Origin of the sequence: Rhodococcus sovatensis (genome assembly GCF_037327425.1) — a bacterium.
GTDB lineage: Bacteria > Actinomycetota > Actinomycetes > Mycobacteriales > Mycobacteriaceae > Rhodococcoides > Rhodococcoides sovatense.
The window spans coordinates 688,621-1,149,993 of the sequence record NZ_CP147846.1 but is presented as its reverse complement, the minus strand read 5'-3'; the positions used below and the strand labels follow the sequence as shown (position 1 = coordinate 1,149,993).

At 62.2% G+C, this 461,373-nt stretch carries 386 protein-coding genes, 3 tRNA genes, 3 rRNA genes, 15 pseudogenes and 1 other annotated feature (1 of these 408 only partly in view); of the genes and pseudogenes, 208 read left to right on the top strand and 199 right to left on the bottom strand.

Going from position 1 to position 461,373, the window contains the following annotated elements; all coding sequences use genetic code 11:
* Together WDS16_RS05310 and WDS16_RS05305 are read left to right on the top strand one after the other, a co-directional pair.
* A pseudogene (locus tag WDS16_RS05310) lies at positions 1-738 on the top strand (IS5 family transposase); it begins 190 nt to the left of the window's first position.
* A gap of 60 nt (positions 739-798) precedes the next feature.
* Positions 799-1,726, top strand: a pseudogene (locus WDS16_RS05305) (IS5 family transposase).
* On the opposite strand, the gene WDS16_RS05300 reads toward WDS16_RS05305, so the two are convergent.
* The 4 genes from WDS16_RS05300 to WDS16_RS05285 all read right to left on the bottom strand — a co-directional run bounded on the left by WDS16_RS05300 (position 1,723) and on the right by WDS16_RS05285 (position 5,741).
* A complete protein-coding gene (locus WDS16_RS05300; protein WP_338891057.1) occupies positions 1,723-1,989 on the bottom strand; it encodes an SDR family NAD(P)-dependent oxidoreductase in 267 nt (88 codons plus the stop codon). The pseudogene WDS16_RS05305 and the gene WDS16_RS05300 overlap by 4 nt on opposite strands.
* On the bottom strand, positions 1,986-3,872 hold the full coding sequence (nhaA, locus tag WDS16_RS05295) for a Na+/H+ antiporter NhaA (protein WP_338891055.1): 1,887 nt from the start codon (positions 3,870-3,872) through the stop codon (positions 1,986-1,988). The genes WDS16_RS05300 and nhaA overlap by 4 nt, the downstream gene beginning before the upstream one ends.
* A 1-nt stretch (position 3,873) precedes the next feature.
* Positions 3,874-4,629, bottom strand: coding sequence for an SDR family oxidoreductase (locus WDS16_RS05290; protein WP_338891054.1), 756 nt, complete (start codon positions 4,627-4,629; stop codon positions 3,874-3,876).
* A 509-nt stretch (positions 4,630-5,138) separates the two neighbouring features.
* Positions 5,139-5,741: a TetR/AcrR family transcriptional regulator gene (locus tag WDS16_RS05285; RefSeq protein ID WP_338891053.1), complete on the bottom strand. Its 603-nt coding sequence runs from the start codon at positions 5,739-5,741 to the stop codon at positions 5,139-5,141.
* A 196-nt stretch (positions 5,742-5,937) separates the two neighbouring features.
* Here WDS16_RS05285 and WDS16_RS05280 point away from each other — a divergent pair, with 196 nt between their 5' ends.
* Both WDS16_RS05280 and WDS16_RS05275 read left to right on the top strand, forming a co-directional pair.
* Entirely contained in the window at positions 5,938-6,921 is a 984-nt protein-coding gene (locus WDS16_RS05280) for a LysR family transcriptional regulator (protein WP_338891052.1), read from the top strand.
* Between the two features lie 266 nt (positions 6,922-7,187).
* The gene (locus tag WDS16_RS05275; RefSeq protein WP_338891051.1) at positions 7,188-8,399 is read left to right on the top strand and encodes a polysaccharide deacetylase; all 1,212 of its coding nucleotides are present in this window, start codon (positions 7,188-7,190) and stop codon (positions 8,397-8,399) included.
* Positions 8,400-8,533: 134 nt separating this feature from the next.
* Here the strand turns inward: WDS16_RS05275 and WDS16_RS05270 are convergent, their stop codons facing one another.
* The 4 genes from WDS16_RS05270 to WDS16_RS05255 form a co-directional block, all read right to left on the bottom strand.
* A complete protein-coding gene (locus tag WDS16_RS05270; RefSeq protein ID WP_338891049.1) occupies positions 8,534-8,836 on the bottom strand; it encodes a hypothetical protein in 303 nt (100 codons plus the stop codon).
* A 24-nt stretch (positions 8,837-8,860) separates the two neighbouring features.
* Complete coding sequence (locus WDS16_RS05265) at positions 8,861-9,262, bottom strand: hypothetical protein (protein WP_338891047.1); 402 nt, start codon at positions 9,260-9,262, stop codon at positions 8,861-8,863.
* Positions 9,263-9,284: 22 nt separating this feature from the next.
* Positions 9,285-9,800 (bottom strand): hypothetical protein, encoded by a 516-nt coding sequence (locus tag WDS16_RS05260; protein WP_338891046.1) that lies wholly within the window; start codon positions 9,798-9,800, stop codon positions 9,285-9,287.
* Between the two features lie 97 nt (positions 9,801-9,897).
* Complete coding sequence (locus WDS16_RS05255) at positions 9,898-10,167, bottom strand: DUF4190 domain-containing protein (protein WP_338891044.1); 270 nt, start codon at positions 10,165-10,167, stop codon at positions 9,898-9,900.
* A 1,080-nt stretch (positions 10,168-11,247) separates the two neighbouring features.
* Here WDS16_RS05255 and WDS16_RS05250 point away from each other — a divergent pair.
* Positions 11,248-11,925, top strand: a pseudogene (locus WDS16_RS05250) (alkane 1-monooxygenase); the annotation flags it as partial.
* Positions 11,926-11,959: 34 nt separating this feature from the next.
* Here the strand turns inward: WDS16_RS05250 and WDS16_RS05245 are convergent.
* Positions 11,960-12,772, bottom strand: coding sequence for a DDE-type integrase/transposase/recombinase (locus WDS16_RS05245; RefSeq protein ID WP_338888726.1), 813 nt, complete (start codon positions 12,770-12,772; stop codon positions 11,960-11,962).
* Between the two features lie 125 nt (positions 12,773-12,897).
* A complete protein-coding gene (locus tag WDS16_RS05240; protein ID WP_338891043.1) occupies positions 12,898-13,398 on the bottom strand; it encodes a hypothetical protein in 501 nt (166 codons plus the stop codon).
* Between the two features lie 59 nt (positions 13,399-13,457).
* On the opposite strand from WDS16_RS05240, the pseudogene WDS16_RS05235 reads away from it, so the two are divergent.
* Positions 13,458-13,931, top strand: a pseudogene (locus WDS16_RS05235) (fatty acid desaturase); the annotation flags it as partial.
* A 175-nt stretch (positions 13,932-14,106) separates the two neighbouring features.
* On the opposite strand, the gene WDS16_RS05230 reads toward WDS16_RS05235, so the two are convergent.
* From WDS16_RS05230 to WDS16_RS05205, 6 genes and pseudogenes are all read right to left on the bottom strand, one after another.
* Positions 14,107-15,189 carry an XdhC family protein gene (locus WDS16_RS05230; RefSeq protein ID WP_338891041.1) on the bottom strand — a complete coding sequence of 361 codons (1,083 nt, stop codon included), beginning with the start codon at positions 15,187-15,189 and terminating at the stop codon, positions 14,107-14,109.
* A pseudogene (locus WDS16_RS05225) lies at positions 15,189-16,624 on the bottom strand (NCS2 family permease). The gene WDS16_RS05230 and the pseudogene WDS16_RS05225 overlap by 1 nt, the downstream one beginning before the upstream one ends.
* Positions 16,625-16,727: 103 nt before the next feature.
* Positions 16,728-19,052: a xanthine dehydrogenase family protein molybdopterin-binding subunit gene (locus WDS16_RS05220; RefSeq protein WP_338891039.1), complete on the bottom strand. Its 2,325-nt coding sequence runs from the start codon at positions 19,050-19,052 to the stop codon at positions 16,728-16,730.
* Positions 19,049-20,404 (bottom strand): 8-oxoguanine deaminase, encoded by a 1,356-nt coding sequence (locus tag WDS16_RS05215; RefSeq protein ID WP_338891037.1) that lies wholly within the window; start codon positions 20,402-20,404, stop codon positions 19,049-19,051. Before WDS16_RS05215 ends, WDS16_RS05220 begins: the two co-directional genes overlap by 4 nt.
* Complete coding sequence (locus WDS16_RS05210) at positions 20,401-20,889, bottom strand: (2Fe-2S)-binding protein (protein ID WP_338891035.1); 489 nt, start codon at positions 20,887-20,889, stop codon at positions 20,401-20,403. Before WDS16_RS05210 ends, WDS16_RS05215 begins: the two co-directional genes overlap by 4 nt.
* 3 nt (positions 20,890-20,892) lie before the next feature.
* On the bottom strand, positions 20,893-21,759 hold the full coding sequence (locus tag WDS16_RS05205; protein ID WP_338891033.1) for an FAD binding domain-containing protein: 867 nt from the start codon (positions 21,757-21,759) through the stop codon (positions 20,893-20,895).
* A 147-nt stretch (positions 21,760-21,906) separates the two neighbouring features.
* On the opposite strand from WDS16_RS05205, the gene WDS16_RS05200 reads away from it, so the two are divergent.
* Positions 21,907-23,409 (top strand): PucR family transcriptional regulator, encoded by a 1,503-nt coding sequence (locus WDS16_RS05200; protein ID WP_338891032.1) that lies wholly within the window; start codon positions 21,907-21,909, stop codon positions 23,407-23,409.
* 37 nt (positions 23,410-23,446) lie between these two features.
* A complete protein-coding gene (locus WDS16_RS05195; protein WP_338891030.1) occupies positions 23,447-24,106 on the top strand; it encodes a TetR/AcrR family transcriptional regulator in 660 nt (219 codons plus the stop codon).
* Here the strand turns inward: WDS16_RS05195 and WDS16_RS05190 are convergent.
* The 3 genes from WDS16_RS05190 to WDS16_RS05180 are packed head-to-tail and all read right to left on the bottom strand — an operon-like array spanning position 24,064 to position 26,775.
* Positions 24,064-24,732, bottom strand: a complete 669-nt coding sequence (locus WDS16_RS05190) for an MSMEG_1061 family FMN-dependent PPOX-type flavoprotein (RefSeq protein WP_338891028.1) — start codon at positions 24,730-24,732, stop codon at positions 24,064-24,066. The genes WDS16_RS05195 and WDS16_RS05190 overlap by 43 nt on opposite strands.
* A gap of 43 nt (positions 24,733-24,775) precedes the next feature.
* The gene (locus WDS16_RS05185) at positions 24,776-25,963 is read right to left on the bottom strand and encodes a PP2C family protein-serine/threonine phosphatase (RefSeq protein ID WP_338891027.1); all 1,188 of its coding nucleotides are present in this window, start codon (positions 25,961-25,963) and stop codon (positions 24,776-24,778) included.
* Between the two features lie 11 nt (positions 25,964-25,974).
* Complete coding sequence (locus WDS16_RS05180; RefSeq protein WP_338891026.1) at positions 25,975-26,775, bottom strand: alpha/beta hydrolase; 801 nt, start codon at positions 26,773-26,775, stop codon at positions 25,975-25,977.
* A gap of 79 nt (positions 26,776-26,854) precedes the next feature.
* On the opposite strand from WDS16_RS05180, the gene WDS16_RS05175 reads away from it, so the two are divergent.
* Entirely contained in the window at positions 26,855-27,874 is a 1,020-nt protein-coding gene (locus WDS16_RS05175) for an LLM class flavin-dependent oxidoreductase (RefSeq protein WP_338891024.1), read from the top strand.
* A 54-nt stretch (positions 27,875-27,928) separates the two neighbouring features.
* On the opposite strand, the gene WDS16_RS05170 is transcribed toward WDS16_RS05175, so the two are convergent.
* Positions 27,929-28,936 carry an alcohol dehydrogenase catalytic domain-containing protein gene (locus WDS16_RS05170; protein ID WP_338891023.1) on the bottom strand — a complete coding sequence of 336 codons (1,008 nt, stop codon included), beginning with the start codon at positions 28,934-28,936 and terminating at the stop codon, positions 27,929-27,931.
* Positions 28,937-29,170: 234 nt separating this feature from the next.
* Here WDS16_RS05170 and WDS16_RS05165 point away from each other — a divergent pair, with 234 nt between their 5' ends.
* The 6 genes from WDS16_RS05165 to WDS16_RS05140 all read left to right on the top strand — a co-directional run bounded on the left by WDS16_RS05165 (position 29,171) and on the right by WDS16_RS05140 (position 36,138).
* Positions 29,171-30,268, top strand: coding sequence for a ferredoxin reductase (locus WDS16_RS05165; RefSeq protein ID WP_338891022.1), 1,098 nt, complete (start codon positions 29,171-29,173; stop codon positions 30,266-30,268).
* 31 nt (positions 30,269-30,299) lie between these two features.
* Entirely contained in the window at positions 30,300-31,724 is a 1,425-nt protein-coding gene (locus WDS16_RS05160) for a fatty acid desaturase family protein (protein ID WP_338891020.1), read from the top strand.
* A gap of 75 nt (positions 31,725-31,799) precedes the next feature.
* Entirely contained in the window at positions 31,800-32,000 is a 201-nt protein-coding gene (locus WDS16_RS05155; protein ID WP_338891019.1) for a hypothetical protein, read from the top strand.
* A 210-nt stretch (positions 32,001-32,210) separates the two neighbouring features.
* Positions 32,211-33,644 (top strand): amidase, encoded by a 1,434-nt coding sequence (locus WDS16_RS05150; RefSeq protein ID WP_338891017.1) that lies wholly within the window; start codon positions 32,211-32,213, stop codon positions 33,642-33,644.
* A 138-nt stretch (positions 33,645-33,782) separates the two neighbouring features.
* On the top strand, positions 33,783-34,577 hold the full coding sequence (locus WDS16_RS05145) for an MBL fold metallo-hydrolase (RefSeq protein WP_338891015.1): 795 nt from the start codon (positions 33,783-33,785) through the stop codon (positions 34,575-34,577).
* Positions 34,578-34,734: 157 nt separating this feature from the next.
* The gene (locus tag WDS16_RS05140; RefSeq protein WP_338891014.1) at positions 34,735-36,138 is read left to right on the top strand and encodes a carotenoid oxygenase family protein; all 1,404 of its coding nucleotides are present in this window, start codon (positions 34,735-34,737) and stop codon (positions 36,136-36,138) included.
* Here WDS16_RS05140 and WDS16_RS05135 read toward each other — a convergent pair.
* Complete coding sequence (locus tag WDS16_RS05135) at positions 36,124-37,017, bottom strand: helix-turn-helix transcriptional regulator (protein ID WP_338891012.1); 894 nt, start codon at positions 37,015-37,017, stop codon at positions 36,124-36,126. The genes WDS16_RS05140 and WDS16_RS05135 overlap by 15 nt on opposite strands.
* Before the next feature lie 166 nt (positions 37,018-37,183).
* Between WDS16_RS05135 and WDS16_RS05130 the strand changes: the two genes are divergently transcribed.
* A complete protein-coding gene (locus tag WDS16_RS05130) occupies positions 37,184-38,038 on the top strand; it encodes an SDR family NAD(P)-dependent oxidoreductase (RefSeq protein ID WP_338891011.1) in 855 nt (284 codons plus the stop codon).
* A 53-nt stretch (positions 38,039-38,091) separates the two neighbouring features.
* Here WDS16_RS05130 and WDS16_RS05125 read toward each other — a convergent pair whose 3' ends face one another.
* A complete protein-coding gene (locus WDS16_RS05125) occupies positions 38,092-39,270 on the bottom strand; it encodes an Nramp family divalent metal transporter (RefSeq protein ID WP_338893248.1) in 1,179 nt (392 codons plus the stop codon).
* A 376-nt stretch (positions 39,271-39,646) separates the two neighbouring features.
* Positions 39,647-40,587, bottom strand: a pseudogene (locus tag WDS16_RS05120) (dihydrodipicolinate synthase family protein).
* Between the two features lie 259 nt (positions 40,588-40,846).
* Between WDS16_RS05120 and WDS16_RS05115 the strand changes: the two are divergent.
* On the top strand, positions 40,847-41,878 hold the full coding sequence (locus WDS16_RS05115) for a LacI family DNA-binding transcriptional regulator (protein WP_338891010.1): 1,032 nt from the start codon (positions 40,847-40,849) through the stop codon (positions 41,876-41,878).
* Between the two features lie 228 nt (positions 41,879-42,106).
* Positions 42,107-43,372 (top strand): MFS transporter, encoded by a 1,266-nt coding sequence (locus WDS16_RS05110; protein ID WP_338891009.1) that lies wholly within the window; start codon positions 42,107-42,109, stop codon positions 43,370-43,372.
* On the opposite strand, the gene WDS16_RS05105 is transcribed toward WDS16_RS05110, so the two are convergent.
* Positions 43,341-44,375 carry an ABC transporter substrate-binding protein gene (locus tag WDS16_RS05105; RefSeq protein WP_338891008.1) on the bottom strand — a complete coding sequence of 345 codons (1,035 nt, stop codon included), beginning with the start codon at positions 44,373-44,375 and terminating at the stop codon, positions 43,341-43,343. The genes WDS16_RS05110 and WDS16_RS05105 overlap by 32 nt on opposite strands.
* A gap of 172 nt (positions 44,376-44,547) precedes the next feature.
* On the opposite strand from WDS16_RS05105, the gene WDS16_RS05100 reads away from it, so the two are divergent.
* Positions 44,548-45,744 carry an NAD(P)/FAD-dependent oxidoreductase gene (locus WDS16_RS05100; protein WP_338891007.1) on the top strand — a complete coding sequence of 399 codons (1,197 nt, stop codon included), beginning with the start codon at positions 44,548-44,550 and terminating at the stop codon, positions 45,742-45,744.
* Here the strand turns inward: WDS16_RS05100 and WDS16_RS05095 are convergent.
* Complete coding sequence (locus WDS16_RS05095) at positions 45,734-46,330, bottom strand: FKBP-type peptidyl-prolyl cis-trans isomerase (protein WP_338891006.1); 597 nt, start codon at positions 46,328-46,330, stop codon at positions 45,734-45,736. The genes WDS16_RS05100 and WDS16_RS05095 overlap by 11 nt on opposite strands.
* A 224-nt stretch (positions 46,331-46,554) precedes the next feature.
* Here WDS16_RS05095 and WDS16_RS05090 point away from each other — a divergent pair, with 224 nt between their 5' ends.
* The 6 genes from WDS16_RS05090 to WDS16_RS05065 all read left to right on the top strand — a co-directional run bounded on the left by WDS16_RS05090 (position 46,555) and on the right by WDS16_RS05065 (position 52,227).
* Entirely contained in the window at positions 46,555-47,523 is a 969-nt protein-coding gene (locus WDS16_RS05090; RefSeq protein ID WP_338891004.1) for an acyl-CoA desaturase, read from the top strand.
* Positions 47,520-47,771, top strand: a complete 252-nt coding sequence (locus WDS16_RS05085; protein WP_338891002.1) for an acyl carrier protein — start codon at positions 47,520-47,522, stop codon at positions 47,769-47,771. Before WDS16_RS05090 ends, WDS16_RS05085 begins: the two co-directional genes overlap by 4 nt.
* Before the next feature lies 1 nt (position 47,772).
* Positions 47,773-48,627, top strand: a complete 855-nt coding sequence (locus tag WDS16_RS05080) for a cyclopropane-fatty-acyl-phospholipid synthase family protein (RefSeq protein ID WP_338891001.1) — start codon at positions 47,773-47,775, stop codon at positions 48,625-48,627.
* A 101-nt stretch (positions 48,628-48,728) separates the two neighbouring features.
* Positions 48,729-49,853 (top strand): cytochrome P450, encoded by a 1,125-nt coding sequence (locus WDS16_RS05075; protein WP_338891000.1) that lies wholly within the window; start codon positions 48,729-48,731, stop codon positions 49,851-49,853.
* The gene (locus tag WDS16_RS05070; RefSeq protein ID WP_338890998.1) at positions 49,850-50,587 is read left to right on the top strand and encodes a thioesterase II family protein; all 738 of its coding nucleotides are present in this window, start codon (positions 49,850-49,852) and stop codon (positions 50,585-50,587) included. Before WDS16_RS05075 ends, WDS16_RS05070 begins: the two co-directional genes overlap by 4 nt.
* Positions 50,584-52,227: a fatty acyl-AMP ligase gene (locus WDS16_RS05065; RefSeq protein ID WP_338890997.1), complete on the top strand. Its 1,644-nt coding sequence runs from the start codon at positions 50,584-50,586 to the stop codon at positions 52,225-52,227. Before WDS16_RS05070 ends, WDS16_RS05065 begins: the two co-directional genes overlap by 4 nt.
* Here WDS16_RS05065 and WDS16_RS05060 read toward each other — a convergent pair.
* Positions 52,201-53,142: a PDR/VanB family oxidoreductase gene (locus WDS16_RS05060; RefSeq protein ID WP_338890996.1), complete on the bottom strand. Its 942-nt coding sequence runs from the start codon at positions 53,140-53,142 to the stop codon at positions 52,201-52,203. The genes WDS16_RS05065 and WDS16_RS05060 overlap by 27 nt on opposite strands.
* 149 nt (positions 53,143-53,291) lie before the next feature.
* On the opposite strand from WDS16_RS05060, the gene WDS16_RS05055 reads away from it, so the two are divergent.
* From WDS16_RS05055 to WDS16_RS05045, 3 genes are read left to right on the top strand one after another with little or no spacing between them, the layout of a single operon-like run.
* On the top strand, positions 53,292-54,497 hold the full coding sequence (locus WDS16_RS05055) for an acyl-CoA dehydrogenase family protein (protein ID WP_338890995.1): 1,206 nt from the start codon (positions 53,292-53,294) through the stop codon (positions 54,495-54,497).
* 34 nt (positions 54,498-54,531) lie between these two features.
* On the top strand, positions 54,532-55,068 hold the full coding sequence (locus WDS16_RS05050) for a PaaI family thioesterase (protein WP_338890993.1): 537 nt from the start codon (positions 54,532-54,534) through the stop codon (positions 55,066-55,068).
* A gap of 3 nt (positions 55,069-55,071) precedes the next feature.
* Positions 55,072-56,010: an alpha/beta fold hydrolase gene (locus tag WDS16_RS05045; RefSeq protein WP_338890991.1), complete on the top strand. Its 939-nt coding sequence runs from the start codon at positions 55,072-55,074 to the stop codon at positions 56,008-56,010.
* Positions 56,011-56,024: 14 nt separating this feature from the next.
* Here the strand turns inward: WDS16_RS05045 and WDS16_RS05040 are convergent, their stop codons facing one another.
* Positions 56,025-57,431 (bottom strand): MFS transporter, encoded by a 1,407-nt coding sequence (locus WDS16_RS05040; RefSeq protein ID WP_338890989.1) that lies wholly within the window; start codon positions 57,429-57,431, stop codon positions 56,025-56,027.
* A gap of 297 nt (positions 57,432-57,728) precedes the next feature.
* Between WDS16_RS05040 and WDS16_RS05035 the strand changes: the two genes are divergently transcribed.
* Genes WDS16_RS05035 through WDS16_RS05015 form a run of 5 tightly spaced genes read left to right on the top strand, consistent with a single transcriptional unit; the run spans position 57,729 to position 63,046 of the window.
* Entirely contained in the window at positions 57,729-58,892 is a 1,164-nt protein-coding gene (locus tag WDS16_RS05035) for an ABC transporter ATP-binding protein (RefSeq protein ID WP_338890987.1), read from the top strand.
* A 55-nt stretch (positions 58,893-58,947) separates the two neighbouring features.
* Positions 58,948-60,324 carry an ABC transporter substrate-binding protein gene (locus WDS16_RS05030; protein WP_338890985.1) on the top strand — a complete coding sequence of 459 codons (1,377 nt, stop codon included), beginning with the start codon at positions 58,948-58,950 and terminating at the stop codon, positions 60,322-60,324.
* A 42-nt stretch (positions 60,325-60,366) separates the two neighbouring features.
* Entirely contained in the window at positions 60,367-61,239 is an 873-nt protein-coding gene (locus tag WDS16_RS05025; protein WP_338890983.1) for a metallophosphoesterase, read from the top strand.
* 3 nt (positions 61,240-61,242) lie between these two features.
* Positions 61,243-62,199, top strand: coding sequence for a carbohydrate ABC transporter permease (locus WDS16_RS05020; RefSeq protein WP_422395757.1), 957 nt, complete (start codon positions 61,243-61,245; stop codon positions 62,197-62,199).
* Positions 62,189-63,046 carry a carbohydrate ABC transporter permease gene (locus tag WDS16_RS05015; RefSeq protein WP_338890982.1) on the top strand — a complete coding sequence of 286 codons (858 nt, stop codon included), beginning with the start codon at positions 62,189-62,191 and terminating at the stop codon, positions 63,044-63,046. The genes WDS16_RS05020 and WDS16_RS05015 overlap by 11 nt, the downstream gene beginning before the upstream one ends.
* Before the next feature lie 82 nt (positions 63,047-63,128).
* Here WDS16_RS05015 and WDS16_RS05010 read toward each other — a convergent pair whose 3' ends face one another.
* The 13 genes and pseudogenes from WDS16_RS05010 to WDS16_RS04950 all read right to left on the bottom strand — a co-directional run bounded on the left by WDS16_RS05010 (position 63,129) and on the right by WDS16_RS04950 (position 88,343).
* Complete coding sequence (locus tag WDS16_RS05010; protein WP_338890980.1) at positions 63,129-63,749, bottom strand: hypothetical protein; 621 nt, start codon at positions 63,747-63,749, stop codon at positions 63,129-63,131.
* Positions 63,746-65,188 carry a pyridoxal phosphate-dependent decarboxylase family protein gene (locus tag WDS16_RS05005; protein WP_338890978.1) on the bottom strand — a complete coding sequence of 481 codons (1,443 nt, stop codon included), beginning with the start codon at positions 65,186-65,188 and terminating at the stop codon, positions 63,746-63,748. The genes WDS16_RS05010 and WDS16_RS05005 overlap by 4 nt, the downstream gene beginning before the upstream one ends.
* Positions 65,185-66,735, bottom strand: coding sequence for a PfaD family polyunsaturated fatty acid/polyketide biosynthesis protein (locus WDS16_RS05000; protein WP_338890976.1), 1,551 nt, complete (start codon positions 66,733-66,735; stop codon positions 65,185-65,187). The genes WDS16_RS05005 and WDS16_RS05000 overlap by 4 nt, the downstream gene beginning before the upstream one ends.
* On the bottom strand, positions 66,732-68,717 hold the full coding sequence (locus WDS16_RS04995) for a beta-ketoacyl synthase (RefSeq protein WP_338890974.1): 1,986 nt from the start codon (positions 68,715-68,717) through the stop codon (positions 66,732-66,734). Before WDS16_RS04995 ends, WDS16_RS05000 begins: the two co-directional genes overlap by 4 nt.
* The gene (locus WDS16_RS04990; protein WP_338890972.1) at positions 68,714-75,088 is read right to left on the bottom strand and encodes an SDR family NAD(P)-dependent oxidoreductase; all 6,375 of its coding nucleotides are present in this window, start codon (positions 75,086-75,088) and stop codon (positions 68,714-68,716) included. The genes WDS16_RS04995 and WDS16_RS04990 overlap by 4 nt, the downstream gene beginning before the upstream one ends.
* A gap of 47 nt (positions 75,089-75,135) precedes the next feature.
* The gene (locus WDS16_RS04985; RefSeq protein ID WP_338890970.1) at positions 75,136-75,741 is read right to left on the bottom strand and encodes an SGNH/GDSL hydrolase family protein; all 606 of its coding nucleotides are present in this window, start codon (positions 75,739-75,741) and stop codon (positions 75,136-75,138) included.
* A complete protein-coding gene (locus WDS16_RS04980; RefSeq protein ID WP_338890968.1) occupies positions 75,738-76,973 on the bottom strand; it encodes an NAD(P)/FAD-dependent oxidoreductase in 1,236 nt (411 codons plus the stop codon). The genes WDS16_RS04985 and WDS16_RS04980 overlap by 4 nt, the downstream gene beginning before the upstream one ends.
* A gap of 147 nt (positions 76,974-77,120) precedes the next feature.
* Complete coding sequence (locus tag WDS16_RS04975) at positions 77,121-78,809, bottom strand: AMP-dependent synthetase/ligase (protein WP_338890966.1); 1,689 nt, start codon at positions 78,807-78,809, stop codon at positions 77,121-77,123.
* A gap of 81 nt (positions 78,810-78,890) precedes the next feature.
* Positions 78,891-79,823, bottom strand: coding sequence for a LysR family transcriptional regulator (locus WDS16_RS04970; protein ID WP_338890965.1), 933 nt, complete (start codon positions 79,821-79,823; stop codon positions 78,891-78,893).
* A gap of 145 nt (positions 79,824-79,968) precedes the next feature.
* Positions 79,969-80,757 carry a tyrosine-protein phosphatase gene (locus WDS16_RS04965; protein ID WP_338890964.1) on the bottom strand — a complete coding sequence of 263 codons (789 nt, stop codon included), beginning with the start codon at positions 80,755-80,757 and terminating at the stop codon, positions 79,969-79,971.
* Positions 80,758-80,848: 91 nt separating this feature from the next.
* Positions 80,849-86,311: pseudogene (locus WDS16_RS04960) on the bottom strand (carboxyl transferase domain-containing protein); the annotation flags it as partial.
* Positions 86,312-86,487: 176 nt separating this feature from the next.
* On the bottom strand, positions 86,488-87,132 hold the full coding sequence (locus tag WDS16_RS04955; RefSeq protein WP_338890961.1) for a response regulator transcription factor: 645 nt from the start codon (positions 87,130-87,132) through the stop codon (positions 86,488-86,490).
* The gene (locus tag WDS16_RS04950; RefSeq protein ID WP_338890959.1) at positions 87,123-88,343 is read right to left on the bottom strand and encodes a sensor histidine kinase; all 1,221 of its coding nucleotides are present in this window, start codon (positions 88,341-88,343) and stop codon (positions 87,123-87,125) included. The genes WDS16_RS04955 and WDS16_RS04950 overlap by 10 nt, the downstream gene beginning before the upstream one ends.
* Before the next feature lie 130 nt (positions 88,344-88,473).
* Here WDS16_RS04950 and WDS16_RS04945 point away from each other — a divergent pair, with 130 nt between their 5' ends.
* From WDS16_RS04945 to WDS16_RS04930, 4 genes are all read left to right on the top strand, one after another.
* Complete coding sequence (locus WDS16_RS04945) at positions 88,474-89,253, top strand: ABC transporter ATP-binding protein (protein ID WP_338890957.1); 780 nt, start codon at positions 88,474-88,476, stop codon at positions 89,251-89,253.
* Positions 89,250-91,637, top strand: a complete 2,388-nt coding sequence (locus WDS16_RS04940) for an ABC transporter permease (protein WP_338890955.1) — start codon at positions 89,250-89,252, stop codon at positions 91,635-91,637. The genes WDS16_RS04945 and WDS16_RS04940 overlap by 4 nt, the downstream gene beginning before the upstream one ends.
* Positions 91,638-92,123: 486 nt before the next feature.
* On the top strand, positions 92,124-93,488 hold the full coding sequence (locus WDS16_RS04935; protein ID WP_338890953.1) for an FAD-binding oxidoreductase: 1,365 nt from the start codon (positions 92,124-92,126) through the stop codon (positions 93,486-93,488).
* A gap of 72 nt (positions 93,489-93,560) precedes the next feature.
* Positions 93,561-95,036, top strand: a complete 1,476-nt coding sequence (locus WDS16_RS04930) for an APC family permease (protein ID WP_338890951.1) — start codon at positions 93,561-93,563, stop codon at positions 95,034-95,036.
* A 13-nt stretch (positions 95,037-95,049) separates the two neighbouring features.
* Here the strand turns inward: WDS16_RS04930 and WDS16_RS04925 are convergent, their stop codons facing one another.
* The 3 genes from WDS16_RS04925 to WDS16_RS04915 all read right to left on the bottom strand — a co-directional run bounded on the left by WDS16_RS04925 (position 95,050) and on the right by WDS16_RS04915 (position 97,124).
* Entirely contained in the window at positions 95,050-96,078 is a 1,029-nt protein-coding gene (locus WDS16_RS04925; RefSeq protein WP_338890949.1) for an LLM class flavin-dependent oxidoreductase, read from the bottom strand.
* A gap of 85 nt (positions 96,079-96,163) precedes the next feature.
* Entirely contained in the window at positions 96,164-96,334 is a 171-nt protein-coding gene (locus WDS16_RS04920; protein WP_338890947.1) for a hypothetical protein, read from the bottom strand.
* Positions 96,335-96,389: 55 nt separating this feature from the next.
* A complete protein-coding gene (locus WDS16_RS04915; RefSeq protein WP_338890945.1) occupies positions 96,390-97,124 on the bottom strand; it encodes an SDR family oxidoreductase in 735 nt (244 codons plus the stop codon).
* A 129-nt stretch (positions 97,125-97,253) separates the two neighbouring features.
* On the opposite strand from WDS16_RS04915, the gene WDS16_RS04910 reads away from it, so the two are divergent.
* On the top strand, positions 97,254-98,075 hold the full coding sequence (locus WDS16_RS04910) for a helix-turn-helix transcriptional regulator (protein WP_338890944.1): 822 nt from the start codon (positions 97,254-97,256) through the stop codon (positions 98,073-98,075).
* An 83-nt stretch (positions 98,076-98,158) separates the two neighbouring features.
* A complete protein-coding gene (locus tag WDS16_RS04905; protein ID WP_338890942.1) occupies positions 98,159-98,539 on the top strand; it encodes a hypothetical protein in 381 nt (126 codons plus the stop codon).
* Between the two features lie 167 nt (positions 98,540-98,706).
* Here the strand turns inward: WDS16_RS04905 and WDS16_RS04900 are convergent, their stop codons facing one another.
* From WDS16_RS04900 to WDS16_RS04870, 7 genes and pseudogenes are all read right to left on the bottom strand, one after another.
* Positions 98,707-99,195 (bottom strand): hypothetical protein, encoded by a 489-nt coding sequence (locus WDS16_RS04900; protein ID WP_338890941.1) that lies wholly within the window; start codon positions 99,193-99,195, stop codon positions 98,707-98,709.
* Positions 99,192-100,640, bottom strand: a complete 1,449-nt coding sequence (locus WDS16_RS04895) for an APC family permease (RefSeq protein WP_338890940.1) — start codon at positions 100,638-100,640, stop codon at positions 99,192-99,194. Before WDS16_RS04895 ends, WDS16_RS04900 begins: the two co-directional genes overlap by 4 nt.
* Positions 100,633-102,591 carry a primary-amine oxidase gene (locus WDS16_RS04890; RefSeq protein ID WP_338890939.1) on the bottom strand — a complete coding sequence of 653 codons (1,959 nt, stop codon included), beginning with the start codon at positions 102,589-102,591 and terminating at the stop codon, positions 100,633-100,635. Before WDS16_RS04890 ends, WDS16_RS04895 begins: the two co-directional genes overlap by 8 nt.
* Before the next feature lie 141 nt (positions 102,592-102,732).
* A complete protein-coding gene (locus tag WDS16_RS04885; protein ID WP_338890937.1) occupies positions 102,733-103,320 on the bottom strand; it encodes a TetR/AcrR family transcriptional regulator in 588 nt (195 codons plus the stop codon).
* A gap of 280 nt (positions 103,321-103,600) precedes the next feature.
* Complete coding sequence (locus tag WDS16_RS04880) at positions 103,601-105,070, bottom strand: NAD-dependent succinate-semialdehyde dehydrogenase (RefSeq protein WP_338890935.1); 1,470 nt, start codon at positions 105,068-105,070, stop codon at positions 103,601-103,603.
* Positions 105,067-106,992 carry an FAD-binding monooxygenase gene (locus WDS16_RS04875; RefSeq protein ID WP_338890933.1) on the bottom strand — a complete coding sequence of 642 codons (1,926 nt, stop codon included), beginning with the start codon at positions 106,990-106,992 and terminating at the stop codon, positions 105,067-105,069. Before WDS16_RS04875 ends, WDS16_RS04880 begins: the two co-directional genes overlap by 4 nt.
* Before the next feature lie 2 nt (positions 106,993-106,994).
* Positions 106,995-108,304 (bottom strand): annotated as a pseudogene (locus tag WDS16_RS04870) (MFS transporter).
* Between the two features lie 188 nt (positions 108,305-108,492).
* Between WDS16_RS04870 and WDS16_RS04865 the strand changes: the two are divergent.
* The 10 genes from WDS16_RS04865 to WDS16_RS04820 all read left to right on the top strand — a co-directional run bounded on the left by WDS16_RS04865 (position 108,493) and on the right by WDS16_RS04820 (position 118,834).
* Positions 108,493-109,989 carry a fumarylacetoacetate hydrolase family protein gene (locus tag WDS16_RS04865; RefSeq protein WP_338890932.1) on the top strand — a complete coding sequence of 499 codons (1,497 nt, stop codon included), beginning with the start codon at positions 108,493-108,495 and terminating at the stop codon, positions 109,987-109,989.
* Positions 109,986-110,657: a GntR family transcriptional regulator gene (locus WDS16_RS04860; RefSeq protein ID WP_338890930.1), complete on the top strand. Its 672-nt coding sequence runs from the start codon at positions 109,986-109,988 to the stop codon at positions 110,655-110,657. Before WDS16_RS04865 ends, WDS16_RS04860 begins: the two co-directional genes overlap by 4 nt.
* A gap of 36 nt (positions 110,658-110,693) precedes the next feature.
* Positions 110,694-112,226 carry a 5-carboxymethyl-2-hydroxymuconate semialdehyde dehydrogenase gene (gene hpaE, locus WDS16_RS04855; protein ID WP_338890928.1) on the top strand — a complete coding sequence of 511 codons (1,533 nt, stop codon included), beginning with the start codon at positions 110,694-110,696 and terminating at the stop codon, positions 112,224-112,226.
* Between the two features lie 30 nt (positions 112,227-112,256).
* Positions 112,257-113,408: a 3,4-dihydroxyphenylacetate 2,3-dioxygenase gene (gene hpaD / locus WDS16_RS04850; protein ID WP_338890927.1), complete on the top strand. Its 1,152-nt coding sequence runs from the start codon at positions 112,257-112,259 to the stop codon at positions 113,406-113,408.
* Positions 113,409-113,441: 33 nt separating this feature from the next.
* Positions 113,442-114,227, top strand: coding sequence for a 2-oxo-hept-4-ene-1,7-dioate hydratase (gene hpaH, locus WDS16_RS04845; RefSeq protein ID WP_338890925.1), 786 nt, complete (start codon positions 113,442-113,444; stop codon positions 114,225-114,227).
* Complete coding sequence (locus WDS16_RS04840) at positions 114,212-115,015, top strand: HpcH/HpaI aldolase/citrate lyase family protein (RefSeq protein ID WP_338890924.1); 804 nt, start codon at positions 114,212-114,214, stop codon at positions 115,013-115,015. Before hpaH ends, WDS16_RS04840 begins: the two co-directional genes overlap by 16 nt.
* A 36-nt stretch (positions 115,016-115,051) precedes the next feature.
* Positions 115,052-116,458 (top strand): aldehyde dehydrogenase family protein, encoded by a 1,407-nt coding sequence (locus WDS16_RS04835; protein ID WP_338890922.1) that lies wholly within the window; start codon positions 115,052-115,054, stop codon positions 116,456-116,458.
* A gap of 36 nt (positions 116,459-116,494) precedes the next feature.
* Entirely contained in the window at positions 116,495-116,737 is a 243-nt protein-coding gene (locus WDS16_RS04830; RefSeq protein ID WP_338893647.1) for a hypothetical protein, read from the top strand.
* A 243-nt stretch (positions 116,738-116,980) separates the two neighbouring features.
* A complete protein-coding gene (locus WDS16_RS04825) occupies positions 116,981-117,934 on the top strand; it encodes an alpha/beta hydrolase (protein ID WP_338890920.1) in 954 nt (317 codons plus the stop codon).
* Positions 117,935-117,994: 60 nt separating this feature from the next.
* Positions 117,995-118,834 carry a PaaX family transcriptional regulator C-terminal domain-containing protein gene (locus WDS16_RS04820; protein WP_338890918.1) on the top strand — a complete coding sequence of 280 codons (840 nt, stop codon included), beginning with the start codon at positions 117,995-117,997 and terminating at the stop codon, positions 118,832-118,834.
* 260 nt (positions 118,835-119,094) lie between these two features.
* Here WDS16_RS04820 and WDS16_RS04815 read toward each other — a convergent pair whose 3' ends face one another.
* From WDS16_RS04815 to couN, 8 genes are all read right to left on the bottom strand, one after another.
* Entirely contained in the window at positions 119,095-119,853 is a 759-nt protein-coding gene (locus tag WDS16_RS04815) for an ABC transporter ATP-binding protein (protein ID WP_338890916.1), read from the bottom strand.
* Positions 119,850-120,869 (bottom strand): iron chelate uptake ABC transporter family permease subunit, encoded by a 1,020-nt coding sequence (locus WDS16_RS04810; RefSeq protein WP_338890913.1) that lies wholly within the window; start codon positions 120,867-120,869, stop codon positions 119,850-119,852. The genes WDS16_RS04815 and WDS16_RS04810 overlap by 4 nt, the downstream gene beginning before the upstream one ends.
* Positions 120,856-121,821 (bottom strand): ABC transporter permease, encoded by a 966-nt coding sequence (locus tag WDS16_RS04805; RefSeq protein WP_338890911.1) that lies wholly within the window; start codon positions 121,819-121,821, stop codon positions 120,856-120,858. Before WDS16_RS04805 ends, WDS16_RS04810 begins: the two co-directional genes overlap by 14 nt.
* Positions 121,822-121,863: 42 nt before the next feature.
* Positions 121,864-122,814, bottom strand: a complete 951-nt coding sequence (locus tag WDS16_RS04800; protein ID WP_338890909.1) for a siderophore ABC transporter substrate-binding protein — start codon at positions 122,812-122,814, stop codon at positions 121,864-121,866.
* A 103-nt stretch (positions 122,815-122,917) separates the two neighbouring features.
* The gene (locus tag WDS16_RS04795; protein ID WP_338890907.1) at positions 122,918-124,417 is read right to left on the bottom strand and encodes a long-chain fatty acid--CoA ligase; all 1,500 of its coding nucleotides are present in this window, start codon (positions 124,415-124,417) and stop codon (positions 122,918-122,920) included.
* A gap of 28 nt (positions 124,418-124,445) precedes the next feature.
* On the bottom strand, positions 124,446-124,907 hold the full coding sequence (gene couM, locus WDS16_RS04790; RefSeq protein ID WP_338890905.1) for a p-hydroxycinnamoyl-CoA hydratase: 462 nt from the start codon (positions 124,905-124,907) through the stop codon (positions 124,446-124,448).
* Positions 124,904-125,809, bottom strand: coding sequence for a 4-hydroxyphenyl-beta-ketoacyl-CoA hydrolase (gene couO / locus WDS16_RS04785; RefSeq protein ID WP_338890903.1), 906 nt, complete (start codon positions 125,807-125,809; stop codon positions 124,904-124,906). Before couO ends, couM begins: the two co-directional genes overlap by 4 nt.
* Positions 125,806-126,714 carry a 4-hydroxyphenyl-beta-hydroxyacyl-CoA dehydrogenase gene (couN, locus tag WDS16_RS04780; RefSeq protein ID WP_338890901.1) on the bottom strand — a complete coding sequence of 303 codons (909 nt, stop codon included), beginning with the start codon at positions 126,712-126,714 and terminating at the stop codon, positions 125,806-125,808. The genes couO and couN overlap by 4 nt, the downstream gene beginning before the upstream one ends.
* A gap of 101 nt (positions 126,715-126,815) precedes the next feature.
* On the opposite strand from couN, the gene WDS16_RS04775 reads away from it, so the two are divergent.
* The gene (locus WDS16_RS04775; protein WP_338890900.1) at positions 126,816-127,241 is read left to right on the top strand and encodes a MarR family winged helix-turn-helix transcriptional regulator; all 426 of its coding nucleotides are present in this window, start codon (positions 126,816-126,818) and stop codon (positions 127,239-127,241) included.
* 59 nt (positions 127,242-127,300) lie between these two features.
* Here WDS16_RS04775 and WDS16_RS04770 read toward each other — a convergent pair whose 3' ends face one another.
* The gene (locus WDS16_RS04770) at positions 127,301-128,890 is read right to left on the bottom strand and encodes an amidohydrolase (RefSeq protein ID WP_338890899.1); all 1,590 of its coding nucleotides are present in this window, start codon (positions 128,888-128,890) and stop codon (positions 127,301-127,303) included.
* Positions 128,883-130,400 (bottom strand): APC family permease, encoded by a 1,518-nt coding sequence (locus WDS16_RS04765; protein WP_338890898.1) that lies wholly within the window; start codon positions 130,398-130,400, stop codon positions 128,883-128,885. Before WDS16_RS04765 ends, WDS16_RS04770 begins: the two co-directional genes overlap by 8 nt.
* Before the next feature lie 97 nt (positions 130,401-130,497).
* On the opposite strand from WDS16_RS04765, the gene WDS16_RS04760 reads away from it, so the two are divergent.
* The gene (locus WDS16_RS04760) at positions 130,498-131,109 is read left to right on the top strand and encodes a TetR/AcrR family transcriptional regulator C-terminal domain-containing protein (protein ID WP_338890896.1); all 612 of its coding nucleotides are present in this window, start codon (positions 130,498-130,500) and stop codon (positions 131,107-131,109) included.
* 22 nt (positions 131,110-131,131) lie between these two features.
* Here WDS16_RS04760 and WDS16_RS04755 read toward each other — a convergent pair whose 3' ends face one another.
* On the bottom strand, positions 131,132-131,626 hold the full coding sequence (locus WDS16_RS04755) for a MarR family winged helix-turn-helix transcriptional regulator (protein ID WP_338890894.1): 495 nt from the start codon (positions 131,624-131,626) through the stop codon (positions 131,132-131,134).
* Between the two features lie 181 nt (positions 131,627-131,807).
* Here WDS16_RS04755 and WDS16_RS04750 point away from each other — a divergent pair, with 181 nt between their 5' ends.
* Positions 131,808-133,304: an aldehyde dehydrogenase family protein gene (locus WDS16_RS04750; RefSeq protein ID WP_338890893.1), complete on the top strand. Its 1,497-nt coding sequence runs from the start codon at positions 131,808-131,810 to the stop codon at positions 133,302-133,304.
* Between the two features lie 13 nt (positions 133,305-133,317).
* Entirely contained in the window at positions 133,318-134,424 is a 1,107-nt protein-coding gene (locus WDS16_RS04745; RefSeq protein ID WP_422395813.1) for an NAD(P)-dependent alcohol dehydrogenase, read from the top strand.
* Positions 134,425-134,547: 123 nt separating this feature from the next.
* Here the strand turns inward: WDS16_RS04745 and WDS16_RS04740 are convergent, their stop codons facing one another.
* Positions 134,548-135,147, bottom strand: coding sequence for a PadR family transcriptional regulator (locus WDS16_RS04740; protein WP_338890889.1), 600 nt, complete (start codon positions 135,145-135,147; stop codon positions 134,548-134,550).
* A 121-nt stretch (positions 135,148-135,268) separates the two neighbouring features.
* Between WDS16_RS04740 and WDS16_RS04735 the strand changes: the two genes are divergently transcribed.
* Both WDS16_RS04735 and WDS16_RS04730 read left to right on the top strand, forming a co-directional pair.
* The gene (locus WDS16_RS04735; RefSeq protein ID WP_338890887.1) at positions 135,269-136,393 is read left to right on the top strand and encodes an aromatic ring-hydroxylating dioxygenase subunit alpha; all 1,125 of its coding nucleotides are present in this window, start codon (positions 135,269-135,271) and stop codon (positions 136,391-136,393) included.
* Between the two features lies 1 nt (position 136,394).
* Positions 136,395-137,354 carry a PDR/VanB family oxidoreductase gene (locus WDS16_RS04730; protein ID WP_338890885.1) on the top strand — a complete coding sequence of 320 codons (960 nt, stop codon included), beginning with the start codon at positions 136,395-136,397 and terminating at the stop codon, positions 137,352-137,354.
* Positions 137,355-137,441: 87 nt separating this feature from the next.
* Here the strand turns inward: WDS16_RS04730 and WDS16_RS04725 are convergent, their stop codons facing one another.
* From WDS16_RS04725 to WDS16_RS04710, 4 genes are all read right to left on the bottom strand, one after another.
* Entirely contained in the window at positions 137,442-138,494 is a 1,053-nt protein-coding gene (locus tag WDS16_RS04725) for a helix-turn-helix domain-containing protein (RefSeq protein ID WP_338890883.1), read from the bottom strand.
* A gap of 9 nt (positions 138,495-138,503) precedes the next feature.
* Positions 138,504-139,475, bottom strand: a complete 972-nt coding sequence (locus tag WDS16_RS04720) for an alpha/beta hydrolase (RefSeq protein ID WP_338890881.1) — start codon at positions 139,473-139,475, stop codon at positions 138,504-138,506.
* A gap of 761 nt (positions 139,476-140,236) precedes the next feature.
* Complete coding sequence (locus WDS16_RS04715) at positions 140,237-140,893, bottom strand: Fic/DOC family protein (protein WP_338890879.1); 657 nt, start codon at positions 140,891-140,893, stop codon at positions 140,237-140,239.
* A 15-nt stretch (positions 140,894-140,908) separates the two neighbouring features.
* Entirely contained in the window at positions 140,909-141,091 is a 183-nt protein-coding gene (locus WDS16_RS04710; RefSeq protein WP_338890877.1) for a hypothetical protein, read from the bottom strand.
* 317 nt (positions 141,092-141,408) lie between these two features.
* On the opposite strand from WDS16_RS04710, the gene WDS16_RS04705 reads away from it, so the two are divergent.
* The 3 genes and pseudogenes from WDS16_RS04705 to WDS16_RS04695 all read left to right on the top strand — a co-directional run bounded on the left by WDS16_RS04705 (position 141,409) and on the right by WDS16_RS04695 (position 143,063).
* Positions 141,409-142,053, top strand: a complete 645-nt coding sequence (locus WDS16_RS04705) for a DUF4190 domain-containing protein (RefSeq protein WP_338890875.1) — start codon at positions 141,409-141,411, stop codon at positions 142,051-142,053.
* Positions 142,054-142,270: 217 nt separating this feature from the next.
* A pseudogene (locus WDS16_RS04700) lies at positions 142,271-142,798 on the top strand (transposase); the annotation flags it as partial.
* A 55-nt stretch (positions 142,799-142,853) separates the two neighbouring features.
* Positions 142,854-143,063: a hypothetical protein gene (locus WDS16_RS04695; protein ID WP_338890873.1), complete on the top strand. Its 210-nt coding sequence runs from the start codon at positions 142,854-142,856 to the stop codon at positions 143,061-143,063.
* Between the two features lie 373 nt (positions 143,064-143,436).
* Here WDS16_RS04695 and WDS16_RS04690 read toward each other — a convergent pair whose 3' ends face one another.
* Positions 143,437-144,831, bottom strand: a complete 1,395-nt coding sequence (locus tag WDS16_RS04690) for an IS1380 family transposase (RefSeq protein WP_338888780.1) — start codon at positions 144,829-144,831, stop codon at positions 143,437-143,439.
* A gap of 339 nt (positions 144,832-145,170) precedes the next feature.
* Between WDS16_RS04690 and WDS16_RS04685 the strand changes: the two genes are divergently transcribed.
* The gene (locus WDS16_RS04685; protein ID WP_338886009.1) at positions 145,171-146,562 is read left to right on the top strand and encodes a Mu transposase domain-containing protein; all 1,392 of its coding nucleotides are present in this window, start codon (positions 145,171-145,173) and stop codon (positions 146,560-146,562) included.
* The gene (istB, locus tag WDS16_RS04680) at positions 146,559-147,401 is read left to right on the top strand and encodes an IS21-like element helper ATPase IstB (protein WP_338886008.1); all 843 of its coding nucleotides are present in this window, start codon (positions 146,559-146,561) and stop codon (positions 147,399-147,401) included. Before WDS16_RS04685 ends, istB (WDS16_RS04680) begins: the two co-directional genes overlap by 4 nt.
* Positions 147,402-147,985: 584 nt before the next feature.
* Here the strand turns inward: istB (WDS16_RS04680) and WDS16_RS04675 are convergent.
* Positions 147,986-148,294, bottom strand: coding sequence for a hypothetical protein (locus WDS16_RS04675; protein WP_338890871.1), 309 nt, complete (start codon positions 148,292-148,294; stop codon positions 147,986-147,988).
* Between the two features lie 56 nt (positions 148,295-148,350).
* Between WDS16_RS04675 and WDS16_RS04670 the strand changes: the two genes are divergently transcribed.
* Positions 148,351-149,606 (top strand): IS3 family transposase gene (locus WDS16_RS04670; RefSeq protein ID WP_338887361.1). Its coding sequence is split into 2 segments (ribosomal slippage): positions 148,351-148,624 and positions 148,624-149,606, totalling 1,257 coding nucleotides; the frame shifts between segments, so codons are not numbered across the junction.
* Here the strand turns inward: WDS16_RS04670 and WDS16_RS04665 are convergent.
* The 3 genes from WDS16_RS04665 to WDS16_RS04655 all read right to left on the bottom strand — a co-directional run bounded on the left by WDS16_RS04665 (position 149,533) and on the right by WDS16_RS04655 (position 151,311).
* On the bottom strand, positions 149,533-150,300 hold the full coding sequence (locus WDS16_RS04665) for an HIT family protein (protein WP_338890869.1): 768 nt from the start codon (positions 150,298-150,300) through the stop codon (positions 149,533-149,535). The two genes, WDS16_RS04670 and WDS16_RS04665, sit on opposite strands and share 74 nt — an antisense overlap.
* The gene (locus tag WDS16_RS04660; protein ID WP_338890867.1) at positions 150,267-150,758 is read right to left on the bottom strand and encodes a TIR domain-containing protein; all 492 of its coding nucleotides are present in this window, start codon (positions 150,756-150,758) and stop codon (positions 150,267-150,269) included. The genes WDS16_RS04665 and WDS16_RS04660 overlap by 34 nt, the downstream gene beginning before the upstream one ends.
* Before the next feature lie 202 nt (positions 150,759-150,960).
* Positions 150,961-151,311 carry a hypothetical protein gene (locus WDS16_RS04655; protein ID WP_338890866.1) on the bottom strand — a complete coding sequence of 117 codons (351 nt, stop codon included), beginning with the start codon at positions 151,309-151,311 and terminating at the stop codon, positions 150,961-150,963.
* Positions 151,312-152,298: 987 nt separating this feature from the next.
* Here WDS16_RS04655 and WDS16_RS04650 point away from each other — a divergent pair.
* The 5 genes from WDS16_RS04650 to WDS16_RS04630 all read left to right on the top strand — a co-directional run bounded on the left by WDS16_RS04650 (position 152,299) and on the right by WDS16_RS04630 (position 159,648).
* Positions 152,299-153,741 (top strand): IS1380 family transposase, encoded by a 1,443-nt coding sequence (locus WDS16_RS04650; protein WP_338890470.1) that lies wholly within the window; start codon positions 152,299-152,301, stop codon positions 153,739-153,741.
* Between the two features lie 485 nt (positions 153,742-154,226).
* Entirely contained in the window at positions 154,227-155,483 is a 1,257-nt protein-coding gene (locus WDS16_RS04645; protein ID WP_338890521.1) for an IS110 family transposase, read from the top strand.
* A 73-nt stretch (positions 155,484-155,556) separates the two neighbouring features.
* Positions 155,557-157,053, top strand: a complete 1,497-nt coding sequence (gene istA, locus WDS16_RS04640; RefSeq protein WP_338890864.1) for an IS21 family transposase — start codon at positions 155,557-155,559, stop codon at positions 157,051-157,053.
* Complete coding sequence (gene istB, locus WDS16_RS04635) at positions 157,050-157,865, top strand: IS21-like element helper ATPase IstB (RefSeq protein ID WP_338890862.1); 816 nt, start codon at positions 157,050-157,052, stop codon at positions 157,863-157,865. The genes istA (WDS16_RS04640) and istB (WDS16_RS04635) overlap by 4 nt, the downstream gene beginning before the upstream one ends.
* Positions 157,866-158,106: 241 nt before the next feature.
* Complete coding sequence (locus WDS16_RS04630) at positions 158,107-159,648, top strand: hypothetical protein (protein WP_338890860.1); 1,542 nt, start codon at positions 158,107-158,109, stop codon at positions 159,646-159,648.
* Positions 159,649-159,862: 214 nt separating this feature from the next.
* On the opposite strand, the gene WDS16_RS04625 is transcribed toward WDS16_RS04630, so the two are convergent.
* From WDS16_RS04625 to WDS16_RS04600, 6 genes and pseudogenes are all read right to left on the bottom strand, one after another.
* A complete protein-coding gene (locus tag WDS16_RS04625) occupies positions 159,863-160,672 on the bottom strand; it encodes a family 1 encapsulin nanocompartment shell protein (RefSeq protein WP_338890858.1) in 810 nt (269 codons plus the stop codon).
* Complete coding sequence (locus WDS16_RS04620; protein ID WP_422395756.1) at positions 160,669-161,724, bottom strand: Dyp-type peroxidase; 1,056 nt, start codon at positions 161,722-161,724, stop codon at positions 160,669-160,671. The genes WDS16_RS04625 and WDS16_RS04620 overlap by 4 nt, the downstream gene beginning before the upstream one ends.
* Positions 161,725-161,768: 44 nt before the next feature.
* A pseudogene (locus tag WDS16_RS04615) lies at positions 161,769-162,436 on the bottom strand (response regulator transcription factor).
* A gap of 52 nt (positions 162,437-162,488) precedes the next feature.
* Positions 162,489-163,013: an MFS transporter gene (locus WDS16_RS04610; RefSeq protein WP_338890857.1), complete on the bottom strand. Its 525-nt coding sequence runs from the start codon at positions 163,011-163,013 to the stop codon at positions 162,489-162,491.
* Positions 163,013-163,732, bottom strand: coding sequence for an MFS transporter (locus WDS16_RS04605; RefSeq protein WP_338890856.1), 720 nt, complete (start codon positions 163,730-163,732; stop codon positions 163,013-163,015). The genes WDS16_RS04610 and WDS16_RS04605 overlap by 1 nt, the downstream gene beginning before the upstream one ends.
* A gap of 348 nt (positions 163,733-164,080) precedes the next feature.
* The gene (locus WDS16_RS04600; protein ID WP_338890854.1) at positions 164,081-164,791 is read right to left on the bottom strand and encodes a YoaK family protein; all 711 of its coding nucleotides are present in this window, start codon (positions 164,789-164,791) and stop codon (positions 164,081-164,083) included.
* A 174-nt stretch (positions 164,792-164,965) separates the two neighbouring features.
* Between WDS16_RS04600 and WDS16_RS04595 the strand changes: the two genes are divergently transcribed.
* Positions 164,966-167,314, top strand: a complete 2,349-nt coding sequence (locus tag WDS16_RS04595; RefSeq protein WP_338890852.1) for an FdhF/YdeP family oxidoreductase — start codon at positions 164,966-164,968, stop codon at positions 167,312-167,314.
* A 66-nt stretch (positions 167,315-167,380) separates the two neighbouring features.
* Here WDS16_RS04595 and WDS16_RS04590 read toward each other — a convergent pair whose 3' ends face one another.
* Both WDS16_RS04590 and WDS16_RS04585 read right to left on the bottom strand, forming a co-directional pair.
* A complete protein-coding gene (locus tag WDS16_RS04590) occupies positions 167,381-167,905 on the bottom strand; it encodes a hypothetical protein (RefSeq protein WP_338890850.1) in 525 nt (174 codons plus the stop codon).
* Between the two features lie 71 nt (positions 167,906-167,976).
* Positions 167,977-169,107: an MFS transporter gene (locus WDS16_RS04585; protein ID WP_338893245.1), complete on the bottom strand. Its 1,131-nt coding sequence runs from the start codon at positions 169,105-169,107 to the stop codon at positions 167,977-167,979.
* 74 nt (positions 169,108-169,181) lie between these two features.
* Here WDS16_RS04585 and WDS16_RS04580 point away from each other — a divergent pair, with 74 nt between their 5' ends.
* Together WDS16_RS04580 and WDS16_RS04575 are read left to right on the top strand one after the other, a co-directional pair.
* Positions 169,182-170,378 (top strand): tyrosine-type recombinase/integrase, encoded by a 1,197-nt coding sequence (locus tag WDS16_RS04580; RefSeq protein WP_338890848.1) that lies wholly within the window; start codon positions 169,182-169,184, stop codon positions 170,376-170,378.
* On the top strand, positions 170,371-172,770 hold the full coding sequence (locus tag WDS16_RS04575; RefSeq protein ID WP_338890846.1) for a site-specific integrase: 2,400 nt from the start codon (positions 170,371-170,373) through the stop codon (positions 172,768-172,770). The genes WDS16_RS04580 and WDS16_RS04575 overlap by 8 nt, the downstream gene beginning before the upstream one ends.
* Before the next feature lie 253 nt (positions 172,771-173,023).
* On the opposite strand, the gene WDS16_RS04570 is transcribed toward WDS16_RS04575, so the two are convergent.
* From WDS16_RS04570 to WDS16_RS04560, 3 genes are all read right to left on the bottom strand, one after another.
* Positions 173,024-174,418 carry an IS1380 family transposase gene (locus tag WDS16_RS04570; RefSeq protein ID WP_338890844.1) on the bottom strand — a complete coding sequence of 465 codons (1,395 nt, stop codon included), beginning with the start codon at positions 174,416-174,418 and terminating at the stop codon, positions 173,024-173,026.
* Positions 174,419-174,538: 120 nt separating this feature from the next.
* Positions 174,539-175,741 (bottom strand): MFS transporter, encoded by a 1,203-nt coding sequence (locus tag WDS16_RS04565; RefSeq protein ID WP_338890842.1) that lies wholly within the window; start codon positions 175,739-175,741, stop codon positions 174,539-174,541.
* A gap of 17 nt (positions 175,742-175,758) precedes the next feature.
* Complete coding sequence (locus WDS16_RS04560) at positions 175,759-176,103, bottom strand: VOC family protein (RefSeq protein WP_338890840.1); 345 nt, start codon at positions 176,101-176,103, stop codon at positions 175,759-175,761.
* A gap of 54 nt (positions 176,104-176,157) precedes the next feature.
* Here WDS16_RS04560 and WDS16_RS04555 point away from each other — a divergent pair, with 54 nt between their 5' ends.
* Positions 176,158-176,619 (top strand): MarR family transcriptional regulator, encoded by a 462-nt coding sequence (locus tag WDS16_RS04555; RefSeq protein ID WP_338890838.1) that lies wholly within the window; start codon positions 176,158-176,160, stop codon positions 176,617-176,619.
* A gap of 80 nt (positions 176,620-176,699) precedes the next feature.
* Here WDS16_RS04555 and WDS16_RS04550 read toward each other — a convergent pair whose 3' ends face one another.
* On the bottom strand, positions 176,700-177,044 hold the full coding sequence (locus tag WDS16_RS04550) for an MFS transporter (protein WP_338890837.1): 345 nt from the start codon (positions 177,042-177,044) through the stop codon (positions 176,700-176,702).
* 561 nt (positions 177,045-177,605) lie between these two features.
* On the opposite strand from WDS16_RS04550, the gene WDS16_RS04545 reads away from it, so the two are divergent.
* From WDS16_RS04545 to WDS16_RS04515, 7 genes are all read left to right on the top strand, one after another.
* Positions 177,606-178,595, top strand: coding sequence for a hypothetical protein (locus WDS16_RS04545; RefSeq protein ID WP_338890835.1), 990 nt, complete (start codon positions 177,606-177,608; stop codon positions 178,593-178,595).
* 4 nt (positions 178,596-178,599) lie between these two features.
* Positions 178,600-179,265 (top strand): SDR family oxidoreductase, encoded by a 666-nt coding sequence (locus WDS16_RS04540; RefSeq protein WP_338890833.1) that lies wholly within the window; start codon positions 178,600-178,602, stop codon positions 179,263-179,265.
* Between the two features lie 90 nt (positions 179,266-179,355).
* Entirely contained in the window at positions 179,356-179,769 is a 414-nt protein-coding gene (locus WDS16_RS04535; protein WP_338890831.1) for a hypothetical protein, read from the top strand.
* 169 nt (positions 179,770-179,938) lie between these two features.
* Positions 179,939-180,292, top strand: a complete 354-nt coding sequence (locus WDS16_RS04530; protein WP_338890829.1) for a UBP-type zinc finger domain-containing protein — start codon at positions 179,939-179,941, stop codon at positions 180,290-180,292.
* A 269-nt stretch (positions 180,293-180,561) separates the two neighbouring features.
* Positions 180,562-181,392, top strand: coding sequence for an NAD(P)/FAD-dependent oxidoreductase (locus WDS16_RS04525; RefSeq protein ID WP_338890827.1), 831 nt, complete (start codon positions 180,562-180,564; stop codon positions 181,390-181,392).
* Between the two features lie 152 nt (positions 181,393-181,544).
* Positions 181,545-182,765, top strand: coding sequence for an ISL3 family transposase (locus tag WDS16_RS04520; RefSeq protein WP_422395698.1), 1,221 nt, complete (start codon positions 181,545-181,547; stop codon positions 182,763-182,765).
* Positions 182,766-182,777: 12 nt separating this feature from the next.
* Positions 182,778-183,062: a hypothetical protein gene (locus WDS16_RS04515; protein ID WP_338890826.1), complete on the top strand. Its 285-nt coding sequence runs from the start codon at positions 182,778-182,780 to the stop codon at positions 183,060-183,062.
* A gap of 18 nt (positions 183,063-183,080) precedes the next feature.
* Here WDS16_RS04515 and WDS16_RS04510 read toward each other — a convergent pair whose 3' ends face one another.
* Positions 183,081-185,684: a LuxR family transcriptional regulator gene (locus WDS16_RS04510; RefSeq protein WP_338890825.1), complete on the bottom strand. Its 2,604-nt coding sequence runs from the start codon at positions 185,682-185,684 to the stop codon at positions 183,081-183,083.
* A gap of 215 nt (positions 185,685-185,899) precedes the next feature.
* Positions 185,900-188,758, bottom strand: coding sequence for an AAA family ATPase (locus tag WDS16_RS04505; protein ID WP_338893244.1), 2,859 nt, complete (start codon positions 188,756-188,758; stop codon positions 185,900-185,902).
* A 349-nt stretch (positions 188,759-189,107) separates the two neighbouring features.
* On the opposite strand from WDS16_RS04505, the gene WDS16_RS04500 reads away from it, so the two are divergent.
* Positions 189,108-189,668: a hypothetical protein gene (locus WDS16_RS04500; protein WP_338890823.1), complete on the top strand. Its 561-nt coding sequence runs from the start codon at positions 189,108-189,110 to the stop codon at positions 189,666-189,668.
* Positions 189,669-189,690: 22 nt separating this feature from the next.
* The gene (locus WDS16_RS04495) at positions 189,691-189,849 is read left to right on the top strand and encodes a zinc transporter permease (protein ID WP_338890821.1); all 159 of its coding nucleotides are present in this window, start codon (positions 189,691-189,693) and stop codon (positions 189,847-189,849) included.
* Between the two features lie 397 nt (positions 189,850-190,246).
* Here the strand turns inward: WDS16_RS04495 and WDS16_RS04490 are convergent, their stop codons facing one another.
* Positions 190,247-190,393: a hypothetical protein gene (locus tag WDS16_RS04490; protein WP_338890819.1), complete on the bottom strand. Its 147-nt coding sequence runs from the start codon at positions 190,391-190,393 to the stop codon at positions 190,247-190,249.
* Here WDS16_RS04490 and WDS16_RS04485 point away from each other — a divergent pair.
* The 10 genes from WDS16_RS04485 (at position 190,392) to istB (WDS16_RS04440) (ending at position 200,277) form a co-directional block, all read left to right on the top strand.
* Complete coding sequence (locus WDS16_RS04485) at positions 190,392-190,952, top strand: hypothetical protein (RefSeq protein WP_338890818.1); 561 nt, start codon at positions 190,392-190,394, stop codon at positions 190,950-190,952. The genes WDS16_RS04490 and WDS16_RS04485 overlap by 2 nt on opposite strands.
* A 240-nt stretch (positions 190,953-191,192) precedes the next feature.
* On the top strand, positions 191,193-192,188 hold the full coding sequence (locus WDS16_RS04480) for an NAD(P)H-quinone oxidoreductase (RefSeq protein WP_338890816.1): 996 nt from the start codon (positions 191,193-191,195) through the stop codon (positions 192,186-192,188).
* Positions 192,189-192,230: 42 nt separating this feature from the next.
* Entirely contained in the window at positions 192,231-192,668 is a 438-nt protein-coding gene (locus tag WDS16_RS04475; RefSeq protein WP_338890814.1) for a lipocalin-like domain-containing protein, read from the top strand.
* A 348-nt stretch (positions 192,669-193,016) separates the two neighbouring features.
* On the top strand, positions 193,017-194,222 hold the full coding sequence (locus WDS16_RS04470; protein WP_338890812.1) for a cupin domain-containing protein: 1,206 nt from the start codon (positions 193,017-193,019) through the stop codon (positions 194,220-194,222).
* Between the two features lie 135 nt (positions 194,223-194,357).
* Positions 194,358-194,897, top strand: a complete 540-nt coding sequence (locus tag WDS16_RS04465; RefSeq protein ID WP_338890811.1) for an FUSC family protein — start codon at positions 194,358-194,360, stop codon at positions 194,895-194,897.
* Positions 194,898-195,457: 560 nt separating this feature from the next.
* Positions 195,458-196,713, top strand: a protein-coding gene (locus tag WDS16_RS04460) for an IS3 family transposase (protein WP_338887361.1) whose coding sequence is annotated in 2 segments (ribosomal slippage) — positions 195,458-195,731 and positions 195,731-196,713 — 1,257 coding nt in all. Because the reading frame shifts where the segments join, the coding sequence is not laid out codon by codon here.
* A 454-nt stretch (positions 196,714-197,167) separates the two neighbouring features.
* The gene (locus tag WDS16_RS04455) at positions 197,168-197,494 is read left to right on the top strand and encodes a transposase (RefSeq protein WP_338890809.1); all 327 of its coding nucleotides are present in this window, start codon (positions 197,168-197,170) and stop codon (positions 197,492-197,494) included.
* Positions 197,455-197,583: a sequence feature (AL1L pseudoknot), on the top strand. It overlaps the preceding gene by 40 nt.
* On the top strand, positions 197,491-197,694 hold the full coding sequence (locus WDS16_RS04450) for a hypothetical protein (protein ID WP_338890807.1): 204 nt from the start codon (positions 197,491-197,493) through the stop codon (positions 197,692-197,694). Its footprint overlaps the feature before it by 93 nt. The genes WDS16_RS04455 and WDS16_RS04450 overlap by 4 nt, the downstream gene beginning before the upstream one ends.
* 151 nt (positions 197,695-197,845) lie before the next feature.
* Positions 197,846-199,477, top strand: a complete 1,632-nt coding sequence (gene istA / locus WDS16_RS04445) for an IS21 family transposase (protein WP_338887198.1) — start codon at positions 197,846-197,848, stop codon at positions 199,475-199,477.
* The gene (gene istB / locus WDS16_RS04440) at positions 199,474-200,277 is read left to right on the top strand and encodes an IS21-like element helper ATPase IstB (protein ID WP_338887200.1); all 804 of its coding nucleotides are present in this window, start codon (positions 199,474-199,476) and stop codon (positions 200,275-200,277) included. The genes istA (WDS16_RS04445) and istB (WDS16_RS04440) overlap by 4 nt, the downstream gene beginning before the upstream one ends.
* Before the next feature lie 282 nt (positions 200,278-200,559).
* Here the strand turns inward: istB (WDS16_RS04440) and WDS16_RS04435 are convergent.
* Positions 200,560-200,633 (bottom strand) — tRNA-Lys (locus WDS16_RS04435).
* A 93-nt stretch (positions 200,634-200,726) separates the two neighbouring features.
* A complete protein-coding gene (locus WDS16_RS04430; RefSeq protein WP_068376457.1) occupies positions 200,727-200,948 on the bottom strand; it encodes a DUF3618 domain-containing protein in 222 nt (73 codons plus the stop codon).
* A 92-nt stretch (positions 200,949-201,040) separates the two neighbouring features.
* Between WDS16_RS04430 and bcp the strand changes: the two genes are divergently transcribed.
* Positions 201,041-201,514 (top strand): thioredoxin-dependent thiol peroxidase, encoded by a 474-nt coding sequence (gene bcp / locus WDS16_RS04425; RefSeq protein WP_338890801.1) that lies wholly within the window; start codon positions 201,041-201,043, stop codon positions 201,512-201,514.
* On the opposite strand, the gene WDS16_RS04420 is transcribed toward bcp, so the two are convergent.
* Both WDS16_RS04420 and WDS16_RS04415 read right to left on the bottom strand, forming a co-directional pair.
* Entirely contained in the window at positions 201,503-202,849 is a 1,347-nt protein-coding gene (locus WDS16_RS04420; protein ID WP_338890800.1) for a dipeptidase, read from the bottom strand. The genes bcp and WDS16_RS04420 overlap by 12 nt on opposite strands.
* A gap of 69 nt (positions 202,850-202,918) precedes the next feature.
* The gene (locus WDS16_RS04415; protein WP_338890798.1) at positions 202,919-204,211 is read right to left on the bottom strand and encodes a hypothetical protein; all 1,293 of its coding nucleotides are present in this window, start codon (positions 204,209-204,211) and stop codon (positions 202,919-202,921) included.
* 350 nt (positions 204,212-204,561) lie between these two features.
* Between WDS16_RS04415 and WDS16_RS04410 the strand changes: the two genes are divergently transcribed.
* The gene (locus WDS16_RS04410; protein WP_422395812.1) at positions 204,562-205,191 is read left to right on the top strand and encodes a TetR/AcrR family transcriptional regulator; all 630 of its coding nucleotides are present in this window, start codon (positions 204,562-204,564) and stop codon (positions 205,189-205,191) included.
* Positions 205,192-205,215: 24 nt separating this feature from the next.
* On the opposite strand, the gene WDS16_RS04405 is transcribed toward WDS16_RS04410, so the two are convergent.
* The 3 genes from WDS16_RS04405 to WDS16_RS04395 form a co-directional block, all read right to left on the bottom strand.
* Positions 205,216-208,185 (bottom strand): UPF0182 family protein, encoded by a 2,970-nt coding sequence (locus WDS16_RS04405; protein ID WP_422395755.1) that lies wholly within the window; start codon positions 208,183-208,185, stop codon positions 205,216-205,218.
* A 286-nt stretch (positions 208,186-208,471) separates the two neighbouring features.
* Entirely contained in the window at positions 208,472-208,864 is a 393-nt protein-coding gene (locus WDS16_RS04400; RefSeq protein WP_338890794.1) for a holo-ACP synthase, read from the bottom strand.
* 2 nt (positions 208,865-208,866) lie between these two features.
* A complete protein-coding gene (locus WDS16_RS04395) occupies positions 208,867-218,151 on the bottom strand; it encodes a fatty acid synthase subunit beta domain-containing protein (protein WP_338890792.1) in 9,285 nt (3,094 codons plus the stop codon).
* A gap of 434 nt (positions 218,152-218,585) precedes the next feature.
* On the opposite strand from WDS16_RS04395, the gene WDS16_RS04390 reads away from it, so the two are divergent.
* A complete protein-coding gene (locus WDS16_RS04390) occupies positions 218,586-219,284 on the top strand; it encodes a hypothetical protein (protein ID WP_338890790.1) in 699 nt (232 codons plus the stop codon).
* A 4-nt stretch (positions 219,285-219,288) separates the two neighbouring features.
* On the opposite strand, the gene WDS16_RS04385 is transcribed toward WDS16_RS04390, so the two are convergent.
* The gene (locus tag WDS16_RS04385) at positions 219,289-220,059 is read right to left on the bottom strand and encodes a TetR/AcrR family transcriptional regulator (protein WP_338890788.1); all 771 of its coding nucleotides are present in this window, start codon (positions 220,057-220,059) and stop codon (positions 219,289-219,291) included.
* Between the two features lie 145 nt (positions 220,060-220,204).
* Here WDS16_RS04385 and WDS16_RS04380 point away from each other — a divergent pair.
* A tRNA-Leu gene (locus WDS16_RS04380) sits at positions 220,205-220,286 on the top strand.
* Positions 220,287-220,308: 22 nt separating this feature from the next.
* Here the strand turns inward: WDS16_RS04380 and WDS16_RS04375 are convergent.
* The 3 genes from WDS16_RS04375 to WDS16_RS04365 all read right to left on the bottom strand — a co-directional run bounded on the left by WDS16_RS04375 (position 220,309) and on the right by WDS16_RS04365 (position 223,871).
* Positions 220,309-221,907, bottom strand: a complete 1,599-nt coding sequence (locus tag WDS16_RS04375; protein ID WP_338890785.1) for an ABC transporter permease — start codon at positions 221,905-221,907, stop codon at positions 220,309-220,311.
* Positions 221,904-222,818 carry an ABC transporter ATP-binding protein gene (locus WDS16_RS04370; protein WP_338890783.1) on the bottom strand — a complete coding sequence of 305 codons (915 nt, stop codon included), beginning with the start codon at positions 222,816-222,818 and terminating at the stop codon, positions 221,904-221,906. Before WDS16_RS04370 ends, WDS16_RS04375 begins: the two co-directional genes overlap by 4 nt.
* Positions 222,819-222,908: 90 nt before the next feature.
* Positions 222,909-223,871, bottom strand: coding sequence for a hypothetical protein (locus WDS16_RS04365; RefSeq protein WP_338890781.1), 963 nt, complete (start codon positions 223,869-223,871; stop codon positions 222,909-222,911).
* Positions 223,872-224,039: 168 nt separating this feature from the next.
* Between WDS16_RS04365 and WDS16_RS04360 the strand changes: the two genes are divergently transcribed.
* Positions 224,040-224,429: a transcriptional regulator gene (locus WDS16_RS04360; protein ID WP_338890779.1), complete on the top strand. Its 390-nt coding sequence runs from the start codon at positions 224,040-224,042 to the stop codon at positions 224,427-224,429.
* A 41-nt stretch (positions 224,430-224,470) separates the two neighbouring features.
* Positions 224,471-224,797 (top strand): DUF3817 domain-containing protein, encoded by a 327-nt coding sequence (locus WDS16_RS04355; RefSeq protein WP_068378013.1) that lies wholly within the window; start codon positions 224,471-224,473, stop codon positions 224,795-224,797.
* Between the two features lie 4 nt (positions 224,798-224,801).
* Here WDS16_RS04355 and WDS16_RS04350 read toward each other — a convergent pair whose 3' ends face one another.
* The 8 genes from WDS16_RS04350 to clpS form a co-directional block, all read right to left on the bottom strand.
* The gene (locus WDS16_RS04350; protein WP_338890778.1) at positions 224,802-225,587 is read right to left on the bottom strand and encodes an esterase/lipase family protein; all 786 of its coding nucleotides are present in this window, start codon (positions 225,585-225,587) and stop codon (positions 224,802-224,804) included.
* A 13-nt stretch (positions 225,588-225,600) separates the two neighbouring features.
* Complete coding sequence (gene rdgB / locus WDS16_RS04345) at positions 225,601-226,212, bottom strand: RdgB/HAM1 family non-canonical purine NTP pyrophosphatase (protein ID WP_338890775.1); 612 nt, start codon at positions 226,210-226,212, stop codon at positions 225,601-225,603.
* Positions 226,205-226,993: a ribonuclease PH gene (gene rph / locus WDS16_RS04340; protein ID WP_338890773.1), complete on the bottom strand. Its 789-nt coding sequence runs from the start codon at positions 226,991-226,993 to the stop codon at positions 226,205-226,207. The genes rdgB and rph overlap by 8 nt, the downstream gene beginning before the upstream one ends.
* 20 nt (positions 226,994-227,013) lie before the next feature.
* A complete protein-coding gene (locus WDS16_RS04335) occupies positions 227,014-227,772 on the bottom strand; it encodes a cyclic nucleotide-degrading phosphodiesterase (protein ID WP_197480898.1) in 759 nt (252 codons plus the stop codon).
* A gap of 95 nt (positions 227,773-227,867) precedes the next feature.
* Positions 227,868-228,497 (bottom strand): rhomboid family intramembrane serine protease, encoded by a 630-nt coding sequence (locus WDS16_RS04330; protein WP_338890770.1) that lies wholly within the window; start codon positions 228,495-228,497, stop codon positions 227,868-227,870.
* A gap of 53 nt (positions 228,498-228,550) precedes the next feature.
* The gene (locus tag WDS16_RS04325; protein WP_338890768.1) at positions 228,551-229,609 is read right to left on the bottom strand and encodes a P1 family peptidase; all 1,059 of its coding nucleotides are present in this window, start codon (positions 229,607-229,609) and stop codon (positions 228,551-228,553) included.
* A 12-nt stretch (positions 229,610-229,621) separates the two neighbouring features.
* Positions 229,622-230,188: a DUF2017 domain-containing protein gene (locus WDS16_RS04320; protein WP_338890767.1), complete on the bottom strand. Its 567-nt coding sequence runs from the start codon at positions 230,186-230,188 to the stop codon at positions 229,622-229,624.
* Positions 230,189-230,241: 53 nt separating this feature from the next.
* Positions 230,242-230,592: an ATP-dependent Clp protease adapter ClpS gene (clpS, locus tag WDS16_RS04315; RefSeq protein ID WP_338890766.1), complete on the bottom strand. Its 351-nt coding sequence runs from the start codon at positions 230,590-230,592 to the stop codon at positions 230,242-230,244.
* A 68-nt stretch (positions 230,593-230,660) separates the two neighbouring features.
* Here clpS and WDS16_RS04310 point away from each other — a divergent pair, with 68 nt between their 5' ends.
* Both WDS16_RS04310 and WDS16_RS04305 read left to right on the top strand, forming a co-directional pair.
* Positions 230,661-231,995, top strand: a complete 1,335-nt coding sequence (locus WDS16_RS04310) for a nicotinate phosphoribosyltransferase (protein ID WP_338890765.1) — start codon at positions 230,661-230,663, stop codon at positions 231,993-231,995.
* A 142-nt stretch (positions 231,996-232,137) separates the two neighbouring features.
* Entirely contained in the window at positions 232,138-234,189 is a 2,052-nt protein-coding gene (locus WDS16_RS04305; protein WP_338890764.1) for an ATP-dependent DNA helicase, read from the top strand.
* Between the two features lie 13 nt (positions 234,190-234,202).
* On the opposite strand, the gene glgP is transcribed toward WDS16_RS04305, so the two are convergent.
* A complete protein-coding gene (glgP, locus tag WDS16_RS04300) occupies positions 234,203-236,785 on the bottom strand; it encodes an alpha-glucan family phosphorylase (protein WP_338890762.1) in 2,583 nt (860 codons plus the stop codon).
* Positions 236,786-236,999: 214 nt separating this feature from the next.
* Here glgP and WDS16_RS04295 point away from each other — a divergent pair, with 214 nt between their 5' ends.
* The 3 genes from WDS16_RS04295 to WDS16_RS04285 are packed head-to-tail and all read left to right on the top strand — an operon-like array spanning position 237,000 to position 242,684.
* Positions 237,000-239,009: an alpha-1,4-glucan--maltose-1-phosphate maltosyltransferase gene (locus WDS16_RS04295; RefSeq protein ID WP_338890761.1), complete on the top strand. Its 2,010-nt coding sequence runs from the start codon at positions 237,000-237,002 to the stop codon at positions 239,007-239,009.
* Positions 239,010-239,021: 12 nt separating this feature from the next.
* Positions 239,022-241,211 (top strand): 1,4-alpha-glucan branching protein GlgB, encoded by a 2,190-nt coding sequence (gene glgB / locus WDS16_RS04290; RefSeq protein WP_338890760.1) that lies wholly within the window; start codon positions 239,022-239,024, stop codon positions 241,209-241,211.
* A complete protein-coding gene (locus WDS16_RS04285; protein WP_338890758.1) occupies positions 241,212-242,684 on the top strand; it encodes a metallopeptidase in 1,473 nt (490 codons plus the stop codon).
* Between the two features lies 1 nt (position 242,685).
* Here WDS16_RS04285 and WDS16_RS04280 read toward each other — a convergent pair whose 3' ends face one another.
* The 3 genes from WDS16_RS04280 to WDS16_RS04270 form a co-directional block, all read right to left on the bottom strand.
* Entirely contained in the window at positions 242,686-243,573 is an 888-nt protein-coding gene (locus tag WDS16_RS04280; RefSeq protein WP_338893242.1) for a tetratricopeptide repeat protein, read from the bottom strand.
* A gap of 212 nt (positions 243,574-243,785) precedes the next feature.
* Positions 243,786-244,154 carry a DUF3817 domain-containing protein gene (locus WDS16_RS04275; protein ID WP_338893241.1) on the bottom strand — a complete coding sequence of 123 codons (369 nt, stop codon included), beginning with the start codon at positions 244,152-244,154 and terminating at the stop codon, positions 243,786-243,788.
* A gap of 90 nt (positions 244,155-244,244) precedes the next feature.
* A complete protein-coding gene (locus WDS16_RS04270) occupies positions 244,245-245,435 on the bottom strand; it encodes an acetyl-CoA C-acetyltransferase (RefSeq protein ID WP_338890756.1) in 1,191 nt (396 codons plus the stop codon).
* A 93-nt stretch (positions 245,436-245,528) separates the two neighbouring features.
* Between WDS16_RS04270 and mce the strand changes: the two genes are divergently transcribed.
* Both mce and WDS16_RS04260 read left to right on the top strand, forming a co-directional pair.
* Entirely contained in the window at positions 245,529-246,008 is a 480-nt protein-coding gene (mce, locus tag WDS16_RS04265) for a methylmalonyl-CoA epimerase (RefSeq protein ID WP_338890754.1), read from the top strand.
* A gap of 45 nt (positions 246,009-246,053) precedes the next feature.
* Positions 246,054-246,992: a hypothetical protein gene (locus WDS16_RS04260; RefSeq protein ID WP_338890753.1), complete on the top strand. Its 939-nt coding sequence runs from the start codon at positions 246,054-246,056 to the stop codon at positions 246,990-246,992.
* 19 nt (positions 246,993-247,011) lie between these two features.
* On the opposite strand, the gene WDS16_RS04255 is transcribed toward WDS16_RS04260, so the two are convergent.
* Together WDS16_RS04255 and nucS are read right to left on the bottom strand one after the other, a co-directional pair.
* Entirely contained in the window at positions 247,012-247,338 is a 327-nt protein-coding gene (locus WDS16_RS04255) for an ATP/GTP-binding protein (RefSeq protein WP_338890751.1), read from the bottom strand.
* A 22-nt stretch (positions 247,339-247,360) separates the two neighbouring features.
* Positions 247,361-248,032: an endonuclease NucS gene (gene nucS, locus WDS16_RS04250; RefSeq protein ID WP_068378031.1), complete on the bottom strand. Its 672-nt coding sequence runs from the start codon at positions 248,030-248,032 to the stop codon at positions 247,361-247,363.
* A 42-nt stretch (positions 248,033-248,074) separates the two neighbouring features.
* Between nucS and WDS16_RS04245 the strand changes: the two genes are divergently transcribed.
* Complete coding sequence (locus WDS16_RS04245; protein WP_338890748.1) at positions 248,075-249,628, top strand: adenylate/guanylate cyclase domain-containing protein; 1,554 nt, start codon at positions 248,075-248,077, stop codon at positions 249,626-249,628.
* Between the two features lie 257 nt (positions 249,629-249,885).
* Here the strand turns inward: WDS16_RS04245 and rrf are convergent.
* The 3 genes from rrf to WDS16_RS04230 all read right to left on the bottom strand — a co-directional run bounded on the left by rrf (position 249,886) and on the right by WDS16_RS04230 (position 255,162).
* A 5S ribosomal RNA gene (rrf, locus tag WDS16_RS04240) occupies positions 249,886-250,002 on the bottom strand.
* Between the two features lie 141 nt (positions 250,003-250,143).
* Positions 250,144-253,305: ribosomal RNA gene (locus WDS16_RS04235) — 23S ribosomal RNA — on the bottom strand.
* 339 nt (positions 253,306-253,644) lie between these two features.
* Positions 253,645-255,162, bottom strand: a 16S ribosomal RNA gene (locus tag WDS16_RS04230).
* The 16S, 23S and 5S rRNA genes sit together here, the layout of an rRNA operon.
* A gap of 473 nt (positions 255,163-255,635) precedes the next feature.
* Here WDS16_RS04230 and WDS16_RS04225 point away from each other — a divergent pair.
* Together WDS16_RS04225 and WDS16_RS04220 are read left to right on the top strand one after the other, a co-directional pair.
* On the top strand, positions 255,636-256,784 hold the full coding sequence (locus tag WDS16_RS04225; protein ID WP_338890746.1) for a nucleotide pyrophosphatase/phosphodiesterase family protein: 1,149 nt from the start codon (positions 255,636-255,638) through the stop codon (positions 256,782-256,784).
* A 79-nt stretch (positions 256,785-256,863) separates the two neighbouring features.
* Entirely contained in the window at positions 256,864-258,033 is a 1,170-nt protein-coding gene (locus tag WDS16_RS04220) for a T3SS (YopN, CesT) and YbjN peptide-binding chaperone 1 (protein WP_338890744.1), read from the top strand.
* Positions 258,034-258,129: 96 nt separating this feature from the next.
* On the opposite strand, the gene WDS16_RS04215 is transcribed toward WDS16_RS04220, so the two are convergent.
* The 3 genes from WDS16_RS04215 to WDS16_RS04205 are packed head-to-tail and all read right to left on the bottom strand — an operon-like array spanning position 258,130 to position 260,318.
* The gene (locus tag WDS16_RS04215) at positions 258,130-258,531 is read right to left on the bottom strand and encodes a RidA family protein (RefSeq protein ID WP_338890742.1); all 402 of its coding nucleotides are present in this window, start codon (positions 258,529-258,531) and stop codon (positions 258,130-258,132) included.
* A gap of 36 nt (positions 258,532-258,567) precedes the next feature.
* The gene (locus WDS16_RS04210; RefSeq protein WP_338890740.1) at positions 258,568-259,323 is read right to left on the bottom strand and encodes an IclR family transcriptional regulator; all 756 of its coding nucleotides are present in this window, start codon (positions 259,321-259,323) and stop codon (positions 258,568-258,570) included.
* On the bottom strand, positions 259,320-260,318 hold the full coding sequence (locus tag WDS16_RS04205) for a sugar kinase (RefSeq protein WP_338890738.1): 999 nt from the start codon (positions 260,316-260,318) through the stop codon (positions 259,320-259,322). The genes WDS16_RS04210 and WDS16_RS04205 overlap by 4 nt, the downstream gene beginning before the upstream one ends.
* Before the next feature lie 102 nt (positions 260,319-260,420).
* Between WDS16_RS04205 and WDS16_RS04200 the strand changes: the two genes are divergently transcribed.
* From WDS16_RS04200 to WDS16_RS04185, 4 genes are read left to right on the top strand one after another with little or no spacing between them, the layout of a single operon-like run.
* Positions 260,421-261,704: an amino acid deaminase gene (locus WDS16_RS04200; protein WP_338890736.1), complete on the top strand. Its 1,284-nt coding sequence runs from the start codon at positions 260,421-260,423 to the stop codon at positions 261,702-261,704.
* A gap of 9 nt (positions 261,705-261,713) precedes the next feature.
* On the top strand, positions 261,714-263,306 hold the full coding sequence (locus tag WDS16_RS04195) for a D-aminoacylase (RefSeq protein ID WP_338890735.1): 1,593 nt from the start codon (positions 261,714-261,716) through the stop codon (positions 263,304-263,306).
* Positions 263,303-263,944 (top strand): bifunctional 4-hydroxy-2-oxoglutarate aldolase/2-dehydro-3-deoxy-phosphogluconate aldolase, encoded by a 642-nt coding sequence (locus tag WDS16_RS04190; protein ID WP_338890734.1) that lies wholly within the window; start codon positions 263,303-263,305, stop codon positions 263,942-263,944. The genes WDS16_RS04195 and WDS16_RS04190 overlap by 4 nt, the downstream gene beginning before the upstream one ends.
* On the top strand, positions 263,941-265,374 hold the full coding sequence (locus WDS16_RS04185; RefSeq protein WP_338890733.1) for a gluconate:H+ symporter: 1,434 nt from the start codon (positions 263,941-263,943) through the stop codon (positions 265,372-265,374). The genes WDS16_RS04190 and WDS16_RS04185 overlap by 4 nt, the downstream gene beginning before the upstream one ends.
* Before the next feature lie 27 nt (positions 265,375-265,401).
* On the opposite strand, the gene WDS16_RS04180 is transcribed toward WDS16_RS04185, so the two are convergent.
* Positions 265,402-266,502 carry a hypothetical protein gene (locus tag WDS16_RS04180; RefSeq protein WP_338890732.1) on the bottom strand — a complete coding sequence of 367 codons (1,101 nt, stop codon included), beginning with the start codon at positions 266,500-266,502 and terminating at the stop codon, positions 265,402-265,404.
* Positions 266,503-266,856: 354 nt separating this feature from the next.
* Between WDS16_RS04180 and WDS16_RS04175 the strand changes: the two genes are divergently transcribed.
* Both WDS16_RS04175 and WDS16_RS04170 read left to right on the top strand, forming a co-directional pair.
* The gene (locus tag WDS16_RS04175; RefSeq protein WP_338890731.1) at positions 266,857-267,123 is read left to right on the top strand and encodes a hypothetical protein; all 267 of its coding nucleotides are present in this window, start codon (positions 266,857-266,859) and stop codon (positions 267,121-267,123) included.
* 192 nt (positions 267,124-267,315) lie between these two features.
* Positions 267,316-267,750, top strand: coding sequence for a VOC family protein (locus tag WDS16_RS04170; RefSeq protein ID WP_338890729.1), 435 nt, complete (start codon positions 267,316-267,318; stop codon positions 267,748-267,750).
* Between the two features lie 67 nt (positions 267,751-267,817).
* Here WDS16_RS04170 and WDS16_RS04165 read toward each other — a convergent pair whose 3' ends face one another.
* Positions 267,818-268,792, bottom strand: a complete 975-nt coding sequence (locus WDS16_RS04165) for a sigma-70 family RNA polymerase sigma factor (RefSeq protein ID WP_338890727.1) — start codon at positions 268,790-268,792, stop codon at positions 267,818-267,820.
* A gap of 162 nt (positions 268,793-268,954) precedes the next feature.
* Here WDS16_RS04165 and WDS16_RS04160 point away from each other — a divergent pair, with 162 nt between their 5' ends.
* Positions 268,955-269,929, top strand: a complete 975-nt coding sequence (locus WDS16_RS04160; protein ID WP_338890725.1) for a RelA/SpoT domain-containing protein — start codon at positions 268,955-268,957, stop codon at positions 269,927-269,929.
* A gap of 16 nt (positions 269,930-269,945) precedes the next feature.
* Here the strand turns inward: WDS16_RS04160 and WDS16_RS04155 are convergent, their stop codons facing one another.
* Positions 269,946-270,173: a DUF2510 domain-containing protein gene (locus WDS16_RS04155; RefSeq protein WP_338890723.1), complete on the bottom strand. Its 228-nt coding sequence runs from the start codon at positions 270,171-270,173 to the stop codon at positions 269,946-269,948.
* Between the two features lie 3 nt (positions 270,174-270,176).
* On the opposite strand from WDS16_RS04155, the gene WDS16_RS04150 reads away from it, so the two are divergent.
* Both WDS16_RS04150 and WDS16_RS04145 read left to right on the top strand, forming a co-directional pair.
* Positions 270,177-271,577: a sulfite reductase subunit alpha gene (locus WDS16_RS04150; RefSeq protein WP_422395811.1), complete on the top strand. Its 1,401-nt coding sequence runs from the start codon at positions 270,177-270,179 to the stop codon at positions 271,575-271,577.
* 117 nt (positions 271,578-271,694) lie between these two features.
* Positions 271,695-272,567: a TY-Chap domain-containing protein gene (locus tag WDS16_RS04145; protein ID WP_338890721.1), complete on the top strand. Its 873-nt coding sequence runs from the start codon at positions 271,695-271,697 to the stop codon at positions 272,565-272,567.
* Here the strand turns inward: WDS16_RS04145 and recD are convergent.
* Genes recD through recC form a run of 3 tightly spaced genes read right to left on the bottom strand, consistent with a single transcriptional unit; the run spans position 272,529 to position 280,992 of the window.
* Positions 272,529-274,394: an exodeoxyribonuclease V subunit alpha gene (gene recD / locus WDS16_RS04140; protein ID WP_338890719.1), complete on the bottom strand. Its 1,866-nt coding sequence runs from the start codon at positions 274,392-274,394 to the stop codon at positions 272,529-272,531. The genes WDS16_RS04145 and recD overlap by 39 nt on opposite strands.
* The gene (locus tag WDS16_RS04135; RefSeq protein WP_338890718.1) at positions 274,391-277,705 is read right to left on the bottom strand and encodes a UvrD-helicase domain-containing protein; all 3,315 of its coding nucleotides are present in this window, start codon (positions 277,703-277,705) and stop codon (positions 274,391-274,393) included. Before WDS16_RS04135 ends, recD begins: the two co-directional genes overlap by 4 nt.
* Complete coding sequence (recC, locus tag WDS16_RS04130) at positions 277,702-280,992, bottom strand: exodeoxyribonuclease V subunit gamma (protein ID WP_338890716.1); 3,291 nt, start codon at positions 280,990-280,992, stop codon at positions 277,702-277,704. The genes WDS16_RS04135 and recC overlap by 4 nt, the downstream gene beginning before the upstream one ends.
* Before the next feature lie 135 nt (positions 280,993-281,127).
* Between recC and WDS16_RS04125 the strand changes: the two genes are divergently transcribed.
* The 5 genes from WDS16_RS04125 to WDS16_RS04105 all read left to right on the top strand — a co-directional run bounded on the left by WDS16_RS04125 (position 281,128) and on the right by WDS16_RS04105 (position 287,095).
* Entirely contained in the window at positions 281,128-282,756 is a 1,629-nt protein-coding gene (locus WDS16_RS04125) for an FAD-dependent monooxygenase (RefSeq protein WP_338890715.1), read from the top strand.
* A 77-nt stretch (positions 282,757-282,833) separates the two neighbouring features.
* The gene (locus WDS16_RS04120) at positions 282,834-283,187 is read left to right on the top strand and encodes a VOC family protein (protein ID WP_338890713.1); all 354 of its coding nucleotides are present in this window, start codon (positions 282,834-282,836) and stop codon (positions 283,185-283,187) included.
* 278 nt (positions 283,188-283,465) lie between these two features.
* Positions 283,466-284,881, top strand: a complete 1,416-nt coding sequence (locus WDS16_RS04115; RefSeq protein ID WP_338890712.1) for a dicarboxylate/amino acid:cation symporter — start codon at positions 283,466-283,468, stop codon at positions 284,879-284,881.
* 217 nt (positions 284,882-285,098) lie between these two features.
* Positions 285,099-286,217 carry a hypothetical protein gene (locus tag WDS16_RS04110; RefSeq protein ID WP_338890711.1) on the top strand — a complete coding sequence of 373 codons (1,119 nt, stop codon included), beginning with the start codon at positions 285,099-285,101 and terminating at the stop codon, positions 286,215-286,217.
* Between the two features lie 194 nt (positions 286,218-286,411).
* Entirely contained in the window at positions 286,412-287,095 is a 684-nt protein-coding gene (locus tag WDS16_RS04105) for an excalibur calcium-binding domain-containing protein (RefSeq protein WP_338890710.1), read from the top strand.
* A 47-nt stretch (positions 287,096-287,142) separates the two neighbouring features.
* On the opposite strand, the gene WDS16_RS04100 is transcribed toward WDS16_RS04105, so the two are convergent.
* Positions 287,143-287,538: an ABC transporter permease gene (locus tag WDS16_RS04100; RefSeq protein WP_338890708.1), complete on the bottom strand. Its 396-nt coding sequence runs from the start codon at positions 287,536-287,538 to the stop codon at positions 287,143-287,145.
* A gap of 238 nt (positions 287,539-287,776) precedes the next feature.
* Here WDS16_RS04100 and WDS16_RS04095 point away from each other — a divergent pair, with 238 nt between their 5' ends.
* The 3 genes from WDS16_RS04095 (at position 287,777) to WDS16_RS04085 (ending at position 291,856) form a co-directional block, all read left to right on the top strand.
* Positions 287,777-288,793, top strand: coding sequence for a diiron oxygenase (locus WDS16_RS04095; RefSeq protein WP_338890706.1), 1,017 nt, complete (start codon positions 287,777-287,779; stop codon positions 288,791-288,793).
* Positions 288,794-288,849: 56 nt separating this feature from the next.
* A complete protein-coding gene (locus WDS16_RS04090) occupies positions 288,850-290,397 on the top strand; it encodes an FAD-dependent oxidoreductase (protein ID WP_338890704.1) in 1,548 nt (515 codons plus the stop codon).
* A gap of 226 nt (positions 290,398-290,623) precedes the next feature.
* Complete coding sequence (locus tag WDS16_RS04085; protein ID WP_338890702.1) at positions 290,624-291,856, top strand: DUF2786 domain-containing protein; 1,233 nt, start codon at positions 290,624-290,626, stop codon at positions 291,854-291,856.
* Between the two features lie 30 nt (positions 291,857-291,886).
* On the opposite strand, the gene WDS16_RS04080 is transcribed toward WDS16_RS04085, so the two are convergent.
* Positions 291,887-292,861: an isopenicillin N synthase family dioxygenase gene (locus WDS16_RS04080; RefSeq protein WP_338890701.1), complete on the bottom strand. Its 975-nt coding sequence runs from the start codon at positions 292,859-292,861 to the stop codon at positions 291,887-291,889.
* A 93-nt stretch (positions 292,862-292,954) separates the two neighbouring features.
* Here WDS16_RS04080 and WDS16_RS04075 point away from each other — a divergent pair, with 93 nt between their 5' ends.
* The 4 genes from WDS16_RS04075 (at position 292,955) to WDS16_RS04060 (ending at position 294,658) form a co-directional block, all read left to right on the top strand.
* Positions 292,955-293,281 carry a metalloregulator ArsR/SmtB family transcription factor gene (locus tag WDS16_RS04075; RefSeq protein ID WP_338890700.1) on the top strand — a complete coding sequence of 109 codons (327 nt, stop codon included), beginning with the start codon at positions 292,955-292,957 and terminating at the stop codon, positions 293,279-293,281.
* A 6-nt stretch (positions 293,282-293,287) separates the two neighbouring features.
* A complete protein-coding gene (locus WDS16_RS04070; RefSeq protein WP_338890699.1) occupies positions 293,288-293,758 on the top strand; it encodes an SRPBCC family protein in 471 nt (156 codons plus the stop codon).
* Positions 293,759-293,831: 73 nt separating this feature from the next.
* The gene (locus WDS16_RS04065; RefSeq protein ID WP_338890698.1) at positions 293,832-294,179 is read left to right on the top strand and encodes a metalloregulator ArsR/SmtB family transcription factor; all 348 of its coding nucleotides are present in this window, start codon (positions 293,832-293,834) and stop codon (positions 294,177-294,179) included.
* Complete coding sequence (locus WDS16_RS04060) at positions 294,176-294,658, top strand: SRPBCC domain-containing protein (RefSeq protein WP_338890696.1); 483 nt, start codon at positions 294,176-294,178, stop codon at positions 294,656-294,658. Before WDS16_RS04065 ends, WDS16_RS04060 begins: the two co-directional genes overlap by 4 nt.
* Before the next feature lie 14 nt (positions 294,659-294,672).
* On the opposite strand, the gene WDS16_RS04055 is transcribed toward WDS16_RS04060, so the two are convergent.
* The 3 genes from WDS16_RS04055 to WDS16_RS04045 all read right to left on the bottom strand — a co-directional run bounded on the left by WDS16_RS04055 (position 294,673) and on the right by WDS16_RS04045 (position 297,171).
* Entirely contained in the window at positions 294,673-295,032 is a 360-nt protein-coding gene (locus tag WDS16_RS04055; RefSeq protein WP_338890695.1) for a VOC family protein, read from the bottom strand.
* 38 nt (positions 295,033-295,070) lie between these two features.
* Complete coding sequence (locus WDS16_RS04050; RefSeq protein WP_338890694.1) at positions 295,071-296,141, bottom strand: superoxide dismutase; 1,071 nt, start codon at positions 296,139-296,141, stop codon at positions 295,071-295,073.
* A 76-nt stretch (positions 296,142-296,217) separates the two neighbouring features.
* Positions 296,218-297,171 carry a DMT family transporter gene (locus WDS16_RS04045; protein WP_338890692.1) on the bottom strand — a complete coding sequence of 318 codons (954 nt, stop codon included), beginning with the start codon at positions 297,169-297,171 and terminating at the stop codon, positions 296,218-296,220.
* 38 nt (positions 297,172-297,209) lie between these two features.
* Between WDS16_RS04045 and WDS16_RS04040 the strand changes: the two genes are divergently transcribed.
* Positions 297,210-297,743 carry a CGNR zinc finger domain-containing protein gene (locus WDS16_RS04040; protein WP_338890690.1) on the top strand — a complete coding sequence of 178 codons (534 nt, stop codon included), beginning with the start codon at positions 297,210-297,212 and terminating at the stop codon, positions 297,741-297,743.
* A gap of 17 nt (positions 297,744-297,760) precedes the next feature.
* Here WDS16_RS04040 and WDS16_RS04035 read toward each other — a convergent pair whose 3' ends face one another.
* Positions 297,761-298,444 carry a DUF998 domain-containing protein gene (locus WDS16_RS04035; RefSeq protein ID WP_338890689.1) on the bottom strand — a complete coding sequence of 228 codons (684 nt, stop codon included), beginning with the start codon at positions 298,442-298,444 and terminating at the stop codon, positions 297,761-297,763.
* A gap of 60 nt (positions 298,445-298,504) precedes the next feature.
* The gene (locus WDS16_RS04030) at positions 298,505-298,801 is read right to left on the bottom strand and encodes a LuxR C-terminal-related transcriptional regulator (RefSeq protein WP_422395754.1); all 297 of its coding nucleotides are present in this window, start codon (positions 298,799-298,801) and stop codon (positions 298,505-298,507) included.
* 218 nt (positions 298,802-299,019) lie between these two features.
* Between WDS16_RS04030 and WDS16_RS04025 the strand changes: the two genes are divergently transcribed.
* Positions 299,020-300,267 (top strand): TetR/AcrR family transcriptional regulator, encoded by a 1,248-nt coding sequence (locus WDS16_RS04025; RefSeq protein ID WP_338890687.1) that lies wholly within the window; start codon positions 299,020-299,022, stop codon positions 300,265-300,267.
* On the opposite strand, the gene WDS16_RS04020 is transcribed toward WDS16_RS04025, so the two are convergent.
* The gene (locus tag WDS16_RS04020) at positions 300,261-300,788 is read right to left on the bottom strand and encodes a dihydrofolate reductase family protein (protein ID WP_338890686.1); all 528 of its coding nucleotides are present in this window, start codon (positions 300,786-300,788) and stop codon (positions 300,261-300,263) included. The genes WDS16_RS04025 and WDS16_RS04020 overlap by 7 nt on opposite strands.
* A 144-nt stretch (positions 300,789-300,932) precedes the next feature.
* On the opposite strand from WDS16_RS04020, the gene WDS16_RS04015 reads away from it, so the two are divergent.
* From WDS16_RS04015 to WDS16_RS04005, 3 genes are all read left to right on the top strand, one after another.
* On the top strand, positions 300,933-302,108 hold the full coding sequence (locus WDS16_RS04015) for a hypothetical protein (RefSeq protein WP_338890685.1): 1,176 nt from the start codon (positions 300,933-300,935) through the stop codon (positions 302,106-302,108).
* Positions 302,105-303,490 (top strand): PQQ-binding-like beta-propeller repeat protein, encoded by a 1,386-nt coding sequence (locus WDS16_RS04010; RefSeq protein WP_338890684.1) that lies wholly within the window; start codon positions 302,105-302,107, stop codon positions 303,488-303,490. The genes WDS16_RS04015 and WDS16_RS04010 overlap by 4 nt, the downstream gene beginning before the upstream one ends.
* 76 nt (positions 303,491-303,566) lie before the next feature.
* On the top strand, positions 303,567-304,379 hold the full coding sequence (locus WDS16_RS04005) for a thioesterase family protein (RefSeq protein ID WP_338890683.1): 813 nt from the start codon (positions 303,567-303,569) through the stop codon (positions 304,377-304,379).
* A 3-nt stretch (positions 304,380-304,382) separates the two neighbouring features.
* Here the strand turns inward: WDS16_RS04005 and WDS16_RS04000 are convergent, their stop codons facing one another.
* Positions 304,383-305,978 (bottom strand): ABC-F family ATP-binding cassette domain-containing protein, encoded by a 1,596-nt coding sequence (locus WDS16_RS04000; protein ID WP_338890682.1) that lies wholly within the window; start codon positions 305,976-305,978, stop codon positions 304,383-304,385.
* Positions 305,979-306,326: 348 nt separating this feature from the next.
* Between WDS16_RS04000 and WDS16_RS03995 the strand changes: the two genes are divergently transcribed.
* From WDS16_RS03995 to ehuA, 5 genes and pseudogenes are all read left to right on the top strand, one after another.
* On the top strand, positions 306,327-307,217 hold the full coding sequence (locus WDS16_RS03995) for an ectoine/hydroxyectoine ABC transporter substrate-binding protein EhuB (protein WP_338890680.1): 891 nt from the start codon (positions 306,327-306,329) through the stop codon (positions 307,215-307,217).
* A 23-nt stretch (positions 307,218-307,240) separates the two neighbouring features.
* On the top strand, positions 307,241-307,972 hold the full coding sequence (gene ehuC, locus WDS16_RS03990) for an ectoine/hydroxyectoine ABC transporter permease subunit EhuC (RefSeq protein WP_338890679.1): 732 nt from the start codon (positions 307,241-307,243) through the stop codon (positions 307,970-307,972).
* Positions 307,969-308,613, top strand: coding sequence for an ectoine/hydroxyectoine ABC transporter permease subunit EhuD (ehuD, locus tag WDS16_RS03985; protein WP_068374061.1), 645 nt, complete (start codon positions 307,969-307,971; stop codon positions 308,611-308,613). The genes ehuC and ehuD overlap by 4 nt, the downstream gene beginning before the upstream one ends.
* 46 nt (positions 308,614-308,659) lie before the next feature.
* Positions 308,660-309,587: pseudogene (locus tag WDS16_RS03980) on the top strand (IS5 family transposase).
* A gap of 24 nt (positions 309,588-309,611) precedes the next feature.
* The gene (gene ehuA, locus WDS16_RS03975; RefSeq protein WP_338890676.1) at positions 309,612-310,373 is read left to right on the top strand and encodes an ectoine/hydroxyectoine ABC transporter ATP-binding protein EhuA; all 762 of its coding nucleotides are present in this window, start codon (positions 309,612-309,614) and stop codon (positions 310,371-310,373) included.
* 93 nt (positions 310,374-310,466) lie between these two features.
* On the opposite strand, the gene aztD is transcribed toward ehuA, so the two are convergent.
* The 4 genes from aztD to aztB form a co-directional block, all read right to left on the bottom strand.
* Positions 310,467-311,678, bottom strand: a complete 1,212-nt coding sequence (gene aztD / locus WDS16_RS03970; RefSeq protein ID WP_338893239.1) for a zinc metallochaperone AztD — start codon at positions 311,676-311,678, stop codon at positions 310,467-310,469.
* A 199-nt stretch (positions 311,679-311,877) separates the two neighbouring features.
* Positions 311,878-312,774, bottom strand: coding sequence for a zinc ABC transporter substrate-binding protein AztC (aztC, locus tag WDS16_RS03965; RefSeq protein WP_338890675.1), 897 nt, complete (start codon positions 312,772-312,774; stop codon positions 311,878-311,880).
* The gene (locus tag WDS16_RS03960; RefSeq protein WP_338890673.1) at positions 312,771-313,982 is read right to left on the bottom strand and encodes a hypothetical protein; all 1,212 of its coding nucleotides are present in this window, start codon (positions 313,980-313,982) and stop codon (positions 312,771-312,773) included. The genes aztC and WDS16_RS03960 overlap by 4 nt, the downstream gene beginning before the upstream one ends.
* A 94-nt stretch (positions 313,983-314,076) precedes the next feature.
* Positions 314,077-314,943: a zinc ABC transporter permease AztB gene (gene aztB, locus WDS16_RS03955; protein ID WP_338893238.1), complete on the bottom strand. Its 867-nt coding sequence runs from the start codon at positions 314,941-314,943 to the stop codon at positions 314,077-314,079.
* A gap of 21 nt (positions 314,944-314,964) precedes the next feature.
* Here aztB and aztA point away from each other — a divergent pair, with 21 nt between their 5' ends.
* Positions 314,965-315,609, top strand: a complete 645-nt coding sequence (aztA, locus tag WDS16_RS03950; RefSeq protein ID WP_338890672.1) for a zinc ABC transporter ATP-binding protein AztA — start codon at positions 314,965-314,967, stop codon at positions 315,607-315,609.
* Here the strand turns inward: aztA and WDS16_RS03945 are convergent.
* Entirely contained in the window at positions 315,572-316,483 is a 912-nt protein-coding gene (locus WDS16_RS03945; RefSeq protein ID WP_338890671.1) for a bile acid:sodium symporter family protein, read from the bottom strand. The genes aztA and WDS16_RS03945 overlap by 38 nt on opposite strands.
* A gap of 160 nt (positions 316,484-316,643) precedes the next feature.
* Positions 316,644-317,294 carry a SanA/YdcF family protein gene (locus WDS16_RS03940; RefSeq protein WP_338890669.1) on the bottom strand — a complete coding sequence of 217 codons (651 nt, stop codon included), beginning with the start codon at positions 317,292-317,294 and terminating at the stop codon, positions 316,644-316,646.
* A gap of 123 nt (positions 317,295-317,417) precedes the next feature.
* Here WDS16_RS03940 and WDS16_RS03935 point away from each other — a divergent pair, with 123 nt between their 5' ends.
* On the top strand, positions 317,418-319,043 hold the full coding sequence (locus WDS16_RS03935; RefSeq protein ID WP_338890668.1) for a long-chain fatty acid--CoA ligase: 1,626 nt from the start codon (positions 317,418-317,420) through the stop codon (positions 319,041-319,043).
* A gap of 81 nt (positions 319,044-319,124) precedes the next feature.
* On the opposite strand, the gene WDS16_RS03930 is transcribed toward WDS16_RS03935, so the two are convergent.
* The 3 genes from WDS16_RS03930 to WDS16_RS03920 all read right to left on the bottom strand — a co-directional run bounded on the left by WDS16_RS03930 (position 319,125) and on the right by WDS16_RS03920 (position 321,135).
* Positions 319,125-319,505, bottom strand: a complete 381-nt coding sequence (locus WDS16_RS03930) for a hypothetical protein (protein WP_338890666.1) — start codon at positions 319,503-319,505, stop codon at positions 319,125-319,127.
* Between the two features lie 8 nt (positions 319,506-319,513).
* On the bottom strand, positions 319,514-320,038 hold the full coding sequence (locus WDS16_RS03925; protein ID WP_338890665.1) for a DUF3558 family protein: 525 nt from the start codon (positions 320,036-320,038) through the stop codon (positions 319,514-319,516).
* A 233-nt stretch (positions 320,039-320,271) separates the two neighbouring features.
* Entirely contained in the window at positions 320,272-321,135 is an 864-nt protein-coding gene (locus WDS16_RS03920) for a type IV toxin-antitoxin system AbiEi family antitoxin domain-containing protein (protein ID WP_338890662.1), read from the bottom strand.
* Between the two features lie 448 nt (positions 321,136-321,583).
* Here WDS16_RS03920 and WDS16_RS03915 point away from each other — a divergent pair, with 448 nt between their 5' ends.
* From WDS16_RS03915 to WDS16_RS03875, 9 genes are all read left to right on the top strand, one after another.
* Entirely contained in the window at positions 321,584-321,724 is a 141-nt protein-coding gene (locus tag WDS16_RS03915; protein ID WP_338890661.1) for a hypothetical protein, read from the top strand.
* 9 nt (positions 321,725-321,733) lie between these two features.
* Entirely contained in the window at positions 321,734-323,653 is a 1,920-nt protein-coding gene (locus WDS16_RS03910; protein WP_338890659.1) for a helix-turn-helix domain-containing protein, read from the top strand.
* A gap of 140 nt (positions 323,654-323,793) precedes the next feature.
* The gene (locus WDS16_RS03905) at positions 323,794-325,074 is read left to right on the top strand and encodes a hydroxymethylglutaryl-CoA reductase, degradative (RefSeq protein ID WP_338890658.1); all 1,281 of its coding nucleotides are present in this window, start codon (positions 323,794-323,796) and stop codon (positions 325,072-325,074) included.
* Positions 325,071-326,045, top strand: coding sequence for a hydroxymethylglutaryl-CoA lyase (locus WDS16_RS03900; protein WP_338890657.1), 975 nt, complete (start codon positions 325,071-325,073; stop codon positions 326,043-326,045). The genes WDS16_RS03905 and WDS16_RS03900 overlap by 4 nt, the downstream gene beginning before the upstream one ends.
* Before the next feature lie 23 nt (positions 326,046-326,068).
* A complete protein-coding gene (locus tag WDS16_RS03895; protein WP_338890655.1) occupies positions 326,069-327,436 on the top strand; it encodes an MFS transporter in 1,368 nt (455 codons plus the stop codon).
* Between the two features lie 30 nt (positions 327,437-327,466).
* Entirely contained in the window at positions 327,467-328,693 is a 1,227-nt protein-coding gene (locus tag WDS16_RS03890; RefSeq protein WP_338890653.1) for a CoA transferase, read from the top strand.
* Positions 328,693-329,508 carry a hypothetical protein gene (locus WDS16_RS03885; protein WP_338890651.1) on the top strand — a complete coding sequence of 272 codons (816 nt, stop codon included), beginning with the start codon at positions 328,693-328,695 and terminating at the stop codon, positions 329,506-329,508. Before WDS16_RS03890 ends, WDS16_RS03885 begins: the two co-directional genes overlap by 1 nt.
* A 676-nt stretch (positions 329,509-330,184) precedes the next feature.
* Positions 330,185-332,692 carry an ATP-binding protein gene (locus WDS16_RS03880; RefSeq protein WP_338890650.1) on the top strand — a complete coding sequence of 836 codons (2,508 nt, stop codon included), beginning with the start codon at positions 330,185-330,187 and terminating at the stop codon, positions 332,690-332,692.
* Positions 332,693-333,029: 337 nt separating this feature from the next.
* Complete coding sequence (locus tag WDS16_RS03875; protein WP_338890647.1) at positions 333,030-334,976, top strand: primary-amine oxidase; 1,947 nt, start codon at positions 333,030-333,032, stop codon at positions 334,974-334,976.
* A gap of 14 nt (positions 334,977-334,990) precedes the next feature.
* Here the strand turns inward: WDS16_RS03875 and WDS16_RS03870 are convergent, their stop codons facing one another.
* Positions 334,991-336,280 carry a hypothetical protein gene (locus WDS16_RS03870; protein WP_338890646.1) on the bottom strand — a complete coding sequence of 430 codons (1,290 nt, stop codon included), beginning with the start codon at positions 336,278-336,280 and terminating at the stop codon, positions 334,991-334,993.
* A 102-nt stretch (positions 336,281-336,382) separates the two neighbouring features.
* On the opposite strand from WDS16_RS03870, the pseudogene WDS16_RS03865 reads away from it, so the two are divergent.
* Positions 336,383-337,310 (top strand): annotated as a pseudogene (locus WDS16_RS03865) (IS5 family transposase).
* Between the two features lie 111 nt (positions 337,311-337,421).
* Here WDS16_RS03865 and WDS16_RS03860 read toward each other — a convergent pair.
* On the bottom strand, positions 337,422-338,180 hold the full coding sequence (locus tag WDS16_RS03860) for a GntR family transcriptional regulator (protein ID WP_338890644.1): 759 nt from the start codon (positions 338,178-338,180) through the stop codon (positions 337,422-337,424).
* A gap of 235 nt (positions 338,181-338,415) precedes the next feature.
* On the opposite strand from WDS16_RS03860, the gene WDS16_RS03855 reads away from it, so the two are divergent.
* Genes WDS16_RS03855 through WDS16_RS03815 form a run of 9 tightly spaced genes read left to right on the top strand, consistent with a single transcriptional unit; the run spans position 338,416 to position 347,715 of the window.
* The gene (locus tag WDS16_RS03855; RefSeq protein WP_338890642.1) at positions 338,416-339,180 is read left to right on the top strand and encodes an inositol monophosphatase family protein; all 765 of its coding nucleotides are present in this window, start codon (positions 338,416-338,418) and stop codon (positions 339,178-339,180) included.
* Between the two features lie 5 nt (positions 339,181-339,185).
* Positions 339,186-339,464 (top strand): hypothetical protein, encoded by a 279-nt coding sequence (locus tag WDS16_RS03850; protein ID WP_338890640.1) that lies wholly within the window; start codon positions 339,186-339,188, stop codon positions 339,462-339,464.
* 1 nt (position 339,465) lies between these two features.
* On the top strand, positions 339,466-341,028 hold the full coding sequence (locus WDS16_RS03845; RefSeq protein ID WP_338890638.1) for a sodium:solute symporter family protein: 1,563 nt from the start codon (positions 339,466-339,468) through the stop codon (positions 341,026-341,028).
* 2 nt (positions 341,029-341,030) lie between these two features.
* Positions 341,031-342,290, top strand: coding sequence for a M20 family metallo-hydrolase (locus tag WDS16_RS03840; RefSeq protein WP_338890636.1), 1,260 nt, complete (start codon positions 341,031-341,033; stop codon positions 342,288-342,290).
* Positions 342,287-343,078: an SDR family NAD(P)-dependent oxidoreductase gene (locus WDS16_RS03835; protein ID WP_338890635.1), complete on the top strand. Its 792-nt coding sequence runs from the start codon at positions 342,287-342,289 to the stop codon at positions 343,076-343,078. Before WDS16_RS03840 ends, WDS16_RS03835 begins: the two co-directional genes overlap by 4 nt.
* A 10-nt stretch (positions 343,079-343,088) precedes the next feature.
* The gene (locus WDS16_RS03830) at positions 343,089-344,498 is read left to right on the top strand and encodes an amidase (RefSeq protein WP_338890634.1); all 1,410 of its coding nucleotides are present in this window, start codon (positions 343,089-343,091) and stop codon (positions 344,496-344,498) included.
* On the top strand, positions 344,495-345,430 hold the full coding sequence (locus WDS16_RS03825) for a phosphotransferase family protein (protein WP_338890633.1): 936 nt from the start codon (positions 344,495-344,497) through the stop codon (positions 345,428-345,430). Before WDS16_RS03830 ends, WDS16_RS03825 begins: the two co-directional genes overlap by 4 nt.
* A gap of 7 nt (positions 345,431-345,437) precedes the next feature.
* Positions 345,438-346,382: a choline/ethanolamine kinase family protein gene (locus WDS16_RS03820; protein ID WP_338890632.1), complete on the top strand. Its 945-nt coding sequence runs from the start codon at positions 345,438-345,440 to the stop codon at positions 346,380-346,382.
* A gap of 7 nt (positions 346,383-346,389) precedes the next feature.
* Positions 346,390-347,715, top strand: a complete 1,326-nt coding sequence (locus WDS16_RS03815) for an aspartate aminotransferase family protein (protein WP_422395810.1) — start codon at positions 346,390-346,392, stop codon at positions 347,713-347,715.
* Positions 347,716-347,739: 24 nt separating this feature from the next.
* Here WDS16_RS03815 and WDS16_RS03810 read toward each other — a convergent pair whose 3' ends face one another.
* Positions 347,740-348,120, bottom strand: a complete 381-nt coding sequence (locus WDS16_RS03810; RefSeq protein ID WP_338890629.1) for a hypothetical protein — start codon at positions 348,118-348,120, stop codon at positions 347,740-347,742.
* A gap of 9 nt (positions 348,121-348,129) precedes the next feature.
* The gene (locus WDS16_RS03805) at positions 348,130-348,618 is read right to left on the bottom strand and encodes a DUF3558 domain-containing protein (RefSeq protein WP_338890628.1); all 489 of its coding nucleotides are present in this window, start codon (positions 348,616-348,618) and stop codon (positions 348,130-348,132) included.
* Positions 348,619-348,981: 363 nt separating this feature from the next.
* On the opposite strand from WDS16_RS03805, the gene WDS16_RS03800 reads away from it, so the two are divergent.
* The 4 genes from WDS16_RS03800 (at position 348,982) to WDS16_RS03785 (ending at position 351,240) form a co-directional block, all read left to right on the top strand.
* Entirely contained in the window at positions 348,982-349,278 is a 297-nt protein-coding gene (locus WDS16_RS03800) for a WXG100 family type VII secretion target (protein ID WP_338890627.1), read from the top strand.
* 2 nt (positions 349,279-349,280) lie between these two features.
* On the top strand, positions 349,281-349,583 hold the full coding sequence (locus tag WDS16_RS03795; RefSeq protein WP_338890625.1) for a WXG100 family type VII secretion target: 303 nt from the start codon (positions 349,281-349,283) through the stop codon (positions 349,581-349,583).
* A 119-nt stretch (positions 349,584-349,702) separates the two neighbouring features.
* Positions 349,703-350,869: a hypothetical protein gene (locus WDS16_RS03790; RefSeq protein WP_338890622.1), complete on the top strand. Its 1,167-nt coding sequence runs from the start codon at positions 349,703-349,705 to the stop codon at positions 350,867-350,869.
* Positions 350,866-351,240, top strand: coding sequence for a hypothetical protein (locus WDS16_RS03785; RefSeq protein WP_338890620.1), 375 nt, complete (start codon positions 350,866-350,868; stop codon positions 351,238-351,240). Before WDS16_RS03790 ends, WDS16_RS03785 begins: the two co-directional genes overlap by 4 nt.
* 321 nt (positions 351,241-351,561) lie before the next feature.
* On the opposite strand, the gene WDS16_RS03780 is transcribed toward WDS16_RS03785, so the two are convergent.
* Together WDS16_RS03780 and WDS16_RS03775 are read right to left on the bottom strand one after the other, a co-directional pair.
* Entirely contained in the window at positions 351,562-351,738 is a 177-nt protein-coding gene (locus WDS16_RS03780) for a hypothetical protein (RefSeq protein WP_338890618.1), read from the bottom strand.
* A gap of 333 nt (positions 351,739-352,071) precedes the next feature.
* The gene (locus WDS16_RS03775) at positions 352,072-352,755 is read right to left on the bottom strand and encodes a hypothetical protein (RefSeq protein WP_338890616.1); all 684 of its coding nucleotides are present in this window, start codon (positions 352,753-352,755) and stop codon (positions 352,072-352,074) included.
* Positions 352,756-353,108: 353 nt separating this feature from the next.
* On the opposite strand from WDS16_RS03775, the gene WDS16_RS03770 reads away from it, so the two are divergent.
* Genes WDS16_RS03770 through WDS16_RS03755 form a run of 4 tightly spaced genes read left to right on the top strand, consistent with a single transcriptional unit; the run spans position 353,109 to position 356,084 of the window.
* Positions 353,109-353,510 carry a hypothetical protein gene (locus tag WDS16_RS03770; RefSeq protein WP_338890614.1) on the top strand — a complete coding sequence of 134 codons (402 nt, stop codon included), beginning with the start codon at positions 353,109-353,111 and terminating at the stop codon, positions 353,508-353,510.
* 8 nt (positions 353,511-353,518) lie between these two features.
* Positions 353,519-354,226: a hypothetical protein gene (locus WDS16_RS03765; RefSeq protein WP_338890612.1), complete on the top strand. Its 708-nt coding sequence runs from the start codon at positions 353,519-353,521 to the stop codon at positions 354,224-354,226.
* Positions 354,183-355,541, top strand: coding sequence for an IS1380 family transposase (locus WDS16_RS03760; RefSeq protein ID WP_422395809.1), 1,359 nt, complete (start codon positions 354,183-354,185; stop codon positions 355,539-355,541). The genes WDS16_RS03765 and WDS16_RS03760 overlap by 44 nt, the downstream gene beginning before the upstream one ends.
* A gap of 24 nt (positions 355,542-355,565) precedes the next feature.
* Entirely contained in the window at positions 355,566-356,084 is a 519-nt protein-coding gene (locus tag WDS16_RS03755) for a hypothetical protein (RefSeq protein ID WP_338890609.1), read from the top strand.
* Between the two features lie 328 nt (positions 356,085-356,412).
* Here the strand turns inward: WDS16_RS03755 and WDS16_RS03750 are convergent, their stop codons facing one another.
* The 3 genes from WDS16_RS03750 to WDS16_RS03740 form a co-directional block, all read right to left on the bottom strand.
* Positions 356,413-356,793: a hypothetical protein gene (locus WDS16_RS03750; RefSeq protein ID WP_338890607.1), complete on the bottom strand. Its 381-nt coding sequence runs from the start codon at positions 356,791-356,793 to the stop codon at positions 356,413-356,415.
* A 9-nt stretch (positions 356,794-356,802) separates the two neighbouring features.
* Positions 356,803-357,321 (bottom strand): DUF3558 family protein, encoded by a 519-nt coding sequence (locus WDS16_RS03745; RefSeq protein WP_338890605.1) that lies wholly within the window; start codon positions 357,319-357,321, stop codon positions 356,803-356,805.
* Between the two features lie 126 nt (positions 357,322-357,447).
* A complete protein-coding gene (locus tag WDS16_RS03740) occupies positions 357,448-357,876 on the bottom strand; it encodes an Lrp/AsnC family transcriptional regulator (RefSeq protein WP_338890602.1) in 429 nt (142 codons plus the stop codon).
* 133 nt (positions 357,877-358,009) lie between these two features.
* Between WDS16_RS03740 and WDS16_RS03735 the strand changes: the two genes are divergently transcribed.
* Positions 358,010-358,825: an arginase family protein gene (locus WDS16_RS03735; RefSeq protein ID WP_338890601.1), complete on the top strand. Its 816-nt coding sequence runs from the start codon at positions 358,010-358,012 to the stop codon at positions 358,823-358,825.
* A 325-nt stretch (positions 358,826-359,150) separates the two neighbouring features.
* Here WDS16_RS03735 and WDS16_RS03730 read toward each other — a convergent pair whose 3' ends face one another.
* Both WDS16_RS03730 and WDS16_RS03725 read right to left on the bottom strand, forming a co-directional pair.
* Positions 359,151-359,603 carry a hypothetical protein gene (locus WDS16_RS03730; RefSeq protein ID WP_338890599.1) on the bottom strand — a complete coding sequence of 151 codons (453 nt, stop codon included), beginning with the start codon at positions 359,601-359,603 and terminating at the stop codon, positions 359,151-359,153.
* 86 nt (positions 359,604-359,689) lie between these two features.
* On the bottom strand, positions 359,690-361,651 hold the full coding sequence (locus WDS16_RS03725) for an SEC-C domain-containing protein (RefSeq protein ID WP_338890597.1): 1,962 nt from the start codon (positions 361,649-361,651) through the stop codon (positions 359,690-359,692).
* Between the two features lie 115 nt (positions 361,652-361,766).
* Here WDS16_RS03725 and WDS16_RS03720 point away from each other — a divergent pair, with 115 nt between their 5' ends.
* Complete coding sequence (locus WDS16_RS03720) at positions 361,767-362,747, top strand: iron-siderophore ABC transporter substrate-binding protein (RefSeq protein ID WP_338890596.1); 981 nt, start codon at positions 361,767-361,769, stop codon at positions 362,745-362,747.
* A 376-nt stretch (positions 362,748-363,123) separates the two neighbouring features.
* Here WDS16_RS03720 and WDS16_RS03715 read toward each other — a convergent pair whose 3' ends face one another.
* From WDS16_RS03715 to WDS16_RS03665, 11 genes are all read right to left on the bottom strand, one after another.
* On the bottom strand, positions 363,124-363,873 hold the full coding sequence (locus WDS16_RS03715) for a hypothetical protein (RefSeq protein WP_338890594.1): 750 nt from the start codon (positions 363,871-363,873) through the stop codon (positions 363,124-363,126).
* A 19-nt stretch (positions 363,874-363,892) separates the two neighbouring features.
* The gene (locus WDS16_RS03710) at positions 363,893-364,960 is read right to left on the bottom strand and encodes a hypothetical protein (protein ID WP_338890593.1); all 1,068 of its coding nucleotides are present in this window, start codon (positions 364,958-364,960) and stop codon (positions 363,893-363,895) included.
* A 3-nt stretch (positions 364,961-364,963) separates the two neighbouring features.
* Entirely contained in the window at positions 364,964-365,248 is a 285-nt protein-coding gene (locus tag WDS16_RS03705; protein WP_338890591.1) for a hypothetical protein, read from the bottom strand.
* Positions 365,245-365,520 carry an SAV_915 family protein gene (locus WDS16_RS03700; RefSeq protein ID WP_338890589.1) on the bottom strand — a complete coding sequence of 92 codons (276 nt, stop codon included), beginning with the start codon at positions 365,518-365,520 and terminating at the stop codon, positions 365,245-365,247. The genes WDS16_RS03705 and WDS16_RS03700 overlap by 4 nt, the downstream gene beginning before the upstream one ends.
* A gap of 379 nt (positions 365,521-365,899) precedes the next feature.
* The gene (locus WDS16_RS03695; protein WP_338890587.1) at positions 365,900-366,052 is read right to left on the bottom strand and encodes a hypothetical protein; all 153 of its coding nucleotides are present in this window, start codon (positions 366,050-366,052) and stop codon (positions 365,900-365,902) included.
* A gap of 85 nt (positions 366,053-366,137) precedes the next feature.
* The gene (locus WDS16_RS03690; RefSeq protein WP_338890585.1) at positions 366,138-367,565 is read right to left on the bottom strand and encodes an AAA family ATPase; all 1,428 of its coding nucleotides are present in this window, start codon (positions 367,563-367,565) and stop codon (positions 366,138-366,140) included.
* A gap of 124 nt (positions 367,566-367,689) precedes the next feature.
* Entirely contained in the window at positions 367,690-368,262 is a 573-nt protein-coding gene (locus WDS16_RS03685; RefSeq protein WP_338890583.1) for a hypothetical protein, read from the bottom strand.
* 310 nt (positions 368,263-368,572) lie between these two features.
* The gene (locus WDS16_RS03680; RefSeq protein WP_338890581.1) at positions 368,573-370,321 is read right to left on the bottom strand and encodes a hypothetical protein; all 1,749 of its coding nucleotides are present in this window, start codon (positions 370,319-370,321) and stop codon (positions 368,573-368,575) included.
* A 28-nt stretch (positions 370,322-370,349) separates the two neighbouring features.
* On the bottom strand, positions 370,350-370,634 hold the full coding sequence (locus tag WDS16_RS03675) for a hypothetical protein (RefSeq protein ID WP_156520379.1): 285 nt from the start codon (positions 370,632-370,634) through the stop codon (positions 370,350-370,352).
* 334 nt (positions 370,635-370,968) lie between these two features.
* The gene (locus tag WDS16_RS03670; protein WP_338890577.1) at positions 370,969-373,533 is read right to left on the bottom strand and encodes a tetratricopeptide repeat protein; all 2,565 of its coding nucleotides are present in this window, start codon (positions 373,531-373,533) and stop codon (positions 370,969-370,971) included.
* A complete protein-coding gene (locus WDS16_RS03665) occupies positions 373,530-374,339 on the bottom strand; it encodes a hypothetical protein (protein WP_338890576.1) in 810 nt (269 codons plus the stop codon). The genes WDS16_RS03670 and WDS16_RS03665 overlap by 4 nt, the downstream gene beginning before the upstream one ends.
* Before the next feature lie 213 nt (positions 374,340-374,552).
* Here WDS16_RS03665 and WDS16_RS03660 point away from each other — a divergent pair, with 213 nt between their 5' ends.
* From WDS16_RS03660 to WDS16_RS03650, 3 genes are read left to right on the top strand one after another with little or no spacing between them, the layout of a single operon-like run.
* On the top strand, positions 374,553-376,040 hold the full coding sequence (locus tag WDS16_RS03660; RefSeq protein ID WP_338890575.1) for a hypothetical protein: 1,488 nt from the start codon (positions 374,553-374,555) through the stop codon (positions 376,038-376,040).
* Complete coding sequence (locus tag WDS16_RS03655) at positions 376,037-377,440, top strand: hypothetical protein (protein WP_338890573.1); 1,404 nt, start codon at positions 376,037-376,039, stop codon at positions 377,438-377,440. The genes WDS16_RS03660 and WDS16_RS03655 overlap by 4 nt, the downstream gene beginning before the upstream one ends.
* Entirely contained in the window at positions 377,437-378,819 is a 1,383-nt protein-coding gene (locus tag WDS16_RS03650; RefSeq protein WP_338890571.1) for a hypothetical protein, read from the top strand. Before WDS16_RS03655 ends, WDS16_RS03650 begins: the two co-directional genes overlap by 4 nt.
* Positions 378,820-378,849: 30 nt before the next feature.
* On the opposite strand, the gene WDS16_RS03645 is transcribed toward WDS16_RS03650, so the two are convergent.
* On the bottom strand, positions 378,850-379,950 hold the full coding sequence (locus WDS16_RS03645; protein WP_338890569.1) for a ThiF family adenylyltransferase: 1,101 nt from the start codon (positions 379,948-379,950) through the stop codon (positions 378,850-378,852).
* Positions 379,947-381,392 (bottom strand): phenylacetate--CoA ligase family protein, encoded by a 1,446-nt coding sequence (locus WDS16_RS03640; protein WP_338890568.1) that lies wholly within the window; start codon positions 381,390-381,392, stop codon positions 379,947-379,949. The genes WDS16_RS03645 and WDS16_RS03640 overlap by 4 nt, the downstream gene beginning before the upstream one ends.
* A 374-nt stretch (positions 381,393-381,766) precedes the next feature.
* Here WDS16_RS03640 and WDS16_RS03635 point away from each other — a divergent pair, with 374 nt between their 5' ends.
* From WDS16_RS03635 to WDS16_RS03620, 4 genes are all read left to right on the top strand, one after another.
* Positions 381,767-382,258, top strand: coding sequence for a hypothetical protein (locus WDS16_RS03635; RefSeq protein WP_338890566.1), 492 nt, complete (start codon positions 381,767-381,769; stop codon positions 382,256-382,258).
* Positions 382,259-382,589: 331 nt separating this feature from the next.
* On the top strand, positions 382,590-383,147 hold the full coding sequence (locus tag WDS16_RS03630; protein ID WP_338890565.1) for a serine/threonine protein kinase: 558 nt from the start codon (positions 382,590-382,592) through the stop codon (positions 383,145-383,147).
* A 126-nt stretch (positions 383,148-383,273) separates the two neighbouring features.
* On the top strand, positions 383,274-384,329 hold the full coding sequence (locus WDS16_RS03625) for a hypothetical protein (RefSeq protein WP_338890563.1): 1,056 nt from the start codon (positions 383,274-383,276) through the stop codon (positions 384,327-384,329).
* A 657-nt stretch (positions 384,330-384,986) separates the two neighbouring features.
* Positions 384,987-386,072 carry an ABC transporter substrate-binding protein gene (locus WDS16_RS03620; protein ID WP_338890561.1) on the top strand — a complete coding sequence of 362 codons (1,086 nt, stop codon included), beginning with the start codon at positions 384,987-384,989 and terminating at the stop codon, positions 386,070-386,072.
* 94 nt (positions 386,073-386,166) lie between these two features.
* Here WDS16_RS03620 and WDS16_RS03615 read toward each other — a convergent pair whose 3' ends face one another.
* The 3 genes from WDS16_RS03615 to WDS16_RS03605 all read right to left on the bottom strand — a co-directional run bounded on the left by WDS16_RS03615 (position 386,167) and on the right by WDS16_RS03605 (position 387,520).
* Positions 386,167-386,559, bottom strand: a complete 393-nt coding sequence (locus WDS16_RS03615) for a hypothetical protein (protein WP_338890559.1) — start codon at positions 386,557-386,559, stop codon at positions 386,167-386,169.
* Between the two features lie 49 nt (positions 386,560-386,608).
* Positions 386,609-386,872, bottom strand: a complete 264-nt coding sequence (locus tag WDS16_RS28220) for a helix-turn-helix domain-containing protein (RefSeq protein ID WP_422395808.1) — start codon at positions 386,870-386,872, stop codon at positions 386,609-386,611.
* 141 nt (positions 386,873-387,013) lie between these two features.
* Positions 387,014-387,520, bottom strand: coding sequence for a hypothetical protein (locus WDS16_RS03605; RefSeq protein ID WP_338890558.1), 507 nt, complete (start codon positions 387,518-387,520; stop codon positions 387,014-387,016).
* A 101-nt stretch (positions 387,521-387,621) separates the two neighbouring features.
* Between WDS16_RS03605 and WDS16_RS03600 the strand changes: the two genes are divergently transcribed.
* The 5 genes and pseudogenes from WDS16_RS03600 to WDS16_RS03580 all read left to right on the top strand — a co-directional run bounded on the left by WDS16_RS03600 (position 387,622) and on the right by WDS16_RS03580 (position 392,318).
* Positions 387,622-387,852, top strand: coding sequence for a hypothetical protein (locus tag WDS16_RS03600; protein ID WP_338890557.1), 231 nt, complete (start codon positions 387,622-387,624; stop codon positions 387,850-387,852).
* 17 nt (positions 387,853-387,869) lie between these two features.
* Positions 387,870-388,481, top strand: a pseudogene (locus WDS16_RS03595) (amidase family protein); the annotation flags it as partial.
* Complete coding sequence (locus tag WDS16_RS03590) at positions 388,481-389,416, top strand: phosphotransferase (protein WP_338890556.1); 936 nt, start codon at positions 388,481-388,483, stop codon at positions 389,414-389,416. The pseudogene WDS16_RS03595 and the gene WDS16_RS03590, both read left to right, overlap by 1 nt.
* A gap of 7 nt (positions 389,417-389,423) precedes the next feature.
* Entirely contained in the window at positions 389,424-390,368 is a 945-nt protein-coding gene (locus WDS16_RS03585; protein WP_338890555.1) for a phosphotransferase, read from the top strand.
* A 987-nt stretch (positions 390,369-391,355) separates the two neighbouring features.
* Positions 391,356-392,318: a hypothetical protein gene (locus WDS16_RS03580; RefSeq protein ID WP_338890553.1), complete on the top strand. Its 963-nt coding sequence runs from the start codon at positions 391,356-391,358 to the stop codon at positions 392,316-392,318.
* A 22-nt stretch (positions 392,319-392,340) separates the two neighbouring features.
* Here WDS16_RS03580 and WDS16_RS03575 read toward each other — a convergent pair whose 3' ends face one another.
* The 5 genes from WDS16_RS03575 to WDS16_RS03555 form a co-directional block, all read right to left on the bottom strand.
* Entirely contained in the window at positions 392,341-393,252 is a 912-nt protein-coding gene (locus WDS16_RS03575; protein WP_338890551.1) for a hypothetical protein, read from the bottom strand.
* A gap of 112 nt (positions 393,253-393,364) precedes the next feature.
* On the bottom strand, positions 393,365-394,231 hold the full coding sequence (locus WDS16_RS03570; protein WP_338890549.1) for a hypothetical protein: 867 nt from the start codon (positions 394,229-394,231) through the stop codon (positions 393,365-393,367).
* 614 nt (positions 394,232-394,845) lie between these two features.
* Complete coding sequence (locus WDS16_RS03565) at positions 394,846-395,109, bottom strand: hypothetical protein (protein WP_338890547.1); 264 nt, start codon at positions 395,107-395,109, stop codon at positions 394,846-394,848.
* 51 nt (positions 395,110-395,160) lie between these two features.
* A complete protein-coding gene (locus tag WDS16_RS03560) occupies positions 395,161-395,544 on the bottom strand; it encodes a hypothetical protein (protein ID WP_338890545.1) in 384 nt (127 codons plus the stop codon).
* A gap of 114 nt (positions 395,545-395,658) precedes the next feature.
* The gene (locus WDS16_RS03555) at positions 395,659-396,429 is read right to left on the bottom strand and encodes a hypothetical protein (RefSeq protein ID WP_338890543.1); all 771 of its coding nucleotides are present in this window, start codon (positions 396,427-396,429) and stop codon (positions 395,659-395,661) included.
* A gap of 242 nt (positions 396,430-396,671) precedes the next feature.
* Here WDS16_RS03555 and WDS16_RS03550 point away from each other — a divergent pair, with 242 nt between their 5' ends.
* The 4 genes from WDS16_RS03550 to WDS16_RS03535 all read left to right on the top strand — a co-directional run bounded on the left by WDS16_RS03550 (position 396,672) and on the right by WDS16_RS03535 (position 399,541).
* Entirely contained in the window at positions 396,672-397,403 is a 732-nt protein-coding gene (locus WDS16_RS03550) for a hypothetical protein (protein ID WP_338890541.1), read from the top strand.
* A gap of 219 nt (positions 397,404-397,622) precedes the next feature.
* Positions 397,623-398,282, top strand: coding sequence for a hypothetical protein (locus tag WDS16_RS03545; protein ID WP_338890539.1), 660 nt, complete (start codon positions 397,623-397,625; stop codon positions 398,280-398,282).
* Complete coding sequence (locus WDS16_RS03540; RefSeq protein ID WP_338890537.1) at positions 398,279-398,488, top strand: hypothetical protein; 210 nt, start codon at positions 398,279-398,281, stop codon at positions 398,486-398,488. Before WDS16_RS03545 ends, WDS16_RS03540 begins: the two co-directional genes overlap by 4 nt.
* 9 nt (positions 398,489-398,497) lie before the next feature.
* Positions 398,498-399,541, top strand: a complete 1,044-nt coding sequence (locus WDS16_RS03535; protein WP_338890535.1) for a hypothetical protein — start codon at positions 398,498-398,500, stop codon at positions 399,539-399,541.
* Positions 399,542-399,838: 297 nt separating this feature from the next.
* Here the strand turns inward: WDS16_RS03535 and WDS16_RS03530 are convergent, their stop codons facing one another.
* Both WDS16_RS03530 and WDS16_RS03525 read right to left on the bottom strand, forming a co-directional pair.
* Positions 399,839-400,105, bottom strand: coding sequence for a Txe/YoeB family addiction module toxin (locus WDS16_RS03530; protein ID WP_338890533.1), 267 nt, complete (start codon positions 400,103-400,105; stop codon positions 399,839-399,841).
* Entirely contained in the window at positions 400,102-400,350 is a 249-nt protein-coding gene (locus WDS16_RS03525) for a type II toxin-antitoxin system prevent-host-death family antitoxin (protein WP_338890531.1), read from the bottom strand. Before WDS16_RS03525 ends, WDS16_RS03530 begins: the two co-directional genes overlap by 4 nt.
* Positions 400,351-400,572: 222 nt before the next feature.
* On the opposite strand from WDS16_RS03525, the gene WDS16_RS03520 reads away from it, so the two are divergent.
* Complete coding sequence (locus WDS16_RS03520; RefSeq protein WP_338890529.1) at positions 400,573-402,786, top strand: KAP family P-loop NTPase fold protein; 2,214 nt, start codon at positions 400,573-400,575, stop codon at positions 402,784-402,786.
* A 176-nt stretch (positions 402,787-402,962) separates the two neighbouring features.
* Here WDS16_RS03520 and WDS16_RS03515 read toward each other — a convergent pair whose 3' ends face one another.
* The 3 genes and pseudogenes from WDS16_RS03515 to WDS16_RS03510 all read right to left on the bottom strand — a co-directional run bounded on the left by WDS16_RS03515 (position 402,963) and on the right by WDS16_RS03510 (position 405,113).
* Positions 402,963-403,115 carry a hypothetical protein gene (locus WDS16_RS03515; protein WP_338890527.1) on the bottom strand — a complete coding sequence of 51 codons (153 nt, stop codon included), beginning with the start codon at positions 403,113-403,115 and terminating at the stop codon, positions 402,963-402,965.
* A 268-nt stretch (positions 403,116-403,383) separates the two neighbouring features.
* Positions 403,384-404,124 carry an HNH endonuclease gene (locus tag WDS16_RS28215; protein ID WP_422395753.1) on the bottom strand — a complete coding sequence of 247 codons (741 nt, stop codon included), beginning with the start codon at positions 404,122-404,124 and terminating at the stop codon, positions 403,384-403,386.
* Between the two features lie 61 nt (positions 404,125-404,185).
* Positions 404,186-405,113 (bottom strand): annotated as a pseudogene (locus WDS16_RS03510) (IS5 family transposase).
* A gap of 957 nt (positions 405,114-406,070) precedes the next feature.
* Between WDS16_RS03510 and WDS16_RS03505 the strand changes: the two are divergent.
* Both WDS16_RS03505 and WDS16_RS03500 read left to right on the top strand, forming a co-directional pair.
* On the top strand, positions 406,071-406,331 hold the full coding sequence (locus WDS16_RS03505; protein ID WP_338890526.1) for a hypothetical protein: 261 nt from the start codon (positions 406,071-406,073) through the stop codon (positions 406,329-406,331).
* 2,012 nt (positions 406,332-408,343) lie between these two features.
* Positions 408,344-409,738 carry an ATP-dependent nuclease gene (locus WDS16_RS03500; RefSeq protein WP_338890525.1) on the top strand — a complete coding sequence of 465 codons (1,395 nt, stop codon included), beginning with the start codon at positions 408,344-408,346 and terminating at the stop codon, positions 409,736-409,738.
* Between the two features lie 336 nt (positions 409,739-410,074).
* Here WDS16_RS03500 and WDS16_RS03495 read toward each other — a convergent pair whose 3' ends face one another.
* Positions 410,075-411,541 (bottom strand): HEPN domain-containing protein, encoded by a 1,467-nt coding sequence (locus tag WDS16_RS03495; protein WP_338890524.1) that lies wholly within the window; start codon positions 411,539-411,541, stop codon positions 410,075-410,077.
* A 988-nt stretch (positions 411,542-412,529) separates the two neighbouring features.
* Between WDS16_RS03495 and WDS16_RS03490 the strand changes: the two genes are divergently transcribed.
* A complete protein-coding gene (locus WDS16_RS03490; protein WP_338890523.1) occupies positions 412,530-413,027 on the top strand; it encodes a hypothetical protein in 498 nt (165 codons plus the stop codon).
* A gap of 434 nt (positions 413,028-413,461) precedes the next feature.
* Here the strand turns inward: WDS16_RS03490 and WDS16_RS03485 are convergent.
* A protein-coding gene (locus WDS16_RS03485; protein WP_422395690.1) for an IS3 family transposase occupies positions 413,462-414,609 on the bottom strand; the annotation gives its coding sequence in 2 pieces (ribosomal slippage) (positions 413,462-414,342 and positions 414,342-414,609; 1,149 coding nt in all).
* Positions 414,610-414,807: 198 nt separating this feature from the next.
* On the opposite strand from WDS16_RS03485, the gene WDS16_RS03480 reads away from it, so the two are divergent.
* From WDS16_RS03480 to istB (WDS16_RS03470), 3 genes are all read left to right on the top strand, one after another.
* Positions 414,808-416,064 (top strand): IS110 family transposase, encoded by a 1,257-nt coding sequence (locus WDS16_RS03480; protein WP_338890521.1) that lies wholly within the window; start codon positions 414,808-414,810, stop codon positions 416,062-416,064.
* 73 nt (positions 416,065-416,137) lie between these two features.
* Positions 416,138-417,634 carry an IS21 family transposase gene (istA, locus tag WDS16_RS03475; RefSeq protein ID WP_338890520.1) on the top strand — a complete coding sequence of 499 codons (1,497 nt, stop codon included), beginning with the start codon at positions 416,138-416,140 and terminating at the stop codon, positions 417,632-417,634.
* Positions 417,631-418,440: an IS21-like element helper ATPase IstB gene (istB, locus tag WDS16_RS03470; protein WP_338890518.1), complete on the top strand. Its 810-nt coding sequence runs from the start codon at positions 417,631-417,633 to the stop codon at positions 418,438-418,440. Before istA (WDS16_RS03475) ends, istB (WDS16_RS03470) begins: the two co-directional genes overlap by 4 nt.
* Before the next feature lie 306 nt (positions 418,441-418,746).
* Here the strand turns inward: istB (WDS16_RS03470) and WDS16_RS28210 are convergent, their stop codons facing one another.
* On the bottom strand, positions 418,747-419,490 hold the full coding sequence (locus WDS16_RS28210; protein WP_422395752.1) for an HNH endonuclease: 744 nt from the start codon (positions 419,488-419,490) through the stop codon (positions 418,747-418,749).
* Between the two features lie 1,037 nt (positions 419,491-420,527).
* Here WDS16_RS28210 and WDS16_RS03465 point away from each other — a divergent pair.
* Together WDS16_RS03465 and WDS16_RS03460 are read left to right on the top strand one after the other, a co-directional pair.
* Positions 420,528-421,556 carry a hypothetical protein gene (locus WDS16_RS03465; RefSeq protein WP_338890516.1) on the top strand — a complete coding sequence of 343 codons (1,029 nt, stop codon included), beginning with the start codon at positions 420,528-420,530 and terminating at the stop codon, positions 421,554-421,556.
* A complete protein-coding gene (locus WDS16_RS03460) occupies positions 421,549-422,301 on the top strand; it encodes a DUF2510 domain-containing protein (protein ID WP_338890514.1) in 753 nt (250 codons plus the stop codon). Before WDS16_RS03465 ends, WDS16_RS03460 begins: the two co-directional genes overlap by 8 nt.
* Positions 422,302-422,681: 380 nt before the next feature.
* On the opposite strand, the gene WDS16_RS03455 is transcribed toward WDS16_RS03460, so the two are convergent.
* Positions 422,682-423,829, bottom strand: a protein-coding gene (locus tag WDS16_RS03455) for an IS3 family transposase (protein ID WP_422395690.1) whose coding sequence is annotated in 2 segments (ribosomal slippage) — positions 422,682-423,562 and positions 423,562-423,829 — 1,149 coding nt in all. Because the reading frame shifts where the segments join, the coding sequence is not laid out codon by codon here.
* Positions 423,830-423,941: 112 nt separating this feature from the next.
* Between WDS16_RS03455 and WDS16_RS03450 the strand changes: the two genes are divergently transcribed.
* From WDS16_RS03450 to WDS16_RS03440, 3 genes are read left to right on the top strand one after another with little or no spacing between them, the layout of a single operon-like run.
* A complete protein-coding gene (locus tag WDS16_RS03450; protein ID WP_338890512.1) occupies positions 423,942-424,349 on the top strand; it encodes a hypothetical protein in 408 nt (135 codons plus the stop codon).
* 59 nt (positions 424,350-424,408) lie between these two features.
* The gene (locus tag WDS16_RS03445) at positions 424,409-426,166 is read left to right on the top strand and encodes an ATP-dependent nuclease (protein WP_338890510.1); all 1,758 of its coding nucleotides are present in this window, start codon (positions 424,409-424,411) and stop codon (positions 426,164-426,166) included.
* Entirely contained in the window at positions 426,163-427,590 is a 1,428-nt protein-coding gene (locus WDS16_RS03440) for a UvrD-helicase domain-containing protein (protein WP_338890508.1), read from the top strand. The genes WDS16_RS03445 and WDS16_RS03440 overlap by 4 nt, the downstream gene beginning before the upstream one ends.
* Before the next feature lie 416 nt (positions 427,591-428,006).
* Here the strand turns inward: WDS16_RS03440 and WDS16_RS03435 are convergent.
* Positions 428,007-428,094 (bottom strand) — tRNA-Leu (locus WDS16_RS03435).
* Positions 428,095-428,161: 67 nt separating this feature from the next.
* Entirely contained in the window at positions 428,162-428,737 is a 576-nt protein-coding gene (locus WDS16_RS03430; RefSeq protein WP_338890506.1) for a hypothetical protein, read from the bottom strand.
* 188 nt (positions 428,738-428,925) lie between these two features.
* Here WDS16_RS03430 and WDS16_RS28205 point away from each other — a divergent pair, with 188 nt between their 5' ends.
* Entirely contained in the window at positions 428,926-430,803 is a 1,878-nt protein-coding gene (locus tag WDS16_RS28205; RefSeq protein ID WP_422395751.1) for a DNA/RNA helicase domain-containing protein, read from the top strand.
* A gap of 324 nt (positions 430,804-431,127) precedes the next feature.
* Here the strand turns inward: WDS16_RS28205 and WDS16_RS03415 are convergent, their stop codons facing one another.
* Both WDS16_RS03415 and WDS16_RS03410 read right to left on the bottom strand, forming a co-directional pair.
* The gene (locus WDS16_RS03415; protein WP_338890504.1) at positions 431,128-432,819 is read right to left on the bottom strand and encodes a DEAD/DEAH box helicase family protein; all 1,692 of its coding nucleotides are present in this window, start codon (positions 432,817-432,819) and stop codon (positions 431,128-431,130) included.
* Complete coding sequence (locus WDS16_RS03410; protein WP_338890502.1) at positions 432,816-437,723, bottom strand: AAA domain-containing protein; 4,908 nt, start codon at positions 437,721-437,723, stop codon at positions 432,816-432,818. Before WDS16_RS03410 ends, WDS16_RS03415 begins: the two co-directional genes overlap by 4 nt.
* A 302-nt stretch (positions 437,724-438,025) precedes the next feature.
* Between WDS16_RS03410 and WDS16_RS28200 the strand changes: the two genes are divergently transcribed.
* From WDS16_RS28200 to WDS16_RS03400, 3 genes are read left to right on the top strand one after another with little or no spacing between them, the layout of a single operon-like run.
* Positions 438,026-438,331: a type VII secretion target gene (locus WDS16_RS28200; protein ID WP_422395750.1), complete on the top strand. Its 306-nt coding sequence runs from the start codon at positions 438,026-438,028 to the stop codon at positions 438,329-438,331.
* Positions 438,328-439,605 (top strand): hypothetical protein, encoded by a 1,278-nt coding sequence (locus WDS16_RS03405; RefSeq protein ID WP_338890501.1) that lies wholly within the window; start codon positions 438,328-438,330, stop codon positions 439,603-439,605. The genes WDS16_RS28200 and WDS16_RS03405 overlap by 4 nt, the downstream gene beginning before the upstream one ends.
* 6 nt (positions 439,606-439,611) lie before the next feature.
* Complete coding sequence (locus WDS16_RS03400) at positions 439,612-440,097, top strand: hypothetical protein (RefSeq protein WP_338890500.1); 486 nt, start codon at positions 439,612-439,614, stop codon at positions 440,095-440,097.
* 60 nt (positions 440,098-440,157) lie between these two features.
* Here WDS16_RS03400 and WDS16_RS03395 read toward each other — a convergent pair whose 3' ends face one another.
* Positions 440,158-441,162, bottom strand: a complete 1,005-nt coding sequence (locus WDS16_RS03395; protein WP_338890498.1) for an HNH endonuclease signature motif containing protein — start codon at positions 441,160-441,162, stop codon at positions 440,158-440,160.
* Positions 441,163-441,228: 66 nt separating this feature from the next.
* Positions 441,229-442,536 (bottom strand): hypothetical protein, encoded by a 1,308-nt coding sequence (locus tag WDS16_RS03390; protein ID WP_338890496.1) that lies wholly within the window; start codon positions 442,534-442,536, stop codon positions 441,229-441,231.
* Between the two features lie 284 nt (positions 442,537-442,820).
* Between WDS16_RS03390 and WDS16_RS03385 the strand changes: the two genes are divergently transcribed.
* The gene (locus WDS16_RS03385) at positions 442,821-443,435 is read left to right on the top strand and encodes a uracil-DNA glycosylase (RefSeq protein WP_338890495.1); all 615 of its coding nucleotides are present in this window, start codon (positions 442,821-442,823) and stop codon (positions 443,433-443,435) included.
* 61 nt (positions 443,436-443,496) lie between these two features.
* Here the strand turns inward: WDS16_RS03385 and WDS16_RS03380 are convergent, their stop codons facing one another.
* Both WDS16_RS03380 and WDS16_RS03375 read right to left on the bottom strand, forming a co-directional pair.
* A complete protein-coding gene (locus WDS16_RS03380) occupies positions 443,497-444,066 on the bottom strand; it encodes a hypothetical protein (RefSeq protein WP_338890493.1) in 570 nt (189 codons plus the stop codon).
* Entirely contained in the window at positions 444,063-445,019 is a 957-nt protein-coding gene (locus WDS16_RS03375; protein ID WP_338890492.1) for a hypothetical protein, read from the bottom strand. The genes WDS16_RS03380 and WDS16_RS03375 overlap by 4 nt, the downstream gene beginning before the upstream one ends.
* Positions 445,020-445,447: 428 nt before the next feature.
* Between WDS16_RS03375 and WDS16_RS28195 the strand changes: the two are divergent.
* Positions 445,448-445,738, top strand: a pseudogene (locus tag WDS16_RS28195) (colicin immunity domain-containing protein); the annotation flags it as partial.
* A gap of 450 nt (positions 445,739-446,188) precedes the next feature.
* Here the strand turns inward: WDS16_RS28195 and WDS16_RS03370 are convergent.
* The 7 genes from WDS16_RS03370 to WDS16_RS03340 all read right to left on the bottom strand — a co-directional run bounded on the left by WDS16_RS03370 (position 446,189) and on the right by WDS16_RS03340 (position 454,168).
* Positions 446,189-446,626, bottom strand: a complete 438-nt coding sequence (locus WDS16_RS03370) for a hypothetical protein (RefSeq protein ID WP_338890490.1) — start codon at positions 446,624-446,626, stop codon at positions 446,189-446,191.
* Positions 446,627-447,218: 592 nt separating this feature from the next.
* Complete coding sequence (locus WDS16_RS03365) at positions 447,219-448,100, bottom strand: hypothetical protein (RefSeq protein ID WP_338890489.1); 882 nt, start codon at positions 448,098-448,100, stop codon at positions 447,219-447,221.
* A gap of 4 nt (positions 448,101-448,104) precedes the next feature.
* On the bottom strand, positions 448,105-448,689 hold the full coding sequence (locus WDS16_RS03360; RefSeq protein ID WP_338890488.1) for a hypothetical protein: 585 nt from the start codon (positions 448,687-448,689) through the stop codon (positions 448,105-448,107).
* 3 nt (positions 448,690-448,692) lie between these two features.
* Positions 448,693-449,145, bottom strand: a complete 453-nt coding sequence (locus WDS16_RS03355) for a hypothetical protein (RefSeq protein WP_338890487.1) — start codon at positions 449,143-449,145, stop codon at positions 448,693-448,695.
* Between the two features lie 857 nt (positions 449,146-450,002).
* A complete protein-coding gene (locus tag WDS16_RS03350) occupies positions 450,003-450,440 on the bottom strand; it encodes a hypothetical protein (RefSeq protein WP_338890486.1) in 438 nt (145 codons plus the stop codon).
* Positions 450,441-451,304: 864 nt separating this feature from the next.
* The gene (locus WDS16_RS03345; RefSeq protein WP_338890484.1) at positions 451,305-453,860 is read right to left on the bottom strand and encodes a hypothetical protein; all 2,556 of its coding nucleotides are present in this window, start codon (positions 453,858-453,860) and stop codon (positions 451,305-451,307) included.
* Positions 453,857-454,168, bottom strand: a complete 312-nt coding sequence (locus WDS16_RS03340) for a hypothetical protein (RefSeq protein WP_338890483.1) — start codon at positions 454,166-454,168, stop codon at positions 453,857-453,859. Before WDS16_RS03340 ends, WDS16_RS03345 begins: the two co-directional genes overlap by 4 nt.
* Before the next feature lie 216 nt (positions 454,169-454,384).
* Here WDS16_RS03340 and WDS16_RS03335 point away from each other — a divergent pair, with 216 nt between their 5' ends.
* From WDS16_RS03335 to WDS16_RS03320, 4 genes are all read left to right on the top strand, one after another.
* A complete protein-coding gene (locus WDS16_RS03335; protein WP_338890482.1) occupies positions 454,385-455,158 on the top strand; it encodes a hypothetical protein in 774 nt (257 codons plus the stop codon).
* Between the two features lie 193 nt (positions 455,159-455,351).
* The gene (locus tag WDS16_RS03330) at positions 455,352-455,654 is read left to right on the top strand and encodes a colicin immunity domain-containing protein (RefSeq protein ID WP_338890481.1); all 303 of its coding nucleotides are present in this window, start codon (positions 455,352-455,354) and stop codon (positions 455,652-455,654) included.
* On the top strand, positions 455,651-455,851 hold the full coding sequence (locus WDS16_RS03325) for a hypothetical protein (protein WP_338890479.1): 201 nt from the start codon (positions 455,651-455,653) through the stop codon (positions 455,849-455,851). Before WDS16_RS03330 ends, WDS16_RS03325 begins: the two co-directional genes overlap by 4 nt.
* Positions 455,852-455,923: 72 nt before the next feature.
* Positions 455,924-456,295, top strand: a complete 372-nt coding sequence (locus WDS16_RS03320) for a hypothetical protein (RefSeq protein WP_338890478.1) — start codon at positions 455,924-455,926, stop codon at positions 456,293-456,295.
* A 273-nt stretch (positions 456,296-456,568) separates the two neighbouring features.
* Here the strand turns inward: WDS16_RS03320 and WDS16_RS03315 are convergent, their stop codons facing one another.
* Both WDS16_RS03315 and WDS16_RS03310 read right to left on the bottom strand, forming a co-directional pair.
* On the bottom strand, positions 456,569-457,474 hold the full coding sequence (locus WDS16_RS03315; protein WP_338890476.1) for an HNH endonuclease: 906 nt from the start codon (positions 457,472-457,474) through the stop codon (positions 456,569-456,571).
* A 34-nt stretch (positions 457,475-457,508) separates the two neighbouring features.
* On the bottom strand, positions 457,509-458,153 hold the full coding sequence (locus WDS16_RS03310) for an isochorismatase family protein (protein WP_338890474.1): 645 nt from the start codon (positions 458,151-458,153) through the stop codon (positions 457,509-457,511).
* 167 nt (positions 458,154-458,320) lie between these two features.
* On the opposite strand from WDS16_RS03310, the gene WDS16_RS03305 reads away from it, so the two are divergent.
* The 3 genes from WDS16_RS03305 to WDS16_RS03295 all read left to right on the top strand — a co-directional run bounded on the left by WDS16_RS03305 (position 458,321) and on the right by WDS16_RS03295 (position 461,290).
* Positions 458,321-459,271: a GlxA family transcriptional regulator gene (locus tag WDS16_RS03305; protein ID WP_338890472.1), complete on the top strand. Its 951-nt coding sequence runs from the start codon at positions 458,321-458,323 to the stop codon at positions 459,269-459,271.
* A 248-nt stretch (positions 459,272-459,519) separates the two neighbouring features.
* On the top strand, positions 459,520-460,962 hold the full coding sequence (locus WDS16_RS03300) for an IS1380 family transposase (protein WP_338890470.1): 1,443 nt from the start codon (positions 459,520-459,522) through the stop codon (positions 460,960-460,962).
* Between the two features lie 184 nt (positions 460,963-461,146).
* A complete protein-coding gene (locus WDS16_RS03295) occupies positions 461,147-461,290 on the top strand; it encodes a hypothetical protein (protein WP_338890469.1) in 144 nt (47 codons plus the stop codon).
* Positions 461,291-461,373 lie beyond the last annotated feature (83 nt).

Sequence of the window (461,373 nt, the reverse complement as noted above, 5' to 3'; positions counted from 1 at the left end):
GGAAACGCCACCACCGATGGTCCTTCGATGGCACCTACGACGAGATGCTTGCCGCGGTGGCCGAGGTGTTCGGTCTCGACCCGGAAGAACTCGACGGCGATATCGGGGCGGTGCTCTCGATCGACTCGACCAGCGTCCGGGCGCATCAGCATGCGGCCGGTGCGCGAGCCGACACTCTCACAGGGGGCCTTGTCGAATTACAAGAAATCCGTCGACGAACCCGCTGACCACGCGCTGGGTCGATCTCGCGGAGGATTCACCACGAAGATCCATGCACTGACCGACCTGACGTGCTCGCCGGTGACGATGCTGCTGACCGGTGGGCAAGCCGGGGACAATCCACAGTTGGTGCCGTTGCTCGATGCCCACCGAGCTGCCGGTGGGGACCAGGACTACCGATTGCTCGCCGACAAGGCGTACACCCATCCCAGTACCCGCACCGAACTGCGTCGCCGCAAGATCAAACACACCATTCCCGAGCGCAGCGACCAGAAGCAGCGACGGGCCGACAAGGGGTCCGCCGGTGGTCGTCCACCGGGTTTCGATCCGACGATGTACAAGCACCGCAACACCGTCGAGCGTGGCTTCGGGCGGCTCAAACAGTGGCGTGGTGTGGCCACTCGATATGACAAGTACGCCATGACATTCCTCGGGGGCGTTGTCCTGTGCGCGGCAGTTCTGCACTCCCGCAACCACAACCACCGCCCGGCGATGAAAACGAAAACGGACCCAATTTAAGAGACACGCTCTAGAGCGTGTCTCCCAAATTTGAGAGGTGCTGTCAGCGATGATATTTCGATGACGCGCGTGGGAGTGATCAGTGACGAGTTCTGGGAGATCGTCGAGCCAGTGATACCCACCGACGTGGGAAAACGTGGGCGGCGGTTCGCCGAGCACCGGCGAATTCTGGAGGGCATCGCATACCGATTCCGTACCGGGTGTCCGTGGCGAGATCTGCCGGAGGACTTCGGTCCGTGGCAGACGGTGTGGAAACGCCACCACCGATGGTCCTTCGATGGCACCTACGACGAGATGCTTGCCGCGGTGGCCGAGGTGTTCGGTCTCGACCCGGAAGAACTCGACGGCGATATCGGGGCGGTGCTCTCGATCGACTCGACCAGCGTCCGGGCGCATCAGCATGCGGCCGGTGCGCGAGCCGACACTCTCACAGGGGGCCTTGTCGAATTACAAGAAATCCGTCGACGAACCCGCTGACCACGCGTTGGGTCGATCTCGCGGAGGATTCACCACGAAGATCCATGCACTGACCGACCTGACGTGCTCGCCGGTGACGATGCTGCTGACCGGTGGGCAAGCCGGGGACAATCCACAGTTGGTGCCGTTGCTCGATGCCCACCGAGCTGCCGGTGGGGACCAGGACTACCGATTGCTCGCCGACAAGGCGTACACCCATCCCAGTACCCGCACCGAACTGCGTCGCCGCAAGATCAAACACACCATTCCCGAGCGCAGCGACCAGAAGCAGCGACGGGCCGACAAGGGGTCCGCCGGTGGTCGTCCACCGGGTTTCGATCCGACGATGTACAAGCACCGCAACACCGTCGAGCGTGGCTTCGGGCGGCTCAAACAGTGGCGTGGTGTGGCCACTCGATATGACAAGTACGCCATGACATTCCTCGGGGGCGTTGTCCTGTGCGCGGCAGTTCTGCACTCCCGCAACCACAACCACCGCCCGGCGATGAAAACGAAAACGGACCCAATTTAAGAGACACGCTCTAGGCCCGCGGACGCCACCACCGAGGCGACGCGCGGGTATTGGTTCAGGATGCGGGTCGCTGCAGCTGCGACACCCACCAAGTCGGAGACGTCCTGCTGGAAATACGTGACACCGTCCCGGCCGAGCTCATCGGGAGCGGGCGACCGGTCTACGACCACAACCTCGTCACCCCGCGCGAGCAATCGATGCACGATCGCCAGACCGATCCCCGACGCGCCGCCGCTGACGACGTGAATACTGCGTTCGCTCACTGGGTTCTCGCCCTCTCGTTGTCGACGGTTTCCTTGCCAATAGGGCGGGTTACGCCGGCTGCACGCGCAGCGGGCAACGTCGCGCGCAGCTCGGCGATGACGGCGTCCGCCTCCATCGGGCCGGTGTAGATCACGCCGTTGACAAACAGCACAGGCCCCTTCGTCAAGCCCATGCTCTCGGCATCGAGGAAGTCCTCCTGCACCCGCGCGCGCCGCGCGCCGCGGCGCAGATCGTTCTCCATCCGCGAGAGGTTCGCCCCGACGTTGACAGTGGCACGCAGCAGAGAGCGAACGTCAAGCGCGCTCTCCTCGCTTATACGGTTGAGATCTCGACGCATACTCCAGAACAGCCGCGGCGACTGAGAGGCAACGACTTCGAGGGCTTCGGCGGTCTGCTCCGGCGCGCCCGCCGCATCCGGACGGATATGCCGGAAGACGAACATGATGTCGCCCTCGAACTCGGCGATCACCTCGTCGAGAATCTCCTGTGTGCCCAGATCGTCGAGACTGCCGAACGAGCCATACTCCACCAGCGTGTAGACAGCGTCGTCCGGCCCCACGACATGATCCCGCCGAGGATCTATCCGACGCACCAACTCGATTCGTCCCGGGGCATGCGCGGCGTCGAACCGTGCCGTACACCACAGTGCGACGATCGCTGCCAACGCGGCGACGAGGGAAGCCGTGATGATGCCGATGCGCGCGTCGGACTGTGCGACCGGGTCGTCGATGGCGAGGTCCACGATGAACAACGAGATCGTGAAACCGATTCCTGTCAGCAGCGACCCCGAGGCGATATGGCGGGCGTGCAGCGCCGGCGGGAGTTCACCGACGCCCACGATACGGCCGAGAAGGGCCGATGCCGTCACCCCGATGAACTTGCCGACGACGAGGCCGATGATCACGCCCCACGTCAGCGTCGAGCTGAACGCGTGCTGCAGCGATTCCGAGGTGATCACCACACCGGCGTTGGCGAGGGCGAACACCGGCACTACCACGAACCCGACAATGCGGTGAAACGAGAGCTGGAATCGGTCGTTGACCGACACGGCACTGAGGATCCCCTCGGCGGCAGCTCGTCCCTTCTCGGCGTTCGGTGTTCGTCTGAACCCCTGAGTGAGGGTCTCTGCTCGATCCACGCGATCGCGTTTCGGCGGGAACACCGGCAACAGCAACGCAAGCACAACCCCGGCGATCGTGGCATGGATTCCAGACTGGAGGATGGCGAACCAAAGAATGACGCCGAGCACACCGTAGACAGCGCCCCGCCATACCCGGAACCGTTGGACCAGATAGACAACCGTGGAAACTCCCACAGCCACTGCGAGCCAGGCGACGTCGAGAGAATCGGTGTAGACGATCGCGATCACGATCAGTGCACCGACATCGTCGACGACGGCGAGCGTGAGAAGGAATACGCGTAGCTGTACCGGCAGTCGGGAGCCGAACGCAGCAAGGATGCCGACCACGAATGCGGTGTCGGTCGAAATCACGACGCCCCAGGCTCCGACATCCGGGGTGCCGGCGGTGATGAGCACGAAAATCACCGCCGGCACCGCGAGTCCGCACAATGCAGCGACGACGGGGAGACTTGCCTGGTGCCAGTCGCGCAGGTCGCCCAATACGAAGTCCTTCTTCACTTCGAGGGTGACGAGGAAGAAGAACAGCACCATGACGGCGTCGTTGACCCAATGCTGCAACGACATTTCCAGCCCCACACTGCCGACGTCGATGCCAATGTAGGTGTGCCAGAAGTGGTCGTAGCTCTCCGGTGAGGAGTTCGCCCAGGCTATCGCAAGCAAGGTAGCAGCGAGTAGAGCGATAGCGCTCGAGCTTTCGGACGCCGCTATGCGGCGCAGACGGGTCTGCATCGGGATCGTCATGTCAGCTGTTCGCCGCCCGGATCGTCGCTTCGGCCAGATTGGCTCGTATCGGCAGCGCCGTCATCAACCACACAAGATCGGCGACGGAACTCGGGGCGATCGATTCGTAGTCCTCGAACCACGACTGAACTTCCTCGAACACCGCCGACTCGGCCATCTCGGAGCCTAGTTGCGAGGTCACGTAGTAGGGCGCCACATGGTGCACGCGCACTCCTTTGCTACCGAACTCGTCTCGCAGGTGCTTCGCGAGCTGCGCGATCGCCACCGAGATCGACGAGAACACGGCGAATGCGGTCGTGCGCTTCTCGGCGGTCGCCGACCCGATGACGACAATGTCGGCCGGCAGGCGCGCGTCTCCAACTGCCATCAATCCGTCGGTGAAGGTCTGGATCGTTTGCAGCACACCCTCCACGTTCGTGCGGATCATGGTGTTCCACTCGGAGGGGATGGCGTTCTCGAACGACGAGGCTAGGAACAATCCCGCGCTGATGACAAGAAGGTCTGGATCTCGACCGAACCGGTCCCGGATCGCGTCGCGCGCTTCGACGAGGTCGAACGGCTCGGTGACGTCGGCGCGCACCCTGAATGTCAGGTCGGGATTGCCGAGCTGGTCCTCCAGTCGCTCCAGACGTCGGGTATTGCGCGCGAGCAGCGCAACCGCAATTCCTTCGTCGACGAAGCGACGGGAGATTGCCGAACCGATCGCGCCGCTGGCGCCCGTAATGAGGGCCAGACGTCCGGTAAGTACTTCAGGCACAAATGCTCCTCGAAGGCTGAACTTGAGTGTCGTGTGGCCGGAGCCGATTGGTCGAAACTTCTTTAGGCGAAACCGAGATAGACAAACGAAAGACCTGTCTCTGCCTCGAAAGGAAGGCTAACGTGAACGTTAGTTGAAAGAAAAGTACTTGCCTACGCCCGTGAATGCACTCCCACAAATACCGTCGCGGCGTTCTCGCACGATCCGTGGTACGAGAGATGGCGCAGTTTCAAATAGGGCGGGCAGGCTCAGAAGATAGAAGACGGCCCTTCGCCACAAGACTTTCAGCGCACGACCTGACCCTCCAAAAGGCTTGTTGGCCAATATTTGTATGGCTCTCGACGCTCCAGGAGACGGTCGACTCACAGACGTGCCCACATCCCGCCGGGTCATCCCCCTCGTCACCGCATCGCAGCGCCCCTCCGCCGCACCCCGTCGTTATCGGCCTCCCCGTCCGCTGTCCGAAACGGCCGTCGCGGCACAATCGACCACAAATGCAATTTGTTGTGCTACAACAATTCTTTGTTCTCTGCGATTGCCGCCTCGACGTCCCGAACAAGAAAGTCGATGAGTTTCTCAGCCGAACTTTCCGTTCGTTCGAACGCGTCATTGATCAAACGATCCTCGAACAGACCCCGAAGCCCCGATATGGCCAGAGTCCCATTCGCCAGGGCGCGATCTCGACCACAGCCACACCTAATCATCGCCTCGGCTATGGACTCCGCCACGCTCGCAATACCTGCACTGGCGATCTCGCGATAGACCCCCTCGCCGACCGATGCGAGTCCGACCATCTCCACGAACAATCTCGAACCGCTCATCTCCGTGACGGACGCGGCCTTCCAGAACAACCACAGGTGCAGACGCAAGCCGTTCACGTCGGTGACCTCGCGCATCCAATTCTCGCCGAGGTCGACGTTCGACGCCCGAAGCAGCACCTCTTTCAGAAGTTCCTCTTTCGTACCGAAGTAGTACAACAGCATGCGTGAGCTGGTGCCCAACCCGGCGGCCAGCGGCCGAAGCGACAGGTCGGAGACCCCATGTTCGCGTACATAGTCGACTATGTCGTCGAGCAATTTAGCTCGCTTCGTTTGGTCAGAGGAACGCGCCATGACTTGACTGTACCGATTGATACAAGTAGATATTAGGCCATGAATGTAACGAGTGGTACGTAGGACCTTGTGGCTATGGCCATCTCAGGATCCTACTTTCGCGCAGATCGGCGAACACGTCCGCCAGGTGCGCGCGATCTGCGCAGTTCACCGACGACTGTTCGGCACTTCGATGCTGGGTGACCCGACTCTCGATATGCATAGACTGCGGCAGTTTGCTGCTGTCGCCGACGAACTGAGCATTACCCGCGCCGCAGCCAGCCTCCACCTCACCCAACAAGCGGTCAGCAGCACCATCAAGACCCTCGAACGAGATCTGAAAGTCAGACTATTCGAGCGGTCGGGTCGAAAGATGACGCTGACGCCCGCAGGGACGAGACTCTTCGAAGGAACACAGTCACTCCTCGACGCAAGCCGATCACTTGCTCGCGCGACCCAAGAAAGCGCCGCCGAAGGAGGCGACCATCTTGCAGTCGGATACACGCCCGATGTGTCCTCGAACGAACTGTTCGACCTCACAGCCCCACTACGGCGCCGGTGGCCTCTGGCGACCATCACCGTACGTCACCTGCTCGCCGAGGAGATCGCCGCAGCGCTGAAAGCCGGCACGATTGATGTCGCGTACCGCCGAGACCCGACCACTCCTACTGCGATGACGACAAAGATCGTTTCGTACACACCACTGAGAGTCGTTGTCGCGGCGTCGCATCGGCATGCACGGCGACCCGTACTATCCTTGGGCGACCTCACGGAGGACACTCTGATCGTGTCCGGTGCACCAGGTTCCTCGGCATACACGGACTTTCTGGTGTCCGTGTGTCGTGGCGCAGGATTCGAACCACGCCTGACAACCACCCGCATGCGGGGCGTACTTCCGACGTCGACCGTGATCGGGGCGAAAGGGTTCGCGTTCGTGACAGAGGAGCCCGGGCCCCACCATCGTGGACAAGTCGTCGTTGTGCCGATCAAGGACGGACCACTCGCTCCGATGCAGGCGATATGGCTTCAGCACACAGCGTCTCGCCTCGTTCGCGAACTCGTCAGCCCCAGTAGCGGAAGTAATCCAATCCCGGATGAACACCGTGAGCTGAGCGGCCTAATCACCGAACACGCCTCGAATGGACATTCGACGCCTCGACCGTCTCGTCCGAACCATCTTCGACGACGCCGTGCAGGTTAGACCGCACTTGAACACCGCGTCGGTTCGGCATTCCTGCAGCCGATGCTGCACGGCCTGCACGGCCTGCACGGCCTGCACGTTACGGTCACACCTAGAACCACCAGTGCGCGCACGATTCCCGCCTCGGCGGATTCATCTAGCAACGCGAACCAGATGGGCCGCGGCCATCACCGATGACGAAGAACACTTCTCTCCGCTCAGCCGGACGAGAATCGAACTGCACCAGCATATGTCGGCTGGCGCCCACACGATTACACAAGGGAGCAATGGACACCACGAACGGGTTGCGCGCCATGGCGAGAGCGGCCGCGCTCCTGCTATCGATCACTGTCGTTGCTGCGTGCACCATCGACGGTCGCGCCCTCGAAAAAGCAGAGAACCCCAACAACACCACGGCCGGACTGACGAGCGAATCGACGCCGGCACACGATCCAACGCCGGAACCACGCCCTGTTGTTGTTCGCCCGGCAACCAATGTTCCGATGACTCGGCTCGCGCACGGTGACAAGCCGCCGCAGTTCGTACTCTTCTCGTTCGACGGGGTCGGCCTGACGCCGAACTGGGATATGTTTCTCGAAACAGCCGAACGCGTCGGTGCTCGATTCTCGGCACTGATGACCGGTCTCTATTTCTTGACCGACGACAACTCACGCCACTACCAGGGCCCCGGTCATCGTCCAGGTCAGGCGGCAATCGGTTTCGGCGGCGATGAAAGTGACGTAATCGAGCAGGTTCGATACCTCAATCGCACCTGGCTCGGCGGCCACGAACTGGGCACACACTACGTCGGCCACTTCTGCCAAGGAGGCGGCTACCACGGAAATCAGTGGACAAGCGAAGACTGGATTCACGAACTCGACCAGTTCTTCTCCTTGATGGTCAACTGGCGGACCAACAACGACATCGGTGCAGGCGAGGACCTTTTGTTCGGCCCCGACAATGTACGCGGTGGCCGCACCCAATGCCTGGAAGGAAGGCTCGACCAACTCATCCCCGCGTGGCATCAGTTCTCGATGACCTGGGATTCGTCGATGCCGGCGAGTCAGGCCGGCATCGTGTGGCCAGAGAAGATCGACGGAATTTGGGAGTTCCCGATTCCCTACGTGTACTCGCCGCCACTCGGCAAGCGCCAGACCGCACTCGATTACAACTTTTGGTACACGCTCAATGGAGCCAAAGAAGAACCTCACACCGCTGAACGAGCCGCAGCAATTGCCGCCGGTACCTACGGGTTCATGTTCGACGAAGCCTACAACGGCAATCGTGCTCCGCTGGTGATCGCCAACCATTTCAACGACTGGAACGGCAACGCCTTCAACCCGGCCACGGCTGAGTTCATGGATTCCGTGTGCGCACTACCCGAAACCTACTGCGCTACATACGCCGACGTCGTAGCCTGGATGGAACTTCAAGACCCTCTACTACTCTCAGAATGGCAGAGTCGCGCTCCTGTCGCTGCCTCCGCACCCACCTCGTGATCTCGCCCCGACAGAGAGAACGGAATCTGGACACATGTGCAGTATCGAAGGGTCCTCGGAGCGGATCCGGCACAGCCTGATCGCGGCGACCAAACCGGGGACATCACGATTGATGTCGTTGAACTGCCACATCTTCAGTACTCACTCCACATGTCCTCGTCCTCGATCGGTTCGGAGAGGCGACCGAAGGGAGAAGCGATGACGAGGCTTGTGATGACAACCGCAGTAGTCGCCGACGATATGACTTCACTCGCGATCGGACGGTCACCCGAGACCAATCCCAGAAGCAAGATTGCGCTACCGGAGAGAAATACCGCCGCGATCGACCGTACGAAGAGTCCGATCGGGCGATCGACCGACCATCGGACTAGGTAAAGCAGGGCGACACCTACCCCGGCGAATGCCAGGCCGGTGTTCCAGTACGAATCAAGCGGCAAAATATGTTCTCTCGAAGAGATCGGTCAGGGACCTGTTGTGCGCATGACGATCAGAACACCGTTCTTGCGGCAGCTGTTCGACACGTCGTTGCCTCGGTCGCGCTCACCGCGGCAGGACCACCCGTCGATATCTGCCAGGTGTGTGTTCCGCTGCTCGGACAAATAGTCGGCGGCAATTGCCACCGCCTCACCGCACTCGACGGCATTTCTCGTGGTCCCCCGTACGCTGACGAAACGTACTGCTTCGCGGACTGGACTCGCGACACGATCGCAGAACGTCTCGGCTGCGATCTGATGCGGTGCCGAGTGGGGCGCCGTCGAATCCACGGCAGACGACGCTGCGTCGTCGCATCCGACCGCAAGAAGCCCCGCCACGGCAAGGACCATCGATGCAGTCCGGTGCCGGGCGGGGTCGACTTCGTTCATCGTTTCGTGTCAGCGCCGCGCATCAACTACCTGCACCGTTGTTGGGGTTGGTGCAGATCGTTCCCTCGCACGGAACCTCCGAGCCGTCGCCGTTCGGGTTCTCCATCACCGCGCCACCGTTGCCCTCAGGATCGGTTCCTGCACCGTGGTCGGGGTTCGTGCAGATGGTTCCTTCGCACGGAACGACCGAGCCGTCGCCGTTCGGGTTCTCCATCACCGCACCCCCGTTGCCCTCAGGGTCAGGTCCTGCACCGTGATTGGGATTGGTGCAGATGGTTCCCTCACAGGGAACAACTCCAGGACCGCCTTGCGGGTCCTGCATCGTTGCACCACCGCTGTTCTGCGGTGCAGTCGATTGTGGATTCAGAGGAACTGGGGACGCTGGAGCGGCAGGTGGCTGCGTCGAAGAACTCGGCACAACGCTGGTGGTGGTTGCGGTGGTCGTGGGTGCTGTCTCGGTGGGGGTGGTGTCACCGCATGCACCGACGAACAGGGCGGAAGCCGAGACTGCAAAGACAAGAGCGGTTTTACGAAACATGTTGGGGCCTTTCGTATGGGTGGGGAACTACCAGCGGGCGAGCTGAATCGACGATCCGATGCCGGTCGTCGGGCTGGCGGCCGAAGGTCTACGAGGTTCAGTTGTTCAGGAAGACGGCCAAGGCGATGACACCGACGATGCCCCAGACAAGTGATATCCAACCGATGATCACCCCAGCTTTCGCCAGTCCTGCACCGCCGTCGGTCGATGCCGCAATCTGACGTTTTGCGATTGTTCCGGTCACGATCCCGACGATGGACAGGATGAACACGAAAGTGAAGAACGACAAGATCGAGACAACAAGGCTGACAACGGCTAGTGCGTTGGTCTTGGGTTTTGCGGGTGCTGCTGTGTGGCGGCTGCTCATTGTTTTACCTTCGATCTAGTGGTCAGCGGCGGACGCGGACGCGATGCATACCCAGAGATGTATTCGGCCATCGATCGGTGCACGTGCAGTAACGCTGCACGCGGAAACCAAGCGAAAGCCGCCGCTAACGATAGGTCATGTCCATAACGAGCGCGTCACGATTCGCCAGCTCTGCCGAGCGCAAAGCACCTCGACGGGAGGAGCGTTCGAGAAACACCCAGGAAAAAGCGACTGGCGCCCCGACATTAACCCCCACACTCACCAAACATTCAGGTGTTTACACAATTCCGATTTGTTTTACATCCTTGCGGTGCACCGATTCGAATGCGTACCTCGGTTCGGATTCTAGGCCGCATTACGGACCGGAGGTCACGTCGGGGAGATATTTCGAACCACTGCACCCAATCCTCGTTGCGGGTTCAGCATTGACAGACATGGCAGGGCAAACCACAAACCTTGGTGCTCGACCCTTTGTCTGCGGTATCGACGTGAAGTCAGCCCTCGTCGACCGACGAACCTGTAAAACCAGCAGTGCTACTCCGACGAGGAATTCGTGTGAGAAGTAGCACTAGCGGGGATTATCGACCGGAAATCACGGGATACCGGAGCGTATATCACCTGGTAAGCGCTCGATTGGAGAAGTTCGACAGAGCGCTGACTGCCGGAAACACTGAATCGTCCCGTAGCGGCGAGAGCAGAAGCGCACATATGGTGCAGTATCGTCGAAGTACGAGGGTTTGGGTCTTCATAGTCCGGTATGAATGCCGACCGGAAGCGCTTTGGAGCCTTTTGTTTCTGTTCCCAGTTGTGGTTCTTGGGTAAACGGTGTTCCGTCCGACGCCGACTTTGTGCACAGCCGCAACACGCGTATGCCGGCAACTACTCACACCACTGGGAGGGCTGCTTCACCGCACGCCCTCGATCTCGCTGATCCGCGGTCCTCATCCCCACAACGCATTGCACGAAGGGTTCTTGTACGTGATACGCCGGAATATGCTGCGTTCCAAGCCGCTTTCACAACCCGGCGTCCAACCGTCAGCTGTTGACAATTCGAGCGTCTGGGTCGATCACAAACGGTTCTTGTGGCCATTGGGGCTCTTGATCCCGCTCTCGCCTTTCTTGGCATGGGCGTCGGTGTGGGCTTTCGATCTCGGTGTGTTCTGGGCGTTCGGCCTGTTCCTTATGGGAATTGTCATTCCGTTGGTCGATCTCGGTTGTGGCACCGATCGATCCAACCCGCCGGACAGTGCACTTGCCGGGCTCGAAGCGGACCGCTACTACCGCTGGTGTATCTATGCTTTCTTGCCTCTTCAGTACGCCGGACTCTTCGCGGCGGGCTGGCTCTGGGCCCACGGTCCTTTGGGCATTCCCGAACGCATCGCGCTCGCTCTGACCGTGGGGGTTGTGGGAGGGGTCGGTATCAACGCCGCCCACGAGCTCGGCCACAAGACCGAAGCCGTCGAGCAGTGGATGTCCAAGGTCACGCTCGCACAGGCCGGGTACGTGCACTTTTACGTCGAGCACAATCACGGTCACCACATCCGCGTCGCCACTCCTGAGGATCCGGCCACCGCTCGGTTCGGAGAATCCTTCTGGCGCTTCTTACCTCGAAGCATCGCGGGAGGACTCAGATCGGCGTGGACGTTGGAGTCCAAACGCATGCGCCGACAAAAGCGAAGCCGGTGGTCACTGCGCAATCACCTGTTCAATGCCACCGCGCTCGTCGTCGTATTGCACTGCGGTTTACTGACCACGTTCCGGAATAAATCAAGTCAAGTGAGACACCGGGCGTTCAGTTGATCTGGATTTCGAGTGCTGGTTCGTTGATGTAGACGACGTGCGGGATCTTCGGTGGTGTCGGCCGAGTCGAGAATCGGGCAGGGTTGGCGGCGAATGCTGCGGTGAGTGTGATCTGGCGGGCTTCGTCGATCGCCTCCGCGGTCCCGAAGTGTACCGATGCCGGGGTATGCCATCCGATGCCGGAGTGGTGATGAATGTGGTTGTACTCGTTGAAGAATCCCTCCAGGAAAGTTCGGGCATCATCAAGGGTGGCAAACGATTTCGGAAAGTCATGCAGATACTTCAACGTTTTGAACTGGGCTTCGGAGAACGGATTGTCGTTGGACACTCTGGGTCGTGAATGGGATCGGACGACTCCGAGAAACGTCAGTAGTTCCGACACGAGACCCGAGGTCATCGACGCTCCGCGATCGGCATGGACGGTGTGTGGTGTCGCGCCGTTGCGTTCGATAGCTTCGGCGATGAATTCTTCAGCTAGATCAGCGCTTTCGTGGGATGAGACGATCCAGGACGGGGTGTAGCGGGAGTAGATGTCGATCAGGACGTACAAGTGGAACCAGACGCCCTTGGATGGTCCTCGTAGCTTGGTGATGTCCCAGGACCAGACCTGCGAGGGTCCGTTTGCGAGGAGTTCGGGTTTGACCTTCGGCGGGTGTGTGGCCAGGCGTCGTCGTTCACGGTTCTGCCCGGCAGCGGAGGCGATGCGGTACATCGTCGAGGTTGAGCACCAGTAGTTTCCTTCGTCGAGTTCGCGGGCGTATATCTGACAGATCGCGAGGTCAGCATTGCTGTCGGAGTTGATCACCGCCAACACCTGTGCGCGTTCAGCGGCCGTGAGTGCCTGCCCGTTGTCGGGGACGCTGCGGCGTTGCTTGGGGCCCAGAACAGGTGGTTGCCGGCGGCGGTAGTGGGTGGCGCGGGAGCGACCGATCAGCGTGCACGCCGTTCTCGTCGGGACCGAGGCGGCACGGAGTTCGTCGAAGGTGGTGTCAAGGGCGTGGTCGGCGGCATCGGTGTGCCCGTGCTCTCGGAGATCGACTCCAAGAGCACATGCAGTTTTCCCATGATCTCCAGCGCGGCCTCCGTCTGCGTCAGCTGCTTCTCGAGGTGCGCGTTACGTCTGCTGAGTCGGTCGAATTCTTTGCGGTCGGCTGCGTCGATAGTATTGCGACTCTTGTCTTTACGTCGCTCAGTCGTGTCTGCAGGCGTGGTGTTGTCTCGGGTAGCGGACCATTCACGCAGCTGCGACTGGTAGAGGCCTTCGCGGCGTAGAACCGCCGATTTCTCGCCGAACGGGGCTGCGCGGTATTCGTCGATGATCTTGTTGCGGTACTCGGTGGTGAAAGTACGGCGGGTTGCTTTCGGTGCGGGGTCGATCGACTTGTCCGGCGGTACGGGCTTCGGGCTGCTCATCGGTGATGCTCCAGTCATGCCCTCAGGGTGTGCACTTCGTTTGCTGTAAGTGTCTCACTTGATCCTGGCAGAGAGGGTTCGGTTGGTCCATTGCGCCATACCTACTCTTGCAGTCCGTCGTTGCGGTTGTCCTGTTCGAGGCAGCCAACTATCTCGAACACTACGGACTCCTCCGGCAGAAGCGACCCGGCGGGCGTTACGAGCGGTGCTCACACGAGCACAGCTGGAACAGCGATCACTTGTGGTCCAATCTCTTCCTCTACCACCTGCAACGACACAGTGACCACCACACCAACCCAGTCCGGCGCTACCAGGCGCTGCAAACAGTGGACACTGCACCGCAATTGCCCGCCGGATACGCCGTAATGATCGTGTGCGCCCTCGTGCCGCCACTATGGCGGCGGGTGATGGATAGGAGACTGCTCGCGTTCTACCGTTACGACACCGACCGAGTAAACGTCGCTTGCGACGACCATCGAGCCCGACGACGCCTCAAAAGGCTGTCGAACAATGAACCACACGTTGGCAGGCCCCGAGCCCGGCCGCACTGATTTCGGCACGTCAGTGAGAGGCCCCATCGACCAAACGCAATCAAGTATTCCCAGACATTCAGGTGAGAACCTGCTAGCGGGGAATTCATCTCGGCTACAGCCATTCTCAGACATCGTTCGATTGCGGGTTGAGAGCAGCCGATCGAACTGAGCGGGCAACGACAGCCGGACCGAACTATGCGAACACCGACGGCGAAGCCGCGTAGTCATGGTGGATCGGTCCGCTGGATGCCGCAAGGGGGACAGCGCTTCCGCCCCTGCGAACCGCGACGAACTCGGCTGCAATCGCCACTGCTGTCTCCTCCGGCGTTCGCGCCCCGAGGTCGAGCCCGATAGGCGACCTCAGCCGCGCCAACTCCGCCTCCTCGAGCCCCACCTCCCGCAGCCGACGCAACCGATCTACATGCGTTCGGCGAGAACCCATCGCACCGACAAACGCGACCGGCAAACGCAGCGCCACCTTCAACAGCGGCACATCGAACTTCGCATCGTGGGTCAGAACGCATACAACGGTTCGCGAATCCACCTCGGTGCGAGCCAGGTAGCTGTGCGGCCACTCCACGACGACCTCGTCGGCGTCCGGGAACCGAGCTGGGGTGGCGAACACGGGCCGCGCATCGCACACCGTCACGCGGTAGCCGAGGAACGAACCGAGCCGGGCAAGTGCGCCCGCGTAATCGATGGCGCCGAAGATCAACAGCAGTGGTTTCGATGCATACGACGACACGAACACCTCCAGATCCGGCCGACAGCGCACCGATCGAATACCCGAGGCCCCGGAATCGAGCATGGCCAGGGCCTCGTCAGCGAGGACGGTGTCCAGGTCGGCGAATCCCGTTGTGCCAGAAGCACCGATTCCTCCGACCATGAGCATGGATCCGGACTCGTCGAGAACTTGAGCAGTCGCCACCGACTCGCCGCGAACAAGAGCGTCGACGACAGATCCGGGAACAGCGCAGGACACGAACACCTCGATCACACCACCACACGTCAACCCGACCGCGAAAGCGTCATCGTCGCTGTACCCGAAGCTCGTCCGGACACACCGTCCGCTCGAGAGCACCTCACGGCACAGCTCGTAGACGGCACTCTCGACGCACCCGCCGGACACGCTGCCCACCGCTTCGCCGTCCGCACTGACGGCCATCGCCGCCCCCGGCAGGCGAGGCGCGCTGCCGGAGACGGAAATGACTGTGGCCAGTGCGTACGGCATCGAATCGGACTGCCATTGCGCCAACCTCGTTGCGATATCACGCATCACGAAATACCGAGAGCCTCTTCGATCGGGTGCAGAGCGAAGTAGACGAAGAAGATAGCCGACATCACGTAGAGAAGCCAGTGAGTCTGACGCACTTTACCTTTCGCCACTCGGATCAGCGTGTACGCGATCACCCCCGCGGCGACACCCACCGTGATCGAGTAGGTGAACGGCATCAGGACGATAGTCAGAAAGGCGGGAATAGCGATCTCGGTGTTCTCCCAGTCGATCTTGCGCACGTGGGTCATCATCAGTGCACCGACCAGGACGAGTGCGGGTGCTGCCGCACCGACAGGTACTACGCCGGCCAGCGGAGTGAAGAAGATCAGACTGGTCAAGAGCCCGCCGGTCACGATACTGGCCAACCCGGTACGGGCACCCTCGGTGACGCCTGCAGCGGACTCGACGACAGCGGTGTTGGCCGAGCCGTTGATCGCACCACCCACGACGGCACCCAGGCCATCGACGGTCAGAATGCGGCTCAGGCCAGGCATCTTTCCTGCTTGTCGACCAAACCTGCTTCTTCACCGACACCGAGGATGGTGCCCATCGCGTCGAAGAATCCCGAGAGCACCAGCGTGAACAGCACCACTGACGCGGTCACGACGCCGGCGCGGGCGAATCCGCCGAACAGGTCGACCTCGAACAGCAAGCCGAATTGCGGGGTAGCGACAATCGAGTCAGGCACCTGAGGCACCACGGGTCCCCACGACTTGGGGTCTATGTCGATCATCGAGTTCAAGATGATCGCAAGGTTGGTAGCGACGAAGATGCCGATCAGCATTGCCCCTGGAACGCGTCTGACAAACAGCATGATCATCACGACGAGCCCGACGCAGAACACGAACACCGGCCAGCCTGCGAGCTTGCCGAACGTACCCAGTGTGACAGCGGTAGCGGCCGATTCATGATGTCCGACGAACCCCGCGTCGACCAGTCCGATCAGCGCGATGAACGCACCGATTCCGACACCGATCGCCTGCTTGAGAACCAGCGGGATGGCATCCATGATCAGCTGCCGAATTCCGGTGAGCGCGAAGATGACGATCACGACGCCTTCGAGCACCACCAGTCCCATCGCCTGCGGCCATGTCATGTACGGCGCGGCTTGGAACACGACGATGGGGGTGACGCCGAGGCCTGCAGCCATTGCCAGCGGCGCGTTTCCGACTACGCCCATGAGGATCGTCGTCAGCCCGGCCGACAACGCAACCATGGTGGACAGCTGCGCCGGATCGAGTGTGGCGCCGGTGACGTCGGTGGCATCCCCGATGATCAACGGGATGAGCACGATCAAGTAAGCCATGGCGACGAATGTGGTTACACCGCCGCGTATTTCGCGGGATATGGTCGACCCTCGAACGGAGATAGAGAAGAACTTGTCGAGCGGAGACAAACTCCGTTCGCGGGTGCTGGACGAATCGAGCTGTGTCATGACAGTGCCCTCCCAGGGCTGTGGTGGCTCGGGGCAGCGTAGGTGGAGTCGGGCCCGGGGAGTTGGCGCGCGGCACCGCTACCTGCATGGTCGTAGGAAAGAGTCAGCTGTTGACGATGTGTTCCGGCCGGATCGGGACGCGGGTGAGCGCGAGTCCGGTTGCGTCGCGGATCGCGGCGACGACGGCAGGCGTGGACGACAGAGTGGGTGGTTCCCCGGCGCCGCGGAGACCGTACGGCGCCAATGGGTCTGCGTTCTCGAGGATGTCCAGCTTCATGGGCGGCATGTCGAGAATCGTCGGAATGAGGTAATCGGTGAACGATGGGTTCTTGACGAGACCGTCTTTGACGACGATCTCTTCCATGACGGCGAGGCCCAGACCCTGAGCCGATCCGCCGTGAATCTGGCCTTCGAGGGAGAGTCTGTTGAGAATCTTCCCGACGTCCTGGACAGCCGCCATTTCGACGACCTTCACCAGGCCCAGTTCGACGTCGACGTCGACCACTGCTCGGTGAACGCACAGCGCTAGCTGAGTATGGCTTGCACCCTGTCCCGTCACGGGATCCATGCCACTGGTGGGCCGGTGGTGGAACTCGCGGGTCTGCTCGATCACACGCTCGCCCAGGACATCCTCGATGCTCGCCAGCACACCGTCGGCAGCAGAGACGATCTTGCCGCCGTCGAGAGTGAGGTCGGTCACAGCGCGCCCGAGGTGAAGTCCCGCGAGCACGAATACTGCGTCGCGTACGGCTTCGCAGGCGGTCTTGACTGCACCGCCTGTCATGTACGACTGACGCGACGCCGACGAGGACCCGGCATTGCCGACCTTCGTGTCCGCGGGATGGATGACCACCTTCGTCACTCCGAGTTCGGTTCGGGCGATCTGCGCCTCGAGTGTGACGAGGCCCTGACCGACTTCCGCTGCGGCAGTGTGCACCAACGCAGTCGCCTCGCCGCCGATGACTTCCAAACGCACTCGCGCAGTGGAGTAATCGTCATAGTTTTCGGAGAAGCAGATGTTCTTGATGCCGACGCCATAGCCGACGCCGCGGACGACGCCTTCACCGTGAGTGGTCTGCGATGCCCCACCCGGCAGGTTACGGATGTCCGACGCATCGACCGGGGCAGGCAGTTCCATCGCCTCGGCCCTGGCCAGCATCTCGGCGAGCGGAGCCGGCGCCTCGATCACCTGACCGGTCGCCAGGACGGAACCTTGGCTGACTGCGTTGATCTGCCGGATCTCGATGGGTCCGATTCCGCAGGCCTCACCGAGTTTGTCCATCATCGACTCGTACGCGAAACATGCTTGCACAGCGCCGAATCCACGCATCGCACCGCACGGAGGATTGTTGGTGTACACGCCGTACGCGTCGATCTCGATGTTCGGGATGATGTACGGCCCGACTCCGAGCGATGCGGCATTGCCGACGACGTTGAGCGTCGCGGAAGTATAGGCACCACCGTCGAGAATGATCTCCACATCCGCGTACAGCAACTTTCCGTCGCGAGTTGCGCCGTACTCGTAGTGCATCTGCGCCGGATGCCGGTGGACGTGTCCGAAGAACGATTCGTAGCGGTTGTAAACGATCTTGACCGGCTTGCCGGTGTGCATCGCCAACATCGCTGCGTGGATCTGCATCGACAGATCCTCGCGCCCACCGAAAGCGCCACCGACCCCGGCCAGCGTCATCCGAATCTTCTCTTTCGGCAAGCCGAGGCACGGTCCGATCTGTTCGAGATCGTTGTGCATCCACTGCGTCGCGACATAGAGATCGATGCCACCGTCTTCGCCTGGTATGGCCAGGCCGGATTCGGGACCGAGGAATGCTTGGTCTTGAATCCCTACCGAGAACTCGCTACTGACCACGACGTCGGCCGTTGCCTTCGCCGCACTAACATCGCCCACCCGCACCGGCTGGTGACGAGCCACTCCCCCGCGCTCTTGAACCTTGGGGTAAGAGGGATCCAGCGCAGCGCGTCGAGCGTCGGTCAAAGGCTCGAGTACCTCGTAGACCACCTCGATCTTCTCCATGGCCCGGCGTGCAGTCTCGGGATGGTCGGCGGCGATCAACGCGATCGGCTCGCCCTCGTGGCGCACCTCGTCGAAGGCGAGAACGGGCTGATCCCAGGTGTGGTCGAGCCCGAAGCACTTGCGCCCCGGGACGTCGTCATGGGTCAGAACTGCTTCGACACCGGGGGTCGCGAGGGCCTTCGAAATATCCACGGACACGATTCGAGCGCGCGGGTGGGGACTGCGTAGCGTTGCGCCCCAGAGCATTCCGTCGATGAACAGATCCGACGAATATGCGAACTCGCCTTTGACCTTCAGCGTTCCGTCGGGGCGTAGCGGGCTGTCCCCGACCCGACCGCGGCCGGGCGCTGCAATATCCGCGGGGGCGCGGGTCGGGGTGGTAGTTGGAGTGGTCACAATACGTCCTCTGCAAGTTTCATCAGGCGACGGTGGGCGTCGACGCCTTCCTGCGCCACGGCATCCTGCGGGGCGCTGACGAGCACATCGTCCTCGACGATGGTGCGGCCACCGACGAGAAGTCGGGCCAGCGGTGGAGTCTGGCCGTACGCGAACGCCACGATCGGATCGTCCACCGCCGAGTAGAACCCGTCGGTCCGCCATAGTGCGAGGTCGGCCACCTTGCCGACCTCGATCGATCCGATTTCGTCCTGACGACCGAGCACTGTAGCTCCGCCGAGAGTTCCGATCTCCAATGCCTGGCGAGCCGTCAGAGCCGTTGGTCCGTACTTGGCACGCTGCATGTACATGGCCTGGCGGATCTCACCTGCCAGCGGCACCATTTCTGCGGACGCACTGCCGTCGACCCCGAGTCCGACAGGAGCGCCTGCCGCGAGCAGGTCCGAGATCCGTGCGATTCCAGCACCGAGACGGGCATTCGAGCTAGGGCAGTGTGCGGCACCGGTTCCGGTGGCAGCCATCTTGGCGATATCGGAGTCGTGGAGGTGCACCGCGTGCGCAAACCAGACATCGTCGCCGAGCCAGCCGACCTGTTCCATGTATTCGACTGGTGTGCAGCCCATCTGAGCCAGGCAGTGCTCTTCTTCGTCGATCGTTTCGGCAAGGTGCGTGTGCAGCCTGACGCCTTTGGCGCGCGCAAGCGACGCCGATTCGACGAGAAGGTCCTTGCTGATGGAGAACGGCGAGCACGGTGCGACGGCGATGCGCAGCATCGATCCGAACGAGTTGTCGTGATAGGTGTCGATCGCGTCCGACGTCGCGGTCAGAATGTCGTCGAGACTCTCCACGACCTCGTCCGGCGGCAATCCTCCGTCTGACACACCGCGGTCCATCGACCCCCGGCACGGCTGGAAGCGAACGCCGATGCGGCGAGCGGCCTCGATCTCCGCAGCGAACAGGTCACCACGATCCTTCGGGAAGATGTAGTGGTGGTCGGTCGTCGTCGTGCATCCGGATTTCGCAAGCCACGCCAGACCTGCTGCAGCGGCCCCTCCGACAACCTCCGCGTCCATCTTCGACCACGGCTTGTACAGCGCGACGAGCCACTCGAACAGGGTGTTGTCCTTCGCCAGTCCCTGCGACGCCCACTGGTAGAGGTGATGGTGCGTATTCACCAATCCCGGAGTCAGCAGCCCGCCGCGTGCGTCGATTCTCTCGGCGCCGTCGACAGCGGGAGCCTCACCGGATCCGAGCGCCGAGATGATGTCGTTCTCGACCACGACGTAGCCGTTCGCGATCTCGTGGCCGACGATCGGAGCGATGTACGCGTTGTGGATGATGGTTTTCGTCATCGGGCTTGCGCCTTTCGGGTGTCGGCCTTCCGAATTGCAGCGAGTCGCACCGCGTCGAGAATCTTCTCGTATCCTGTGCAGCGGCACAGGTTTCCGGCGAGCGACTCGCGGATCTCTGCATCGGACGGATTCGGTACCCGTTCGACGAGATCGTGCGCTTGCACGACGAGACCGGGAGTGCAGAATCCGCACTGCACCGCACCGCATTCCACGAACGCTTCCTGCATGGGATCGAGGGTGTCGCCGTCAGCGAGACCCTCGACGGTACGGACCGACCGACCCTCGACCTGACCGGCTGCGACGAGACACGCACATGCCGGTACATCGTCGAGATAGACGGTGCACGAACCACACTCACCTTGCTCGCATGCGTTCTTCGAACCTGGCAATCCCATCCGCTCCCGCAGGAGATACAGCAGACTCTCGCCCTCCCAGACGTCGTCGGCTTCCAATTCCTTACCGTTGACCGTGCACGTGACGCGCATCTCTCACGCCGCCTTTCCGTTGTTGCCGAGGTCTTTCCAGGCCCAGCCGAGGGTTCTCTTCGCCATGACGGCCAATGCATGTCTGCGGTAGTCCGCAGTGCCGCGAACATCGTCGATGGGGCTCGCAGCGTCCGCCACCAATTCGCCGAATCGCGCGACCACCCGGTCGTCCAACGGACCGGACCAGTCGAGCACGCCGGCGAGAAATTCCTCGGCAGCATAAGCCCGCCGGGGCGTCGGCGCAGCGGAGCCGAGTCCGGTTCCGATTCGCTTCTCACCGGGGTAGAGCGCTATCGAGAACGAGCACACCGCGATCACCATCGCATTGCGAGTACCGATCTTGGAGAAGTACTGCGGACCAGCTGCGGGCTTGACGTGGAACGCTCTGATCAGTTCGTCGCGCTCGCAGCAGTTCCGCTTCACGCCGACGTAGAAGTCGGCGGCCGGAATCATCCGAGTTCCGCGGGCGGCCGACTCCACCTCGATCACGGCGCCTGCTGCGAGGAGTGGTGCGTGCAGGTCGCCGGCGGGCGATGCGCCGCCGAGGTTGCCGCCGACGGTCCCCCGGTTCCGAATCTGTGGAGATCCGACGGTCCGGGACGCCTGCGCGATGCCGGGCAGCCGGTCTCCCAGTTCCTCGATGATGCGCACGTACGGCATCCCCGCTCCGACGCGAAGGGTGTCGTCGGGCAGTTGTTCCCAGGTGGTGAGTTCGCCGATGGGGTTCAGATCGAGGAGTGCTCCCGGCCGATGAACGTCGAAGTTCATCTCGACCATGACGTCGGTGCCGCCCTGAATCGGGACTGCATCGACGTCGTCGGCTTTGGCCGTCAGTGCGTCGGCCCAGGTCTGTGGCCGTAGAAAGTCCATCGTGCTCGCTCCAACTATTCGATGTCGGGTGTGTGCATTCAGTACACCTGCGCGACATCCGGTGAACGAGAGACAAGAACGACGAACTATGACGGCGATCACAGTGTAGGTTCTGGAGGTTCCTACAAAGAGCGAGGTCGATTCGCCGTGAGACTGCATGAATTGCTGGGATTGTCCGACCTGAAGCTGCACCAGGTGGTCGCGCCCGAGCATTTCGATCCAGTCATCCGTTGGGTGGTCACCACCGACATGCTCGATCCCAGTCGCTATCTGACCGGGGGCGAGCTGGTGCTCACCGGCCTGGTGTGGCATACCGGCCCTGAGGACTCGTATGCCTTCGTCAGTTCGGTCGCCAAAGCCGGGGTCGCGGCGGTTGCAGCATCCGAGGGAGGGCTGGTACCCGACGACCTCGTTGCCGCATGCCGCGAGCACGGCTTGCCGCTGTTCCGGGTTCCCGCGGATGTCGCGTTCGCGACCGTGACCGAGGTTGTCGTCCGCCAGTTGTCGACGGCAAGAACCTCGGACCTGAAGGCTGTGCTCGACCGTCACCAACGCCTTGTCGAAAGCACCGGACCGGGCGGCATAGGCCCTCTGCTCGATCTCGTCGGCACTGAACTCGGGATGGAATGCTGGGTGTCCACTGCGTCGGGCAACGTCCTTGCAGGCCCGGAAGGTCTATCGGACCCGGCCTTCCTCGCGCGCGAGTTTCTGATCGCTCGCAGGCTTCCCCACTACGTCGAGGAGTACGGAATCTCCCTGCTACCGGTGGACAGCGATTCCGCCGCGCGTGTCGTGGACTGGTTCGTAGCTGTCCGAAGCGACTGGCAGACTTGGCATCCGGAGCGGTTGGCGCTCGCCGAACAACTGTCCTCCATTGTCGCGGTCGAGCGTGCCCGATCCGACGACCGACTCACCGGATCCGGCATCCTCGCACAGGAATTCGTGCGCGCAGTGTCCGAGGGGGCGAGCGCGTCGGACATTGCTCAGCAGATGTACGTCATCGGTCTTCCGGTCGAGTCACGCTATATCGCAATCGCAGCGGCAGTGTCCGAGGACGTGCTACGTCTCGGCGAAGTTCGTCAGTTGGTCCGTGAGACCTACGCGTCCCCTATGTCGGCGGTCGGCATCACCGACGGCGAGGTCATTGCGATCGTGCCCGCTGACGAAGACCTCACCCCGGCAATCGAACGAGCCGTCGGAGCCCTCTCCCCGGGACTGACAGGTACCGGACTGTCCATCGGCGTCAGCAGCCTCGTCGCCTCTCGCGACATCCGCAGCGCCGTCGAGGAGGCCAAGCATGCGCGTCAGCTTGCCGCACGCCGCAACGACGACCGCTATGTCGTCGGACACGAGGAACTTGCCACCCTCGTACTGTTGCTGGCCGGAGTTCCCGACGATGTTCGACGGATGTTCCGCTCGCGGTTGCTCACGCCCCTCGCCGACTACGACGATGTGCACAAAAGCGACCTGATCGCGACCTTGTCGGCGTTCCTCGACACCAACGGGTCGTGGACGAAGTGCGCCGATCAGATGCACCTTCACGTCAACTCGGTGCGCTACCGGATCCAGCGCATCGAAGAGTTGACCGGCCGCGATCTCTCCCGACTCGAGGACAGGGTCGAGTTCTATCTGGCGCTGCGCCTCTCGTGACTTCCCATCTGATACCGATCGGTGTCAAGATCGCTGAGTGAGCACTTCCGAGACCGACACCGACACCGGCCGCCCGTACCGCGGATCGACGCCGGGCCAGCGACGCGAGACACGACGCGAGCAACTCCTCGACGCCGCAGTCGAGGTGTTCGGAACAACCGGATACCGCTCGGCATCGATCGATCGGATCTGCGCGACGGCGGGATTGACCAAGAGGTATTTCTACGAATCGTTCGACAGCAGCGAGGACCTGCTCGAAGCGGTCTACCGACGTGCCACGGCCACGATGCTGACCAGCATCCATCCGCCTGCTACCGGCGCAGCGACCGAACACGAGACCAGCGCCGAGGAAGTCCTTCAAGCCGCTCTGTCGAACTTCTTTCGCACGATCGCCGACGACCCACGATCCGCACGCATCGTGTTACTCGAGGTACTGGGGGTCTCGGCCGCGATCGACGCTCTGTATCGCCAGACGACGTCCCTGTTCGTCGACGCGGTGCTCGCCCTCGCGACGTCCGTCGGGCTTGCCAACGGTCTCGCGGGCCCGAATCGACGAACCCTCGCCGTCGGGCTGGTCGGCGCCATTCTCATGATGACGCAGCAGTGGTTGCTTGCCCCCGAGTCGGAACCGTTGGACGGCATCATCGCCGGTGCTCACACCATCCTCGGCGCAGTGGCATTCGGGCGACTCGACTGACTCTGGTAGAGCTGTTTCTCGTAGGCCGGGCCGAAGTACTCCTCCAACTCGGCAACCGTCTCCGGCGAGTCCGGCATGACTGCTTTCGTGATGGCCGCAACCGTGGGCATCACCGCCGGATCCCAGGACTGTGGCTCCCACAGTCGCGATCTCATGAACGCCTTGGCGCAATGAAAGAAGACCTGCTCGACGTCGACTACGAGACACAGAATGGGTCGATGCCCCTTCACCGACATCTCGTCGAAGAACGGTGCGTCCTTGACGAGGCGGGCGCCACCATTGATCCGGAGGGTGTCGCCACGACCCGGAATGAAGAAGTTGATACCGACGAACGGATTCGCCAGGACGTTTCGGTAGCCGTCCATGCGCTTGTTTCCCGGACGCTCGGCAATTGCAATCGTCTTCTCATCGAGCACACGAACGAGTTCGCCTGCGGGATCTCCCTTCGGCGAGACGTCGCACCGACCGTCGACGTCGGCAGTACCGATCAGACAGAACGGTGAGTGCGCGAGCCACTGGATATCGAGCGCGTGCAGCGCGGAGCGGTCCTTGTTCGCAGCTCGATAACTCGGCGTGCCGAACATGGCGGTCAACTCGTCGGGGTCTCGAATTTCGTCCCATTCCACGCCTGCGAGACTAACAACCGCTTTGCGGCAGGTCACGCGAGTTTCAGACGGAGTGATCCGACGCCGGCAACCCGAACGCCATGATCGCCGCGTCGTCTTCCAGTCCGGCGCCGAAGCTCTCCATCAAGTCGCGAAGTACGCCGACGATTCGGTGCGCGCTCGACGGGGCGTGAGCCTTCGCGAACTCGAGCAACGCTCCGTCGTCGTCGTAACGCTCGCGACCGATTCCGGTGCGTGCTTCGGTCAGGCCGTCGGAATAGAGCACCACGGTGTCCCCCGGCATCAACCGAATGCGAGTCGACACGAACCGAGCATCAGGAAGAATCCCTACGAGTTGTCCGCCCGGCGTGTCCAAATACTCTGCGGTGCCGACCTTTCGGAGCAGCATTGCCGGCGGGTGCCCGCCACTGGCCAATTCGACGTCGAGTCCACCCCCACCGAGGGTCATGATCCCGAACACGACGGTGCAGAATTTGGCCGCTTCCTGTCCGAACTCCTGCAGGAGAAGCGAATTGAGATCGCGCAGCACCGTTGCCGGATCTCGGTCGTACACCGCCGCCGCGCGGAGGGTGTATCTCGTCGACGAGGTGATGGCTGCAGCCTCGGGGCCCTTGCCGCACACGTCTCCCAGGAAGAAGCCCCACCGATTGTCCGACAACGGAAACAGGTCGTAGAAATCTCCCCCGACGTCGTAATTCGAGGCGAAGTGGTAGTACGCGTCGGCGTCGACTCCGTTGGGCGGCGTAAGCGACGGAGGCAGTAGCGATCGCTGCAGAGTGGTGGCGAGTACCTGCACACGCTCACGTTCGAATTCGGCGCGTCGGCGTTCCTCGATCAGCTCGCGCTCGTAGGAGCGTCGTTCCCTGGCGTCGAGTGCGGTGATACGAATCAGAGCCGGAACCCCGTCCGGACCCATCCTGGTGTTCGCGGTGACGAAGACAGGAAGCCGCTCGCCGTGCGAGTCGATCAGATCGAGTGCTGCACTCTCGATCGAGCCGCGAGTGAGGAGCAGCGGCGCGAAATGAGTCTCGTAATGGATGCGACCGCCGACTGTGAGGAGATCCGCGAAGCAGCGTCCGAGCAGTTCTCCACGTTCGTACTCGAGCCACTTCAACAGGGTGGCATTCACTTTCGCGATCCTGCCGTCGGGCCAGGTCGACAGGTAACCGCACGGTGCGAACTCGTAGAGATCCTCGGCGGTGTCGTGCAGCAGCGGATCGGCGTCGTTCATCGGACGGTCGTTCATGAGAAGTCGACGAACGACAGAATCGCCTGCGCAGTGATATCCGGGTTGCTCACCTGTGGGCAGTGTCCACTCGCATCCAGCGTGATCAAGGAGCTGCCTGTGATGTGTTCGCAGACATAGCGTCCCACTGATGGTGGAGCGAGCGAATCGTTGGCGCAGTCGATCACGAGAGTCGGAGTCACCACCCGCTCCAGATCTGCCCGATTGTCCGACAGAAAGGTAGCTCGCGCGAACGATCGAGCACACGCAGGGTCTGTCCTGCAGAAGCTCTCGGTCAATTCGTCGCCGAGTTCAGGACGATCGGGGTTGCCCATGATCTGCGGAGCCATTTGGCGAGACCAACCGAGGTAGTTGCTGTCGAGCGAGTCGAGTAGTTCGTCGATGTCGGCGATGCTGAACCCGCCTCGGTAGTCACCGTCGTCGATGTACCGGGGTGACGGTGTCAGCAGAACGAGCCGGGCGAACAAGTCCGGTCGCGCCGCCGCCGCCAAAACGCCGATCATCGATGCCACCGAGTGACCGACGAAGGTGACGTTCCGCAGATCGAGATCGGTCACGATGTCCACGACGTCGGCCGCGTATGCATCGAGAGACGAATAGCGTTCTTGATCCCACGCCGCCACGTCGGATGCACCGGCTCCCACATGATCGAACAGCACGACGCGGCACGTCGGCGTCAACAGTTCGGTGACGGCACGCCACAGCTGCTGATCGCAACCGAAACCGTGCGCAAGCATGACCGTCGGGCCGCCGTCCTTGCCCACGATCGACACATTGTTCCTTGCTCGCACATCCACGGACTCAGTGTCTCACCCGCCTATTCGCTGGTGAGCGCGGAGGCGGAATAGGAATCTTGCGTCTCTTGTTGAAGCGACAATGAAAAAGATCGGGTTCTTGTCGTTCGGTCACTGGACGCCGTCACCGCAGTCCCAGACGCGGTCCGCTTCGGAAGTACTCCTTCAGTCGATCGATCTGGCGGTTGCTGCCGAGGAGTTGGGCGCCGACGGCGCGTACTACCGCGTGCACCACTTTGCCAATCAGCTCTCCTCGCCGTTCCCGCTGCTCGCGGCGATCGGCGCCAAGACCGACTCCATCGAGATCGGTACCGGAGTCATCGACATGCGCTACGAGAACCCCTACTACATGACCGAGGATGCGGGATCTGCCGACCTCATCTCGGGAGGCCGACTGCAGCTCGGCATCAGCCGAGGATCGCCCGAGCAGGTGATCGAGGGGTACAAGTACTTCGGTCACGTTCCGCAGGACGGCACCGATCACGCGGAGATGGCTCGCGATCACACTCGTACGTTCCTCGACCTCCTCGAAGGCAAGGGATTCGCCGAGCCCAATCCTCGCCCGATGTTCCCGAATCCCCCGGGATTGCTTCGTCTCGAACCGCACTCTGCTGGTTTGCGCGAGCGGATCTGGTGGGGAGCCGGAAACCGCCAGACCGCAGAATGGGCGGCCGAGCAGGGCATGAATCTGATGAGTTCGACGCTGCTGACCGAGGACACCGGAGTCCCGTTTCACCAATTGCAAGCCGAGCAGATCGAGCGCTTTCGCAAGACCTGGGCAGACGCCCAGCACTCACATGAGCCGCGCGTCTCGGTCAGTCGGAGCATCTTTCCGATCGTGAACGAAACGGACCGCGCCTACTTCGGGCGGCAGACAGAGGGACAGGATCAGGTCGGGTACATCGACGGAGGCATTGCTCGCTTCGGCAAGTCCTACGCAGGCGAACCGGACCGACTCATCGAGGAACTTGCCGCGGATGAGGCTATCGCCGCCGCCGATACCGTGCTGCTCACCGTTCCCAACCAACTCGGCGTCGACTACTGCGCGCACGTGATGGAATCGCTACTCACCGAGGTGGCACCCGCACTGGGTTGGCGCTGACGCATGCGGGGCGGGGCGTTCGGGGCGGGGGTGTTCGGGTGGAGGCGGCAGTTGTCACGGATGCACGATTGTCACCCCGCCCGCGCCGGCACCCGACGCATCGAGCGTCATCAGCCGGGCCGCCGCCTCCTCGATACCGATGACCTCCCGGACAAGCGCCTGCGGGCGTAGGGTCCCCGCCGAGATCTCGGCGAGCATCGCCGGGTAGGTGTGGGCCGACATCCCGTGACTGCCCAGCACCTGAAGCTCCTTGGCGATGACGCGGCCCATGTCGACCGTCGGAGATCCGTTTTCGCCCAGCAGGCCCACCTGAACGTGCCTGCCACGCGGACGCAGGCAACCGATGGACGCCCGCATCGTTTCCATCGCGCCGAAGCAATCCAGCGAGACGTCGACGTCGCGCACACTGGACGCGTCCGAGTACGCCTCGGTTGCCCCGAGTGTGCGGGCGAGTTCACGACTGGCCGACGCAGGATCGACGGCGATCACGTGTGCGCCTCGGGAAGCCGCAATCATCACCGCTGACAGCCCGACGCCGCCGCACCCGTGCACCGCGACCACATCTCCTCGCTGTACGCCGGCTACCTGTACGACCGCCCGGTAGGCGGTCGCGAACCTGCATCCGAGACTTGCGGCGGTGTCGAAGTCGATCTCGTCGGGGAGCAAGACGAGATTGACGTCCGCGTGTTCGAGCGCGACTCGGTCGGCGAACGATCCGTGGTGGGTGAAACCGGGCTGAGTTTGAACGTCGCACACTTGCTGGTCGCCGCGTCGGCATGGCGGACAGTCCCCGCAGGCATTGACGAACGGGACCGTGATGCGGGCGCCGACGGCGAAACGTTCGACGAGGTCACCGACTTCGACGACGATTCCTGCCAGTTCATGACCAGGAATGTTCGGCAGCGGAATGTCAGGATCGTGACCGCGCCAGCCGTGCCAGTCACTCCGGCACAGACCGGTAGCTTCGACCTCGACGACGACCCCGTGCGGCGAGCACGTCGGATTCGGTAGTTCACGTATCTCGATCGGGCCGCCGAACGTCTCGTAGATTGCTGCTTTCATCGTTTCATTGTGCGGTAGTCACGCAGTACGCACTCGTTCGAGTTCGCAGGGCAGTTTGGCGATGTTTGAGTAAGCTACTGACGGGTAATACCTGCCTCGGAGCGCCGGGCGCTCGGGCATTCGCGTGCCCCGGAGACGATCGTTGAATCTCCAATCTGCTTGCAATGCAAAAATATTCGGCCCATTTGGCCGATTTTCGCACGAAGCCCGCTGAGTGGCGGTTACGTTGCAGATGTGGCAGAGCGGGGGGCCAAGCCCCAGGTTTCATTGGTTCGTAGGACGGCGCTGCGCGCTGTCCGAATGTTGTTCAATCCGCTGAGACCCGACGACTATTTGTCGATGATCAACCCCCTGTGGACGACACGGGAGTTGCGGGGCCAGGTGGTTTCAGTCGCGCCCGAAGGATCGGATGCGGTGTCGGTGTTCATCCGGCCCGGATTCGAATGGGCAGGTCATACGCCGGGACAGTACGTACGTCTCGGTGTACTCATCGACGGCCGCTACCACTGGCGGGCGTACTCGTTGACGTCCGATCCCGACCCGGTTGACGGCCTCGTGAGCGTCAGCCCGAAGCTCGTACCGGAGGGCACCGTCTCGCCGTACCTGGTGGGGACCATCAGGACGGGCGACATCGTCCGTCTCAGCGAGGTGGAGGGTGAGTTCACGCTACCGAGTCCGATCCCGGACAAGATGGTGTTCATCAGCGCAGGCAGCGGCATCACGCCCATCATCAGCATGCTGCGCAGTCTCGATCACCACGACCAGATGTCCGACATCGTGGTCGTGCACTCGGTGCACACCCGTGAACAGCTCATGTTCGCCGAGACGCTCGAAGAGCTGGCGGCAAAACACGACGGGCTGCGTCTCGAGCTCCGTATCACCAGCGACGAAGGCCGGATGAAGGCTTCGGAGTTGGACGCGCTGGTCCCTGACTGGCGCGAGCGCGACGCGTTCTGCTCGGGTCCGGGCGAGCATCTGGACGATCTTCGGTCGTTCTGGAAGGACCAGGGCAATTCCGATCGGTTCCACTACGAGAGCTTCCAACCTGTCATCGGTGGGGGTGACGATGCAGGTGAGGGCGGCACCGTCCGCTTCACCAACAGCAACAAGGACGTCGAGTGCGACGGCAGCACCACCATTCTGGCCGCAGGCGAAGACGCGGGTCTCGATTTGACCTTCGGTTGCCGCATCGGGATTTGCCATACCTGTGTCGGCACGCTCAAGTCCGGGCGTTTACGAGACCTTCGAAACGGGGACGTCTCGGAACCTACGGGGCAAGCGGTGCGGATCTGCGTGAACACGGCAGAGGGCGACATCGAAATCGAACTATGAGTTCACGATTCAATTGCGACAAGGGGTACGCATGACCATCGAAGACACAACCAGGATAGATCCAGTCAATCCACTGGCACATCTCAGCGACGACACCATCGCCGAGCTCGCCAAAGAATTCGACGCCATTCACGACGAGGTCTATGCGAGCCTCGGCGCGAAGGACCGCAAGTACATCACTTCCGTAATCGCGGCCCAACGCCAGTTGCTCGTCGCAGGTCGAGTTCTGCTGCTCGGCTCGACGAGCAAGCCTGCCTGGGTTGCCGGCACCGCATGCCTCGGAATCGCCAAGATTCTCGAAAACATGGAAATCGGTCACAACGTCATGCATGGGCAGTGGGACTGGATGAACGATCCAGAGATCCACTCCTCGGTGTGGGACTGGGACACGGCATCCACAGCGCAGTCCTGGAAGCACTCGCACAACTACGTCCACCACACGTACACCAACATTCGAGGCAAGGACAAAGATCTCGGATACGAGATCATGCGGATCGATCCGCGCCAGAAATGGCATCCGGTGTATCTAGCCCAGCCGTTCTACAACGTCCTCCTGATGGCGTTCTTCGAGTGGGGCGTCGCATTGCACGACCTCGATATCGAGGCGATCCGACGGGGCGAGAAGCCCGCCAAAGATGTCATCAGCGACCTCAAAGGTATTGCGGTAAAGGCACGCAAGCAGTTCGTCAAGGACTACGTCGGCTGGCCGGTCATCAGTGCCGGCGCGTTTGCACTGGCACAGTTGGCGTCGGGCGGCCGACTGCGCGAGAGTAAGAGGTCGAGGATCGCGACAAAGCTGCGCTCGTCCACCCGCTTCGGCGCATCGCGCAAGACGGCCGCGTTTTTCGACAGCAGATTCAGCGGTATCGAGAGCACGTTCCTGTCCACCCTCGCTGCCAACTTCACGGCGAACATCATCCGCAACGTGTGGTCGCACGGAATCATCTTCTGCGGTCACTTCCCGGATCAGGCATACACGTTCAGCGAGGAAGAGGTCGAGAACGAAACCCGCGGTGGCTGGTACGTCCGTCAACTCGTCGGCGCCGCCAATATCGACGGTGGTCCCCTGTTCCACCTCATGAGCGGCAACCTCAGCTACCAGGTCGAGCACCACCTGTACCCGGACATGCCCAGCACCAGATATTCCGAGGTCGCACCGAAGATCAAGGACATCTGCGAGCGCTACCAGTTGCCGTACAACAGTGGGCCGCTGATGCAGCAGTGGGGCATGGTGCACCGCACCATCGCGAGACTGGCCCTCCCCGGCGGCAAGATTCGGCCGAAGCCAGGCCCCTACCGGCCGGAAGAAGCCTGGCGTCGCAAGTTCAGCGCCACGCCTTCCGACAGCGAGGCCGCACGCTCGCGTAGCCGCGTTCCCGCCGGGCACCCTGCCGCCGGACCGGAGCACAACTCCGGTGGTGTCGACGTCGAACCACCGCCCCGCGGCGACGACTGACACAAGCAGGTTCTTCTCCGCTGAATTCATCTGCCGTTGGTTGACAACGTTTGGGCGCGAATCCGATCATGAACCATGACCGAGCCATTCATGCCCAGACATCATCACGACGATTCGATCGATGCGGCCGACCCCGGCCTCGGCGCTCCCGGCCACGACGAGAACGTACCGGATGCAGCAGAGCTCGACGCACAGGTCGACGCCTTCGAAAAGCGCCTCGACGCAGAGCGTGACAGCCACATCCCGTTCCACGCACCGACTCCGAAGACGGACTGACCCCGAAGTAAGACATACCGCGGCATAGACCTTCCGGCCGGAGCATCGGTCTATGCACTTCGACTGAACGACCGGCCCTCAACATCACGCGAAGATCTCTGCCGCGTCGAATTCGTTGTGAATGACCCACTTCGATTCGTGCTCGATCGCGAGTGTGCGATAGTCGATCGGTTCGGTCGACTATCGCAGCTGACGAGGAAGCGGGTCTTCATGTCATGTCCAGGCCGCGTACATGCGTTTGCCGATGATGCTCTGGGTGAGCTCGATGCAACGGGTATTGCCGCGGCAATCGAGGCGGGCGAGATCAGTTCACTCGAGGCTGTCGATGCCGCGATTGCACGTGCCGACGCCGTGAACGAGCGTGTGAATGCGATCCAGACTGCTGACTTCGACCGTGCACGCACACTTGCACAAACCCCGCCTGCAGGCGTCTTCTCCGGAGTTCCGACGTTCGTCAAGGACAACACCGATGTCGCTGGATTGCCGACCGATCACGGTTCGCTCGCCATTCACTCGCGCCCAGCGTCGCGCAATGCCGCATTCACCGATCAGTTCCTCTCGACCGGGTTGATCAGCCTCGGCAAGTCGACGTTGCCCGAGTTCGGTTTCAACGCGAGCACCGAATACGAGACTCTGCCACCGACCCGCAATCCCTGGAACACCGATTACTCGAGCGGTGCTTCCTCGGGCGGATCAGCGGCTCTTGTCGCCGCAGGTGTAGTCCCGATCGCGCACGCCAACGATGGCGGCGGTTCCATTCGCATACCCGCCGCAGCATGCGGATTGGTCGGACTCAAGCTCACCCGCGGCCGTGAGATCGCCGACGCCCATTCCTCTGGAATGCCGGTCAACATCGTGTCCAACGGGGTTCTCACTCGCACAGTAAGGGACACAGCCGCGTTCGTGGCGCAAGTCGAGAGGTACCGAACACCTCCGAAGCTGCGTCCGGTCGGGCTGATCGAGGGCCCGTCGAACCGTCGACTCCGAATCGGCGTGATCACGGAATCACTGCCGGGCATACCCGTCGACGAGACCACCGGACTGGCCGTCCAGGACAGCGCCCACCTACTGGCCGATCTTGGACACGATGTCAGTGAACTGGGGCTGCCGTTGTCGGAAAAGGATCTTCGCGAGTTCCAGGAAGATTTCAAGATCTACTGGGCCTTCCTGGCATTTGCTGTTCGGAGGTTCGGGAAGAAGGTGATGGACCCGACGTTCGACGCGGCCGGAACGGATGCGTTGACCCGTGGCCTGTCACGCGTCTACATGCGCAACTTCTGGCGAACCCCACAGATGATTCATCGACTCCGACGGTCCGCGGACAGGTATCACGAAGCTTTCTCCGACATCGACGTCATGGTCTCGCCGGTGCTTGCACACACGACACCGAAGCTCGGATTCCTCTCCCCCGCCAACGGTTTCGATGTATTGTTCCCGCGACTTCTGGCGTACGTCGCGTTCACTCCGCTCAACAACGCCACAGGTGGCCCGGCAATTTCGCTTCCGCTGGCGCACACCACTGACGGCCTACCGATCGGTGTTCAATTCTTGGCCGACCATGGCGCCGAAGCAACGTTGCTGGAGTTGGCGTTCGAACTCGAAGCTGCCCGGCCGTTCCGAAAAATCACATCGGCCGAGCAGTAGGATTGCGGCTCCGCCGCAGTGGCATCCTGGTTTCCTGCGAACCCATTGTGTTTCCGCGCTGGCAATCGGGCTCGCGGGAACGCAAGCGGATCGCGGGAAGAGTGAATGCGTAGGGGCGCGGATGGAATGATGTCCACCATGCAATCGCTGGGTTCGCTGGTCAGGGTTCGCCACATCAACTGCGGGACGTTTCGGGCGCGGATCGGTGGTCCGGCGCTGGTGAGTCACGTGCTGGTGTGCGAATTCGAACATGGTCTCGTACTCGTCGACAGCGGTCTGGGTACGGACGACGTCGCGCACGCCACCGCCCGACTCGGAGCAGGCTTCCGTCTCCTCCTTCCCGCCCTCGATAGCGCGGAGACGGCGCTCGACCAGCTCGACAGATTGGGATGGACAGCGAACGATGTCACCGACGTCGTATTGACCCATCTGGATCTCGATCACGCCGGCGGCGCGGCCGACTTCCCGTCTGCGACCGTCCACACGACCGCCGTCGAGCTGAAATCGGCACAGACTCGATCGGGCATACCGGCGAAAGTACGTTATCGCCCAACGCATCTGGCAGCGATCGAACACCGATCAGCGGGCTACGTCGAGTGTTCCGGGGAACTGTTCGGAATGGCCGGGCACCAATTGCACGACTCGGTGTGGATGATTCCAATGCCCGGCCACACGGCAGGACATAGTGTTGTCGCCATCCGCGACCCCGAACACGGATGGCTACTACACGCCGGCGATGCGTTCCACCACCGCCGGGCAGTCACCGGTCAGCGATCAGGGAGATCGATCTCCATGGCCGAGGCATTGTTCGCCGACGATCTGAAGCTACTCCGAACCAATCAACGCCGACTCGCAGATCTGTCCACAACGCCGGGCGGCCCGCGCGTATTCTGCGCGCACGATCCGATCCAGTTTCGCGCCCTCATCACGTAAATACACGGCCTCTAACAATCTGTGCCGCAACATCATCCGACTACATCGTCGAATTTTCTGGTTTAGCCTTGCGGACCTCAGCATCGGCGTAAAGTACCTCGGCAGCTACCAGTGATCTGATCCGCCACGACATCATTCGCTGACTACTGAGGACACCATGACCGTCATCGCCGATCCGCACCGGCCACTGCCGGTCGATGTTGCCCACCATGCCCACCTGACCGGAGTCTTCGCACCACAGCGAGAGGAAGTCGATGTCGCGGACCTGGAGATCGTCGGCGACTTGCCCGACGACCTGAACGGCAGCTATCTCCGCAACGGCCCCAACCCACGGTTCGATCCGATCGGCTCATTCGTCTTTCCCCTGGACGGTGACGGGATGGTCCACCGCGTCAGTATCGCCGGGGGTCAGGCGTCGTACAGCAATCGGTTCGTGCGCACACCGATGGTCGAACTGGAAGAACAACGCGGCGAGGCTATCTGGTCCGGCGTGATGGACGGTTACACGCCGCCTGCGTCGGTAGTCGGCGACACACTCGCTGGAACCACCCGGCAACTCCCCGACATCAATATCGTCGAACATTCGGGCAAGCTCATGGCCATGGCCGAGGGCGACAAGCCCTACCTGCTCGACCGTGCACAATTGAAAACTCTGGGCCAGGAGGACTGCGACGGCGCGATGCGCGTCGGAAGCACCGCGCACCCGAAGATCGACCCACACACCGGCGAGATGGTGCTGTTCAATTACAGCCTCGAAGCACCGTACCTGACCTGGTCTGTTGTGGGAGCAGACGGGAGCGCCCGTCGCACACCGACGCCGGTGCCGGGGCTGGACAAGCCGATGATGATTCACGACATGGCTCTGACCGAAAAGTACATCGTGCTCTTCGTCAACCCATTGGTCTTCGATCTCGCGGCAGCGATGACCGGTGGCAGCCTGCTGGCTTGGCACCCGGAGGAAGGCACGCGCATCGCGATGATCCCGCGTGACGGTGGTGGTGTCCAATGGATCGACACGGATACGTTCTGGGTGTGGCACTTCGCCAACGCCTTCGACAATCCTGACGGCACCGTGACCGTCGACTACGTCGAGCATCTCTACCCGATGGGATTCGCGCAGACCTCGGTACCCAACCGTTCGACGTTGATGCGAGCGCTCTGCAATCCGTCGACGGGTGCGATCACGCGCACACAGATCAGTGAACGGGCAGGCATCGAGTTCCCCCGAGTCGACGACCGGTTGCTGACTCGCGACCACCGCCGCATTGCGACCGTCGGGCGGGCGGATGAGGATCACGACGTCCTCGAATCTCTGTGGTTCCACGACGTACATGCAGGCCGCGACGACGTGTGGACTCCGGGTGTAGCCCTCGGCGAACCCATCTACATTCCCGGGGAACAGCACGACTATTGGGGATCGATCGGCACCGATCCTGCCGACATGAAATCGCGGTTCTACGTGCTCGACGTCGAAAACCCAGCAGACGGACCACTTGCGACGATCGAACTACCCATCCGAGTCCCGGCCGGCCTGCACGGCGCCTGGCTACCAGCGCGGTAGATGCGAAGCGTTGGGGGCAGAGTCCAACTCGACTGTCGAACTGGTGAGTGACCAGCTGGAGAGGGTGTTCATGGCCTGGTGGGAGGCAGTGCCGACCTCGGTCGTGTAAACGAACAACGTTTGACTGGGATCGCCGGGCATCGTGAGCGTTTCGTAGCTGACGGTCAACTCTCCAACCATTGGATGTCGGAGTCGCTTCGAACCGAATGTCCGCTGATACACCCGGTTCTCACTCCACCAGCGTCGGAATTCAGGGCTGTGGCTGGTGAGCTCATCGATCAGGTTCTTGATTCCCTTGTCGTCGGGATAATTTCCGATTTCGAACCTGAGACTCTCGACAGCAGCACGCGCGTGAATTTCCCAGTCGACGAACAACTGGCGAGCGTCCTCCGCGACGAACATCCACCGCGCATAATTGCGTTCGCTCGGACGCATCGACTCGAAGTCGGCGAACAACGCGTTCGCCATTCGATTGCTCGCAAGCACGTCGGACCGCCGTCCGAGTATCAACGCCGGCTGACCATCGAGCGAATCGACAAGCTGCCGCAGACCCGGCCGTACCCGCTGCACCGGCCGCGACCGGGCAGGTCCGCTCGACGTGGCCCCGACAAGATTGCCCAAATGCACTCGCCCTGCCTCGCCGAGACCGAGTGCTCGTGCAATGGCGTCGAGAACTCCCGATGACGGTGTTATTCGTCGCCCTTGCTCCAAACGCGTGTAGTAATCGGTGGACACCCCGGCAAGGAGCGCGACTTCCTCACGACGCAAACCCGGCACTCGACGCACTCTGCCATCCTGCGGCAGGCCGGCACGCGACGGGTCGCAACCCGCCCGGGCGCGCCTGAGGTAGTCGGCTAGCTCGTGGTTGACATCCGGCATCTTCGAAGCATCGCAGAAATGCGACCGTCGTGCCTGGCCCGCTCAGTCCTAGTCACGCAACTCCGAGGAGTAAGAGGGCGCGTTATGGCCGATTTTCGACGGTAGTTCTGGCTCACGATCGACTGGTCGAGGAAAGTCCCGACCTGATCGCACGAGGAGTCTCCCTATGTCCTACCCCACCGCCACACCGGCAACCTGGTTCATAACCGGAACGTCGCGAGGTCTCGGTCTCGAGCTCGTCAAGCAGCTTCTGAAGCGCGGCGACAACGTGACCGCGACGACCCGCTCACCGGAGCGCCTCACCGCAGCGCTGGACGAGATGGACACGCAGCGACTATTGATCGTCGACGTCGACCTGGTCGACAGTGCATCGGTCTCGAGCGCCGTCACCGAGACCGTCGAACGTTTCGGCAGGGTCGACGTTGTGGTCAACAACGCTGGTTACGGGCTCATCGGATCCGTCGAAGACACCACCGATGCCGAGGCCCGGGCGATGTTCGACATTCACATCTTCGGGGTGTGGAACGTCTTGCGAGCCACTCTGCCGATTCTTCGAACGCAGGGCAACGGCCACATCATCAACCTGTCATCGGTTTTCGGTCTCGTCGCCGGTCCCGGCTGGGGGCTGTACAACGCAACGAAGTTCGCACTCGAAGGCCTGAGTGATGCTCTTGCACAGGAAGTTGCAGAACTCGGCATCAAGGTCAGCGTCGTGGAACCGGGTTACTTCCGAACAGATTTTCTGACCGCCGATTCGCTGGCGATGCCCGAGACCGTGAACGAGGTGTACGTCCCTATCCATGAGACGACTCGCACCCATCTCGCTCTTCAGGGCAGCCAACTCGGTGATCCGACAAAGGGGGCCTCCGCGATCATCGACATGGCCGTGGCGGGCGATGGTCCGCTGCATCAGCTTCTCGGTTCGGATTCGTACGCCTACGCCACCGCAAAGCTCGAGAGCCTGCGCGCCGATTTCGAAGCCGGGCGTGAACTGGCGCACAGCACCGACCATCAGGTGTGAGTCGACATGCGTCTCGCGACAGCGTTGACGACGCTGCCGCGAGACGTTGGGCACTATCGGGTGACGAGTTCGTAGACCAGCAACCCCGAAAGCGAGAGAATCGAGAAGAAGCCCAGAGCTCCGATGACGTTCTTGAACATAGTGTTTCGGAGATCACCCATGAGCTGACGGTTGTTGCTCATGATGAACAGCAGCAGCGCGAGTAGCGGCGCGATCAAGACTGTGAGCGCCTGGGCAACGATGATCAGTTGAATGGGCGACGAGGTGAACATCAACGTGATCACCAGACCCCATGCAAGGATGGCGGCGGCGGTCATCTTGGCGGTCGGGGTGCTCGGCGACGATCCTTTACCGAGCGCATCGGAGAGCATGGTTCCGCCGGCCGTAGCGTTTGCGACCATCGATGAAAACGCTGCTCCGGACAGTCCCAACGCGAAGATCGTGGATCCGACGGGGCCGGCGATCGGCTCGAAGATCTTCGCGAGACCGACGAGACTTGTGGCCTCGGCATTCTCGCGACCCAACACAGCCGCGGCGACAACGATCACCAGAGCGGTCATGATGCCGGGTGCCACGATGCCCGGAACCGTGTCGGCAATGGTGGTCCGCCGATACTCGGCGCGGGTGCGACCGCGCTCGTGAATTCCATAGGAGGTGAAGAACGCGGCATTGAGTGAGAAGTTGGTGCCCACCAATGCGACGACGAGCAACGCACTGCCGGGTGGAACTGTGGGCATCACACCGTCGAGCGCCTGGTACCAGTCGGGCTTGGAGATGACAGCGCTGATGATGAACGTGGCACCCAGCAGTCCCACGATGACGAGCAGGACCCGCTCCACCGCACGATAGACGTTGCGGAACAACAGAATCAAACCGACGAACAGTGTGCACGCGACGGTCCACACGAGTGGTGATCCGCCGAACACCATCGACAGGCCGAGCCCGGAGCCCACTGCATTGCCTACGGAGAAGCACAGCGTGATGAGGAAGACGCCGAGGCCTGCTGCAACACCGACCCGCTGTCCGAGAACATCTTTGACGGAACTGATCAACGACGTCGGGGTGCGGATACCGAGTCGCACGCTCATGTCGGCATAGATCAGCATGAAGATCGTCGACAGGACGATGACCCAGATAAGTGTGTAGCTGAACCTGCTACCGGCTTCGACTGCACTGGCGAGGTTGCCGGGGCCGAACTGCCAGGCGCCGGCGATGAAGGCGGGGCCCGCCATCGCCAGCGTGCTCAGCAGTGTCTTCCATTTGGTCGAACCGCCCGGTGGAAGTACGGCATCGGGAACGGTCGCGGACCGTGCCACCTGTGTTGTTCGGTGCTGACTCATGACGAGCCATTCTTCGAGGTGCTCTACGAACCGCTGGTAGGCAGTGTGCCCTCAACTCAGCGCGGCGGGGAGCAGATACGAGAAGTGAATACTGGGGTGTAGTCGGGCACGTCCTACCGAGCTGAGATGGAGGGTGCCTACCGAAAACAGTCGTGCGCGTCATGCATGTTTCACCAGGTGCGCGTCGATCGAAGAAAGTGGTGACTCGGCCCCCTCCTGGCATATGACCTGGCCGGAGGGGCGCCGATGCTGCAGCCTGACGTAGAGGTCAGACCAGGGCGGGAACGACGGAACCGAGGTTCGCAGAATCGAGGGCGGCCGCGATGTCCTCATGAGCACCTGCAGCGAGGGGCAGGAGTGGTGAGCGAACGGTTGCGTGCTCGAGGATTCCCCGGTGGACGAGTCCTTCCTTGAGCGCGACGGTTCCTTCCATGTGCGAGCCGCGATGGTAGACATTCGCGGTCACAGGGAGCAGACGATCATGAATCGCGCGGGCAGCCGGGTAGTCCTGCGCCTTTCCTGCAGCGATGAGTTCGATGAGCGGCTCGGGCGCGAGGCCACCGTAACCGACGAGCAGCCCGTCGACGTCGAACACGGTGTGCAGCAGGTATTCGTCGTGGCAGCTGAGAATCTGCAGTTCGGGGTTTTCCTTGCGCAGCACCGGAATCTCACGGTCCCAACGACGCATGTTGCGGACGCCGTTCTTGGTCGCGAAACGCCTTCCTGCGCGGCAATCTCGAGCTGTGTGTCGAGGTTGTACGTTGCCTTCGTGACATCGGGGTACTGGAACAGGATCAGCGGCAGACCGGACCCCTCGTAGAGCGCCCTGTAACGGTCCTGCGGCGCGCCGTCCTGGTAGCCGAAGCGCAACCACCCATGAGAGGGGTAGACCAAACCGGCCGACGCGCCCGCGTCGACAGCGCGTTTTGCCTCGTCGACGGATACTGCAGTGCCTTCGCCGGTGATGCCGGCGATGATCGGTAGCCGCCCGTCGACCGAGTCCTTGAATGCTCCGATGACACGGGCCTGCTCGTCCTGGGTCAGGAAGGTTCCTTCACCGGCGTGACCCAGAACGACCAGGCTCTTGACGCCATCGATACTGCCGAGCCAGGACCCGAGCCGCTGGATCGCGTCGTAGTCGACGGCGCCGTCGCGAGTGAAGGGAGTGATCGGTGCTGGATTCAGGCCGCGGAGGTCGAGGGTGCTCATTGATTCGTCCTTCTATCTTCTGATTGGGAACGTTGTCGGGAACGTTTGCAAAACGATAGACGCCCTCGTCGGGATGTGTCAACCATCACTTTTTGCTGCGGTTATCGAGCAGATCTCACTTTCGCGCACCACTCACTGAATCAATTCCTGCAAACGTTCCCGGCACGTTTGCATGCGTTGTAGCCTGGGGCGTGTCAGTACGTCGGCGGTGCGGACTCGACATGGACCGTCGAACAAATACGAAAGTAAGGTTCAGCAGATGCGCTCGACCCGCGGTGGACTGACATCGGATCGGACAGACGCGGTCACGCTGCGGGATGTTGCGAAAGCTGCCGGTGTCAGCATCTCCACGGTGAGCCGAGTGCTCGACGACCGAACTGCTCCCTCTCGGTCTGCGACGGCTGTGCGGGTGCGGGAGATCGCAGAACAGCTCGGCTATCGGCGCAACACCTTCGCGTCGAATCTTCGACGAGGTGCAACCGCCACGATCGGCGTCTTGGTACCGCGGCTATCGGACACGGTGATGGCCTTGATGTTCGAGGCACTAGGAAGAGCCGCTGGCAAACACGGCTACTACGCCATTGTCGCAACCAGCGGAGACGACCCGACAGACGAGTGGAACGCGGCTCAGTCATTACTGGAACGCAATGTGGATGGAGTTGTCCTTGCGACCAGCCGCAACGAGGACCCTCTGCCTGCACATCTGCGCGACAACGGAATCCCGCACGTTCTGGTGCTACGGACCGACAACGAGAGTCCATCGTCGATTGGAGACGACGAGACGGGAGGCTATCTCGCGGTTCGCCATCTGATCGACCTCGGCCATACCGACATCGCCGTATTGTCCGGCCCTCTGTTCACCTCCAGCGCCATCGGGCGCTTGGCAGGGGCACGACGCGCGTTCACCGAGGCTGGACTCGAACCCGACCCCGACTGGACCATCGAGACCGGGTATGGAATCGAAGCAGGCGCGGTCGCGGGAAATCAGCTGCTGGAGGACAGTAAACGCCCCACGGCAGTATTTGCAGCCAATGACAACCTGGCCCTCGGGGTGCTGTCCGCGGCACACCGACATCAGCTGATGGTCGGCCACGACCTATCCCTCGTCGGCTACAACGATATTCCGCTCGCTCAGCTACTTCCTGTCCCACTTACATCCGTGCACACTGCATTCGATCAGATTGCAAGCACTGCAATGGACTTGCTTCTCGACCGAACCGACAACACTTCTCCGATCAAAATGGCATTGCCGACGCTGATTCCCCGACAGTCTTCCGGTCGGCTTCGCTGATTACATCTACGCGGGTCAAAGGTCTTGCGGACGAGACGTTCTACGCTTGGCGGCCGCACTGGCATTGGGGGGACGCTCCGCGCCCAGTGGCACGATTAAGTGCCTTACCGTGCACTTAATCGCGCCACTGGCGCGGAGCGCCAGGTATACCCACGTGACCGGCCGGTCGTGTGGGTTGGTGGACGTCGCATCCCACAGTCCGCTGCTCGCTCAATATAGTTACTGCTCATGCACTCCGACACCGACGGCGACCGTCACAACCGCGCAAGTAGGTTGCGCGACGTCCCTGCGGTGGTCAAGTTGCTACTGGCGTCGATGGCGCTGTTCAACGTCGGTTTCTACCTGGTCGTTCCGTACCTTGCTGTGCATCTGTCGGACACCCTCGGATTCAGTGCTGCCATGGTCGGCATCGTTCTCGGGCTGCGGACATTCAGCCAGCAAGGCATGTTCTTCCTCGGCGGAAGCATCGGTGACCGACTAGGCCGTCGACCGGTCATATTGTGCGGCATATCGATTCGCATCATCGGCTTCGTGATACTGACGGTGGCCGATGCTTCCGCCGCAGTCGTGCTCGGTGTGCTGCTGATCGGCTTTGCGGCTGCATTGTTCGCTCCCGCAGTGGAGTCCGCCAACGCAGAATTCGGACGCGAACTCGAACAGAGCGGCGTCATGCGTCGCACCGAGTTGTTCGGGTGGGAACAGATGAGCAGTCGCCTCGGGACGGTCATCGGACCGGTCCTCGGTGCGGTACTGCTGATGTTCCCGTTCGCGGTGAGCGCCGCTGCCGCAGCCTTGCTCTTCGCGGGGCTGTGGGTTTGCTTCTACTTGCTCTTCCCCGCCAGAGATGCCACGGCGGCGACGGTGGCGTTGCCCGAGGTATGGACGACGGTTGCGAAGAATCGCGCGTTCATGATGTTCGCTGCGCTGTGCAGCATGCAATTCGTAGCCTTGGCACAGGTCTATCTCATGCTGCCCGAACACCTCGATCGCACCGTCGGATCACAGAGTGCGCTGGGGTGGTTCTACGGAGGCGCCGCAGTGTTGGTCATTGCTGGACAGCGACCGATGCTTCGAGCTGCCAACCGGATCGGTCGACGAACGGCGATCGTAGGGGGTTTGACGCTGATGGCGATGTCCTTCGTGATCCCCGCAGTCCCCTTCGCATTCGGGAACCCCACAGCAGTTGTTTCGTATCTTGTGTTGTCGGGGTGGCTCGCCGTGCTGTACCTCGGTCAGATGTTGATGGTCCCGACGATGCGCGACGCCCTTGCGGTTCTTGCGCGCGAACGACACTTGGGAGCGCACTTCGGAATGCTCAACACGATCGGCGGAACCCTTGCGCTCGGCGCGGGCGCTGGGACCGGGTTGCTCTACGATCACGCAGCGTCAGCGGCAGCACCCTGGCTGGCTACTGCCGCTGTCACTGCCGTTGCAGCGTTGCTGCTTTGGTACTGGTCGCGAACTAACGATCCCTGGCTGCCTCGGCCTGGTTGATCTGATCGACGAACTGCGACAACACGAACGGGATAGTCAACGGGTTGGGCATCGAGACTGCGTCGCTGACGATCGGGTCGAGCGCAATCAGGCCACCGGTGCGCACGACCTCCATCGAGGCGAAGGTGGATTGCTGCTCCATATCCGAGCGCGAACGTTCGTAGTTGTCGAACAAGAGGTAGTCGGCCTCGAGCAGGCTGTAGTTCTCGGCGGACAGTTCAGTGTTGAGCTTGCCCGCGAACCGGTCGGCCAGGGCCGGTGGTGGCGTGAATCCGAGTGCAGTCAGTAGTTGCGCGCGTGCCGATTCCGGACTGAACGCCCTGAGGTTGCCGTCACTCCACCGAATAACAAGAGCCGCCGACTTGCCGACGAACTGCGGGTTTTCTGCGCGGGTTCGAGCTATCAATGCTTCGACATCTCGCACTTCGTTCTGCCCTGCGGCAGGCAATCCGACGGCGGTACCGATTCTCGTGGTGACCTCCTGCCACGGCAGAACCCAATCCACTTGGTCTGCAGCGTGCAGAACCGTCGGCGCAATGGCACTGAGCTGCTGGTACGTTTCTTCGTCGATTGCGTTGTTGACGGCGAGGATCAGATCCGGGGACGCTGCCGCGATGGTTTCGATGTCGAAGTCGGTGGTGGCGTTCGCGAGCGATACGGGTTCGCCACCTGTGAGGGCCGACTCTGCCCACACACCGATCCCGTCGTCGGTCGATCCGTTCCAGACCGGCACGAGCACCGGTGTGACTCCCAAGGACAACAGAACATCGGCATCACCGATACCCACCGCTGCGATCCGAGTCGGCGCATTGTCAATGGTCGTCGACCCGAATTTGTGGTCGATCGTCACAGGGAACGCATTTGGCTCGACGTTGCTCCCCGAAGCGAGAGTGCCTGCGGAGCCATCACTTTCATCCGCTCCGGCGCAGGCGGTCACGGCGAGTCCGGCCACAGTCGCGAAGGTCAAGGACAACATGGATCTACGGGTGATAGCGGGGTTCATCAAGCCTCCTGGGAAATATGGTGTGGCTATCCTAATCGGAAAATGGGTGTTCTGGGTCAGGACGCCGAAGCATCGAGCACGAGTGACATCAGTCTCAGACGTGCTTTCACCCGTCACAAAACGGCGTGCTGCGTTGTCTTCCGTTCGACAACCCACAATCAGGAGGCTTCCGATGACGAACAACACTGTGCCAGATCGGTTGGACGAGCGAGTTCGAGTTGTAGTGCTCGGTGGCGGATACGCGGGAGCACTGGCAGCCAACCGGTTACAACAGAATTCCTCGATCGACATCAGTGTCATCAATCCACGCCCGGAATTCGTCGAACGTGTACGTCTCCACGAATTGGTCGCCGGAAGCGGCGAAGCTACCGTCGACCTGGCTGGACTCCTGGGGGCGCGAGTTCGTCTGATCGTCGATACAGCGGAAACGGTGGATGCACCCAGGCAGGTCGTCGAATTGCAGTCCGGCGCGAGCGTCCCGTACGACTATCTGATCTACGCCGTGGGCAGCACTGGCACTGTGCCGACCTCCGTGCCGGGCGCGGTGGAATTCAGTTACCCGATCGGCGAGCTCGAGCAAGCTGAAAGGCTGAGTGCAGCACTCGACGAAACACCCAGGGACGCCCAAGTCTGCATCGTGGGCGGCGGTTTGACCGGTATCGAAGCTGCAGCCGAACTTGCCGAGCAGCGGCCCGACAGCAAAGTTGTGCTGATTTGTGGGGGCCTTCTCGGCCCAACATTGGGCACACGCGCCCGTGCCTCCGTACGTCGCCAGCTCGAACGCCTTCACGTGGACATCCACGACGACGCGACAGTCGCCGAGGTCATGGCAGACACAGTGCGTCTCGCCGACGGTCGGGAAGTACCGGCAGCGCTGACAGTCTGGACGGCCGGCTTCGGGGTTCCTCACCTGGCGGCCAGCAGCGGCCTGCGTACCGATTCGTTGGGCAGACTGCTGACCGATGAGATGCTGGTAAGTCTCGACGATCCGCGGATCGTTGCCGCAGGTGACGCGGCCGCACCGTCAGGTCAGCCACTACGTATGAGCTGCCAAGCCGCCATGCCCCTGGCTGCGAGAGCCGCCGGGACCGTGCTCGACTTGGTCTCCGGCAACAAGCCCACTGCCCTCGCCCAGGCTTTCGTCGGAACCAACATCAGCGTCGGTCGACGCTACGGGACCATCCAACTGTCGACCAAGGACGATGCGCCGCGACGCTTCTACATCGGCGGCAAGCTGGCAGCGATTATCAAAGAACAGGTCTGCCAGACTGTGGTGAAGCAGATCGCGAAGGAAGGGCGAGCACCCGGTTCGTACAAGTGGCCAGGAGCACAGCACGGTTCACCACGCCGGACGCCGCTCAACCAGTGACGCCGAGAATCTTGATCGCGAAGACGAGGCTGTCGCCCGCCTGAATGCCTGCACGCGGTTGACCGTCGGGGTATCCGTCCGCCGCGTTCATTGCGACGGCGACTGTCGAACCGACCGTCTGGCCGGCGATTGCCTTCTGGAACCCTGCCACGACGCCGTCCAGTGGGAATTCGGCGGGAGCGCCGCGCTCGTAGCTGCTGTCGAACACCGATCCGTCACGACCGTTGACCCCCATGTAGCAGACCGAGACCTCCGCGTCGTCCGCCACAACCTCCCCCGTACCGGCCTGCAACGTCTCGACCTGTGTCTCCGTCACCGCAAACGGTGCCTCGACATCGACGAGCGGCGCCGACGACTCCGTGGAACCGGTGACCGAGACGCTCCCGGTAGTTCCGGACAGTGTCCACTCCGGCTCGCCGTCGCCTTCCGGGACCGCGGTGGGGCAGGTACTGGGCGCAGGCGTTGTTTGAGCAGCCGATCCGGACGTCGGCGCCGAAGACTCGGATCCACACGCTGTGAGAGCGAGAACGAGCGACGCAGCACTGGCTACCAGTACACCGGACATCGATATGCGGGATGAGTTCACGGCGGCAACGCTACACAAGGGCCTCGTCGTGCCGCAGGCCGCTGGATGTGGCCGATCACCCCTGACGGAGCAACCGACCTCGACGGCAATCGTGACATCCGATCCCTCGATCGGCTTCGTCCACCTGAGGTGAAGGCAACGCCCACCGCTCCTACGGTTGGGAACGCCACCGACTTTCCACCCGTCGATCCAGGACGGCACCTCTACATGACCCAAGGCTGGACATGACTGAATTACAGGGCGAACGGCGACCCGCTCCTCGGCGCAAGACGGTCAGCAACTCGTATCTCCACCGTCTTCAGCGTCGCCACTTCATCCTCTTCGATATCCTCCCGATCGTCGGTACCGTAGCCGCTGTCGGATTCCTCGCCGTCCAGCCGTTCGGCCTCACCGAACTCGCGTTGTTCTTCTCGATGTGGCTGGTCACCGGACTCGGAATCACCGCCGGCTACCACCGGCTGTTCACGCACCGCAGCTACAAAGCAAGCACGTGGGTGTACGCGGTCCTCGCTGTAGCAGGGTCGATGGCCGGTCAGGGGCCAGTCGTCTCCTGGGTGGCTCTGCATCGCCGGCACCACGAGTGCAGCGACCGCGAGGGTGATCCGCATTCACCGAATCTGGAAGGATCCGGCGTTCGCGGACGGATTCGCGGCCTGGCCCACTCGCACATTCTCTGGATGCGGCGGCACGATTACCCGAACATCGTTCACTACGCACCCGACCTTCTGAAGAACCCTGTCATCATGCGTATCTCACGCCACTACCACTTCTGGGTGGTCCTCGGTTTGGTGATTCCGGCGGCCATCGGCGGGATCGCTCACCTGAGCTGGCAAGGCGCGGTGAGCGGACTCCTGTGGGGCGGGTTCGTACGGATGTTCGTCCTCGAACACATCGTCTGGGCGATCAACTCCTTCCTGCACATGTTCGGAACTCGTCCATACGAATCGCGCGAGAACAGCCGCAATGCAGGGGTTTTGGCCCTGGCGACGTTCGGAGAGTCGTGGCACAACAACCACCATGCTTTCCCCGACTCCGCGTCGTTCGGACTCGAGTGGTACCACCTCGACCCCGGGTACTGGTTGATCAAGTTCTTGTCCCTTGTCGGCGCGGCCCACGACGTCGGGATCCCGACCCGAGAGCGTCGACACTCCAAACGTAGGCGCCACCGAACACTCTCAGGAGCACAGTCATGACCGACATACTCGACCAGCAGTCCATCGCGCAGTGGTGCCAAGACTACGTCGCAGGACTGTTGGACGTACCCGCAGACTCGATTGCGCTCGACGCTACGTTCGACCGTCTGGGGATCGATTCGGCCCACGCCGTCGCGTTGCTGATCGAGATCGAATCTCGTTACGGCATAGACCTTCCACCCGAGGCATTGTTCGAGAATCCAACTCTGGGTGCGGTCGCGCAATACCTGTTCGAGCATTCGAGCTGACGTGGAGACCGCAGACGCCATCAAGTACCACTACGACGTCGGCAACGAGTTCTACCGGCTGTGGCTCGACCCGTCACTGACCTACTCGTGCGCTCTTCGAGAACCTGGCGACACGCTGGAACAGGCCCAGGATCGGAAACTGAGGTGGCATCTCGACGCCGTGGATGCAGATGAGGCCCGCAGCCTCCTGGACATAGGGTGCGGATGGGGCGCCGTACTCGAGCGTGCATCGCTCGGCCATCACGTCGATCGTTGCGTCGGTCTCACGCTGAGTGAAGAGCAAGCGAACTACATTCGGGGCCAAAGCCTTCCAGGTGTCGAGGTGCGAACCGAGAACTGGATCGACTACCAGCCGGAGGAGCGGGTAGACGCCATTGTGTCGATCGGCGCATTCGAGCACTTCGCCCGGCCGACCGATTCGCCTGCCGACAAGATTGCCATCTATCGAGAGTTCTTCACCCGATGCGCCGGGTGGCTCGCCGACGGAGGAGTGCTGTCGCTGCAAACCATCGCCTACGCCAACATGTCACCGTCGGACGCGAACGCATTCATCAACAACGACATATTTCCCGACGCCGATCTACCGACGCTCGTCGAGATCACCTCTGCCGCCGAGGGAATCTTCGAGATCGTCAGGCTGCGCAACGACCGGGCCCACTACGCATGGACCTGCGAAGAGTGGGCATCTCGACTTCGCGCCCAACGGCCGCGCGCCGTCGAACTGGTCGGCAACGACGTCGTGCAACGGTACGAGCGTTACCTGAAGATGTCGGCGCTGGGATTCAGAATGGGAAAGATCGGGCTGCTACGCATCGTATTTCGTCCCTACGTCAGGCATTTCGGAAGCCGACGATGACATCCGTTTCCCGAGCCGGCACCGTCCGGTTCAACCCATTCTCCCCGGCCTTTCGAAGGAACCCTTACCCCTGCTACGACCAGTTACGCACACAGTCCCCGGTGCACCGAACGCTCGGGATGTGGGTGCTCACCCGACACTCGGACGTTCGACACGTGCTGCGCGAGGACATGTTCAGCGCGGCGTTGATCCCTGAGCTGGTCTCAGCGCAAGCAGCTCGGTACGGACGGGAGGACGCCGTTGCCGTCCGCCGAATGGGTACGAAATCACTGGTTTTCACCGACGATCCCGAGCACCGACGGTTGCGCGACCTAGCGAATCGAGTCTTCGGGGGCCGCGCGATCGCCTCGTTGCGCGAGCACATACGCCTCACTTCGGAGACCCTGCTGCAGAATGCAGTGCGCACAAGCGCACCCGTCGACGTGATCGCGGACTATGCAACTCCCCTTCCCATCACGGTGATCTGCGATTGGATGGATCTGCCCGCGTCGATGCGACCGGATATCGGCCGCTGGACGCACGACATACGCTTCCTTCTCGAGCCGACGTTGATGACAGCGACTGATCTCGACCGCGTCCATGCCGTCGTCGACACGTTCACCCTGGCTTTGCAGCAGGTCGTCCTCGAGCGCCGCGGCCACCCCGGTACAGACTTGATCAGCCGAATGCTGACTGCAACAACCGATACCGACGAGCTGAGTGTCGACGAGATCGTCGTACTGTGCATCATGTGTTTCGTCGCGGGCAACGAGACGACGACCGCACTCGTCGGCAATACATCCCTCGTGCTGCTGTCGCGTCCGGACGTGGTGACTGCACTGCGCACCGGGTCGCTGCCCGTGCGCGCCATCGTCGACGAGTCTGTGCGCTACGACAGTCCGCTGCAGATGACCAAACGCGTCGCGACAGTAGACACCGAGATCGGCGGCCACCGCATACAGGCAGGAGATCACGTGCTGCTCTGCCTCGGCGCCGCGAATCGTGACCCTGACGTGTTCGACCGGCCCGAGAACTTCGATCCCACCCGCACCGGTGCCACACACGTCGGCTTCGGACATGGCATGCATCGATGCCTCGGTGCCCTTCTGGCGCAGATGCAGGCAGAGATCGCCGTCGAGACGCTCTTCACGCAGCACGACCCACAACGAATCGACGTGAGCCCACAGCAATGGCAGACCCAGAGCTCGATTGTGCGCGGACTAGCTCACTTGCCGGTGACGCTGTGAGTGCACGGCAGTGGTTCGCCCCTGCGGTCATCGTCGACAGCGCACCGACGAGCGCCGCAGTGCCCCTTCTACTCATCCCCCATGCCGGGGCAGGCGCATCGTCGTTTGCACGGTGGACATTCCCGGCTTGGATCACTGCGCATCCCGTCCAGCTTCCGGGACGAGAAGGCGCCGCAGCGGAACCACCGCTACGCAACATCCACACGATAGTGGCAGCACTCGCGGCGCAGGTCGGACGTTCCGTGGACAGGCCCGTTGCGCTGTACGGCCACAGCATGGGAGCCCTTGTCGCGTTCGAGTTGGCACGTGCCCTCACCGACGCCGGCACGCCGCCGCGCCACCTATTCGTCTCGGGCAGGCGGGCGCCGCATCTGGCGGCCAGCAGGCGGACCGTCCACCGACTGCCAGAACCTCAGTTCGTGGACGCGCTCGAAGAAATGGGGGGAACATCGCGCGCAGCGCTGCGAAGCGCTGCGTTGTTGCGATACACCGTCAAAGTCAGTCGGGCCGATCTCGAGGTGTGCGAGACGTATCCGTACCGCGACCATACCGAGCTATCCTGTCCGATAACAGGATTCCACGCTCGAGCCGATCCCGTTGTCGACCCCGACGAGATCTCCGCGTGGAGCCACCACACGAACGACGCCTTCGCGACCCACTCCTTCACGGGAGGGCACTTTTTCCACCAAGATCATCGCACAAGGATCGCCGCGATCATCGGTGACGCATTGTGACCGCTCTGCTGACCGACATCCTGCGGTCGAGGGCTCACGACACCCCCCACGCTCGTGCGTACGTGTTCCTCGACACGACAGGCGACGAAGCCGAGGTCCTCACCTACCACCGATTACACAGGCGCGCAGTGGACGTCGCGATTTCTCTGCGCACCCAGTGCAGGCCAGGAGAACGCGCTCTGTTGCTGTTCGGACCAGGTCTCGATTTCATCGTCGCGTACTTCGGATGTCTGTATGCGGGTGTGATCGCTGTTCCGGTGAACCCGCCTCGGCCAGGCAGACCGCACGATGCCACGAACAGCATCGTAGTGGACTGTGCGCCGTCGATCGTCTTGTCCGACGCGCCGACGCGATCCGCTACCGAGGACGAACTCGGCGCGGTGACAGGCGAGCTCGTATGGATGACGGTCGACGAGACACCCGAGCGCGGCGACGTGGAATTCGCCCCACCGGCACAGGAATCGACTGCGTTCCTCCAATACACGTCCGGATCCACGTCACGTCCCAAAGGTGTTCGCGTCACACACCGCAATCTCATCGCCAACCAGCGCATGATCGCGGCCGCGTTCGGCCACGATCGTCACTCCACGTTCGTCGGCTGGGCGCCGCTGTTCCACGATCAGGGCCTGATCGGCAACGTTCTCCAGCCGCTGTACCTCGGCACCACCAGTATCTTGATGTCGCCGTGGACGTTCATACGCCGCCCACTGCTCTGGCCTCTCACGGTGTCGAAGTATCGGGCACACACGAGCGGAGGACCCAATTTCGCGTTCGACGCGTGTGTAGCGCACGCCGAGCGGTGCCCGATACCTGTCGATCTCGACCTCGCCTCGTGGCAAGTTGCCTTCAACGGTGCAGAGCCGATCCGTGCAGACACGATCGAACGCTTCGTCTCCACCTTCGCGCCCTACGGGTTTCGTCCCTCCGCGATGTACCCGTGCTACGGGCTGGCCGAAGCGACACTGTTCGTGGCAGGGAGCGTGAAGGGCCGCGGCCCACGAAAGCTGACCGTCGACGCCGACGAACTCACACGCGGCCGATTGACCCCCGCCGCTGACGCCCCGTCGCGGACGGTCGTCGGATCGGGCGTACCCGCTACCGACGGAAAAGTCCGCATAGTGGATCCGAGCTCGGCCGAGTCGCTCGAGGACAACATGATCGGCGAGATTCGGGTTTCCGGGCCTCACGTGAGCCCTGGCTACTGGGGCCACAGCGAGACCGGAAAGGAACTGTGCACGGGCGATCTCGGTGCGGTCGTCGAAGGTGAGCTGTACGTGGTCGGCCGCATCAAGGACGTCATCATCGTCCGGGGCAAGAACTACTACCCACATGACATCGAAAACACCGTGCGGATCCACGTCGGAGGGCCGAAGTCCTTGACATGTGCGGCGTTCGCGATTGCAGACGCCCAGGGAATCGACAAGCTGGTGATCGTTGCGGAAACGTCCACCGATCACAAGGTGAACCCGCCTGCGGTGCGTGAGGCCGTGACGCGCGAGCACGGACTCACGGTGAGTGAACTGGTATTGACGGACACGCGACTGCAGAAGACCAGCAGCGGCAAGCTGATGCGAGCCGCCGCCAAAGCCCGCTATCTGAGGGGCGATTTCGTGCTAGAGGTCCAGCACGAGCACCGGTGACGCCGCAGCCCTCGAGACACACACCATCATCGATTCGCCCCGCTCACGCTCCTCGTCGGTCAGGACGGAATCCCGGTGAATGGGGCTCCCGCTGACCACCTTCGTCTCGCAACTCGAGCAGGTACCTTCTCGGCACGAGGTCGCGACCGACACGCCTGCTCGTTCGAGAGCGTCCACGAGCGACTGTCCGGAGCCAACACGAATCACGTCCCCCGTGCTCAGAAGTCGAACATCGAATGCGGTGTCGGGTTCCTCGGCAACAATGGGGCGTGGCGCGAACCGTTCCACGTGCAGCGAACCGATACCGTGTTGCTCTGCCGCCGCGAGCAACGGCTCCGGTCCGCAGCAGTACACGCTGGTCTCGGAATCGGCGACCCGAGCAATGTCGGCGAGCGGCAGCATCCCGGCTTCGTCCTGCGGGAGTATCGCGACTCTGTCTCCGTACGCGGCGAGTTCGTCGACGAACGCCATGGAGGCGCGGGTACGCCCCCCGTAGTACAGCTTCCACTCCGCACCGCCACACTCTGCGGCGGCGATCATCGGAAGGATCGGAGTGATTCCGATGCCACCCGCCACGAACACGTATGCCGACGCGTCGACGAGAGGAAAGTTGTTGCGCGGCAGAGAGACCTCGAGGGTGGATCCGAGCTGCGCAGATTCGTGGAGGTAGGCCGACCCACCTCGGCCGTTCGGTTCGCGGAGAACTCCGATGCGCCACCGTGACTGCTCAGCCGGCGACCCACACAGCGAGTATTGCCGGACGTCATCGACACCGACACCGACGTCTATGTGCGCGCCAGCACTCCAATCGGGCAAGTCACCGTCGTCAGGTAACGCAAGTTCGAGTGAGATGACCTCCGCGGCAACGTCCGAACGCCCGACGACCACCACGGTGAACATACCGGCTTCCAACACTCTGCGCTCCTTCGATCGGGGACGTCTCGCACGCTCCAGGCTCGGGGAATACCGTGGCCGCCGCACACCGTGGGTCCCATCGATGTCGTGCGATCGGCGTCGCCTATCGCGGCCCCGCGCGCACGACCCGCCGAACGACACTGGACGTCATGACAACCGTCGAACGAGACATCGATCGCATCGAAAGATCCGATACCCCCGAGACAGTCGATCTGCTGGTCACCAGGACCGCTGCCTTCATTCAGGAACACGTTCTGCCCGTCGAGCGTGAGGTCGTAGTCGACGGCCGCGAAGTCGACGACGAGATGCGTCTCGAACTGCAACGCAAGGCGAAGGACGCCGGCGTCTTCGGCCCCCTGTCCGACACCGAGTACGGCGGCCTGCAACTGTCCATGCGCACTCAAGCCCGCGTCCTCGAGGCGTCGGGCGCGAGCCTGTTGGGTCCGTTGTCGGTCAATGCATCTGCTCCCGACGACGGCAACATCCACTTGTTGAAGCACGCCGGCACCCCGGAACAGCGAGCACGCTACCTGGCTCCGCTGGCATCCGGAGACGTCCGCTCGTCCATTGCGATGACCGAACCGGCTCCCGGGACGGGCTCCGATCCGGCCATGTTGCGGACCACGGCACGCCGCTCCGGATCGGGCTGGGTGATCGACGGTGCCAAACACTTCACGACGGGAGCCGCGGGGGCGGCCTTCACCATCGTCATGGCCGCGACTCCGAGCGGTCCGACTATGTTCCTGGTCGACCAGGACAACCCGGGTCTGCACGTCGGACGACGTATGCCTACCCTCGACCACAGCATCCCGGGCGGGCACTGCGAGGTGCAGTTCTCCGAGTGCGAGGTCTCCGCGGATGCAGTGCTCGGCGAAGAAGGAAAAGGCCTGCAATACGCCGGAGTTCGGTTGGCACCGTCACGTTTGGTCTTCTGCATGAATTGGCTCGGCCTGGCCGTGCGGGCTCATGAAATGGCTGCCCGCCACATTGTCGGCCGTTCGTCCTTCGGTGTTCCGATCGCTGACCACGGAATGGCGCAAGCCCATGTCGCCGACAGCGAGATCGATATCGAAGCTTCACGCGGTCTGATCCGACGAGCTGCGGAGATCATCGACATCGAGGGTGCCGACTCCTCCGGAGCCCGCCACAGCGCCTCCATCGCAAAAACATTCGTCTCGGAAGCCGTGTGGCGAATTCTCGATCGATCGGTCCAGCTCCACGGGGGGCTCGGCGTGTGTGAAGACCACCTCGTCGCCCGGTTCCTCGTCGAGGCACGCGCTTTCCGCATCTACGAGGGCCCGTCGGAAGTTCTTCGGTGGTCCATAGCGCGCCGAGTACTGCGTCCCTTCCGCTGACCATCCATTTCACGCAAGAAGAACGGAGCACATCGTGTCCCTGTCCACCACCGGCCGCCGGGTCGGACTGTTCGCCGCCGCGTTCGGCAACATCAACGGCGATGCACCCGATTACGAACGTCTTCGATCGGTGTCCAACTCACTCGTGCCGTTCGGCAAGCACGTGGGAACAACCGTCACCGAGATCGGACCCGATCGGGCCGTCGTCGATATCCCTCGCGAACCCCACGTGGTGAACCACATGAACACCGTCCACGCGGGCGCGTTGTTCACCGCTGCCGATATCGCCGGGGCCGCAGCGTTCGTCGGTGCCGCCGCAACGAGGCTGCACATCGTCGAAAGTCTCGTAGTGCGCTCGGCGAACTCGACGTATCGCAAACCCGCCTCGGGACGAATTCGTGCGATCGCAACCGTCGACGAGCGCGAAATGCGAGCCATCCTCGCCGCCGAGTCCGACGCACGCTTCGAGCTCACCGGCAAAGCAATGATGGTAAACGACGACGACGTCACCGTCGCGAAATTCACCTTCGACTATGTGTGCGATGTCGTCGTAAACGACGGGAAGGAATAGCCGATGTCCACCACCTCAGGAACACCCACCGGACAGTCCGCCGAGAACGGCACATCGACGCGGCGACCCTCCGCATACTCGCTGCTCGAATCTTTGCCCGTCGAGGTTCCGGGCGAGATCACGTTCACGGTTCGATTGATGCCGGCGGCGGACCCGTCGGCTCCGGTAGTTCTCATCCTCCCGGCAATGGTCATGAAGGCCAAGCACTACATGCATCTCGCGAAAAGCCTCAATGCACAGGGTGTTTCGGTCGCACTATGCGATCTCCGCGGACAGGGCGAATGCACTCCCCCGCTGCTCGATCAACCGAATTTCGGCTACCGCGAGATGATCGAGATCGATCTTCCCGCCGTGACGGCGGCGGTGCGAGAACGTTTCCCGGACAGTGAGCTACACCTGTTCGGACATAGTCTCGGGGGTCAGCTGTCACTCCTCTACGCTGCGGCAGAACCGGATGCGGTCGACAGTGTCACGGTAATCGGCACCGGCACGGTCTATTGGCGCGCGTTCGGCATCCGCCGGTGGTTCGAGGCGCTGCGCGACATCCAGTGGATCGGCTTGGTCGCGCGGGTCAAGGGACACTGGCCAGGAGGCGTCCTGATTCCGGGAGCCATGGCGGGCCGCGTCATGGTCGATTGGTCACGGCACTCTCTGACGAGCCACTACCGGCCGGCCGGATCGTCCCGCAACTACGACCGCCTGCTCGCGGAAATGACGACACGGGTTCTGGCCATCTCGCTCGCCGAGGATCGTCTCGGTCCCAAGTCGAACGTCGACTTCCTGGAATCGAAATTGACGGCGGCGCCGGTGACCCGGTGGCACATCGACGCAGATTCCCCGGTGATCCACCGCGACCACTTCGAGTGGATCAAGGATTCACCGGTGATCGCGCAAGTCGCATCCGACTGGGTTCGAACGGGAGAGCTTGGACGGGTGAGCTGAGACCTGCCAGCCGCTCACCGGCGCGGTCCTGACGGCCGCAGTACAACGGCCGTCAGGATCGCGCCCGCCAACGCTCCCCCTGCACCGATCATGAAAGTCGTCGACATCGACGTCACCTCGCTACCCACCCGCGGCGACGCGATGGCCGCGGCAGCCACCCCGAACACAGCGCCGAACTGCCTGAACGTGTTCATCGCGCCGGACGCGGCGCCCACCGACTCCGCCGGAACCGCGTTCATCATCGCGGCAATCGCGACGACACCGCCGGAGAGCGGAATGCCGATCCCGAGCAGGGTGAGAGCGACTCCGTAGACCGCGAACGGTGCGCCTGCCGGGATCGACATCAGGCCCAGCATCCCGACGCAGATCGATCCGAGCCCGAGCAGCATCGTCGGCCGGGTACCGAGGCGCCTGACGATGTACGACGCAGTCAGTGATCCGGCGCCCATTGCACCGAAGAGCGGGAGAAATTCCAGCCCCGTCGCGATCGGACTCAGACCTCGTTCCCCCTGTAGATACAGCGTCAGGATGAACAGCACGCCGTAGAGACCGAACAATCCGAGGAAGTTCACTGCACACGCGGCGAAGACCTCGGGAATTCGAAGCAGTCCCGGCGGCAACATCGGACGCTCGGCGTGACGCTCCCACACCACGAACAGCACCACCGACAGAGCGGCAACCGCGAAGGTCACCAGCACGAACGGATGCGCCCACCCACGATGCGGACCCTCGACGAGCGCGAGTGTGGCGCCGACACCTGCCGCAACGAAGAGGGCCTGGCCGACGACGTCGATACCACCGCTGCGCGAACTCGCTTTGTGGTGCAGGGAAATCCGGAGTGCAGCCAAAGCGAACACCGCGATGGGAATATTGATCCAGAACAAGGACTGCCATCCCGCCGACGACACGAGCACCCCGCCGACGAGAGGACCCAGCGCAAGGGCAACTCCCGCAGTACCGCCCCACAGACCGATGGCTTTCGCCCGTGCCATCGGATCGGGGAAGTGCGTGGTCAACGCCGCGACCGACAGAGGAACAATGACGGCCGCGCACACACCTTGTAAGGCGCGACCCGTGATCAGCACGTTCATGGTCGGCGCGAGGGCGCAGACGATCGATGCGAGCCCGAACGCGCCGGTGCCACCGAGCAACATGCGTCGGGTGCCGAATCGATCGCCGAGCAACCCACCCGACAACAGGAGGCACGCGAAGGCCAGTGTGTACGCGTCGAGCATCCATTGCGCGGCAGTGTCCCCGCCGCCCAGACTGTCTGCGATGGTCGGAATCGCCACCGGCGCGATGCTGGTGTCGAGGTAGACGATGAACGTCACCGCGCAGATGCCCCACAGGAGGGTCCGACGACGAAGATCGTGCTGGTTTGTCGAAGTATCGGTTCGGGAGATGTCACTATCCGAAGTCACCTGAACATCGTATGCTCAGGAACCTGAAATACTCTGACGCACGGCCTGTTTCGATGTGCGGCGATAGCCGACGCCTATCCTGGCTGGCCAGGCATCGGAAGTCTCCTGATGCTCGTGAATGTGCGTGACGGCGATCGCACGCGCCCGAAGGTTCTATCGACCCAGGTCCGCGCACCTACATTGCCCCCGGCGCTCCACTCCCGCAGAAGGTGTTCACCTCGAGTACACGACGGCGTGTTGGCATGTTCCCACTGATCAAGCGCACGGCTGATCAAGCGCACGGCAGGGAGATACACGTTGAGCCGAATTCAACTCGAATCGGTGTCGAAGAAATTCGGTACCACCCATGCGATCCACGACGTGAGTCTCGATATCGCGGACGGCGAATTCATGGTCCTGCTGGGTCCGAGTGGATGCGGCAAGTCGACCCTCCTCCGCATGGTGGCAGGCCTGGCCCAGCCGACATCGGGCCGGATCCTGCTCGACCACAACGACATCACCTCGGCACCCCCACGTCAACGAGATCTTGCGATGGTCTTCCAAAGCTATGCGCTGTACCCTCATCTGACTGTCGCGAAGAACATCGGATTTCCGCTGAGAACCCGTGGGCAATCGCGCCAATCGATCGCTGAGAGCGTCGCGAACGTGGCGTCGATTCTCGACCTAACCCCACTATTGGGGCGGCGTCCAGCGGAACTGTCCGGCGGGCAACGTCAGCGAGTTGCATTGGCACGAGCGATGGTTCGCGAACCAGGTGCATTCCTGATGGACGAACCCCTGTCCAATCTGGACGCACAACTGCGGAGCGCGACTCGTACCGAGCTCATCGAACTGCACAACCGAATCGGCACCACCTTCCTGTATGTCACCCACGACCAGGTCGAAGCCATGACGATGGCTTCGCGGATCGCGTTGATGAACGACGGGCGCGTGGAGCAGGTGGGCACTCCCACCGAGCTCTACGACACTCCTCGGTCCACCTTCGTGGCGGGCTTTCTCGGTGCGCCGCCGATGAACCTCCTGGCGGCCGACGTAGTGAACCGAGACCGCGAGTTGTATGCGGAGGCACCCGATCTTTTTGTGCCGCTAGGTATCTCGGCCAACGGTGGCGCCGCTCGCAGCGTGACCATCGGCGTTCGCCCGGAACGGATTGTTCTACGCCACGACGGTGTCGGTACTCCGGCCACGGTTGCCACGGTGGAAAACCTCGGGAGCGAAGAACTCGTTCATGTGCGAGTGGGGCCCAATACCCTCTGCGCGAGAGTGCCCCGGCCGGCCGGGGTGCGACCCGGCGATACCCTCCACCTCGGCCTGGACAAGTCCGACCTTCATCTGTTCGACCGCGACACCGGGCGTCGACTGGTCTGGCAGCCCGAGGACGCGGTTGCCGACACCGCGGAAACGGTTGCCGATACCGATGCCACCGCTCGAGAGACGGGCATCCCAGTCTTCACTTCCTAGATCTTCACTCCCTAGATCCATAGCCCTTCCTAACCAACTCTCACCAGGAGCAACGATGAACAGAACCCTCCTCGGCGTGGGTGCGCTCGTGACGAGCGCGCTCGTGCTGACTGCGTGTGGCGGCCTCGGCAGCACCACGACGACAGAAACCACATCCGCCTCCCAACCGGTGCCCGAACTGACCGACGACCAACAAGTCTCGATCGTCTTCGAGAGCTACAACTACGGTCTGGCAGGTGCGTGGACCGACACGTTCAACACCCTGATCAGCGAATTCGAAACGCAACATCCGAACATCACCGTCACAGCACAGAAGCCGCAGGGAAACAGCCCCAATCCCGCAACGGACACTGTCTCGAGCATTCAGAACCAGACCGTCGCGGGCGCACCCCCGGACGTGGCACAGCTCGGGTTCAGCGACCTGGACTTCACCATCAACCAGCTGGGAGCCCGATCCCTCGATGGCCTCTTCGGTAAGGACGAGGTTCAGAAGAACTTCGACGGAACGAAGCACGCGTACGCGCCCACCGCACGCACTCTCGCAGACTGGGACGGAACCACGTACGGCATCCCATTCGTGTTCTCCACACCTGTCTTCTACTACAACGCAACACTCTTCGAGCAAGCCGGCCTCGATCCTGCCGATCCGCCGTCGACCTGGGACGAAGTTGCCGGCGCGGCGAAGACAATTGCCGACCGGACCGGCAAGGGCGGGGTGTACCTCGACTGCCTCACCAAGTCAGCGAAAGACTGGTGCTTCCAGAGCCTGGTCCGATCGAACGGTGGACGCGTCATCTCCGAGGATCGGACATCCCTCGAGTTCGCCGACGAGGCGGCCGTCGAAGCTACGACGATGGCGCAGAAACTGGTCGCCGACGGAGCGACACCGGTATTGAGCCAGCAGCAGGGTTACGAGGCTTTCGCTCGCGGTGACATGGGAATGATTCTCGAAACCAGCGCCATCCAAGGGACATTCACCAAGGGCGCCAAGGACAAATGGGATCTGCGTGCGACCACGATGCCGTCTTTCGGTGACCAGCCCGTCGTTCCCACCAACTCGGGAGCATCGCTGTTCACATTCGCCTCCGACCCCGCGAAGCAGCGGGCCTCATGGGAACTCATGAAGTTCTTGACCAGCGAGCAGTCCTACACCACGATTTCGCAGGGCATCGGCTACCTCCCATTGCGCACCGGGCTCATCGACGATCCCGAGGGACTGGCGGACTGGGCATCGAAGAGCCCGCTGATCGGACCCAACTTGGAGCAGCTGGAGTCGATGGAGCCTTGGGTATCCATGCCCGGCAACAACTACCTGCAGATTCGCGACGGAATGATGGACGCCGTCGAGTCGATCGTCTACCAGGGTGCGGATCCGGGTCCGACGCTGCAGGCCGCCCGCGATCAGGGCACCGCTCTTCTTCCCGCTCAGTAGACCGTCGACCCCTGCCGAAGCCGCCTAGGAAAAGGACACGAAATGGCTGGACCTGATTTCACCGTCGTTCAGTTGACGGACACACACATTCGCAGAGAGGGCGAGACGGTGCACGGCGTCGTCGACACGCTCGCCAACCTGCACACGGTCCTCGACCGACTGGTGAACTCGGGGCAGCGCATCGACGCCCTGGTCCTGTCGGGAGATCTCACCGACGACGGTGACCCGGAGGCATACCGCCGGCTGCGGGAGGCGGTCGTTCCCGCCGCCGACGCACTGGGTGCCGCGGTGATCTATGCAATGGGCAATCACGACGACCGGGAAGCGTTCGTACACGAATTGATCGCGTCACCGTCGTCGTCCAACGGCCCCGCAGGCCCAGTCGACGCGGTCGACGCCGTCTTCGACATCGGTGGAGTCCGAATCGTCGTTCTGGACAGCACGACGGCGGGGAGACACGACGGCAGGCTCGAGCCGAGCCAGCTGTCTTGGCTGACAGACACTCTTGCCGAGCCGGCACCCGGCGGCACGATCCTGGTGCTGCACCACCCACCGATCCCGTCACCGGTCACGTCGGTCGATTCTCTTCGGCTGCAGCACTCGGAGCATCTCGAGGCCGTTCTCGCCGGGTCCGACGTGGGCATGGTCCTGTGCGGTCACTCCCACCACACAAGTTCGGGCTCGATAGCTGGGATTCCGGTGTGGGTGGGCCCTGCTATGTCGTACCGTGTCGACCCGATACCGCCTGTCGGCCGGCATCGCGGTGTCGTCGGGTTCGGCTTCTCCCGCATCGACGTGTTCGGGTCGACCTTCGTCGCCACCGCGGTCGAAGCCACGCCGTCTGCGACGGTGTACGACGAGTCGATGCAGGACATTCTCGACAAGCTCGCGGCACTCTCACTCCAGGCTGGGTGAGAGGTGTTCGTCAGCGTTCTCGACCGCCCTGTACCGACCAAGGTGACGGCCCCGGAACCCACTCGGACCATCCGGGATTCGTCGATCGCGCGCGTGCTGCGCGTCGCACAGCCCTATCTGTATCTGACACCTGCTATCGCATTGCTCGTCGTATGGACCTATCGTCCACTCGTCCAGGCTGCTCAGTTGTCGACGTACTCGTGGAATTTGTTGCCCACGACACCCATGGAAGCGGTGGGTGCGGACAACTACCGTCGTCTGCTCGAGTTACCGGCCGTCGGCGACTCCATCTGGCGCACGGTCGTTCTGATTCTCGCCCTGCTCCCCTTCTCGATCGTTCTGCCCGTGGTGATCTCGTTCGCAACACGAGGCGTGCACGGGCGAGCACGGGTGATGTACCAGAGCATCATCTTCGCTCCGTTCCTGATCGCACCGGTCGCGGGCGCGGCGGTGTGGCAGTGGCTGCTCGATCCGAGCGCCGGGATCGTCAACCGGATCCTCGGTTCGGACCGCAACTGGATCCAGGACACCGCTACCGCGCAGTGGGTCATCATCATCATCACGGGGTGGCATTTTCTCGGGTTCGCGGTGCTGGTGGTATCCGCCGGCATGGCGGGTGTGAACAGCGACTACTCCGAGGCCGCACAGATGGATGGGGCGTCGCGGTGGCAGATCGATCGCTGGATCACACTGCCGTTGCTCTCCCCCACGCTGGTGTTCCTCACGCTCATGACTGTCCTGCTCAGTGCACAGTGGACATTCCCGCTGATCGACACCCTGACGCAGGGCGGGCCGTCGCAATCGACGACCAATATCTACTACCTGTTGTGGGACTACGGTTTCCACAGCTTCGACGCCGGACTCAGCGCGGCCGCGGGCATCGTGCTCTTCGTGGGATTCGGCGCTGTCGCAGGTGTCCTCGTCTGGCTCTCCGAACGGATTACGTTTCATGACAACTGAAATGCGCAACACAGGCGCCGCAGACAGCGTCGAGGGTAGCGGCGATCTTCTGCGCCGGATTCGCGGGCACGCCATCCTGGTCGTCATTGCGGTGGTGTGTGCGTTCCCGATCTATTGGCTGTTCGCGACATCGTTGCGTCGGCCGGACGATGTCGGGTCCCTCTCACCGTTTCCGTGGCCACTGTCGATCGAGAACTACACCGACGCCGCATCGAAAGTCGACATCGTCGGCCTCCTGTTGAATACCTTCGGTGTCGCATTCGTTTCCGCCGCGTCGCAGCTGCTGATTGCATTGCTCGCGTCGTACGCGTTCGCCATGTACACGTTCCGTTTCCAGAAGATCCTCTACCTGGCATTCATCGGGACGTGGTTGGTGCCGTTCCAGGTCACCATGCTGCCCAACTACGTTCTGCTGTACCAAATGGGTCTGATCAACACGCTCGCCGGAGTCGTGGTGCCGACGCTGTGTTCGGCTCTCGGCGTGCTGATGCTGCGTCAGCACATGACCAGCTTCCCGAAAGAACTGGTTGCCGCAGCGCGAATGGACGGCCGGTCGTCGTGGTCGATCCTGTGGACAGTCGTGGTACCCAATCTGCGCCCGGCCCTCGCGGCGTTGTCCATCCTGTTGTTCATCAACTCATGGAACGAATACTTCTGGCCAGCAGTGGTATTGCAGCGTAGCAATTCCGTCCTGCAGCTCGGATTGCGCAGTTTCATGGGCACCGAGGGCAACGACTGGGGCCCGATGATGGCGGTGGCAGGAATGGCGTGCCTACCTGTCTTCCTCCTCTACATCGTGCTGCAACGTCACATCGTCAACGCGTTCGTCCGCTCCGGCCTGAAGTAGGAAACGAATCAGGGCACCGGCGAGTCGAGTAAATCGACCCGCCGGTGCCCCTGATTCTGACGGACAACGTTCCTTGGTGGACCTACGGTGCTGCGAAGAGCGGGAACAGCTTCGGTCCACCGTCCGGGAGTACAATCTCCGAACCGACTCGGGACAGTCCCAGACGCTCCCACAGCCTGAGGCTGCGCTCGCTCGACGCTTCTGCATAGACACCGACACCGTCGGCGAGCCGCAGTTCGCGCAGCGCGCCGGTCACAGCAGCTCGCGAACCGGTCCCCCGCGAGTGTTCGCGCACGGCGGCGAACATGACGTGGCAGTGCGGCGGAAGGTCGGTCGGGTGATGTTCGTCGAGCAGTTCCATCAGGACGCGGACACGGCGGCCGGTGGGCCCGGTAGCGGACTCGAGCCGGTCCAGCAAGACTTCGTTCTCGTCGTCGGTCGGCACTGTGTCGGTAGGCGTCGACCACACGACGACAGCGTCGTAGTCGCTCGATGTCGCAACAAGACCGCCGCGGTCGAGTATGTCTTCGGTGACGATGGCGAAGAACGAATCCAGGTAGCGGCTACGGTCAGGGGTGACGGTGGGTATCGCCCATTCGATGATCGGGTCGTGCGCGAAGGATGCCGTGAGCGTCGCGACGACGGCGTCGAGGTCGGGTTCACCGGTTACTGTCGGTTCGGATCTTACGTTGGCGGTGGTCATACGAATTCCTCCAAGGGAGCAGCAGCGGAACAATGCAGTGACGTGGCCTCCCGGTGGGCGTCGACCAGTGCGGCGATGCACCGGTCGATGTCCGCGCTGTCGGTCTGCCAGTTGCAGACCGACAACCGCAGCGTGGGATGGCCGAACCACGTCGTGGGGCTGGCCCACCCCGTCCCGCAGCGCTGCACGGTATCGACGATGCGGCTGAGGTGGCCCGCAGCGTCACCGTCCGGAGCGTCGAACCGAACCAGCACCTGATTGAGGACGACGTCGTTGACGACCGTGATGCCCGGCTCGTCATCGAGGCTCGACGCGAGTTCCCGTGCGAGTCGACAGCATCGGTCGATCAGGTCAGCGACACCGTCCCTGCCCAGGTGGCGCAGGGTCGCCCACAGAACAAGGCTGCGCGCGCGACGGGACATGTCGGGCGAATAGTCGACGGGATCTCGGTCCCCGCCCGTAGCGACAGTCAGATACTCTGCGCTGGTCCGCAGCGCCGCGCGGTGCGCGTCTGGGTGCGCACACAGAGCGATACCGCAGTCGTAGGGAACATTCAGCCACTTGTGTGCGTCGGTCGCCCACGAATCTGCGGCGGCGAGTCCCGCCACGTGACGGCGCACGCTGGGGCCTGCGGCGGCCCACATACCGAATGCAGCATCGACGTGCACCCATCCCCCACGCTCATGCGTGAGCCGGCAGATGTCGGTCAGTGGGTCGACGGAACCGGAGTCGACGTTGCCGACCTGAGCGCACACGATCAGCGGACCCGTCGTCGACTCGAGACGATCGATGAACGCGAGCAACGACATCCGGCCCTGTTCGTCGACATCGACGGGGTACACCTGCCCTGCCAAGCCGAGCAGACGAATCGCGCGCGACACCGTGACGTGGCAGCCTTTGCTGACCAGAATACGCGGCACCGGAGCGCCGATCAGGCCGTCGTCGTCGACGTTCCAGCCCGCGTCCGCGAGCACCGCGTGACGGGCAGCGGCGAGCCCCGTCAGGTTCGCCGTCGCACAGCCGGTGGTGACACCGACCGACACGCCCGACGGAAGCCCGAACAGGTCGATCAACCACCGCGCAACCGTCTCTTCGACGACCGACGCAACGGGACTTGTCGCGTACAGCGCGCCGCACTGGTCCCACACCGACGTCAGCCACTCGGTCGCCACCGCAACGGGATACGCACCGCCCATGACGAACCCGAGGAAGGTAGGCGCGCCCGAGTGCAACAGCCCCGGTTCGCCGCGCGAGACGAGCTCGGACACCACGTCGTGCGGTTCCTCGCCGCGCCTGGGCAAGGGACGAACGAAGTCCGCACGCAAACGATCTCGGTCCGCCTCGACCCGAGTGCTGTCGGCACGGCCGTCCCGGACATATCGCTCGCTGTATCGCGCGACGGTCGTCAGCAGACTCGCCGCCCGATCCGGCGCAGTCATCGTTGCGGCTCCGGCACGTAGTGAGCGGCACGGGCAGGCAAGCGAACCCCCGCGCTGCGCAGTGACGCCACACGGGTGGCGTACGCACCCCCGAACATCATGTGGTGCGCGATGTCCGCGACCCGACGATTCGTCGGTGCGGCGAGATGCGTACCGGCAACCCAGCTGTTGAACGCACCCATCGCAGGCCCGCACCAAATCTGATAGTCGGCCGTGCGATCGGATTCTCCACGGATGCTCCACCCCGACGACAATCCTAGGTACCACCGAAAGATCAGCGCCATCTTGCGCTTCGGGTCACGTTCGGCGCCGGCGAGCTGGCCCGGGTCGCGTTCGGTGAAGTAGTCGACGCATCCCGCCCACACGTCGTCGAGCGGTCGCGCGAAGATCGACTTCTCGAGTTCGGCGCGGCGTACGGCGGGGATCGACTCGATGCCGTCGTATTCGCGGTATGTCTCGTACAGCCGGTGTGCGCGTGCAGCGAACATCGTTCCGCGCCGCAGCACCTGGACCTGTACACCGAGCTCGAACATGTCCGACGACGGTGCCATCGTGCAGTCCGCGACCCCGGACGACGCCAGGAGCGCCTTCGTCGTGTCCGACTGATCGGCTTCCACCGACGACTGGTTGATCGAGCCGGTCACCACGTACGCGGCGCCCATCGCGAACGCAGCCGCCACCGCCTGGGGAGTGCCGATGCCACCGGCTGCGCCGATCCGCACTTCCGTTCGACCGGGTCGTTCGCGAGCGAGTCGATCGCGCAGCATGATCAGATCGGGAAGGAGAACTGTCAGTGGACGCCGGTCGGTGTGACCGCCCGAATCGGCCTCGGCGGTAATGTCATCGGCCATCGGAATGTGCTCCGCCCACTGCGCCTGGTCGGCGGTGATATCACCGGAGTCGAGCAATGCCCGAAGCAGTTTCGCGGGCGCCGGCCGGAGGAAATGCTCGGCTACTTCTGCTCTGGACACCTTCGCGACCACCCGATGTCGCGTCTCGACACGGCCATCACGGCCGAGCGCCAAGCCGCTGACTCGGTAGCGCACGAGTTGCGGGGTCAGATCCATGAAAGCCGACGCTTCGATACACGTCACCGCATTCCTGAGGCACGCGTCGACGATGGCCTTCTCGAGCGCGGGTTCGGTGGGACTGTGGATGAGATTGCATGCGAACGGGGTGTTGCCGAGGGCCTGCCGAATAGTGTTCAGCGCCGCATCGATGCGGATGGGAATCACCCCTGCGGCGCCGTAGGACGCGAGGTAGCCTGCCCGCGCGAGCGCGATCACCATGTCCGGTGACGCGATACCGTTGGCCATCGCTCCGGCTGCGTACGAGTACCGCACACCGTGGAATCGGCGGAACGCGCTGTCTCCCATAGATTGTGGCGCGAGAGGGCCGACTGCGCTGAGCACCCTGGTATTCGCTGCCATCGCCGGGTCCGACGTTGCGCCGACTCCGCCTGAATCGGTGACGATCCAGCACGGCGAGTCGAGGTCGAGCAGAACCGAACGCACGTCGCTCACCGCCCGTGCCACCACGGCGGTCATCCGAGCGCTCCGTTGCGAATCGCGATGTCGGAAAGCTCGACGGCGAGGTCGATGAGCTCGTAGATGCGAAGTCCCGGCTTCCACAACGACGCGTCGACGGTCACAATCACCGAGTCGTTCCTGCGCTCGACAGCCTTGACGTGCACCTCGAGTTCGCATTGCCGATCCGTGGGCAGGAACTGGCCGCGGTATTTCCACGTGAAGTCGATGTCGGCGGGGATCAGGAACTGCGGATCTGTCATGCCCGAAGCGAACCCGGAGTCGAGCATCCACTCCTGAACGGCCTGGATCGCCGTCTCCACACCGAGCGATCCGGGGATGACGGGGTCGAGGTAGAAGTGTCGCGCGAAGAACCAATCATCCGGATCGATTCGACGCACTGCGTGCAGGTATCCCTTGCCGTGATCACCGCCACCGTCGACGACGTCGACGTGATCGAGCAGCGCCAACGTACCCTGCGAGCACAGGCGCGCACCCGAAGTGTTCCGTCGCGCGGCGATGTCGATCGTGCGAACACTGCTCGGCACGTTCGTTTCTCGCCATGTCGGCTTGTTTCGTCCAGCGTCCAGTCCGGTCTGGTTACCCAGTGCCTCGTCGCTGAAATAGCCGAACATCGTCTCGCCGCGGTAGAACGCCTCCCCGTCGACCGAGAGGGTGTAGTCGAATGTCTGGAGCGACGAACCTGGCAACATGGTCGTCGACAGCAAGCGCGACGACTGCGTAATGGTCTTGTCGCGCAGGTCCACTTGACGAATCACAGTTGCCGTACCGCCGAGGTTACGCAGACTGAGAGTCTGATCGGGGGCGGTGAGCGTGGGGCCGACGTACAGACCCATCAACAGCGCCGCTTGCAGTGACGTCTCCATGTACACGAAGTGCGGCACCGAGTAATTGGCGCTGTCGGCGTAGTACCACGAGTCTGCGGGCGAATCGTATTCGCTGTCGTACGACGCCGAGCGGTCGAGGACCCCACGCGTGCCGTCGAATCGACTGACGCGGTCGACCAACAGCAAACCACCGGTCGGCAGCCGTGTCGCTCGGTGCCCGGTGTAGTGCGCGAATTCAGGTCCGAGTGCTGTCCCCTGGTCCCCGCGTGCGAGATGCGCCATGTGGAACTCGTTGAGCAACACCCGCTCCCCGCCATGGCCGATCCTGCCGGTCCAGTGATCGAGCGTGCCGCCGGCGCCGGGCCCGATCGCAGAACCCGGAACTTCGGTGACGGTCACCGTGACACTGACGCTTCGACCGTCGCCCGCGATCACTTCCGCGATGACGTGCGGTCGGGGAACGAGGTCTATCTGAGTGACGACGACGTCGAGTTCGGTCGAACCGGTCTCGAGCGGAGTCGGTGGCGTGGCGGTCAACGATGCATCCGCCAGGCACAGGTGCAGGCCGGCGTACACCGCAAAGGTCTCCACTGCCTGCACGGCCGCCCTCGTGGCATCACCGTCGAATCGGGCGCGCAGTCGACCGCGACCGAGCGCACCACCACGCAGATCGATGTCGGTGATTGCGGTCAGCCCCAGCGGGGCCGTCGCAGCGATGCGGACCTGGGGATTGGCTTCGGCTTGCTCGTAGGCCGCTCCGAACACGGCATCGATGTCGCCGCGCGACAACGACTCCAGCGCGGCACGGTCGAGTGTCCGGCGGTCGGTACGGGCAAGTGGTTTGAAGGCGCCTTCGGCCGCCATTGTGACGGGCGCGACGGTGAGCGCTCGCAGCGGTGCGGGCGCGGTATGAGCGGTCCGGAGAATCGCGTGCTGGACGCGCATGTAGGCATCGAGGTGCGCACGGTGCGCCTCCGTGACCGCAGCCCTGATCTCGCGCAACGGGTTCGGGTGCCGGACAATCGGTACCGAAGACTTCGGAACGAACGCCTCCGGTGCGGATATCGCGGGGGCGGATGTGTAGCCGACCGGGTCGAATGCCTCGCCGTCGAAGGCAAGCACGCCCTCGTGGTCTCGTGTTGAGCCGTCGTTCATGATTGGGACCACTGCCTCACTGATTCGCGGAACATGTCGGACAGATCAGGTGTCGTGACTACTGTCACGGCGGAGAATTTCTGAAGGACGGTGCCGTCGGCCCCGATTGCGGTGGCGTCGATGGTCACGTCGGTCGTCCCCGCTCGTGGGTTGTCGACCACCACTGCCCAGGGCTCCCCCAACGGAAGCGGTGCGTAGTAGTCGATTCGACCGATGCCGAGGGGTAGGCACGCCGAGTGCAGCAGCCGATGACCGAGTACCGGCGGCCCCTGCAGAATGACGTCGGCGAGTACGGGATTGTGTAGCACTCCCGCATACGCGCCGAGTTCGAGCGGCTCACCACCGAGTTCGCATTCGAGTACCAGTTCGGTGTCCGAGTCCGCGAGAACCCGGCGCATTCCGTGAAGTAACGGCGCGTGAAACTGCCTGGCATCGCGGTACAACTCGTCGGCTGGTACTCCGGCACCGAAACGAGGTGCACGGAGCCGAGGAGCCTGCACAGGAAGCCCGTCGAGATCCATGGTCGCAACGTAGTGCGAGATCGTCTTGGCTTTGTCGCCGCCGGTGACGAACACCCGAACGGTGCGGTCGTCGTCGGGTGCGACACGGATCTCGATCGACTCGATCGGGTGGTCGAACACGATCCCTTTGTGCACGTGGAAATCTCGGACTCCTGTGACGGTCCGGCCCGGGTATGCACGCTCGACGACGTTGATCATTGCGCCGAGACCGAAGGTCGCAGGAAGCACAGGGTACGCGCCGATTCGGTGCGCCTGAACCAGCGGATTCGTCTCCAGCTGCGCGAGCCGCCTGGTGGCGACGAAGGGTTCTCCCAGCGTCGGAGATCCTTCGGTCAGCGATGTGGCTTCGCCTACCAACACCACGACGTCGTCGCAGCGGTCAGGTGTGAACTGCTCGGCGAAGGCGCGTGCGCCGACACTGGGATCGAGCAAGGTCACACCGCGTCCGAGAAAGTGCTCGCGCAACTCGGCCGTGACCATACCGCCGTCCCACGCGCCCCAATCGATCGCCGTCACGTGAAGCTCGGGTCGGGAGGAAACGTGAGCTGCAGCGAACCGGGTGAGCGCCTCGTTCGCAGCCGCGTAGTCCGATTGCCCGGAATTTCCGTACAGCCCAGCGACGGACGTGAAGAGCACGATCCTGCGTAGGGGCCCGTGGCTCGTATCGAGCGCGGCCAACACGGCGCCGAGTCCGGTGATCTTCGGATCGAGGACTCGGGAGATCTCGGCGACCGTCTTGGCGCCGATCGCCGAATCGGCGAGCACACCCGCACCGTGCACCACGACGGTGACCTCGGATGCCAGCGAGCTCAGGGCCGCTCCCACCGCGTCGACGTCGGTGACGTCGACCGCGATGTACTGTGCGCGATCGCCGAGGTCCTCCAGGCTCTCGGCGATTTCGCGGCCGGCCCGGACCGCTGCGCAGGCTCGTCCGATGTCGCGGGGTGCGGCGCCGGATTTGCCCATCACCGTCAGTGCAGCCGCCTGCAGGCCCTCGTCGTTCACACCGTGCGCCCAGTCGGGTTCGGGGTCCGGGTCGGTGCGCCCGAGGAGGACGAACCGTGCGGCCGTATGTCGGCCGAGTTCGCGTGCGCACAGCGCCGTCACACCCCGCGCCCCTCCGGTCACGAGAACCACGTCGGACTCGGTCAATTCGGTGGCGCTCATGGTCGCGGCTGGATCGACAACCGTGTATGACGACGCGCCGTGCAGGCTGGGAACGATCGTCCACCGGTCACCGATGTCGTCGATCGCAACTTCGGGCGTGTCGATGGCTGCGTCCGAAATTTCGACCAGCAGTGTGTCTACGAGCGCATCGGCACCGACAGCCGGATGGACGTCGATGTTGCGGCAGAACAGACCGGGCCGCTCGGCAGCAAGCGTTTTCACGATGCCACCGACGCCGCCGATCAACGCGCACACAGGGTCGACTGTTCCGGCGAAACCAAGCGCTCCGTCGAGACGAGTCAAGGTCACGAATGCCGACCGGGGCCCGCCGGAGCGCTCGAGGGACGCGTAGGCGTGTTTGGCGGCAAGTAAAGCCGCCGAGAGTCGATGGCTTGCCACCGACCACTCACTCGACGCACCTGCCACGACGACAGCGAGCGACACGTCGGCGTCGAACACTCCCGCAACGGTTCTCTCGATATCGTTCGTGGTGCCGGTCAAGGGCACATGGTCGACGGACCAGCCGCGTTCGCTGAGCCCACTCGTGAGGCTGGCCGCATCGGCGCCATCATCTGTGAGGTCCAAAATCACTACGGTGGTGCCGGTTCCGAACAATCCTTCGATTCGGTCCACTGGAGGAAGAGCAGCGAGTTCGACGGTGTGCCGCGGCGAGGTCGCCGCGGCTTCAGCTTTTGGGTGGACATCACTCCCTGCGGCAAGGAGCTCGACGATCTGGTCGAGGGTGCGCAACGTTCCGAGCTGCTCGGGTCCGAGACTGGGCAGCGACGGGAACCGTTCTTGCACAGCGCCCAACACCTGAACCCGCTTGATCGAATCGACACCGAGATCGGCTTCGAGATCCATCGACGGATCCACCATCTCGACCGGGTAACCGGTCTTGTCGGCGACAACATCGAGCAGGGCCGCGCGAAGAGCGTCGGCGGATATACCCGACGGCGATGGTTCAGGTGGACTGGGCAGCGCAGGTTCGGGCGCGGAAGGTTCTGGTGCGGGGAGGTTCGGTGTCGACTGAGCCAGCAGGTCGACGATCTGGTCGAGGGTGCGCAACGTTCCGAGCTGCTCGGGTCCGAGACTGGGCAGCGACGGGAACCGTTCTTGCACAGCGCCCAACACCTGAACCCGCTTGATCGAATCGACACCGAGATCGGCTTCGAGATCCATCGACGGATCCACCATCTCGACCGGGTAACCGGTCTTGTCGGCCACTACGTCGAGCAGGGCCCTGCGCAGTTGGTCGGCGCTGACGCCCGCGGCCTCCTCGGACACCGACACGACGGTCGGAATCGGCGCGGCCGGTTCCTGTGTCACCGTGATCGGTGCGGTCGGTGCAGGGACTGCAGGCGAGGCGGGCGCGATCGCAGCGGGTGCGGCCTCCTGAGTGTTGCGCTGTGCCGCAACCGGTATCGATGGGGTCGAAGTCGCGTGTCGGAACTGCGCGGGGTCGGAGATTCCACCCGCGATCTCCAGTTCGGCGATCCGCCCCAGGACCTCGGTCGCACGGGTGTGGCTATGACTGATCGCCACACCGTGGTCTTTGACCGCTTCGATCGCTCGGATCAATCCGTCGTCGATCCGGTCGGTGCTCAGAGCCTCGGCGAGGTGGCGTGCGAGTTCGAGCTGGCCGTCGAGGTATCGGTCATGGGTGTCGAGGTGCGCGGCAAGGGGTGATGACTCGTTTGTCGTTGGACGCGGATCGTTGGAAGGCACGGTCGTCTCCGAGGGTCGAGTTGCCGAAGGGGCGGGCGTGGGCTGGACAGGAGGAGCCGGAGCGGGAACTGTCGATGTCGTCGGGACGGCGACGGTGGGAGTGAGTGCGGACACTCGGTACCCATCGGCGAGTGCATCGGCGTAGGCCGCACGACGGGTCGGCGGCACGTATTCCGGTGCGGACAGCGCGACTGTCATACCGCTCCCGGTGTGCGGAGCCGGCGGCGTCGAGGAGTAACGGTTGGCGTGGTTCAGCGTCACACCAAGCACGATCAGCTGAGCGGCCGCACGCTTGAGCGCGAGGTCGCTGTTTCCGAGCGGGCCGATGTCCGTGGCGATGGCAACCACGTCGTCGCCCAGAGTGCGATGAACCAGCGAAGTAAGGACTTTCTTGGGGCCGAACTCGACGAACACGGTGCACCCGTCGGCGTGCATCGCTTCGAGCGATGCGACGAATTCGACTGGTTTGAGCAGTTGTTCGACGAGCATCGCGGCGTTCTCAGCGGTGTCGGATCCGTATTGGCGGTCCGGCGAATTGGCGTAGACGGGAATGGACGGTGTTCCGACGCCGACAGCGTCGACTGCAGGTGCAAACGCATCGACGGCGTGCGCGACGTACGGAGTGTGAAAGGCGGCCGACACCGGGAGTTCACGAGTGGCGACACCACGTTCGGCCGCGCACGAGATCACCGCGTCGATCGCAACGCGTCCACCGCCGACAACCACCTGATCGGGTGCGTTGTGGTTGCAGATCCAGACGTCGTCGATGTCGTGGACGATCGCGTCCACGACATCGCGGTCTGCAGCGACAGCGAGCATCGTTCCGTTGTCCGCGTCGGACGTCGGTGCCATCGCAACACCGCGGGCACGCGCCAGAGTGAAATAGTCGCCGGTCTCGAGTGCGCCCGACGCCCACAGCGCCGTCAGCTCGCCGAAGCTGTGGCCGGCCAGAGCATCTGCTTCGAAACCGAGTTCCCGGAAGAACTGGTACTGCCCAACCGAGAGCGCACCGATGGCGGGCTGCGCGAATTCAGTTCGACGCAAAGTGGCGTCGTGTCGCTCGCGCGTCTCGTTGTCGAATGCCGGCGGTGGGAACACGATTCGACCCAATCGTTCGGTAGCGTCCGTGAACGCTATGTTCGCAAGGTCGAACGACTCGGCAACCGGCGGTGTGTTGAGAAGTGCGTCGGTCCCCATGTCGACGTACTGACTGCCCTGCCCGGCGAACAATGCACCGACCTTGATGTGCGGCAATGCAGCGGCACGGAAGAAGAGGCCCTCCGGATGACTCCACTGCTCGGAGTCTCGATTGCGGGTCAGTTGGGCAACGCCCAGTTCGCGCAGTTGTGCCTCGTCCTCGTCATCGACTGCGACGAAACCTAGTCGCGCATGGTCGTTCGGTATCTCGCCGCCGTCGACCGACTCACCGGCGCGGACGGCGTCGATCAGCGAGTCGACATCGACGGCATGCCACACGTGCACACGGGGCACGCAGTGCAGCGGACGTACGTCCGCGCGGGGTGTGTCGCTCTCCTCGAGCACGACATGGAAGTTGGTGCCACCGAATCCCATTGCCGACACCGCAGCGCGGCGCACCGGTCGCTGCGGGTCACGAATCCACGGACGCGTGGCGGTATTGACGTACAGCGCGGCGTCCGAATCGATTCCGGCGTTCGGCGCATCGACGTTGATAGTGCCGGGCAGAACTTTGTGGTACAGCCCTAGTGCGAGCTTCATCAGACTCGCGGTTCCGGCGGCGCCCTTGGTGTGGCCGATCTGCGACTTCACGCTTCCAACAGCGGCGTACGACGTCTCGTCACCCGCGTCACGCAACAAACCACCGAGCGCTTCGATTTCCGTTCGGTCCCCGACAGCAGTACCTGTCGCGTGAGCTTCGAACAATTCGACCGAGGCAGGTGAGCACTCGGCATCGGCGTAGGCGCGGTCGAGCGCGATCCGCTGGCCTTCCGCGCGCGGGGCGTAGATACTCTTGGACCTCCCGTCGCTCGATGAGCCGAGGCCACGGATGACCGCGTAGATGCGGTTGCCGTCGCGCTGAGCATCGGACAGACGGCGGAGCGCAACCATGCTGATGCCCTCGCCGAGCAGCGTGCCGTCCGCTTGTGCAGAGAAAGGGCTGATCTGCCCGGTCGGCGACAGCGCACCGACCTTGCTGAAGCACAGGTAGATGAAAATCGAGTTCTCGGTGTCCACGCCACCGGTGATCATCGTGTCGGCCCGGCCGTCCAGCAGTTCTGCGACAGCGGTCCGCAACGCTGCGAGTGAGGCCGCACACGCGGCATCCACCGTGCAGTTGATACCGCCCAGTCCGAACCGGTTGGCGACGCGGCCCGCGACCACGTTGGCGAGCAGACCGGGGAACGAATTCTCCTCCCACGGCGCGAACGCTGCGGTGAACTTGTCGGCGATCGCGTTGACGTCCTCGGTCGACAGTCCACAGCTGCGCGCCGCCTCCTTCAGGATCGGCGTGGACAATCGCGCTGCGAGCGGATGCATCAACGGAACAGGGCCGGTCGTGCCGAGGACGACACCGGTGCGAACAGGGTCGTACCAGGACGATCCCGTCGCACCGGCGTCGATCAGGAGATCACGAGCAACGCCCAAACTCAGCGTCTGCATCGTCGACGTCACTTCGAGCTGGTTGGGCGGCAATCCGAATTCGAGGGGATCGAAATCGACGTCGGGGAGAAACGCTCCACGGCGGGAGTAGGTCTTGTCCGGGGCAGTCCTGTCGGCGTCGAAATAGTCGTCGAGGCTCCACCGTGACGCCGGAACCTCCTCGGTGCAATCGACACCGTCGACGATGTTCTGCCAGTACTCCCGGTGGCTCGTGGCTTTCGGGAACAAACCGGACATTCCGACGATCGCAATTGGGTTGCGAGCGAGTCGACGGTCTTCGAAGATGTCGGATCCGGTGGTGGATTCGGCGGTCACGATGGTCCTCTCGGGTTTCATGCGAAGTGACGTGCAGCGAGCGAATATCAGGCTGCGAGGGTGGTGGCCGTCGTCTGGTAGACGAGTTCCACTGCGGAGGCTGCGAACTCACGATGGCCGGTCGAGCTCGGGTGAAGGCCGTCGGAGGTCCACATCTCACCCTCCGACCACTGGGGGGACGCGGCGATGTCGAGAAGAAGTGTTCCCGTGCTGCGGGTGACGTCGACGAGTGCGGAGTTCGCTTCGGTGAAGCGCTGGCGCAGCAGTTCCCTGAACTGCTCTGGCACCGGCAGCCGCGCTGGGATGTCCGGGTACGTGGCGGTGAACACCGTTGCGCCGCCGGTACGCAGCGTGTCGAAGATCTCGTGCAGGTTGTCCTCGAACCGGGGCTGTTCGTAGTCACTCACGAGGTCGTTGACTCCCACGACGACACCGTAGAGCGAGGAACGGGTCGCGATCGCGCCGGGAAGCTGCACGTCGAGAACATGCGTCGTCGTGGCCCCGTGTGTGCCGAAGTTGCGAACCTTGTTGCCGCGCAATCCTATCTGTCCAGCGAACCGCGGGACCCAGCCACGGAAACCACCGCCCTCGACCGGGTCACCCCGGCCTTCGACGAAGCTGTCGCCGACGACGGTCAGAGTCGCGGCGCTCACGCCGACGTCAGATGTCGGTCGCCGTGCGGAAGGTTCACTTCCGCGTACAGATCGGCGAGATTGGCGGGAGAGAAGAACTCCTCACCGGGGATACCTCCGGCGATGAGCCCGAAGAACTTCTTCGTGTACTCCGGACTCTTGCTCGCGGCACGGAAGACCGAGTCGTAGTACGGTGTCAACTTCAGATCGGAGATGCTGGTGGTCAGTTCGTACGTGCCCGCGCTCTGTTCGTCACGAGTGTTCTGGTAGTCCTCGAGCGCAGCTGTCATCGGCCGAGAACCGCTCAGACCTTCGTGTACGCGCTCGGACAGCAACTCTGCGTACTTGAAGGAGTCGGTAATCCCCCACCCCGTGAACGGATCCTTGTGGTAGCCCGCGTCGCCGACCAATGCCCAGCCGGGACCGAACGAGCGACGGTAGAAGTTGTCCGGGTAGAGCATCGGACGGAACGGCTCTTCACGAACGGCACTGTCGCGCAATTCCTCACCGTACTTCGGATCGACCGCATCGACGATCTCCTGGACGCCGCCATCGGGGTCGGCGCGAAAGTCACGGAACCGGTCGCGCTTACGCATGACGGCGACGAGGCTGAGACCGTCGTTTGTGGGCCACGACGCGAACTGCTGCTCGCCGAACCCGGTGCGGTGCTGCATTCCCCAGTCGATCCCGGAGTAGTACGAATAGTAGATGAAGCAACCCCCGGGCGACGTCCGATAGATGTCCGCGCCGACTTTGTTCGCGACAGTCGAATTGGCACCATCCGCGCCGATCACGATCGAGCTGCGGAACTCCTGCTCCGGGCCGTCACCCTCGTGTCCACGAATTCCCCGCACGACACCGTCACTGATCACGAGTTCGTCGACGGTGAAGTTCTCGATCACCTCGACGCCCGCCTCGCGGGCGCCGTCGACCAGAATCGAGTCCAGGACAGTGCGCCTCGGGCAGTAGACGGCGTCGATGCCGTCGATCGGGTCTGCGAAACCATCGAGGGAGATGTCGGTGTAGGAGAAATTCAGGTGCCGAATCGGCGGGCAGCCGGACTCGATCACCTTGTCCAGGAGTCCCCAGTCCTGCAGCCGCGAGAGCCCTGCCTGATGAATGTAGTGAGTCGAGACCGTGTCGCTCGGGAACGTCGTCCGATCGACCGCGAGTACTCGATATCCTTTCCGTGCGAGCAACATTGCTACCGAAGATCCTGACACCCTGGCGCCGACAACGATGACGTCGTACATAGTGAATCCGCTCCTGTTCGATCGGTTTTGAGTCTCGTGCTCTCGAATCTCAGTGTTTCTGCCGTCGGGACTCGATGCGTGTCCGAAGAATGGTTCGGCATCGGGCGATCGGTCTGCCCTATAGCCGACCTGGGATCAGCAGATGTGTTATCGAACTGTTTGCGGCGTGGCCATGTCGTAGATGTCGGCGATCTCGGTGGCGAACGTCGCGTCGATAGCAGCTCGCTTCAACTTCAGTGACGACGTCAGCAATCCGGAATCGACCGTAAAATCGACTGATAACACTCGGAATTGACGAATCGACTCGGCCCGCGAAACCAGTGAGTTCGCGTCGTCGACGGCCGCTTGCAGCTCGGCGCGTACCAGGGTGTCGTCGAGACCGACCGCTGCCGGGTCGAGGGTGATCAACGCGGCCACGTACGCACGCCCATCCCCGATCACGACTGCATTACTCACCAACGGATGCAACCGAATTCGGTCTTCCAACGGCGTGGGCGCAACGTTCTTGCCACCCGAGGTAACCAGAATCTCTTTCTTACGCCCCGTAATTCGAAGGTATCCGTCGTCGATCTCGCCGATGTCGCCTGTGTGCAACCAGCCGTCGGCGTCGACCGGAGACCGGTCCGCTGCGGCACCCCAGTACCCTCGCGTGACGTTCGCTCCGCGCACGAGGACCTCGCCGTCCGGAGCTATGGCCACTGTCGTGCCCGGTATCGGCCGTCCGACAGTTCCGATGCGATTAGTCTTCGGCTCGTTCACGGTGACCGCGGTTGCGGACTCGGTCATTCCGTAGCAATTGAGGATGTCGACGCCGAACCCGGCATAGAACCCGGCGGTCGAGTCGTCCAGGGATGCGCCCCCGGAGATCACCGAGCGCAGGCGCCCGCCCAGCATGCCGAGCACTGGCCGCGCCGGAACAGCGACCGATGCTTGCTTTCCGGATCTGAGCAGTGTCAATCCGTCCGACACAGCGGCGTCCTCGACACCCTCTTCGAGATGTGACCGGGCGGCCTTGCGGATTTTCTCGAGAGCGTAGGGAACGAGAGCAAGGAACGTCGGCTTGATCCGAGGTAGCGCCGCGACCGTATCGGGAATTCCTGGCAACAGGTGAGTCTCGGAGCCGCCGTACAGCGTTGCGAACAGAATGGTCTGTCCGAACACGTGGGCCAGCGGCAGTCCCAGCGCCGTCACTGCCTGCTCGTCTGCAGTGCCGCCGAACATGCCACCGGTCCGAACGACTGTGTTGACCGCAGCTGCAAACATGTTGCCGTGGCTGAGCATGCAGCCCTTGGCCGGCCCGGTGGTACCGCTGGTGTACACGATCATGGCGAGATCGTCACGATGGACTGCAGCGATGCGCTCATCGGGGGTCCTGCGACTGGTCGAACGCGACCATTGTGACACCGTCTCGAACGACAATACCGTGGCTGCGCCGGCATCACGCAGTCGTTCGGCGTCGAACTCGCTCTCGGCGGCGAAGTGGGTGGATCCGGAGTCTGCCACGATGTGGCTGATCTGCTCTGGGGAGGATGTCGGGTATACGGGCACAAGAACACCACCGACAGCAAGTACTGCCAGGTCGAGTACAACCCAGTCCAGGCTCGTGCGGCCGAGCACTGCAACGCGCTCGCCCACGTCCACGCCTGCCTCCACGAGCGCTGAGGCAAGATTGCGGACGCGGTCCGAGACCTCCAGGCACGTCAGCGATTCCGATTTCCCGATCTCTCGTAGGGACGGTCGACCCGGTGTCCGGTCTGCGGCGTCGAAAATGATGGAGGAAAGGCCCGACTTCTCGGCCAACTCGACGCCGGGCCCGGAGAACGACTGTGTATTCATGAATACCGATTCAACACGTGCAATTCTCGAGCTGCAATGGCCAAAAGACTTGCGCGCCAGTCGATATTCCTATCCACGACGTCAGACGGCGAGCCCCACTTCCGCCGGACACTTGACGTTGTCCGGAGGCTCGATGCACTCCAGGAAGGATGCGACAGCTGGATTCACTTCTCCGGCGCGCCAGACGACGTACAAGTCGATGACTGGAACTGGGTCGAACAACTTCACGGCAACCGAGTTCGCCCCGACCGCTCCCATCCCCACAGAGGTGGCTCGCGGAAGGGATGCGAACCCGACGAGCGGTTTGACCGACACGACGTGTGCGGTTGCACCCGGATCGTCGGCGGTCTGAGCAATCTTCAGCGCGATCTTGTTGTCCGCGGCCGCGGACAGGATCGAGTCGTACATCGCCGGGCACTGCTCGCGTTCGAACAACACACACGACTGATTGGCCAGCTCGGCAAAGGGAACACCGGGCCGACCCGCCCACGCATGGCCTTTGCCCACCACTGCAACAAGGGGGACTCGATGTAGAACGCGACGGTGACGGAACTCGGACGTGTGCGGATGACCGTAGACAAGAGCGATGTCGAGGACACCGTCAGCCAACGCCGAGAGCTGTGGGCCGGTCCGTTTTTCCCACAGAGAGACCACCAAATCCGGGTGGTCCTTACTCATCTTCGCCAAAGCGTACGGCAGGACGTGCCTGCTGGCCGGGAAGTTGTAGCCCACATTGAGCGATCCCGATCGCCCAGCAGCCGTCGACTTCGCGATACTCGCAGCCTTGTCCATCTGTTGAACGATCAATCGTGCCTGGGTCACGAACTCTTTGCCCGCCGAGGTCAACTTGACCTCATGCGAGTTCCGGGCGACCAACATCACGTCCAGAGACTTCTCCAATTTCTGCAGTTGGGCACTCAGGGACGGTTGCGTCATATGAAGCCGAGCCGCAGCTCGCCCGAAATGTAACTCCTCAGCGATGGTGATGAACGCCATCAGGTGCCTGAACTCCATGGTGCTCCCCCAGTTAGTTCGTGGGAATGACACTATCGAGTTGGAATAACTGCACGTGAACGTAGCGAAACCACACGGTGCAGCAACGGTGTCAGCTGAAGGCCACTGGTGCGGAAAGTTCGTACCGGCCAGTCGGGTTCACATGTCAGTCGTCCGGCCCGTCGGTCAGCAACGCCCCCTTCAGGTCGGCCAGGTCGGATTCGCTGATGCCGATCGCATGCAGGTAGGCCTCGAACGACCCGTGCACCTGGTCGACGGCCTCCAGACCGCGGCGATAGTACTGCTCGCTCACCCCAAGCATGGCGTTCGACGGCTCGATCGGCTTGTCGTCGCCCAGCGCCGACCACACTGCCTGCATATGTCTGCGCAGCGGCTCGATTCCAGAGTTGCTTCGTAGAAAGTCGGCCACAATGTCCACATCGGACACTCCCACAGCGCGCAACACGGTCGCTATTGTCCATCCCGCGCGATCCTTGCCTGCGGCACAATGCACCAGGATCGGCCCTTCCCCTGCCGCCAGTGTTGTGACAACCTCGCGGATTGCGTCGAACGCGCCTTCGAGTGAGGAATACGAGGAGTACGTGCGCATCATGTAGCCGAGCTGGTCGTCCTCGCCGCGCGCAACACCACCCTCGTGCGGAGCGGTCGTGCCCGTGTGGTTCCGGTAGGGAGTATTGCGGAGAAGCACGTCGCCGGGAAGTCGATCTGTCCCGCCACGCGCTATTTCGGCATCGCTGCGAAGATCGAACACCGCTTTCACTCCAAGCCGTGTCATCTCGGCGCGGCCATGTTCGTCCAACTGTGACAGCTCGGATGATCTGAAGAGCACGCCGGTCCGAACCGCACGCCTGTCCGTTGTTCGGGCGCCACCGACGTCTCGAAAATTCCATGCTCCGGACAATCGAAATTGTTCGGTAGCAGCAGCATTCGTCATCCGCACATCACCTCTGTATCGCGCTGGCAGCACTTCCGGAAGCTGCCAAGTCCGAAAGATAGTGTCTCATAAACTCATCCACCACTTCTGGCGCACCGCAAGTGCGGGCCATTCCTCGTTCGATGGCGGCGATGAGTTGTGGTCGTAGTTCGGCGGCGGGGACGATGTGGTGGACGGATCCGACGGTTTGTGCTCGTTGGATGTTGTGGATGGCTTCGAATTCGGCGGCGACTTCGCCGAGTTTGGCGTTGCGGATGTCTGCTTTCTTGGTTGCTAGTTCGACGCGTAGGTGTGCGCGGTCGGCATCGGTCTCTGCGGCGGTGAGCTTGGCTTCGAGTTCCTTCACAGCCGGATCCGCTGCGGTGCGGGCGTTGACGTCGCGGGTGAACACGACCGCTGCTGCGGGTGCACCGCCGAGGACGGAGGCGAAGGATCCTTCGACGGCGAGGACTTCCATGTTGTCGTTGAGTGCTCCGGAGAAGACGACGAAGGCTCCGCCGTGGTAGCGGGAGACGACGCAGAAGACGATGGGGCCGTCGAAGTTGACGATGGCGCGTCCGATTTCGGCACCGTATTCGAGTTGGATGTTGCGTAGTGATTCGGGCGAGCCGTCGAAACCGGACAGGTTGGCCAGCACCACGATCGGACGCGAGCCGCTGACGGCGTTGATTGCGCGTGCGGTCTTCTTCGACGAACTGGGGAACAATGTGCCCGACGTCCATTGGTCGGGTCCGTCGGCGGGGAACCAGCCCTTACGTGGGATGGCGCGTGATTCGATGCCGATGACGGAGACGGGGATTCCGGCGAGGTGTGCGTCGAAGACGACGGAGGTGTCGGCGTCGGCCATGTCGGCCCAGCGTTCGAGAACCGAGTGATCTTGGTCGACGACGGCGCGCATGATGGTGCGGATGTCGAACGGTTTTTTGCGATCGGGGTTGGTGACACTCGAGAAGATGTCACCGACGGTGGTGAAGTCGCTCGCTGGGTGCACGTGGGGGTAGCTGCGCACGTCGCGGTCGGTGGGGTCGGTGGTGGTCGCCCGGCGTGGGAAGCGCTCACCGGGAGCGGTGTAGGCGTGCTCGTAGTGGACGAACAGAACGTCGACGGCAGCGCGGAGGTTCGGGGCCCAGTATTGGGCTTGTCCGTTCGGTCCCATGACGCGGTCGTAGCCGCCGATGCCGAAGTTGTCTTCGGCGGAGACGCCTCCGGAGTAGTCCAGGGATTGTTTTCCGGTCAGGACCATGGCGCTGTCGGGGGTCATCACGAGGATGCCTTTGGTGTGGGCGAGCATGGTGGCTTCGGCGTTCCAGTAGGGCTGGGCGCCGACGTTGATGCCGGCGACGATGATGTTGATTTCACCGCCGCCCTGGGTGAAGGTGATGATGCGGCGCAGTCCGCGCGATACCCAGTCCATGTTTTCGGTGCCGGTGGACATCGAGATGGTGGCGCCGGAGGACAGGGCGAACCATTCGACGGGTGCGCCGAGTTGTTCGGCGAGGTCGATGGCGGCGACGATGCGGGAGCATTCGGCTTCGGCGACGGTGCCGAGGGCTTTGGTGGGGTCACCGAAGAGTGCGACGCGGGTGATGCCGTCGGGGTAGCGCTCGGTGCGGGTGGTGACGAGTCCGGTGATGATGCCGGCGGTGTTGTGTCCGTACGGACGCTCGACCGGGGTGAGGGCACCGGATGCGTCGACGTCGTATTCGGTGAACGAGCCGTCGGTGCCGGTGAGCAGGGGGATCAGCTCGTAGGGGTAGACGGTGCCGCGGGCTTGGGATCGTTGGACTTTTTGGGTGTATTCGTCCAGTGGGCGTAGTGGTTCGGTGGGTTTGTCGGTGATTTTGGCGACGATGCCGGCGCCGGAGCGGTAGGAGAAGCGGATCGCGACGTCGCGGGGGGTGGAGGTGGGTCCGTTTTTGAGGCGGGCGATCAGGGTGATTTCTTCCAGGCCTGCGCCGATGGTGGAGGGTGCGATGTGGCGGGCGATGGTGGCGAGGCGATCGTCGGGGACGTCGAGGACGGGCCAGACGTAGAGGGTGACGCGGTTGGCGTCGAGGCGTTTGCGGCCGCGTAGAGATTGTGCCCGGCGGATGCCGTCGAGGCAGGCTGCGACGGTGCGTTCGATTTCCGGTACGGCCACGACGTTGCCGTGTTCGTCGAGTTGGGTGGTGACGCCGCGGATTTCGGCGAGTGCCATCAGGCGTTCGTCGGAGGGGTTGTCTTTCGCGGTGAGGTGGAACAGGTACGTTCCCGCTGTCGCGGGTAGTCGGGTGCCGTCGAAGTTCTTCAGACGCCACAGGTCCAACCGTTGCCCCGTCAACGGATGCATGTCACGGATGACGACATCCTCGACCAACGGCTCCGACCCCTCGGAGGTGGGCCTCAGAGTTATCTGACGCGCCGTTCCGGATCCGTACACAGTCAATGTGATTCGGCGCCACATTCCCGAATAGGTATGCCCTGCAACGATATTTCGTAGACTCGCACTGAGCTCGTCGTCTCTGACCGGAGCATCAGGCCAGTACACATAGACATCGACAACATGGGTACCAGGTGCGAATTCGGCAATGCCGCCGATTGTCGACAGCACCGAATGAAGCCTGAATCGATCGGTGTGCGTAGCGATGACATGCTGATCGATACCACTGAGCGCGAATGCGCCAGTGACGAATCGGTAGCCGTCACGATCGAAGGCGTGCACGTCCTCGAACTGGTGAATTCCGTAGTACTGCCTGGTCATCGCTTCCAGCAACGCATCTGGATCGACAACGTCACCGAGCAGATCGATGAGTGGTTCTTCGACGTCGACGACCTTGCGCATGCGTGCGACGTAGTCGGGTGCGTCGGGGTTTTCGGTGAGGTATTGCAGGCTGCCGCGGACTCCGTCGTAGACCTGATCGCGTGCCCGGCGGATCTGTGGGGCGTCGAAGAGATGGAACCGGAGGTTGCGTGCGACGTCACCGATGACGGGGTAGCGGGCTTGGGTGGCCACGATCAACCGTTCGAGCACCTCACCGATGTCCGACGAAGGCTGCGCTGCGGTGTCGGTGAGCCAGTGATCGAGCAACGCTGCGATGACCGGGACTTGATTCTCGATGCGCTGCAACGCCAGGAACACCCGGTAGACCGCTTCTTCGAGCTCGGGTGTACGTCCCTCGGCGGCGTCGGCGTCGTAGTGACGAAGAGCACGAGAAAGCTTGCTGCGGAACGCCTCCGGTAATCCTTGAACGTCCGAGTCCAGTGAATGCAGAAACGAATGGAAATGCTCACGGGGAGAATGAACCCGTTCGTCGGTGTTCTCCTCGTCCATCGTCGGACGATTACGCGACAGTTCACAAATATCAGCGAAAGTGTTCAGCAACGCCAACTCCGCCTCCAGCACCGCAGTGTCCTCCCGCGGCACCGCACTGCGCAGTCGTTCGTAGTCGGCGAGCAGAACACGAGCCCGCGGTGCACCGACATCGAAACCGGTGATCAACGCCGACAACTCGCTCAACCGCGCCAACGCCCGACAACTCGCGCTTTCACCCTCGACGCTGGGCACAGTCCGAAACTCCACCCGCGCGGTCTGCGAGGACGCTTTCTGCTCCCCGGCCTGATCGACCCGCAACAGTGCAGCCCCGGAATCGACCTGCCCGTTCACCGACGCCAACACCTCCCGCACCGTCCCCGCATACGGGGAACGGACCGCGGTCTCCATCTTCATCGACTCGAGCACCACCAACGTCTGACCGGCCTCGACCTCATCCCCGACAGCGACAGGAACCGCAACAACGACAGCCGGAGCGGGAGCACGCACCAACCCCGCTTCGTCTTGGCTGATCTGATGCGAAATCCCATCGACCTCGACCAGGAAATGCGCAGCGCCAGCGACAGTGACGACAGAAAAACGCCGATCCCCGAGCGTCAACCGGCTCTCGTACTGCCCGAGACGCTCGAGATCGACCTGCAGATCCCCACTGTCCCCGTCGACCTGGTAGCGGTGCGGCCCGATCTGACCGACACCGAGCTTGTAGGCCTGACCCTGATAACTGAGCTCGACCGTCCGCCCGACAGTGTGGCTCGCCCGCGGGCGACCACCCCGAGCCGAAGACAAGAACGCCGCCCGCTCACGGGCCTCCTCGGCGTCGTAGGCATCGATCGCGGCAGCGATGATCGCGACATCAGCAGTCACGGTCGGACCTGCCGGGGTACCGGCATCGGTGCGATCGAGCCACCCGGTATCAGCGGAAGCAGACATCACCTCCTCTTTGTCGAGGAGGCCGAGCAGGAACGACTTGGTGGTCGTGCCGCCGTCGATGACGACCGTGGTCTCGCGGAGCGCGTTGCGTAGTCGCGCGAACGCTTCACTCCGGTCCCGGCCCCAGGCGATGACCTTGGCGACCATCGAATCATAATCCGGGGGAATGACATCGCCCTGCGCGATACCGGTATCGACACGGATACCGGAACCGAGAGGGAACTTGAGCAGTTCCACACTGCCCGGGGCCGGTGCGAAACCATTATCGGCGTCCTCGGCATTCAACCGGGCCTCGACAGCGTGACCGAACTCGGCCGGGCACTCACCCTCGAGAGCGTCACCGTCGGCGACGAGGATCTGCAGTTTGACCAGATCGATACCGGTGGTGAACTCGGTGATCGGATGCTCGACCTGCAAACGCGTGTTGACCTCGAGGAACGTGAAAATCTTCTGCTCCGGCTGATACAGGTACTCCACCGTCCCCGCACCGGCATACCCGGCAGCACGCACCAACTCCGCCGACACCGCCCGCAGATGATCGGCCTGCTCCTTCGTCAGCAGCGGCGAGGACGATTCTTCGATGACCTTCTGATTGCGGCGCTGAATCGAGCAGTCCCGCACACCCGGCGCCCACACATTACCGTGATTGTCGGCGATGACCTGCACCTCGACGTGGCGGGCATCGGTGACCAGACGTTCGATGAACACCACCGGGTCACCGAAGGAACGTTCGGCTTCACCCTGAGTGCGCTCCAACGCCAATTCGAGTTCGTCCTCGGCGAAGACCTTACGGATCCCGCGGCCACCACCACCGGAACGGGCTTTGATGATCAACGGATACCCGATCGCCGCAGCATGACGGCGGGCATCAGCACGGGTCTCCACCGGGCCCCCCGACCACGGAGCGACCGGCACCCCGACTTTCTCCGCCAACAATTTGGCTTCGACCTTGTCCCCCAACAGACGCATCGCCGCAGCAGAAGGCCCGATGAAGGTGATGTTCAACCGAGCCACGATATCGGCGAACTTCGGGTCCTCCGCCACGAAACCCCACCCCACCCACACCGCATCCGCACCCGAGGCCACCAACGCCGCCTCGAGCACCCCGTAATCGAGATACGCCGACCCCACCTCCGGCTTGGCCAACATCACAGCCTCATCAGCCTGACGAACGAACATCGCCCGCCGCTCCGCCTCGGTATGCAACGCCACCGTCCGAATGCCGTAGTCGTACTCGGCGTTGAGTTCCTTCACAGCCCTGATCAGGCGAACAGCCGCCTCACCCCTGTTGACTACTGCAATCCGCTTGAACATCGCATTCCTTGATCCGCTAGGAGGTTTCGAAGTCCAGGTTCGAGGACACCCGCCCCTCGCGCGCAGCGAGGAGCACATAATGTTCGTGCGATCGGAGCCGCCTATCGAACGCAGGGCGCCGCCAATGGCCGACGTTGCCCTCAACCAGAGAAGGGAAGCGAGAGCAGGTCACCCGGTCACGTGCGCAGGTATGCCACCACGGCCGTCACACGACGGCTCACACCCGAGGAGTTCGCCAGTCCGAGTTTGTCGAAAATCGCGTTTGCATGCTTCTCCGTGGAGCTCACAGAAATGTACAGATCAGCCGAAATTCGCGCGTTGGTGAGACCTTGCGCCATCAGCTCGAGTACATCGCGCTCGCGCGGAGTGAGTCGTTCGAGGGGATTCGATCGGGTCGTGCGGGACAACAGCTGTCGCACCACCTCTGGATCGAAGGCCGTCCCGCCGTCGGCCACCCTGTTCAGGGCGTCCAAGAACTCGTCGACCTGCGCGACGCGGTCCTTCAGCAGGTACCCGACCCTCCCTACAGATCCGCTGATCAACTCTGCTGCATAACGGTTTTCGACGTACTGGGAGAGTACGAGTACCGCCACCTCGGGCCATCGACCGCGAATGGTCAGTGCCGCCCGCAGTCCCTCGTCGCTGTGATCAGGAGGCATTCGGACGTCGGTGACGACGACGTCCGGACGATCCCGTTCCACGGCGTCGAGAAGCGCGTCGGCGTCCGAAACGGACGCGATCACGTCGTGACCTTCGTCCACGAGCAGGCGAACCAAACCCTCACGCAGCAATGTCGAGTCCTCCGCGACGATCACCCGCACGGGACGCTCGCTGTCACGACGGTCGGTCCACCGACCGGGCTGTGCACGGTCAGCGTGCCATCCAATGCTGCGACGCGGCGGGCCAGGCCGGACAAGCCGGTACCGGACGGATCGGCCCCGCCGGGCCCGTCGTCGGTGATGGTTGCCAGCACGCGGTCGAACCTCTGATGGGTGACGGTGACCTCCACTAGTTGCGGGAAGGCGTGCTTGGTTGCGTTGGTCACCGCTTCCGAGACGACGAAGTAGATGACCGTCTCCACAGCTGGTCGCAACCTCTCCGTCAATTCGTATGTGATGCGGATGGGAACGCTTGCCCGCTGGGCCATCGTCTCGATCGCCGCGTGCAGACCGGACTGATCGAGTGCGATCGGGTACACCCGGTTGGCTACCTCGCGTAGTTCGCTGATCGCCCCCTGGGATGCGATGTGGGCTTGGGCAAGGAGATCGTGCATCTTGTCGGGCTTGTCGGCGCGGCGGGCCCGGCCGATGAGCATCCCTAGGGCAACCAACTGCTGCTGTACCCCGTCGTGCAGGTCGCGCTCGATGCGGCGGCGTTCGTCGTTGATGGCATCGACCACGTGGTCGCGGCTGCTCGTCAGCTCGGCTACCCGCTGGTGCAGCAACCGATCTGACTGCCGGCCGAGTACGTGGATGACGAACCAGTGGTCCAGCGATCCAACCCCTGCCACGCCGACAACCGCAACGAAGATCAAGAGGATCCCGGGCAGCGCCGCGACCGCTACGAGTCCACTGTCGACCCGATCGGAGTTCTCGATCAGGCCCCATCCACCATTCAAGCCCCACGCCGAGACCATCGAGCCGGCCACGAGGAGACAGAGCGTCAGCAGAAGGACCACGCCAATTCCGAGTAGCCCGATCGACCACCGCAGGCCGAGGTACAAACGGCACCGGCGAGGGGTCAGCACGTCAGTGTGGAGCCTGCCGTGGAAACGGGCGATACGCCGAATCTCTAACTCGGACAACGCCAGTGCAGTCTCGGCGACTGCGGATTGCAGCAGTCTGCCCCGCCGGCCGAGAATACGTGCCAACCCGAGGGCGAGCAACGCCAACACGGAGAACAGGAGCTCCGAAACTGCCGTGACGGTCCCGAGCAGAACCCCGGCAAGCGCGCCCAGCCATCGCCGGAGAAGCGGGCTGATGGCACTTCGATCCGCGAGGTCGGGTGGGTACACAACACGGTTCACCAGCACGCATGCAGCCTAGCCGAGCAGGTACCCACGGATATTGCGGTAAACCACAAGGTTTTCACGGGTACAGCCTCATGAGGTTCGACGGCTTTCCTCGTACCGACGGCTCGGCCGGTCGGCTTCGCTGGAGATCATGCACAACGCCATCTATCAGATCACCAATGAGCAACCTGCGGTTCGCATGCGCGCCGCGCGCCGCCGGTACGAACTGGGCGACGAGACCGTCGACGCATTGAACGACCTCGACGTCGACTTCCACCGCAGGACCTTCACTGCGGTGATGGGCCCGTCGGGATCGGGCAAATCGACGCTGTTGCAGTGCGCTGCAGGACTTGACCGATTGAACGGTGGGGAGACCTTCATCGGCGACGTCGAGATCGGCTCCCTCAGCGAAAAGGCACGGACCCTCCTGCGCCGATCCAAGGTGGGTTTCGTTTTTCAGTCCTACAACCTCATCGACTCGCTGACGGCAATCCAGAATCTCGAGCTGCCTCTGCGGCTTGCTGGCCGCAAGCCTGAGCGTTCCCGTATCACCGCAGGACTGACGAGGGTCGGTCTAGGGGATCGGATGCATCATCGGCCGTCTCAACTTTCCGGCGGCCAGCAACAACGGGTCGCCGTCGCTCGAGCCCTGGTGTCCGGGCCCGAAGTGGTGTTCGCGGACGAGCCCACGGGTGCATTGGACTCTGCCGGCTCGCGGTCGGTCCTGGAGTTGCTGCGCAGTGTCGTGGATCGCGAGGGCCAGACCGTGGTGATGGTGACCCACGATCCGACCGCGGCGTCGTTCGCCGATCGAGTGCTGTTTCTCCGTGACGGGAGAGTGGTCGACGATCTACAGCACCACCGGGGCGTACCGGGCGACAACCGGACCGCCGCCCAGATCGCTGCTCGGATGGCTGAGGTCAGAGCATGATCACATGGGCAGTGGCGTCTTTCCGACGCCGGATGACGGCCGCGCTGGGGGTACTGCTGGCGGTGTTCGTCGGCGTTCTGATCACCACGGCCACTGCACAAGTCATGGCTGCCGCAGGACCGCAGCCACCCGAGCGGCTACAGGGGGCGTCGTTGGTGGTCGCCGGCGAGCGAGCAACGAATGTGCTGGGTCAGGCGGGTGACCGCAGCGCGTGGGGCGGAGACCGGCTCGCCCAGCTGACGCAGCAGATCCGCTCGATCCCGGGTATCACCGATGTTGTGGCGGACCGTAGCTTCCTTGCGCAGATCGTTACCCCGTCCGGAGCGCTGCCGACGGAGGATCCACAGGTCACCGGGCATGGGTGGTCGAGCACGTCGCTGGCTCCCTACCGACTGATTTCCGGTGAGCAACCGCAGCAGGCGTCGGAGATCGCGCTCGGGCAGGAGTTCGGTGCCTCCGTCGGTGAAAGGGTCAAACTTCGGACTGCACGTGGCGATGTCGAGGTGAAAGTTGTCGGCACCACCGACGGTCCTGGCGTCTACTTCGACGACGCTACCGCCACGCAGTTTGCCCCCGCCGCCAATCTCCTCGGCATTCAGATCACCGATCAGTCGGCTGCAGCCTCGGTGCAGGAGGTCGCGGCGCAGTTCGGCGGCGAGGTGGTGACCGATCGCAGTGCCCTGCAAGATGACTCGGTCGCGAAAAGCCGCTATCTGAGCAGTCAGTTCCTGACGGCGCTGGCCCTTGCGTCGTTGGTCGTGAGTCTCTTCGTCGTCGCGGTCACCTCGAAGTTTACGGTCGATGAGCGCACGCAAGAATTCGGTCTCCTTCGCGCAACCGGAGCGCTGCCGAAGCAGCTGCGCCGCGTGGTGATGCTGGAAGCCGCGCTGCTGGGGACGGTGGGATCGGTCGCGGGAGCTGCGGCCGGGGTGCTGGCGACGGTGCCGTTGGCCGCAATGTTGCGATCGTGGGGGATCCTGCCTGCCGATCTCGGCGTGACGGTCGCCTGGCCCACTGCCTTGGCAACGGCCGTGGGAGGTATCGCCATCGCCGTGATCGGAGCCGCCATCTCGGCGGTGAGCGCTTCGCGGGTGAGCCCGCTGGCCGCAATGCGACCCGAGTCGACCCGTCCACGCAAGGGCCACGGGCGGTTACGAACGCTCGGTGGAACCGCATTGGCTGCGCTCGTCGTGATCGAGGTGGTCGCCGGTCGCACGGTGCCAGCTCTGGACTCGGTGTTGATGGCGATCGTCATCGCTCTGACTTCTGCTATCGCTGCCGCATGTCTCGCAGCGGTTTTGGTGCCTCGACTGGCACGAATCTTGCTGTGGCTGCCCTGCCGGATCCGGCCGTCCGCCCCGCTGATGGTTGCCAGCGCCGAGGTCGCCACAAACCCGCGCCGGTCGGGCTCGATCGCTGCGCCGGCGATCATCGCGGCGGCCCTCGCCATCCTCACGAGTGGATTCATTCCTACGATGCGAATCGCGTACCCGGCAGAGACGGCAGGTCAGCTACAGGGCCAGTCAGTGGTGGTATCCGATGCCGATTACCTCACGGCCGATCAGGTGTCCCAGGTATACAAGAAATACGATGTCGTCAGAGTGGGACTATCCAGCCGAGCCCGGCTCGTCGTTCCTGGATCCACCGTCGCGCTTCCCATCACGACACTCCCGAGCGCTGCTGAGCCTACCGGCTTCGAGGTGCCCCGCTACTTGGCCGAGGAGAACGGCTGGCGAACTGGCGATCCCGTCACTCTGGTGATGGCAGATGGGACAGCCATCGACCCGAGGATCACGACGATCGTGAACGAATTACGCGGTGAACATCCTGGCGTGTCCCTGTCCGAAGGCCTCATTCGTTCGCACGACCCCTCGGCCGTGGCGGACGAGGTGTTCGTGCGCTCGTCATCTGTCCAGACCTCCGTCGAGCCCCCCGCAGGCACACACGTCACGGATGCGATCACGTGGTCTTCGACCCGCTACGACAAGGACCTGACTCTGCTCAATCGCTATGTCATGACATTCATTGCAGTCGCTGTCAGCTACGCCGTACTCGCAACCACCATCACAATCGCGATGTCCATGCGGCATCGGAAGACCCAAGTGCGCACACTGGCACACTCCGGTGCCACCAAACGGCAAATCAGCGGAGTGGTCGTCATCGAGGCTGCTGTCGCCGGCACGTGCGGCGTGTTGCTCGGTGCGCTCTGTACGCTCTTACCGCTACACGAAATGGCTGCCGGTCTGTCGAACACCACAGGAAGCCCGGTAGGTGTTCACCTCGACTGGGTACAGGCCTCGATGGTGCCACTGGCAATAGTGTCCATGATGGGAGTTACCGCGTCGGCAATGAGCTTCCGACGCGGGCCGGCGAGCAATAAATGATCCCGCCCAGATCTTCCAAGCGCCACGACAATTCACCGCCGGCGATTGCGAGACGGCAAGGAGGGGCTTGTCGCCGACAGACACGACTGGCACTCCGATTCTCGCAATTTGGACCAAATATACGAATTCATTACCTATTCTTTATATTGACTGGGCTGAAAAGAGCCGCCTTCGATGGCCGAAGCCGCAGTGACTCAGATTGACGGCCGCGCCCGCGATGCCAATTCCTCGATGCTCTCGAGCGGTTTTGCACAATTCGGCAAGCGATGACCTTGTCTCTGTTAAAGTTCCGGCAACACCATCACAATAGATCGGATCTAGTGATGAAGGCTCAGATTGCGGCGGATTGCGCTGTCGTGCAAGGTAAGTCCGGTACAGCCGCCGACATCGGTGCAACTGAGAACAACGTGCCTTTTCTCCACCCAGCGTTCGGTTCCCCCTCACCAGTGTTCACGCGTCGCTGATCATGTGGTCGAGGGTGAGCGGATGAGATCCTCGGCCGAGCTGACCGGCCGGGTGGTCCGGCCGCCAGATTCCACCTACTCCGAAGCAAGTGCTGGGTGGAACCTGCTCTTCGATCACAAACCAGCGGTGATCGTCTTCGCGCAGAACACGCAAGATGTCGTCAATGCGCTCGCCTGGGCGAGGCAGAACGATGTGGCGCCGAGGATTCGAAGCGGCCGACATTGTCTCGAGGGCTGGTCGAGCGTCGACGACGGGATCGTCATCGATGTCAGTGACATCAAGTCAGCGACTGTGGACGTCGTGTCGAACACCGCCACCGTCGGCGCGGGACTCAATCAACTCGAAGCCGTGGCGCTGCTCGGCGAGGCCGGCGTTGCCGCACCGACGGGTACCGAAGGATCCGTCGGCCTGGTGGGGGCCACTCTCGGCGGGGGATTTGGACTGTTGACCCGTGTTTTCGGGATGGCGTCGGACAATCTGCTCGCAGCCGAGATCGTTGTCGCGTCCGATGACGGTGGAGCCACAGCGATTGTGGCTAGCGAGACCGAGAACTCGGACCTGCTCTGGGCACTCAGGGGTGCCGGCAACGGGAACTTCGGAATCGTGACGTCACTGACCTACAAGGTTTATCCACTGACGCAGACCGTCTACATCACGGCAACGTGGCCCGGACTGAATGACCTGCCGGCAGTGTTCGAAGCCTGGCAGCGCTCGGCGCCCCACACCGACAACCGCATGACCAGTCAGCTCGAGATAAGCCCAGAGGCAGTGGTACTTCTCGGTGTCCTTGCAGACGGGTCCGAGGGCGAAGCGAAAAAGATCTTGGCACCCATCTTGTCGGTGGGTGATCCCGAGGTGTCGATGACCAACAAGAACTGGGCCGACAACTATGCGGCGTTCCAGATACCCATCGACGAGGAACCAGCCAACTGGAAATTCTCCTCACAGTTCATATCCGAACCACTCCCCGCCGATGGAATCGATGTCATCGGCTCGTTCCTGGCATGCGCACCGACACCCAAGTGCAACTACATGACCAATGCGTTCGGCGGCGCCGTTGCGCAAACGCCAGCAGGAGGCTCGGCATTCGCGCACCGCGATGCCCTGTTCTACGCAGAGCCGGGCGCAGGTTGGGGCACCCGAGGCGACGGGGTTCGTCCCGATGCCGACCCGCTGACCGAACCCTGCCTGGTCTGGGTCGCGGAGTTCGCTGAGGCGATGGCGCCGTTTGTCACCGATGCCTACGTCAATGTTCCTAACGCCGACACACCGCACTGGGAGACGTCGTATTGGGGAGCCGGCGTCGAGCAACTGCGCACCATCAAGTCGAAGTACGACCCCGCCAACGTCTTTCACTATGAGCAGAGCATTCCACCTGCCACGTGATCGCGAACGTTCAACCAACCTCTCGGATTCCGCTTCTGACCGCACGTCCTACTGAAAGGCCGGTGAAGCACGGTGACGAAGAGCCTGGCAGGAGATGAGGCCGCCGACGATGCATGTCGGGACTGCGGCTATGAACCCGTGCTGAAGCGGTCGCTGAACGGGTTCCAGATGTTCGCCATCTCGTTCGCGTCGGTGTCGGTTGTCATCGGCATCTTCGCGACATACGACGACGTTCTGCGTAACGCTGGACCTGTGGGGATCTGGCTGTTCCCCGTCGTAGCGGTGGGACAACTACTGGTGGCGCTGGTCTATGCACAATTCGCGGCGCGGATACCGCTCAGCGGCTCCAGCTATACGTGGGCATCAAGACTGGCCAGCCCCAAGATCGGTTGGGCTTTCGGCTGGATTGCAGTCCTGTGCGCGGTGACCGCGCCGGTGGCAATCAACAACGCTCTGGCAAGCCAGTGCCTGATGCCTCTGTTCAACATGGAGCCCAACGAAACGACCGCACGCTTGATCACTGTGGCGCTGCTGGTTGTACAGACCATGCTGGCGATCGCGGCAACGCGCATCGTCGGTTGGGTCAACTCGCTGTCGGTGGGCGTCGAGATCGGCATCCTCCTCGTCCTTGGTCTCGCGTTCGCGGTTGTGGTCATCGTGATGGGTGAGGGAACAACGGACAATCTGTTCTCCCGGGGTGTCGCGGAGAGCAACGCCGATTATTTCGCCATCGGCGGTGGATTGATGGCAGCGTCGCTCATGGGCCTGACCACCCTGGTCGGGTTCGAAACAGCCGCCAACATGTCGGAAGAGGCCGAGAACCCTTTCCGTAGTGTGCCTCGCGCCATCATCGGCTCGGTCGCAGCGGCCGGCCTGCTGGGGTTTTTGTTCATCGTCGTGCTGACGGTGGCAATCAAGGATTTGCCATCGGCGTCGGCGAGCGAATCGTCGGTGGCCGAGATCATGCATCAACAGTTCGGAAACGGGCTGGAAAGACCGCTCCTTGCCGCCATTGCCGTCGCGTTTTTCGGAGCGGCGCTGGTCACCATGGCATCGACGGCCCGCTACATCTTCGCGATGTCGCGCGACGGTCGGTTTCCAGGCCACCAAGTGATGCGCAGGGTCAATTCCCGCACCAAGACACCCATTCCCGCCACGCTTTTGGTGTTGGCCGTCGGCGTGATCTTGATGCTCGTGATGCCAGGTGCTGCGCTATTGCAGCTCATCGCAACCGGTGCAATCTTCAACATCGGCCTCTACCTCATGACGATCGTGCTCTACCTCGGAGTACGTCGGAAGTTCGGGAAAGGAAAAAGTGGCTTCGACCTCGGTCGATTCGAATTGCCAGTGGCGATCGCCGCATTGGTGTGGGTGACAGTAGCGCTCGCCGTGGTGCTCACCGCTTCCACGACCTGGGCGACCATCACCATCGTTGTCGGATTGCTCATCCCTGGTCTCGCCTACTTCTTGTACATGCTCCGGTTCGATCGCCACGCACTCGACAACACATCCGACGACTCGGATCTGTTCACCGATCCCACGAAATGACCAAACTGGAGAACTAGACCTGTGCCACGATCGGCGCGACCTCGGTGCCGAGCAGTTCGATGCCGCGAAGCAGGTCGCCGTGAGCCAATCGAGGATTCGTCATCTGCAACGACAGTCTGTCCACACCGCCCAGTTGCTCGCTGACTCGCACGATCTTGTCGGCCACCGTCTGCGGATCCCCCATGAAGAATGCGCCGTCGGGACCGGAGGTGGCGTCGAACTGGTGTCGGCTGCGCCGAGCGAACCCGCGCTCGCGAGAGATCTTGGTGAACATCTCGTTCCAGCCGGGGTAGATGGTGTCCGCTGCGGCCTCCGTGGTCTCGGCGACGAATCCGAACACGTGCAGCCCCACTTTCAGCTGCTCCGGCGGGTGGCCCGCTTGCGCTCCGGCGCGCCGGTACAGATCGACGAGCGGGGCGAATTGACGTGGTTCCCCACCGATGATGGCAATCATCAGAGGAAGCCCCAGTAGCCCTGCACGGGCGAAGGACTCGGGCGTTCCACCGACGCCGACCCAGATCGGCAATTGATCCTGCATCGGTCGGGGATAAATGCCCTGTCGATTCAGTGCCGGGCGGTGCCGGCCGGACCAGGTGACCTCGACGTTGTCGCGGATCTGCAGCAGGAGGTCCAACTTCTCGGCGAAGAGTGAGTCGTAATCGGCCAAGTCCAGACCGAACAGGGGGAACGACTCGGTGAAGGAGCCGCGACCCACCACTAGGTCGATCCGGCCCTTGGAGATCAAATCGAGAGTAGCGAACTCCTGGAAGACTCGAACCGGGTCGTCTGCGCTGAGCACCTTGACTGCGCTACCGAGCCGGATGTTCTCCGTTCGCGCGGCCGCGGCAGCCAAAATGATCGATGGGGCCGAGTCGTAGTACTCGCTGCGATGATGCTCACCGATGCCGAACGAATAGAGTCCGACCTGGTCAGCGAGGGCTATCTCCTCCAACAGATGACTCATTCGCTCCTCGGGAGCAATCACCCGACCATCGGTCGGATCGGTCACAGAAGAGACAAAGCTGTCTACGCCCAGATGCATGATGGGACCTCTCGATTCGGGATGGACGACTCCATCAGCATCAGTGAAGATTCAATTATTCCGAAGGGAGGCGAACAGGCTGCAGCTACTCCCCCCAACGCTTCAACTCGTCCGCCGCGAAGTACATCTGCTGCGTCGCGCCGAAGCGAACCAGCATCTGTCCCTTCTCCTCGTAGAACCAGACCACGGTTCCATAGACACCATTCATGGGCCCGCTCACCGTCGTGACACCGTCGCCGATTTCGAAACCATCCATATCTGCACCGTACCGAGTGCCGGCCCGCAGCCCGCCTCTGCTTCCCCGCCGCTGATTACTGCATGCTTGCCGTCGGACGCACGATGATCGAATTGACGTCCACGTCAGCAGGTTGTGAGATGGCGTAGGCGACGGCGCCAGCGATTGCCGATGCAGGCAACGCGACTGCACGGTAGGTGCGCATCGCCTCCCGCGCCTCGTGGTCGGAGATCGATTCCGCCAGTTCGGATTCCGTCACTCCAGGTGAGACCAGAGTGATTCGGATGGTTCCGTCGGTCTCGATCCGCAGCCCTTCCGTGATTGCGCGAACGGCGAACTTGGTTGCGCTGTACACCGCGCTCGTCGCGGATACCTCGTAGGCGCCGACGGACGCAATATTGACGATGTGCCCACTGCCCTGTTCCTGCATGACTGGCAATGCCGCAGCAATACCGTGGAGGACTCCGCGAATGTTTACATCGATCATCCGATCCCATTCGTCTGTCTTCAACGCCGCAAGCGGGGACAGCGGCATGACGCCTGCGTTGTTGACGATGGCGTCGACGCTGCCGAAGCGGTCCCGCGCTGCCTCCACGAAGGCTGCTGTGTCCACGGCGTCGGTGACATCAAGTGACCGGAACTTAGCGGTTCCTCCGTCGGCAGTAATTTTCTCGGCCAATAATGCCAGCCGATCGGTGCGCCGTGCACCGAGGTAGACGCGATGCCCGTCTGCTGCAAGACGCGACGCAGTCGCTTCTCCGATGCCGCTGCTCGCTCCGGTGATGAGAACCGTCTTGCGTACTTGATTCATGTGCTCGTCTCCCTGCAGTTTCGTTGTCTTCACCGACAGTGCCGGTATTTCTGCAGAGGAACCAGGACAGTTCGAGTCTGGGTATGACGCACCCAGGCACGCGAGGCGTCCTACACATACATTGGAGCGATGACCGGTTCTGCACTCGGTGAGTACCTCCGAACAGCGCGTTCAAGAGTGCAACCCGAAGACGCGGGCCTGACAACGTTTGGTCCGCGACGCGTCGCCGGGTTGCGCCGCGAAGAAGTCGCGGTCCTGGCCGGGATGAACTCCGACTACTACGCCAGACTCGAGCAAGGACGAGAGAACCGCCCTTCTCCGCAAATACTCGACGCGCTCTGCGATGCCCTGCAGTTGGACGAACATGCCCGGGATCACCTCTACACGTTGGCTGGGGTCGTGCCGAGCACACGTCGGCTGCCGGTCGATGTAGTCGATCCGTCGCTTCGGCAGTTGCTCGACGGCTACCACGACACACCGGCATTCGTTCTCAATCCGGCCCTGGACATACTCGTGGTCAACGACCTGTGTCGGGCATTGTTCTCGCCGTTTAGCGCCGCCGACAATCTCGCCTACATGACGTTCCTCGATCCGGCCGGAAGTTCGTTCTACGGCAACTGGACCCGATCTGCCGAAAACGTCGTCGCAAGTCTGCGCCACGCCACAGGATCGAATGCTGGCTATCCGCGGCTGAACGAAGTCATCGATGCACTGCTCGTCGCGAGCGCCGGGTTCAGCGACTTGTGGCGAAGGCCCGACGTTCGCGAGAAGAGCAAAGACAGCAAGCAACTCGTTCACCCGGACGTGGGCGAACTGAACCTCATTTATCACACTTTCGACGTCCGCGGCTCCCGTGGTCAACAACTCGTCGTCTACAGCGCGCCCCCTGGAAGCTCCGCCCTTGAAAGACTGACGCTGCTCGGTACGCTCCACGCCCGCTACTCGCAGTAGGCACGCTGTGGGGCGCGCATTCTTCGTTGTGCCGCCCGAGAACAAAACGGAACGTTCCGTCGCTTACCAGCGAAAAGATATCAATGAGACGCACAATTATTGCGGCAGCACGAGTTAGCGCCGTTGCCGTATCGGGTTTGGCCTTCGCGACGGTCATCGGCTCCGGTACAGCCCCTGCTGGCCCTCAGGACTGCGCCATCCAGCGCGACGCCTTCAGCGCAACGGCAACCTGTCATGACACCGATGCACCGCCCGGTAGAGAGTACGTCCTCACTGTCGACTGCTGGGGTCTTCACGGCATCCCCAACGCCTTCCCGTTCTATGCGGTCGGGCCCTACAGCTCGTCGACTCGCTCATTCGTACCGACCGATCAGGCAACGGGCAACTGCAGCACCAACTGGGGTGCGCCCGCGTTGAATGTCGGAGTGGTCACCGATGCCCACGTGGAGATTTATCGCCAATAGCAGCTCCCTGCCAACGTTTCCGCCATCCTCCTGCTATCGCATGTCGAGATCACGGCTTCGGTTCCATCCCAGCAATGAATCGGCAAGCAACCCAGAAGGATGAATGCATCACCGTCGCCGACCTCGACAAGGTGACGGCGTTCTTCGTCGGACTGGGACTGGCACCGTCAGACTGCCATCGGCGTCATCCCGACGATCATCAGCACCGAACCGATCAACGCTCCCCTTTTCGCTGGGCCGCGGTCCGAGATGGCCGCGAGAACGGTTGCCAGCAGCCAGCATACGAGCACTATCGACGGACCCCAGGGCAGCTGCGCGCTGCTCGCTGCGTGGTGGTGTCCCGCCGACTGGACCCCGGCGATACCCGAACTGGGCATCGACAGCAGCAGTGCTCCCATGGCAGTGAGGTCTATGGTGCACAGTCGCCTGGTTCGACGACCCGCAGTGCACCCCACCATGTGGAACGCCTGGCCGAACAACCCGAGTGCGGCGATCAGGTAGACCCACTGCGGCACGTGGGTCACGACCATGACCGTCATCAGTGCGGCCATGGAGCCGTGCGCGATCGTCATCGGTCGCGACATCGCGCGCAGCGTCACCAGAGGTACCAGCGCACCGACCACACCGACGGCCATCAGCGCGTCGGCTGCGCTCACGGGATCAGCTCACCCGACTCGGACTCCGCTGCTCGCTGCCCTGCCACCGCGGTGGTCGATCGTGAACGGCGCGTCGAAAAACCCCGGAGTAGACCTGCGGTAAAGAAGATCACGACGATGACCAGGAGAATCGCCGCTGTCGTGGACGATCCACCGATGAGCAGAGTGAAGTTGTCGAGGACGAATCCGAGGATGACGAGGAGCCCGAGGGTTCCGAGCACGGGTGCGATCTTCGTATGCCACGGTCGCGAGTCGACTCGGGTTCGGGCGAAGAACGTGTAGATCGCAACTCCGGTCAGGATCATCAGCACCAGAATGCTCACCGTCGCCAGTCCGGACATCCAGGTGAACAGTTGAAGTATCGGGTCCGCGCCCGCCACTGCGAACACACCGACGACCAAAACGGCCGAGACCGTCTGGAAGATCGAGCCCACGTGCGGTGATCCATGTCGAGCATGCGTCCGCGCCAACACCGTCGGGGCCGCGCCCCGCCTCGCCAGCGCGAAAACGTACCGCGAGATCGCATTGTGGAAGGCCAGCAGTGCCGCGAAAAGGCTTGTGATCAGCATAATTTGGATGATGTCCGACCAAGCGGCCCCGAGGAATTGCGCAGCGGCGGCGAATGTCAGTCCTGCCGGATCCTCGGCAGCCGCATCGGCGACCGAGTTGCTGCCGAACGCCAGCACGACAGCCCAACTCGACACTGCGTACACGGCTCCGATCACGATGACCGCGGCATACGTCGCAATCGGCACGGTTCGCTTGGGATCCTTGGCCTCCTCGCCGTAGATCGCAGTCGCCTCGAATCCGATGAACGACGCGACCGCGAACATCAGCGCAATGCCCGGTGATCCAGACAGGAACGCGTCCGGCGTAAACGATCGAACGTCGATTCCCTCGGCACCACCCTGCGCGAACACTGCGATCGACAACGCCAGTACGATACCGATTTCAAGTACGAGCAGAACACCGAGAACCTTCGCGCCCAGATCGATGCTTCGGTAGCCGAGAACCGAGACGATGCCGATAAGAACCAGCGCCCACAACCACCACGGTAGGTCGGGGCCGCCATAGGAGACGACGAGGCTCTGCAGCGTGGACGCCGCAAGTCCGTAGATTCCAGCCTGGATGGCGGTGTACGTCAGCAATGCAAGTCCTGCTGCCCCCAGACCGACGTTCTCGCCGAGGCCTTTTCCGACGTACGCGTAGAACGCACCGGTGTCGGTCATATGGCTGCTCATCGCCGCATATCCCACGCTGAACACCAGCAGGACCAGCGCCGCGAGGATGTATGCCATGGGCGCACCCGCGCCGTTGCCCGTCGCGATCATGATGGGCAACGCGCCGCCGATCGCGGTGAGCGGCGCTGCTGCTGCGATCACCAGGAAGACGATGCCGACGACTCCGATCGACCCCTTCAGCTTCCCGTCCCTGGTGTCAGACATGGGAGCTTCCGTCCGTCGAATGGCACGGAATGCTCGACGGTGCACAGTGCGCCGAGGTCGAGGCAGGTACGTCGAGCGTCGGATTGCGATCGAAGAAGCCGACGGGCTTGAGCTTGAAACCGGTGTAGTCGACCGGCATGATCGGCCAGTCCTCGGGCCTCGGAAAGTGGGTCAGGCCGAAGGTGTGCCACACGACGATGTCTTCACCCTCGATGTCCCGGTTGCCGGCAACATAGCTGGGCAGCCCGGCTCCGCCGGAATGCTGGTTCACGAAATCTCCCGACGCGTAGCGCTCGGCCGCGTCGAACTGCGTGACCCACAGGTGTTTGGTCGCGAAAGTGGCGCGCTTGGCGATGGACGAGTTGTCGTCGGCGAGCAACAACGGCTGCCCTTCCGGATGCAACACATATGCGACCGGCTTGCCGAGTCGGTTGAGCGAATCCGGATTGCTGATGTGCCATACGCGTCCAGTCGATCCGTCTGCGCAGCGAGCTGCCTCGGACTCGGTCGTCAGAGGAGTCCTGGACAATGCAAAAGCATTGCCGTGCGGGTTGTCCGGGCCCATCGGGACACGTCTGGTCTCGACCTCCTCCACCGAGTTCACCGCACCGTCGACCATCATGTCGAGCCGCGCACTGAACAGATGCTGATGGCACGGAGCGCCCAAGCCCGGTGCGATCTCGGACGAGTACGGGTAGTCGTCGCCGAGATGACCCGAGGTGAACACGACGCCGGTCGCCTTGACCTCGAATTCGATCGTGCCGTCGAGGTAGAGGTACCAGAAGAAGCCGTAATCGTAGTTGCCGATGGTGGTGAAGAACGAAATGACCAGTCGGCGTTGTCGTCTGGTCTCGTTCGACCCCGCCCACAGGTCGGTGTGCTTCCACAAGATGCCGAAGTCCTCTTCGTGCATACAGACCGCATTCTTCAGCGTCTGCGGACTCCCCAACCCGTCTGCGATCACGACATCGAAGTAGGTGATGTCGCCAACGCAGTCACACCCGAGCTCCAGCGCGTTGGCGTACCTGCCGACGAGGTACTCGCCGGTGTCGAAGTAGTTCTGCCACGAGCGGACCGGTGATGGATCGCCATACGGAACAACCATTTCCGCGATCGATGCACGGTGGATGATCGGCCTGGTTGCCCCTTTGTCGTCGAATCCGATCTGGTGAAGCACCAGGCCTTCTCTAGCGTCGAATCCGACGCGGAAACTCCATTTCTCCCATTCGACGAGATTGCCGGTGACCTCGAAGCTCGGCCCCTCCGGCTGCGTGATCTCGATCGGCTTCTGTGTCGTTCGCATCGGTCCCGTGACCTCGGGATCAGTGAAATTGCCCGACTCCTCGGGGATCGGCACCACGCCGGTGTCGAGCACCTTCTCGACCGTCTTGTTCATGACGTCGACGAATCCCACCAATCCGTCGATGGGGTGCGCCCACGCATGGTCCGTCGGGAAATCTTGACGAAATGCCAAGCCGCGCAGAATCCTTCGCCCCTCCTCGCCCGGGTAGTCGAAGACGCCGGCAGACAATGGCGCGACTCGGACGTTCTCGACGTCGAGACCACGGCGTTCGAGTGCAGCCAACCACTCTGGGTCGGTTCGCAGTGTTTCTTCGACAAGTCCGAACTCCTCGTCGAGAACGGGCATCTGCCCGTCGCGAGCCGCATCGAGCGCCACCGACGAGATGACCGACCGCTCGGTGACCGACACGACGACGTCCACCGCGTTCGGCGTGGACAGGTCGTGCAGCAGTGCACGGAAGCGGCGGTCGATACCCGTCGCAGTGGGGTAGAGCTCCGACTTGAGCGGCTCCTCGAGACCGACGTAGACGAATCGAGTGTGCTCGCCCAGCAGGCCTGCGTCATCGAGGACGGCACGAACGTCTGCGATCTCCTCGGCAGTAGCCAGAGCCAGAGGGTGATCGATTCTTGTGGGGGAAAGAGTCGGCATGAACAATCCTCGAGTCAGTTGGTTCTACGTATGTTGGAAAAAAAGATGTGACGGACGCTACACCTGGATGTGCGAGCTGTACAGATCACTTCCCTTAGGAGCAGGAAAGAAACCACGCATTGCATCGAGGCAATGCGGGCGCTAGGAGTGCAGCAGCGCGAGAAAGTTGTCCAGCATCGCCAACTGCGTTTTCGCAGAACTCTCCGACGGTGTGAGAACACCGAGAATCTGCACGCCCATCATCATGCTGAGCAGCTGCTCGATGACGACTGCGACGTCGATGTCGCCGACCTCGCCTATCGCGCGTGCATCCTCGAGATGACCGGCCATCCGGCCACGCCACAGAGTGAGTGCACGGCGATTGATCTCGTCCATTCGCTCGTCGTACATCGCCCTTTGAAACAGCGAGATCGCGATACGGGCTTCGAGCAGCGTTTCCTGGGTCGTCGGCATGATCTCCCGACAGAAGATCCGGAGGGCGGCGAGGCCTTTGGCGTCTCGCATCCTCGCGTCGATCCGCGCGTTCGTCGCCTCGAACACCAGCTCGAACGAGGTTCTGAGAATCTCGTCCTTGCCAGAGAAGTAGTGACTCAGCGCGCCGTTGGTGTAGCCGGCTTCTGTGGCGATGTCACGCATGTTGGCAGCGTCGATGCCCTTGGCCGCAATCAGCCTCCACGTGGCCGCAGCGATGGCTCGCCTGCGTTCGTCGTGATCGACCAGCTTGGGCATAAGGCCACGGTAACGGCTCACCGCCGAGCCACGTGAGGCCGGTAGTACGTCATGGGTCGCGCGTCACCTGCCACCTCCTCCACGCATCTCGGTCCGTGGTTCTACGGACGTTGAAATAACGATGCGCCGCCGACGTTACGAACTTTCGCGTTCGCTGTGAACTTCGGGTTACCGAACCATCACTGCACTACCACACCGGGGACCCGATGCGCATGACTCCTACGTGCGTCGATGGCACCGATCTCCATCGCTGCCCGGGCAGTGCATCAGCTCGAACCAATTACACGAACGGTGAAGGCGTCAGGGTGTACTTGGTTTGGAGATATTCGTGAATCCCTTCCGCGCCACCTTCGCGTCCGAGTCCCGACATCTTCCAGCCGCCGAACGGAGCCGCGGCGTTGGAGACGACACCGACGTTCAGTCCCATCATTCCGGTCTGAAGCCGTTCGATCATCCGCTGACCGCGCCCGAAATCCTCGGTGTACACGTAGGACACCAATCCGTACTCGGTGTCGTTGGCCAACGACACCGCCTCGTCGTCGGTGTCGAAGGTCGCAATCGCCAGCACCGGTCCGAAAATCTCCTCGCGCAGAATGTCGCTGCCCGGGGTCACACCGGTCAGAACAGTAGGGGCGAAGAACGTGCCGGGCCGGTCGATCGCAGTACCACCGGTCGTGACCGTCGCACCTCGCTGCACGGCGTCGTCGACCAAGTCCACAGCTTTGGCCACGGCCTTGTCATCGATGAGCGGACCGATCGTCACCCCGTCCTCGGTTCCGCGTCCGATTCCGAAGGCGTCGACTCGCTCGGTCACCCGCTGTGCGAACTCGGTAGCAATCGAACTGTGAACAATAAAACGGTTTGCCGCCGTGCAGGCTTGGCCTATGTTTCGGAACTTCGCGGCAATGGCCCCGTCGACCGCCTTGTCCAGATCGGCGTCACCGAAGACCACGAACGGAGCATTGCCGCCGAGCTCCATCGAGGTACGGAGAACACCGGTGGCTGCCTGACGTAGCAGAGCCTGGCCCACGGGCGTCGAACCGGTGAACGACAACTTCCGCAACCTCGGGTCGGCGATGATAGGGGCTGATACCGCCGACGAGGACGAGGTGGTGACCACGTTGACCACGCCGTCAGGCAAGCCCGCGTCCTGCAGGATCTTCACCAGCAGCAGCGTCGTCAACGGCGTGAGGGCAGCAGGTTTGACGACCACGGTGCAGCCGGCTGCCAGAGCCGGGGCGATCTTCCGAGTCGCCATGGCGAGCGGGAAGTTCCACGGCGTGATGAGGAAACACGGACCGACCGGATGCTGAGTGACGAACATTCGCCCGGTGTTCTCCGGGTTTGCCCCGTACCTCCCCTGAACTCGGGTTGCCTCCTCGCTGAACCAGCGCAGGAACTCACCTCCGTACGCCACCTCTCCCCTGGCTTCGGCCAGCGGCTTGCCCATCTCGATGGTCATGAGGAGCGCGAAGTCCTCCTTGCGGGCCTGGAGCAGATCGAAGGCACGGCGCAGGATTTCCGCCCGCTCCCGCGCAGGGGTGGAGGCCCACGAATCTGCGGCGTCGACTGCTGCATCGAGGGCGGCCATGCCGTCGTCCGGGGTGGCGTCGGCGATGTCTCGTATGACAGCCCCCGTGGCCGGATCATGGACCGACAAAGTGGCGTTCGACGACGCCGCACGCCAGCGTCCGCCGATGAAAAGTTCGTTCGGGACGGAGTCGAGCAGCTTCTTTTCGAGATCGGTCATACCAATTCCTTCGGGTTGGAGGCCGTGTTGCGCGGCAGCATGTTTCCGGCGAAGAACGTCGCCAGCTCGTCGGTTGCAGCGAGCGGAAGAACCTGCGCTACATACTGATCCGGCCGGACCACCACGATTGCGCCGTCACGGTCGATTCCGCGCTCGGTGAAGATGTCGACATCAGGATCGGTTGCGAAAACCTTTTCGTAGTCGACGAGGTCGAACGGACCACCGACAGGGAGGTACACGGGATTCACCGCGCCGAGATCGACCGAGGTGTGGTCCTGCTGATAGATGACCTTGACGTCGAATGCACTGTCGATGTCCGCGCCCTCGGGGGTGCATCGCACAATCGGCGACTCGGGTGATGCGAGAAGCCACCCCGACAACTCGTCCAACGCAGCGCTGGTCGAATGTGGTCCCGCTGCGGCCGCATCAGCGAAGACATAGATCCGCCAGCGTCCGTCTGCACGATGATGGTGACCGAGATGCATCGGATTGGCGTCGCAGACTCGGATCACCGATGCCGACTTGAAACGCTTGCCCACCGGGAATCCGGTAGCCAGATTCTGATGGGTGGTATCACCGACGATCATCGACGGCCGGTACTCGGTCATGAACCCGGCCGGAAATTCTCCGGTCTTGACATAGAACTCTTCGAGCTCGGAGGGGTTGTCGAAATCCTCCGGCCGCTTGGCCATCATGGATGACCACTGCTTGTCGAAGTCGATCAGGTTCTGCGCGATGACTTGCCGCTCGGCAGTGTAGGTCGCCAGCAGGCTCTCGGGCGCTCGGCCTTCGAGCACGTGTCCTAGTTTCCAACCGAGGTTGAACCCGTCTTGCATCGACACGTTCATGCCCTGGCCCGCTTTGGCGCTGTGGGTGTGACAGGCGTCGCCGGTGATGAAGACGTGCGGCATACGCACTCCGACCTCATCGGCCGGTACATCGTCGAACCGATCGGTCACGCGGTGACCGACCTCGTAGACACTGTGCCATGCAACGTTTTTCACATCGAGGGTATAGGGGTGCAGGATCTCGTTGGCCTGCGCGATGATCTGGTCGATGCTGGTCGTGCGCACCCTGCCGTTGTCGTCCTCGGCCACTTCACCCAGGTCGACGTACATGCGGAACAGGTGCCCACCCTCGCGTGGGATATGCAGAATGCTCCCGCCCGAACCGGACTGGATGGCGCACTTGAGTCGAATGTCCGGAAAGTCGGTGACGGCGAGAACGTCCATCACACCCCAGGCGTGGAACGCTTTGTCACCGATCGGCTTGCATCCGATCGTATCGCGCACCGCGCTGCGTGCACCGTCGGAACCGACGACGTACTTGGCATGGACCGTCCGCTTCTGCCCCACACGATCGCCGCCGGTGTGCTCGAGAGTGACCGTGACGGGGTAGTCGCCCTCACCGACTTCGAGCGTGCAGAATTCGTATCCGAAGTCCGGCTTCATCCGCGTGGGCGACAGTGCCATGACCTCGGCGAAGTAATCCAAGACGCGGGCCTGATTCACGATCAGATGCGGGAACTCGCTGATTCCGGTTGCGTCATCGGGTGTACGAGCGGTGCGCACGATCTTCGACGGATCCACGGGATCTGGCTTCCAAAAGGCCATTTCGGTGATGCGGTAAGCCTCGGCCGTGATGCGGTCCGCGAACCCGAACGCCTGGAACGTTTCCACACTGCGCGCCTGAATGCCGTCGGCCTGTCCGATAGCCAGCCGCCCTGTGCGGCGCTCGACAATTCGCGTCGTCACACCGGGGAATTGCGAGAGCTGCGCGGCGGTCATCATTCCCGCTGGGCCGGTACCGACGATAAGCACATCGACGTGGTCCGGAAGCTCGTCGGGCCGGTCGATGCCGGTCCCTGTTGCTTGCTGGACGCGTGGGTCACCGGAGACGTAACCATGGTGATGAAATTGCATTGTCAGACCTTTGCCAATCCTCTTATAGGGCTTACTGATTGCTGTTGCTCGTGATCGGGCCCGAGCGGAATTCCGCTGCGATCGCGCAGCACCAGGGTTGCTGTCAGACTGAAGAGAACGACAACCACGAGGTAGACGGTGACTGCTGCGGTGGAGCCGGTGGCGCGAACGAGTGCTGCTGCGGTCTCGGAGCGAATGCTCCGCCGACGATTGCGCCGATCGCATAGGAGATCGATACCCCAGAGAACCTGACCGAGGCGGGAAAGAGCTCCGCGTACAGGGCTGCCTGCGGACCATAGGTGAAGCCTAGGCCCACCGTCAGCAACACCAGTCCCAGTAGCAGCACCCAGATATTGCCGGTCTCGACCAACGTAAACAGCGGTGCCAGCGCAGCCAGAAGCAACACCCAGCCGATGAGGTAAGTAGTCCTACGCCCAACACGGTCGCTCACCCAGGCACCCAGCCATGTGAAGACCATCCAACTCAACGCCGAGCCGGCAACTGCCCACAGAACAGGACCGCGTTCGAGACCGACCGGGCCATCTGGGTTGGTGGCGTAGTTCTGGATGTAGCCACCGGTCGTCATGTAGCCGACCGCACTGTTGCCTGCAAAGACCAACGCAGCAACGACGACGAGCTTCCAATGATGACGGAAGAGTTCGATGATCGGCGTCTTCGTCTGTTCTTTTCGCTCTGCGATTTCGAGGAACACCGGGCTTTCCTCGACACGTCGACGGATGTAGTGGCCAATGAGGATGAGAACGATCGAGAGCAGAAAAGGTACACGCCATCCCCACTGTTCGAACGCGTCACCCGGAGCAACGATCGTCATCAAAGCCATGACGCCGGATGCGAGCAACAATCCGAGAGGTACGCCGACTTGTGGTGCGGCTCCGAAGATCCCCCGCTTGTTGTCGGGGGCGTGTTCGACTGCCATCAACACGGCACCACCCCATTCGCCGCCGGCTGAGATCCCCTGCAGGATGCGCAGCAGAATCAACAGGATCGGTGCGGCGACCCCGATGGCCGAGTAGGTAGGCAGCAGGCCGACCAGAGTCGTGGCAACCCCCATCAGCACCAAGGTCACCATCAGGACGACCCGTCGACCGAATTTGTCTCCGTAGTGACCGGCAAGGAATGCACCGAGTGGCCGGAACAGGAAACTGAGGCCGACAGTGAGGAACGAGAGGATGGTCGCAACGCCATCCCCTGCCGGCGCGAAGAACAGCTTGCCGAACACCAACCCGGCCGCGGCGGCGTAGACGAAGAAGTCGTACCACTCGACGGTGGTACCGACGACGGTCGCGAACACGACTCGACGACGCTCTCTATCTGTGACGGGCCGCCGGAATCCGCTCGGCCTCGAGACGGTGCGCTCATTGTTGCTCCTAAGTCGATCCACTCCGAGTGCCTCGAAGCACTGACGGGATTCATTGCGATCTGCGTCACTCATCGTATACGATCTGAGATATGATGCAAGGGTCGCTATCGAGGAGGAACATGAAGACCGAAAGTCACGATGCTGCCGGCATCGAGTCGAACACCTCATTGACCAGGCCCGGAAAGATAATCGCGGTGCATCTGAGCTATGCATCGCGGGCGGATCAGCGGGGCCGCCGCCCGGCTCATCCGTCCTACTTCCTCAAGCCGTCGAGTTCCGTAGCGACCACTGGCGACACGGTCGAGCGGCCTGCAGGCACCGAGCTGCTCGCGTTCGAGGGTGAGGTAGCTCTGATCATCGGGGCGACGACGCGCTGGGTATCGACCGAAAACGCCTGGAGCCACGTCTCGGGTGTCACGGCTGCCAACGACTTCGGCCTCTACGATCTGCGTGCCAACGACAAGGGCTCCAACGTTCGATCCAAGGGCGGGGACGGTTACACCCCACTCGGCCCTGATGTCATCGATGCGCGATCCGTAGATCCGACTGCTCTACGAATCCGTACCTGGGTCAACGGTGTTGTCGCCCAGGACGACACCACGGCCGGTCTCATCTTCACGCTGCCTCAGCTGATCGCCGACCTGTCGCAGCACTTCACTCTCGAACCCGGAGACGTCATCCTCACCGGCACGCCCGCCGGATCGTCGGTCGTCGTTCCCGGCGACGTCGTCGAGGTCGAGGTGAGCACGATCGACGATTCGGCCTCATCCGGCCGGCTGGTCACGACCGTCACTCAGGGCGAGATCGAATTCGACCGAGGGCTCGGCTCACTGCCTGCCGCAGATGATACTCAGCGCGAGGACGCGTGGGGCTCGGCCGAAGCGGCCGGAATTACAGCTGCGCAAACAGGTTTGAGTGCAGAACTACGAGACAAGCTGTCCCGCGTGCCCGTGGCGGGGCTGTCGGCCCAGCTCCGCAAGCGTGGACTGAACAACGTGTCGATCGACGGTGTTCGCGCGCTGACTCCCGGTGACAAAATCGTCGGAACGGCGCGGACCCTGCGATTCGTACCCAATCGCGAAGACTTGTTCGTCTCCCACGGCGGCGGCTACAACGCCCAGAAGCGCGCATTCGACGCCGTGAACGACGGCGAGATCATCGTGATCGAGGCCCGCGGCGAACTCGGGTCCGGCACTCTGGGAGACATTCTCGCCCTGCGTGCCCGATCCCGCGGCGCGGTGGGCGTCGTGACCGATGGAGGAGTCCGCGATCGCGACGCCGTGGCCGAGATCGGCCTGCCGGTGTTCGCCGCAACCGCGCACCCAGCAGTACTGGGCCGGCGTCACGTCCCGTGGGATTTCGACCTCACCATCGCCTGCGGCGGCGCGACGGTACAGCCCGGTGATGTCATCGTCGGCGACAGCGACGGCGTCATCGTGATTCCACCGGCATTGGCCGAGGAAGTCGTCGACGAGGCGCTCGCTCAAGAAGAGCAGGACGCGTGGGTCGCCGACCAAGTCGCTGCCGGGCATCCACTCGACGGGCTCTTCCCGCCGAATGCGGAGTGGAAGAGCAAGTACGAGCAGTGGCGTCGAGCCAAAGGAGATGCACAGTGACACAGAGCAAATCCCAGGCCGCCTACCACTACATCAAGGACAGAATCGCACGCCAGGAATACACGCCCGGGTATCGCCTCGTTCTGGGCTCGATCGCCAAGGATCTCGACATGAGTGTCGTGCCGGTGCGTGAAGCGATCAGGCAGCTCGAAGCGGAAGGGCTGGTGACGTTCGAGCGCAACGTAGGCGCCCATGTTTCGATGGTCGACGACACCCAATATCGGTACAGCATGCAGAGCTTGAGCATTCTCGAGGGCGCTGCCACGGCCATGTCCGCACGTCGACTGTCGGAGGACGACATTCGACGTGCGCGCGTGGTGAACGAGCGCATGATCGAGTCCCTCAATCATTTCGATCCGAATCTGTTCACGTCGTTGAACAAGGAGTTCCACGAGATCCTGTTCTCGAAATGCGTGAACCCGCGCATGCTGACACTCGTCGAGGCCGAATGGGGCCGACTCGGACACCTGCGAGCATCGACGTTTGCATTCGTTCCCGGACGCGCCCGCGAATCGGTGCACGAGCACGAAAACATAGTGCGGCTCATCGAAATCGGAGCGCCGCTCGGCGAAATCGAGAAGGCGGCTCGCAGACACCGGTCCGCAACGCTCGACGCCTACCTAGTTCACGAGCACCCTGACGAAACCATCGGCCTACCGGCCTACTGATCAGTCCAGACAACCGATCCCAATATTGGAGCATCCATGACGAACACCGTTGCCGAACAGGCACAACGCCACGTACCCGCCGATCTTCCCAGCAAGATTCAGCACTACATCGGCGGCAAGTTCGTCGATTCGATCGACGGCGATACGTTCGACGTTCTCGACCCCGTGTCCAACGAGGTCTACCTGCAGGCCGCCGCCGGCAAGAAAGCCGATATCGACCGCGCAGTCGAGGCCGCGAAGAAAGCATTCAAGGACGGCCCGTGGCCCAAGATGCTGCCGCGGGAACGCTCGCGCATCCTGCACCGCATCGCCGACCTCGTCGAATCACGCGACGCGCGCTTGGCCGAACTCGAATCGTTCGACTCCGGCCTGCCCATCACCCAGGCTCTCGGTCAGGCTCGCCGAGCTGCCGAGAACTTCCGCTTCTTCGCAGACCTCATCGTGGCGCAGTCCGACGACACCTACAAGGTTCCCGGACGGCAGATCAACTACGTCAACCGCACGCCCATCGGGGTGGCCGGACTGATCACCCCGTGGAACACCCCGTTCATGCTCGAATCGTGGAAGCTCAGTCCTGCGTTGGCCACGGGCAACACCGTCGTACTCAAGCCTGCGGAGTTCACGCCGCTGTCCGCGTCACTGTGGGCCGGAATCTTCGAGGAAGCCGGTCTGCCCGAGGGTGTGTTCAACCTCGTCAACGGTCTCGGCGAAGACGCCGGCGATGCGCTCGTCAAGCACCCCGACGTTCCCTTGATCTCCTTCACGGGCGAATCCAGCACCGGTCAGCTCATTTTCGGCAACGCAGCGCCCTACCTCAAGGGCCTGTCGATGGAACTCGGCGGCAAGAGCCCGGCAATCGTCTTCGCCGACGCGGACCTCGAAGCCGCAGTGGACGCCACGATCTTCGGTGTGTTCTCCCTCAACGGCGAACGGTGCACCGCGGGAAGCCGCATCCTCGTCGAACGGCCCATCTACGACGAATTCGTCGAACGCTATGCCGCACAGGCCAAGCGCGTGAAGGTCGGCTACCCGCACGACCCCGCGACCGAGGTCGGTGCACTCGTGCACCCCGAGCACTACGACAAGGTCATGAGCTACATCGAGATCGGCAAGGGCGAAGCGCGCCTGGTCGCCGGTGGCGGCCGGGCCGAGGGCTTCGAGCAGGGCAACTTCGTGACCCCCACTGTGTTCGCCGACGTCGCACCCGACGCCCGCATCTTCCAGGAAGAGATCTTCGGACCGGTCGTGGCGATCACCCCCTTCGACACCGACGACGAAGCACTCGAACTGGCCAACGGTGTCAAATACGGCCTCGCAGCATATGTCTGGACCAACGACCTCAAGCGCTCGCACAACTTCGCCCAGGCCATCGATGCCGGCATGGTGTGGTTGAACTCGAACAACGTTCGCGATCTGCGCACTCCGTTCGGTGGCGTCAAGGCTTCGGGACTCGGTCATGAGGGTGGCTACCGCTCCATCGACTTCTACACCCAGCAACAGGCCGTGCACATCACGCTCGGCGAGGTACACAACCCGACCTTCGGCAAAGCCGACTCAGCCAAGCACTGATCTACCCCACCTTCCGACAAGGACCATGACATGACCATCACCCCAGATGCCCCCGAGCCCGTCGTGACACGCAGCAGTCCCATCCGGTCGACCAACCCGGTCCCCACCCCGCGGGCCACTCCCCCGGACGTATTGCGCTGCGCCTACATGGAATTGGTTGTCACCGACCTCGAACGCTCACGCAAGTTCTACGTCGACGTACTCGACCTCGTCGTGACCGAGGAAGACGAGGAAGCCGTCTACCTTCGCTCGTTCGAGGAGTTCATCCACCACAACCTGGTCCTGCGCAAAGGCCCGGTGGCCGGCGTCGCTGCGTTCTCCTACCGGGTACGTAGCCCGGAGGACCTCGACAAGGCCGTCGCGTTCTACACCGAACTCGGCTGCCGCGTAGAGCGAAACCCCAACGGGTACAACAAGGGCATCGGCGATTCGGTACGCGTCGAGGATCCCCTCGGCTTCCCGTACGAGTTCTTCTACGACGTCGACCACGTCGAGCGCCTCGCCTGGCACTACCACCTCTACACCCCTGGCGCTCTCGTACGCCTGGACCACTTCAATCAGGTAACTCCTGACGTCCCCCGCGCGGTGGCGTACATGGAGGACCTCGGATTCCGCGTCACCGAGGACATTCAGGACGAGGCCGGCACGACGTACGCGGCCTGGATGCGCCGCAAGTCCACGGTGCACGACACCGCGATGACCGGCGGCGACGGACCCCGCATGCACCACGTCGCGTTCGCCACACACGAAAAGCACAACATCATCGCCATCTGTGACAAGCTCGGCTCGCTGCGCATGTCAGACCACATCGAGCGTGGCCCAGGACGTCACGGCGTCTCGAACGCCTTCTATCTCTACCTTCGTGACCCGGACGGCCACCGCATCGAGATCTACACCCAGGACTACTACACCGGCGATCCGGACAACCCGGTCGTCACCTGGGACGTACACGACAATCAGCGCCGCGACTGGTGGGGCACCCCGGTCGTGCCCAGCTGGTACACCGACGCCTCGATCGTCCTCGACCTCGACGGCAACCCCAAGCCGATCATCGCGCGAACCGACGACTCCGAAATGGCCGTCACCATCGGTGCGGACGGATTCTCGTACACCCGCAAAGAGGACACCGACGAGATGCCGGACTGGAAGAAGGGCGAGTTCAAGCTCGGCGCACAGCTGTAGTAGCGGATCGTCCCCTCAGCCACAGGAGAATTCATGCTCCCCCCGAACACCATCACCGACATCGCGGACCAACTCGAGGAAGCGGAACGAACGCGGACGATGATTCCACGACTCACCGCGCGCTATCCCAAGATGACCTTCGAGGATTCCTACGCCGTTCAGAACGAGTGGCGCAGAAGAAAAGTCGAGTCCGGTCGACGCCTGGTCGGGCGCAAGATCGGTTTGACGAGCAAGGTGATGCAGGTGGCGACCGGCATCACCGAACCTGACTACGGCGCGATCTTCGACGATCAGGTCTTCGACAACGGCTCGGTGATCGAGCACGGGCGCTTTTCCAACGTCCGCATCGAGGTCGAGCTCGCCTTCGTTCTCGGTAGTCCGCTGGCCGGTCCACGGGCGACGATCTTCGACGTCCTCAAGGCAACCGAGTACGTCGTACCAGCCCTCGAAATTCTCAGTTCGCGGATCGAGATGGAGGGCCGCACCATTGTCGACACCATCAGTGACAATGCGGCGCTGGGCGCGATGGTGTACGGCGGCAACCCGACCGACCCGGCGGCGGTCGACATGCGGTGGATCTCGGCTCTGCTGTACCGCAACGAGACGATCGAAGAGTCCGGGGTTGCAGCCGCGGTGTTGAATCACCCGGCCACGGGCGTGGCGTGGTTGGCCAACAAGCTCTTCCAACACGGCGACCGCCTCGAAGCCGGTGAAATCGTGCTGGCCGGCTCGTTCACCCGCCCGATGTGGGTGCACAAGGGTGACTCGGTTCTCGCCGAATACGGAACTATGGGGACGATCTCATGCCGCTTCGACTGAACGACACCTTTCGTGACGCGTTGACGGCGGCGAACCGCCCGCTGTACGGCGGCTGGATCACCACCGGGTCACCGGTGGCCGCCGAGATCATGGCCGGCTCGGGCCTGGACTGGGTGCTCATCGATATGGAGCACGCGCCCAACGGTCTCGAATCGGTTCTCGCACAGCTCTATGCGGTCTCCGCCTATCCCGTGACGCCTGTGGTGCGCGTACCCGTCGGCGACGCGGTGGTGATCAAGCAAGTACTGGACCTGGGTGCTCAGAACATCCTGGTGCCGATGATCTCGACTGCCGAGCAAGCACGCGAGGTGGCGGCCGCCGCGCAGTACCCTCCAATAGGCCGACGCGGTGTCGGCAGTGCGTTGGCGCGATCGGCGAGATGGAATCGGGTCGAGGGTTATCTGGCGAACGCGGCCGACCACGTGTCGGTCTTCGTCCAGATCGAGACTGCCGAAGGCGTATCCAATGCGGCAGCGATCGCAGAGACACCGGGGATCGACGGTGTCTTCCTTGGACCCAGCGATCTTTCTGCCTCGATGGGTCTGCTCGGCCAACAGAACCATCCCGACGTCGTGGCCGCAGTGAAGGAAGCGTTCACCGCTGTCGGCACCACCGGAAAGCCCTATGGTGTCAACGCTTTCGACCCCGATCGCGCTGATGTCTACGCCGAGGACGGCGCGCGGTTCCTACTGGTCGGGGCCGACGCCGCACTTCTGGCCCGCGGTTCCGAAGGACTCGCTCACCGCTTTATCGGCTCCACGGCGCACGGCACGCGCGCCAGCTACTGATTCGCATTCCCGCACAGTTCGTCGAAAGGACAGACAGTGACCATCACATTCGAATCGCTCCTCAGCGAGATCACCGACCCGAACGGGCGTGAAATCTTCGACCCCGCAACCGAAGACGTAGTCGGCAAAGCACCGTTCGAGAATGTCGAGGCGCTCGACGCCGCGATTGCCCGCGCGAAAGCAGCGCAACCCGCATGGGCGGCACGCAGCGACGAAGACCGCAAGGCTCTACTGCTACAGGCAGCAGACGCCATCGATGCCGCCACCGAGCCGCTCGCAGAACTGCTCTCACGCGAGCAGGGCAAGCCGCTGAACGGCCCCAACGCACGATTCGAGGTCGGGGCTTGCGCGAACTGGCTCCGCGCGACCGCGGCGACCGACCTGCCCGGTCGCACCCTCCTTGACGGCGACGACGGGCAGGCCGAAATGTACTACCGGCCGCTGGGAGTCGTCGGAGCAATCGGACCGTGGAACTGGCCGATGATGATCACTGTCTGGCAGATCGCGCCTGCACTGCGGATGGGCAACACCACCGTCGTCAAGCCGTCGGAGTACACACCACTCAGCGTTCTGGCACTGGCGAACGTGCTCAACTCGGTTCTACCGCAGGACGTCCTCACGGTCGTCTCCGGCGACGGGGAGCTCGGGGCACGCCTGTCCTCGCATCCCGATATCGACAAGTTGATGTTCACCGGTTCCACCCGCACCGGACGGGCAATCATCAAGAGCTCAGCAGACACCGTCAAACGACTCACCCTCGAGCTCGGCGGCAACGACGCCGGCATAGTGCTACCGGACGTAGATCCCAAAGCCATCGCGCAGGATCTGTTCTGGGGTGCCTTCATCAATACCGGACAAACGTGCGCCGCACTCAAGCGCCTCTACGTACACACCGACGTCTACGACGCCGTCTGCACCGAACTCGCCGACGTGGCCAAGGCCATGCCGATGGGCCGCGGACTCGACGAGGACAACGTGCTGGGGCCACTACAGAACAAAGCGCAGTACGACATCGTCGCGAATCTGGTCGAGAAGGCGCGTGCCTCCGGTGCCACGATGCTCGTCGGAGGTACGCCCGACGCCGACGCTCCAGGGCACTTCTACCCCACGACGCTGGTGTCGGACATCGACGGCGGCAACCCCCTGGTGACCGAAGAACAGTTCGGACCAGCACTACCCATCGTCAGGTACGAAACAGTCGACGAGGCAATCGAACTCGCCAACGGACTCGACGTCGGCCTCGGTGCATCCGTATGGAGTTCCGACCGCGACGCAGCCCGAAAGATCGCCGCCCGCATCCAGGCCGGCACCGTGTGGATCAACAGCCATGGCGGAGTGCACCCCATGGTCCCGTTCGGCGGTATCAAGATGTCCGGCTACGGCCTCGAATTCGGTGTCGAGGGACTCAAGTCGGTCTCGGCACCGCAGGTCATCAGCGGCTGACGCACGCGGCATCGGCGTGCCCGAGCGAGCACGTCGATGGAGTCGACTCCCGTGGGGACGGTGCCCGCCGACGCCATCGATCCCGATCAGCTCGACTTCATGTCGTTCGTGGAGTTCGCTGTCGACAAGGCATCCACGGAGCTCGAGCAGGTCGATCCCGTAGCCATGCGGTTGGTCCTCGAGCTGCACCGAGTCACCTGTACCACCGGCGACGATCGAGAGGCAACCGACTCGGCCCTGAGTCGCCTCCGAGGACTGCTGATCCACGCACGGAGTTAGAGTGCGTCGGCGCCGAGGAAGAGATTATCACCGACCGACGAACCTCGAAGCGATCATCAAAGTCAATTTTCAAAGACGACCGTCTAAAAGTATTGACATTCTGTGATTGGGAACTCATTCTTGAGATCACGGTTTCCACGTCAGTGGCGTACGGCACTCGATGGTTTCCTGATCGAATACTTTGCCCGACAAGCAGATTCGACGTGCTCTAAATCCGACCGAGCTCAAGAGAGGCTCTCGAACATGTTCACCAAGAGCGAGACCGTTCCACGTCCCATCGACCCCGCGATCGCCGACTACGTATCTCGATTCGACGCCGCCATGTCCGAACCCGGCAACACCATATCGGAGGCCAGGGCGCGGTACCGACAACTCCTCGCGGAGCAGGGCGCGCCGGATGAGGCCGTAATCAGCCGCCACCTCACAATTCCGACGCGTCACGGCGATCTGCCTGCGCGCCTTTATCTCCCGCACAACGCTGCGGCACTGATGATCTATGCGCACGGCGGCGGATTCGCCGTCGGGGACCTCGACAGCCCTGACCGCGTACTGCATACAGTGAGCCTCGGAGCCGACGTCGCCATCCTCTCGCTCGACTACGCACTGGCGCCCGAGAACATGTATCCCATTGCGTTCGAACAGTGCAAGGACGCGATCTTGTGGGCGGAGGACAATCGGGATCTGCTCGGCGTTTCCGGGCCCCTCGGTATGGCAGGTGACTCAGCCGGCGGAAATCTGACTGCACTGTTGTCGCATTGGGCGGCCAACGAAGGCGGGCCCACGATCTCCTGGCAGGCGCTCATCAACCCCGTACTGGATTTTCTTGCCCTCGAGGGTGAAGTACGCGGTTCCTACGCGCACTACGGCGCGAGCCCGATGCTGAGCACCGACACCATGCGCGGATTCATGTTCTCGTATTTCGTCGACCACGCGGCGCGGGTCGACTCGAGCCCCCTCCACGTCATCGGTGACTATTCGATCCTGCCACCCACGTTCGTCGCGGCCGGGCAATGCGATGCGCTCCGCGACGAAGGCATCTGTTACGCATCGAGGTTGGCGGTGGCGGGAGTGCCTGTCTCCCTCTCTGTGTACGAGGGTATGCCGCACAATTTCATCACCTTGACTCGCTTCAGCGAGAGCGCGCAGCACTTCGTCGAAGACTTCGTCCGAGAGGCGCGCCGGTGGGCGCACCGATGAAGGACAGACATCCGGCAACCCAAGGGCCGTGTCGAGCTACCGGACGGCAAGATAGCAGGGGTGAGCCCGATCCCGCACGTCGACAGCGACGACCCACTGGCAGCTCGTAGTCCCAAACGACTGCTGTTCGCAGTATTGGCAGAACAGATCGTGATGGGAGTCCGAGCTCCACTGCTCGCGTCGACGTACGTGTCGATTCTGTCCGGTGCCGGAGTCAAACCGGCGACGACGCGAGCCAAACTCGACCGTTTGGTCGTCGAGGGGTATCTGGTTCGATCCAAGGATGGCCGGGGCGTCCAATACGAGCTCACGCCCAGCGGCTTCGACACACTGCGGACGTTGCAGAACCGCATGGAAGATCCCAACCCTTTCGAGGCTCGCGGATCTGGCTGGACACTTGTGACGTTCACGGTTCCCGAGCAGCAGAGGGCCGTCCGGCAACGCCTCCGAGCTGCGCTCACCTGGGAGGGTTTTGTTCCATTGCGGGACGGTCTGTGGATTGCACCGGGCGAAGCAGACCTGGACGAAGTTCTCGATCCCATGCACGCCGAGCTTTCCGAGTCGAGCCTCGTGGCCTTTCACGCGCACGACCTACCCAACTTTTCACTCGACCCGCTTGCCCGGACGGCATGGAACTTGAAGGGTGCGCTCGAGGCACACACCCGCTTCGACGAATGCTGGGGCGACGCGGCAACCGTCGACACCACGGCATCGCCGTTGTCCGACCTCATGCTGCTGGGAGCCGACTGGTACGCACTTCTGCGTGCCGACCCACGCCTACCGGCCGAACTACTCGACGAGGGCTGGCCCTCGGATCGATCGACACGGATCTATCGTGCGCGGCGTCAACAGCTCGCCCCCGCCGCGCACGAAGCGTTCAACACGGCGATTCACCGCTGACCTATTGCCCGAGTTCCGACGCGAGGCCCGGATACGTCACGAATCCGGTTTCGGCCTTGCAGATACGAGTAGTGCAAAATTCGCCTAGCCAAAGCAGCTCACCCCGCCCTGTCAGATTCGAGGTGACAGACATGCCCGACGGAGCCGTCAGTCCGCGGTGACCCATCGAGGTGTCGGAGCCGAGGATGGGTCGCCGCTTCCGCCCGCGTCCTTGATCGGGAGCCTGTCAGGCAAACGATCGGCTCGGTTGGGTAGGGACGTCAGCGAACGTAGACCGCTGTGCGCTGACCCTCGATCACGTGGACCCGCACCGGAGTATCGAAGACGTCGGTGAGTACGTCGTCCTGCATCATGTCGTCAGCGGTTCCGCTGGTCACGATGACACCGTCGCGCAATGCGATGATGCGGTCGGAGTACGCAGCAGCGAAATTGATGTCGTGCACGATCAGAACGATGGTCTTGTCGAGTTCATCGGCGGCTCGTCGTAGTTGCTGCATCATCAGAACCGAGTGCTTCATGTCGAGATTGTTCAGCGGTTCATCGAGCAGCACGTACTTCGTGTCTTGCGCCAGGACCATGGCAACGAACGCGCGTTGACGCTGGCCTCCGGATAGTTGGTCGAGGAACCGGTCGGCCAGCGCGTCCAGGTTGAGGAACTCTAGAGCTCGGTCGACATGCTCGATGTCGTTGGGTCCGAGGCGGCCTTTCGAGTGTGGGAACCGCCCGAATCCGACGAGCTCCCGCACGGTCAACCGCGCAGTGATGTGGTTCTCTTGCCGCAGAATCGACAGGTGCTTGGCCAACTCGGCGGATTTGGTCGTACGGACATCGAGATCCCCGACGGTGACCACGCCCGTCGTCGGGTCGAGTAGCCGGCCGATCACCGTCAGCAGCGTCGATTTTCCAGCACCGTTGGGACCGACGAGTGCCGTGATTCCGCCATCGGCGATCGTGCCGGTGACCGGTCCGAGCACGGTGTGGTCTTGGTACGACTTGGTTACCTCACGAAAATCGATCACAACGTGCCCTTACGCAGAATCATGCCGATGAACAGAATGCCACCGACGAATTCGATTATGACGGTGAGGAATCCACCTGCATAGAAAATATGTTGCATGACGAACTGTCCGAGAACCAGTGTCAACATTCCGAGTAGGAAGGCCATCGGCAACACGAAAATGTGCCGGTAGCTGCCGGCGAGCTGGTAGGCCAACGTGGCAACGATGAAGCCGAAGAACGTCATCGGCCCGACCAAGGCTGTCGAGAAGGCTACGAGAAGTGCGATCAACACGAGCATGATCGTCAACTCGCGCTTGTAGGACACGCCGATTCCCATCGCTGCCTCGCGACCGAGCAGCAAGGCGTCGAGATGGTGACGCCGCTTCCACAGGATCACACCGGCGAACACGCATACCGCGAAAGCAAGTGGAAGGTAATCTCCCTTTACTGCGCTGAGGCGGCCGAACAGCTTGACCGACAACAAGTCGTATTCGGTCGGTGACAGCAACCGTTGCAGGAACGTCGAGATGGAGTCGAACGCGAGTCCGATCACCACACCGACGAGAAGCATCAGGAACAGGCTGCCCAGCTTCCCCGAGAACATCCATCGGTACAGGATCGTCGCGAGTGCCACCATCAATGCCGTCTGCGCCAACAATTTCGGAATGCCCTCGGTGTTGGCGATGGCAGTGCCACCGAATACGAACACAGTCAGGGTTTGCATCAACACGTAGAGTGAGTCGAACCCGATGATCGAGGGTGTGAGTATTCGATTGTTGGTGACCGTGTGGAACACCACGGTGCCCAAACCGTGCGTGAACGCTGCAACAGCCATGGCTCCCAACATGTTCAGCCGCCGCGGAAAAGCGAACGCGAACGATCCACGTACGAACAAGAGCAGAAAGCACGCTATGGCAATGGCGAGAACGACCGACAGAAGGATCAGCCGCATCGTCGGCGTGAACCGCGGACGGTCCTTGCCATAGGTGGCCGGTCCCGTGATTCGAGATCGCCTGCGGCTCTCAAGCACTGACATGACGACGCTGCCTCACGATCAAAGCGATGAATACGATTGCGCCGACGACACCGAGAATCACCGAAGCAGGTATCTCCATCGGTGCCACAACCACGCGTCCGATCAAGTCGCAGGCCAACAGCAACCCGGCGCCGACGAGTGCAACCCACGGGAGATTCTTGTGTACGTCGTCACCCAACATCATCGACACCAGGTTGGGCACGATCAGGCCGAGGAACGGAATGAACCCGACCACCACGGTGGTGACTCCGGTCGCCACGGCGACCATTGCGACTCCGATGAACACGACCTGCTCGTACCGAAGCCCGACGTTGGTTGCCAAATCCTTACCCAGCCCGGCGACGGTGAACCTATTGGCCAGTGCGAATGCCAGAACGGCGATGATCAGCACCGCCCACAGCGGCTCGTAGAAGCCACGTACGACACTGCTGAAGCCACCGGACCGCCACGCCGACATCGATTGGAGGAGGTCGAAAGTCCCTGCCAGGAACGTGGTGACTGCACTGACGACTGCACCGAGCATGATGCCGACCAGTGGCACGATCAGCGACGACCGCACCGACAGCCTGCGGAGCACGGCGATGAAGATGATCGTTCCGAACAATGCGAACCCTGTCGCAACGACCATCTTCGTCATCGGGTCGGCCGCAGGCAGAATGATCAACGCGAAAAGGACGCCCAGCCCAGCCCACTGAGCAGTTCCGGCGGTAGTGGGCTCGACAAACTTGTTCTGGGTGATCATCTGCATGATCACGCCGGAGACACTCATCGCCATCGCAGCAAAGATCAGAGCCAGCGTCCGCGGCACTCGCGAAATCAAGAACATGTCGCGCGCCTCGGCGTCGTTCAGCAATGTCTCCACCGATATGTCGAAACCGCCTACGAAGAGCGAGGCTACAGCCAGAACGAGGACGATCACGACAACTATCGGGAGCAGAACTGCGTTCTTCATTTCGGTGTCGCGGCGCCCGAAGCGACGATATCCACCCGTGGTTTATCCCGCATTCGCGAATGCGTCCGAGATCGATTCGAATGCCTGGGTGTAGGCCTGAATGCTCTCACGGGTGTAGAAGTACGGATCGAGGTAGACGATCTGATTCCTGGTTGTGAACGTAGTGTTGGCGAAGGCTTCCTGCGCATCGAAGACAACCTTGGCCGGTGCCGCGCCGGGTTCGCCGGCTGCCGCGTCACGGTCCAGCACGATGACCCAATCGGGGTTGGCCTGGGCGACGGTCTCGGGGGCCAGCCCCGAATCACCGTGCACATCACCGGCTTCGCCCGCGAACACATCGGTGAGGGTCAGCGGTTCCATCAGTCGTCCGATACGTTGTGCACCGTTGTCGATTTTACCGGCGCTGACGTTCGCCAGGAAAACTGTCTCACCGCCGGTCCGAGCCGCAGCGTCATCCGCGGCGGCGTCCAGCTGTGCGATGATCTGCGACGCCTGTTCCTGTTTGCCGAATACCTCTCCCAGAGCCGAAGTTTGGGACTTCAGGGATTCGATGTAGCCCACGTCGGTGGGCGAGACGTCGAGGGTCGGAGCAATCCGATTCAGCTCGTCCGTGTATTCCTGGAACCGGTATCCACCGATGATCAGGTCCGGTTCGGCCTCGCTGACGACTTCGAGATTCGGCTCACGGTGTGTTCCGACATCGAGAATTTCCTCATTGTCGATCCACTCCTCGAATCCTTCGTACGGCATGATCGGCTTGGGAAGCGCAACGGGTTCCACTCCGAATGCCTTCAGGGTTTCAAAGGAAGTGTTGTCGAGTGCCACCACTCGCTGGGGGTTCGCGGGGACCTCGACGGCACCGTTGGCGGTGTCGACAGTGACCGTGTCCCCGGAACCCGCGTCCACTGTTGTGTCGGTACTACACGCACCCAGAACCAACATCGACGTAGCTGCAACTGCGAGAAACAGCCTGGATCTGCGAACGGTGTTCACGTGAGGTCACTCCATTGGGTCTTTACGAAGTCATTGGTTGAACCCAAAAGTAGATGATAAGGCAAGGCTATGCAAAGTTCGTGACGGTGGGATACATCACCACCTAGATGACAAGTCCCGAATACTTCTCTCTCAGAACGTTCTTTCGGATCTTGCCAGTCGGATTGCGGGGGATGTCGTCGACGAGCACGTACCGCTTGGGGATCTTGTATCGAGCGAGCCGGTCACCGAGAGCGGCGGCAATGGAGTCGAGTGCGACGTGCATCCCCTCGACGACGGTGATCGCAGCTACCGCCGATTCGCCCCACTTGTCGTCCGGCACCCCGAACACCGCGCAACTTTCGATACCGGGAAGTTCGAGCAGCGCTGCCTCGACTTCGGCGGGATAGATGTTCTCGCCGCCGGAGATGATCATGTCCTTGAGGCGATCGACGATCGTGACGAAGCCTTCGTCGTCCGCGACTCCGATGTCGCCGGTGCGCAGCCAGCCGTCGTCGAACACGTCCGCCGTCGCTTCGGGGCGACCCCAGTACTCCTTCATCACATTGGGACCTTGGATCTGGATCTCACCCCGCTCGCCGGGCGACACCGGCTGCGACAGTGCATCGACGATTCTCACGTCGGTGAACGTGTGTGGCACGCCCGCGGTGCCCATCTTTCGTTCTGCGTCGACCGAGGCGAGAATGGTAGCGCCTGGCCCGCTTTCGGTCAGTCCATAGCCTTGGCACATCTTGATACCGCGTTCGGAGTAGGCGCGCAGGGTTCGCGGCGGTACCGGCGCGGCGGCCACCACTATCCGGCGCAGCGAGGACAGGTCGGTCTCGTCCCACCTCCGGTGAGCTACGAGCGCATCGAGGATGGTCGGCACCCCGAACGTGTAGGTGATCGACCGTGATTCGATGATGTCGAGGACTCGTCCCGCGTCGAATCCCTCCTCGATGACCACTGCACCGCCCTTGAACAGAACCGGCAGGGCCACCATGTCGAGTGCCGCGGTGTGAAACAGAGGTGCGCAGACCAGTGCGGCCTCGTCACTGCACAGGTCGAGATCGAGAACACCATTGAGAACGGCGAACAGCACGTTGCTGTGCGTCATCACCACACCCTTGGGTTTACCCGTCGTGCCGGAGGTGTACATGACGAAGCACAGATCCTCACCTTCCACCGGCTCGTCGATGAGCGTCGACTCCGCCGCGGCGATGAGCGCGTCGTAGTCGTCACCCAAGCGAATACGCCGCGTGTCGCCCGCCGCCGCAGCGGCGACGTCATCGAGTGCCTCGGAGTGGACCAACACCGACAGACCCGAATCCTTCACCGCAAAAGCCACTTCCGATGCTGTCAATCGAGCGTTGAGGGGAACGAAAACGGCTCCGAGGATGCCACAGGAGAACAGCACTTCCAGATAGGAAGGATGATTGGTTGACAGAAGTCCGACTCGATCGCCTTTACCGACACCGAGCCCCTGTAGAACGTGGGCGAGCCGCGTCGTCCGCTCGTCGAGCTGCTCGTAGGTGAGCACCTGTCCACGAAACTCGAGCGCCGAGGCACGCGGACACTGTCTGCTGCGCCGCCTGATCCACGAGCCAACTCCTTGATTACGCATCTCGATCCGTTCCTCTCGGGTCGGTGAATCAGTCGAACATGCGGTAGACGGCCTCGACGACGACGGCAGGGCGCTCACTACCTTCGAGCTCGATCATTGCCGCAACCGTCAACTGAGCCCCGCCCTTGGGCAACTCCTCGTACGCCTTCAAGGTCGCGGCCAGGCGCACACGTCCACCCGCCGGCACGGCGTTGGTGAAGCGGACCTTGTTCAGGCCGTAGTTGATCTTGGTTGTCACACTGTCGACGACAAGCACCTCTTCCCACATCGGGATTATCAGCGACAAGGTGAGATATCCGTGCGCGATCGGGCCACCGAAAGGGCTCTCTGCCCTGGCTCGCTCCGGATCGACGTGAATCCACTGGTGATCGTCGGTGGCGTCGGCGAAGGTGTCGATTCGCTGCTGTGGAATCTCGATCCACGAGCTGATTCCGAGTACGCGGCCTTCGAAGTTCTTCAATTCGGCGAGAGTGGCGACGCGGGTGGTCATGGTGTCTCCTTGACTGACAGGCCGAGCGCGGCCAGTGCGTTGATCTTCGATACGAGAGGACGTACCTCGTCTTTGATGTCGAGTTGTGCGAAGTCCGTCATCCACCGGTCTGGAGTCAGCACCGGAAAGTCGGAGCCGAACAGCACTTTTCGTTTCAACATCGAATTGGCTGCCCGAATCAGCTGGGGCGGAAAGTACTTCGGCGACCAACCCGAGAGGTCGATGTACACGTTGGACTTGTGCGTGGCGATCGAGATCTGCGCGTCGGCCCACGGCACTGCCGGGTGGGCCATGATCACCGTCAGATCGGGGAAATCCGCCGCGACGTCGTCCAACAGCATCGGGTCCGAGTACCGCAGCTTGATGCCGTGCCCACCAGGTAGGCCTGCACCGATACCGGTTTGGCCGGTGTGGAAGAGCGCGGGGACTCCGGCTTCGGTGATCGCCTCGTACAACGGATAGAAACGCCTGTCGTTGGGTTCGAATCCCTGCATACTCGGATGGAATTTGAACCCGCGTACGCCGAACTCGTCGACGAGCCGGTGCACGCGTCGTACCGCTGCCTTTCCCTGCCACGGGTCGACCGAGCCGAACGGAATAAGGACGTCGTTGTGGCGTGCAGCTCCCTCGGCGATCTCCTCGACCGAATTCGGCGCGTGCCCCGACGCCGCACCGGCATCGACGGTGAACACCACGGCAGCCATGTTGCGTGCGCGGTAGTAGTCTGCGATCGCGTCGATGCCAGGGGTGCGCTCCTCACCCGACTTGAAGTACTTCTCGGACGCTGCCATCAACTCGTCGTCGAGCGAACGGTGCCCACACCCGTCGATCTCCACATGCGTGTGCACATCGAGTGCGACGATGGCGTCGAAGTCGATGGCGCACTCGTATTTCGAGCTCATCGTGCCGGCTCGACCGGGAGGTTCTCCCCCACTGACTCGAGGCTGTCGGCAAACGTGTCAGCCCATGTCTCCGCGATGCTGTCGGCCGACCATCCTCCGTCGCGGTAACTCGTGGCGATCATGTCCGGGTGCGTCCACAAAGCCAAGCGGTCGCCTCCGACAGCGAACGCCTGACCGGTAACCTCGGCACCTGCATCGCTGGCAAGGAACGAAACGATGCCCGCCGCGTCCGCTGGGGTGCCGAATCCCAGTTCACGACGCGCGAACGGCGGCAACGGATCCCCGCTCTTCATGGCTTCGATGTACGGCTGCAGAAACGGAACACTCTCGGTCATGGCCGTGGCCGCGACCGGGCACACCGCGTTCACGGTGACACCCGCACGTCCAAGCTCCATGGCCCAAGTACGTACCATGCCGACGATCCCCGCCTTGGAACCGGAATAGTTGGTTTGCCCGAAGTTTCCGCGCTGACCCGCCGGCGAACCGATGCACACGATGCGGCCTCCGTCGCCCTGTGCGCGGAAGTGGACGGCAGCCTCGCGGGCACACGTGAACGTGCCGCGAAGATGGACGTTCACGACGGCATCGAAATCGTCGTCGGTCATCTTCCACAGCACCTTGTCGCGCAGAATTCCGGCATTGGTGACCATGATGTCGAGGCGGCCGAATGATCCGACGGCACCGGCAACGAGCTTTTGAGCGGTCTCGGTACTGCCGACCGGTGCGACGACGGCAACTGCCTTGCCGCCGGCCTCGACGATAGAGGAGACGGCTGCATCGGCGATCGCCTGATCGACGTCGTTGACGACGACCGCTGCGCCGTGGCGGGCCAAGTCCTGTGCGTAGGCCAAACCGAGCCCTTGGCCACTTCCGGTGACCACAGCCACCTTGTTGTCGAGCTTCATAGCCGTCTCCTCATCTTGGTAGTACCGAAAGAACATCATCAATCATTGAAATTGTCAATGATTGATGTTTGCTAAGCTGGGTTGACGAGCCGAGGAGCACAATGACCGATATCGCACCCCTGTCCGATGACATCGGGTTCCTACTGAGCCGCGTCGGAGCAACGATGTCGAGTGCCGCGAAGTCGGCACTGGCACCACTCGATCTACGCGTTCGTTCCTATTCCGTACTAGCCCTCGCCTGTGAGCACTCGGGTGGTCTCGGTCAGCGACAGATCGCCGATGAACTCGGCCTCGACCCCAGCCAGATCGTCGCCCTCGTCGACGACCTGGAGACCCGTGAGCTGATCACACGCCGGGTCGACCCGGACGATCGCCGAAACAAGCGCATTCACGCCACCGAGGCCGGCCGCGGTGTGTGCGTCGACGCTCAGCTCGCGCTCGCGTCCGCACACGCCGACATCCTCGAACTCCTCGGTCCCCAGGGTGTTCGAGACCTACGACAGGCCTTGCAGGCGCTCGTACGCTGAGCACAACCTGCGGTCATCGAAACCGGAAAGAACCGAGTGCAAGTCATCCGGTACCGACGTCACCGCTGGTACACCACGCTGCCGCCGACAACGGTGACAATGATCGGAAGGTCCGGAACCTCGTCGGCAGGGCCGAACAGGTCGCCGTCGACCGCAGTGAAATCCGCTGGTCCGCCCACGACGATGGTTCCCGCGCCATCGGACAGACCGGCCGCCGCCGCGGCGTGCGAGGTGTACCCATCCAATGCCTGCTGCGCCGAAATCGCCTGCCTCGGTTGGCGAGGCGAATCCGCCCGCTGATCTGCTGGACGACGCAACCGAGCATCGGCCATGACGATGCGCGGGTCGAAATGGGCCACCGGCCAGTCGGATCCGAGCGCGACCGGAACGCCGAGACCACCGAGTTCCGCCACCGGCCAACCGCGGTCGACCCTCTCGCGGCCGAGTCGACGAGACCAGTCGTCGGTTTCGTCGGCACTGGTATATCTGGTGCAGTGGGTCGGCTGCATCGAGGCGGCGATACCAGCGGAGCCCATCAGCGCCAGGTCCTCCGGACAGACGGTCTCGAGGTGTTCGATGCGATGGCGAACACCGTCGCTCAACTCCGAGAGCGTCCGGACGCAGTGATGGACGGCGGCGTCACCGATCGCGTGGGTAGCGGTGGACACGCCCCGCGCGCTGAGCCGACGCACTACGTCCACGTAACGCTCCGGATCTCTCCATGCCGGTCGAATGCTCTCACCGTGTATGTCCGGATGACACAGCCATGCCGTTCCGCCGTCGATCGTTCCGTCCATGAACAGTTTCGCTCCGGCGTACTGCCACCGCCGGCCGCCGCCCCCGTGCACCAGTCCCGCCAGCTCACCGATTCGGTCGTCGGAGTGATCGGGTTGCATCCATCCGTACACCCAGAACCGCAGACCTGACGGGTCTTCGTCGAGGACCCGAATCATCTCGACAGATCCCGGCAGATCGTCCATCACATGGGTTCCGGTCAAGCCGACCGACGCCATATCCTCGGTTACTCCGCGCAACAACGACTTCGCCGCCGCGCGGTCCTGCGTGGGTGCCACACTCTCCACCAGATGAATGGCCGCCTCTTCGAGCAGGTGACCGGTAGGGTTTCCCTGTGCATCGAGCACCACCCGAGCAACGCCTTGCCCCAGGTCTTCTCGGCCACTGACACCGGCACGTTCCAGTGCGGCCCGGTTGGCCAATGCAGAATGCGCGTCGTACAACCGGATCAGAACAGGAACCGCAAAAGCTTCGAAGATGACGTCGAACGTTATTGCGCTACCATCGAAAACGTTGTGATTGAGCCCGAACCCACGAATCCAGCCGTCCACCGGCGTCGCTTCGTGCAGGGCCCGCCGCACATCGTCGAGGCATTCGCATCGGCTGAAGTCCACGCCAAGTGACATCAGAGCGCCCTGGACCACATGGGTGTGTGCGTCGACCCAACCCGGTGTCAGTGTTGCCCCGGCGAGATCGACGACCGTCGATCCAGGACCACTGGCGGCGAGTACGTCCCCGGTCGTTCCGACAGCAATCACACGGTCGCCGTGCACGGCGACGGCCTGCTCGGGAGGTGCTCCGTCGACCTGAGTGAGCACGGTGGCGTTGGTCAGAACCAGGGTGGCGTCAGTCATTTCGAACTCCGTGCGTGGCATCGGTAGCGGCCGTCTTCGCGCCGGACTGTGGGTCGGGAATCAGATCGGAATCGATATCGGTGCTTCCCATACCCGCGTACACCTCGGGGCGTCGGGCTCGGATCCACAGCGCGAGAGCCGCGCCGAGGAGAAATATCACGACGGGGGCAGCCCACGCGACCGTATTCACCACAGGATCTGTTGTCAGAGTTGCAATTTCGATCTTTTCGATCACCAGGAACAGAGCGACGCCGATCAAGATGAACGCCGCGATGCCGGCCAGCGCTGCACCTCGATCCCGTGCTACCTCTTTCCCTCGAATGAAGAAGACCGCGACCGAAAGGGAGGTGAGCCATTGAAGCGCAAGGATTCCCACGGTTCCAGTACTCGCCGTCCATGCGGCCAACTGCAGGACAGGATCGACATCTGCGAACGCGAAGCACAGCACGGCCACCACTGCAGTCGCCGTCTGCGTGAGGCTGGCGATGTACGGAGACAAATGCTTGCGGTGCACGAAGCTGAGCTGCACCGGGACGATGCGCTCGCGCCCGAGTGCGTATCCGTAGCGGGTGATCGCATTGTGAAAGGCCAGCAGTGCAGCAAGGCCGCTCGAAACGATGAGGACGCGCATCACGTCGGTTGCCGCTGATCCGACGTAAGTCTGCATCGCGGTGAAGAAGTAGCCGGCCGGATCTGCCGCTGCTGCCTGCACTGCGTTGTCGGTACCGAACGCCATGACTGCCACCCAGACGATGAAGCAGTAGAAGAGAGCAAGAAACCCGACCGCTGCGTAGGTTGCACGAGGCACCGTCCGATCCGGCCGCACTGCTTCGTTGCGGAACAGTGCAGTTGCCTCGAACCCGACGAACGCAGCGAACGAGACAGCGAGCACGGCACCCATCGATCCGGTGAAGACGTTCTCCGGATAGAACGGCTGAAGGTTCAGACCGCTTGCGCCGCCCTTCGCGATCACAGCGATCGCCAGTACGAGCAGCACCAGCACTTCCAGAACGAGCAGCACACCGAGAACTTTGGCTCCGACACGAATCGATCGGTAACCCAGTACCGACACGATGGCCGCAGCGATCAACGCCCACACCCACCACGGTAGATCGACCCCGACGAAGTCCTTCATCGTCGCTGCCGTCACCGCACCGAACAACCCGTACGTGCTGATTTGAAGGAGGGTGTAGCCCGCCACGGCCACCAGAGCGCTACCCAGACCGGCGACTTTGCCCAGACCCATACGGATGTAGGAGTAGAACGCACCGTTGTTGTGCACGTGCCGAGCCATCTTGGTGAATCCGATGGCGAACACCATGCTGATCAGACCGGCGCACAGGTACCCCGCCGGAGCGCCGATCCCACCCACCAGCAGTGCGATCGGGGCGACGGCCACCATGACGGTGAGCGGTGCCGCCGCCGCGACGACGAAGAAAACTATGTCGCGCGAGTTGAGACTGGCGCGGTCGAGAGCGTTCGGTTGCCCGGAATGCTGAGGGATGGTCATGGCTGGCTCCGTGGGATTAATCAAACGATGTTTGGTTTTGACGTAACGTAGACCACAAAACGCGGTTTGAACAGACCGACAGCAAAAAGGAGTTCATGTGGCAAGGCCGAGAACAGCACTACTCGATGTCGATCGCATCGTCGATGCCGCGTTGCACATCGCCGATGCCACAGGAGATTTCACGGTTGCACAGCTAGCCTCCAAGCTCGCCGTACACCCGTCTTCGCTGTACCACCACGTATCCGGGCGGGACGAGGTGATCGACCGCATGCGTGCCCGAATCGGACGCAAGATCGACAATTCGGGGTTCGGAACCGTGCCGTGGGACGAGGCGATGCAGACTCTTGCGTGGTCCTACCGATCCGCCTTCGCCCGCCATCCGGGCTCGATCCGCCTGTTCGCGACCTCGCGCATTCGCGACCGGGAGTCGCTGTCCGAGTACGAGCGGATCGCCGACGGTCTGCACGCTGCGGGTTTCGAATGGCCCGAAGTACTGCCGATCATCATCGCGTTCGACAATTTCATCCTCGGATCCGCCCTCGACTTGGGCAGCGGGGGCAACCTCTACACTCCCGATCCTCAATTGCATCCCGCACTGACTGCAGCGGTCGGCGACCCGGAGGATTCGACGAACCCCGTCGACGCCGCTTTCGAGCTTGGACTATCGGCCTTCCTCGTCGGCCTGCGGCACAGGCTCGCCAGTCGATAACCGGTACTGCACTACCCGTGGGTCAGTGCGCCCGAGTGTCCCCGAGCGCCACTCGGCAGCTGCTGAGGTAATGGCGAAATGCCTGACGTTGTTGCGGCGAGAGGTCACCGAGCATGCGATTCTCCAGGGCCAGAATCTCTGCGTCGTAATCGGCGAGCATACTGCGCGCGTCGTCGGTCAGACTGGTCAGCATTCGACGCTTGTTCGCCGGATCGATTCGGCGAGTGAGCAATCCCCGCTTTTCCAGAGTAGAAATCATCTCGCCCATCGTCTGCGCTGTCACGAAGGAGTTGCGCGCCAACTCCGCGGCAGACAATCCATCGCGTCGCCGCAGCACCGTCAATGCCGTGTATTGCAAGGCGGTGATGTTGATCGGCCTCAGCAACGCATCCATGTGCGCACGAACCGCCAACTCGACCTGCTTGACGGCGTAGAGCAGCGTCGGATGCCCGTCCGTTGCGGACTCGACCGCGTCGTCGTCGGGAGCCGAAAACACCTCGGATTCCATGGTCGACATCTCCGATCCCGTGGGTGGCGTGTTTCGCCAAGCGTAATTACTCGGCGCCATCACCGTTCACGTGGACCGCGGTTTTTGCGAGTTCGAGCACTCAACCTATTGCGTAAGTCACATGCAGACGGTTATATATAAGGAAACCTGTCAATCTGCGGTGGTTCGGCCACCAGGATCGAGGCGTCCCATGACGATCACCGACGACACAATCACACTCTCGCGGCCCCATCTCGCGCCGCGCCTGCTCTTCATCGACGGTCACTGGCGCGAGTCCGCCACACGCGATCGCACCGACGTCATCGATCCATCGACCGGATCGGTGCTCACGACAGTGGCGGAAGCCGGTCCCGCAGACATCGATGCCGCGGTGACGGCGGCTCGCACGGCATTCGACGACGGTCGATGGTCGTCTCTGCCAGGGCGTGAGCGGGCGCGCATTCTGCACCGCGTCGGGCAGTTGGTACGCGAACGCGCCGACGAAATTATCGCCGTCGAGAGCGCCGACGTGGGTAAACCCGTGTCGTTGTGCCGCGCTGTCGACGTGATCACCGCTGCGGAGCAGTACGAATACTGCTCCGCACTGGCGCAAACCCTCAGTGGATCCCAACGGGACACCCCATTGTCCGCACACGCGTACACCCGCCGAGAGCCACTCGGTGTCGTGGCGGCGATCACGCCGTTCAATTTTCCTCTCGTTCTGTCGAGCTCCAAGATTGCACCGGCTCTGGCCGCCGGGAACACGGTGGTGCACAAGCCCAGCGAGGACACCCCGCTGAGCGCTCTGCTGATGGCTGAGATCCTGACCGAGGCCGGACTGCCACCGGGTGTGCTCAATGTCGTCACCGGAACGGGATCCACTGCGGGCGAGGCACTTCTGCAGCATGCGGGAGTCGACAAGATCGCATTCACCGGGTCGACGGCCGTGGGCAGGCACGCGGCCGGTGTCGCCGGCCGAAACCTGGTCCCGGTGACCATGGAACTGGGCGGCAACGCCGCGCACATCGTGTTCGATGACGCCGACATCGAGAAGGCAATCGGTGCGATCATCAAGGGATTCGTCTTCAATACCGGCCAGTTCTGCATGGGTGGCCCACGTCTGCTCGTCGCCCGGCCCCTGTACGAAACCGTGCTGGGCATCCTCGCCCAAGCGGTCCCCGGCGTTCCCGTCGGCGACCCGTTCGATCCGACCACCGTGGTCGGACCGATGGCCGGTGACCGGCACGTGCGCAAGGTAGAGGACTACGTCGATATCGCCCTCCGCGACGGAGGCCGTATAGTCGCCGGAGGACGTCGTCCCGACCTGTCCGGCACACCGCTCGCCGGTGGTTCGTTCTACTCCCCCACTGTGATCGCGGACTTGCCCAACACGTCGAGAGTCGTTCGAGAAGAGATTTTCGGCCCGGTTCTCACCGTGCAACCGTTCGACACCGAGGACGACGCGATCGAGCTGGCCAACAGCACCGAATACGGTCTCGCTGCGGGCCTACAAACGGCGAATGTCGCTCGTGCACATCGGGTTGCGGCCAAGCTCCACGCCGGCATCGTGTGGGTCAACGATTGGGCCATGCTCGACCCAGCAATTCCCTTCGGTGGGATCGGAAACTCCGGCTTCGGCCGCGAATACGGACCCGAGGGACTCGATTCCTACACCGCGGTCAAGTCCGTCGTCATCTCGCTCGACTGAATCGGAGGACCGGATAATGACCGCAACAACTGCAGCCGTCGTCGAATCTGGCGGAGCGGCGTTCACGCTCTCACCTGTCGAGCTCGGAGCCCCACGGTTCGGTGAGGTACGCGTGCGGCTCGTCGCCGCCGGACTGTGCCACACCGATCTCGGGGCCGCCTCCGGCGGATTGCCTTTCCCGCTGCCCGGAGTTCTCGGACACGAGGGTGCAGGAGTCGTCGAAGCCGTCGGCCCCGGCGTCACTCGAGTGTCCGAGGGCGATCACGTTCTGTTGTCGTTCACCTCCTGCGGCAACTGCGGCAAATGCCGAGCCGGCCATCCAGCGTACTGCGCAACGTGGTTGCCGCTCAATCTCATCGGCGGCACACGTTCCGATGGATCGAGTCCGATCACCCGCGATGGGACCGCACTGGGTGGCCACTTCTTCGGCCAATCCTCGTTCGCGCACCACGCGATCGCCGACGAGCGAAGCTTGATCAAAGTCGATCCTGACGCGCCGCTCGACCTCCTTGCGCCGTTGGGGTGCGGCGTCCAGACCGGCGCGGGTGCTGTCTGGAACGTGTTGCGGCCGCGCCCCGGTGACACGATCGTCGTGACCGGCGCAGGTGCGGTGGGGCTCTCGGCGATCATGGCCGCCAACCTGACTCCCGCCCGAAAGATCATTGCAGTCGACAGGGTCCCAGAGCGCTTGCACTTGGCCACCGAACTCGGAGCGACACACGTCGTCGACGCCACCCAGCAGGACACCGCGGAGGCGTTGGCGGAACTGACCGGTGGTGCCGGCGTCGACGGAGCAATCGAAACGACCGGCAATACCGGCGTTCTGCGCACCGCAATCGATGCCCTCGCACCGTGCGGAACGGCAGTGATCGTCGGTGCTCCACCTTTCGGCACCGAGGTTCCCGTCGATGTCAACATGATGCTGCCGGGGCGGCACATCGTGGGGCTCACGCTCGGCGACAGCGAGACACAAACTCTCATTCCAGCCCTCGTCGACCTCGTCATTTCGGACCGATTGCCGTTGCAACGCTTACTCACTCACTATCAGTTCGCCGACATCAACAGAGCTGTAGCCGACATGAACAGTGGTGCGTCGATCAAACCGGTTCTACTCTTCTGACCGCCCTCCGGCATCGATACCGCCGCCGAAGCCCGAGCCGTGGACGGTGGCCACGATCGGATGCGCGGCGGCGAGCTCGATCAGGCGAGCTTCAAGGGCCGCCACTCCGTCGGTGCATCCAGGCTAAGTCGCCGGCCGGGTGGAATCGTTGAGCCGATCGACCAGTTCGAGTCCAGTGCTTGCCCATTCGATCTCGGACTGGCTTCGTGCGATCATCCCCGAGTAGCTGAACACCTTGAACGCGACGATCTGCTCATGCTCCGAGTCCGGGCGCGCCTCCAGGCGGCGCACGATCGCTGGATCAGTGCGGGCTGCGATGCCGTCACGAACAGCCGTGAGCAACGCTACGTGCGCCGTGTAGTACTCGATGTGAGTGCGCAGAATGAGCCGTGCCTCGTCGGGATCGGCCCACTCCAGGTACGCAGCCTGCATGTGGTGCGCATCGCGTTCCGGCGCGTGATCGACGGGCTTCGACATCCAACTCCGAAAGGACTGCATTCCAGCTTCGGTGATGCGATAGCGCGTCTTCGTGCTTCGTGGGCCCCAGCGAACCTGCTCGCCTTCGATCAGGCCGTCCGCCTGCATGCGGCGGAGTTCTGGGTAGATCTGCGAATCGGGCGCGTGCCACACGTGCCCGACAGAACCGCCGAACCTCCTCGCCGCGTCGTATCCGGTCAGTGGGCCCGCAGTGAGCAGGGCCAACAGCGCGTAGCGCAGGCTCATGTTCTCCTCGATCGGCAGGGGCGTCTTGCGCAATCACTATATCGATAGATAGTGTGTGCGTCACATCACTCAATAGCTATCTTCATAGTTATTCGGCAACTACTTCCGGCGAGGACCACCGATGACCGATCTCGGCCCAGGCGGAGCGACCGCCAAGAACATGGCCTTCCCTCTGAACGCGTGGTACGCGGTCTCGTGGGACCACGAATTGACCACCGGAGGGTTGATTTCGCGCACCGTTGCCGGCAAACCGTTGGCGCTCTATCGCACCGCGGACGGGCGGCCGGTGGCCTTGGCGGACGCCTGCTGGCACCGACTCGCTCCGCTCTCGAAAGGAAAGCGAGTCGGCGTCGACGAGGTCCAGTGCCCCTACCACGGCCTGCGTTACAACTCGGCCGGCCGCTGCACGAGCATGCCCGCACAGGACACCATCAACCCGTCGGCGATGGTGTCCTCGTATCCCGTCGAGCAGCGATACCGTTACGTCTGGGTGTGGCCCGGCGACCCCACTCTCGCCGATCCCACACTGATTCCGGATATGTTTCAGATGGATTCTCTCGAATGGGCCGGAGACGGGCGCACCATCGACGTGCAGGCCAATTGGCAACTGGTACTGGATAATTTGATGGATCTGACCCACGAAGAGTTCGTGCACTCGTCCACCATCGGTCAGGACGAGCTCAGCGAATCCGACTTCGAGGTCACCCACGATGAACGGACGGTCACCGTCACCCGATGGATGCACGACATCGACGCGCCGCCCTTCTGGCGCAAGAACATGAACGATCGATTCCCTGGATTCTGCGGCAAGGTGGATCGCTGGCAGATCATCGAGTTTCAGGCCCCGGGAACCATCCGCATCGACGTCGGTGTAGCCAAGGCAGGCACCGGTGCGCCCGACGGCGACCGCAGTCAGGGGGTCAACGGATTCGTCATGAACACGATCACGCCCGTCGACGAGAGGACAGCGCTGTACTTCTGGGCGTTCATGCGCAACTACCGCCTGGAAAGCCAGACGATCACCACGCAACTTCGTGACGGTGTGCACGGGGTGTTCGGAGAGGACGAGGCAATGCTCACTGCTCAGCAGATCGCCATCGACGCCAACCCCGATCACGAGTTCTACAACCTCAACATCGACGCCGGCGGCATGTGGGTTCGGCGCATCATCCAACGCATGATCGAATCCGAACGCACCTCTACCGCGAACGTGGACACCTTCGCGATCGACCGCGTGGTGAATTGAGATGGTCGACAACAAGGTCACCTGGCAGCGCGGTACGGTCCAGACCGTCGAACCGGTCGCAGACGACATCGCCAAGATCGTCATCGGCACCCGACAGGCACACCGGGCTCCCCCGGGTTCACACGTCGACGTCAGGATCGATACCGGCGACATCCGTTCGTACTCGATCGTGTCGGGCGGAGTCACCGGCACGAGCGTGACCCTGGGAGTTCGTCTTTCACCCACTTCCCGAGGCGGATCTCTCTTCATGCACTCACTGAAAGCCGGAGACGAACTCGAGATCACTGCGCCTCTGCAGAACTTTCCCCTCCGCATCGGCGCACCGCGGTATGTGTTGCTCGCCGGCGGCATCGGCATCACTGCCATGGCGGCGATGGCCGCAGCGCTGCGCAGGGTCGGTGCCGATTACCGCTTCGTCTACGTCGGACGCAGTCGCACCTCTATGGCATTTGTCCCCGAACTCCTTGCCGTACACCAAAATCGACTCACTCTGCACATCGACGACGAAGGGACCGGCCTCGACATCTCGACCGCATTGGCCGACGTCGATTCAAACACCGAGTTGTACGTGTGCGGCCCCATCAGGTTGATGGACGCGGTACGACGAACCTGGCTCGACCGGCAACTACCGCTGCCCAACCTGAGATACGAGACCTTCGGCAACAGTGGGTGGTTCGACGCGCAGGAATTCCGCGTGATCGTTCCGCGACTGGGTATCGAAACCACAGTGGGCAAAGGTGATTCGATACTCGATGCCCTCGAACGTGCAGGGGCGGACATGATGTACGACTGCAGGAAAGGCGAATGCGGGCTGTGCCAGGTCGACATCATCGACGTCGACGGGACCGTCGACCACCGTGATGTCTTCTTCAGCGAAACTCAGAAGACCACGTGCCGAAAGATGTGTTCGTGCGTCTCTCGCGTCGCGGGCCCAGGCGTCCTTACTCTGAACATTCCGTGATGACCGACGCGCAGGTGGGGTGGTTGCTCGGCTGGCGACTGTACGACGGCGCTCAGATGGGACTAATCGGATGCGTGTCCGGACGAGTCAGCCATTGGGCACGTAATCGGTACCGTCCAGGATCATCATCATTGCGGTTGCACGAGCACGATTTTCGACTATGTCGACCGCGTACCCCATGCGCTCGGACAGCTTGGTCAATCGGTGGGCCACGCTACTGTGGTGTAGATGCATTGCGTCGGCCGCCGCACGAAGCGTCCCCGCGCGCAAGTAGACCCGTAGCGTGTCGATCAATTCCGGACCATGCGTATCTTGTCCTACTTCGGCGGCGCGAACCAGGTCGGGTATGTGACCATAGTCGATTCGGTGCCCCGCGCCGAGAAGGTTGAGCGCGCCCAAGCTATCGGCTACGAAGACGGGGCGATCCTCCGACGCTTGGGTCAGAGCTAGGCGTGCGTTTCCGAGATGCCGATGAATTTCGTTGGCGGGCACAGACAGAGAAACACCCACGCGAAACGACGGCGTGGAAAGCTGAGGCGGCGTGCCCGAAAGGACGAGCCAATATTCCTCGTTCACCCGGACGGGCACCGACGCGCCGGCTGTGAGATTCGTCGGCAAGTCTGTGTACCCGTGCGCGCTCACAGCAACCCTGAGTGACGTAGTCGGTTCGATGCCGAGCGCAACGAGAGATGTGAGCACCGCGATCTCGTCGACGGGGAACAGTAGATTCTCGGTCTGCTCAGTGGGAGTCGGCGCGCGGCGCGGCGCAAGGATGACGGCTGCGGTCAAGGCCATGCGGTCGACGAGCATATCGTCGAGTGGCAAAGGAGGTCCGTTGCGCTCTATCCACACTGTTCCAACTACGTCATCGTCGACAATGATGTCCTTGGTCGACGACGGTGCGCGCTGAGGTTCCGGTGACCATTGGCCGCGTGGGTCGCATCGCCTGGCCTTGTGACGCGCTTCGCGCCATCCGGAGACGTCCATGCCGACAACGCAATCTGCGAGAGCTGCGCTTGCTCTCATCATCGCCGCTGTGTCGGCGCGGTGGCGAACCAGAGCATCGAAGTAGTCGATGACGCGTACAAGGCCCGCGGAGTCGGCGTCGAGCTCCGCGAGCCGGTACATAAGTCCTTGCATCTATAGAAGCTACGAGCTTGGGGTCGCTACGCGCAAGCCTCTCCGAAGAGCATCGAGTCCCTCTGCGTGTCCTCGTTTGCTGACTTCGGCCGTGGCGAGCAAGGCGGAACCGTGGAAGGTGCCGGGAAAGGAGTGCAGCTCGACGCTGATACCCGCGCGCAGAAGACGAAGTGCGTAGTCGATCCCTTCGTCTCGAAGCGGGTCGAGCTCCATGGTGCAGAGGTACGTCGGAGGTAGTCCAGCCAGATCGGCGGCCCGAGCAGGTGCGGCGTAAACAGAGACATTCGTATCGTCCGGGCCGGAATAGGAGTCGCCGAGGTAGTACTGCCAGGACAGGATTGCGCTGGGACGGTTCCACATCGGTGTGTCGACGAAAGTCATCATCGATGTGGTGGTCAGTCGATCGTCCAGCTCGGGTATTTCGAGGAGTTGAAAGGCGACGGGTATTACACGCTCGTCGCGGGCTCGAAGGACAGTGCCCGCGGCGAGACCGCCGCCCGCGCTCTGGCCGCCGACTGCGATGCGGTCGGGGTCGATTCCCAACTCTACGGCGTGAGAGTGCACATACGACAAGGCCGCGTAGCAATCGTTCAGAGGTCCAGGGAACGGCGTTTCCGGGGCGAGTCGGTATTCGACATTTGCGACCGCGTAGCCGAGCTCTCGTACTACATCGATGCAGTAGGGGTCGCTGGATCGGGCGTTGCCGACGGCGAAACCGCCGCCATGGATCCACACGAGGACAGGCAATGGGCCCTGTGCGGCCGAGGGTGTCATGAATCGGATAGTGACATCGGGGTCATCGTCACTGCCCGGGACTGCGATCTCACGGACGTCGACCCCGTCGTACGACAGGTCAGCGAGCAAAGGGCCCAGCAGCGCGTCGAAAGTGGTTCGCGCAGCGGCTAAATCGGAAAAACTAACGGTGGGGAGCATGGTAATTGCAGCAGCGAGCTCGGGGTCCAGCGTCGGGAATGTCGTCATGACATCATCATCTGTCGTCTATGTGGCCTACGTCACCCAACGCGCGGAGGGAGTATCACCCCTGGCATCCGACGCGCGTCGGATGCGTCGAATTACGGCCAACAAGGTCCGACCACACTGCGCACGACTCAGCGTGTCTTCGAAACCGGGGATTTTCGAGCTCGACTATGAACTCGGGTCGCTCTGACTCCGGTACGAAAACAGCATTTCTGCTGGTCAGCAGGCCATCCTTCTGCACCCTCAGGAAAATCGAACGCGACCTGGAGAAACCCAGCCTAATTCGCTCATCACTTTGCCCTCGAAGTGATGAGTAGACCTGACACCCCGACGCAAAAAGATGACCCCCTGACCGGCATTCTGCTGGTCAGGGGGTCATTCTTGTGCGCCATCAGGGATTCGAACCCCGGACCCGCTGTACGAGAGATAACAATTCAAGTGGATGCACTCGCGTCCACCATTGGCCCGTTGAGCTGGATGTTCGGCGAATCAAGTAACCACCGGCGTCCGCGTGAATCCACCCGGGTGCGCCCCAAAGTGATGAGTAAAAGATGACCATCTACGGCTGTACCTCGGTCCACCGGCGTCCCGTATGGCCCCCCTCGTCTAAACGGACCGTCATGGTCACTCGACTCCACCTCAATTTAAAGTGATGAGCTTCGACATGCATCCCGAACGCGCCGCGACGCGGGATCTGTCCGCGTAGAAATTATCGCCGCGTAAAAGCACGTGAGGACGTTCCGGCATAAATTCATCGTGCTGCCTCAGGAGGTACCACGGCCGAATATGTAGGCGGGGTCGTCGTCGACGATCCTCGTGAACATCAGTCGCAGCGGCTCGATGGTCTGCTCGGCGCGCGCAATGTGGCATGCACGGTGCAGTTCGGTCAGCTCGATCGCATCCCACGCCAGTCCCCGGCTCGATTCGGACAGCAATTGATCGAAGAACTCCCTTTGCGTGCGGCCGTTTCCTTCCCGGAAGGGGTGGGCAAAGTTGACGAAGTCATACATCTCCGCAAGCCGGGAGGGTAAATCTTCGTCTGAGACCGAACGAAGCTGTTGCGTCTTGGCGATCTGAGCAGCGATGTAAGCGACCGGACGCCCGATGTCGCCAGGTGTCATGAACGACTCGTGCTCTTTCTCGATCCCGACGGTCCGCAACTCGCCGGCCCACGGATACACGTCCTGGAAGAGATACCGATGCAGCGCTTTCAGATGAAGCAAGTCGTATGTTCGGTCCATTGCGCCGACGCTTTCGCGCAGTTCCGCTACTCGTACTTCCACCAGGTCATTCTCGGCGGCAGCCAGGGCTTCCTTGCTCGTCGCTCCTACGCGGTTTCGCAAAACCGACGAGCCCGGAATGAAATACCCAATCCAGTTCAGCTCATCGTCGCCGGTATCCCACGGGAGTACGTCATCCACCGAAAGCGAACCCTGTCAGGCGAGGTTGTACCGGCTACGCACACGTTGCCCGAGCTCAGCGATATCTATCTCGCCGCGAACATACGCATCCTGATCCGCACGGGTTGCGTCGGTACTGCGTGCGCCCTCAAGTGCAGTGTTAGTCCGAGCAGCATCGATAGCCCGCTCACGATCACTGACTGGCCACCGTATCGACATTCGATACCTCCTCAACTCTGTTCCTATCGTACTGCCTGCCGCTCCGAGCTTTTGTACGACGAGCGTGTGACTCTCGGGCAACATCAGAGCCGCAGCCCTGCTTGCTGAGCATCCGTTCGCCTTGGTGGCGACGGCCGTGACGGCTACGCTTGCGCGCAAAAACAGCAACTGCTCGATCCGGCACCGTCAGCACATCACGACGCGTCTGGAGGAGGTGTTCATTCGTCCGAATGGTTACCTGCGGGTAGTTTCTTCGGGCCGAGGCCGACGGCCTAGCGTCGCAACTACTTAAACCTGCTGAACGGAGTGGCGCGGCGATGACCGTCGATCTGAACAAGAGTCAGGGCAAGACAGTCGACCCGATCAACCCATACGCCGTGATCGCGCTCGTTGCAGCGCTCCTGGGGCTGTTTCCCGTCGCGATCGTGTTCGGGATTCTGACGTTCTGGCGGCCAGCTGGCCGCGGGCTGGCGATTGCTGGTCTTGCGCTCGGCGCAATCGAGGCCATCGCGGTCGCGACCATCGTCTACGGTCTCGGAACCGGACTGACCGCCGACGATTGGACGAACGCAACCGCCGATCAGGACTATTCGATCCCGGCGACGCCGCTGGAAGCGGCACCCGCCACTGTGATCGTTCCTTCCCTGACAACTCCCCCACCGGCGGAGACGACGATCGAGCTGACGGAGGAACCTCCCCTCGCTCTCCCCGCCGTCGACGATTCCTGCGATCCAGACGTGGACAACCACGCCACCTCCTCGGACGGCACGTTCCTCAAATGCGCCTACGCAGGCCGAAGCACTGCACGTTGGGTGCGCTCGGCACCGATCATCGCCTACGCCGATCAGGGTGCATCGTGCGATCCGTCAACACGAGGAATCGCGGTCTCACCGGAAGGCATGGACACGGTGTGCGTGTCGGACGGCGGCGGCCGATCCGGAAGCTGGGTCCCCGGACAGTAAACCCCGGCTCAACTCGTGACCGGCAGCACGCGCCGAGCAGAATGTCCAGTAACCGGTAGCCAATCCTGCGTCCGGACATTTCTTCCTCTTTCGCTAGCCTCGGGCTTTCACGCCGGTAGGTAGGTGAGGCGTGTCAGAACAGAAGAATGGTGCTCTGAGCTGCGAAGATTGATCTTGCGAAGGAAACAATCCAGCCAGCACGAGGAGCACCATTCTGGTGAGCAAGTCTACGTCGCCGTACCCCACCCTGTCCGTCGATGCCACTGGAACCGGTGTCGTGTCGCACTCCGGAGCGGTGACGCTGCTTCGAACCGCCGAAGTCACCGGACTCACCACTGCACTCTCGCGCAGCTTGTCGCCGTGGCGGAAACCGTTGGCGCAGTTCGATCCTGGCAAGATCATCACCGACCTCGCAGTGTCATTGACACTCGGCGGGGACTGCCTCGCCGACATCGCGACCCTGCGCGAACACACCGCCGTGTTCGGGAAAGTGCCCTCCGACCCGACCGTCTCCAGACTGATCGCGTTGCTCGCTGCAGATGCGCCCGCAGTGCTGACCGCGATCGACACAGCCCGAGCATCGGCCCGTGCGACCGCGTGGGGACACGCCGGCAACCATGCTCCTGATCGCGACATCACCGCTGCGGATCCGATCGTCATCGACCTCGATGCCACCCTCGTCACCGCACACTCGGAGAAGGAATCTGCAGCCCCGACCTACAAACGAGGCTTCGGATTCCACCCTTGAGTGCGACACCATCACATTTGAAATCCTGCTCAGCAACATCGCCGGACGCCAATTGATCTCCGGCGACCACAAGCGCGATATTTCGAACAATCTCATCGTCAAGTCAGACCAAATATCAGCGTCCCACACCATCACCGCAACACAACTACTCACCGACACTCGCCTCGCCGGCGTAGACCTTGCCCAGGAAATCCTCGGCCAATTCGGGGCCAATATCCCCGGCCAGGTACTTCTCGATTATCAAGATCAGATCCTGCGCTGACCATCGATGGGAAGCTACATAGAGTGCTTGACCGATACTTCGACACCCATTCCTTTCGTCTTTCAGACGGGCATCGTTGCGCAACGAGTATCGCGGCGACATGTGATTCGACACGACATCAGTTCGGACGAAACTCGTATCCTAATTGCCTTCTGGGATGTCGTACCTACGTCGCAAGAGCTTGAGCGCTGCGCAGGTCCCCGCTAGCCTCGATCTTGCATGAGGCCGATGTGTCGGCCTGAGCGGTTCGAGATTGCGGTTTTCGAGCTCGATTGCGGCTTCGGGCATGGTGACTGTGCCGATATCGTTCGGCTGGGCGCTCGGTTCCACTGTCCGAGAGGGGTCTTTCGGGTCGATCGGTCGGTGGGTCCGGTCAGGCGGGTGCGGTCAGTGCCGCCAACCGGTTCAGTGCGGTGACGATCAGGTCGGACCAGGTCGCACTTTTCGACAGTCGCAGGTGGATGCGGCGGGCATGGTGGGCGATGCGTCCGGCGACGGAAAAAATCCGCAACCGTAGCCGTTTCGGCTCCCACCTGCGAGCGTCGTGATCGGTGAAACCGAGCATCTGAGTCCACGCGGTCAGGTCGAGTGCGAGAGCGACGATGGCAAGCCAGATCCGATTCTGATCGAACCCGTGCAACGGAAGATTGCTCAGCCCAGTATCTTTCGCGATACGGATCCGGTCCTCGCAGCGTGCACGGCGACGGTGCCGCAGTTCGAGAACCTGAACTTGACCACGGACTGTGTTCGTGGCGAACGCAGTGAGCCGCAGTCCGTCGGTATCGGTGAAACGCAATTGAGCACCCGGATGCGGGCGCTCCTTCCTGATCACCACACGCATCCCCGGCGGCCATGCCCCGAGGTCGAGGACACCGGTCGCGTCAATCACCCAGGCACCGTCGCGGACCTTCTCATCGGCGTCGACCGCGACCGACCACGCAGTGTCGGGGACCTCGCCCAGTGCGGCGACCATGGCGTCGGTGAGCCCGAACCCGATCGAATACGACACCCGCTGCCGATGCAACCACGACATGAAGACATGGCTGGCTCCCGCTCCATCGGTGCGGACCAGTACCTTCTTGCCGGGGCGGCCGCCGGTGGTGAACGGCAGTTGTGCGAGCGCCGCGCGGGTGACGGCGATGTGGTCGGCGGCGGTGTTCGAGCCGGCGTTGCCGGCGCGCAGCAGTGCTGCGAGGGGCTCGCCCGTCCCTGCCTGCCCGTGATCGACGAAGGCGAGGAGTGGGTGAAAGCCATACCCGCGCTTGTATGTTGGTGCGGCGAGCTGTTTGTCGGAGTGGGCGGTGACGAGGGTGGCGTCGAGGTCGATCACGATCGGGTTGTCTGCGGTGATGCCGTGATCGGGTGCGTCCTTGCCGGCATGTTTCCATGCTGCGGCGCGAGCGGCTGCTCGGGCAGTGTCGATGGCGGTCAGGACTGCAGGGGCATCTGCGGCCAAGGTTGCGATCAGTCTGGAGACGGTTGGGTCGGAGGGTACTTTCCCGAACACGGCGGTGTGTTCGCGCAGGGTCGCGATGTCGGCGAGGCAGTCACCACCGAGCGCCAACGACACGGCGAGGTCGGTGATGATTTTGCCGGGGTCGAACTGCGCCAACGGTTTCCGCCACAACGAAAGCTGCCCGGACAACGCTGCGGTGAGCCCGGTAGCGTCCGCGGTTCGGAGCAGTGTCACCGCTCCGGCGTGCGACACGATGCCGCCTCCGGTGGCATCGACAGACAGGGCGGGGTAGGGCGACGTAGACTTACTCACCGGGATGGTGCCTCTCGAACTGGTCGGGTTTCAACTGTGGTAAGTCGAATTCTCCCAGTTCAAGGCACCATTCCACCATCTTGACACGCCGCCACTAACTACCGGCATGAAAGCCCCAGGCTAGTCGGACCACGGCCGATCTGGGCCCTGCCACACCCACATCAGCCCCCACCGGAAACAAAATATTGGGCTGGCTGTGTGGTTGACGGCGCTCGCTGAAATTCCCTAGTTTCGCTTATCGAAATTCCCTACCCGTGTGGCATCGCCAACGAGGGCGGGTCTCCACCGAAGCTGATGGTCTCTGACCACACACCAGCTATCGAAGGAGACCCGCTCCTCATGCTTACACAGGAGGAAGATGTGGAAATACAGGCCCTGAAGAAACGCGGGTGGACGACCGCTGCGATCGCCCGACACACCGGCCGAGACCCGAAGACGATCCGGTCGTATCTGAACGGCACCACCACCCCCGGAGTGCGCAAACGCAGCATCCCGGACCCGTTCGAGGTGTTCCTCGCCTACGTCACCGCACGGCTACTCGACGACCCCCACTTGTGGGTGCGCACGCTCTGCGACGAGCTCGAGGACCTTGGCTACGCGATGTCGTATCAAACGCTCTCCCGCAAGATCCGCGAGTTGGGACTACGCCCGATCTGCCAAGCCTGCCTGACCGCCACCGAAAGACCCAACGCTGTCATCGAACACCCGCCGGGTGAAGAGACACAATGGGATTGGGTCGATCTGCCCAACCCACCTGCCTCGTGGGGATGGGGATCGATGGCACATCTGTTCGTCGGGACCTTGGCGTGCTCGGGGAAATGGCGCGGAATCCTTGCACCCGAGATGACTCAGCCGCGTGTCGTCGACGGGCTCGACCGGATCTGCCGGGGCCTCGGCGGGGTGAGCAGGGTGTGGCGGTTCGACCGAATGGCGACCGTGTGTCTTCCCGAATCGGGTCGGATCACCGCCAGCTTCGCCGGCGTCGCCAAACATTACGGTGTGTCCGTCGCGATCTGCCCACCGAGGCGCGGGAACCGCAAAGGTGCAGTAGAGAAGTCCAATCACACTGCAGCACAGCGTTGGTGGAGAACACTGGCCGACGATCTGACGGTCGAGCAAGCCCAAGCCAGCCTCGATCGGTTCTGTAGTCTCCGCGGCGATACCCGTCTGCGAGCGACGAAAGACGGCAAAACATCGGTAGCAACGCTCGCCACCTCCGAAGGACTGCACCCGATGCCAGCGACCACCTATCCGGCGATCGTGACCACCGAACGAGTGGTCTCCCGGCAGGCGTTGGTGTCCTATCGCGGCAACCGCTACTCCGTCCCTCCCGAGCTCGCATCGGCCACCGTGACGGTCACCCAAGTCCTCGGAACCGATGTCATCGACATCGTCACCCCCTCGAACATCACCATCGCCAGACACCGGCTGGCAGCAGACGGAACCGGTGCGATGGTCCGCGATCACGGCCACATCTACGCCCTCGAACAAGCGGCGATGGCCGGCGCCAACACCGGTCGCCCGCACCGCCGCAAGGAACGCATCCCACCCGGACCCGAGTCTCTCGCTGCAGCGGACATCCTGCGAACCGCCACCGGAACAGCACACCCCACGCACGCAGAGTTGAACGAGGCCGGCAGTGGTGCAACTGAATCCGACACGAGCGATGCAATCGTCTACGACCTCTCGATCTACGAACGCGCCGCGCACGGAAGGAACACCCTGTCATGACCGACAACAAATCCACCGACCGGATACCGGCACCGAACACCGCCGAAGCAGCGAGCCTCTACCAACGCTTGCGCGGACATCTCGCAGTGCTGAAACTGCACGACGCGGCCGAAGCGCTACCGTCGGTCCTCGACCAAGCCGCAGCCGAGGAACTGTCGATGACCGCGGCGCTGGACCGGTTGCTCTCGATCGAGGTCGAGGCCACCGAAGCCCGCCGGTTGACCGGAAGACTTCGGTTCGCATGCCTACCGACACCAGCCTCGCTCGAGGACTTCGACTACGACGCCGCTGCCGGTGTCGACCGCAAGCTCATCGAGGAGCTAGCGACCTGCCGATACCTCGAAACAGCGACGAACGTGCTGCTCATCGGACCGCCCGGGGTCGGGAAGACGCACCTGTCCGTCGGGTTGGCGAGAGCCGCAGCACACGCTGGGTATCGGACGTATTTCACCACCGCAGCCGATCTCGCCGCCCGCTGCCACCGAGCTGCGTTGGAGGGCCGGTGGGCCACGACGATGCGGTTCTATGCCGGACCGACACTTCTCGTCGTCGACGAACTCGGATACCTACCGCTACCCGGTGAGGCAGCATCAGCGCTGTTTCAAGTTGTCTCGCAACGGTATATGAAGACATCGATCGTGATGACCACCAACCGTGGCGTCGGATCCTGGGGTGAAGTGCTCGGAGACAACACCGTCGCCGCAGCCATGCTCGACCGACTTCTACATCGATCGGTCGTGCTCAACCTCGACGGCGATTCCTACCGCCTACGAGACCACAACGCCAGATCGGAGAAGCTCCGCAAAGCCACCACCGGAACCCGCCAACCACTACAGTGAAGACCGCTCACGGGTAGGGAATTTCATTGAGCACGATCAGGGAAATTCGATGAGCGCCGTCATGGTTCGCCCGGCGGCCACGGTCCGTCGACCTACCCACTTGAACAGGTCGTCGGGAAATTCGCCCTCAGGTTTGTCATACCATGGGTAGTGCCCGGGTGGCACAGTGTTATCGAACGCCACTTGGTCGGTCGTGAACGAGCTTGCGCTGTCAGGACGAACGCAACGCGCCGCTACATCGTCTATACCGAACTTTTCGGAGTCGACCGCGTCCGCGATCGCCTTATGTAGAGGAGCAAGGTCGACCTGGGCGGTGCGTGCGACGTGAGAAAACTCCATCAAATTTGTCGGCTCGTGCGGTGCGTGGTCTCGTTGGCTTAGGTGAGCAACAAACTCTGCCTGCGCATCGGGCAGAGTCGCCCCTAAGACAGGTTTCCACCATCGCGGGAATGGTCGAAAATACGAGGAAGTAGCGACGGCGAGCAGGTAGCAAAGCCGTTCGGGCCATCTCGCACTTGTGCCCGTACAACTCGGCACAACGTCTGCCCAAACCAGATTAGACAATTGGCAGGTCGAGCCGCCCGTTACCTCTGCTGGCTGGATCTTTCTCCGCACAGATTCGAGGCGCCCGACTTCTCGGCCGGTCCTGAGAGCAACGCGACCACCAAAAGAACGCCGCCGACGAGAGCGAGTGGACCATAGAAGTAGAGGATTGACCAGGTTGCATACCGGCTCGGGTAGTACCACTTTCCCGACGATCCGGACTTAGTTGCCAGCCCCTTGAGCGACAGCGGCACCACAGAGTTGTCGTCGGCAACCTGGTCGTAGACGTCGCGGGCGCGGCGCTCGTTACCGAGGTACCTGACATCAAGAGCCGCAAAAGCCGCGAGCACCAGGATGAACCGTACCGGGTTTGATGCCGCTTCGTTCTTTGTGAAGGATGAAGCATATGTCGAAGCGTTACCCGGCCGAGCAACGTGAGCGTGCGGTGAAGATGGTCCTAGACCACCTCCACGAGTACAACTCCGTGTACGGCGCGTGCAAGGCGATCGGACCGAAATTGGGTGTCGGCGCGGAGTCACTCCGGCTCTGGACACGCCAGGCTCAGATCGATGCCGACCAAGCTCGCGGTGCAACAACGGAGGAGCAGCAACGTATCAAGGAACTCGAACGTGAGAACCGAGATCTCAAGGAAGCCAACGAGATTCTGAAGTCGGCATCGATTTTCTTCGCGAGGGAGCTCGACCCTCGCCGCCGCAAATAGTCCAGTTCATCGATCAGATGCGTGCAGAGAACTACCGGGTCGAGTCGATCTGCCGCGTGCTCACCGAGCACGGAGTGCAGGTCGCCCCACGTACGTATCGCAACTGGAAAACCGCACCACCATCGGCCCGCACGATCTCCGACGCCTACCTCACCGACGCTCTCCGCGACACGGTCGGCGAACCGGAAGAGCTGTACGGTCGGCGCAAGATGTACCGTCACCTGCGCAGGAAGGGCCATAGCGCCGCTGCCTGCACGGTCGACCGGCTGATGGGCGACGAAGACATGTCCGGCGTCGTTCGAGGCAGACGGCATCGCACCACGATCCAGGGTGGCAAGAATGCCACGCGGGCCCCTGACCTACTCGACCGTGACTTCACTTCCGAGGCCCCGAATCGGAAATGGGTCACCGACTTCACGTACACCAGAACATGGGCGGGGTTCGTCTACGTCGCGTTCGTCATCGACTGCTTCTCCCGAGCTATCGTGGGTTGGCACGCCTCGACGGTGAAAGACACCAATATGGTCACCACGGCGCTGAAGATGGCACTGTGGCGACGAGATCACTGTGGTCACCGCGTCGGCTCAGGGCTCATCCATCACAGCGACGCCGGCAGTCAATACACGTCGATCGCGTTCGCGGAAACGCTTGTGCTCGAGGGGATTGCGGCATCGATCGGCAGTGTCGGTGATGCCTACGACAATGCGTTGGCGGAGAGCACAATTGGGTTGTTCAAGACCGAGGCGGTATCGAAGAGGAGTCCGTTCCTGAACGGCCCGATGAAGACGATCGACGATGTCGAGTTCGCCACGATGGGATGGGTCGACTGGTTCAACCAGCGACGCCTGCACAGCACACTCGATTACCTCACACCAGACGAATTCGAGGAGGTCTACTACAGTCAAGAATCGGCACTCCCCCCGGAGATGTTGCAAGCGTAGAAGCGGCAAGAAACCCGGTACGGTTCAGGATGCCCAGGGCGATGAACGGCCAACTGTCACGAACCAAAGCCACACCGAAAGCCGCACCGGCTAGCGTGATCGACCAGCCCTTCGCCGCAGATGAAGACCCGGCCATTCGTTCGATGGCAGCAGAGATGAGATCAAGGTGCTTGCGCCGGTCCTCTCGATCCTGCTCGTTCGTCATGTCATAACCCTTGGGCTTGGATGCCTCAACAGCGGTCCTGAGGTCGCCCTGCATCGCGTCGAGTTGCGCTGGCGACCAGGATGGGTCCAGAGATGGCCAAATTTCGCCCATATCGTCAGCTGTCCAGCGGGGCACGACATGCACATGCAGATGATCGACGGACTGAGTAGCTGCTGCGCCATTCGATTGAATCACGTTGAGACCGTCGGGCTGCAAGGCATCGCGCGCAGCACCCGCCGCGCGAGCAACCTCCGAGAACAGGGTGCGTGCCATACCTTGCGAAAGCCCCCAGATGTCGGCAACGTGTTCGTCGGGGACTACAAGCACGTGCCCGCGCGTAGCCGGATGGTCCGGTAAGAAAATGGTGACACCATGGCCCTTTGCGACAATGCGAGCCGTCGAATCATCACCCGCGACTATGTCGCAGAAGGCGCAGCCGGACTGTCGGGGTGAACTCACCAGGATCGCTTCATGGCGCCGCTTGCCCACGATTCAAAATTGTCCCGAATGCTTGCGTAGACGGCTTTACTGTCTGCCCCGCTGGGGTTGTGCAGCGTGATGTACGTGCTCAGTGGCTTGCCGTCGGTGTCGAAAACTTTGGTGAAAGGGTTCTCGCCGTAGGAGCCCTTGTTGCCATTTAAATCAAGCATTCCATGGACGCGGATGCCGACCAGCGGCACCTTGTCCTTCCACGCCTTTTCGATCTCGTGCTTGACCCACGTACGCGAAGCGGTCTCGCCGCCGACGAGAACGACGACAGCGTCTTTACCCGCCATCTCCTTAGCAATCCAGTTCTTGATCGCCTGATCACCGCCTGCCTTAATGGACTCCCACTTCTGGGCGCTGACCTCCTCGCGATCCTCCTCAATAGCGCCAATGTTCCGGACCCGTTGGCAGCGCATCACGTCGCCGTCGTAGTGGAAGCTCAGGAAGACTTTTTTGGCCATGTCGGTTACTCCTGATTGTTGAGACTGGTCGGTATCCATATAGTGCCAGACACCACCGACAGCTCGGCCACGCCCGCTCCGCGAATGTCCCAACCGTGCTGAGCGCGGCACCTGAAGCGGCGGATCTGGTGATGAACGACGATTGTTGGGTTTGCGATGCGCGCGCATGCCGGCCCATCGGACGCGGCATGCATTGTCGTAGCTACGTGTTTTCGTAAACAAAGAACGCCGACCTAGGCCGTACCCGTCTGTTGCGATGGCTCCACTTGTCTGCATTTCTCAAGCGCGAATGCTCCGTGGCGTCGTCCCAATTGTCGGCGAAGGCCGACAATTGATGGTCAATGGCGTCGTGGCCCTCCGCCGCACTAAGCCCGTAGCTCTCCGACTCGCGCACGAGAGCTGCGAAGTTGGCATCTTTCGTACCGGCGTTGCCGGCCGCCGCCGCGCCCGAATGCCACAGCCTGTTCGAACGTGTCCCCAGACCGTTGTCCAACAATTCGCGTTTGCGGAGCAGGCGAATGACCGACGGTCCCCCGACATCCAACGCGGCCATGACCTGTGGCCAGCGAACCTATGCACATGGTGGGCAGGTCTCATGGGACTCGGTGTACGACGGAGCCTTCATCGCTCCCCGGCCTAGCTAGCGAATCTCGTGAAAGATCGCGGACACTGGCCGCGTGCGATTGAGCCGATCGAGAATCCGGCATCGGTACCTTCGCTGCGGCACGATCGACGTCGGCCGAGTTGACGGCGATGATCTTCGGCGCCGCAGCCAGTACAGCGTCGGCCGCGGCATGCAGCGCTTCGTCCTTCTCCGCGGTCAGGGCTCAAAAAGATGAGTATGTGATGAGTTGCTAGTCCGCAACCGTCCGTTGATTGCGCTGCACTAATCTCAATATTCCGTCGGCGCAGTTCAGAGCGGTATGAGCCGCAGACTTGACTCCCGGTACGAGTCATTGGGAGTCAAGTCTTCGAAGCACCCTGCGCGACTTGAGGATTTGCAGGTCAGAGCGTTGACAGTTTTCGCGAACTCCGCAGACTCCCAGGCGATCTCGCACAACAAAAAGTGCCCCTGGCCAGCGTAAACGCTGTTCGGGGGCACTTGTTGTGCGCCATCAGGGATTCGAACCCCGGACCCGCTGTAAAAGAGGTAACAATTCAAGTGGATGCACTCGCGTCCATCATCGGCCCGTTGAGCTGGGTGTTCGGCGAATCGAGTGACCATCGGCGTCCGCGTGAATCCACCCGAGTACGCCCCAAAGTGATGAGTAAAAGATGACCAGTGGTGACCTACTCCCGGTCCACCGGGATCCCGTATGGTCCGTCAACGTCTAAACCGCCGTGGCCAGTCGACTGTCCGTGGCCATGAAAAAGTACCCACTGGTGGCCAGGTCGAGGTCCCCACTGGTGGCCAACTAAACCTGGATGCACCGAGTCAGCGACGGTCGGCCGCACGCTGTAAACACGAAATGCCCTGCCGTAGTGAGAGAATTGTTCTTGTCTAGGGAACATTTCAACCACGACGAAGGGCATCTCGCAGATGCAACTATCCCACACCCGACCCGTCGCTGCCGCATCCTTCGACGACCCCAACTTGGTATCCGCGGCCGGATTGGTGCCGGTGATGGCGTTGGCGCAGCGATCAGGCCTGCTCACGCTCGCCGATGACCATCTGTCGGTTCCGGGAGACACGGGATCCAACGCAGGCCGCAAGATCGGATCCCTGGTCGCGGGCATGGTCGCGGGTGCGGACAGTATCTCCGACATGGCGATCCTGCGGCACGGCGCGATGCACATTCTGTTCGAGCGGCCCTACGCGCCCTCGACCCTGGGATCGTTTCTGCGGCAGTTCCGGTTCGGTCACGTCCGCCAGCTCGACGCCGTCGCCTCCCGGCTACTGCTGGCACTGACAGAACGCACACCGCTGCTGGCCGGTATCGATACCGAACCGGTGATGATCGACATCGACGACTCCATCATCGAAGTCCACGGCCACAGCAAACAAGGATCCGGCTACGGTTACTCCGGCGTCCGAGGCCTGAACTCGGTGATCACCACCGTCACCACCAGCACGACCGCGCCGGTCATCACCGCCCAACGCCTCCGCAAAGGCGCCTGCGGATCCTCCCGTGGTGCCGCACGCATGATCGCCGACACCCTCACCACCGTCGACCGACTCCGCGACGCAGTCTCGAAAACCAACACAGACACCGACACCGTGGGCGCATCGCCGAAGCCGTTGTTGCGGGCGGACTCGGCGTATTTCGGATATCCCAGCATCGGTGCCGCGCTGCGCGGCGGTGCGGATGTCTCGATCACCACCGGATTGAACTCGGTGATCAAGACCGCGATCAGCTCGATCGCCGATGACGCGTGGACACCGATCCGCTACACCAACTCGATCTACGACACCGGCACCCAGCAATGGATTTCGGTGGCCGAGGTAGCGGAGATTCCGTTCACCGCGTTCGCGTCGCAGAAGAAATCCCATCACGTTCCCGGCCGACTGATCGTGCGCCGCATCCCGGACCTGCGCCCGAAGAAAGACCAAGGTCAGGGCGAGTTGTTCGACGTGTGGCGTTTCCACGCGTTCTTCACCACCACCGACCGCGCCGACCTCGACACCGTCGCCGCCGACCGAACCCATCGCCGCCACGCGATCATCGAACAGGTCCATGCCGACCTGAAGAACTCAGCCCTCGCCCACATGCCGTCGGGGAAGTTCTGCGCGAACGCGGCCTGGCTGGTCTGCGCGGTGATGGCGTTCAACCTCACCCGCGCCGCCGCCACCCTGACCGGCGAACCGACACTCGCGAAAGCCACGACCGGGACCATCAGGCGCACATTGATTTCGGTGCCCGCCCGGATCGCCTACTCCGCGCGCAGACTCACCCTGCACCTACCGGAGAAGTGGGCCTGGGAAACGAGCTGGAAGGCAATGTTCGACAGCATGTTCGGGCGAAACGCCCACATTCTTCCCTAACCGAGCAGTCCATACCCGCCCGCAATGCGAAAGACCCAGTGGAACAACCCGACACCCGAGATCGGGCACCCGACCATGTCCACACCCGAGCCGACCCCGCACAACAAGATTCACGGTCACACACTCAGCCCATCGGTGAATTCAGGCTAAAAGTCCCCACCCCGTGTTCGTCGTGTCGATCAGGAACTTTTGGCCCGAGCGGTGACGGTGAAGGTGCCAACCACACACCGCACCACCCGGGGAGTTCCATTGAAGAGGTTGATGCCCCTGGCGGGGCGCTCGCGGGTGGATGAAACTTAGTGGTGCGTCACCCGCTGACGTCGGTGCAGATTGGCACCCTTCAAGTCCGTATTGAAGAGTGACGGTGGAGTCCGCACCGGTAGGTACTCCGGGTTGCTGCTGCGAGCGCGTGTCTGAGTTTCGAACGTTTCGCGGACTTCGCGGGTGACGCCCTGGCTAGTAGTTCTGCGGAGGAGGCGTCGAAGATGGAGATCGTATTTTCGAAGGTTGCAGGGATCGACGTGCACAAACGTCAAGTCACTGTGGCGGTGCGGGTTCCGGAGGGTGAGGCCGATAGCGGCCAGAAGCGAACGCAGCGGGTGCGCCGGTTCGCGACCTTCTACGGTGCGCTGCTTGAGATGGCGCAATGGCTTCGCGCCGAACAGGTTACGCACGTCGCGATGGAAGCGACCGGAGTGTACTGGCGGCCAGTGTTTCATGCACTGGCGGAGTTCGATGGGTTCGAAGTCCTATTGTGCAACGCGCACCATGTCAAGAATGTGCCGGGCCGCAAGACCGACGCAACCGATGCGGTGTGGCTGGCTCAGTTGTGTGAGGTCGGGTTGCTGCGGGGCAGTTTCATCCCGCCGGCCGAGATCGCAGCCGTTCGGGAGCTGACCCGGTATCGCCGAAAGTTGACCGAAGAACGCACTCGGGAGACCCAGCGTCTTCACAAGGTCCTCGAGGACGGTGGGATCAAGCTCGATTCGGTTGCGTCCGATTCCCTTGGGGTGTCGGGGCGGGCGATGATCACCGCTCTGATCGACGGAGTGCGCGACCCGGTCGTGTTGGCCAATCTGGCCCGCGGATTGATGCGGAAGAAGATCCCGGATCTGACGTTAGCGCTCTCGGGGCGATTCGCGGCTCACCACGGTGTGCTGGCTGGTCTGCACTTGGACCACATCAATCACCTGAACGAGATGATCGCCCGGTTGGAAACGCGGATCGATGAGGTCGTCGATCCGTTCGCTCGGCAGCGAGATCTGCTGATGACCATCCCCGGCATCGGCAAGCGCGCCGCGGAGACGATCATCGCGGAGATTGGTGTGGACATGTCCCGATTTCCTACCGCTGATCACCTGGCGTCGTGGGCCGGGCTGTGCCCTGGCAACAATGAGTCCGCGGGCAAAAGGAAGAAGACGGCAACCCGTAACGGCAATGCTCACCTGTGTAGTGTGCTGGTGGAGTCGGCGTGGTCGGCCTCTCGTACCAAGACGCGGTTGGGTGCCCGGTTTCGGCGCCTTCACCGGCGGTTCGGCAAGGCCGGCGGGAAGAAAGCCGCTGTCGCCCTGGCCCACACCATCTTGGTGATCGCCTGGCACATTCTGCATGATGAGGTCGAGTACAGCGATTTGGGTGCGGATTTCTATACTCCACGCAACAGTCCAGAGGTTCAGAAGGCCCGCTTGGTCCGGCAGCTCAAGGACCTCGGCTATAGCGTCGAGATCGGACCTGCGGCCTGACCGTCGCCAGCGGAGGTGCCTCGGTCACGTGGTCGGGCGGGAGTTAGTTTCGTCTGAGTCTGCGAGGGACCGTATGGACATCATTTCCACCTACAACCAAGTCGGGTCGTACCGCGCAACCGCCGAACTGTGCGGCACCACCCACAAGACCGTCAGACGCACCGTCGAACGATTCGAAGCCGAACACGCAGGCCAGACTCCTGCCGCCCGCGTCGAACGTGAACACAACTACGACGCCGTGACCGAGTTGGTCACCGAACGCGTCGAAAAATCCCAAGGCAGGATCTCCGCGAAACGGATTCTGCCGATCGCCCGCACTGCCGGCTACGACGGCTCGGACCGCAACTTCCGCCGCCTGGTCGCCGAGGAGAAAGCGAAATGGAAGGCCGCGCATCACCGCGGCCGCCGCCCCGCGGTGTGGGCGCCGGGCGATTACCTGGTCATCGACTGGGCCACCATCGGCGGTCTGCACCTGTTCTGCGCTGTCATGGCCTACTCCCGCTGGCGGTTCGTAGCGTTCGCGACCGACGAGAGAGCAACCACGACAATGGCATTGATCGCAGAAGCGCTCGCCGCGGTCGGCGGTGTCCCGGCGAAAGTCCTCGCCGACCGCATGGCATGCCTCAAGGGCGGTGTCGTCGCGAACGTCGTCATTCCAACCCCGGACTACGTCCGGTTCGCCACCCATTATGGGTTCGCGCCGGACTTCTGCCACGCCAACGATCCACAATCGAAAGGTGTGGTGGAGAACCTCGTCGGCTACGCCCAACGAGATCTCGCCGTCCCGTTGCTCACCGAAGCGGCCGTTGCCGGCACCACCGTCGATGTCCACGCCGCGAACGCGGCCGCGAAGATCTGGTGCGCAGAAGTCAACGCACGGGTGCACTCGGAAACCTGCGCCGTCCCCGACGAACAACTCGATTTGGAGCGAGAACTGCTGTTCGCGTTGCCATCTTTGCGTTTGGAGATCGGGCCACCGCCGGTCACCAGGAAAGTCGACCGCCTCTCCTGCGTGCGGTTCGCCTCGGCCCGGTACTCGGTGCCGGTGAAGTTCATCGGGGCCACGGTCATGCTCAGACAAGTCGACGGACGGCTGATGATCATCGATTCGTCCTCCGGCGAGGTCTTGGCCGAACATGATCTCACGCAGCCGGGAACCGCGTCGGTGCTCGACGAGCACTACGACGGCGCCCGGCCTGCACCGAACAGGGGTCCGCGTCCGAGAACCACTGTCGAGCAACAGTTCTGTGCACTCGGTGACAGCGCCGAGCGGTTCCTGGTCGGTGCCGCGGCAATCGGTAACACCCGGTTGTCCTCCGAGCTCGAGGTGCTTCTTGCGCTCGGCGCCGCGCACGGCCATGAGGCGTTGGTCGGGGCGTTGACACGTGCAGTGGCGTTCCGGCGGTTCAGAGCTGCCGATGTCCGCTCGATCCTCGCCGCAGGAGCCGGCACACCCCAGCCGCGCCCTGCCGGTGATGCGCTGATCCTGGATCTGCCGACCGCTCCGACTCGGTCGTTGGATGCCTACGCGGTCAGGCCGCCGTCCAGCGGGCAGCAGGTGCCGTCATGACCGACACCACCGTCGCTAACGCCACAGCAGGTAAGCCGACCACCGCGGCACCGCAACAGGTTCCCGAACTGGCAGCCGATCTCGATGCAGGGTTGCGGCGACTCAAACTCGCTGCGATCCGCAGGACCGCACCCGAAGTGCTGCTCACCGCCAAAACCCAGCGCTGGACACCGGAGGAAGTGCTGCGGACGCTGGTCGAATCCGAGCTCGCAGCCCGAGACGCCTCGAACATCGTCAACCGACTCAAGGTAGCTGCGTTTCCGGTGACGAAGACATTGGAATCGTTCGACGTCGCTGCGTCATCGATCCAGCCGAAAGTCTTCGACTATCTCTCCAGCTTGGAATGGGTTCGGACGCAATCGAATCTAGCGCTCATCGGGCCCGCGGGGACCGGGAAGTCGCACACCCTGATCGGGCTCGGAGTCGCCGCAGTCCACGCCGGGCACAAGGTCCGTTACTTCACCGCCGCGGATCTGGTCGAAACGTTGTATCGCGGTCTGGCCGACAACACCGTCGGCAAGATCATCGAATCGCTGCTACGGGTCGATCTGATCATCGTCGACGAAATGGGGTTCGCCCCGCTCGACGACACCGGAACGCAACTGCTATTCCGGCTCGTCGCCGGCGCTTACGAACGACGGTCGTTGGCGATCGCCTCGCACTGGCCGTTCGAGCAGTGGGGTCGGTTCCTGCCCGAGCACACCACCGCAGCGTCGATTCTCGACCGACTGCTCCACCACGCAACCATCGTCGTCACCGACGGCGAGTCCTACCGCATGAAAGACGCACAACACCGAAAGGACCGCCCCTGACCAACCGGAAACATCAACACGGGGTGGGGACTTTTACTTGGCCACCAGTGGGGACTTCATCTTGGCCATTGACATCGACTCCACCTTATTTCAAAGTGATGGGCGTCGACATGCATCCAGGACGCACCCCCGACACTGGATCTGTCCGGGTAGAAACTACCGCCGGGGAAGGCACGCGAGGACGTTTCGAACTGGCAGCCGATAAGAGCTGGCCTGCCGCGAGCGCGGGCACAATGGGCCGGTGACCAAGACGACGAGAGGTCGAACAGTAGCCGTGCGGTTACCGATCGAGCTAGCCGGGAGCGAGATCGCAGAGCTTTTCACAGGGATGGGTCTGCGATCAGCCCCAGGGCTCGGCCCCGGCGAGTGGATACTGCGCGAAGGAGTAACCACACGCAAGTGGCTGGGAAGACGTCTTGTCGAATCTCAAGATCTTGCGGGATCGTGGCTGCGGGAAACAAAGTTCGATCTACTCAAAGCACCCCTTCAGGATCTCGATGAGCCCGCCGTGACCCCAACGGACGTGACCGATGAGCAGAGCGAGATAGCTCGCCGATTGCAGGCGCTACAGACCATCGCACCAATTCTGTACCGAACGCAGCTCAGTGTCGTCACCGCGTCTGATGCTGAGCTCAAGGCAACCGCCGCACATCAGTACGAGAGACTTCGATCCGAGACCTTTACCGATGGACAGGTAGTCTTCCCGAATCTGGCTGTCACCTGGGTCTCGATAGATCTCTGCGTCTACGCCCGCTACAAACTGCCGGCTATGCTCCTGCGCTTCGAGCAGGATCCTGATCTGGTCCGGCGAATCTCTAGTGGCACCGTCAAAGCTGGCAGCGAGGAACAATTTTTTGCATCAAACCAAGCCATCGCGGGAGTGGGACTGCTCGACGATACGTATCTAGGACCGCTGTTAGCATGCACCGCACCGGATATCTGGGCAGTGCACGCGCAACGCCTCGGTAGCACACTCATCTATTCCCTCGGAAAATCCGTCAGCGGTGTCGATCGCATGCCAGCGGAGCCACTTCAGTTGCTGCCCCGGCGAGCACCGGGCGAGTTTCGTGAGCGTGTCGAGCCGTCCGGGGCGCAGGCATGGACTGATGCGATCAACTGGTGGACTACCAAGTTAGACGAGATGTTCGCGTACCTTAGCGATCCCGTTACGTTTCAGGACACCGATGGGTATTACCTTCCGTATCACCATCAAAATTGGATGCTAAATGCCGAGGAGTTTTTCAACAGAACTTCGTCCGCGGCCATGGCTTGGAGAGATACCTACAGCGGTCAGATTGCCACGTACACCGCACTTGACATCGTGGCCGAAGGATTTCTCGGGACCGACATGAGTGCACTGTGCAGTCCGAAACGCGCCTCCAGGGCACTAGAGAATTTACAGACTTCAATCCCCAGTCTCGCGCAGCAGGTTCTCTTGCCCCGCGCCAGTGCGGCCGTCGAAGCACTGCGAAAGGTGGCGGACGGCTTCTTCATTCGCAACTCTCGAGGCACAGACACAGTCGATATTGTTCTTGGAGACGGACAGGTTGAGAATCTAGAGACCGGGGCCGCTGTGAGCGCTGTGATGCGAGGTAGGCGCAACGCCACCCACGGATTCGGCGGCAAACGCGACAAGGCGGCCAGAACCGCCAGAATTCTTGCGCATCACGACGGAACCTTTCCGACAAACCTGCAGTTCCTGCCGTACCTGTACCTTCTGGAGGTTTTGAACGAACCCGACAAGAGTCGACGCCGCATTGGCTTCCAATCGCGGAGCTTTTAACCGGACTACGCAAGAGGAAGTATTCGTAATCGGTATCGAAAAAGCATCTCCCCACCAGTGACGCAATACAAGGACACGCAAAACTCTGCGCCTATAATTTCGATTATGCCAACTAGCCAGCTTGAGGGCGCTATGAGTCTTCACCGAGTCTGATGATGGCGCACCGGGGGCGCATGTTTTGAACGGCGTCTGGGGCACTCGCGCGTCCTCGTCGTTACACCATAGGGGCCGTACCGAACGGAACGACGGCTTCGTTCGTATACGTCAGGAACGTTAACGATTCTTGGAAGTACAGCTCGATCGACTCTGCATCGTGCGACGAGTAACCGATGGAGAGGTCCTGGCCGAGGTGCAGCGCGAAGTCGCCGCCGCGAGTGGTCAAGAGGAAGGCACCCTCCACCGCAGGAGCCCAGACGATGTCCCCGTCGAGCAGTCGCCGGAGGTGCTCGCGGATGGGGTAACCGTGATCGGAGGTCTCGTTGATCGCCGTGAACGCCTCGGCCCCGAGCAGCAGCGAGTACGGTCCCTCGACACCCGCCAGGCGAAGCGTGGTGATCGCCTGGCTGACGGTTTCGGGGTATTGCCGCACGTCCGGGGGTAGTCCGAGTTCCGGGTTGGACGAGCCGGCCCGCACTCCGGCGATGTCTGCTGCCGCATATCCCTCGAACACGGCGCGGTCTTCGGCGAACGCGATCCGGGTTGCGGCTTCTTTCACCGGTTGCCAGTCCGAGTCGCTCGCGCCGCGCTCAACATCGTCGACGGCCTGCCTGCTGATGATGAACGGGACCCTCAGTTCGACGATCGGCTTGGCCTCACGCGCGTGGGCGAGCACGCCGTCGGCAACGGGAGCGATGACGCGCTGATGCCCGGTGCCCACTGCGGCAAGGGCTGATCCCGCCGGACCCACCACGTCGACAACGCGCCGGCCGGCGACATTTCGTTCGAAGGTGCGCTTGGCTTCCTCGTCGATCTCGGCCCACGCAGCCGCGGAGATGGGTGCCAGTTCGCGATGTAGATTGCTCACGAGATGAGTACTCCTTTGTCGACAGATGTTGTGAGACTCCCGATTCCGAGTGAATCTTCGAGCGAGGCCTCCGGCTCCGGACAGTCGAGCGATTGAGGTCGGCCCGGAGCATCGAGGGACTCGGCGGTTGGCACGAAGAACAACGTGCCGGTGACGGCTGTGGAGAAGTCGAGGATCCGATCATGGTTGCCCACCGGATTCCCGAGGTACATGTTGTCGAGCATTCGCTCGATCACCGTCGGCGTGGCCGAATAGCCAATGAAGTACGTACCGAATTCTTTAGTTCCTACGGAACCGAAAGGCATGTTGTCGCGCACTATCTGCAGTTGCCGACCGTTCTCGTCCTCGATCACATTGAGCGCGATGTGCGAGTTCGGCGGTTTCTTCTCGTCTGCCATCTCGATGTTGTCGAGTTTGCTGCGCCCGATGACCCGCTCCTGCGCCTCGGTCGACAGCGAGTTCCACGCAGCCATGTCGTGCAAGTACTTCTGTACGACAACGTAACTGCCACCCGCGAATGCTGCGTCCTCGTCTCCGACTCTCACAGCAACAGCGGCGTCGTCGCCCGTGGGGTTTTCGGTGCCGTCCACGAAACCCAGGAGGTCTCGCATTTCGAAGTACTTGAAGCCATGCACTTCGTCCACGACCGTGACGAATCCATCGAGCGCGCCCATGATGCGCGTTGCCATCTCGAACACGAGGTCGGTCTGCTGCGCACGCAGATGAAACAGGAGATCACCCGGAGTCGAGGGGGCACTGTGCTTTTCGCCGTTCACCGCGACAAAGGAATGCAACTTGGCCGGTCGCGGGCCGTCGAACAAACGATCCCACGCATCGGACCCGATGCCGACCACGCACGTCGCTTCGCCGGCCGGGACACGGGATCCGACCGATCGCTGCAGGCCCGTGATGTCGGCGAGAAGGGCGCGGACGACATCTTCACCACCGTCGTCGATGGTCACCACGAGGAAGATCGCTGCGATGGTTTGCGGAGACAACACTGGTTGCGGAGGCACGAGAATCAGCCTCACACAGGCGGAGCCGGACAGCATTGACGCTCCCAATAACGCCGGTTACCTGCTGGCAGGTACTGCACCTATCCCGGCGTCGATTCGAGGTACATGATCACTGCGCGCACGCGGCGGTGATCGTTGGCGGTATCAACGAGACCGAATTTCGTCAGGATGCTCGGTACATGCTTTTCCACGGTCCCCTCGGTGGTCCACAATTCGTCGGCCTATGCCGGAGTTCGACAGCTCCCCCTGCCATCAGAGCCAGTACGTCACGCTCACGCGGACTGAGTGCACCTAGGGCGTCGTCTTTCCTGCTTGCCGAGAGGAGCTCGTACACCAAGGCCGGGCCAATGACGGACGAGCCACTTGGCTAACGACGTGTGACGTGGCCGACGGAGTCCAGGAACTCGTCGATATCTATGACGCGGCTCTTGAGGAGGTATCCGGTCCCCCGTCGAAAATCTCGAGAGCATGCTCGACCTCGACGTGAGCTGACAGCAGCAGCACCCGCTACGTCCGGGAGGTCAACTTGCATGGCGGCGGCGGCATCGAGGCCTTCGACAGTGTGTGTCGGCGGCATACGGATGTCGACGATTGCGATGTGCGGGCGCTGCGCCGCTACCTGATCCAACAGGTCTGTCCCACTGCCTAGCTGGCCGACATTCTCGTTTCCCGCGTGTTCGAGCAAATTGGCCACACCTGCACGCAACAACACGTCGTCGTCGGCGACGAGTGCACGTAACCCTGACAATGAACTTTCTTTCCGCCTGTATGCTTGATCGAGAGGTCGTGACGTAGCCGGCCTAATGCGTGGGTGGGCGCTGTCCGCGCCGATCTTCGACGGTGAGCAGGATGAATGCGGCGGCACCCAGGAGGCCGACAATGGATGCGAAAACGATCCCTGCGGTGATCAGGCCCCAATGCGCGGCGACGGCACCGGCACCTATGACTGGTACGGAGATAGCGATATAGACAACGACGAAAAATGCCGACGTCACATCTGCCTTGCCGTGTGAAGGGAGCTCGCCGGTGATGCTGGCGATCCCGTTGGTGAAAATGATGCCTTGACCGATTCCACAGATCACTGCCGCTACCAGAAGGAGCGGCAGTGAGCTCGCCCATAGTGATATCGCGAGTACGACCACCCCCACGATGAGGATGGCGCACCCCCAACGCTGGGCAGACAAATGGTTGTCGCCACGCAGCACGATCTGTGCCACGGCGGACGAGGCAAACACCACGAACACCACGGCACCGGTGACTGCATGGTTGGAGATGTCGAGGACCTCAGCGACAAAGCCTGGTGAAATCGCGCTGAAGAGCCCCATTACCGAAAACCCGGCAAAACCGGCCACCGAAGCTCGAAGGAAGTCACTACGTACCGATGGCGGCACAGACAACCACTGCAGTCGCGGGCGAGCACCGGGCACCACATCGACTGTTTCCGGCGAACACAACACCGCGATAGCTGCACCGCGAGTAGACAGGCGTGAACGATGTAGGTCACTCGAGTGGGGTCCGGTAAGTACTGGACAAGGAACCCTGCCATCAAAGGGCCAAGTCCGAGTCCCCCGATGTTGGCTGCGGTGGCCACTGCCGGTGCACGGTTCCGCCACCTGCCGGGAGCAATCTCAAGCAAGGTTACGGTGGCGGTTCCGACGAAGATCCCGGCGGAAATCCCGGAGAGCACGCGTCCGAGCAACAGTGCGGCCAGCGAATCGGCAAATACGAACACAGCGGCGCTGAGAACACCAACGGTGATCGCAGCCAACAACATGGGTCGACGTCCAACCGCATCAGACCATCGACCGAATGCCAACAGAGCACCGAGTACACCCAAAGCGTAGACCGCGAAGATGACGGTGATCACGAACTCCGAGAAGCCGAAGTCGGCTTCGTAGAGCGCATACTCGGGCGCCGGCATGGTCGTCCCCATCATGACCACAACGAAGGCGTATGCAACGCCGACGAACGCGGCCCCCGAGGTTAGAGACGGTCGAGATCGCTGACGTCGATGATCGTCACGGGTGGTCTCGAAATCGGTCATGAACTATTCCTCTGGTGCTCGGCGACCGGCGGGCCCCGGGAGTCGGCGAACCACCTCAGCAGTCGGATGTGCTCATTGTGGCGAGGAACCGCGACCTGCTCATCAGTCGAATGACCCGTACCAAGCACCTCATCGTGTCCCGCGAACAGAGCGGTTTCGTCCGGATCGCGTGCCCCTGATGCTTTTCGACAGCCGTCTTGGCGACTGCGCGCATCGTTGTCCGGTTCGAAGAGCTGGCTTGACGTCCCAGACGAGGGGTGGCGGCAACTACTAAGGCAAGGTACAACACGCGCCGAGGTTCGATCCATCAGCCACGACACCTGCACCCTGCGGCGACACCGCTCACTGTCAGCCTCGCGGTTTACCCACACCAAAGCGGAGACAGTTGTTCAGACTCACAACGTAGGCGGCGAATCCGGCGGACGCCGGAATGATCGGCGCCGCAACAGGAACTGACGAACTGACAATCGATACCGCCACTGCACCGAAGACCAACGCAGCTACGGAGGCGAACCGAGTCATCGCCCCGCCACGATGTCCTCGCCCCACATCGTCGAGGAGGGACACGATCGTTCCGGTGACGAACGTCGTGGTCAGCGCACCGGAGGCTTTTGTGCGTCGAGCCACCACCGTCTGCGCCGCCATCGCGAGGGCGGAGAGGCCGATCAAACCGACCACCATGGAGCCACCCGCATCACGGTGCGCCATTGACCAAACAACCACAATCGCTATCTGCGCTGCAGCTCCGACCGCCAAGAGGGTAAGCGATCTGCGCTGCACGGTGGCGGTCGTCGCGCGCGTGAACCACAGGGCTATAGATGCGGAACCGACGAACACCACCAACGCGGTACCTGCCCCCACCAGGACTCGTAAGTAATGCTCCCGTTCGATCAACCCGATCAGGACCAGATTACCGGTCATGTTCGCGGTAAAGATTCCGCCCAACAGGAGGAAAGCGAACGCGTCGGCTGCGCCAGCACCGAACGACAAGAGCACCACAGGCACCCAGATCGCAGGGGGTCTCGTAGGTTCGTCGAAATCAGTTGCCGAAGTGGACATCTCTGTCATATTGGCCGCACCGGTGCACCCCGCGGACGAGTCGAATGACTGCTTCCCCGGACGGAACCGAATTCCCCAGTCGAGTCATCTGACTGGTGACCCAACCAGTTCGGATGCAGATACTCAGCAGGCACGCGCCGATCCGGACCGTGCAAACCCCTCGGCAGGAGCGCTATGGACACCCCGAACCCCGCGACACCGGATATCGCAATTCGTAGTCAAGGTGCTCCAGGGGTGCCTGCGCTGAGTTGCGGACCCGGATCGGACAAGAAGCCGAAGCAGAAGGACGATCACCACCCCTCCGCCGGCTGGGGAGCTGCACGCAGTGTCGGAAAAGTGCTGTTCTCGAGCAAAGAAGTCCTCGCCGGCACCCGCGCGATGCTCACGATGAACCACGAGCAAAGTGGCTTCGACTGCCCGGGCTGCGCCTGGCCGGATGACAGGAACGGGCTGCATCTGGACCTGTGCGAAAACGGCATCAAGCACGTCACCTGGGAGATGACGAGCAAGCGCGTCGACCGTGACTTCTTCGCCCAGCACACCGTCACCGAGCTCGCCGGATGGAGCGATTTCGCACTCGAAGACCAAGGTCGGTTGACCGAACCGATGGTCTACGACCCGGCGACAGACAAATACCTCCCCATCGACTGGGACGACGCGTTCGAGATGGTCGGGACAGCTATGCGCGCCTTACCGGACCCCAACGGGGCCGCCTTCTACACATCCGGCCGACTCAGCAACGAAGCGACCTTTCTCTATCAACTCTGGGCACGCGAGTTCGGGACCAACAACCTGCCCGACTGCTCCAACATGTGTCACGAGGCCAGCGGCCGTGCTCTTCAGGCAGCGCTGGGAACAGGTAAAGGCACCGCCGATATCGACGACTGGAACGAGGCAGAGACCTTGTTCGTAATGGGCGTCAACGCAGCATCGAACGCTCCGCGTATGCTGACTGCTCTCGCCGAGGCACATCGACGCGGCGCACACATCGTGCACGTGAACCCACTCGTGGAAGCAGCGTCACGGCGCACCATCGTTCCGCACGAGTTCGCCGCGATGGCGACCTTCCACGCCACCGAGACGGGCACATTCGACGTGCAACCACGCATCGGCGGCGATCTTGCGCTCCTGCGCGGCATTGCCAAGGTGCTGTTCGAGACCTACCCCACTGATCCCAGCGCCATCGATATGGACTTCGTCGAGCAGAACACCAGCGGATTCGAGGCCTACCGCAACTGCTGCGTGAGTGAGAGTTGGGCCGATATCGTCCATCAGTCCGGTGTCGACGAGGCCACGATTCGAGAGGTCGCCGAAATTTACCGCCGGTCGAACAAATCCATCATCAGCTGGTGCCTCGGACTGACCCAGCAAGAGCATGCAGTCGACACTGTCCGCGAAATCGTCAATCTTCTGCTGCTCAAAGGCAACATAGGCCGACCCGGAACAGGGCCGTCTCCGGTACGTGGGCATAGCAACGTCCAAGGAAACCGTACCTGCGGCATCGACCATCGACCGACACCACAGTTTCTCGACGCCCTTGCCGAGGCATGCCACATCGATCCACCACGGGCACACGGGCTCGACACCGTCGGCACCATCGAGGGCATGCACAAGCAGGCGGTGTCGGTCTTTGTCGGTATGGGAGGAAACTTCGCGCTCGCCACACCGGATCCGGCCTACACCTTCGAAGCGCTGCGCAAGTGCGCACTGACCGTGCAGGTCAGCACCAAGCTCAACCGCAGCCATCTGGTGCACGGGCGAGCCGCCCTGATCTTGCCGTGCATCGGACGCACCGAACGCGACGAACAACGCACCGGACTGCAGAGCGTCAGCGTCGAGGACGCCATGAGCCGCGTGCATTTGTCGAAGGGATCGAAACGGCCACCGTCTCGTCACGTGAAATCCGAACCGGCGATCATCGCCGGTCTCGCCCGCGCGACACTGCCGGGCAGCGACACAGCGTGGGAAGACTACGTCGACAACTACGACCGAATACGCGACGTCATGGCCCGGGTCATATCGGGATTCGAGGACTTCAACCTCAGGGTGCGCGAGCGAAACGGTTTCCGCATCGCCCAGCCCGCACGGGAACTACGCTTCCTCACCCCGTCCGAGCGCGCTGAATTCTCCACTGCAGCATTGGGTGATGTGCTTCCGCCCTCCGGCTACATGATGTTGGGAACCATGCGTTCACACGATCAGTGGAACACCACTGTGTACTCGGACAACGACCGGTACCGCGGGGTAAAGAACCTCAGAACACTGGTGCTCATGAACCGACGGGACTTGGAACGGATGGGCATCCCCGAATTCGGTGCCGTCGACATCACCAGCTTCGCCAAAGATGGCACGACCCGCCAGGTGTACGGCTACACCGCAATTGCATACGACATCCCGGAGGGCAACGCCGCCGGATACATGCCGGAACTCAACGTATTGTGCCCGATCGGCGACTTCAGCGAACAGAGCAATCAGCCGCTTATGAAGCACCTGACGGTGAAGATCGTCGCAGCGAGGAGATAGTCGCTGTATGCCCTCCGTCCAGCTGTGGTGGAAGGCATCGGTGATGCACAACCGGAGCGCGGTCGGTCAGTAGTCGGAAGGGGTTGTCGGTGCCGCCGACGTGCGCGGCGTGCCTTCGACGAAACAGCAGAAAATCACCCCCGCCAACCCTCCTACGATCGTGGCGATCACAATGGTGAACCACAACAGAACCGCTTCTTCGAACACCGTGAGAACGAAGAGCCAGACCATGATCGGCGTTGCGCAGCGAATCCATCGGCGACCCGAGGTAGTCGCCAACCAATGCTGTTCCTCGCCATCGCGGTCGGCGATGGCGCGGTCGCGATCGATCGACTTGCCGGGCGCGGTCCGACCTGAAACACCGACGACGTGCGGCCGTGCGAGGTCAGAGAGCGGAGGAGCAGCTGCACTGCCTCCTACCCGGGCACGGTGACGGTGAGCCACACCCACGCGATGACGCGGCATACCGGTGGCGGCACCGACTTCGCCGGCCGATGCCGCTTCACCTGCCCTGCCGCTACGTATGCGCCGGGCCACACCGGCTCGATTCGGCAGCGTTTGTAGCGACCGGGTCGCAACCTCGTCGCCCATCAAGATCGAGATTGATTCCGGGGCAAGGATTGTGGAACCCGCGTGTACTACAGCTGAGGGGCACACGGTCATCACTCCTGGTCAGTATTCATCGGGACGACATGGTCGGTGGGAGCGTGTGCGGTGAGCAAAGCAGCGGAAGACAGTCCCAGGCTCAGCACTGCGATGAGAAACCCCGCGCCGCCCAACAACACCCACACCGTGATGCTCGCGTGCGCCCATCCCGCGGATAGGGACGTACCAGCCGAATGTGCGACCAGCACAGTGCCTATGACCGCGACACCGAGGGAAGCGCCGATCTGTTTGGCTGTCGAGATCATGCTGGCCGCGACGCCGGCCTCGTCGTTGGGTAGCTCGGAGACTGCTGTGCCGTTGATCGGCGCATTGAGCAGTCCGTACCCGGCTCCGAACGCCAAATACGGCCCGGCGAGCCAGTACAGCGGCGTATCCGCGCCCGCGAGAAGCAGCAGAGCCGCCCCGGACACTAAGGCGATACCCGCGAGTAGAAGCGGAATGCGAGGGCCGCGGGTGCTCGACAACTGCCCCGAAATGGGCGCGGCAAGGATGGTGGCCACGGCCAGGGGCAACGTCAGCAATCCTGCCTGCGATGGGCTCAGATCGCGGACCGTCTGCAAGTACAATGTGTTGGCGAACATCAGGCCGGCGAAGGCGAAGAAGCCGAGAATCGACATCACGAACGCGCTCGAAAATACGTAATGTGTGAACAGCTCGAGTCGTACGAGAGGTTCGCGATGGCGGTGTTCCCACACGATCAAGACCATCAACGACATCAGCGCGAGACCGAAAGCACCGGTGATCGTCGGCGACGTCCATGTGCGCCTTCCACCTTCAATGATGCCGAAGATCAAGGCGGCGAGAAAGGCGATCACCGCTACTTGCCCCACGGGATCAAATCGCTTCGGCAGCAGTGCTTTCGATTCCGGAACTGTCAACAGCGTTCCCACCAGAGCGATGCCTCCGATCGGTACGTTGAGCCAAAAGATGGACTTCCACCCCACGGAGTCGACGAGAAAACCGCCGACCACAGGCCCGGCGGCGATACCGACGCCGCCGGTTGCGGACCACCATCCAATCGCTCGTGCCCGAGCTGCAGGTTCGGTGAAAATGTTGGTCACGATGGCAAGCGCGACTGGTACGAGCATCGACCCGCCGACGGCTTGAACGATTCGAAAACACACCAGCCACTGCTCGCTCGTCCTGTTAACTGCACCAAACCGGGTTAAGCTGCCGGTCTGACGCTACGGGGGTGCGTGGGATGGACGAGTTGAAGCGAGTATTGCGCGAGGGACGAGTCGAGCTGCCGAGGGTAGGCGCGGTGCACGGTGTCGAACCACCGGGCCCGATTCCATACGTCGTCCAGATCGACGGCCTGGAGGTGATTGCCATCTCGGAATACCTACAGAGCCTCACACTGTCGGACGTTCGCCCCTTGACGGTGCGCTCGTATGCCCATGACCTCCTGCGTTGGTGGAGGGTCCTCAGAGTGATCAATGTGCCCTGGGACCGTGCCACGCGAGAGGACGTCGAAGTCATGGTCGGATGGCTGAGATCCGCAGACAACCCTCAACGACACCGCACGACAACCGTCGCCGCACAACCCGGTTCGGTAAACCTCAAAACCGGGAAACCTGTTCTGAAGGCCGGTTATTCACCGTCGACCATCAATCACGCATTGACGGTGATCTACTGCTTCTACGAATACCATCACACTTTCGGACGCGGCCCTGTCGTCAATCCGGTGCCATCGTCCCGGAACCGTCGCCGTCTTGGACAAATCCGGAACATCCCTGTACAGCATCGCCAACGCCGATCACCGCTACGACAACGTCAACCACAGAAAGCGCCTCGTTCGATCCCGGACACGTCGTGGGAGGAGCTGGTCGCGGTTCTCAAGCACGACCGTGACCGGGCTATCTTCGAGTTCGCAGTCTCCTCGGGAGCGCGGGCGGGTGAACTTCTCGGCGTGTGTGGCCGTCACGTCGACTGGGGAGACAGCCGAGTGTGGGTCATCTCGAAGGGCAGCACGACATTGTCTCCCGTCCCCGTCTCACCGCTCGCTTTCCGTCACCTCGCAGCGCATTTCGAGCAGTCACGCGTACCTGGCATGGACGAGCAGGTGTGGGCAACGTTGCGGGGTGACCGTCGACCCTTGACATATTGGGCGTTGCGGCGAGTGTTGCAACGCGCCAACGACGACCTCGGCACCAACTGGAGCTTCCACGACATCCGCCACACCGCAGCTACCCGCATGTCCAGGGATCCAGCATTGTCGCTGGTCGAGGTGCAGACCGTCATGCGTCATCGGCATCTGACGACGACAGAGATGTACTTGCTTCCCCGCATTGAGGACTTGATCGACAAGATGCAGGAACACTACACCCGTCCACAGCTCATGAAGACCTTCGTATCCGGTTACGCAGCCGACGATATCGCGGCGGTGTTCGGTGAGTAGCACGCGCACGGACCGGCCGAGAAAACACCGCGCACGAGACACAGCTACTGCGACGAGATTCAGCAGGCCCGCTATCGTCGCAGCACCGGCGATTCCGCGTCTGCGCCATCGCCGCGGAGATCTCAGCAACGCCCCACTCGCCTCGCTACGCACACTCAGCGCTCAACTGTGGCCAGCACCGGACAGCCGCCGGAGCAACCGCGACCGGGGTCTGTTCCTTCTCACCGAGTATCTGCTCCGGCACCCTGGATCCACATGGCAAGAGCGCTGGGATGCCAGCGAACTCCACATACTGGCGCTGTCCGCTGAAGAACTGACCACGACGGTGGCCACGCGCGCTCAGTTCGGTCAGGCACTGGGCGCAATGTTCGCGCTACGGGTGATTCGACCGACCTTGACCTCGTTCAAGGCCAACATGTTGAAGAAATACACCGAACAATTCGTGATCGCCGAATCCGATCCACAGCTCAACAGCTACATCGATGCTGTACACGGGTCGGACTCGACCGAGACGTTCAAGATGCGCGCTGTTGTCGAGGTGTGCACCGCGCTAACGGTGCAGGGGATTCCGTTCGCGGACCTGACACCCGAAGCATTCCTTCACCATGCCGTGCTGACCCGCGAAGCGACCACGCGCACCGGTTTGCACACGCTGAAATACATCGGGCACCTCGCCTGGCAGGTGCTCCATGCGATCGGCCAGTTCCCACCGAACGCACCCTCGACGCTGCGTGGTGCGCTGCGCTCGCCGCAATTGACCACGACCGAGATGGTCGACCGGCACCAGATCGCTGATCGCGAGGTCCGGCAAATGTTCATCGACTACCTCGACCGGCGAGGTCCCGACCTCAAGTACTCATCCCTCTCGAACACTGCCACGGTTCTGGTCGGCGTGTTCTGGAAGGCCCTTGAAGCCATCCACCCGCAACAACGTGATCTCCGCGTATCCGACGAGCACTACGAGCAGTGGCGCGCCACACTGGATTTCCGCACCGACGGCACTCCTCGGTCCGGCCCGTGGGTGGTCACGATGGCCGTCCAGGCGCTGTATTACGACATTCAGGCCTGGGCCGTCGACGAGCCGCAGCGGTGGGCGCGATGGTCCGCGCCGTGTCCGGTTCCGCGCAGCGATGTGCGAGCACACGCCGCACACAAACGTCGCGTTCAGGAGCAAACCTACGATCAGATCCGCGTCCTGCAACCACTCCTGCCTGTCCTGGTGGAGTACGTCGATCAACGCAACCAGCACTGGCGACGGGTGCTGGAATTGGCCAGCGCCGCAGCTCACAACGAGCAGTTCATGCACGACGGCCATACCTACACCCGAATCATTACACGTGGAGATACACAACTGATCGAGGCCGGCGACCCGCCGGGAGTGCATGCCCGCAGTCCGCGGTTCGGTCGTACCATCGATGTCGCATTGTACGAAGACGCTGCGTTCTGGGTGTGGGCGGTCATCGACACGTTGCGACACAGCGGGATTCGAATCGAAGAATTGACCGAGCTGTCCCATCTGAGCGTCCGGCAATACCAACGCCCCAACGGTGAGGTCGTCGCGCTGCTGGTCATCGCGCCCTCGAAATCCGATCGCGAACGCGTCATCCCTATGTCGGCAGAGCTGTTCCACGTCATCGCGTGCATAATCCGGCGCATCACCAAGAACACACGGTCGGTCCCCCTTGCCACGAGATACGACGACTACGAACGCACCACCGTCGAACCGCAGCCGTTTCTCTTCCAGCGGCGCATCGGGCAACGCTTGGAAGTGATGACCAACGGCGCGATCGGCACCACCATCCGCAAAGTCTGCAAAGACCTCGCTGAGATCGATCCACGCTTCAGCGGCGTCCACTTCCGCCCGCACGATTTCCGTCGCCTGTTCGCCACCGAGCTCGTCAACAACGGGCTCCCCATTCACATCGGTGCCGCACTCCTCGGGCACCTCAATCTCGACACCACGCGCGGATACGTCGCCGTCTTCGAAGAAGACGTCACCCGCCACTACCAAGCTCACCTCCAACGACGACGAGCGTTACGACCGCCCGAGGAGTACGTACCAGTCACCGCCGAGGAATGGACTGAGTTCGAGGCGCACTTCGACAAACGGAAGGTCGAACTGGGCTCCTGCGGGCGGCCATACGCCACACCGTGCAGTCACGAACACGCTTGTATTCGGTGTCCCATGCTTCACGTCGACCCGAAAATGATCATCCGGCTTATCGAAATCGAGACAGATCTCGAATCGCGCCGCGAACGCGCACAGTCCGAAGGGTGGATCGGTGAAATTGAAGGCATCGAACTGACCCTTACGTTCCTGCGCAGCAAGCGTGCCGAGGCCGACCGATTATCCACGCGGACAACTGAATTGGGCCTTCCTGATTTCCGATAGAGCAAGCGCTGACTCCGTTCACAGAGTGGGTTCGACCCCTGGTACTTTCGTACTCCGTCCGAAGTAGACGGTGCTGTTCGGGTCTAGCCTCGATCTTGCATGAGGCCGATGTGTCGGCCTGAGCGGTTCGAGATTGCGGTTTTCGAGCTCGATTGCGGCTTCGGGCATGGTGACTGTGCCGATATCGTTCGGCTGGGCGCTCGGTTCCACTGTCCGAGAGGGGTCTTTCGGGTCGATCGGTCGGTGGGTTCGGTCAGGCGGGTGCGGTCAGTGCCGCCAACCGGTTCAGTGCGGTGACGATCAGGTCGGACCAGGTCGCATTTTTCGACAGTCGCAGGTGGATGCGGCGGGCATGGTGGGCGATGCGTCCGGCGACGGAAAAAATCCGCAACCGTAGCCGTTTCGGCTCCCACCTGCGAGCGTCGTGATCGGTGAAACCGAGCATCTGAGTCCACGCGGTCAGGTCGAGTGCGAGAGCGACGATGGCAAGCCAGATCCGATTCTGATCGAACCCGTGCAACGGAAGATTGCTCAGCCCAGTATCTTTCGCGATACGGATCCGGTCCTCGCAGCGTGCACGGCGACGGTGCCGCAGTTCGAGAACCTGAACTTGACCACGGACTGTGTTCGTGGCGAACGCAGTGAGCCGCAGTCCGTCGGTATCGGTGAAACGCAATTGAGCACCCGGATGCGGGCGCTCCTTCCTGATCACCACACGCATCCCCGGCGGCCATGCCCCGAGGTCGAGGACACCGGTCGCGTCAATCACCCAGGCACCGTCGCGGACCTTCTCATCGGCGTCGACCGCGACCGACCACGCAGTGTCGGGGACCTCGCCCAGTGCGGCGACCATGGCGTCGGTGAGCCCGAACCCGATCGAATACGACACCCGCTGCCGATGCAACCACGACATGAAGACATGGCTGGCTCCCGCTCCATCGGTGCGGACCAGTACCTTCTTGCCGGGGCGGCCGCCGGTGGTGAACGGCAGTTGTGCGAGCGCCGCGCGGGTGACGGCGATGTGGTCGGCGGCGGTGTTCGAGCCGGCGTTGCCGGCGCGCAGCAGTGCTGCGAGGGGCTCGCCCGTCCCTGCCTGCCCGTGATCGACGAAGGCGAGGAGTGGGTGAAAGCCATACCCGCGCTTGTATGTTGGTGCGGCGAGCTGTTTGTCGGAGTGGGCGGTGACGAGGGTGGCGTCGAGGTCGATCACGATCGGGTTGTCTGCGGTGATGCCGTGATCGGGTGCGTCCTTGCCGGCATGTTTCCATGCTGCGGCGCGAGCGGCTGCTCGGGCAGTGTCGATGGCGGTCAGGACTGCAGGGGCATCTGCGGCCAAGGTTGCGATCAGTCTGGAGACGGTTGGGTCGGAGGGTACTTTCCCGAACACGGCGGTGTGTTCGCGCAGGGTCGCGATGTCGGCGAGGCAGTCACCACCGAGCGCCAACGACACGGCGAGGTCGGTGATGATTTTGCCGGGGTCGAACTGCGCCAACGGTTTCCGCCACAACGAAAGCTGCCCGGACAACGCTGCGGTGAGCCCGGTAGCGTCCGCGGTTCGGAGCAGTGTCACCGCTCCGGCGTGCGACACGATGCCGCCTCCGGTGGCATCGACAGACAGGGCGGGGTAGGGCGACGTAGACTTACTCACCGGGATGGTGCCTCTCGAACTGGTCGGGTTTCAACTGTGGTAAGTCGAATTCTCCCAGTTCAAGGCACCATTCCACCATCTTGACACGCCGCCACTAACTACCGGCATGAAAGCCCCAGGCTAGTGTTTCGTCGGGCTTCGTCCTGGATCTCGCTGTATGATTCTCGTGCGGCCTCGTCCGCTTTGAGCGATGGTCAGCAAGGTGGCGAGCACAGCCAGCACGGCTGCGGGGACACCAAGCAGAGTGGGGGCTAGCCACTCCAGCGCCCCGCCTCCGATGAAGCCTCCTGCCGCGACGCCGAGGTAGATCGCGGAGGAGTTCAGTCCGAAAAGTAACGGCGCGGATGCGGGTGCGATCGCAACCAGGCGGTGTTGCTGCACTACCGAGGCCATCCCGTCGGTGGCTCCCCACACAGCGGCCCAGACGGTCACTGTAATCAGGTGGCTGACTGTGAGCGGGCTGATCGCCAGTAGGAGGGTGCCGCCGCCGAGTGCTGCCAGAGCGGCTCCCAGCCCTGAACCCTTATCGGCCCAGAACCCAGCGGCGAAGTTTCCGGCAAGCACGCCGACGCCCCACGCGAGGAGAATCACGGTGAACGCGTTGGTAAACGAGCCCGCGGTGGCTCCTGCCGTGATCGCGCCCAAGTAGGTGTAGACGGTGTAATGCCCAGCCATGATCAGCGCCGTTGCTCCCAATATCGTGAGCACGTTGACCTGACGCAGCGGGGCGAGACGGACAACTAGGCTGACGGCCGGAAGCGACACTCTCGGCAATGAGACCGAGACCCCAACTGCGGCAATAATTCCCAGTCCTGCAACGGCCCACAGGGTGAGCCGCCAATCGACGCTGCCGATCAAGTTGCCGAGAGGCATACCCAACGCAGTCGACAGTGTCAGGCCGCCGATGACGACCGCCATTGCGCGACCGCGACGCTCCGCGGGCGCAATCGCCACCGCCGCACTCGCCGCTGTGGCTGTGATCGTTGCCGCTCCTAGAGCTGTAACGAACCGGGCCATCATCATGATCGGGAAGCTAGAGCTCAACGCGGTCACGATATTGCCGACCACAAATACAGCCAGCGCAAGTTGGAGCGCTTTCCGACGATCGAGTCCACTCAACAGCCAACCCAGCACCGGTGCCGTGACCGCGATCGTCAACGCGAACACGGTCACCAACTGCCCGGCCGCCGCGACAGTGACGTCGAGGTCAGCTGCGATAGCGGGCAGAAGACCAGCGATCACGAACGCGTCGGTCCCGACCGCAAAGGTCGCTACCGCCAGCGGTAGAAGCGATCTGAACAGGCTCGGCGTCGTGGTGGCCATTCGAGTAGACGCCCGGCTCAAGCCGATCCCTCCGGCTCGTGGGAGAGGCTGAACTCCACACCTTGGTCGTCGACGCAGTGGGCGAACGCCCCGGATGGAATCGTCACAGGATCCTCTGCAGTGCCGCCCAGTTCTCGCACCCGCTCGACGGCCGCATGGATGTCGTCGACGGCGAAGAAGATTCGCGGGTGCCGTGACGAATCCTCGTGTGGCGCACCGCCCATTGGGGTGGGCCCGTCGATCATCGAGTAGCCCGGGAAGTTCCCCTTGTTGAACTTCCAACCGAACAGCGAACCCCAGAACCGCTGAGTCGCCTCGATGTCGCTACTGGGTACTTCGAAGTACGTGACGTTGCCAGCCATGGACAGCCTCCTTATGTCAGTGTGTTGACATTGAGCCTATGTCACACTGCTGACATGAATCAAGAGCTAGTCGGTGAATTGGGGCTCTCGGTGGGGTATGTCCTCAAGCAGGTGCATGCTTCGCTGCGCACTGCGATGGATGAGACGCTTCGGCCGCTCGACCTGACCGTCCCGCAGTACGCCTGTTTGGAGCTACTCGGGCAAAACGCCGGGTTGTCCAGTTCCGAGCTGGCCCGTCGCGCTTTCGTGACACGGCAGTCGATGAACCTGGTGCTCCGCCGACTGCAAGAGCGCGGGCTGCTCACCCGACCCGTCGAGGCTCCCCACGGCCGTGCGCTACCGACCGAACTCACCGACGACGGTCAGACAATTCTGCGACGTGCCAGCATCGCCGTACGGGCGGTGGAAAAGCAGCTGTTCGCGCCGTTGACCCCGGAGCGGCAACTACGGCTACGCGAAGATCTCGCAACGTGCATTCCTTCCACAGCACGCGTCATGCCCGTCACTGACGGATAGCGCCGACCGCGCAAACCTCCGACCAATCAACGAGGTTGGACCGGCGAATCGTCCCCATAGGCGGAAACCCTGGGGCTAGATCAAACAGATTTGCTGGGGTTTGACAGGTGCAGAGAAGTCGACATCCCGCACATGGCTGAACCGACGGTGAAGATCACCAGGCCTGTTGCGAACGTGCGTTTGCGTCCGAATCGGTCCGCAATCGAGCCGGAGAACATGAGCAGACTGGCCAACACCAGCAAGTACGCATCGACAGTCCATTGCAAAGTCGACAGCGACGCATCCAGATCCCGAGCGATCGACGGTAGGGCGACGTTGACGATGGTGTTGTCCAGCGACGCGACAAGCACACTGCTGCAGCAAATTGCCAAGGTGGTATATCGCATAACCGGTGATGTGGCCGAGTGCGGGATGGTGGCAGTCATGCGGGTCTTTCGTGTCGGCGGAACGAGCCGCAGCGTGCATCGCCGTGGAGGTGACGAGTCGGACCGAGTATGCCGCGCAGACCGGCGAGCGGCATGCGTCAATTGACGTCCGGGATTGACCCGGCGGTGAAGCTCGAATCTGTTGTGACTCAACCGTTCGAGGTCGTTTGACGCATGCCTGAGCAACCGCTCACCCGAAACATGACAGGGACATGTCGCCACTGAACTGCCGACGCACACAGATGACGCGATCGCGCAGTGGGTGCCTCGTCGATCACTGGAGGAAGGGAAATCGCGATGGCCGTGCGTAAGTGTTCGCGTGGAAGGCGAAACGTTCCCGATCAGGGGTATCGCTGGAACCCCGATGCATGCTCGACTGGCTCGACTACGGGCTCCGGGTGTACCGCAGGTGCCCCATTGTCCGCGAGCGCAGGACCCTTTGCAGGGTATAGCCAGGACGTCGACTGCTCGACACGTCCGGTGGAGATCTTGCACGCGTATGGGCACTTGCGCCGTGCTGCGGCGTTCTCGAACGGGGCGCGGGGGGTGCTACCTCTGCACGTGGCTGGTGCGATCACAGCGGCTGCGACCCACGTCCTCGATGGTGACCTCGACGAACTGTTCACGAGCCAGCGCCGAGACGCACACAGGTGCGAAGGCGGCTCGCTCATGGACCGGTTGATCGCGGATCGCGCCTGCGAGCTGTTGGCCGGTGCAGCAGGCGGAGGCGTCTGCATCGCCGATGTCGCCTCGTTGCAGGAGGGGTCCGCGAGCGCGGCGGCCGCGGCCACGGTGGCCGCCGCGCTCGAGGTCTCGCGCATCCTGTTGCCCACCGCCGCACTACTCGGCAACGCTCTGCGCCAGTACAGCCGACGCCTCGACGGCGAGCCAACTGTCATCGGGACGTGGGATAGCCAAAGGGATCGAGAGTTCGCGGCGCACTGGGCGCAGCAGCTTTCATCGACCGTCGAGACCGCGCGGAAAGCGGTGGACGGACCGTTTACCGTGTCGTTCGGTTGCCCGTCCGATGGTTCGCGCCCGACCCTCGACATGCATGCAGTCAGCAGATATTTGACGGAATCGACCGAGCTGCCCTTCGTTGCCCCCGGCCGCGGCGCGATGAACAACCGGCAGGCAGCATCGACGTTGCGCGAAAGCACTTGCACAACGGCGTCGGTGTTCCATCAGGTGGCGCTGCACGTGCAATCGACGATGAGAGCGCGCGCCGATCGAGAGCCCAGCGTTCGGGGCTTCGCCCGGAACTCGGCGATGTCGAAGGAGTGCGATGCGATAGTGCGCGTGTGCCACGAGGTGCATCTCGAATTGCACCACACATCGTCGACGAGTCGACACCGACCGATTGGCATAGCGCGCGGCGGCACAGAGCTCGTTGCGGCGACCATCGCGCTCAGCGATTCCATCACTGCGATGCGCCGTGGTGTCGTCGAACCGCTCACCCTGGGGCACCACTACCCACACCTTGGGGGCGACACCCTTGTCGGGTGCGCACAGTACGTACACCGGCGACCAGCAGCTGAGCCCAGACGATGAGTGTATGGATGTTCACCGGACCGGGCGTCGGTGCGGTTGGGCACTCGCCCACCGAGTGTCGAGCGTTGGCGACAATGTCGTGGTCGAGCTCGTACCCCCGGGTTTGGACGGCAACCTCACGGCGCTATCTCGCATCTGCCCCACCGTCACCATCGAGGTCGACATCGACGACGCCCGTGACGCGGAGCGGGCAATGAGCATCACGATCAGCAATTTCGGCCGGTTGGATCTTCTCGTCAATGCACCAGGACCAGCTACCGACGCGGCACCTTGCGGGAACGCACTCCTGCACGTCAACCCCTTCGGGATGATCAACATGACACGAGCCGCGGCACCCCTCTTCCGAGCTCAAGGCGAGGGTCACGTATTCAACATGCACCTCGCGTCACGGCGTGAGCACCGTTGCGCAACAATCGATGAGGCCGCAGCGTTGAGCAGTATCTCACTGGGCGACGCCTTGAGATCGCTGTTGGTTCCGTACTCGGGCGGTCTGACGGTAGTGAGGAGCCAACTGCCCGGCAGCTCGCTCGGATCTTGGCGACGAGCCTCGGAGAGCCTCTATCGGGCAGCGTACAGCGCGAGTCCGCCAGCCACCGTGCAGATCCGACCGGATCTCGAGTTCCGCCGCCGCGGGTGCCACAACTCACCTGTCACGCGGCGGGTCATTTGACTCAGGCACTTGCCAGGAAAGTCGGAAAACATTGCGCTACAACCCAATCGATCCTGCCGCGTCACGGCGGCACCTTCCGAAGGAACCCTCATGAAACTTCTACGTCTGGCCGCAATCGCCGGATCTGCTGTCCTGACAGTTGCCGCCAGCCTCGCCCTGGCCGGACCGGCATTCGCCGAGGACAGCACCACCCACGATCTGTACGTACACCTACCGAGGGGAACCCATCTGCCGGTGCCTGCAGGATCGGTTCCACTGGGGGCGTCGGCAGTGCACTATCAACCGTCCGAGTTCGGGCGCGACATCGTTCGGGTCGAGTCGTTTCCAGGCCTCGAATACAGCAGGTTCATCGTGCTGGGGGGCAGCCAGTACATCGCCTACGGGGGACCTTTCGCGACCGAGCTCGAATGCTTCGACCTCGGGGAACTTCTTGTGAAGGAACGTGCGGAGAGAAACTTCCTGTGCCAGTGGCAGCCGAACGGCGTCCAGCTGTTCGTCGAGTAGACACCCGCCGCGAAATCGGCAGTCACACAGCGCTTTCCCCAATACTGTCCGTTCACAGTCCGAAGAGCAGTACTTCATTCGCACTCCGCAGCACGCTGCGGCTGGCGTCGGTCCGCAGCCTGCTGCCACTGCACTGCGGACCGACGCCCGAAAGGCAACCACGAGCAGCATGCACGACTTCATCGATCCGACAGTTCCGCCCAGTGTTGCCGGCTGTGTCGAATGCAACCGGACCGGCAGTTGGTGGGTGCACCTGCGCCGGTGTGCCAAATGCGGTCATGTCGGATGCTGCGATGACTCGCTGCACCGCCACGCCAGCGCCCATGCCAGAGCAACCGGACACCGCGTCATCCAAAGCTTCGAACCCGGCGAAGGATGGTTCTGGGACTACGGAACACGCCAATTCCTCGCCACAGAAGCAGCACTCGAACCACCCCGGAGTCATCCGGTAGATCAATCGGTCCCAGGCCCCGCCGACCGGCTACCAAAAAAGCTGGGCGCATTTGCTCGGCTGACGTTGTAGCACCAGCTATCCGCCCACCAAGCCGGGGTTTCGACCTCGCTGTATAGCCGCCTCGCCCACTTCGTCGGCTGTAGTGACCCCACGCCACCGAAAGGCCAATTTTCATGATGCCGACCCCGGCGCACACCACCGAGCTCGTGCAGGTTTACGGTCGAAGTCAGTGCCGCCGCGCCTTCGAAGTCCGAGACTTTCTCAGCCGCAGCGTCGTCCATTTCTCGTGGACCGCCATCGACAACGATCTTGACTGCATGCGACTTATCGGTGTCCCCATGACAGATGCCGCTCTGCCGATCGTCGAACTTCCCGATGGAACGCGCCTGCACTCCCCTAGCGTTGCCGATATCGCAAACCGGCTGGGATGGGTGAAGCAGCCGAAACTACGCGAATACGACGTCTGCGTCTACGGGGCAGGCCCTGCGGGACTCTCGGCTGCGGTGTACGCGGCATCGGAGGGCCTGAGCGTTGTCGTGCTCGAACGAGAAGCGATAGGAGGCCAAGCCGGCTACAGCAGCCTGATCGAGAACTACCTGGGGTTTCCGGGTGGAATCTCCGGTCGAGAATTGGCCGAGCGCGCCCGTCAGCAAGCCGTGGCGTTCGGCGCGGAACTGCTGCTGATGCGCGACGGGCTACAGGCTCAGTTCACCGGCAACCGCATACGCACCACTCTCAACGACGGAACCACGCTGGTAGCGCGGTCGAATATCTGCGCAACAGGGGTCGAATGGAGGCGTCTGGGTCTAGCTCGTGAAGACGAGTTCATTGGACGCGGCCTGTTCTACGGTGCAGGGACCAGCGAGGCACCCACGTGCGAGGACCTGGAAGTGTTCGTCGTCGGTGGGGGGAATTCCGCCGGCCAAGCGGTCATGAACCTCTCGGCCTACGCCAAGCACGTCACCATGCTGGTCCGCGGACCGAGCCTGTCCGCGACGTTGTCGGCCTACCTCGAACGAAGGGTCACTCAACAGCCCAACGTCACCATTCGCACCTGCAGCAGAGTGACCGCGCTCGACGGCACCGACAGTCTCACCTCCATTCGAATCGACGACGCCCGAACCGGAACGGTCGACTCGGTCGAGACCGAACGCGTGTGGCGCTCCTGAGGTTTGTGTGGGCGCCATTTCTGCTGTTCAGGGTGGGTTGTGTTGTTGGACGCAGTGTTCGGCGAGTTGCCGGTGAGATGAGGGACGCGCACGTGCTGGGCCTCTAGATTTCGGGGTTCCTACACCAACCTCAACCCGGAGGGCCGCTACACGTGCGCGTCAGTACTGCATTTAACCGTCTGCTTCAGATTCCCGGTGCATCGGTATCGGATGTGTCGATCACAGATAGCTCCGTCGAGGTCGTGTTGCGGCGTCGTGCGCGGCGGTCGAAGTGTCCGTGCGGGTACACCACTGCCGCATCGTACGACCAGGCGCCCAGACGGTGGCGGCATCTCGATTTCGGTCGCCACAAGGTGTGGCTGGTCTACTCGATCCACCGAATAGAGTGCCCGACCTGCGGCGTTCGAACCGAGGACGTGCCGTGGGCAAGGCCGAGAGCACGACACACGCGGGACTTCGAAGACACAGTGCTGTGGCTGGTGACGCGTACCGATCGCACCTCGGTCTCGACGTTGATGCGCTGTGCGTGGCGTACGGTCACCTCCATCGTCACGCGGGCGGTCGATGCGTTGATCGATTCGCGTCGGCTCGACAGGCTGTATCGGATCGGTGTCGACGAAATCTGCTATCGGCATCCGCACAAGTACCTCACCATCGTCGGCGATCACGACACCGGCAAGGTCGTGTACATCGCCGAGGGCCGAGGGCGTGAGTCGTTTTCGGAATTTTTCGAGCAACAGTCCGCCCGGGAACGAGGCGCGGTGCAGGTGGTGTCGATGGACGGGTCTCCGGCTTTCCGGGCCGCCGCCGAACATCACGTCCCGCGCGCCCGCCAATGCATGGATCCCTTTCATGTCATGCAGTGGGTCAACCGTGCTCTGGACCGAGTGTTCTCCGATGCGGCGTCGGTTCGTCGTACGTTGACGATGCAGGCGCCCCAATGGCGCAAGGCTCGAACAGCGTTGCGGCTGGGTAAGAATCGGCTGACCAAGACTCACAAGTCGCTGCTGCGAACGGTCATCAATGCCGACACCGAAGTCGGGACTGCGTGGCGTTTGAAGGAACAGTTCCGCGATCTCTACCGCAAGGTCGCGCCCTCCAATGCCGTGCGTTACTTGCGGCGTTGGATCGAGGAAGCGCGGTCCTGCGGGATCATCGCGTTCGTACAACTGGCCCGCATGATCGAGAAGAAAGCGGAGGCGATCTGTGCGGCAATCGAGCTAGGGATCTCGAATGCTCTCATCGAGGGAATCAACTCGAAGATCAGGCTGATCAACGCCCGTGGTTACGGTCATCATTCCGCTGAATCACTCAAGGCGATGATCTACCTGAACCTCGGTGGAATCGAGGTCAAACTCCCCACACAAACGTAAGGAGGGGCACGCGTGTTCGTGTGCATCGGAGGGGAACCCGACAGTGACTGGGCAGCACAGACGCCGGTGGTTCGCGATCACCAGGGTTTCCTGGTCACCGGTCTTGACCTAGAAGAAGAATCCCGTAGAGCTACGTGGCCGCTCAAGCGGGCACCGTACTACCTCGAAACAGCGGTGCCCGGGTTCTTCGCCGCCGGCGACGTGCGCCGCAATTCGGTCAAACGCGTGGCCTCGGCGGTCGGTGAAGGTGCGATGGCGGTGACCTTCGTCCACAGCTATCTGTCGACTGTCGAGTGATCTCGACATCGAAAGCCCTCACCCCGCCATCGCCGTTGTCCGCGGTGCGCGTTCTTCGTCGTAGCGAACCAGAGCGTCCCGGAGGGCCGACCGCTTGGTTATCTGCAATTTGGGAAACACCCGATACAGATGCCCGCTGACGGTACGAGCAGACAAGTACAACTCCCGCCCAATTTCCTTGTTCGTCAACCCGGACGCAGCCATGGACGCAATCCGATGTTCTTGTCCGGTCAGTTCGGCGAAAGGAAAGCCGGTTGCCGAGTCACGCTGTGTAGATCCTGCTGCGCGTAGTTCCTCCTCCGCCCGACGTACCCAGTGCACTGCGCCGAGCCCGTCGAAGAGGGCAACAGCCTGAACCAAATGGCGACGACTGTCGAGGATGCGGTGGTTGCGACGAAGCCACTCCCCATAGGCGAGGGTTACCCGGGGCAGATCGAACGACCACCCCGACTTCCGGATGTCGCCGAGCGCGAGCTCGAACATCGCGTCGTTGCAGTTCTCGGCCAGAATGGCTTCCGCCGCCGTCATGAGCGCCGCGTGGCGCGTCGACCAGAAGTCGGGTCTAGACCGGTGCACCCTGTCGAGGTATGTCCGACCGTCGCCGGGGCGACCCAGCCGCACACAGCATTCGACGAAATCGATCATTCTCAACGGCCCGTACGGATCGCGTAGCCACACCGCTACCGACGACTCGCTGTGTCGTACACGCTCGAAAGCGGCTTCATGACGATTACGTGAGATGAGGTCGATGGTGATCACGGCGTCGTGTACCTCCGCAGACATTCGAGCGGCGGAGTCCGCCGATCCGGCCACGGCAGCAAGATCGCCACGAAGACTGGCTGTCAGCGCACTGAGGGTGTCCCTGTGTCGGCCGAAGAAGCTCGGCATGCCTTCCCTGGTCCGCCGACCGGCCTGTTCGACTGCATATCGGTAGCGTCCTCGGGCGGTTGCGGAAGCCTGGTCTTTCAGCAATGCGATGTCGACGAGTGTGGGACACAGCCTCGTTCGGAGGTCGAACCGTTCGTTCAGCCACCGATAATCCCCAGGATGCCAGGACAAGAAAGGCAGTGCGAGGTGCAAGAGCACTGGTTTCCACGGTTCACCGCCGCGGAGCGACGCGAGTACCGCGCCCCTTAGCGCACGGTCGTCAAGAGCACATATGTGCCCTGTCGAGCCTGCCGGTGACAGCGTTCGGCTGATCAGCGTGTTGACCGGGTCCAACGCGCGGTGGTGGGTCTCGGCCAGCTCCACGACACGCTCGATCGCGTCGACGTCTCCGTCAGTGACGGCGTAAGCAAACGCCGAGGCGAGGAGCTGATTGAGAGAGTCTGGATGCGACGTTGGCGACGCCAACGCTTCGACCGTTCTCAGGACGTCGGCCAGCACCGATCGAACGTCATCTTCGGCGACGAACTGCAGGAAGGCAGTCGTGGCGGCCGTGCTTGCAGTATCGGGTCGTAGAGTACAGCTCCGTTCACGCTGGACGATCGCGTGTGCAAGGGCGACATGTCCTGCGAAGGCAGCTATCGACGCGGCCCGTGCGAGCAGCATCGATGTGCGACTGCCCGCGGTGGCCAGCGCTGCGGCTCGACACAGCACCAGGACCGCGGACCGATAACGTAATGCGGCCACAAGATCCTCGGCGAGGAATTCCAGACGATCCGCCAGGTCGTCGTCGGGCTTTTCCGATGCCAGGGACAGGTGCAGCAGTCTGAGGTGGTGGGGAAGAGATGGATCGTCGGCGAGTTCGCGGTGGCCGGCATGCAGTTCCTCGGGGGTGGCCTCGGCGTGGACGAGCAGGCGTGCGGTGACATCCACCTGCCCGGGCAGATGGCAGTGATGGCCGGTGCCGACGGGGAGTTCATTTTCTTGTATAGCGCCGAGTACATTGCGCGCGAGAACTTCGCGGAGCGCAGTAGTGCGTCCGGCGCGATCGAGGGAGGCGAGTAGCTCTCTTCCGGCGTCCTTCAACGGACCCGTCATAACGGGCCTCGGACTCAGATCGAAGTCGACTCGGTCCGATGGCGCGCGTGAGAGTTCTATGGCGGCCAAGGGGTTACCTTCGGCGCGGATGTAGATGTCGTTCGAGTGCGTCGCTGGTGCGTGAAGTCCTCGCAGGCGTAGCAGCGCGCCGATCTCGCGGTCGTTCAGCGGGTGGAGGGTCTGCAGCGAGAATTCGCGCCATGCTGATGGTGTCGCGTCGTCGGTGGTGGTGGCAATACATCGCAGGTCATGGGTGTGTGCAGCGGCCTTGATGGTCGAAGCGATCCCCTCGCGCACAGCAGGCTCGAGATGGTGAAGATCGTCGATCAAGAGCAGCGGCGGTTTGCCGACAGGCGATCCGTCGCCGTGCAGTCCTGACCTGCATGCGACGTCGATCGCGAGAACGACCGTCTCGGCGCTGCCAGTCGCGCCGCCGCATTGCACTGCGTGCACCTCGTGTTGTTGGCTCCGCGCGCGTTGTCCAATTGCGTTGACCAGTACGGACTTACCTATTCCTCGGCCGCCGGAAATGAGGAGTATTCGGCGGTGACCGGGTACGTCCGAGAGGCACAGGCGGGCCTCTTCGAGTAGCGAGTCGCGCCCGATCAGTGTGCGATCGTCGGGCTCCCATGGCTGCATTGACCGTTCCTTCTTCGCTGCGAGGTGATTGAAGGAACACTAAGTCGGGCCGACCGGAGGCACATCGCATGTTTGCGCCGCTGGCATCGCATGCATGCGATGTTCCACCGGACAAAACAGACAACCGGACACCCCACGTTGAATCGTCTGCATTCGTACGGTTTTCGCATAAGGACCATTACGCCGTGCAGCGTCGCCGGGTGTCGCTGAGGACGTCAGTCCGCCAGCGCCCGAAAGCGCTCCGCTACCTCTCGCCGGGTGTTCGTTCCCCACTTTTCGTAAATGTGCCGAATGTGGGTGACCACGGTGTGGTGTGACAACGCCAAGTCCAGAGCTATTTGTTTGGTGGTCAGCCCCGCCGCAATTCGGCCTGCAACCTGGTGCTCGCGCGCCGTCAGACCGCTCCTGTCGTCAAGTTTCGACTTGAAGCGGGTTCGTACGCCCTGGTGTCGTAGCGTTTGAAGCACCCTGCTCGCGGCGCGCACGGCACCGAGCTCTTCGTAGATGCCGAGTGCCCGGATCAACGCCTCTGTCATCCCCTGTCCTTCGTGCCCGTACCACGATGCCGTCTCCAACAGCTGAGCTTGAACCAACGGGCGACTCACGGGCTGCAACTGCGCGACTGCCCGCATCAACTCGGCAGAGGATCGCTCACGTATACCGTTCGTGGCGGTTGCGACTGCGCGCACAAGGTCGTTTCCCGGGTTCCGGTCGGCACGATCGGCGGCGATGTCGACGATCACGTCGAGGGTCGACGATTTCCCCAACTCGCGGCACACATATGCCAGCGTGATGTCGTCGGCGAAGTCCGCTGGCGAGTTCATCGACGGAATCGGATCCGTCAATGACTCGACCGCTAGTGCAGAACGGTCGTACGCAGTTGCCAGGTCGCCGGCAACGACCGCTTCGATGACGAGACTCCATCGGCCTGTTCTGGTCAGGCCCACACCGTCCGCGAGTTGCTCGACGAGTGGTCGCGCGGTGTCGAGTAGTTCGTTGTCCCCTGTGTACAGCGCGACTCTATGAAGCACAATGCCCGCAGTGGCGTTGGTGAAGTCGCCGAGACCGAGGTCCGCTGCTAAGTCGAGTACAGTTTCGGCTTGCGTGCGTGCGTCGTCGAGTCGGCCGAGATCGAACAGCGTTCGTGCGCGCACCATCATCCAATAGGCCTCGGCGGTGACATTGCTCGCGACGTTCGCCTCTACCAATCCCGCTTCGATGATTCTGAGCGCCTCCCAGCTGTAACCCAGGCTGTTGCGCATGAACGCCAACCACAAACCCTCGGGCAGCCACAGTGCAGGATTTCCCGTCCTGATCACTCGGTCGAGAGCCTGACGTTGCAGCCGATCAGCGGCGTGAAACTGACCCTGATTGAACAACAGGACCGATTCGGTGGCATCTATAGTGGCGAGGGCATATCCGTCTCGATCATCGTCTGCGACGGCCCGCGCCTGTGCAAGGCTTTGCCGTAGCCCCACGGCGTCCGCTTTGTTCGCATAATTCAGCGCACGCACGGCAAGAAGCTTCACTGTCGTCTCGTCCGACACTCCTGGAATATTCAGTGCTGCAGTCGTTTCGTCGATGGCACCGTTGAAATCCGACTCGGTGAGTTGCCGAGCCACTGCTAAGCCGACCCGGGCGCGCGAGTCGGGACTCAGAACTGGCAGCAGTGAATTGATGATGTGCGTGGCGTCGTCCGGTCGACCGGCGGCGAGGACGAACGGAAGTAGTGCGGCTATGCGTTCGGCGTGCACCGCCCGCCCCGCCGCTAGCCGTCCACCGATGATGACCAGATCTGCTGCACCCTGCATGTCCGTGGCAGCCAGCGCATTGGCGGCGTCGAAGAGCAACTTGATGGAATCATCGTCGCCTGCATCGGCGACCGAGGCAATCATGGCAGCGAGAGCACTTACGCCCTCACCGGAGCGTAGACGTTTGTGCAGTACTTCTCGGCCCATGGCCCTGCGCAAACTCGGCGCAAGGCTGTCGGCGGCGGCGGCCTGAATGGTGTCGTGACGGAACGCAAGCGCCGTGCCCGTGTCGACGATGAATTCGAGATTGAGCAGCTCCTGGATCGCCGGTGCCGCGGCTATCGCAGTGTGGCCCAACACCTCGAGTACTCCGTTGATCGAGAACTCGCGCCCGTAGAGACTGGCGACCTGCATAATACGAAGCGCTTCGGGACTGACGTGGGTGAGCCGCTCACGAGCCGAGGTACCGAACCGCGCGGGAACTGTGTCGCCGGCGATGTCGATCGCCCCGCCCGTGGGTGCCAGCAATCCTTCTTCTTCGAGCCCCCCGAGCATCTCGAGGACTAGCAGCGGAAAACCGCCAGCTCTTTCCACCGCATGCTGCAGTCCAGGACCTGCTGAACCGCCGAGTGCATCCTGGGTGATCGATCCCACCGCAGTGCTGCTCAGGGGCGTGAGCTCGAGCGGGTGCGTCAACGAGACGATGTGAGTCAGGAAACGTTGGTGGGCAGCGCTGTATACGCCCGTGCGCGTGGCCAAAAGCCAGTACACGGGAACGCTCTGAAGGTCGCGAATCAGCGCGGTGATGGCACCCAGCGATCCCACGTCGAGCCATTGCAAGTCATCGACAACAACCACGGACGCGGAGGCGCTGGACGCGACTTCGAGGGCATCAGCAATCAGTCTGGTCAGACCATACTGGGGGGCGGCACCACGTAAAATCGTGGCCAGCTCTCCGGCAGAGAGTAACCCTGCACACGTACCGGCATCGATCATCGCTCCGAGTGGCGTCAGATGAGAATCGATCTCCGGCGCGACTACCATTGTCGGAAGGCCGCGCGAGTCCGCAGTCTCGAGTGCGTGCTGCAGCAGGCGGGTCTTACCGATCCCCGGATCACCGACCACCAACGTCACCGAACGCTTTCCCGATAGCGTCTCGTCGATGCCCCGACCGATTGCGGCCGTTTCGCGCGCGCGACCGCGAATGGGCAAGCGAAAGCGTCCAGACGTCGTGCCAGACGACAGGCGTGCCCAACGAGCTCGGTGCTCGTCATCCGGGTCGACAAGTTCTTCCCCGCTGACCCCCGCTGCCCTGTTGATCATCACGCAATGAACCTACTTCCTGCGGGATTTGTTCGAGCATGCTGCGACCACCAGAGGCTGTCGACCTGGGCTCCGACTGCGTCGGACAAGGCAATGTCCCGATCCCGTTGCCATCTCCGAGGGTGCGGCGACGTTGGACTGAGCTTCGACCATTGTTCTCGATCGCGCATCGGTTGAAAGACTCATTTTCGCAGTCGAGCGCGACAGTTTTCAGCTGTACGGGTCAACATGCGATGTGCCGCCTTCGTGAAGGTGATGTGCCAACCAAGAGCCGCACCTAGCGTCGATACCGCGGGCCACCGTCCGCAATTCCCGCCGTCACGCCGGCTCGAACCCCAAGGACATTCCCATGAGTGCAACTCCTCGACCCGATCTGCAGCTCTCGCACGCAGTGGTCACCGCTGATGTGACCGCACCGTTCGACTACATCGACATCGAACAGTGGCTCAAGACGCTGCCGACCCACGAATACCAGCGTTGCGCACCCGGCGATCACAAGGCGGCCGGTTACACCGTCGACGACGACGGAACCCCGATGTCGATCAACGTCGAAATGATCGGCACCGGCCTGGTCATCCAGCAGTACCGCTTCGCGGTGGCAAGCAAGCACTACTGCAAGATGGTCTCGATCTCCGATGTCCTCTCCCCTGCCGGTTGGACCACCACCCAGGTCATCTGGGAGCTGGGCATCGAACAGCTCGACGGCGACAACCTGCGCTACGTCAACACCGTCACCTCGCACCCGACCGAGGAATTTCTCGAGTTCATCACCGCCGGCGGTCAGAGTTTCGAGGAAGCGGCCGCGGCTCGGCAGCAGGCCTCCGGGCAGCATTGCGAGCTCGAGACCCCGCACTACGCCCAGAGCATCGCCAACTTCGCCAAGGCCCGCGCCGCCGAAGCCGCCGCGTAACCGACACACAAGAGGAATCGCGATGACCACGAACAACACGTGTGCACCCCATCACACCGCCGCAGAGCACGCCCACGGTCCAGGTTGTGGACACGACGCCGTCCCCCACGGCGATCACGTGGACTACATCCACGGCTCTTGCCGGCACGCCCCGCACGGAGACCACTACGACGAACACTGAGAACGTCAGGTGGCCGGCCGATAACCGGCCACCTGACCTCTCGGTCACAAGCGTTCCGACAGCGGATCCAGTGCGCCGTACACATCTGGCGCAGAGTGGAACACCGGCGCAGAATGCGCGGCAGTCCGGCAAACGCCGCCGCGGTCGACGAACGCCGCGACCGCTGCAGTGATGCGCCTCGCCAAGACGGCACGGCAGCAGAACCGGCCTCTCTTCAAGCTGCCCCGAGAGTCCCCCCAAGTCATACAACCAGTCGCCCTCAGCGCATCAGAGCCGATCCGTATACACCCGCAGGCACCCCCCACAGTGAGCTGAAACGCATCGCAACACGATGTCGGACAGATCTTTACGAGTTCAACCGTAGCGTTCGTTGATCGCCGAGCCGTCCAAATACTCCCTACGACAAGCCGCCGATACCGGCTGGCAGGTAGAGAGGAAGTGCCGGAACCGTCAATGACAGGCATACGGGTGGTACGTGAAACTTGTTCTCGTCGAACAGATTCCGATCGGAAGATCCGGTCGGCAGAGCAAAGGACATTCCCATGAGTGCAACTCCTCGACCCGATCTGCAGCTCTCGCACGCAGTGGTCACCGCTGATGTGACCGCACCGTTCGACTACATCGACATCGAACAGTGGCTCAAGACGCTGCCGACCCACGAATACCAGCGTTGCGCACCCGGCGATCACAAGGCGGCCGGTTACACCGTCGACGACGACGGAACCCCGATGTCGATCAACGTCGAAATGATCGGCACCGGCCTGGTCATTCAGCAGTACCGCTTCGAGGAGGCAAGCAAGCACTACTGCAAGATGGTCTCGATCTCCGATGTCCTCTCCCCTGCCGGTTGGACCACCACCCAGGTCATCTGGGAGCTGGGCATCGAACAGCTCGACGGCGACAACCTGCGCTACATCAACACCGTCACCTCGCACCCGACCGAGGAATTTCTCGAGTTCATCACCGCCGGCGGTCAGAGTTTCGAGGAAGCGGCCGCGGCTCGGCAGCAGGCCTCCGGGCAGCATTGCGAGCTCGAGACCCCGCACTACGCCCAGAGCATCGCCAACTTCGCCAAGGCCCGCGCCGCCGAAGCCGCCGCCTGACTGCGCCGCCGGAGATGGGCACCCCACCCACGTGCCCGGCGCATCACACCGCCGCAGAACACGCCCACGGTCCAGGTTGTGGACACGACGCCGTCCCCCACAGCGATCACGTGGACTACATCCACCGCTCCTGCCGGCCCGCCTCGCACGGAGACCACTACGACGAACACTGAAACCACCGGGTGGAAGGAGCGTGACCACACAGCTCCTTCCGCCCGGGACCACCACTAGGAGAATCCGATGACTTCAGCTGTTCTGTTCGACCGCCCAGGTGCCCCACACGTCCTTCGGTTCGTCCCGGTAGACCGCATCACCCCCGGTCCCGACGAAGTTCTCATCCAGGTGCAAGCCGCGGGTGTCAATAATGCCGACCTGCTCGAACGACGTGGCCTCTACCCGGTTCCGCCTGGTGCACCGCGCGGTCTCGGACTCGAGTGCGCAGGAACGATCTCCGCGATCGGCCGTGACGTCACCGATTGGAAAATCGGCGACGAAGTCTGCGCTCTGCTGACCGGGGGCGGCTACGCCGAAGAAGTCGCAGTACCCGCAGTGCAGGTCATGCCGAAACCCAGGGGCGTGACGATGGCCGAAGCCGCATCGTTCCCGGAAGTCGCCTGCACGGTCTATTCCAACCTCGCGATGATCGCCGGACTTACCGCAGGTGAGACCGTGCTGATTCACGGCGCAGGCGGTGGAATCGGATCTTTCGCCATACAGTGGGCGCGCGCGATCGGCGCGCACGTCATCACCACCGCCGGCAGCACCGCAAAAACAGATGCGGCTCGTGAACTCGGGGTGCTCGAAGCGATCAACTACCGAACCGAGGACTTCGTCTCGAGAACCCTCGCCGCCACAGACGGGCGAGGGGTCGACGCAATCCTCGACGTCGTAGGCGCGAAATACCTACAACGAAACCTCAAATGCCTGGCGCCGGATGGTCACCTAATCATGATCGGCGGTTCGATGAACCCGACCACCATCGATCTGTGGGAACTTCTGGCTCGACGCGCCAGTATTTCGGCGACCATGCTGCGCGGGCGCCCCACAGCGCAGAAGCAGGCCATCGTTGCCGGCGTCACCCGGGAGGTGCTGCCCCTGATCGAGACCGGACTGATACGACCCACCATCGACAGCATATTTCCCCTCAGTCAAGCCAACCGCGCACATGAACTCCTCGAAACCGGCCGGACCATAGGCAAGGTCGTCCTCGAACGAGACACACATCGGCCGCGGTAAAGCCCACCCCGCCAAAAATGCTCACACCGAGAGGACCTCATAATGATCGACAGGGACCGATTGATCGGTGCATGGAAACTGGTCAGCGCTATCGAGGTCTATTCCGATGGAGAACGCCGGCCCCAGTTCGGACCCGACGCCGCAGGCTACCTGTCTTACAGCCCCAACGGAATAGTCACCGCCGTCCTCGGTAGTACGAACCGGCCAGGCAACGAAGTAACCGAACCCCAAAGCTCAACAGACGCCGACTTGGCCGGTATGGCACGCCAATTCATCGCCTACGCAGGACCGTTCACGATTGTCGATAACACCGACACTGTCATCCACCACCTCGAGGTCTCCATGTTCACAGGATGGCAAGGCACCGGACAAGCGAGAACCGTACGCATCGACGGCGATACCCTCCGCATCGCCGCATCACCCCGGACTGCACCGGACGGGCGACCATTCCACACCGAATTGAGCTGGACACGAACGTAGATCGGGTATCCGGCGTGCCGCGGCGCACTCTGCCCTGATCGACGATGCGCCAAGTGTCACTAGACCGCTCTACAGGACCGAAACCGGCCGGAACCGACGGGCCCGCCCCCCGAGATCGATCGGTGGTCCGGTGACGTCCCTGCCGCCATGACGGAACGTTGCACACCAGCGGCGTCGGGGCCTTAAGAGCTGTCTACGGAGACTCGGCGATCGTCGGTACAGGCGAACGCCTCATTTGAGAACTCGGACCTCCATCGAGTCATTCGCATCAAGACCACCCGACGCAGGGGTGGTCCGATGAAGAGCGGAGACGCCAGCCCGGACGAAACAACCTGAAGGAGTATTGCCATGTCATCGACGAATACACCCCATCACGAACAGCCCTCGCTCGGCAATCCCGACCTCCCTCCCGAAGGGGCGATCAACACCACCGGACATCCGCTCAGCACGCAGATGACCGGCCCACGCAACCCCGCCATCGACAGTCAGTTTCCGAACCAGATGGACCCGCCCGCCACAGATATCAGTACTCAACCGTTCTTTTGGTCCTCGTTCAACATCTCTTCGCGCCGCATTCAGGCCGGCGGCTGGGCTCGTGAGCTGACCAAGCAGGATTTCGCGATCTCCGACGAGATTGCAGGGGTGAACATGTACCTCGAACCGGGGGGCATCCGAGAACTGCACTGGCATCAAACCGCCGAATGGGCAGTGATGACCCGCGGTAGGTGCCGCGTCACCACACTCGGACGCAACGGTCTCCCCAGCGTCGAAGACGTCGAAGAAGGCGACCTGTGGTTCTTCCCCGCCGGCACCCCGCATTCGCTGCAAGGCCTGGGGCCAGACGGAGCCGAGTTCGTGCTCGCGTTCGACAACGGTGATCAGTCCGAGAGCAACACCTTGTTATTGACCGATTGGTTCGCTCACACACCTCCAGAGGTCTTGGCCAAGAACTTCGGCGTCGCACAGGAAGTGTTCACAGATATCCCGCTGCACAACCTGTGGATATTCCCAGGCGAAGAACCAGGGCCGCTCGCTGACGATCAAGCAGCCGCCGGAGTCCAGTGGGGACAAGAGCCGGTGATCTTCCGTCTCTCGCGATCGACGCCACTGATCGAAAACAGCGGCGGGAGCATCCAAATCGCCGACAGCACAAATTTCCCTATGTCCACCACCGTCGCCGCCGCATTGGTGACCATCGAGCCAGGTTCCATGCGGGAGCTGCATTGGCACCCCAACGGCGACGAATGGCAGTACTACCTCAGAGGATCAGCCCGGATGACCGTCTTCAACAACGGACCTCACGCCAACACCACTGACTTCCGTCCGGGTGACGTCGGCGTGGTCCGAAAGAACTACGGACACTATGTCGAGAACACCGGTGACGACGTGCTGCAGTTTCTCGAGGTGTTCAAAACTGATCGGTACGAAGAGGTATCGCTTGCGAATTGGCTCAGCCACATTCCACCGTCACTGGTTGCCCAACACCTCAACATTGACGAAGCCACCCTCGCAACTTTCCCGCGCGTAACACAGGGAATTACCCCACTGCGATGAACACCTCGTAGGCGTCGAAGATCGCGTACCGGGAGGTCACCACAGGCACCAATCCCGAGAACCTCGCCGACACGATCAGACCCCTCGACTGGGGTCTGACGACTCGAACGAACAGAACAAGGAATGGATCACACGATGAAACGCGCAGCACCGCTCGGGCGTACTGCATTCGACCCCACCGAAGCCGCGGCGGCGGTCGTCCTCGCCGTCACATCCGGCGCTGTGTTTCTGCTGATGAAGCAGGTGATCGGGCCGCTACTGTCCGAGTCCGTCGAATCAGCCGAGATCGGAGCGATGTGGGCGGTCATCTCGACGATCTTTGTTTTTCACATGAGCTTCAACGATCGACTGCAGGGTGCCAAAACACGACTCGCTGCGACCGCAATGAGCCTGGTTGTGTGCCTGGTGTACTTGCTGTTGTTTCCCGTCACAGCGCTAGGGATCGGCGTCGTCATCGGAGTGAGCAGCCTTCTCGCAGTAGCGATCCGTCAGCCGCAGGACGCAGCGCTGACAGCCATCACGTCTACCGTCGTGCTGATCGTTGCGGACCTCGGACAACCAGACACGCGATGGCTTCAACCTCTTCTGCGGCTGCTCGACACCGCGGTGGGCATCGCGATAGGGCTGGCGGCAGCCGCGGGACTGGGATGGGTGTGTGCGCAGCGAAGGAACTGAACTCGTAGTCCTCCGAGACCGGAACGTGCACACCGACACCCATGCCGACCACGTACGAAGTAGCTGTACGATTCGTTTCCGCACAGGAACTATCAGCGGTGAGTGGCCGGGGGTGCTCCGAGACCCGCGCGGACGCTGACGACATGAACGGAACGCGGTAGCGCGAGGTCATGATTCACCACCCAAAGCTCGTCAGTGCTGCGATCACGGCAGGAGGAGCGGAGCATCTCTTCTCCGACGACCATGTGCACATGCTGTTATTGGTCGACGACTCGCAGTTGATCGGGACTCTGATCAGAACGGACCTACAAAAGAGGCCTGCTCTGTTTGAAACGAAGTGGCGAGGGCTTCTGTAGCGACGCGGACGTCACGCGCAGGCACCCGCTTGGGTGGCCTACCGACGCGTAAAAACCGTTCGTGAACGCCAACACGAAATCGCCAGACGATGGCTCGCGGCACACGCTCCTGGTGTGTTCGCGGCAGGAGGCAATCCTCAACCACTCATTGCGTGAACCGTACCGGGTTTGATGCCGCTTCGTTCTTTGTGAAGGATGAAGCATATGTCGAAGCGTTACCCGGCCGAGCAACGTGAGCGTGCGGTGAAGATGGTCCTAGACCACCTCCACGAGTACAACTCCGTGTACGGCGCGTGCAAGGCGATCGGACCGAAATTGGGTGTCGGCGCGGAGTCACTCCGGCTCTGGACACGCCAGGCTCAGATCGATGCCGACCAAGCTCGCGGTGCAACAACGGAGGAGCAGCAACGTATCAAGGAACTCGAACGTGAGAACCGAGATCTCAAGGAAGCCAACGAGATTCTGAAGTCGGCATCGATTTTCTTCGCGAGGGAGCTCGACCCTCGCCGCCGCAAATAGTCCAGTTCATCGATCAGATGCGTGCAGAGAACTACCGGGTCGAGTCGATCTGCCGCGTGCTCACCGAGCACGGAGTGCAGGTCGCCCCACGTACGTATCGCAACTGGAAAACCGCACCACCATCGGCCCGCACGATCTCCGACGCCTACCTCACCGACGCTCTCCGCGACACGGTCGGCGAACCGGAAGAGCTGTACGGTCGGCGCAAGATGTACCGTCACCTGCGCAGGAAGGGCCATAGCGCCGCTGCCTGCACGGTCGACCGGCTGATGGGCGACGAAGACATGTCCGGCGTCGTTCGAGGCAGACGGCATCGCACCACGATCCAGGGTGGCAAGAATGCCACGCGGGCCCCTGACCTACTCGACCGTGACTTCACTTCCGAGGCCCCGAATCGGAAATGGGTCACCGACTTCACGTACACCAGAACATGGGCGGGGTTCGTCTACGTCGCGTTCGTCATCGACTGCTTCTCCCGAGCTATCGTGGGTTGGCACGCCTCGACGGTGAAAGACACCAATATGGTCACCACGGCGCTGAAGATGGCACTGTGGCGACGAGATCACTGTGGTCACCGCGTCGGCTCAGGGCTCATCCATCACAGCGACGCCGGCAGTCAATACACGTCGATCGCGTTCGCGGAAACGCTTGTGCTCGAGGGGATTGCGGCATCGATCGGCAGTGTCGGTGATGCCTACGACAATGCGTTGGCGGAGAGCACAATTGGGTTGTTCAAGACCGAGGCGGTATCGAAGAGGAGTCCGTTCCTGAACGGCCCGATGAAGACGATCGACGATGTCGAGTTCGCCACGATGGGATGGGTCGACTGGTTCAACCAGCGACGCCTGCACAGCACACTCGATTACCTCACACCAGACGAATTCGAGGAGGTCTACTACAGTCAAGAATCGGCACTCCCCCCGGAGATGTTGCAAGCGTAGAAGCGGCAAGAAACCCGGTACGGTTCAGCGTGTCTTCTTTCCTTGGGATACGGGCCGGCCGCACCCACCGACCGCGTGACTGACAGTCACCTCAGAGCGCTGGGCATCAGAAACGACGGCTTTGACTACATCGCTGCCGACGAACTTCCAGGGCTCGAGCTCGAATTTGTCGACAATTTGATGAACAGGGACCTGGTTTCCAAAGCGACATGATCACTTTGGGGCAAGCGAGAGCACTTCTACGACCAACACCCGCGCATCAGAAGCGGGGGAAGTAGGGATGAATCCCATATCGTGCACATCATCGACTCGCATGCACGTAACTCGTTCGCGCAGATCGCGAACGGTCACGTTCGGGAGCTCTTGCATGAACGTTTCGCAACGGTGCGCGACACTGCACGTGTGAATCACCCCGGCGTGTCCGGAGACTTCGTTCTTTGGGAAGGATGGAGTCATGTCGTCAGGATCGCAGAAGAGGTACCCGCCGGAGTTGCGTGAGCGTGCGGTGCGGATGGTCGCCGAAATCCAGCACGAACACACCTCGGAGTGGGCGGCGATCGAGTCGGTCGCGGGCAAGCTCGGCATCGGGACCGCGCAGACCTTGCACAACTGGATCCGGAAGGCTCAGACCGATACCGGCCAGCGCCCCGGCGTGACCAGTGAGATGGCGGCGGAGATGAAGAAGCTCCGTGCAGAGAACCGAGAACTCAAGCGCGCCAACGAAATACTGAAGTCGGCGTCGGTTTTCTTTGCGGCGGAGCTCGACCGCAACAACAAGTGATCATCGACTACATCGAAAACAACAAACAGGAGTACGGCGTCGAGCCGATCTGCAGGGTGCTCACCGAGCACGGCTGCCCGATCGCGCCGTCCACCTACTACGAGGCCCGCAGTCGTGCAGCATCGAAACGAGCCGTACGTGATGAACAGCTGAAGGTCGAAATCAGCCGGATCCATGACGAGAACTGTCGTCTGCCATGAGCATGGGACCAGCTTGACCTGATTTTGCCAGGGTGATGGGACCACCTGGATTGCCAGTTATGGGACCACCGGCGCGCCTTGCCGGTGGTCTCGTCGTTTGCTCGTTCGATCGTCTGTGACAGCACCAAGCACGTCACGGAGGTCGGTGAGCATGGCTTTTCGGGAGATCAGTGTGAACGAAATCAGAGAAGTACTGCGGTTGTGGCTCGGGACGCCAGCATTGCCGGCTCCCGGTTCACGCAAGATCGCCGAGCATGCCGGGGTGGACCGTAAGACCGTCCGTCGGTACGTCGAGGCAGCCCAAGGAGGTGGCCTCAAGAGAACCGACACTGCCGCTGCGGTGAACGATGATCTCATCGCCGCGGTCGTCGATGCTGTCCGTCCCGACCGACCGCACGGTCACGGCGCGGCATGGGAGCAGCTCGTGCCCCATGAAGAGCAGATCACCAAGTGGGTGGCAGGCGATGGTGAACAGAAGCCGCTCACTATCACCAAAATCGAAGTGCTGCTTGCCCGTAAGGGCTGCGTGGTGCCGTATCGGACGTTGCACCGCTTCGCCACCGAGCGGTGCGGTTTCGGCCGCAAGAACCTGACGGTCCGCGTCGTCGACGGTGACCCGGGGATCGAATGCCAGGTCGACTTCGGCTACCTGGGGATGCTCACAGACCCCGAGGACGGTCGCGCTCGCAAGGTCCACGCCCTGATTTTCACCGCGGTCTACAGCCGGCACATGTTCGTGTGGTTGACGTACTCGCAGACGTTGGTGGCGGTGATCGCCGGCTGCGAAGCAGCGTGGAAGTTCTTCGGCGGAGTCTTCGCGGTCCTGATCCCGGACAACCTCAAACCCGTTGTCAACGAGGCGGACCCGATCACTCCGCGATTCACCGATGGCTGGCTCGACTACAGCAATCATGTCGGGTTCATTACCGATCCAGCGCGGGTCCGGTCGCCGAAGGACAAACCGAGGGTCGAACGCACCGTGCAATACGTGCGCGGTAACTTCTGGGCCGGTGAACGATTCACCAGCCTCGCGCAAGCGCAGGAGGCGGTGGTCCGCTGGTGCGCCAGCACCGCGGGCATGCGCATTCACGGCACGACCTGTGCACGGCCGCTGGAAGTGTTCGAGGACTTTGAACTGCCGGTATTGCTGCCGGTTCCGGCGGTCTACGACGTGCCGATCTTCAAGGACGTCAAGGTCCACCGCGATTTCCACGCCGAAGTCGCACGCGCGTTGTATTCGCTGCCGCAGCAGTGGATCGGATCGACCTTGTCGGTGCGCGCGGACACCGAACTGGTGAAGTTCTATCACCGCGGCACCCTGGTCAAGATTCACCCCCGTCAGCCTCCAGGTGGCCGCAGTACCGACCGCGACGATCTCCCCGAACACAAAACCGACTACGCCTTGCGCGATGTCGCCTCACTCATCGCGAAATGCACCTCACACGGGCCGAACATCGGCATCTACGCCGAACGAATACTCGATGACCCACTGCCGTGGACGAGGATCCGCAGTGTCTACCGACTTCAAGGACTGGTCCGCCGCTACGGAGCCGAACGGGTGGAACAGGCCTGCGCGCTTTCGCTCGATCTCGATGTCGTCTCCGTCACCAAGATCGCCTCGATGCTCGAGCGCGCCACCGAATCCACCACGCCGGATCTACCGAAAGCAGTCGGACAATCATCAACGCGGTTCTCCCGCGATCCAACCGAATTTCGTTCTACTGCAACCACTTCACTGTCCGTCGTAGACGGCAGCACCGCACCTTCGGAGGGACGCCCATGACCACCACTCGCACCGCAGGCACGACCGAACCGGTCGGCACCGACCTCGTCCGACTACTCAAAGCCCTCAAACTCGGCGCGCTCGCCGACACCTTGCCCGAACGCGCTGCTCTGGCCCGCCAACACAAGCTCAGTCACATCGGATTCCTCGAAGTACTCCTTGCCGACGAAGTGAATCGCCGCGACTCCCGTTCGGCGATGCTACGGGCGACCAAGGCGGGGCTCGATCCGGCGATGGCCTTCGATTCCTGGAACGCACTCGACGATCTCCGGTACGACCGGACACTGCTCGGCGATCTGACGTCACTGCGCTTTCTCGATGCCCACCAGTCCGCGATCATCCTCGGGCCGGTCGGGGTCGGCAAAACTCATCTGGCAACAGCATTGGGACACATGGCAATCCGAAGACGACACAGTGTGCTGTTCGCTCGATCGGACAAACTGTTCACCAGGCTACGAGCAGCGCGACTCGACAACACCGTCGACGCCGAAATCCGGCGACTGACCGCAATCGAAGTCCTGATCATCGACGACTTCGCGCTGCGACCACTCGACGCCACCGAGACCAGCGACTTCTACGAACTGATCGTCGAGCGCCACCGGAAGAAAACCACGATCGTCACCTCGAACCGCGAGCCATCAGAGTGGCTGACCATGACCGCCGACACCCTCCTCGCCCAGTCAGCCATCGACCGACTGACCTCCGCTGCGCACACCCTCATCATCGAAGGACCGTCCTACCGCCAACGCACCCGCCCCGGAACAGTTGACGAAAACACCGACAACACGCATCCTCAATAACGCGCCACGGTGGTCCCTACCCTCTGGCAATCAGGTGGTCCCATCAACCTGGCAAGCGACAGTGCGAATCCGGCACACAGCTCGCAGGTCACCGGCATGGCTGCCGAAACTCGACTCCCGGTATTTGCGATTGAGAGTCAAGTCTCCGAAACGCCCTCCGCCGCTCGAGAACCCGCAGGTCACGGAGTTGTCCATTTTCGCGAAGTTTGCGGATTCCCAGACATATCCGGACAACAAAAAGTGCCCTTGACCAGCAAATATGCTGCTCAAGGGCACTCGTTGTGCGCCATCAGGGATTCGAACCCCGGACCCGCTGATTAAGAGTCAGCTGCTCTAACCAACTGAGCTAATGGCGCCGATCCGCACCGCGTGTTCTTCTGCGGTGCGGGAGAAACATTAACAGGAGAAGCCGCCAGATGTGAAATCGGCAGCTCAGGGGCCCTATGAGGTCAGCTGAAGATCTTCCGAACGACGAGGACGGCGACGACTGCACCGACACCGATGAGTGTGAACTTCACCGGCGGTTCGTTCAGTTTGGCCAGGACGGACTGCTTGGTGTTCTCTGCGATCCGCTTGGGGCTTGCCCGAACGCTGAGCTCATCCAGGGTGCTGGCGAGCTGGTTCCGAGCGGCCTCGATCTCGCGCTCGATCTTGTCGGTGTCCCTGGCCACGTGTCCTCCAACTAGTCGCAAAAGCTTGTGTGTCACCGTCGAGCGTAGAGCACTCGCCGTCGCCGATGGACTCGCGCGGTTAGTCTCGTCAGGTGACCGACAACAACAGGCTCGAAGCCGGCGACACTGCTCCTGCGTTCACCCTGCCCGATGCAGAAGGTAACGATGTCTCGCTCGCCGACTACAAGGGCAAGAAAGTCATCGTCTACTTCTACCCCGCAGCCAGCACACCGGGCTGCACCAAACAGGCCTGCGACTTCCGCGACAGCCTCGCCGAGCTCAACGGCGAAGGCCTCGAGGTCATCGGCATCTCCCCCGACAAGCCCGCGAAGCTCGCTAAGTTCCGCGACGCCGAGGGCTTGAACTTCCCGCTGCTGTCCGACGTCGACAAGACGACGCTGAAAGCGTGGGGCGCGTTCGGCGAGAAGAAGAACTACGGCAAGGTCTACGAAGGCGTCATCCGTTCGACCTTCCTCGTCGACGAAGACGGAAAGATCGAGGTCGCGCAGTACAACGTTCGCGCGACCGGCCACGTGGCAAAGCTCCGCCGCGATCTATCCGTCTGACGACCCCAGCTTCTGCAAGAACAAGGCTTCGGCCACCGCGAGGTTCTCGATCTCGCGGGGGTCGACGCTTTCGTTCGGGGCATGGATCCGGCACAGCGGCTCCTCCACCCCCATCAGGATTATCTCGGCCTTCGGGAACGTCTGCGCAAGAACGTTGCACAGCGGAATCGAGCCGCCCTGCCCAGCCGAGACCACCGGTTCACCGAATGCGTCGGCCAGCGACTCACTCAGGGCCGCGTAACCGGGCCCGTCGGTACGCGCTCGGAATGGCGAACCCACCGCTTCCGGTTCGACAGTCAAGCGAGCGTTCCACGGCGCGTGCGCCTCCAGGTGCGCCGTGAGCGCGTCCTGCGCCTGCTGGGCATCGATTCCCGGCGGAACCCGCAGGTTCAGGCGGGCTGATGCCGTCGGCGAAATCGCTGCGGCAGAACCGACGACCGGCGGGCAGTCGATCCCCAGCACCGTCAACGCCGGCCGCGCCCACACCGCGTCGGCCACCGAGGACGAACCCGCGAGCTCGACGCCGTCGAGGACTCCCGCATCGGCTCGGAACCGCTCCGGCGCGTAGTCGATTCCCTCCCAGGCCTGGTCGGACGTCAGGCCGTCGACGACGGTGTCGCCGTGCTCGTCTCGCAACGTAGACAGCAGCTGTATCAACGCGGCCAACGCGTCCGGGGCCGGTCCCCCGTACATCCCCGAATGAACCTCGCCCTCGAGCGTGTCGATCCGGACGACGACGTTGGCGATGCCGCGCAGTGTCGTCGTCACCGTCGGTTGACCGACCGCCGCGTTTCCGGTGTCGGCGACAACGATGATGTCCGACGCGAACAGCTCAGGCCGCTTCTCGACGAGGTCCTCCAGACCGCCGGTCCCCATTTCCTCGGAACCTTCGGAGACGACGGTGATTCCGACTCCGACGTCGTCGCCGAGCGCACGCAACGCGAGCAGATGCATGATCACGTTGCCCTTGCAGTCGGCGGCACCTCGGCCGTACCAGCGCCCGTCGCGTTCGGCGAGTTCGAACGGCTCACTCCCCCAGAGTGTGCGATCCCCAGGCGGCTGAACGTCGTAGTGGGAGTACAGCAACACGGTAGGCGCACCTGCCCGTGCGGCCCTATGCCCGACGACTGCCAGCGAACCGTCCACCGTCTCGATCAACTCGGCTGACTCGATACCAGCGTCGAGGAACGCATCCCGGACCCACTCGGCCGCGCCGACGCATTCCTCTCGAGGAAACTGACGCTCGTCGGCGACGGATCGAAACTTCACCAGGTCCGACAGCTCACGCCACGCGCGTGGCATGTCAGCACTGATCCGGGCTCGAACATCCGACATGAGCACTCCTCGACATCTCGACCGACTCTTCGGCCATTCTGTCACTGAGCGCGTATGGACCGCCGGAGATCAGTTTCCGACAATCTCCTGCTGCAACCACGCAGCCGTGTGTGCCCAGTGCTCGTCCCATGCCTCTTGCTGGAGTTGCTCCTCCGACTTGCCCGGTTCGGATTCGTAGGTCGGTACCGCGAACACCGGAGGTACGACGGTCTGGCGCGGAATCACCGCGGCGGCAGGTGGAATCGCAGCCGCCGGAATCGGCGTGAAGCCCTCTCGGGGACGCGCTACTCCCGTCGTCGGATCGATCGTCCACTCCACAGCAGGTGCCTCGGCGACGACAGGCTGCTGGGTGACGGGATCGATGATCATTGGAGGAGCAGGGGCAACCGGCGGCGCCGGCGGCGTGACCTCGACACTCTGCGTGGCGCCCGCCAGACTGGCGTCGATGCCGGTCGCTTCCGCCTCTGGTTCACTCGCCTCGTTCGACACCGTCGTGCCTTGTGGAAGCGTCGACGCCAATGCGACGCCCCCGGACAGCACACCAGCCAGGACTGCGGCAGTCAGGACGAGCTTCTTCCGCGCAATCGTGCGCCGCACGGATATTTCCTCGGGTGCCATCACTATCGACGGAACCGACGGAACCCGAGCCGCGAGCGGCGGTTCGGACGACGCTGCCGCGCCACCCTCCGCGATCGGTGCGGCGAGCATCTCGGGATCGCCCGCGGCAGCCAAACCTGCTCCGCATGCTGCGATCTGGGCGGAGTCGCTCACGCGCACCACGGGGACGCCGAGCCCCAGCGCAAGAATGTCGATCAAATCCCGGCTGCCGGACCGGTCACCGAACAATGCAACCGCGTCCGGCTTTCGGCCTGCCTCGTCGAGGACCTCCCACGCCAACGGCACTGTGCTTCCGATGCGCTCGGGGCTCATCGAATCGAGCGTCGCAGTCTTCGGCGACGACAGGCTGGCGTTCGCCGAGTCGGCCAGGGACAACGCCACGCCCGACGGGCCGATGTAGTAGAGGAGGACGCACTCGGCGAACTCGAAGTCGGGAGACCGCGCCAACCAGCCGAGGATCGCAGTCGAAGCGGACACCAATTGGACGTTGTCGAGCGCGCTCGCCTCGATCGCCGCGACAAGACGATCACGCTCATCGGCCGAGCGATACACGAGACCGACCGCGTCCACGACCATGCTCCGACGCGCTGCGACTGCCGTCATCGCCTCCACCGCAGTGCGTAGCGATGAGGACTCGTCACCCTCCAGCGATGTCACCTGGGTTGCTACGACGGCATCCGCTTCGAGGTCGAAGAGAACAGCGTTCATCGCGCCTGACTCGATCGATAGACCAATGGTCGCCACGTAGCTCTCCTGTGCCTGTTGGGTGAGGGCTCCCGACATGTGCGCGTCCGACACGAATACGGCGAGGCACACCCTGCACGAAAACGTAACTTCTGCCGTTTACCATACCCAACGAATGTTTTCTTGACTAGAAAACAACCTAGTACCTGTCACAACGTCGATACAAGGGATGTTGTTGTTGTCGACAGCAAAAACACCGTCGCGCGGTGTCTCGGGATGTCTGTAACCGCGCGTAGTGGAGTTCGACCGCTCCAGGCCGCTAGCCTGGGTGCGTGGAGTCCTCTGCAAGTGCCCAGTCTGCGAGACGTCTCGATGCCGCTCTCGAATCGACGGCAGAGACTCAGGAGCTGATGCCCCGTCGTCGGCCCACCCAGGAGCGGAGCCAGCGCAAGTTCGACGCGCTCCTCGCCTCGTCGCGCGATCTCCTCAGCGACGTCGGATTCGAATCGTTCACCTGCGAGGAAGTAGCTGCGCGCGCCGAGCTACCGATCGGCACCCTCTACCAGTTCTTTGCGAACAAGTACGTGATCGTCTGCGAGCTCAACCGCCAAGATCTCGTCGGCGTCCAGCAGGAGCTCGCCGAGTTCAACGGTGAGATCCCGTCGCTGGACTGGCTGCGCTTCCTCAACAAGTTCGTCGACCACATGGCCGGCATGTGGATGTCCGACCCCTCGCGCCGCGAAGTATGGCTCGCGATGCAGTCCACCCCGTCGACCCGCGCAACTGGAGTCATCCACGAGCGCGAATTCGCCGACCAGGTAGCCAAGATGCTCGGCCCGCTGACCCCGCGCACTCCCCGCGCCAAGCGCAATCTGATGGCACAGGTCCTCGTGCACATCGTCTACTCGATGCTGAACTTCTCGGTGCAGGACGGCCAGAGCCATGAGGATGCAGTGGCCGAGCTCAAACAGATCATGACGGCGTACCTGCTGGTCGCGGAGAAGCAGTCGCGGCGCTCGGGCGCGTCCGTCGTCGAATAGGCGCTCGGCCACCTGCCAAAGATGTCAGCCGCCCGATTCGAGGTACTCGTCGACCACCTGCTGCAGCTTCTCCAGCGCAGCGCCATAGGCATTGAAGTCGCCACTCTGTTGGGCGACGCGCAGATCCAACAGGGCCTGTCTGAGTTCGGTCGCCGCACCGAAACCGGATGATTCGGTGCCGGACTCGACAACAGGGCTGCCCTCCGCTTCCGGCACCACTGGGCCTGAGCCAGGGCTTTCCGACGGCACTTCACGACCAGGTTGCGTTGCCACAGCTCCGGTGGCCGGATCGAAGACCTGCGCGAGAGCCTCGGCCAACGTGGGGCCGTAGCCGACTCGGACGCCTCCCGACGACGGATCTCGGTAGCTGACCAGCACCCGCGACAACTGGGGAAAGGTCGAGGTGTCCTGGAGGGATGAGATCCGTTCGGTGTAGAGCGGTTCCACGTACAACACGCCGCCGTTCCCTATCGGCAATGTGAGTAGATTTCCGTACTGAATTCTGTTGGATCGCTCCAGCAATGTCCTCTCGGATGCGACCCGGGTATCGGAAATCATCGAGTTCTGGATCTGTTGTGGCCCCTGGGTCAACGTATCGGTCGGGAAGCGGAGCACTTCTATCCTCCCGTAATCGTCAGGATCGGACCGAACGGAAATGTAGGCGGACAGAAACTCTCGGTTGTACCCGACCATCGCGCTGGCCAGGCGGAAAGAGGGGCGTGCCGAACTCTTGTCCCCGACCAATACGTAGAACGGATCTTGCCTGACGTCCTCATCGACAGTCGGATCGCTCGGTACCGACCAGAACGCATTGGTGGTGAAGAATTCCCTTGGGTCATCCACATGGTATTTGGCGAGCAACTCTCTCTGCGCCTTGAACAAGTCCGTCGGATACCGAAAGTGCGCTCGCAACTCCGTTGAAATCGACTCTTTCCCCTCGACACTGCCGGGAAATACGTTCATCCACGTCCTCAACACAGGATCCGTGTTGTCGAATTGATACAACGTCACAGTTCCGTCGTAAGCGTCCACCGTCGCCTTCACGGAATTTCGCGCGTACGCGATGTCGTTCCTGAGCGCCGCTGGCGTACCGGGAGCTGGTGAGTCGAGAGTGGCCTTCGCCGCATACGGATAGTGTGTCAGCGTTGTGTACCCGTCCACGATCCACAGGATTCGTCCGCCGACAACCGCAGGATAGGGGTTGGAGTCGGTTGTCAGCCAAGGGGCGGCGAGTTCGACGCGTTCGCGTGGGGATCGGTTGTAGAGAATTTTCGATTCCGGCCCCACTGCACGGGAAAAGAGAATATTGCGCTCGGTGTACTTCGCGGCAAATGCCAAGCGAGTGAACATATTACCGATCGGCACTCCTCCGGATCCGGTGTACGTGTACTTCGTGAAGTCCGTGTCGTATTCCCGTGGTTCCGAATCATCGTTCTGGCCTACGATTGCGTAATCAGGATTGGAACCACCGATCACCTCGCCATAGTAGGTTCGCGGCTGGGCCACAGGTATGAGTTGGTCCCGCCCCGAGGAGGCCAAGTCACTGACCGAATAGATCGGATAGCCACTGTCCGCGCTGGTCGAGTCCAGAGCAGAATCGCGAACCGGGGCATTCACCCTATTGGCAGGCGCTGCGACGAAACCGTTTCCGTGCGTGTAGACGGTGTGTCGGTTGATCCAGTCGGTTTGGTTTCCGGTCAGACTATCCGGCGAGAGTTCGCGGGCACCCACGATATAGTCGCGAAGCTCGCCGTCCACGACGTACCGGTCGACGTCCAACTCCGGCGCGAACCCGTAGAAGTTCTTGAGCTGTTGTTGCTGGGAGAATGTGCGGGCCAGCACATTCGGATCCAGCAACCTGATGTTCTCGATCGTTGTGACATCAGCGGGAACCTCCTGCGGTGGCTGAGTTCCTATTCCGGGGTAATCCGTGTAGTCGACACGCTCCGAACCGATCCCGAACGCTTCACGCGTCGCGGAGATATTGCGCTCGATATACGGCCGCTCGACATCAGCGGCGTTCGGACGCACCGAAAACTGTTCCATCAATGCAGGCCAGATTCCACCGACCAGGATGGAGGAGAGAACCAGTAGTGCAGTCGCCAAGGCAGGTATGCGGAGGTCTCGGAGAAAAATCGAGGCTATGAATGCACCGACGCAGATCACGCCGATGGCAAGCAATATCAATTTGGCGGGAAGAACCGCGTGAATGTCGGTGTAGCCAGCCCCATTGAAGGTCGGCTCCTTCCGAGTGCTCGACACCAAGGTGTATCGATCCAGCCAGTAGGCAAATACTTTCAGAAGGACGAGAATGCCCGCCAGTATCATCAATTGTCGACGTGCAGAACCCGTTATCGTGCGACTTTTTCCGGAGAATCGAATGCCTCCGAATAGGTAATGCGTCGTGAAGTTCGACAGAGCAGCCAGCACGACGGCCACGAACGCCCAGTTCAGTAGGAAGCGATAGAAGGGCAGCTGGAAAGCGTAGAAGCCCACATCGTGCCCGAACTGCGGGTCGGCAATCCCGAATGATTCTCCATGCAGGAACAACTGCACCGTGACCCAATTGGTTTGACCGATCAAACCGCACAACACCGCAAAGGTTACCGGTAGACCGATCCCGATCAGGATTTTTCGCTGGATGATCGCCGTTCGATACGGTTCCAACGGGTCGGGTGTCCGAGCGGACGGAACGATCACCGGCCGTGCCCGGAAAGCGACCGTCATCGCCAGGACAAGCGCGCCTCCGATCAGCAGGGCAACCGCTGCGAAGAGCGCGAACCGGGTAAGAAGCACAGTTGCCCACACGTTCTCGAAACCAGTCTCGACGAACCACAGCCAACTAGTGTAGGTATTGATCAAGACCGGGCCGAAGACGAGCAGACCGAACATCAGCGACACCCCGATAACCAAACGCCGCATGGCCAGGGATAGGCGCAGGTCGGGGGTCCTCCCCCGCGAAGGAGGCTGCGCTGCTGCAGGCGTGGCAACCATGATGGTGACCTGCCCTTCCTCTCGCGTCGACGGTCGGGCCTACTGACATAACCCGGACTAATCGAACATGCCTCGACACAACCACGAAGCCGCTCGTTCTGCAGCCGATTCGGTCACTCAAAGTGACCGAATGTCCGTTTCAGTCACTCAGAGTGACCCAATGAGCCGTTCGCTGCGCCGGAGGTGACCGAATGAGACATTCGGTCACTAAACCCCACCCCCCGCCCACACACCACAGACGCCGGCCCACCCGAAGGTGGACCGGCGTCTGTGCGTACTACTTAACTCATTCCTCCAGGATTGCCACCGCTGCGGCGACGTCGCCGTCGTGGGTGAGCGAGAGGTGGATCTTCACCGTCGGCAGGAATTCGAGAGCCATTCCGTGCAGCTTGATCGACGGCCGACCCCACGCGTCGTTGACGACCTCGATGAGCGGGTACGGGTTGTCACCGATCTGCGGCGGCCTCGCGAATCGCGATGTCGCCCAGGCCTTCAGCACTGCTTCCTTCGCTGCCCACCGTGCTGCGTAGTGGCGGGCCGGCTCGGAACTCTTCGTCGCTGCATGCCGACGCTCGCCCGCGGTGAAGCTGTCGCGGATCATCGTCGTGCCGGCCCTCTCCATCTGCTCGGCGAAGTCGGACACGGTCACAAGGTCGAAACCTACTCCCAAGATAGCCATATCTACTTGCACCCCGGCAGACCCGAACGGTAGACATCGTCGTCGCCGAGGCGTGCTGCCTCGGTGAGCAGGACATCTGCTTCGAGCTCACGAGTCGCCTTCGCAGGCGTCGCGTCGTGTCCGAGCCTTCGGTCGTCGGGTCGCTCGTACAGGGCGTCACCTCCCACCATCGCGGAGATCAGCCTGCGCTGACCGGCGATGCGACGCTCGTTCGCACGGGCGACGTAGTCCACGCGACGTTCCGCCGGAACTGCTTCGATGAACGCTTGCGGGTGCACGAGGGCGATGAGGCCGGAGACGTGCCCAAAGCCGAGCGAGGTGAGCAGACCCGCCTTGAGAGGTACCGAGTCACCGAAGCGCAGCGGCTCGCGAGCCCACACCAGGTGTCCGAACTCCGTCATCTTGTCGTCGACACAGTCGAGACTGCGGTTCGGCGGGATGACACCGTTTGCCAGCACCTGGCACAGACCGATCAGCTGCCACGCAGCCGCACCGCCCTTCGAGTGTCCGGTGAGGCTCTTCTGCGAGACGACGAACAAAGGAGCTCCGTCGGTGCGGCCGATGGCATTCGCGAGGCGAGTGTGCAGTTCCGCCTCGTTCGGGTCGTTGGCTGCAGTCGAGGTGTCGTGCTTGGAGATCACTGCCACGTCGTCGGCACTGACGCCGAGCGCGTTGAGAGACAACGCAAGCGCCGAGTCCCTGCCGCCGCGGCCGGCGCTGAGCGCACCGAGCCCGGGAGCCGGGATGGAGGTGTGCACACCGTCGCCGAACGACTGTGCGTACGCAACCACACCGAGGACCGGTAGGCCCATTTCCAACGCGAGGTCACCGCGAGCCAGCAGAATCGTTCCGCCGCCGTGTGACTCGACGAATCCGCCGCGCCTGCGGTCGTTGGCTCGCGAGAACCGTCGATCGCTGATGCCCTTGGCAGTCATTGCCGCCGAGTCCGCCGTGGCGGACATGTCGCCGAAGCCGATGATGCCTTCGGTGCTCAGATCGTCGAAGCCACCGGCCACGACCAGCTGCGCCTTGCCCAGCTTGATCTTGTCGACGCCTTCTTCGACGGAGACGGCCGCGGTGGCGCAGGCGGCGACGGGGTGAACCATCGCGCCGTAGCTACCGATGTACGACTGAACCACGTGCGCAGCAACGACGTTCGGCAGAGCTTCCTGCAGGATGTCGTTCGCACGAGCGTCGCCGAGCAGGGTGTCGATGTACAGCGAGCGCATCGACTCCATGCCGCCCATGCCGGTGCCCTGTGTGTTGGCGACCAGCGTCGGGTGCACCCAGCGCATCAGTTCCGAGGGGTTGAAGCCCGAGGAGATGAATGCGTCGACCGTGGTGACGATGTTCCACAGTGCGACACGGTCCACCGAGCTCGCCATATCGGGCGAGATACCCCACTTGGTCGGGTCGAAGCCGGTCGGAATCTGTCCACCCACGGTGCGGGTGAGCTTCATCTTGCGCGGGACCCGAATCTCGGTGCCAGCCTTACGGGTGACCTGCCAGTCGCTCGAGTCCGGAACCGGTGTGATCAACGTGTGCTCGGGATCCGCCGCAGCGAACGAGCGAGCGTCGATCTCGGTTCCGACGACGAACGTCAGATCGTTGTCGAGGAAGATCGAGGTCATCAGCGGCGCTGTGTTGCCGACCATGGCGCCATCGTCACCGTAGGTGCGGATACCGCACTTCTCGACCACGATGTCGTGGTACTTGTCGGCGATCTCCTCCTCCGGCACGAAGTCACCGGACTCGATGTCATACCAACCCGGCTTGGGATCGTTCTCCCAGGCGATCAGGCCGGTGTTCCACGCGAGTTCGAGAACTCCCGCGGCAGAGAGCTCCTCGTCGACCTCCATCTCGAAGCGGGTACGAGCGCTGCCGTACGGTCCGAGCTCACCCGCTCCGACGATGACGACCAGGTCCTGCGGGTCCACATCGAGCGTGGGCCATGCCGGAGCTGTAGTCGCGGTCAGACGCGGCGGTGCAGGCAGCGCAGCGATGATCGAATCGTCGACGGCTTGCTCGGTCTTGTCCGCAGCGGCAGCTGCGGCTTCGCGAGCAAGTTCGACGAGGTTGAGCTTGGTGTCGGCCAAACCGCCCGTCAGGTCCGCGAGCAGCGGAGCCTCGGCTGCCTGGCGTCGAGCCGACGCGTCGCACAGCTTCAGCAGCTCGGTGGCCATCTCGTCTGTGGACCAGGTGCGCACACCCTCGGCTTCGACGGCTTCGACGATCGGATCGTTTCCGCCCATCAGGCCGGTTCCACGAACCCAGCCGATGTGAGCGTGCGCGAGCGACACCCGCTCGGCCCAGCTCTTCTCCGAGCCCCACTTGGCTGCGATCGCATCGAGAGCAGCCTTGGACTCGCCGTAGGCACCGTCGCCACCGAACATTCCGCGGTTCGGCGAACCGGGAAGCACGACGTGCAGGTGCGTGTCGATGTCGTTGTCGTAGCCGATCTTCGACAGACCGCCGATCAGACGCTCGACGGACCAGAGCAGCACACGCATTTCCATCTCGGCGCGGCCACCGGCGTCGGACAGCTCACCGACGACGCGAGGAGCGGCGAACGGGAACAGCATCGTCGGGGTGATTCCTGCCTTGACGAGAGTCTTGGCACCGCCGGCGTTGTCGACCTGATCGGAGCCGATCCACTCGATGAGCGCATCGACGTCGCTGTAGGACGCGATGTTGGCAGGCACGACCCACAGCGATGCACCAGCGCGAGCGTTGGCGCGGTACAGGCTGCGGTAGAACTTCAGACGCTCGTCGTCGAGACGCGAGGTGGTGACGAAGACCGTCGCTCCCCCGCCCAGCAGCTTGCCTGCGACCGACGCTGCGATCGAACCCTTGCTGCCGCCGGTGATGACTGCGACCTCGTCGGACCATTCGCCCTTCGAGTCGGAGACGAGCGCGATGTCGGCGATGCGGCCGTATGTCTCGGCAAGAACGGCCTTGTTCTCGTAGTCGGCCTTGGCCTTCCACCACTGCGCCTGGGCAGCAACAGCTTTGCCTGCACCTGCGAAGGACTCGACGGTCAGATCACCGGCGGTACCGAGCCACAGCCGGGCAAGGTCCTCGCGGGCGGTGGCCCAACGGTCGTCGATGAGCACGGCCTTGCGGGCATCGAATGCCGGGGCGACGAGCCTCGGCCAATCCGAACCGAGCTCCGCCGCAACGAGATCGACGAGCGCAGCATCCGGGTTGCTGTCGGCAAGTGCGTTCGGCGCCTCGGCGAGACCCAGCTGTTCGAGAACCAGGCGTGCAGCCGAAGCAAGCACTCCGTCGCGGCCGGTGATGTGTTCGGTGAACTCACCCAGCGCGGCAGCGTCGACGGTTCCACCGCCACCGCCACCGGTCTGCGGCAACGAGACTGCAACACCGCGTCGGGCAGCGACTGCGGCGACCGCCGAGTCGATGACGGTATCGACCGCACCGCCGTCGGCCAGCGCACCGTCGGCAAGTCCGCCGAGGGCCCCGCCGCGCACCGATACGCCGTCACGAGTGCCGAGGGCGACCTCGGCCGTGACGTGGTTGGCCCAGCCGTCGCCCAGCTCCCAGACCTTCTTCACGCGGTCCGCGATGGAGGCCGGTCGCCGTCCCGACGGTCCGAACACCTTGCGCAGGTGATCGTTGATCGAGTCGCTCAGCACCGGGCCGAACGGCTTGTAGGTACGAGCCAACTTGTTGACGGTGCCGGAGAGCGCACCCATGTCGGCGTCGGCGGCACCGTCGATGGCGCCGAGCGAGAGCTCGGAACCGAGGTCGACGAGCAGCTGGTTACGACGCGAGGAGACGCCGTCGCACAGTGCCTCGATGGTGTCGGCGGGCCCGATCTGATCGAGCTGCAGCTTGGTCCACAAGCCGATGAGGATCTTGGTCGCATCCGACGCGCTGAACGCGATGTCGTCGGGACGGGGCCCGCCCGACGGTGCCGCAGCGGGTGCAGGCGCCGCGGCCGGAGCAGCAGCCGCTGCGGGTGCAGAGGCCGTCTCGGCCGGAGCTGACTCTTCCTCGTCCACCGGAGCTGGATCGGTGTCGGTGCCGTAGACGATCGCGGCTTCGCGCTCGACGTTGAGCACCTCGACCGGCAGGCCGAATCGGCCCGGCAACTTCAGCGTCTGCGACGCGAGGTTGGCGACGGTCGGGGTTGCGCTGAGGCCGATTTCGACGAAACGCTCGACTCCGAGTCCGCCTTCGGACTCGTCGGCGAACAGCAGGTCCTGGGTCTCGATCCAGCGAACCGGGCTGGCGAACTGCCACGCCAGCAGTTCGGTCAGGACAACTCGGCACAGATCATGCGGCCGTGCGGCCCACGAGTCGAAATCGGACAGGACGTTGTTCAGCGGTTCCGACGGAACCAGATCCGCGATTTGCTGGATGAACGAGCGCTCCAGCGAGAACGGCCGCGGAACTAGGTTCGGCACGTAGCGGCCGAGCAGAATCTCGGGATCGAGATCTGCCGGCAGCAGGGATTCGAGGCGGGTACGGAAGTCGTCGACTCCGCCGCGTAGCACCGTCGAGTGGAACGGCACGTCGATGCCGGGAACCATGATGTACGCGGCCTTGCCACCGAACTCGGCGCGGCGGATCGCGATCTTCTTCTCCAGCTCCCCGAGCCCGTCGACCGTTCCCGCGATGGCGTACTGCGAGCCACGGAGGTTCAGGTTGACGATTTCGAGGAATTCGCCGGACTCTTCGGCGACACCGGCGACGAATGCCTGCACGTCCTCGTCGGCGAGACCGATCTGCGACGGCCGGATGGCGGCCATCCGGTAGTTGCTCCGTCCGGCAGCGTCACGCGGAACGAGTGCGTGCATTGCCGAACCACGCTGGAAGACGACCTCGAGGACAGCTTCGAGCGGAAGGACGCCGGCAACGGCAGCGAGCGCGTTGTATTCGCCGACGGAATGGCCGGCGAGAATCGAATTCTCGACGAACACACCGGATTCGCGCATTTCGGCGACCTGCGCGACACCGAGGACGGCCATGGCGACCTGGGTGAACTGCGTCAGGTGCAGAACACCGTCCGGGTGCTTGTGCGAGGTGCCGCGCGCCTTGAGCGTTGTTGGGTTGTCGCGTACGACAGCAAGAATGGAGAACCCGAGTGCCTTGCGGGTGTGCTTGTCGGCACGCTCCCAGACCTCACGGGCAGCCTTCGAGCGAGCCCGAGCGTCGAGGCCCATGCCCTGACGCTGGATGCCCTGGCCGGGGAATGCGTAGACCGTCTTCGGCGCCGCAGTACGAGCGGTGGCAACCATGACGAGTTCGCCTTCGACGCGGCACGAGACCTCGACGAGTTCGGCGCCCTGGTCGAATCCGGTGCGGTCGACGCGCACGTCGATCTCGGCTCCGGGGCGGACCATTCCGAGGAACCGTGCCGTCCACGCAGTCAAGCGACGCGGCGGGGTCTTGGTGTCCTCATGATCGACCGCGGTGACGGCCTGCTGAGCGGCTGCCGAGAGCCACATGCCATGCACGATCGGACTGCCGAGACCGGCGAGCAGTGCTGCCGGGTCGGATGTGTGGATCGGGTTGTGATCGCCCGAGACCTGGGCGAATGCTGCCATGTTGCGCGGGGCGACGATGGTTGCCTGACGACGGCGACGACGCGGGGTGTCCTTGGCGTCGGCCGAGACCGAGCCACCGGCGCGGGCCGGATCGACGAGCTCACCCTTGCCGGTGCGTCCACGAATCGCGAAGCGTTCCACCAGGGTTGCGACGGCGGGGGCGTCGAGGCCTTCACCGAGCATCGCTCCGATTTCTACGGACACCTCGACGACCCGACCGAGATCGGTGTCGAGCACCTCGCCTGCCTCGGCCTTGACGACCAGGATCGACGCGTCGGTCGGCAGTGTGCCGACCAAGTTGACGCTGTGGTCGAGGTGGACCAGGTCGAGCATGCCCTCGATGACGTCGATGCCTGTGCTCGTACGAGTGGCTCCGAGAACCGCGAAGACGGCCGGCCAGCAGGCTCCGACGAGCACGTCGGGCACTGCGCTACCGCTGACGGTCAACGACTCGGGCAAACCTGATCCGGTGACTCCTGCGTGATCGGCCACCAGATCGGGAATCCACGCGAGATTGATCCGCGCCACACCGTTCTTGACCTTCGGAAGATCCTGCCCTGCAGCAACTCCGAGTAGTGACGACATGGACTTCTGCGCATCGTCGGCGGTGACGACAGGTGCGCCGCCGTCGATCGTGGACGCCGGGACGGTGAGTCGGATGCGCACCTCTTTGCCGGGCGCAAGCGGAACCGTCAGTTCGACGTGATCCGAATCCTGAACCGTCAGGGTGGATCCCGTCTGGGGATGCGAGGCGACGGTGTCGGAATCGACGACCCACTCGGCGGGATCGCCGAGGCGTGCAACCGGGTTCTGAGTCATCCGTGATGCCCAGTTGACATCCGGCGCTGCCAGGACGATGCCGAGCAGTCCGGGTGCGATCTCCGCGTGACGACGGCTGGCGATCGATGTCGCCTGCGCGCCCTCGGCTACCAGCTCGTCGGCTGCTGCCTTCTCGAAGCGATTCAGCAGGTCGCCGACGGGCTCGTCGACCTCGGTGATGCCAGCGACAGCGACTGTGCCGGGAATGATGCAGACCTGATCCGCCGAGTAGCGCGAATCGTGTGCCTGCCACAGCGAGTCACTGCGCCACCAGCGCCGGACGTCGCCGTCGACGACGGGCACGAAGTTGACGGGCTTACCCGGCAGGCGGCAAAGCGAGGTGAAGAACGTGATGTCGGCAGGGTGGAGAACCACATCGCCGGCGTCGGGGAACTGAGCGAGAAGTGAACGCAGCGCAGCGCGAGGGCGTTCGAGGGTCTCGACGTCCGAGAACAGCGTCGGGATCGGTCCGCGGTCGACCGGATGCAGACGAGCCTCCGCACGCTGCAGCATTTCGAGGAAGCGGGTGCGCCATGTGACGTCGAGCCAGACCGATTCGCGCGCCTCGGAGACTGCGTCGGTGAACTCGCCGCCACAATCGAATTCGCTGCGGGAGTCCGTTCCGATGGCCAGATCGAGGTAGCGGGTGAGCCACTGCTGGTAGGTCATGTCGGCGACGTCGCCGAAGAACGGCTTGGCCGTGCCGTCGAGTGCTGCGATGATCTCGTCGCGGCGCTCGGCCACGGCGTCGGAATCGCCGGCGACCTCGTCGAGCAGGCGCCCACAACGTGATGCAGCGTTGTCGATCTCGTGAATGTCGGCGCCCAGCTGACTACGGCCGGAGGCCATTCCGCCTACTGCGGTACCTGCGCCGACCCAGTCGGGCGTTCCCGGGGTGTCGACGAGGAGTTGCTTGACCTCGGGGGCCGTCGTGGCTTCGAGAGTAGCCATCGCTGCGGTTCCGACGAGGATGCCGTCGAGCGGCATCTTGGGGTAGCCGGCACTCAACGACCAACGGCCGGTGAGGTATTCGGCTGCACGCTCGGGAGTACCGATGCCGCCGCCGACACAGATGACGAGGTTCGGGCGCGCCCGCAGCTCGGCGTAGGTGGTGAGCAGCAGGTCGTCGAGGTCTTCCCACGAGTGGTGTCCGCCTGCGCGCCCACCTTCGATGTGGACGATGACCGGGTACGACGGAACCTCGTTGGCGATGCGGATGACTGCGCGGATCTGCGCGACCGTTCCCGGCTTGAAGCAGACGTGCGAGATGCCTGCCTCGGACAGCTCCTCGATCAGCGCGACCGCTTCTTCGAGTTCCGGGATGCCCGCGGTGACGATGACGCCGTCGAAGGCAGCGCCGGCAGCACGTGCACGCTGGACGAGGCGCCGTCCGCCGAGCTGCAGCTTCCACAGGTACGGATCGAGAAAGAGTGAGTTGAACTGCACGGCGCGGCCGGGCTCGAGCAGCTGGGTGAGCTCGGCGACACGGTCGGTGAAGATCTCTTCGGTGACCTGTCCACCACCGGCAAGCTCGGCCCAGTGGCCGGCATTGGCGGCGGCAGCGACGATTTTGGCGTCGACCGTCGTCGGCGTCATGCCTGCCAGCAGGATCGGCGAACGTCCGGTGAGCTTGGTGAACGAGGTCTCGACGACGACGCGGCCGTCGGGCAAGGTGACCGGCTTCGGCGCGAATTCGGCCCAGGACGGCTGCACCTCGGGTGCTGCGCCCGGGGTCAGCAGGTTGCGGTGACCGCCACGCGTCGAGGCCGCGATGATTCCGACGCCCTGGCCACGCAGGGCCGGGGTGGTCATGCGGGTGAGGAGATCCCCTGGACCGAGGTCGAGAATCCAGTCGGCTCCGGCGGCAACGACACCGTCGATCTCTGCAACCCAGTCGACGGGGTCGACGAGAATGCGCTGCGAGAGGCTGCGCGCGACATCTACGTCGAGTCCACAGCGAGCGGCCCAGGCCGAGACGAGTTCGACTGCGTCGTTCAGTGCGGGATGGTGAAAGCCGATCTCGACGGGGAGGATTTCGAAGACAGGGGCGAACACTGCGCCGCCACGCTTCTTCGAATCACGCTCACGCTCTTCGGACGCGGCGATCTGCTCGGCGCGTTCCTGGACGCGGGCGATCTGTGCCGGCGGCCCCGCGAGTACGACGCGGCGACGGCCGTTGCGGATGGCGAGCACAGCGGAACGCTCCGGCGCGCCGTCGATGGCAAGTTCGTCGACGATGGCCTGGAGTCGCTCGGGTTCGACGTTCGAGACCGAGACCATGGGCGCGCGGTCGGCCGTGCCGAGGATCCCGCGACGACGTCCGATGAGTCCGGCCGCTGCACCGATCAGCTGCGCGACGGCCAGGAGGCGTGCGTCTTCGCCGCCGTGGCTCTTGACCGACTCGGCTGCGATGAGTCCCTGTGAGTGGCCGATGACGGTGACCGGGGGGACCTCGGCGGGATCGAGTCCCTGCAGCTTCAATGCGCGCAGGGCGGCGACCTGGGTGAGGAAGACGCCAGGCAAAGACACTGCTGCGGACGTGAGTGCTGCCTCGGACGGTCCGAAGGAGCCGGTGCCGTCGAGGTCGTCGGCGAGGTCCTGCTCGAGCATCCAACCGATGGGATCGAAGCCGACCGAACGGACGACGAGCAGGTCGGAGGCGACTGGAGCCAGGATGGCTGCCGACTCGTTGACGAGGTCGGTCAGTTCGGGCTCGAGGGCGGAGTCACGTGCGAGCTCCTCGAGGGAGCTCAGCCATGGCGATCCCTGTCCGCCGAATGCAAGCGCGTAGGGCTCACCGGCAGCGAACCGGTCTGTGAGGGTACGAGAACCGCCACCGCTCTTGGGGGATCTTCCCGCGCCCTGTCCGTGTGATGGTGTGCTCTCGTTGATCGTCAAGGTGCAAATTTCCTCTCGTGAGCAACTCGGGGGTCCAAGGTTGCTTCGTCGGTGGCGTCCGTCATCGGCGCCGAGGGGCGAAGTCGAGGAGCCCATCCGTCGCCGGCAGCGAGGTGGCTCTATCCGCGTGCCACAAGGTTGACACAAAATCATGAGGAAATCCTCACGTTTCATATGACGTCCAAGTGCTACCCGCCAGTACGTACCTGAACTGGACTTTCATACCGATCGTCCAACTCGCCAGTAACAAACATCAGCGCAGGCAGTGGCCGCAATTCACTCGACGGAACATGAGGATTCCCTCGCATTTATCGTTATCATTCCGTTATGTGAAGCTGACCACATCTGTAGTTCGGCCCTCCGAATCGTGTCGGTGGCGCGCAGTACCTTCCGCACACACCGCGAAACCGGGCACATCGAACATGGGGGAATTCATGTATTCGTCAGTCACACATATCTTTTCGCAGCACGATCGGGATGCGATCGCTCAGCACATCGAATCCACTGCAATACAAGACAATTCATCGTTCTGGACAGCAGGGTGGCCGAACGAGGTCGAAGCTGCGCTGCTCGACGCCGTCTTCTCTGCGCGCGCTACCTACGGCGGCACCGACAATGGCGTGCGACGCGTCATCTCGCGATGGCGCGCCTATCGCAGCACCGATCAACTCGATGACCTGACAGAACTTGCGTCGTTCATCGATCGGCCGGACGACCTCGCAGAGATCCTCGACAACCGTCAGCGAGTGGCAGGCAACTCCACTACCAAGGCAGAGGCAGTGGCGAAGTGTGCCGACGTCCTGGCCGGGTGCGGGGTTCGGGCCGCCGACCAGTTGTTGGACGCCGACGATCAGCGAGAGGCCGTCACCGCGATCGCCGGGATCGGACCGAAGACATGGGAATGCGCCCTCTTCCTGGTGGGGCGACGAACACCCGATTCGCTTCGTCACTTCGTTGCGTACGTCTCGGACGCGGTCGGCCGAAGGGTGGAGGGTGAACTCGCCGAGATCCTCCTCGACCTCGCGGCCGAGTCGATGGGTGCCCCGCACGCAGCCCTCGAACATGCCGTCTGGCGCTACCAGCGGCGCATCGGTCCGGCCGCGCCTCTGCCTTCGCTGAGCGAAGCCGGGTAACCCGTCAGTGTGGCTGCGCTCGCTCCACGAGCGCAGCCACACCGTCGAGAATGCGCTCGACGCCGAATTGGTACTCGTGTACCGGATCGCTCGCCGCGTCGTACGACTCGGTGGCAGCCGTCCCGACCCGCGACGCCACCGGATACCTGTCGCGATCCATGACCTGCTCCAGAACCGGCGCCGTCGCTTCCCACCATTGAACGTCGGTCATGCCCGACTCCTCGCGAACCCGATTGAACCGGGCGAGCGCACGAGCCGTGCCCGCGACGTGCGTCAGAACCAACGTCAGCACCGAGTCCATCTCGACGTCGGTCAATCCGATCCCGTCGATGACCCGTAGCTCGGCCTCGTACTTGTCGTTGGTGTGTGGGCCGAGCACCGCGCGCGCACCCTGCGCGTCGAGGAGCCACGGGTGCGTGCGGTAGAGCTGCCAGTTCCGCTCCGCGACGAAACGCAGTCCCTCGCGCCATCCCGTCGTCGACGCTGTCGGCTCGTCGATCCCCGAGTACAGAGACCCCAGTGCACTGTCGGTCATCAGATCGGTCAGATCGTTTCGCCCCGGCACGTGGGTGTACAGCGACATGGCGCCGACGCCCAGTCGGTCCCCCACCCTGCGCATCGACACCGCATCCAGACCCTCGGCGTCGGCGATCTCTATTGCTGCGTGCACGATCGCATCGACGCTCAGCCCCGTGCGGCTCGGCTTCTCACTCACACGCCACAGCAGGCCGAGAGTGCGCGCCGGGTCGAATGGGGTGTCCTTCTTGCTCGCCACGCCTCGCACAGTACGCCGTACTGTCCGGCCCATCATCGCTTGAATGGTCCATTCATACGATCAGATAGCGTCGCAGTCACATTCAAGCGGTCCAACCACGCGTGCAACCGACCGCCGAGGCCGTTGTAGACTTTCCCGAGCACTCGCGCGAGTGGCGGAATTGGCAGACGCGCTGGATTTAGGTTCCAGTGTCTTAGGACGTGGGGGTTCAAGTCCCCCCTCGCGCACATTAACCCGGATCTGCGCAGCTCAGTACGCGAGATCGCGGCGTCGGCACCCGGCGAAGGCAATGCCCGCCAGACCGGCCACCACCGCCAGCAGGATGAGACCCCGTCCGAGATCGAATGGCTCTAGGGGCACCGACGCGGTGTAGCGCCAGGGTGAAGCACTGTCGAACCACTCGGGTAGATCGAACGCGTCGGCGAACATGACGCAGACCGCTACGTATCCGAAATAGAGCCACGCCACTGCCGCTGCCCGACGGGCAACGCCGACGACCACGGCAGTCACCGTCACAATTACCCAGACTGCCGGTGCGTATGCCAGCGCCGAAGCCGCCAGGCGCAACGCCTGCAACGGGTCACCGATCGTCACGCCGTAGGCCAGTCCGTCGCCGAGCCCGCCGACGACCAGTACCAGCGCACTTCCTGCCATCGCAACAACGACGTACCCAGCAAGCCACCGCACGCGCCCGACCGGCGCAGCCAGGACCATCTCCGCCCGTCCGGAGGCTTCCTCGGACCGAGCTCGCAGCACACAGCTCATCCCGCATGCGGCGGCCAGTAGCGCGATGATCGACAGCGTGAGCGAGTGATACGAGTCGACGGCGTCGCTCGCGTCCGGCAGATAGGTCGCGATGTCGGGATTGTCCGCCAGAAACTGTTCGATGCTGTCCGCGAACGATCCGTAGGCGCCACCGAGCACGAAAACGCCTATACACCAACCGATTACAGTTGCACGCTGCACGCGCCACACCAACCCGACCGGCGAGCTGAGCAGCCGAGAGGCCGTACCGCGGCCCGGCCGGTACCGAAAGACCCCGGCGCCGAAATCGCGTCGCTCGGCGAGCACGAACGCAACCGAGATGAGTGCTGCCGACATCACCACGAACAACAGCAGCGGCCACCAGCGGTCGTCCACGAAAGGATAGGTGCGTTGTCCCCACCCGATCGGCGAGGCCCAGGCCACCGCGTCGTTGCCCACATCGCCGACCGCGCGCAGGATGTACGCCAGGGCGATCAGCGCACTCACGGCGCCGTAGACGCCGCGCGGATTCTCGTACATCTGTGCAGCGACGGTTGTGGCCGCGGCGACAGTCATGCCGAAGCCCGCGATTGCCAGTCCGAACAGAACCGAACCTTCGAGCGCCAGCCCCGTCACCGCGGACGTGACGGTCAGGACCACCGCGACGGCGGTGTTCGCGAGCACGGCGATACCGAGGGCGGCGAGCACAGGAGCGCGTCGCCCCACCCTCATCGACCTGATCAGCTCGGTTCGTCCGGCTTCTTCGTCGGATCGCGTGTTCCTACCGATCAAGAACATGTTCATCAGCGCAACGACGATTGCGAGATAGGCGAAGATCTCGAAGAGCACCTCGCCTCCGATGGTCTCCAGCAGTCGAGTCGGCCCGCCCATCGCAACCAGTGCTGCGTTCGCGCTCATGGTGGACCGCAGCTGGGCCAACTTCTCTGGCGAGTCGTAGAAATTCTGGCTGCTCGTCGATTGCAGCGCCATCAAGGCCGCCATCCCTGCCAGCCACCACGGCAGTATCCAACGCTCACGCCGCAGCGAGAAGCGGACAAGCGTGGTGACACCCGCTGTGTGTGGGAAGTCCGTCTCGATGCTCACTTGGTCCCCGCCACCGAGTAGGTATCCATTTCGTAGTGGCGCAGAAAGATATCTTCCAAGGTCGGCCTACTGCTGTTCATCGCGACGACACCGAGATCGGCGAGCGCACGGAGCACACCGTCGAGTTGCGCCGTATCGACGTCGAACCGTGCGTGGGTGCCCTCCGAGACCAGCTCGAGCACACCTGGAGTTGTCGCAAGAGCCGCAGTGGGGCGCACGGTCTCGACCGTGATCGACGTCGTGTTCAGATGCCGTAGGTCGGCGAGAGACCCGCTCTCCACCGTTCGACCGTTTCGGACGATACTGACTCGATCGCACAGCGCCTCGACCTCGGCGAGCAGGTGACTGGACAACAGAACCGTGCGTCCCTCGCTCACCAGCTCGTGCACACACCGCTGAAACTCCGCTTCCTTCAGCGGATCCAGACCTGCTGTCGGTTCGTCGAACAAGAACAGTTCCGCATCCGATGCCAGCGCGGCAACCAGCGCCACCTTCTGTCGGTTCCCCTTTGAGTAGGCGCGGGACTTCACAGTCGGATCGAGCTCGAATCGTTCGACCATCTCGGCGCGTCGAGCAGGGTTCATGCCTCCGCGTAGCCTGGCCAGCAGATCGATGGTCTCCCCGCCAGTGATACCCGGCCACAGAGTGACCTCGCCAGGCACGTAGGCGAGCCGGGCGTGTGCAGCGACCGCGTCCGTCCAGGGGTCCAAGCCGAGAACCCGGACCGTGCCGGCGTCCGCCCGAAGCATCCCGAGCAGGATACGAATCGTCGTCGTCTTGCCGGCTCCGTTGGGCCCGAGGAATCCGTGCACCTCACCAGCGCGAACCGTCAAGTCGAGTTCGTCGAGCGCGACTGTGGTCCCGAAAGACTTCGTAAGCCCGGAGATGGCAATCACAGCGTCGTCGGTCATCACTCGATCGTGGCCCAGAACACGGCCTGCCGGCAGGGCCGAAAGTCCCTGCGATGAACCTCGAGTCACATCGGAGAATTCGCGTCCCGATTAGAGCTCCTGTCGGTGCGCGAGGTACTTGCGGACGGTCGTGACGATGTCATTGGCACACACGAGAATCACGGCGATGGCACCTATACCTGCCGCGATGTCGAGCGCCGTACCGAGATTGCCGTCACTTCCTCCATACCGGCTGGCGATGAAGTCCGCCGAGAAGTACGGCCGGTGCACCAGGACGGCGATGGCTGTGGCTACGGCGAGCAGGTTTGCGGCAATGGACATCACCGTGACCGGCAGCGTCCAAGCCCGCACGATCAGTTGCACTCCGGCCACACACACCCACAACGCAGCGACGACGACTACAGCGGGCAACAAGCGCTCGACCACATCGGCATCGAGCCCCTCCGCGGTTTCGGCGAGAAATGACGGCGCCAGCGCCGGGAAGAAGCACAGCGATACGACCAGCAGGGCGACAGCGAACACAAGATCGGCGATCGCGTCACCGAGGGCGATCTCGTGCCCGTGCGGAATTGGCGGGAGGTCATCGGGATCCCAATCGCGTAGCACCGCATCCGGCGCGAAACGCTCGATGACCGCAAAGACAACGGTGACCCCGAAGGCGGCATACGCTGCGCCCGCGACGGCCGATGTGAGACTCTCTTCGACAATTCTGCCGATTCTCGGCGTCGTGTCGTTGCCGACCAGGACAGGCAGCAGACTCACCCCTCCGAGGACGATCGCGATCACACGGACGACAGGCCACAGAACACGCACGTATGTGTCGTAGAAGCGCGGCCCGATGAGCTGACGGGGCGCTCCGCGGAATCGGCGCGCCTGATCTTCCGGTGAACCGAACTCGATGAGAACCTCGCGTGTGGGCCGTCCATTGGATTCGTTTCGGACCCGTTCCCGCAGCTCTGTGTCAGCCTGGTCACGGCGAGACCTCGGCAAGTGCACGAGCACACCGTGGACGTAGCGGTCGACCAGGTCATTGTCGGATAGCGTGCCGGTCATCTCACTCCCGCATCCATTCGATTTCAGTTCCTGCAACCAGTCGATCAACCCGCCGGATCAGGCGCGAGAGCCGTTGGTCCTCGCTATGTGGGCCATCCGGACCGCCCGGAACTGTCCGGCTCCGCACCGAACTACCAGAGGTAGTAGAGACTCGGGTACCTTCGGGGGGTGGCAAAATCCCGCTCGCACCATCGCCCGGCGCTCATCGTGCTGGTCCTCGTGTCTGCGGTGGCCTGCCTGGCCCTCGGTTGGTGGCAGTGGGAACGTTTCGAAGCCGTCGGTGGAGACGGCCAGAATCTCGGCTATGCCTTTCAGTGGCCGCTGTTCGCCGCGTTCGTGATCTACGCGTACCGCAAGTTCGTCCAACTCGAAGGCGACGCCGAAGCGTCGGAGGACAACGCCGACGAGTCTCCTGACGAGACTGTCCGCGAAATCCCCGCCGATCTCCTGCCGAAGCGACCCGTCTACACCGATACAGACGACCTGGACGACGCCGAGGCCCGCCAACTTCTCGAATACAACAGCCACCTCGCCGAGCTCGATCGCTCCCGCGAGTGAAGACAGGAGCATCACACGTGAGCACTGCTGCGCAGAAGCCCATGACGACCGATCGGAAGAAGAAGATCGGGTCGGCACTGCTGCGCTACCGGGTATTGGCGTATGTCACCGGCATCTGGCTGCTCGTGCTGACAGGCGAGATGGTCGCCAAGTACATCTTCAAGGTCGAGAACGTACCCAGCTGGATCGCCGTCGTGCACGGGTGGGTCTATCTCGTGTACTTGATCTTGACGGTCGATCTTGCAATCAAGGTTCGCTGGCCTGCGGGGCGCACCATCGGAACCCTCCTCGCTGGCACCATCCCGTTCCTATCGTTCTTCGTCGAACACTGGCGCACAGCGCAGGTCAAGCGCGACTTCGGCGTCTAGTTCCTCAGCACGTCGCAGCATCGAGGTCGCCGCCGACCAAGGCGTCGAAGACCAGCTGCTGCGCGACCGGATCGTACGAGATCCCGGTGTGCTCGACCGTGTTCGCCGGGCACAGGTCTTGAATCACCACGTTGCGGGCACCCGGACCGGTCAGTAGCGACGCCTGGTACGGCACGACCTGGTCGTAGCGGGTCACGATGACGGTGTACTGCACGCCCGGGACAGTGTCGACCGGCGAATTCAGCCCCGCCAGAGCATCGTCGACGGGTGGACCCGGTGTCGGGTAGTTGGGCGGCGACAGGGCCACGATCTTCGATACCCGATCCGCCCCGCCAAGGTACTCGACATAATACCGCGGCACCGTTCCGCCCTTTGAATGGCCGACGATCGAGACAGTCGATGCGCCCGTCGCAGCCGTTACTGCGTCGACGAAGGTCGACAGCTCAGCGGCGCTGTCCGCGATCGAACCGAGTCCGCCGAACGGAATACCCTCGTATGCACCGTAATCGAGAGCGAATACGCAGTAGCCTTCGTCCGCGAGTCTGGGCGCCAGGGACGCCCAGTTGTCGTAGGAGTTCTCCAGGAACCCGTGCACGAGCACGATGGGTTCCGGATGTTCGGCGGACGGTCTGCACTCGAAGTCGTTGACGCCCAATAGCTTCGCACCTGGGTGCACCACCGAGTACAGCACCGCCTCGGGGAACGAGTCCGGCGGTTCGGCGTGCGACGAACCGCCGGAGGCAAGCACCAGCACCCCCGCCAATCCTGCGATAACGACCGTTCGATGCACGGCCACCAGTGTCCTACGAACTCAGTGCGCGCAGTGCCGGAATCAGCAATCCGAGCGCACGACCACGGTGCGACGCTGCATCCTTCTCTTCGGGGCTGAGCTCGGCGGCAGATCGACGCTCCCCTTCGGGAACGAACACTGGGTCGTATCCGAAACCATTCTCTCCCAACGGGCTACGCGCGACGGATCCACGCCACTCGCCCCGTACGACGCTTTCCGTGCCGCCGGGGATCGCCAATGCGCAGGCGGACACGAAGCCCGCTCCCCTACGCTCGTCCGGCACGTCACCGAGCTGAGCCAGCAACAGCGCAGTATTGGCATCGTCCTGCCCGTGCACGCCAGACCATCTGGCCGACAACACACCCGGCATTCCGTTCAGGGCATCGACTTCGAGACCGGAGTCGTCGGCGACACACGGCAAGCCGGTCGCCGCCGCACCATCACGCGCCTTCGCGAGCGCATTTTCCTCGAACGTCGCACCCGTCTCGGGCGCTTCGGGAAACTCGGGTACCTCGTTCAGGCCCACCAGTTCGATCCCGGATATTCCTGCCGTGTCCAGAACCCGTCGCAGTTCACGGAGCTTCTTGGCGTTGCGGCTCGCGACGAGCAACCTCGTCTCAGCCACCGAACTTCTTCTTCGGCGATCCAGCCGGCGCAGGCTCGGGCAAGACGCCCGGATACGGCTCCGCGAGAGCGGCTTTCTGAACCTCGAACAACTTCTCGATGCCGTCGAACGCGGAGTCGAGAAGCTTGTCCAGCGTCGAACGCGGGAACGTAGCGCCTTCCCCGGTTCCCTGGATCTCGACGAGAGTGCCCGTATCGGTGGCCACGACATTCATGTCGACCTCCGCCCGCGAGTCTTCCTCGTACGGGAGGTCGAGCCGGACCCTGCCGTCGACGACGCCGACGCTGACAGCGGCAATCGCACACGAGATCGGCTGCGGATCCGCGAGGCGACCGGCTGCGCGCAGGTAGGTGACCGCGTCGGACAGCGCGACGAACGCGCCGGTGACGGCTGCCGTTCGGGTGCCGCCATCGGCCTGCAGAACGTCGCAGTCGAGCGCGATGGTGTTCTCACCGATCGCAGCGAGGTCGATGCATGCGCGAAGCGATCGCCCGATCAGTCTGGAAATCTCCTGGGTACGTCCGCCGACCTTGCCCTTGACGGACTCGCGTCCGCTGCGAGTGTGCGTCGCGGCGGGGAGCATCGCGTATTCGGCGGTGAGCCATCCGAGGCCGGTTCCCTTGCGCCAGCGAGGAACACCCTCCTCGACGCTCGCCGTGCACATCACGCGGGTGTTGCCGAACTCCACCAGCACCGAGCCTGCCGGGTTGCTGGTGAATCCGCGGGTGATCTTGATCGGGCGGAGTTCGTCGTCCGCTCTTCCATCTTCTCGTCTCGACACCCGGCCAGCCTATCGCGCGGCTAGACCGTGAAGACATCCCCGGGCGACACCGCGTGCACCGGTCCGCTGAACTCGGCTTTGGCCTCCGCGATCACATCTTCCCGCGACGTCCACGGCGGGATGTGCGTCAACAACAGCTCCCCGACGCCTGCGTCGCGAGCCAGTTGTCCGGCCTCGGTTCCCGACAGGTGAACTCCGACGGGCCGATCAGGACTATGTGTCCACGAGGCCTCGGACAGCAACACATCTGCCCCGTGCGCGATGTCGCGCACTGCCTGACACATTCCGGTGTCGCCGGTGTAGGCGAAGATCTTGCCCGCGCCCGTCGTGACCCGCATTCCGTAGGACTCGGGAGGGTGATACACCTGCCGCGCTTGCACTGTCAGTTGTCCGTGCTGGATCGTTCGGCCGTCTGCCCACCGCCGAAGGTCCAGCGTGTCGGACATGTCGTCGATCTGACCGCCACACTCCGCCGACGCGACGCCGAGGCGAAACGCCGTGTCCTTCGGCCCGTAGACCAACGCGCGACCTTCGGGTGGATTGGGGTGATACCTCCTCCACACGAGCAGCCCCGGAACATCCAGGCAATGATCGGCGTGCAGATGCGAGAGGAACACACTCACGTCCCCGGGATCTGCGTAACGTTGCAGCGCGCCGAGTACACCGGGCCCGAAGTCCAGCACCACCGGTGAAGTCCCCGGTTCATCGAGCAGGTAACCCGACGCGGGGGAATCGGGCCCGGACACACTGCCCGAACATCCCAGGACGGTAATACGCATACGGGTCATGCTGCCACGTCATAGCCCGACGCCGAAACGCATCGGCAGTTTTCACGCAGTCGCACAGAACCGTGCCACGTCACAGTTACGACACATCACAACGGTGCGGTGCCGACCGACTTCTGTTTACGCGCCTCGCGAGCGTCGGCGGACAGCGCCCACGCCGCGACGACACCGCCGACTGCCCCGAAGAGGTGCCCTTGCCACGACACCCCCGGGGTGCTGGGCAGCACTCCCCACAGTGCACTTCCGTAGAGAAGGAACACGACGACGCCGATGGCGAGTTGCCCGAGGTTGCGAGTGAAGAAACCGCGCACGAGCAGGTACGCGAGGAATCCGAAGACCAGGCTCGACGCGCCGATGTGATTGGAGTTGCCGCCCCCGATCAACCACGTCCCGACGCCGGCAATGATCCAGATGATGCCGGTCGCCGCGAGCCCTCGGCCGATGCCGGACAGCAGAACGAGGAACCCGAGGACGAGCAACGGGACGCTGTTGGCAAGCAGGTGCGCCCAGTCGTCGTGCAGCATCGGCGCGAACAGAATCCCCCACAACCCGTCAGTGGTGCGCGGATTGATTCCGGCGGTCTCGACCCGGCTGCCCGAGGCCACATCGACGATCTCGACGATCCACAGAAGCAAGACGAAGCCACCGGTGTACATCGCGGCCGACTGCCACAGCGCGCGCTTGGGAGTCGGGGCGGGTAGATACGGATTCGTGCTCATCGAAGACGACACCTTTCGTCTGTCGGATCTGTCCTCTTCGAGGATACCGCCGCTCAGGATTCGAATGCGGACGGAAAGATCTGGCGATACGTCGGAATCGAAGCCACGGACGTCGCGTCGAGCAGCGCACGCACGATTGCCCGCTCGACGACGTTTGCCGCCACTGCAGCCAGCGCGTCGAGAACCGGCAGATCTCGCGCGAATGCCTTCGGCATCGACGTCTCGGTCACGACGGAACGTGTCCCCGTCGACAGCGCGAAGATCGTGTCTCCGTCGAGCGGCGAGTGCGCAGGTCTGATCGCTCTGGCCAAACCGTCGTGCCCGGCTACCGCAAGTCGCTTGCATGAGCCCGGTGAAAGGTCGACGTCGGTCGCGACGACTCCGATCGTCGTGTTCAGTGCCGTTCCCTTCGGTGCCAGAGCATTGGCGTTCCACAGTTCGTGGACGTCGGGTTTGCGCATGCCGTAGGCCTGCGGCCCCTCGGATCCGACGCCCCACGGCAACCCGGTGCGTGGATCGAAAACGGATCCGACAGGGTTCGTCACGATCAACGCACCGACGGTGACGCCGTCGGCGGGACCGCCCTCGATCACGGTGCTCGCTGTTCCCACGCCGCCCTTCAGAACCCCTGCGCGTGCGCCCACGCCAGCGCCGACCGAACCGGTTTCGAACTCTGTCGCTGCAGCTGCGGCCGCGAGGTAGCCGAATTCGGCGGTGGGCCGCACTCCCCACCCACCCACGGGGAGATCGAAGATGACGGCGGCGGGGACGATCGGAACCACCTGATCCGGGCTCCCCATCGCGATCCCGTGTCCGTGCTCCTCCAACCACTGCATGACGCCGTCGGCTGCAGCGAGTCCGTAGGCACTCCCGCCGCTGAGCAATACGGCATTGATCTGCTGCACCGAGTTGCTCGGATCGAGAAGGTCGGTTTCCCTGGTGCCCGGGCCACCGCCACGCACGTCGACCGCAGCCACAGCTCCACCGAGGGTTCGCACCACCGTGCATCCGGTCGCCGCACCCGAGCCCAACTCGGCATTCGGGTCGATGTCGTGGTGATGCCCCACCAGCAGGCCGCTCACGTCGGTCAATGAATCGCGAGAACCAGGCACGGGGCGACGCTCCTACGGAGTAAGGACCTGCACGAGGGAATCCTGCATCCAGGTGAGCCAGTGGTACACATCGAGGTGCGGAGCTCGTGGATCCCCCTCGTCGAGAACATCCGGGGTGTCCGCGTCGATACCCAGTGTCGTTCCGAGGGCCAATCGTACGTCGTTGAGGCTCATCAGCCAGGCTTCGGCCTGCTCGGGAGTCAACGCGATCTTTCCACCCGAGGCCGGAAGGGAGTCCAACATGACGCGGCTCGACCGAACCTTCTCGTCGATGATCTCGGGCTCGTGCAATCCGCGCAGTGCGCCGTTCAGATTCGCGGTATCGGCGTCGTCCGACGGTTCGTGGCGGTGAAAGTCCGGCAACAGCCTCGCCAACGCTGCATCCTCCGGTGGCGTGGTGTGACCGGTGCGAAGTCCGGTCATGGCCGCGAGTTCATCGGTAGGCGCACCAGCGGCTCGGTCGCTCAGCAATCCAATGACCGACTCGACGAGCGACCTCAGTACCGCTACCTCGCGCGCATCCATTTCCGAGCGAATCTTGACTCCGCTGAGTGAGTTCTTTCTGCTCCACGTGCGCACAGCTCGGTTTTCCTTCGTGTCGGAGACGTTCGAAACTGCTTGACGCGGGGCGACTATTTGTCCTGCTGCATGGTCGCCCACAGACCGGCCGCATGGAGCCTGCGCACGTCGTTCTCCATGGTGTCGCGCTCACCGCTCGACACGACCGCTTTGCCCTCGGAGTGCACCTGCATCATCAGCTCGGTGGCCTTGGCTTTGCTGTATCCGAACAGCTTCTGGAACACGAAGGTCACGTAGTGCATCAGGTTGACCGGGTCGTCCCAGACGATGGTGACCCAGGGAACGTCGTGAGACTCATCGGTCTCCTCGACAGGGGTATGCGCGGGCACGGCCTGCGGGGCGGCAGCCAGGGTCGGCGACTCGGCAACTACTCCCACTATCTCGTCAGCCGTCGATGAAGCCATGTGGAACAGCGTACGACGACCGGGGCAAGGTGCACACCGTCACCCCCGCGCCTCGTAGTGTTGATCGTGTGCCTACCGACTCTGACACCGGACCGCATGTGACGGACACATTCCGGAGCGCCGCCCTGTTCACCGATCAGTACGAATTCACGATGCTGTCGGCAGCTCTGGCCGACGGGTCGGCGAATATTCCGTGCAGCTTCGAAGTGTTCGCACGTCGGCTTCCGAACGGGCGACGCTACGGTGTCGTCGCCGGGACTGCGCGCCTTCTGGAAGCGCTCACTCGGTTCCGTTTCGGCCAGGACGAGCTCGATACAGTGTCGGCGTTTCTGGACTCGTCGACTGTGGAGTGGTTGCGGAACTATCGGTTCACCGGCGACATCGACGGTTATCGCGAGGGAGATCTCTACTTCCCCGGCTCGCCCGTGCTGTCCGTGCGAGGCACGTTCGCCGAATGCGTCGTGCTGGAAACCTTGGCTCTGTCCATCCTCAATCACGACAGCGCTATCGCCTCCGCTGCTGCGCGAATGTCCAACGCAGCAGGCTCACGCCCGATCATCGAGATGGGATCTCGGCGGACCCATGAGGAGGCGGCGGTCGCGTCGTCCCGGGCCGCGTACATCGCCGGCTTCTCCGCGACGTCGAATCTGCAGGCCGTGCGTCGGCACGGTGTACCCGGCGCCGGCACCTCGGCCCACGCGTTCACCCTGCTGTACACCGGCGAGCAGGGACCGGATGAGAAAGCTGCGTTCGCCGCCCAGGTCCGTGCGCTCGGCGTCTCGACGACGCTGCTGGTCGATACCTACGACATCACGCAGGGTGTCGCCAATGCGATCGAGGTTGCCGGCCCCGAGCTCGGCGGTGTTCGCATCGACTCCGGCGACCTCGGCGTGCTCGCCCGGCAGGTCCGGCAGCAGCTCGACGATCTCGGAGCAACTCGCACCCGAATCGTGGTGTCGGGAGACCTCGACGAATACGCCATTGCCGCTCTGCGTGCCGAACCCGTCGACTCGTACGGCGTCGGAACATCGCTGGTCACCGGTTCCGGGGCGCCGACCGCAGGCATGGTCTACAAGCTCGTGACCGTGGACGGGCGCCCGGTCGCCAAGCGCAGCAGTCACAAGGAATCGCGTGGCGGCTCCAAAGCAGCGATTCGCACCAGCCGTACCTCGGGCACGATCGTCGAGGAAATCGTGTACCCGCTCGGCAGCAGTCCCCGTGTCGACGACGGTCTCGTCGCGACCGAATTGAGTGTCCCTCTCGTCCGTGGCGGCGAGCAGGTCGACGGGGCTCCCGCACTCGGCGATTCGCGCGCACTGTTGGCGGAGCGGCTCGTCTCTCTCCCGTGGGAGGGCCTGAAGCTCTCTCAAGGTGAACCGGCGATTCCGACTCGGTTCCTCTGACCGCTGCGAGTAGGTGATTGGGGCTCCGCCCCAGTGGCGCGGTTAAGTGCATCCCCGTGCACTTAACCGCCCACTGGAGGCGGAGCCGCCTCCTGTGGTGTCGGTCGAGAAATTCGTCGGCGACAAGCAGTAGTCTTCTCCGGTGCCGAAGACCGAACTGCCGACCGTGCCTGCTCTGCTGAAGGTCGCGGTCAACGCACTCGGAGGCAAGGAGCGCAGCAACCAGTTGACGATGGCCTCGGCCGTGGCGCATTCGATCGACACCGGCGAGCATCTCGCCGTGCAGGCAGGCACCGGCACCGGTAAGTCCCTGGCGTATCTCGTTCCCAGCATCAGACACGCGGTCGAGTCCGGACGCACCGTCGTGGTCTCCACCGCGACTATTGCGCTGCAGCGCCAGCTCGTCGACCGGGATCTTCCCCGCCTCGCCGACGCACTGACCGGAGCCATCGGGCGGCGCCCCAAGTTCGCAATCCTCAAGGGCCGCAACAATTACCTCTGCATGAACAAGATCCACACCGGCGCCTCGGAGGAATCACCCGACGCCGAACTGTTCGACGCCTTCGCCATCTCACGCCTCGGCCGCGAGGTAGTGCGGCTGACCAAGTGGTCCTCCGACACCGAGACCGGTGACCGCGACGACGTTGTTCCCGGCGTCAGCGACCAGGCGTGGCGACAGGTCAGCGTCACCGCCCGCGAATGCCTCGGTAAGTCGCGCTGCCCGGTAGGCGAGGATTGCTTCGCCGAACGAGCACGGACCGAAGCCGCACAGGTCGACGTCGTCGTCACCAATCACGCACTCCTGGCTATCGACGCGATCACCGGAATTCAGATCCTGCCCGAGCACGATGTCGTCGTGATCGACGAAGCCCACGAACTAGTCGATCGCGTCACCGGCGTCGCTACCTCTGAACTGTCCGCGGCCACCATCACCGCAGCGGCACGCCGATGCAGCAAGCTGATCGAGGAAGAAATCGTCGATTCACTCGACGGCGCCGCAGAGAACTGGGGAGCTGTACTCGACGACCTCCCCCCTGGGCGTTGGGCGGCCCTACCCGACGACGTTGCACCTGCGCTGGCTTCCATCAGGGACTCGGCCTGGTCTGTCCGCACTGCGATCGGACCGACTCAGCGTGGCCCGGCGACGCTCGACCCCGAGGCCGCGGCGGCCCGCAACGCCGCACTCGTCGCCGTCGACGAGGTACACGACAGCGCGGTGCGAGTCCTCACAGCCTTCGACGAACCAGATCCGGCCAAACGCAAAGACGTCGTGTGGCACGCCGTCGACGACTTCCGCGGGTCGGTCAAGCGAACCGTGCGCATGGCTCCCCTGTCGGTCGGCGGACTGTTGCGCTCACGCCTGTTCGCGGAAGCAACGGTCGTGCTGACCTCCGCCACCTTGACGGTCGGCGGGTCGTTCGACGGTCTGGCAATCAACTGGGGTCTGCCGGCCGAGAACTCCAGCCGCAGTGACACCGCGATGGCCACCGGCGTCGAGGCGCCGTCGGACACTGCGTCCATTCGCTGGAACTCGCTCGACGTCGGTTCGCCGTTCGACCACGCCAAAGCGGGCATTCTCTATGTCGCCAAACATCTTCCAGCCCCTGGCCGGGACGGATTGTCCCCGTTGTACCTCGACGAGATCGAAAAATTGGTCAGCGCCGCGGGCGGGCGGACGCTCGGGTTGTTCTCGTCCATGCGCGCAGCCAAGGCCGCCGCCGAAGAGATGCGCGAACGCCTCGACACGCCGGTGCTGTGCCAGGGGGACGACGCCACGGGCGCCCTCGTCGACAAGTTCGCCGCCGACGAGGCGACGTCACTGTTCGGCACGCTGTCACTGTGGCAAGGCGTCGATGTGCCCGGTCCGTCGCTGAGCCTGGTGATCCTCGACCGAATCCCGTTCCCGCGACCGGACGATCCGCTGCTCGTCGCACGACAGCAAGCAGTCCAGTCACGCGGCGGCAACGGATTTCTGTCCGTGGCCGCCAACCACGCAGCGCTGCTGCTCGCTCAGGGCGTCGGCCGACTACTCCGCAGCGTCGACGATCGCGGAGTCGTCGCCATGCTCGACTCGCGATTGGCGACGGCACGGTACGGGGGCTACCTACGGGCGTCGCTGCCACCGTTCTGGGAAACCTCCGACCCCGAGGTCGTACGCAAAGCGCTGACCCGCCTTGCCGGCGGTGGTGGCTAGGCGGTGGCCGCGATTACGCGTTCGGGGTTCGCACCAAGCCCAATTCGGCGTCCCCTACCAGTAATTCGTGGTGTGGCAGCACTCTGACCGTGTAGCCGACGGCGCCGCTGATAGGCAGGGCCGTGTCGGTGAGGAACACCTCACCCAGCGAGTCGGTTCCTGCGTGACTCATGGTCACCGTCCGTACATCGGTCAGGTTTTCGTTCTCGTCGACTCGCCCGAGGACGGCCTGAACCACCACGTCACTCGGAGCCAACTCGCCAAGCCGAACGTATGCGCGGAGAGTCAGTTTTGCTCCGATCACCGGCGTGTCCGGAAGCCCTTCGCTATCGACCTGAACGATCTCGACCGAATGCCACGTGTCTTCGACTCGGCGTCGGTACACGGCGACATCTTTTGCCCCGGCGTATCCGTCGGCGTTCGCGGCCCGCGCCGCTTCCGCGGCCGGCGCATAGTAGCCGAGCGTGTAGTCACGAACCATCCTCGACGCCAACACTTTCGGGCCGAGATGCTCCAGAGTGTGGCGTACCATCTCGATCCACCGCGTCGGGACACCGTCGGTTCGGTCGTAGAACTTCGGCAGCACCGACTGCTCCAGCAACTCGTACAGCGCCGCTGCTTCGAGATCGTCCCGACGATTCTCGTCGGTCACCCCGTCGGCGGTCGGTATGGCCCAGCCGTTCTCACCGTCGTACATCTCGTCCCACCATCCGTCGCGAATGGACAGGTTGAGGCCTCCGTTGAGTGCCGACTTCATACCCGAGGTTCCGCACGCTTCGAGAGGGCGCAGCGGATTGTTCAGCCACACATCGCAACCCCAGTACAAGTACCGTGCCATCGACATGTCGTAGTCCGGAAGAAAGACGATGCGGTGTCGGACGTCCGCCTCGTCGGCGAATCGCACGATCTGCTGAATAAGTGCCTTGCCGCCGTCGTCGGCGGGGTGCGACTTCCCTGCAACGACCAGCTGAACAGGACGTTCCGGGTCGAGCAGGAGTCGCTTGAGCCGCTCTGGCTCGCGCAACATGAGAGTCAGACGCTTGTACGTCGGCACGCGCCGAGCGAACCCGACCGTCAACACGTTGGGATCGAAAACTCCAGCAGTCCAACCGAGCTCGGCTTCGGAGAATCCACGTTCGAGGCTCGAGCGTCGGACTCGACGCCGGACTTCGCCGACGAGTTGCCCCCGCAGTTCGTTCCTGGTGGCCCACAGCGTCGCCGCTGGAACCGTGTGCAACTGCTCCCAGCCTCGCGCCTCTTCCAGCGCCTGCGCGCCGACCACCTCGTGCGCCAGGTCCATCCACTCCCGAGCTGCCCACGTCGGCGCGTGCACACCGTTGGTCACCGAACCGATCGGCACTTCCGTCGCGTCGAATCCGCGCCAGAGATCGCTGAACATCTCACGGCTGACGATGCCGTGAAGTTTCGAGACGCCGTTAGCTCGCTGTCCCAGTCGCAGCCCCATGTGCGCCATGTTGAACACGGACCGATCACCCTCCGCACCGAGCGCGAGAACTCGTTCCATCGGAAGCCCCGGCAGCAGAGCCGAATCGGGCGACCCGTCGGTACTGCCGAAATAATGTCGCACGAGATCGGCGGGGAACCGATCGATGCCCGCCGGCACCGGAGTGTGCGTCGTGAAGACCGTTCCGGACCGCACCGAGGCAAGAGCCGCGTCGAAATCGAGGCCCTGCGTCGTCACCAGTTCGCGAATTCGCTCGGCGCCGAGGAACCCCGCGTGTCCCTCGTTCATGTGGAACACTTCCGGGTCGGGAAGACCGTGTTCGTGGGTATACGCGCGGATTGCCCGGACACCGCCGATGCCGGCCAGAATCTCCTGCTTGATGCGATGATCCTGATCGCCGCCGTACAGACGATCGGTCACACCGCGCAGCTCGGGATCGTTGTCCGGAATGTCGGAATCGAGCAGCAGCAGCGGCACTCGGCCCACTTGAGCTATCCACACGCGCGCGCGAAGCACTCGCGATCCCGGCATCGACACGTGGATGAGCACCGGCGCCCCACCGGAATCGGTCAGCAGCCGAAGCGGCAACCCTTGCGGATCGAGCGACGGGTATCGCTCCGCCTGCCAACCCTCGGCCGTCAGTGATTGCCGAAAATAGCCGGATCGATAGAGCAGCCCGACGCCGATCAGCGGCAACCCGAGGTCGGACGCCGCCTTGAGGTGGTCACCGGCGAGAATTCCGAGCCCACCCGAGTAGTTCGGTAGCACCTCGCTGACACCGAACTCCATCGAGAAGTAGCCGATACCTGCTGGTAGCGACCGCCCGGCTTCCTGCTGGATCTGGTACCACAGCGGACGCGTCAGGTAGTCGCGAAGATCGGCGGCCAAGGCATCGAGACGTTCGACGAAACCGCTGTCCGCGGCCAGGGACTCCAACCGCCCCGGCGGAACTGCCCCGAGTAGACCGATCGGATCCCGCTCGGTCTCCCCCCACAGCAACGGGTCGATTTCCTCGAACAACTGCTGGGTGGGCGAGTGCCACGACCAGCGGAGGTTTGTCGACAGCTCGGCGAGGGCATTCAGCCGCTCGGGCAGGTGGGCGCGGACAGTGAACCGACGCAAAGCTTTCACGAGCCGAACCCTACCCACCCGCAGCCCTACGTGCGTCGACTTGCCAATCTCGTGCGACAAAGGCCCAATGTCGTCCGGCAAAGGCCCAATGTCGTCCGACAAACGCGCAGCCCGAGCGACTGCACTACGGTTGTAGACAGAGCACGCCGACCATCAGTGACCGATCGGCCGCAGTTGCTGCGACCGATCGTCGAAGCGAAGAACGGAGCGTGAAGTGACAGGTCGACTCGGTATCGACAATGTCCTTCCAGACACGGCCACCGGAAAGTTCCCCGCGAAAGCAGTGGTGGGCGAAGCATTTCCGGTATCGGCAGACGTATGGCGCGAGGGCCACGACGCTGTAGCCGCGACTCTGGCGGTTCGCGGCCCTGGATTGCACTCGCCCCTGCGCATCACGATGACGCCAGGTGTCGAACCCGACACCTTCGACGCGATTTTCACGCCCACAGCCCCGGGTTACTGGATCTGCCGGATCGAGGCGTGGAGCGACCCGGTGGCGACGTGGCGGCACGCGGTCGAGGCCAAGCTCGGCGTCGGACAGAGCGCCGCCGAGTTGGCCAACGATCTCGAGATCGGTGCACAGGTGTTCGAGCGCGCGGCAGACGGTGTGCCCGACGAACACAAGGGACTATTGAAGGACGTCGTCGTCGCACTCCGCGACACCAGTCGTCAGCTTCCCGCGCGGGTATCGCCGGCGTTCGCCCCCGCGGTCGCCGAGCTGCTGCACGAGTATCCGCTGCGCGAATTGATCACCCGATCGAACGGTATCAACATCTGGGTGGATCGTTCGCGCGCACTGAACGGTGCGTGGTACGAGTTCTTCCCCAGGTCGACGGGGGGATGGAACGAGGACGGCTCACCGCGTCACGGCACCTTCGCAACGTCGATCGAGCAACTCCCCCGAGTCGCACGCATGGGCTTCGACATCGTGTATCTACCGCCGATCCACCCGATCGGCACGATCAACCGAAAAGGACCGAACAACACCCTCACTCCCGGCCCGGAGGACGTCGGGTCTCCGTGGGCGATCGGTTCGAAGGACGGCGGACACGACGCGATCCATCCCCAGCTGGGAACCGAGGCGGATTTCGTTGCGTTCGTCGACTCCGCGGAGGCTCTCGATCTCGAAGTGGCCATCGACCTTGCGTTGCAGGCCGCGCCAGATCACCCGTGGGCAAGCGAACACCCGGAGTGGTTCACGGTTCTCCCGGACGGCACCATTGCGTACGCCGAGAATCCTCCGAAGAAGTATCAGGACATCTATCCGGTCAACTTCGATAACGACCGCCGCGGAATCTACGAAGAAGTGCTACGCGTCGTGCGGTACTGGGTGTCGTTGGGCGTCAAGATTTTCCGGGTCGACAACCCACACACCAAGCCACCGGACTTCTGGCAGTGGCTGATCGCGGAGGTCAAGAAGACCAACCCCGAGGTCCTATTCCTAGCCGAAGCGTTCACCCGCCCGGCCCGCATGTACGGCCTCGCGATGCGCGGATTCACGCAGTCCTACACGTACTTCACGTGGCGGGTCGCGAAGGAGGAACTGACGGAGTTCGCCGAGGAGCACGCACGTCGAGCGGATGACGCGCGGCCCAACCTGTTCGTGAACACTCCCGACATCCTGCACGAGAGCTTGCAGCATGGCGGACCGGGAATGTTCGCATTGCGCGCTGCCCTCGCCGCAACGATGTCACCCACCTGGGGTGTCTACTCGGGCTACGAACTCTACGAACACCAGGCTGTCCGTCCCGGCAGCGAGGAATACCTGAATTCGGAGAAGTATCAGCTTCGACCTCGCGATTTCGAGGGCGCGTTGGCCCGCGGTGAATCACTCGAACCCTGGTTGGCGACACTGAACTCGGTTCGACGCGCTCATCCTGCACTCCAACAGTTGCGGAATATTCACTTCCACCACGTCGACAACGACGCGTTGATCGCGTATTCGAAATTCGATCCGAACACCGGGGACTCCGTTCTGGTGGTGGTCAACCTCGATCCGTTCGGTCCGGAAGAAGGGACGATCTGGCTGGACATGCCGCAGATCGGACTGGACTGGCACGACAGCCTGACCGTCACCGACGAGGTCTCTGGTCAGCAATTCCATTGGGGGCAAGCTAATTTCGTCAAGTTGGAACCATGGAAGGCCGTGGCACACATTCTGGCACTACCACCCATCCCCTACCCCGCTCGACTCGAACTGGCATACCGCGGCAACCGGAAGTAAGTGGGAATCAACGTGAGCGAGAATCCGACCACACCGAGCAGCAACGACCTCGATCTGTTGGCTCAGGGCAAGCACTACAACCCACACTCGATACTGGGCGCGCACTCGGTCGAGGGCGGCACCGCAATACGAGCACTCAAGCCGAACGCGGAATCGGTCGTTGCCCGAGTCGGCGGCGTCGACTACCCGCTGGCGCACGTCGCGCACGGCGTGTTCTCGGCTCTGGTGCCGATCGATGACCTCATGGACTACCGACTGGTCGTCACCTGGCCAGGCGGCAATACCACCACCTCCGCAGATGGCTACCGCTTCCTCCCGACGCTGGGTGAACTCGACCTCCACCTCTTCGGCGAGGGACGCCATGAACGGCTGTGGGACATCCTCGGTGCCCACGAGCAGAACTACACCACACCCGATGGCGACGTCAGTGGAGTGTCGTTCGCAGTGTGGGCCCCCGCAGCGTCCGGAGTGACCGTCATCGGCGAATTCGACGGCTGGACCGGGCAGAGCTTCCCGATGCGCGCGCTCGGATCTACCGGTGTGTGGGAGCTGTTCATCCCCGATATCGGTCCCGGCACCATTTACAAATACCGCGTCCACGGTTCCGACGGAGTGGCACGCGACAAAGCAGATCCGATGGCATTCGCCACCGAAATTCCGCCTGCCACAGCGTCGGTCGTCTCCAGTGCGCAGTTCGAGTGGACGGACGACAATTGGATGGAAGCGCGCGGCGACGTCGAGCCGACTGCCGCACCGATGAGCGTTTACGAAGTTCATCTGGCGTCGTGGCGTCCGGGCCTCGACTATCGCGAGATGGCCAGGCAACTCGCCGAATATGTCCTCGAGACCGGATTCACCCACGTGGAGCTGCTGCCCGTCGCAGAGCATCCGTTCGGGGGCTCATGGGGATACCAGGTCACCTCGTACTATGCCCCGACCTCCAGATTCGGCAGCCCCGACGACTTCCGTTTCTTCGTCGACCACCTCCACGAGGCCGGTATCGGCGTCATCGTCGACTGGGTTCCCGCACACTTCCCCAAGGACGAGTGGGCGCTGGCCCAGTTCGACGGCGGTCCGCTGTACGAGCACGGCGACCCGAAGCGGGGTGAGCAACTCGACTGGGGCACATTGGTTTTCGACTTCGGTCGCCGCGAGGTACGAAATTTCCTCGTTGCCAATGCGCTCTTCTGGCTCGACGAGTTCCATATCGACGGGCTCCGCGTCGACGCCGTCGCATCGATGCTCTATCTCGACTACTCACGCCCCGAAGGTGGTTGGACGCCGAACATCTACGGTGGCCGTGAGAATCTCGAAGCGGTGTCGTTCCTGCAGGAAATGAACGCGACCGTTCACAAGAAGTTCAGGGGCGTCGTGACCGTTGCCGAGGAGTCGACGGCATGGCCCGGCGTCACTCGACCTACCAGCGTCGGTGGGCTCGGCTTCAACATGAAGTGGAACATGGGGTGGATGCACGACACCCTCGGATTCCTCGGTCGCGATCCGATACACCGCACTTTCCACCACCACGAGATCACGTTTTCCCTCGTCTACGCGTGGAGTGAGAACTACCTGCTGCCGATCAGCCACGACGAGGTGGTGCACGGCAAGGGAACGCTGTGGACTCGGATGCCGGGCGACGATCATCAGAAGGCCGCCGGAATGCGAGGAATGCTCGCATACATGTGGGCCCACCCAGGCAAGCAGCTGCTGTTCATGGGTCAGGAATTCGGCCAGACACGCGAGTGGTCCGAGGAGCGCGGGTTGGACTGGTTCCAACTCGACGAAAACAACGACAGCGGGCTGCACCGCGGCGTGTTGACCCTCGTCACCGATCTCAACGCCGTCTACCGCGAGCACTCGGCGCTGTGGACGCTGGACACCTCACCCAGCGGCTACTCATGGATCGACGCCAACGACACAGAGAACAACGTCCTGAGTTTTCTCCGCTACGGATCCGACGGTTCGGTGGTCGCCTGCGTCTTCAACTTCTCAGGAGTCGTACGCGGGGACTATCGTGTCGGACTACCGGAACCTGGACGGTGGCACGAGATCCTCAACACGGATGCAACCTCGTACGGCGGCAGCGGAGTCGGCAATCTCGGAGAAGTGACGGCAACTTCGCACTCGTGGCACGGCCGACCGGCGTCTGCACAGGTCGCGCTGCCCGCCAACGGAGCGATCTGGATCAAACTGGAGCGATAGATGAGTGGCGGTCCTACCCGACGCAGCAGTCGTACGCGGCACGCAGTGTGGGTGACCGCCCTCATCGCCACCTCGGCGTTGCTCAGCTCGTGCGCTCAGACCATCGACGGACGTGCGGTATCGATCTACGAGAACCCGTTCACCGTGGCGGGACTTCCGGTCACGGACGGGCCGAGTGGGCCTCGTCCGGGAGTCAAGAACTCCACACTCGAGGTTCGCAACGCCGAGGGCACCGACTCCGACATCATTGCAACCAATGCCATCGACGACATTCAGCAGTACTGGTCGCAGACGTACCCGGAGTTGTTCGGCGGCCCATTCACACCCGTCTCGGATCTCATCTCGTGGGATGCCAGCGAGGACGAAGACGAAGGCATCCGCTTCTGCGGCTTCCGTACCGGAGGCATTCCGAACGCGGCGTACTGCACGAAAGACGACACCATCGGCTGGGATCGGACGATCCTGCTACCCGCCTTGATCGACGCGTTCGGACCGATGGCGGTCGTCATGGTCATCGCACACGAATACGGCCATTCGGTGCAGCATCAGTCGGGTCTCGTCGGCGACGACACTCCGACCATCGTGGCCGAGCAACAGGCCGATTGCTTCGCAGGTGCCTTCATCCGACACGTCGCGGAGGACAAGTCACCGCATTTCACCATCAACACCTCCAACGGCCTCAACGACGTTCTGGCCGCGACGGTCTCCGTTCGAGACGTCGACCCCAACGATCCAGAGTCCGTACATGGTTCGGCATTCGAACGCGTCACCGCCGTTCAGATCGGGTTCACCGACGGCGCGTCGACGTGTGTGGGCATCGACGAGGACGAGATAGAGTCTCGCCGAGCCGATCTGCCCCAGAAGTTCAGCGACGCCGACGACGACGGTGAACTCCCGATCACCACCGAATCACTCGAAGCATTCGTTCGATCGTTCGAAAGCCTGTTGAAGCTCGACAACCCGCCTACCGTGTCGTACGCCGGTAGCGACACCGGCTGCCCGGGGGGCACCGCCACCGAACCGGTCTCGTACTGCAGCGCGACCAACACCATCGGTGTCGACGTGGACGCACTCGCCGAGCTCGGCACTGCCGAACGACCTCGCCGCGGAGATGTAATCCCGCTCAACGTTTCCGGCGACTACAGCGCGTACGTACTGTTCGCGTCCCGATACACCCTCGCGGTGCAGAACGCAGCCGGGCAACCGCTGGACAATCCACAGACCGCACTCCGGTCGGCATGCCTGTCCGGTGTCATCACCGCTGGCCTGAGCTCCGAGAACCCAGAGGCCACCGACCTCGAAGTGTGGCTGTCTCCCGGCGATCTCGACGAAGCGGTGTCGGGGCTGCTCAGCGACGGCCTCACCGCAAGCGACATAAACGGTGTGACGCTACCCAGCGGGTTCTCGCGTGTCGATGCGTTCCGCTCAGGCGTGCTGGGTGGGCAGGACACCTGCAACGCCCGCTACCGCTGACTCAGTACAGCGCGGACGCCAGCTTTCGACGGGCAGCGACAACGACAGGGTCGGCCGGATCGAACAATTCGAACAGCTCGAGCAGACGCGTTCGCAGCTGCGTCCGCTCGTCTCCGGCTGTGCGCTTGACACCTGCAATGAGTCGAGCAAAAGCTGCTTCTGGGTTCTGCTGCGACAGTTCGACATCGGCGGCTTCGATCTGAGCTGCGACGTCTGCCGGTGCTGCATCTGCCTTCGCAACAGAGTCGGCATCCACATTCTGTACGCGCGCCAGGAACTTGATCTGCCGTAGCGCGGCCACAGCGTCTGTGTTGGCCGGTTCCGCGTCGATGATCTCCTCGTACGCAGCGATTGCCGAGTCGAAGTCGCCTGCGTCGAGCGCCTCCTCGGCGGCGATCAGTCGTGGATCTTCTTCCTCGGGTTCGCTTTCGACCGGTTCGGCACCGGGAGGACCGGAGAGCTTGCCCGCAGTCGCCTGCTCGATCGCCTCGATCCACTTACGAAGCTGGTCATCGGGCTGCGAGCCCTGAAAGTCAGCGAGCGGCTGACCACCGGCGACAGCAACGACCGTCGGGATAGCTTGGACACCGAATGCCTGGGCGATCTGCGGGTTGCTGTCGACATCGACGCGCGCATGAATCCACGTTCCGCCGGCTTCGACTGCCAGCTGTCCGAGTTGGCGAGTGAGAGCGACCGATTGTGGAGAACGAGCCGAACCGAGATCGACGATGACGGGCACCTGCGACGAACGTCGAAGGACTTCCGCCTCGAATGTGGCAGTTGTCACATCGACAATCGGAGGCAATCCCCCACCGACGTCACCGGCTTCTGCAGGCGGCGGTGGCGCCGGCCGATCTTTCAACGCCGACAGGTCGAAAGCACCCGCGATCGATGCGGGAACGGCAGCAGGCGGACGGGTTGACGAGCGAGGTCCGGGTCGAGTCACGCTCTACAGTTTGTCACTAAGTCGGTTCCCTCACTACCGCCGAGGTCGGCTCCCGCCCGAGCAGGCCATTCCGCAGGCTCCACTGCTCGCCCACCCCGGGTCATTTCGCAGGCTCCACTCCTCGCCCACCCCGGGTCATTTCGCAGGCTCCACTCCTAGGCAACGCGCTTGGCGAGATCCGGCTCGGACGCACTGAGTTCGGCGAGCTTGCCTGTACGTGCAGCCCACACCTCGAACACAATGGTTCCGAACGGTGGCACACTCGCAATGCCGGCCAGAAGAGTCGTGACGATGCTCCATCGAAGCTTCACAGCCGTCACGACCGTGATGACGAGATAGAGAACGAACACCGCTCCGTGGAGCGGTCCGAAAACCTTGACACCGATTTCGTTGCCATCTGCGGGGATGTACTTGAACGCCATACCGATGAGCAGTCCGAGCCAGGTAAGGGCCTCGAGCACTGCAATGAAGCGGAAACGCTTCGCGGTGGAGCTCAGGTCGAAGAAGTTCAGCATGTCGACTATTGTGCCTGATCGACTACGACACGTTGTAGTGGCTCTGGTCTCACTCCACTGGCTTGACCAGAACCACTACACCGTGTGCTTGCGGCCTCGTTACTTCTTGGGCACTCGCAGGATCAGTGCATCACCCTGACCACCACCGCCACACAACGCCGCCGCACCGACACCACCACCACGACGCGCCAACTCCAACACCAGATGCAACGCAATCCGAGCACCCGACATCCCCAACGGATGCCCGATCGCAATCGCACCCCCATTGACATTGACCCGATCCTCCGCAATCCCCAACTCACGCATCGACGCAATACCCACCGCCGCGAACGCCTCGTTGATCTCCACCAAATCCAACTCCACCGGATCGATCCCCTCCCGACCACACGCCTTCACAATCGCCCGCGCAGGCTGCGACTGCAACGACGAATCCGGACCCGCCACCACCCCATGCGCACCGATCTCCGCAACCCACGCCAACCCCAAACTCTCCGCCTTCGCCCGACTCATCACCACCACCGCAGCAGCACCATCATTGATCGTCGACGCATTACCCGCCGTGATCGTCCCCGAACTAGAAAACGCCGGCCGCAACCTCCCCAACGACTCCACCGTCGTATCCCCGCGGATCCCCTCATCCTGCGCAAACACCACCGGATCACCCCTACGCTGCGCAACCTCCACCGGCACCACCTCCTCATCGAACACACCGTTCTTCCACGCCGCAGCCGCACGCTGATGCGACGCCGCCGCGAACGCATCCTGCTCCTCACGACTACACGCCACCGCACCCTCGTTACACGACTCCGTCAACCCACCCATCGCCTGATCAGTGAAAACGTCATACAACCCGTCATAGGCAAGGTGATCCTTCATCGTCACATCACCGAACTTGAACCCCGCACGCGACTTCTCCAACAAATGCGGAGCCTGCGTCATCGACTCCTGACCACCAGCAACAATCACCTCGAACTCACCCGCCCGAATCAACTGATCCGCCAAGGCAATCGCATCCACACCCGACAAACACACCTTGTTGATCGACAACGCCGGCACATCCATCGCAATACCCGCAGCCACCGCAGCCTGACGCGCCGGCATCTGACCCGCCCCCGCCGTCAACACCTGCCCCATGATCACGTACTCCACCAACTCCGGACCCACCCCCGACTTCTCCAACGCACCCCGAATCGCAATCCCACCCAAATCCGACCCCGAAAAATCCTTCAACGCCCCCGACAAACGACCCACCGGGGTCCGAGCCCCAGCCACAATCACCGACGTAGTCACTATTTTCCTCCAACCGAGTGCACGAAGTTAGTCGTCTTTCGCTACAACAGCCCCGGTGAGCGGTGCGATCGAGCTGACGCTAACGTCGACTCTATGACCTCCACCGAGCAGTCCTCTACCGGACTCCCCATTCGATCCGACCTCGTCACGGCGATAGACCACGTCGGTATCGCGGTTCCTGATCTGGACGTAGCAATCGCCTGGTACACGGACAACCTGGGGATGGTGGCCACGCACGAGGAGGTCAACGAGGGTCAAGGCGTCCGCGAAGCCATGCTGTCTTTCCCCGGTGCGCCGGACGGAGCGTCCGCGTTGCAGTTGTTGGCTCCCCTCGACGAGAACTCGACGATTGCGAAGTTCATCGGCCGGAACGGACCGGGGCTTCAGCAGCTGGCTTACCGAGTAACCGATATCGAAGAGATCTCGGCCGAACTGCGTTCCCGCGGTGTGCGGTTGCTCTACGACGCGCCCCGCAGAGGTACGGCCGACTCTCGCATCAACTTCATTCACCCCAAAGACGCAGGTGGGGTGCTGATCGAGTTGGTAGAACCGACCAAAAGTCCGATTCACTGACATACCGTATGGCCACGCAACCTACGCACCGGTAAATTGGCCGCCATGGCCATTGAGCAAGAGCGCACCGGGGTGCAACTTCCCTTTTCCATCGTCCGAAAAGGATTCGATCGCGACGAAGTCACCAACTACTTCGAGCGGTTCGACGCAGAACTTCGGCTGACGACCGCAGATCGAGACGCCGCGGCGTCGCAGGCCCGTGATCTGGCCAAACAACTCGACGACGCACGAGACGAAATCGACGAACTCCGCAAGGACATAGACCGGCTCTCGGTCCCGCCGACCACTGCCGAGGGAATGAGCGACCGCATCTCGCGGATGCTGCGACTCGCCTCGGACGAAGCATCCGAGGTACGGGCCAAGGCCCACGCCGAGGCCGAAGAGATGGTCTCGGTCGCCGAGCAGGAGAGCGCGCGATTGCGCGGTCGACACGAATCGCTCGTCGCCGAGCTCGAAGAGCGTCGTTCGGCTCTCGAGACCGAGCACGAGCAGACGATGGCTCAAGCCCGGACGGAGGCAGCCCGCGTCGTCGAGGCCGCACAGTCCGAGCGAGACCAGCTCGCCGCCGAGTCCGAAGCGAAGCGCGCGAAGGTCCAGGAAGACTTCGAGATCACCATGGCCGATCGAAGGTCCAAGATCCTCGCAGCTCTCGAGGACCTCGAGGCGTCGAGCAAAGCCGATGCCGCGCACCGCATCGAGGAAGCGACCAACGAGGCGACGCGTCGCCTGCAGGCGGCGACGGAGCAAGCCGAACGGCGAATTGCACATTCGAAGGAACTGGCCGAGGAACTTCGCGTGCTTCGCAGCCGAGTTCTGGCTCAGCTCCTCGGAATTCGTGGGCAGTTGGATTCGGTTCCCGCCATGCTCGCGTCAGTCAATCGTGAGAGCGAGCTTCTCGACGTACCGGAGTCGAACGGCGTCAGCAAGGACGATGAGTCTGCCGACGATGCTGCATCGAAGGAAAAGGCCGACACCTCTTCGTGATTTGCCCGGGCGCTGGTCGTCAGGACCAGCGCCTGGTAAGTCCTCGGGTACTCCGGCCCGACCAGCAACCGGTATGCCAGTGACGTCGGTTCTCCGGACCACCGAGTTCTGCAGCCGGCCACGCGACAATGTGCGCGACGCCCGGCCGGATCTCGTGATCGCAACCGGGGCACCTGTAGGCCTTGGTGGCCCGATTGCCGGGGACAGTGCGAGTGGTGAATTCTTCGTCGGTCCAGCCGGACGGACCGGCCTCGATCCGGGCCCCACCCATCAACGAGTCGGGACGGGAGTCCCTTGAACCGGCAGTCTTCCGGTTCGTCTTGCGATCATGGTTCCGTCGAGGCACACATCGATTGTATGAGAACGAATCAGAAGAGCCTGAACTCCGTGCTCTCCGTGCCGCGAAGCACGTCGTAGTCCAAGGTGAGGCACCGAATCCCACGATCTGTGGCGAGAGTCTTCGCTTGCGGCTTGATGATCTGGGCCGCGAACACTCCACTGACGGGTGCGAGTACCGGATCTCGGTTCAATAGTTCGAGATACCTGGTGAGCTGCTCGACGCCGTCGATCTCCCCGCGTCGTTTGATCTCGACCGCCACCGTACCGCCGTCCGCGTTTCGACACAGTAGATCGACCGGACCGATAGCCGTCATGTATTCGCGCCTGACAAGGGTGTACCCCTGCCCCAGCGTCTCGACGTGTTCAGCCAGAAGTTCCTGAAGATGCGACTCGACGCCGTCCTTAACCAATCCGGGATCGATGCCGAGCTCGTGGCTCGAATCGAGCTCGACGTCCTCGATCGTGATGCGAAGTTCTTCGCCGGCTTTGTTCGTCACGACCCATTTGATCGACTCGTCTTCGGCGGATTCCACCATCCAGCACGGCGGGCTCATCCAGTTCAGTGGCTTGTACGCGCGATCATCGGCATGCACGCTCACCGAGCCGTCGGACTTGACCAGAAGCAGTCTACGAGCAGGAGGAAGATGAGCGGTGAGACGGCCGACGTAGTCCACTTGGCACCGAGCAATTACGAGACGCACCCGCCTACCCTAAGCCAAACCGACCGCTAGTCTGTGACCACCATGCCTCAACTGAGCCGATCCGCCGCACCACTTGGATCACGCCTTCTCGGCGACACTTCCGAGTCGCCGAGACGACGACGGATTCGAGTCCAAGTACTCCTGACGATCTTTCTGATCGGCGCGAATCTAATCGGGGCAGTGATCGTCGGCGCTCTGGTCAGCGTTGTAGTGCCTGGCCCGAACGTGCTCGACCCCGCCAAATACTGGTGGGTCAACTTCATCGTGATCCCCACTTATGTCGGGCTGGCATTCATCGTCGGGGTGCTATGGGGCACCACGAGAGCGCTCCGGGCGCTCCGCTGGGCGATCGAGGACCGCAAGCCCACCCGAAAGGAGCAGGTCAGCACCCTGTCCATGCCGTGGCAGCTCACCCGTGTGCAGATCTTCCTATGGACGGTCGCTCTGATCTTGATCACGACTATCGATGGAATCATCGACCCTCAGTCGATTCCCAAAGTTGCCTTCACGATCGGCGCTGGCGGAACAGTCGTGTGTGCATTCAGCTACTTGCTGAGCGAGTTCGCATTGAGACCCGCGGCAGCGCGAGCGCTGGAGGCAGGCGATCCGCGACGTATTCGGATTGCCGGCGTCATGGGGCGGTCGATTCTGTCCTGGATCCTGGGGACCGGTGTGCCCACTGCAGGCCTCATGATCATCGCCATCTTCAGCTTCATTCGGCCGTATCAGACCGACGCCGACAGATTGGCTGTAGCAATTCTGGCCTTGGGCGGTATCACCCTCGTGTTCGGATTCTTCCTGACGCTGCTCGGGGGATTCGCGACGACCGCCCCCATCAGCAACGTGCGGTCCGGTATGGCAGAGGTCGAGCGCGGCAACATGGACATCCACCTCGCCGTCTACGACGGCACGGAGCTCGGCGAGCTGCAGAGTGGCTTCAACAGGATGGCCGACAAGGTCCGCGAACGGGAAAAGATTCGAGATCTATTCGGACGGCACGTAGGTCAGGAGGTCGCCGAAGCAGCGTTGAGCAAGAATCCAGAGCTCGGCGGCGAGGAACGCGACATCGCGGTGTTTTTCATCGACCTTGTCGGTTCCACTGAAATCGCCTCATCACGACCACCAACCGAGGTAGTCGCACTGCTCAATAGATTCTTCGCCGTCGTCGTCGACGAGGTCGACGAACACGGTGGCTTCATCAACAAATTCGAAGGCGACGCGGCACTCGCGATCTTCGGTGCTCCAGCCGAAATCGACGATCACTGCGGGTCGGCCCTTGCCGCTGCTCGCAGAATCAGCGCGCGCCTCCGCGAAGAGGTTCCCGAATGCAGCGCCGCAGTGGGAGTCGCTTCGGGTCGCGCCGTCGCCGGCAACGTGGGAGCCAAGTCTCGCTTCGAGTACACAGTCATCGGTGACCCGGTCAACGAGGCCGCACGGTTGTCGGACCTTGCCAAGAACGCACCGGGTGCCATCCTGGCCTCCAAGATCACCGTGGAAGGCGCGCACTCGGCTGAAGCGGAGTGCTGGAAGTTCGGCGACAGCGTGACGCTCCGCGGTCGTTCGGTCGAAACCATCCTGGCCAGTCCCGTGTCCTGAACGACGGACGTCCCGAACAGCTGGGGTGATCTACTCCCCTGTTGTTCGCGTTCGGGTTCTGCGTGCTGGGGAGTTGGAACTGTTTTTGGCGACCTGGGACGGGTTCTCGGAGGTGAATGGGTGTGCCAGCTTCGTGATGGGGAGTGGGGGTGGGGAATGCAGAACATCCCCGGCCACGGGAGGGTGGTCGGGGATGGTGTGGGTGGTGAAACCGAAAGAAGGGGACCCACGATGTGGGTCCCCTTCGTTCAAAATGTGTTCGGCGGTGTCCTACTCTCCCACACCCTGTCGAGTGCAGTACCATCGGCGCTGGAGGGCTTAGCTTCCGGGTTCGGAATGGGACCGGGCGTTTCCCCTCCGCTATGGCCGCCGTAACTCTGCGAAACAGTGTCACGAGCGAACCGTGTATCCAACCCATACGGGTGGATGCGGGTTCGTGTATTCGATTGTGCTACTGAACAACTACTCGTGTGTTGTTTCAGATATTGCACAGTGGACGCGCTTGCATTTGTTTTTATGGTAAGTCCTCGGCCTATTAGTACCAGTCACCTGCATCGGTTACCCGACTTCCAGTTCTGGCCTATCAACCCGGTGGTCTGCCGGGGGCCTTACCCCCTCGAGGGGGTGAGAAACCTCATCTTGGAACAGGCTTCCCGCTTAGATGCTTTCAGCGGTTATCCCTTCCGAACGTAGCTAACCAGCGGTGCTCCTGGTGGAACAACTGGCACACCAGAGGTTCGTCCGTCCCGGTCCTCTCGTACTAGGGACAGCCTTCCTCAAGTTTCTAACGCGCGCGGCGGATAGAGACCGAACTGTCTCACGACGTTCTAAACCCAGCTCGCGTGCCGCTTTAATGGGCGAACAGCCCAACCCTTGGGACCTACTCCAGCCCCAGGATGCGACGAGCCGACATCGAGGTGCCAAACCATCCCGTCGATATGGACTCTTGGGGAAGATCAGCCTGTTATCCCCGGGGTACCTTTTATCCGTTGAGCGACACCGCTTCCACATGCCGGTGCCGGATCACTAGTCCCGACTTTCGTCCCTGCTCGACTTGTCAGTCTCACAGTCAAGCTCCCTTGTGCACTTGCACTCGACACCTGATTGCCAACCAGGCTGAGGGAACCTTTGGGCGCCTCCGTTACATTTTAGGAGGCAACCGCCCCAGTTAAACTACCCACCAGGCACTGTCCCTGAACCAGATCATGGTCCGAGGTTGAGGTATCCAATACGATCAGAGTGGTATTTCAACAACGACTCCACAGTAACTAGCGTCACCGCTTCACAGTCTCCCACCTATCCTACACAAACCGAACCGAACACCAATACCAAGCTATAGTGAAGGTCCCGGGGTCTTTTCGTCCTGCCGCGCGTAACGAGCATCTTTACTCGTACTGCAATTTCGCCGAGTCTATGGTTGAGACAGCTGAGAAGTCGTTACGCCATTCGTGCAGGTCGGAACTTACCCGACAAGGAATTTCGCTACCTTAGGATGGTTATAGTTACCACCGCCGTTTACTGGGGCTTAAATTCTCAGCTTCACCACCACAAGGGCAGTTAACCGGTCCTCTTAACCTTCCAGCACCGGGCAGGCGTCAGTCCGTATACATCGTCTTACGACTTCGCACGGACCTGTGTTTTTAGTAAACAGTCGCTTCTCACTGGTCTCTGCGACCCCACCCAGCTCACACTGCAAGAGTGATCACCGAACGAGGTCCCCCTTCTCCCGAAGTTACGGGGGCATTTTGCCGAGTTCCTTAACCATAGTTATCTCGATCGCCTTAGTATTCTCTACCTGACCACCTGTGTCGGTTTGGGGTACGGGCCGTGTGAAAGCTCGCTAGAGGCTTTTCTCGGCAGCATAGGATCACTGAATTCGCCTCAATCGGCTACGCATCACCTCTCAGGCTCGAATGAACGGCGGATTTGCCTACCGTTCGCCCTACAGGCTTACACCAGTACTACCACTGACTGGCCCAGCTACCTTCCTGCGTCACCCCATCGCTTGGCTACTACCAGATCAGGTCCCACGCATCCACCACACCCCTCACTCTCGAAAGAGATCGGTAACGTGGATTCAGGGTGGTTAGTGTCACTGATTCACCATGGGCGCGTTCACACGGGTACGGGAATATCAACCCGTTGTCCATCGGCTACGCCTGTCGGCCTCGTCTTAGGTCCCGACTCACCCTGGGCGGATTAACCTGGCCCAGGAACCCTTGGTCATTCGGCGGACGAGTTTCTCACTCGTCTTTCGCTACTCATGCCTGCATTCTCACTCGCGCAGCCTCCACACCTGGATCACTCCGATGCTTCCACGGCTGCACGACGCTCCCCTACCCACCCACACACCTGGCACACCCCCCGTAAGGGATATGCGGGCTATTGTGTGAGTGCCGCAGCTTCGGTGGTGTACTTGAGCCCCGCTACATTGTCGGCGCAGGATCACTTGACCAGTGAGCTATTACGCACTCTTTCAAGGGTGGCTGCTTCTAAGCCAACCTCCTGGTTGTCTTCGCGACCCCACATCCTTTTCCACTTAGTACACGCTTAGGGACCTTAGCTGGCGATCTGGGCTGTTTCCCTCTCGACTACGAACCTTATCGCCCGCAGTCTCACTGCCACGCTCTCACTCATCGGCATTCGGAGTTTGGCTGATTTCGGTAAGCCGGTAAGCCCCCTAGACCATCCAGTAGCTCTACCTCCGATGAGAAACACGTGACGCTGCACCTAAATGCATTTCGGGGAGAACCAGCTATCACGGAGTTTGATTGGCCTTTCACCCCTACCCACAACTCATCCCCTCAGTTTTCAACCTAAGTGGGTTCGGTCCTCCACGACGTCTTACCGTCGCTTCAACCTGGCCATGGGTAGATCACTCCGCTTCGGGTCTAGAACACGCCACTACACCACATAACATGGATACGCCCTATTCGGACTCGCTTTCGCTACGGCTACCCCACACGGGTTAACCTCGCGACATGCCACTAACTCGCAGGCTCATTCTTCAAAAGGCACGCCATCACCCCCAGCGAACAAGTCACTCGAAGGCTCTGACGGATTGTAAGCGCACGGTTTCAGGTACTATTTCACTCCCCTCCCGGGGTACTTTTCACCTTTCCCTCACGGTACTAGTCCGCTATCGGTCACCAGGGAGTATTCAGGCTTATCGGGTGGTCCCGACAGATTCACAGCAGATTTCACGGGCCCGCTGCTACTTGGGTATCCACTACAACAGTCACAGTATTTTCGTCTACGGGACTCTCACCCTCTACGACAGGCCGTTCCAGACCACTTCGACTAACACCATGATTTCTCACTGTCGGCCGATCCGGCAGAATCGACAAAGCAAACCCCACAACCCTCCATACGCAACCCCTGCCGGGTATCACACGCACAAAGTTTGGCCTCCTCCGCTTTCGCTCGCCACTACTCACGGAATCACAATTGTTTTCTCTTCCTGTGGGTACTGAGATGTTTCACTTCCCCACGTTCCCTCCACACACCCTATATATTCAGGTGCAGGTAACACGACATCACTCGTGCTGGGTTTCCCCATTCGGACACCCTCGGATCACAGCTCGGTTGACAGCTCCCCGAGGCTTATCGCAGCCTCCTACGTCCTTCATCGGCTCCTGGTGCCAAGGCATCCACCGTACGCTCTAAACTACTTACAATAAAGATGCTCGCGTCCACTGTGCAATTCTCAAACAACACACACACTCCCACCCACACTCCACACCATGACCACCACCGAAGTGATGCGGTCTGCTAGAAAGCGAAAGCCTGTATATGTCTTGCCTAGAAAGAAACACTCACGTGTTCTCTCAGGACCCAACAGTGCATCGATATAGCCACCGCCGGACAGTCATTGAAGACTCCCCGATACGCGATGTCTGATTGTCAGTGTTCCACCCGTGAGCTCCCGCCGTTCCACATGTGGGAACGAAACGGGCTCTGCCACACCATCATCTACTGACTGTTCAGCAGTGCACGGCCTGGAGAATGCTCCTTAGAAAGGAGGTGATCCAGCCGCACCTTCCGGTACGGCTACCTTGTTACGACTTCGTCCCAATCGCCGATCCCACCTTCGACGGCTCCCTCCCACAAGGGGTTAGGCCACCGGCTTCGGGTGTTACCGACTTTCATGACGTGACGGGCGGTGTGTACAAGGCCCGGGAACGTATTCACCGCAGCGTTGCTGATCTGCGATTACTAGCGACTCCGACTTCACGGGGTCGAGTTGCAGACCCCGATCCGAACTGAGACCAGCTTTAAGGGATTCGCTCCACCTCACGGTCTCGCAGCCCTCTGTACTGGCCATTGTAGCATGTGTGAAGCCCTGGACATAAGGGGCATGATGACTTGACGTCGTCCCCACCTTCCTCCGAGTTGACCCCGGCAGTCTCTTACGAGTCCCCGCCATAACGCGCTGGCAACATAAGACAAGGGTTGCGCTCGTTGCGGGACTTAACCCAACATCTCACGACACGAGCTGACGACAGCCATGCACCACCTGTACACCGACCACAAGGGGGACCGTATCTCTACGGTTTTCCGGTGTATGTCAAACCCAGGTAAGGTTCTTCGCGTTGCATCGAATTAATCCACATGCTCCGCCGCTTGTGCGGGCCCCCGTCAATTCCTTTGAGTTTTAGCCTTGCGGCCGTACTCCCCAGGCGGGGCGCTTAATGCGTTAGCTACGGCACAGATCCCGTGGAAGGAACCCACACCTAGCGCCCACCGTTTACGGCGTGGACTACCAGGGTATCTAATCCTGTTTGCTACCCACGCTTTCGTTCCTCAGCGTCAGTTGTTTCCCAGAGACCCGCCTTCGCCACCGGTGTTCCTCCTGATATCTGCGCATTTCACCGCTACACCAGGAATTCCAGTCTCCCCTGAAACACTCAAGTCTGCCCGTATCGCCTGCAAGCCCGAAGTTGAGCCCCGGGTTTTCACAAACGACGCGACAAACCGCCTACGAACTCTTTACGCCCAGTAATTCCGGACAACGCTCGCACCCTACGTATTACCGCGGCTGCTGGCACGTAGTTAGCCGGTGCTTCTTCTGCAGGTACCGTCACTCACGCTTCGTCCCTGCTGAAAGAGGTTTACAACCCGAAGGCCTTCATCCCTCACGCGGCGTCGCTGCATCAGGCTTCCGCCCATTGTGCAATATTCCCCACTGCTGCCTCCCGTAGGAGTCTGGGCCGTGTCTCAGTCCCAGTGTGGCCGGTCACCCTCTCAGGTCGGCTACCCGTCGTCGCCTTGGTAGGCCATTACCCCACCAACAAGCTGATAGGCCGCGGGCCCATCCTGCACCGATAAATCTTTCCACCACAACACATGCATGCTGTGGTCATATCCAGTATTAGACCCAGTTTCCCAGGCTTATCCCAGAGTGCAGGGCAGATCACCCACGTGTTACTCACCCGTTCGCCGCTCGTGTACCCCGAAAGGCCTTACCGCTCGACTTGCATGTGTTAAGCACGCCGCCAGCGTTCGTCCTGAGCCAGGATCAAACTCTCCGTAAAAGACTCTCGATCAATGGTCGAAACCACAAATCAGTCATAGACAAAAGAGTCAAATCACTAGCAAAAAAACTCAACTAGCAAATTCAAAACAACACCCGACAACAACCACCACAAGCGGATGACTGATACATCGAATGCATTCACCAAAACAAAAAATTTCGGCACTGACATTCATCGACACACTGTTGAGTTCTCAAAGAACACGCACACACCATCGCCATGCTCTCGCACATGCTCCGGGGCTTACACGCTCATTTCCCGTGCGAGGAAATCTTCTACCTCGTCCGGGAGCGCCAGGTCGATCTCCGTCGCACCGCGTGTCCCGCACCTTTCGGTTTGGGCCGGTGTCCGTGTCGCTCTGACTCGACAAAAGTTACGCCAAGAAGAACTCCTTCGCAAATCGCCTGGTCAGCGCACCGCGCCAGTTAACAACGGGCGCTGCAAGGTTTCAGTCCGAGGCTTACGGTGGGTCCATGTTGCTTTCGCCGCGCTACGGGACGGGTTCTCTTTCCGATGTCGTGCCCTCGGTTCTCTCCTACTTGGGTGTCACCTCGGAGATCGACCGACTCGGGTTGAACCTCCACGATGTACAGCGGGTGTGTGTGCTGATGATCGATGGACTCGGAAGCGAACAGCTCGCGGCACACCCCGAGCACGCTCCGTTCCTTACAGCCCACACAGCAGCACCTATCTCCTCAGGCTTCCCCAGCACGACCGCTACGAGTCTGAGTTCGCTAGGGACTGGGCTGCCACCCGGCGAACACGGGGTCGTCGGATATACCGTCGCCATCCCAGGCCACAAGAGACTCATGAACAGTCTGCAGTGGAAACTGCAGGGCGCTGGCTCCGACGACCTACCCCTCGAGTTGATTCCCGAACGGTTTCAGTCGATACCGACGGCATTCGAGCGCGCTCGCGATTCGGGCGTCGGCGTCGTGCACATAGGTCCGTCGATGCAGAACGGATCGGGCCTGACTCGTGCGTCGCTACGCGGCGCCGAATTCCGCGCGACGGTTTCGTTGGCCGACCTCGCTGCCGAGACCACGATGGCGCTCGAGCCCGCCGGCCCGACGCTCGTGTACGCCTATCACGGAGACCTAGACCTCGTCGGGCATGTTCGAGGTCCCGATTCGCTCGCGTGGCGACTGCACCTTCGCCACGTCGATCTCGTGGCCGAGTCCATCGCAGCACGACTTCCCGACGATGGCGCACTTGTCGTGGTCGCAGATCATGGAATGGTCCAGATCGAACGCCGCTTCGACTACGACTCCATCCCTGAGTTTCGAGATGGAGTTCGCTTGCTCGGCGGCGAACCACGAATGCGCTATCTCTATGTCCGCGAAGGCAGCGTCGACGATGTCGAGGCGACCTGGAAAAAGATGCTGAACGGGCGCTTCGTGATCGTGCGAAAAGACGATGCGATCGAACGGGGATGGTTCGGACCGACGGTCACCTCCGGCGCCTACGACCGAATCGGAGACCTTTTGGCCCTCGCTGAAGACTCCTCCGCGGTGATCAGAAGCCAAGCCGAGTCGACTGCGTCGGCTTTGAACGGGCACCACGGCTCGCTGACCTCCGCCGAACTGCTCGTCCCGGCCACTGTTTTTCGACCGCATTTGTGACGACGTCCCGACTTGTCGGTGCCTCGCGCTAACTTTGCCTTCGATCGCGTGTTCGAATCTGCACTGAAACGGGGAAGCAATGGCGATGTTCGAGGGAACGAGTCTGGACGACGAGACAGACCGCGACTGGAGGGTGTTCGTCGCCCAGCTAGCGGACCATCTGGCGTCGGACATCTCAGGAGTGGGGACGTCCATCTCCCCCGACTTCCAACCGGAAAAATCTGTCGAGCGTGCAATGGCCATCACCTCGACCGGCCACGGAACCTTTGTCTGCGTGGCGTCCGGGCTACAGTCACCCCCATCGCCATGGAAGCAAACCGGTGACACTCACTCGCTCGAAGAGGCCCAGGCATGGGTAGACAGATTCGCAGCAACCATCGTCACCGAGATCCGTCAGACCTGGAATGTGCCACACCCGTCGTTTCTGGCCTGTCCGATCAAGTGGTCCCACCGGGACGCGCGAGACTGTGTCGACACATCGCGCCGTACCGCTCACTCGACCGAATCGCAACTCGCTGGTCTCGTCGAGGCCGCGGTACGCGCTGTGCCGGACGTCGACGTGCACGCCTCCGGCGACGGCAGCTACTGCATCACCATGGGATCCGTTGAGGCCTACCTCTACGTCGCCAGCTCCGACGAAGTGAGAATCCACGCTCCGATCGTCGAACGAATTGCCGGCCGAACGCGCGCTGCCGAAGTAGTCGCGGATCTCAACCGACGGTATCCGCGCCTGAAGTTTCTACTTGTAGAGGATCGCGTCCATGCCGCATTGAGCATCGACGCCAATCCGTTCTTCGCGCAACACGCAGTCAATGCCATTTCCAGATTGGCCGCATTCGTCACAGGCGTCGACGACGCGTTTGCCGAGAACCTCGGAGGGGTCGTCGCAGCCGCGCGCCTGGCCCACACCGACGAAGCCGACACCACGGAGGCGATCACGGAAGTAACCGACGACGATGACGTGCCAGGACAGTTGATGACGTTGTTGGAGATCGACGCCCAATCCGGTGGCGCCGTCGACGCCGAAGACGTCGTTGCGGTGTGCGGAGCCGACCGCGCCAAGATCACCAGCTACGTGACGTTCTGTGCGGAACAAGCCCAGTCGTGGCGGGATTATGCACAGGAAGCACTTCAGCGGGACGAGCCTCACACTGCGGCCGAGTGCGAAGCCGAGGCCGTCCCATGGGATCGAATTGTCCGTGCGCTACGGCAGGCCTTGCGCACCGATGGATTGGTCGACAACGCCTGACTCACTGTCCCGGAAGACGGCTGCCGCCCCCGACCGAATTCGGCCAGGGGCGGGCGGACGCGGAGGGTGTGTGCCCATGTCGACCGGCTCGTCGAATCAAACTATGGCGACAGCATCGATTTCGACAAGCATCTCCTCACGCGGAAGTCCGGTGAACACAGTTGTGCGACTGGGCAACACTTCGCCCTTCGTGTGTTTGTTCACGAACTCTCCGTACGCATCGTTCATGACGGAGAAGTCTTCTCGCTTGGTGAGATAGACGCGTAGCATCACGACGTCGTCGAACGTGGCACCGCTGGCCTCTACGATCGCACGAACATTCTCCAGCGTCCGAGTGGTCTGCGCCGCAACGTCACCCGGGTACAGGTACTCACTCGTCACCGGATCGACCGGGCCTTGGCCCGATACCTGAACAAACGGTCCCTTGCGCACACCCTGCGAAAATGTGTGGGCGGGCGCGGGTGCCCCATCGGTGCGCACTGCAATCTTGTCGCTCATTCTTTTCCTTGTCTACGAGGTTCCTGCGGGCTTGAACTAGGTGTCACTTCCGGGCCTCCAACCGAGGTCAGCTGAAATAGCTTCCGCAACGTCGACGATCTCGGGTAGCGTTCCAAGTACCTGTGCGTGATCGAGAAGCATGTCCGGTACCGACATCGACACAGCGGCTACGGTTTCGCCCGTTCCGTTGCGGATCGGCACTCCCACGCAGTTCACGAACGACTCGTGTTCCTCGTGGTCCTCGGCGAAACCCTGTTCGGCTACGAGTTGCAACTCGGCGAGGTAGCGCTCGGGCGTATCGATCGTTCGGTCGGTGAAGCGCGAGTACTCGATCCGCTCCGCGATCTCGATCTGCTCCGCGCGTGGTCTCGCCGACACCAACACCTTGCCGACAGCTGTGCAGTGCAGTGGGGCAGGCTTGCCGATCCGCGAATACATACGGACGCTCTGCTTGGCGTCGAACTTGTCGATATACACGGCTTCGCCGGATTCGAACGTAGCGAGGTGGATCGTCTGACCGGTGGACATGTTGAGCGCCGCCAGGTGTGGTCTGGCCACAGTCCTGATGTCTCGCTGCTCGAGCGCTCGGTTCGCGAGTTCGAAGAATCGAGAGCCGAGGACGTACTTGTGCTCGGCATCGTGCTGCACGAACCGGTCGGCCTCCATGGTTCGCAACAGACGAAGAACCGTCGTCTTATGAACGTCCAGGGCGTTCGCGAGTTGATCGAGCGACCGCGTCTCCTCGCCGAGCATACCGAGGATGACGAGGGCCCGGGACAGGCTTTGACTCATGCCGTCACCAAATCTGCGAAGTGCACGGCATTCCACTCGGTATCGGAGAGATTGAGTGCTGTATCGAGTATCGACGAACTGAGTATTTCGGCTACATCACCATGCGCGGTAAGCGCACTTGCCGCGCACAGATGCCCGAGCCGCACGCGCTTCACCGGCGAGAGGTCCTGGAGCAATCCGGCAAGATAGCCGCCGGCAAAGGCATCACCTGCGCCGATCTTCTCCACGACGTCGAGCTTCAGGGCTGGGACATCGACGCGGGAGGAGCCGTCGAAGGCCGTCACAACGTGGGCGTCGTTCTTCACCACCAAATAATGCGGTTCGGCGAATTCAGCGCGAAGGGCAGCCGGGTCGGCGAGCGCGAAGACGTCGTTGGCTTCGTCGGCTCCCATCAGCACGACATTGCACCCGCGCACGTGCTCGGCAAGGATTTGCGGTGCTTCTGCAATCCTGTTGCCCCACAGCGAAGGGCGGAAGTTCAGGTCGAAGCTGACGAGAGACTCCGAGTCCAGCAAAGCTCGCGTCATCGTCTCTGCAGACGGCGAGAGTGCAACCGTGATTCCCGAAAAGTGAACGATCTCAGAGGCGTCGACCAATCCAGAGGGCAGATCACCGACCGACAAAGCGCTGGCCGCCGACCCAGCGCGAAAGTACGTCATCTTGCTCTCACCACGCGGCAAGTCTCGCCCGACTCCTGTCCCACCGCCGCGTTCCTTGACATACATGCCGGTCGGTCGCGCAGGGTCGACAGTCACTGCGGAGACATCGACCCCAGCCTCATCGAGCTGCGCAAGCAAGTAGCGGCCAAAGCCATCGTCACCGACCCGTGATATCCACGACGTGGATACTCCGAGCTGCGCGAGTACGCGAGCAACATTGGCCTCGGCTCCGCCAGCCGACCGGGAGAACGACTCGGAATCCTCGAGCGCACCGGGCTCTGCGACCAGCACTACGAGCCCCTCTCCTACGCATACCGCGCGAGGCGATGAGTACAAGAGATCTCCTTCGAATGCTTGCGGGCGTGGCCTGTTGGATGCACACTACTAACCATAGACATTTTACGCAACGATCGTTGCAAAATACGCAACGCAATCGACTTGGAGGCCTTCGCCTTGATCGACTCTCACACCATCGGTGCTCTCCGGACGCTCACGATCGGTCCCGAACACAAGTCGCTACCGCCACAGGCGTGGGGTCGGTCGATCGAAGACTTCGTTGCCGACAGTCCGCCCATGGGGCTGTTCCAGACGCCGCTGTTGACTCTGGACAGCAGCCGGATCGACCACAACATTTCCGTGATGGCCACCTGGGCAACCGAAGCAGGGGTCAAGCTTGCTCCTCACGGGAAGACCACGATGGCCCCCGCACTGTGGAAGCGTCAGCTCAATTCCGGTTCGTGGGCAATCACATTGGCGACAATCTGGCAAGTGCAGCTCGCGCGCAGCTTCGGCGTCGAACGCATCATGCTGGCGAACGCGCTGGTCGACCCAGTTGGACTGCAGTGGCTGGCAATCGAACTCGCGGATCACCCCGAGTTCGAATTCTACTGTTGGGCAGACGGTCCGGGCACGATCGAAGCGATGAACAAGGCCCTCGACGACGCCGGTGCGACCAGAAAGGTCAACGTCATCGTCGAACTCGGTGGCGAACACGGCCGAACCGGTGCGCGGACCACCGTCGCCGCTCGGGCGGTCGCCGACGCGATCACCGCCTCGTCGCACCTCGCACTGGCCGGCGTCGGTGGCTACGAAGGCGCGCTCAGTCACGACCGCTCGGAGCCGGGCCTGACTGCAGTTGCCGGCTACCTCGACAGCGTCGCAGACTTTCACCGCGAGCTCGATTCCGCAGGTCTTTACGGTGACCACGCCGTCGTCACAGCCGGCGGAAGCGCCTACCAAGACCTCGTCGTCGACCGTCTGGCCAGTCTCGCCGACGAGGACGGAAGCCGCGGTGTCGCAACATCGGTCGTGCTGCGATCCGGGGCGTACATCATCCACGACGACGGTTTTTATTCACAGATTTCGCCGATGATTCCGAGCCGATCGGAGCACCCGCTCGAAGCAGCAATGCACGGATGGGCACGCGTAGTGTCCCGGCCGGAATCGGGACTTGCGCTTCTCGACGCCGGAAAACGCGATCTCCCCTACGACGAGGGCCTACCGATTCCACAGTCGGTCGAGGGCGAGATCACCGCCCTCAACGACCAACACTCGTTCCTGCGATTCCCACCCAGCGACTCCACCGCGCCGATAGGAACCGTTGTTCGCCTTGGTCTCTCGCATCCGTGCACCGCTTTCGACAAGTGGCGTCTCATCCCCGTGATCGACGACGCCGGCTCCGAAGATCCCCGCGTCGTGGACTTGATCCACACCTTCTTCTAGGACGAGAACATGACTATCTTGATTCGCGGCGCCGACGTCGTCGACGGAACCGGATCCCCGCGGCTACGTCGCGACGTGCTGGTGGACGGCGACCGGATCGCAGCTGTCACCGAACCAGGCGTCCTCGACGGTGCCGACCGGATCATCGACGCCGAGCCCGGCCACGTTCTCTCCCCCGGTTTCATCGACATGCACGCGCACTCCGATCTTCGTCTACTCACCGACCCCGGCCACTTTCCCAAGATCAGTCAGGGCGTGACGACCGAAGTCATTGGACAGGACGGCATCGCGTACGCCCCCATCGACGACGCCACCCTCGACATCGTTCGTCGCCAGATCGCAGGTTGGAACGGTAACCCCTCCGACCTGGACTTTTCGTGGCGCTCCGTCGCCGAGTATCTGACGCGTCTGGATCAAGGGATCACCCCCAACGCTGCCTACCTGGTGCCGCAGGGCACGCTGCGGTACTTGGCCGTCGGCGGCGATCAGCGACCTGCGACGCCGCGCGAGATCTCGCACATGCAGGAGTTACTGGCACAAGGTCTGAGCGAGGGCGCCGTCGGGATGTCCAGCGGCCTGACGTACACGCCGGGAATGTATGCCGACACCAGCGAGTTGCGCGCGCTGTGCGAGGTGGTCGCCGATTTCGGCGGCTTCTACGCGCCACACACGCGCTCGTACGGCGCCGGCGCACTCGAGGCATATCAAGAGATGTTGGACCTCGCTCGAGATACGGGATGCGCGTTGCACCTGACGCACGCGACGATGAACTTCGGCGTGAACCGAGGCCGCGCAGGCGAGTTCCTCGACAAGGTCGACGCAGCGATCGCCGACGGTTGTGACGTCACGCTGGATACGTACCCCTACTTGCCCGGCGCGACCACCTTGTCCGCACTCCTGCCGAGTTGGGCGATGTCGGGCGGACCCGATCAGGCCCTCGCACGGATGGAAGATCCCGCCATGCGGGCTCGTATCACCGCGGACGTCGATGTGAACGGGTCCGACGGCTGCCACGGCGTGACGGTGGAGTGGGAGACGATTCAGCTCAGTGGCGTCGCGAACTCGGAATTGGACCGTTACGTCGGCCGGACCATGGTCGACATCTCGGCCGAGCGCGGTCAGTCGCCGGTCGACACCTTCTTCGACATTCTTCGACGCGATCAGCTCGCAACCACGATTCTGCAGCACGTCGGCCACGAGGAGAACGTGCGGGCCATCATGGCGCATCCGCATCACATGGGTGGAAGCGACGCGATCCTGGTCGGCGAACGGCCACACCCACGCGCATGGGGCACGTTCCCTCGCTACCTCGGCCACTACGTCCGAGACGAGAAGCTGCTCGGGCTCGAAGACTGCATCAATCATCTGACAGGTCGACCTGCGCAGCGTCTCGGCCTGAAGGACAGAGGGACGATCGCCGAAGGCAATGCAGCCGACCTCGTCCTGTTCGACCCCGACACCATCAGGGACACAGCCACATTCGAGGTGCCGAAACAACAGGCACTCGGCATCGGTCATGTCTTCGTAAACGGCGCCCTCGCCATCGACGAGGGTGCGCCCACCGGCAACCTCGCCGGCCATTCGTTGAGGGCCAAGCGATGAACGCACTGCAGACCATTCTCGTCGACCGTGCGCTGGCCGTCGTTCGAGCCCCGTCGATTTCCGATCCAGCCGCGCTCGCCGACGCCTTGACCCGCGGCGGCATCAGAGCCGTCGAGCTGACGTTCACGACTCCGGGAGTCCTCGAACTCCTGCGCAACGCTGCCGACGCAGGGGCCGTCATCGGGGCGGGCACGGTGTTGACTGCCGAACAGGCGCGTGCCGCCATCGATTCGGGTGCACAATTCCTGGTCACTCCGGGACTTCGACCCAGCGTTGCCGACATCGCTGCTGCCCGTGGGATTCCCGTGATGATGGGCGCACTCACTCCCACCGAGGTCATGGACGCAATGGATCTCGGAGCAGCTGCGGTGAAGATCTTCCCCGCACGGGCTTTCGGTCCTGCCCACTTCACAGACCTGTTGGGACCGCTGCCCGACGCGAAGCTCGTTCCCTCCGGAGGAGTCAACGCGTCCAACGCCGCCGACTTCCTCGCGCACGGCGCCGTCGCCGTCACTGCAGGCACCGACGTCGTGTCCCCCGCCTCCGTAGCGGCAAGCGACTGGGACGACATCACCTCACGCGCACAAGTTTTCGTCGAATCCATGGGCCCAGTGCCCGCATCGAAAGGTAACCCATGACTACCGCTGTCGACTGGCTCAGGACATCCACCCCTGGCCTTCTCGTGCTGTGTGGTTTCGCCATCGCAGTACTTCTGGTCGTCATCATCAAGATCAAGCTCGAACCGTTCATTGCGCTTCTGATCGTCGGACTCGGCCTCGCATTGGCAGCAGGTCTGCCGGTGTCGGAAATCGTCGGCACCGCGATCAAGAGCAACGAATCCCTCCTCGAAGTGGGCTTCGGCGGTATCCTCGGCCACATCGCCGTGATCATCGGACTCGGCACCGTTCTCGGTGCCATCCTCGAACGATCCGGTGGTGCACAGGCTTTGACATCCAAGTTGCTCGGCGTCTTCGGCGACCGCGGTGCACCGATCGCCATGGGTTTGCTCGGGTTGATCTTCGGCATCCCGGTGTTCTTCGACATCGGCATCTTCGTACTCGCACCGCTGGTCTACGTAGCCGCCCGGCAGGGCGGAAAGTCGCTCGTGTTGTACGCGCTGCCGATGCTTGCCGGCCTGTCCATGACACACGCATTCCTTCCGCCGCACCCAGGCCCCGTTGCGCTCGGCGGGCTCCTCGAGGTCAACCTCGGCTGGCTGATTCTCATGGGATTCGTCTGCGGGATACCCGGTTTCATCGCAGCGGGTCTCGTGTGGGGTAACTGGATCGGAAAGCGCGTCATCGTCGACGTGCCGGACGATTTCATCAACGAAGCAGACGACGAGGAACCTACCGGTGGCACCGCCATCGCAACCAAGCGGGCAGTCGTCACCACTCCCCCGTCGGTCGGGCTCATCGGCGCCATCATCGCGGTTCCGCTCGTGTTGATTCTCGGCGCGACATTCGGCAGCATCCTGCTGGAGCCCGGCAACCTTCTCGAGGTGCTGACGTTCCTCGGCACCCCGGCCGTCGCGTTGCTCATCGCCGTCCTGATCGCGTTCTACGTTCTCGGCATCAGGCGTGGGTCGACGGTGCAGCAGCTGAGCACATTGACCGGTGAATCTCTACGCCCGGTCGGGATGCTGCTACTCGTCGTCGGTGCAGGCGCGTTCTTCGGAAAGGTCATCTCGGCAACGGGTATCGGCTCCGCCCTCGCCGACGCCATGGCCGCAGCGGGTCTGCCGATCATCGTGCTCGCCTACGTCATCAGCTGCGCCCTCCGCATCGCGCAGGGTTCGGCCACGGTCGCAATCGTCACCACCGGCGGGATCGTCGGACCGCTCGTCGCCGCTCAGGACTACTCGCCGATGGCGATTGCACTCATCGCGATGTCCATCGCCGCTGGCTCGATCATCTTGAGCCACGTCAACGACGGTGGCTTCTGGATCATCGCAAAGTTCTTCAACATGACCGTCAAGCAGACACTGCAGACCTGGACAGTGCTCGAAACCATCCTGTCGGTGGTCAGCTTCGCAGTGGCGGCCGTGCTGTTCGCAATCGTCTCCTAGTCGCTCGGGTCGCTACCGGATTGTCGCTCAGCTGTGGCCGAGCTGGTCACCGACGAAATGTGTGTTGTCTGCGGATAGCTCGCGGTGACCGGCTCGTGCTACCAGAGCGTCGATCCTCCCGTCGAGGCTGTGGGCCTTCTCCATGACGTCGAGCGTCCTGAGATCCCCCTCGGCGCGGGTAACCAATTCCGCAACTCGAACGACTGCGGCCACCCGCTCGATGAGCTGCGTCCACACCGTGTCGAGGGCCGCCCGGCGGCTGGCGACCTGAGCGCGGGTGGCGTCGTCGAACATCATCGCGGCGACGCCGTCGAGCTCGTCGTCGATCTCGCGCAGAGAGTTCACGTCCACCGCGACCTGGGTCAGTTCGTCCGTCAGGTCGAGTTGAGTGCGTTGGACGAGAAAGTGCTCGGATCGCCAGGCCGGTGAGGCGTGCACCTGATCGAACGACGATCCGGCAAGAAAGAGCATCGTCTCGTACCGGTCGGTGAACGTCTCATCCTGACGGTCGGCGAATCCTGCCATCACGGTGGCCGCCCGATCTCCGATTTCCTCGAACAGAGTGTTCTTCGCGATGTCCGACACACGCCCGGCGGCAGAATTGAGTAACGACAGCCCGGTGCGTTCGATGGCGGTCCCGAATTCCTGTTTCGGCACGGGTGTGTGCAACAGCGCATCGAACAGCGCGTCGCGCTGGTCGAGATCGAGGTGGAGGCCGTCGCGTCGATCTCGCCGGACCGCGCGCACCCCGGTCGCGTAGTGGCTGGTCGACATCACCATCGTCGTACGCAGATGATCCAGACGCTTGCCGAGCTCCGCGGCCCGCAGCCGATAGACGAGCGCAGACCCGGGCTTGTTCTTCGTGTCCTTGGCGAGCCATCGCCGCCGCTCGTCCTCGAGCACACGAAGTGCACTGAAACCACCGACGGACGGCAACGTCTTCCCTGCTCGACGCCGTAGCGCCAAGGCTGTTCTCGTCGGTTCGTCGAGTCTGCCCGCTGCGACGGCAATCGCAGCGGCGTCGGACAGCAACGGCCGACGACCGTCCAGCCGGGCGCGCTCACACCAACGGCGGACACGTTGTTCGACGCGTTCGCGGTCGGTACCGATCTCCAGGTGTTCTGACATGTTCAGCTCCTCGGCCGTGTCTGCGCTCCACTCTCCCAGAATTAGCTGCCGAGTGACGCGGTCGACTTGCCTGCCGTTATATCGTTACCTCAGGCAAGTACGAGTCGGGTCCGGCTCCGAATACCTGACATGGCTCGAACACACACTGAACCGTGTGCATTGCCTCCCGGCAGTTCGGTCCAGACGCTCGCTCGCGATTGTTGGCAGCATCACAGCACCAAATGGTTGGCCCAGCGCTCAACACTGGGCATGTTGGTAAAGGCCACGAAACATCGTTGACACATAGAGCGACCGTGTAACAGTTCTGAGAGGCAAAACGAATCACTCCTCAGGACGCGAACAAAAGGAGACGATGTGACTTTGCAGATCGATTCGCTCGCCATCAGCGCCGACGAAGCACCAACACACGACGTACAGCTCGACCAGCTCCACGAGCAGGTCGCCACACTCGATGCCGATATCCTCGGCGCTATCGAGCTCCGCACCCAGCTGGTGCGCCGACTTGCTGCTGCCACCAGCGACGCAGCAGTCACGGCAGAATCAACCTCATTCGATGAACTGGGTGCCGACGGCTCGACGTTCTCGAGAATGCTCGCCCGTATCGCCTCGGCTACCCGCTAGAGAGTTACGTCCCCCTCCTTCATGTGCGCGAGGCCCCGACCAGAGCATCTGGTCGGGGCCTCGTCGTGTCGCCAAGCGGAACGACGGGAAATCCCTCCGATTCGCGATGAGATTCGGTTCGGGGCGCGGTCAATATGTTCGAACCCACCAGAGGGTTCGCCTCGACTGCTCGTCCCACAGATGGAGAAAATCATGCCGAGAATGCTGTTCGCCAACATGCCCGTCAAAGACGTCACTGCAACCCGTACGTTCTTCGCCGAGCTGGGCTTCGAGTTCAACGACGTGTTCAGCGACGAAAACTGTGTGTCGATGGTCATCAGCGAGCAGGCGACCGTCATGTTCTTGTCCGAGTCACGGTTCAAGGACTTCATCTCCGACAGCATCACCGACACGACGCAGTCCCGCGAGGTGCTGATGTGCGTCAGTGCCGACAGTCGGGACGAGGTCGACTCACTCGTCGACTCGGCCATCGCAGCAGGAGGATCGCCGTGGATGGAGCCCCAGGATCATGGATTCATGTACGGCCGGGCATTCCGCGATCTCGACCGCCATGTTTGGGAAGTGATGTGGATGGACCAGTCCGCAGTAGCACCGGACACCGCAGTAGCACCGGACACCGCGGAGTGATCAGGCCGGGCTCACCGTCGACCTAGAGGTCGATCGGGTTCGGCAGCGACGACCGAACCCGAGGCGCTCACAATCGATCCGGTAGACCGAACCTCTCGAAGAGTCGTAGATCGAAGAAGCAGGCCACGTGGGCGACGCCGGCTTTTCGGACGTCGACGACGTGCAACTGGAACGCTTCGTGCACGCCCTCCTCGTTTCGCATGTACAGCCCGTACGCCGGTTGACCGTTCGCCGAAGTGGCGACCATGCGCATGTCACCCGCCTTCGTGGCCGGGCAATTGCCGCGAATAAGTGTGCCGATTGTTTCCGCTCCCTGGTACCAACCCTCGAACGGCGGCATCTCCCATACGGCGTCCTCGGTGAAGAGCTGCACCAATTGTTCGATGTCGTATCTCTCGAAGCTATCGACGTACTTGGCGAGCAGCTCGCGCGTTTCGGCTGCTGCAGGCTCGACGACGTCGTCCTCGGATGGTGTGATCTCGTCGAGTTGTGCGCGGGCTCGCTGCAAGAGGCTGTTGACCGCCGTCGTGGTCGTAGCCAGCGCTTCGGCAACTTCCGACGCTTTCCACTGCAGAACTTCCCGCATCAACAGCGCGGCGCGTTGCCTCGCCGAGAGGTGCTGAAGTGCAGCGACGAAAGCAAGACGAATCGACTCTCTCCCGACGACGATCGCGGCCGGATCATCCGCGTCGGCGAGCTCCGTGTCGGCGATCGGCTCCAGCCACGCAATTTCGTGCCTCGTCACCAAGTCGTCGGTGGGATCCGAACTCGGGGCGCCGAGTCCAGTGGGCATAGGGCGCTTGGCCTTGCCTTCGAGGGCGGTCAGGCACGTGTTGGTCGCAATTCGGTACAGCCAGGTCCGCATCGACGACCGGCCTTCGAACTTGCTGTACCCACGCCATGCACGAATGTAGGTTTCCTGGACCAAGTCCTCTGCGTCGTGGATCGATCCCGTCATGCGGTAGCAATGCGCGAGCAGCTCCCTTCTGTAGGGATCGAACTGCGCTACGAATGCGTCGCCCTCTGCGACCGTGGCCGTCATGCTTCAAGAGACTAATCCCACATACCGACCGATGTGCGACGGTTGGGCCACCGACGGATCGGTGCCCGCAAACACTGCCGCCAGGTTGACGTTGATCGTCGTCGCACTGCGCTAGCCTTCCGCTACGTATCCACCGTCCGTCTTCGATCGGAGACTCCAGTCATGACAGCCTCGACCAGCATCGACGAACTCGTCGACGAGGCATACACGGAGCGGCGGCGCGCTTGGCAGGCAGCGCTGGTCACTGCCCAGAACTTCCTGGAGACCATCGCCGACGAGATCCTCGACAACGTCGATCGAGACCGACTCAACGCCCAGTCGGCGCGGATCAAGGACCCGATCCGAGCCGCAGACAAACTCCGACGCAAGATCGCCGAAGGACGCATCGCCGAGCCGACGACCGTCGACGAAGTAGTCGATGCTCTCGGCGATCTGATCGGCATCAAAGTCCTGTGCAAAAGCCCGCGGGATCTCCACGCATTCGTGGATGCACTGGAGCGTGCCTGCCGTGACCCCGAATGCTCGGTTCGGTTCGCCAAGGACCCGATGGACTACGTCGCGTTTCCCAAACCGAGCGGTTATCGCGCCTATCACGCCGTTCTGCTGGTCCGCGTCGCCACTCACCAGGGCGACCTCGACGTCAAGGTGGAGGTACAGGTCAAGACCAGGCTTCAGGATGCCTGGGGTGAGCTGACGCACGAGGACATGTACAAACCCGGCGAAGCGCTCAAGCCGACGAAAGCACACGACGACTACGCGCGGCAGATGGCCGACCTGCTCCTCCAGGTCGACCGTATGGCCGACGATCTGGCTGCTCAGCTCGATTCACAGACAGCTGTGTCGAAGGACGGGGTCGCGCAACCGAGTCCGGTGCCGAAGGACTCGGAGATCATCTCTGCCCGTGTGACACGAACAGGCCCACGCTACGCACTGGCAGTAGGTCCCGATGGCCGACGTGGGCTGATCCCTGCTCGGTCGGTAAAGGCAGTCATCGGGGCGAAGGATCGCATCGCCGTCGACGACTTCCTCGAGGTAGGGGATGTCGTTCAGGTGGTCGTCGAGGACACCGAAGATGCCCTGTACTACCACCTGTCCTCGCAACCGCGATCGAAGCGGTCACGCAAGAGACGCACGTAAACCGAGTGCGGTGTACTCAGGACATCTCTCGTCGCGACGTCTGCTGCGTCGGCACCCGGCCGTCGAAGTAGCGAAGCAGAGACTCGTCCTGCGCATCCGGATACCACCCTGGTGCAATGCGCACCTTCGCTCGACGTGCCGGCTGACGACGGGCACTGCCGATCAGCATCACCACGAACCCCGCCACCACAGTGGACGACGCGAGCGCGAGTATCCCGATGACAACGACTTGAAAGAGATCCATGCTCTGAAGTTCCCGCCCCTGCGAACCACTCGACTGAACGAACTCGGTTGGTCGGTCCCCCCGGACCGAGCCTGTGTCTTCCACGATCCTGACACACTTACTCTCATCGAGAGTAGTCCCGCACTGCCCCACGAGCTGATTCTTCTCGCTCGGTTCGGCGGTTTATACTCTGCGGTCATAGTGCTGGGTGCCACCAGCTACGACGGCTACTGCAAAGCGGGTACAGACATCGAAGCACGACTGGAACCAGCCAAGCCCGCGAAAGCAGCATCCAAGCGCTCACCGTGGAACCGGAAGAATCCGTACCGAGCGACGGTCCTGGCCAATCGGGTGCTGTCGGGCCCCGAGTCGTCCAAGGAAGTGCGTCACTACGCATTTTCGCTCGGCGACAGCGGGCTTGCCTACGAAGCCGGTGACGGACTAGGCGTCCGGCCGGTCAACAACCCCGAACTCGTCGACGCTCTGATCGGCAGACTCCGGGTCGCGCCGGATACGACGGTGACCATCAAGGGCTCAGAGCAACGGCTCGACGAGTTGCTGACCCATTCCTACGAGATCGGTCTACCGTCGATGGACCTCATCGAGGCCTTCGCGGAGCGCTCTGACGACGACGAACTCCAACACATTCTCGCGACCGGCAACCGCGAATCTCTCGACGCCTGGATCTGGGGCAAGGATGTCCTCGATGTCCTGGCGCTCGACGAGAAGACGGCGCTCGAACCGGCCGAGCTACTCGAACTCCTACGCCCGTTGCAACACCGCGTGTACTCGATCTCCTCCTCACCACTAGCGCACCAGGGCTCCGTACATCTCACGGTCTCGAGCGTGCGGTATCGGTCCGCCGAACGCGACCGTGGCGGCGTGTGCTCGACGTTCTTGGCGGATCGGATCACCGAGGGAGAGTCGGTCGGGGTGTTCCTGTCTGCCAACAAGTCGTTCCGGCTGCCGTCCGACGACGATGTCCCGGTGATCATGGTCGGACCCGGCACCGGTATCGCACCGTTTCGGGCATTTCTTCACGAACGGCAGGCCCGCTCGGCGACAGGCCGAAACTGGCTGTTCTTCGGCGATCGCCGCCGGGCCGACGACTACATCTACGGGGACGAACTGAGCGAGATGTCCCGTGCTGGCGTACTCACCCGCCTCGACCTTGCGTTCTCTCGCGACCAGTCCGACAAGGTGTATGTCCAGCATCGGATGACCGAGAACGGCAAGGAGCTGTACGCCTGGCTCGAAGAGGGCGCGCACTTTTACGTGTGCGGTGACGCGACCCGCATGGCCAAGGATGTAGACGCCACACTGCACGAGGTGGTTGCAGAACACGGCGGTCTCGGCCCCGACCAAGCCGAGGACTATGTGGCCGAGCTGAAGAGCTCCAAGCGCTACCTGCGCGACGTGTACTGATCTCGGCGCGTTCTCTGCCGAGCAATACGCCCTCGCCTCACGGACTTTGTCGGACCCAGCCGCTATCTTTCTGTTCGGCGGATAGATCCAACGGTGTGGTCGACAAGAGGAGCGCGCATGGGTGCTGCACGTGAGGACGGGCTCGATGTCCCAGGGTCGGATGTCACTCGGCCTGATGTCCAGGCGTTCGATGTCGCCGTTGCGGATGCGTGGCAGCGGTTCGAGACGAACCTTGCCGCCTATGTCGCGGCGATGCCGACGGGGACGTACATCACCATTTCCTCGGCGCAGGCGTCTCACGGCCAACGCGGCCAACGTCCGTACGTCGACCTGGTCGCAGTCGATGCGGAGCAGGTCTTGGGAGTCGCGGCACTTCCCTCGTACCTCTACCCGGATGCACCGGATTCCGACTCTGCCGACCGACGACTGCACGGCCTCGGATGGTCGGAGCCAGGAAGGCCGACTCTCGATGGGACGGTGATGGACTTCGTCATCGATGCTGCCCCCGACGAATCAGATTTCCTCGCCACAGTCGCTGTCGCCACGTTCCGAGAAGTCTGGAACATTCCGCACCCGTCATTCTTGACCGCGTGGGCAGTCGGCAAGGGCACGAACAACGACGGGCCGGTTCCACTTGCCCACGCCACCACCTCGACCGGACACTCGACGGAGCCAGATCCTCCTATCGGGCTCCGCTCGCTGCATGCATGGTGCGAACTGGTCGGCGCCAAGGTGGATCCGTCCACCGTGCACTCCGTGTGCGGCGAGGAGGACTTCGACGATCTGCGTCGTCACGCAACCGCGCAGGGGCACTATTGCGCGGCAAGGTCGATCCGGTACTCACGCGAGGGTGCACGAGCGGCGGCGCGGGTGTGGAGGCAGCAGGCACGATCGTGGAACGACACTGCTGAGAGCCTTCGCGACGCTGCGGCGGTTCACAGCGGCTCCTCGTCACGGCAGGATCGTCCGGCGAAGTCCGCTGGCGCGTAAGACCTGGCGTTCCACCCCCGCCCGGACTGCCTCATCGGTCCCGATTATCCGAACGTGCTTCCGAGCCCGCGTGATCGCGGTGTACAGCAATTCTCGGGTAAGCAGGGAAGACGCGTGTTCGGGCAGCATCACCGACACAGTGTCGTACTGGCTGCCCTGGCTTCGGTGGATCGTCATCGCGTAGACCGTCTGCACAGACGACAGCACGTTCGGGTGTACGAGCAACGGCTGTGTCCCACGCTGGAATGCGGCCATGAGCGAACCACCTCCGGTGTCGACCACGACTCCGGTGTCGCCGTTGTAGATTCGCGCCTCGTGATCATTCGCAGTGACAAGCAACGGTTGCCCCGGATACCACTGAGCCGAGTCGAGAAACGCTCCCGAGGACTCTCCTACCCACTCCATCGCACGACGCGCCCAGGTCTGCACTCCGTGTGGGCCCTGGCGGTGGGCGCACAGCAACCGGTGGGATTCGAGACCCTCGAGAGCCCGAGCCGCGTCGCCTTCCCTGGCTGCCGCGGTCACCGTGGCTGCCGTCGTCAGGATGTCGCTGTGAAGCGCGACAAGGTCCGTCGGCGAATGGAAGGACAGTTCGTCGTGGTCTCCCTGCAGCAACTCCATCACACGATCCGAACGCCCGTCCCGAACGGCGATGGCCAGTTCGGCAATCATTCCTCCGAAACGCCGTCCGCGTCGCAGGCGCACGACGCCACCGCCGAGTCGTTCCCGTTCCGCCGATGACAACGCGGATTCGTTCGGATCGTCCTGCGCACCGAGGTCACCGACGATCAACGCGTCGAGATCGGGGTTCGATGCACTGCGCACAGGGCGCGCGACCAGATCTGCAAGTACAGCGCCGGCGTCGACAGACGTCAACTGATCCGGGTCACCGACCAGAATCAATCGAGTCTCCGGGCGAACGGCCTCGAGCAACCGGCACATCATCGTCAGCGAGACCATCGAAGTCTCATCGACCACGATGACGTCGTACGGCAAACGATTCGACGCGTTGTGCCGGAATCGGCTCTTACTCCCTCGCTGCCACCCCAGCAATCGATGCAGAGTCATGGCGACGAGCCCCGGCGGCAACCCGAGATCACTGGATTGCTCGGCCACCGATTCCTGCAGTCGCGCAGCCGCTTTGCCCGTCGGCGCGGCCAGTCCAATTCGGATCGACGGACCGAGTTGACGCGCGAACATTGCCAGTACCCGCGCAACCGTATGCGTCTTTCCGGTACCGGGACCACCTGCGATCACCGCAGTCCACGACGTTGCAGCCAGTGCAGCGGCAATGCGTTGCCGGTCGGGCGCCGCTGTCGGTCGGTCCGAATCGTCGACGAACAGAGTTTCCAGCAGCGCGCGCACCGACTCGATGTCGACGTCGGGATGAGTAGCCTCGCGGGAGTCGAGCACCATCCGAATAGTTCGCTCCTGCAGGAAATATCGGTCGAGGTAGAGGAGCTCACCTTCGTCGGTGTCGACCAGTCTCAGTGGTTTGAGCGGCCCACGCTGACCGCCGGTCACCAGTGGGCTGGCGCGGAGCGCGGCAATGACCTCGGGGAGTTCGGGCCACGGCAGCGAATCGATGTCGACATCAGACTCCTCGTCGACGGTGACATCGCGTAGGCGCCGCAAATCCAGACACACCGAACCCGATCTGACCGCGCGGACGGCGAGCGCCGCTGCGAACAACACTTCCTCGGATGTCTCGCCACCGAGCGCACCGAGTCTCAATGCCACATGTACGTCCGCGGCGGCGAGAATCCCGACTTCGTTGAACGTCCTCAGCCTTCCGCGGGCACGTTGCACCAGCTGCGATGCGATCATGAGGTCTCGATTCCGGCGAGCACGTCCGACACGTCGGTGACCAGCTGTGACGGCGGATACCAGTCGAAGACCCCACAGCCCGGCGGGGTCTTCGGTCCGACCATGCCCCGGACGAAGTGGTACTGCACGCCACCGAGGTGCACCTGCGGGTCGTACCCGGGCTGGCGCCATCTGAGGTAGCGATGCAATGCGACCGCATAGAGCAGAGCCTGCAGCGGATAGTGCGAACGCAACATCTCCTGCGCCATCCGGTCCCGGGTGAAGTGCATGACCGTCAGGTGTCCTCGGGACAGTCGGTTGGTCTTGTAGTCCACAATCACGTAGCTAGGAGTGAAGCCTGCGGAATGACCATCGGAGCCAGGAGTGGAACCAGCTGGTATGCGCAGCACGGAGTCGATGCTGCCGGTGAGATAGCCGCGCAGCGGCTGAGATTCGAGGACCTCGAGCTGGTCCGCGTATGGGCGCAGTGCGTCGTCGGCGGGGAGGTGCTCACGCAGCAGCCTGGCGATTGCTTTCAGGGTGACGGCCCGCGATACCGGGTGATCTCCGCCGGCCAGGGGCAGTTCGAAGTCCAATTCCGCAAGGTGATCGGACGGCGCGATGTCTGCAAGTGTGCCGAACCCCAAGGGTGTTCGGAGTACCGGAAGCAGCGCGGAAGCCAGTGCACTCGGATCGATGTCTGCCAGCCGTTCCTCGATGGCGTCGGTGCACCTGCTCAGTAGTTCCGATTCCAGGTTCGGTGCCGCGGTGTCGAGGTGTTCGAGGACCTCGTGCACGAGCGTTCCGAACGCGGCGCCTGCAGGCAAGCCGTTCATCGGTGACGGGATGCCGTCCAACTCGTCGTCGATCGGGGGTGCTTCGTCTGGCTCGTCGTCTTTCTCCGGGCGTTCAGGTTCGCTGGTGACACCTGGCCCGTCGTGCGCGGCTGCCGTCAACGCTGAATACGACGTCCTACGCCACAGCATGTCGAGTGAGCGGCGGAACGACGCTGCTTCCAGCGCCGTCTCGGTGGTCTGGAGATATTTCTCGATCGGTCGTGCGCGCGTCACACCGCCCTGCTCGATGGATATGAGGCAGCCGGCCGGTGATGCCCACGCCTCCAACTGACGGACGGCAACGGCGTCGTCTGGCACCTTGATCTTGTCCTCCGGCTGCACGGAACCCTTCGCCCTGCCGAAGAGCAATCGGTGAAGCGGCGAAACAGAAGTGGAGTAGGACGGCGCCCACCACAGCACGACCTGGCATTGTGCGCGGGTCAGTGCGACATAGAGCAGACGTAGTTCCTCCCCTGCTTCCTCGGCGTCCCGCACCAACTTGCGCGCGGCATATCCGTTGCCGGTCCTGCCACCGACGTCGAGGACTCGCTTGCCGTCCTCGTCGTGCAACAGCAGAGTGCTCGGGTACGGGTTCTTCGCGGCATCCCACGCGAACGGAACGTAGACAACCGGGAATTCGAGCCCTTTACTGGCGTGCACTGTCGCAATCTGGACGGCCGCCGCATCACTGTCGAGCCGCCGGCTGCGATCGGCCACGCTTCCGGATGCCGGATCCTCCACCCGGTCGGTAAGCCAGCGTGTCAACGCACTTGGTCCGAACGATTCTTCGACGGCTGCGCGGTTGAGGAGTTGAGCGAGGTGACGAAGATCGGTCAGCTGACGTTCGCCCGCGCGTTGCCCGAGCAGGCGCGCTTCCAGGTTCGATTCTGCAGCGACCTTTTCGAACACCGCTGCGAATCCGGCCTGCGCGAATAACACCGCATAGTCGCGAAACAGGGTGCTGACTTCGGACACCGCGTCGTCGCCGCGCTCGTCGAGTGACTCGGCCGTGTAGCCGAGAAGCGGTGTCAGCGCGGCGAGTCGGACGCGATCGCCGCGATGTGGCTGTTCGAGTGCGTGGAGAAACCACAGCCACTGCATCGCACTCGGCGTTTCGAAGACGCTGGATCCACCAGCGAGAACCGAGGGAACGCCAACCTGATCGAGTGCTGCGCGTACCAGCGCGATCTGTGCACGTGTCCGTACCAGTACGGCAACGTCACCGGGTGTCACCACTTGTGAGTGACCAGGCAGGTTCAGCCCGGTGCCGGATTCGAGCAGCTCGACGATATCGGCCGCGAGATCGTCGGCGACACGTTCGCGGAGTGCACCTACGGCAGGAAATCCCGACTTGTTCAACGGCCCAGCACCGGTGCGGGGAAGAGTGCGGAGCCTCAGCGGTGGTCGATCGGACATTCGCGACGAGGCGTGGGTTGCACCTACTGGGTGGGCGACGATGTCCTCGTGTCCCAATGCGGCTCCCGCATAGACCGTTTCGAGCGCTTCGAGCAACCCGGCGTCGCTACGCCAATTGGTGGTCAGTTCGAGGTGCCGGTCGGCTAGCGCTACGGCGTCGAGATAGCTCAGGACCTCGGCGCCGCGGAAGGCGTAGATCGCCTGTTTCGGATCACCCACCAGTAAGAGCGTCGAGCGTCCGTGAAACGCTCGGCGCAGGATTTCCCACTGCAGCGGATCGGTGTCCTGGAATTCGTCGACGAGAACCACCCGGAATCGGTCGCGGACACGTGCGCAGGCAGATTCGCCGTGTACGGGATCGAGCAAGACTCCATGCAACAGGCTCAGCAAATCATCGAAGTCACGAACCCCGGCGGATCGCTTGCGTCGCCCAACTTCCTCGCGCGCCTCGGTCGCGAAGAGCACGCGGCTACCTGCCTCGGTGTTCTCGTCGGACTCGGGAACGAGCTGTGCCTGCCGATCACGCACGGCTTCGCGGGCGACCTGGCGTGCGTCGGACGGACCGATCGGAGGGCCGAAGTCCGAACGTCCGTACCGGCGCAGGTAGATGTCGTCGACGACCTCGTCGATCACATCGTCGACGGCTTCGACGAGGATTGCTTCGGGTTCGCGTTCGCCTGCGATACCAAGGCCGTCGAGCATGCGTTGACAGAAGCTGTGGGTAGTGGCAATCGTGCCCGAGTCGAATTCCGACAGCGCCCGGGTCAATCGGACCCGGCGCAGGGCAACCTCGTCAGCTGGTGCCGCCGCCAAGTGACGGACCAACGGATCGGTCGAGTCGGAACTCGCGTCGGCCAATGCGGCCTCCACCTCGGCGAATCGGCTCCGGGTCCGTTCGCGCAATTCCTGGGTGGCTGCGCGCGAGAACGTCACCAACAGCAATTGCGACACCTCGGCGATTCCTTCGGCGACATAGCGGGTGGCGAGACCGACGATCGCGTAGGTCTTACCGGTTCCCGCACTGGCCTCGAGCACGGTAGTCCCGGTAGGCAGAGGTCCGAGAAGGTCGAAATCAGTCATGGCTGGCCCTCCGTCTCGGCGTCGAGCAGTGGCGCCCAGAGGCTGCACGCGAGTATCCCGAACAGGGTGCTTTCCTCACCCCACCGGGGATATCCCTCGCCGCCCGGCGTGCTGCTGATGTCGGCGAACGGCGCCGCCGCGCCATGAACGTAGACAATGCTTCGGTCGTGGACGTCGCCGAATTTGTCCGACCACTGCCTCTCCGCAGCCTCCATGGACTCGTGCTGAGGCGTGCCACGAAAGCGTCGCTCCGCGTACGTCGCCGACGCAGTCGGCCCGACAGGTAGGACCTCCGACAACCCCAGATCACGGAGTTCGACGAGCTTGTCGAGCTGAGCCAACGCGTCGACCGGGGCCGTGAGGGTCGATCGCCACGCAGCACGACGCCCCGTCCCACGGCCTGTGGTCACGGCCTGCCACGTTCGCGAATCGTCCTGGGACGCTGCAGCGAGCAACCTCACCCACGCCGCCAAACGATGTTTCGGAGCGAGGCGGGAATACGACGTACGGGCGATCGTCGCGCCGTGAATGCCAGCGACAGTTCCGGTAACTCGCCGGCCGGACGGTAGAACCACCGAGATGTCGCGCACCTCGGCGGGACCAGCGTGGACATCATGTGAGACATCGACGAGTGCCTCCACCGCTCGGGTGATGTCCTGCAACTGCGTCTCCCCGAGCTTGAAGGGCGGCAGCGTGCCTCGGCGCCATTCCGCCGCACGGAAGTCGGCGATGTCTGTTCCGCCTAGTCGTTCTGCGAGCATGCGATCACCGATGTCCCACTTCTGCAGGCCGTCCAGCTCGACAGTCAACGAGTCCGACACGTCGTCTCCTGCGTCGGGAATACGAATTCCGAGCCGCTGCCGTAAGAACGCTGCGATCGGATGCTCGACGAACGCAATCAGGTCACTGAGTTCGACGTCACCGGTCGGCGACGTGGGTAGAGGCTCCGGCAGGAATGCAGGCGCAGCAACGGGATTCCTCTCGCCTGCGCGAGCTCCTGCGAGCGCCGCGCGATCGTAGCTGAACGGATCATCTGGATCGAAGTTTCGAGAGTCGAATGGCTGCAACGGATGTCGAGTGACAATATCAGCGTCCGCGGTAGTGCGCACGACGTCGAGCAGTTCGCTGAGCGGTATGGCCGGAGGCTTCACGGCGCCGGACACCGGATCGGCGCCGGTGTAGAACAGCAGTAGTTTCTCGCCGGCCGACATTACTGCGTCGAGCAGCAGTTGACGGTCCTCGCTCCGGACGTCACGCTCCCCCGGGGCGGGATCGCGCGTCAGGATGTTGTCGCCGTCCTCGCTGCCCGTGCGAGGAAATACCTCGTCGTCGAGACCGAGTAGAACCACGACCCGATGCGGCACCGATCGCATCGGCACCATCGTGCACACCGTCAACTCACCTGTCCTGAAGTTCGCTCGTGACGGTCTACCCGCCAGGGCGTGCGTGAGCATCGCGCGTACGTCGGCAAGGCGAAGTGCCGTCTCGTCGCCGTGCCGGGTCGCCTCCTCGATTTCGCGAAGTGCTTGTGCCCGTTGCCATGCGTCTGCCGCACTGGTGTCGGTGAGCAGGTCGAGCGAGCGCACAAGCGCGGTCCGCCACTGTTCGACAGTCTGGGGCCCCTGCAGATCACGGACGACGACGGCAAGTCGATCGATGAACTCGGCGAGCCTGCCGGCAAGATCGATATCGTTTCCATCGACGTCGTCGACCGGCAATGCCAGATCGAGCCATTCGTGGGCGCTCTCGTCGGCAGCAACACCGAGCAGCAACCGGTCCACTGCGAAGTTGAACGTGTTCTGCGCGAAGTCCCCGAGGCCGAAACGCGTGCGCTGGCGAGAATTGATACCCCACCTCGCGCCGGACACCTGGGTCCATTCGCGCAGCCGCTCCAGGTCGTCATCGTCGAATCCGAAGTGCATCCGAACCGGTTCGGATGCAGTCAGGTCCAGCACCTGGCTTGCCGTCACACGTCCCACTGCCAGATCGAGAAGCGTTGCTACCACTGCCAGTATCGGGTTGGTACGGCGGAGGCCCCGATCGGCGAGCCGCACTCGGAGTTCGTGGCCGGGATGCCCCAGGCCACGCTGCCCGAAAGCCGCCCGAATCAGCGGCGCATACGTTTCCACATCCGGGCACATGACCAGCACATCTCGCGGTTCGAGCGTCGGGTCCTCATCGAAGGTGCGCAGCAAACATTCACGAAGAACCTCCACTTGACGTGCGGATCCATGGCACGCATGCACGGCGATGCTTCCATCGGGTTCGACAGCCTTCGTCGGTGTCCTCGCGTGCATGATGTCCGACTGGATACGGCCGAGAAGTGTCTCTGGAGCTGGCTTTTCGTTTTCCACCGTGTGTACCGTCTCGACGGCGAGTCCGAGAACGCGTGTCTCGAGCTCGCGGACGTCGCGCGCGAGAGAAGACAGCAATGGATGTCCCAGGGAAACCGCCGCACCGTCGTCGTGACGCCGAACAGTGGTCGGGCGATCGGACAGCTGATCCCACATGTCCGCGCTCGGGTGCGGAATCCACAGGTGCACATCGCGATTCCGGGCGATCGCGGATACGACGCGCAACTGATCGGTTGTCATACGAGTGGCGCCGAAGATCGACAACCGCTCCGGCAGATCACTCAGGATCGACGGATCATTCTCCAGTGCAGCGCAACTGGCCTCCAGACGTTCCGCAGGACTGGGATGGCCGATGCGGGCACGAACTGCCCGCCACACTTCGGCCTGCCAGAGAAGGTCCGCGGGCAGTGGCCGGCCGAGCCCATCCATATCGCGCCCTGCAGCCCACTCGGTAAGCATCGACGGCCGATCGGCTCCGTACCCGCGGAAGAGATCGGTGAGGTGCGACGCAGTGGACCACCGCCGGCCCGCGCGGTATTCGTCGGTACCGTGTCCGAGGTGCGTGGCCAGAACGGAACACCACGGTTCGTTCATCGACTCGTCGACGATCGCCAGGATCGTCCACAGCATTCGTCCGGGGGACCATGGCTCGTCGGCCGGGTCCAGGTTCTCCACTGCCGCCAGCGCGCGTCCGACGAGCACCGTGGGCGACGGAAAGTCGATGTTGGCGGAAATGCCGTCCGAACGGGCCGTGCCCGCTCCTTCGGTCCCGAGCGACATCGACAATGTCTGAGTCAACCAGCGTTCGACGCCGCGAGCCGGTACCGAGATCACTTCGGGGGTGAACGGGTCCGCCAGAGGCGTTGCCAACACCTCGGCCAACGCCGTTGCCAACGCGCTCGCACGTGCCGCGCGATGAACCCTCAGAACCAACTTTGCTCCCCCAACGCTCGTACCGAAGTTCGATTCCCCTGACCCTACTCGAGCCGACCGACACCTCTCGCCGTCCAACTCACGCATTGCGAATGAAGTCCACGCAAAGTCCAGTTCGCATCGTCGACAACTTGGATGATTCCAGCTAGTGCCCCAGGCGATACAGGCGGTGGAACAGTGACTACAGAGGTACTCATTGCAGGCGCAGGACCGATCGGACTGACGGCGGCGATAGAGTTCCGACGACGAGGCATCGACTGCCGCATCGTCGATCCGTTGATCGAACCGCCGCAGTATGCGAAAGCGGTTGGAATCCAACCGCGGACGCTCGAGGTGTTCGAGAACATGGGCGTCTTGAAAGCCATCCTGGACGCTTCGACGATGATGCGTGGACAGATCGCCTTCGAGAACGGGGTCGAGGTCGGGCGAATCGAGCTGACGCTTCCCCCTGATGTTCCCTACTGGTTCGCAGGCCTTCCTCAATACGAAACCGAGCGAGTCCTCGCCCAGCGGCTGGCCGAGCTCGGTACCGTCGTCGAGCGCGGAATCGGTCTCGCGTCGTTCGAGCAGGACGACGAGGGCGTGACGGCAACCCTGAGCGACGGATCGACGGCCGTCGTCCAGTACCTTCTCGGCTGCGATGGTGCCCACAGCGTCGTCCGAAAGACCCTCGGCCTGACGTTCGAGGGCGGGGCGTTCGCCGAGGGATACATGCTCGGCGACGTCGAGGTCGACTGGTCGCAGCCTCCCGGGTACGGCATTCGGAGCACCCGCAAATCAGACGACGGTAGCGCCGACGACGGCCTGGTCGCGATACCTCTTCCCGGCCGCGGTCGATACCGAATGTCGATGCTCGTACCACCCGAACTGACCACTCCTCCCCCGAGTTCCGGCGATGGAATCGTGCACGGTTTCACCGCGGGCCCCGCTCCCGAGCTCCATCACATCCAGGCCGTTCTCGACCGCCTTTCCCCCGAACCGACCACGGCGTCCAACTTGAGGTGGTCGTCGGTCTTCAAGATCAGTCACCGCATCGTCGACGCCTACGGCCGAGGTCGCGTGTTCGTCGCGGGCGATGCGGCCCACATTCATCCGCCGACCGGGGCCCAGGGAATGAACACCGGCATCCAGGACGCGCACAACCTCGCGTGGAAGGTGGCGCTGGCTGTTCGTGGCATTGCGGCGCCCGGATTGACCGACACGTACGACGCCGAGCGCAGGCCAGTTGGAGAAGCGGTGGTCGGGATGACGGTTCGCAATGCCCGAGAAGGCATCGGCGCCGGTGAGAGTTCCTTCGAGACCGCGATGCGTCGTCAAGCACAGTTGTTGATCTCGTACGCACCCGGGCAACTCGTCGGCTCCGTCGACGAGGCCTCGACCGTGGTTCAGCCGGGTGAGCGGGCACCGGACGCACGAGGGCTGCGTCGGGATGTCGTGGCATTTCCTCTGCGACTGTTCGAGCTGTTCACCGGGGTGAATCACACGCTGCTGCTGTGGTCCGACGGTGACGTCTCGCAGGCCGAGGAGTTGTCCGTCCACGCTCTCGATGCGGCACACGGCTTTTTAGACGTCTACTTGATAGCCGCAGAGCACGTTGATTCGACGCTACCCGTCATCGTCGATTCCGACGGTGAGTTCAGGGCGGCCTACGGGGTCGAGAGCCCGACCGCACTCGTCGTACGCCCGGACGGTTACTTAGGTTTCCGGCAGTCACCGGGCACCACCGCGGAACTGGTCGGCTATTTGAAGGGAACGTTTGCCTGAAATACCGCGTCCGATGAGTTTGCCCGAGTTCGCCGGTCCACCTGTAGGAACAGTTTTCCAGTGGAACGGATGTGCTCATGGCTTTCGAACATGTACTCGCAGTGATGCCGGTGTCGGACATCGACCGGTCGAACACCTGGTACGAACGACTCTTCGGACGGCGAGCCGACAACAACCCGATGCCTGCCCTCGTCGAATGGCAGGTCACCGACCGTAGCTGGGTACAGGTGACCGTCGACGAGACACGCGCTGGGTCGGGCCTACTCAACTTCGCCGTCGACGACCTCGAGGCACAGATCGCCGATCTCGCTGGACGTGGCATCCACTCTGGCGAGATCGTCGAGGCCGACAAGGGAGTGCGACTGTCGACGGTCGAAGATCCCGACGGCAACTCGATCACCCTCATCGGCGGATTCCGTATCGACTATTGAGGTTCGCACACGTTCATACGCAACGGTATTGGGTGAGGCACGTCTCGCCGCTTCGTATGCCGAGATCGACCGCACGATCGGTCTCCGTCAGGCCCCGCATCCGGGCGACGGTACAGGGAGTAGTGTCAAGTAAGTGATGCCACTCCTGACCAGTCGACGGTATGTCGACCTACGTCTGCAGGCCAGCGCTATCTGTCGGTGACCGTTTCGACCCGACGTCACATTCTCTGATTCGAGGGCGTTCCTCGACATCTCTTCTTTTTTCGAAAGGCATGTTCATGTCTGCGCCCAGCGCTACCCGTAGTTCCCGTGTGCCCATATGGGCAACATCATTCGGGCCACAGATCGTTGCCGGATTGATTCTCGGTGTCGTCCTCGGTCTCATCGCACGCTCGATGCCTGACGCGGCCGACGGCAGCGACAATTGGCTGGTCGGCACCGTAGCGACGATCGGTTCGAGCTACGTCAAACTACTGACAGTGGCGGTAGTTCCGCTCGTATTCACCGCGATCGTGTCCTCGATCGCGAACCTTCGACAGGTCGCCAACGCTGCTCGCCTGGCGGTGCAGACGCTGTTGTGGTTTGCAATCACTGCATTCATCGCAGTGATCATCGGCATCGTCATCGGGCTCGTTGCACAGCCAGGCTCGCGGACCGGCGTCGAAGCAACGGAAGCGAAGGACCCGAGCAGCGTCGGGTCGTGGTGGTCCTTCCTGACAGGGTTGGTGCCGAACAACTTCCTCGCGCTCGGATCGAAGACCTCGGTGGCCACGGAGGTGGTCGACGGCACAGCAACCAGCACCGCAACCACGTCGCTGAGCTTCAATATTCTGCAGCTTCTCGTGGTCGCAGCTGCGATCGGCATCGCTGCCCTCAAGATCGGGGAGAAGGCCGAACCCTTCCTCACGTTCAACGCGTCACTTCTCGCAATCGTCCAGAAAGTGCTGTGGTGGATCATCCGCCTGGCACCCATCGGCACCGCTGCGTTGATCGCCAACGCCGTAGCAACCTACGGATGGGATGCGATCGGCTCGCTCGGTGTGTTCACCGTCGCCATCTACGTCGGCCTCGCGATCGTGTTCTTCGTCGTGTATCCCATCATCGTTCGCGCACATGGCCTTTCGGTCTGTCAGTTCTTCTCGGGTGTATGGCCTGCCACCCAGCTCGGATTCGTGTCGCGTTCGTCCATCGGTACTCTTCCGCTGACCGAACGAGTCACCGAGCGCAACCTCGGCGTGCCCCGAGAGTATGCATCGTTCGCGGTCCCGCTCGGCGCGACGACGAAGATGGATGGTTGCGCTGCAATCTATCCCGCTATCGCAGCAATCTTCGTCGCACAGTTCTACGGCGTATCGCTGACGTTCACGGACTACCTTCTCATTGTCGTCGTCTCGGTCATCGGGTCCGCCGCAACAGCAGGAACCACCGGCGCGACCGTCATGCTCACCCTCACCTTGTCGACGCTCGGCCTGCCTCTCGCGGGCGTCGGTCTACTCCTAGCAGTCGAACCGATCGTCGACATGGGACGGACTGCGGTCAACGTCACCGGCCAGGCGCTCGTGCCGACCATCGTCGCCAAGCGCGAAGGAATACTCGACGAGGTTCGGTACAACAGCCCCCGCAACGGCGATCCGTTCAGCGACGACGAGGATGCCGATCCTCCAGCCGCGCGGGAGCCGCAGTTGTCCAGTTAGACAACTGGTCCAGCTCACTCCACGCCGCCCAACAGTGACCGAACGACTCATTCGGTCACCACCACGCCCGCCCGCGCACCTTCCAGCCCACGCTCGAGTTGCAACCCGCGCACTCACTGGAAGGTGCGCGGCGAGCTCGTCGGGCAAGGAGGCTGGCACCGGATTCGCGCACACCGATGAGAGCCGCCGCGACAGGGCAGCCATTAGGCTGACGGTCATGGGATCCAAGGGACCGGCAAGTCGGGGACAGAAGCGAGCAGCAAAGGCCAAGGCTCGTCAACGGCGTCAGCAGTCTGCCCCCGTCGGTAGTCAACATCCCACGTTCCCCGCCGGAGTGCTCGAGGATTTCGCCGAATGGCTCGTCGGACGCGAGATGGGTGAGCACGCCGACCGCGTTGTCGGCCTTGTTCGCACCACGCTGACGCAAATCGACCGGGCGAACCCGGGTTTCTCGGTGACATCGTGGACCCCGAACGATGCCCACTTCATCGTCGACACAGTGGAGCGGATCGAGGAATCCGATGAGGAGAACGGCGCTGCGGCCGCGACCAATATCGTCATCACGTTGCTGGAGTTCTTGACGTTCCTCGACGAGACGGATACCTGGACAGGGACCGACGAGGACTTCGCGCACTGCATGGAGGACCTCACCGACTTCATCGACAACGACCCGGACGTGCTGGATCCGGAAGACATCGAACTGCCCACCGTGAGTGAACACGACGAATTGGCAGCCCTGTCCGCGCTACCGCTCATCGCCGGTGTCGCAGAACTTGTCTCGCGTGTCGGGGCACGAGGGCTTCCTCTGTCCCAGGTCCCCGAGCTGTCCTCCGCACTCGAAGACAACGACCACGTACACACCGATCAGCGCGCGGACATCGCCACGCTGGACTTCTGGGCAGCAGCGTTCGCCGCTGATGTTCTCGAGTCGGACGGAACCGACGTCGTACCGGGATCCGCCGTCGACGGATTCTTGTCGAGGTCGGTCGAGAACCTGCGCACCGTGGTGACCCAACACATCAGGCATCAGCTCAGCCTCAGCGAGGTCGACATCTCGATGGCCCTGTCGAACACCTTCGCAGTACAAACTTTGCTCGCCGCGATGACCGAAGACCTCCCTGTCGACAACGCCGACGAGGACTACGACGGCCTCGAGGGCGAGGATCTCCGAACAGCTCAGCTGATCGACTACCGCATTCGCTCGTTGCAGGAGCAGGGAATTCTCGTGCCCGAGGGCGACGCCCTTTCCGTGCCGGTTCCGCTGCGCCCGGCCGTCCACGCCGGCGTCTCTCTCGCTGAACCATTCGGCGACTACGACCCCGAAGGCGACCTCTGAAGCCTGCGGGCACATAGAAAGACCGACAGGTATGTAACGACAGACCCTTCCTGAGCGACATTGTGATCGGACTTCCGCAACGTTTCTCGTGGTGCAGACCACGCCCGCCGGAATCCCGCTGGAGCCCTCGGTCTATCGAATCTGTTGCCACGGTGCTCACGCGCCGCATCAGTATCCGATCTTCAGGACACCCGATGACAGACCCACTTTCGCAGCCCTACGTCTTTCCCGGCGCACAGCGTCCGGAACCTTCCCGTCCGTTGTTCGGGAAGATCATCGGCTGGTCGGCCCTTGTGATCGGTCTGCTGATCCTGCTGGGTTCTCTCGTAGACTTTTCACTCACCGGCGTCGTAGTCGGTGTATCTGCCGCGGCGGCGGGTGGTGCGTATCTGTTCGGCAAACCCTCTCGTGGCCGAATCATCTGGGCGACACCTGCCCTCGCCACGCTCCCTGCGCTCGTTGCGTTCGGGATCGGCGGGGGTCCGGCCGAACGCGAGGAGGCTCCTGCGCCCGCAGCTTTCGCTGCCCCGGCAATCGCCGACGTGTCCACGACGACTACCACCACTGCAACTACGACCACCACTGCAGCGGCGACCACAACGGTTGCACCGACTCCAGAAGCCGTGACCGTCTACGCGCCGCCTCCGCTGACCACGACGCAATATGTACCAGCGCCTGCCCCTGCGCCGGTGTACATCGCCGAGCCGGAGCCCGTCTACGTGCCACCTGCACCCGTTGTCGCCGAGGCGCCCTCGTTCGTAACTTATGAAAACTGCGATGCCGTGAGAGCAGCGGGCGCTGCACCGATCTATGTGGGCGATCCGGGGTACAGCATCAAACTCGACCGTGACAGGGATGGCGTCGGCTGCGAGAAGTAGACGCCCCTCGACGAAGTGGACTCGGCAAACCCGCTACGTTTCGACGTCTATGGGCGCGGAACAGTTCGCTGGAACGCGGCGAGGATCGATCCAAGGATCGCCAAGGGAACAGCGATGTAAAGCAAACGCCAGTAAGAGATCGAGGCCCAATTCTCCAACCCTACGATCGACAGCCCGACGAGTGCCGCGACGGCACACCACGACACCCACTTTCGCATTGCCAATGCGGCCACCACAGGCGGTGTCGCGAGCAACAGTCCCACGACGACCAGCGGCCATACCCCCAAAACGTCGACGGCACGGTCATCGCACCGATAGAAGGATCTGCTTTCGCCTATCTTCGAGCACTCCAAAGAGAAGTCGGCCATCGACGAAGAAGCCCCGCCCCACACGGAGAAGGCGAAGGCGACCACAGCGAGTGCCCACCAGATTGCTCTCGTCATGCCAGCAGCCTAGTAACCGTGGCATCGGACGTCGGCCGGGCATTCGACCTCACGCATCGCTTCTCACGTTTCTGTCCGACCCTCGGCGCCAATGACGTGATTTCGCGCGTCTCACCCAAGCGGACAGGCAGTCGATACCAGGTCAGTGCAGTATCCACAAGAAAGTTTCAGTTTCACTTCCATTTGGTGATACTTCGAGTTACATTAAACCTATGTTCGCACCACGTAGGGAGAAGCGATGACAACGACGTCAGTAGATCAGAGGCGCTCGATCGACACCGACGCGGAGACAGAGCAGTACAACGAGACTCTGCGACTGCTGTCCGAGGGCTCGGTACACAAGCATTTCGATCCATACGTAGACATCGACTGGGAGTCGCCCGAGTTCGCGGTCACTGCGAACGACCGACGGTGGATCCTCCCGTCCAAGACAGATCCGATCGGCGGACACGCCTGGTATCAGGCACTCCCCGAGGACCAGCAGATCGCCATCGGCATGTGGCGTCAGGCCAATGTCGCGAAGGTCGGTCTGCAGTTCGAGAACATCCTCATTCGCGGGATGATGCAGTACGTCTTTTCGTTGCCGAACGGTGATCCCGAAGCACGCTACTGCACCCACGAGTCCATCGAAGAGTGCAACCACACTCTGATGTTCCAGGAGATGGTCAATCGCGTCGACGCCGATGCGCCGGGTATGAGCCGTCCGATGAAGATGCTCTCCCCGATCATTCCTTTGTTCGCAACGCTCCTTCCCGAGCTCTTCTTCGTCGGCGTCCTCGCCGGTGAGGAGCCGATCGACCACATCCAGAAATCCGTACTGCGGTCCGGTGAGGAAATTCATCCGATCATGCAGGGCGTCATGGCTATTCACGTGGCTGAGGAAGCTCGCCACATTTCCTTCGCGCACCAGCTCCTGCGTCGCCGCGTTCCGAAGATGTCCAAGATCGGCCGGTTCTTCCTCTCGCTTGCATTCCCCATCACGATGCGAATCCTGTGCGATGTCATCGTCATCCCGCCGAAGAAATTCTGGCAGAAATTCGATATTCCGAAATACGTCAAGGACGACTTGTTCTGGGGTACCGAGGAATCGCAGCACACCCTGCAGGACTACTTCGGCGATGTGCGCATGCTCGCAAACGACACCGGCATGATGAATCGCGCCGCGAAGCTCGTCTGGAAACTGTGCGGAATCGACGGCAAAGCTTCGCGCTTTCGTAGCGAGCCTGATCGTAGCTCCAGCCAGTTCGCAGCCTGATCCGTAATCCACAGCGCCAGTTAGCTTCATAGCAGCGCCTGCCGTCAGGAATCGACATGCCCCACGTTGTCACCCAATCATGTTGCAGCGACGCGTCGTGTGTGTACGCGTGTCCTGTCAACTGCATCCATCCGACACCGGACGAGCCGGACTTCCTGACGGCAGAGATGCTGCATATAGACCCAACGTCCTGCGTGGATTGCGGCGCCTGCGTATCGGCGTGCCCAGTCGATGCGATCGTCCCGAAATCGAAACTGACCGACGCGCAGCTCCCGTTCCTGACGATCAACTCCGACTTCTACAAGCAGGAACGTCCGGACCGGCCGCTGCTGGCACCGGTGTCGCCGGCACCCGTCGTCACGAAGGAGCGGCAACCTCTGCGCGTCGCGATCGTCGGATCAGGGCCTTCGGCCATGTATGCCGCGGACGAGCTGCTCACTCAACCCGGTGTGAAGGTCGACGTCTACGACCGACTCCCTCAGCCACATGGTTTGGCACGTCTCGGCGTTGCTCCCGACCACGAGAAGACGCGGCAGGTCTCGCGGCTGTTCGATCAGATTTCCGCGCAGTCCGGGTTCGAATTCCACCTCGGAGTCGAGGTCGGGACAGACATCACTCACGATCAACTCCTCGAAAACCATCACGCGGTGGTCTACGCCGTCGGCGCATCGAAGGATCGTGAGCTGACCATTCCAGGCGCCGATCTGCCGGGGCGAGGGTCTGCCACTGATTTCGTTGCCTGGTACAACGGCCATCCCGATCATGCGCACCGCCGATACGACCTGTCGCACAAGCGCGCGATCGTCATCGGCAACGGCAACGTGGCACTCGATGTCGCGCGGATTCTGACGATCGATCCGGATCGCCTCGTGGGCACGAACGTCCCTACTCATGCCCTGAAGGCACTGCGGGAGTCGAACATCGAAGAAGTTCTCGTCGTCGGCCGCCGTGGCGTAGCCCAGTCCGCCTTCACGGTGCCCGAATTCGCAGGCCTACTCGCAACTCCGGGCATCGACGTCTCGATGTACCGCGATGAGATGATGCTCGACGCTGCCACCGACAGGTTGGCCGAAACAGACGATCTACCACACGCAGCTGCGCAGAAACTGAACCTGCTACGCCGCGTGGACGAAATCTCAGGCAACGATCACAGGCGAATCGTGCTGCGATACCTGCTCTCCCCCACATGCGTCCGCGGCGAAACTGCAGTCACAGGAGTCCAATTCGATCGCATGACTCTCGCAACCACGGCAGACGGCACGGTCCAGTCCGTGCCGACCGGCGAGGTCGAGACGGTCGACGCCGGCCTGGTCCTCACCTCGATTGGATACCGCGGCGTCGCACTGCCTGGAGTTCCGTTCGACGACCGCCGCAGCGTCATCCCCAACGACGACGGTCGTGTACTCGATGCGCCCGGCGGAGATGTCGTTCGAGGCACGTATGTGACGGGCTGGATCAAGCGTGGGCCGTCGGGCTATATCGGCACCAACAAGTCCTGCGCCCAAAGCACTGTGCTCAATCTCGTCGCAGACTTCAATGCCGGCCTGCTGCCGGACATCGAGAACGCGTCCGAGCGGCGCAAGCCCTGGCGTCGCCGTCGGTGAGTGGTTGTCGGCTCCGCCTCCAGTGGCACGGTTAAGTGCACCATCACCTACTTAACCGTGCCACTGGGCGCGGAGCGCCCGAATCTTGCGAACGCCGTACAGCCCTCACGAGTGACGTCAGCTCCACTCGCCCCGGAGAACGTGTCGGTCCCACTTGATACAACAGACCGACACCGACTCCAGCACCCCCTCACTGGGCGTCGGCCCATACTCGACGAGGGGAAACATGAACGTTCACGCTTTGACTCGCACGATGGACGCTGATCGCCTGATGTCTGCGGGGGTTCTATTGGCAGCTGACCCGATGACGTCGGGCGCTGCGCTGAGACGATTCGTCGATCAGGTCGTCGAACTGGAATCGAGACGATCATCGGCAAGCATGGACGGCCGTTGCACTACGTACGCGGATTCCGTGTTGTCGGAGATTTTCGAACGCGGGTGGCAACCGGCCGAACTGATCCACGTCGTCAAGCGACGAATCGACAAATACGCCTTACCCTTGCTCGAGGCGCTGATCGGATCGCACTCCAGGCGCACACTCGCACTGACCAATGCTCCTGACGAGTGGCGCGGTCAATTGCTTTACCTTGCAATCGATCCGAGTACAGACCTCGTTCACTACGGAAAGGTCTCGCGGGCGGACCCGCGAGCGTTCTGGCTGAACCTGTTTCGACTACTGGCTCAGCTGCGATTGCTCCCGTCCTTGACCGTCATCGTTCCACTGCCGTCACAATGGAGTGCCCGTAGATCCGCGGAGTCTTCCCATCGCCCGGATATCAAGACCCTGAACAAGATCCGCTCGCTTCTCGCGAAAGCCGAGTCATCGACATTCAGCGAGGAATCCGACACGTTCGCCGCGAAGGCCCAGGAGTTGATGACTCGGTATGCGATCGACAGTGCGGTCGTCGATGCAGCCGAAGGGTCGAGGCCGGACGCGATGGTAGTGACGCGTCGAATCACCGTCGACAATCCCTACGCCGATGCAAAAATGCAACTACTGTCGAGCGTTGCGACGACCAACGGCGCCAAGACGGTGTGGTACAAGAAGTTCGGCTTGATCAGTATCACCGGTATGCCCGTCGATCTCGATCTGTGCGAACTCCTGTACACATCGCTGCTCGTGCAGTCCGCCCGAGCACTCGACCACGCGGGAACGGATCCCGCCAGTCGCTCCCGAGGGTTTCGACGAGCGTTCCTCCTCGGCTACGCCTGGCGGATACGGGAACGACTGGCGGAAGCCCGCGCACGAGCCGATCGATCGGCCGGCCAGACCTATGGTTCCTCGTTGGTACCGATTCTCGCCGAGCGAGATCGCGCGGTCACAACGGTTTTCGAAGATCTGTTCCCGAAACTCGGGACCGTCAAGATCAGCGTCTCGGACAGCCGGGGTATGAGCCTGGGACGGAAGGCAGCCGAACGTGCCGACCTCACCGGTGGGCGCGAGCGGATCGAGGAGTAGCTCAGTACGCCGCCTGTCCATCAGACGCTGTCAAGCTGGGGTGATCCCGTGATGCAACTGTGCGACGTCGGGGTGAGCACGCGTGCGCGACTTCCACGCGTTCTCACCGTACGTCGAGAAGATCGGGTTGTCCGGATCTGCCTCGACTCCCCGCGATCGCGCGGCGAGTTCTTCGGGCAATGACACGATCGGTACGACGGCATCCAGCGCAGGGCTCAGAAAGAACGGAACCGACAGCCGGTCGACTCCGGGTTCGGGTGCCAACACACGGTGGCGGGTCGCGCGGAGGTACCCCTGCGTCGCGACTTCGAGAAGCTCGCCGATATTGACGATAAAGGAGCCGTCGAGTGGTGGCACGTCGATCCACTCGTTCGTCGCCAGCTCGACTTGCAGACCCCGTGAACCGGGTTCGACGAGCAACAGCGTCAAGACCCCGGAATCCTTGTGCGCACCGACACCCTGCGGGTTCTCCGCACTACCCGGGTACCGAACAACTTTCATCAAGGTTGCAGGATGGTGCGCGAAGGCGTCGTCGAACACGCCTTCGTCCGCGCCGAGCGCCAGTGCCCACTGGCGCAGCAGTCGTAGACCGACGGCGGACATGCCCTGTCCCCAGGCAGTCAAGGCAGGCTCGAGTTCAGGCAGAGCCGAGGGCCAGAGGTTCGGGCCTTGTAGGTTCCAGTAGCCCTCGGCGTCGGTGATCGGCTCACGTTCCGGACCGATGTCGATTTGTTCGCGCCAGTCACGTGCGCCGTTGGTGAGTTCACCCCCGAGTCGCGAGTAGCCACGGAAGTGCGGGCTCTTCAGTTGTGAAATCTCGTTCTTCTCCTCGTCACCCAATGCGATGAATCGGCGAGCCAAGGCGAAGATCTCCTCAGCCTTCTCCTTCGACACACCGTGTCCGACGAGGTAGAAGAAGCCTGACTCGTGCGCTGCCGCCAGGAGCTCCGAGCGAAAGGTGTCGGGGTCGCCTTCGGCGGCCGCCAAGTCGAGTACCGGAAGCATGGTTTTCAGTATCGGCTCGCCAACCACTTCACGCCACCAGTTCTCCATCACTTAGCCCTTGCGCTAACTATCCAAGGGCTGATACTTTGCCTTATGGCTCAGCAAACAGCCCATCTCGACGATGTCTTCCAGGCGCTGTCCGATCCCACCCGCCGTGCCGTAATCGACAGACTCGGACGCGGCCCGGCGAGCGTCAGCGAACTCGCCGAGCCGTTCGACATGGCGCTTCCTTCATTCATGAAGCATGTTCGAGTACTGGAACAGGGCGGCTGGATCACGACGAACAAAGTTGGTCGGGTGCGCACCTGCACACTCGACGCGACGCCATTCTCGGCCGTCGAAAGCTGGCTGCAGCATCAACAAGAAATCTGGGAAGCCCACACCGACCGCCTCGAACGGTTCGTCACCCATCAGGAGTAGAACGCCATGACACAGTCGACAACATCCTCGCTCGATCTCACCGTTTCCCGCATCATCAAGGCCCCGCGAGCCACAGTATGGGCAGCTTGGACGACACCATCCCAACTCGAGCAGTGGTGGGTGCCCGCACCGGCCTCGTCACGAGTTGTAGACCTCGAACTGATTCCCGGTGGCTCATTCGTCACCGAGATCAGTGATGACGGAATCGAATTCGGTCCACACATCGACGGCTGCTTCCTTGCCGTCGACGCACTGGAACGACTGGTGTTCACCACAGCACTCGTCGGTGGGTGGCGCCCCGCCACGCAGCCGTTCGTCACGGCGTCGATCACGTTCGCCGACCATCCAGAAGGCACCGAGTACACCGCACTGGCGATGCACAAGGACGCCGCCGACGCCGCCCAGCACCAAGATCTCGGCTTCTACGACGGATGGGGAACGGTGACACGCCAGTTGGCAGAGTTCACCGAACGCTGACGCATCCGGAGCGCATCACCCAAGAATCGCGGACCCTTGACGGTGTTCTACGCATGTCGTAATCTACAACCAAATGGTTGTAGATGAAGTCAGTGACGCCGACCTCGATCGCCTGTTCCAGGCGTTCGCCGATACCACTCGGCGAGACATCGTGTCGCGGGTACTCACCGGAGAGCATTCGGTGTCCGGCCTTGCTGCTCACTACTCCATGAGTTTCGCAGCCGTGCAGAAACACGTTGCGATATTGGAACGCGCTTCGGTCGTGAAGAAGGAGAAGCGCGGACGGGAGCAAATCGTGCGAATTCACTTGCTGGGCATCGAAAGAGCACGAGCACTGCTGGCCGAGTACGAAACGATCTGGCGACAGCGCGTGGATCGAATTGCCGACATTCTCACCGAGGACGAGGGAGACCCTTCATGACTGTGATCAGCACGAAACAGAACGCCGAGGAACTGAGCTTCACCATCGTCGCCGAGTTCGATGCGAAAGTCGAACGTGTGTGGAAGATTTGGGAGGATCCACGTCAGTTGGAGCGGTGGTGGGGACCCCCGACTTGGCCCGCAACCTTCGAACTGCTCGAGTTCACCCCGGGCGGCAGAGCCAACTACTACATGACGGGACCGGACGGCGAAAAGGCCCGCGGCTGGTGGCATTTGACGTCGATCGATGCGCCCAGAACACTTGCTTTCGATGATGGATTCGCCGACGACAACTGGGAGCCGGTCGAGTCGCTCGGTACCACCCACGCGGTCGTCACGCTCGACGACATCGAGGGTCGAACCAGAATGACCATCACGTCGAAGTTCGAGAGCGCCGATCAAATGCAGAAAATGATCGAGATGGGCATGGAAGAAGGCATGACGCTCGCGATGGGGCAGATCGACGACATCCTGCGCTGACTCGTCCCCACGCTTCAGGACGACGCCCACACTCCCAATTCGTTTCCGCTCGGATCGGTGAAATGAAAGCGGCGTCCACCGGGAAACTCGTACGGCCCGTTCACCACTGCACCACCAGCAGTGGTGACAGCGACGACGGATGCATCCAGATCGTCCGAGTACAGGAGCACCAGGGGCCCACCCGACGGCTGAGGCTCGGCGACCTGCGCCAGGCCGCCGACCTCGTCGCCGTCTGCACCTTTGATGCCTGCGTATGCAGGGCCGTACTCGTTGAACTCCCAGCCGAAAGCCGCCGAACAGAAGTCACGGGCAGCGCTCAGATCCGTGACGGATAGTTCGACATAATCGATTCGATGGTGCGCGTTGTCGGTCATCCCGCGACCATACCCAGAGCCTCCGACAGAAGAATTGTCTATTCCGGGATCGAGCTGACGGTGAACGGCTCGACCGGTTCGCCCCCACGCTTGTCGAACTGACTGTTCACCACGAGGAGCCTGTCCTCGGTCGCAGCTACCGTCGTCGGGTAAGCGAACGACGCGTCGGTGATCTCATCGACGACACGACCGGACCTGCCGTCGTCGGCCAGATCGACCCGAGCGATGACGCCGTCACGGTTGCGCACCACGTACAGCGTGTCGTCATCGAGTTCGAGACCGTCCGCGTTCGTCAGCGTCGTGCCGCCAAGATCGACCTGAGTGATGTCCTTCGATCGGGCGTCGATGCGGTACAGATTTCCGGTCGAGGACTGCGCCACGACGAGCGCGTCGTCGTCCACCTCGACGATGCCGTTCGCGTTGAACCCCTCGACGTACGCGAAGGGAGATCCGGTGAAGTCGACGAACACTTCCAGCGGTCCGTCCTGTGCACCGTCGCGCACTTGCTCGGCGGGGATTCGGAACAGCGCGGGACTGCGAGAGTCGGTGACGAATGCATCGCCGTTGTCTGCGATCACGACATCGTTGAGGAAGGTTGCGTCCTCTCCGAGGCCGTTGGCGAAGGTCCCCACCAGTGCCCCGGACATACTGTCGTACACCCAGACCTTGCCCGTCGCGCCGCCTGCGATCACCAGCCTGTTCACATCATCGACATCACCGTCGTCGTTGTCGTCGTTGTCGTCGTTGTCGTCATCACCGTCGGACACATCGATTCCTGCAGCCCCGGTGCGTCCGTCCGCACCGCCTGGCAGGAAGACCTCCAACTCGGATGTGCCGAGCCTCCCCCGGAACACAGCACCGTCTCCTGTCGACGTCACGTAGAACGTGTCGTCGTCCGCGGTGATGCCCTCGGGGAAGACATCAGATCCGGGCAGTGTGTACACATCGGCGCTCGACGGCACCTGCGCCTGCGCGGACTGCGCGGCCGAAGAACCCGCCGCCGAAGAACCGGTCGACTCGGCGGTGGGAGTGGGTTCGGAGGAACTACATGCGGTGATCAGAAGTGCGGTGGCGGCGATGGCTGATAGCGCAAGGGAGGCACGATTCACCCTCTCGAGTGTTCCATATGTCCGGTTGGCGCGACTCTCGTCGATCGTGCACGTCGTCGATTCCTGATGTCGATCGTCAGGCAGCGTCGACTACTCGCGGCTCACCCAGCTTGACGACGATGACGCCGGCGAGGATGAGAAGACCGCCGGCAACTTGGACTGCCCGCGGTGTCTCGCCGAGGAGCAGCCACGCGAACACCAGGGCGGAGAGAACTTCGGTGAGTCCGATGAACGACGCGAGGCGCGATCCGAGTCGCCTGATCGCGGCAATCCCGCAGACATACGCCACGGCCGCCGTCACGACACCGAGTCCGAGCACCGATATCCACCACGGCATCGTGACACCAGCGAGCAGCACGTCGTCTGCGGCAACGGAGAACGGCACGATTCCGACCAATCCTGCCAGCAGCAGGATGGTTCCGCCGCAGAGCAATCCGGCCGCTGCGAGCGTCAACGGCGGCAATCCGTTGCCATCGTCGGCCGACATGATCCAGTACACCGCAGCACCGGCCATCGCCGCGAGGGCCCATGCAAGACCCACTGGGTCGATGGATGCACCGGAGACGAGATCGAGGACGAGAATCAACCCGACGGCGGCAAGCGCAGCGCCTGCGACAGTCTTCAGAGTCGGACGTTGCTTGTGCCGCAACCACATCCATCCGATCACTGCGATCGGCGAGGTGAACTCGATCAGCAAGGCGACGCCCACCGGCATGTACCCAACGGCGTTGAAGAACGCCAGCTGACAACCAGCGACCGCGAATGCACCGTACGCGAGGATAATTCCAGCGTTGCTCGTCAACAGACCCCAGCGACCTCGCAACGCCACGATGCCCGGAATCAGCAGCACCGCAGCGGCGATGAGAATCCTGGATGTAACAGCAGCGCCGGCAGACCAACCCGCGTCGAGCAAGCTCTTCGCCAACGGCCCCGACAACCCGAACGCCGCGGAGGACACAACGGCAAGGCCGAGCCCCGAGACAAGCCGGGAGGACGGACGAACCGCGATGTCATTGGTCAACGAAGTCATGGACCATGACACTAGGGACCGCAGGGTAAGGTGTCAACATGGTTTTCACTCATGACACCGAGGGTGCGCTCACGTCGGCGGTCGCTCTGGTGAATTCCGGCGAGGACCCCGACACGCTCACCACGAGGGGACAGCTGTCGGCATTCTTCGTCGAGCAGGGTTACACCGGTCGCTTCGACGGCGACGAGGCCGAACTCGAGGCCGTCCGAAACCTGCGCCCGTCGCTACGTCGCCTGCTGACCAGCGATCGGGACTCGGCAGTGGAGCTCGTGAACACGATCCTGTCCGACGCTCGTGCCCTGCCGAGACTGGTCCGCCACGGGGAGATGGACTGGCATCTGCATGCGGTGAGCGACGACCGCCCCCTCGCCGACCGCATCGCCGTCGAAACGGCGATGGCGATGATCGACGTCATCCGCGCCGATGAACTGTCACGGCTCGATATCTGCGCGGCAGACTGCGACGGCATCGTTCTGGATCTCTCGCGCAACCGTTCACGCAAGTTCTGCAGTACGGCGTGCGGCAACCGCGAGGCCGTCGCGGCCTACCGGACCCGGAAATCCGGCATCTGAGCTGACTGCGCTCGGAGTTACCGCCCGGCGTCACTTTCCACGCACGATCGGGACGCTACCCGCACCCACAGCGCCAACGAGATCAACGCGATCACCTCGGCCACGACCAGTATCCGCTCGACGTAGCCGAGTGTCACGACCCGGTACCACGGAGTCGTCGACGTCATCCCGACGAACAGTGCGTAGACGATGGGGAGCAACGACGCGACCGCCAGCGCCGCGAGCAACGCAGTCGCCCTGGCCCAGGAACCCCAACGAGCGTCTCGCAGCCACGGCCTCGCGAAGGCGATCACCGCGACGGGGATGCTGATGAATGCCACGGCGGCACCCAACCTGTGGACTGCGCCCCCGATTCCGAGAGTGGCGTCGTTGCTCCAATCCTGCTTGGGCACTGCAATGACTGCGACAAGTCCGACGGTCCACAGCATCAGAGCGATCGACGCCGTCGACGACACGGCCGTCATACCGTGCCGAACGGCAGCGGCAAGCGTCGCCGCCGACCCGATTGCCAACAACAGCACTCCGACGAAGAAGACCCATTGCTGAGCGCCGAGTCCGTACTCACTGATCGTCCGCCGCAGGTGCTCCGCGTTGCTCGAGGCGGTGTGCAGATCGAGCACGAGCACGATGAGAGCGCCGAGGACTATCGATGCTGCGCCGAACGAGGCGGGCCGGGGAAGGCGAGCGGAATCAAGCGTCACCGCCTCCACTGTGCCCGACTGCCTGGCATAGTGCCTGCCGTCGCGGCAGCCATGACCCCATCACAGCTCGTCGAGCCCTATCAAGCCGTCCTGAATTGCCCGTGCCAACAACGAAGCTTTGGTCGGTGCGGGACGACCGGCACGGTGGTACTTCGTGCGGATCCGACTTAGGTGCGTATTCACGGTCCCAGGTGCGATAAACAGTGCCTGCGATACAGCCGACTTGTGGTCGCTCCTGATCCACGTCAGCAGAACTTCGACTTCGCGAGTACTTAGCCCCGGGTCGGTCCGACGCGGCTGCCCCGTCGGATTCGGCGACTGGATGCGACAAGAGCGGAAAGGCACGGCGACACTCATTGATCGTCCTTGATGTCCGGGCGCCGCCGAATTCGATCGGAGGCGCGAGTGCGTGGTCGGAAATCAATGAAATCTCAGAAGCGCCGCAAGTTCACTCCACCACCTGAGTGTGCACACACTCAGGTGACAGTGAAAACTCTCACCGAACGCTGTGAACTGCACGCTCGTGCCATACAGTGACAATCCGACACGACAGCGGAGTTCGATAGGGGGCCACGTTGACCGACTACGACGGTCCAACTCGCCAATTCATCGACGCAGGGATTCGATTCCTGGTGAGCAACCCCAGACACGTGCTCGCCCGGGGGTTGCGCAGCGAGGACATCGCCCACGATGCGAACGCGTCACAGGCAACATTCTTCAGGAAATTCAACACCAAAGCCGATTTCATCGATGCCGTCGTCACTGAGCTCACCAACGTCGAACGTGTCTCGGCCGAGGACGTCGAATACGCCATCGATACGACGATGCAGGCCCACGAGAATTCGCTGCGCCCCGCCGTGCTCGCAATCGTCAACCGCTGGTTTGCCGGCCTCACGGATGACACGTCGACAGCAACCGACCAACTTGCCCGAGTATTCGGCAACGACTACGCAATCAAGACCGACTACGCGAGACGGGACAGGCTGGCTCTCACCGCATTCGAAGCGTTGTTCCGTACGACGGATGCGGCGTTGAGGCGTCCGTTCACCAGCCGAACATTTGCGATGACGGTGAATGCGTTACTCGACGGCTTCCGCAGCAGAAGTGGAGTCGACCCAGATGCGGTATCGGCCGATACGGTAGCAAGCGCCATTCTGGCCCTGATCGGTTCCGCCGTCGACACTTCTGGTAGCCACGAGCACCTGGACGACATGCTCGAGCCCATCGAGGGTCCGATTCTCACACCGATGCCGCGGGACCCCCGCGCAGCCATCATCGAGGCAGCCCGAACTGAACTCGGCAAGCGTGGCTACTTCATGACGAGGCTCGACGACATCGCCGACGACGCCAGCGTTCCGCGTGCCGCGCTGAAAAAGCTGTTCCCGACGAAGCTGCACATACTCGTGGCCGCGCTGCAAGCCAAAGTCGACGCGCTGCGGGAAAGCGTGGCCGACGACCTGCTGATCGGGTTGGACGACGTCACGATCATCGACAACTTCCTACTCCGTTGTGCTCAGCTCGCCGCAAACGAAAGTGCTTTCATGGACGCACTGTTGGTGGCTGTCGCTCACGACACATACGGCGAACCCGAGGGCATGATGTCGGTGAAGCAGAAGCTGAATATTCCTGCGATCATCGGGCCCGTCATCCAGCGGGGGCAGGACAACGGCACCCTTGCGCTCATCGGCACGCCCGCGGATCTGGCAGCAGGCATCACCAACACCCTCCTCATGCGATGTTTCACACGGCGAAACCTCAGCCCCGAGGAGAACGCGGAATTCGTCGGGGACTTGCTCCTTCGCGGCTTGAAGCAGCCTCAATAGACAACCCGGAACCACGATTCGGTTTCCCCCGGAAGCTGTTCCATTCGCACCACGCCGCCGCCTGGACGGTCGAACAACCGCACCCCATCACCGAGCAGAACCGGTGCTGTGAAGACGAGAATCTCGTCGAGCATCTGCTGTTCGATGCACTGCCGCGCAACGTCCGCTCCCAAGATGTTGACGTACTTGTCCCCCGCCATCTCCTTTGCCATGTCGACGGCGGATTCCAGATCGGTTGCGACGGCCACTCCCTCGGGCGGCGAGTGAGGCGGACGATGAGTCAGCAGTACGACCGGTCCGTCGTACTGCCCTCCGAAGGCTCCTTCCGCGTCGGTATCACGGTTCGGATCGTCACCGAAGAACGTGACGGCACCACACACGATTGCGCCAATCTGCTCGAGTAGGCGGTCCGCGGTCTCGTTCTTCTCGCCCACGTGCTCGGACAGCCACGACATGTCACCGCCGGGACCGGCGATGAAACCGTCGACCGACATCGTTGCGGAGTACAGGAGCTTGGCCATGATTCTTCCCTTCGTCGCAGTCGTTCAGTAAAGACTTCCAGCGCGGGAAGAACTCATCGTGGCTTCGTCGCTCGTTAACAAAACGAATGGTATCAATAGACATCTCGGTGACCGCCGGAGACGATCTCTACCCGAACGAGGACCATGACCGAGCATGCACCGCCGCGACGGCACGACGCCGTGATGACCACTCTGGCCATCACCTCGATCGTCGCAACAGGAATCGTCGTCGCCGGTCTGACCGCCACACCGGCGGAGCCGGAGCTGACGGTGCAGCCTGTCGCACCGGCATCGGAGAACCCGACGCCGGCCGAGGAGTACGAGTACGTCACCCCGGAGGTGGAGTACCCGACCACGATCCCCGGATGTGACACCGTCGACGAGCCGGTGGATTCGACGTACTCGTCGTACTTCGGAACGGTCGCGCAGAGCTACGACAACCCGATCGCGCCATGGTTCAGTGGCCCGAAAGCGCATATTATGTCGCAAGCACTCCTCGCTGCACTCCCGTCGGGAATCACGTTCCAGGACGGCGTTATTCCGTATTTCGATCCGATTCCAGTCTACGAGGGTATGACCGAGGAGACTGCGATCGATTCGACGAGTGCCTACGGATCGATTCGTACCGCCACCGGAGATGGCTACCTCAGCGTCGGCGTCGGCCAATCCGACCGCGGCGTACCACCCTGCATCGCAGGCGATGTCGACGAACGGACGACCATGTCCGACGGTTCCGTGGTCGACACCCTGACCACTTGGTACGAGGTCAACGGAGATCGCACCTACGAGCGCAATGCCATCGCCTATCGTCCCGACGACTCCGTGGTGTCGGTCTACACATCGGTTCCAGCCGAGGAAGACGCTCTTCCGCTCTCTCGGGACGAGCTGATCGACATAGTCACCGCGCCCGGACTGGACACCTCCACCGCTCCCCCACCCGGCACCCCGGGAAGTATCTCGGAATGCAGCCCGTCCACGCAGACCGAATCGACCCGCGAGTACACCGCTACCGACATCGCAACACTCGATTCCGCTCTGCGTCAAGCTGATACAGCTGCTCTTGCACCATCGCCACCGCTCGGATCACTGCGCACGAGCGGTTGGGGCGGCGGGCTCTGCCAGGTCGTGAACAGCGCGGCAGGTGTTCTGACCATCGCGATCAGCGATGACCCGCAACCCGATCCCGGCTACGTCACGACCGGCTCCACCGTGTCATTGCCGTCGCCTTCCGGGATGGGGATAACGATCACCACCGAGCTTCCCTGGGAACGCGCGGATCTCGAAAGGCTCGCTCTTACGCCAGGATTGGACCTTCCATGAAACCCTCTGCGCAACGTGCCATCGCGGGCGCCGTCGCCGTCGTCACGGTATCTGCGGCCGCGGTGGTCCTGATGCAGGACCGATCGACGACGATCAAGCGCATCACCGACGCCTCCCCTGCCGCTCCCGGAGTGGCCTGGGTGACGGAAGTGTCGGCCAGCGGAATCGACGGCGCGACGTTCTCCGATCCACGAACCGGATCGATGTATCCCTGGGGCCCTGGTTCGATACGCATCGACGACATGTTGCTCACGCTCGCGGTCGCCCCGGATGGTGATGGTATGAATTCGGACGCCGTCATGGTCGCCGTCGAGACGGCCAGCGGCGCCGTGATGTGGACGTCGCCGGCGTTCGAACTCGCATCGTGCGCAGAGCAGCCGCTGGACGGCATGCTCGTCTGCTATCGACCGTCGTACGGCGAACAACCCGGCCTGGTCACCTTCGATCTGTCAACGGGTGCGTCGAACACGATCGAGACCGCGCCCGAGATCGTCGCCGCGACAGTCGCCAACGATCGCCTGTACATCGCCGAGGGCGACCTCGAGGGCGCCGACGTCACACTCCACCGCGGAACGCTGGACGACTACGACGCGGATTGGAGCACCCCGATTGCGGTGTCGGCCGGATGGGAAGATCAATACGCCGACCGGCTGATGGTGGGTCCCGAGGTCGGTAGTTTCGACGTAGGTGGGAGCTTTGCCACTTTCGATGCGCAGACCGGCGAGGAGATCTGGTCGACCGACATCCTCGACGACTGCATGATCGCTCAATACCGAACAGCGGGCGATCTGGCAGTGGCGTCCGACTTCGATTGCGATGCGAGCTCTTCCGCCACTACCGGGTCGACCGCTCTGAACCGAAGTGGAGAGGAACTGGCAACCTACTCCGGCCCCGCCGAGCACTACCTGTCGATAGACGAGCCCGCCGACCTGAGCATTCCCATTGTCCTGGGCGATACAGCATTCGATCGGACAACCGGACAAGAGCTGTGGCGCAACGATCTTCTCGTCTTCGACGATACGGGAGACGAATACAACGAACCCCGAACGAGAGGGACGTTGGTCGCTCTTGTCGGAGACGTCGGCATCCTCCGCTTCGACGACAACACGGTCGGCATCGATCTCCGTACCGGAGGGCAGCTGTGGACTTCGGCCGAAACATGGTCCCTGATGGCTCACGATCGGGACTCGGTCGTCGCCTACAGCGATGGTGCGCTCGTCGCCCTCGACTCTCACACCGGACATCAGCTGTGGTCGGCCGAATTCGCCAAGATGACCGGCGACCCCGGAACCTCGTTCGAGACTTACGTCGGCGGAGGTGGTGGCACGTACATCCTGCAGTCGGGATCGACGCTGGCGGAGCTGTCGCCCCTGCCGTCGTGACACCGGGTGCCGACCAGCCCACGGCGATATGGCTACTATGACGCTTGGCATAGAACCACTGCAGACGGGGAGAGCAATGAATGAGGCTTCGAACACGACCCACCCCTTCGACGACGCGTTGGAGCTTCACAGCATCACCCCCGGCGTCTACCTGGGCCGCACGTCAGCGCCCTACAACAACATGGTCGGCCCGTTCGGTGGTCTCACCGCGGCGACCTTCATCAGGGCTGTCGAGCAACATCCGGACCATCTCGGGGACCCGGTGTCGCTGACCATCAACTTTGCCGGCCCGGTCGCCGAAGGTGAGTTCGAGATCTCCACTCGCGCGGTGCGCACGAACCGTAGTAACCAACACTGGTATCTCGAGCTCAGCCAGAACGGCGAGGTCGCAACGAGCGCGACGGCCGTGTTCGGCACCCGTCGCGAGACGTGGGACGACGACGAAGCCTCGCCGCCGTCAGTGCCTGCACCATCCGAACTCGAGGCCGGTGGCCTCCCTGAGTTCATCGCCTGGGCGCGAAACTACGAGATGCGATTTTCCGCCGGGGCGTTGAACGAACAGGAATCCCCCGACTCGGCCATAGCGCTCTGGGTCCGAGACACACCCTCGCGTGCACTCGATTTCGCCTCGCTCACCTCGATGTGCGACATCTTCTACCCCAGGGTCTTCCAGCGGCTCGGCAAATACGTTCCCGCTGGCACGATCTCACTGACTATCCACTACTTCGCCACCGCCGAGGATCTCGAGACGCAGTCCGATTCATTCGTACTCGCGCACGCCCAGTCCCGACGCTTCCACCGGGGATATTTCGACCAGTCTGCCGAACTGTGGAGCAGCGACGAAAAGCTATTGGCCACAAGCCATCAGGTCGTCTACTACAAGAGCTGAGGCTTACGCCATCTGAACGCCGGCAATTTCTTCGACCCCGCCCTTGCCGTCGAACGACAGCTGACGGAACGCGACCTTCTCGACGAAGAAGCGATCGTGGCTCACCAGGATCACCGCGCCGGGAAACGCCATCAGAGCGCGCTCGAGGACCTGGGTGCTCTGCAGGTCGAGGTGGTTGGTCGGCTCGTCGAGCACGATCACGTCGGCGCCGAACAACAGGCACTGCGCCAACGCCACTCGCGCTTTCTGACCGCCGGAGAGCACACCGATACGCGTCTTGAGATCCATCTCGGAAAACTGCAGCAGCGTCAGGAAGCGATTGACTTCCTTCTTCGTGGCAGTCAATGCGAGGCTGTCGGGCATCGCGTTGACCGAATGGGTGACGGTGTCGTCGAGGTCGAGATCGGCAAGCACCTGGTTGTAGTAGATGAACGACGGCGCCTTCGTCTTCCACTTGATCTTGCCGCTGTCCGGTTGCTCCGCACCGGTGAGGATGTCGACCAACGTCGTTTTTCCGCAGCCGTTCGGACCCGTGATGGCGATCCGGTCGCCCCGGTGAATGCTGAAAGACACATCACGGAACAATTGTTGTTCACCATAGCTTTTCGAGAGCCCGGAGATCTCGGCCAAATTGTCGTGCACGTGCAGTCCGCCGTAAATTGCGGTGACGACGGTATCGACCGGCCTGGGGTTCTTGCTCTTCTTGATGTTCGCGAGTCGGCGCTTGAGCACGCCGCTCGGATTCTTGACCGCCTCTTTGCGATCACTGATCGCTTCCTGCTCGTACGCCAACAGCTGCTGTTCGTTGCTGAACTCGCGCTCGAGATTCTTGAGCCGAAACTGTTTCTGCTGAACGTAATCGGAGTAGGTGCCGTCGTACGTCTGGAGGTGGTGGTTCTCGATCTCGACGATACCGGTGACGACTTGCTCGAGGAAGTGACGATCGTGCGATACGACGAGGAGCGCACCGCGGAAGTCGCGGAGCCACCGTTCGAGCCACGCAATACCGGCTACGTCGAGGAAGTTGGTCGGCTCGTCGAGTAGCAATACGTCGGGCGATTCGATGAGAATCTTGGCGAGCGCGGCGCGATTTCGCCAGCCGCCGGACAACCGGCCGACGGGTAGTTCGCGTCGTTCGGCATTGAATCCGAGCATCGAGAGCACGGTGTCGATCTGCTGGTGGTACGTCCAGCCACCACTGTTCTCCATGGCATCCAGCAGTTCCGCCTGGCGATCGACCAGCGCGTACATCTGTTTTTCGTCGAGGTCGCCGCCGAGTGCAGCTTCGACCTCGGCGAGTTCGAGTTCGACCTTGTGCACCGCGCCGAACAGCGATTCGAGCTCTGCTTGGATGCTGCGATCACCGTCGAGTTCGGAGAACTGGGAAAAGTAGCCGATTCGCGCCCCTTCGGTCACATCGACCGTGCCGGTGTCGGGCGCTTCACGGCCCAGCAGGAGTTGCAGCAGTGTCGTCTTACCGGTGCCGTTGCGCCCGATCAGACCGATGCGATCGCCGTCTGCGAGGCGAAAGAACACCTCGCGCAGCATCACCTTGCCGTCGTATCCCTTGGCGACGTCGTTCAAGCGGATCCAACTCACGGTGAAGCAACTCCTGGGATGCGGGGGCCTGCGGTTCGATCACTCTAGCCGTCGGAGCACCTCGGGCACCCCAGCAGCGACACCGGTACGTCGGTGCCACCATCGTTACGTGTTCGTGTCCAGGACCGAAAAAAGGGCTTTGGTGTGGTGTTTCACGGACGAAACCCGAGATTCGCTCGGCCATAGGCGAACCGTTCACCGATGGCACGTACGTCTACCGTGCTACGTTCGGCGACGGTAAAGAAATGCAAAAAAACAGAACAATACCGTCGACCGGCCGACACGACGCTTCGCCGCGAAGAAGTGTGTCGGACCAGTGTCTCGACAGTGACCGGAAGGCCTGGCCCCATGGCACATACCGTGCTGAACAACTTCTCGACCCGTCGAATTGTCACCGTGCTCGGCGGCGCCGCCCTCGTTGCCGCAAGCTTCACTGCGTGCACATCGACCACACCAGCCGACGGGGAAGACCGACTTCAGTCGCTCCGTGACGCCGGGACCATCACGGTCGGAGTTGCGGGCGAAGCGCCCTACAGTTTCGAGGAGAACGGTGAATTGACCGGCGCCACAATCGCTTTGCACAAACGAATTTTCGGGAATCTGGGCATCGACACTGTCGAGGGTGTCAATGCCGACTTCGGCGCTCTGATCCCCGGCTTGCAGGCCAACAGATTCGACGTGGTCAGCGCAGGAATGTCCATTCTCCCTCAGAGGTGCGAACAGGCCGCGTTCGGCGATCCCGAATTCAATTACACGACGGCGCTGATGGTTCCCGCTGGAAACCCAGCCGGTTTGACCGACATGCAGTCGGTCGCCGATAGCGGACTTCGACTCGCGACGATGACAGGTGCCATCGAATCCGATTACGCCCAAGCATTGGGAATCGCGAGCACTCAGGTCGCGTCTCCGCAAGACGGCATGGACGCCGTGACCTCGGGCCGCGCCGACGTGTTTGCCCTGACCGCGATTTCGTTGAACTGGATGAAGACCAACAACCCCGACGCACCGGTCGATGTCACCGAGTCGTTCGTCGCCACCATCGACGGCGAACCGCAGGTCGGTGCAGGTGCCACGGTCTTCCGCACCGATGACACCGAACTTCTGGCCGCATACAACGAGGAGCTCGCCAAGATCACCTCGGACGAGGACGAGTACCTCTCTGTAGTCGGCGAATTCGGTTTCACTGCTGAGGAACTCCCCGACCCGAGCTTGACCACCGCAATTCTGTGCGAGGGATGAGTCGTTCGGCGAACTGAGCTCACATGAACGACAACATCGACACCTTCCTGGATTCGTGGCCGCGAATCCAGGAAGGAATGCTCACCACCATCTACCTCACTCTCGGCGGGGCGGCTCTCGCGTTCGTGTTGGCGATCGTCCTCGGACTCGCGGCCGGAAACCGTCACCTGTACGTACGCGGACCGTCGCGCGTCGTCGTAGAGTTCTTCCGCGGGACATCGCTGCTCGTGCAGTTGTTCTGGCTCTTCTATGTGTTGCCGCTACTCGGCTATCAACTCGACTCGATGTTCTGCGCAATCTTGGCCCTCGGGTTGAACTACGGCGCCTACGGTGCCGAGGTCGTCCGGGGGTCGATCGCCGCAGTTCCGAAGCCGCAGTGGGAGGCCGCACTCGCCTTGAACTTCACCGCGTGGCAACGCTTGCACCGGGTCGTGTTTCCTCAAGCCTGGGTGCAGATGATCCCGCCGCTCACGAACCTGCTGATCCAACTTCTCAAAGGCAGTGCTCTGGCGAGTTTCGTCCTACTGCAGGATCTGACCTATCAGATCGAGCAGCTGCGTCGGGGAACGGGCGATACGTTGTTCGCGTTCGGTATCGGCTTGATCCTCTACTTCGTCATCGCCTACATCCTCACGTTGTTCATGAACGTGCTCGAGGTCCGTGCCAAGGGGCGCCTCGGAAGCGGGCCGTCGTTACGTGAAGTACTGAGCCTGCGCCCGGAGCGGATCGATCAGAACGTGGGGGTGGGTCGATGACCGCCAACTGGAGCTGGGATCGCGCCTTCGATTCCCTTCCCTTCTTGCTGGAGGGCTTCAAGATCACCCTCCTGGCAACCGTCATCGGATTTGTCGTCGCGGCCGTTCTCGGTCTCGTGATCGCAGTCATTCGTCATGCGGGACCGAAGATCGTCACGGTTCCACTCAGGATGGTCACCGAGTTCATTCGGTTGACCCCGTTGATAGTGCAGCTGCTGTTCGCGTACTACTTGCTGCCACAGTTCTCAGCACTTCAGATCGGTATCGCCGTCCTGGGGATCCACTATTCGACGTACATGGCAGAGGTGTACCGAGCTGGCATCGACGCGGTGCCACCCGGTCAGTGGGAGGCTGCAACTGCGCTGTCGCTGCCCAGCACGCGGACGTGGAGAGCCGTCGTACTTCCACAGGCGATCAGAAGCACGACGCCCGCCCTGGGCAACTACGCGATCTCGATGTTCAAGGACACACCCTTCCTGTTCGCGATCACCGTCGTGGAACTGGTGACCGCCGCGCAGCAATACGGCGCTCGTACGTTTCAGTACCTCGAACCGATCACGATGGCCGGCGTCATCTTCCTGTTGGCCAGCTACCCGACATCGATCTTGATCAGAAGACTGGAGAAGTCCCTTGCCTACTAGAGCGTGTCTCCCAAATTTGAGAGGTGCTGTCAGCGATGATATTTCGATGACGCGCGTGGGAGTGATCAGTGACGAGTTCTGGGAGATCGTCGAGCCAGTGATACCCACCGACGTGGGAAAACGTGGGCGGCGGTTCGCCGAGCACCGGCGAATTCTGGAGGGCATCGCATACCGATTCCGTACCGGGTGTCCGTGGCGAGATCTGCCGGAGGACTTCGGTCCGTGGCAGACGGTGTGGAAACGCCACCACCGATGGTCCTTCGATGGCACCTACGACGAGATGCTTGCCGCGGTGGCCGAGGTGTTCGGTCTCGACCCGGAAGAACTCGACGGCGATATCGGGGCGGTGCTCTCGATCGACTCGACCAGCGTCCGGGCGCATCAGCATGCGGCCGGTGCGCGAGCCGACACTCTCACAGGGGGCCTTGTCGAATTACAAGAAATCCGTCGACGAACCCGCTGACCACGCGTTGGGTCGATCTCGCGGAGGATTCACCACGAAGATCCATGCACTGACCGACCTGACGTGCTCGCCGGTGACGATGCTGCTGACCGGTGGGCAAGCCGGGGACAATCCACAGTTGGTGCCGTTGCTCGATGCCCACCGAGCTGCCGGTGGGGACCAGGACTACCGATTGCTCGCCGACAAGGCGTACACCCATCCCAGTACCCGCACCGAACTGCGTCGCCGCAAGATCAAACACACCATTCCCGAGCGCAGCGACCAGAAGCAGCGACGGGCCGACAAGGGGTCCGCCGGTGGTCGTCCACCGGGTTTCGATCCGACGATGTACAAGCACCGCAACACCGTCGAGCGTGGCTTCGGGCGGCTCAAACAGTGGCGTGGTGTGGCCACTCGATATGACAAGTACGCCATGACATTCCTCGGGGGCGTTGTCCTGTGCGCGGCAGTTCTGCACTCCCGCAACCACAACCACCGCCCGGCGATGAAAACGAAAACGGACCCAATTTAAGAGACACGCTCTAGTGAAGAGCCGATGATCCGGTTCGACAAGGTCGTCAAGAAGTTCGGCGACCACGTCGTCCTCGACCATCTCGATTTTCAGGTCGCGCGCGGCGAACGCGTTGCACTGATCGGCCCCAGCGGGTCCGGTAAGACGACAATTCTGCGCCTGCTGATGACCATCGAGAAGGTGAGCGACGGTGTCATCTGGATCGAGGACGAGCCGCTGACCCATCAGCGGAAGGGCGACAAACTCGTCGCGGCGTCGGAGAAGCACCTCCGGGCGGTCCGCACGAAGATTGGCATGGTGTTCCAGCAGTTCAATCTGTTCCCCAACATGACAGTTCTGCAGAACATCACCGAGGGGCCTGTCCACGTGCTGGGCAAGTCGAAAACCGATGCCACCGAGCGGGCTCGGGAACTTCTGAAGACAGTCGGATTGTCCGACAAGGAGAACAGCCACCCAACCAAACTTTCGGGCGGTCAGCAGCAACGAGTGGCGATCGCCAGGGCACTCGCCATGGACCCGGACATCCTGCTGCTCGACGAGGTGACCTCAGCGCTGGATCCCGAACTCGTCGCAGATGTACTCGACATCCTCAGGACCATCGCCAACACCACCGATATCACGATGTTGATCGTGACGCACGAAATGGGATTCGCGCGCGACGTCGCCGATCGTGTCCTGGTTTTCGACGAGGGCAAGATCCTCGAGGAGGGCACACCCACGGACATCTTCAGCAATCCGCAGCAGGAGCGCACTCAGAGGTTCCTGAAAGCTGTTCTGGCGGAATAGTCGTCAAGATTCCCGGTAGTTCAACCTTGACACGTCGGGACCCCGGGCGCAGCGGTAGTAGCCGCTGCGCCCGGGTTACGGCCGCTGACGGAGCTATCCCGTCACACCTGTGAGCTCGTTGGGGGTGTGGTCGAGCTGGCCGGTGGCCGAGATCGTTCCGGTGGCGAGGTCGACAGCGTGGACTGCATTCTCGGCCGGGTCCGACACATAGGCGGTTCCGTTCTGAACGAACAGCGCCGGCCGCGGCTCCTGCCACTTCGCCGGCTCTTCCCAGGCGTCGACGACTGGGATCGTCCGCGTGACGGCCTTGGTATCGACGTCGATTACGTGAAGTGCGCCGTCGGTTCCGAGGACGATGGCTTCGCCGTCCGGGCCTCGGCCGAGAGAGCGGAAGGTGTAGCTGGTGCCCAGTTCGACGAGAGAGAGCTGGTTGGTGGCAGTGTCGATGAGGGATACCCGCGTCGGGCGTTCGAGTTCGGCGTCGGGATCGACCTTGTAGTCACCGAGCAGAACGGGTGAATCCTCGTCGCCCGCCTGGTTGCCGATGCGGCCGTAGGGGTCCGGACTCTGTACCTTGGTGATGGCGCCGTCGCGGTACAGCAGGACACCGTCCTCGCAACCCACGACGACGGTCTCGTTCGCCGCGACCGCTTCACCGTGGACGCCCGGGCAGTCCTCGTTGCGGGCGATCTCGTTGCGATCCGCATCCAGTACGACGATGCCGGTACGCTCATCCTCGTTCCCGACAGTGGTCACGAGCGAACCGTCCGAGAGCTCCACTGCGACACCGTGATGAGCTTCGGGGGTGGTGTACGTCTCGACCTCGGGCGTGCTGCCGTCGAGCAGAGCGGCGGACTCGAACGTCTGCACCAGACCGGTTCCATCGTCGAACAGTACGGTCTTGCCGTCGTGCCGAACGACGTGCCCGGGGGTCGTGGCGTCGAATGCGATGTCGGTCAACGCAGGAGTCGAGGTGTAGAACTTCGAATCCTCGGTCCAGGTACCCGTGTCGAGCGCTGTGAATGCACCTGAGCCGCTGATGAATACGTGCCGTCCGTCGCCGGCCGGGTTCACTCTGGTGAAGCCTTCGATGCCGGTGACATCCTCGACGGTCTCCAGGGTCTTCGCGTCGAGAATCAGGACTCCGCCGTCATAGCTGGTAGCGATTCGCGGTGTTGCTGCCGAGTTGCTTTCGGGGGCAGCCGATTCAGTAGTGGTGTCGGACGCGCAGGCTGCGAGCAGGGCGACCGAGGTGCCCAGCGCGACAACCGCGCCGAGTGTTCGATACGAGTGAGTGGTCTTCATGCTCCAAAGAAGTACAGGCACACGTAATCCCTTGTCAAAGCTGCAAGTACGCACAATTGCATGTGTAATCGCATATTCAACAAGGGGTTTCACCCCAGTGGCACGAAAGAGTGCACCAGAGGACACCTAACCGTGCCACTGGGGCGGAGCCCCCCTCGGGCACTGGGGCGGAGCCCCCCTCGGGCACTGGGCCGGCGCCCTAGTTCAGGCCGGCGGTGATCGCCGCCGAGTTGAACGCCATCATCTCCAGGTACGTCGCGGCCCCCGAAGTCTCGTCACCCAGCGACTCGGTGAAGAGCTTCACGACGTCGATGTCCATGCCTGCTTCGGATGCCATCACCTGGGCCAAACGGTCGGGTTGCGAGGAGTCCACGAAGATCGTTCGCACTCCGGCGTCACGAACCGCACCGGCCAGATCGGACAAGTCGGACGCACTGGGAGAGGCCAGCGTCGTTCCACTCGGAATGACCGCACCGATCACCTCGAAGTCGTACCGATCAGCGAGATAGCCGAACACGTGATGGTTGGTCACCAGGGTGCGGTGCCCCGGAGGTATCACCGAGAACCGTTGTGTCATCGTTCGATCCAACTCGGTCAGCTTCGAATCATATTCGGCGGCAGCCGCATCGACGTTCACACCATCGATATTGGTGTCGATCGCGTCGCGGATCAGCGCGACGACGCTACGCATCCGCTCCGGATCCGTCCAGATGTGCGGGTCGGCGGCGCCGGACGACTGCCCGGTCGTGTACGGAATGGGGTTTGCTGCCGGTCCGGCCTCGACGATCGGAATACCCTCCGAACGTGCCGCATCGATCGTGTTGGCAACGCCCTCCTCGAGTCCGAGACCGTTGACGACCATCAGGTCCGCGGATTGGACGCGCGCCGCTTCGGACGCCGAAATTTCGAACGAATGCGGGTCGGAGTTGGGAGGCATCAACACCAACACTTCTGCCTGATCCCCGACGATGTTCGACGTTATATCACCGAGGATGTTGGTCGTCACCACGATCGTCGGCGTGTCCGATCCGCTCGTATCGGAGCAACCGACGATGACGACCAACACTGGAAGCACAAGCAGCAAGAGCCTTTTCACGATCCGACCACAGCGATCGAATCCGGCGAGAATCCCAGCTCGAACGTTCGAGCAATTCGTCCCGCGTCGCGGTAGTCGATTTCGACGACGGCGTTCCCTGCTGGATCGGAGACGTAGGCGCGGGTGCCACCGACCTCGATGGTCGGCTGCGGATCGGCGTCGTCGTAGGGTGCTGCAAGGACCGGCGTCGACGAGATTTCCGCGCCCGTCACCGCGTCGAACACCCGGAAGGTGCCGTCGCGCTGGAGCGAGAACACCGACTTTCCGTCGCTCGCCACTCCCGTCGATACAGCTTCGTCAGCGGTATGACCCTGCACCCACTCCCCCGACCTGGTGTCGAGCACAAGAACTCCGCCGGTTGTCGGAGCGGCGACAAGAGAGCCTCGCGAACCGTGCGCGAACGACCACGCCCTCGTCGCCATCGGCGGGTAGGGGATCTTCGTGGTCGTGAAATCTGCGTCGACCTTCAGGACTCCGTCGTCACACGCAACGACGAAGTAGTTCGAGAACACGGCCTCACCATGCATCTCCGGGCAGGTTCCGTCGAGCAGCCTGACGAATTCACCTGCAGCGTCGTGCAGTTCGAGTCCCGATGGCAGATCCTCCTCGGTGCCCCCGGTCGAGACGACGAAGTGATCGGCGAGTGGGACGGCGATGCCGTGGTGGGGGTCGACCTCCAGCGTGGTCGCAACGGTCGATTCCCCCTTGCTCAGCGAGTCGAAGTCGACGGCATCGGCGGCACCCGCACCGTCGAAGAACACCGCAACCTTTCGATCACCGGCAATGACGTGGGCGGGTTCGGCCCCCTCGAGCTCACCGATCCTCACCGGATCCTTGATGTAGGAGTGCGAGTGATCTCCGTGTTCGATGGTCCACGAGCCCGGATCGAGCAGAGTTGCACGATCGTCGTCGGTGGCCACGACGTAGCGACCATTGATCGTCGTGATGCTCGACGGGTTCTCGACGTCGAATGCGTGTACGGACTCCTCGGACGCAAGGTCGATCACCTCGATACGCCCGGAGTCGGCGTCGGATACCACCAGCCTGGGCTCTGGTCCCTCTACTTCCGTCGAACCGGCTTCGGCGGCCAGGTCGCTGCCCGCACGTGACGCTCCCACCTCCGATTCATCGGCCGAGTTGTCACTGCTGCATCCTGCGACCGTCAACACAACCACGCCGACAGCCAGAACACACTTGCGCGTGTACACACACTCCCCAATCCGCAACGATAACGATTATCGTTAATGTTAAGGCATGGGATACGGGTGTTGCGCACCCGGTTGGACCGAATGTCTCATTGGGTCACCTCAGACTGGGACCGAACGAGCCGTTCGATATTGAAGCGCGCCCCCACAGCGCCTCCCTGGACGATTTGACCCCCGCGACGACGAAGAACTGGAGCACCGCGAGACCCGCAATCGTGGCGCCCGCAGCAGTGTTCGCATTCCACGACACGACGAGCCCAATCGCCGTGGCCGACCATCCGAACAGCGTGGCGAGCACCATCGACGGCACGATCGACCGCCCGAACAGGTAGGCAGTTGCCGAGGGTGCGACGAGGAGTCCGAAGACCAGCAACGTTCCCACGATCCGGAACGACGCCACCACCGCCAGCACTACCAGCGCCAGCAGCACGATGTGCGCCAGCCGGGGCCGAAACCCGAAGGTCTGCGCCTTCCGCTCGTCGAACACCAGGGCAACGAACGGCCTGTATGCAACAACCGACACCACCAGCGCAACCACCGCTGCAACCGCAAGAAACACCAGGTCCGCGGTCGTCGCAGACAATACGTCGCCGAAGAGAAACGACGTCAGGTCGACCGCGAAAGATCTGGCGCGCGAGACGATTACGACGCCGAGGGCGAGCATGCCCACGAACAGCAATCCGATACCGGTGTCCTCGGTCAGCGTCGAGTTGCGTGACACCCAGGCCACGCCTCCGATCATGACCACTGCGCTCAGGGCCGCCCCGATCAGTAGATTCGCACTCATCAGGTACGCGATCGCAACCCCGGGCAGCATCCCATGCGAGACGGCATCGCTCAGAAATGCCATCCCGCGCAACACAACCCACGTGCCGACGAGCGCACACAGAATCGATACGAGCATGCCTGCCCACAGGGCGCGCTGCACGAACGAAACAGCGAAGGGGTCGAGTAGCCAGTCCACGTCGACGAACACTATGCGATAATGATTGTCGTGAGCGAATCGGTGTCTGTGGCGTCTTTGTCCGTCCAGTACGGATCCACCCTCGCGCTGCAGGATGTGTCTGCAACCTTCCGCCCCGGCACGGTAACCGCACTCGTCGGCCACAACGGGTGCGGCAAATCGACCCTCCTCCAAACGCTCGCCGGGATCGTCCGACCGTCGTCGGGCACTGTCCGAACAGGCGCACGACGAGTCAGCTACGTCCCGCAGCGAAGCGACGTCAACGACCGTATGGCCCTGACCGTCGGCGAGATCGTCGCGATGGGCACCTGGCCGCGGCGTGGAATTCTCGGACGCGCCAATGCTGACGATCGCCGAGCAGTCGACGACGCGATCCAACGGCTGAAGCTCACCGAGCTGCGGTCACGGAGACTGTCCACGCTCTCCGGTGGCCAACGTCAACGCGCGCTCCTCGCTCAGGCAGTCGTCGAGAACGGCGAGCTCGTCCTACTCGACGAACCGACTACGGGTCTCGACGCCGAAGCCCGCGAGATCATCAACAGCATCGTCGACGACGAGGTAAGCCGCGGGGCGGTCGTGGTCGTCGCCACTCACGACGCCGACGACGCGCGCCGAGCCGACTCCACTATCACTCTGGGGCGGGGAGAGATCCTGTGGGTTCACTGATGGACCTTCGACTGCGAGACCGCCTGTGCTTGCTGGTGATCAGGTAGCCGAAGGCCGTAGCGAAGATGTACATGAATACCGAGTAGACGGCGCTGGGAATCGCGACCTCGGTGCTGTCGAGCACGCTCAACGCCACGGTGAGTGCGACGGTGGTGTTGTGGATGCCCACCTCCATTGAGCTGGCAATGGCCTGTCGTTCGTTGAGCCTGAGCAGCCTGGCTCCGGCGTAACCGATGGTGATGCTGACAATGCAGAAGATGCCGGTCACCAATCCGACCTTCTGCAGGTACTCGCCGATATTTTCGCGTTCACCGAGTAGTGCGCCCAGCGAGACGACGACCAGGACTGCTATCGAGAAAATTCGTACCGGTCGATCGGCGCGTTCCGCGAACTGCGTCGACCGGTGTCGAACGTACATGCCGATGGCAACCGGAATGAGCACGATGGCAACGACCTGCGCGACCTTGGCGAACTGCAGGCCGAGTTCACCTTCCGCGTCGAAGTACGCGATCGCAAAGTTGGTGATCACCGGGATGGTCACCGCTGCCAACACCGAGTTGACGGCGGTCAACGTGATGTTGAGCGCGACGTCTCCGCGGAAGAGATGACTGAAGAGATTGGCGGTGGTTCCGCCCGGGGATGCTGCCAGCAACATCACTCCGACGGCTAGCAGCGGGTCCAGATCGAAGGCCTTGATCAACCCGAATGCGACGAGCGGTAGAACGAATATCTGCAGCGCCAGCGCAACTACGACGGCTCTGGGTGACCGTGTGACACGCCTGAAATCGTCGATGGTCAAGGACAACCCGAGACCGAACATGATGACGGCGAGCGCGATCGGCAATCCGGTCGTAATCAGGGCCGAGTCGTCCATCGCTTCTCCATCGGGGCATTGCAGTCCTCGGCCGCTCCCCCGAGCGCGGCGAACAGAGGGCTTTCCCACCGGGAAGGCTAGACGTCGCGCACAGACTAACCCGGTGGGCGCGTCGGCACCGTCGAATCGCCGACAGGATCGGTTCACGTCCGTTACACGATCAACCGCCGGCGATGAGTGCGTCGTCGGGCGGTGTCTGGACCGCAGGTGGTCGCCCGGACATGAGGTCCAGAACCACCTTCGGCCGGGCGAGCCATTCGCGTCCGAAGTTGCGCGCCACAGCCATCGGGTTGCAGTCGCAGTCGGCGTCGACTCCATGGGCATCGATGCCCGCGTCCCGGCACAGGGCGACGGCGCGCGAGACGTGCAAACCCTGACTGACCACCAGTGCGTCGGTGACGCCGAATGTTTCGGCTGCTCGAAGGCACGAATCGTAGGTGTCGAGGCCGTGGTCGTCTCCGACGATGATGCTGCTGTCTATGCCCGCGTCGACGAGATAGTCGGTCATGGCGGCAATTTCGTTGCCGGATGCCCCGTTCGCGTCACCGGACACCAGAATCGCCTGCGCCCGACCTGATTCGACCAGGGCGACGGCCGCGTCGAGACGTCCGGTCAGGAACTTCATCGGCTTGCCGTCGCGGACCTGAGATCCCAGAACGAGAACCACAGGGGCTTTCGGCGCGTCGGCAATGTCGTGGACCCGCCCGAACGATTCGTACGCCACCCAGCCGGCCGAGCCGAGCACGATAACCAACACGAGCGCAATACCGGCACCGACGAGGCGCACGAGCTTGCCTCCCACTCTTCTCACGAGCGGGAAGCCTACGGCGATGCTCTGTGGGCGCCCTGTGAGTGCTCTGAGAAAGAGAATCCGTAGTGTGGCTAATGTGATGCACAGCACACATGTAAACCGGACCTGAGGAGTGGCAATTACATGAAGAGCACCATGCAGGACACCCCGCTGTCCATCGGGCAGCTTGTCCGATTCGGGACATCGATCCACTCCTCTGCCGAGGTCATCACGTGGAGCGAGTCCGGCCCGACGACCGTGACGTTCGGCGAATTGGGCAAGCGTGCAGCTCAACTCGCGCACGCGCTTCGGTCGATCGGCATCGACGGGGACCAGCGAGTCGCCACGTTCATGTGGAACAACTCGGCCCACATGGAGGCCTACATGGCGGTACCCGCCATGGGCGCTGTGCTGCACACACTCAACATTCGACTGTTTCCCGAACAACTCACCTATATAGCCGAGCACGCCGAGGACCGGGTGATCATCGCCGACGCGAGCCTGTTGCCCCTGCTGACTCCATTGCTGCCCACCATGACCACCGTCCGGCATCTGATCATCGTCGGAGCCGACCCGTCGGACGTGCAGGCACCGGAGGGCCTCGAGGTGCTCGGCTACGAGGAACTTCTGGCCGGTCAGCCCGAGGAATTCGACTGGCCCGAGCTCGACGAACATGACGCTGCTGCAATGTGTTACACCTCCGGTACGACAGGTGACCCGAAGGGCGTCGTCTACTCACATCGCTCGATTTGGTTGCACTCGATGCAGGCGTGCATGACGGACGCAATGGCCGTCGCGCAATCCGACAAGGTGCTGGCGATCGTGCCCATGTTCCACGCGATGTCGTGGGGGCTGCCCTACGCTGCGCTGATGGTCGGCGCATCGCTGATCATGCCGGACAAGTTCTTACAGCCTGCGCCGCTTTCCGAGATGATCTCCACTCTGCGTCCCACTGCCGCAGCGGCCGTCCCGACAATATGGCAGGCGCTCTACGCCCATCTCGGCGAGCATCCGATCGACCTCTCGTCTCTGCGCGACGTCGTGGTCGGCGGAAGCGCGTGTCCACCTAGCCTGATGCGCGCGTTCCACGAGGAGTACGGCGTACACATCACCCAGGCATGGGGAATGACCGAAACCTCCCCGCTGGGGACCTCGGGGCGCCCCGACGCCGGGTTGTCCCCCGAGGACGAGTTCGACCTACGTTGCACACAGGGAAGATTCGTGGCCGGTGTCCGCGCGCGACTCGTCGACGATGCAGGCAAAGAGCTTCCATGGGACGGCACCCAGGTAGGCGAGCTGGAGGTGCGGGGTCCGTGGATCACCGGCAGCTACTACCGAAACGACGCACCGGACAAGTTCGACGACGGTTGGCTCCGAACCGGTGACGTCGGTACCATCGCGCCCGGCGGCTATCTGCGCCTCACCGACCGGTCGAAGGACATCATCAAGTCCGGCGGCGAGTGGATCTCCTCGGTCGAACTCGAGAACCACGTGATGGCGCACCCTGCCGTGCGAGAAGCCGCGGTCATCGGCGTGCCGGATCCAAAGTGGGATGAGCGGCCGCTGGTTGCGGTCGTCGTACGGGACGGAGTGACCGTCTCCGCCGAGGAGCTGAAGGAATTTCTCGACGGGCGGGTCGCGCATTGGCAGCTCCCCGAACGCTGGACCTTCATCGAAGAAGTCCCGAAAACCAGTGTCGGCAAGTACGACAAGAAGCGTCTCAGGAGCACCCACGCCGACGGCAGGCTCGACGTCATCGAGCTCGCCTGAAGCAGATTGCCTGCGTCGTAGCAGGTTTCAGAGGTCCTGGGGCCTGGTGCGGCGCGGTCGTCGGGTTGATTCGTGTCGGGTCTAGTTCGGCCCGGCCTGGGTGAGATCAGCGGCGTTCTCTCCGTCCAGCGCTTCGGTCGCAGCGAAGAACTTCCGGAAGACGATCTGCATCTCTCGGACGACTTGAATATGACTCTCCAATACGTCGACCATGTTGTTGTCCCCGCCCACCGCCTTCTCGGAAAAGATCTTCCGCAGCGCTCGGCCGGAGTCGAAGTCGCCCCAACCGTCGACGTTGGCCAGGGTCTTTGCAGTCGACTTGTGCGATTCAAGTTTTAAAATGAAGTTGTCACAGGCTTCGCTGCACGCTCTCGCGGCCTCCGGGTTCAGATACAGGTGCCCGTGGTCTGCGGCCACCGCGAGTGACTGCCAGTAAGTTAGCGGCTCGCCCGGATTACCCATCGAATCTCCTACTTGGTTGCGGGTGGTAAAGCGGCCTCTAGATCACCAACGTGCTCGAGCAGTATTGGGCACGGGTCGATACCGTCGTCGACATCGTTGTAGTTGATGGTGAACACCACAACACCGGGTGGCAGCTCGACAGCGACGTTGCAATCGATGATCGACCGCGCGATGTCGGTCTTGTATTGGAACGCGTCACGGCCATCGACTTGGAAGTCAAGTCCGTCGAAGTTCGAGGAATCTTCTCGTGCCTCTTCGATCGTGCGGTCGAGCGACGACATTACGACGAAGAAGTACGGCACATCGAAGCCAACAGGTTTGAACGAGCAGATGTCCCAGTCGTCGACCACGATGCCCTCACCCCAGCCGACGTCTCTGTAGTCAGGATCCAACCCCGTCGCCTCGATCTGCTCGGGCGTGATGCTGCACGGATCCCACCTAGTTGGTTCGGCAACCGCCTGAGGCTCCACCCCCCGGCTGCAACCACCGAGCAGCGCGACCACCGCAACCACCACCGGCAAGAACTTCCGCACACGGACCCCCTCCGTCAGACTCGATCAAGAGATTAGACGCAACGGAGGGTCGAATGGTTCCGCTTGCCTACGTTCGCTCGCAGTATCGACAGTCGATCGATCGTCGGACACCCATCGGCTGCACAGTGCTTTACGTTGCGAAGATGCGCCTCTCCAGGCGCCCACCCTCGCGGCGTGTGCGTTGCTCGGCGTCGATGTCGGCCGGTCACTGAATCGGGTGCAGGCGACCGCGGTCAGCGCGGCTGACTGCACCGGATCCGATCGACTGTTGCCACGATTTCGGCGACTACGCGTTCCGGCCGTTCGGTGAGGTCTGCCCAGGTGTAGCGGAGGACCGTCCAACTCTGGCTCAGGACATTCTGTCTGGTCCGGTCCCGCTGGAACGCATCGCGATCGGAATGGAAGGCCCACCCGTCGATCTCGACTGCCACCATCACGCCAGGGAATGCGATGTCGATCTCGTAACCGCCCCACCTGAAATTGACCACCCAGCCCTGGATCTTCTGGACCCGGAGCTCACGAATCAACAGGCGCTCGCCTTCTGACCGCGCGCCACCCTCTGCCGCCTTCAGCAGACGCTCGGCCTTGGGTGAGCCGGTTCGGCCCACGTTTCGCGCGTGTGCGCGTCGCAGCCGTTCCAGATTCGTGTGGCGCTGCAACGCGCGATCCATGATGTGTGCTTTGCCGACGGATGCTTCGAGAACCGTCAGTTCGAGTGACGTCACTCGAAGCCCACGGCGCAGCACGACATCTTTGGGGTGCACGTCCCGTCTTCGGAGTCGACAGCCCTCGGCGCGGCTTCGACCAGCGCGCGGAACGGTGACATCGATGAGGCTGGGCACATCTGCAATCACCTTGTGCCAAAACGCCGCGGCCTCACCGCTCAGCACGGCGCTCACCCCTGCGCCCCACAGCACGCACCGAATGCGGGCATCGTCGGTGAACGGGCGGTTCGCGACGAAGTAAACCCCACGACTGTGTACGCACCATGCACCGGAACGAACCAAACGGTCGATCGAATCGTCGCTCAGACCACAGTCTCGCGCCTGCGCACGAGTGATCACGCCGTCATGCTGAGCCAGCCATTGATCTAGCATGCCCTTTTGGACGCTAGGTGGCGCCGAACGGTTCCAGCCATTGAATCCGGTGCAGTGGACCGCGCTGCGCGCGGTCGAACGCACCCGATCACTTACGACCAACCACACTGTTCTCCAATGCAGCCAGGGACGCCGCGAGGAAGGACTCGGGCACCGAAGGCAAACCACCTATCGCGGCGCGCGTGGCCTCAGGAGGGTCTGTCCAGTCGTAGGTGAGGGTGACCACCGTGCCAGACGCCGTACTCGATGTCCGCGCCGTCGGTTAGTGCACCCGGTAGCCACGCGATGGTCGTCAGCCTCCACGAGATAGCCGCGCGGGTCCTCGTCCATGGACCCGACTCGCATCACGAGTCGAGGTACGAGCTTGGTGGGCCGGAGGTACTGAGTGTGCGCGACGTGGTTCGCCTGATCGAGGCAGGTAGTCGGCGGAATCAGTGAGCGTCGAGGAGTGGATGAGCGGCTCCGCCTCCACGCGGTGTTCGATTTCTACGGCGAGCGCGACTTCCTGGCCAGCGGAGTTGTCACCGCGGCGTTGTTGGGTCGCGACCCCACACCGGTGAGGGCACTGGTGCGTGAGACTGGTCATTAGGCTCGCACCATGACGAGCACCGACCTCTCCCGAGTCGCCGGCAGAATCGCCGACGCGCTGTCCCGGGACGTCGAGGAACCCGAGCTCGATCGCCTGCTGAGCGAGTTGGGCGTCGACGCCGCCACCCGGGCCACGGTTCTGCACCGATCCCGCGCGACCAGGGAAGAGCTGACTCGGCTTCGTCGTCGCGAACACGAACTGGGCACCCTGTTCGCCAGCGCGCGTGATCTGGCCGAGGTCCGCGACATCGACGGTCTGCTCGAACGATTGGTCTCCCGCGCACACGACATGATGGGCAGCGACGTCACCTATCTGTCCGAGTTCGATTCCGAGACAAGGACTCTGCACGTCCGCAAGACAATCGGGTCGGTGACTCCTCAGTTCCGCAATCTTCGAGTCCCCGCAGGCATGGGTTTGGCCAGTCGGGTCGCCGATTCCCGTAGTGCGCACTGGGTTCAACGCTACAGCGACTACGACGAGGGCACCCACGACACCGACATCGACGACGCTGTCTCGCGCGAGGGCATCGTGTCCATCCTCGGCGTACCGATGCTGTCCGACGGCCGGGTCCTCGGGGTGTTGTTCTCGGCCACCCGCCAAGAGCACGTGTTCGCGCCGGAGCAGATCGCGATGCTGTCGGCGCTCGCCGACCATGCGTCGATCGTCCTGCAGACCGCCAACACGCTTACGCAGCTGCGTGCTTCGGAGGAGGAAGCCCGCACAGCACTTAGGACGTTGACCGATCATGTCGCGGTGCGCGACCGTTCCAACACAGTCCACCAGGAGCTTGTACAGGCGGTTCTCGTCGGTGGCGGATTCGACCAGGTGGCAACCACTTTGGCGCGGGCGCTGGATCGGTACGTGACCATCGTCGACTCGGACATGCGCATACTCGCCTCCTCCGAGCCGTCCGCACACATCTCGGCCATCGTCAGCGTGTCCGTCGGCGTTCGGAACGCGATCGAACGCAGCCGCGCGACCGGACACTGCTCCTACGTCGACGCCGGTACATCGGATACTCAGGTCGTCGCAGCGGTCACTGCAGGCGAGCTCTACTTCGGAGCCGTCCTGCTCAGCGCGGGTGAACTCGAACTCGGCTCCGTCGACGACCGCACCATCGAGCGCGCAGCGCAGGTTGCGGCCCTGCTCACGCTGCAGCAGAACGCCGTCGCCGACGCGGACCAACGCGTCCGGCACGAACTCATCGCCGATGTACTCGACCCGTCACCGGAACGACGTCGAGACCTGGATCGACGGGCGCGTGCCCACAGCGTCGATGCGTCCCTGCTCGATACCGTTCTCGTCATCGTCGCCCCCATGCAGTGTCGATCTGCCGCGGCGGCGCTCGTCGCAGCGCGGTATCAACAGGACGGTCTGGTCAGTAACTACTCCGATGTTCTGGTCGCCGTCCTGCACAGCGCCGATCCGATAACCGAGGCCAACGACGTTCGACGCGCCCTCCTGTCCGGCGGAGTGCCCAACATTCTCGTCATCGTCCCGCCGCAGGCCCCGAACGTCGACGCATTGTCGGAACGGTTCGACGTCGCCCACCGCACGGCGCGACTCCTCGAGGCACTCGGCATCGACAACGACGTCGTCACCACCGAATCGTTCCATCCCTACATGGTGATGTTCGGATCCGATCCTGACGCGGTCCACGCGTTCATCGACCACGTCATCGGTCCGGTCATCGCCTACGACGCCGAGCACAGCACCGACCTCGTGGTGACCCTACGTGCATTCGTGCGCAACGAGACGAGCCCGACCAAGACGGCCCGCGCCCTGAGCTATCACACCAACACGATCCTGCAGCGCCTCGACAGACTGCGACTCCTGCTCGGCGACGGCTGGCGCGACGACGAACCGCTCTTCCGTATCTCGACGGCAGTGCGACTGGATTCTCTACGCGCTGCTCGGTTCCGTTCATGATGTGTCGATGACACACTGATGGCCGCTATTGATGTGTTAAAAACACATATTCCACGTCACAATCCAACCGTAGCGTTGCGTTCGATATCCCAACGGCCGCGCCCAATCGGGCAGGCCGAGTCGAACGTGCGGAGGAAGTAGTGCCCGTCAGCAGTCGAATTCCAGGATTCAAGGACTTGTCGCCGCTGGAGCGTCGCCGAACGGTCGCAGATCGCACCGGGCTCTCCGCATCCGCACTCGACTCGCTGGATCCGAACACCGGACTCTCGGTCGAGCAGGCCGATCACATGGTCGAGAACGTCGTCGGTGTCCTCGGCATTCCGGTCGGCATCGCCACCAACGTCATCGTCAACGACAACGAGTACCTGGTGCCGATGGCCACCGAGGAGCCGTCGGTCGTCGCTGCCGCGAGCAACGCGTCACGCATGACGCGACCGCACGGCGGTTTTTTCGTCTCCCACACCGGGCCCGTCATGCAGGCTCAGATTCAGCTGCTCGACGTCCAGGATCCCGAGGCCGCTCGCCTGCGCATCCTCGAAGCGCGCGAGGAGATCCTCGAACTGTCGAACGCCGAGGATCCGACGCTCGTGAAGTTCGGCGGTGGCGCTCGCGACCTCACGGTTCGTGTTCTTCCCACCCGCACCGGCGTCCACGTCATCGCGCACATCGTCGTCGACGTCCGAGATGCCATGGGCGCCAACGCCGTCAACACCATGGCCGAGTCCGTCGCCCCGAGGCTCGCCGCGATCGCAGGCGGGCGACCGTTGCTCCGCATTCTGACAAACAAGGCAGACCAGCGCATCGTCCGGGCACGCGCAGTGTTCGATCGCGATCTCCTCGGCGGATCCGAGGTCGTGGACAACATCGTCCACGCGTCTGCCTTCGCCGAAGCCGATCCCTACCGCGCCGCGACGCACAACAAGGGCATCATGAACGGCATCAGTGCAGTCGTTCTTGCGACGGGGAACGACACCCGCGCTGTCGAGGCCGGCTGCCACTCCCACGCCGTCGGCGCCGACGGCCGCTACACCGCCCTCTCGCACTTCGAGAAGACAGCCGACGGGAACCTGTCCGGAACATTGGAAGTGCCGATGGCGGTCGGTCTCGTCGGCGGTGCCACCAAGGCGCATCCCGTGGCACGGACGTCGATCGAGATTCTCGGCGTCACCTCGGCCACCGAACTGGCCGAGGTCATCGTCGCCGTCGGACTAGCCCAGAACCTCGGCGCATGCCGCGCGTTGTCCGCCGAAGGAATCCAACAGGGCCACATGCGACTTCACGCCCGCACCGTCGCTGTGACGGCCGGTGCCTCCGCCGACGAACTCGACAACGTCGTGCAGCGGCTGATCGGCGACCGCTCGATTCGCGTCGAACATGCAGAGAAGATTCTCGGCGACCTACGCAACGGCAGCCTCGTATGACATCCGGAAATCTCCCCCGACCTGACGTCCATCGGGACTCATCGCTCCCGCGGTCGGTCCGGGTGTACGAGGTAGGCCCGCGCGACGGGCTGCAAGCAGAGAAAACGATGGTTCCGACGGCTACCAAGGTCGAATTCTGCCGACGTCTGGTCGCGTCGGGCATCACGAATCTGGAACTGACGAGCTTCGTCTCCCCTCGCTGGGTCCCTCAGCTGGCGGACGCCGAGGACCTGATGGCGGCGCTCGATCTACCGTCGTCCGTGCGACAGATCGTGTTGGCGCCCAACGCACGTGGTCTCGATCGTGCGCTGGCGGCCGGGGCCACCGAGATCGCAGTGTTCGTCAGCGCGACGGAAACGTTCGCGTACAAGAACCTCGGATCGACGATGTCCGACGCGTTGGCTTCGGCGGAGGTCGTTGTGAGCGGCGCTGCCGCAGCGGGAATCACGACCCGTGGGTACATCTCGATGTGCTTCGGCGATCCCTGGGAGGGCGCGGTGGACGTCCATCGCGTCGCCGACGTCGCCGAGCAGTTGATGGCGATGGGCGTCGGGACCTTGTCCCTCGGGGACACGATCGGCGTCGCCACCCCCGCGCACGTTCTTGCGGTCCTCGAGGCCGTCCTCGCCCGGGGCATCACGGTCGACACGGTCGCCATGCATCTGCACGACACCTACGGCCAGGCTCTTGCCAACGTGCATGCGTCGTTGACGGCCGGTGTCACCGAATTCGATTCGTCGGCAGGTGGATTGGGACGTTGCCCCTATGCCAATGGTGCGACGGGCAACCTCGCCACCGAAGACCTGGTGTGGATGCTCGACGGGCTCGGTATCGACACCGGCGTCGATCTCCATGCTCTGTCCGACGTGTCGGCGTGGTTGGCCGACACGATGGGCCGTCCCAGCTCCTCTGCCGTCGTCCGCGCGTTGTCCGCCGCGCGCGCCGACCGCACGCTCTCCCCTACCCGTTGATCGCAGCACCCCAAGGAATCGATATGTCCGACATGTCTCACACCCCGAACCTTCCCGAGGTCGACTCGAAGACCAAGAAGGAACGCCGCCACGCCGTCATCGGCAGCTCGGTCGGCACCATCATCGAGTGGTACGACTTCACCCTCTACGGCCTCGCATCCGCGCTGGTGTTCGCTCCGCTGTTCTTCCCGGGCGCCGGGAGCTTCGCCGGAATGCTCGGCGCGTTCGCGGCCTTCGCCGTCGGATTCGGCGCGCGCCCGATCGGCGGTCTGATCTTCGCGCACTACGGTGACCGCGTCGGACGCAAGATGACGCTCCTGGTGACGCTGATGATGATGGGCATCGCGACGACGTTCATCGGTCTGCTCCCCACCGCCGAATCGATCGGAATCTGGGCTCCGATTCTGCTGATCGTGTTGCGTATCTTCCAAGGCGCCGGTGCCGGCGCCGAGTTTGCGGGCGCCATGACCATGGCGAGCGAGTCGTCCGATCCGCAGCGCCGCGCCTACACCGCCGGTTTCCCCGGTGCGTCGGTGTATCTCGGAATGGCGTTGGCGACCAGCACGTTCGCCTTGCTGACCATGCTTCCCGACGAGCAGTTCCTCGCCTGGGGCTGGCGTATCCCGTTCATCGCCAGCGCGGTCATTGTCGCCTTCGCCCTCTACTTCCGACTGCGAGTGAGCGAGACCGCCGCGTTCGAAGAAGCAGCGAAGGACGGCGCCGTGCAGAACTCGCCCTTGGCCGGAGCCGTCAAGAACCACTGGCGCATCCTCATCTGCGGCATGGCCCTGTTCACGTTCACCTTGCCGTGGGTCTACATCGTGCAGACATTCTCGGTCTCCTACGTCACCGGCACTCTCACGGTGAACCCGACCGCGGTGCTCGTGGCGCTGATCATCGCCGAACTGCTGACAATCCCCGCAACCCTCTACTTCGGCAAACTTGCCGATCGCATCGGCCGTAAGCCGGTACTGCTCGGCGCGGCCGTCTTCGGCATCGTCCTCGCTTTCCCGCTGTTCTGGTTGTACGGCACGGAGAACATCGTGCTGGTCGGTGTCGGTCTGGTCCTCGGACTGGCCATCATTCAGGGCGCGACCATCGGTGTCTCCGCAGCGTTGCTCGCCGAGATCTTTCCGACGAATGCTCGCTGGAGCGGTATCGCGATCTCCCGTGAAATCCCCGCAGCCGCTGTCGGCGGAACTGCGCCTCTCGTCGCCACTGCACTGGTTGCGACGTCGAACGGCAGTCCGTGGCTCGTAGCCGCATACCTGATGGGGCTCAGCATCATCGGTCTCATCGGCATCGCATTCCTGCCGGAGACTTTGCCCTCGAAGGCCAAGAACGCCACACTGGATCCCATCATGGTCGCCGACGTCGAACCCGTCAGCTGACCCGTAGTACCTCTCATAGAAAGCGAATTCATGACTTTCCCTCTGGTAGGCAACACGGGCTCGTTGGCCGGCGTTGTGGTCCTCGACCTTTCGCACGTCCTCGCCGGTGCCTACGCTGCGCAGATGTTCGCCGACTTCGGAGCGACGGTGATCAAGATCGAGAATCCGACGGGTCCCGATGTGGCCCGGGGGTTCCCGCCGTACCTCAAGACCGAGGACGACGAGTTCAGCGCCTATTACGCCCAGTACAACCGCGGCAAGCTGGGACTGACGCTCGATCTGCGTGCGGACGAGGGCAAGGCTGTACTTAAGGATCTGGTCGCCACAGCCGATGTGCTGATCGAGAACTTCCGGCCCGGAACGACGAAGAAGCTCGGCATCGACTACGACGTGTTGGCCGAGATCAATCCGAGGCTCGTCTATCTCGCAATCTCGGGTTACGGTCAAACAGGTTCGCGTAGTTCGTATCCGGCGTTCGACAATACCGCGCAAGCAGCCGGCGGATTGTGGTCGATGAACGGACAGGTCGGAGAAGATCCGGTCCGGGTCGGCGTCACGATCGGTGACCTGTCCGCCACCATGTTCGGAGTGATCGGCGCCCTCACCGCGCTGCGTCACGCCGAGCGGACGGGCGTCGGCCAGCTCGTCGACGTCGCGCAGGTCGACAGCATCTTCGCGATGACGGAGACAGCCGTGGTCGACTACACGGTCGACGGCACGACAGCCACGCCGTCGGGCAACAAGCACGCGTGGGTCCGCCCATACGAGCTGTTCCCATGCGCCGACGGCCAGGTGTTCTTCGGCGGCTACACCGACAAGCTGTGGAACGCCTCCTGCGAGCTCTTCGGCACTCCCGAGGCGGCGACCGATCCCGAGATCGACACGATGCGCAAGCGTTTCGACCCGAAGGTCTACGAGCGCCGCGTCAAGCCGTTGGTGATCAGCTGGTTCGACGGCCGCAAGCGATCCGAACTCGAAGACCTCGCCGGCGCAGTCATTCCGTTGACGGCGATCAAGAACATCGGAGAGGTCGTCGAGGATCCGGGCACGGCAGAGCGGGACATGGTCGTCGAGGCCGACTACGGCAAGTTCGGGACACTGCGGATGTTCGGCCAGCCGATCAAGCTGGGTGCCACTCCTGCCAACCCTGGGCGCAAAGCGAACGGTCTCGGCGAGCACACCGACTCGGTCCTCGCGGGCTTGGCCGGGTACTCACCCGAGAAGATCGCAGCGTTGCGCACCGACGGCGTCGTCTGATGGCCGTCGTACGTACCGAGTCTCTGCGACTAGCACCCGCGGTTGCCTATCGCGGCACGTTCGCTCCCACAGCGGCGGAACCGAAGTCGACGGGTGAGCTCCCTCCCGGCTGGGAGGGCATCTACTTCCCGTTCGACGCCGCGCTGGCCGAGCTTCGTCCCGACGGCTCCCCTGCCGACGACGGTGTCCTGCCCGTCATCGATCTTCCGCGACGGATGTATGCCGGAGAGGACACCGTCTTTCACCGGCCACTGGCGTACGACGACGTCGTGGAGCAGCGCGTGCAGGCCGGCGCCATCGTCGACAAGCAGGGACGGGGTGGGCGGCTCGTGTTCGCCGACGTCGAGCGCAGCTATCTCGTCGACGGTGAACTGGCTGTCTCCAGTGTGTGGCACGACGTGTTTCTCGAGGCCGCGAAACCGGGTGCGGTGGCCAAGCCGCCTGCCCCGGCTCCCGATGTGGAGTGGTCGTGGACCGAGTCGTTGACCCTCGATTCCCGCCAGCTGTTCCGGTTCTCCGCGCTGACCTTCAACACCCATCTGGTGCACTACAACCGGGATTGGGCTCGCAACGTCGAGGGTCTGCAGAATCTGTTGGTGCACGGGCCGTTGGTGCGGATGCTGTTGCTCGACTTCGCCGTACGGTCGCAGCCCGATGCGTGTCCGCGGAGTTTCTCGATCCAGATGCAGGCACCGGTGTTCGTCGATACAGAAGTCCGGTTGGTGGGATGTGCCACCGATACCGGTAGCGAAGTACTCGTTCTCGACTCCGAGGATCGCGTGTTGGCGCGGGGAGTTGTGACTGCGTCAAGTTGATCGGTGACCGAACAAGTACGAGGATGGCCCAATGAAGATGCGAACCGCCCACTTGATGGCCGCACTATCGATCACATGCGCGTTCGCCTTGGTCGGTGCAGCGTCGGCGTCAGCGGCTCCCCTACCGAGCACCGGGAGCGCGGCAGTGGATACCGGCTCTGCAGCGGCGAATTCAGGTTTAGCCGTCCTCAGTACCGGTTCGGCCGACATCTGGCAAGCACTTCAGTACCGGTTGTTCGGTCCATGCGCTCCTTGGTCATCCGGCCGGTGCTAGAGGGGTTGAACTCGGATCGAGCTCGCCGCGGGCGTCGCTGAACCGAACGCAATCCGAAAACGCCGGCACCCTGAATATGCACGCTGGGGGCGAAAGCTTGCATATTCAACGAAACGCCAACTACACATGGGGCTTTCGCCCTATCGCTGCACTCGATTCCTGTTGCTCGCGGTTGTCGTGATCCCCGTATACGGTTGCGGCATGTCGGGTGGGGGAACAATAGATGGCGGCGTCGTGCGCAGACAGGAACCAGTGGATGGGTCTGCAGCTACGTGGCCATGGATACGCGAAAATACGCTCGCGGGCCTAGACGCGTTGATCGAGCGCAGGTTACGGAACGAAAAGCTGACCAAGATTACGGACAATCCGTTGCCGTTGCCAGAGCGAACGCTACTGGAAGTAGTGACTTCCGCTCCTCCACCTCGGAGTGGATGGTCCGGCCACCGATTCTTCCTGTTGGACGCCGACACCGCGGATGCCAGCGACCCGGCACGCTGCGAGGTCGAGCTGGCATACGAACCCAAGGCCCGCAAACTCAAGCTGAAGGTCACTTCAGCGACGCGTCGGGCACTCGGAACTGCGACTCACGTCCGGGTGGCGTTCGCCGACGACTTCGATCTCGATCTGCTCCGGCAACTGCGTGTGTGCGTTCAGCAGGCGACCCGTGCACCTCTGGTCGTCGACTTGTGGTCGCCTGGTGTCCTGCCCATGGCTCCCGCTGTCGAAGGACTGAACACCGAGCAACAGTGGGCTTTCAACGCCATGACCTCCGAGGGTGGATGGCTGGTCTGGGGCCCGCCGGGGACCGGAAAGACGAATGTCATCGTGAAAGCCGTTTCTCGTGCGTTGAGCCAGGGGCGTTCGGTTCTCATCACGTCGCACACCCACGTCGCAGTGGACAACGTCGTCGAATCAGTCGCGGAGACCGTGGAAGAAGCCGGTCAAGTCGTCCGAGTCGGAGCATCGGGCCAGCTGACCCGGAAGGTGTCGGAACATCCCTGGCTCACCGTCGACAAGGCCGCAGCAGCGATAACCAACCGTGTTGAACGACTTCAGTCGATTCAGGACGCAATGGCCGAGAACGAATCGCACCCGGATCGCCTCCACCTCGGCGTTGTCGTGCAGCGACTCGAACAGGGAAACGGCCTACGGCTCGAATCTGCGCTTCGAGCTCAGGACGCAGCGGACACCGCACGGCACCTTGCAGAAGACTTGGTGATGGCGGGAGTCGAGTCCGCGCGCCGCCGTTCCGACTTCGAGCGAATCGAGGCGGCAGCCGCACACAGCGCGGCATCGGCGTCCGCATTACCTCAGCTGAGAGAACGCACTGAGTCTGCCACTAGAACTGCTCACCATGCCGCTCACCAGGTCTACGCCGCCGAGCAGTCACTCGCGTCGCTCAGGTTCGAGCTGTCCAATGCCGTCCTGGAGTGGTCGGAGGCCACGTCGGCCCGACAGTCCTGGAGCGCGGGTTTGCCGTGGCGGCGGCATGCGCTCGACTCACGAATACAACTGGCAAATGAGCGTCGCAGCATACTTGCCGCCGAGGTCCACTCTGCCGAAGCCGGAGTCGAGACGTTCAGAAGGGCAGCCGCTGCCGCTGCAGGAGAGGCCACCAACGCACATCAGCAAGTAGTGATCGCCGAATCCGCCCAGCGCCGCGCTTGGGAGCTGGCCCGAGAAGCATCTGTCGTTCAGGCTGCGGAATCTGCAGCGCAGGCCCACTCCATTCAGACACGAGCTCAATATGCAGAAGCTCAGCGCGTTGTCGACGCCGTTCCCGACTGGGAGGTCATCATTGCTGAGGGTCGAGCCGACGGAACGTTGGAGGCCCTGGCTGAACGCGACGACTACAACGAACGCGTCGCATCACTCGACACTGCAATGAAAGCGCTGATCGTCGAGAAAAAGCTGCTGGACGACGAATACGCAAAGACCAAGAGCCACCTCCTCGAGACAGCGCCGGTCATCGCGTGCACACTGTCGTCGTTGGCGACGAAGACCGAGCTCGCGAACCGTCGCTTCGACACGGTCATTGTCGACGAGGCCGCGTCGGCACAGATTCCGCAACTTGTGTACGCCGGATCGAAAGCCGACCACTGCCTCGCGTTCGTGGGTGACTTCCTGCAGAATGCGCCGATCACCGAGACCGACGACGCCATTACCGAGGACGACAAGCGTGTGCTGCACTGGCAAGAAGATGACATTTTTGCGCTGCACGGTGTCGTGGATCGAGCCTCCGCTGAACGTAATTCGCGATGCGTGGCTCTGCGCACGCAGTATCGATATCCACCCGTCATCGCCGGCATCGTGAACGAGTTCTGCTACGACGGCCTACTCGAAAGTTCCTGGCGCAGCAACGACGACCGTATCGGTCCGCCCTATGTAGTCTTCGTGGACACTTCCACGCACCCCGAACAAGGATTGCGTCGACGCGGCCAGTCGTGGACCCACCCTCTCGGGCTCGACTTGATCGAGGCCATCCACAACCGTCACCGAGAGGACTCAGGCACCTCGATGGGAGTGGTGTGCCCGTACGCAGCGCATGCCCAACAGGCAGAAGCACTGACGCGGAGAAGGAGGTTGGCCATCGAATGCGGGACTGCCCACAAATTCCAAGGGCGGCAGTACGACGTCGTGATCCTCGACCTGATGCAGGACTCGGGTCGTTTACGTTGGGCGGCCCAGGCAGATCTGTCCGGGAACAAGCGAGAGGTATCCGCGGCCAAGTTGTTGAACGTCGGGATCACACGCGCTCAGAAGCGGCTCTACATCATCGGAGATTGGAGCGTGGTGCGTAATACGCCGACGCCCGGCATGATTGCCATCGCGAACTTGCGCGGAGAACGGGAATTCGAATTGGTCTCTGCCTCAGATGCGCTCACCATTGGAAGCACCAGAAGCAGCTAGCGCTCCACCTCCCTACCTGCTCACATCCTGGCGTTACTCGTCCAGCCTCTATGCCGTAGCGCACCGCGAGTTCAGCCAACCCGTCGCAATGTTCGTGTACACAGTCGTTCCGCCGTAGACGCAGTACCCAACCCAGCCACCTCGCACCGAGTAACACACCCCTCACACGAGGCTCGAAAACCAGAAATGGTCTACCCCTACCGTCGGTTACACAATCCACGGACGGGAGCGGACCAGGACGTCGATCAACAGGATCGCCGCAGCTCGCGTCCGTCGTCTTGTTCCGTACCCGCAGCATTCCGCCCGAGTTCCATCCCCACCGACTGCAGGAGCTTCGATGACCGACACGTTCGCGCCCGTCGCCACCCACCCACTCGAACCGCTCACTCCGCACGAGATTTCACAGGCGTCGGCGATCGTGATCCGCGAACACAACCTGACGTCAGCCGCCCGCTTCGTATACATCGAGCTCCGTGAACCGTCCAAAGACGAACTGAAACAACCACATACGGACCGGCGAGCATTCCTCGTCCTCCGCGACCGCGACGCCCACGCCACGTTCGAGGCCGTCGTCTCCCTCACCGACGATTCGGTAGTCAGCTACACCGAGATCGCCGACGCCCAACCGCCGATCACTCTCGAAGAATTCCTGCAGTGCGAGGACATCATCAAGGCCGACCCACGCTGGCAGGACGCGATGATCAAGCGCGGCGTCACCGACTTCAGCCTCGCCATGGTCGACAAGTGGGCCAGTGGACACACGACCGAGACCGACAATCCCGGTGGTCGACGCCTCGCGCGCCCCCTCACGTTCGTTCGCAGCGAAGCACAGGAGAACGGCTACGCGCGACCCGTCGAGAACCTCGTCGTGACCGTCGACATGGACACGATGGAGGTCGTGGATGTGGCCGATACCGGCGTTGTACCTATCCCCCAGACTCCGGGCAACTACCTACCTGGCCTTTTCGAGCGCCCCGGCAATGTCCCCGAGTTCTCCGAGCAGCGCGCACCGATGAAGACCATCGACATCACCCAGCCCGAGGGTCCGTCGTTCACCGTCGACGGCCACTACGTCGAATGGGCCAATTGGCGCCTGCGCGTGGGCTTCACACCGCGCGAGGGCCTCTTGCTGCACGAGGTCGACTACCTCGACCGCGGCACTCTTCGTCCCATCATCCACCGCGCGTCGCTGTCGGAAATGTATGTCCCCTACGGCGATCCTGGCGACAGTCAATGGAACAAGAACGTCTTCGACGAAGGCGAGTACGGGCTGGGTGTCCTCGCCAATTCGCTTCAATGGGGCTGTGATTGCCTCGGCGAGATCCACTACTTCGACGCGTATGTGAACGACCAGGACGGTCAGCCGATCGAGCTTCCGAACGCCATCTGCATGCACGAGGAGGACTACAGCATCGGATGGAAGCACACTGATTTTCGGGACAACCTAGGGCAGGTACGACGCAATCGTCGCCTGGTCGTGTCGTTCTTCGCGACGGTCGGTAATTACGACTACGGCTTCTACTGGCACCTGTATCTGGACGGATCGATCGAGTTCGAAATCAAGCTGACCGGCATCATTTCCACCGGAGCGATCGAACAGGGCCAGATCCCCGAGTTCGGCACCCTCGTCTCCCCTGGGCTCTACGGGCCGCATCACCAGCACTTCTTCAGCGTGCGCCTCGATATGAAGGTCGACGGGGAACGCAACAATCTCTACGAACTCGAAGCCGAGGCCGTTCCCGTCGGGCCGGAGAATCCGCACGGCAACGCGTGGCGACAGACCAAGCGTCAGCTCACTTCCGAGTCCGAGGCGCAGCGCCTCGCCGATCCGCTCAAGGCCCGAACGTGGCTGATAGCCAACGCCGACAAGAAGAACAAGCTCGGCGGGCACATCGGGTACAAGATCGAGCCGTCCGGTGCGGTCGCTTTACCTCTCGCACAGCCCGGTTCGCAGCAGGCACGCCGAGGAGGGTTCGCCACGAACCACTTGTGGGCGACGCCGTATGCCGAGCGCGAGAGGTACGCGGCCGGCGAGTACGTGGCGCAGAACCCTGGCCATGACGGGCTCGTAGCGTACACGGCACAGGATCGTTCGCTCGAGAACGCGGACCTGGTGATCTGGCCGACGATCGCAGCCCACCACGTCGTAAGGCCCGAGGACTGGCCGGTCATGCCGGTCAGCCACGTGAGCCTGCACCTCAAGCCGACGGGCTTCTTCGACGGCAATCCGATGCTCGATCTAGCGCCGGAGACGCCGAAGGTCGGTGGTCATTGCTGCAGTTGATGTGATCCGAAGCGTCACCTGTAGGGGTCGTCCATCGATCGATAGATGACCACCAGAGAACTTGCTTCCTGGTTGCCGTCGCCGCAGCTGAACAGGATCTCGCCCGCGGGATTGATCGAGCAGTACCACTCGGCGTACTCCATAATATCGAGCGGCTTGTCGTACAACGTGGGGTACGTCGCGTTCATCACGGTCATCGCCTCGGGGCACGAGACACTTCCCTTCGATACGAGCACATCTCGCGGCATTCCGTCCGCCGCTGTCACAACCCCGCAGGTGCCTCCACCTGAGCTTCCCGAATTGGGGTCGGTGTATGCATTCTCCTCACATGGTTTGGTGGACATATCTTTCGCGGACTCGAACGTCTCGCCATTGTCCGGGAAGAACCACACCACCGACCGGTACATGAACGTGCCTTCACAATCGCCGAGGTCGAATCCGACGATCGTGACGGGTTCGATCGGCGCATTGGCGACTCCCGACGACTGGTCGACGTTGCGCGCGACTCCTGTCCCCGTGGCCTGTGACCCACCCCAGTCCTGCCAGACGATGTTCTCGACGAGTCCGGACAGACTGCCTCCGTTGTAGATGTCAGCGGGCTTGACCTCGCCATAACCCTTCTGATCCGGCCCCCAGACACGCCCCAACACGGGCTCAGCGCTGACGCTCGGCGCAGCGCCAGTCCTCAGTGCTTCGACGTACTCGAATGCGTAGCCGCCCGTCGAGAACTGGAATCCCCTGCCAGAACTATCGGAGCGACACGAGACACCAGATTCCTGGACGTTGCAGGAGAACCCGTTCGCCGACAGTGTCTGTCCGTATCCCAGCACCGGTGTGGTCTCGTCCATTCGCCAGAACAGCGCCTGGCTCAGGCTCGCGAAACGCGCATCATCGGAGCTGTTCACCAGGATCGCGTTCGGCGCACCCAACGCGCCGGACCCGAACTGCTGGACGAGCGGCGCCCCTGCGACCGGCATGTCTGTACTTGTCTTCGGTTGGCAGCCGGCCATCTGGTTGTCCGAACCGCCCTGCGCACTGTCCGCCAGGATCGCGCAGCGCCATAGACCGCTCGGCGTCGTGAAGTAGTAACCGCTGGTTCCGCCTGATTCGTACAGGAACCCGGTTGGATCGACCAACGTCGGAGCGACCGGCTGTGTCGGAGGATCGGAAGTGGCAGGTGCAGTGGAAGTCGCCGGACCCTCGAACCCGACGATCGAGTCGGGAACCTCCACCGGCTGCTCGGACGAGCAGGAGACAAGAGCGAACATCGCTGCTGCCACGACACTGAGCACTCTCCGGGACATTCTTGGGACATTAGCGGTGCCCATCGTCGCGCACAGTCGGCCGTTCGCAGGACTAGAGCGTGTCTCCCAAATTTGAGAGGTGCTGTCAGCGATGATATTTCGATGACGCGCGTGGGAGTGATCAGTGACGAGTTCTGGGAGATCGTCGAGCCAGTGATACCCACCGACGTGGGAAAACGTGGGCGGCGGTTCGCCGAGCACCGGCGAATTCTGGAGGGCATCGCATACCGATTCCGTACCGGGTGTCCGTGGCGAGATCTGCCGGAGGACTTCGGTCCGTGGCAGACGGTGTGGAAACGCCACCACCGATGGTCCTTCGATGGCACCTACGACGAGATGCTTGCCGCGGTGGCCGAGGTGTTCGGTCTCGACCCGGAAGAACTCGACGGCGATATCGGGGCGGTGCTCTCGATCGACTCGACCAGCGTCCGGGCGCATCAGCATGCGGCCGGTGCGCGAGCCGACACTCTCACAGGGGGCCTTGTCGAATTACAAGAAATCCGTCGACGAACCCGCTGACCACGCGTTGGGTCGATCTCGCGGAGGATTCACCACGAAGATCCATGCACTGACCGACCTGACGTGCTCGCCGGTGACGATGCTGCTGACCGGTGGGCAAGCCGGGGACAATCCACAGTTGGTGCCGTTGCTCGATGCCCACCGAGCTGCCGGTGGGGACCAGGACTACCGATTGCTCGCCGACAAGGCGTACACCCATCCCAGTACCCGCACCGAACTGCGTCGCCGCAAGATCAAACACACCATTCCCGAGCGCAGCGACCAGAAGCAGCGACGGGCCGACAAGGGGTCCGCCGGTGGTCGTCCACCGGGTTTCGATCCGACGATGTACAAGCACCGCAACACCGTCGAGCGTGGCTTCGGGCGGCTCAAACAGTGGCGTGGTGTGGCCACTCGATATGACAAGTACGCCATGACATTCCTCGGGGGCGTTGTCCTGTGCGCGGCAGTTCTGCACTCCCGCAACCACAACCACCGCCCGGCGATGAAAACGAAAACGGACCCAATTTAAGAGACACGCTCTAGTGGCACGGAAAAGCGCACCAGGGGAAACTTAACCGTGCCACTGGGGCCGGAGGCCCACGGCAGCCCGCGCGGCCGGAGGCCCCAGGAGGCACGCGGCCTAGGTCAGCGACGCGCTCACCAACGAGCTGGTCCGCACGTTCAACCTCGTCCGATCCGCCCGGAACAGATCCACCGAATACTCGACGGGCCTGGCCTCTTGGTCGTATCCGATGCGCTCGAGCTTGAGCACCGCCGTGCCCTCGGGTTGCCCGAGCAACGCCCCTGCCGAGGAACCGAGCGTGGCCAGTTCGATCGACTCGTCGGCCATGCAGACGGAAATCCCCAACTTGTTGCGCAACGTCTCGTACACCGAGTTGAGCGGCGCCCCGAGCACCCGCCCACAGAGACTGCCGTTCAGGTACATCTGCTCCAGCGACAGGGTGTCACCGTCGGCGAATCGCAGGCGCAGCAACGACACAGCTGGTCCGTCGCCCAACACCCGGGCCGCACTCTCCGACGGCGTGGCCATCCGAGCCGAGATCACCTTGGTCCCATCACGAAAACCTTGCTCGTGCAACATCTGTGGCACGCCCTTGACGGTGTTGAGGCTGCGCAGCAATCTGCGGCTCTGGCACACCGATCTGGCGCTCTCCGGCGACGGTGATGCCGGCGCGACCGAGGTCAAGTACGCACCGCCTGCCCTGCCCTTCAAGCGGCGGATCACCCCGTCACGCTCGAGCAGGTCCATGGCTTTGCGAACGGTGGTACGCGAGGTTCCCAGTCGTTCGGCCAGCTCACGCTCCGGTGGGAGCCGGGCCACCGAGCGCTGTTCGAGTTCGCCCACCAGCCGGAGTAGCGCGGCATGGGTGTGTTCCATGATCAGCAACGGTCCACCTCCGATTACAAGTACAGGACAAACCTAACCCCCTTAGAACCCATTCAATGTTCATCTACCTGCAGATTTACGCACGATTAACACCGTTGGTGTCCTATGACGTTTCACCCGAGCCACGCGTTACACGCAGTTCACACACGACGAACAAAACCAGAAATGGTCTACGCGCATCGTTCTACCCGTCAAGAGAAGAACTCCTACCGAAAGGTGCACCACTGTGGAAGATTCCCGGTCGGCTCGCGCCGCACTCGGCGTGGAGCTCGCCCGCTCGGCGGGAGAGATCGCCCGCCGTTGGTTCGACACGTCGGCACTCGCCGTCGAGCACAAACAGGATGGTTCCCCGGTAACGCAGGCGGACCGTGAGATCGAGCAACACATCAGAAACGCAGTATCCGAACACTTCCCCGACGACGGCTTTCTCGGCGAAGAGTTCGACGAAACCATCGGCACCTCGCAGTATCGCTGGATCGTCGACCCCATCGACGGCACCAAGTCCTTCGTACACGGAGTTCCGTTGTACGCCAACCTGATAGCGCTACAGGAAGACAACGACATCGTCTTCGGCGTCATCAACATCCCCAATGCGGACGTGCTCATGCACGCCGAGCGCGGGAAGGGCTGCTGGAAGAACGGCACCCAAGTTCACGTCTCGGACAGAACAGAACTCGACGGCGCCTACGTCATGGCGACGTGGCTCGAGGATTGGCACCCCGACGTCATCGTCGACCTGCACGCCGCAGGCGCTGTTCTACGCACCTGGGGCGACGCCTACGGCTACATGATGGTCGCGTGCGGCCAGGCCGAGGCGATCGTCGACTACACCACGCAGGCTTACGATCTCGCTCCCATGCCGGTCATCATCGAAGAGGCTGGCGGCAGGTTCACCACGCTGGACGGAGCACGAGACTTCGATGGCGGCAACGGTATTGCGTCCAACGGCACAGTACACGACTCGGTTCTCAAAATAGTCAACCAAGGATGACGCACATGAAAGAGTACATTCGCGGCCTGAGCCGGAAGAGCATCATGATGTTCTTCGGCAGCATCTACGCACTCGCTCTGCTCGTCGCACTGTTCCCTCCGTTGTACATGTGGAGCAGCGGAATTCGCTTCGAGATCCTCGGTATTCCGTTCGCCATCATGTACTGGCTTATCAACGGAGTCGTTCTCGGACTGACTCTCTGGGGCCTCTACATCGTCGAGGACATCCGCGGCGAACTCGACGAGGACCTCCTCCCCGCTACCACCCCGCTGACTGGAGAATGACATGTTGATCATGCTGGGAATGCTCGGCGTCTTCTACGCCATCGTCATCTTCATTCTGTACACCACCCAACAGAAGTCCTCACCCACGTTCGACGAGTATTCCGTCGGCGGGCGCAGCTACGGTCCCTGGTACGTCGCGATGAGCTACGTCAACTCGTGGTGGCCCGGATCGGTGTTCATCGCGTTCTTCGGACTCGCCAGCGGCGCAGGAGTGTTCGGCCTCTACGGTCTCGCGTACTCCAGTCTCGGCGTCGCGATGATGTACTTCATGGCTACCCGAGCATGGCGCTGGGGTGCGAAGTACAACCTTCGCTCACAGCCCGACCTGCTCGGCCTGCGCTTCAACTCGCGCGGCACCAAGGTCGTCGCCAGCGTCATCGGTATCGTGTCACTGTTCCCATGGGTGGTCCTCGGCATGCAGGCGCTCGGTGAGGTCTTCCAGATCGCCAGTGCCGGAGCATGGTCCGTCACCACCTGCCTGTTCGTCGGCTTGGCCGTCATCGTGATCCGTCAGTACTGGACCGTCAAGATGGGCATGCGCGGGCTGATCATGACCGACATGTTCCAGGGCATCGTCGCCTACGTCTTCTCCGCCGCACTGTGCCTGATCCTGCTCTCTGGTATCGCCGGTGGCCCGATCAGCTTCGGCACTCTGGGCGACGTCGCCGACCAGTACCTCCGCGTCCCCGGCGACGGCGACTCCTACGGACCGTTCTACCTCTTCGCGCTCATCTTCACCGGCGTCGTCGGATCGCTCTGCTGGCCGACGAGCTTCCAGCGCATCTACACCGCGTCGAGCGTTCGCGCAGTCAAGTCCGGCACCATCCGCACCGTCCTGATCTCCGGAGTCTTCTACTCCCTGCTCATGCTCGTCGGAATCGCCAGCACGGTGATGCCTGCCGTCGCCGATTCCCCACAGACCGGCTGGTTCACCATCATGGAGAGCTACGGCGGAACGTGGCTCCTCGGACTCGGCGCCACCATGGTCTTCGCCGCATCCATGGGCCACATCGACGGCAGTGTCCAGGTCTGCGGCCTGCAGATCGCCAACGACCTCGTCAACTCCGAGAAGCGTCAGCTCACCGACAGCCAGCTCACCAAAGTGGCCAAAGGCAGCATGCTCGCGTTCATGGCGGCCGCGGCCATCGTCGCCTACGCCACCTTCAACATGACGCGACTCCAGCTCCTCGCGCAGATCTCATATCAAGGCGTCGTGCAGCTCGCCATCCCCCTGTTCCTCGGTGTCTTCTGGCGCGGCGGCAACGGTAAGGGAGCAGTCGCCGGCATGGTCTCCGGCTTCGTCACCGCACTCGTCCTCACCGCGATCTACCCGGACGACATCGCCGGACTCGGCAGCCTCACCGGCGGCGTCGTCGGCATGGCCGTCAACCTGGCCGTCTTCCTCATCGTCTCCAAGGCCACCGGCACCACGGCCGAGGAGAAGGCACGCGTCAACGAGATGTTCGAGGTCGGCAAGCGTCCCACCCGCATCGCACCCGTCGACCTGTCCTTCGAGGATCAGATCGAGGAACTCGCCACCAACCCCGCCCCGGAAAAGATCTGACCGTGACGTTCTTGGACGATTTCGCGACACTGTCCTCGTTCGGTGCCACCGCCAATGGTGGCGTGCACCGCGAGGCAGCGACTGCGGACGACGGTCGAGCCAGGTGGTTCCTCGCCGACTGGTTCGACCGGAACGGCCTCACCACCACCGTCGACGCTGTCGGAAACATGTATGGCAGCATCGAGTTCGTACCCGGTGCTCCCTACGTGCTCGTCGGATCGCATCTCGACAGTCAACCGACGGCCGGCAAGTACGACGGTGCCTACGGTGTACTCGCCGCGGCCCACGCCGCGTATCAGGTCATCGAATGCGTCGAACGTGGCTCTGTGACTCCGCAGTTCAACCTCGCGGTGGTCAACTGGTTCAACGAAGAAGGTTCCCGCTTCTCGCCCAGTCTCATGGGGAGCGGGGTCTTCATCGGTAAGTTCGACGCCGACGACATCCTGAAGGTCACCGACCGCGGTGGCATCACAGTCCGAGATGCTCTGTCCGATATCGGCTTCCACGGCGAAGACCAACAGCTCGACGCCGTCTCCTACACCGAGATCCACATCGAACAGGGTCCGATCCTCGAGCAGGAGGGCACGACCATCGGGATCGTGACCGCCAACTGGGCTGCACGAAAGTACTCGATCACCGTGCACGGCGAGCAGTCGCACACCGGCGCAACACACATGGCACTGCGACATGACGCGTTGGTCGGCGCCAGCAAGATCGTTCTCGCTGCACGGGAACTCACCACGCAGTTCCCCGACGGTCTGCTGCTGGCGTCGGTCGGGCAATTCGATGTCGAGCCCAACTCTCCCATCGTCGTGCCGTCGAAGGTCACCATGGCCATCGACGTCAGATCCTCCGATCCCGACGTGCTCGAGCAGGCCCACGACATGCTGCTCGCGGCCATCGCTCAGGAAACAGAAGTCCACGTCAGCATCGACTCCTCCGCACTACGGCCGTCCACCAGCTACCAGAGCGAGGGCGTCGAACTCGCCGAAGAAGCCGCGAAAGACCTGGGCCTGTCGTATCGGCGGATGCTCACGATGGCCGGCCACGACTCGGTCAACCTGAAAGACATCGTCCCGACGGTCATGCTGTTCGTTCCCAGCGTCGACGGCATCTCGCACAGCGAAAAGGAACTCACGCGCGACAGCGACCTACTCGATGGCGTCACGATGCTGACCGAGACCGTCGCCCGCATGGTCCGAGGCGACATCGGCGTCGCAAAGGCTACCGAACTGACGAGCGCAGGAAGCAGGCAGAGATGATCGACTTGACCGGCAAGACCGCAGTGGTCACCGGCGGCTCCCGAGGCATCGGGCGAGCTGTGGCCACCACGTTGGCTGCGGCGGGCGCGCGCGTGGTGATCGCCGATCGCAGCGATGCGCTCCGCACAGACGGTGCGTCGACCTCGGACGTCATCACTGCAGCAGGGGGTATCGCCGAATCCGTATTGCTGGACATCGCCGATTCCCAGCAGGTCGACGCTGTGTTCGGTGATGTTGCAACCCGGTTCGGCATCGATATTCTCGTCAACAACGCCGGGGTGCTCAGCGCCGGAACGGTACTCGAGACGAGCGACGAGGCGTGGCGGTCGATCTTCGCGGTGAACGTCGATGGGACGTTCTTCTGCACGCGGGCGGCGATACGGCACATGGTCGACGCCGGCAAGGGCGGCAAGGTGGTGAATGTGGCGTCGATCAGCGGGTTGCGTGCGAACCCCGGCTTTGCCGGCTACTGCGCGGCGAAGGGTGCGATGGTCAACTTCACCCGCCAGGTCGGCATCGACTACGCACCCCTGGGCATCAACGTCAACGGTGTCGCGCCGGGCTTCGTCGAAACCGACATGACCGCGATCTACGACGCGTCTATCCGTGGCGCGTTGGAAGCACAGACCCCGAACGGCAAATGGGCTGATCCGCAACAGATTGCGGATACGGTGCTGTTCCTGTCGTCACAGTTGTCCAACCACATCTGCGGCGAAATCATCGCTGTGGACGGCGGCTGGCTGGTCGGCACTCCTGTGGTCCCGGTGGCATCCGCGGTATCGGCATGAAAGGCGCTCGATGAACCCCCTTCTCACCCAGCCTCTCGCAGCGATACGCGAAGCGTTCCGGACTGGCGAGACCAGCCCGCTCGACGTGTTGGACGCGACCCTCGAACACGTCGCGGCAACCGATCCGGTGATCAATGCGCTTGCCTACGTGGACGAACCGGGTGCTCGTGCTGCCGCACAGGCAGCGACGGACCGCCTCATCTCGGGACGATCCCGCGGCGACCTCGACGGTATCCCGGTGACGATCAAGGACAGTGTGCATGCGATCGGGATGCCCTGGCGGCACGGTGTCGCCGCGAACGCGAACCTGCCCATGTCCACCGTCGACGCTCCCCCGGCCGCACGATTGAAAGAAGCGGGCGCCGTCATCGTAGGCAAGACGACAATGCCCGACATGGGCATGATGGCCGCCGGCGTCAGCTCCCTCTACGGAATCACCCGCAACCCCTGGGACCTCTCCCGCAATACCGGCGGGTCGAGCGCAGGTGCGGGAGCGTCTCTGGCGTCGGGCATCGGTTTCGGTTCTGTCGGTTCGGATATCGCCGGATCGGTACGGCTTCCCGCCGGGCACTGCGGGCTCGTTGCGCTCAAGCCGACGCAGGGACGCATCCCACACACTGCGCCGTCGACCATGCGATCCGCCGGGCCGATGGCGCGTAGCATCGGCGATCTGATCGACCTCTACCGCGTCATCAGCCGGCCCGATCCACGGGACACCTGGAGCCTGCCGCCCGAGGACACCGCCGGCATTCACGCGGCCCTCGACCCTGCCGGACTTCGCATCGGCGTCATGCTCGACATGGGCTACGGCACAACCATTTCCGACGAAGTGCTGCGCGTGGTCCATTCTGCAGCAGCGGAACTGATGGCAGCGGGTGCCCTGGTCACCACGATGCCACCGATCTTCCGTGAGGATCCGTACCCGGCGCTCGATCGACTGTTCCAGGTGCGTGCTCGGACCGAGTGGGAGTCCATTCCCGAGGATCGCCGGTCGCAGGTTCTACCTGCTGTCGCAGATTGGGCTTCGGAGGCGGCGAATCACTCTGCGGCTCAGTTCTCGCGGGATACCGAGGCGGTAATGCGATCGCAGGAGATCGTGCGGGCAAGGACGAGCGAGTTCGATTTCGTGATCAGTCCGGTCATTCCCACTGTCGGGTTCGCTGCCGATGAGGTCGGGCTCGATCCGGTGCAGCCGCTCGGTCACTGCAGTTTCACGGCGTGGTTCAACCAGACGGCTCAGCCTGCGTCGGCGTTGTGCTTCGGATTCAGCGAGCACATGCCCGTCGGGATTCAGGTCGCCGGTCCGCGGTTCGCAGACCAGGCGGTGCTGCGGCTGACGAAGTGGCTCGAAGGTGCACGGGAGATCGAGATGAACTGGCCGACAGCTGTGGCCGCGGACAAGATCGGAGCACTCGGATGACCGTACGGCAGACATTGAGCGAGTTGGGCGTGTGGGCATCCGCCGAACTGACGTTGGATCCCGGCACGACGATGGCAAGCCCGAGCTGGTGGGGCGCCGACTCGGAGCGCTATTCGGCCAGGGCTTCGGTCGCCGACGCTTCCGCCGGGTCAGCCGCATTCGTCAAGGTCATGGAACCGCACGCACGCGACTACGTCGACATCGAGGGTGCATTCGCGGCTGCCACGGCCGCTGGTGACACAGGCATCGGACCGAAGATCTTCATCTCCGACTCCGACTCCGGTGTGCTGGTCATGGAGGACTTCACCGGCATGTGCCATACCGCGACGCTGGATCTGTTCGACGAGGATGCCAACGTCGAGAAGCTGGTGGCACTGCGGGCGTCGGTGCATGGTGTGGACGGGGTTGCGCGTCGGGCTTCGGTGTTCGACGACCTCGCGCATGCTCGGAATCTGGTCGAGAAGGTCGGCGGCGCATTGCCCGCCGACTTCGACTGGATGTTGCGCACACTCGGGCCTGCGCAGGCCCGCATCGAGTCGGCCGGCTACGACGTCGTCCCCTGCCACGGTGATGGCAACGCCTCCAACGTTCTGGTGCTCGATGACGGCAGCATTCGGCTCGTCGATTGGGATGTCGCGGCGCTGATGGATCCTCTCCAGGACATCGGAGCACTGCTCGCGGAGATTCGGCCGTTCGATTCCGATGCGCGTGAGGTGTTCGAGATGGCGTGGGGGTCGTTCGACAGTGCCCTGTTCGATCGGGCGCGGATCTACGGCATTGCGGACTCGTTGCGCTGGGCGCTGATCGGACTGTACTGCGATGCAGTGAAGCCGGGGACGCACGAGTATTCGAAGTTCTCCGACTGGCAGTTCCTGCGGGCACGCGCTGGACTGCGCGACCCGCATTTCGACGACCGAGTACGGAACATCTGAGGTGGACATGAACGAGATCGCAGTGGGATCTGCCCGTACCGAACCCGAGCGGCAAGTGGAGAAGGCGCTCGCCGCTGTCGCGGAGTGGGAGGGTCTGAACATCACCTATACCCCAGTGCCCGGCGGGTTGATGAACAGCAACTGGCGCATCACCGTCGACGGGAAACCGAAGCGCTACTTCATGAAGCTGCCTGGTGCAGGGTCGGAGTCGTTCATCGACCGCTCGCTGGCCAACGAAGCTGCTCGACGGGCGGGTGCTCTCGACATCGGGCCGGAGGTGGTTCTCTTCGACCCAGTGACGGGTGTGGAGGTGATCGAATTTCTCGAGGAGTATCGCGCCTGCACCAACGGCGATTTGAAACGTCCGGAGATTCCGTTGGGCATCATCGACCTGTATCGGGTGCTGCATTCCGGGGACAAGCTCAGCGTCACCAAGACGATCTTCGACATGATCGACGAGCACCTCGACCAGGTCAACGAGCTGGGTGTGCGACTCCCCCGCGATGCCGATGTGATCCTCGCCGAATACGGCCAGGCAAAGCACGCGATGCTCGCGTCCGGTTTGGATCTGGTTGCGTGCCATAACGATCCGATGCCCGGCAACATTCTCGTCGCACCGGGCAAGCCGATGAAGTTGGTGGACTACGAGTTCGCGTCGAACAACGATCGGGCGTACGAGCTTGCGGTGATGGTGACCGAGATGTTCTACGGCGAGCAGCAGACGATGGAGCTGATCGAAGAGTTCTACGGCAAAGCGGAGTGGTCGATGATCTCCCGGGTGCAGGTATGCAGTGCGCTCGCCGACGTCAAATGGGGTCTGTGGGGCTGCATGAACCACAAGCTCAGTACGGCATGGGATTTCGACTATCACAAGTACGGTGCGTGGAAGCTCGCTCGGGCGCGGCTGAAGATGGCCGATCCGCGGTGGGCATTCTGGCTTCAGGGATTGTGAGGTGGCTATTCTCGATCGAGTAGGGGCGTTGAACGTCAACGGATTCGACGGGTCTTCTGCTTCCTTGGATCCCCGCACTCGTGAATTGATCGACCGACGTCGTCGAGTTCTCGGGCCTGCGTATCACCTGATGTACGAGAAGCCGCTCGAGCTGGTGCGCGGTGACGGCGTGTACGTCTACGACACCAAAGGCACCCGCTACCTGGACATGTACAACAACGTCGCGAGCGTGGGGCATTGTCATCCGCGGGTGGTGGAGGCCGTGAGTCGGCAGATGTCGCTGATCAACACGCATACGCGGTATCTGCATGATGCGGTGATCGGCTACGCGGAGGACCTGATCGCGACGTTCCCCGACGAGCTGACGACGGCCATGTTCACGTGCACGGGGTCGGAGGCGAACGATCTGGCTCTTCGTATCGCACGGCACGCGACCGGACGGCAAGGTGTCATCGTCACCGAAAGCGCCTATCACGGTGGGACGGTGGATGTGGCGGCGTGTTCACCGTCGATGGGTCCGGCGTCCGTGCGCAATGCGCCCTGGGTGCGAACGGTCCCGGCCCCGGATGCCTACCGCGTGGATGGGGATCTGGGGACGTGGTTCGCCGAGCATGTGCAGACGCAGATCGATGACCTTCAGGCATCGGGAATCGGCTTCGCGACATTGTTGATCGACTCGATCTTCGCCTCCGACGGAGTGTTGCCGGAGCCGACGCCGTTCTTGAAGCCGGCTGACGACGCTGTTCACGCTGCCGGCGGGCTGTTGATAGCCGATGAGGTGCAGCCGGGGTTCGGTCGGCTCGGGTCGTCGATGTGGGGCTTCGAACGGCACGGGTTGCTGCCGGATATCGTGACGATGGGCAAGCCGATGGGCAACGGGATGCCCATTGCGGGATTGATGATGCAGGGTTCGCTGGCCGAGCAGTTCGGTCGGGATTTACGCTATTTCAACACCTTCGGTGGGAATCCGGTAACGATCGCGGCCGCACAGGCGGTACTCGACGTGATCCGAGACGAGGAGCTGGTGACCAATTCCTCGGCGATGGGCGCCCGGTTGGTCGCGGGGTTGCGAGGGGTCGCTTCGGAGGTCGAGTCGATCGGTGACGTCCGGGGAGCGGGGTTGTTCGTGGGGGTCGAGTTCGTCGGGCCTGGTGGGGAACCGAATCCAGCCGAGGCGCTGCGGGTGGTCAACGCGATGCGGGAGCGTGGAGTGTTGATCTCGGCTACCGGGTGTTTCGGGAACACGCTCAAGATTCGTCCGCCGCTGGTCATAGGTGGGGAGGAGGTCGACCTGTTTGTCGCCGAGTTGGCGGGGGTGTTGGGGATCGGGTAGCGCTGGCGGGTTGTCGGTCGGACGCTACTTCGGCCCGTGGGACTGGAGGTCGGCGGCGTTGGTGTCGTCAGCGGCCTCGGTTGCGGAGAAGAATTTACCGAAGACGACCTTCATCTCCTCGACGACGTCGATGTGGCTCTGGAGGACGTCGACCATGTTGTTTGCGCCGCCGGCCGCCTTCTCCGAGAAGATTCGCTGTAGTGCCTTGCCCGAATCGAAGTCACCCCAACCGCTGATGTTGGCCAGATCCCTTGCGGACTGCTGATGCTCTTTCAACTTCAGAATGTAATTGTCGCAAGCGCTAGTACACGCCTTTGCCGCCTCGGGATTGAGATACAGATTGCCGTGGTCCGCAGCCACTGCGAGCGCCTGCCAATATGTCGATGGTTCGACTGGACTAGTCATCGAGACCTCCTACCTGGGCGCGGCAGGGACCGCACCTTCCAGATCATTGACATGTTTCAATACAACTTCGCAGGGATCTACCCCATCGTCTTTGTCGTAGAGCGCCGTGAACACCACGACACCCGGCGGTACGTCGACGGCAATCTTGCAGTCCCTGATAGCGGCGCCGTCCTCCGTCTTGTAGATGAATGCATCACGCCCGCCCACCTCCAAGTCACGGCCGTCACGGTTGGATGAGTTTGCGCGAGCTTCAGCGATCGTGTGGTCGACAGAGGACATCACACTCAACCCATACGCAGACTCGACGCCCGGCGGCCGGAACACGCATCGTCCCCAGTCTGGGACCGTTACTCCCTCACCCCAGCCTTCCATTCGGTAGGACGGGTCCAGTCCAGTCGCCGCGATGGCATCTGGGGTGATGCTGCACGGATCCCACCGCTCAGCCGCGACCGGACTCCCCTCGACACCGTCACCGCATCCGGCGAGCAGAGCTGCCACAGCGACAAGCATCGCCACCCGTATCCGCACTAATCCCCTCCTCCAGAGCCAGTCGATAGGTTAGACGCATCGGGGCTCTCATCGGTTCCGATTGTTATCTCAGCCGTAGCTGGGGCTTGTCCTTGAGCGTGCCTCATGCCGACTCCGGTTGTGCTAGTCAAAGACTCCACCGGGGTGCGCTCAACGGCGCAAGCGTGCAGATCCGGTCTGCGACGACCTCGTGTAGATTGCTGGACGAGTCGAGACCGGGGGGTCCATTTTGAATTCTGTCGAGATGTTTGCCAGGGAATCCGTACGCGCAGTTCTTCGTCCGCCCTTGGCGGACCGACCAGGCCGCTGCCCAGTATCGAAGGTTTACTCATCATGGACGTAGATCCAGCGGCCCTGTCGAACGTGGCACATGCGCTAACTTCTATCGCGGACGAACTTCAGCAGGGCTTGACAGCTATGTCGACGGACGTCGAAAAGACTATCGGCGATCACTGGTTGGGAGCTGCGGCGAACGACCACCAATCGCGATGGTCAGCACTTCATGACGGCGGTGTGCTCGTAGTCCGTCAACTGGAAGAGCTGATCAACGGGCTGAGTCTGTCAGGTTCGGACTACCAATCCACGGAGTCGGCAAACACCACGTCGATCCGACACCTGAACTTGGACTAGCCATGGACCACGACTACACCGTCGATCTCGACGAACTCCAAGCCTTGACGCGCAGGATAGACGATTTCGCGTTCTTCGTCCGACAATGTCTGCTCGCCGCCGACGCCTCAGCGACGAGTCTTCCGACGGTGTGGACGGGGCCAGCGGCGGACGCGTTTCAGGTCGCCTACCGCGAGTGGGTTCGTTCCGCAGAGACCCTGGCCACCGATATTTCCGCACTGGCGGCGTCCACGAAATCAGCGTGCGAAACGTATTCTGCAGCATTCGAGGGCAACTCGAGCATGCTACTTCAAGGCAGACCTTGACCAGGCAATCTGCGTCGCCGGCGGCGCTGTACTCAGCCGCTACCCATTGCAACGAAGCAGCAGTAATCACCTATGAGGTTGCGACCGAATCGACTTCAGCGCTGTCTACAACAGGCGGAATGGCCGGGTCGCACGACACTGCACGAGAGTGGGCCTCGACCTACGACGAACGTGCATCGACCCTGTTGGCCGGCCTCGATGACGTTGTTCGCGCGTTGGAGAACTACTGCGCCGTCCTGAACCAGGTCGGGCACAATCACGCTCTGGCGGAGAGCTCGGCCAACGGGTCGTCGACGGTTCCTCCCACACCGCCAGCTCTGCCTGCGGTCGTGCCGGGTTGCTCTGTGGTATTGCAAGAATCAGCCGGCGGGACAGGCGTAGGGCTGGAGGACGAGGCACTCGGTATCGCGAACGCTGTGGGAATCCCGGTACCCGACGGCGACACCGACAAGCTTCGGCGAGCTGGTGCGGTATGGCGGGATCTGAGTGTGAGCGCGGGGATCGAGGACGTTTTCGGTTGCTTCCGCTCAGCAGAGAACCTGTTCTTCGACATCGAATCGGCAGAAACCGATCTGATTCTCGATGACTTGGATGACCTCCGAACAAGCATCCAAGCCATACAGTTCGCGGCTGCCGAACTTGCCGACTCCTGCGACGAGTACGCCGCGAACATCGATGAGCTTCGATCTCAGCTGTATGGGCTACTGGTTGATCTCGCGGAAGAACTTGCGATCACTGCAGCCATATCGATCGCCGCGGCATTCGTCAGCTTCGGTGCGTCGGCAGTTGTCGGAACCGCGAAATCCGCAGCAACCATCAAGAAGTTCGGAACGCTGATACGTGACGGAGTTGCGGCCTGGACCATTTCGAAGAATATCGGCAGAGGTGTGAGGGTCGGCGCAGATCTGGCGGTGATCCAACGAGTACTGATTCGCATCAAATCGATCGGCAAGAAGGTTGTCGACGCCGCACGTCGGTCACCATCAAAACGGAACATCGACGAGCTGTTTGCACACGGAAACAAGCCGAAGGCTTCAGAACTGGACGAGTATGCACGTTCGGAGGGTTGGACCAAGATACAAACGGCCAATGGGCCGCCGAAGTACATCGACGAAAACGGAGTGACACGGTTGACAATCAAGAGCGGCTCAGACAGGGCACCAGGAAGCGCGGGACCGCACGTCGAAATCAGAAACGCCGACGGTCAACGGATTGACCCCTTCGGCAACGAAGTAGCCCGAAGAAGCCCTGGTAACCACACCCCGATCGAATGGGACCTACCGTGAACAACGACTACTCGCAGCTGCGGGGGCTTGCAGGCGTATATCTGGAGGACAGCTATGTCCTATCCATATCCGAGGCGCCCCGGAAGTTCACGTTCGCGCTCGATGCGGTTTTGACTCCTGACAGCGCGCGCTACGCGCCACCGAAACCCGATGAGCAATACTGCTACGCGCGTGGGAAACTGGTGTTCGAACACGTCACCGACATCACATGGATAAATCGGTCCACCCAGCAATACACCGACGCAACAGGCGAAGTCGACTTGGGCAACATCGACTCACTCGTATTCGAGCAAGGCCTTTACATCGCCGAAGGTGACTGGGGGCAGGTCCACATTCGATCGGAGTCAGAACCGCAGTTCGTCTTCGACTGAGAAGCCCGAAGACTTCAGGCCGGAGCCAAACTGCCGAACGAGGAGACACTGTGACGTTACGAGCATGCAGCCGGCGTTGAGCCTGGACGCGTGGACGGCCGACGGCTACTCGAACCGGACCCTGTACTCGACGGCGTGGATACCGAGGGCTGGCCGGTCATGCCTGCCGGTCAGCCGCGTCATCCTGCACCGAAACCGAGGGCTTCGTTGGCAATCGAATGCTCGACCCGGCGCTGGAGCCCGAGAGGGTCGGTCACTGCTGTAGCGACTGACCGTGTCTCCGCCACCCGTGTGCGAGGTCCCCCGAACGTTCGAGTCCCACTACCTCCGGGCCCGACGGGTGCGTTCGGCGAACCGATCGAGCGCATCGAGCATCTCGCCGGCTTGCCATACGCGGTTTCGTCGCCCCTTGGACGTCTGATGCAGAACACCGGCGTCGACGAGTCGATCGATTGCTCGTTGCGCAGACATGTCGCTGACACCGAATGTTCTCTGCACGAACGCATTGTCGATGACCGGTTAGCCACCAACGCATCGACAAGTCGCCACACGACGGATTCCCGGCGTGCAACGGTGCTGTCGATGAAACGTTCCCTCGCAGAAGCCAGGTCGTCGACCAGCATGCGGCCATTGGACACTGCAGCGAACGTCGCAGCATTCAGCCGCCGGATTATCGGCTCGACATCGCCCTTCCTGTACTCGTCGAGGCTCGCGAAGTACGTTGCCGTGTCAGTCAGCAGACCCGCAGACAGCGGGACCGTGACACGTTCGACCACTTCGGCCCGTCGGAGCATTGTGTGCACCAACGACCTGCCGGTACGTCCTACGGTGTCATATCAAACCTTTGCTCCGCATAACGGCGGCTGTCGATTCCCAGATTGCTCGCGCAGTCAGCTGGCTCGATGCCTCGCCTACCCTGTTTTTGAGCCAAGCCAACGACGCCTGGATTCGCCCGCTTGACACTTCGTCGGACTGAGAAGCCTGCTCAAACACCTCGGCTATTCGTGCAGCCGCATCCTTGGACTCCGGATCCAACCCCACCATGTCGATTCGGACTGAGAAGGCCAAGTCCTCCATGTCGGATGCGGTCAGACCTTCGTTGGCGACCGTAATGTCGCGACCCGACGAATAGAGGTTGCCGGCCCCAGTATTGATCACTGTGCGAGAGCTACCCTCGACCCGAATCGTCGGAAGCTGCTGAACCGAGCGTTCCCATCCGTTCTGTGTAAGTGCGACTCGAGGATGCTGCCCGAGTATTCGTCGGCCCATCGACCATCCGTACAACACAACCCACCCCTGCTTCATCATGTATTCAAGCAATTGATTGCCCGCGTCGATGCCCACCCCGATCCTGCGGAAATATTGCTCGACGAATTGTGGGAACTCCGGGCGGGGAGCACCCTCGCGAAGGTCGATCAATACTGCACATGCGAGCTCGTGCAGTTGGTCCGATCCGTAGTGCGGGCGGACCAAGACGGAGCGTCTCCACAGCGCTAAAACGATCAAAACAGTCATGACAGCTAAGGACACCCACACCGACGACATCTGAAGACCCCCGACCCTAGATTTCTTGTTTCGACGGACAGTACCTCGGGATACCGACATGTTCGCTTTGGCTGTATCGAGAGCGAGAGAACGCCGTCGACATACGATTCGCGGTAATCCGTGGGATCTCACACGCGACACCCCGAGGCGCTGCGGGTGGTCAAGCGATGCGGGAGCGTGGTGCGTTGATCTCGGGACCTCTCTCGAGATTCCTCCGCAGCTGGTCATCGTTGGGACGATGTCGACTCAATCGTCGGGGAGTTGGCGGCGTTGCGGAAGTCGGGAGCCCAACAATTCACGTGTGCCGGGCATAGGCTGCGGGCATGAACAAAGTCAGCAAATTCGTTCTCGGATTGCTACTTTTCAATGGGGTATCAGCGGTCGGCGGAGGAATTGCGCTGATGACCGCCTTGATCCCCGAACAACCCACGTGGGTCGAGCACACAGACTTCAGCAGTCTCTACTTCCCCGGCGTGATTCTGCTCGCGATCGTGGGAGGGAGCTCTCTGTTCGCGGCGTCGGCGATGATCAAACGGATTGCGGGCTGGCAGCTGGCCAGCATTCTGTCCGGGGTGATCATGATCGTGTGGATAGTTGCCGAGATCGCATCCATTCGCGCGTTTCACTTCCTACAGGCGATCTACCTCGTGACCGGGGTCGCAGTGATCTGGTGGACTCGAACGGCCGACCACACCGGTAGTTCGGAACAACGCGGCCTGCAGTGATGCCCAAAATGCTTGGTAAACCAGAGGATCAATCGCCGACGACTGTGCACACCGTATTCGGGACCGGCATGTTTGCCCTGGCCTTTCTGCTGGTATCGAATTCGTCCCTCGGACCACTCGGCATCGAAGTCTTCGACTATCCGATCTCGATCACCCTGCAGAACCAGCTGATCGGCTTGGAGATCGTCACCCTCATCCTGGTCACCCCGTTGAGCATTGCCGCCGGAGTGCTGGCGTTGCGCGGTCACCGCGCCGCTGGCCCAATGGCTTTCGGACCAGCTGCCTACACCGCGTACATGTTCGTTCAGTACGTGCTCGGCCCGGAGTATGCGACGTTCAACGCGGTTGTGTTGTTCGACCTCGGCGTTTTCGCATTGAGTGCCGTTCTCGCCGTCTGGGCCTGGACGATCACCGACGCCGCTCCGATGCCGGACACGACGCCGACCAGACAACGCATCAACGGCTTAGCCTGGATGCACCGAGTCAGCGACGGTCGGCCGCACGCTGTAAACACGAAATGCCCTGCCGTAGTGAGAGAATTGTTCTTGTCTAGGGAACATTTCAACCACGACGAAGGGCATCTCGCAGATGCAACTATCCCACACCCGACCCGTCGCTGCCGCATCCTTCGACGACCCCAACTTGGTATCCGCGGCCGGATTGGTGCCGGTGATGGCGTTGGCGCAGCGATCAGGCCTGCTCACGCTCGCCGATGACCATCTGTCGGTTCCGGGAGACACGGGATCCAACGCAGGCCGCAAGATCGGATCCCTGGTCGCGGGCATGGTCGCGGGTGCGGACAGTATCTCCGACATGGCGATCCTGCGGCACGGCGCGATGCACATTCTGTTCGAGCGGCCCTACGCGCCCTCGACCCTGGGATCGTTTCTGCGGCAGTTCCGGTTCGGTCACGTCCGCCAGCTCGACGCCGTCGCCTCCCGGCTACTGCTGGCACTGACAGAACGCACACCGCTGCTGGCCGGTATCGATACCGAACCGGTGATGATCGACATCGACGACTCCATCATCGAAGTCCACGGCCACAGCAAACAAGGATCCGGCTACGGTTACTCCGGCGTCCGAGGCCTGAACTCGGTGATCACCACCGTCACCACCAGCACGACCGCGCCGGTCATCACCGCCCAACGCCTCCGCAAAGGCGCCTGCGGATCCTCCCGTGGTGCCGCACGCATGATCGCCGACACCCTCACCACCGTCGACCGACTCCGCGACGCAGTCTCGAAAACCAACACAGACACCGACACCGTGGGCGCATCGCCGAAGCCGTTGTTGCGGGCGGACTCGGCGTATTTCGGATATCCCAGCATCGGTGCCGCGCTGCGCGGCGGTGCGGATGTCTCGATCACCACCGGATTGAACTCGGTGATCAAGACCGCGATCAGCTCGATCGCCGATGACGCGTGGACACCGATCCGCTACACCAACTCGATCTACGACACCGGCACCCAGCAATGGATTTCGGTGGCCGAGGTAGCGGAGATTCCGTTCACCGCGTTCGCGTCGCAGAAGAAATCCCATCACGTTCCCGGCCGACTGATCGTGCGCCGCATCCCGGACCTGCGCCCGAAGAAAGACCAAGGTCAGGGCGAGTTGTTCGACGTGTGGCGTTTCCACGCGTTCTTCACCACCACCGACCGCGCCGACCTCGACACCGTCGCCGCCGACCGAACCCATCGCCGCCACGCGATCATCGAACAGGTCCATGCCGACCTGAAGAACTCAGCCCTCGCCCACATGCCGTCGGGGAAGTTCTGCGCGAACGCGGCCTGGCTGGTCTGCGCGGTGATGGCGTTCAACCTCACCCGCGCCGCCGCCACCCTGACCGGCGAACCGACACTCGCGAAAGCCACGACCGGGACCATCAGGCGCACATTGATTTCGGTGCCCGCCCGGATCGCCTACTCCGCGCGCAGACTCACCCTGCACCTACCGGAGAAGTGGGCCTGGGAAACGAGCTGGAAGGCAATGTTCGACAGCATGTTCGGGCGAAACGCCCACATTCTTCCCTAACCGAGCAGTCCATACCCGCCCGCAATGCGAAAGACCCAGTGGAACAACCCGACACCCGAGATCGGGCACCCGACCATGTCCACACCCGAGCCGACCCCGCACAACAAGATTCACGGTCACACACTCAGCCCATCGGTGAATTCAGGCTTAGTCCTGCTTGCGCTGGCAGCGTTCATACTGTCGCGATACCTCGGCCCCATCTTCGGCGGTGCGATGCCGGCCGAATTCGCGGATGCGCGCACATTCTTCTGGTCAATTGTGCTGCTCGACCTGGGTCTCGTGGTTCCAGCGACCATCGTCACTGCGATCGCGCTCTTTCGCGGAACACGGTTTGCCCAGAAAGCGCTCTATGCAGTGCTCGGTTGGTTCGCACTGGTTCCGCCGTCCGTGGCGGCGATGGCTGCGGTCATGGTGGCCCGTTCGGATCCGGCCGCCTCGGTCGGTCAAGTCGTCGTGCTGACCGTCGTCGCAGTTGTGTTCATGGTATTTGCGGCCACTGTCTTCCGTCCGCTGCTCTTTCGGAACCGCCCACACATCGCCTGAGTTGTCAGTCCAGACCGCCGAGCCGACGGAGGTCCGCGAGAATCGCAGGGGCCTTCTGCATGAGGGAAATATGCCCCTCTCCCTCGATCAGATGAGCCTGCGCCCCAGCGACGTTCGCGGTCAGCCGAGCCGAACGTTGCCTTCTGCATCGTGAGAACCGGTCAATAGAGTGTGCTCACCACAGCCGAGTCGTTCGCGGTTACACGTCGTATGAATCAGGGACGGCTGACTGCGCAAGATTCGGAACTCGAACGTCCTGCAAACCAACAGATGACGTCGAGCACTGCTGCGCCACCATTTCAACGACGAAGCGGCGTTGCGGCTTCCGCTACTTCGGCCCCTGGGACTGTAGGTCAGAAGCATTGGCGTCGTCAGCGGCTTCCGTCGCAGCGAAGAACTTGCCGAAGACCACCTTCATTTCCTCGACGACGTCGATATGGCTCTGGAGGACGCCGACCATGTTGTTCGCACCGCCAGCCGCTTTCTCCGAAAAGATCCTCTCCAGATCCTTGCCTGAATCGAAGTCACCCCATCCACTGACATGGGTCAAACTACTCGCTCTACGCTGATGCTCTTCCAGCTTCTGGATGTACTCGTCGCAAGCCGCGCTGCAAGCCCGCGCCGCTTCGGGATTCAGGTACAACTGCCCTTGATCGGCGGCCACCGCGAGCGCCTGCCAGTAGGTCGCTGGTTCGTCCGGCTTTCCCATTGAGACCTCCTACTTGGGTGCGGCCGGAACCGCACTTTCCAGATCATGGACGTGTTCGAGCCCTATTTCGCATGCATCCGCGCCATCGTCTTCCTGGTAGAGCACTGTGAACACCACGACTCCCGGCGGTACGTCGAGCGCGATGTTGCAGTCCCTGATTGCGGGACCGAACTCGGTCTTGTACATGTACGCATCACGCCCACCCACCACAAGATCGCGACCCTCGCGATTCGCCGACTTCGCCCGAGCCTCGCCGATCGTGTGATCGATAGACGACATCGCGGTCAGCGCATAGGCCGGTCTCGGACCTGGTGGCATGTACTCGCATCTCGCCCATTCCGGGACGCTTAGTCCTTCACCCCATCCCTCGTTGCGGTACGACGGATCCAATCCCGCCGCCTCGATGGCCTCGGGGGTAATGCTGCACGGATCCCACCGCTCGGCCGCGACCGGACTTCCCTCGACTCCGCCGCCGCACCCTGCAAGCATCGTCGCCACGGCGACAAGCGTCGCCACCCGTTTACGCATCGGACCCCCTCGATCACGTCGATCAATAGGTTAGACGCCGACGGACCCCAGTTGGTTCCGTTGGACTGACGAGATCTGGCCCAGTTCGCCCGCCGCCGATGGACAGGTTCAGGTCGAATCGCTCTCTCAATGCCCGGTGAGCGAGTTCATGAGCAGGCTGGTCTGCGTATCGCGGACACCAGGAATGGCGCGTATCCGCTCCAAGGCCGCATCGAATTCCGCCATCGACGGTGCCCTGAGCTGCACCACCAGATCCCATGCCCCAAGGGTGGAATGCAGCCGTTCCACCTCCGGGAATCCCCGCACCACACGGACGATGTCCTGACCCGCCTGCGGATCACTGAGAACGAGCGTGATCGCACGAATCGCATCGCGGTCGACCTCGTCGCTGAGCCGGATCGTGAACGATTCGATCACCCCCGACCGCGTCAACGCATCGATCCGCGTTGTCACCGTCGACCGGTTGACCCCGAGCTCGCGGGCCAGCACAGCCACCGGCGTTCTGGCCTGAGCCCTCAGGAGTGAAAGAAGCCGCCTGTCGAGATCATCGATCATGCAGAAAGCCTAACCGGACACATCATTCTGCTCGAAATAGCCGCACATTGTCGGCACAGCGTCGATTGCAGGACCACATCGCTGCTATCTACGGTTGAGTCGATCCCAATCCGCATTCGTTCGAGGAGACGCTGTGACCGTCGCACTAACGCACTTTGCCGGACGAGTCGGCGACCACAACGACCGTGCAATGGCCGCGACCCCGCTACTCGCGAAAGTGCTCGAGAAGCGACTTTCGGTCAGCGCCACAGTGATCGGTCAGCGAGGGTCGCGGCCACCCACAACATGGGACGAGGAACTGCGACTCGCCGCACCAGAGCTTCGGGAAATGGCGGCTCACTACGACGATCTGCTCAGCAGGGGCGCAACACCGGTCACCGCCCTCAGCCGTTGCGCTGTCGCTCTAGCGACGCTGCCTGTCGTTGCGAAGCGCCGTCCGGATGCGGTCGTTGTCTGGTTCGACGCACATGCAGATCTCAATACACCACTGACGACGGCGACCGGCTATCTCGGTGGCCTCGCGTTGTCCGGGCCTCTGGGGATGTGGGACTCGGGGCTCGGAGCAGGACTCGCGACAACCAACGCGATTCTCGTCGGGACAAGAGATCTCGACCCGGCCGAGCAAGAGCTCGTTGATAGCGGATCAATCACCCTTGTCCCAGTCGGGTCGAATATGGCAACTGACCTCCGGCGCGTGGTCGCCGGCAGACCCGTCTACGTCCACATCGACTGCGACGTACTGGATCCGGGAACAGTGCCGACCGACTACCATGTGCCATTCGGAATGACGCTTGTGCAGTTGAATGCGTGCACCACAGTGCTCGCACACAGCGAGGTAGTCGGAGTCGAAATCGCTGAACTCGAAGTCGACGACGCGGATTCCCACTCGTACAGGCCAGCTTGGAAGATCGTCGACGCCGTAGAGCCGTTACTTCTGGCGCACGGTTGACCGGCCCGTCAGTCACCCTGCGCGACGCAGTGACCGTCCACGCGACCTCACCGGGGCAATCAACGCTGTAGATTTTCGCACTTCACCGGTCAAAGTTTGGGCCGGTGTGGCACTAGGATCATCGTTCGTAAATGACGCACTACTCGTGGCCCCCAGGACACCGGCGGCCTGAGCATGGCTCATTGGTTGGAGGGCGCGGGTGGGCTGCCGGCAGGCTAGCCAACCATGCGGTGGGTAGTTTTAACTTCTCTCGCCGTCAATCGCAGCGGACGCTCAAGCGTTCGGTGCAGGTTGCCAGAAGCATCGAGAGTGCGCTGCTCGCGGCCTATCGCTGCGCTCTCCAGAACGCAGAGCCGTCGTCGAGCCCTAGGGAGTGGCGAAGTCTGCGAGGACTCATTGCGCCCGGGTTCCCCGTCTCCGGGAACGAGTCGAGCAAGCGGATCAAATCCTCGCGGCGAGCTGGGTCCGCGGCAGCCTGAGTCGGCGTGTAACCGTCGAGCGCAGGGATCTTCTCGTGAATCCACGACGCTTCATGCTCTCGTATCCGCTCTTCGAGGAAGGATGCGATCTCAGGGTCCTGCTCGAGATCCTCGCCCTGTTCGATGCCACTTCTTTCGGCGCTCTTCGACGCGTCCGCCATGCGATCGGAGGCCGGTGTCCGTGTCTCGCTGACAACCGTCAGCGTGGGATGCATGGATATGACCGCATCGATGATCTCGTCGAAGCGCCCTTCCGTCATTGCTTCGACCGACAGCTGCGTACTGTCGAGTGTGAGCATGCCGAGGACGCTTGCCCCGCCTGTCCAATGCCAGCAATTCCCCTCGGCTGCACCGTATTTGCGACTGAGTTTGCGACGAATGCCGTTCAATTCGCCGAGTTCGAGCCGCGCTTCACAGAAACAATCGGATTGCCCTCGCGTGAAGCAATTTTCGGCGGAGCGAATCGGGCACTGAGGAAGTCGACCAGATCTTCAGGATCCACGTGATTGTCGAGCATGTCGATCAGCTCGTGCCGCTGCGACGGGTGTACCGGCTCTAGTCCTCCGTAGAACTGCAACTCCGAACCGACCGGAACCACACGTGCACAGACGAACTGGCCTGGCGTCAGTATGCGACTGGCCATTTTTTCCGCCACGAACTGGCGGTCACCCGTGCGGATGTCCCGCACTAACAATCCTTCTCCCGGTGTGGCCGACTCGACTTCGTGAACGGAGCGTTCGATCAGCAGCCACTGCTGCGCGAGGTTCAATTCCTCCGACGGCAGTAACGATCCGCGCTCTTCGACGAAATCGCCGAACAGTCCGCCTTCGAACAGGAGCACATCCAAGATGAACGGGTTATTGTGAAGTGCTTGCGAGAGTGGATCGTCGGTCTTTTCCCAGTACGCGGTCCTGATGTCGGCGAGCGCCCGCAGTTCCATTTCGCCTCGACCTACGGCCAGGAAATGATCTGCCTTGCTGTAGAGCCATCGAGCCCGGTCCTGGAGCGTTGCGTCACTCTTCCCGAGGTGGCACACCTTGTATTTGCGTCCCGACCCGCACCAGCATCGATCGTTGCGTCCAAGACCTGGGTGTTCGCGCGGCAGCATGTCCTCCAGCAAGGCGCGAAGTTGCTGGGCGTCTTCAGCCAAACCGATGTGCCGCAGTACCGACATACCATGCGTCGCGTCGCCGCGCAGATATGCGAACTCTGCAAGTTCGAGGCATGCGACCTCGAATGTCGGATTCAGGTCGACTGCGCGCTGCAGGCTGCGTTCCGCTGCTATTGGATCACCGATCAGATCGACGGCATGGGCGTGCAGCCAATGCACCGACGCACGCGCGGACTTCGGCACCAGAGAGACCAAAGCGGTGGCAACGGCGGCCAGTGCTGGTACTCCCCCGTCCATTCTGACGATGAGCTGCAGCGCGGCATGGGCCAGATACGGGTCCGATAGGTGAGCCCACGAATCGGGATCGGCGGCTACTGCCTCGCGAATTCGCTGGGTCCGGTCGTCGCCCGTCACATGTATGGCGTCCTGCACCAGCGTCAGGAACGCATCCAGTGCGGCCGACTCCGCGTCGTCGAGCTCGAAGGTTCTGCCCAGCATGTTCGTCGCGGTGCGCTGCCGCTCCGCTGCGAAGTCGAACCCACTGCGCGCGACGAAGTCGACGTTGATCGCGAGGCCTGCTGCCTCCAGCATTTCGGGCAGGGGAACAGTTGCCTCGCGGAACAGCGACGGATTCTCGTACATCAATTGCCACGCCACGGCGTCGATGTAGGCGGCTCTGTCGCCGACGAGCTCAAGTAGCTCTTCGGCGATGTCGGGCTCCACCAGTGGTTGAGTAATGCGTCGAGTGTCGATCCGCCCGTTCTCGACCGTCAGACCGAGGACGTCGCCGGGCCGAAAGTCCGCCAGGGTGCCGCGCGGCAGCATCAGTCCTTCCGATGGCCACCCCGGGTCCATGACGCCGCGCTCGCGGAATACGGCCGACGGTGTGATAGCGGTGGAGACAGTCTCGTATCCGCGCTGTTTCGCTTCGTTATCCACCAACTCGGTCATTGGTGAGAACTCGTTGCCGATTTCCACGATGTCGACGAGGATCTCCCCGCCGGTCACGCGATGAGTGAGGATTCGACCCTCGAGGAGCGCACGGAGATGGATGTTGCGGCCATCCTCGAAAAATCCGCGCTCATCGGATTCGAACGTGTCGATGAGCTCGAACATCTCGCGCTCGTCACCGTGGCCGTGCTCGACCATCTTCTCGGCCCACTGCTCGTCACTCAGCGGGCCATCAAGGCGGAGAATCGCGAGCGCAGCGGCTTCAAGTCCGTCGTAGTCGTTCATCGTCGACCACGATATCGGAGCCGCGTCCTTGTCTACTCCCACGGAAACCCGTTTTGCACAATTCTCGACCTGTAGTTAGGGTTGCCTTCCTGCGACTGAAAGTCTGGAGAAGACCGTGCGAATTGGTTCATGGAAGTTGAGTGCCGTGCTGGTGAGCGTGGTGCTGGCGGCGGGGTGCGCGTCTCCCGAGGGAAACACGTCGGGCACGACCGAGGCATCCGGCGCGTTCCCTGTCACCATCGAGCACGTATTCGGCAGCACCACCGTGCCGGAGAAGCCCGAACGCATTGTCGCATTGGGCGTATCCGACGCCGATGTCGTCCTGGCGCTCGGACAGGTTCCCGTCGGCAACACCGGTTTCGTCTTCTACGAGACGGGGCTGGGACCGTGGGCAGAAGGGCTGGTCGGCGACGCCGAACTCACGCGCATCGAGTCGGACTCCGAGCCGAATCTCGAGCAGATCGCAGGCTTGGCACCTGATCTGATTCTCGGCGTTGCCGCTGGGTTCGACGAAGACATGTACGCCAAGCTCAGCGAGATCGCACCCACCGTCGCCAGACCGCAGGGAACTGCCGCCTACGCTGTGCCTCGCGCTCAGGCGACCGAGACCATCGCCGCCGCACTCGGCGTTGCTGAGGAGGGCGCAGAGCTGAACGCGAAGACCGATCAACTCATCACAGACACAGTCGCGAAATACCCACAGTTCGCAGGGAAGACGGGCGTCGCGGTGATGTCCTACGACGGCGTCTACGCTGGCTTCTTGCCTGGCGACGGCCGCGGCCAATTCTTGACAGGACTAGGTTTCCGCATCCCCGACGAAGTCACCAGCCGAGACACCGGCGACACCTTCTACGTGGAAGTGTCCGCGGAGAATGTGAACCTGCTCGACGCCGACGTCATGCTCGTCCTCGGACCCGACGAGAACTTCGACATCGTCGCCGAGAACCCATCTTTCGCGAACACTACTGCTGGCCGCAACGGCGCGATCATTCCCGCGACCATCGACCAGCGCGGCGCAATCACGTACAACTCGGTGCTGTCGATACCCTATGCCATCGACAATCTTGCTCCGAGGATCGCAGAGGCACTCGGCTGACGCCGCCTACCCTCTCCCCTAACGGGTCCGCTCGGCAAAGCGGTGTATGGCACGTTGCGCAGCCATGTCACTGACTCCGAATGACCTTTGCACGAAGGGTTTGTCGGTCACCGGTTGCGCAACCAGAGCGTCGACGAGACTCCATACGACGCATTCACGACGCGCAACAACATCGCCGATGAAACGCTTTTACTCAGTACCGTTTGGTATGCGGAAGGAATTCCCAGGCCCGATTGCGAATGGGACTCCCCTCCACACCGCTGCCGCACCCTGCGAGCACGGCTGCAACAGCTACAGGTTGGACGCACTGACCGCCGTATCGAGTCCGATCGCCGAACATGACGCTGTGGAGACAGCGCTGAGAAGCGAAGGCGGCTTACAAGGCGATGGCGGCCAACCGCTCTGCGGCCGCATCTGTGCCGAGCTCGAATCGCATCTTCGGGTTGTGCAGGTAGAACGCAATCCACTCCTGCAAGACCACGGGGTGGACGTCGAAACGCCGGCAATCGAGCTCGACCGCGAAAAGCGGCATCTTTTCGATTCGCCACAGGCGCGCTGTGTTGTGTCCAGGCTCCGGTAAGACGATCTCCGGCTTCAACACCACGCATTGGTACCTAACCAACCAAAAGCCGTGCCGGGTCCGAACCGTGCGATTCTCGATCTGCACGGTTCGGATGCAATCCCACGGTGCTCTCATGTCGAACGACCAGCCGCGATGGCGCACTCCGTCAGCGTCCAATTCGACCCAACCGTTCCGAACCGAACGCAAAGCCAGAGACACATAGAACGTCGCCCAGAGCGGAACGAGAAACCACAGAGTGAACGCGGTCATCAACGCGACCGACGCAACGACGACGCACCGCCAGAGCAATCCCCAACGCTCGTACCGGACGGTGGATCCACGGACTCTGGACAGCACAGCCGAACCGATTTTCGACGAGTTCCGATTGAACCACGCATACGTGGTAAACGTGACGATGCAGATTGCCATCGACAGCCCCAGTCCGCCTGCCCTCCAGGTGCTCTCGAACATGAGCGGAACAGAGCCGTACACAAGGACTGCGGCCACAGCCAGACCCAGCACACTCCGCACGATCAGCCAGATCCGCGGCTTCGATTGCAGCACATAGGGTTGCACTGTGGAATCAGAAGAGTGCATCCCAGGCTCCCGTCGCTAGATCGCCGATCGAAGCACCCGTGTCGTACAACGCGTCCCAACCGTCTACGACGGCATCCCCCGCACTACCGATCCCGTCTTCGTAGAGCGTGTCGACGGCACCGGAGGTGAATATCCCGACGACGGCTCCTACTCCCGCACCGACAACTGTTCCGAGAACCGGTGCAGGGATGAGGGTTCCGATGGCCGCTCCGGCCGCGGCCGATGTAGCGAAGCTCGCCCCTCCGGACACAATGGCCTGACCCGCAGGCTTACCGTTGTAGATGTCCCACGCAACACCAGCAACTGCCAAACCCCCACCCAAACGGGACGATACGCGTTCCGACTTCGAAGCGAGGTCCTCTGCAGTCTCGGCGACATCGACCGCTCTGGCCGCTGTAGTGCTCGCGTAATCCAGGTCGCGGTAGACCACCGAGGCGGGCGTTCCCTCAGGGGCGTTCAACGCGAGATCGACGTACTTGCGCGATTCCGATACCAGCCACGCCGACTTCTGGGTCAGCGCGCTCACCTGAACATCGACGACCGAGTTTGCAGCGGCGTCCACCAATTCCGTTGCAACGAAGAACCAATCGACGTATGGATTGGTCCAGACTCCCGCCAGCGCCCCGGCCGCCTCACGTTCGACGGTCCGCGCCGCGTCGGCGGTGTCGAGTGCTTGCCCGTAGGCGACAGCCACAGCCCCCGACGAAGCCTCCTCGATAACATCGCCGACGACGAACAACCCTGCGGCGGCCGCGTCGATTCGCGCGCCAGCCATCATGTCCAGCGCCTTCTGCAGTCCATCCGCGAAAATGTCGATCTTCTGAGCGTGATCCCGAGCCGCCGCCGACATCTTCAGGGCGCCCTCGGCACCGGCGGTCAACTTCGGGATTGCTTTCTCGGATGCAGGCCCGTCCCACGCTCCGTCGATTCTGTTTCGGGCCGCGAACACCGTGTCCGCTGATTCCTCCACGGCCGGAGCGAGCCGGTCGCGTAGGAAACGCGCGACCTGGCGGACGGATTCAGGATCACCATCGATGTGGGTGTCGATGCTCATGCCCTACTCCGCCCACGCCGCGGCGTTGATCTCGTCTGCTGCGACGATGTCTTGCTGGGCGTATCGAGTGGCGCACTCGTCCAGTACGCTGCTCACCCCGGCAAGGCCGATCACCAGCTCACCCGCAGAGGTTACGAAATTGGCCAAGATACCGAGTATCGCGGCAGTCCCAATTCCTCCGTCGACGACAGTGGGTATCGACGGCGCAACCTCGTCGACCCGAATCGCGGCGTCGTTCACATATCCTGCCTGCACTCGTACTTCCTCGCAATCCACGACGATGCTCATGATGCGCGAGCCTCCTCGGGCACCACAACGTCGAGCAACACCAGGTCGAAGGGCGCCACATCCCTCAGCGAGGACAAGTAGCTGGTCGGAATTACGACCCACGGCTGGTCCCTGCCCATGCACGTGTACAGGCGGTCCAGCGCCGAGTAGACAAACAGCGAGGATCTGCCATCGCGTGTGTTGTCGAGTAACACACGCGCGTCCGACGGATCCGAAACGTGCTGATAGCACGGCACATACAGCACCGGTGGAAAATCTGATGGAATCTTCACGAATGTCCTCCCCTACTCCGGCGTGGTAACCGGTCCTACAGATTCAGACGCAAGGAAGAGCGGAACGGTTCCGGGCCGGTCCCCATGGTGCATCTGTCCACGGTCGACCCGTCCACGTATGTCGCATCTCAACGTCGATGTCGCGCACCGCGAGCTTGCGGTTTCAACGAAATCCCCATTCTGTTCGGCACTCTCGATGTCGCCGCAGGCAAGCCGCAGCGTCACGGGCCTGAGCGCAACCGTTTCTCGATTCTCACGCCGTCGACATTGCTGCGCCAACTCGGTCTCGACGCGTCATCGGTCGATCCGACCTACCGCGGGGTTCCGAGTGCCAAGACGATGAATTGGTGGCGCAACTCGCGGAGGTCGACGCCAGCGGTCACGCACTACTGGTCGTGGAGCCGTAGTGAAGCGGTTCCGCACCGGTGTAGAGCTGCGACTTCAGCTCCGGCTCATCGGTCACGACGAATTCTCGCTGGAGCTGTTGATACTCCGGCGATTCCCTGATCGGGTCGCTTCTCGAACCGGACACGATCATCACCCCTCGCCACGCACTTGCTGGGCACTCTGTTGGCGAACGCCAACCCGTCGAGGACAACGCCTACGCCTGGGACCCTTCAGTTCAAAATCACTAGGCGGCGAGACGTTGTCGCGGATGCTTGACGCGCGTCGAGTGGAGTAGATCGGCCTGCTGGTATTGCTCGATCGCGACCCCATGCCCTGATTGCGGCCACCTCTTCCGGGTTGGTTCGACTGAACGGCATGACGTTCGCGAACACGTCTTTTATGTATTCGTCGCCGGGCGGTGTGTCCCGATGCTGCATGAACATCGCTGCCGCGATGTCGTGAACAACCGATTCGATGTCCGAGCCGGCGAAGCCGTCCGATATCTCCGCCAAAGCGGCCAAGAGTTCCGCGCTGGGCTCGACCTGCAAGTACTTGCGAAAGTAGAGGCAGATAATCTCCGAGCGATCCCGCTCGTCCGGAAGATCGACGAAGAAGAGTTCGTCGAACCTACCCTTGCGAAGCAACTCCGGAGGAAGCGCCGACACATCGTTGGCAGTCGCCACCATGAAAACCTTCGACGTGGATTCTTGTAGCCAGAATAGAAATTGTCCAATCAGGCGAGTCGTGGTACCAGAGTCCGAATTTCCTCCAGCGAGCGCCTTTTCGATTTCATCGACCCACAGGATGCATGGTGCGATCCGGTCGGCAGTATCGAGTGCTTCTTTCAATCGACTTTCGGACACCCCGACATACATGCCCAGGATTGACGCCATGTCCAACCTGTAGAGCGGTAGTTTCCACTCGGCGGCAATGGCTTTTGCACTCAGCGACTTCCCACACCCCGGTACGCCGACGAGCAATACCCCCTTCGGGGGATGCAGATGGGTTCCGCTGAGGTCGGCACGAATGAGTTCGCGCCGCGTTGTCAACCATTCTCTGAGTGTTGTGAGGCCCCCGACCTGATAGTCGTTGTCCTTCAATTTGACACGTTCGATTCCACTGAGCTCACCGAAAATCTGGTCCTTGAAGACGGAAAGCTCCGAAAGATCGTCTTTGAGCAGAGATCCTCGTGCAAGCATCGTGGTGATGGCGTTGATCGCTTCGGTTTCGGTGACGCCCACGAGCGCCTCGGATGCGAGCCGCATCTCCTCGTGTTCCCACTCGATGCGCATCACAGCACGATGGTCGTCGACGTAAGCTTTGACCACGTCGGTGTACAGCTCACTCGCATCAGGCAAGTCGAGAGAGACCGACATTCCCAACCTGGCCAAACCAGACCAGACAGGCCCCGAGGCAATGACGATAATCGATCCCTGATGAGTCTCTGCGAGTCTCGAGATCTCAGCCAAGTGCCGCGCCGACGAGCTGTCAGTCTCGATGTCGTCGACGTCCGTCAGGATAAAGTTGGCATTGTTTCGTCCGGAGAACGTTGCTGTGGCGAAGTCGAGCGCCCCAACAAAGCTGCGATCGTCGATTACAGGCGTTGGGCTGGTGATGTCGAACAAACCGGTTGCCCGCGAGTGATAGTAAAATGGCATCGCTCGAAACTTGGACGCAACGCCTTTCAAGAGATCGAGGCCCCGTGTCCCCTCGATCGTACGCAGAACGATGAGAGGAACCCGTGCTTTCAGAAATCGCTCGAGTATGTCTGCCGTGTCGACCTTACTGGGCATTACTGTGACCTTCCTCGGCCGGAGTGCGCTCGATAGTCACAATCCGGCGCTTCGGTGTGTAGTGCAGCCCGGACAAACCGACGTCGCTTGAATCCCCCTCCAGCTTTACTCGTCTCTCGAGGGCCGGAGCAGCAGGCTGTGGATGGAAGAGCGCGTCGAGCGGAAAATTGGGTTCGAGGATGGCGGTCAATGAATTCGCCCTCGCTGTCTTCAACAACCGTTCTCGCACGCTTCTGTCGCTCGACGCGTTCGCGGTGCTCTTGAGCAGATTGTCTTCGATCTCCTGCTGCAGATTGCGGATGTCAGTCGCTGCGCTTTCCGATAGGAGGTCTCGGATCACCGCAGGGAGCGATGGATGATCCGCCAGCTGCAGCCGACGCGCGAGTTTCGTGCGCATCTGAACCATTGCGCGCTCACGGTCGTGTTCGGTTGTGGCTCGACCCCACTGAACGGTGAATTCGGACGACCAACGCGTCATTGCGGTGGACAGTGCTTCATTGAGATGTCCGAGAAGTCGCTGGTATGCACTGGGAGGCAACGACGATTCTGTCAGGACAGGCAAATCCAAAACTGTATGAGCTGGATCCGTCGCCCATGCCCGCAGTGCCCGCACCCACAATTCATAGTCGCTACTACTTGTTGTCACGAAGCAGAACCACGGCGGACGAGCACTTCTCCGGGTGGCGTCGGATCCCATGAAGGTAGATCTCCGGCGATCTTCCGATTGCGCGGAAGCTCCGTTCTACCCGACGATCGCGCACCGAGCGACCATAGTCGCGACACCGCTGGGCCGTCCGCTTGTTCCGGGTTCGGGGGAACGAAAGGCGCTCGCTGCGTCCGACGAACGATCGGAGAACTTGCGTTGGTTTCCGTCATGCCGAGATCTCCTGTCTACCAGCCACCGTGGGCCACGTACCGATCAGATTCAACAGGGGTTGTTCTTTCGCGTCCTCATCCGAGTACAGGAGTTTGGTGTCGACGTACTCGGCCACTGCCGCTCGATAGATATCGACAGAGAACTGAAATGCCTGCTCTCGCATCGCCAGTGCTTCCTGGTACTTCTTCTCGGCGTCGGTCTTGTTCTTCCAGACCATGTAACCGGCTGCGCCGCCCGACACGAGAAGCACCAGAAGCCCGCCGAGACCGAAGATCAGGAAACCGAGAACCGAAAGAGCGAGAGCGATTCCGCCTGCCTTGAGGTAGTAACTTTCTTTGAAACGGACCCGTTCAAGATACTCGGCGACCGATGACTCCCACACTCCGGCCAGAGACTTCTCCGCCTCTGCCTGGGGCAATTCGGTATCGGTTTTCCAGCCTTTGAACCCGAGGGTCTGCGCATAGTTCGAGTGGTTCTGGTCGAGCGTCAACTCCACCTTGTCCAGATGCTTCATCCGGTAGTCGGCGGTGAAGGCGCCGACAGCATGCTGAAAGTCGTCTCGCGACACTCCGATTGCAACCTTTTGGGTGCCGATCGAAACACCCAACAGGTCCGGCCGAAGAGCCGATTGAGTCTGAAGAGATATGACGTCGAGCGTCTCTTCGAGTGCGACGTTGAGCGCGTCGGCTTCCTGCCGGGCGCGATCGAGATCGCCAGCATGCTCGATCACGGCGCGGTGGTAGACCGCGTCCCGTTGGAAAGGGAGTTCTTCGGCGTCGAACTCGGTCACCAACAGTTCGAGAATGTCGTCCAGACGGTCGATTGTGGACAACCCCAAATCATTCGGCGAGTTCTTGATCTGTGCGTACTTGGCCTGCGTGAAACCGAGAGCACCCGCGCACTCCAGCGCCTGCTTCACGTCGTCCCATTGTGGGCTGATCTTGGATAGGTGAGGGAACTCGGCGTCCACCACAGTGGGTCGGTGCAGCGAAATTTCGTTTTGCCAGGCTGTGATCTGAGCGGCGACGACCGACTGGTCGGCGCGCAATCTCTGGTTCCATTCGGTGAGTTGCGCCGCAATCAGCTGTTGGCCGTGTGCACCGAATGCGTCCTGTGCTGCCGCCTCCAGGATCACTGCGAATTCGCGGCTGAGGGCGTGCGGATCGAGTGACGACAGGTAGTGCTTGAGCCACCGCGTCGACGATTCCAAGCGGCCTTGGCGTCGTAGAGTGAGCGCGAAAAAGAGGCTTGTCTTGCGGGGATCACGCGAGAAGGCTGCGTCGATCGAGCGCGAGCACAAATCCTCGTCGTCGCGTGACCAACTCGCGAGCGCCACGAGTGCAGGCGCAAGCCAGTAGCGCGGAGTCTGAATCATCAGCTCCTCGCTGATCTGCTGCACAGTATGGTTGCTGACGTTCCCGAGGTCGAACGCTTGAAGCGTTCCGATCGACGTACGGCGCACCACCTTGTAATGGCCGTACTCGCGCTCGAGGGCGGCCTCGACGTTGCCGAGAACCGTCTCGGACCGCTGAACGTTGGCTGTGCGCTCTGCCTGCAGGACGTACTCCTGGAAGTCCTTGCGTAGCTCTCGAAGCTCATCACTGGTGACCGCAAGGTCCCGCGACACCACCCCCACCTGTGTGGTCACCTCGGTCACCTGGTCACTGACCGTCGATAGATTATGGTTGACGGAACTGACTGCGTTGAGGACTTGCTGAAAATTGCGTGTGTAGTCTTCGGTCATTGCACGGGCCCTTTCGTCGGCCAGTAGTTCACTGAAAGGTCGATCCGGTTCGTACTGGCACTCCGTCGTCGCGGACGGGGACGATCGATCCGTCCGAATACAATTCCACAAACGCGTATGCGTCGTTTCGAACCAGCGCGCGTGCGTTGCTATACGGCAATTCGACAGTGTCCGAAGCCGTGTAGTGCTGAGAAATATTGCCGTAGATATCGAGTTTGTGGTCGACGTACGGCGGCCCGAGATAGCAACGGCCGAACAGCCCGATAAGTGCCCCGCCCTGACGGGCATCGTATTCGTCTCGTATCAATTTCATGATCTCAGCATTGGCCCGGGGGTCCAGCGACGTGTCGAGCGAGCCAACTGCTACGAGAAGCTCTCGGGAGCGAGGCTTCATCCGCCGGGAAAGCTGGTAATTGTTGGGCGGCGACGCCGTGACAACCGCCTTGGGCTTTCCTACCGGCTGCAGCGATACTGCGTCTGCACGATGCACAGATCGTCTTCTGCTTATTTCAGCCAAAACTCTCGGTTCCTACTCGTCCGGACGAACACGTCACCCGGTGACGGGTGACGACGATTTGAAACACTAGATCCCGAGCGCAGCCGTGTCTGTCGGCTATTCGGCGTAACAATGCATTTCGACACAACCTTCATGCGATGTTCACCGTTGCGGGACGAACGACCAAGCCATAGCGGGTGTCAACTGACTGAAGGAACTGTCCGAGCACGATCCGGCCGCTCGGCATGGACAACCTCGGCGGCGGCCGCATGGGTAGCACGGCGCCGGCGATCAGAGTCCTCGCGACGCCAGCCACCGCGTCGGCGATATCCAGTGTGACTGTGTCCTCCGCCATGCTCCCACCCACTTCGGACACCACTGCATGCGCGTCGCTTGAAACCTCCGAGACGTGAGTACCCGAGTTGATCGCCGACTCGATCAAATCGGTCAGGAGCGTCGCGTCACCCAGCTCATGTGCCCAAGTGAACACATGCGAGTTCCACAACGACATCGTCGTTGACCACGATTTACGTGCTGTCGCACTGACGAACTGGAACCGTTGAGCATCGAGATACAGCAGTGCGGGCAGCGCTAGATCAACGGCTGCTCGCAGACGGTCGTGCCCGGGAACCGACGCCTGGCACAGCGCGGCCAGGAAGTCACACTTCGCCACATCGATCAGCGCGTCGAGTTCCTTCGACATACGTCGCGCTGAACCGAGGAAAACCAGACTCTGCTCACTGTTGCCCAGCATCAATTCGGCGCACGCGCGGTTGCGGTGAGCCCAGGCGACCAACCGTCGGTGGTCTGGGTCGCGCTCGAGGTGGATGAGCGCCCGACCGATCAGGGAAGATGCTCGTGCGAACTGTCCCTTCTTGAACACAGCAGCCCCGATGTTGCACTGACAGACGGCACTTCTCGCAGAGTCACCGAGACGCGCGAACTGCTCGTGCGCCCGCGAGAACGAGAGCTCGGCCGCATCGAGATCGTCCCGCGCTAGGTATAGCCCGCCGAGGTTCTGATCGATCATTGCGAGTCGATCCGTCGCGCCGACTGACTCGAACCCCTGTCGTGCACGACGGAACGCGTGTTCGGAGTCGTCGAATCGACCGGTATCGAGGTAGAGCTGACCGAGGTGACCGTCCGATACGGCGACTGCAGCCGGGATTTCGTGCCTGACGAAAACGGCCCTCGATTCGGTCAGTGCGCGTTCGGATTTCTCGTAGCGTCCCATGCTCATCAGGCACATTCCGACGCTCTGCAAGCACAACCCCGCCTTCTCGTGCATCTCGAGGCCAAGGAATGCCTCTCGCACCGATTCGTACTCCCCCACCGCGCGCTCGTAGTTTCCCCGCACGAACTGGACGAGCGCGAGGTCCTGGCGACAGTCGAGCTCCAGTTCGACCTCACCCAGGCCGTCGATCAGCCGCAGGGACTTGGCGAGCATCTCTGCGCTCTCCTGGGTAGTGCTGGGTTGAACGGACGAAAGGTATCGCAAACACTGAGCCTCCTCGACGCGCGCCTCGTACCGCGCGAAGGTGTCGGCAGCGCTGACCAGAAGAGCTCGCGCCGTGTCGTGTTCGCCGAGGTGCATTCGCACGGTGCCGGTATTCATGTCGCACAACGCCGTCGCAACGGGGTCATCCAGTTGGGTACTGGTGCGCCGGGCTCGGGTGTAGCTGGATATCGCGGCAGGATACTGTCCGAGGTCCTCGAAGATGCGACCGAGCATGATGTCGAGGTCTACGGCTTCGCCAGGATCGACATCTACGTATAGGTTGCGTGCCGCCTCGAACGACTCGACAGCGGGTCCGACCGATCTCGAGTGCGCGTGTAGTCGGCCGACTTGCTTGTAGCAGTGTGCGCTGCGCACAGCTCGCCCGGTTTCCGCGTGGAGGGCAAGGGCGTTCTCGAAGGCTGTAAATGACTCGTCGACGCGTTGAGCGTCGAGGTACAGGTCCCCCAGTTGTTCCCAACAATCCCCTTCCAGCTCCGCATGTTCGGGCGCGCCGAGGTAGTCGATCGCGGCTTTCAAGTTGCGTTCAGCCCCGGCAGGGTCGTCCTCGACGGAACACACACCGAGCAAGAATCGGCAGCGTGCCACAGCGAGGTCGTCGCCTTCGCGCGCATACAGCTCACAAGCCAAGCCGAAGTCGTCCCGCGCAGCTTCTGCCTCGCCTAGATCGATCGAACACAAACCGGCACTTTCACGGTTCTCGGCCGAGTCGGCTGCATGGTGGACCGACCAGAAGAGCTCGGCTGCCAGCCGATACAACATTCTCGCCGGCTCAGAGCAGTTCATCGCTTCGTACACTTCGGCAAGAGAGCTCGAACAATATGCTTCGGACTCGGTGTCGCCGCACGATTCGCTCAGCGCGCATGCGTGACGAAGTTGTTCGACGGCATCCTCGTTGCGGCCGCCGTCGAACAACACCAGACCCAACAATCCCCTACAGTCCGCTTCGAGAGGAACGTCGTCCGCACTCGACGAATTGACGATCGCTTGTCGTAGAGATCGTATGGACATCTCAGTCGACCCAAGTTCAGCATGTGCAGCGCCGACCCAACGCAAGCACAACGCGATACGACGCACATCACCCGCCTGCTCGCATCCGGCCAACGCTTGTTCCAATACGTGGAGTCCGTCGCGGGCGCGGCCCTCCTCTAGCAGGCGGACACCCGCGGATATTTCTGAAGATGCAGTCTCGGGCGTCATCTGGACACCCTCCCCGAGCGAACTTTCCCGATCACAAATTGTCCGAGACCGAACACGACCGCGTAGGTAGTGAAAACAGTGACCGAGCCGAGCGCATCGACATGCTGGCAGTCCAGCGTCGTCCCCGTCGCCGAGGTCAACAGGAAGACGCAGGCAAGCCCCACGCCTACTGTCAACAAGCCGTATTCCGGGGCGAATCCGATGATTGCTCCCAGAGTGACGGCCCCTACGATACCGGCGATTTCAGGTCCGGGCCCGCTATCCAACCCGGCCGGAGAGGCCAAGAACAGGACGATCTCACTGGCACCGAACCAGCTCAGTCCAACGCTGCTGACCCCAAAGTTCCGCTTGGGTCGAAGATAGAAACTGAAGCCACCGCAGAGGACTGCAAGAGCAAGGAAAAGTGCTATCACGCTGATTCGCAATGGAGCATTACTCTCGACTCCGCAGATTGTGGGCGCGGTGACACTCGACAGAGCCGGTATCAGGGCTAAAAGACCGATAACGGAATACAGCAGGTCTCTACCCAATTCGACTGGCGGGAAATTCTGTAGCCAACCAGTTGTGAGGGCGAACACTGCGACGATCAATCCAAGCGTTCCAGCCGAACCGACCGCAATTGACCCCGATCCACCTATCTGAATCAATGCGGCGGTCGCTACGAACCCCGCCAGAAAAGCGCTTCCGTAGGGGTACCGGTCCGATAGCGTTTTCTGTCTCGTTTCGCGTGTTTCGATAGATCTGCGGCCGAGAACGAAGTAGGTCACCATCATTGCGATTCCCAAGATGACTACAACCGCGGTCATGCCCCTCACTTCCGCTGGACCACGCCGCGGGCGTGGTGATACGAGACACATCGAGGCCTCGAGTTCGGGTTCCATGATCGCCGAGATCGACCGTTCGCGGCAGTCGTACGTTGGAAGGACACCGCTGTCGTTCGTATAGATGACATTGCTGGGCGGGGCGGCGTTTTCTTGGCACCATGGCCCAGTCCCACAGAAACCGAAGGAGTCGATGACATGCCCCCTCAGTCGGCGAACACCGACTGGGCAACCAGTCGATGGTGGGTGGGCAGAGAGCTTGACAGGGGCCGTTTCGCCGAAGAGCCCATTTCGCGTAACCAGCTGATCGCTCTCTGGGTCAGAGCGACTGCCGAGCCGAAGCCCAATGTAAAACACCTGGCCGAAGACTTGGCAGCCTGGATGGGGACGCTGGGGTCTGCGGAGTGGGTCGCACAACGGTTTTCGTCGGAAGCTTCTCGACGCCTGCGGCTGGGCACAAACGAGGTTCTCGGCGGCGTCGAAGTGTGGGATCTGGTGAGTGCCGTGGCTGTCGAATACGGGGACACTCTTGCCCGATGCTCTGCCGGCGTAGTTGCCGACATCCGCCTCGAACGCCCTGGCGGGCTACCTGCAAGGATTGCGCAGGTGCTCCGCAAGTACGAGGACGGCCCCCCGCGGACCGCCGCTCGCCACGCGATGGTCAATTCGGAGGCGTGCGGCACAGTCGTTGAATCCCGTAACCATGCGGACCGTTTTATCGACAATCCGAACCGCTGTCGTTCGGCGATCGTCGCGGCGTCGATGCGCTCGTACAACGGCAAGCTGACGGAATATCGCGAACGTATCGACGATGCGTCCGACGAAGAGGTCTCCGACTCGATCGCTGCTGCAATCGAGCGACTTACCGAGTTGTACGGAGAAGCTGACGTGTCGGATCGCCTCCCGACCGAGCACGAGATCTCCTATGTCGAGGACAAGCTCGACCGCTTCCTGACAGAAGCATGTTCCAGTCGATTCCGTTCGGATCTGCCCCTACTCGAAGGCAGCACCCTATACACGACCGCTGACGTGCGAGGCGAGGCGTGGCGTCGCGCGCGACGGAACCTGCTCAGACTCCATATGGATTCCGTCGAGCTGGACGAAAAAACGTTGACCGAGGTCTACGGTTCGAATTTCGCGCGTGCGAGGCAGGATCTGCAGCGTGCGCTGATCAGGGAGAACGCGAGGAAGTCAGCTAGCGAATTGGACACCGCGCATCTGGAACTCGGCTACCGCAGCACAGAAACCAAGACCCTATTCACGCAGGCCCGTTCGTACTTGGCACAAACTCCAATCGAATCGGACAATGCGTGGGGTTGGAAGTGCGATGGGCGGGTGATTTGCTGGGAGCGGGCGATAGCGCTCGAGATCTTGGCAGATGCCGGCTCGCTCGCCGGATACGGTGCGAGCGCGCTCGAGCAGGCCCTACGCGAGAGGTACGACCAAGTGTGCCCATCCGACACGTTGGCCCCGACGCGCACCGCATCGATTGCTTTGGCCCTGCAATTGACGAGGGGCGCCCTCGCTTCGGTTATTCACGACGACGACGTCTTCGGCAACGATGGTGTCGACCTGGTCGGCAGTAGGAAGCCGGGTCAGACGTGGGCCGGGAAGACCGCCGACGTACTGAGCGCACTGCGCGGACATCGAGTCGCGTGGGATCGCCTGACGGGCAAAGCGGTATGAGCCGCCACCCGATCCGCGTCGACGACGCAGGAATGCACTGGGACGGCGACACCGCGCCCGCGGTAGCAGAAGTCTTCCTCGAACTGGCGCCTGGAGTGAACGTCGTCGTTGATGCAGCGGATCCGTCGACGCTGATGGGATGGACCATCGCGCGGGAGGCCGACGTAGGCTCGCTCGCCCGAGCGTGTATCGAATCCGACCTCGCGCACGTCGTCGAATCCGACGGGTCCGGAGCCGTGATCAGTTGCGAGGCTTTTCATCTCGATGCCGACTGGACCCGACGCGCTACTACCGCAGCGGTCGCACGCTGGTGGATGTCTCCGCTCGACGAGGGCGCATTGATGCTGGACGAGGCCGGTGCACGGCGTCGAACAGGCGACATCGACGGCGCGAGCAGGCTTGTCGCCCTTGCTCTTCCGGCCTTGGAGTCACTTGCCGACGACGCAGCGAACGGTGAACTCTCCGGCGGCGCACTATCCGAACTGGCCACCTTGACCAGGGCTGCCAGCGCTGCAACAAGCGGGCTGTCCTGGGGCTATCCGTTGCTCTCAATGGCCAACCGGGTCGACACGGTCCGGGAGATCGACGAGACGAGGCTAGAGCGTTGGCTGGAAGAGCTCGTCGACGACAAGTCCTTCGGCCTTGTTGATGTAGGTATGGCGGGCGGCCCGTCGATCGCTCGCGCCGAGGTGCAACGGGGGTACATCGATCCGCACGTGCTGCCCCCGCGAATTCTGCGGTGGAACGGTGCACGTTCTCCCGAGTGGACAGCCGAGGTGGATACAAAGGCGCCTACTCACCGAATAGTGCTCTCAGTTGAACTCGACGCGGCCGTGGATCTGCAGTGTGACGAGGCGAGCCGGATCCTCGGCTTCGCTGCCGACCGAACGGGAAAGCTGATCGCGACCATACCGATGATGGCGCAGGGGCACGTACTCCTCGGAGCTTTGCCGATCAACGAAACATCCTTCGATACAACAGTGTTCGGCCTCTTCGACGCCGAAACCCCAACCATGAATCTACGCTTGGGACCGCTGGCCGAACCACTGATCAGCGTCGACCGCCACATGCTCGACGCGTGGATGCTCAGTCGTACCGCGCACGCCGTTGTCGCGGCCGTGAATCTCGGTGCCGACGAGGACGTTCTAGCCTTTGCCCAGTCGGCCGCGGATGGCTTCGTGCGCGACGCGGTCGAAGCAGCCGGCCGGGCGCTGACAGCGTTGAATGTCCCGAAGGCGGCTGCCGACGCCTCGGACACACCGCTTGCCATCCTCGTCGCGAACCGAGTTGCAGCCATCGAAGCATTCGTCGACCGGTTGGAGTCACGACTCGACCAACCCGCAGGAGCGCAGCCGCTATTGGCCGAGCTACTGCCATCGCCGTTGTCGGGAAGCGAATGAGCAGCGCGCATCAACCGACGGTCCTGGTTCGGGCCGCCGACGCCGGTGATACCTACCTGTCGTGGACCTGGTTGGACACCCCGGGGAGTTCGCAGGCGGTCAGGCTCGACGGGACCGTGGTGAAGGACGTTGTCGATCTACTCGATTGTGCATTGCTCGCACCCTTGCCTGTCGGCACGGACCAATTCGAATCGAAGGACGCGGCCACCCGTCGCGCGCTGCTCACGGGCGCATTTGCGAAGCCTGACACCGAAAGAACGTTGTCCGCGGCTCTCACCGAGGTGATGTTTCCGACAACGCTGCGTGAGGAGATCGTCGAGCGGTCGCTGCGTCATGGAGGTGTCCACCTACGTGTGACGCCCAGTCCACGGTTGGCGCGCGTGCCGTGGGAGCTGTTGTTCGTCACACCTGATCGGCGGTTGCTGGACGTCGCAATGGTCACGCTGGACCCGCCGACGACGGTGCATGCCGAACGCACCGTCCTCCCGCCTGCGTGGAGCGACGTCGAACATCTTCCCGCGCTGCACATCCTCGATCCATCTTTGCCGACCCGCGCCATGGACCATGGGCTCGGCCGCACACTGTCGGGCATCGCGAAGAACGCCCTCCTCGCTGGGTTGGCAGCACATGCCAACGCTTCCACCAGTGCGGCGTCTTCGAGGGGGTTGAACGCGTCGCAGACTGTCGACAGAGTCGATCTGTCGCGTGAACTACGCGTCCCGCGCTCGAGATTGTTCTACTTCGGGCACGTATCTTCGACCACGGATGAACCGGGTTCGGCGTCCATCCATCTGCACGACACGTCAGGTGCACCGAGTTCCGACGCGGGCCGTTGGGGAATGGCCGAGGCGCTGCGACCACGGACCCGTCTCGGTGAGCGAGCACCCGCCCATCCAGGTGACCATCTCCCACTGTGCGCGTTGGACTTTCTGTTGGGCACGCAGCAGTGCACCGATCCGCACGTTTGGAGGGCCTACGGTTCGGATAGACCGCAGTCTGGTCACGAGATTTGGCCGATTCCGTCGCGCGTTGCTCTAATCGCGTGCGAGGGCGGCGTCGACTTTCGTTCTGTGGAGACGTTCGGCCTGGTCATGGCCATGGTGGATTCCGGTGCGTCGCTGGTCACCACCACACGTTGGACGCTTCCCACCGATCATGCGTTCCATACGACTGCCGGTCTTCGAAAGTCTGTCGTCCCTACCGTCGATCTTGCGCTTGCGGTGGATCGCGCACACGCCAGCGCCGACCCATTGCAGTCGCTTCATCGTTGGCAGCAAGAGCAACTGGCGAAGTGGGCTGCGGGCGACGGCAACATCGCCCACTCCCCTCTTGTATGGGCATCCTTGACCACGACCGTTGCCGCCGCGAGAACGGAATGACGATGCCTTCCCCATCGTATGCACCAGGTTCTAGTAGCGCTGCGACATCAAAGCTGCGAAGGCGTACTCGTCGAGTTCGTTCCACCGAGTTGCCGACGCAGCCTTGTCGCCCAGCAGGATTCGGTCGAGATCGACGCGATACCGACCGGATTGCATGTCGGCTCCCAACACGATCAACCGAGCCGCCAACCCCGCGACTGAGCCGGCTGCATTGGCGGCGGTACCGAGCTGCGGCCACGATGGAAGCGAACGGCCCACCTGCGTCAACGAATACCTGGTACGAGGCGTCACGTCACTGCCGACGATTGCGCTCGCGATGCGGATTCTGTTGCGAGGGTCGTTAAGCTCCGAGACGTCCATTCCGGTGAATTCGCCTGCCCTGCCATGGAATAGCGGATATTCGGCATCGAGATCGTACCGCTCGACATCGAGGATGACGTTGTCACCATTGTCGGTTGCCATCACCACTGGAATACCAAGTACCCGAGCCTGTTGCCGAACTACTACCTTCAGTGCGAGATCGTCCATTTCCTCCGCGAGCACGGATAGCTGTTCTTCGCCCACACTGCCGAGGAAACTGCCATCGAGGCTGTCGTAGCCGTTCGGATGTGCCGAAACGTCACAGTACGGATCGGTCTCCAGAAGTCGTCGTTGCGCGAGAGTCACTTTGGACATCCCGAGGTCGCACACCGAACCCTGCAGTCGGTTCAGGTTGCTGGGCCCCAAGGTATCGAGATCGGCGATGCGGAATCGCCGCGCCCCTGTCAGCGCGCAAACCGACACCACCGATGCACCCACACTGAGCCCTGCGACTCCGATCAAGGCTGATCCCCATTGTCGCTGCTCATCATCGTCCAGCAAGTACCTGTTGCGCGCGGTTCGCAGACGGTAGAAGTGCTCGTCGGCCGGGAGCCGAACCATTGTGGATCGCCAGGGATACACAATGTAACGGCTCGAGTCCTCGACGACCCGATCGTCGTCCCAGTTAGGGGATGCGGGTCCGAAGGCGTCGATTGCGGCGAGCTCCGATCGGGCCGACTTCCATCCGTCGACGTAGTGCATACCGCAGTTCGGCTGCAACAATTCGTCTATCCGGCGAGAGTCGGTCTTGGGGTCCAGTATCTCGATCACAGCGAACCTACCCGCTCGACAGCGCTCTGCTTGATCTGCAATTGAAAGCCCTCGCTCCCGTATGGATGGAATTCCACCTCTGGCTCCACCGCGGCCCCGTACATTCCGTGGAGCTCGTTGAACTCACTACTCGATGACATCAAGGCGTCAACTACGTTTCGTCGAATCACTTTAGCGCACTCCGCATTCGGACTACCTGGCGATTCGACGCCCTTCCGGAGCTCGACGTGCAAGTGCAAGGTGTCGCGGAGGTCATCGCCTGTACGACGTCCAAGAACGAACTTGCCGGTGATCGCGTCGGTCAACTGTGGGTCAGCAAGTGCGGCGCGGACCGGTTCAGGGTAGATGTTCACGGCATAGAACGAGACCGCTATGTCAGCGCGTTGTTTCACGACGACGAACTGCGAGTGCTCGGTCGAGGTCGTCACATCGAGATGGTGACCGAGTTCGGACACCCGACGACGTAGCTCGCAGGGGGTGATGACCTTACCAATGTCGTTGATCCGGTAACGAATCAAGGGAATCGTATTGTCGACGGTGAACAGTAGGTAACCCTGCTCGTCTGTTTCGATGTACCGCAGCGAGGCATCGTACTCAACCAACGTCGATGACGCGGCCGTGCCGCCGAACAGCGTCACGTCGAGATCGTTGTGCTGAAACGCCAAACGCCGAGCAGCGATTGTCGTCGGTGTCTCGTGCCCGATCATCCCCGCGTCGGCGGTGCCATAGACCAAGCACACGTCCTCCGGACTGTCGACTTTTCCCACGAGCATCAGAATTCCGTCTCGCCAGCTCTCTCCGATGCTCTCACCCGCCAGCAAGAACTTTATGTTCTGGCTCAGCACGTCGTGTCCGGCGCCGTCCAGGACGTCGCGGACGAATGGTGGATAGCCGGCAAGTATCACCTGGTCGTAGTGCATCCCGAGTGAGGCCACGTCCATACGAACGGTGTCGACATGGACCCCCGGAGCCACTGCAGACACCGGAAACCCGCGGTCGTGCAGCTCTTCGATCGCACGAAGTGTGTACGTTCCGCCGATCCAGTTGCCCATTGCAAAGCACACGACCACGAGAGTCGACAGTCGGTCGGCACCCAACTGGCGCAGGATCCGCTCGTGCAGAACGACACTGTGGTCCAGCGCCAGCTTCGCACGCGGCCAATGAGTAGGTGGACCAGATGATCCTGAGCTGGACGAATAGATGCGCGTCGAGGTGGCGTCGCCTCCCGGGATGAGTTGCGGCAATTCGTAGGCATGCACGTAGTTCTTCTTCGTCGTAGGCGGGACGAGCGAGAAGTCCGGTGCTGACGCGACGGTGTTCGGGTCGAACCCCATCTCGGACAGAAACCGTGGATAGGCGTCGGTGGTCTCGACAGCCTTTCGGAACGTCGCCAAGGCGCCGTTCACTCCTGCAGCACTTCGAGTCGTCCGTATCGGAGACATGGCCGAGTTCCTTTCGTGGAACAAGACGCGAATCGCCTTGCTGCACGAAATACCGAACCCCCGGAGCGCCCTCTCCACTTTCGACCGTCACCGAGTCGTGTACTGCGACCAGATGATTGAAAGGCCTCGCAGTCTCATGCACAGTTTCGAATAGAACCCATCACACCTTTCGAAAGGAGACTTTCCGTGTCTCAATGCAGAAAGTGCTACCGCCCCGTCCACGACTGCCCTTCCTGCAACGGAGGACGAGCCAGCGGGATGTTCGGCAAGCTGACCTGCAGCAAATGCAACAACACGGGCTCGACGTGCAACGAGCACGGCGGCCACTGGAAGTAGACGACCGGTCCATTTCCACTTATCTTCGAAAGGCAATCATGCAGGTCTTTGGTATCGCCATACTCGTCGCCCTTGTCGGATTTTTCGCCAGCATCGCAATCAGCCCGGAAACAGCGATGGTGTTCGTGGTCGTCTACATCGTCGGATTGCTCGTCCTCGGTTACGTGTTGAGCGCGATGGCGAAGCGGCAAACCAGCGTCGTGGTGGCAGCTCCACCTGTCGACGTCGAGCAAGCAGTCCTCGCTCATTTCAAGGGCATTGGCTGGAAGCAGGTGAACGGGAGCGGGCGACTGAATTTTCAGTCTCGGGGAATCGGCATCGGTTCGTATGGCTCGACGAACCCCGTCATGTCGATCGGCTTGTCCGACTCCGTCGATGGAGGAACCGAGGTCGACGTGTGGATGTCGGAGTGGGTATCTCGGGCCGGGATGGCCACCTCCTGCGACCGGGTCGTCACCAAGCGCTGGTCGCTGTTGCGCAAGTTGGACGCAATGTCGAGCGTGGGCGGCGTGCAGCTCGGGAGTTCGTGAGCCGCGGACTTCGTGGCCGGCCAGATCGATTGGTGCGCCGGGAATCGATCTGGCCGGCACCGTCGGTTCCGAGCCAATAGCCGTCGGCGGAAATCAACTGTTCGAACGATGGCGCTCGGTACCCCAAAGCAGTAAATTGCGTTGAGCAAGTGCGCCTTCTCTCGCACTGAACGTGCGCGATAGAAGGAGGTGTCGAGTGCCTGACAGTCCCGAGCCGTTGTTTCCGCTACCGAACCAGCCGTCGACTCCTCCCACCACTGACACGTACCCGACGCTCAATGGACCAGTCAGTTCTGAACCGCGTAGCAGCAAAAACCGCACCCTCACGTACGTGGGTATCGCCGTCACCGTGGCAGCCGTTCTGGTCGGAGCAGCCCTCTACGGGATCGACCGCGGTCGCGCCGAGCCTGTGGTCGCGGGGCCCGTCTTCGAGTCCTCTGAAGCCGAGACTCTTGGTCCGGCGGCGCCCGATCGCGAGGTCGCCGATCCTGCGCCCCTTGCACCCGCGCTTGTCAGTCCGGTGCCGACCGCGGCCGCAGCGGCTCCGCCCGTCTCGGATGTCGACCTCGGCCTTTCCGTGCCGTTGACCGTTCCAGCGTGCGACGGATCGGGGATAGTGGTGATTCACAGCGCCATCAGCCCCGGCGCCTATGCCCAGGAAGTCGCTGCTGCGCTTGCGTCGAATCCGGGCGCTAGGTACTTACGCACCGACAGATCGTGCCCATCCTTGCGGCAACAGAGCAGAGAGGGCAATCCCATCTACGCTGTGTACCGGCCGTCGGGCTACACCACAACCGAACTATGCAACGACGTACGCCTGCAGGGCGGCGACGCTTACGGCAAGTGGCTGAATACCGCGAGCGACCCGGCGTTGATCGTGCCGTGCTGAATTACCCTTTCGCGCCGGGTCATTCGATCGAACGACATCACTCTGACCTCCATCGATACAACGTTGCACTAGCCTCATGCGTGGCCCCTGATCCGCAAAGAATTGCGTCCAGAAAGGTCGGGTCGCATGCCCGATAGCCCCGAACCACTGTTCCCGCTGCCGGACCGACCGGCTGCAACTCCCACCGACACCTCATACCCATCGCTATCCGCATCAGCACCCTCCACAGGCAACCCCGCCACGCCCCGAAAGTACCTCTATGCGGCAGCCGGCCTCGTCGTGGTGGCGGTTCTCGTCGCAGCAGGGGTCTACGGAACAACCCGAAGTTCGGACGACGTACAGATGGACACCGCTGCTCGCCCAGCGGCGAATGCATCCGGCGGGGAAGCACCGAACAATGTCGTCGGTACCTGCACGTCCGCGCCCGTCGCATCCGTCGATGACGCGCGTCTGTCGGCGTCAGGGCTGGTGCTCGACGTGACCGCGGCAGGTGGATGCTCAGTCGATTCTGTCGTGTCGAGCTCGTCGGTGCGCATCAACGTTGTCGACGGACCGACCAACGTTGCCGCAGGCGTGTTCGACTTCTCCTCCGACCCCGCATTGCTCACCGGCGACGGCCACAGTCGCTTGACGTTGACCTTTCCGCTCGGAACTTTCTGGATGGTCCCGTCGACTCTGTCGTCATCCACCTCAGTCGAGATCGACCCAGGTAGCAATGACTCATCGAATGCATCTGCGTCCGAGGAGGTCTCGCTATCCGCATCGACCGCCGCCCCACCCACATCGGGTGACGCAGAAATGGCTGCAGCGGAGGCACTTCGCGCCATCTCGGACTCCGACCGTACCGTCGTTGCCTCCTCGCTCGCCGATCGCTGGATCCCTCAGATCAGTTCGAAGAAGCCCGGCTTGGTCACCGAGGGAAAAACATGGACCAATGCCGACATCCTGCTAGAGCACCTCCAGATGAGGATCCGGTACCCGTCTGCGCACCTCATTTGGAGCGGATCGTGGAGCACCTTTTCATCCCCTGATTGGTGGGTAACCGCCGTGGGCGAAACCTATCCGACAGGCGAGTCGGCGAACACTTGGTGCGTCGCCAACAATTTCGATCGCGACCATTGCTACGCGAAACTCGTCAGCTCCGTTCGTCCAGTGGACGGCAGCACCGTCTTGCAGAAGTAGGCCATTCATGTGGCGCGTCGATATTGTCGATACGCAGTGCGTTTCGATCATGGTCGACTTTCTATCTTTGAAAAAGTACCTCCGCACACCGAATAGCTCTGCGTCTGTCGGGTGAACGATCGATACCACGTAGACAATCATTCATGGTTGCATACGCATGTCGGAATGAGTCTCAGAGCAAGGAGCCACAATGACAGTAATCAAGGCAATTTTGCTGCGCGCGGCGTGCCCACGCTGCGGTGGATCGGGCGGGCACAGCAACTTTGGGAACTGGGTCAATTGTTCCGCATGCAACGGAACCGGGCAAAAGTGAATAGGCAATAGATCGAAGCTCGCCACGTGGGGTCCACCAACCGCCGAGCACCGCCCCGGCGGCTGGTGGACCCTGACCGACGGCATGGGTAGTCCACTGCACACACGTTCGATCTACATAGGCAACACTATCGACGAAAGTCCCTCAGTGCCTGAGCGATACGCACCGCGGCGGGTCGGACAACGGTCGCCGACGCTCTGGCGCACGGTTGACCGAAGTCCCTTGCTCGGCCGCTGCGCGCAGGTGTGAAGCCTGAGTCGGCCCGCACCGACTTGGCACCGCGTCTACAAACCTTGACCGTCAGGTTTGGTTTGCCTCCTACAGCTACGAAGGTGGAGGACGCGGTGCGGAAAAGTCCAAGCCTGTTCGGTGTACTGCTGGTCGGGATGACGCTGGCGGCGGGATGCTCGGGTGCGGATGCAGGTTCACCGGACACCTCTGAAGCGACGGGTGCTTTCCCCGTCACCATCGAGCACGTATTCGGAAGCACCACCGTGCCGGAGAAGCCCGAACGAATCGTCGCCCTGGGCGTTTCCGACGCCGATGTCGTCTTGGCGCTCGGGCAGGTTCCCGTCGGCAACACCGGATTCGCCTTCTACGAGACAGGACTGGGCCCGTGGGCCGAAGGACTGGCCGGCGACGCCGAACTCACCCGCATCCAGTCGGACTCCGAGCCGAATCTCGAGCAGATCGCCGGCCTGGCTCCTGATCTGATTCTCGGGTTGGCTGCAGGGTTCGACGAGCAGATGTACGGCAAGCTCAGCGAAATCGCACCCACCATTGCCCGGCCGCAAGGAACTGCTGCCTACGCGGTCCCCCGCGCCCAAGCGACGGACACCATCGCTACCGCTCTCGGTGTCCCTGAAAAAGGTGCGGAACTAAACGTACAGACCGACCAGTTGATCGCGGACACCGTCGCGAAGTACCCCGAGTTCGCGGGCAAGACGGGCGTGGCCGTGATGTCCTACGACGGCGTCTACGCCGGATTCCTCCCCGGAGATGGCCGCGGACAGTTCCTGACCGGGCTGGGATTCACGATCCCCGACGAAGTCACCAGCCGCGATACCGGTGACACCTTCTACGTGGAAGTGTCGGCGGAGAACGTGAACCTGCTCGACGCCGACGTCATGCTCGTGCTCGCCCGAACGAGAACTTCGACATCGTCGCCGAGAACCCGGCTTTCGCGAACACCAAGGCTGGGCGCGATGGAGCAATCGTTCCTTCGACGATCGATCAGCGCGATGCAATCACCTACAACACGATCCTGTCGATCCCCTACGCGATCGACAACCTCGCACCGAGAATCGCAGACGCGCTCGGGTAACCAAAGACTGCTCAGCGGTCCGGCTTCTGGTCACACGGGTCGATCGATCACCCAACTGGGCACGTTGGTCAGTCCAAACAACGTCTCGGCGTGTCCGGTGCAGTAGCCGACGGTCGAGACCTGGAACCCCTCCCATGCGCTGGAACCAGCGGGTGGCCTGGCCGACCGCCGAGCCTCCACGTCAGCTAGATGACCGAAGCTCAGCCTCTACGGAATTCGACCGACACGGTGTATCCCTGAGGTTCGGTTGCGTATATCGAATTCTCGGTGAGGGTCATGAGCCACGTGTTGCTACTGCAGCTACCCGATCGCACGGTAGCTCGCACGACGACTACAGCGCCGCTTCGGCTTTCCTCGGTCCGGTTTGCGTTGCACGGTCGGCCGGGTATGTCGATGTTTGCGTGCAGAGGGTGGGCCTGGCTGATATTGAGCACCGCCGGATAGGTCCCATCGGGCACTGCCCATGTCCCGTGCCAACCGCCGACGACGCGTTTATCTGCCGGTGGAGCCGCGGGCAAGGGAACGGAAAAGAACCCGGGGACCGTGCCCGGCGCGTCGGCGGATCCGAGTGGCGGGGCAACGGAGTTCAGCACGCCGCCTGCGCTACCTGCACATTTCGTCCCTTGCCTAATTGCTTCATCACTACCTTCGATCGAATCGAAGCCGTCCGCGCGCGAAAATTTGCTCGGCCGCCAACAACCAAGGTTCGTGCGGATTATTCACCTTCGCAATGATTGTTGCCGGACTCGAGTGTGGTCGCCTCGATGCGTCGACGAGAACATCCAGTCCTTTGGCCTCGTACCGCTTGCGCCACGCCGTGACAGTTTGACGACTGGCACCGAATCGTTCCGCGACCTCTACGATGGGCGATCCGTTGATCGCTTCTGTCACCACACGCAGGCGCACCTCCACCGTGCCCCTGGTGGTCCCGTCTGTTTCGGACTCGCGAGGCTCAGTGTATTGCACAAGCACACGATGGCGATCGGTTGTGACGTGTCAAAGATGTCCCGATGACGTTCTGTCAAAGATGTGTTGAACCCTTACACGTCAGTTGGACGACCGGTAGAAGTCAAATGCGGACTGAGCCCTGACGCGGGCCATTCTCGAAATCGTTCTCGTCGACCACCGCCCGGTCAGCAGGAACGCAAGGGCCACGAACGGTGCGAGTAAACAGAACGTCACTGCAAACCATATAGCTCCGGGCACGCCGACAATCGCAAGTCCCGATGTCACCACCACGGCCACCAGCGTGACAGGGTAAAGAAGTTCGACCAAGACCACTTTTGGATGGCTGCGATAGAACGAAAACCGTGCGAAAACTCTAGCGACCGCTTGGAACGCATCCATCTCACGATCCTGCGCTTCTGCCACGTACCCGTCTGCGCGAAGCCGTTGCGCCTGCTCAAGAGCTAAATCCCTCGTGCACAACGCTTTATCGATCGCAATCGACGTAGTGTCCCTAATTAGATACCTCCACGCGCCGAATATCGCCGCGGGTGTGAGTGCTGACCCGAGCATCAAAGACAGTTTTTCAACCAAAATGTATCCGTCCATCCCTATCCCCTCATAGAAGACTTGACTGACCAGAACACTAATCTGAAGGTCTGACATTTTCAGGTTCGCGTCGTCGCGACAACGGATGAAGAAATGCCTGTTTGAACTACCTTGGGCTGCGAGCACCCTTGTTGTTGTTGACGGCAGTCCTCAACGCCCGCAGGGGCCGACCGATGGCTCGCAGCGTCGACGACCTCATCGATCTGTATCGCGTCATCTCCCGGCCGGATCCGCGGGACACGTGGAGCCTGCCGTACGAGCACACAACCGACATTCATGCGCCGCTGTCGCCTGCGGGGCTCAAGATCGGCGTCATGCTCGACATGGGCTAAGTGGGCACAGTGTCAGCGAACCCGTCGCCGCCGTGGTGCGCAACGCGGCCGCGCAGCTCAGTGCCGCCGGTGCCATCGTCACCGAGATGCAGCCGGTGTTCACCTACGATCCGTATCCGGCGCTCGATCGTCTGTTTCAGGTGCGTGCGCGGACGGAGTGGGAGTCCGTTCCGGAGGATCGCCGATCCGAGGTCTTGCCGGCGGTCGCCGACTGGGCCGGTGCTGCGGCGGGATACTCCGCAGCCGACTTCTCACGCGACACCGACTCGGTGATGCGGTCGCAGGAGGTCGTGCGGGCGAGGACGAGGGAGTTCGACTTCGTGATCAGTCCGGTGATTCCGACGGTCGGGTTCGGCGCCGAAGAAGTCGGCCTCGACCCAGCGCAACCGTTGGCGCACTGCAGCTTCACCGCGTGGTTCAACCAGACCGCACAACCCGCCTCGGCATTGTGCTTCGGCTTCAGCACACCGTTCGGCACCAACTCGGGCATGCCGATCGGCATTCAGGTCGTCGGGCCACGCTTCGCCGACCAATCCGTCCTGCGCTTGACCAAATGGCTCGAAACCCACCGTCAGATCGCCATGGACTGGCCGATCGACGTGGCGTCAGACAAGATCGGAGCAGCCTGATGACTGTACGAAACCTACTGAGCGACATCGGCGTCTGGACTACCGGTGACGTTGTCTTGGACGCGGGACCCACCATGGCGAGCCCGAGCTGGTGGGGCGCCGATTCCGAGCGTTACTCCGGACGAGCCGATATCGCCGACGACGCAGTGGGCAATGCCGCGTTCGTCAAGGTTATGGAGTCGCAGGCCCGTGACTACGTCGACTTCGGTGCGACGTTCTCTGCCGCCACAGCCGCCGGTGACGCCGGCATCGGCCCGAAGGTATTCATCTCCGACGCCGACTCCGGTGTCCTGGTGATGGAGGACTTCACCGGTATCTCGTCGACCGCGACTCTGGATCTGTTCGACGAGGATGCGAACGTCGAGAAGCTGGTGGCGCTGCGGAAGTCCGTGCATGGATTAGCCGGGGTCACGCGTCGGGCATCGGTGTTCGACGACCTCGCTGTGATGCAAGGGTTGATCGCGAAGGTCGGCGGCGCGTTGCCGGCCGTCTTCGACTGGATGCTCCGCACCCTCGCCCCCGCGCAGGCTCGCATAGAATGCGCCGGTTTCGACGCCGTCCCCTGTCACGGTGACGGCAACGTCTCCAACATCCTGGTACTCGACGACGGCAGCATGCGCCTCGTCGACTGGGATGTCGTGGCGCTGATGGACCCGCTGCAGGACATCGGAGCATTACTGGCGGAAATCCGCCCGTTCGACTCCGATGCGCGGGAGGTGTTCGAGATGGCGTGGGGATCGTTCGACAGTGCGCTGTTCGATCGCGCTCGGATTTACGGCATCGCGGACTCGCTGCGCTGGGCGCTGATCGGATTGTATTGCGATGCAGTCAAGCCCGGGACGCACGAGTATTCGAAGTTCTCCGATTGGCAGTTCCTGCGGGCCCGCGCTGGTTTGCGTGACCCGCATTTCGACGACCGAGTACGGAACATCTGAGGTGACCATGAACGACATCGTGATCGGATCCGCCCGCACCGAGTCGGAGCGGCAGGTCGAAAAGGCGCTCGCGTCCATCCCCGAGTGGGAGGGGCTAGGAATGACCTACTCCCCCGTCACCGGCGGGTTGATGAACAGCAACTGGCGCATCACCGTCGAAGGCAAACCCAAGCGGTACTTCATGAAGCTGCCGGGTGCTGGGACGGATTCGTTCATCGACCGGACCCTCGCCAACGAAGCAGCTCGACGCGCTGGCGCTTTGGGTATCGGGCCGGAGGTGGTGTTGTTCGATCCGATCACCGGTGTCGAGGTGATCGAGTTCTTGGAGGGCTATCGGGCGTGCACGAACGGCGATCTGAAGCGTCCGGAGATTCCGCTGGGGATGATCGATGTGTATCGGACGCTGCATTCGGGCAGCACGCTGAGCGTGACGAAGACGATCTTCGACATGATCGACGAGCACCTCGAACAGGTCGCCGAGCTCGGTGTTCGGCTTCCACGGGACGCCGAGGTGATCTTGACCGAGTACCGGCAGGTGAAGGCCGCGATGTTGGCGTCAGGCCTCGATCTGGTTGCGTGCCATAACGACCCGATGCCGGGCAACATTCTCATCGGTGACGGGTTGCCGATGAAGTTGGTGGACTACGAGTTCGCGTCGAACAACGATCGGGCTTATGAGCTGGCCGTGATGGTGACGGAAATGTTCTACGGGGAGCAGCAGACACTGGGGTTGATCGAGGAGTTCTACGGGCGCGCGGAGTGGTCCATGGTCTCTCGGGTGCAGGTGTGCAGTTTCCTGGCCGACGTGAAGTGGGGACTGTGGGGCTGTGTGAACCACAAGCTCAGCGGGGCGTGGGACTTCGACTACCACAAATACGGGTCGTGGAAATTGGCGCGGGCGAGGATAAAGATGTCGGACCAGAGATGGGCCTACTGGGTGGAGGGGGTCTGAGAATTGGTCTCACCCGTCAAGTGTCCACTCGCTTCACCCATGAACCGATCAGTCTCTTCGCACGAAGTGACTTTCATCCCTGACGGCTTCGAAGGGCATCGCGCATCCACTATTGCTCGGCGCCGGTCAGAAGCCGAAAACGAGGCACGCGCAAAGGGCATCGAGGACACAGCGACTAGCCTGAAGCTGACAAGTACAGTAGTGCGCGCGACGCCTGGCCAGGACACGACACCCAAACTCGCCAGCGACGTTGTGGCGAGCGAGACGACCACTGTCGTGCCAGCAAGGAAAGGAGCCGGGTGTTCACGACGGTCGTCGACGACGGCTAGCGGCCACATGCCCGTTCGACAAGCGCCAGACTCGAGCTCATCCGCCCAATCGTCCTGCCCGAGTTCACGTAGTTGCCCGGACAATTCTGTCATTGTCTCCATTGAACTGAGCCGTCCGCGACTTTCATGAGTCTGGAATCGCGAAAAATCTTTCGGCCGGTCGTTTGTACAACGACAGTCACGTTGCGATGACACCCGTGACTGTCGCGGGCACGGAAAGAGCTTCCACGACCCCATGGATGCCCCGTCTCGTTGGCTGCAGCGACGACCGCAGCAACGCCCACCGACACAGTCACCGGCTCTACCGGCCCGCGCGCTGAGCATCGCACCGAAATTCTTCGTGGCAAGGAGCGATATTGATGGATGCCGCACCGTGGGGCAACATCTAGCGGTGGCCGGCCGCGATCTGACGCCGCCGCTATTGGCATCGCTGCTTGATTGGGAGTCAACGTGCGCGTGTGGCTGCCCTATTGAATACAAACCACACGCCTTAATACAAACCACACGCCGTCATTGCTCAGGTGAGTTGAGCGGTCGCCACCCCAAGGAGCGGATGGCAAGTTTGGCTGCCAGGCCGTCGCGACCATCACGGCGAGGCAGTGCGAGGAGTTCCCGGCGGCGGCCAGTCCATCAACAATCCCGGCAAGGCGCATACGGCGTGCTGAACAGTCAATCCACCCCGGCGACGATCAAGCATGCCTGGTCGACGTTCGGGCGAGCACTCAAGTACGCCATGCGGCACGACGCAATCCCCTCGAACCCAGCCGACCGATTGGACTTCGCCGGGAAACGATCCACTGGAGACCACGACCGCTTCGAGCACCACCCCCTCACTGCCGCTCAGGCTTCCGCAGTCTCCAACGCGGTGGCGGGTGAGGTGGGCGGGCTACCGGCGTACCCGATCTATGCGCTGATGGTGGACTTCCTCGCCTACAGCGGCATCCGCACCGCCGAGAACGCAGGACTGGAGGTCGGATACCTAGCATCCACGACCGGCCCCGCCAGAGCCGACGGCTCTCCTACCGTGCGATGCGCGATCCAGGTCCGCCGAGCCAAGGACCGCAAGAACGGGCAGTGGGTATCGAGCACGCCCAAGTCCCGGAAGTCGCGACGCACGGTGCCGCTGCCGACCTGGCTCGCGGAACGGATGCGGGCTTACCTCGCGGAACACCACCCGAGAGCCAACGAGCCGACCGCACCCCTGTGGCCGTCGCGGAAGAACGGCGGTGGATACCGCGCAGCAGGCGAACGCTACGCAGTACCGCTGGACTGGTCGCAGCCGTTGGCGATGGGATCGTTCTACGACACGATCTTCCGACCGGCCCTGGTGTCCGTCGGCCTACCGGCAAGCGCCCCGGCGAACGGCAATACCCCGGCCACTCGCGGAGTACGGCTCCACGACCTCCGCCACACATTCGCCACCATGCAGTTGATGGCCGGGACGCATTTCATGCAGGTTTCAAAGTGGCTGGGACACAGCACCTTTACTCTCACACTCGACACCTACGGCGATTGGATCCCGGAGGAGGACGGCGGCGCAGGCAATAACCTGCCTGAGCCAACCGCCGTCCCGATGGCACCTGCCGCCGAACCGTCCAACGTGGTGCCGCTCTTCGGCTGAAACTTAGCTTAGTCAGTAGGGGTCAATACTGCGAACGCCACTCGTCGATCGTGACCTGTAGTCGCTCAGGGTAATAGTTGACTCGACCAGTCTTTGGATCCGTTGTCTGGGCCTCGAAGAGCGCTACCGCACACTCAGTGTTCAGTAAGGCGAGATTCAGTGAGTCCGCCATCTTGGCGAACATCCCAGTCGGCCCCTCGACCAAGTCGGTAGGCCAACCGTGCCCATGCGTGAAGCTGGAACAGACCCGGTACTCCAACTTAGAGATAGTCTGATAGTGCACCTTGGACGTTTCATCAGTGTGCGCCGGGGGATTATCGGCCAGCCAATTCGCTGCTTTACGAACGAGCTCCGAGTACTTCCTTGCGTTCTCCTGCGTGAGCGTTTCCAGTTCCTTCAGCTCCCCTTCGTGAAATTTGAGCCGGTGCCTTGACTGTGCAAGTTCCTTGTCTGTTAGCAGTTGAAGACCATTCTCATGCGCCTTAATCGTCTCGACGTGAAACTCACGTGCGTGCTCGATACCGACCTTGGCTAACCCGGCAGCTCGCGCGCGTCTAGTAGTCCGATCTTTCGGACTCATCACCCAGATGGCCTGCGCGGAAGATTCGATTGCAGTTCGGCACATCGACAACAACGATGCCGTGTGGTGATTGAAAGGCTTTTTGTTGGCTGCTGCCAATAAGAGCACGTTAGTGGATGCAAGCGCATCAGTCGCGTTCATGATCGGAAAGAGGACAGTACCGAAGACACCTTCCGGAATTTTCTCGTAGTAACCGTCCGCGTCGTCCAGAGCCATCGGCGTACCTGCGTCGGGACGGTGCGGCGTAACACCCCACTTTTCCATTGCGCGGCCGCGCTGGGATCGATCCGCTGCGCGACCTAGCGCAGGACTGAGAAGGGCAAGAAATGCATACAAGGCTTCATCTTCGTCCATGCCCAGACCATACCGACCACCTCCGACATTTTTGGGTGCGCTCAAATCTTGCTGCGCTTGAGTCCCGGTCGACGAAATCGCGAGCACGCCATACCCAACGACGAAAATCGCGTTATAGAGTTACCGGCTGACTCAGTGACTGAGCTTCGCCATTTTCGGTCCAGCTGAGCTCAATCGTTACCTGGTCGGGAGTTCCGAAGCTCAATGCGAGCGGCCATCGGAGATCGGCAAGCGGCGGCAAGTCCACAGGGTCATCATTCTGGCGAATTACCGAGTGCTGCAGCTGTTCTCCGACGTTCATCACGAGGCCTTCAGCGGTGATCGAACTGCTTTTATTCTCCAGAACCAGCTTCGCGTGTGTACGACTCTTCATCTTGCCTTTGCTGTCTTGATACTGTTCCCGCTCCTTCTCCACCCTCACGCGGGGTTGGGCGTGTTCACCCTTCCTCACCACGGAGGGTGAACCAAGACCCATCTCAGTCAGGTCGTTCTCGACTGCACTGCGAACCTTGTAGGCGAGGTCGGTTAGTCCGCTGTAAACTCCGAGCAGACCCTTGCTCTGTAGTTCAGTGCGGAACTTTTCGAGACGGGTGAATTCATCCGGATCGAACTTACTGCGGTCGATTGGCTCGTCTGAAAAATAAACGTGGACCGGCTTGCCTGCCGCGGATGCTCGCTCAATCTCCTCGGCGGTGCCTGACACGGCAGAGTCCGTCTCCTGACCCAGCCTGCTGTCGAAAAGAGCAATCACCAAGTCCGCCTTGTCCACCAGCTGAGAATTGATCACACTCTGTCCTCCACTCGCACTCAGTTGAGGAACGGAATCCGTCTTCCAGAACCTGGGCAGCAGAATCGTCTGCGCCCCAGGAGCTCGGTCTGCATTCCAGCCATGCAGGGCGTCCTTTACAGTGGCCACTTCCTCTGCGGTGTCGCCGGGAGTCGAGATCATCACTTCGAGTACGTGCGCGTCGAATGCCATGCCGGAACCATACCGACTGGCACCGACACTGAACCGGATGCCTTACTCGGGTGCCCGCACGTCACGGCCTTTTCACGGCCCTACGGGACTTTGACGCGACCAAAACCCGGTAGGTCACGCTGTGACCTGGGTCTTCGTGGTGCCCCCAGTCGGACTCGAACCGACACTGTGCGGATTTTAAGTCCGGAGGGATGGACTTATCCGGACTTCGGTGAATCCACTTTTCGTTGCCTCACAGCGCTTTTCGACCATCTGAGTCCAGCACGATCCAGTCCCGTGTGTACCCAGTTGTGTCACTCTCGTGTCATCGAGACCGACGGCAAAGACCATGCTGAATCCATCTGCATGTTGACGTACCGCGGTGGATGAACCACCGCCAACTGCATATCTGCCGTACCGCCCGCTGCCTCCGTAACCCGCTGTTCTGTGTCACCGAGCGCCCGCCCGCGCCTCGGCCGCGAACTCACCTCCAAGCCGAGCCGGGGACGGGGTGAGCGACGTCGATTTCAGTAAACCCCCTCCCAGGTTCACTCACACTTCAGGTCAAGACATCACGCCCTCCGGCCAACTTCTCCGGCTCCGAAAATGCACTGCCGCTTCGGGTTCCCGTGTACTCACGTAAGTTCCCGACATGTCGAGCCACCACGGAACCACGTCACTCGCCCGTCCGGGGTGTGGCCGGCGTCGAGGTAATGGCGGTTGATGGCCGAGACGCGGCGCTTCAGCACAGCGTCGCCGGCTGAATTGTCGTTCAGGAGATCCGCCAACACCGCCGGAGTCGTTGAGAGAGGCACGTATTCGGCTACCGAGCACCATTCGACGAACAAGGACCAAGCGTAGCGATACTGCGCTGCCGGGCGGATTGGTCTGGGTGCCACATCTCGAACGCTACCGGCGGCGATTGACATCGGCGCTCCCCCGCGCTCGGTTCAGAGCGGTCCTAGGTCCGACGGTCGCGACACCGCCTCGACCGCTGCACGCATGCGTCGTCGGTCGACGACATGATCGGGGTCGGACACGACGACGACGTCGTCGGACTTGCGCACATGAATCCGGAAGCCCCGAGCCTTGGCTTGTGCACGAAGCTGTCGCCGCCAGCTCTGGAGGTCGAGACTCTCGACGGGCCCGCACCGTACCACCGCGGCGCCCATATCCCGAACATTGTCCAAGACGTCGTCGTCGGTGACCCTGGTCCCCTCTTCGTCGAACATTCCTCGACGAACCCATATGGGGCCGATATCGGAGGGGCCACCCGCCGGGTTCGACATGTACTTCGATGCAAGGCTGCGCTTCCACACCGGGATGTTGCGCAAGTTCAGTGTTCGGTGCGACAGAACATCGAACTCGTGAGGTGGTCGGTGGATTCGGTTTGTCAGGAATACGACTGACCGTAGTGCCGGCTTGCTGGGGCGTAGATTCGGTGTCTGTCAGAGGCAACGAATCGGCTGCTGATCGAGCGCAGCGAGAATTATCTCGGGTGCAGTAACCATGTTCACAAGACCTTTGGTGTACGAGGCCCATTCCTCGGTGTCTTGATTTTCATCGAACGCCACGGCGGTTAAGAAGTGCCCTCGAAGATTGACAGGTAGTTGCTGTGCAAGCGAGTCGACCAGATTGTGCGTCTTGGCGCGGCGTGTAGGCGTCACATCCTTGAGCTCAGCTACTGCGGTGTGAACCCAAAGATGATCGCACTCATGATCGGTGGCTGCCGGGATCTCGATGCGTTGTGTCGAGTCGATTGCGGAACGTCCGAGGGCAAGTGAGAGCCCGCCTGGGTCCTCGTGGTCGTTGCGGTAACGAACTGCGTGGACCCCGGGCGGACACACGTCGATCAGTGGTACATCACCCATCAACCCGCCAGGATCCGCTATCCAGCTATCGCGCACAGCGATCTCGGCTTTGAGGCGAATTCGGTAGAGATAGAACTGCTTCCCGCGGTCGCCTTGGGCGCCGATTCGACGCAGCATGTTGTGAACGGCCGCTTCATACGTACCGATATGCAGTGCCTTCGCTCTCTGGCTCTCGGCCCAGCTCGCGACACTCAAACCGTGCTGTTCGAACATCTCCTTGGTTGCTGCACTCAGTGCGGCCTCCGGGTCGAAATGCTCCGCGGGCCAGTCCGGATGCGTACTGGTGTGGAACCACGGGAGACGCTCTACGGCGTTGTGCAGGGCAGGATCGTCGGGGGCGACCGTCACCCGTGGTCCAGTTTCTGCTTCGCACGTGACACCGCAGTCTGGGCAGCTTTCTTGAGATTGTTCCCACCGATCGATCCAGTCGAGATCGACCATCCACCGGCGGGTGCAGCGCCCGCATAGCATCCAACGTGGGCGCGAAAAATCGATCCGGCGGTCCATACCCTCGATTGTCCATGGCCGCGATCGGATGCCGACGTGCGTGGCGCGACCACATGCAACGAATGCAGTCCTATGCTTCCCGCGTGGAAGAACCACTTACTCTTGACGATCTCTCCAGTTGGCCTCCGGTGCTGCAGGAGGTCGCCGACGAAAGCGTCCAAATGGCACAGCGACGTGTTCCCGACGATCGAGAAGTCGAACTACCGGAGTCGCTCTCGAAAGTGATCGATCAGGAGCTCACCAAGCGAGGCATCATCGTCTACCAGTGCTCCCGGCTGCTCGCCGACGAAGTGCGCGATATCCGCGAGAATGGACTTCGAGCCACATCTTCTGCTCTATTGGCTGACAAAGTGGAGGCGGCGGTCCGGTCCGGTTTTATTACGCGAGCCCAGGCTGAGCTAATCGTGAACAACGGTGTCTTGACGTCCCGAGACCAGGCGAGAGGGCGGAACGGCGCCATCTGTGCGCTGACCACGTTGCAAACTGCCAAGGCGGATCCAGAAGGCGTCCGGTCTTTCTTCGAGTACTGGGGCGGTGAAATCACCTACTTCTGGCAGCGGCACACCTCGGACGTAGGGCTAAAGGAGACGCTTCGATCGATCGGAGAGCCCACGCTGATCACGTTCGTTCACCACCCGCAGTCGACGGATGTCTACGCGCCTGACCTGTCGACCCTCGTAGTCGACTTGTGGCGCAATAGTTCAGCAGTGACCGGCGAGGTACACCTACGGATTCAGCCAGGGAACCGGCTGCCGGTGACGACGATCGTGCACCCGGGGGACCCGCGGTGGCCTGCAAGGGTTCCTATACCGTGATTGCTCGAAGCAAAGAACCCGGGCAGGAATCTGACATCCAGCGCTGTGTCGCGCTCACCGGCAGCGCCGTACTCGACGACGAATCGACTCGACGACGGAGCAGCGTCGCCGACGCACAGCTCTGTAACATCGACACGGCCCCAGTCGTCAACACTGCGGACCACAGCAAAAAGGGGCCGCCCCTGGAAAGCCCGTCCAGTCGCCGGGCATCATCTACCCATGACCGATGAAACTTACCAAGTGCGGCGGGCGACGCTCGACGAGTCAGACGCACGTCGCCTCGGCAAGTGGGCCTCACTATGGGCTGACCTGACACACGCCGACATGACCCTCTCAGGGAGGGCAGGGTTGCCCGATATCCCGTCCAATGTCTCTGTCCGGCGCGCACTCTGGGAGTCTGCCGTCGTCAGCTACGGACGTATGGCTACCAGTGACAAGCGCAACGTCGACTACGAGGAACTGGTTAAGGCCGCCCGCGGTGACCGTGGCACCGAGTTGCACAAGATTCTTATGGAATGGCGCCACGACCATGTCGCTCACCGCAAGTCCCGTGATCTCGAGACCGTGAACATCTACGCCGACTACCTCAACTCAGATCCCGACGTGCTCGACTCCATTCGAGTACACGTGACGTCGTCGGGTGGGCCACCCGCGGACTCTCCCTTCGCCGTCGAGTTCGCCGAACACGTGAAGGCACTGCGAGACACCGTCTGGGTGAACTACCTTGCACCCATTGCCGAACTGATTGCAACGCGAACCCCCCGCAGTTCCACCGTATCGGTTGAGCCCGAAACGACGCACGCGCTGATAATCGAGCAGATCCTGTGGTCGCGAACAAACGGGACCGGTATCGCCGACGCCCTGAAATCGACTTCATGAGTAGTCCGAAGGAAACCTATGAGATATCTCAGGGGCAAGACACTGCGGGCGTACTCGCCTTCTCCTTCGTCCTGCCGTATGCAGTGCCGCTGAGCACAGAACCGGTGCACATCCATGTCGGACAGGAGTATTTACGAATACGTGGTGTCGAATCCGCCGATCATGACCTCTCATGGATGCTGAACGAGTTCACCTGCTTCCTTTGATGGTCGACGATGTCTCACGGAGTGGACCCCGTCTACGCGGGCAGTGTTTTGGCGTCGATGATCCTCGACGAGGTGACTGGCCGGGCTGCCCGAGAGACGCGCCCTGAGACATCAGATCTCCCGCACGAACGCTCAGTGGTAGTCGTGATGATTCCTGTGAAGGACCGCAACGCTGCCTTGACACCGCCGCATGGCGGCAAGGTGGACCCCATTACCCTGGCTCACTGGCTGGTAGCAGACACTCTTCGCTCACTACGAATCACTTCCGGCATTCCGCTTCCAGAGCTTCACTACAAGGCTCTGAATCCGATCACCCCAGCCGTGTTCGGTACCCGTACCGACGCCGGAACCATCAGCTTCGATGAAGATAAACTAGCGATCGTGCTCGACCACCTGCCGATCCAGTCCGCCACCTGGGACTTGGTCGACGCGGATTCAGTCGGCAAGGTATTCACTCAACTCACGCTGGGCAGCATCAGCGCTTTGATCCGGGATCACCACGCTCGCAGCCACGCAGAGCACGTCGCTGGCGACTACCGAGCGTCAGTTCTCAGCAACGCCATCACATGCGAGGTAGCGCTCGACAGCACACTTGCCGCGATGCTGTGGGAAGAGGGCAGAACACCAGCGGAAGCTGCGCAAATATGGGTCGACGCCAGTTCGATCACCCACCGCGTCAAAACAGTGTATGCCCGCCGCCTGGGCGGAAGCTGGAACCTCGACAACAACGGACCGGTGGCCGATTGGCGAAGCCGCATTGTCGATGTCCGCAACAGCCTCATCCACTCCGGCCGTACTACTTCAGTAGCCGAATCCGACCGCGCGGGTGAATGCGCAGCAGCGTTGATCTCATTCATATCAATGCGACTCGTACTCAAATGGAAGACCTACCCCAAGACGCTCGCCGTCATGTGCGGTCCGAGCTCGGTGGACGAGCACGCGTCGAAGAAGCAGCGTTCGAGTGTCCACAGGGCCATGGAGATCAATTCGGCGTTCGCGGTCGAGTTCCACCGGTGGCGTGACGAATGGCTGAAAGCGCGTGCCTCACCGTAGTATTCAGCTTTTCCCACCGATGCCCTTCTTTCTCTGCCCCCAGCGTGGGCCTCAAACATTTTGCTGTCGAGTTTCGAGCCCCTGAGGGTCTACATATGGACGACCCGCACGGACGACATCGCCGCGACCCTCGGCAGTGCAGCTGCAGTTGCCAATCCCGGCCGGTATTGAACCATCCACGCGCATGACCGACTCATTCGATCACCGGTCCCGCAGAGGCTTTGGCGCAGAGCAGCCCGCTTGCGAACCACTCCGTCATCCGTCAAGTGTGATGGTCGTCGGAGCAGGGGAGATTCGTCAATAATGGTATTTCGCGGACAGAATCACGAGGTCCGGGCTGACATCGTCTGGGGGCAGGTACACAAGTCTGTGCTCGATGTTGATTCGTCGTGACCATGCCCCTGCGAGCGCGTATTTCAAAGGCTCGGGTTTGCCGATGCCTGTGTACGGATCTCGAAGCGCGGCGTCGATAAGTTTGTTGATGCGCGGAAGCATCTTCTTGTCGACGGTGGCCCAGGACGTGTAACTGTCCCACCCTTCTTCGGTGAATCGGACCTGGGTCATGTGACCAGCTTTCTGGGTTTCACCTCCCCGCGGCGGGCTTGTTCCATGCTCTTGAGCAGGTGGGTTGCGTTGGCAGGACTGCGCAGCAGGTATGCAGTCTCGACCATCGCGTCATAATCAGCTTTGGACATGAGGATCGCATTGCCGCCACTGGAGACGATCTCCACTGGTGTGTGATCTTCTACTACCTGTTCAACGAGCGGGAAAAGGCTTTTGCGGGCTTCGGTTCGGGTTATGGCAGACATCGCTGTGGCACTCCGTTCGGTCCACATCCTTGGCAGAAGAGGTGGACGTGAGCGGCCCGCGTTGCGCGGGCCGACTGCTGAGCTCCCGCGTTGCGCGGGTGTCCTCTGATCGCAAACAGTACCACTTGTGGTACCGGTACCACAAGTGGTACTTATAATCGAGTGAATCGTGAAGCTCTACCTACCCGACAGTCACCCAGAGCCAGCTGCAACTATTGAGCCATGCCCGCTCACGACGCAGCCGACACCACCGACGGCGCCGGAGAGATCCGCACCCATCACGACGTCGAAATCAAGTCGATGGGCGACGACCGACTCGATCGTCGACAGTTCGCCCGGCGCGTTGCCGAACGCATCCACCGGGCAGGACAAGGACCCAGTGTCGTATTCGGCCTGGCCGGACCGTGGGGAAGTGGCAAGACATCAGTATTGAACATGATCACCGACGTCATCACCACCGAGCATCGCGACGCGTGGTCAGTGGTCAGTTTCACCCCATGGTCAACGGACAACACCCCCACCCTCACCGAAGAGTTCTATAGGGCGATCGCATACGCCATGCCTCCCGACGAGCGAGGTGAGAAAGCGAAGCGGCTGCTCAACACAGCCGCACCGGTTGCAGGCGCCGTCATGAAAGCCGTCGCGACCGCCGCCCTGGAGAAATACGTAGGTAAAGGGGCTGTCCAGGACGCGATGAAAGCAGGTTCGGACGCCTTCGCCGATCAAGCAGCTGATTTCACCGCCGATATCGAACCCGACCCTTTCGTCAAGCGCTTCTCGGACATCTCCGCAGCCATCGACACAGCCGGCAGGAACATCCTGGTCATCGTCGACGACGTCGACCGCCTGCATGCAGACGAACTCCTCTCGGTCATGAAGTCGGTTCGCCTCCTCGGTCGCTTCGACCGGGTTCACTACCTGCTCTCCTACGACGAGGACACCGTTATCGACGTTCTCCGCCGCAGCGACCTGGCGCTGGACGACAGTGTTCGCGCGCGTAGATATCTCGAAAAAATCGTTCAGTACCCGTTTGCGCTCCCGCCCATTCAACAATTGCATCTCGCTCGCGAGTTCCGCGACCAACTAACGGCCATCGCCATGGTTCACAGCGCGGAACCCACCGACAAGGCTCACAACGAGACCGCCGACTCCCTGTTCGCTCTACTGCCTACAGACCGACTCACCTTGCGCAGTATCTTCCGGTTGTGCACGCAGGTCGACATCATGTTGACCCTCACCGGCGGTGATCGCGAGGTCGACCTGTTCGACGCAACACTGATCACGTTCATTCGGCTTCACTATCCGCGTCTGTATGCCGAGATACCCAGGTGGCGAGCAGAACTGCTTCGAAGTCATCCCGAACGAGGTACTGATCAACAGCTCACGCCAGAAGACAAGGAGCGCGAGGTCTCCGAATTCACTGATTCCACAGACCCGTTCGACGCTCGTATCGCATACCGACTGCTGGTCAACCTCTTTCCACATACACTCCCCCGACCCAAGGGCTTTTACACCTCACGACGCGCCTCACCCTGTGAGATCCGCGAACGCGACCACTTCGATCGATACTTTGCGTTCGGCATACCAGCGAAGGACGTGCGAAATGCAGATGTGAGAACCGATTTCACTCAGCTCATATCAACTGGTACATGGTCCTCTGCCTCCGTCATTCGGCAATGTCTATCCGAACAGGAACGCCGCGACCTCGTCTGCGGCAAAATACTGCAGCACCTCGACGTCCTCGTCGACTCCCCGCCCGCTCCACTCGCAGAGGCAGCGCATCTACTGACTCGGGAACTGCCCTTGGACACACGCGATCTGCTGTTCTCCAGATGGTCGGGCGTCCTGTACGCCCTCCTCGCTCACGCAATCACACGATCGACTGCGCAGGAAGCCAAATCCGTTGTAAACCGCTACCGCAGCGAGTTCGGACTTCCCACGACCGTGGACGTACTCACACGCCCCATCGAACTGGACACCATCGACACCACGACAGTGACCGCAGCGTCGGAGGACATCCGCGAGGAGGTGCTGGGTCGATGCGTACAGGATCTAACTACCGAGCTGCCCGCTGCCAACTACCGAACTCACTCTGTCCTGAGCTTCCTGCATTACTTCGACGATGACCTGTGGCGGCAGCTGAGCGAGCAAGCTCAGGAACTCTTGGCAAGCGATGCCGACGTTACACTCGCCACTCTCGGAGCACGGTTCGTCACGATGACTGGGACCGAAAACACACAAGGAAAGTTCGAAACTTGGGCCAGCGAATTCCGTAGCGAGGACTTCCGAAATATGATCCCGCAACACCTTTGGGACTTACGCAAGATACCGGAGATCCCTTCAGAGGACTTAAACGACAACGACACTTCGCTGTCCAATCGAATCACCTACGCCGCAATCGCTCTACGCCAGATCTTGGCCAACACCGAGAACTGACCGAGACACCGTCGACGAGCTGATCCAATTGTCGCTTTGCACTCGTGGATCAACTTCCGGCCGAACACCCTTTCTCGCACAGATGGTCAGCTCGGCACTGCAGCGTGGCGACTGTGCATCCGATCGCTGCCCTTGGGCGCACCGTCTTTCGTCGCCCGCTGACATGGCCTTCCCACTCACACCAGCTGGCGAAGCGCCGCCACCCGGCGTCGTACGTTGCCGCGGGTCGCCGCAGTCCGGGAGGACTCGACCGCTTTCGCAATTCGCTTGGCTACGGCCGGAGGGATCTCGGGTCCCACAGCGGTGGACGCACGTACAGCGGTGCTCATTGCAGGTGTCCGGGCTGCTGCTGGAAAGTGACGTCGCAGCCACATCGTCGTCGCCAACATCCAGCAGCTCGCCGGCAGCGCCGATCGCTGGTTGTCTCAGTTTCAAAGCGAACTATTCGACCTTGTCATCATTGACGAGGGCACCATGTCGCCGCCGATATGGTCCGATCGTCCTGGCTATAGCAAACTCACGGTGGTCTCATATTTGAGCCGGACGACACAGGTATTGCGGGGAGTGTTTGGCTTTGACGCGGCGGAGAGGCTCTCGCTAGCTATGTCGTCTGGCTAGCCACTGGTTATAGTGCGGCTTGCACAGTCCCCGCGTATTCGACTCCCTCTCGCAGGATGACTCGGTGCACTTCGTCCCTGCCCGGAGGTGTCGTGCGTAGTGCGACCTGCACAGTCCCTTCGCCCGTACCAGTTTGTCGCAATCTGCTGCGGTGCAGTGCGAGGGCCGTTCGGGCCGGAGGGGTAGATCCGTGCTCCCATACTTGCGAAGCCGCCACCTGTAGGTGCTGCAGACACCGGCACTCTCGACACGGCGGTCGCAGTCCTCGACAGAGCAACTGGGAGGAGGCGGGATCGGACCGGATGATCGCCAGTCGGCGAGGAGCGGTTCGACCTCGTCGGGATCGCGCTTCCACGAGGGAGGCCTGTTGCCCTTTTTGATATTGCATGTCTTGTGAGCTAGCGCGAGGTTGACGGGGTCGTGTGTGCCGCCCATAGAGATTGGTAGGACGTGGTCGACCTCGGCCGCTAGCGGGTGCGGCTTGACTGCGTTCTGGGGTACGAAGAGACCGCAGAGAGAGCACGTGTCGCCGTCCCTGGCCCGTAAAGCGTTCGCGGACAGGTAGAGGGATGCGCTTCGGTGGCGACAGTTGTCGCAGAGGCGTTTAGAGACGGGGGTCAGCCGCCGGCTGGAACCGTTGGCGGGAGCGAGATAGTCGATGCGCGTTCCGCATTGGGCGCACGCCCCGAACGTCGCAGCGTCGGCGTGGCGACGCGCCATGCCGCGACAGGCGCTGGAACAGAACGCCGCGGTGGCGTCTGCTCCGACTAGAGCGTGTCTCTTAAATTGGGTCCGTTTTCGTTTTCATCGCCGGGCGGTGGTTGTGGTTGCGGGAGTGCAGAACTGCCGCGCACAGGACAACGCCCCCGAGGAATGTCATGGCGTACTTGTCATATCGAGTGGCCACACCACGCCACTGTTTGAGCCGCCCGAAGCCACGCTCGACGGTGTTGCGGTGCTTGTACATCGTCGGATCGAAACCCGGTGGACGACCACCGGCGGACCCCTTGTCGGCCCGTCGCTGCTTCTGGTCGCTGCGCTCGGGAATGGTGTGTTTGATCTTGCGGCGACGCAGTTCGGTGCGGGTACTGGGATGGGTGTACGCCTTGTCGGCGAGCAATCGGTAGTCCTGGTCCCCACCGGCAGCTCGGTGGGCATCGAGCAACGGCACCAACTGTGGATTGTCCCCGGCTTGCCCACCGGTCAGCAGCATCGTCACCGGCGAGCACGTCAGGTCGGTCAGTGCATGGATCTTCGTGGTGAATCCTCCGCGAGATCGACCCAACGCGTGGTCAGCGGGTTCGTCGACGGATTTCTTGTAATTCGACAAGGCCCCCTGTGAGAGTGTCGGCTCGCGCACCGGCCGCATGCTGATGCGCCCGGACGCTGGTCGAGTCGATCGAGAGCACCGCCCCGATATCGCCGTCGAGTTCTTCCGGGTCGAGACCGAACACCTCGGCCACCGCGGCAAGCATCTCGTCGTAGGTGCCATCGAAGGACCATCGGTGGTGGCGTTTCCACACCGTCTGCCACGGACCGAAGTCCTCCGGCAGATCTCGCCACGGACACCCGGTACGGAATCGGTATGCGATGCCCTCCAGAATTCGCCGGTGCTCGGCGAACCGCCGCCCACGTTTTCCCACGTCGGTGGGTATCACTGGCTCGACGATCTCCCAGAACTCGTCACTGATCACTCCCACGCGCGTCATCGAAATATCATCGCTGACAGCACCTCTCAAATTTGGGAGACACGCTCTAACTCTCCGCACCAATCGCACGGGCTGTTCACGGCGCGCTTCGGGCGGCCACCGATCGGCCGGAGGGGCGTGCCTGCAGTTCGTTGCTTGAGGTGAGTCGAACAGAGCCCGCGACCGCTTGCCTTGCGGTCGCAAGCGGGCCCAGCGCATCGCGGCCTGCATTCCGGGCCGCACCACCTTCGTCCCCTGGGTAGACCGGTCAGGTCAGACCCGCACCCACGACAGAAACGTTCCATGTTGTGTCCACTTACGAAGCGACTGTGATGCACTGCGCATCGACCGCGGGTGGACGAAGGTCGCTCGCAGCCGGACTCGATGCAGTGCTGTGTCGGTAACTGCGCGAGTTCCTCGGCGCGGGTTGAAGCACTGGCAAGTGCACCTGACCGTTGCAGCTCGGAGTAGTGGCGGGGACACCTGCCGCGTGCCTTGACGGAGCGATCGCACCCCTCGACCGCGCAGATCCGGCCGTTTTGGCGATTTGTGCCTCGAGCCTTGTCGTAATGACGTGTACACAGTCCTTTCGCGGCCGCCGACCGCGTGCACTCGGTGCCAGAGCATTCAACCGGCTTGGACTTCTCGACCGACCCCGTCCGCTGCAACCGCATCTTGTGCATATGGCATAGGCCGTTAGGACCTATCCGCCGCCGTCCGCACTCGGCCACGTCGCACGTGCCGCCTTGCCTGGACCTGCTTCCAGCGGGGTCGCCATACTTCCAGAATGCCTGATAGTGCTTGTCGCAGAGGCGATGCCTTTTGACCGATACTTTACGTCCACATTCACCCACCACACACAATCCGGCAGAACTCCCAACCATCACAGCATTCTAGGTGGTCGGACTTCCCACGGAGCGGGATCGTAGCGAGCGAAGGTTCATTGCGTCTACTTGAAATGGCACAGCTCAATCGCTCGTGGCTCTCGTCTCCTCCGGCTTCTCCGAATCCGGTCTGACCCTGACCAACGGAACCGCCATCGACGCTGGCGACAACACCTATATCGGCGGAACCACCATCGACGCCACGGGTCGAGTCGAGAACCGATCCGATGTCTGGGTCGTCGCAGCCGGAACCGTGTACTCATCGACCGGGGAGCACGGAACACCACGAACCGTCACCGCGAGCAAGCTCGGAGTTAAGTGTCTCCCCCGACGACCCCGACGTGCAGGCCGTTGACGCCTGCGTCGTGGACCTCACCCGGTAAGGCCGTTGCCTGCCGGAGGCGTTGCTGGCGCAAAGGAGACCCACCGGTCGCACAGCTTGTCAGCTCGTTCGATGTAACAAACGCTCCCGGGTCGCCGACGGCCCACGGACGCTGCTCCGCGACCGCGACCCCAACGTCGGAGCGGTGGCCGTCCTCGATTCCGAGCACGCTCTGACCAACCCGCCACCGTTCAAGCCTGACGATGAGTATTGATAAAGCCATCGTCCTGCCGTCGCTTTCATCCCGCGAGTGCCTTCGGGGCGGAACTACTGCGCCGCGGTTGCGATCCGAGCGGCCACCGCTGAGGCCGCTGATTGGAGCTCGGGTGCGAAACCCGGGCGAACCCGCGTTTCGACGTAGACGGTGCGGAACTGCACGAAACTCTCGGTGCCCCTCGACCCCTAAATAACTCGTTGCAGGCGCATTGGTGACTTCGCGATCCGCTGCTTCGCAGGGGGTTCAACGGTCAAAAAAGCGCATGATTTATCCAGTTTCTACCGAGTTGTGTCAGCCTCGTGTCATCGAGTTGCGTCAAACGGCAGTCTCGCAGTCCGCGAAAACGCACCGACCTGCTTCAAGACCCAGGATGACCGAAACGATGTGTCACCCAGCCAACGGTCTTCAGATCCGCTGCCTCACAAATCCATTGAGAACCGCCACGGTTCACTGCAGTCCACGGCACAGGCCGAAACTTGTCACTCAGACTATCCTTTCGGGTCCATATGGACTTACGTGCCCCCAGTCGGACTCGAACCGACACTTGACGGATTTTAAGTCCGGAAAAGTGGACTCAACCGGACTTCGGTGAATCCACCTTTTCCTGCGTGACAACATTTTTCGTACACTTGCGTCCAGGCCGATACACCCCCGTATGTACCCAGTTGTGTCACTCTCGTGTCAACGAGACCCTCGGCAAAACCACCCTAAATTCACCTACATCCTGGTATACCGTGGTGGACAGAAACCCGCCAACTGCGCCAATGCCGACATGCACATTGATTCAGTTCTGTGTGACCGAACTGTCGTGCGCACGCCCACCGCCAACCCACCTGCGAACCGAGCCGGGTCGACCGACTGATTTCGACCGGCCCTGTTCCAAGTCAAGTCAAGCTTCAGGGCCGAAATATCGCGCTTACCGGCCAACTCCCCCGGATCTGAAAATACTGCGTCGCTTCGGGTTCCTCGGTGTACTACCGCCAGGTGTGGCAGGGGATGATCGACGCCGCCGCATCCTACCCGCCGGCACGTGACTTCCCTGGATGAACAGACTCAAGACCAGGGCATGTCCGCTGTGCATCGACGATCTCGACATCGCCTCCGACCTCGCAGTCATGACGGATCATCAAATCCCGATGCTTTCCAGCTGCGCCGAACATAGCTGCCGACTGCAGTTCTGCAGTATCTGCCCCGACAGACTGGTGTTCTGGGACAGAACCCCGCCAGGCTCGGAAGTGCATGCACCATCGATACCGGTACCTACGGCAGCCGCTGAAACCAACAGCGCAGTGTCACCGCGTTGACGTGCGGATCGGTCGAGCTCGATGTCGCCCGTGTTCACGCAGCGGTGTGGTTCCGGCTGCTTCGCACAGTCGTCGACGAAGTGGCTACACCGTTTATTCGTGGCGGGTGGTGGGCAAGGGATTGCGGGCGATTTGTGATTCAACCGGTCGTTCTCGGCCGGTCCATACATCGCGGGTTCCGTGCGGGAACCCGCTCTAGGACGGGCAAGCGGCAGTCCTGACTGCCGCCGCTACCACGATAATCGCAGTCGAGAACGTGCCGTACTCTGATTGGTCGTCACACTGGAGTCCCAGTCTGCAGTATCTGTCGGGGTTGTGCGTGGGGCGGGTGTGTAGTGAGAAGCAGACGTCGGTCCCGACCAACTCGATCGCGTGAAGCTGCGACCGCGGTTGTGAAAGACTAGGGTTCTAATCGTGCGGAGATAGCTTGGTACTGGAAATCGGATTATGAGGAGTTTCACTACATGTCTAAAGTTCAGTCTATTCAGTTAGGTGGACTACGCGGTTTTGACGAACTCCAGAAGATTGAACTTGCGATCCCCGATGGTGCGACAGGGAGCGGACTGACTATAGTTGTCGGCGCAAATAATAGCGGTAAATCAACCTTGATCGAAGCAATGCGCGCACTCGTGCAACAAGGGACCACATCCTTCTCTTCAGGCAAGCGAAACGCCAAGTTCGGCGATAAAGTGCAAATGACTATTACTGATATGGATGGCAGATCGAAAGAATTAGCGTCTATCGAAGCAGGTGGCAGTCAGACATTTTGGAGAACTAATGAGATTCCAGGTCTCGACCTCTTAGTAGTTCCGTCCCGCCGAGGATTTAATGCATTCTTTTCCAAAAACAGCCCCATCGACCGCGAGTCCTTCTCCTCACAGTACGGAATTCCAGCCTTAAGGTCGCAGATTCTGGATAATCAATTCGCTAGCCGCCTGTTTAAAATCAACGACGATCCTGATGCTAAGCGAAGTTTCAACAAGTTATTCGCCCAGGTAGTAAAACCTACACCTACATGGACGATTGATTTAGAAGACTCTGGACAATATTACTTGAAATTTCTCTGGGAAAACGGTCAAAGTCACACCAGTGAAGGTTTAGGGGAGGGAATCGTTAGTTTGCTTTCGATTCTCGATGGAATATACGATGCCAAAGATGATTCCCTGGTCGTTATCGATGAGCCGGAACTATCGCTCCATCCTCAATTGCAGCGAAGATTAAGGGAAGTGATCAGCCAGTTCGCGTGCGATCACCAAGTTATCTATTCGACGCATTCGCCCTATTTTATTAACTGGGGCGACCTTGCCAACGGGGCAACAATAGTCCGGGCCTTCAAGGACCCAAGAAATGGCGTTCAGCTACGCGAAGCGGATCACGACGTCATTAAACGGTTAGGCAAGCTGAAAGACGATCTTTTCAATCCACATATCTTAGGCCTCGATGCCGCTGAGGTATTCTTCCTTGAGGACAATGTGATTTTGACTGAGGGCCAGGAAGACGTAGTCTTCTTCAAGAAGATCGACGAAATACTGGGTGATCAAATGGAAGGCTCATTCTTTGGGTGGGGCGCCGGGGGAGCGGAGAAAATGGAAATTTTTATCAAGCTTCTCGACTCGATGGGATACAAAAAAGTTGTAGGAATACTAGATGGCGATAAATCATCCTTAGCGGCGGAGTATCGGGCAAAGTTTCCGAATTATCATTTCGAGGTGATCGCGGCCGACGACATACGGACTAAACCGGAGGTTAACGCCCGCCCTGCAAAAAATGGCTTGTTCGACGAAAAGAAAAACTTTAGACCGGAGTTCGAGTCCGCCACCAGGCACTTATACGGTCGGGTGAACCAATACCTGTCGTAAACCAGTGGGCGTGTCGAGGTCTGTTCGATGTCGTCGGCCTCAAGACGATAGAAATGGTCTATCCCGCCGACTTTCTTGGGTCCTACGAGCTGCCTGCGACCATTGTCGATCCGAACGGACCGTACCGCGCCTCCTCTGCCAGTGGTCCAACGTCTGGTTTAGGACTGCGGGACCACATGGTGGTGGTTGGGAGCATTCGGATCATTGCTCCGGTTGGTTGCGATTTCAGATACTTTTTCGATCCTGGCCCGCAATCTGTCGTATGACATGAAGACGACCATAGTTTCGGCGGATCAACAGCATCGAATCCGAATCCCGAATCCCGCCACGGATCGCTCAAACGGCCGGTGCAATGTAGTGTCCGGCGCGCCGGACCACCTCGTTCTGCCTGTCCTCGGACAACTGCAGTTCGGCCATGACGACGAGCTGCAGCAGCAACTGGGTTTGCTGGCGCAGAGCGAACATCTGATCCAGGTCCTCAGGTTTGGCCAAGTAGGAGGCCATGGAGTGCGCCAATCCGTTGCGAATTCGGGTCAGATCCCTGGCCCAGTTTTCGACGTCGGGCACGAGCGCGTCCACTGCTGGTGCGCTGGGAATTGCGGCGAGGTCGATCAATCGTTCCCGATAGGTCGGCTCGTTGTGGATGGCGTTCTGGAGGATTTGTTTCTCGTCGGGTTCGAGGTTTTTCATTGCAGTCGTCATGATTCGGGCGAAGTCAGCGGGCAGCATTCGGAGTGTTACAGGGGCGATCGAGCGGTGTAGTGCTTCGGCGGCAGCAGCGAGGATGAGCACCTCGGTTTGGAGAAAGGTGCGGTCTCCGTAGGTCAAGCTCAGGAGCATGTCGATGCCCCGCCGTGCCGTCGTCCGAAGTTCGAACCAGCGGGTGATGCAGTCGTCGATCGCCACGTCGGTTCCTGTGAACAGGTACTTGTGCGTCTCTTTGGTCGGAGTGCCGGGCGCCCTAGACGTGGTGGACCAGGGTGCGCGGACGGTCGCAACAACGGTGCGGTCGTATTCTTCTGTTCGTATTCTGCGTTCGTCGTCGAGGATTGGTCGTCGGCGGCGCTCCGGTGTCTGATGGGTAATGGTGTACTCAGTGATGGCGGATGGCTCACCGGTCGCGAACGTCACCAAATCAGCCACGGCATTGATTGCCTCGTCGAACCCATTGTGTCTAAGCGGCTCATCTGACTCGACAGTCATATAAGTTGCGGTTGTGCATGCTGTCTCCGCGGCCGAAGTCGTCAGGTCGGTGGAGAACAATCCCAGGCGGTTGGTGACCACCAGTCTCATTCCGTCGCTGATCGGCACAGTCGTCACCGGTTTCTGGTGAACCGTCGCTGTGCGGTAGCTGTTATCACCGACGTTCAATGTGTACGACACCTCCCAAAGCCCAGCCCACGCGTGGAAATTCTCCAGCATGAACGTCGCCGACGTGAAGACTTTCTCGTGCGCGTGCTCCAGATGCAACCCGACAAGAACGCGAGCCGGTTCATATGACTGGGATCGTACCTTCTCGTCGAACAAGTGCGAGTTGGTATGTGTGCAAATGGGATCGACCAGCGTGATCACTTCTCCATCCACCGTTATTCCGTAAATAGCCCCAAAAGCATCGTCACCGGATGCTTTCGACGCTTCACCGCCGTCAGTCGCAGCATGTTGCGACACAAAGCCCCCGAGAAGTCGCAAGCTTGCTTTGCCTTCAGAACTGATCGTCAGATACCCGGGTATTCGGTCCTCGGGGGTGCGTGGCAACCACCAATATCCCTCGAACCGAGCGGAGTTCCTATCGTTGTGCGGCACGCATCGATGCTATACGCCTTGCGCGAGGCGGATTCGCTACACGCGTATTCAACACCAAGGTGGCCGCCGGCGGCTGACGCGAGACAACGGAGATGGGCTTGAACTTCTTCTCCAAGCCTACGATCACGCGTTTGGACTGCCACCGGTTTGGTTGCCATCTGATCTGTGAGGACCGCTCTCACGCGCAACTAACCCCTTCGCGACGATCGCGGTCGAGTTGCCCGTCAAGACCGTGGGTCCAAGGTGCACTGCACCCCCAGGCTCAGGCCGAGATGTGGGCGTCCGTTCTTCGCGGACTGTCGGTGGGTTGTGCGATTCTTAATCCGTGCCGAACAACTCAAGAGACCGAGACCTCAACGCAGACCTGGCTGAGCAATTGGCTTTCCTACGCACTTCGTGTGACGCCTTCGACGTCGGGACCCTCGCAGAATCAAAGCGCATCGCCGTCACGATCCGAGTCTTGGTCCACGACACCGAGCGCAGTCGAAGTCTGCTTGCACAGCTCGGGAGCAAGGAAAGTCTGCGGTGGTCCGACAGTGCGCCAATCATCGACAACGACCCAACCGTCGCGGCGAGGAGCCCGGGGCTGACAGGAATGGGCGCAGCGCCGCAAGGCATCACCTTCCTTTCGCGTGATGCTAACCAGATTCGTACGTCGTCAACCACACGATATGTCGACTTCGACGAATGGTGGACCCGACCTGTCATTGTCGATAGCAAAGGAACTCAATTCAGTAGAAGACAGTTGATCCTGGCGTTGGCGAACAAGGACGGCGGTGCGCACATCGACCGCCTTCAAGCGTCGACCTTCGCCTTGATCCACGAAAATAGTGCTGGCTGGGTCCGAACGGGTGGAGGCAACGGCATCCCAGAGCCGGTCCCTACCCCGGTCTACGCTTCGGTCAGAACCGTTGGCGAAGAATTGTTTGTCACACTGTCCGACGTTGGTTATCTAGTACCAAAATCGACGGTAGCGCCTGAGCAGCTCGTGTCGATTTCGATCGATAACTTCAAGGCGGTAGAGGCAGGCCCCACGCCGATATTCGACGAGCGCGCGACAGGCAACTCTTCTGTGTCATTTGCGTTCGACTCACTTCCAGGCGCAACCGTCGAGGTGGTTCGGTGCGCAGACCAGCAACCGGACCCCGTCAGCGGCTTGAAATTTCCCGCCGGGTGGATGAGGTTCAGCGTTCGAGCCGACAAGAACGGACAGGTCTTGGCCGAATCCGGCAGTGCGGGCCCGGTGCCGGAGTCGACTCCTCCCGATGACTTTCGCTCCACAATCGGCTATAACGCGGTCGACTTCGTCTTCGACAACTTTCCGGAGGCCACGTTCCATGCGGAGAGGCTCACGACCGATCGATTCTCCATCGACGCATGGGGTTCCAAACACATTCAGAACGCAGGGTGGGTCGACGTTCACGTAACTCTTGGCGGAGCCACCTGGGTTGTGGGCGGCTTCGCGGGCCCGAGCACCGTCCAATGAACGGCAGGAAGTCCACTGCCATCTTCGAAAACGTGGCGGCACCGGTAAAGCGGCCGTCCTGAACCACAGACGAAAAACTACTCTGGTCTCGTGGCTGTCCGTGGCCATGAAAAAGTACCCACTGGTGGCCAGGTCGAGGTCCCCACTGGTGGCCAACTGAAAGTCCCCACCCCGTGTTCGTCGTGTCGATCAGGAACTTCTGGCCCGAGCGGTGACGGTGAAGGTGCCAACCACACCGCACCGCCCGGGGAGTTCCATTGAAGAGGTTGATGCCCCTGGCGGGGCGCTCGCGGGTGGATGAAACTTAGTGGTGCGTCACCCGCTGACGTCGGTGCAGATTGGCACCCTTCAAGTCCGTATTGAAGAGTGACGGTGGAGTTGGCAGGTCCCCGATAGTCGGGCCACCGTGTTCTAGAGCCACGGTGTGATTGATTTCAGTCGATCTCGCAACCCTCGACCGGTTGGTGGTTGTGGGTGCATTGGGCAGCGTACTCGGACGGCGTGAGGTAGCCCAGTGATGAGTGCCGGTGTCGATGGTTGTGGTCGTCTTTGAAGTCCTCGATCACCACCCTCGCTTCGAGAAGGCTCGTCCAGTGATTGCGGTTCAGGCACTCCTTCCGTAGTCGGTTGTTGAACGATTCGATGTGTCCGTTGTTCCACGGCGTCCCCGGCGGGATGTAGGAGATACCGACACGGTCGCGACAGAACTGTTGCAGCACATGCGAAATGAACTCCGGACCGTTGTCCATTCTCAGGACCATCGGCGGTCCGTCCCACAGCGCGAACGTCTTGTCGAGCTCGTCGGTCAGTCGTTGCGCGGTGATCGAGCGCTCCACGATGTTCAACAGGGACTGCCGGGTGTGTTCGTCGATCATCGACGCGATCTTGATCGCTTTCCCATCCACCGTGGAGTCGAACTGAAAATCCATAGCCCACACCACTTTCGGCGCATCGGCTTCGATCTGCGGGCAGGAGCTGATGCCGGCGCGTTTGCGGGGATGATAGATCCGAACCTGCAGACCCTCCTCCTTCCAGAGCCGGTGCACCTTCTTCTTGTTCACCGACATGCCCTGGTCGTGCCTCAGATGCGCCCAGGCGCGACGGAAGCCGTGCAGTGGATGCGAGCCTGCGTATGTCCGCAGCGACGCCCTCAGGGCCGCGTCGGGATCCGCGGGTGTGTCGGCGATCGGTGTTCGTGCGTAGGTGGAGCGGGCAAGCCCAACAGCTTTGCACGCCAGACGTTTCGACAGACTCATGGTGTTGACGAGCATGTCGACGGCGCGGCGCTTGGCGGCTGGGCTCAGAATTTTCCCTTCGCTACCTCCCGCAGTGCGTCCTTCTCCAGCTCGGCCTCGGCGAGCAGGCGTTTGAGCTTGCCGTTCTGCTCGCGCAGCTCCTTGAGTTCCTTCGCGGCATCGGTGTCCATCCCGCCGTACTGACGCCGCCAGTTGTACAACGTCGCCGCCGACACCTCGAGCTCCGCCGCGATCTCCTCTTGCGTCTTGCCTGCAGCGGTCAGCTCATCGGCACGGCGCAGTTTGCGCACGATGTCCTCGGCAGAGTTGCGCTTCCGTCCAGCCATGTTCTCCATCGTCCTATCCGCCCACTTCAGGGGCAACAAGACTCTAAAACGAGATGGCCCCGTTCACCGGGGACACGCCAGAGTCCGCACCGGTAGGTACTCCGGGTTGCTGCTGCGAGCGCGTGTCTGAGTTTCGAACGTTTCGCGGACTTCGCGGGTGACGCCCTGGCTAGTAGTTCTGCGGAGGAGGCGTCGAAGATGGAGATCGTATTTTCGAAGGTTGCAGGGATCGACGTGCACAAACGTCAAGTCACTGTGGCGGTGCGGGTTCCGGAGGGTGAGGCCGATAGCGGCCAGAAGCGAACGCAGCGGGTGCGCCGGTTCGCGACCTTCTACGGTGCGCTGCTTGAGATGGCGCAATGGCTTCGCGCCGAACAGGTTACGCACGTCGCGATGGAAGCGACCGGAGTGTACTGGCGGCCAGTGTTTCATGCACTGGCGGAGTTCGATGGGTTCGAAGTCCTATTGTGCAACGCGCACCATGTCAAGAATGTGCCGGGCCGCAAGACCGACGCAACCGATGCGGTGTGGCTGGCTCAGTTGTGTGAGGTCGGGTTGCTGCGGGGCAGTTTCATCCCGCCGGCCGAGATCGCAGCCGTTCGGGAGCTGACCCGGTATCGCCGAAAGTTGACCGAAGAACGCACTCGGGAGACCCAGCGTCTTCACAAGGTCCTCGAGGACGGTGGGATCAAGCTCGATTCGGTTGCGTCCGATTCCCTTGGGGTGTCGGGGCGGGCGATGATCACCGCTCTGATCGACGGAGTGCGCGACCCGGTCGTGTTGGCCAATCTGGCCCGCGGATTGATGCGGAAGAAGATCCCGGATCTGACGTTAGCGCTCTCGGGGCGATTCGCGGCTCACCACGGTGTGCTGGCTGGTCTGCACTTGGACCACATCAATCACCTGAACGAGATGATCGCCCGGTTGGAAACGCGGATCGATGAGGTCGTCGATCCGTTCGCTCGGCAGCGAGATCTGCTGATGACCATCCCCGGCATCGGCAAGCGCGCCGCGGAGACGATCATCGCGGAGATTGGTGTGGACATGTCCCGATTTCCTACCGCTGATCACCTGGCGTCGTGGGCCGGGCTGTGCCCTGGCAACAATGAGTCCGCGGGCAAAAGGAAGAAGACGGCAACCCGTAACGGCAATGCTCACCTGTGTAGTGTGCTGGTGGAGTCGGCGTGGTCGGCCTCTCGTACCAAGACGCGGTTGGGTGCCCGGTTTCGGCGCCTTCACCGGCGGTTCGGCAAGGCCGGCGGGAAGAAAGCCGCTGTCGCCCTGGCCCACACCATCTTGGTGATCGCCTGGCACATTCTGCATGATGAGGTCGAGTACAGCGATTTGGGTGCGGATTTCTATACTCCACGCAACAGTCCAGAGGTTCAGAAGGCCCGCTTGGTCCGGCAGCTCAAGGACCTCGGCTATAGCGTCGAGATCGGACCTGCGGCCTGACCGTCGCCAGCGGAGGTGCCTCGGTCACGTGGTCGGGCGGGAGTTAGTTTCGTCTGAGTCTGCGAGGGACCGTATGGACATCATTTCCGCTTACCGCGAAGTCGGGTCGTACCGCGCAACCGCCGAACTCGTCGGCACCACCCACAAGACCGTCAAACGCACCATCGACAAGTTCGAAGCCGATCAGGCCGGCCAATCACCACCGCAGCGGGCCGAGCGTGAACGCAACTACGCCGCCGTCACCGACCTGGTAGCCGAACGGGTCGACAAATCTCAGGGCAGAATCTCGGCGAAACGGATCCTGCCGATCGCCCGCAAGGCCGGCTACACCGGTTCGGACCGCAACTTCCGCCGCCTGGTGGCCGAGGAGAAGCAACGCTGGCGCACCGACCATCACCGCGGCCGCCGGCCCGCGGTGTGGGCACCGGGTGACTACCTGATCATCGACTGGGCCACCGTGGGCGGTCTGCACCTGTTCTGCGCTGTCATGGCGTACTCGCGGTGGCGGTTCGCTGCATTCGGCACCGACGAGAAGGCCACCACCACAATGGTATTGATCGCCGAAGCACTCGCCGCTGTTGGAGGTGTCCCGCGCAAAGTCCTCGCCGACCGCATGGCATGCCTCAAAGGCGGAGTCGTCGCGAACGTCGTCATCCCCACCCCGGACTACGTCCGCTTCGCTGCTCATTACGGGTTCGCGCCGGACTTCTTCCACGCGAACGACCCACAATCGAAAGGAGTGGTGGAAAACCTCGTCGGCTACGCCCAACGCGATCTCGCTGTCCCGTTGCTCACCGAAGCAGCCGTCGCCGGCACCACCGTCGACGTCCATACCGCCAACGTCGCCGCGAAACTCTGGTGCACGGAAGTCAACGCCCGCATCCATTCGGAGATATGCGCGGTCCCGAACGACAGACTCGACGAAGAGCGAGAGCTGTTGTCGCTCTTGCCATCGCTACGACTGGAGATCGGTCCACCACCGGTCACCCGTAAAGTCGACCACCTGTCCTGCGTGCGGTTCGCGTCCGCGCGCTACTCGGTGCCCGTCCGGTTGATCGGCGCGACGGTCACCCTCGTCCAGACCGAGGGACGGTTGGTGGTCGTCGAGCCGGCCACCGGTGAGGTCGTCGCCGAACACGACCTGGGTCAGCCGGGCACCGCTTCGGTAGTCGACGCCCACTACGGCGGTGCCCGACCCGCGCCCCATCGCGGTCCCAGGCCAAGAACCACTGTCGAGCAACAGTTCTGCGCACTCGGACCCGAAGCAGAAGCATTCCTTGTCGGTGCCGCCGCGATCGGCAACACCAGACTCGGATCCGAACTCGAAATCCTGCTGGCACTCGGTGCGGCGCACGGCACCGCGCAGTTGGTGGCAGCGTTGACCCGGGCGGTGGCCTTCCGCCGATTTCGGGCCGCCGATGTTCGATCGATCCTCGCTGCCGGTGCCGGAGCGCCGCAGCCCAGGCCTGCCGGGGACGCGTTGATCCTGGACCTACCGACCGCACCGACACGCTCACTCGATGCCTACGCCATCCGGCCGCCTGCCGCCGATACGCAGGTGCCGTCATGACCGACACCACCACCACAGTGGCGAAGCCTCCGAAGACTGCTGCACCCCAGCATGTTCCCGATCTCGCAGCCGATCTCGACGCCGGACTGCGGCGCCTGAAACTGGCTGCGATCCGCCGGACCGCACCGGAGGTGCTGATCACCGCGAAAACACAACGCTGGACCCCGGAAGAAGTGCTGCGGACGCTGATCGAGTCCGAACTCGCAGCACGCGATGCCTCCAACATCGTCAACCGACTCAAAGCAGCGGCGTTCCCGGTGACCAAAACGTTGGAGTCCTTCGACGTCGCCGCGTCGTCGATCCAACCGAAAGTGTTCGACTACCTCTCCAGCCTGGAATGGGTTCGGACACAGTCGAACCTGGCGATGATCGGACCCGCCGGGACAGGCAAATCGCACACCTTGATCGGACTCGGAGTCGCCGCCGTCCACGCCGGCCACAAGGTCCGCTACTTCACCGCCGCTGACCTCGTCGAAACCCTGTATCGCGGCTTGGCCGACAACACCGTCGGCAAGATCATCGAATCACTGCTGCGAGTCGACCTGATCATCATCGACGAAATGGGCTTCGCCCCGCTCGACGACACCGGCACCCAGTTGCTGTTCCGTCTCGTCGCCGGTGCCTACGAACGCCGCTCGTTGGCGATCGGATCGCACTGGGCGTTCGAGCAGTGGGGACGATTCCTGCCCGAGCACACCACCGCCGCCTCGATCCTCGACCGGCTTCTCCACCACGCCACCATCGTCGTCACCGACGGCGAGTCCTACCGCATGAAAGACGCACAACACCGAAAGGACCGCCCCTGACAAACCGGAAACATCAACACGGACCGGGGACTTTCACCTGGCCACCAGCGGGGACATCAACTTGGCCATTGACAGTGGCATTGACCTCCGAGAGATCACGCCGTCAACCTCCGTGACCCAGGTTTGAGCTGTCACAGACGATCGAATGAGCAGGCGAGGCGACTACCGGTGAGGCGCACCGATGGGCCCAGTGCTTTAGATAGGTGGCCCAATCGACTGGCGAAATCAGCTTATGGAGGTCACCCGTCCATTACAGACGACAAATTTGCTGCAGATGTTCTCAAACATGTTGCAGTGGTTAAGAACTCACGAAACGCCTCGCCTGGACAGCCACCGGTTGTAGTGCGGTTTGCACAGTCCCCGCGTATTCGACTCCCTGTCGCAGGATGATTCGGTGCACTTCGTTCCTGCCCGTAGGTGTCGTGCGTAGTGCGACTTACACAGTCCTTTCGCGCGTACCTGTTTATCGCAATCTGCTGCGGTGCAGTGCGAGGGCCGTTCGGGCCGGAGGGGTAGATCCGTGCTCCCATACTTGCGAAGCCGCCACCTGTAGGTGCTGCAGACACCGGCACTCTCGACACGGCGGTCGCAGTCCTCGACAGAGCAACTGGGAGGAGGCGGGATCGGACCGGATGATCGCCAGTCGGCGAGGAGCGGTTCGACCTCGTCGGGATCGCGCTTCCACGAGGGAGGCCTGTTGCCCTTTTTGATATTGCATGTCTTGTGAGCTAGCGCGAGGTTGACGGGGTCGTGTGTGCCGCCCATAGAGATTGGTAGGACGTGGTCGACCTCGGCCGCTAGCGGGTGCGGCTTGACTGCGTTCTGGGGTACGAAGAGACCGCAGAGAGAGCACGTGTCGCCGTCCCTGGCCCGTAGAACGTTCGCGGACAGGTAGAGGGATGCGCTTCGGTGGCGACAGTTGTCGCAGAGGCGTTTAGAGACGGGGGTCAGCCGCCGGCTGGAACCGTTGGCGGGAGCGAGATAGTCGATGCGCGTTCCGCATTGGGCGCACGCCCCGAACGTCGCAGCGTCGGCGTGGCGACGCGCCATGCCGCGACAGGCGCTGGAACAGAACGCCGCGGTGGCGTCTGCTCCGACTAACTCTCCGCACCAATCGCACGGGCCGTTCACGGCACGCTTCGGGCGGCCACCGATCGGCCGGAGGGGCGTGCCTGCAGTTCGTTGCTTGAGGTGAGTCGAACAGAGCCCGCGACCGCTTGCCTTGCGGTCGCAAGCGGGCCCAGCGCATCGCGGCCTGCATTCCGGGCCGCACCACCTTCGTCCCCTGGGTAGACCGGTCAGGTCAGACCCGCACCCACGACAGAAACGTTCCATGTTGTGCCCGCTCACGAAGCGACTGTGATGCACTGCGCATCGACCGCGAGCAGACGAAGGTCGCTCGCAGCCGGACTCGACGCAGTGCCGTGTCGGTATTTCCGCGAGCTCCTCGGCGCGGGTTGAAGCACTGGCAAGTGCACCTGAGCGCTGCAGCTCGGAATAGTGGCGGGGACACCTGCCGCGTGCCTTGACGAAGCGATCGCACCCCTCGACCGCGCAGATCCGGCCGTTGTCACGATTCGTACCTCTAGCCTTGTCGTAATGACGTGTACACAGTCCTTTCGCGGCCGCCGACCGCGTGCACTGGGTGTCAGAACATTCAACAGGCTTCGACTTTTCCATCGACCCCGTCCGCTGCAACCGCATCTTGTGCATATGGCATAGGCCGTTAGGACCTATCCGCCGCCGTCCGCACTCGGCCACGTCGCACGTGCCGCCTTGCCTGGACCTGCTTCCAGCGGGGTCACCGTACCTCCAGAATGCCTGATAGTGCTTGTCGCAGAGGCGATGTCTCTTGACCGATACTTTACGTCCACATTCACCCACCACACACAATCCGACAGAATCCGCAACCATCACAGCATTCTAGGTGGTCGGACTTCCCACGGAGCGAGATCATAGCGGTCGAAACTTCGCTACGTCTACTTGCAGTGGGTAAGGGGACCCGACGTCTGTGGACGGGACGAGAGCCGCCTTACCGGTCAGGATGCAGAAGCAAGCCATCTACCTATCCTGCTACGACAACGACCATGAGAACCCTCCGCTCGCAATTAACGGCCTCGGTGACGAATTGGACGAGTACAGCCGCGCCCTCAAGGAAATGCAGACCGAGTTCCGCGCCACAATCAGGCGACTCTTTGATTTGCACTTACGTTGGTGGTCCTGTCCGAGCCACGGTGCACCATCGGTCCGGTGTCAGCACACAGCTACCGTCCTGGTTCCTGAGTTCATTCTTCGACCTACGGCGGGATTCATACCCCGGTACTACCGTGCGGCCGGGGCACTCACGTACTTTGTCCGGATGGACCGGGACCGCTCAGACGTCGACTCCGCACCGCCAATACCTGTTGATCTTGAGCATCAGCTTCGCAGCCCTTTCGTCCCGCAGAAGGGCGTTTTATTACCCGATGGTACGTTGGGCCAAGTGGCTCAACGATCTTGACGGCATCGATGAGATTCTAACGACTTTGCCGGCCGCACTCGACCGTTCCATCGCGGCTGAACGAATCGACGTACTGCTCGACGACGACAAAACCACTGCAGCGTTCGTGGTCGCGATGATCTGGGGCCACGGTTCATCTGGATACGGTCCCTTCCGCACCGCACGAATCTTGACCGGGACCGCTGATCCTGCCGGTGAACCACTCTCCCCCGATGTATTCGAAAAGCTCGCGCGCTCAGTAGAAATTGCGCAGGACAGTGGCGCGGTGTGGGGGTATCGGTACCTGAACAACAACGGGAAGATTACCGGGCTCGGGCCGGCGTTCTTCACGAAATGGTTGTACTTCGTCACCGCCCGCGGCAATCCAACATCTCCAGACGCAGCTCCCGTCCTCGACGCTTTGGTCATCGAGTGGTTGCGCCGACACGCGCACGTCCGCATCCGCAGCGGACGCACCGCGGACTACAGCGCATACCTCGACCACCTCACTGCGTGGGGCACCGCGACCGACCACACGCCAGTCGAAGTCGAAGAACGCATCTTCCGCCTCATCCGAAACGACGGAACACCCCAAGACAGCACCATCGAGAACGACGAACGGACGAACCATGACTAGCCCCACGCCCCCGCCCGGATGGCACCCAGACCCGAGCGAACCAGGACTGATCAGATATTGGGACGGAAACCAGTGGACCGAACACACACAACCCACCACCGGGCCCACAGCAGAGGAAACGGCTCCCACCGAGGCGACTGCGCCCGGCCAGCCGGAACGGACAGGCGTGCCCCGCGTGGTCAAAATCATCGGCGCAATCGTCGCGGCGTTCATCGTGATCGGTGTGATCGGTGCCCTCTTCGCCGATGACGAGACCTCCGACGACTCTCAGGCCGCCGCACCGTCGACGACGATGAGCGTCGCGGTACAACGGACCTCCACGCCCGCCCCCGCGACAACCACGCCGCCGGCAACCACCACCATGCAACCGACCACGACCACCCCTGCAGCCGCCGCTCCCCCGGCGCCCGCGACGTACTCATCCGATCCGCGTTGCGCTCCCGCTGATCAGTCGCTCGTGGATCTGGTCGCCTCCGGCTTCACCGAATCCGGTCTGTCCCTTGCCAATGGCACCGTCATCGACGTCGGTAACTACACCTACGTCGGCGGAACCACGATCGACGCCGCCGGTCGAGAGGAGAACCGGTCGGATGTCTGGGTCGTCGCAGATGGAACCGTGTACTCATCGACCGGGGGAGCACGGAACACCACGAACTGGCCGCGAGCAAGCTCGGAGCTGAACATCTCCCCCGGCGACCCCGACGTCCAAGCAGTAGACGCGTGCGTTGTCGACCTCACCCGGTGACGACCACACCCGCAGAAGACCGCCTCGTTCGACAAACCTGCCACGTTCGCGAACGCTGAATTCGATTGGATCACGGGCACCGGCGAGCATCCCGCTTCGGTCCGTCCACGGCAGTGGCCACCACAACCTGCATCGGCACTTCAGCCGCGTTCACGACGCGATGCCCTAGGGTCAGCCGCCCCTGTGCACCCGATGCGGCATGCCTACCAAAACCAGCGGCTAACCCATTTCGAGAGCACATCGTCCCGGCACCAAAGGGGCTTTCCTCCAAGCTGTCGGACGGCGGGCATATGATTCAGGCAACCGACCACAGAGTCGGTTACCGTGGCAGGTCCCCGATAGTCGGGCCACCGTGTTCTAGAGCCACGGTGTGATTGATTTCAGTCGATCTCGCAACCCTCGACCGGTTGGTGGTTGTGGGTGCATTGGGCAGCGTACTCGGACGGCGTGAGGTAGCCGAGTGATGAGTGCCGGTGTCGATGGTTGTGGTCGTCTTTGAAGTCCTCGATCACCACCCTCGCTTCGAGAAGGCTCGTCCAGTGATTGCGGTTCAGGCACTCCTTCCGTAGTCGGTTGTTGAACGATTCGATGTGTCCGTTGTTCCACGGCGTCCCCGGCGGGATGTAGGAGATACCGACACGGTCGCGACAGAACTGTTGCAGCACATGCGAAATGAACTCCGGACCGTTGTCCATTCTCAGGACCATCGGCGGTCCGTCCCACAGCGCGAACGTCTTGTCGAGCTCGTCGGTCAGTCGTTGCGCGGTGATCGAGCGCTCCACGATGTTCAACAGGGACTGCCGGGTGTGTTCGTCGATCATCGACGCGATCTTGATCGCTTTCCCATCCACCGTGGAGTCGAACTGAAAATCCATAGCCCACACCACTTTCGGCGCATCGGCTTCGATCTGCGGGCAGGAGCTGATGCCGGCGCGTTTGCGGGGATGATAGATCCGAACCTGCAGACCCTCCTCCTTCCAGAGCCGGTGCACCTTCTTCTTGTTCACCGACATGCCCTGGTCGTGCCTCAGATGCGCCCAGGCGCGACGGAAGCCGTGCAGTGGATGCGAGCCTGCGTATGTCCGCAGCGACGCCCTCAGGGCCGCGTCGGGATCCGCGGGTGTGTCGGCGATCGGTGTTCGTGCGTAGGTGGAGCGGGCAAGCCCAACAGCTTTGCACGCCAGACGTTTCGACAGACTCATGGTGTTGACGAGCATGTCGACGGCGCGGCGCTTGGCGGCTGGGCTCAGAATTTTCCCTTCGCTACCTCCCGCAGTGCGTCCTTCTCCAGCTCGGCCTCGGCGAGCAGGCGTTTGAGCTTGCCGTTCTGCTCGCGCAGCTCCTTGAGTTCCTTCGCGGCATCGGTGTCCATCCCGCCGTACTGACGCCGCCAGTTGTACAACGTCGCCGCCGACACCTCGAGCTCCGCCGCGATCTCCTCTTGCGTCTTGCCTGCAGCGGTCAGCTCATCGGCACGGCGCAGTTTGCGCACGATGTCCTCGGCAGAGTTGCGCTTCCGTCCAGCCATGTTCTCCATCGTCCTATCCGCCCACTTCAGGGGCAACAAGACTCTAAAACGAGATGGCCCCGTTCACCGGGGACACGCCAACCGCGCCCGATCTAGCTTTGAGGACCGCACGTTGCACCCTGCCACCCCAACCGCCGCCGACCTCGATGCCGTAGCAGCGCCACTCGGGTACAGCGTTACCACCGACGACGCTGGGTGCTACAGCCTCGCTGTGATCGGCAGTCGCTATATCGTCGTCGCTTCGTCCGACCACGCCGAAATACGACGAGAAATCGCAGCCCTCGAGGAGACAGACGCATGGGAAATCACGCTCGCGGACGCCAAACGCACTGGACGACTGACTGTCTCCGTCACAGTAGGCGATCAAGATTGGACGCTGGCCGGCGACGAGTTGATTTCTGACGACAGAACACGCGGAACGGCGACCGTGATGGTGCGCCGGAAGTCGAGGCCCGAACCGTTCGTAGTCGGCACCTGGCACAAATCGCCACGACATGCCCACCAACGGATCACGCCCTAGCACCGTTAAGGTCGAACCGAAACCCGCTGCCGTTCAGCACTTGAGGGAGAACCAGCTACGTGCACGTTCATCAACTCACCATCGAAAACTTCAGAGGGATCAAGACCTTTTCGCAGGTCTTCGACCATGGACTCAACGGCATCATCGGTACCGGCGATAGTGGCAAGACCACCATTCTCGATGCGCTCACAGTACTGTTTCACCCCAATTGGATGCTCAGCCTCAGCGACAACGACTTCTATCAAGGCGACCCCGCCATCAATCCGATCCGCATCACAGCGACAGTCGCGCACCCGCCGCTGGACCTCACTACTGACAAGACTTTTTTTGGCTACCTACGAGGTATCGACGACGCTAATCGCAAGATCGTCGATGAACCCGACGATCACATCCCTGCGCTGACGTGCGAACTCACAGTAGGGAGCGATTTCGAACCCCACTGGAAAGTCGTCTGCGACCGCCATCCAGAAGGTAAGCCGCTCTCGGCCACCAACCGTCTGAAGTTCGGCGTCCGGCGAATCGACGCCTCCGACCACCACCTCAAATGGGTCCGAAACTCTGCACTGCATCAACTTTCCGACGATGCCGACGGGCAGTCCACCGATACAGTTCTGCGAGAAGTCTCCCGCGGAGCCCGCGCAGCTGCGCGGGAGACGTTGTCTCCGTTCAACAGCGCACTCGCTGCCATCTCGACGGAAGCACACACACTGCGCGCGGCCTCAGACAAATCTACATTCTCTGCGGAGCTCGACGCCGATCTCACTGCGCTCACCCGGGGAAGTATTTCTCTTCATATGGACGATCGACCGGTCAGCCGCACCGGCCTGGGAAGCCGAAGACTTGTCACCGTCGGCGTCCAGAGCCTCGCGCAAGCCGGCGCCCACGTTCTATTGATCGACGAACTAGAAGCCGGACTCGAACCGCATCGCACCCGCCACCTCATTCGATACCTACAACGAACCAGCAGCCGACAAGTTCTTCTGACCACCCATTCACCTGTTGTGGTCCGTGAACTGACAGCACGCCAGCTCAGAATTGCCCGCCGCACGACAGAGCCGATACCTGCGCTGACCACCCCCGGCACGTTCGACGGCGCTGAACAACGCTCAAAGCCTTCCGCGCCCGAGACCACGGGCGGAACCGTCATCCTTGTCACTCCGCCAGATGCTACGCAAGGAACAATCCGTACCCACGCAGAAGGGTTCCTATCTCCACGTATACTCATCTGCGAAGGCGCCACCGAAGTCGGTTTCATTCGTGCCCTCTGCAACGATCTCGAGGACAATGAACCCGTGCGCATGAGCCTCATCGCAACCGTCGACGCAAACGGCGACCCCCAATTTATCAAACCAGCAAAGCACTTCCGTCAACTCGGGTACGCCGTCGGTGTCTTCTGCGACGACGACACCGGCACCGATCTCACTGACCTCGAAGATGCAGGAATCACAATCCTGCGAACGGCCCCCGGACTCGACCTCGAACAGCAGGTCCTCTGCCATCTCACACCTCAGGGCATCAGAACCGTCATCGCCTACGCCATTGAGGAGAAGGAGATAGCCTCAGTCGAGGACACTATGTTCAACAACGGTGTTCCTCGTCCAATCGCACGCGCCCTCGTCATGGGCGAAGAGCTCACCAATCCCCCGCAGAATCTACCCCAGCTGATCTCCATCGCTGCGGGTAAGGGTGGATGGTTCAAGAGAGTCAGCCGGGGAGAAGACATGGCCGCACTGGTGCTCGACCCAGCTCTCACAGTCATGACACCGGAGCTCCAGAAATACCTCGACGACCTACGGGACTGGTGCGCACCAGCATGACGACTCGCTCACCCGAAATCGATCTCACCACTATCGACCGCGGATCAGTCACCGCACCAGCAGGATTCGGTAAAACACAGGTCATCGCCGACACGATCTCCCGCCACAGCAAGCGTCGGTTTCTCGTTCTCACCCACACCAACGCCGGCGTCCGGGCTCTTCATGATCGAATCACCACATTGGGCGCAGCGCGTTCCGTTCACATCGACACGATCTCTGGGCTTGCGCTACGCCTCGCTCGCGCCTTTCCCGCCGGCGTGGGCTGGCACGAAGGCACTGGTATAAACCATTCGGCAGCAACAACTGCCGCTCTTGCCATCCTGCGCCGACCCACAGTGCGTCGAGCACTGCTTCACGGTTACGACCAGATCATTGTCGACGAATACCAGGACTGTTCGACAACCCAACACCACATCATCAGTCACCTCGCCGACCACACCCCAACAGTCGTCCTCGGAGATCCGCTGCAGGCGATCTTCGACTTCGACCCCGATGACCCGCTCGTATCATGGTCAGACGTACTCGACACGTTCCCCCACTTCGGAACCCTGTCGACACCGCATCGATGGACCCACACAAGTCCGCTACTCGGTCACTGGCTGAAAACGATCCGCGAGCCACTCGCCCAAGCGCAGCCAGTCCCACTCCCCCTCGGCGACATCACCGTCTACCGAATGCCCCGACCGCTCCACGAGGGTGGCCTCCACGGCGCGCTACCGAAATTCGGAAGCCGCGCCGTCCTCATACCTGACAGCCAAAAGTCGCACGAGATCGCGGCACTCGCGAAAACCCTTGCGTCAATCGCCGCCGTCCACGAATCCGCAGAGCACCCAGACCTCCTCCGATTCGTTCACAAGATTTCCGACGCCAGTCCCGCCGCAATATTGCTGCTGACCGTCGACTTCACGAAAACAACAACCACCAAGATCAGTGCCCAATCGCAGGTCAAGACGCTAGTAAAGAACCTGGAAGACAAAAGCAGGCCTGGGACAACCAATAACGAACTGAACAACCTTGCCCGCCGATTCATCGAAACGTCCGCTGCACATGATCTCGCCGCGGTCATCAGAAAAGTCATCTCAGGCCCCAACTGTCGTACCTACAGGCCAGGCCTCTTGTACACCTTGCTTACCGCTCTACGCTCCCTCGGCAACGCCCCTACGACCGAACTACTAGACGCAGCCCGAACGGCCATCGACACACGCCGCAGAATTGCACCACCACCCACGAGCCGCATCAACATCGGAAGCACCCTCCGCGTGAAGGGCCTGGAGTACGACTCCGTCACCATTTATGACCCCAACCGAGTCCCATCGGCGCAACATCTCTATGTCGCGCTCAGCCGCGCGCGACGACACATCACTCTCGCCATCCCGCCCCACAGCCAACTCGACAAATGGTTCGTCCACCCCAACCTGAACTGACGCCACCGCAACTTCACCTACACAGGCTTACGACCCGTCAGTCGCGAACGAAGAACGCACCCATCGTCAACCAAGAACTACGCGCCAAGCCCGCCGTGACTGCAATCTAAGGGCGTCGAAATACCAAGCTTTGCAATCGATCTGCAGAATACGCCTACACCCACCCCGTCTGCTACGTACCGAGATGTGTCAGCCTCGTGTCAACGAACCCCCGAGATCTTTCGGATCCTGAAGCAAAAACACATCCTGAGCTGCACGAATGCAGCAACCAACGTCCACGCCAGCCGGGGGGGCCGCAGCGTATTTCAGATCTGCTGCCTCACAAGTCCATTGAGAACCGCCACAGTTCACTGTAGTCCATGCACCCGCCGAAACTTGTTACTCGGACTAAGCTTTCGGGTCCATATGGACTTACGTGCCCCCAGTCGGACTCGAACCGACACTTGACGGATTTTAAGTCCGCACAGTGTTGACGCTCGCGCAGCGATACCGCACTATTGGGCCGTGCTGGACCGCTCGGGAGGCGATGGCCATACCCGCTCAGCACAATAGGCTCGAATTTGGTTCTTCCTCAATCGAATTCAGTATACTTGGAATGCACGCCAAAGCTCTTACTGATTGGGTATCTGACCGCATTGTGGACGAGCTTTGCCTCTGCGACGTCCGCTAGCCCTACACCTACCAGGCCAGCAACACCAGCCAGGTCGTCGAAAGCCGCAGTAATGCGGGGTTCGATGCGTTCGAGCGAGGTATAAGTTTCGCCAGGCGCTGACCACTGCCAGAATTCCAGAATCTCCCCAACTGCCCCTACCAGTCTTGCAAGAGCCATAAACACCAGGAGCTCCGAATCGGAGGCAGTAGCTCCCTGGCCCCTTTGCACCTCGCGGTCCGGCAGTGGGCAGCCCAGAACGTCGAACAGCCTTAGTAGGTACAACGTGACGTCTGCAATTTCGCTGGTCACTGACTCCAACGATGCCAACCCGGCCCAGTCACCCGGGGAGGAGAGGGCGTCGGCGATCGCGGTGGAGAGCTCGCCGACCTCGCCACCCAAAGCCATAGCCAGGTTCTTTGGGGAGTGGAACTGACCCCAGTCACGCGCGTTCGCGAACTCTCGCTGGTCATCCATCACCTGCTGGAGTGTGGCCATGAGGAGGACGCTATCGCCGTCCACAAGCATCCAACAACATGGCGCGCCAGTGGCTCGTCGGTCCAACAACAGACCAGCCGTTTCAGATAGCCTTCCCACTGCGGCCCGACGGACTTCCGCTGCGATTCGCAGCTATGGACATGCCCCCACCCGCACGACTCGATTCGTGCTGCCTTGGGGACATTTCTGTGACGTTGCTTCGTACTACCGCTGACAGAATTGTCGGCATGGCAAATCCCGCGTCCGTCAGTGAGCAATTGCTGGAACAGATGCTCTTTAGTACCGGGCGACGCGCAAGTCCTTCCGAGCAAACGTCGTGGAGCAAGAGCCTGCCGGCCTTCGCGCGTGACCTCGTCGACGCAGGGCTGTCGAATGTCGAGATGCTAGTCGAGTATCAGCTCCCACTGACCTCAAGACGTGTCGATGTAGTGCTCGCCGGTACGCATCCAGTGACCGGTGCAGCTTCTTACGTCTTGGTGGAGCTGAAGCAATGGTCGTCTGCGTTCAAGTTCGAGGGCAACGAAGAGCTGGTTGATGTGCCAGGGATGCCGGGCGGTCCGAAGCTCCATCCAGTCGCCCAGGTTCGCGGATACTGCGAATACATGGTCGACTTCACCAAGTCATTAGCTGACCAGCCTGATGCGCTGGCGGGTATCGCCTACCTGCACAACGCGCTAGATCCAGCGGCCGTGTCGGATCTGCGCGCTCTCCCACCATCCACAGACGGACGGCTGTTCACCGCATCCGATCGACATGACCTCCACGCGTTTCTTCGGTCACGGTTGTCCGCCACAAGCAGCAGCCACTCACCCGCAGACACATTGATCCGCTCCGCCGTCGCGCCATCTCAGCAGCTGTTGAAGGTCGCTGCGGCTGAAGTTCGTGACCGCCCTCAGTTCCATCTGCTGGGCGAGCAGCAACTCGCCGTAGACCTCGTTCTTCACGCTGTCGAGCAAGCTCGGCAAGCTGACAGCAAGCAGGTCATCATCGTTACGGGTGGGCCCGGTAGCGGCAAGAGCGTGGTCGCGCTATCCCTCGTCGGAGAGTTGGCTCGACGTGGCCGCGCAGTGTTGCACGCAACCGGATCACGTTCTTTCACCCAGACGCTGCGAAAAGTTGCCGGTCACCGCGCTCCACGCGTTCAGAAGATGTTCAAGTACTTCAATCAGTTCATGTCCGCCGAGCGGAACAGCTTGGATGTGCTCATCCTGGATGAAGCACACCGGATCCGCGAGACATCCGTCGACCGCTACACCAGGGCTGAGCTCCGCACCGACCGCCCACAGGTGGACGAGCTCATTGCCGCCGCCCGCGTTCCCGTTTTCCTCCTCGATGAGCATCAGATCGTGAGACCCGGTGAAATGGGTTCGCTCGAACAGATCGAGGAGTACGCGAAGTCTCTTGGACTGACATCGCGTCACGTGCACCTCGGTGAGCAGTTTCGCTGCGGAGGAAGCGAAGAATACGTCCTGTGGACGAAGCGCCTTCTTGGTTTGGCAGAAGGCGGGCCAGTCCCCTGGCCTGGCGATCCTCAGTTCGAAGTGCAAGTTGCTGACAGTCCTGAGGAACTCGAACGGCTACTCGCAGGACAGATGGAGCGCGGCTACTCAGCACGTATGACAGCTGGCTATTGCTGGAGTTGGAGCAATGCTCGCGACGACGGGTCGCTTGTCAACGACGTCACGATCAATAATTGGTCCCGACCTTGGAATAGCAAGAGTGACAGGCGAGTCGGCGATGCGCCTCCTGCCCCGCTCTGGGCAACCGAGGATGGCGGGTTCAACCAAGTCGGATGTGTCTACACTGCCCAGGGATTCGAGTACGACTGGAATGGTGTGATCTTCGGGCCCGACTTGGTTTGGCGCGATGGTCGGTTCACCGTGAAGCGGGAAGCGAACCGAGATCCCGACCTGAAGAACACCAAAAAAATCAGCGACATCCGCGTCGACTTGTTGATTCGGAATATATACAAGGTACTTCTAACTCGTGGAATGGTCGGCACCATTCTGTACTCCACCGACGCAGAAACAAAGCAGGCCCTTCACTCGCTGATCAAAACGAAGTGACTTACATGCTCTGTTCGATTTACGGCTGATTACAATAGATCGAATGTACACCGTGCGCGTTTCACCTGGCCTCAAAGCAGTGAACACGACAGGTTCGACGGCGCTGCGCTACGAATACCTGTCGCGACTGCGGACACTCCGAGCCGTCAGGAGCTAAGCAGACACGCGGATTCTTGCCAATGGCTCCAGCCTAATTGGTAAAGACCGCGGCCGATATGCACGCTCAATCTCTTGACTCCGGACATCGGTCCTCCGTCGGAGCTTTGTACCGAACGCGGAAATCTTGGGCGACCTATGAATGCGGGACTGAGCCAGTCGCGGAGTTCAAAGCAGGCCAACAATCACATTCAGCACCCTGCTGGCCTCCCTCTCCAACGACTTCAACCCCCGCTTCTCGAGGCTCTCGATGAGCATGCGCTTGAGATTCATCTCCGCCGCCACCTGCGACAACGACCGTGGCTTAGCCCCATCGATGCCGTACCGCCGGATCAACACCGACGCCTCCCGCACGTCTATCGCAGCCATGCACCGCAAAATCCCGTCGAGCTGATCCGGCGTCCCGTACTGCGCCTCGGACAGAATCTCCTTCACCGTCCGGGTCCGAGCCGTAGTGGCCGTCGTCGGGACCATCTTCGACTGCGGAATCACAATCGGTTCGATCGGCGTCGGCTCCACCGGCGGCTTCGGCAGGATCGGCGCCGACTGATCCAACCAACTCGCCAACACCGCACCTGCATCAGCAAGCTCGACGTCAACGACTTCCTGGGCCACACCCGTCAACTCATCCAGAAACGCCTCATGCGCACCGAGGCTTGGGTCCTCGTTCGTCCCAGCCACATACATGATCACGAACGCCGCAGGCCGACCATCAGGCTTGAGCCGCAAAATCCGACCCATCCGCTGAATCATCTGCCGCTTCGACGAACTGCTCGCGGTGATCACCCCGACATCCACCGCCGGCACATCGATACCCTCATCCAACACCCGCGGCGCCACCAGAGACGTCAGCTCACCACTGCGGAACTGCTTCAGAATCCGCGTCCGCCCCACCCGATCCAAATGACTCGAATACTGATGCGCCGCCACCCCGCCAGCCTTGAGCACCTCCGCACCCTTCGCCGCAGACTCCTTCGTCTCAGAGAACACGATCGAACGCTCCGACTTCGCCAACCCTGGCGTGATCGCCGCCAACGCCTGCAACTTGCCCTCACAGTCCGCCAACAACGCCCGCCGCTTACTGAACGCCGACAGATACCTACTCGCCACCCGACTCGCCGGCAGATGCCGCTCCTTGCTCAGATCCACCGCGTTCTTCATGAACTCACCGAACGGCTCAGCAGCACAGCCATAGTCGTAGATCAGCGTGTTCCGCAGCGACTTCGCCTTCTCGTCCAGATCCTGGAACTTCGCGGCCTCCTCAGCGGAGAACGGCACCGCCACCGTCATCACCCGCACCGGCGCCAGGATCCCGTCACGTCTCCCCCGCGCCGCGTCGCAACCCTTGACCAGGTTCTCGAAGTACTGCATCAGATGCGTATCAACACCGTCGTCCTGACGCTCCAGCGTCGCCGTCAAACCGAGACGCTCCTCGAACCGATTGATCAGCACCTTCGCAAACGAACCAGCCCCATATCGATGCACCTCATCCGCGACCAGCAACGCACCCGTCCGCGGCATCGGCGCACCCGGGCGGATCGCCGACTGAATCGTCGTGATCAACACGTCGTAGAGCCGGAACGTGTCGTTGTGGCCATTCCCCCGTCGCCCGATCCGCACACTCGGCAACGCCTTCACCATCGCCGTGTACCACTGCTCGAGCAGATCGATACTCGGCACCACCACCAACACCTGGCGACCACGACTGACAGAATCCAGCGTCGCAGCCAACCCCACATGCGTCTTTCCGGTGCCGGTGACTGCCTCGACGATCGCGCGATAGCCGGACGACACCCACTTCTCGAACGCTTCCTTCTGCCAGTCCCGCAACCCCTCGGACCGACTCGCAACCTGCGTCATAGCGTCAACCCCTGCGGCCGCACCCATTCCTCGACACCCTCACGTTTACGTGTGACCAACTTCTTGAGCACCACCAAATCCGACAACAATTGATCCGCCTTCGTCCGCGACAACCCCGTCACCCGCTGACACCGCTCCAACGTCAACGGAGCATTCGGACGTGCCGCAGCGATAGCAATCTCACGCGCTCCCGCCCAAGACGCAACCGGCAAAGCATCCAATTCGGCTTGCAACGAACCGCTTCCGGACACCACTACCGACTCGGTCGCGACATCTGCCGACCGCCGCCGCCGTGGCACCGCGTCCGGCGTGGGCGCAGACGGTCTCTTCTTCGACGCGTTCAGTGCGTCGTCGCGAGACTTGATCTCCGCCAACGCCTCCTGCACGGCGTCGGGCGTGACCTCGCAGTCCTCCATCGTCTGCGCGACGGAGAACTTGTTGCGCTTCTGCGAATACCGTATGGCCGCAATCAGATCCTCACGCGGCATCGTCCGAACCGGCGTCGGATCGGACACGTCGGTGTCGTCGAACTCGTCCACAGCCGCGTCGTCGAGGTCGCTGGTCTCGACGGGCTCGTCGACCGTCTCGATGGCCTCCGGCAGCGGTGCGAGATCCACCTCGACGGTCCGGGACGGCGCGGGCGCTTCGACGCTGACGAGCTCGACTGCTTCCTCGTCGGGTTCGGCGTCGTCGGGATCACGCACCAATGCGATCGGCGTCCACGTCGACGTTTCCGATCCTTCGACGACCACCGCTACCTCGTCGGGCAGGATGCCGACCGAGTCGAGGAGTTCGGTGATGGTGTCGAGTGCTCGTTCTCGGTCGAGGGCGAAGTCCGACGCCCGCAACCGATGGAACAGCCAGCCACAGCGCCGGAGTTCGAACTCGCGCTCCATCCGGCTAAGCAACTCGTCGGCGTCGACTGCACCGTCGTCGTCGCATTCGATCGCAACCCGGACAGCGGCGCCGGTGACCACCAGGTCGATGGTCATCTCGTTGACATCGACGCGTGGGTTGACGTGGTAGCCGCGCTCGCGCAGTGCCAGGAAGACCTGCTGTTCGAACACCGAGCCGAAGTCGGGGTGTGGGGATGTCGGCGAGACGGCGTCGGGCATCGCGGGGACGGGAACCGTCGGCGCAGCTTCGACGTAGGACAGCAGTGACCGTCGTAGATCGGTGGCCGCCAGGCTGTCGACCGTGACGGAGTGGAACAGCCACAGCTGATCTCGTGCACGGGTCGCGGCAACGTTGAAGCGTCGCTTGAACATGTCCGTCGTCAGCGCCTTCGACGACGAGCCGGGTGCGATGACCATCGACAGGAACATCACGTCACGTTCGTCACCCTGGAAGTCCGGCGGTGTACCCACGCGGATGCGTCGCTCGTCGATCTGCTCGGACGGGATGCGCTCGAAGATCAACGACCGGATCAGGTCCGCATGCGCTGCGCCCTGGAGGACGACGACGCCGAAGGTCTTGTCCTCGTAGTCGGGTTCGGCGAGGCAGAGCGCGAGCTGGTCGACGAGGGCGTTTGCCTCGGCTGCGTTGCTCAGTCGTGTGCTCGAACCGGAAGTGCTCGCATCCTCGACGAACGTACTGCGCAGCGGTGCAAGCCGATCCGCGCCGAACTGTCGGACGGGCACCAGCGGCTGTTCGTTGTAGAACTGCGTCGACGACCATTGAATGATCTCCGGCATGGATCGGTAGTGCTCGCGTAGTCGCACGGCATCACCGAATCGGGTGCGCAGCATAGAGAACAGACTCGACCGCGGAGTCAGCGTCATCCGGGTCGTGACAGGCACATCAGGAAGGAAGTAGTCGAGCCGCTCGATGACGGATTCGAGGGTGTAGTTCTGGATCGACGCCGGTGCACACTGCTTGTCATCGCCTACGACGATGACGCGCGGCGCCAACCACATCAGGAACATGCTGGTGATCTCGGCCTGGCTTGCTTCGTCGACGATGACGACGTCGAACGCGTTCTGCTGCGGCGGAATCGACGACAGAACCTGCGCGATCGGCATGACCCACGCGGGCACGACCGTCTGCGCATCCTGCATCGCCGCACGGGCTGCGACTCGGTACCTCTGCGCAAGGCTGCTGGTGCCGAGGCCAGCATTGGACATGTTCTCCTGATACGCACGCAGCGCGGTGACCTCACGACTCGTCATGCGCTGCAGGCATTCCTGCCACGCCTGCTCTGCGGCAAGTTGCGCCGTCAGAGAGGAGATTTCGGCGTCGAGGGCATCGAGTTCGGCGTCGAGATTGTCGGTCTGATCGGGCTGCTGGGCGGCCTCGATCGACTGCTTGGTGCAGCGCCAGGCCCAGGCCCGGGTGAAGGTGGGTGCGAACGCGGACCAATCGGTCGTCGTGTCCTCGGACAGCGTGCGAGCGAGAGTGGGCGCGTGTTCGGCCAGGGCCTCGAGGAGATCGGTGTTCTTGTTCTGTGGCTGGACGTAGCTGACGAGCCGTTCGTAGCCATCGACGTCGCCGGTTCTGATTGCGTCGGCGAGACCGTCGGGCACTGTCGGATCGGAGGAGAGTCGCTCTGCCAGAGTGGTCAGCTCGTCGCGTGCGGTGGATGCGTCGGAGCCACCGCTCAGCGCGATGATGTCGTCGGCGAGAGCGATCGCCTCGGCGAGCGTCGTGACCGGCGGTAAGGATGGAACGACAGCACCGAGGGCGCCGACGAGTTCGTCACGTGCCGTTGCGATGCTGCCCGTCGCGAGCACTTGGTTCCATACGGCGTGGAGGGTGTTGACCTGCTGTTCGCGGGAGTCCGCTGGGTTGATGGGCAGCTCGATGCCGATGCTGCGCAACAGGTGTGCGGCGTCGTCGACGGCGACGAGGGCGCGGAGGTGGTTGGTGACGAGCCGGAGTTCGGTGACCTGGGTCGCGTCGGTGCCATCGACGGTTGCTCGTGCATCGAGCCCATCAACGGCCACCTGCTCACTGGACGTGCGCGTCGCGTCGAAGGAGCCGCTCTCGTAGAGCTTGGCGAGGGCGTCGAAGGAGTTGAGTGCCTGCCGCGTGGTGACCTGCGTCGCCACGTGATGGGACTCCACTGCGGCATCGGAACTGACGGCGACAGACAACATCGCGGAGACGGTCTGCGCACGGGACCACAACGTGCCGAGCGCGCCGGACAGAATCCCGTCGGCCAGGGCCGCATAGTGCGGACCGAAGGACGCGATGGCTCGCGCCCGGTCGGTGAGTGCCTGCGCCGACGGCAGAATGTACTGGAGCTGAACCGGATCGATGTCGTCGAACATCGATCCCGAAGCAGTTCCGGCGCGGGCGAACAGCGATCGGATCTCGTCGGCCGTCGGGAGGCTCGGTCCTTGGCTCTTCGTGAACAGCGAGGCGAAGGTTGCGTTGTCGACGGGTGCGGTCTCGGTGTGCAGCGGGCCGGGGATCCAGCCGAGTTCGTCTTGCTGGGAGTTGAGCGTGGTGACGATCGACGCGAGGGTTCCTGAATACGTCGGCGAGAACGTGTGGATCTCTGCTTCCGAGGATCGAGCGAGGCCGATCTGTTTGGTCAGTTTGTAGCGACGTTCTTTGGTGCCCATCCGCTTGGCCGCGAGGGAACGGATCTTGCGGGCCGACTCGGTGGCGTCGAACGCGGCTTTGTGGGTGGCGATGGTCGAGACGCTCTCGTCGAGTTCGGCCGATCCCCCACGCGCCATGTCGGTGACGGATACGCAGAGGTCCTGTAGTTCGGCGGGCAGTTTGTCCTTGAGGACGCGCAACGCCTGTGCTTTTTCGCTGGTGACGAGGATGCGCTGGCCCTGAGCCATCAACGCGGACATCAGGTTTGCGATGGTGTGGGTTTTGCCGGTGCCGGGTGGGCCTTCGACGACGACGCCGGTGTCGTTCATGACGCGGTTGTAGATGCCGGCCTGGGCGCGGTTGGCGGGCAGCGGGAAGAGCGGTTCGGCGCTGGGGGTGTCGCTGACATGGGATTCGAGCCAGTCGCGGCGGGTGTTGTCTTCGTGGGTCTCGACGAGTTGCGAGAGCCCGACGGGCACGGGTGCCCCAGCGTCCAGCGCTGCGAGCATTGCCTCGTAGTACGACGCGAGGGCGTAGGAGCCGCGCTTGCGCAGGACGAGGGCCGGCGACATGCGCAGGGTGTCGGCGGTGGAGCTGACGGGTTTGTCGTGGTCGGCGATGACGGTCAGCGGTTGCTTCAGCGCGGCGGTGGCCCACTGGCCGAGGAGCCGCGGGATGTCGGCGGACAGTGAGGACGAGACCAGTTCGGACAGGCTCCGGTGCAGGGACTTCGAGCCGGCACGGTCGAAGCCGGGCAGGTCGAGCAGGATTTGTACGTCTTCGAGGCGCGGGGTGCTGGCGGGTGCGACGGTGACGAGGAGGTCGCCGGTGGAGTCCTCTCGGCTGATACTGGCCTGTTGGGTGATGAGGTGCGTCGCGACCCGTTGGTCGCCGATGGTGGCGTCGAGGTAGCCGGAGGCGATGACGAGTTCGAGGGACTCGGGCTGGGTGCCGAGGTCGTGGAGCATGAGGTCGACGGATCGGAAGAGTTCAGCGAAGGGTCGGCGTTCACAGTCGTCGAGTGACCAGGTGGTCCATTCCCGGAGCCAGTCGTGTGCCTCGGCGGGTGCTTGTTTGGCGACGGTGGGTGGGGTGGTGCTCTCGTCTATGTGCTTCTCGAGCTCTGCAGGAAGGCCGGGAGGCTGCTCGATGCTGGTGCGCGGGATGCGAACCGCCACGTCACCGGGTGCGACGTCGGTGTTGACGTCGAGGGGTCGGGCGTCGTCGAAGAGCCACTCGACGCGGGCATCGGTCCCGTACTGGCGTATCGGCTTCGACTGGGCGCCGACCGTTTCGCGCAAGAACTCGAGCAGGCGCCGTACGCGTCCCCTGAGTTCACTGTCATCTGTAGCCGACATCGAATCCTCACATTTCGAACTAACTCGATCAGAGCTCAACCTATAGGGAGTGGGTGACAGGGTTCGTGAGCGCGCAGTCTCGTCGAGACCACGGGTCAACTTGCCGGCGGCGTACGAATGTGGCCCCATCTGCGCTGTTCGTGAATCGACCCGGTCAAACCTTGGGAACAGGCGGGCAGAGGGCTCGCAGAATTCATTCGTTCGAATGACCACGGCAGCGTCTACAGAACGAGGCCCCTGAGCCTCTCGAGGTACAGTCCCGGAACAAGGCCGGATATGACGGCAATCGGGCTGGGGGGCTCATGTCTAGAGAACTACGCGTAGATCCTGACGCTGTTCAAACACTGGCTGATCACTTCAGTGCTGTCACAACTGAAATTGCAACCATGAGCGCCGTCCGCCACCTCACGCCGGCGACAGATGCTCTACCAGGATCGCACTGCGGCCCAGCCCTAGCTGCGGTAGCCGAGGCTCTCGATACATCTCTGACGGTAGTGGTCACGGAATTGCACGAGCTATCGGCCGCGATCAGTGCGAGCGCCGTCGACTACCGAACGTCTGAGATGACATCCTCGGTCTTGGTTGCCGCTTCGGAGCGTCCGATATGACCCCAACCCGACCTCAGCTGAACGAGTGGCAGTTGTGGACCTCCAGAGACTCGGGCGCGCAGTTGGACAAGGCAATGGACCGGTTGAGCGAACTACTCAGCGGGCTCCTGCGCGAGATCGACAGCATGGATCTCAACGGCTCTTGGACTGGTGATGCCCAAAGGGCTGCCTTTGATCGGGCTGTCCGAGTTTGCGACAACGCGAACCGCATGCGCGATATCGGCGGACGACTGGCCGCAGCTGCTCGCGCCGCTGCGAATGAACTTGAATTTCCTCGTGACCGAGTGCTCCAACTTGCGAGCGGTGCCGACTCCGACGGATTCTCCGTGTCCGATGACTGGCAAGTGGTGTTGTCCGAAGACTCGTCGTCCTTTGGCGATCCCGAGTCTTCGGTCAGCGCAGCTGACCTGGATCGGTGGCGAGAACAGATCACCCAGGCCTACAACGAGTTCACGGATATCGACCGCCGCATTGCGCAGCGGGTAGCAGAGATGGCTTCAGAATTGCCGACGCCGGCCGACACAAGCTCGCCAGGCATACCACGTCCGAAGCCTGCACCACCGTCCGACGGTGGCCAGGGACCGCACGGTTCTCAACCGATGTACAGCCGAGGCGACGACCTGCTGTTCAGCGAGCTAGTGAAGAAAGCCGCTGATGCCGCCGAACTCAGTGGTTGGACGCATGCCGCCAAGAACCTGCGGCATTACCTCGACAACTCGGGTGTTGAATCAACGGTCGATCCTGACGAGATTCAGCGTGACGTGCCGAAGGTTCAGCAGACAACCAACGAACTAGTCAGCGCAGAAGTCAACCGCATTTCCACCCACGCAGCCGCAGCTGGCACCTACGGGGTTCCAGTTCCATTTCAGTCCGACTGGACAGGTGTGTACATCGGGCCAGAAGACAGCAAGGACTGGTTCTACGCAATGGGAGGCATCGAGCAGTCGGTGACCGGAATCGCCACTGTGTATCCGCCCAGTACACCGGGTGCAGAGCCAACAGTGACTGTCGACTACCAAACCCATGTCTTCGATCGCTACAACTGGGATGGGACGAAGACGACTACGTTCGACATACCTGGCACGGATGGAGTGACCATCAGCGACGAACGAATGGGTAGCCTGCACACCGCAGGCTTGGCGCAGGAATTCGATATCTCCGGGTCTGGAAGCACATTCCATTACGACGGACCGGTTGTCCCCAACAACAGCACTCTGGATCTACCATCTGCACCGGACAGTCGGAATGGCCAACGCTCGGATCCGGGAAGATAGAACACGATGAAACATGCGAACATCCGCGCACGTTGGCTACTGGTCGCGTTGTTACTCATCGCCGCCACTACGGGGTGCACAACGCGAAGTGACGCCACGGATCGCACCGTCAGTGTCCGTGAATCGGCGTGGCCGGCGGACGTCATTTCGGAAGCAACGTCTTTCGGCGGAATCACGCTCGCTCCGGACGACGTCGTTCTGAATGCCCGGACTGAGGCCTCTCTCGATACGCGATACGAATTAGCGATCGAAACTGATCCAGACGGTTTCGCAGCTCTATTGGTTCATTCAGGGTTCGACACACCGCTGATTGCCGCTTCGGCACCGTTCTTCGAGGTAATCGCCGGACCGGACCTCGCATCGTCGCCCTCGGTGCTGAAAGCGCAGGACCGCTTCCTCAACTCCGAGAACGAACGCGTGACTCGCAATATTGTGGTCGACGAGCGCGACGACCAGACCCGTTACGTGCACATCGAGTTATTCACCACCTGAGAACATCAGGGTTACATCACGCGGAAGGCCAATTCGCGTATCAAACCCTGCACCCGGCGGTCACCCCGCGACGAAAATCTCCTCTTGATGCCAGGTCAAATACGAAACATCCGGGCGCACAGAACTTTCCGCTAGGATCAGTCGATCGTGCAGCGGCGGCTTGCCCAATGCTCGCCGGAGAGGTGGAGACACAGTCATGTCGTCTTCGATACCGGGCGCATAGCGAAGACTCAGATCCTGGTCTACGGTGATCAGTCCAGTGTCGAACGCAATGTCGTGGGTCGGACAGGCCGTGAAACCGTTCGTGTGATCCACTCGTTCCCGATCAGTGCTGTCGCGCCACGGTTTTATGTGGCTAGCCAACAGCATTCGCGGCCGTCGCTTGCCACCGATTATTCCGCTCAACCCGCAGAACACACACTTGTGCTGATGGTTGTTCAACACTCTCTGGGCGAAGCGATGCTGCCCGACGCGAACTGCAGCGACGAGGAGCCTTTCGGTGGTCTCGATCGGCACATCCGTGCGCTCACGTTCCCACTTCTCGAGTTTCGATTCGAGCGATCGTTCGATTTCGCTCGAATCCAGCTCGTACTGGCCCTCCAGTTCGATTAGCGAGGTACCTTCGATCCCGAGAAAGTCCGGGAGCTCGTCGGGGTCGATACCAAGAGCGCGTGCCATGTCGAGGATGCGCAGATAGACACCCTGGAGCATTTCGACATCACCCAGTCGCGCGGCAACCTCCAATTCGAACCTGCCGCCGTTGCTGCGCGTTCCATCCAGATTTGCCATCTTGGCCAGAATCGACGTTGGCGGTCGCTTGAACAAACGCGCAAGGTGCTGCACCGGAAACTCGGCGCGATGCGCCGAACCACTGCCGTACTTGCGGTGGTCCATCAAGAGTGAAGCACGGTGCGAGAGAACAACTTCGCAGGGTACGAGGTTCACCTGACGCTTGCCTGCAGACGGATGCTGACGTTCGAGTACCGACAACCACTGGTGGCGCAGTTGGTCCGGCGTCGGGGCGATGAAAGCTGAAGCGCCGACACCCATCAGCTCATCAGCCATTCATCCCCCTTCCGACTCTGGTTCCGGCCACCGCCCGCCGCCAAGCTGCTTCGGCCGGTACTGCCTCTACTCCTTGATTTCGATCGGGGGCTTCGCCTCGGAACTCTCGTCCTTGCCTCGACTCGATGCCACATTCTGTAAGTTACGACCAAGCCATCCGAGCCCGCTGGCACCGATGTCTGCCGCCTTGCTCCCGATAGCGACGGCCGCGCCACCGACAGCCTTCGCACGGTTGCCCACCTCGGCGAGAGCGTCACCGACTGAGGGATCCTCGTGCTCGATCCATCCAGCAACCTGGCTGCCTCTCGCGTTGGCGAAGTCGTCCAGATCTTGACGGAGAGAGGTCATGTCCCGCTTGAGGTCGCTTGTCGACATCCATCGGACGATTTCGAGCGGTTTGACCGTCGCGTAATTGGCAAGTTCGCTTCTGGCGTGGATGAGCAGTTCGCCGTCCCGCTCGAAGTGCTCCAGCAGCAACGCACGGGCAGACTTCACAACGGTTTCGAGGTGTTCCGGCTCGGTGGCTCTGACACGCTCGATCCGCATCTTCTGCCACAGATACAGTGACTGCTCGGCAATCACCAGGAGCTGAAGTGTCTCCCCCAGCCGCTTGTCCTCGACTGCGTTTTTGAGGTAGCTCGCCCGATCCTGTACCGGCTTCAGCGAATCGAAACCCGCCACGGTGCGCTTGGCATGCTCTCGCAACCTCGCCACACCAACTTCGAGCGCGGGGCCTAGTGACGCGATCGAGTCCCAGTCGGCGGTCGGCAGCGCACCCGTCTCTTCGTGAACCTTCGCGATTCGTGAGAGTGCCTCATGGTTGCCGACCACGTCACCTACTTGCGACGCCTGTGCCAGAACAAGGATCTTGTCGACAGTGCCCTGGACCCGCTCGACCGCGTCCGCGACCGACTGAACCGCCGTCTGCAAAGCAATCTGAACTGCGAGCAACTGCACGCCCAGCGCCCGCGTCGGTGTCATCGACACACTCTGCCACTGCATTTGGCCGCGGAACTTGTGTGACGCATCGACGACGGTCATACGGTTGTATCCGCCGGTACCCGGCATCACTCGATAGGACTGCAACATCTTCAGGCTCTCAGGCGAGAGTCGGACGAACTGCCCCTGTCCTACGGCGTTGGTGGCCGCGGCGCCCGCCACCGCAGCAGCTGACGTGAACGACGATTTGTCAACACCCGTCACTTGAACCGCATCGCCCGCGAGGTCCTTGATCCGAGCGAGGTAGCCGGCTACGGCTACCTCGCTGCCAGACACCAGAACACCTTCCGGTTGGACCGAGACAGCAATGCCGGCGCTGGCTAGAAAATCCTGGTCGTCTTCGGAGTACGGGGTCGGCAGAGACTCGTCTGTCATGTGGTCCATCCTGTAGCGAAGCGAAAGTGTTCGCCCGAATATAGGCGACTGCCCGGTTTTGTTACAGCGTCAACAGTTCCTGAGCTCTCTGCGCATTGCTGACCGCATTGGAAGAACCGAGTCGCGGCTCTTCTCTGTCGCAAAACCTCAGTGTGTGTCGTTACCAGAGCTGAACGCCAGTGCTTCCGGCACCTGCGGGTCCGATGGAACATGCTCGGCGACCAAGGCGCGTTTCCCTCCCACAGCAGACCTCTCGTGTCACACGAGCGTGCAATCCTTACCGCATGCCGAACGGACGTAACGCAGACCCTGCTGTAATCGCCGACAAAATTGCGCGAATCCGAGATCCCCACGTCCGCCCGTTGAACGCGCTATCTGATGCCATTGCGGATGCCGTCGGCCTCCCACACGGTCATGTTCCCTACGTCGATCCGGACCAGGGTGGAATCAACGCACGTATGTTGGTGCTGCTCGACAACCCTTCCACGAAAGCAGAGAGCGGAACGGGATCCGGCCTTCTGAGCCTGGACAACAATGACCGCACGGCTCGCAATTGCCGTGAAGCATACGAGCGCCACGGTGTCTCACATGCCGACGTAGTCCACTGGAATGTCGTTCCCTTCCCCGTCGCAGGCGTCAAGAATGGCGGTTCAACTCCTGCAGAACGAACTCGGTCCGTGAGATGGACGACCGAATTCGTCGACTTGTGCCCGGACATCGAGATCGTTCTACTGCTCGGCGCCGCTGCTCGTGACGGTTGGGCACGCGCAAGTCTCGACAGAGACCTCTACGTCGTTCCAGGAAAGATTCCGCACTGTTCCGCGCGGGGACTGAATACGGGAGGCGGACGCGAACGCTTCGAGGCCGCGATCGCTCAGGTCGCACAAATGCTTCGATGAACTGACGACGGCGCTCAGGGCGACAGTATGCCCGAAGCCTCACGCCCGACACACTGATCATTTACCCAGCTGAAAGAGCGCCTTGTCCACATCGCGGGCAGACCAGTTCTCGCCCCCGATTGTGCGCCTCGATCCGAAGCTCCTCCACGGTCTGCATGTATCCGCGATACCACCCGTTGGACGTGTCGACGGCCAAGCCGAGGAGCCCGAGCGCCTTGAGCGCCCGTTTGTCGTAGATGGCCATTCGACTCGGCGCAGCCGCGAGAATGAGCGCCGAGGGCAACGCGCCGCCGTTGACGCATCCGGGCAGTTCGATCAGCGCCTGTCTGGCTCGACCCGCCGCGGTCGGGACGTCCAGCGACCGATCGTTGGCTGCCATGTACATCGTGCTGGTGGCGACTCGGACGTCGGCGTCGCGCCAGTTATGAAGCGCCATCGCCCAGGGAGTATCGGCACGAAGTCGCTTCCAGAAGAGCAATGCACCGATGTCGGCCTTGCCGATGCTGCGCGCGGACTCGACACGAGAGATTACGTCGAACAGAACCTCGTCGTACGAGTCGGACACCGCATTTTCGTAGTCGGCGCGTGCTCTCAACAATCTCCCGATGGCGTCGCTATCCACCCCGCTCATGCCACGACCTCTGGCTTCAGCTCGACTTCGAACCCGTTCGACTTCTCGTAGACGCAACCGACGCTGTACTCACGTAAGAGGTCGATCAAATCGTCAGCCGGTCGCTCGGGCAGGAGCATGCATGTCGATGGCTTCGTCTCGATGTGTCGGCGGTAATCCAGCAGGTGTCCCAACGCCATACGAACGGCCTCTCGTGACGCCGACGCCTTGGCCTTGTAGAGAACGTTGTTCGTGTGATCTAACAGGTCCACCAACAACGGCCGATTCACACCCTCGACCTGCAGCTGACAGCCGCTCAGATCCAACCTCTCGGGACGTAATCCCGCAACGAAACGGTCGACCAGATCCGATTCGGCGCGGCGCGCGCGGTAGGAAGCGAATGATTCCACATCGTAGGCCGGGGTCATCTTTCGCTGCAATGGAATTCGACGGGATACCCGTTGCTGTCGGGACTGAGGTCGACCACCCAACCACGGATTCTGGCTCCGCCGACCGAGTTCGTCGACGTGCTGACCCCAGCGGTTGTCGAGCGACGCTGCTGAGGGGTCGTGGATGCGCCTGCCGGATCCGAGTACTGGAAACTTGAAGTCCGGCATGGCGTGGCGTAGCTCATCGATCGTCAGCAGATCCTCGTCACCGATCATGACGTCCCAGGCGACGTCGATGTAGGCGGTTCGCTTTTCAGTTCCGGTCCAGTGGTCGTCCATCACGACACCGTCCTTGGAAATGACGGCGCTGGCGACGACGCCTCCCAGCTTGCTTGTGCGCAGCAGGATTATTCGATCACCCGCACGTGGATCGCCGTATCCGCGACCGAAACTCCACGAGCTGTCGTGCAGCTTTCCGTCGGTCGTCGCGTCGATCATTGTCTGGCGTTCGTCGGGATCCAAGCCCTCCGAGCTGCCATCCCACAGTACGAAGAAACTCTTCCTGTGTCCGAGAGAATCATTCACCGGCACTCCTATTGCTCCACCGTGTTCGGATCGCCAACCGCCTCTCCACGGTTGCACAAAGTCACGCCCCTCGCAGACGGTTCGGTTGCGTTGCAGGTGAGAAGGGGTCACTTGAACACGTGCTCGAGTATCGCGGCAACGGATGTTGGTCGCAGAAATGCACGTGCTCACCCTGCGGCCCTTGGAGGGACGCCGCCCTCCGCCGCCGTCAACCAATCGCCTTTCCAGGGATCCCCGCGTCGGTCGCACTCTGGACTATCGGTTCGATGCCGCAGCGACGAAGCTGTCGTCAGTCACAGCATTCGAAGTCCAAGTTCTGACTGTGGAACCAACCAGTTATCTGATGCGTCCAAGTATCTGATGAGGATGACCAGAACATTGGGGACGACATCTGTCCGAACGCTGCATGGGAAGCGCTGCGCAACCTTATGCCATTGCGGAGACGACCAAAGACGGCCAGCGCAGAGACAGCCAGCGCACAGAGTGCGGTGTTCATCCCGTTGATCCGAGCCTTCGTCGATGAACGAATCTCGGCGCAGGACTTCGAAACGCGATATCTCCAGCTCGTAGAGTACTACCCAGGCTTGTTGGATGATCGGGTGTCCAGAGCGATCAACTACTTGTTCTGTGAGGTCGACGCACTCGTCCTCGACGAACGGTTGAGGGACCCAGACGACCCCCACCAAATCGACGAGGCGACGTTGCGAGTGTGCGCTAGAGAGGCGATGCGATGCTTGTTCCGTATCGCCGGAGCTACCGAGATCGACGACACCGTCGAATCATTGCTCGCCGCATCTCATTTGGAAGATTGGGACATGCGAGACCGCGCGGCGTTCTTGATGGCCAAGTGGCTACCAAACCCCGTGATCGAACAGCGACTGATCGAGATGCTGCACGACGTCGACATCGTTGTGCAAATATCTGCGACTGAATCGCGGGCAACCCACGGCGGACGGTCTGGGATATTGGCGGTGTTGAGCGAATTCGGGGAGCGAATCGATGACCCCGACACCTTCAGCACCGCCACCAGGCTCCGCGAACTGCCAGGCTGCGGGCGTGCACCGATCTTGCAGCAGGCCAGAGCCATTCTGGCCGCGGGCACAACGCCATCCGTGGAAGCCGGGGTTCACGAAGTCGAGCGGCTCTTCGGCCGTCTCCGCCGAAACGCGTCAGCAGTTGTTGGGCTCATCGATTTTGACGACAGAGAGTACGGCGTCGCCCTCTTCGATCGGAACGCCGACGCCCGGAGTCTGATCGACGACGATCCAGTTCGAATCGTTGATCTGCGCGCGGCCGGCACCGGTCGCGTCTTCGCTACGTGAGAAGAACACTCCCGCATCCTGAATCAGATTCTGAGCAGCCTGCAAGTTCATACACACCACCGGCGGCATCAGCACGGGCGCAGCGACGACCTCCGGTGCGGCGACAACGGGCGGTTCCGGCGCGAGCGCGGCCGGAGGCACCGTTGTTGTCGGCGTCGTTGTGGTTGCTTCAGTCGTTGCGGTCGCAGCTACTGTCGACGCCTCACGCGCCACCGAAGGTTCGCCCGCGGACCCACATGCTGCGACGACGCCCGCCATCGCCACCCCCGCAGCCGCGATGCTCACAGATCACACGACGCGTCCACGGACGAAGGGGCTGGCATTACGGAGAGACTCGCCGAACATGATTATTCTCCACACTTTCGAGATCTCCGCGCGCGGTCGCAGCGGAAGCATCGGGAGATAGATCGCGGCTCTGCCAAGCCCGTTACACCTGGGCGCTTGCCGATCATCAAGCCAATCCCGTCACCGACCACTGAGGCTCCGCCTCCGCAGGCCATTCTGTCGCCGCCGCGCCAGTTTCACCGGGTTAGACGGACGACGGGGTGCCGACGAAGTTCAAGAGCCTCAACCCTGAGGCCCCGGACAGTTGGGTAGTTTCGGCTTGCAGCGAGCGGTCCGGAGAAGCCATTGAAATCAACGTTTCCCAAGAGTTGACTGCTGGTTGCGGTGCTCCTGATGACCGCCGCAGTCGGGTGTACCGCGCGAGGCGACGGAACGGGCCGTGGAGTCGAAGCGTCAACCATTGCATCGCCTCTTCCCGAAGGCGACCGTCGAAATTACCGGCCACGCGGCACCGCCCGGACCTGAGCGTCACACATGAATGACATTGTGCCTCAAACCGAGTAAGATCCGAGTACGAAGTCAGACCGACACGCTAAGCACCTCGTAGTCTCACCTGCAACGACGGAGGGGTGAACACTTCTTTCGGGTCGTGCGACAGAATTTCTCGTCGCTCCTCGTTGTTACCCACCATCGCCCGTAACACTGCGAGGACCGTATTCGGTTCCGCCGCCATCCAGCTCACAGGCAGTTGCACGTAGTCATCAGTGTCCCAACCGAGTCTGCCCTCTGTCGGAACGGGCCCACTGCTCACAAGTCGTATCAACGGCTCGCGAGTTGTCCACAATCCGACGTGATTCAATCGAACTTCGTCTGCGACGTCCGTGATCGAGTCCCATCGCAGGGTCATATCGCTTCCGATACGCACGACCCGCGATTGGCCAACCGTCCGGATGACAACATCCTGATAGATCTCGAGACCTGTGGACGGCCGGAAAAGCAATAACAGCAGGGCTATTGCTCCCATGGCCACCCCACACACACCGGCAAACAACGTATTCGGCAACACCTCACGTAGCTCGGGTAGCAACGAATCTTGCCCGAGGAGGACCGCAACTACCACTGACACCGCGCATGCGCCCAACGTCGCGATCAATACTCGAAGGGCCAGAGACTCTGGCCCGATCCGTACGCCGCAGCCGAACTCGGGGTGCACGCAGGGGACAACCCTGCGTGACAGCTTGATCCACCGGAAACCTGCCTGCCGAACGGCCAACCAAGCCAGCCCCAGACATACGGCACCGAAGCCGCTGAAACCGATAAGGCCTGTGCTGCTACCCGCAGACCATGCGAAAGCCAGTCCTCCTACGGCACAGCCGGCCGACACCAGCGCGATAATTAGGTACTTCGGATCGAATCGCTGAGGCCATACAGCGCGCGATTCTACAGCCTCGCGGCTCACGCTCTCGTCGTTCATTGTCCTAGTCCCACAGCCATTGCCCGACTTTGGGCACACCGTACGCCATCAAAGCCCCCACTCCGACGCCAACGATCAGACCCACTGCTGTTCCTGCGCCTGGTACCACACTCCCGATTGTGGACCCCGCTACGGCGGCCGATGCGATAGACCCCATCGCGGTGCCCGCTACCACGCCGACCACCGTGCCAGCGGACTCGGTGACAATCGCTTTCGTCGGGTCCATTCCACCTTCGATGTCGTTCGCGATGGCCGGGATCGTTCCCAGTACCGCGCCGGCAGGCCCGAGTAGACGCCCGATCGTGTGGGCAAGCTCGTCCGATGATGCTGCGGCGGCAGTCCTCAATCCATAACCCGTAACATCAGACGCCGCACCGACAGTGACACCGGCCGTCATCGCCTGATAGTCCGGAGTCCACGAAAATCCACCATCGTCAGTGGCCTCGACTCGACCGGTAGTGGTCTCGGGCAAGAGCTGCTCCAGGTCCGAGACGCGCCTTCGCACACGTTCGGAGACGTCGGCGGCCACAAGGTTCGCGTGTTCCAGAGCAGTGCAGACGGAGATGGTGGCCTCGACGTCGACCTTCACTGGCTACTCCAACCACGATTTCCGGTGGAAGTAGTCGTCCACTGGGCGGTCGACAGAGTCCGGCGTTGGTATCTGCTCAGCGGGGAACATCGAATAAGGTTGTGAGAGTTCCCGCGACCGTGGATCGGACGTCACTGGAACGTGCGTCTCAGGCGCCGAGACGCTGTCGATGGTTGCATCGGCAATGCGAGCAACGATCGGGTCGTCGCGCAGTTCGGCCATGATCGCGGTCGATCGAATCTGTACTTCCTGCGCAGTATCGCGACAGACGCGCGTGATCAGGTCGGCCAGCGCCTCGGGCCCGCGCGCCCACGCATCGTGGGCAATTCCCAGTTCGGTGAGTCGACCGTTCGAGTCGGTCCGAACTGTGACACCGTCGAGGTGAGTGTGGCCGTGGACCTCGGCTACGGCCTGTTGCAGTCGACGCACTTTCGCGCCGAGTTCTTCGCGGGTCAAAGGTTCTTCCTCCCAACGAGCACGATGTTGTTTTGCGCCAATTCAATTGCTGTTGTCGGGCCATCCGGGGTAGGCCGGCTGGACCGGTGGTGGGTTGTCCCTGGCGTACGCATCACGAGGGACCACTGCGGTTGTGTCCGGATATAGCGATCGTGCCCACGTGGTGCATCGGCCAGACCCTGACGTGGACGGATCCCTGTCGGTAAAACCGTCGATTTCCCAACCGATGAACTGGTTGTCCGTGGGCGCCTGCCAATGGTGATCATCCGAACCTGACGAATGCGATGGTTGTGTCACCACTCGTGATTTCGCCGGCTCACCGGTGCGAATGAACCTGGAGCGCAGTTCGGCTCCCTCCCCGCCCGCGAGCCCCGACGGGCTGTATTTGCCGTCCACCTCCATGTCAAGGCCGACGGAGAGCATGCACGAAATGACATCGAAGCCTGAGTCGGTTGGAATGATGCGTTGGATTAGACCGTGAATTGTCCCTACGAACGGACCTCGCCCGGTGTCATCCTCGAACCCCCCGTAAAGCCTCCCGCCGCCAGCAATTTTCGAACTCGCTGCAAAGCCCTGATACGTGTAATCGAGGCCCAACATCAACCCAATAGAGAATGACTCGTGAGCGGCACGAGTCAAGGTGGCCTCCGTAGAGAACAGATCGACTCCTGGCTCCGCAGACCAGACCATCGTGGCGTCACGAATTTGATCCGGTACTCCGTAAACCTCGGTGGCTGGCCAGCTCTGTTCCGAAGAAGTAGCTCGCGGTACGTCGACTTCAGCGACAGAATCGCAGGCTGTCGTTGACGCCAGCACCACCAGTGCGGCAGCGAGTGCATGAGTCCGATTAGGTAGTTTCATCCGTAAATCGACCACGGCCACTTGTTCTCTGGATCGAGAGATTTGCGATGGAAATAATCGTCGGCAGTGTGGTCCCGCTCGTCGACGATCCGGTGCGTGACAGAATGCGGCGTTGGTGTCTGCCGAACGCGGAACATCGAATCAGGTTGTGAGAGTTGTCGCGACCGTGAATCGGACGCTACAGGAACGTGCGTCTCAGGCGCCGAGACGCTGCCGATGGTTGCATCGGCAATGCGAGCAACGATCGGGTCGTCGCGCAGTTCGGCCAGCGCCTCGGGCCCGCGCGCCCAAGCATCGTCGGCAATTCCCAGTTCGGTGAGTCGACCGATCGAGTCGGTCCGAACTGTGACACCGTCGAGGTGAGTGTGGCCGTGGACCTCGGCTACGGCCTGCTGCAACCGACGAACTTTCGCACCGAGTTCTTCGCGGGTCAAAGGCTCGTCCTCCTACCGAATGCAGTTCTTGTTCTGGCGCTCATCAATTTGTACTGTCAGGCCATCCGGGGTAGGCCGGCTCGACTGGGGGTGGATTATCCCGGGCATACGCCTCACGGGACGCTATGGGCTCTGTGTCCGGATAAAGCGATCTCGCCCACGGAACGCATCGACCACTTTCAGCCGTAGCGGGTTCGACATCAGCAAATCCGTCGATCTGCCATCCGACAAACCTGTTGTCGGTAGGAGCCTGCCAAGTGAACTTTTCGGGCCCCGGGATGGACGGCCGCGGTAGGGGTGCGGATGCTGTTGTTGTCTGGTCGTCGTTGCGGATGAAGCGTATTCGCAGCTCTCCTCCCGCTACACCGGTCAGGAGCGAAGGAGAATACCTGCCGTTCTCGAGGACGTCGAGTCCAATCGACAGGACACATGTCAACGCCTCGAAGCCGTTACTAATCGGAATTACTTGTTGGATACGACTATGGACCGATCCTGCAAAAGGGCCATCTCCGGTCGCGGATCCGAAGGGTGAATATATCGAGTCTCCGCCCATGTAACTACCGCTTACCGCAAATCCTGGATATGTGTAGTCCAAGCCAACCGTAATTCCTATTACTATCGATTCTTGGGCGGCGCGGATCAAAGTACCCTCGACAGAGAAGAGGTCGACTTCTGGTTCTGCGGACCACACCACTGTTGCATCACGGAGTTGATCAGGAACCTCATATATGTCGGAGCCTGATGAAGGCGACGTCGACGTCGCCCTCGAAGCATCATCGTGCTCTACGACCGATTCACACGCAGGGACGGTCACCATCATCAACACAAGTACGGCTGCCACTCTCGAGCGTGGAAATCTCATCCTCATCCGTACATCTCCACTCGCCACGTGTTTCTCGAGTCACGAGCTGATTCATCGCTTGCCAGCCAGTCCAGAATTGCTTCGCTGTTTGGGTTGTTCCCATCAGGTCGAATCGCCGCGGCCAACACATCCCGCTGCTCATCCCCGGTCGCGTTGCGCGCATACTCGTCCAGGTTCGACACTCCGGCATGCGCAATTATCTGAGAGATTGCGTCAGCGGCCCTCGCGCGTTGGAGCATGTCGTCCTCGTTCACATACTTATTTCTTGCTTCAGAGTATGGAAGCAATGCAGTGCCGTCGTCGTTCTTGTACACCGCTGGAACATCGTTGATGCCGACCTCTCCAGTGTTTACAAGTGCATCGAGAACATTGTGCGTTCTGAAACCTGCACTCCCCCAATCACTGGACACATACTCACCATTCCCGCTGTCGAAACCGAAGGCCGAGTCATCGAGCGTGATCTCGCGGCTCAGCGGTGTTTCGAGATCATCCACACTGAGAACGTAGGGCTTCAAGAATTCGGACCCAGCTGCGACGGCAATCCCACCCGGACCCATTCCCCCAGCCACGATTTGTCCCGCCGTCCACGCTGCGGTGAACTTCGAGTTCCGCGCGTCGGCCGCTTCCTGCTTGTCGAGTCCATCTTGCACACGCTGGTCCATCTCAGTACTGAGACCATGATCGACGAGCCACTGCAAGCGGTAGGCCTGATCGCCAAGCTCGGTGTAACCGGTTGTCGCAAAGAGTCGATCCATCCGTTGACTTTCGGCAAGAGCCGTGCCGTTGATGATCTGACTGGCCTGCTCTTCGGAGTCGAGAACAGTGAAAACTCGAAGTGGCTCAACAGGACCGCCGATGTAATCCTTCGCGCCACCGAACTCGCCGAATCCATTGGTCTGCGTGAGATCACGGGTCATACCGGTCATGTCACCGACGTATGGCGCGAGGGCCTCGGCGACCTGACTCGCAGTACCCTCCCCGATCTTCCCTTCACCGGAGAGAAGAGTCGTGTAATTGTTCGTTCCATCTGACGATTCGGTTGAAGCCATGATCTCGGCCAAGCCGCGAGCAGCAGACCCCGCCCGCACCGAGTCCTCGTACTCGGGCGTTCCTTCGGGGAAGGTCGTATGTGCATCTCGCGCAATCCAATCCGTCAGCGACGCCATCGCCGTCCCGTCGTCGCGCTGCAACAACGGCATCACTGCGGTGTCTGCGTGGTATCCGGATCCAAGCACGTCCGGCCCGCCTTCGCCGGTGAGAATTGCGTGCGCGCCGTCCGTGTTGCGGGAGCCGAGCTCGATCGCCTTCTCGAGGTTCTCCACGTGGCTCGAGTTATCGAGCGGCACATCACTGAACGGCAACGCTCCCCCGTGCGCTTCGATCGACGCCGCATGCATGCCCTGTCGAATCAGCTCGGTCGACATCTTGGCCCCGGGCTCGCTGCCCGCCTCCGCCAACGACATCGCGTCGAACAGCTTTGTCTGCCCCTCGACGAAGTCCTTGTGGTCGTCCACGCTCGGGCCGTCTCCGGGATAGGTCAGCACGTTGCTGTCCAGGCCGTCGAGACCGAGGCTTGGACGAGTCGCGATGAGGTCGCGCATGTCCTGAGGCAAGTGTTCGTAACTGCCTGCTCCGGTGAGGCTGCCATCGGCATCGCGTCCGGTACCTACGTTCTCGTTGGACAGAACCATGACACCGTTGGCAAGTGATGCCGCGGCCTGTTGCCCCGCCGGGCCTTGAGACTGCAACTGTTGGCTGGCAGTGGTGAATCCGTCGACGCCCGCCGAGTTGTAGAACTCCTTCAGGTATTGCTGAGTGCTCGCTGGGATCGTTGCCGTTCCGCCATTGAGGTAAGCCTGAAGCTGCGCAGGCTCCAAACCGGTGGCCAAGAGGTCTTCGGTGAGATCGCTCAGAACATCGGCGGGGATCGGCTCGCCACCGTCGACGGCATCGCGAATCTGGGCACCGACCACCTTGCCGTCTTCGCCCGACAGAACTGCCCCGAGGCCGGCACCGCCGGGACCACCGTGCTCCTCGAGGTCGGCCAGCCCACCGTCGACCTTCGTCCTCAAGGTTGTCAGCGCGGATCCGCACAGAGCCAGATTCTCTTTCAGACTGGCCTGGAAATCTGTTGCTTGTCGATCGAGTCGGCCTTGCAGGATCGGTCGAAGAGCATCATCGTCTGCGCCGGGAACGGTTGGGCTCGTGACGGTGCCATCCGGTGCGACCGACATGCCATTGAGATGTACAGCCGCGTCGCGAGTGCTCAGAATCGCGGCGCGGTACGCGTCGATCTTCTCGCCCTGAGTGATCAATGCGTCCCCGACGGTATCCGCCGCTCGTTTCGACGCGGTTGCGGTGAGCACCTCCGACACCGCACGCATCGACGCGGCAGCGCTGGCGTCCCCTTTCCAGGTCCGCGCACTCCTGTCGACCGCGAGATCCACCTCCGCCAGACGATCAGTGAGCGCAATCCCCGCCGTTTTGATCGCGCTTCCCGCCGTCGCCAACGTCCGAGGATTCCAGGACTCGACCTGCGGAATCGTTGGGGTCGTCACCGCCCCAGTCCTTCGGTCAGCGCGCTCAGTTGTCTGCTGAACGCGTCTTCGACGGCTTCGTACGTGGCTGCGGACGAAGTAGCACCGTCAGCCAGCATCTGAACGGCCGTGCTGTGCTTCGCAGCAGTGGTTTCGAGCGTCGTCGAAATCCTGCCCATCACGTCGTCGATGCCTGCATCCGGCATCACGACCGCTGCAATGCTGGTCCTGGCGGGCACGACGACGTCTGCAAGCTCGTTCGCTGTGGCGCGCAGCTGCGCTCCCAACGTCCTGAGCTCGTCGAGATCGGCTCCTAGCAATTCCCCCACAAGACACTCTCCCCCAAGAGTTACTTCACCGCTTTGCTCGTCTATCAACGAAATGACCGGTCACTGGCTCTATCAAGTGGGTAGTTTGCCATAACTATCAGACAGGGAGCAGTTCTCGCCTCACGCCGACGCGGGAGTCGATCGCCTGCGCGTCAGATCGACTATGACGGGTCTCGATCGACCTTTCGTGTCGGTAGCTGCTGCCAAGATGTCGGCATGTCACGACTCGACGAGGGATTCACCCCACCGACGGCATGCGTGCAGTGGTGCCAGCTGCGCTCCTACGACCTGAACGTGCTCGACGACGGAGTAGCAGTAGACCTCGAGTGGTGGAACGATCACCTTCGCCGAGCTGGGCACGACATCCGACTTCGGGGACGCAACCTCGACGGAAAGATCGTCACCGAAGGCACAGCCATCGTGCAGCGCAACGACCTTCGAGTCGGCACCGAACTCACCGCGGGCGAACACCCATCCCTTGGCCTGCTGTTTCTCTGCGCCGCGTGGCAAGGAAGTCACCGCCACCGCAAGGCAATGCGACGGTTTCCCGACGTCAGCAACCCGCACCTTCGACACCCGGACGAGAACCCATTCGCCAAGACCCTGGCCGTCCTCGACAGTTGCATACGCAACAGGGTGGTCCCGGACTTCCCCGACGGGTCCTGGTCCGGCTGGCCGGACGCTCCAGGCGTCGGCGTGGCTTTGATGGCCACCTTCCTATGGGCCGTGAAAGCATCAGTAGAGGGCGGGCCAGCGCAATTGATCGACCAATTCGGCGTCTCCACGCTCATCCACGAGGGCTGGCTGGAAGATCCAGCTGTCACCGGATTCACTCGCCGCCGCTACGACCGCTACGTCGAACTGCTCACTGGCTGGTCGAACGAGATCGGCACCAGACCCGAACTGGTCGAAATGTGGCTCGTACAGCGCTGGAGTGCCCGACTCCACCAAGCCCGTGACGGCAGCTTTTCTGCTCCGACTCTGTTCTGAAGCAGGGAACCCCGGGCACTGCCGACAACGCCTGTGCGACAGCCGGGAACCGATCGGGCGGCACGCGCGTCAAAACCTAATGACAGCTTCATTCGGTCGGCGCGACGCGCGGGCTTTCGGCAATGACGCCGGGAGCCTAATCGACTGTCGCCCATCCACATCACTGACGGCAGTGAACGGCAGGAGTACAACCATGGACACCCCAGCAACGCAGAGCGCGGCCTTCACATCGCTTCTTCAGGACTTCGTCGAGATGCGAATCTCCGCGCACGAGTTCGAAACTCGATTTGTCGAGCTGTTGAACGAGAACCCAGGATCACTGGATCCGCGAGTTACCAAACCACTGCATTTCTTGTTCTGCGAAGTCGACAACTTCGCGTATCAGAATCTCCAGAATCCCCGCGATTCCAACGAGCACAGCCTCCGAAATTCCGCTCGTGAAGCACTCCGCGAGTTACTTCGGCTGCCGAACGGACGCGGCAATATCGAGAAGTGAGCCACGCAGTCGCCACGTATGGCCCACAGAGTTCGTCCGGCAAGTTCGCACAGGCAAGCCGCTGGTCACCTAGATGGGTGGGCAAAGATGCTCTACTCAATCTGCCTGCGCCAGTGGGAGGCCAGCCGATTGCGTACCTGTTCGACGTCGACTTCACTCCCGACGTAACCGGAATCGTGATGACCGCGGTTGATTGAATCCCTGAATGCCGTTGGAGTAACGCCTGGTTCTGTGCAGCCGATGCATCGCCTACAGGACTACATCCCACGATGATCGGAGCTTCGATGTTGAAGAAGATTCTTGCCGCCTCTGCACTTGCGATCGGCATCTCCGCGGTCGGGGTTGCACCCGCGTCGGCGGACGACATCTACGACAATATCTTCACCACCGAAAGCACCGAGCACTACGTCAGTGTGTTCGACCCGACTGCATACGGAGCACGGAGCCAGGACCCGCTGATCCTCAGTCCCTACGGAACCAGCCAGCCGATCTGGTGCTTCAGCTTTCATGGCCAGGGGTCCTGCTGGCAGATTGCACCCTCAGGCGCCGAGCACATGCTCGAGAGCGTATCCATCCCAACGGGCTCCTCAGCTGGTAGCAGCCGCGGGCTCGCGGTCTACAACCCGTTCTCTGTGCGCTGACGGCTGTCGGGATCGGACATGCAAACTACAGAGGGTTCGCCAAGGTCGCTTTTTCACGCCACTAGCGGCCGAGCCGCTCGCGAACCGAGCGCCGCGTTCTCGCCATTCGCGTCGAACACATCGCCGCAACATGCGGATTCGGCAGCGCCGTCACGTTCCGGCCGAACCACGCCCTCGGCATTCGGAGTGAACTGGGTCCAGGCTGCTAAGGAAGCCGGCATCATCGACTACTACGCCTCCGGAGATGCCGGACACAACTGGACAGTACGACCGCTACGCTGAGCGAAACCGCTCGTAGCTGATGCTCAACAGATCCCGATCCGGACGCTGAGCCCTGACGGACGGGAGCACCATCAACTTCTGATCGTGACGTTCCTTGAGGCCATACTGCAGCATCGGGCCATCGATTTCGTCGAGCAGATCGGCCCGGATCTTGACGATGTAGTCCGGGGACACCCCCATGATGTGGGCGTCGTAGGCCGCGTGATGGATTTTGCACATCGCCAAACCGTTACGCACCGTGGGGATTCCAGCTTCATCGGAGTCCGGAACGATGTGTGCGGCGTCGAGCAATTGCCCGTGCGCTAGAGAACAGACAGCGCAGCGCGTTTCGTATGCACGCATCACGGTCGCCCGGAACACTGGCTGATGAAGTCGACGCTTGCTCTCAGCCATGACGTAGCGTCGAAGTTGGCTCTCTGCAGGAGAAGTGACGTCGACGAGTCCCCTGATCGCACCGGGAATGATGACGAACTGATGCCGTTCCGGTTCCTCCGCAAGCAGATACACCGGAAAGATCGGTTGATACATGGCCACACCGACACCGAAGAACCAGATCAGCGGCAACTCCAACTCCATCGCAGACCGCAATGCACGGTTCTCTGGATGATCGAGATCCTCCCCTCGCCACTTGTAGCGCAGGAGGCCGTCGTCACCCATCTCGTCCTCGTACGGACGCTTGGCGCCATCTGGGCGATACACCGTCCGAATGGACAACGCAGCCGCCAGCTCCTTGGGCTTCCGGATGCCACGCTGAGGATCCATCAGACGAAACGGCTCACCGTCGAAACGGAAATCGAGCAGATCGGTCGAGCTGATCGACTCCAAACCGTCGTTGGTTCGGATCTTCAGCCAGTTCATCGCGGCGTCGCGCAGCCGGGTATCGAGATCACCGACCACGCGACACCGCACCACTCATGGTCGGTATTGTGCCCTACGCGCTCGGAGCGCCCACAGCCTCGTTACCCTGCGCAGCCGAGACGACGAGATTGTTCGATGGCAAAGCACTGCCGGACTTCACGGCCTCGGTCCAGTCGGGTGTTGTTGCTACAGCGGCGAAATTGGAGTGGTACAGCACCATCAGCGCCTTGTGCAGTTGCTCGGCAGATACCGTTCCGGCCTCGTTGGCCAGGTTGATCGCGCCGGTGGCGTCGGAGAGGATCTCGACATTCAGATCCAACGCTTCGGCGTCGGCGCTCGACGCGAGATCACAGTTGTTGGTCATGTAGCCCACGATGGTGACGGTGTCGACGTTCTCGGACTTCAACCAGTCTGCGACGTCGGTGCCGGCGAAGACGCTGCTGTACTGCTTCACGACGCGCTTCCACGACGGCTGGAGCTGCGCCTCGATATCCGGATGCAGGTCGAACGTCGGAGTACCCTTCACGAACGCCGGAGAACCTTCCGGCATCTCGTGCTGCACTATTGCGACGGGAAGATCCTGTGCAGCAGCGACTTCGAGCGCAGTGACGATATTCGCCAGCGACTCGGTGCGAGGCGGGTACTGAATCTTCAGCACTCCCTCGAAGTACTCCTGCTGACCGTCGATGACGATGAGTGCGCGGCGCGGTGCGGTCATATTGTTCGCTCCTGAACGTAGTGGCTAACGGCTCGGATTCCATCGTGCACCTCCGAAGGTTGCATCCACGAGTGGCACGGATGCATACTTTCGATGGATTTGCGCCAACTAGTGGCGCGCTCGAGTGCACCTGGATGCACTTTTTCGTGCCACTGAGGGAGCCGGACATGAAGATCGTGCTGTACGCATTCGACGGCATCACAATGTTCCACCTCGCCGCCCCGCTGATGGTGTTCGGCGAAGTCACCCGCCTCGGCCTGGCGCCGGATTGGGAAACGACGCTGTGGTCCGACCGTGCGGGCTCGATTCGAACCGAGGAGGGCTACACGCTCGGCGACATCGCAGATCCGAGCACCGTCGACAGTGCCGACATCGTCATCGTTCCATCGTGGCCGGTAGCTCTGCCGCCGATAGACGACGCCCTGGCCGCCCAACTCCGCACGGCGCACCAGCGGGGCGCCGAGATCGCAGGGCTGTGCCTCGGCTCGTTCGCGATCGCCGACACCGGCTTGCTCTCGGGCCGGGCCGCCGTCACCCACTGGACCAAGATGGACGAACTCCGGGAACGAAATGCGCACACCGACTCGGACGAATCCGTGCTCTACATCGACCACGGTGATGTCATGACGTCCGCGGGCACGGCGTCGTCGATCGATTCCTGCCTGCACATCGTCCGCAAACACCTCGGATCAGCCGCAGCCACCCGAGTCGCCCGCAGCCTCGTCGTCGCTCCACACCGCGAAGGCGGCCAGGCGCAGTACATCGAACGCCCCGTGACCAGGGCCGAGGAGGACACTGCCATTGCCGATGTAGTGCAATGGGCCCTCGGGCGGCTACACGAACCGTTGCCGATCGAGCGGCTCGCCGACCGAGCACGGATGAGTCGTCGCAATTTCATCCGACAATTCCAAGTTGCAACCGGATCCACCCCGGCTCGGTGGGTGCTCGAGCAGCGGTTGAACGAAGCACGAACACTATTGGAGACCACAACACAGAGCATCGAGAACATCTCTGCAGCATGTGGTTTCGGTAGCGCAGTGACGTTCCGACAGAACTTCACGTCGGCATTCGCGGTCGCCCCCACCGCCTACCGGAAGCAGTTCACGGACGGTAGTTAGGGGTCGATCGGATCGTCTGCAAGTGACTCTGTGCCCTACTCCCACCTGCGGGTGTCGAGAGACGCTATCCCCAGGGGCGGAAGACGACAACCCAGAAGGAACGAGACACTATGTCCGAGACCACTAAACCTGGATGCACCGAGTCAGCGACGGTCGGCCGCACGCTGTAAACACGAAATGCCCTGCCGTAGTGAGAGAATTGTTCTTGTCTAGGGAACATTTCAACCACGACGAAGGGCATCTCGCAGATGCAACTATCCCACACCCGACCCGTCGCTGCCGCATCCTTCGACGACCCCAACTTGGTATCCGCGGCCGGATTGGTGCCGGTGATGGCGTTGGCGCAGCGATCAGGCCTGCTCACGCTCGCCGATGACCATCTGTCGGTTCCGGGAGACACGGGATCCAACGCAGGCCGCAAGATCGGATCCCTGGTCGCGGGCATGGTCGCGGGTGCGGACAGTATCTCCGACATGGCGATCCTGCGGCACGGCGCGATGCACATTCTGTTCGAGCGGCCCTACGCGCCCTCGACCCTGGGATCGTTTCTGCGGCAGTTCCGGTTCGGTCACGTCCGCCAGCTCGACGCCGTCGCCTCCCGGCTACTGCTGGCACTGACAGAACGCACACCGCTGCTGGCCGGTATCGATACCGAACCGGTGATGATCGACATCGACGACTCCATCATCGAAGTCCACGGCCACAGCAAACAAGGATCCGGCTACGGTTACTCCGGCGTCCGAGGCCTGAACTCGGTGATCACCACCGTCACCACCAGCACGACCGCGCCGGTCATCACCGCCCAACGCCTCCGCAAAGGCGCCTGCGGATCCTCCCGTGGTGCCGCACGCATGATCGCCGACACCCTCACCACCGTCGACCGACTCCGCGACGCAGTCTCGAAAACCAACACAGACACCGACACCGTGGGCGCATCGCCGAAGCCGTTGTTGCGGGCGGACTCGGCGTATTTCGGATATCCCAGCATCGGTGCCGCGCTGCGCGGCGGTGCGGATGTCTCGATCACCACCGGATTGAACTCGGTGATCAAGACCGCGATCAGCTCGATCGCCGATGACGCGTGGACACCGATCCGCTACACCAACTCGATCTACGACACCGGCACCCAGCAATGGATTTCGGTGGCCGAGGTAGCGGAGATTCCGTTCACCGCGTTCGCGTCGCAGAAGAAATCCCATCACGTTCCCGGCCGACTGATCGTGCGCCGCATCCCGGACCTGCGCCCGAAGAAAGACCAAGGTCAGGGCGAGTTGTTCGACGTGTGGCGTTTCCACGCGTTCTTCACCACCACCGACCGCGCCGACCTCGACACCGTCGCCGCCGACCGAACCCATCGCCGCCACGCGATCATCGAACAGGTCCATGCCGACCTGAAGAACTCAGCCCTCGCCCACATGCCGTCGGGGAAGTTCTGCGCGAACGCGGCCTGGCTGGTCTGCGCGGTGATGGCGTTCAACCTCACCCGCGCCGCCGCCACCCTGACCGGCGAACCGACACTCGCGAAAGCCACGACCGGGACCATCAGGCGCACATTGATTTCGGTGCCCGCCCGGATCGCCTACTCCGCGCGCAGACTCACCCTGCACCTACCGGAGAAGTGGGCCTGGGAAACGAGCTGGAAGGCAATGTTCGACAGCATGTTCGGGCGAAACGCCCACATTCTTCCCTAACCGAGCAGTCCATACCCGCCCGCAATGCGAAAGACCCAGTGGAACAACCCGACACCCGAGATCGGGCACCCGACCATGTCCACACCCGAGCCGACCCCGCACAACAAGATTCACGGTCACACACTCAGCCCATCGGTGAATTCAGGCTAAAACACGCAGCACTCCAGGAACCGGAGGAGAGGCGGTGTACTTCTTCGGCGGAATCGGCAGCCTGATCTTCTGGTGGCAGGCAGCCGAAGGGTTCGGGGAACACATCGTCGCCATCATCAAGTCGTTTGTGTGGCCTGCCTTTCTCGTCTACCAGGCCCTCGGCGCGCTGGCGCAGTGACCACGGTGAGGCCTTCCCACGTGCTTGTGACCGAGTCGTTGCAGTCGACTGCAAAATACACTCGACGACGCCGCACCTGGACC

What these genes read in the sequence shown, in the direction of transcription:
- WDS16_RS04865 (WP_338890932.1), top strand. Translation starts at nt 108,493, where the DNA reads ATGAAGACCGAAAGTCACGATGCTGCCGGCATCGAGTCGAACACCTCA.
- WDS16_RS04185 (WP_338890733.1), top strand. Translation starts at nt 263,941, where the DNA reads ATGACTACCGCTGTCGACTGGCTCAGGACATCCACCCCTGGCCTTCTC.
- WDS16_RS05210 (WP_338891035.1), bottom strand. Translation starts at nt 20,889, where the DNA reads ATGCGCGTCACGTGCACGGTCAACGGTAAGGAATTGGAAGCCGACGAC.
- WDS16_RS03380 (WP_338890493.1), bottom strand. Translation starts at nt 444,066, where the DNA reads ATGAGCGGGGTGGATAGCGACGCCATCGGGAGATTGTTGAGAGCACGC.
- WDS16_RS04405 (WP_422395755.1), bottom strand. Translation starts at nt 208,185, where the DNA reads ATGGTTGCCACGCCTGCAGCAGCGCAGCCTCCTTCGCGGGGGAGGACC.
- WDS16_RS03545 (WP_338890539.1), top strand. Translation starts at nt 397,623, where the DNA reads ATGACCGATGAAACTTACCAAGTGCGGCGGGCGACGCTCGACGAGTCA.
- WDS16_RS03530 (WP_338890533.1), bottom strand. Translation starts at nt 400,105, where the DNA reads ATGACCCAGGTCCGATTCACCGAAGAAGGGTGGGACAGTTACACGTCC.
- WDS16_RS04075 (WP_338890700.1), top strand. Translation starts at nt 292,955, where the DNA reads ATGGCTCAGCAAACAGCCCATCTCGACGATGTCTTCCAGGCGCTGTCC.
- WDS16_RS05055 (WP_338890995.1), top strand. Translation starts at nt 53,292, where the DNA reads ATGACAACCGTCGAACGAGACATCGATCGCATCGAAAGATCCGATACC.
- WDS16_RS03605 (WP_338890558.1), bottom strand. Translation starts at nt 387,520, where the DNA reads ATGGACGGATACATTTTGGTTGAAAAACTGTCTTTGATGCTCGGGTCA.
- WDS16_RS03690 (WP_338890585.1), bottom strand. Translation starts at nt 367,565, where the DNA reads ATGCCATTTTACTATCACTCGCGGGCAACCGGTTTGTTCGACATCACC.
- WDS16_RS03710 (WP_338890593.1), bottom strand. Translation starts at nt 364,960, where the DNA reads ATGAGCATCGACACCCACATCGATGGTGATCCTGAATCCGTCCGCCAG.
- WDS16_RS04400 (WP_338890794.1), bottom strand. Translation starts at nt 208,864, where the DNA reads ATGGCTATCTTGGGAGTAGGTTTCGACCTTGTGACCGTGTCCGACTTC.
- WDS16_RS04480 (WP_338890816.1), top strand. Translation starts at nt 191,193, where the DNA reads ATGACTTCAGCTGTTCTGTTCGACCGCCCAGGTGCCCCACACGTCCTT.
- WDS16_RS04755 (WP_338890894.1), bottom strand. Translation starts at nt 131,626, where the DNA reads ATGTCGACCATGGAATCCGAGGTGTTTTCGGCTCCCGACGACGACGCG.
- WDS16_RS04420 (WP_338890800.1), bottom strand. Translation starts at nt 202,849, where the DNA reads ATGTCGGATGTTCGAGCCCGGATCAGTGCTGACATGCCACGCGCGTGG.
- WDS16_RS05145 (WP_338891015.1), top strand. Translation starts at nt 33,783, where the DNA reads ATGCAATCGCTGGGTTCGCTGGTCAGGGTTCGCCACATCAACTGCGGG.
- WDS16_RS04765 (WP_338890898.1), bottom strand. Translation starts at nt 130,400, where the DNA reads ATGACCATCCCTCAGCATTCCGGGCAACCGAACGCTCTCGACCGCGCC.
- WDS16_RS04530 (WP_338890829.1), top strand. Translation starts at nt 179,939, where the DNA reads ATGCACGACTTCATCGATCCGACAGTTCCGCCCAGTGTTGCCGGCTGT.
- WDS16_RS04830 (WP_338893647.1), top strand. Translation starts at nt 116,495, where the DNA reads ATGGAGTCGACTCCCGTGGGGACGGTGCCCGCCGACGCCATCGATCCC.
- WDS16_RS04565 (WP_338890842.1), bottom strand. Translation starts at nt 175,741, where the DNA reads ATGGCCACCACGACGCCGAGCCTGTTCAGATCGCTTCTACCGCTGGCG.
- WDS16_RS04095 (WP_338890706.1), top strand. Translation starts at nt 287,777, where the DNA reads ATGACAACGACGTCAGTAGATCAGAGGCGCTCGATCGACACCGACGCG.
- WDS16_RS04645 (WP_338890521.1), top strand. Translation starts at nt 154,227, where the DNA reads ATGGAGATCGTATTTTCGAAGGTTGCAGGGATCGACGTGCACAAACGT.
- WDS16_RS04735 (WP_338890887.1), top strand. Translation starts at nt 135,269, where the DNA reads ATGACCGATCTCGGCCCAGGCGGAGCGACCGCCAAGAACATGGCCTTC.
- WDS16_RS04355 (WP_068378013.1), top strand. Translation starts at nt 224,471, where the DNA reads ATGACGACCGATCGGAAGAAGAAGATCGGGTCGGCACTGCTGCGCTAC.
- WDS16_RS05175 (WP_338891024.1), top strand. Translation starts at nt 26,855, where the DNA reads ATGAAAAAGATCGGGTTCTTGTCGTTCGGTCACTGGACGCCGTCACCG.
- WDS16_RS04775 (WP_338890900.1), top strand. Translation starts at nt 126,816, where the DNA reads ATGACCGATATCGCACCCCTGTCCGATGACATCGGGTTCCTACTGAGC.
- WDS16_RS04895 (WP_338890940.1), bottom strand. Translation starts at nt 100,640, where the DNA reads ATGTCTGACACCAGGGACGGGAAGCTGAAGGGGTCGATCGGAGTCGTC.
- WDS16_RS03480 (WP_338890521.1), top strand. Translation starts at nt 414,808, where the DNA reads ATGGAGATCGTATTTTCGAAGGTTGCAGGGATCGACGTGCACAAACGT.
- WDS16_RS05005 (WP_338890978.1), bottom strand. Translation starts at nt 65,188, where the DNA reads ATGACTGCGCCGGATCGGGCGGCGAGTCTGCTGACGACCGTCGCGCGA.
- WDS16_RS04495 (WP_338890821.1), top strand. Translation starts at nt 189,691, where the DNA reads ATGACCACGAACAACACGTGTGCACCCCATCACACCGCCGCAGAGCAC.
- WDS16_RS04840 (WP_338890924.1), top strand. Translation starts at nt 114,212, where the DNA reads ATGCCGCTTCGACTGAACGACACCTTTCGTGACGCGTTGACGGCGGCG.
- WDS16_RS05045 (WP_338890991.1), top strand. Translation starts at nt 55,072, where the DNA reads ATGTCCACCACCTCAGGAACACCCACCGGACAGTCCGCCGAGAACGGC.
- WDS16_RS03335 (WP_338890482.1), top strand. Translation starts at nt 454,385, where the DNA reads ATGTCACGACTCGACGAGGGATTCACCCCACCGACGGCATGCGTGCAG.
- WDS16_RS04390 (WP_338890790.1), top strand. Translation starts at nt 218,586, where the DNA reads ATGTATTCGTCAGTCACACATATCTTTTCGCAGCACGATCGGGATGCG.
- WDS16_RS03415 (WP_338890504.1), bottom strand. Translation starts at nt 432,819, where the DNA reads ATGACGCAGGTTGCGAGTCGGTCCGAGGGGTTGCGGGACTGGCAGAAG.
- WDS16_RS05240 (WP_338891043.1), bottom strand. Translation starts at nt 13,398, where the DNA reads ATGACTGGAGCATCACCGATGAGCAGCCCGAAGCCCGTACCGCCGGAC.
- WDS16_RS03740 (WP_338890602.1), bottom strand. Translation starts at nt 357,876, where the DNA reads ATGATCGATGATCTCGACAGGCGGCTTCTTTCACTCCTGAGGGCTCAG.
- WDS16_RS04935 (WP_338890953.1), top strand. Translation starts at nt 92,124, where the DNA reads ATGAGATCCTCGGCCGAGCTGACCGGCCGGGTGGTCCGGCCGCCAGAT.
- WDS16_RS05280 (WP_338891052.1), top strand. Translation starts at nt 5,938, where the DNA reads ATGCATAGACTGCGGCAGTTTGCTGCTGTCGCCGACGAACTGAGCATT.
- WDS16_RS05205 (WP_338891033.1), bottom strand. Translation starts at nt 21,759, where the DNA reads ATGGACTTTCTACGGCCACAGACCTGGGCCGACGCACTGACGGCCAAA.
- WDS16_RS04770 (WP_338890899.1), bottom strand. Translation starts at nt 128,890, where the DNA reads ATGACTGACGCCACCCTGGTTCTGACCAACGCCACCGTGCTCACTCAG.
- recD (WP_338890719.1), bottom strand. Translation starts at nt 274,394, where the DNA reads ATGATCGCATCGCAGCTGGTGCAACGTGCCCGCGGAAGGCTGAGGACG.
- couO (WP_338890903.1), bottom strand. Translation starts at nt 125,809, where the DNA reads ATGAGCTCGAAATACGAGTGCGCCATCGACTTCGACGCCATCGTCGCA.
- WDS16_RS04510 (WP_338890825.1), bottom strand. Translation starts at nt 185,684, where the DNA reads ATGCAGCCATGGGAGCCCGACGATCGCACACTGATCGGGCGCGACTCG.
- WDS16_RS03770 (WP_338890614.1), top strand. Translation starts at nt 353,109, where the DNA reads ATGAACAAAGTCAGCAAATTCGTTCTCGGATTGCTACTTTTCAATGGG.
- WDS16_RS03820 (WP_338890632.1), top strand. Translation starts at nt 345,438, where the DNA reads ATGAACGAGATCGCAGTGGGATCTGCCCGTACCGAACCCGAGCGGCAA.
- WDS16_RS04590 (WP_338890850.1), bottom strand. Translation starts at nt 167,905, where the DNA reads ATGGGCGACGAGGTTGCGACCCGGTCGCTACAAACGCTGCCGAATCGA.
- WDS16_RS03525 (WP_338890531.1), bottom strand. Translation starts at nt 400,350, where the DNA reads ATGTCTGCCATAACCCGAACCGAAGCCCGCAAAAGCCTTTTCCCGCTC.
- WDS16_RS04470 (WP_338890812.1), top strand. Translation starts at nt 193,017, where the DNA reads ATGTCATCGACGAATACACCCCATCACGAACAGCCCTCGCTCGGCAAT.
- WDS16_RS04365 (WP_338890781.1), bottom strand. Translation starts at nt 223,871, where the DNA reads ATGACCGGCACGCTATCCGACAATGACCTGGTCGACCGCTACGTCCAC.
- WDS16_RS05260 (WP_338891046.1), bottom strand. Translation starts at nt 9,800, where the DNA reads ATGTTTCGTAAAACCGCTCTTGTCTTTGCAGTCTCGGCTTCCGCCCTG.
- WDS16_RS04065 (WP_338890698.1), top strand. Translation starts at nt 293,832, where the DNA reads ATGGTTGTAGATGAAGTCAGTGACGCCGACCTCGATCGCCTGTTCCAG.
- WDS16_RS04550 (WP_338890837.1), bottom strand. Translation starts at nt 177,044, where the DNA reads ATGACTGCCACCATCCCGCACTCGGCCACATCACCGGTTATGCGATAT.
- mce (WP_338890754.1), top strand. Translation starts at nt 245,529, where the DNA reads ATGACCTCCACCGAGCAGTCCTCTACCGGACTCCCCATTCGATCCGAC.
- nhaA (WP_338891055.1), bottom strand. Translation starts at nt 3,872, where the DNA reads ATGACGATCCCGATGCAGACCCGTCTGCGCCGCATAGCGGCGTCCGAA.
- WDS16_RS03800 (WP_338890627.1), top strand. Translation starts at nt 348,982, where the DNA reads ATGGACGTAGATCCAGCGGCCCTGTCGAACGTGGCACATGCGCTAACT.
- WDS16_RS04710 (WP_338890877.1), bottom strand. Translation starts at nt 141,091, where the DNA reads ATGTCGATACGGTGGCCAGTCAGTGATCGTGAGCGGGCTATCGATGCT.
- WDS16_RS04105 (WP_338890710.1), top strand. Translation starts at nt 286,412, where the DNA reads ATGACAGACCCACTTTCGCAGCCCTACGTCTTTCCCGGCGCACAGCGT.
- WDS16_RS04890 (WP_338890939.1), bottom strand. Translation starts at nt 102,591, where the DNA reads ATGCCGACTCTTTCCCCCACAAGAATCGATCACCCTCTGGCTCTGGCT.
- WDS16_RS04060 (WP_338890696.1), top strand. Translation starts at nt 294,176, where the DNA reads ATGACTGTGATCAGCACGAAACAGAACGCCGAGGAACTGAGCTTCACC.
- WDS16_RS03540 (WP_338890537.1), top strand. Translation starts at nt 398,279, where the DNA reads ATGAGTAGTCCGAAGGAAACCTATGAGATATCTCAGGGGCAAGACACT.
- WDS16_RS04475 (WP_338890814.1), top strand. Translation starts at nt 192,231, where the DNA reads ATGATCGACAGGGACCGATTGATCGGTGCATGGAAACTGGTCAGCGCT.
- WDS16_RS04880 (WP_338890935.1), bottom strand. Translation starts at nt 105,070, where the DNA reads ATGACCGATCTCGAAAAGAAGCTGCTCGACTCCGTCCCGAACGAACTT.
- WDS16_RS04685 (WP_338886009.1), top strand. Translation starts at nt 145,171, where the DNA reads ATGCTTACACAGGAGGAAGATGTGGAAATACAGGCCCTGAAGAAACGC.
- WDS16_RS05115 (WP_338891010.1), top strand. Translation starts at nt 40,847, where the DNA reads ATGCGCTCGACCCGCGGTGGACTGACATCGGATCGGACAGACGCGGTC.
- WDS16_RS04490 (WP_338890819.1), bottom strand. Translation starts at nt 190,393, where the DNA reads ATGGGAATGTCCTTTGCTCTGCCGACCGGATCTTCCGATCGGAATCTG.
- WDS16_RS03870 (WP_338890646.1), bottom strand. Translation starts at nt 336,280, where the DNA reads ATGTCCCGGAGAGTGCTCAGTGTCGTGGCAGCAGCGATGTTCGCTCTT.
- WDS16_RS04455 (WP_338890809.1), top strand. Translation starts at nt 197,168, where the DNA reads ATGTCGTCAGGATCGCAGAAGAGGTACCCGCCGGAGTTGCGTGAGCGT.
- WDS16_RS05010 (WP_338890980.1), bottom strand. Translation starts at nt 63,749, where the DNA reads ATGACCACCGCCAACGTAAGATCCGAACCGACAGTAACCGGTGAACCC.
- WDS16_RS04020 (WP_338890686.1), bottom strand. Translation starts at nt 300,788, where the DNA reads ATGGCCAAGCTCCTGTACTCCGCAACGATGTCGGTCGACGGTTTCATC.
- WDS16_RS04720 (WP_338890881.1), bottom strand. Translation starts at nt 139,475, where the DNA reads ATGACGACATTCCCGACGCTGGACCCCGAGCTCGCTGCTGCAATTACC.
- WDS16_RS05025 (WP_338890983.1), top strand. Translation starts at nt 60,367, where the DNA reads ATGGCTGGACCTGATTTCACCGTCGTTCAGTTGACGGACACACACATT.
- WDS16_RS05135 (WP_338891012.1), bottom strand. Translation starts at nt 37,017, where the DNA reads ATGCCGGATGTCAACCACGAGCTAGCCGACTACCTCAGGCGCGCCCGG.
- istB (WP_338887200.1), top strand. Translation starts at nt 199,474, where the DNA reads ATGACCACCACTCGCACCGCAGGCACGACCGAACCGGTCGGCACCGAC.
- WDS16_RS05215 (WP_338891037.1), bottom strand. Translation starts at nt 20,404, where the DNA reads ATGACGAAAACCATCATCCACAACGCGTACATCGCTCCGATCGTCGGC.
- WDS16_RS04795 (WP_338890907.1), bottom strand. Translation starts at nt 124,417, where the DNA reads ATGCGTAATCAAGGAGTTGGCTCGTGGATCAGGCGGCGCAGCAGACAG.
- WDS16_RS04810 (WP_338890913.1), bottom strand. Translation starts at nt 120,869, where the DNA reads ATGTCAGTGCTTGAGAGCCGCAGGCGATCTCGAATCACGGGACCGGCC.
- WDS16_RS03705 (WP_338890591.1), bottom strand. Translation starts at nt 365,248, where the DNA reads ATGAGCATCGTCGTGGATTGCGAGGAAGTACGAGTGCAGGCAGGATAT.
- WDS16_RS05030 (WP_338890985.1), top strand. Translation starts at nt 58,948, where the DNA reads ATGAACAGAACCCTCCTCGGCGTGGGTGCGCTCGTGACGAGCGCGCTC.
- WDS16_RS04190 (WP_338890734.1), top strand. Translation starts at nt 263,303, where the DNA reads ATGAACGCACTGCAGACCATTCTCGTCGACCGTGCGCTGGCCGTCGTT.
- WDS16_RS04540 (WP_338890833.1), top strand. Translation starts at nt 178,600, where the DNA reads ATGGATGTTCACCGGACCGGGCGTCGGTGCGGTTGGGCACTCGCCCAC.
- WDS16_RS04225 (WP_338890746.1), top strand. Translation starts at nt 255,636, where the DNA reads ATGTTGCTTTCGCCGCGCTACGGGACGGGTTCTCTTTCCGATGTCGTG.
- WDS16_RS04650 (WP_338890470.1), top strand. Translation starts at nt 152,299, where the DNA reads ATGCAACTATCCCACACCCGACCCGTCGCTGCCGCATCCTTCGACGAC.
- WDS16_RS04920 (WP_338890947.1), bottom strand. Translation starts at nt 96,334, where the DNA reads ATGGATGGTTTCGAAATCGGCGACGGTGTCACGACGGTGAGCGGGCCC.
- couM (WP_338890905.1), bottom strand. Translation starts at nt 124,907, where the DNA reads ATGACCACCCGCGTCGCCACTCTCGCCGAATTGAAGAACTTCGAAGGC.
- WDS16_RS04015 (WP_338890685.1), top strand. Translation starts at nt 300,933, where the DNA reads ATGACCGAGCATGCACCGCCGCGACGGCACGACGCCGTGATGACCACT.
- istB (WP_338890518.1), top strand. Translation starts at nt 417,631, where the DNA reads ATGACCGACACCACCACCACAGTGGCGAAGCCTCCGAAGACTGCTGCA.
- WDS16_RS05150 (WP_338891017.1), top strand. Translation starts at nt 32,211, where the DNA reads ATGTCATGTCCAGGCCGCGTACATGCGTTTGCCGATGATGCTCTGGGT.
- WDS16_RS04500 (WP_338890823.1), top strand. Translation starts at nt 189,108, where the DNA reads ATGAGTGCAACTCCTCGACCCGATCTGCAGCTCTCGCACGCAGTGGTC.
- WDS16_RS03945 (WP_338890671.1), bottom strand. Translation starts at nt 316,483, where the DNA reads ATGGACGACTCGGCCCTGATTACGACCGGATTGCCGATCGCGCTCGCC.
- WDS16_RS04555 (WP_338890838.1), top strand. Translation starts at nt 176,158, where the DNA reads ATGAATCAAGAGCTAGTCGGTGAATTGGGGCTCTCGGTGGGGTATGTC.
- WDS16_RS04335 (WP_197480898.1), bottom strand. Translation starts at nt 227,772, where the DNA reads ATGCGTATTACCGTCCTGGGATGTTCGGGCAGTGTGTCCGGGCCCGAT.
- WDS16_RS04600 (WP_338890854.1), bottom strand. Translation starts at nt 164,791, where the DNA reads ATGTCCACTTCGGCAACTGATTTCGACGAACCTACGAGACCCCCTGCG.
- WDS16_RS03320 (WP_338890478.1), top strand. Translation starts at nt 455,924, where the DNA reads ATGATCGGAGCTTCGATGTTGAAGAAGATTCTTGCCGCCTCTGCACTT.
- WDS16_RS04005 (WP_338890683.1), top strand. Translation starts at nt 303,567, where the DNA reads ATGAATGAGGCTTCGAACACGACCCACCCCTTCGACGACGCGTTGGAG.
- WDS16_RS03665 (WP_338890576.1), bottom strand. Translation starts at nt 374,339, where the DNA reads ATGACCGCGGTTGTAGTCATCTTGGGAATCGCAATGATGGTGACCTAC.
- WDS16_RS04180 (WP_338890732.1), bottom strand. Translation starts at nt 266,502, where the DNA reads ATGTCAGAACACCTGGAGATCGGTACCGACCGCGAACGCGTCGAACAA.
- WDS16_RS04155 (WP_338890723.1), bottom strand. Translation starts at nt 270,173, where the DNA reads ATGGATCTCTTTCAAGTCGTTGTCATCGGGATACTCGCGCTCGCGTCG.
- WDS16_RS03810 (WP_338890629.1), bottom strand. Translation starts at nt 348,120, where the DNA reads ATGACTAGTCCAGTCGAACCATCGACATATTGGCAGGCGCTCGCAGTG.
- WDS16_RS05000 (WP_338890976.1), bottom strand. Translation starts at nt 66,735, where the DNA reads ATGACCGCCGTGGTGGCACGGGCGGTGAGCGACGTGCGTTCGGTTCTG.
- WDS16_RS04070 (WP_338890699.1), top strand. Translation starts at nt 293,288, where the DNA reads ATGACACAGTCGACAACATCCTCGCTCGATCTCACCGTTTCCCGCATC.
- WDS16_RS04925 (WP_338890949.1), bottom strand. Translation starts at nt 96,078, where the DNA reads ATGCATCTGGGCGTAGACAGCTTTGTCTCTTCTGTGACCGATCCGACC.
- WDS16_RS03520 (WP_338890529.1), top strand. Translation starts at nt 400,573, where the DNA reads ATGCCCGCTCACGACGCAGCCGACACCACCGACGGCGCCGGAGAGATC.
- WDS16_RS03570 (WP_338890549.1), bottom strand. Translation starts at nt 394,231, where the DNA reads ATGGCATTCGACGCGCACGTACTCGAAGTGATGATCTCGACTCCCGGC.
- WDS16_RS03935 (WP_338890668.1), top strand. Translation starts at nt 317,418, where the DNA reads ATGAAGAGCACCATGCAGGACACCCCGCTGTCCATCGGGCAGCTTGTC.
- WDS16_RS03410 (WP_338890502.1), bottom strand. Translation starts at nt 437,723, where the DNA reads ATGTCGGCTACAGATGACAGTGAACTCAGGGGACGCGTACGGCGCCTG.
- istA (WP_338890864.1), top strand. Translation starts at nt 155,557, where the DNA reads ATGGACATCATTTCCACCTACAACCAAGTCGGGTCGTACCGCGCAACC.
- WDS16_RS03430 (WP_338890506.1), bottom strand. Translation starts at nt 428,737, where the DNA reads ATGGCCACACTCCAGCAGGTGATGGATGACCAGCGAGAGTTCGCGAAC.
- WDS16_RS04905 (WP_338890942.1), top strand. Translation starts at nt 98,159, where the DNA reads ATGAGACGCACAATTATTGCGGCAGCACGAGTTAGCGCCGTTGCCGTA.
- WDS16_RS03860 (WP_338890644.1), bottom strand. Translation starts at nt 338,180, where the DNA reads ATGGAACACACCCATGCCGCGCTACTCCGGCTGGTGGGCGAACTCGAA.
- WDS16_RS04285 (WP_338890758.1), top strand. Translation starts at nt 241,212, where the DNA reads ATGAGTGGCGGTCCTACCCGACGCAGCAGTCGTACGCGGCACGCAGTG.
- hpaH (WP_338890925.1), top strand. Translation starts at nt 113,442, where the DNA reads ATGCTCCCCCCGAACACCATCACCGACATCGCGGACCAACTCGAGGAA.
- WDS16_RS04825 (WP_338890920.1), top strand. Translation starts at nt 116,981, where the DNA reads ATGTTCACCAAGAGCGAGACCGTTCCACGTCCCATCGACCCCGCGATC.
- WDS16_RS04135 (WP_338890718.1), bottom strand. Translation starts at nt 277,705, where the DNA reads ATGACTGATTTCGACCTTCTCGGACCTCTGCCTACCGGGACTACCGTG.
- WDS16_RS04160 (WP_338890725.1), top strand. Translation starts at nt 268,955, where the DNA reads ATGACAGCCTCGACCAGCATCGACGAACTCGTCGACGAGGCATACACG.
- WDS16_RS04125 (WP_338890715.1), top strand. Translation starts at nt 281,128, where the DNA reads ATGATTCCAGCTAGTGCCCCAGGCGATACAGGCGGTGGAACAGTGACT.
- WDS16_RS04730 (WP_338890885.1), top strand. Translation starts at nt 136,395, where the DNA reads ATGGTCGACAACAAGGTCACCTGGCAGCGCGGTACGGTCCAGACCGTC.
- WDS16_RS04115 (WP_338890712.1), top strand. Translation starts at nt 283,466, where the DNA reads ATGTCTGCGCCCAGCGCTACCCGTAGTTCCCGTGTGCCCATATGGGCA.
- WDS16_RS04750 (WP_338890893.1), top strand. Translation starts at nt 131,808, where the DNA reads ATGACGATCACCGACGACACAATCACACTCTCGCGGCCCCATCTCGCG.
- WDS16_RS04260 (WP_338890753.1), top strand. Translation starts at nt 246,054, where the DNA reads ATGGCCATTGAGCAAGAGCGCACCGGGGTGCAACTTCCCTTTTCCATC.
- WDS16_RS04370 (WP_338890783.1), bottom strand. Translation starts at nt 222,818, where the DNA reads ATGACCGACGACGCTGTGATTGCCATCTCCGGGCTTACGAAGTCTTTC.
- ehuC (WP_338890679.1), top strand. Translation starts at nt 307,241, where the DNA reads ATGAACGACAACATCGACACCTTCCTGGATTCGTGGCCGCGAATCCAG.
- WDS16_RS03760 (WP_422395809.1), top strand. Translation starts at nt 354,183, where the DNA reads ATGGCGTTGGCGCAGCGATCAGGCCTGCTCACGCTCGCCGATGACCAT.
- WDS16_RS03650 (WP_338890571.1), top strand. Translation starts at nt 377,437, where the DNA reads ATGAGCAGCGCGCATCAACCGACGGTCCTGGTTCGGGCCGCCGACGCC.
- WDS16_RS03670 (WP_338890577.1), bottom strand. Translation starts at nt 373,533, where the DNA reads ATGACGCCCGAGACTGCATCTTCAGAAATATCCGCGGGTGTCCGCCTG.
- istB (WP_338886008.1), top strand. Translation starts at nt 146,559, where the DNA reads ATGACCGACAACAAATCCACCGACCGGATACCGGCACCGAACACCGCC.
- WDS16_RS04080 (WP_338890701.1), bottom strand. Translation starts at nt 292,861, where the DNA reads ATGCTTCCGGTACTCGACTTGGCGGCCGCCGAAGGCGACCCCGACACC.
- WDS16_RS04945 (WP_338890957.1), top strand. Translation starts at nt 88,474, where the DNA reads ATGCACAACGCCATCTATCAGATCACCAATGAGCAACCTGCGGTTCGC.
- WDS16_RS03575 (WP_338890551.1), bottom strand. Translation starts at nt 393,252, where the DNA reads ATGGACGAAGATGAAGCCTTGTATGCATTTCTTGCCCTTCTCAGTCCT.
- WDS16_RS04940 (WP_338890955.1), top strand. Translation starts at nt 89,250, where the DNA reads ATGATCACATGGGCAGTGGCGTCTTTCCGACGCCGGATGACGGCCGCG.
- WDS16_RS04595 (WP_338890852.1), top strand. Translation starts at nt 164,966, where the DNA reads ATGGACACCCCGAACCCCGCGACACCGGATATCGCAATTCGTAGTCAA.
- WDS16_RS04165 (WP_338890727.1), bottom strand. Translation starts at nt 268,792, where the DNA reads ATGACGGCCACGGTCGCAGAGGGCGACGCATTCGTAGCGCAGTTCGAT.
- WDS16_RS05140 (WP_338891014.1), top strand. Translation starts at nt 34,735, where the DNA reads ATGACCGTCATCGCCGATCCGCACCGGCCACTGCCGGTCGATGTTGCC.
- WDS16_RS04110 (WP_338890711.1), top strand. Translation starts at nt 285,099, where the DNA reads ATGGGATCCAAGGGACCGGCAAGTCGGGGACAGAAGCGAGCAGCAAAG.
- WDS16_RS03395 (WP_338890498.1), bottom strand. Translation starts at nt 441,162, where the DNA reads ATGGCTGATGAGCTGATGGGTGTCGGCGCTTCAGCTTTCATCGCCCCG.
- WDS16_RS04965 (WP_338890964.1), bottom strand. Translation starts at nt 80,757, where the DNA reads ATGACGAATGCTGCTGCTACCGAACAATTTCGATTGTCCGGAGCATGG.
- WDS16_RS05255 (WP_338891044.1), bottom strand. Translation starts at nt 10,167, where the DNA reads ATGAGCAGCCGCCACACAGCAGCACCCGCAAAACCCAAGACCAACGCA.
- WDS16_RS03890 (WP_338890653.1), top strand. Translation starts at nt 327,467, where the DNA reads ATGACTTTCCCTCTGGTAGGCAACACGGGCTCGTTGGCCGGCGTTGTG.
- WDS16_RS03625 (WP_338890563.1), top strand. Translation starts at nt 383,274, where the DNA reads ATGCCCGATAGCCCCGAACCACTGTTCCCGCTGCCGGACCGACCGGCT.
- WDS16_RS04975 (WP_338890966.1), bottom strand. Translation starts at nt 78,809, where the DNA reads ATGAATACACAGTCGTTCTCCGGGCCCGGCGTCGAGTTGGCCGAGAAG.
- WDS16_RS03850 (WP_338890640.1), top strand. Translation starts at nt 339,186, where the DNA reads ATGAAAGAGTACATTCGCGGCCTGAGCCGGAAGAGCATCATGATGTTC.
- WDS16_RS04915 (WP_338890945.1), bottom strand. Translation starts at nt 97,124, where the DNA reads ATGAATCAAGTACGCAAGACGGTTCTCATCACCGGAGCGAGCAGCGGC.
- WDS16_RS03885 (WP_338890651.1), top strand. Translation starts at nt 328,693, where the DNA reads ATGGCCGTCGTACGTACCGAGTCTCTGCGACTAGCACCCGCGGTTGCC.
- WDS16_RS28210 (WP_422395752.1), bottom strand. Translation starts at nt 419,490, where the DNA reads ATGGCGCGTCGCCACGCCGACGCTGCGACGTTCGGGGCGTGCGCCCAA.
- WDS16_RS05170 (WP_338891023.1), bottom strand. Translation starts at nt 28,936, where the DNA reads ATGAAAGCAGCAATCTACGAGACGTTCGGCGGCCCGATCGAGATACGT.
- WDS16_RS04210 (WP_338890740.1), bottom strand. Translation starts at nt 259,323, where the DNA reads ATGAGTCAAAGCCTGTCCCGGGCCCTCGTCATCCTCGGTATGCTCGGC.
- WDS16_RS03590 (WP_338890556.1), top strand. Translation starts at nt 388,481, where the DNA reads ATGACTGTACGAAACCTACTGAGCGACATCGGCGTCTGGACTACCGGT.
- WDS16_RS05285 (WP_338891053.1), bottom strand. Translation starts at nt 5,741, where the DNA reads ATGGCGCGTTCCTCTGACCAAACGAAGCGAGCTAAATTGCTCGACGAC.
- WDS16_RS04535 (WP_338890831.1), top strand. Translation starts at nt 179,356, where the DNA reads ATGAAACTTCTACGTCTGGCCGCAATCGCCGGATCTGCTGTCCTGACA.
- WDS16_RS04875 (WP_338890933.1), bottom strand. Translation starts at nt 106,992, where the DNA reads ATGCAATTTCATCACCATGGTTACGTCTCCGGTGACCCACGCGTCCAG.
- WDS16_RS04725 (WP_338890883.1), bottom strand. Translation starts at nt 138,494, where the DNA reads ATGCAAGGACTTATGTACCGGCTCGCGGAGCTCGACGCCGACTCCGCG.
- WDS16_RS04620 (WP_422395756.1), bottom strand. Translation starts at nt 161,724, where the DNA reads ATGCTGTCCGGCTCCGCCTGTGTGAGGCTGATTCTCGTGCCTCCGCAA.
- WDS16_RS04410 (WP_422395812.1), top strand. Translation starts at nt 204,562, where the DNA reads ATGCCCCGTCGTCGGCCCACCCAGGAGCGGAGCCAGCGCAAGTTCGAC.
- WDS16_RS04505 (WP_338893244.1), bottom strand. Translation starts at nt 188,758, where the DNA reads ATGATCAACAGGGCAGCGGGGGTCAGCGGGGAAGAACTTGTCGACCCG.
- WDS16_RS03725 (WP_338890597.1), bottom strand. Translation starts at nt 361,651, where the DNA reads ATGAACGACTACGACGGACTTGAAGCCGCTGCGCTCGCGATTCTCCGC.
- ehuA (WP_338890676.1), top strand. Translation starts at nt 309,612, where the DNA reads ATGATCCGGTTCGACAAGGTCGTCAAGAAGTTCGGCGACCACGTCGTC.
- WDS16_RS04525 (WP_338890827.1), top strand. Translation starts at nt 180,562, where the DNA reads ATGACAGATGCCGCTCTGCCGATCGTCGAACTTCCCGATGGAACGCGC.
- WDS16_RS05155 (WP_338891019.1), top strand. Translation starts at nt 31,800, where the DNA reads ATGACCGAGCCATTCATGCCCAGACATCATCACGACGATTCGATCGAT.
- couN (WP_338890901.1), bottom strand. Translation starts at nt 126,714, where the DNA reads ATGAAGCTCGACAACAAGGTGGCTGTGGTCACCGGAAGTGGCCAAGGG.
- WDS16_RS04560 (WP_338890840.1), bottom strand. Translation starts at nt 176,103, where the DNA reads ATGGCTGGCAACGTCACGTACTTCGAAGTACCCAGTAGCGACATCGAG.
- WDS16_RS04170 (WP_338890729.1), top strand. Translation starts at nt 267,316, where the DNA reads ATGCCGAGAATGCTGTTCGCCAACATGCCCGTCAAAGACGTCACTGCA.
- istB (WP_338890862.1), top strand. Translation starts at nt 157,050, where the DNA reads ATGACCGACACCACCGTCGCTAACGCCACAGCAGGTAAGCCGACCACC.
- WDS16_RS04610 (WP_338890857.1), bottom strand. Translation starts at nt 163,013, where the DNA reads ATGGGGCTCTTCAGCGCGATTTCACCAGGCTTTGTCGCTGAGGTCCTC.
- WDS16_RS03825 (WP_338890633.1), top strand. Translation starts at nt 344,495, where the DNA reads ATGACCGTACGGCAGACATTGAGCGAGTTGGGCGTGTGGGCATCCGCC.
- WDS16_RS28200 (WP_422395750.1), top strand. Translation starts at nt 438,026, where the DNA reads ATGTCTAGAGAACTACGCGTAGATCCTGACGCTGTTCAAACACTGGCT.
- WDS16_RS04145 (WP_338890721.1), top strand. Translation starts at nt 271,695, where the DNA reads ATGGGTGCTGCACGTGAGGACGGGCTCGATGTCCCAGGGTCGGATGTC.
- WDS16_RS03655 (WP_338890573.1), top strand. Translation starts at nt 376,037, where the DNA reads ATGAGCCGCCACCCGATCCGCGTCGACGACGCAGGAATGCACTGGGAC.
- clpS (WP_338890766.1), bottom strand. Translation starts at nt 230,592, where the DNA reads ATGGCTTCATCGACGGCTGACGAGATAGTGGGAGTAGTTGCCGAGTCG.
- WDS16_RS03835 (WP_338890635.1), top strand. Translation starts at nt 342,287, where the DNA reads ATGATCGACTTGACCGGCAAGACCGCAGTGGTCACCGGCGGCTCCCGA.
- WDS16_RS05130 (WP_338891011.1), top strand. Translation starts at nt 37,184, where the DNA reads ATGTCCTACCCCACCGCCACACCGGCAACCTGGTTCATAACCGGAACG.
- WDS16_RS04030 (WP_422395754.1), bottom strand. Translation starts at nt 298,801, where the DNA reads ATGAGTGTCGCCGTGCCTTTCCGCTCTTGTCGCATCCAGTCGCCGAAT.
- WDS16_RS04970 (WP_338890965.1), bottom strand. Translation starts at nt 79,823, where the DNA reads ATGGAGTTCAGGCACCTGATGGCGTTCATCACCATCGCTGAGGAGTTA.
- WDS16_RS04040 (WP_338890690.1), top strand. Translation starts at nt 297,210, where the DNA reads ATGGTTTTCACTCATGACACCGAGGGTGCGCTCACGTCGGCGGTCGCT.
- WDS16_RS03875 (WP_338890647.1), top strand. Translation starts at nt 333,030, where the DNA reads ATGACCGACACGTTCGCGCCCGTCGCCACCCACCCACTCGAACCGCTC.
- ehuD (WP_068374061.1), top strand. Translation starts at nt 307,969, where the DNA reads ATGACCGCCAACTGGAGCTGGGATCGCGCCTTCGATTCCCTTCCCTTC.
- WDS16_RS03440 (WP_338890508.1), top strand. Translation starts at nt 426,163, where the DNA reads ATGACGACTCGCTCACCCGAAATCGATCTCACCACTATCGACCGCGGA.
- WDS16_RS04485 (WP_338890818.1), top strand. Translation starts at nt 190,392, where the DNA reads ATGAGTGCAACTCCTCGACCCGATCTGCAGCTCTCGCACGCAGTGGTC.
- WDS16_RS03305 (WP_338890472.1), top strand. Translation starts at nt 458,321, where the DNA reads ATGAAGATCGTGCTGTACGCATTCGACGGCATCACAATGTTCCACCTC.
- WDS16_RS04245 (WP_338890748.1), top strand. Translation starts at nt 248,075, where the DNA reads ATGCCTCAACTGAGCCGATCCGCCGCACCACTTGGATCACGCCTTCTC.
- WDS16_RS03365 (WP_338890489.1), bottom strand. Translation starts at nt 448,100, where the DNA reads ATGAACGACGAGAGCGTGAGCCGCGAGGCTGTAGAATCGCGCGCTGTA.
- WDS16_RS04220 (WP_338890744.1), top strand. Translation starts at nt 256,864, where the DNA reads ATGGCGATGTTCGAGGGAACGAGTCTGGACGACGAGACAGACCGCGAC.
- WDS16_RS05100 (WP_338891007.1), top strand. Translation starts at nt 44,548, where the DNA reads ATGACGAACAACACTGTGCCAGATCGGTTGGACGAGCGAGTTCGAGTT.
- WDS16_RS04330 (WP_338890770.1), bottom strand. Translation starts at nt 228,497, where the DNA reads ATGAGCACGAATCCGTATCTACCCGCCCCGACTCCCAAGCGCGCGCTG.
- WDS16_RS04910 (WP_338890944.1), top strand. Translation starts at nt 97,254, where the DNA reads ATGACCGGTTCTGCACTCGGTGAGTACCTCCGAACAGCGCGTTCAAGA.
- WDS16_RS03640 (WP_338890568.1), bottom strand. Translation starts at nt 381,392, where the DNA reads ATGTCTCCGATACGGACGACTCGAAGTGCTGCAGGAGTGAACGGCGCC.
- WDS16_RS04605 (WP_338890856.1), bottom strand. Translation starts at nt 163,732, where the DNA reads ATGACCGATTTCGAGACCACCCGTGACGATCATCGACGTCAGCGATCT.
- WDS16_RS04655 (WP_338890866.1), bottom strand. Translation starts at nt 151,311, where the DNA reads ATGGCCGCGTTGGATGTCGGGGGACCGTCGGTCATTCGCCTGCTCCGC.
- WDS16_RS04580 (WP_338890848.1), top strand. Translation starts at nt 169,182, where the DNA reads ATGGACGAGTTGAAGCGAGTATTGCGCGAGGGACGAGTCGAGCTGCCG.
- WDS16_RS03750 (WP_338890607.1), bottom strand. Translation starts at nt 356,793, where the DNA reads ATGGGAAAGCCGGACGAACCAGCGACCTACTGGCAGGCGCTCGCGGTG.
- WDS16_RS05085 (WP_338891002.1), top strand. Translation starts at nt 47,520, where the DNA reads ATGACCGACATACTCGACCAGCAGTCCATCGCGCAGTGGTGCCAAGAC.
- WDS16_RS03920 (WP_338890662.1), bottom strand. Translation starts at nt 321,135, where the DNA reads ATGCTAGATCAATGGCTGGCTCAGCATGACGGCGTGATCACTCGTGCG.
- WDS16_RS04215 (WP_338890742.1), bottom strand. Translation starts at nt 258,531, where the DNA reads ATGAGCGACAAGATTGCAGTGCGCACCGATGGGGCACCCGCGCCCGCC.
- WDS16_RS04995 (WP_338890974.1), bottom strand. Translation starts at nt 68,717, where the DNA reads ATGAACGACGGCTCAACACGAGACCACGAGGGCGTGCTTGCCTTCGAC.
- WDS16_RS04465 (WP_338890811.1), top strand. Translation starts at nt 194,358, where the DNA reads ATGAAACGCGCAGCACCGCTCGGGCGTACTGCATTCGACCCCACCGAA.
- WDS16_RS03300 (WP_338890470.1), top strand. Translation starts at nt 459,520, where the DNA reads ATGCAACTATCCCACACCCGACCCGTCGCTGCCGCATCCTTCGACGAC.
- WDS16_RS03515 (WP_338890527.1), bottom strand. Translation starts at nt 403,115, where the DNA reads ATGAGCACCGCTGTACGTGCGTCCACCGCTGTGGGACCCGAGATCCCT.
- WDS16_RS05125 (WP_338893248.1), bottom strand. Translation starts at nt 39,270, where the DNA reads ATGGCGGGCCCCGCCTTCATCGCCGGCGCCTGGCAGTTCGGCCCCGGC.
- WDS16_RS03385 (WP_338890495.1), top strand. Translation starts at nt 442,821, where the DNA reads ATGCCGAACGGACGTAACGCAGACCCTGCTGTAATCGCCGACAAAATT.
- WDS16_RS04090 (WP_338890704.1), top strand. Translation starts at nt 288,850, where the DNA reads ATGCCCCACGTTGTCACCCAATCATGTTGCAGCGACGCGTCGTGTGTG.
- WDS16_RS03895 (WP_338890655.1), top strand. Translation starts at nt 326,069, where the DNA reads ATGTCCGACATGTCTCACACCCCGAACCTTCCCGAGGTCGACTCGAAG.
- WDS16_RS03675 (WP_156520379.1), bottom strand. Translation starts at nt 370,634, where the DNA reads ATGAAATTGATACGAGACGAATACGATGCCCGTCAGGGCGGGGCACTT.
- WDS16_RS03790 (WP_338890622.1), top strand. Translation starts at nt 349,703, where the DNA reads ATGGCCGGGTCGCACGACACTGCACGAGAGTGGGCCTCGACCTACGAC.
- hpaE (WP_338890928.1), top strand. Translation starts at nt 110,694, where the DNA reads ATGACGAACACCGTTGCCGAACAGGCACAACGCCACGTACCCGCCGAT.
- WDS16_RS05265 (WP_338891047.1), bottom strand. Translation starts at nt 9,262, where the DNA reads ATGAACGAAGTCGACCCCGCCCGGCACCGGACTGCATCGATGGTCCTT.
- WDS16_RS03745 (WP_338890605.1), bottom strand. Translation starts at nt 357,321, where the DNA reads ATGCGTAAACGGGTGGCGACGCTTGTCGCCGTGGCGACGATGCTTGCA.
- WDS16_RS03995 (WP_338890680.1), top strand. Translation starts at nt 306,327, where the DNA reads ATGGCACATACCGTGCTGAACAACTTCTCGACCCGTCGAATTGTCACC.
- WDS16_RS04980 (WP_338890968.1), bottom strand. Translation starts at nt 76,973, where the DNA reads ATGTACGACGTCATCGTTGTCGGCGCCAGGGTGTCAGGATCTTCGGTA.
- WDS16_RS03845 (WP_338890638.1), top strand. Translation starts at nt 339,466, where the DNA reads ATGTTGATCATGCTGGGAATGCTCGGCGTCTTCTACGCCATCGTCATC.
- WDS16_RS03680 (WP_338890581.1), bottom strand. Translation starts at nt 370,321, where the DNA reads ATGACCGAAGACTACACACGCAATTTTCAGCAAGTCCTCAACGCAGTC.
- WDS16_RS04100 (WP_338890708.1), bottom strand. Translation starts at nt 287,538, where the DNA reads ATGACGAGAGCAATCTGGTGGGCACTCGCTGTGGTCGCCTTCGCCTTC.
- WDS16_RS04660 (WP_338890867.1), bottom strand. Translation starts at nt 150,758, where the DNA reads ATGGCCAAAAAAGTCTTCCTGAGCTTCCACTACGACGGCGACGTGATG.
- WDS16_RS03910 (WP_338890659.1), top strand. Translation starts at nt 321,734, where the DNA reads ATGACGAGCACCGACCTCTCCCGAGTCGCCGGCAGAATCGCCGACGCG.
- WDS16_RS03635 (WP_338890566.1), top strand. Translation starts at nt 381,767, where the DNA reads ATGCAGGTCTTTGGTATCGCCATACTCGTCGCCCTTGTCGGATTTTTC.
- WDS16_RS03775 (WP_338890616.1), bottom strand. Translation starts at nt 352,755, where the DNA reads ATGACTGTTTTGATCGTTTTAGCGCTGTGGAGACGCTCCGTCTTGGTC.
- WDS16_RS05230 (WP_338891041.1), bottom strand. Translation starts at nt 15,189, where the DNA reads ATGCGTGATATCGCAACGAGGTTGGCGCAATGGCAGTCCGATTCGATG.
- WDS16_RS03830 (WP_338890634.1), top strand. Translation starts at nt 343,089, where the DNA reads ATGAACCCCCTTCTCACCCAGCCTCTCGCAGCGATACGCGAAGCGTTC.
- WDS16_RS04120 (WP_338890713.1), top strand. Translation starts at nt 282,834, where the DNA reads ATGGCTTTCGAACATGTACTCGCAGTGATGCCGGTGTCGGACATCGAC.
- WDS16_RS03465 (WP_338890516.1), top strand. Translation starts at nt 420,528, where the DNA reads ATGAGAACCCTCCGCTCGCAATTAACGGCCTCGGTGACGAATTGGACG.
- WDS16_RS05105 (WP_338891008.1), bottom strand. Translation starts at nt 44,375, where the DNA reads ATGAACCCCGCTATCACCCGTAGATCCATGTTGTCCTTGACCTTCGCG.
- WDS16_RS05160 (WP_338891020.1), top strand. Translation starts at nt 30,300, where the DNA reads ATGACCATCGAAGACACAACCAGGATAGATCCAGTCAATCCACTGGCA.
- istA (WP_338890520.1), top strand. Translation starts at nt 416,138, where the DNA reads ATGGACATCATTTCCGCTTACCGCGAAGTCGGGTCGTACCGCGCAACC.
- WDS16_RS05185 (WP_338891027.1), bottom strand. Translation starts at nt 25,963, where the DNA reads ATGAACGACGCCGATCCGCTGCTGCACGACACCGCCGAGGATCTCTAC.
- WDS16_RS03930 (WP_338890666.1), bottom strand. Translation starts at nt 319,505, where the DNA reads ATGGGTAATCCGGGCGAGCCGCTAACTTACTGGCAGTCACTCGCGGTG.
- WDS16_RS03765 (WP_338890612.1), top strand. Translation starts at nt 353,519, where the DNA reads ATGCTTGGTAAACCAGAGGATCAATCGCCGACGACTGTGCACACCGTA.
- WDS16_RS04045 (WP_338890692.1), bottom strand. Translation starts at nt 297,171, where the DNA reads ATGACTTCGTTGACCAATGACATCGCGGTTCGTCCGTCCTCCCGGCTT.
- WDS16_RS03755 (WP_338890609.1), top strand. Translation starts at nt 355,566, where the DNA reads ATGCGAAAGACCCAGTGGAACAACCCGACACCCGAGATCGGGCACCCG.
- WDS16_RS05090 (WP_338891004.1), top strand. Translation starts at nt 46,555, where the DNA reads ATGACTGAATTACAGGGCGAACGGCGACCCGCTCCTCGGCGCAAGACG.
- aztA (WP_338890672.1), top strand. Translation starts at nt 314,965, where the DNA reads ATGATTGTCGTGAGCGAATCGGTGTCTGTGGCGTCTTTGTCCGTCCAG.
- WDS16_RS03400 (WP_338890500.1), top strand. Translation starts at nt 439,612, where the DNA reads ATGAAACATGCGAACATCCGCGCACGTTGGCTACTGGTCGCGTTGTTA.
- WDS16_RS03310 (WP_338890474.1), bottom strand. Translation starts at nt 458,153, where the DNA reads ATGACCGCACCGCGCCGCGCACTCATCGTCATCGACGGTCAGCAGGAG.
- WDS16_RS04055 (WP_338890695.1), bottom strand. Translation starts at nt 295,032, where the DNA reads ATGACCGACAACGCGCACCATCGAATCGATTATGTCGAACTATCCGTC.
- WDS16_RS03405 (WP_338890501.1), top strand. Translation starts at nt 438,328, where the DNA reads ATGACCCCAACCCGACCTCAGCTGAACGAGTGGCAGTTGTGGACCTCC.
- WDS16_RS03660 (WP_338890575.1), top strand. Translation starts at nt 374,553, where the DNA reads ATGCCCCCTCAGTCGGCGAACACCGACTGGGCAACCAGTCGATGGTGG.
- WDS16_RS04010 (WP_338890684.1), top strand. Translation starts at nt 302,105, where the DNA reads ATGAAACCCTCTGCGCAACGTGCCATCGCGGGCGCCGTCGCCGTCGTC.
- WDS16_RS03535 (WP_338890535.1), top strand. Translation starts at nt 398,498, where the DNA reads ATGTCTCACGGAGTGGACCCCGTCTACGCGGGCAGTGTTTTGGCGTCG.
- WDS16_RS03330 (WP_338890481.1), top strand. Translation starts at nt 455,352, where the DNA reads ATGGACACCCCAGCAACGCAGAGCGCGGCCTTCACATCGCTTCTTCAG.
- aztD (WP_338893239.1), bottom strand. Translation starts at nt 311,678, where the DNA reads ATGAAGACCACTCACTCGTATCGAACACTCGGCGCGGTTGTCGCGCTG.
- hpaD (WP_338890927.1), top strand. Translation starts at nt 112,257, where the DNA reads ATGACCATCACCCCAGATGCCCCCGAGCCCGTCGTGACACGCAGCAGT.
- WDS16_RS03585 (WP_338890555.1), top strand. Translation starts at nt 389,424, where the DNA reads ATGAACGACATCGTGATCGGATCCGCCCGCACCGAGTCGGAGCGGCAG.
- WDS16_RS03795 (WP_338890625.1), top strand. Translation starts at nt 349,281, where the DNA reads ATGGACCACGACTACACCGTCGATCTCGACGAACTCCAAGCCTTGACG.
- WDS16_RS05015 (WP_338890982.1), top strand. Translation starts at nt 62,189, where the DNA reads ATGACAACTGAAATGCGCAACACAGGCGCCGCAGACAGCGTCGAGGGT.
- WDS16_RS04085 (WP_338890702.1), top strand. Translation starts at nt 290,624, where the DNA reads ATGAACGTTCACGCTTTGACTCGCACGATGGACGCTGATCGCCTGATG.
- WDS16_RS03900 (WP_338890657.1), top strand. Translation starts at nt 325,071, where the DNA reads ATGACATCCGGAAATCTCCCCCGACCTGACGTCCATCGGGACTCATCG.
- WDS16_RS05275 (WP_338891051.1), top strand. Translation starts at nt 7,188, where the DNA reads ATGGACACCACGAACGGGTTGCGCGCCATGGCGAGAGCGGCCGCGCTC.
- istA (WP_338887198.1), top strand. Translation starts at nt 197,846, where the DNA reads ATGGCTTTTCGGGAGATCAGTGTGAACGAAATCAGAGAAGTACTGCGG.
- WDS16_RS28215 (WP_422395753.1), bottom strand. Translation starts at nt 404,124, where the DNA reads ATGGCGCGTCGCCACGCCGACGCTGCGACGTTCGGGGCGTGCGCCCAA.
- WDS16_RS03500 (WP_338890525.1), top strand. Translation starts at nt 408,344, where the DNA reads ATGTCTAAAGTTCAGTCTATTCAGTTAGGTGGACTACGCGGTTTTGAC.
- WDS16_RS03390 (WP_338890496.1), bottom strand. Translation starts at nt 442,536, where the DNA reads ATGACAGACGAGTCTCTGCCGACCCCGTACTCCGAAGACGACCAGGAT.
- WDS16_RS04805 (WP_338890911.1), bottom strand. Translation starts at nt 121,821, where the DNA reads ATGAAGAACGCAGTTCTGCTCCCGATAGTTGTCGTGATCGTCCTCGTT.
- WDS16_RS03460 (WP_338890514.1), top strand. Translation starts at nt 421,549, where the DNA reads ATGACTAGCCCCACGCCCCCGCCCGGATGGCACCCAGACCCGAGCGAA.
- WDS16_RS04885 (WP_338890937.1), bottom strand. Translation starts at nt 103,320, where the DNA reads ATGCCCAAGCTGGTCGATCACGACGAACGCAGGCGAGCCATCGCTGCG.
- WDS16_RS05110 (WP_338891009.1), top strand. Translation starts at nt 42,107, where the DNA reads ATGCACTCCGACACCGACGGCGACCGTCACAACCGCGCAAGTAGGTTG.
- WDS16_RS04195 (WP_338890735.1), top strand. Translation starts at nt 261,714, where the DNA reads ATGACTATCTTGATTCGCGGCGCCGACGTCGTCGACGGAACCGGATCC.
- WDS16_RS04740 (WP_338890889.1), bottom strand. Translation starts at nt 135,147, where the DNA reads ATGAGCCTGCGCTACGCGCTGTTGGCCCTGCTCACTGCGGGCCCACTG.
- WDS16_RS04705 (WP_338890875.1), top strand. Translation starts at nt 141,409, where the DNA reads ATGACCGTCGATCTGAACAAGAGTCAGGGCAAGACAGTCGACCCGATC.
- WDS16_RS03730 (WP_338890599.1), bottom strand. Translation starts at nt 359,603, where the DNA reads ATGCTCACACTCGACAGTACGCAGCTGTCGGTCGAAGCAATGACGGAA.